Genomic DNA, 459,987 nt, shown 5'->3' on the forward strand with positions numbered 1-459,987 from the left:
GGAGAGCAGCGCCGTGATCACCATCATCACGAGGAAGGCGGGCAGGTTGAACAGCGTGAACGCGCCGGGCACGGCGCCGGGCGCGGCGGTGAGGGCCGTGGGCAGCGTCACGCCGAAGCCCGAGAGCAGCGACTGCAGATAGCCCGACCAGCCCACCGAGACCGCGGAGGTGGCCAGCCCGTACTCGAGCATCAGGTCCCAGCCGATGATCCAGGCGACCAGCTCGCCGAGCGTGGCGTACGAGTAGGTGTAGATCGAGCCCGCCACGGGAATGGTCGAGGCGAACTCGGCGTAGGCGAGCGCCGCGAAGCAGCAGGCCACGGCGGCGATGATGAACGCGAGCATCAGCGCGGGGCCGGCCTGCACGGCGCCGGTGCCGGTCAGCACGAAAATGCCGGTGCCGATAATTGCGCCGACGCCAAGAAAGGTGAGGTCCAGTGCGCCGAGCGTCTTCTTCAGGCCGGCGCCCTTGGCGCTTGCCTGCAGCATGTGTTCGACGTTTTTCTTGCGAAAGAGGGACATTGGGCGGAGAACTCCAGGTAAAACGCCGGTAAAACGCACTGGCGAGGAAACCCTGAATTTTAGTGGATCGGAGCTTGGTGGCTGTGCCAACCGCACAGGCGTGGCATGGATTCGGCGTGGGGGAGGAGGTCGATTCCACTGCAAAGCGGCGCAAGCGCGTGCATTCTTTGCACGAAGCTCACCGTATAGACGCGGTTCATTTCCGGATCAACGGCTTATGGCGGGAGCGCGTTTTAGTAACGCATTCCTTGCGCCATGCATGGGGGCGTCCGATCGTGACGTAATCGCGAAGCGCCTCGCTGGCGAGGCGCGGGCTCAGAGCGCCGGCGCGGGCGCGATATCGACGAGCCGGTTGCTCATCACATAGAAAGTGAGCTCGGCGTTATTGGTGAGCTTCATCTTTTCGAGCAGCCGCGTGCGGTAGACGCTCACGGTCTTCACCGAGAGCGAGAGCGTGCGCGCGATGTCGGTGAGGCGCTTGCCCGAGGCGAGCATGCATAGCGTCTGGTACTCGCGGTCGGAGAGCTTTTCGTGCGGCAGCTGCTCGCCGTCGACGAGCACATACTCGGCGAGCGCTTCGGCCATCGCGGGGCTCACGTATTTGCGGCCGCTCGCGACCTGCTGGATCGCGGCGATCATCTGCGCGGCGTCCACCGTCTTCGAGAGATAGCCCGACGCGCCCGCCTTCAGCGCGCGCACGGCGTACTGGTCTTCGCGATACATGGAGAACATCAGCACCGGCACGCGCGGCACCTTTTTCTTCGCGCGCTTGAGCACTTCGATGCCGTTCATGTCGGGCAGCGAGATGTCGAGCAGCACCACATCGCAGGCGTGCTTCGCGACGGCGGCGAGCGCTTGCGCGCCGCTGGGCGCCTCGATCACTTCACTCGCGACGCCACGGTCGAGCAGCAGCTGACGCACGCCCTGGCGCACCACGGCGTGATCGTCGACGAGCAGGATGCGCAGGGTCATGAGCGGATGCCCTTCAGTTGGTCTGCCACGGGTTCGGCGCACGGGCGCGAGAGCAGCGTCTCCCAAAGGAAGCGTGCTTCGACGGTCGTGCCGGGGCGTGCCGGGTCGGCGGCCAGGCGGCGGGCGGCGGCGTGGCGAGCCGGGGTGGTGCGCAGCGTGCCGCCGAAGGCGGCGCAGCGCTCGCGCATGCCGGCGATGCCATAGGCGCTGCGGCTGTTCGCGCTGCCCGGACCTCCCTGGCTGCTCGACGAGGCTTGCCCGCATTGCCGCCTGGCGCACCGTGCGGCTTCGCGCGAGAGGCCGACGCCGTCATCGATCACGCTCACAATCAGCTCGCTCGGCGTGCTGGTCAGGCGCACTTCGACCTGCGTGGCCTGGGCGTGGCGAGCGACGTTAGTGAGCGCTTCCTGCGCGACGCGGAACACCGCGAGCGCCGCCTCGGCGGGCAGGCGCGCGAGGCGCGCTTCGTCGTCGCGGGCGAATCCGGTGGCGTGGGGCGCGGCGGTCGAAGGCGTCAATGCGTCGACCGATGCGTCGACCGATGCGTCGACCGATGCGTCGACCGACGAGCTCGCGAGGAAGCGCGCGGCAAGGCCGGTGCGCGAGGCGAAGTCGCGTGTCCAGTTCGCGAGCGCGTCGACGAGGCCCGCGTGCAGTTCGGGGGCGTGCAACCCGTCGAGCACGTGGCGCACGGCGTCGGTGGCGCAGTCCAGCGAGCGCATGACGAGTGCGAGCGCCTCGGCGCATTGAGGCGGCGCATCGGCGGGCAGCCAGGTGTGGACGTTCTCAAGGGCGAAACGCGTGGCCGTCAGTTCGGCGCCGACGCTGTCGTGCAGTTCCCGCGCGAGCCGGTGGCGCGCGGCTTCGTCGGCGTCGACGCGGGCCGCGCCGGCTGCGGCGATCCGCTCCTGTACGCGCGCGATGGCATCGAGCGTCGCGCGCGTGCCTTCGGCGCTGGCGAGGAAGGGGAGGCCGCCTGCCGCGTGGAGGGCACGCGCGCCCGGCGCATTCGCGCGAGGCGCGCTGGCATCAAGCGCCGCGCGATTCGACGTATCCATCCATCCCCCGTGATTTCCCGTTCAGGAATCGGTCCTTTTCTGTTCTGGCTGGCGCGGCGGGGCGTAACGAAATTTACATCCAGTAACAACATGGATTGGCCCCTGCCAAGCCCTCCGACATGACCGATGGTGCGCCGCGATGATAACTGAAAAATCGGGAAACTTCAGTCAGGACAATACTTAGCGGCGAAAGGTGAGAAACCGTGTGAAGTTGACCGGGGCTCGCGGTGTAGGAAAAAGGCTGACACGGAGATGGCGCGAAATCCGCCCAAAATGTAACGGGCGAGCAGGGTTTGGAAAGCGGTGCTGCGATTTGTCAGGGCAAAAAAAAACCGGAGCGAGAGGCTCCGGTTCCTGTGTCTGGCAAAGACCGCGAGTAGCGGTTTTTAGCCCACGACTTAGCCCACAAACGCCTTTTCCACGACATAGTGGCCCGGCGCGTTATTGCTGCCTTCCTTGAGGCCGGCCTTTTCGAGCAGTGCGACGGTGTCGCGCAGCATGTGCGTGCTGCCGCACAGCATGATGCGGTCGCGCTCGGGCGTGAACCCAGGCAGGTCGAGGTCGCTGAACAGCTTGCCGGTGTCGATCAGTTCGGTGATGCGGCCGCGGTTGTCGAACACTTCGCGCGTCACGGTCGGGTAGTAGACGAGCTTCTCGCGAACGATCTCGCCCAGGTATTCGTGCTCGCGCAGTTCTTCGGTGATGAATTCCTTGTACGCGAGTTCGTCGACGAAACGGCAGGTGTGAGTGAGCACGATCTTTTCGTAACGGTCGTAAATGTCCGGGTCCTTGATGATCGACATGAAGGGCGCGAGGCCCGTGCCGGTCGAGAGCAGCCACAGGACCTTGCCGGGCAGCAGGTTGTCGGCCACCAGCGTGCCAACGGGCTTCTTGCCGATCAGAACCTTGTCGCCCACCTTCAGGTGCTGCAGGCGCGACGTGAGCGGGCCGTCCGGCACCTTGATGCTCAGAAACTCGAGATGCTCTTCATAGTTCGCGCTCGCGAGCGAGTACGCGCGCATCAGTGGCTTGCCTTCGACCTCGAGGCCGACCATGGTGAATTGGCCGTTGTCGAAACGCAGGGCCTGGTCGCGCGTGCAGGTGAAGCTGAAAAGCGTGTCGGTCCAGTGATGCACGCTCAGAACGGTTTCTTCGGTGTGTTTGCTCATGGTTCCTGATGATGCGAAACAAGGTCCGCCGGACGGGGCGTTCCTTCCGGCCACGCATGACAAGTGCATGTAGGGCTCGGTTTGACGATGCGCGGCGTGCGCCTTGGTGGGCGCTCCGCTTGAATTCCCGCTTTGATTCGAATTCGTGCCCCGTTTTTGCCAGCTTGTTGGCCGTCCCATTGCGAACGAGGCGCAGTTTGCCATTTTAACGCGAGCGTGCCTTATGGGCTGCGCCGCGTCTAACGGGAGCGGTGACCTGCGTTAGGCAAGATGTCGCGAAGCGATAAAACCGGCTGCGGCGGGGTGCGGCGCAAGGGCGCGAAAAACCGGGAGTCCCGCCTGGGAGTCCCGCAGCCCTTCGGACGGGCTGGTTCGCCCGTTGGGGCAGGCTCGAATGTTGGTTCGAATGATACCGGAAGGTTCGACGCACCGCAGCAGAGACCCTGCTGGCGGGGCAGTTTCGGCGCGCGTGAGGACCTCAGCGATCGGCGGCGAGCTTCGCGGCGAGGCCGATCAGCGCCGCGCCGCAGAATGCGTCGATAGGGCGGCGCAGCCGCTTGTAGCTGCGTTGCGTGCGATGGTCGGCGAACAGCAGCGCGAGGCTCGAGTGATAGCCGAACGACATCGTCGCCACGAGCGCGAGCGCCGCGCCGTAGAACCATGCCGGCGGATGCGCCGGAAAGATCGCCGCGAACACGCTGGTCCAGAATACGCAGGATTTCGGGTTCGTGAGGCAGGTGAGAAAGCCCGCGCGCCATGTGCGCAGCCAGGCACGCCGGTCCGGCGGCGGCAGCGGGGCCGCGAGCGTGGCGTTGGCGGCATTGGTGGCTTCGGTCGCATCGGCCGCCGCATTTGCGGCGCTTGCCGCGTCCGAGTCCCGGCGCGCGCCCGAGCGCAGCAGCTTGATGCCGAACCAGAGCAGATACAGCGCGCCGGCGACGCGCACGCCGTGATAGAGCCACTCGATATGCTGGAGCACCGCGGCGAAGCCCAGCATGGCGAGCGCGGCCCACAACGTGGAGCCCGTGCCCACGCCGAACGCCGAGGCAATGCCGAGACTGCGCCGCCCCGCGAGCGAAAGCTGCGTCACCATGAAGAAGTTCGGTCCCGGGCTGACGAGCGCGAACAAATAGACGATGGCGATCTGGAGCAGCGTGGCGAAGAGGTGCATGTGAAGCAGCCGGATGAAGCCGAATGGGAAGGGCGCACTCCGAGGGCGCGCGACGCGACATATTAGCGCGATTGCGCGATTGCATTCGCAACTCGTGGGGCTGTGCGGGCGTTCGCGGCGCGATGTGGTGTGGCGTTCCTGGCGCCCGGAGCGTTATTCGAGTTATTCGAGCCGCAGCCGCGCCATGTACGGCAGGTGGTCGGACAGCCAGGCCGTCTCCTGCGCGGGCTGGATCAGCTCGACCGGTTTCAGGCCGCGCACGAACATCTTGTCGAGCGCGAGCGCGGGCGAGAACGCCGGAAACGTGCGCGCCGGCTCGCCGAGCAGCGTCGCGACTTCGTGCAGGCCATGCTCCGCGAAGATCGGCACCGAGTCGTTGCGCCAGTCGTTGAAGTCGCCCGCGAGCACGAGCGGCCCTTGCGGCGCTTCCTTGGCGATCCAGTGCGCGATCCAGTTCATTTGCCGCAGGCGCGCGCTGCGCGTGAGCGCGAGGTGCGCGCACAGCAGCGTGACCGACTGGCCCGCCACGCTGGCGCGCGCGACGAGCAGGCCGCGCCGTTCGAAACGATGTGCCGAGATGTCCCAGCGGCCGCCCAGATCGAGCGGATGCGGCGACAGGATCGCATTGCCGTGCCGCCACGAAGGCTTGAACACATTCGGCCCGAGCGCGATTTGCAGCTCGAGCGCGTCGGCGATTTCGGTGGCCTGGCAGTGCCAGACGTCCGCCAGCGGGTCGCCGAGCTCCGCGCCGAAAGCCGTGGAGAGCACCGGCTGCGGCAGACGCCGCGCCATCGCCTCCTGAAGGAACCAGACGTCGGCGTGGGTGGACTGCACCCAGCGCCGCATGGCCTGCCATGCCTGAAAGCCGAGCGGTGAGCGGCCCTTGTGCAGGTTCCAGCTCACCGCGACGAAGTCCCGGGTATTGGCCGGCACTGCGTCGATGAGGGGTTGTTCGAGGTTTCGCATGCGCTTGTTACAACGGGTTCTTACGACAGTTTCGTGCGGTTTTGGGTTGCGGCCGGCGCATCGCGCTTCAGTTCAGCCCAGCCCAGTTCAGTTCAGTTCAGTTCAGTTCAGTTTAGACCGGCGCCGACGAGCGGCGCGAGCTTCAGGCCAGCCTCTCAGGGCTGCTGTGACGGCGGTGCGAGGCTTGCGCGCACCCGGTACGCCAGCGCGGGATCCTTGTCGACGATCGGCCAGCTGACCCATTGGCCGGCCGGCACGACGAGCCCCGGATGGCTGGCGTTCACCTGGCGCGGCTGCGGCGGCAACTTGCAGCCGGACGGGCTTTGCCGCGCGGAGTCGTCTTCGAGCGTCTCCTGGGCTTCGATCGAGAGGATCGACTGGGTCGCGTTCGCACGCAACGGCGAGACCGTGATCGTGCGCTGCAGGTCGATGCTGCCTGCGACCTCGTCCTTGCAGCCGACCCGGTGCGAGACGACATTGTGATGCGTATCGGTGCGCGCCTGGCCCACCGTGGTGGTGCCGTCGAACGAGTCGATCAGCTGGCCGTCGCGGATCACCTGCAGCGTCCAGGTGACCACCGCCTGCACGCCCGGTTGCGCGTACGGCTGCGGCGCGGACGCAGGCTGAGCATGGGGCGGCAGCGGGGTGGCCGGCGCTGGCTGCGCAGCGGGCAGCGGGGCCGGTTGCGGAGCGGGCGCTGGCGGCATCGCAGGGCGCGGTGCGGGTTGCGGGACGGGTTGTGGCGTCGGCGCTGGCGGCACGGCCGGCTGCGGCGTTGGCTGCGCGGTGGGTTGCGGCGCTGGCGTATGCAGTATCGGGGGTTCTGCCGCAGGCCCCGGTTGGGCGATGGGCTGCGCATTGTTCTGCGGAGCCGGTTCATACGCTGGCTCATAAGCCGGCTTGTGAACGGGCTTATGCGCGGGCTTGTGCACGGGTTTTGAAGCGGGCTTTGGCGCGGGCTTCGGTGCTGCCTGGGGCGCCGGAGCAGCCTGCGGGGCGGGCTGTGATTTCGATTGTGGCGCCGGCTGCGCCGCCGGTGGTTGGGCGGTCCCGGAAGACGGGGCTGGAACGGCGTGGACGACCGGCTGCGAGGCCGGAGTCGCGGGCTGGATCACGCCCTCTGTTCGCGTTTGCGCGCTTGCAGTCACGAACGCGGCAGCAGCGGCGACCAGGGTAGCGGCGAGACAATGCTTCAACAACGTCATGTGGGCAGGCTCCATGCACGCGTGCCGTGCGAACCGGTTGTGCCGGTTCCCAATAGCGGGGCGGGTTCCTTGAGACCTTCGATCCTATACCGGGTTCGCAAACACTGGACCGCAACGATGCATTTCAAATGCGCAGACCCCGCGCAGCTTCAATCGCGGCGTGTGTAACTATTTGCAATATAGAGGCAACAGTGGGGCATTTCGAGGTCGGTTCAGGAACCAATTATTATTTTTTTCGCAACGATGGGCAGTATTTAATCGCCAACGCCCATCGATAGCCGGGGTGTGCCGCGGCCCGAGCGCATGCGCGATCAGTGGATTTGCCCGCATATTCGTTATCTATTCGATTTAAACCCACCCCGCCCTCGGTCTACAATTTTTCTGATGGGGGCGTCAGGGAGGCGCCGCCGCCTAATTCGCCGGATGCGGACGCAGCGACATGGATCAGATCGAATGTGTGGTGATTGGCGCGGGCGTGGTCGGCCTCGCCGTGGCGCGCGCGCTGGCGGCGCGCGGACGCGAGGTGATCGTGCTGGAGGCCGCCGACGCCATCGGCACCAGCACCAGCTCGCGCAACAGCGAGGTGATTCACGCGGGACTCTACTACCCGCGCGGCTCGCTCAAGGCGACCCTGTGCGTGCGCGGGCGCGAGATGCTCTACGAGTACTGCGAAGCGCGCAACGTCGCACATGCGCGCTGCGGCAAGCTGCTCGTGGCCACGACGGCCGCCCAGGTTGCGCAGCTCGAAGCGATTCAGGCGCGCGGCAAGGAAAACGGCGTGTTCGATCTCACACGCATCAACAAGACCGAGGCGCTGGCGCTCGAGCCCGCGCTCGAATGCGTGGCGGCGGTGTATTCCCCGCAGACGGGCATCGTCGACAGTCATCAGCTGATGCTGGCCTTGCAAGGCGACGCCGAACGCGACGGCGCCGTGATCGCGCTCAAGTCGCCGGTCGAGTCGGTGGACGCGAGCGCGAACGGCTTCGTGATCAGGACCGGCGGCGAGGCCCCCACCGAAATCCGCGCGGCGTGCCTCATCAATAGCGCGGGCCTGTATGCCACCCGGATCGCGAAACGCATCCGCGGGCTCGATCCGCGCCACATTCCACCCCTTTATCTCGCGCGCGGCAATTACTTCAGCGTCTCGGGGCGCGTGCCGTTTTCGCGCCTCATCTATCCGATGCCCAACGAGGCCGGGCTCGGCGTGCATCTCACGCTGGATCTCGGCGGGCAGGCGCGCTTCGGTCCCGACGTGGAGTGGATCGATTCGATCGACTACGACGTCGATCCGCGCCGCGCCGACGCCTTCTACGCGCAGATCCGCAGCTACTGGCCGGGCTTGCCTGACGGCGCGCTGCAACCCGCCTACGCCGGCATCCGGCCCAAGCTCTCGGGCCCGGGCGAGAATGCTGCCGATTTCGTGATTCAGGGCGGCGCGGCGCACGGCGTGCGTGGGCTCGTGAATTTGTTCGGCATCGAGTCGCCGGGGCTCACGGCATCGCTCGCCATCGCGCAGCGCGTGTGCGAGGTGGCCGGGCTCGCCTAACGCGCCCAGCACGCCCAGCACGCCCAGCACGCCCAGCACGCCCGGCACGCCCGGCACGCCCGGCACGCCCGGCACGCCCGGCACACCCGGCACACCCGGCACACCCGGCACACCCGGCACACCCGGCACACCCGGCACACCCGGCACACCCGGCACACCCGGCTCGCATCCCCTTATTGCCAGGATGCGAATTGCTTATGTCCGGAATTCATGATGCACGCAGGGCGGCTTCGTTGTTATTCTTCACGCCACGCCGTCGGCAGAACGGTGTGCCCACAATATTGGAGTACTGCTCATGAAATCGTCCCGCCGCAGCTTTCTGATCACGAGTGTTGGCGTTGCCGCAACCGTTGCGCTGTCGCGTCAGGCTTTCGCCGACGCGCCGAAGCTTGGTGAATCCGAACCCACCGCCCAGGCTCTCGGCTACAAGGCCGACGCAACCAAGGTCGACAAGGCCAAGTTCGCGAAGTACGCCGCCGGCCAGGATTGCAGCAACTGCACGTTCTATCAAGGCAAGCCCACCGACGCCTACGCCCCGTGCCCGATGTTCCCGGGCAAGCAGGTTGCAGGCAAGGGCTGGTGCAGCGCCTACAACAAGAAGGCCTGATAGGCCCTGGCGCACGAGCCTCGGAGGTCATGCAGGCTCGAAGCAGGTCGCGCCGCGCATTGCGCGGATCGATGCGCGCGCACCGGTTTCACCCAAGCCGGATTTGCGCTGGCCTAGGTACGCGCCATCAGCAGAGGCGGCCGCCGTCCGAACCACGGGCGCGCCGCTTCGAGCTGAGCCGCGAGGCGCAGCAGCAAGGCATCGTTGCCTTCACGCGCCGCGAATTGCACGCCGATCGGCAGGCCCCGCGCATTCCACGCGAGCGGCACCGACATCGAAGGCTGCCCCGTCATATTGAACAGCTCGGTGCAGCCCGCCCACGCGAACGCCTTGTTCGCGGATTCCGTCAATAGTTTTTTCATTAGCGCTTCCACCGGCATCGCGGTGACGGCGCGCATCTGCATGCGTTCCGAAGACGTGGGTTTCAGTGCGCCGATTTTCACCGGCGGCGCGGCCAGCGTCGCGCACAGAATCACGTCGAAACGCGTCATCAAGTCGGCGACTTGCGCCGTGATGCGCTGCTGCGTCTCGAGCGCGGCGGGCAGCGCCTGCTCGCCCAGCTTGCGGCCGATATGCGCCATCGCCCATGTCGCGATCTCGAAGTCCTGGCGGCGCGGCTTCGTGCCCGTGATCGTGTCGGCGTCGAGCACGTACTTCTCGGCCACCACCGACCACAGCATCAGGAACGCCTCGCGCGCCGCCACGAAATCTACCTTGAGCTGCACCGGCTCCACGTTGTGGCCGAGCGAGGCGAGCAGCGCGGCAGCGCCGTCGAGCGCTTCGCGCACGTCGGGCGAAAGCGCATCGGCGAACAGCGGATCGGTGATAAAGGCGACGGCGAGCGGCTTGCCACCGTCGAGCGGTTCGCGCGCCGCCGCGAGGAAAGTGCCCGGCGCGCCAGGCGCGATCGCGGGGTCGCCGGCGAGCAGATCGAGCATGAGCGCGCTGTCGCGCACGCTGCGCGACACGGCGAGGTCGACGCCCAGTCCGCCCGGCGAGGGCGGCAGATCCGAAGGCGGCTGATTGCCGCGCGAAGGCTTCAGGCCGAAGAGCCCGCAACACGAGGCGGGAATGCGGATCGAACCGCCGCCGTCCGAGGCGTGTGCGAGCGGCACGATGCCGGCCGCGACCGAGGCGGCCGCGCCGCCGCTCGAGCCGCCCGGCGTGTGATCGAGATTCCACGGGTTGCGGCACGGGCCGAACAGCTCGGGCTCCGTGTAGGGCATCTGGCCAAGTTCCGAGGCGCTCGTCTTGCCGAACAGATTCAGGCCCGCGGCGCGAAAACGCTCGACCACGGGCGCGTCCGCTGCCGGCACGTAATGGCGATAGTGGCGGCTGCCGAGCGTCATGCGCAGACCGGCGACCGCCGCGCCCAGGTCCTTGACGAGAAACGGCACGCCGGCGAGCGGCCCTTGCGCGAGGGCATCGACGCCATTGCCGCCCGCTTCGATGCGCAGCGCGCGCTTGCGCGCGGCATCGTAGTCCTTGAGCACGATCGAATTGATCGCGGGATTGGCGGCCTCGGCGCGCGCGATCGCGGTGTCGAGCAGCTCGCGCGCGCTCACTTCGCGGCGCTGCACGAGTTCGGCCAGGCCGATGGCGTCGTATTCCAGATAGTCGGACTGCAAGGCGCGCACTCCTTGGGGGCATCGTGGGATGGGGCGCACTGAAACGAAAGCGGCCATTGCAACGATTCTGCCGCAATGGCCGCTTCCTGTGCCGCGCTTGCGCGCCCCGGCGGTTTATTTACAGGTTTTGCGCGAGGAACGCGAGCGTGCGGCCGTGCGCGAGCGCCGACGCATTCTGGTTGTACGACGCGCGCACCGAGCAGTTGAAGCCATGATCGGCGCCCGGGTAGAGATGGAATTCGGCGTTGTCGCGGCCGGCGAAGCGCTCCTTCACCTGGCCCACTGCGTCGAGTGGAATGCCGTGGTCGAGCTCGGCGTAATGGAACAGCATCGGCTGCTTGATCTGGTCGGCGAGATCGAGTTGCGTGTGGATGCCGCCGCCATAGTACGAGACCGCCGCATCCACGGAGCCGCTCGCCGCGGCCAGATACGCGAGCCGGCCGCCCAGGCAATAGCCGATGGCAGCGACCTTGCCGGTGCACTCGGGCAGCTTGCGCAACGTGGCGGCCGTCGCGGCGATGTCCTCGACAACGAGATTCATGTCGGTCTTCTTCATCAGCTCGATGCCGCGCTCGCGGTCCGCGCCCACATAGTCGAGTTCGACGCGCGGCGCGGTGCGCCAGAAGATGTCGGGGGCGATCGCCACGTAGCCGTCGAGCGCGTATTGCTCGACCACGTCGCGAATGTGGCCGTTCACGCCGAAGATCTCCTGAATGATGACGATGCCCGGACCCTTGCCGCCCTTGGGCAGGGCGAGATATGCGCCGAAACTGTCCTTGCCGGCGGAAATGTCGATCCACTTGGTCGAAACGCTCACATTGCTCTCCTTCTACGCGAATGGGGTGGTGCAAAAACGGGGAGCCAGTTTGCCATGGCGGCGCGCGGCCTGCAGCGCGCCGTGCGCAAGCCGATCGTAACGATCGCGATTAATCGCTTTTGGCGCCTGCGGCCTTTTTGATCCGGGCAGATCCTGGACTGCGCAACGATTCGTGCGTGCTGCGAATTAATCGAAAGCTGACTTTAATTTCAGCTAATCCGGAAGCGAGTGCGGGAATTCGAAAAGCAAACGTTATCGTGGCCGGCAGCGCATTTACCATGCCTCGCGTAACTCGCCAAAAATCCCGAAAAATATTCGGGCGCACCCTGGAAAATGCTTTCGAAAAGATTGCAAACCTCCTCGAAGACCCTTGCAGGACAAGGCTGGCGGGCCGATTGATCAGGGTTTTGAAGTACTCGGGTGAAAGACTATTGGTACTCGCCCCGATATCTGAAAAAAATACTCCAAATTAATTTGATCACCTACACTTGCGCGCAAGTATGGATGGGCGGTCTGCCATGAGCGGGCTTTTCGCCATACGGGCCAGGTGCATCAAGGATGCATCCGCGTGGTCGTCCGCACGGGGAGCGACACGTTCGGGGCGCGGGAGCACTGGGCGATTACGTTGCTGTTGGTTCGAAACCGGAGACTTACATGAATATCAAGCTTCACAAGCTGTTGCCGATTAGCGCGGCAGTCGTTTTGTTCGCGTCGTTTGCAACGGCATCGAGCGCTGACGAAACGGTCAAGATCGGCCACGTCGCACCGCTGACGGGCGGTATCGCGCACCTTGGCAAGGACAACGAAAATGGCGCGCGCCTCGCTGTGGAGGAAATCAACGCGAAGGGCCTGACGATCAACGGCCAGAAGGTCACGCTGGTGCTCGACGCGCAGGACGACGCGGCCGACCCGCGCACGGCCACGCAGGTCGCGCAGAAGCTCGTCGACGACAAGGTCGTCGCGGTCGTGGGCCACCTGAACTCGGGCACCTCGATCCCGGCTTCGAAGATCTACAGCGATGCGGGCATCGTGCAGATCTCGCCGTCGGCCACCAACCCGGCCTACACGCAGCAAGGTTTCAAGACCACCTATCGCGTGGTGGCGACCGACGCCCAGCAGGGCCCGGCGCTCGCGAACTACGCGGCCAAGACCATGAAGCTCAAGAGCGTGGCGATCGTCGACGACTCGACGGCTTACGGCCAGGGTCTCGCGAACGAGTTCGAGAAGACTGCCAAGTCGCTCGGCATGAAGGTGGTCTCGCATGACGCGACCAACGACAAGGCCGTGGACTTCCGCGCCATTCTCACCAAGATCAAGGGCGAGAACCCCGACGCAATCATGTACGGCGGCATGGACGCCACCGGCGGCCCGTTCGCCAAGCAAGCCAAGCAGCTTGGTCTGCGCGCCAAGGTGCTCGCGGGCGACGGCGTATGTACCGACAAGCTCGCCGACCTCGCCGGCGACGCGACCGACAACATCGTGTGCTCGGAAGCGGGCATGGCGCTCGAAAAGATGCCGGGCGGCAAGGCGTTCGAAGCGAAGTTCGAGAAGCGCTTCGGCCAGCCGATCCAGATCTACGCGCCGTTCACGTATGACGCGGTGTACATCATCGTCGACGCGATGAAGCGCGCCAACTCGACCGATCCGGCCAAGATCCTCGCCGCCATGCCGGCTACGGACTACAAGGGCGTGATTGGCGAGACGACCTTCGATTCGAAGGGCGACCTCAAGCACGGCGTGATCTCGCTGTACAACTACAAGGCGGGCAAGAAGTCGCTGCTCGACGTGGTGAAGATGTAAATCGTCACCTGCTCGACTTCATGGTCGCAAGCGCAAAGCCCGCGGGTTTCTCGACTCGCGGGCTTTTGTTTTGTTCTGGAAGGCGCAATCGCTCCACGAACAGCGCTGCGCGCGGCGCAAGCCTCAAATCCCCAGCCGCCTGAGCACCTTCGGCCCGGCGAACGCCACCAGCGCGGCGCACAGCGCGACGACGGCGAGCCCGACGGTGAGATTGGTCACCTGCGTGATGCCGCCGATCACGACCGGACCGAACAGCAGCCCGAAGTAAGCGATGCCCGCGACGTGCGCGAGGCCCTCGGCGGCATGGATGCCTTTGACGCGCGCCGCGGCGGCGAACAGCACCGGCATCATATTCGCGAGGCCGAGCCCCATGAGCGTGAAGCCCGTGAGCGCGGCAAACGAATACGGCAGCAGCAGCGCGCCGATCATGCCGGCGCAGGCGAGCGAGGCGCTCGCGAACACGAGCTGCGGCGCGCCGAAGCGTGCGCGCACGGCGTCGCCGGCGAAGCGCGCGGCGGCCATGCCGCCCGAGAACGCGGCGTAGGCGGCGCTCGCCAGCGCCGGCGTCGAGAGCACGACGTCACGCATGTAGACCGTGGCCCAGTCGTACATCGCGCCTTCGGCGATCAGCGCGATCAATGCGATTGCGCCCAGTGCCCACAGCGCGGGCGTGCGCCAGCGGTTGCCGGTTTTGGCGTGCTCGCCGTGGGTGGCGTGCGGCACGTGCGGCAGCACGGCGGGGCATGACACGACGAGCACGAGCGCAGCCACCACCGAAGCGAGGAGCAGATGCAGCGCAGGCGCCATGCCGTGCGCGAGCAGCGCGCCGCCGACGGCGGCGCCCGCCATGCCGCCCAGGCTGAACATGCCGTGCAGCGCCGACATGATCGGCTTGCCGACGGCTTCCTCGACGGCACTCGCCTCGGCGTTCATGGCGACGTCGAGTGTGGCCATGCCCATGCCGAACGCCGCAAGCACGACGAGCAGCATCCAGTAGTACGGCACGACGAGAATCAGCGCGCCGCACACCGACATGGTGAGGCCGCCCGTGAGGCAGGCGCGGCGCGTGCCGACGCGCGTGATCCATCCGGCGATGGTCGTCATGGCCGCGATCGAACCGCCCGCCACGGCGAAGAGCGCATATGAGAGCAGTGCCGCGCTCAGGTGGAATTTGTCGCGCACCGTGGGCACGTGCACGCCCCAGGACGCGTACATCATCCCCGCGATGAAAAAGAGCGCCATGGTCGCGATGCGCGCGCGCTGGCGCGTGGCGGCGGGCAGCGCGCGATGAACAGCATGGGGCGGTTGTGCGAGGGACGAGTCGGGCAAGTGGTCGGACACGGAAGATCCTGGGGTGGACAACAGCGAATCAGCTTTTTGAAAGGCGAGCGGAAATTCTAGCGAAGGCGCGCATGGGCTGCTCGCGGCCGCGCGGCCTGTTCTAATAATGGGATCGCGCCGCGCCCATCGACCCCCTCATCGATCGAGGACACTCCTTGAAGATTCCCGCTCACGCTCCGCTGCATCTGCTGCATCAGGCCGCCACCGGCACGCTCGCCACCCACGCGCGCGAACCGCTCGGCTTTCCTTACCCGACGCTGCTGCCGTTCGTGCCCGATGCGCGCCACCGCCCGGTCATCCTCGTGAGCCGGCTCGCCGAGCACACGCGCAATCTGCAGAGTGACTCGCGCGCAGGATTCCTCGTCGCGCAGATGAGCGGCGACGATGCGCTGAGCGCGCCGCGCATGACACTGCTTGGCCGGTTCGAGCCGAGCGGGACCGAAGCCGGCGGGGGCATCGATGTTGACGCCGATTTTGGCCTCGAAGCGCTCGCGCGCCGCTACCTGCGGTATCAGCCGGACGCCGCGCGCTACCTTGCGCTCGGCGACTTCACGTTCTGGACGATGCGCGTGGAGCGCTTGCGCTATATCGGCGGCTTTGGCGCGATGGGCTGGCTCGACGGCGCGGATCTCGACCCGCTCGATCCGCTTTGCGCCGACGAGGAAGAGGCATTGATCCGCTTCTTCGAAGCGCATCCGAAACGGCGAGACGGGCTCGCGTTGCTGGGCGTGGATCGCTACGGCGCCGACCTCGGCATCGATGGCGTGCGCACACGCTATGTTTTCGAGGCGCCGCAGAGCGACGCGCAATCCTTGCATGCCGTGATAGCCGATTGCCTCGCACGGCATGCGAGCTGAGTATTTTTTCTAGCAGGCTGCGGAGGCTGTTCACCGCCACTTCTAGTGCGTTGCGTAATTTAGAGATAATGCATGGGTGCTGCCGAAAGTTCGCATGAGATGAAATGTTTGTGGATTTTTTGTCGATTAATTTTCATGTCCTGCGAATTATGAGAGCGGGATTTATCTGAAAAATTGGATATTGGGCAAAAATACCGATTTGCATGAAATGGCAGGTCTTCGCGGCCCGGTGCGATGCTCTACGATATCTAAAACGTTTTAATTATTTTTATTGCCTGCGCTTTTCGCGACATTCGATTCTGTGTTAATCTCGCCTGCAAATTCCGAGGCAAATCACCTGTCAATGGGCATACTGACGCAAGATTGGTAGCCATTAATTAACAAACCACCAGGATACCTATGTCTTCCTACAAGGAACTCCTCGCTCAGCGAGAAAAGCTGGAGAAGCAGATTGAAGAGGCGAAGGCGCGTGAATATGCCGAAGTCCTCGACGAGATCAAGCAGAAAATGGCCGATTACGGCATTACGCTGGCCGAACTCGGCGGCGGTCGCGCAGCAGGCAAGGGCGCCAAGGCAGCCAGCCGCTCGCGCGCAAGCGTCGCTCCGAAATACCGTGACCCTGAAAGCGGCAGCACGTGGTCGGGCCGTGGCAAGCCGCCGCGCTGGATTGCCGGCAAGGACCGCGACGATTTCCTGATTCAGAAGTAATAAATCGCCTTCTGCCGTTCTGGCGATGGGCCCTGCGGCCCGCAAAGCGAAAAAGCCGCGCCGTCACGGGGCAAGCGCGGCTTTTTTGTTGCCCTCCTGCCAATACCTTGCCAATAGCTTGCCAACGCCTTGCGGCATTGTTCTTCCTGGGTAAACGCGAATACGAGGTGTTCTCGTAATCGGCTGATTTAAAAGAAGATTCCAAGGTTATCTCCAATTGGTCATGGTAGGGACATTACAATGGCGGCTATTCCACCTCGCGCTTTGTAACGCATGTCCTCCACCACTGCCATATCGTCATCGGATAAACAGCGCGTCGCGCGCAAGACCACGTTTGTCAGCGTCGGCGTCAATTCGGTGCTGGTCGTGCTGCAAATCGCGGTTGGCGTGTTTGCGCATTCGCAGGCCTTGATCGCCGACGGCATTCATTCGCTCTCCGATCTCGTTTCCGATTTCGTCGTGCTGCTTGCGAACCGCCATAGCGGCGCAAAGCCAGACGCCGATCATAATTACGGCCACAGCCGTTATGAAACGGTAGCCTCATTATTTCTCGGCGCATTGCTGATCGCCGTGGGCGTGGGCATGCTCGCGCGCGCCGGCACGCGCATTGCCAATCTCGGCGACATTCCGCCGGTCCACGCAAGCGCGCTTGCGGTGGCCGTGTTCGTTCTGGTGTCCAAGGAGGCACTCTTTCGCTACATGCTGCGCGAGGCGCAGCGCGTACGCTCGGCCATGCTGATCGCCAACGCGTGGCATGCGCGTTCCGACGCGGCATCGTCGCTCGTGGTCGCCATCGGTATCGTGGGCAGCCTCATGGGCGTGCGGCTGCTCGATCCAATCGCGGCGGCCATCGTCGGCTTCATGGTCGCGCGCATGGGTTGGGTGTTCGGCTGGGACGCGCTCCAGGATCTCTCCGATCGCGCGCTCGACGAAGCGACCACCGCCGACTTGCGCACCACGCTGGTCGGCACGCCCGGCGTGCTCGACGTGCACGAGCTGCGCACGCGCAAGACCGGCGACCTCGCGCTCGTGGACGCGCATATCCTCGTCGATCCGCTGATTTCAGTTTCGGAAGGGCACTACATTGCGGAGATGGCGCGCGCGCGCCTGCTCAAGGATCCGCGTGTGCTCGACGCGCTGATCCACGTCGATCCCGAGGATGACATGCACGTGCGCTCGGTCGCGGACCTGCCGCCGCGCAGCGAAGTCGTGAATGCGCTGCGCGAGGCGCTTGCGGCGCACGGCGTGCGCGTGGAGGCGGTCACGCTCCACTACCTGAGCACGGGCCTCGAAATTCAGGTCGTGCTGGCGGCGCAGGGCGAAGCGGGGCGTCTCGACGGCATCGACATGCAGGCGCTCGCGCGAAGGCTCGGCGCGAGCAAGGTGGAGGCGGTGCGGTCCGCGACGCCGCTGAAAGCGCCTACGGCAGGTCGGGGGCCGGCGGGCGCGTAGTGCCGCGTCAGCCAGCCGGGCCGGGCGAGGCGCTAAGGCTCACAGCGGCAATTGCGTATCGAACTTGATTTCCCGCAGCACGACGCTCGTGCGCACCTGCGCAACAGCGGGAATGCGGAAGATGCGCTCGTGCAGGAAGGTGTCGTAGGCCTTGATGTCCGGCGCGACGATCTTGAGGATGTAATCCGATTCGCCGGTCGTGCTGTAGCACTCGGTCACTTCGGGGCAGGTGGCGATCTCGCGCTCGAACGCCTCGACGCCGCCTTCGGTGTGCCGCGTGAGGTGAATATGCGCGAGCGCACAGACGTGCAGGCCGAGCTTCTCGCGATCGAGCAGCGCCGTGTAGCGCTGGATCACGCCCGACTGCTCCATGTCCTTGATGCGGCGCCAGCACGGCGTGCTGGAGAGGCCCACCTGATCGGAGATTTCCTGCACCGAGCGGCGCGCGTCGAGCTGCAAAAGGCGCAGGATCTTCTGAGAGAACGTATCGAGTGTCAAATGCGCCTCCATGTGCGTCGCCGTATTTCCGAATGTTAGAGGCCGGAAAAACGAAACGCAATGCAAACCGCGCGTGACGAGGGAGATTCCCTAAATTTGATGGTCAGATGGCGGCTTTCTGCCCCGAGGTGTCCCCATCATCGAGATCTGAGCCGGCTGCTGGCGCGGTCTGCTGCGCGCGCAGATCGGCGAGCATGTTGCAGAACAGCGCGCCTTGCTCGATGGCGTCGTCGAGCGCGACATGGGTGTGCGGATGATCGTCGAACCAGTGCTTCGGAAAGCGCGGCTTGATGCACTTGCGGTACGGCAGGCCTGTCATGGCGAACGCGAGCGTCTTGATGTCGAGCGCCGACCACGAGAACGGACAGCGCCCCGCGAAGCGCATCATGTACCAGAACATGAAGGTGAAATCGAAGCCCGCCGGCATGGCCACGAACACCGGCTTGCCGGGCAGCGCCTCCACCCAATCCACATAGGCATTGAGCGCTTCGGCCGGGTCCTGCAGATCCTTGCGGCACGCAGCCCATGCCTCGGGCTGCGTTTCCCACCACGCGGCCTGCACCGGATGCGGCGCCGCGCCTTCGAGCGTGGCGAGATTCGCCGAGAACGTGGCGACCAGACGCTTGTCGGCAGTGTAGGCCGCCGACGCGAAGCTCAGCATCGAGTGCGGGCCAGGGATGGGACCGTCGGCCTCGACGTCGGTGCTGACGTAGATCTCTTCAATGGCGGCTTGATTCGCTGGACTCATGGGCTGGATTCGATAACTGGTTCGAGGTGTGCTGGCGAGCGCGGTCCGGCGCTCAACCCCAGCGGGCCTGGCTCGCACCGCCCGAAACGCCGGGCACGCTGTCTGCTACATACGGATTGGTGCGGCGCTCCTCGCCGAAGGTCGAAACCGGGCCGTGGCCCGGCACGAACGTGACGTCGTTGCCGAGCGGCCAAAGCTTCTCGCGGATCGAGCGGATCAGGTCCGCGTGATTGCCACGCGGAAAGTCGGTGCGGCCGATCGAGCCCGCGAACAGCACATCGCCCACCAGCGCGAGGTCATGCTTGCGGCTGAAGAACACGACGTGCCCAGGCGTGTGGCCGGGACAGTGATAGACCTCCAGCTCTTCATCTCCAAACTGCACGGTGTCGCCGTCCGCGAGCCAGCGGTCGGGCTCGAACGCCTGCGCATGGCCAAAGCCGAAGCGCTCGCTTTGCTGCGGCAACTGATCGATCCAGAAGCGCTCGTCCTCATGCGGTCCGATGATCGGCACGCCGAATTTTTCGGCGAGTTCTTTGGCGCCCGCGCAGTGATCGAGGTGGCCGTGCGTGAGCAGCACCTTTTCGAGCTGCACGCCTTGGCGCGCGATCTCGGCCTCGATGCGATCGAGGTCGCCGCCCGGATCGACCACGGCGGCGCGCCGCGTTGCCTCACAGACGAGAAGCGAACTGTTTTGCTGGAACGGCGTGACGGGAATCAGCGTGACTTTCATGCGCGCGGCTCTTGGATGACGGTGTTGCGGGGATCTGGACAGGCCAAAGACCCGATTGTACCGGGGCGCGCAAGACGTCGCCTCGGCTTGCCGGGGAGCATCTGTCAGCCTTGTCAGACAAGGCCCGTGGATGAGTAAGACAAACGGCTTTGTTACATCAATAGTGAAAAATCATGGAGTTTTCTACCAGGGAAGGATGGCAAGAATTACTTTTAGGTATAATGCGACGCATCAAGCACGTTACGCGTGCATTCACTGGGCGATGTGACCCGCAGTTTAAAACGGGTCTCGATGCATCGCCGTCAAGCAGTGCCGTCGAGGAAGGCTGGCTAAACAGGCTGCCTTACAAGATGGCAAATCAGGTGCCGATCCGTTCGGCACCGCACGTCTTGCCCAGCCAGGTGCTACGCGCCTGCCACGGCCTTGCTGCCGTGACGCTGGGTGGGGCCTACGCCGCCGTTCCTGTGCGCCGTGTGTTACCGGCGCGCCTGAACGTGTACATCGCGTTCGATGGCGGCATGTGGGGTCTGGTCAGGCTGCCGGGGACAGGCTGCGCCAGACGTGAAAGAAAACCAGCGGTTAGCGGCATATGGGGCTGCATCCGGGTATTGGCATTCGCTCGCCTTTTTTCATCGATCGGCGGGAGGGGGGTCTTTTGCCTGCGACCGCCGGAGTCATCCGCGAACGCGCAACCAAGGCGCGGGACGGCTCCGAAACACGATGGCTAACTTATGAAACTCGGACTTTCTCGACGACGACTCGGGAGTCTCGCAGCCGTGTCCGTGCTGGCCGGTTGTGCCATGCCGCCTGGTCAGCAGGACCATGCGCAGGGCAACGCGCTCAGCACCAAGGACGCGCACACGGCGTTCGCCGCTCCGCAGAGCTACGGCTCCGCGTTCGGGGCGCTGCCTGCAGCAGGCGCCGGCAAGGGCAACTCGCTTGCCGACGCACAACCGATCGACGACAGCACGCCTGACGTCGGCTCGTTCCATCAGACCGGCCGCGCCTCGTGGTACGGCCGCGCGTTCCATGGCCGCAAGACCGCGAGCGGCGAACGCTTCGACATGAAGGCGCTGACCGCTGCGCATCGCACGCTGCCGCTCGGCTCCTATGTGCGCGTGAGCGTCCCCGCAACGTCGAAGTCCGTCGTGGTGAAGATCAACGACCGCGGGCCGTACGTGCGTGGCCGCGTTCTCGATCTGTCCTATGCGGCAGCGAAGATGCTGGGCCTCCAGCATGCGGGCACCGCGAAGGTGAACATCGAAGGTCTCTCGCGCCAGGAAGCGAAGGCCGCGCAAGCCGAAATGCTGGCAGCAAACTCGAGCACCAACTGAGATTCGCCACGCTGAGATTGCAAACATGAAGGGCCGCGTCGATCGATCGACGCGGCCCTTCGGTTTTTCTGCGGTGCTTTTCTGCGGTGTTTTGCAGCCGCATGGCCCGATGCGGCTTGTTGCGGTTATCGACGCTTAGTTGACGTCTTCCTCGCCGCCTTCGTTCTTCAGCTCCAGCGCTCGCGCATAGAGCGCGTTGCGCGACGCGCCGGTGAGCGCCGCCGCGATCTTTGCCGCGCCCTTCACCGGCACTTCCCCCAGCAGCACACGCAGTAGCGCATCGTGATCGGCGTCGCCAGGCGACTGCGCGCTCGCGCCCTCCACGACCAGCACGAACTCGCCGCGCTGACGATTTGCATCGGCGGCCAGCCACGCTGGCCCTTCGGCCAGGGTGCCGCACCAGAGCGCCTCATGTAGCTTCGTCAACTCGCGGGCGATCAGCAGACGCCGCGCCGGGCCGAATGCATCGGCGAGTGCCTGCACGGTTTCGACAACGCGATGCGGCGCTTCATAGAACACCATCGCATGCGCATGCGTTCCCAGCGCTTGCAACGCGGCCGCGCGTTGCTTGGGCTTGGACGGCAGAAAGCCGAGGAACGTGAAGGTCGCGACCCAGTCGCCGGCTGCGGAAAGCGCCGTGGCGAGCGCGCTCGCGCCCGGCAGCGGCACGACCTGGAAACCGGCGGCACGCACTGCATCGACGAGCTTCGCGCCGGGGTCCGAGATGCCGGGCGTGCCCGCGTCCGAGACGCAGGCCACGCGCTCGCCCGCGCGCAGATGCTCGATCACGCGCAGCGCCGCTTCGCGCTCGTTGTGCTCGTGCACGGCGATGAGCGGCTTCGAAATGCCGTAGCGCGCGAGCAGCTGGCCCGTGTTGCGCGTGTCCTCGGCGGCGATGCGATCGACGAGACCGAGCACATGCAGCGCGCGCAAGGTGATGTCGGCCGCGTTGCCGATGGGCGTCGCTACAACGTACAGCGTGGCGGCGGGATATTGCTGGGCCTGGGCGAGTTCGAGGAGGGACGTCATGACACGGCGAACGCAGGAAAAGAGGCCGCCATTGTGCCATGTGGGGAAAGTCGCAGCGGAACAGGGCACGCGGCAGCGCGAGAGCGGCATACGCGCCTCGCGCACGCGCGCAGGTGCGGATGAACTTTCGAGTCCACCTTGCGACAACTTTTACGCGCGCGGCCGGTCCAATGCCGAACGCCGCGAGGCAGGTGCGCGTTTTGAATCGCACGCACTCGCTTTTTTGCAGCGTCAGCGCCTCGTGCTGGTCGCGCGCAACGTGCATTGCCGTGCCGGCGAACTGGACCTGGTGATGCGCGATCGCGACGGCACGCTTGTTTTTGTGGAAGTGCGCGCACGCACGCGGCACGGTTACGGCGGCGCGGCGGCGAGCGTGGGCTGGCACAAGCAGCAGCGCATCTTGCGGGCGGCGCGCCATTACCTGACGAGCCTCGCGATGCGCGCGCATGCACGCGAGGCGTTGCCGCTGGCGTGCCGCTTCGACGTGGTGACGTTCGACGGCGGGCGCCTCGCGTGGCTGCGCGATGTGTTTCGCGAAGATGGACGTTGAGCGGAGGAAGCGCAAGACGATACGGCGACGCGCGTTCACGCACGACGCCGAGCGCGAAAAAATCGGTATGGAAAGCGCGAGCGGAAAAGAACGCCGGAAGAGAACGAGCGTGAGTGCGCTAAACTTGCGGCACGCCGCAATCACGCGGAATATTCGCGATACCCGCAGTACAGATTAGAGAGTCGATGTCCGTCGAACGAATTCAACAGCACTTTCGCGACAGCGCAGCCGTCAAGCTCGCCGCGATGGAAGCCCTGGCCGTGCCGATTGCCGCCGCGGTCGACACGATGTTCGCCGCGCTGGCGAACGGCAACAAAATACTCGCATGCGGCAATGGCGGCTCGGCCGCTGACGCCCAGCACTTCGCCGCCGAACTGATCGGCCGCTTCGAGCGCGAACGCCCGAGCCTGCCCGCGCTCGCGCTCACGACCGATGCCTCCGTGCTCACGGCGCTGGCGAATGACTACGCCTATGACCAGGTGTTCGCGCGGCAAGTGCGTGCGCTCGGCCAGCCCGGCGACGTGCTGCTCGCCATCACGACCTCGGGCAACTCAGCGAACGTGCTGGCCGCCATCGAAGTCGCGCACGAGCGCGAAATGATCGTGATTGCGCTGACCGGCAAAGGTGGCGGCATGGTCAACGATGCGCTCGCCGATACCGACATCCATCTGAGCGTGCCGTCCGATCGGACCGCGCGCATCCAGGAAGTGCACCTGCTAACGATCCACTGCCTGTGCGACGGCATCGACGCGATGCTGCTGGGCGAAGACTGACCGCGAAGGACGAAGGAGAGGGAGTTGATGAGCAGAAACAGCAAGATGCGCGCGCTGGCCCGGACCACGCTGACGATCGGCTTCGCAGCCTCGCTGTGCACGAGCCTGCAGGGTTGCTTCCTCGCCGTCGCGGGCGCGGCGGCGGGCGGCACAGCGCTGGTGGCAACCGACCGGCGCACCGTGGGCTCGCAGACCGAAGACCGCGAGATCCAGGTGAAGGCGCTCTCGAACCTGAGCAGCGGCCTGCCCGATAGCTCGCACGTGAACGTGGCCGTGTTCAACCAGCGCGTGCTGATAACGGGCGAGGTGCCCGACGACGGATCGAAGCAGAAAGCCGAGACCCTCGTGCGTGGCGTCGCGAACGTGGGATCGGTCATCAACGAACTGGCGGTTCAGCCGGCGAGCTCATTCTCGTCGCGCGCCAACGACTCCTACCTCGAAGGGCGCGTGAAGAGCGAGCTGATTGCCTATAAGGACATCTCGGCGAATAACTTCAAGGTGGTGAGCGAGCGCGGCATTATCTATCTGATGGGCCTCGTGACCACGCAGGAAGGCAACATTGGCGCGAACGCGGCGAGCACGGTGCCTGGCGTGATGCAGGTGGTGAAGTGCTATCAGTACATTCAGCCGGCGCAGGCGGCTGCGGCGAATGCATCGGCTAGCGGCAATGGCGCGACGACAGCGCCGGTGAGCGCCGCCGATGCGCCGACTGTGGGCGCGGTGCCTGACGCGGGGGTGAGTTCCAAACCGCTCGATGTGCAATCGCCCGCGCCGGTGAAGGATTCTGCGCCGGTGCGTCCGGGTAGCAATGGGAAGACGATGTGATGGTGATGCGTGCTTTGGTTGCGCCTCGGCGATGGGTTGCTGGGGTGGTGGTGCTTGCTGGCGTTGCAGGAGGGGCTCCGGCTTTCGCTGCTGATGCTGCTGCTGTGGGTAACGGGCCGGTTGTTGCGCGCTCCAATGCTTGCATGGGGTGTCATGCGGTGGATCGGAAGCTCGTCGGGCCTTCGTTTAAGGATATTGCTGCTAAGTACAAGGGTGATGCTGGTGCGCAGGGCAAGCTCGAGAAGAAGGTACGGGATGGGGGCGCTGGGGTTTGGGGCGCGGTTCCTATGCCCGCGCATCCGCGGATGAGTGCGGGGGATGTGAAGGATGTGGTGGCCTGGGTTTTGGCTGGGGCGCCGGATTTCCCTGCTTCCAAGTAATGCGCGCGTTTTCGCGGACTCTTAAGGTTGAGGTCGCGCAATTTTGGTGCTTGGCACAAGCGGAAATTGCTGTGCTAGAATCGACTGGATAGTGGGGCGGTAGCTCAGCTGGGAGAGCGTCGCGTTCGCAATGCGAAGGTCGGGAGTTCGATCCTCCTCCGCTCCACCACACTTACGTCTGACAGAATCCAGCAAAGGCCGGAATGTCCTTGTCCCACAAGGCTTCCGGCCTTTTTTACGTCCAGTGTCGTCCAGGGTCGTCTGGAGAAATCCAGGCGCCCTTGGGGGCAGCACTCGGGGCATCGGTGCCTATACTAATTTTTAGGAGCCCCCACGTGACACTCACCGACCTCACCATCAAGGCCGCCAAGCCTATAGGTAAAACTCAGAAGCTCTGGGACGGCGGCGGACTGTATCTCGAGATTACCCCGACCGGCTCGAAGCTCTGGCGCATGAAGTACCGGGTCGACCGCCGGGAAAAAAAACTGTCGTTCGGCCAGTACCCGTACATCACCCTGAAGGACGCGCGCGAGGAGCGGGAGAAGGCGCGCACGCTGCTTGCCAAGGGGATTGACCCGGGCGAGCACAAGAAGGCCGTCCAGGCGGAGCGGCTCGCGCGCACGGCGAACAGCTTCGAGGCGGTCGCCCGGGAGTGGTTCGGGCGCATGATGGCCGACAGGGCGCCGTCCCACAAGAGCAAGGTGCTCGCCAGGCTCGAGAACGACATCTTTCCCTGGCTCGGCAGGCGGCCGATTGCAGAAATCACCACGCCCGAGGTGCTCGCGTGTCTGCGGCGCATCGAGGACCGTGGCGCGCGTGATACGGCCCATCGCGCGATGCAGAACTGCGCGGCCGTCTTCCGGTATGCGGTGACCATCGGTGTGGCAAATGCCAATCCGTGCGTGCATCTGAAAGGCGCCCTGCCGCCTGCGAAGCCCGGCCACTTTGCGGCCATCACGGACCCCGAACAGGTGGGGCCGCTGCTGCGCAGGATGGACGCGGTCGGCGCCACCTTTATAGTCAGGTGCGCGCTGCGACTCGCGCCGTATCTGTTTTGCCGGCCTGGCGAGTTGCGCACGATGCGATGGGACGAGGTCCATCTCGACGCGGCGGAATGGCGGTACTTTGCGAGCAAGGGCGGCGAGCCGCATCTGGTGCCGCTCGCGAGGCAGGCGGTTGCCATCCTGCGGGAGCTGCAGCCATTGACGGGACGATGGCCGTATGTTTTCCCGGGCAGGGATGACAAGAAGCAGCCCATGTCGGGTAACACGGTCAACGTTGCCCTCCGGCGCGCAGGCATCAGCACCCGTGATGAGCAGACGGGGCACGGCTTTCGGGCCATGGCGCGAACCATCCTGCACGAGCGGCTGCACATTGACCGGGACGTCATTGAACATCAACTGGCGCACCGTGTACCCGACCCGCTGGGCACGGCCTATAACCGCACGAAGTTCCTGGGCGAGCGCAGGCAGATGATGCAGCGGTGGGCGGACTATCTGGACCGCCTGCGGGATGGCAGGGAGGATGAGGCGCCGGTCGTTCCGCCACCGCTGGGTCCGCGCGAAGGCCGGTAAGACGCATCGCTGTGGGAAATGGGCTGACGCCCTCCCGGTCCGGGGCGGACGCCGGGATATCCCCGGAGTGCGGTGCGGCCCGTTCGTCCACGTCACCGTCGCAGTGCCCGGGACGCGATGAGGCGGTGCGCCCTGGAGCGCTCCCCGTTAGCGCCCGGCGACTGCCTGATTCCGCCTGCGCTCCACCGACTGAAAACTGGCGAGATTCGCGCGGGCATCCCACAGGGCGTGATGGCGGTGCCGGTGTTCGGTGAAGAACGTGTCGAGTTGCGCGGCGTCCAGCCGGGCCCAGATGTTCTCGGTCTTCCACCCCCTTCGCAGGGGGCCACCTATGAGGCGCTCGAGCAGTTCCCGGTCCCCCTCGTAGTCATAGCAGAGAATGGGGCGGTTGCGAACCGGAATGCTCCCAAGCCAGGCGCTGACTTCGCGGCGCAGCTGGTCGAGTGGCATGGCCCGTTGCTCCGGCACACCCAGTTGCGGTAACACCGTCTCGCGGACGAATTCGCTGCAGCTGGAAAGCTGAAAGTCGGTGGACTCGCCGTAAAACTCGACTCCGCTGTCGGCGACGAGCGCGATGCTGACGAGCTCACGGTCCGCGAAGTTGGTGAATTCCGTATCAACGAATACGCGCATAGATGTGTTCGCAAGCGGGGCCGGTCTGGTCAATGGCACGGCCTCCCGGGCACATTCACCGATGTGCGCAGCCGGCATGTCGCGGAGAGCGTCGTCAATGGGAGAGACCATTAGTATATGCGGGCCGCGCACCGATACCCAGCCATGCACATGGGGCGAAGCGTGTATTTGCGTCGCTCGCAGCAGGTTGTGGGTTCGAGGCGGCCAGCCAGCTTGCGGGAGACGGCATCACGGTGTTGCAACGCCAGCTTGAACAGGTGGCGGCGCCAGGGGGAGCCGGCTGGGCTTGCTTCGCGCGGTGGACCAACTAGCAGGCTGTCTTTTGTTAATATTTAGAACTGCATTTAATTTTTTATTTATTCAAAGATTAATTGGGAGTGTAATTCAAGATGCTTGACGATTTAATTGGAATGGCTAATAATGCGGCTATCGACGTTAATCGATAGCCGCCGGTCAGCCCGACACCGGCAGGCTTGAGGACAAATTTTTATAGCTGTATTTCCACGTGATTTCTCGTGGAGCGAGGACATATCTCCAAAGGGCGTTTTTATGGAGATGGTCAATGCAAACTGAGCATGACTCCCTGTTGCGTCTTCCGGAAGTGTTGGCGCTTATCCCCGTGTCACGTGCCACCTGGTATGCCGGTATAAAAACTGGCCGCTATCCACAACCGGTTTCCCTTGGCCCTCGCTGCTCGGCGTGGCGGGCCAGTGACATCCAGCGGTTGGTCAGTCAGGGTGTTGCAAGCCCACCGCTTACTCGCTGACGCATTGTCCGGAGGCTTTCGCGCAGGGTGCGAGCAGTCTCCAGGACTTGTACGGACGCCGATGGCGCACAGTCGATCACCGTGACTTTTTGGCCTGCACGCCATCGTTTGCGACCAAACTGCAAGAATTCGTCTGCTCCATGGCCGCAAGATTCCATGGTAAGTTGGGGAAAACTACTTGTCGGCAATAACGGTGCAAGTCACTCCCCACCTGCGCGTTTTGGCGTCGCGATCAATACAAGCGCCGCCGATCGCAGATTGAATTTCTTCACTTTCCTTTCTATGTACGTTTTGATCTATATCGCGGCCGTCGCCGCAGCAAACCTGAGCGTCGCTCACTTCGGCCCGGCGTCCACCCCTATCAACGCGTTCCTGCTGATTGGCCTCGACCTTGCCATCCGAGACCGCCTTCATCTCGACTGGCGTGGGCGCTCGCTGTGGGCGCGAATGTTCGTCCTGATCGCCGGCGCCGGCGTCGTCAGTTATATGCTAAATCCGGCGTCGGGCGTCATATCCTTGGCGTCGCTCGTCGCGTTTAGCGCGGCGGCCGTCGCGAGCGCGGCCGTGTTCCAAACTGCGCGGCGCTTTCCAGTTCTGACGCGCGCGAATGGCGCAAACGTTGCTGGTGCAGCAGTCGACTCTCTCATCTTCCCGATGATCGCGTTCGGCACGGTATTCCCGACGATCGCTGGACTCCAGTTCATTGCAAAGGTCGCCGGCGGCGCTGTCTGGTCGTGGGCCGTCTTCCGCAACACACGTACCGCCTAAGCCTAAGACCTCCTTACAAATCGTAGACTGATCGAATGGATCCGGATTGAGTCTTTCCGGAATTGCATTTACACCTATCGCCCACTACTGTTTACGCAAACCACACGTATTGACGGTTTTGTACTAACCCGCTGACGCGGGAGGGGGCGGTGAGCGAAGGTCTGTGGCTGACGTTTCGAGGGGTACGGTTTCCTACGGCAGACCCCGGCGAGGGGTGAGCGGCATCTCCAGGAGCAGTATGTGAACGCCCGGTTGGGCATTCCATCCACTGCTTCCAGGAGGTTCGCCATGACGCCACTTCGCCAACGCATGCTGCATGACATGCAGATCCGCAACCTTGCGGAGAACACCCAGACATCCTATCTGATTCAGGTATCCAGTTTTGCCCGCCACTTTCGTCGCTCCCCAGAACTGCTGGGCCCCGACGAGATACGGTCGTGGCTCATCTATCTCAGGGAGGAGCGCAAGCTCGCTCCCAGCAGCCTTGGTCCAGCGATTGGCGCACTGCGGTTTCTCTACCGCGTAACGCTCAAACGCGACTGGAGCGACGAGGACTTTCCACTACCGAAGAAGCCATTGAGACTCCCCGTCATTCTGAGCTCCGATGAGGTAAAGATCTTCTTCGACGCGATCCCCAGTCTGAAGCATCGGGCCATCCTGATGACCGCGTATGCTGCCGGTCTGCGAATTTCAGAAGTGGCGCACCTGAAGGCCACCGATATCGACAGCAAGCGCATGGTTATCCGTGTGAATCAGGGTAAAAACCGTAAGGATCGCTATGTAATGCTTTCGCCGCGCCTGCTTGATGTCCTGCGAACATACTGGCACGATGCTCATCCGCGCGACTGGCTTTTTCCTGGCGATATCCCCGGACGTCCGATCACCCCGACCGCGATCAGGCTGGCATGTAGCCTCGCGCGGGAGCGAAGCGGCATCCAGAAGCCAATATCCCCGCATTCCCTGAGGCATGCGTTTGCCACCCACCTGCTCGAAAACGGTACCGATGTTCGCAGGATCCAGCTTCTCATGGGGCACAGGTCCCTTGCAACTACTTCGAAGTACTTGAAAGTTGCAACCAGCACGGTGTGTGCTACCGCGAGCCCCTTCGATCTGCTCCCGCATCCCGAACCCATTCCGTCTGCGACCGCTGCACCCGAGTACTTCTGATCGCAGTCATGCGCCCAGCGCTCGAAGTGGCGGATATTTTCCGTCAAAGCGGAGCGATCTTTCGGCAAGCCCATGCCGAAGCGATCAGTCGTGCCCAGCGTCGCGTGATGAGCGCCATCGAGCTATGCCGTACCGCCGCGCTTGGCGCCCATCTCGAACAGTGCGATGCCTGCGGACATCAGCGCATCAGTTACGACTCATGCCGCAACAGGCATTGCCCAAAGTGCCAGTCGCTCGCGCGTGCACAGTGGCTCGAACGCCGGCACGCCGAACTGCTTCCACGGGTGGAGTACTTCCATGTCGTCTTCACACTGCCCGAATCCATCGCGGCTCTCGCGTACCAGAACAAACGCGTGCTTTACGACATACTGTTCCGCGCGAGCGCCGAGACGCTGCGCACGATCGCCGCCGATCCGAAACACCTGGGCGCCGAGATCGGCTTCCTCACTATCCTGCACACGTGGGGGCAGAATCTCTTGCACCACCCGCACGTGCATTGTGTCGTGCCCGGTGGTGGCATCTCCCCGGACGGCGAACGCTGGATCGCCTGCCGCCCCGGCTTCTTCCTGCCCGTGCGGGTACTCTCGCGGCTGTTCCGGCGGCTCTTTCTCGACGAGCTGTGCCGCGCCTTCGACGCTGGCATGCTGCGTTTCCACGGCCAGCTCGAGCCGCTGCATGATGCCCGCGCGTTCGCTGCCTGGCTTGCGCCAGCTGCCAGGTCGGAGTGGGTCGTCTATGCCAAGCCACCGTTTGGCGGTGCCGAACACGTGCTCGATTACCTGGGCCGCTACACCCATCGCGTGGCCATCTCCAATAACCGGCTGCTCGCCTTCGACGGGCGCAGCGTACAGTTCCGGTGGAAGGACTACCGGCACGAGTCCAGGCAAAGGTGCATGACGCTCACGGCTGACCAATTCATTCGCCGCTTCCTGCTGCATGTACTACCTGACGGCTTCAAGCGCATCCGCAGCTACGGGTGGCTCGCCAACTGCCACCGTGCCGACAAGCTTGCCACCTGCAGGCGGCTGCTCGGTGTCGAGGCTCCCGCTGCTTCGCCCGCCGAGCCCGGGGAAGACTACCGCGACCGCTACCAGCGACTCACTGGCAAGTCACTACGCGACTGCCCCGTATGCGGCAAGGGACACATGCACCGCATCGAGGATATGCCCGGCAGCCTGCCACGGGCCCCACCAGGTCACCACCATGCGCGCTAGTTGCCACCGCACCTGTTTCAGTACACGTTCGCCTGTCCTGTGGAGGCCAGCGCGGCCAGACTCGTGCCTTCGATCTGCCAGCTCAGCAGCAAACTCCCAAAAGGCGGGGAACTTGCCTGTTCACGCGCACATTCCCGCTTCCTTTGCGCGTAACGCTTCGCACTCTTGCTGGAAATCCATGTCTGATAGCTCCCGCACGACGTCACAAACTACCGCAGTGGTCATTCAATGCCCATAGCGGCCACCGCCTGTGGAGCGGCTTACTACAAACATTTTTTTGATTACCGGTCGCGGATCCGGTCCGACGACATGGTGATGCGCTGGTTGCCGCGACCGCCAACCAAAAAAATCTCTGCCTTACCTATTGCGCATAAGTCAAGCGCGAACTCGACGACAGAAAGCGGCAGCATCAAATGCAGACGTGACTCACACCTTCTCGCGGGGGCGACACTTTGGGGAGGTTGCTGATCTTAGCCCTTCTGGAAAGCCACCAGAGCAGTTCTGATTCTCACGGTCGCCCGGCCTTCATTGGCTTGCAAACCTTCGATTCTGCCGCGCGCAGATCGATGATTGCCGTCGGGTACGGCGGGGCGATTTGGCTAGCCGCCCGGACTCGCTGTTCGCGATAGCCGTCGAATTCCGAAATTTGGGTACCAAGGTGTTCGACTCGCGTGTTGGAGCGTTGTGTTCGAGTCAGATTCAAGACAAAAGTGTCGGCAAAAGGCGTAACGGATCTCGGAACATGCTTTTTAGCGAAATGTGGCCCCTCCCGCACTGTTATAGTTCTCACTCAGACGCGAAACGTGGACTCCGGCTTATTTTGCGATGTGGAGTCGCCGTGTTCGTGCTGACGGGGGATTGGGTGGCTAAACCAGTTCAAGCTTTTGTCAGAAAAGCATTGGTCGCTCGGGTTGTCGGGCCGGTTAAACGATAATAAACAAGGAGATTCCCTTTGCCAGATCTCGAGGGACTCGTCTTCAACAATCGCCAATTTGGATACTGCAAGGTCGTTGACCACCAGGGCCGCCAAGTGAAGATTCGGTTCTGTGGCACCGACCGAGAGGCTTGGTATACCTTAGATGCACTCCTCAATGGCAAGGACTTCAAGTGGACGCCTCTGCCGACAGGCCTGCGGTGCCTAGTGGAGGGGCGTGGGGAATGCCTTATTGTTCGAGCCCCTTTTGAGCCCAGCCAAGAGATCCAAGTCCATGAATACGCTGTTGAGTTTGATTCGCAAGGCAGAGAATCTGCGAATCTAACTGAACGTGATCTGTGGCCTATTCCGGGCAGCTTGACGGAAACTCCCCTGACAAGGCTTGTTGGCTTACAGGTAGACCCTTGGATGCATTTCAAGGCCCGAGAGGATCTAATCGGAGCGCTAACGTACCTGCACCGCGAGACTGCCGGAATCCATGCTCTAGCTGCCAGTCGGATCCAGCTACTAGCACATCAGGCGTTCGTAATTGGTTCGGTGATTGACGATGCGTCATGGCGCTATATCCTGGCCGACGAGGTTGGGCTGGGCAAGACCGTCGAGGCCGGAGCCATTGCGCACGAGTTATTGTCGACCCAGCCCGCAGCGCGTGTGCTCGTTCTGACTCCTGGAGCACTGTCCCGCCAGTGGCTCTGCGAGATGCATCTCTCCTTCGGTGGGCGCGATTTCAAGCTAGCGGATCTGCACGATGCCCACCACTGTGATTGGAAGGGCTGGTCACGCGTGATCTGCTCCTTGAAGCTAGCCACACATGTTCACTCGACCAGCCTCCATGCCCAACATTGGGATCTCATCATCGTCGACGAAGCGCACCACTTGCTATGGAATCGTACTCAGTATGACTTCGTGAAGACACTGAGCGCCGAGGCCGGTGGTATTTTGCTTTTAAGCGCAGTGCCCGCGCGGGAGCGCGAACAAGAATTGCTTCGCCTTCTACAGTTAATCGAACCGACGGCTTATGCGGACGGAACAGTAAAAGCAGCGAGGTTTGCGGAACTATACCGCGAGCAATCGACAATTGGACGGCGTTTGCGAATTCTTTCCAACCGCCTCGACAACGAGACCATCGCCGCCCCGGAGATTCTTCAGGCGGCTCAGCGCCTTATCGATACGCCGATCATGAGATCGGATGCACTATTGCTGGACCGACTTGAACAAGCGCGCAGAGCGGAACAAGTGGTTGACTTGGCAAACGCGTGCCGCGCTCTGCGCGATGATGTCGCCTCTCGATATCGCATTAGCCGACGCATCCTCAAGAATCGCCGCTCACAACTATTGGATCAGGCTTTGCTGGTTGGTGTGGAGCGGCGCCTAGAAACAAGGTGGTACAAACCTAAACGCCTCGAAGCAACCGTTGAGGAGACGTTGCTGGAAGTAATGAACGGCGCAGCGGACGCAGGTGCACCACGCGACGCTCTACATGTGTTTTTTCGTAAAGCGGCACCTGCACTGTGCGACCCGGTGGCGTTGATGGAAGTGGCAAGCTCGCTGTGCTTCAATGCCGACGAGGATGCACAAGCTCTCGGGGTGCTTGATCCGTCGGCCGTTCTCGACTACGACGATCACAGTACGCTTCTCGAACAAGCCTGTGCCGCCCTGGCACCGTTCATCGACAGACAAGTGGCTGAAAGATTGCGATCACTCGCCGTTGCGTGGGTAGAAGCCGAATCTGTACCTTCGCGCGTCGACAAACTGATTGAAGCGTTGGACGAGTTGCAAGAGCGAGGTTGTGCGAAGATCTTGGTGTTCGCAGGCACCTTGGGAGCTGCCGAACTTGTCGTAGAGCAACTACAGCAGCGCTACGGTGAGCAAGCGGTGGGTGAGTTTCGTCACGACTTGGGCGACGATCGAAAGGAAAGCGAGGTAACGCGTTTTCGCCGAGATGCCGCATGTCGCCTGCTGGTAAGCGACGAGTCGGGCGGTGAAGGGCGCAATTTCCAGTTCGCATCAGCACTCGTGCACTTCGACATGCCTTGGTCGGTTGCGGCAGTGGAACAGCGTATAGGTCGACTGGACCGAATTGGAAGAACGGATCCAGTGCTGAGCGTTGTGATTGCAGCGCAGGCGTCGATCGAAAGCGAGTGGATTCGCTGCTTGGAACAGGGGTTCGAAGTATTTACCCGTTCAATTAGCGGTCTGGAGTTCATGCTGCGCGAAACAGAGCATGATGTGATCGAGAGCGTTATCCGTGGCGGTGCTGCTGCCCTCGAGTCCATGATCGCAGAAGTCCAAGCGGCAAGTCAGCAGGAGCGGGCGTCGGACGATGCGGAGGCTCTCACCGACTTCGCTTCCATGAATAAGGGACGCCGCTACTTCCACACTGCGGATCACAAGGCTGATGCACTATTAGACGCATCCTTTCCGAGGTATTTCCGTACTATCGCCATCAGCGACGCGGCAAAAAGGGTAACCGATCAGCGCGACTTCAATCTGAAGATCTGGCGTTTTAGGCCGGAAGACATTACCCAGTTGCAGTTGCCTGGGGTCTATCGCGATCCCAATGGTCAACTTCAGGATCACTACGGCATTTTCTTGCGAAATGTCGCACGTGACCGGCCAGATCTTGAGTTCTTCTCCACTGGCAATGGACTTTTCGATGCCGTCTGCGCAGTGGCGAAGACGAATATCAAAGACAGGACGTTTGCCGTTCAAATTGCCAGCGACGATGCTCCCGCGGGGCTTTTTCTACTGGTTACTTGGTGTGTGATTCCCGGTGCCAGTCCTGAGCAGGCCGCCGGACTTGGTCGCGCGGTGCGTCATCTGTATGGGCGTCGTATCCAGGTGTTGATGAATGCTGACACGTCCGTGGTCGTAGACCGCGTGACTACACAAGGCTTAATTGCCAACGTATTTTCCGAGGACTCGTCGGCAACGGATTTGCACGCGAAAATTCTTACTCGCATGGAACCACGCTTGGACACATGGCCAACGCAATTGGCAAGCCTGGCTGAGTTGTCTCGTGCGCAGGCTAAAAACGACAACAAAGAACTCTTTGTTGGCATAGATGCCGTTTTCTACGACGGGTTAGCGTTTGAGATGGCTCAATGGCGGCAAGTGAGCGACAGCGACGAACAGAATCTGATCCACGCATTGGAAGCAAGCCGAGTCGCGGTACAGAATCCTCTGTTTGAACTGGACTCAATCGGTATCGTACACGTTGTGAATTTCACCCATGACACCCCTGCTAGTTCTTGAACACGTGCTCCGCCAAGGACGGTCCCCGTCCCAGGAGGTCCATCATTTGGAAGAGACGTGGGGGCTTCGCCATGCGGTGCACCGCCTAGTTAATGCACTACGAGAGTCTGAGTTTGGGCTCGATCACGCTGTGTTACTACGCCAGTGTCTGCGACTTCTACTGCCCACACAGCACCTAGTAGTCGAATCGGTTGCCCAAGCCGTATCCAGATACCTGGGAATGGTGGGAGTACGAAGGCGAATCGACGGCACTGTGGAGGCCATTCCTTTCATTCCCTCATGGTTGCCAGAGGCTCAGACCGGTGGCGTAGACGTGCCTGCCCTTGATCGCGTGCTGGAAGACGAATTGCTTCCTGGTGAGGTCTGGCTGAATCGGCGACTGGGCAAGAACACATGGCGCTCGCAAGCACAACGCGAAGCGACTTGGAAAGCGTTGACCGCGCCAATTAACTCGACCCTGCTCGTTGGACTTCCCACCGGCGCTGGCAAGAGCTTGGTTTATCAGGTGTGCGCTGCCTTTGAGGCAGGACTGACGGTGGTTGTAGTTCCGACGGTCGCCTTGGGCATGGATCAAATTAAGTCGCTGCGTGCGACGCCGATCTCTCAGCAACTTGACCCGAGGCTCTACGCCGCCGATGACAACTCACTGGAGGTCCTCGAGGCAGTTAGCATGCGCAAGTGCCGATTACTGATCACCTCGCCTGAAGCCATCGTGGCCGGGCGCCTCGGCGCACTGTTGGACCAATTGTCAAAAGAGGGGTGGTTGGGCCGATTCGTGGTTGACGAAGCTCACATTGTTGAATCATGGGGCGCGAGTTTTCGTGTTGAGTTTCAACTGCTCGGCGCCCGCTTGCGGTCGTGGCGCGCAACTGCTCCAAGCGGCATCCGAACCTTACTGTTGTCCGCGACCTTCTCAGATGGCACGCCCAAAGTGCTGCGCGGGTTATTCGGTGACGACAACTCGCCTTGGAGCCAATACGTTATCACGCGGTTACGACCAGAGATTCACTACTTCTCACCGGGTAAATCAATTCGCGCAGACGAGCAGGAGAAAGCCGTCGCCGATGCCCTTTTGCACTTGCCCCGCCCCGCAATCCTGTACGTAACGGAACGCAAGGATGCCGACCTTTGGGTCGAACGCTTGCAAGAACTGGGATTTCGACGGATCGCGTGCTTTCACGGCGACACATCCAAGCGGGACCGAGATCGGATCTTGGACGCTTGGCGCGACGATCAACTGGATCTAGTCGTGGCCACCTCGGCGTTCGGCATGGGCGTCGATAAACCGGATGTCCGTGCCGTGGTGCATGCCTGCTTTCCCGAAAACATCGATCGGTTCTATCAGGAGGTCGGGCGTGGTGGTCGGGATGGAGCGGCGAGTGTCTCCGTAACACTGTGGACTCCCGAAGACCGGGAGACTGGTGCTTCAATGGGCCCCACACTGCTCTCCGACGAGATCAAGATTCGGGGGCGTTGGGAAGCGCTGTGGCGGGGCAAGGAGACGACCAATGCGCCTGGCACTTTCAAAGTACCACTCGATGCTGTACCCAACTATCGCTTGCACGTACGAAATTACGATGAGAGTGTCACATGGAACAAGCGTCTCTTGCTTATGATGGCGCGCGCCGGCCTTCTACGGGTCACCGGCTTGGAAATACGTCGGCCCGACAATGGAGCAGAACCACAAGAGTGGGCGATGCTACAGATGTTTCGCCAAACTCCCGACCTGGCGCAACAACTTCCAAATCTGCTAAGGGAAAGTCGAACGGTGGAGGTAAATGCACTTAAGACTTCCCTGCAACGGCTTAACGAACTACTGACAAATAGCGCCCCCGCTTGTCGAGTTCTGCGGCAACATTACGGCACTCACACCTACCGCGCTTGTGGTTCGTGCGCGTCATGCCGCCACGGTTTCGAACAACCAGCATCTGCGATGCCACTGCGCTTGCTGACTCAGCATGAACTGACACATCCCAAGGTTGACATCGTATATGGCCCGGCGACCAGTTTCGCCAAGGGCGAAGAACGAATCCTGCTGGCATTACGTCGAGTTATGTCCGAGGGCCTATGTTGGCGATTTTTTACTAGTGAGTGCTTCTTCGACACAGCAAAACGTATGGTTGAGCGGGCTTGCGGGCAGGTCGGAACTCCGTATCGACTGGATCTATTGACCGGCGACAGTGCGGCATCGATTCGCCCCGAAGAGATTGTCATATGCCTGCATGCGCAGATTATCGATGCGCAATCGCCGCGACTGCATTCGCGAGGTGCACTGTGCGCCCATTGGCTGCTTGGGGCATCCCAAGAAGATTCCGACGGCCGCTGGCCATTCATGCACGAGCAGCAGTCGCGATTGTTCACAGGCCAAGAAGCATTGAACGACTGGATCTCTAGTCGGATGCAGCTGCGCCAACTACCCGGAGTTATTCAAGGTGTTCATTGATAAACCGACCGTGCCGGTCCAGTTGGAAGTGGTGCTCGACCTGCTATATGCAATTCGACAGAAGAGCGCGACAGCCGAGTCGGTAAGGGCGCTATTGCAACCTCAAGGGCTTCCAGGGCTCACCAACAAGAGCAATCAGGCGCATCTTCACCTGAATGCGGCCAAGGAGTTGGGCCTTGTGGCAGAAGAGGACGAGGGTAATCTGCGACTCAACTATGCAGTGCGCAATGATAGACCTACGCCACGTGAAGCCATTCTCGACGCGTTCGATCGCGTGGCCCTAGGATCACCTGATGTGGAGCCTTGGTTTGGACGGCTTTACAGCTACGTGATTATGCAGTTAAACGACTGCGTTCCTACAGGTGAACCGGTACGGGTCCAATTGGCCAGCGATTTTAACGCGGGTTTGGCCGACCACATTGAAAAAAGGAACCCGCTCAACTCTACCAAGCTCACCCACTACTTGCGCTGGTACGTCTATGTTGGTTTGGGCTGGTTTGACCCAATGGGACGATTCATCCCCGATCCAACCGAGCGATTGAGACGGGCTCTCCCCAACATCTTTTCGGACCAGCGACGTTTGGACGCAGCACCTTTCATGTCTGCCTTGGCGGTGGCCTGTCCCGAACTCGATGGGGGATCGCTCTTTATGGACATGAGCAGCGGCCGCTACGATTTCGCGGCGCGAAGTTGCAGTCGTGCATTGGCCGTTGGGTTGCGCAACCTCCATGAGGACGGCGTAATTCGCTTGGAGTGCCCGAAGGACAGCATGGGGTGGGGTTTGGAGCGCGGTGGTTCGGTACGTGTTCCAGGCCTTCTCGATTCTGACCGATTTGACCGTGTGTCCTTGCTGCAACGGAACTGACGATACGTATGAAACCTGAACTCATGCCGAGATCACCTGGTGATCCTTGCTGGCGACTGGCCACCGTCGAAGCGCAGCTTTCGCCCATTGCGCAACTCAGCAATGCACGAACGGACTGGTTTCTTGCTACCCATTCGCCGATCCGCTGCAGAACCGCAAGCAATGACGAACTCTCCGAGGCGGAACTGTTTCAAAAACTGTTCCACTCCGCAGCACCGGAACAATTGGTCGTTATCAAGGGATCACCTGGTGCAGGAAAGTCACAACTTATCAATTGGCTGCGACTGCGTTTTGAAGACGCACTGTCCCGAGGTGAAGTTCGCGACGCGAATTCTGGCAATTTGCGGACCGTCCTGATCCGTCGCCGCTCGGGTAGTCTAAAGGACGCGCTCGAGCAACTCGTCGATCAGTTGCCGGAGTATGAGCGATTCCTCGCGGACGTGAAAACTGCGATCGCGGAGATATCCAGTGAACAGGCTAGGCGCAAACTGTCGTTCGAAATCTCAACTGTCCTATATGGTCGACAGCAAAGGGGCGAACTGCCCAACGATCTACAATATCTGTTTCAACTATTTCAGGATCTGCGATCGCTAGAGTGGATGTGCCGACCGGGTGGCGCCATTGACCGCAATATCCAGCGTCTGACGAATGAAAGTGACGTCCAGACTCGAGAGAGCCTTCCAGAGTTCACGGCTGACGAATTCGATTTCAGACGCGTGAGACGAGGCCGCGATGTCGACACTTTGATGCTGGATATGCTGGAGGAGGAAGACTCTCTGCGCGTGCAAGCAGCCGATATTGTTAATACTGTCTTGCGTGAGGCCCTCGCGAACGTTACAGGCATCAAAGGCCAAACCTTGCATGAGATCTTTCGCAACATTCGCCGTGCAATGTTTGACGCTGGGGAAGACCTTGCACTTTTCGTCGAAGACGTATCTACGATGTCCATTCTCGACGAAGAGTTGGTGAATGCACTTGAACCGCAAGGCGACTCCGGACTATGTCGGATGCTTAGCGTCCTCGGGATGACCCTTCCGGCCTACAACCGCCTGCAAGAGAACAAGAAGGAGCGGATCGCTCTTGCTCTGGAAATACAGGGCGATTTGGGACACCTGGGCCCACTGGCCGACGCAGAACAGGCTGACCGCTTCGTCGCTCGCTATCTCAACGCACTCAGAGTTGGCGAAGGCGAACTCCCTATGCTTGCGGAAGATCGTCGACTGCATGACGAAGTCCGCCACAGTGCCTGTGATGGCTGTGACTTGCAGGAGTCCTGCTTTGAAAGCTTTGGCAGCGTGAATCTCGGCGACGTTCAGATAGGTCTCTACCCGTTGTCAAATGGTGCGACCTTCCGCCTGCTCGAGGGACTCGATGCACCCGATAGCAGTCGCAACCCCCGTGGTCTGCTGCAGCGAGTAGTTCGCCCATTGCTTGATACTTTCGGAAGTGCAACACTTCGCAGATCGAGTTCTATGGGCATCGATCTCAAGCCCTTTCCACCAACGGACCTCGCGCAATTAAATGAAGTCATGCTGGGTGGTTGGGACCACAGTGAACGGAGCCGATTGTCGTACCTAACGTGGTACTGGACGGGTGCGCGCGAACTGAGCGTTGGAGCTTTAAAGCTTGCACCCATGCTGCCTTGGCTCGGTTTGCCTCGATTCAGCGGCAAGGTCCGCAACCGACAGCAGGAGAACGACTCGCAGACCGCATCGACGGGTCAAGATAGCACGCACCCCGCCACTGGGGGAGGTTCGCCCCCTCTGAAACCTCCTATTGCCCCACCTCCCCCAGGTCCTGGAGTAACCACCATTCCAGTGCCGCTGGAAAAGGCGCGACAACATCTGCAGAGTTGGTTCGACCAAGGAAAGAACTTGGAATCGGATGCCGATTTTCGCGAGCTCCTGCTGAAAGTCGTCAAAACATCCCTTTACGAGGAGGGGGTGCGAACGCCTTCGTTCGCGATGCGCCAGCGCAGTTCCGTTAAGGTTTCAAACATTGTGATCGATGGGATGGTCTCCAAAATCGGCGCGGCCAGTAAGGTTCGCTTTCGGTTTGCTCGTGACGAGTCGACTTACAGCCTCTTGTTTGCACTTTTGGATTACAAATATTTAGGTCGTGAGTCTTGGGAGTTCGACGGAAGTGTCTCTCACCAACGCATTTATTCCCGCTGGATAGCTCGCCACCGGAAGACGATGCTCGATGCCTACCATGTTGTCGAGTGCCCCCCGGACGATGCGCAGAACTTCGCAGCAGCCTTCTTGGTCATGGCCTACCGCTTCTGCAAGCGAACGGCGCTTCCCAGCGACACCGCCTCGGCGACTTCCTTGCTGACCTCGTTCGAGGCGACAGAACCGTGCGTCATCTCGCCTTTGGCACAAAGGATAGCCGCCGATGCTCGCGATCGCGTCCAGAAGATTAAAGGCTTCCTCCTCGCCGAACTTAATGTACCTCAGGGCGAGACGGGCTCGGTCAATTTTATCGACCCGCGCTGCATCATCAAGGCTGTGGGACAACAACGGTTTGCAACGCGACTGCCGGAGTTCACCGACCCTGCTGCTGAAACGGATTATCCCGAAGTGTACCGTCTATGCCAATCTGTGTGGCGTGATCTACCCGCCGCATTGGATGCCGAGCACGCGGCAATCACCGCAATGTTGGAGGAGCTAAGAAGCACCGCGCACCGATGGGCCATCGATGCCGATGAAAGCGAAGAAGGAGGCGACGAACTGATGCAGGCGATGCGGATATTTCTTCAGTCTGCACGTGCAGTATTGAAGGCTTGTAATGGCGCAGGCCACAGCATTGGAAACCCCGAATTGGAGGGACGGATTCTCGAACTTGCGCCCGCTAAGGTGAACGCTTGGATTAACTGTGTGCCCCTAGCACGTGAGGTTCAAGCCGCGGAATCGGAAGCAGTGCTCTCGTTCGACATGGCCTCACTGCTAAAGCTGAGCGGATTTGTGAAAGACATTGACCTAGTGATGAGAAAGTTGGCCGAGGATATGGAAAATCGCATGGCGGACGTTGTCACACAAGAGGACGTCGAGACGGAACGCTCTCGCGCCCAAGGCGCCGTGCACGCAATGCTCGCCCTTGTCACACGTACACCCACGACCACGCAGCAGGAGGGCCAGAGTGTCGACCCGGTCCAATAAGCTGCAGCGTTTGGCCAAGCAGTTCGAGGCCGAGCCTAGACAAACAGAACTCCGGCAGTTGAAAGTGCAGCTCGCCACGGTGGCTGACTCGGTCGATCAGCAGGTGCGAGATCTCATGCAGACCTTCGATCGATTGCGGGTGCTGAAGGAGGTACAGTTCCAACCGGATCTACTTCGCGACGACGTCGATCGTTTCCTGGCTTCCGCCAGAACGAACACGCAGGCATTGGTGCGGATTACGCAGGCGAATGAGAGCCATCATGCACGCGTTTCAGTGCCCCTCGACAACCTCACCAAGTCAGCTCGCGCACTGGCCGACGCAATTCGGCAAGCGTGGGAATTGGCTAACCAGGACGAAGTAGAGAAAACAGTGGCGTTCATAGCCTTAACGGCGTCGTACGACCCGGAAGCTCAGCAAGCTTTGCAGGTAGCACTGCGCCGTTTCAAGGCGGTCGATGTTGCCAATGGCAAAAGTGGAGTTTCGGCATATTGCGAAGCCCGCGAGGCACTCGACCACGCAAGAAAGTCGCTGAATATTCCTGGCGCCGTTGGGCAGTTTCTGCAGGATGCGCTGCATGGCAAAGGCTCCGCGCGGATGTTGGGTGATCCACAAGTGCAAGAATTTTTGAACAAGCACCCAGTGCTGTGGACCAAGATGTTGGTCAAGCTGGGCTAGAGCATGGCGTACCAGATATGAGCAATCGTGAGCGAGTTCTCGGGGAACTCTTGACCAGGCTGGAGCGGCGGGAAGCGGCTCTCATGGAGTGGGGCTTTTTCGACGTGGTCCATACTGCCGACGAAATCGTCGAGCTCTTTGTCAACGACCCCGAATGGGGCACGCATTTCCGCGCATTGGCAGATGGAAGTGAGGAACTCTTTATCGATGACCTCGCACAAGCCAACCTGCTTTACCGTCTGGAAGGCACATATCCGCGCCGGTACCGCTCCCGTTTCGCAGAGTCGATCCGCCTGACAGCACGTCTGCGCCAACGGTTTAAGCAAGACGACTGGGCGTATGCGCCGGAACTCGTGTCCCAGGTGAGGCTGCATTTGGCACCTCGGCGGTTTCCGGTGCGTGACCAAAACTTTGACAGCGTATGGCAGACGGTAGCGCCACAAAGTTGGATGCGGCCCATTCAACGGGAAGCGTTGCATGCCCTTATGTCGAATCCTAAACCGCTAAAACTGGCGGCGTTTCAAATTCGCGCCATCTTGCGAATACTGACGCACTACCGCAGGTCCACCGAGCCCTCTGGAACAGTAGTGACCGCCGGCACCGGCGGCGGCAAGACCAAGTCGTTCTATATTCCGGCACTTATGGGGCTCACTGCCGACGTGCGTCAGGACCCGACTCCAGCCACGCGAGTCCTTGCCTTATACCCGCGCAACGTTTTATTGGCAGATCAGTTCTCGGAGGCATGCGCCCAGGTTGCAATCATCAACAAACTTCGCATATTGGAACGGCCATTGCGCGTCGGCGCTTTGATTGGCGAGGTACCTTTAAACAAGAATTTCGAAGGCGACGGACGCAACAAGTGGTCGCTCGACGCTTGGCAGCCAGCGCGGTTCCAGAAGGGGAAACTGGTGCCTCATCTGCGGCACCCGGAGACCGGGGAATCACTAGTCTGGACCGACGCAGACCGGCGCTCAAATCGCACGATCCTGCGTAGGGATTCGCCGACTGGCGAGGTGGTCTTTGAGGAAGGCATGGTCTGTCTGACTCGGGACGACCTAGTAAAACATCCGCCAGATATCTTTCTCACCTCAATCGAGATGCTAAATAAGGAACTCTCGGGTGAGATAGGTCGAGGGGTCTTAGGGTTTGCGTCGAAACGCTCAGCGCTCCGCATGGTTCTCCTCGATGAAATTCACACATACGAGGGACTCACCGGAGCGCAAGTGCCCTGGATTCTGAGGAGATTGGCGTATTGGGTGAAGTCCGGTCCGCGTCGTTCAGGATTGCACTACGTCGGATTATCGGCCACTCTCCAGGACGCGCCGGATCACTTGGCCATGCTCACCGGTGTCCATTCGACACGCATCGAAGAGATCAGTCCCCGCGACATTCCGGACGAAATTTCAGTTGAGGGCCAGGAATATAACGTGGTACTGAAATCACACCCAGGCAGCGGAGCGGGTGTGTTATCCAGTTCCATCCAGGTGGCCATGCTCGGTGCACGACTCCTAACTCCCGCTGCTGCCGTGAGGAATCCCGACGCCGTTGTGGACGTAACCGCGTTCTTCGGTCGCAAAGTCTTCGGTTTCACCGATAACCTCGATGTGGTCAATCGTTGGTTGCCCGACTTCAAGAATGCGGAGGAAGTGCGTCGCCTCGCTCGATTGCGAACGCCGCACGCCAACGATCAAAAGGAGGACGAAGCTGGGCAGGTCTGGAAACTACCGGTCCTTTTAGGTCACAATCTACACACCAAGCTCCGAGTAGATCGCATCAGTTCCCAAGACCCGGGCATAGAAGCAAAGGCCGATGTCGTCTTCGCAACGAGTTCCCTAGAAGTGGGGTATGACGACCCGGAAGTGGGGATGGTGCTGCAGCACAAGGCTCCGCGTAGTGCTGCGTCTTTCCTGCAACGCAAGGGGCGTGCTGGTCGTCGTCAGGGTGTTCGACCCTGGACCGTCGTCGTCCTTTCCGACAATGGTCGAGACCGCTGGGCCTTCCGAGAGAGTGAGCGCCTGTTCTCCCCAGTTTTGGAAGGTCTGTCGCTTCCAGTATTTAACCCCTATGTTCTTCGTATTCAAGCAACCTGGTTCCTGGTTGACTGGATAGCAAGCAAGGTTGAAGGCGACATCCCGAGCCTGTACCTGACTCGTGCAAATTACCGCAATAAAGATGCTGAACGGTGGGTGAAAGAACTTATTGAAAGCCCGGTTCTTCGTGCAGAGTTCACTCAAGCGATGGAGACGTGGATGGGTGGTAGTAGCGGCGGATTTAGCGTCGCCGACGTGCCCGCGCTGGCCTGCAATCTGCTCTGGTCCCCTCCCAGAGCGGTTTTGCGCCACGTTATCCCCGACTTATGGAAGTTTATGAATTCCGGCTACGTCCAGCACGGACGACGGGCCCGTCTTCTTCCAAAGTTCCTGCCTTCGACGACGTGGGATGTACTGGATTCGCAAGACGTGGAGTTACTTATCGGCAAAGATCGAGCCGAATCGATGGATGCCAGTCGGGCGCTCTATGAAGCAGTTCCCGGGCGCGTTTCGAGGCGCTTTGTCGTCAATCCGCACGAGGCGTCCAAGTGGCCAGAAATATCCGCACGCCTCCTGCTGCAGTCACCACCGACGACGGTAGCCATTGACGAAATTTGTGGGCGTTGGATCCGAATCGAGGACGCGATGGGTTTGGACCTATTTCAGCCAACTGAGATGGCCTTCACCGACGCACCTGACGAGGTAAAGAACAGCAGTAACGCCCAGTGGGATTGGCAACTACTGGTCCGTAGAACAGGAGACGGAGACCAACTTGGTGTGCACGCCGAGGGTATAGTCGCAGAATTATTTGAACCTTCCAAGACATGGCTACATCGAGATCAGTCGGCACTGAGGGTGTTCCGCTACGCGCAATCTTGCCGATATGAAGTCCTTCTTGAAAAGGATCAAGTCTGCCGAGGTGCGCTAGAGGTGGTCAGCCCCTCATCTATGACTAATGAAGCAAGCATGCCAGTTGCAATAGGCTACGCTCGCTCGGTGGACGGCTTGGAGTTTCGGATCCACCGCGAACGTCTAGCACGGGTTCCGGAATTACCGATCGACTTACTTCAGGAATTGAGGCCGGCCTACCTGCGCTATCGAGCGAGTCGGTCGAGCGCGTTGCTGCAACTGGCTTCCTCCTTCGCTATCGGCAACCTATGTAGCAGCGCCATTGGCATGTTGGTGTCCACCGCATTGCGAAAGCGCTTGAGTCTCGAACAAGCGTGGGCCGCAATTCCGGACAAGGCCGCGGCAGCAGTCAAAGTCATGCGCGTGATTTTGGCGATCGACAGTGATAGCGATGACGGAGACAACCGACGTATTGCCGAACTTGAAAATCTTTGGCGTCAAGAGGAGGTGCTAACAGTAATGGGCGAACTTGTCCAATCACTGTGGGCACCCAAAGATGACGAACTCGAAGAATGGTTGCGATCCAAGTTCGTCGAAACGACTCGTGCCGCCGTTGAGGCCGCCGTTCAGGCTGTACTTCCTGAGGCCCCAGAGGGAAATCTACGCGTCGACGCATTCACTGACGACAGCGGAACAAGTATCTTGGTGCTTGAGACTGATCCTGGTGGCGTCGGCATTGTTGAAAGGCTGGTGCTGGAAATCTCCACAAACCCCGACAAGTTTAACCGTGCGGTGGAGTGGTCCATTGCGACGTGCGCTAGCGAGGACAGCCTGAACACAGTCCTGGCGGCCGTCCGCGCTGCTCGGTCCCCGTACGCGTCCATGCGCACCGTATTCGAAGAGGTTAGGAATGCTAGTGACTACCGAACGCTCGATCACGCACGTAACGCATTGGTGTCGGAATTGCGACGGCAGGATTTGCCGACGAACAAGCGCGTCGTCACTGCAATCATGTCGAAGTCCTTGGGGCCGGGTTCAAGGCACCAGACCGATCGATGGCTAGATGGCCTCACTAGGGCGAGGCATCGAGTAAGTCGCCGCCTAGGGACGGAAGTGGATATACGATCGTTCGCCTATTGGCTATTGAATCACCCGCGCGTCGGAGCGAGCATGCGTTCGACGGTGCGAATGATCATAAGCGCCGAACCCACTGACATCCAGGTGTACGAGGCCTTTTTGCGCCTCACACACGAATCGTGTACCCACTCATGTCCCGAATGTCTCGGAACCGGTCGTGAATCCGTCGGCTTGGCTCCATCGCGGCGCCTGCTTCAACGCTGGCTTGGACCGACAAGCTTGCAGGTGATCGATGTCGACGATTACGGAGTGTGGATGGAGCGTTTGAAGGAGGTGTTCAGCGTCCATAGTCGTGTCCGATTAAAACACCGTCCAGATCAACGTACACTGGTCGCCACAATGCTCGCGGAACTCATGACTTCGGAAATTGACCGAGGCTATCACTCAAGCCCTCTCAGAATCAGTGGAAGTCGCCACTGTGCAGGCGTCTGGGAAACAGACCTCGAAGTTGATCCTTGGGAGGGCAATTGAAATGCCTACTATGGACTTGTGGTCAAATGCGGCCAATCTACAATTGCGGCAGCTTTTCGGCTCGGCAATGGCCTCACTTCTTTTGCTCGATGTGCCGACTCGACCGATCTATGTCTGCAGCCCCTGGATCTCAGATTTCATCGTATTCGAGAACCGTTTCGGCGAGTTTAATCAACTGGTTCCGATTGCAGACGACGACCGCAATATCCGGTTTTCCGACTGTCTGCGGCAGTTGGCATGTCTTCATGACGTTCGAATTATGTCCCGTCGAACCGAGGTCACGCTCACATTTCTGCGGAATCCAAGATTAGCCGAGGACGGTGTAAAGGCTCGCTTAGCTGACGATGATCTTCATGAAAAGGGGCTTCTGACACCAATTTTCTACTTCGAAGGCTCAATGAATATAACCTACTCAGGGGTGCACAGAAACAAAGAGAAGATTTTGTATCACGCTGGCTCCGATCCTGACGTCGCCAAGCGTATGGCGCTCGCTTACCTTGAACTGGATCGTCGATGGAAGCAACTGGAAAAGTGACCTCTCCGATTGAACTGCTAATCGTCGAATGCGCAAAGACTTGGGCGCCCGAGTTGGCGTCGGCCTTGGCGCAACCCGGAACTCCTTCGGCACACGCACTCCAACCTCTGCTATCGCGCTCGCGTGAAGGCCGTATTTCGTCGCTGCCGTTTATCAGGGAGCGGAGAAATGAGGTGCTTTGGCTCAGTCTCGGCGGAGATGCCAAGACACTCCTCGAATACGGCGAAGACCTGAGATCGTGGGTCATTCCAGCATATGGAACCCTAGGAAGCGTTGATTTTGTTCAGTCAGGTTCTGGTCGATTGATGAACTTGATTCAACAGGTTTCGCCCTCGGGCTATCTTCGCTGGACCTCCGATCTGGCAAATTTAACGCCGATTTTGACGGTGCTAAACAGGATGCATGCATTCCTGACCGCTATTCCACAAGCTACAAACGCGGTTACGCCGTCGCTGCATGCACTCAGATTTCGATTTGTCACGGCACTTCGCTTGGGCCAATGGGACGTGGCGTGGTCCGTCATCGGCGAAATTGACCGCTCGAACCTTGAGCAGGGTCACAAGACGATGCAGATGCGCGTTCGTGTACTGGGTGAGTCAGGGGAATACGCGGGTCTGCTAGAACTCGTCGAGCGGCATCACTTGTGGGCGCTAACACAGCCAACCCGAGTCGCTGAAGTCATACTGACCGCCGTGGTCCAAAACATATTAATCCCGATGGAAGAGTCTCGCTCTCCCGAGGAAGTGTGTGATGGACTGAAGCCGTGGTATCCCAAGTTGCTTCCCCTTCTTTCCGTTGTCTTACCGACGCCTGATCTTTGTCGCCTTTTCGCATACGTCGCCTGTATTGACGGAGATGTTGTGGCGGGGCGTTCATTGCTACCGCTGCTCGAAGGAGAGTTGGCGACGTTCGTCCGCGGAAACCTGTCGCTTCCTATTGAGGTTCCTGCAGGGATCCCAGATGCGGAAACGGCAAACCCAGTAAACGCGGCGGTCCACAGAAGTGAATCTAACGGTAGTCGCTTTTGGCGGTCGGTAAAAGGTTTGGTACTCGAGGGAAACAACTCGTCCCTGCGCCAGAAATTGGATGAGCTTGACGCTCAGGTGTTAGACGATCCGGAATTCCTCTTGCTAGCCCCGGACGCAATACTCGAACTGTTGTCCGATCCGCTCACTGATGGCAATGTTGGGTCTCGAGTGGCATTACAAGACGTGCTCACTGCGCTGATTGACACTAGCTTCAGCGTCCCGGACTTCCCCAGCCTAAACCAGCTAGAACTATACATATCGCTTGCCGAGGCACTTGTATATCTGCGCGGTGACTCTGCGGGCGATGAGGATGCGCAATTACTTCACGGCTTGTTGGCTGCGGTCGCACATCTCTCGCCACACGCAATTGGAAAATGTACGGACCTGTTGCGTAGCTGGTGGCATCGGCGCCCCACGATGGGTCGTGTGGGATGGCTCATTGGAGTATTGGACTCGCTCGCTCCCTTACATCCTCATCCCGACACTTTATTAGATCTATGGGCGCAGGCGGTTGAAATTGCAACACGCAAGAGGCTTACCCTAACTCCTGCACAACTTCGGACGTGGCAACGTGTCGCGAGACTTCTAGAGATCCCCGCTGAAACTTCGGAGGCTGATCTTTTTGCGCTGTATTCGCCTCCTGCGGAGGCGCAAGAGGACGCTATTGCCCACGCCAAGCTGCGAAAGATCGCAATTGTTTCGCTCCAGGAGGCCGCAGCGCGGGAGGCTGCACGTGAGTTGGAGCATCGCAGCGGAGCCAGCGTCACGCTTATTACGGGCTTGGTACAAAGCGCATTCACCGCAGCAGCACGGGAGGCAGATTTAATATTGTTTGTCTGGGCGGCATGCTCGCACGCGGTATACCGAGCCTTCGACAACTGCCGTGAAAAGCTAGCTTATGTGCAAGGTACCGGTGCTAGCAGCATCGTGGCCGCGGCTGAAGGTTGGGTCGAGCAAAGGAGGGGAGAGTAAACTTGCGCAGCAGGCTGCCGATCCAAACGGTTAGGCAGCCGTCCGACTGTCCATTTGCGTTGAAAATCGCTGGTCACATCAAGCCTTCCTTCGAGATTATTCGGCTGGTAACTGTCATAGCCACTCGGCATCAGTCTAATGTTAGATCGCAGCGGTCCCCGCTGGCGGGCCTCTCGACCCGCACCTTTGAAATGTTTGGCAGGGCGCGCGACAGATTCCGATAGATGAACGCACACAAGCTCTCTAGTGTCGCTACGCCCAACCCTGGAACGTCATCAAGAAAGCGGTGATCTAGCAAATCTCTGATTAAATCGATTTCCGATCGCAATTTACCCAAGTCGATGACCATACCAGATTTATCGTCGGGGACTCCGCGCACAAAAACCTCGGCGTGGTACGTATGTCCGTGAATTCTTCGACTTCCCTCACTATCGATCTTTCGATCTAGTGTGTGCGCCGCCTCAAAATAAAACTTCTGACTTAGTTCGTACCTTATTGCTTTTTCATAAAATTCCATGCTTTCCTCCCAAGGAGCAGGCAGTCGAAACTTCCACGCCAGATTCAACGCAGCAGAACCTGGTCGACAATTCCAACCCTGCACCGTTCGTGACATCCGGCGCTCGCCCCATATGACGCCCCCTTAAACGTTCGCGCCCAAAGGCTCTCCTATATAGGCGCTGTATCCCCTCTTCCTCAATTCACATGCGGGACATTGACTACATCCGAAGCCCCAATCGTGCTGCGTCGCGCGATCACCGATGTAACAGGTATGAGTCTCCGCGCGAATCACATCAACGAGTACCTCGCCGCCTAGGTGCTCCGCCATTCTCCAAGTGTCAGCTTTGTCTAGCCACATTAATGGAGTCTCGATAATCAGAGGCTGGTCCATGCCAAGGGCAATCGCGACCTGAAGTGCCTTTAGGGTACTATCCCGACAATCGGGATAGCCGGAGTAGTCTGTTTCACACATCCCCCCGACCAATACCTCGAGACCCCGCCTATAAGCCACAGCAGCTGCAAGCGTGAAGAACAGCAGATTTCTTCCTGGCACAAAGGTGTTCGGCAAACCGCTTTCTTTCATCTCGATGGCCGTGGCTTGAGTTAGCGCCGTGTCACTAATCTGGCCAAGAATTGAAAGATCAAGCATGTGATCGTCGCCTAGCTTCGCTCTCCAATCTGGAAACTGTGCACGAAAACTGGCGAGCACCTTCGGTCTGCATTCAAGTTCGACGGAGTGACGTTGCCCATAGTCGAACCCGACTGTCTCGACATGTTCGTAGCGATCAAGGGCCCATGCAAGGCAAGTAGTAGAGTCCTGGCCTCCGGAAAAGAGAACCATCGCGCGAGTTTTCATGAACACACCTCGTATGGCTAGGAGTTAGCTACCTGTCGTGGCTGGCGTAGCGCCCGCTTCATTGACCGAACTAGATAGTTGGTCAACAGATCGATATCGCTTGGCGTGTTTTGAATACCGTTCCACGGCCGTTCATCATCCGGCGCGAGACGCCACTGCCCACTTGTCCACGCCGTATATTTCTTCAACAACTCAAGGCTGCGTTCAAATTCGTGACGAGTCGTGGCGCCTTCGCTGGAATACAAAAACTCCATAACGAAGCCCATTGCCACAATGCCGGCGCCGTGCCGCAAACGTGAAGTTTTTGGACTCATCCCAATCCATTCACTTCCAAAAACTGTCTTCACGGCTCCAAAGAAAGCATTGACGAAGTCATAGGCACGATTTTCAAAATCGCCATCCTTGATAAACTCACGAATCGCGCCATCAGACGCGGAGTTCATCACCAATTTTTGCATAGCCGTATCGCTCAGCACGCCCTTAGGGTTCGTGTGCTGACGGATTTCTCCATGCAATGAAGAGCCGCGAGTGAAGTTCAAGCGATCGACAATCCGAGCAGCAAACTTACGCGCAGTGAACCGCTCCGGCAGGCCTTCAACCGTCGGAAGCAGCTCGTAGATAAGCGTCTTCGGCAATGGTCGAGTATTGTTCACGAGCACAAATTGTTGACGCAACTCGTTGTAGTCTTTGCAAACTAGTGCGGATACAAAGACCTGAAAACCGGGCTTTGCGACACCCGACAGTGCGCTGAGTCGCTGCTGCCCGTCGACAACAAAACCAGGTTTTACGTCACCAGCCTTGATCTCGACGTCGACTACACCGTCTCCTCTATCCTTCACCTTCACTCCACCGATGAAGGCGACAATCAATGCGTTAGGGAGCAGCGCGTCATCACGTCGCAAATAGTCGCGAATTTCCTTGATATGAGATGCGATCTGATGCCGCTGAAAGCCGCGTAAGTTGCCATTGTCTTCGCGCCCTACTCGCTCGATCTCCGCAAAGCCCCAGATCTGCTCGGGAGTGGCAGCAAAGGTAAATACATCGTGCTCGGGAGCTTGTGACGCCCGAATCGCCTTAAATCGATAAACGCTCACCGTTTTTTCTCCAGGGTTCGTTGTACGTGTTTGTGATAGACGCCCAAGTTGTGGAATCCACGGCGCTTGTTTCGGTTGCTTGATCGAAAGATTATGACTTCGACACCGGCCTTGCTGCAGACGGAGCAACGGCAACGCTTCCAGGGTGCATCGTCCAAGGTGCGCTCTACCAGCGCGCGCATCTTGCTTAGATCCTTCTCGTACTTCTCGATTGGGTGCCCCTCACCCAGTGTCAGGAATCGCTGGTAGTCCATGACGGCTTCGAGCGCGGCTTTCATCTTTCCATTGCCGCTATCGAAGTTGCGCAATGCTGCAAGCGCCTTCTCTTCGCGACGTTGCAGATCTTCGGCACTAAAAATTCCTCGCTTGATACCTTGCATCAAACGTGGATTTTCAATTGCCTGCGGAATACGGATCGCCGCGTAATAGTCGAGTCCACCTTCCGGTGATTCCATGTAGTAGTTCGCCTTCGCATCCTTGAAGGCGCGAATGAGCGGTGACGTAGAGTCGAAACTGGTGATACCAAAATTCGTGAATTGATGAATCGAATCGGCTTTGGCGAATCCGAGAAGATGGATCTTCGTTTCTGGCTTGATCGCATTACGCAGCGCATGCAGAACCTGCTTGATGACATCGACCTTCAGTGGAACGAGGCCCCCGATCGCCAGATAGCGATACCCCATTTTCTCGAGGCGAACCGCGGCATCTGCCATGCTCTTTGGCGACCAACCCTGCACAGCTCCGAGCGGTTCGAACGGGTAACCCTCCGCTTCCGTCAGACGCAGAAACTCCTCGGCGTTCGAAAGTGTGATATCGAAACGTTCGACAACGCCAGGTGCAACATCGCGCTCAGGAGGGTTATCGGTCAGACAGTCGAAGATGATGTGGTCAGGCGATACCCCATGGCTGAAGCCCGCGTCAAAATAAAAGTCCACCACTTCTTGAGGCGGATACGCGGGTGTCTTGCTATCCGCATAGGCAAATGCGCCGCAATCTCCCAATACCATCGCATCCTTGAACTTGGGGCCGCCATATCTCAGGAACTTGCGAACGCCGTCGCGCAACATACGTTGCTCTTCGGCTGTTGAATATCGCACCTTTGAATTCGCGACGCCGGCAGCCTGTCGTACGGCACTCATCGACACCAACAGACCGTCATACGGTGCCGGAGTCATGAGTTCGTGCGCATAGACGTCGTCCCAGTAGCGACGACGACCGGGAGCATTGCGGTCACTAATAAAATCGTACTCGGGATCAACATAATCCTGAGTATCCGAATAGAGGAATTTCATTTCTTTATCGTACTGGTATAGGCTCGAACCAGCGCATCCTGAAGTTTTCTGATATCTCGCGGTGTACTCTGAATCTCATTCCAGGCGACGCCCAAGGTTTCCCATGTGCCTTTTGTCCAGCGGCAAGCGGGCGCGACCTTCTCCAATTCCTTGCGAACCGTCTTGTAGTCTTCCCCTTGCCCAGAGAGGCGTGCGTAAATCCTATCCATCAGGACGCCCATGGCCTCAATGCCTGCCGAATGCATTAGTCGACTACGCCTCGGGTCAGCCCCCCAAGCGTCTGGAAATACGTCTCGGACAGCAGACCAGTAGGTTCGCAAGAGTTGATACATCCCTTCGACATCGACACCATCTCGGCCAGACAACTTAAAAGGGGCAAGTGCCCCTAATGGATTGTTCATGCTGTTACGAATCATTGCAATCACGGCGGTGTCCGTAATGACACTCGTGCTGCTGCCTTTTTCTGAGATACGTTTGATCAGCCTGTGAAATGGCGATTCCGGGTCACGATTAAGCAAATTGCAAATCTCGGACGGAACCTTGCGCGCACTTAATTCACGAGGCAGCAAAATACTCCGAGTCTCAGGTAGAAGCTCATTGATTAATCGGGTTGGGAGCGGCCGCGCCTTATTAACTAAAATAAACTGCTCACGCTGAACTTCCAGGTTATCTGAGACAAAGCCGACAACTGGTACCGGAATGCTCTTCTTTCCCGCTTGTGCCAAGGCCAGCGAACGCTGCTGACCATCCACAATCCACGCAACCCGCCGCCCCTCGTCATAGACAGGGATCGTCAAAGTACCAGCTTGCGCAATTCCCTGATCTCCTGTGGGCTTTGTACCGCGAGCGGCGGCGAAATGAACTGCCGGCGACATCGCAAGGATGATCGCGTTCGGAAATAGGACATTGCCCTGATTCAAATAGTCAACGATACCTTTGACGTGGGTTCGAATCTCCGGTCGCTGAAAGCCTTTCAGGACGTCCGATTCGTCGCGGTCTACCCTCGATATGTCCGCCACCTTTACGATGTCTGACCCATGAATGAAGAAAGCATAGACATCCAGGCCTTCACCCTGGGTCGTACGCAGTGCTCGTACCACGATCTCATTCCTAGCCATGCCGACGTTAGCCCTTTGTGTCGAGTTCTTGCTGGAGTTCACACCAAAGACCGCGAAATCGCCCTTGTTCACACGCGACCAACTCTTCATCACGTAGGCAACGCAGCAATCGTGTTGATGCTCCATCAAACCGGTGCCAGTTCTTTCGCAGAAGCGCCAAAATTTCTGCATCGGTTTTCTTTTCCCGTACCGGAACAACGGGCTTCCTCAAATTACGCATTGCATTCGCCACAGTTGCTCTTGCTTCTTCAGCAGAGAGTCGATGACCGTCCAGCACTTCAATGAAGTGGCGCAACGCCCGCTGCGCAAAATCAGTTCGTGTACCCGCGTAAGCTGAACCCTCCAGGCGTTCGTCATACGGCAGAGCGACGTGGCGGACATTGTCGGGCACCAACGTCCGACCATGACCCGACGTGATGATGCGGATCCGGTTGACTTGGGTTTTGGTCAGGGAAGCCAGATCCTGAGCAATCAGGGCGACGTAACTTCCCGGCAACGCGAAGAGCGCCAGGGCGTCTGGATGTCGGTCAAGCAATGCTGAGACAGAGTGTTGGCCTCCCAGTTCTGCCGTTAATGCTGTCCACCAGTCACTCGGCTCCTTACCCAACCGGATGAGCAAGGGTTTCAATGAATTCGTACCGTCGGAAACGGTCAGGTCGTACGACGGGATACGATCTGCAGCATCAACCACGCCGAGTCCCGCGGAGATGATGTGTAACGTGCCTTTTAGAGTCGCGGTTACGTGCTGCGCCTCTGTAAAGGCTCGCCCCATGTAAACGTCCCGAGCTTGACTCGACGACCTTGCCTTCCGAACGGCTTTGGCCCAACGGGCAGCAACAGTGGCGAGCGGACCGCTCGTTTCGACTGCGGTCAGGGCGACACCCGCGCCAGTCAGACGCTTCCTGTTGGTGCAGTTGGTAACAACAATCGCTTTGCGCGCCATAACTGCACCCATAGTCAAAAAAATCCCCATCAAAACTACACACTGAATTGCCCAATAGTGTCGCACTTTTCGGAGGAAAATTCAATATTTTCAGTGAGATACAGGGGGTTTTATGATGGAGATGTGTAGCTCCTGCGCAACGGTGGGTGGCGAAGAGCGGTCGGGAAGGGGGGGGGCGGAGGATGAGTGATCGCACCAATGAGATCAAAAAGCGCGGGGATCTGTGGTCATGCATGCACGCCTCAGTACACCATTGTTGGTTTGGATACCGCAGGCGCACCACATGGTTTTACGCTGTGAGCAAAATCGTGCGCGGAGACCGCGTTCTCGCACCGACGCCGCCTCTTGCTCCCAGCGCCCCCACCTGGGCGTGGACTGTTCAAATGGCTGGCGGCCTTCTGGATCTCCTGATCCGGTCCTTCGGTCGATGTGCGATACGAAAAGGGGGGTGGGAAGGGCGCTGAAAATTCTCCAAATCTCCACAAGATGGACTTCGTCAATTGGTTAGTAGGACGAAATAACATCCATCGCGGAAGGAAACGGTGGACGGGAACTATGCTCTTAAGGGACATCTCATTGCGCAGTCGAAGCAAACTCGGACTTCCCTTCAACCACGCGGATCGATGAGAATACTAACCTGCGCAGTTCACCAGTCCCTCGATGTCGCCGTGCTATGTTTTAGAGGTGTCGCACGATCTCTTGGACTTATCGGCTGAGATCAAGACGGGTTATCCCCCAGGCCAGAAAGCGTGACGTTGAGTGTCCGCACCGCCGCTCCCGCCAACAGACCAGATTGGATGCGGCGCCGTCTCGTTTGAGCAGTCCCGCTGGCGGACACATACTTCCGCTGCCGCTTCCCGCACGGCCCATCAAATCGACCTCCAACAAAACGACCGCAATAGAGGCAAACGTCAGGGCGCGTAGCATCATGCATGCGTAAGCCAGTAGCCAATGAAAAGCAGCCTCGCGCACGTTCACGCGGCGCAGCGCTAAACCGACTTGGTGCTCGCAAGCACCGGGAATTTCGCATCGCATGGCAAGGCCAGCACCTGTTCGACGCCGAAGGCCGCGTCAGCTATCGCGGTATCTGGGACATCGTTGGTCGGCAAAGTAGTACTCGGCCCGACTTGCAGAGCAGGCCCTCGAGCGCCTCGACGCGAGCCGCAGCCTGCCTTGCCGCTGATCCAGGAGCACGTGCTGCTTGCGCTTCGGGCTGGGATGTGTGTTCGGAATGCGGTAAACCGTACGCTTTTCAGACGACCGCAATTAGTTGCGGGCCAATCCCGTGATACCGTTGTATCTACACATGCATGGCGGCCAAAATGATCGCGAGGGCTAACACGGCAGCCGAACTATACACCTTAGACGCAGTACTACAATTACCGCCGCAATTAATAGTTTAGAAAGCAGGGGGCACCGGTGAATATCTTGACTGACCGAAGCCTCGAAACGGATGCCAGATCAGCAACTAGGTCTAAGGGGCCGAAGTACTGGCATGTATTAGAAGCGGTACGAGCGATAGGCCGTTCGTGTTCGGTGAAGGAAATCTCGGAATGGCTGGAATTCCAATACCCCGATGAGGATCGCAGCGACGTCCGCGAGAACGTTTGCTTCTTCACTATTAACGATGTCAACCGCCGCCACTACGACCGTGCACGCAAAGATTTCCGAACTGATCGAGGCAACCCAAAGGGTGCACTGTACAAAGAAAAGAGCCAGGAGAAAGTAACGTATGTGCTCTATCGCCCAGATGAGCACGGCGTCTGGGACATCGAGGCGGATGCGAACGGAGTGTTCCACGCGGTAAAGTTAGGTGCAAACGCCGAAACAAGTGGCGCCAACTGAGGCAAGATGGCTTGTAGCCACAGAGCGCGAGGAGTCGATCGCCTCAGATCAGGACGAACCGGGACGAGAGATGCGCGCCATGTCCCTCGTGAAAGACAAGATGAGTTTAGTGAAAATTTGCTCACTGTCGTGATAACCGTTGCGTCATGACTGGCTTTACGACCACTGATAAATTGCTTACCGGGTCCATTTCGGACCACCAAATGGTCTTAATGTTAAACGGCATCCAGAATTACCGCCCGTGTGGCGCCAACCTCCATGCGTCCGCGTCGCCAAAGGATTCATGGGACCCGCTCCCTCATTCGATTCGACCGGCACACTTTCATGAGGTCACGCGGCGTTGGTGGGTGTTCTGCTGGGAATTGAAGTGCATGGTCGGGGGTGCTAGTGCCAGCGGTGTGAGTTACTTAGGAAAGCTCGATGTCACCGAATAACCGGCCTTGCTCGGCAGTGTTCTCGTTACGCCAACTATTGGAAAAGGGCGATGGACAGTTGTCCAGCGTCCTCAGCAGGTTAGATGATCTCGCGTGCGAATTGACGGATACCGAATCGTTCGAATATAGGTCAGCGTTACCGCGCGACGTCGCGGATTTGCAGGCGCGCGCTGGTGCGGCTTTCAAATCGAGGGGGATAACAGATAATGTCCAACCAAGCGAGATACCTGCACAGACCATCGCTGCGCACGTCTACGGCGTTGGTCGAACTGCAAATTTGCTACACGCTTTCCGCTGGACGAAGAAGAGGGCCATATCCGAGCATCTAGTGATAATTAAGTCTTCTTTGGAGTCCAGCGTCTTACTTCCCGCTCTTGTCCTTACTCGAGCCATTCTTGAGCAAATCGGAGCGTACGCGCTGTTTTATCGTGATGTATCGCGTTTATCTCCCGTGGATGGATCGCCAAACACCGGTGGTGATTGGGTGCTTGATGTGCAGTTCGTCCTGTTTCGGCGCGGGATGGGAACACGTATTGATTGGGAGGACTATTCCGCAAATGGTCTCAAGGGCAAGCGGCGAAGGGGCTATGAAGTCAAGGACGGACATTTCGATCAAGAGGCGAGAGATCTGTTAAACGGAATCGATTTGGTGGACAGATCCGTACGAGGTATCCGGAATGCTTACGAATTCCTGAGTGAGTTTGGTCACCCGAATTACCCCAGCTATCAGCTTGGAGTCGTTTCAAAAGAGATTACGCACCATCGACACGGTTTCCGAATGCTTCATAAAGTTTACACAAACGATAGTGCGTCGCTCATAACAGTCGAGGAGCTTCGCTTTTTGCTCCGTGACTTGTTGGAGTTACTTGTGGCATCGCTCGAACATTTTCTCGACGTTGACGGAAGACTCAAGCTCACTGAGGAAGTAATTGACAGGAAGACCCGCGCTTGGGTGAAGAAAACGCTTCGAGAGCACCCTACTGTTTTTCGCAATGCTGATGCTTGTCCCTGTCTCTCTGGGAAGATCGTAAGCGGTTGTTGCGGAAGGACGATAACGAACAGGCGCTGATTTACGTCACGAGGCGAGTTTCACCCGCTGGAAAGCGGAATGCGCGACCGAAACCGAACTGAGGAAAATCGCCGAGGCGAACACGCGCGCCCGGAACCGCCTCAAGGGTGCGGAGGCAATTTCGCTGTGTGTGTGCGGCGTCATCGATCATTTGCGGATGGCCAAACACTTCGGGTTGAGCTTCACCAGTTTCACCGACGAGGGCCTCATGAGGGCGCGCAAGGGAGGACAGATTCGGCAGGAAGCTGCGCTCGATGGTCTGGAACGGGCGCGCATCAGTGTGCCGGCGCAGCATCTGCCAGCCGAGACGGCCGTCTCAGCCTACAAGGGCTTGGCGGTTGTGGAACGGGCGTTCCGCTCGCTCTGAAGTGCGCCCCGTACTTCACTGCAACTCCCAGCGGGTACGTGCGGACGTTTTCCTCAATCCGGAAGCCAAGATCATCATGATCACGCGACCCATACTGGTTCAGAAAACGGTCCTCGACCTAGTCAACACAACCCCATCCTTACCCACTAACCACTCCCCGTTTGGCCCGCATAACGACGTAAAATCAAAGGTTTACGTGTGCAGCGCGCTTAAGGTTCGGGTTAGCACGACACGGCAAGCTTTCCATTGAGCGACTTGAGCCTCTCTCTCGTAAGGCGAAGCACAGCCTCAGCGAAGCTCTGCTCGCTGTCACCGGAGTCATCGTCGAGCGACGGGACCCCGCCGAGCAGCAGTCCGAAGGCGTCAATGCGCTGCTTCATGACGCCAACAGCCTTCTCGTCGCGAGTACCACCGAACGTCGGATACGCGTAACGGATCGGCTGACCCGTGAGCGCCGCCCACGAACCGACCCGACGAATGCGTCCATTGCGCTGTAAAGTGCGCACGGGGCTGGGATCGAGCTCGTAGTGAACCAAGTGTCGGCAGCAGCGGTGCAGGTCGACGCCTTCGCTGAGACGGTCAGTCGTGACCAGTACATCGGGACCGAATGGGCTATTGAAAAGAGCCAGAACGATGTCTGGTTTGCCCGTGTAGAGCGTCTTTGGCAGTTCGCCGTGGCCGTCGTGGATCCATGAACCCATGGCCCTATGGCCGTCGTCGAGGCGTCCAGGGAAGTGCGAGGTCTTGCCGCCGAAAGTGTCCCGTCCCGTCGCGATATTTTTCAGGAGCGCGCGCGTCGACGTAGACTGTGAATCGAGGAGGGCATCCACCAGTGTCTTCGCCGCCGCCGCAATTGTCGGCACGCCGGCGGATGCGTTGCGCGGCCTGATCGTTTTGAGTTGGTTGACTAGGCCCGTCGCGGTGCTGGCCGGCACGCCAATCCAATCACCAACTTGCGATCGCAGGCCAGGCGTGCAGAGCCACTCGACGATTGGTGTCACGAGGGGATCTTCGTCGATTAGCAACGACTCCCAAGCCGTACGCCACACGTTCTCGGGCGGGCTATTGCGCAAACGTGTCTCTGCTTTCAGCGATAGTTCCAGTGCCCCGAGCAGTTCACTCGCGGTAGCGCGGTGATGGCAAAACATGAGCACCTTCTCGCCAGCGTCGAGTAACGGCCGGACAGCCTCGCTGACTGCCGCGATCTTCGGGTGTGGCTTTGCGCGACGGGCGGTCAGCGACTTTCTCGCCTCCTTGATGTGGCGGAGAACGGCGTGGTCGGAGCTGCCGTTGGACCTATCTGCCGCTCGCTCGAGTTCGGTGCCAACACACTGCCAGCCGATGTGGAACCGTGGATCGTTACGGCGTTCACCCTTGCGCTCCGGAGTCAGCTGGAGGAGGCGGTCCATCCGCAGCAGGAACTGGAGATCCTCGCGCGTCGCTGGTGCCGTTGAGATCTCCCAGCGCCCGGCTCCAACAGCGCCAAAGTGGTTTCGCTCCGCTGCTGATAGGTCGTCGATACTGTGACGAATGACGTACGGCTGAAGCTCGTCGATAGCAGCTCTAGCAGCACTCACGAGGCGCTTAGACTCAGCGACGACATCGTGTCCGTCGCCAAGCGCATAGAGCCGCGTTAGGTCAGCTGCGTATCGGCGCACGGAATCGAGCTCGGTGGCGCCAGCGAACTGTAGCAGTTGTTCCAGTTCGGCGAGCCTGATGCTGTAAGGCGTAGCGGTGAGTATTAGCTTCCGCTTGGCGCGGTCACCGAGGTTAAAAAGTGCCTCTTTGAATGCGCTGCCGTCACCCTTCGCGCGGTGTGCCTCGTCGATGATCATCAGGTCGCACGCGGTGCGCTGCTCGCTATTGCCGTGGCTCTTGACTAGGGCGTGGTGGGTTGCGACCTGAATTCGGCCTGAATTTAGCTTCCCGATGTCACCCGGCTTGATGCGGTCGTAGCTCGCGCCAAACTGCGTGAGCATGGGCACGTGTCGCTCGAGTTCCTCTGCCCAGCGCCGACGTAAAACCTCGTTGGGCGCGTAGATGCGGACACGCTTGTCTTGGCATGCCACGACCCACGCGACGAGTGCCCCAACGGTCGTCTTCCCGAGGCCCACGTCGTCGGCAAGGAGGACGCCAAGTCCGCTCGCGAGGCGCGAGAGGATCTCCTTCGCTGTCGTGAACTGCCTCATGAGCGGCTCGGTCTTCAGCAGCTTCTCTCCACTGACCTGTTCTCGATCGAGGAATTGTCGCTGTCGCTCAATGTACTGACGCGGGTTGTCGAGGAAGCGCCACTTGCGTGCGTCAATCTGAAAATCGGCCATCATGTTTCCTCGTCGAGCCTCCAACCAAGTTCTTCAACCACGAGTCCGGCAGCTGGCCCCTCGCGACGCTCGTAGAGCGCACGCAGTCCCTCGCCGTCCAAGCGCACTCGCTCGAGGAGGATGGGGTCAGTTTGCGCCTCTACGAGAGCAGCGCGCCAACGGTCGACCACGTGGAACGCCGCACGGCCGTCGAGCCACGCTTGTACCGAATAGTCGGCAGCGGGCGCGCCGACGCCTAGGGGCCTGTGTCCACCGCCAAAGCCCGGAATGGAATCGGGATCGAGGACGCTCCCCCCGTACCGGTGAAGGAGGAATGCTTCTCGCAACGCAGCGGCCAGAGACGGATCGACCTCTGGCAACGGCGTCGTGGCGAACTCGGCGGGCGGGCGAAGATCAAGAACATCGACCGCCAGCGTCTCAGGGCCCTGTATGAACCACGCGGAGAGTGGCGTTTGCTCGGGATCCTTCCACGGCATCGTGGCTGTGCCGTCGACGAGTGCCATCCTATCCTCCGTGCCGCCGGCGAACGTGATGATGGCGATGATAGGCTCGTCGGGCTTGGAGCTTCTCGCGCGAAGGCGAATACGCTTCCCGTCCCAACTGGCTTCCGCCCATTCGAGAGCGGATGTGCGCTCGTCGTCGTCGGCACGGTTGACACAGAAGGGGACGGTGGCCGGTGGATTGAACGGCTCGCACATCGATTGCAGTTCCGTCCAATCGGACTCGAAGATGACGCCAAGCTCGAAGTTGCGCGGTGGGGAATTGCCGGCCCCCCAAGCTGCCATGCTCCAGTTGGCCGATGTCACGAGTAGTCGGTGTCTTCGCCGATTGCGCAGTAGGTAGAGCTTGGCGTGGCTCCAACGTGGGTCAGCATCACGATGCTGCTCGGTGAGCCTCGCGTCGTTCGGAATGCACTCGAGCCGTACGCCGGTTTGCGCGAGTTGCTCGCTCGTCGTCTTTGAGAGCTCCCAGCCCTTCGTCTCGGCCCAAGGGTGCGTCTCGGCGATCCAGTTGAGGCGGACCTTCCTCGGGGCGACGCCGACGTCGGCGCTCCAAGCCGCGAGCGTTCGTTCGTTCCACTCTCCGATCGTCGGCGTCAGCACGTGAAGTTCTGTCGGCTCAAACTGCTGCAACTGGCGGGCTGCACGCTTGCGACCAGGAATGCTAACGACGAATGTGACGCCGGCCGGGCACTCGACGCGACCAAGTAAAGCGACGAGACGGTCGATTCTCGTCGCAGCGACGTCTCCAGCGGAGGCACCAAGCGCGGTGAGGAACGGAATCAACTCTCCCCACGTCCGACGTGTCACTGCGCTATTACGCTGACCGAGTCGGAGCAAGACCTGCCAGCCAGCCTGCACCTGCTCCGTGAACGCCGGTGTCGTGAGATTCGTCGACGAGACGTATAGCTCAAGGTGTTCCGCGTCGCCGACCTTCCAGTGAAACGCCCACAGCTTCGCATGCTGCGTTGCGCGGGATTCCGCACCGACAGTGAAGTGACTCACATAGCGCCACAGCCACGGGTACTGTGAGTGCTCTCGAACTGCGCGCGGCGGAGACGAGATAACAGTGAACCGGCCATGAAGAGCCTCGAGCGTCGTACCCAGTTCGCCGAAGAACATGGTTCGCTCCTGGACCTCCTGCGAGAGTGAGTGGCTCGCGCCCAATAACGACGGCAGCAGATGCTCGACCAAGAGTCCGGTTTCCGGCTGGTCGAAGCTTGTCATCCACGCCTCCTGGAGTCGGCCGCCGGGAGGAGGTATCGGAAGCGCGTCTTTCCAGGTTGGGATGTTCACAGCGCGTCTGCCTCCTCATCCTCGGGCTCATACCGTGAAACAGCGTCGAGCGCGACGTTCATATTAGCGACCCCGCACTGGGCAGCGAGGCGTGACAACGGACGCAGCCGGAAGCGGTAGTCGCTCGCGGCGATGCCAGTGTCGGACACGAGCGGCACCATCCTGCCAGCTTGCTCTCGGAACCAGCGTCGGCCGCCTCCGTATTCGTAATGATGGCGGGCCAGCGCCCGCAGTTGGGCGGAAGGAGTCGCTGCGTTGCGCATCGACTCGGCGAGGCGGGTGACCACATGCTCGTGCGGGAACACACTTCGTCCTGGCGCACGCAGCCAAGCTTCGCCTGCATCGCGAAATCGGTCGAGTCGCGATCGCAGTTCGGCTGATCGAGCGAGCTTCTCGACGGCAGGCGCCTGCTTCGCGTCGTCGTGGTTGATTTCATCCCAGAGCCCACGCATGGCGTGCATGGCGGCGTCGGCGAAGCGCGTGAAAGCGGGGAGCGATGCGAGCGACGCGGGCTCAAGCTGCTTTGAGAGCGCCGTGGAGTTGGCAAGCGCATCACACAGGTCGGCGTGAGTCCTCGCTTGCTTCGCGCTGCTGAGTACCTCGGCCGTAACGCGGCAAGTGGAGCCGGCACCGAACAGCAAGGGCTCAAGGAGGCACCGCTCTTCTTTGGGGAGTTGCTTGCGCACGGCGTCTTCGGGCGTGGGCAAGAAGCCACCAACGGCTGCGCACGCGGTTCGCCAGCCGCGCTCGACCCAGTAGCGCGCCTCGTCTCCACCGCTCCAGCGGCCCCACCTCGTACCATTCTCGAAGTGCTCCTGCTTCATCCGTACATCGCGAGGGAGACTGTCGTTGACGAGGTTCGCGAGCGCGAGAGTCGTTGCTGCGGGTGTCCAGCCGTCGCCGGTCGTGAGCCCGGGGACCTTTCGCAGCACGACGCGGTACGCGCCGTACATTCCGACCTGGCGGTATCGACGGAACTGGTCCGTGCTCATCGCGAAATTCGGAAGCTGCCGGCCGGATTTTTGCCACCGCTCGATGCTTCGGCGCCCTCGAAGCTGACCAGTGGTTTGCCCGGACACCAATGTGCGGTCCACCCAGAGAAGTTCTAGCGGCCGTAGCCACGCATAGCGCGCGCGCTGATCATCACGTCGGGTCAGGTTGTCACCGCCAGCGTTCCGCCACGCAACGTGCGACCACTTAAGACACCAAGAGAGGATCGATATCCACCTCGCGTCGGAGGTGCTGTTACTCAAGCCGGGCGCCAGCATATCGGCGAAGTAATCAGCACCAGCGCGGAACCCAAGGGCATCTCCTCGCCGAATTGACACAGGATCCCAAGGAGCTGTGAAGTACCAACCAGCGCTCATGGCGATTTGCCCTCCAATTCCGAAGTGTCACCACGGGGTTTACGTCAAATATCCCAAATCACTTTAGCCCAGATAAACCGAAGCGCTCTTGATGGACGCCATTACCGACTCGCATCACGTCTACGACCTGCGCGCCAAGTTCGATGCCGCGTGCTATTGCGACGACTTCGAGGTTGACCGCTTGGTCAACTTCGAGATGGACTACAAGAGGAGGCAAGCGTAACTACACACTGCTATCGAACCCGTTGTCGGCCGGCTCCTCAGGCGCTCCAGGGCAGCACGGCTGGACATGGCCGCGGCAGCCGTACAGCCGGAGGCCAAGGCGAAGCAGGCGGTCAAGGATACGCTTGACGCGCTGGTCCTGTTCAAGAACGACTGGGCGCGTTCGAGCCTCTCTGCGCGCTCCTGTCTCAGATTTTCGACTACGGCAATACGGACATCGAGAAACGCATCCTGTCTACAAACGGCTCATTCCGCCGCCGGAGTTCGGCAGGAAGCGCGACACCGTCGACCTATCGAAGGTCATGCCGAAGCACTACAACCTGAGAAATACGGCGCCAGAATCTAAACCTGAGTCAGGGGGAAGGCACCGAAGTTGCCGCCCATGGATGCCGTCGGAAGTGGTTCGGTCCAGGAGAAGGACGAGCCACTCCTCGAAGCAATTATCCAGAAGGTCAACGGCCTTTTCGAGGGCGCACTGACCGACGATGATCAACTTCTGTACGTGAACGGGGTGCTCAAGGGCAAGCTGCGCGAAATCGAGTTGCTCGTTCAGCAGGCTGCGAGCAACAACAAGGAACAATTTGCGCGTTCGCCTGACTTGAAGCACGCCGTTCTACTCGCAATCGTCGATGCATTCGATGCATGTACCACGATGAGTTGGCATGCTCTTGATTCGGAGGGTGCGCGCGACGGCCTTACGGACATCTTGCCGGAATCGGCACAATTCTATGAGGCGCTTCGAGCCCGATCAGTCGTCCTGCAATAAGCGGAACCGACCATCGATTCCGTCAATGAACCCAGCATGAGCGGAGGTTACCCGCAAGTTTAAGTGGCAGGATGCGTCATGTGTTTCAGCGGGCTGCTCCAGCAAAGACACCCGTCTAAAGAACCTACAGTACTCTTAATATAGACTTCCTTATGTGCAGCCTTGGTGAGGAAGAGTGCTGGAGGGGCAAAGCACCCCCAGCCCACGGAACGTGGGAGAGTGTGCTGCCCAGCGCTTGCAGCCTCGGAGCCGGTATCGCGCCATCGGGGCGTGCGAGTCGCGATGATACGCTCGCACCAGTCGAACTTAAACGTGAATTCATCTCACGCCAGCCGCCCTCCGACTTCGCACCGGGCCGCGCCCCTGGCTTCCCGCTTGGGCGCTATCAAACGGTCGCGGTGGTCTACCCCCCTCCTCCGTTGAGAATCCCAATGGATTCAGAAAAGTATCTGAACCGAGTTTTAGTCATTGCGACGGCGTAATGGTATTTAAGGTTTAAATGCTGCAGCCGTCGCGACAAGCTAACAATTGAAATCAGCGGCAGAAAGGTCAAAGATCGCGAAGCACTGCCCGACATCAATCATCCGAGATGTGTGAAAACGCCCTCCAGTCAAAAAACTCGACCCTTCAGATCGCGCTGTATTGGCTTGGCGGCACCTCGGAAAGGGTAAAGCGACACCCGAAAACCGAGTCGTTTGGCGTTTCCACACAGCCTTATCCGATTGCTGTCGCGAATGCGCACCCCAATGAGGCCTGTAGTGAATATTTAGACCGCTTCACAATCAGGAAAGTGCGGGAAGCGCGGTGAGCTTGGAAAGAGTTCGAACAATTCCGCTCGCGGGGGAGATGAGCCGGCGCCGTGTACACCGCCGCAACCGAAGTTCGCTGCGGCGGCAACACGTCATGCTCCAAGGAAGGAGGTGGCAAATTAAAACGATTCGCCTCGAATGTGAGCCTCATATTTTTCGAACGATTCGTCTTGCCGCAAGTGCGCATACGCCTTCAAGACGGTCTCGAGGGTATCGTGAAGCAAGATTGCAACCGTAAGGAAATCGTTGGGATGCTTGCGAAGATAGTCGGTCGCTACCAAATGCCGGAATGCATGCGGTCCAAAGCCGGACGGCGTTTCAGGTATCAAGCGCCGCGTTAGCTTGGCAACATGTCTGTCGAGCCCTGACCATTTCGTACCGATGCTACTTGGAAAGACCCAAGCGGCGTCAGGTGCCTCACGGACCAGACGGGGGCGGTATTCTTCCAAATAAACCTCTATCCGGTTTTGGAGGGCGCGAGGCAAGGGAGCGTCGTAACCCTGGTTCGAAGAAGTTCCTTCGTTCTTAAAGTCGTTGGCGGCCGCATACCGGATACGCCACTGCCCGTCTTGCCGTTGATATAGCACCCCTGTATTGTCCTCGTTCCACGTCATCAACACGTAATTGCGGCGGCGCAAGGGGTTGGCCATGAGCATCGACAAGAGGAGCGCGTCACGCTTGTGGAGCGCCTCATCGAGACTACCGGAAGGCGAGGAAGCAGCTGCTAAATCCAGGAGCTCAATGGCTTTCTGGACTGGTGCGAACGGTTCCTGAAGGTTCAGCAGTTTCTGAATAGGTGCCGTGGGGTCGCGGGAGATGCTTCGCGCATCCCGTTTCCACCCGGCGCATAGGGCGTGCGTTGCTTCGCAGATTTTAGTCCAGTCGACAGAAGCGTAACTGTGGGGCAAGCGCTCGGCGAACTCTGGCTGCTGCGTCAAGTAGCCATAAACAGGATGCGTCAAGCTACCCGCGAGATTTGCGAGTTTTAAATGCCCACCATGTTCAAGCCCGTCCGAGCGCTCGGTCAGGAATTCCAGGTAGCCATTGACCGCCTCCGGAACCGCGAGCCATGCCAACGTCTGCGCTTCGTCTGGCGTAATTCCGAAGCCCCCAGTTGTTACGGGTCGAGCAAGATAGCCCGCGAACGCACGGAACTGGTCGAAGTTTAGCTGGGCTGTAGGACACGGCTGGTTTCCCTTCTGCGCATACATTGGGAGCTGGCGGTCCATCTTGTGCATCGGTAATAGACGCCATCTGCCGCGCGAAGACCGTGCTAGCTTCGGTGGGTGTTTCGAAGTTTTGTAGTCGAGCAAGGCCCGCCACTCGGCCGCAAACGAGGGATTGATGTCTTTGAACTTCAGGCGATACGTGTCTGCTATCCGTTCTTTTAATCGTACGCGATAAGGAAGCTTCACTTGGGGTTCCATCGGTGCGGGGAAACACCGTGGCTCCCGCTGTTTTGGCAGCAGGCGACGCAATGCGTCGGGTTCGAGTCCAAGCGCGAGTTCGAGACGTCGCAACGAAGGCAGTGCACGGGAGTTCGGTATCGCCCCTTTCAGCCAGCGCCTAACAGCCTGCTCGGAGGCGCCAGCGTGGTGTGCTAATTCCATCGGGTTCTCTCCGGAGGCAGCAATTGCGTGCCGCAACTTCTCGTGGAAATCACTCTCGGGAGCACGCTGCTCGCCATCAGGAGTGGCGCTTAGGCGCTTTTCCGAGAGCAGTGTTTGTGCCGTGGCGCGCCAGGCACGAAGATGACTCCGGCGGTCCGCTCTCGTGTGCTCTGAGACCGAGAGCGTTTCTGAATATGACCGGAGCTTTGCGTCAAAGTCACCAAGCAACTCCTTTCCGACGACAGCGTCGATAGTTTTGCAGTTGAACGCCAAATAAGAATGCAAGGAAGACATGAGGTTTCGCATGACTTGCGAGGTACTGGAGCCGACGGCGGAGGACTGGCCGTCCGGCGAATGGAGTTGTTTTTGGCGCGAAATTAGTTCTTTGTAAGTTATAGTCATTGAGGGCGGTTCCAGAATGCCCATGCCGCTTCCCGACGGTTTTCCGTCCTCGTTACAGTAGTAAGTTACACGGTAACGAGAAATTTCTAACGCTTTGAATTGGAACGAGATTTTCATGCTACCTCCGTACTCTGGCTTTGGAGGCCACTGTTCGGAGATTCGTTACGCAGTCCGGTCGAGACGAATGGGTACTTTGGTATCGTTGTTGAGATACTAGGTATAGCAACGAAAGTTAAACGGCCACCAATACATCGCGCCGCGCGAGTGTGGGCGAGAGCTAGCGCCTTACAGAAAGGGCCACGAAAGCGAATTTCAGCGGAGGCAAGCCACATAGCGAAGACGCAGGGCGACCGCCTTGCGAAAGAGCGCAACAGGAAAGAGGCGAGAGAGGCAGACGTCGCGATTGAGCGCACACAAAAAGTGCAGCCCCGGGTTTGCCGTGACGTCGAAGCATTGCGATGCCGGAAATTCGGGGACTACGTCGCGATGAGCGATGGTCGCTCGCTTGCGGTGCAAGCAGATTGGCGCAGAAGGGAGGCTGCCAGAGTGACATTGGCGGCGCTTACCTCACTAAGCGCGCTTAAAAAATCGCTATACAGAAAGCCGGGATGACAACCCGCGGAAATTCCGGAGCCGTTTGGGGGCGTATATGTGCGAGTTGCTGTCCGCGCAATTGAAATACCTTGCTAGAGCCTCTTGCGTCGGCCGCTCGCGCGGCGGCGCAGGCTGCGTCGCGCACGGTCAACGTGAAACGCGCCACATAAATGTAGTCCATGCCCCGGACTCCCATGCTTGTCGCCTTGTTGCGTCGAGCATGCTCGATTGAATGGACTACATTCCGGCATCGAAGATTCGCGGAGCAAAGCCGCCTAATTTCCTGATTGCACCGCTGATACGTCACGGTTCATACCGCATCCGGTGTGTGGTCTGATGCGCGCCCTCAACGACGGCACGGGCTGCGTCGCGACCGGTCACGGCAAGACATGGCTCGTAAATATAGTCCATGCCCTGGGCTCCCGATTTGCACATAACGACACAACATCGTTGGACTACTGATAGTTCGAAAAATACCGCCATTAATGCTGCGTTTCGCGCAGTCTACGTGAGGCCGTCGACATGAGTAGCGGCGGAACACGAAATCATCCCAGATCTGGAGACGACGTCCATGGCCGTGTCTCCGGTCGCGAACGAAAATGTGCCGGAGTCTTATGCGTACGGAAAAGGCTCGCTTGATCTCGCAGTTGGTTCGCTTTTCGATGACGTGCGGTTTAATGCCGTCCACAGCAAGGGCATAGGCGATTACACGCGCGTTAATTCGACGGACCGTTGCTGAGAAGGTCTTTGGCGTCAATTTCGAGAACAGCTGCGATTTTCTGCAGATTGTCAATTGTTATGTTCGTGGCACCGCGCTCCACCTGGCTAATGTATGTTCTGTGGAAGCCGCACTTCTCCGCAAGCGCCTCCTGTGAAAAGTTCTTCTGTAGTCGAATGCGTCGCAGATTGCCCGCGAGGCGCTCGCGGAGCGGCTGATCGGATTTGTTTTTGTCAGTACCCATGGGCGCGAGCGTCGCCCATCTCGTCACATTCGTCTACCGGATATACGTCTACTTTGTTTACATCTACTGTGTATACATCTACAATTGGCAACTGAAAAGGCTGTCAACCGAGTGGGGAGGCCGCTATGAAGGATTTGTTTTTCGCCACGGTGGGGAGTAAGGCGTGCGCATACAAATAGCATCCGATCTGCATCATGAATTCGCGCAGCCTGGGGCGCCGGGTGCCGAGCCGCTGTTACCGGCTTGGAATGTCGACGTCCTTGTCCTTGCCGGTGACATCCATGTGCACCACCTCGCTCTCAGCACTTACGATGCGTACCCGGTTCCCGTTGTCTACGTTTATGGAAACCATGAACTGTACGGTGGGAATCTATGTTCAATCGAACACGATCTCCGACTAACGTCGCCAGCAGCTGAAGTGCACTTTTTGGAGCGCGATGAACTGGTGATGGGTGACGTGCGATTCTTGGGTACCTGCCTCTGGACAGACTATTGCCTTCGCCCGGCATTGAAGGAGGCTGCAATGTTGGAGGCTGCAGTTTCGTTGACCGACCACCGCATAATCAGACGTGGCGTGACGGGAGCCTTCTTCCTTCCACATGATGCGGAGGCCGAGCACAGAAAGTCCAGAGCTTGGCTTGAACGGAAACTGTCCGAGCCGTTCGCGGGAAAGACTGTGGTGGTGACGCATCACGCACCGCATCCATTATCGATTGCAGCAGCATACAGGGGCAACACACTGAATGCTTCACTCGCGAGCGACCTGACTTATCTCGTGGAGAAGGCTGACCTTTGGATACATGGTCACGTCCACGAGTCCTGCGACTATACCGTCGGGAAATGCAGAGTAATTTGCAACCCGAGAGGATATCCATTGAACCGCTTGACAGGGTCACGCAACCCTAAAGCCTATGAGAATCCATTGTTCAACCCGGGCCTCATCGTAGATCTATAAATCGATGTGTCTCCCGGGCTAACCAAGAGGGGATAGGGAAGATGACAATATGGATGTGCGTTCCAGTGACGGCCCAACCAGACGTAACTCTTGAAGAATGGCGGATTTATGAAACATGTAGTGGGACACGACACTTCGTCGGCGTGCGAGTTAGCAAACGCACGGGAAGGGTCAGTTCCGCGATTGTTCGGTTTGACCGTTCAAGACTAGTCGGAATGACGATATCCGGAAGGATTTATCAGCTCAAGGGTTCTCCAGGCTTCAGCGAGGAAGCTCAGTACGTCTGGGAAAAATGGAGGATTCGCAATCGAGTGCACTCGTATCAAGACATCAGCCAGTCGATGCTGATTTAGTTGACGGTTGGGAAACAGGCTGCCTGTCCATTCCGCGTCGCCAGGTGGGAAGAGCGGCTATTGAGCGGCCCCATTGGTTAGGTTGGTGTCCGAAGCTCAAGCTGACAAGCGCGAGTTCGATCCGGAGCAGCCCCTGTGAATTAACAGAGGAATACGAAATGAAACATGGGTCCACAAATTGGAAATTGAATCCCAAAGCCCCAACTCTCTACATCGGCTTTGGAGGGGTATTGAACGTCGGCGAAGGACTGGTTGACAGGGATGGTAATGTCTCACTGGATTCGGGAAGGCCGCCGTTTGAATTTGTTCCGTATCTCATCGACGTGCTGGCGCCTTACCCCGGCGTTCAGTTGATCCTGACTACCACCTGGACTGCGACACTTGGTGAGGCACGGACCGCCGAATTGTTGCCTGTCGAACTCAGTGCCCGGGTTGTCGGAACTACATTGCACTATCCACCACGCTTCGGCGAGGTCCGTGCCGGCTTTGGGCGCACGATGTCAATTCTCAGGCATGCGGCGGCCTATGGCATCGAAACGTGGCTTGCACTAAGCGATGACTATTTCTCCCTTCCGTTCGTCAAGGAAAGCAATTTTCTGCGGGTTCCATCGGATACGGCCCTTGGCACGCCCATTGTTCGCATCGCGCTTCGTGAGTGGCTTGCAGCGAACGCGATAGTATCGAATCCGTGAAGCACAGAGTCCAGGTCCGAATCAGGAGGCTTGTCAATACGTCGTTGGTTTTGGGGGCCGGGCGATGCAAGGGCTTGCGCAGATCCTCTTAAAGGAACGTGAGAACTGGTGGTTTTTTCGTCGAAAGTGGTTCTTATCTCGTGCGCGATGCGCATGCCGACGAGTGGCGCGCGGCGTCGGAGCGGGGGCAGCGGAAGCTGATTGGATTCCTGTTCCAGAGCTTGCACTGTTGCTTAACGTATCGACAAAGTACGTCCGCAAAAGACTGCTGCGCAAACATATTCTGCGACCCGTAGTCGTTTTACGAGGCCGGAAGTTTGTCCTGAGAAGAAAGGCCGAGTCTTATTGCAGCAAGCGCAGGCGGAGCGCGCGCAGGGCGTTGCGCGACCTCGCTCGCATTTCGCAGGAGACGGGGCATTATTAACTGCACAGAGGATGAGGTGACGACTCCATACGAGCGCACGCAGGCGGTACATCGTACGCACGACCTGCTCAAGCGGCTGGCGGCAGGCGAATATATGGATGCGGAGACGTTGCGCTACCATGCTTCGGCGCTGTTGAAGCACTTCCCGGGGCCCGTTGAAATCGACCTATCGGCAGATGCCTCGCCATTCATTTGGGCAAGCATGGACGCAAAGTGGCACGACTAGGTTATACGCGCACTTCTTCTTGGCGGGGCATCGAACGACGTGCCTCGCGCAACCGCAGAAAGCTCGTTCGGAAGGGCGCGTTGCTCTTGCCAGTCGCGTTCTGTCGACAAAGAGGTATTTCGCGCGAGGAACTGGCGCGTCGGGAACGGAGCGGCGACGTCTTCGGCGTCGAAATTGAAGGCCTAACGTACTACCCTGCGGTGCTAGCCGACAAATCTCTTGAGCAGCAGCGGCTGGTGAAACTTCTTCGACACCTTGGTCCGCACGTGCCGCCGATGGCGCGCTATCAGCTGATTGTTAATCGCAGGGGTTCGCTCGGCGGAAAAACCCCACTGCAAGCATTACGCAGGGGGAGGCGATTCCGTCTCGCATTGAGAATCGCAGACAACCTGTCGGACGAATATCGAACTTCGTAGCTTTGATGATCCGTGTTGACGAAGCCGGGCTGCTGATACGCGCATTCGACGGTGGCGTCGAAGCATGACGCCGACGGGAGTGCGCTGCCGGCGAACAGTGCACCCAGGCACACTTGAAGTAGCGCTGAGGCTTTGTGCGGTATTTGCCTGGAAAATGCTGCTTACCCCGCACGGGCTACTGCTTTACGGTATTCAACAGTTGTAGAGCGGTTCGCGCGCTACAGCGAGATGCAGGTGTCAATGGACCCGACCGATCGCAAGTGATCGACTTTCGTGATCACGAGGCGCAAGAGTTCCCTTTGTCAGGTCTGGTTGAGGCGATGACAGAGCTGTATTGACGGAGTGCAGTAATCCTGAATCCTTTGGCCCATGGACACTGACGACTTCTTGCCGCTACGACCGACCTTGACGACAGTTTCGGTGCACGCAGGCGCGTACCTCGCGCACGACCTTCTGTCAGCAATGCCGCGTGTTTGTAAGGGAACATACGTGGGTATCCCGGGCGAATATATGTGGGAGCGTACGGCGAGAGCTTTGCAGCATGTGCGACCACGCGGTCCTTATCCCAGGTGCGACGCGTTGACATTATTTGTACGCGCGCACGAATCAAACAAACTGGGTTTTCGCTGCGACGTCGTTGTGGTGGGCGGAACTGCCATCGCAACGATTGTGCGCAACGGGATCCCCCAGTGGAGGCACGCGCCCATCGGCATTGACGAGGGTGATAACGTCGTGTGTATTGCTCGCAGGGTATTTGCAGCTGGCCTGCCGGAAGGGGGAGTAGAGATCGCGACGCCGTGATGGCGAGATATCACCACTCAGAGAGCGACCATCACGACCGAGCAACTTCAAGGGTTCCGTGCGGTCACCCTCGTTATCAGTTGGGACCCACGGCGTGCCGTATAAGAGTCAGAATGGAATTTCTTGATCCGCTTCGTCAGGGTCAGCGGTGAGTGGGCAATCGCTCATCCATGCATCGAACAAGCGGAGGCGCTCCTGTACGCCGACCATCGTTCCGTCCGGAAGGCAGGTAAAAGCGTTGTTCCTGCTTGGTACCTCGTCTTGCTGCCCATCGAGTTCATGCAGCGTGTTTTCGAGAAGCGCGCCATCGACGAGGCTTCTGAAGCTGAAAAATGTCAGGCAGCACCTGCCGGTTCCCACGAAGAGGACCGGCAGTGCGGCATCGAACTCGAAAAGATGAGGTAAGAGGGCATGCGCTGGCAGCCGAATGGTGCCCGACGCGAGTTCCAGAATTGGGAAGCCATCTCGGCCGGGGCGGTGCGCTATGGCGATTTTAGGAGATTCGAGATTCAAAAAATCCCCGCATCGAAAGAGCCACTCGTCTGAAACCGACAGGGCCAGGCAGCGCCAGGTGGGTAGGAATTGGAGCAAGCTTGGTGGCACTACATCGCGATGGAGAAGGTAAAGCGTATCGTCCTTGTAACGACTCGACCGAATCTGGTCGATTGCAGAGGAGGTATCCCGTGCCCAATACTCTCGCGTCTTCGTCGGTGCGATGAGCTTGCCTAAACGGGCATAAAGCGCGGTTACCGACATCCGGTCAAATGCCCGGCGCGATTCTTCCAGAAGTTCCGGAGCAATCGTCCCCTGTAGATTTGAACGCAGGACCACGGCGGACGCCTGCCAGCTTTCCACAATTTCCAACGGGTCGTGCGCTCGCGTTGCATCGACCAGTTGTTGGACGGCCTGTGCCGCCGTGCGACGCGCCGCAAGGAAGGACGATATAGCGTTCTCGTATTCCGTGTGGTCGACCCACCAATATTCCTCGTCATCAAGATAGGGGCGCCGGCGAAGAACAAACTCCAGAGCAGTGTCCGGGGTTAGTAGCTGCCAGACGGTCGAGTAGTCTTCGTTGATTGCCGCGATGACACTAACCTCGTATTCGATTACGAGGAGCAGCGCTGGCAGTGGCAGGTTTTCCGGCATGGGAAAGTCAAATGGGTCGTAGTGTTCGCAGTCTTCATGAATCATCGCTCGGCCTTTTCGCAGGAGAAAATAAGTGTAGCGAGCCTTTTTATTCGCGAACTCGGAGATTCAATCGTGTCTGGAACGGTGGTGGTGCTTTCCATAACCGGGTATGGGCGGCGGGATCTGGATCAGGGCCGCCCGAACCGTGCAGTTCCAGCGATGCCGATGCGTTTCTTCAATTTTGGCGCGATGACACGGGCGCGTGACGAAAGGCCGGGGGCATCAGACCTGCCGTCGATACTCGTCGACACCCCAGACGGCGGCCACCGGACGGCCCGTTCGGCTCCGATTCAATCCAGCATGGCCAGCGCAATAATCTCGCACCGTCGGGAGCTTCTTCGTCTCGTTGTATTTCACAAGCACACCCTAAAAATCGTCCAATTTTTTGGGTGCGGTTCATCGTTAGGTGGACTCGTTACTCTCAGGCGATTCAACGGAACTCAAGGTGAATTGCCCATGAGATTCTTCTGCCACGCGGTCCAGACCAGCGAGGCAGCAAGGTTACAGCGGGTGTTGAGGGAAGTCCGGACAGGCCGTCGAGACGGTACACTGGACTCGCTTACCGTAGGTCATGCTTCCGCTTCCGAGATATCAAGCAGGTTTGTCTTCCCGGAAGGGACGAGGACCGTGCCATCAGGGAGTTCAGTCTGGGGCGGCTCGAATTCACTTGGATCCCACTTATGCGCACAGGTGTTTGCATGTCTCCAGTCCTGGTGAAGCCAGTACAGGTCGGCCCAATGGTCGAACGGGTGCAGTACGAGTCGGCTCGTCTTGCTACCGACATAAAGCACGGGAAGTTCACGGCGAAACCGGCGGAACGCATCGAGGGCGATTTCGCGTTCGAACCATACTGCGTTATTGGGCAAAGTCCAGATGGACATCGGCACGGTCCGCCCGGAACGGGTTGTCAGTTGGTGTTCGAGGGTGCCTGGCTGCTCCAGAAGTTCCGCGTTCCGGAACCATGCGTCATCAATTCGCACCACAACGCACCGTCGTTCGACGGTCCTGTTGCGTAGTGCGGCGGGCAGAGCTTCCCGGGCGACGATAACGCATGTCGACTGTAACGTTAATCCGTTGCGAACTTCGCTCAGGATTGGAGTGGATTCGTCGGTCTCCCACGAGGGCGCTGACGTTACCGGAGCGTTTCCGTTGCTGCTGTAGTACACCTGTCGGCCTCGAAGAATTCTGAGCGTCTCGCGAGCAACGGCATCGTTCGCATATTCACCGAATCCCGGGCCGCCGCCTCGCCAGGAAAAATTTGAATGGATGGCACCGCTGGCGTCGATATATGGACCGTCGACATCATCGTAATCCTCGTCGTCATTCTCGTTGTCGTAGACCCGGTCTGCGTCGATATACCGGTCACCCCTCGTCATCGCGCGAACCCGCGAAAGCTGCTGTTCATGCGGGGCGGAAACGATCGTATCCCGTACGTTGTCAAGCTCCTTCCAGACGAACAGTTCAGCGTTGCACGTCAGCTGGACCGCAGCCACGATACGCTCCTTGAAGGCAGAGTACAGGTCACGCTGCCAGATTGCGGACGCCAGTTCGGGATGGTCTTCACCCAGCCAGATGAAAAGGTCCTCCGCGTCGGTGCCGCGCCAGAAATACAGGGATACACACTCCCAGGTTGCCTGCATTGCGTCCATCGCGCGAGACGCCGCAATCGACAGTAGTTGTGAATCGGAGAGTGCTGTGGTTTCGAGAGTGCTCATGTCAGTCCATTGTTATGCGCCGAACCGGCGCCACAACATGTATAGCGCCGCTTTTTATCGCTGCCCGCCAGAGCCATTCGTCAACGCCGGACGCATGCAGCGTTGAACCGTGAACAAGCCCGGGTGTCTGGCGACAATTAGTTCTGCCGACGGTAGTTCTAGTTGACGCCAGACACCCGGGAGCGAAATCAATGCTGTTTATATCGGCTGGTGGAGACTGAACCACGGCTGGGCACCGGCAGCCTCGAAGCTGTTCGCGCGGGACCAGCGAGGGCGGACATGGGATTCTTCTGCCCCCGTGTCTGGCAGCGAGGCAGCAAAGTCATTGCGGGTTCTTAGCGGAAGTGCGGATGTGGGTACCACGCCGGCTTTCCGATGCGACGCCGAATCATTTTCCAGACCTCCGTAGAGAGCGAAGGGTCTCGGTCACCATCCTCCGTGTCGTCGATGCGCAGCATGCGCTCAATCAGGGCGAGGGCCTCCCCGGCCGTTATCGGGCTCGAGGCCAGAAGACGTCGCAGAGGTTGTCCGAGGCGGTCCCAATGGTATTCAACTCTCTCCATCCTGCGAACGTGTCGGATAACCGTGCAGAAGAAGGCGTCCCGTTCTGCTTCCAGGGCCTGACTTTCTTCGAAGCTTTCGGCGGGTATCCCACCAAATTGCATGCGAACGTCAACGTTCGACCAGAAGTGAGGGTCGGTGCCGTCGTCAAGCCGCGCCATGATGCCCGTCGCGTAGGCGAGCGCTTCAGAGCAGGGCCGTCCGACCTGGTACGTTACCTGAAACGGCATTGGCCCTCGCGACCCATCGGATGATGAGTCATCGTCGCACTCCATGCAGGATGCGCGAAGGGGAGCGTAGAACTGCTCCTCGGACGCGAGGCCATCGAGAAACAGTTGCACCACCCGGGCTGCCGAGGCTCCCCGATATGCATCACTATCCTGCCGAAGGACGTATTGGTACTCTTCAAGTGTCGGCCGGCCGTACTCGTCATCGAAGATATCGTGCGCGATTTCATTCTCCATCCCGAAATGCAGGTCCTGATGATGTTCGGTCGCTTTGGCGCGAAGCTGACGAAGCACGCGAAGGCTCTCCCTGAATTCCACAAGTATTTGCTGCTTTTTCAACGAGTCGGCGAGCTCAGGATTCCGCTGCTCGAGCATCCACACAACCACGTCCGGGTCTACCGGGAACGTTCCGCGGCCGAGACTCTCATCACTGTCGCGCAGAAGCTGGATTGCGTAACGGAGGGATTCGTCAAGCAGAGAGTCGGATGAAGCGGCGGCAACGCGCTGGGAAATCAATGTCATTCTCCTGAAGGGGGCAAGAACTCAAGCTACATTCTTTATATAGGAACGTTTTTTAGTCGCTTTTGCTTGAGCCTTGCCGCGCAAGGCATTGGGAGAATGTCGATACGCCGCCGGTCACCCTTGTTGCTGTCTGGGCGAATTCCGAAGGAATGTCCTTGAGCGTCCAGGCGCCAATCCGGAAGGGGGCGTAGGACGCGGTCACAATCCTTCAATCTGGAAACGATTGAACTCGATGAGGCTGGCTACCAATCTGGTTCTGGGAGGGTGACCGTCGGCACAAAGATGAGCTGTCTGGGTGCGGCCGATTGTTCCATTTTCTCGATAAGCCGCAACGCATAAGTCAGGGGGCGTTCGAGCGGAGCGTCGACGTCGTTGTCCACAATTTGATGACTTGTCATTTGGGTAGTCGTAGGTATGTGGTGCGGATCTCCATATAAGGTATAGACGCCATTTTTATCGCGACGCGATTGCGTCGGACGGCGGCGTAAAACCTTTTCAACATCCAGTACCGTTCCATGATCTTCATGGATGCATCGCGCGCGCGATTAGTGTTGGCTACAAACGGCCGGACCGCGACGGCCAGCTTCTATTTCAGAGCGACGAAATGAACGACCGCACAGGCCAAACTTGCGCCGCTCGGTGGTCGGGGAGAATTCGGCCTGTCGGTTATCGAGCGGCCGCCAATAAAACGACCACCGTAAAGTTAAATGCGGCCTGTCAAGAATTACGTTGCTGAGTCATTCAGAAAGAGCGGATTTTTGACCCGCGCAGGCTAATTTTTTCAGTAAAGGGTTGTCCTACGCGTAACGCGCGCGCGAGGCGCGCTCAGGACTTTCACTAAAGATGGCTGTAAAAAACTTCAGCAATCCACTATCGAGTGCTGCCAGACACACCTGAGGTCCGGCTCAACTGCATGGAGAATCCCACTTCCCATTAATCGTCAGTGGTTTGCATGCTGACCGTAATGCCATCACGTTGTACCGAATCATTGACCCCTCGATCGGTAGATCGCTCCGAATATAACTCCGAAAGCTCTCTGGACAAGCCTTGTACGCGGACCATATCAATCGAATGGACCGAGTACGTTTTCTGTACGAGTCTCAAGAGATCCAAGGTCGCGGCTTCTACGGTGACTGTCGCATTCGTCACTCCTCGTCGGTCACGGCGTTCAGGTAATGTAACCCTCATAGGGGGCCGTTGGCTTTGGTAATCTGGACGCCGCGTATAGACCTCCATTCTCGAATCAAGCTCTTCAGCTGCTTCGTCACGCAGTATCTTCAAGATGTCGTCCTCAATTGTTCGACTCGGACCAGCCCTCAGTCGCGTAGCACGTGCTATAGCGTCCGCGTTCTTATAGAGGCCAAGGTTCTGACAGAATCCATGCAAATGTGCAGCAATAACTTCGAGCTCCGCCGTGTTGGTGTTTTGATTAAGGACTGTCTTCTCGGAATTCCATGCGCGAATCTGCAGGCGCCGCGTTGTGTCACGAGATGCATTCGGCGAAACCCGTGTCGCGATAACGATGTGGCGTGAAATGTGGACTGGAGTCGCTATGGTAGCGCTGGGCGCTATCGTCGAGACTTTCGCGTTGTGCACTTGATCGGACCACGGACGCGGTGCGGTAGTCATTGATTTCAAAGATCGGTCGGTACCCTTCGCTTCGGCCAATGCCCAATTGAAGCTACCACCTGAGGTCGCTGGGCGCAGTGCAATATAGTCAGGCCGCAATTTCGATGTATTTCTAGGGTCAGCCGCGACACGTAGTCGGCTCGGAGGATAGCTCGGATGCCAGCCATGGGTGCTCACCGGCACGATCTTGTTCGGGTAAAAGGCGCTCACGGGCGCGATCCATTGGTATCCCTCTTCGTCAAGAATTTTTCTAGCCGAAGCGACGCCTAGCATCCACGATACGAAGCCTTTCCACTGTCGCTCACAATTGCGCAGCTCGGGAACCAAGGTCAATTCGTTGGTCAATCTTGCTGCGGTGAGCAGGTACTGTGGCCACCCCATCAAGTCTGTGGCGGTGACGGATGGAAGGTTCGAAACCCAATCTGACACAAGGTATCCCGCGAGTTCGGATGTCGTCAAAGCAAGTGGGGATGATGTGGACTGTCCGACAGCCCAGTATTGACCTACGGTGGTCATGCACTTTCCTTTCTTGGAGAAATTCGTGATTCAACAGGGAATACTGCTATGTTTTTGTTCTTTTGTCAGTTGCTTTGACGAAAGTGTCGGTGATAGCGAACGGCCATTTCCTTGTCATTCCAACTATTTACCGTCATCACATTGACAGGTTCGTTTAGGCCGATGAAACACCATTCGTTGTGGGAATTAAATGACCACTGTACCTTGAAAGCCGCCGCACAAGTCGCGCCGGAACGACGGGCTGAAATGGGTCAAGGCTGTGTGAAAACGCGAATCTGCGAGTTTTCGGTGTCACTTTACCCTTCTCCAGTTGCTACCACGCCAATACAGCGCGATCTAACAGGTTGCTGAAATACCTTCTGGGAAGGGTTCGCAAAAAATTGGCGACATCACAGGAAGTCCTACAAGCCGCTCGCGTGACTCCGGTAAGGGGTAGGTCACCCCTGAAAACTGCTTCCGAGCACCCTGCAAAACGGTATTTCAGCAACCTGCTAAAGGGTCGAGTTTCACGAACACGGGGACTAGCCTGCGTCTTTACACAGCCTCGGCTAGGAACGGACAGTCACCTAATCCGATAGGACGTCGCGCTATCACTCGCTACCGGCCATTTGAATTTGAGCGGCGGCTAGAACTCAAGGGAGCGCAAAGTCTAAAAGAGGACTTCAAAAAGGCCGGCGCCGCGCGATATCGTAGTTGACTCGATCCAACAGCAATTGCGGACCAGCTATGGTGAGAGGAGTGCGTGGCCCCATCGCGGCTAACTCTGCAAGAAAATTTGGCCTCGCATCCCACCTACGGTAGTTGCAGTGCAATTCTTCTAGATACATTGCCGGTGCTGCAAATCGGATGTATTCATCTAATTGCTCGCGGTGAAGCAGCGCCTCGTATGGATTCACCTCCGGAAGATATATCGTCCTGGTGAAGTCGTACTCCCCCTCATCCCAATCAATGCTGAGGACATTCGGAATTATTTCCACCAATATCGATAAGACATCTGGAGGAGATGCCGTGCACCATTCCGATTCAATGCCCGACGACAGGTGACCAATAAAACTAATGTGGAGCTTTCTGCGCAAATAATTTTCGATGCGTGTTAGATCGGAATGATTCGGTACGTGAAAAGCTGCAAACAACGCGTAATACGGATTTGTCGTCGACTCCCGAATGCGTTTGAATATTGGTCTTGTCGTTATACCTATCTTCGTTTGGTCCAAATGGCGGTAGTCGTATGCGAGGTAAAGCCACCCCGTCCAGTTTGGATTGGGACCGCCTAGATGTGACGGCATATCTAAATTTAAGTAAAACATCTGTACTCCCTCCCGAATTCAGCATTATGCCCCTACGCCACGACGCTGAGCCCGATGCGTCCGGGGTGGTCTGGTTGGCAACCCCGCATTCGCTGCGGGTTGCCGGTTGTGAAAAGCTGAATGCCTTTTCAACTAGTCTGCCGCGTGCTGAGCCCAAGCGGTCAAGCCGCGGCGCGCAGTGTGCTGATATTTTCGCCACGCAACGCGACCACCCCAAGATACAACGTGATCGGCACAGTCTTCCTGAAGGCCGGACCTTGCAGGTCGCACGCAACCCACGCTGCAGACAGCGCCCAAACAATCGGACCTATGGCATTGATCCACGGGTTGCGTTTGAGCAATTCCTTGATGAGTTGTTTTGCTGCTTCCCGTCCAATGATCTGGGTAATCATGGACACGATGATCGTCTCAATTATGCCGAGCGTGATCTCTGGCCCGAGGATTTTCATGACGACCGGTAACACGGCCACCTTCCCATTCTTCTTGAGATGATCCTTGATCAGATCAAGTTTGATTTCATCAATTCCCATGTCCGTGAACGCTTTTGCAAGCTCTTGAGGAGACTTCGAAGCCAACTCCTTTTCCACCATGGCAGACGCGACGCGCTGGAGTTTGGCTTCCAGACATCCACCCATCTTGACGTTCAGCTTCATTTTCTTGATGACATCACGGATTATCTCGTCACTGGAGACGCCTGGATCGTCCCTAAAAATCAGACGGGTTACATACGCTACGTCCGAAGAACCGTAGTACCGGATCTGCTGATCCATCAGGTCAATGAGAGATTGTCTGGCACCTGGGTTCTCGCCTGCACACGCAAGGAGACGTTTGCGCTTTCTGTCATCGATGAAGGACAGGTAGCTGTCCAGCATGTCGCTGATGTACACCAAGTCGTGAAGTTCACACTTTTCAAGAGCGGTTTTCATTCGATTCTCCAAAGGTTGTTGTCACAGAGGGATCGCAGGGCATCCGCAGTCAACGGCTTTGCGTCCTTGCGTGAAACTGATTCTCGAGGGAACGAGGTTTCAGGAGAAAGCGCGAATTCCAGTTATCTGGACAACTGGCAAAAATATGATAGCTAGCTGGAATGTGGGGTAATATTCTGTCGTCGTTTGCCGCATTCATCAAATGCAGAGTTGTCGACCACGTTTCGACGTGGGACGAACCTGTGCACGACTGACACGACAATTAACAAATGCGTAATTCAGCGCAGCGGAGATTGAAGGGATGGCCAGACCGAAGAAACTTGCGCGCGCCGTCGACCACGCGGCCCACCCTCTTTATGAACAAGTGCGGCGGCGTATCGCTCGTGCGGTAGACAACGTCTGCGAGGTTGCGGGAGGAACTGATGGCCGGGGCAATCCCAACAGGATCAGCCAGGCTGAACTGGCCCAGCGGGCAGCCATCCCTCGTGCAACGCTTTACAAATATCTCAGCTGTCGGAGAGCGAGTGCGGAAGTCACCGGGTCGCCAACGTTGCGAGACGTGGTAGGAATCGCTCATGCGCTCAATATCCCCCCCGCGTTTCTGCTATTTACGGACGAAGACTGGGCGCGAGTTGATGCTGCGCTCCTGGCGGTCATCGCAGCAGTTCAGAAAAAGGAACTTGGCTACCGCATGCAGTCGCTCGGCGAGGAATTGCAAAGCGGAAGAGTGAAGGTGGCGGATCTCTCGCTGGAGTTGGCACCGTTGATCTTCGGGCAACATCCGCCGAATCAGGTGATCGATCCAGAAAGCGGAGAGCCATCATCTTCGGACCAGGCAAAAAAAGAGAACAAAAACAGGCTGCTCGCTCAAGGATTGATCAACACCGCGCTCGTACCTCGATATGAGCGATTCAGGCCCAAGTCTGGCGTGGAGAGTAGTGCTTCGAAAGGAAGAGGTATTCTTGCGTTTCTTTTCAGTCTTGCCATGGCGCAAAGCAACGGAGTCGTGCCGGATGTGCCCTCCCTGGAGTTAGATTAATGTCGACTATCGACCGTGACCTTGATCCAGTCCTCGAGCATGGAGATCCCGACGATCTCGCTGTTCTTGCCGACTACATCACCGACAATGGTGCAGGTCGCCTCTCGCTGGATAGCGACGTCTGCAAGACCCTCCATGGTGCAAGAGTCGACCGAGACTTCGGTGATGTCGAGCGATCTCTCATCGCGAAGGAAATTCGTCTATTTGGTGGCAACTCCATCATCAATTTGTTCCGCGGCGATGGCGTGCCCTATGCCGAAGTGCTAAGGGATGTCGCGTCCCATATCGGCGTCGGATTCTCCAAGACTACGGTAGCTTCCGAAATTGAAGAGCGGTTGCTTAGGCACCTGCTCGGTCGAGCGCTCGAAAAGATGTCCGAATCCGAACGGACTGCCATTCTCACGGACCTCGAAATGGAGGCACTTGTCGGTAAAAAGCCGGCCGCGATGGCGCTCGCGTTGACTGGTTGGGAACTCCGTGGCCCCGCGACTTACAAGCTCGCTGTCATCATGGCCAACGCGTTAGCGAGGACTTTGGCGGGCCGCGGTCTGGTATTTGGCGCAAATGCTGCTCTCGGTCGTACGTTGGGCATTGCATTGGGTCCGATCGGATGGGCGGTGACTGGTCTATGGTCAATTGCGGATTTGGCGAGCCCCGCCTATCGGGTAACAGTGCCGTGTGTGGTTCAGTTAGCGTACATGCGGCAGAAAATGAAGATTTCGAAGAACTGCCCTTCCTGTCGTCAGCCGGTAGAGTCAAGCGCTAAATTCTGTCCGAACTGTGGTCACAAGCTGAAGAAATAGCTTCAAGCAGTATAGTGCGCCCCGTCTCTTGGACAATAGCCAGATTCTTTCGACTGTTCACCGACCGTCCAGTCGACGAAATCTCTGAGATTGTTGCGGACGAGGAGGCTATCAACGAAGCCAAGAAGCGGCTTGCAGACAGCAACGCGGCTCGAGACGACCGTCCGAAATGGACGAATGACCTGACGTACGCCGCCACTTCCGCGAACGACCGCATAGGGTCAGGTCGAACTGAGCCGCACACCACTCGGCTTAGTTCGGCCGGTGGTCGTCGCTGCGTTGTAGGCCCATACAGCGCCCGTTCGTGCAGGCGATAACATGAACCGGCCGTGCGCCAATCCAATCTTTGGGCTTGTAGGTCCGCGAACGTCGCGGATGACTCGGGCGGCAGTTTGCCCGCCGCTTCCAGCATGGCGCGCAAACGTGTCTCAATGGAAACGAGTGTCTTGCGCAATTGTTCGGGTGCTTGTGCGTCCTCCTCGGCGCAGCGCGCGCTCCACATTTCAACGAGGCTGAAATACATCAAATCAAGCCGCCCCTCTGTGAGCGAGGCGCAGGTCTGATATTGACGAGCGCGCTCCAACTCACGCCTGCGCGTTTCCTCGGTTGTCTGTTCTTTCATATCGGCGAGCAGGCGGCTCAACCGCGCGTCAATGTCGTCATGCGCTTCCCCGTCGTGGCGCGCATTGACCGCCAACGGATCCACGCGGTGAGCATCGGGAACTGCACCTGGCGCCGCTCTTGCCCCAGCCGACGCGCCGTAAAGCCCTACAAACTTTGCCTCGTTAGTGTGCATCTCATGTCGAACGGAAATGCAAGCTGTGCGGCAAGAATCTCCTCGAATCGCCAATCACGCCAGCCGACGAGGGCACACACCGCCGTAAGCGCCAAGGCGTGCGGCCGAGCGAATGAGGTCTGGTGCTTGGCACCGGGGCGGGAGGCAGGGCACGGCGCCATCATGCTCTCCTTGCGGCGATGGGAACCGCGGCTGGCGCATGGGCAGCGGACGGACTAAAGTGTGAGTGACTAGGTAGCAGTGAATAACCGCTTCTGCCTGCAACATGGCGTGATGACCCGATGGACGTGTTCGACATGATGTGGTCCGAGTTCGAACCCGGATTCCCAGTGTACTGGCGGATGGGGCCGTTGCGGGGGCAACCTAAAAAGCCGCTAACAGGATTTCGTTTTTTTTATTTCAAAAAATCAGACAATACGGTAGCCCTCCGCACAACTGGATATCCGAGTCGTACCAAAGTACCCCGGAAACCCCGCGTAGCGTAAGGTGCCGTCGCTATATCGGACGCTTGTCCCGCATGGGCCAGGTCTTTCCTCGAACTCCCTATCCACTCCGTGGAAACTAGCAACGGCATCGCTCGTCTGACCCAACCATTGAATTCCATTGTCGAAGGCAGCGAGTTGCGCGAATACGTGATGACACTACTTGCTGCCGTATGTGCAGATCAAAGGCACGGTATATCTGCTCTCGATCCGCCACCATCGACGGCTTTCGTTCGATCTGGCCAGCTTGAACGGATGGACCAAACATCCTGTTGTCCTTGCGATCGATGGGGCTTCGAATGGCGAGTCATTTAAGGCGGTAAAAGCGGCGCATAAGGTTATGACAAGGGAGGGCGTAGCCCCGATACAATTGTATTTTTAAAAATCATTTGCACATTGAATGAAATTGGAGTTGCCCCTGTAACTCAGGACACGCGGACACCGTTAGGTTGATGACGCCGCAGCCCGCCTGAACTCGCGAGGCGAGCGGTATTTCAGGGCTTTGTGCGGGTGACGCTCGTTGTAATGCTCAAACGCAACAGCCAGACGCGAGAGCGCCGTCGGCGCATCGGGCTTGTCCATATAGGCGACGTAATTGTGCTTCATGGTCTTCACGAACGACTCGGCCATACCGTTGCTCTGCGGCGAGCGCACGGGCGTGGTCAGCGGTTCCAAGCCCAACTCGCGTGCAAAGCTCCGAGTGCGATGGTCGATGTAGGCCGAACCGTTGTCTGTCAGCCATTCGATGGGCTGCGTCGTCTGCGTGGTGCCGAAGCGCTGTTCGACGGCCGCCAGCATCACGTCGCGCACCACGTCGCCGCTATGCCCACCGGTCGTCGCCGCCCAGCTAATCGCTTCCCGGTCGCAGCAATCCAACGCGAATGTCACGCGCAACGGCGTGCCATCGTCGCACCGGAACTCGAAGCCATCCGAACACCAGCGGGCATTACTCCGGTCCACGGCAACGCGGCCGTCGTGCCGTCGCCTGTCTCGACGCACGCCGGGACGGCGCAGCAGCAACTGGTGCTCGTGCATCACGCGATAGACGCGCTTGTGGTTAATGCATGGCGCGCTGACCATCTCGCGACTGCGACGCAGCAGCGCCCAGATGCGCCGGTAGCCGTAGGTCGGCAAGTGCGCCATGTGGGCCTGGACTTCTTCGACCAGCTCCGTGTCGTCGGTCGGTCTGGCGCGGCGACCATCCTGCCAACCGGACGAGCGAAGCCGTTTCACCGCCAAGCCAGAGCGCGCCACGCCGAGAACTTCGCAGACCGTTTTCAATGGTCGTCCCCCGGCAACAAGGGCGAGCGCGCAATCAGGTTTTTTGAGCGACCCCACTCGACGGCTTCTTTCAGGATTTCGACTTCCATCGTCTTCTATATGGACGCCTCCGGCTTGCCAAGGACTTGTTGCGTTGTCGAACAGATACAGGCTGCGGTTTTATATTCGGCCCGTGCAGGTCGATGCCCGCTGGCCCCAATGGAATCCGCTGACTCAATCCTCATTTTTGCCACGGACCATCACGTCCGGAAGACGATGCAGGTTTGATGAGTCCCGGTCTTACCTGTTTGCCATTGCAACGTTACCTTGCGCAACCTTGAACTATAGAGTCTATATTGAGTACAACATAGTACAGTGGAAAGTCAGCTATGCCGTCGTAGGTGGTGGATAACTAGCGCTGTAAGAGCGTCCGTGAGCCAGGAGAGCCCAAATAGTCCGCGCTATCTTGTTTGCCAGAGCAACGACTACCACATTGAATGGGCGTCGCATGCTTAATTGCACCGCCCATGCCCCCGGGTCTTTCGCATGCTTCATAACCGAGCGTGCCCCGTGAACCATGAGGGTGCGCAGATACCGGTCTCCTCTTTTGCTGATTCCAAGCAGGCGGACTTTTCCACCAGTTCCAAACTGCGCGGGAACAAGTCCTAGCCACGCCGCAAATTCCCGGCCGGAACGGAAGGCTTTAGGGTCGCCCATTGAGGCGACTGCAGCAGTGGCAGTGAGGAACCCTACGCCCGGGATTTCCGCAATTGCCCTGCAGGCTGGGTTTTCACGTAGCCATGCACGGAGTCTCTGCTCAATGACGGTAATCTGCTTGTCGATGTCGACAAGCCGTTGCCACTGTTCCCGAAGTGAATCTATCAATACCCGGGGCAAACGTGAATCGAGACGTAGCAGGAGTTCTGGCATGGCACGGTTCATGGCTGCACGCCCAACGCCCATCACCTCTCCGTATTCGCCCAGCAAACCCCTTAGGCAGTTGGACTGGGAGCGTCGGAATACAACCAGCTGCTGTCTTATGCGATGCAACGCGAGAACGGCCTGCTGAGCTTCGGTCTTAACCGGTACGGCTCTCACCCCCGGATGTTTTGCAGCTGCCCAGATAGCGCGCGCGTCGGCGACGTCGTTCTTGTTTCCTGTCACGAACGCCTTGACGAGCTTGCCGGGCATCAGTTTGACCTCGTGCCCGAGTTCAGTGAGGCGACGTGCCCAGTGCTGTGAACCTCCGCAAGCTTCCATTCCAATAAGGCAGGGCTCGCGATTAGCAAAGTGCTCTAGGAACTCACTGCGACGGACCTGCCTGTCGAACACTTCACCAGTATCCGCAGCTATCCAGTGCAGTTGGAAGACCCGCTTGGCGATGTCCACGCCCACGACTGTCGGCTCCATTTGTGCTCTCCCGGTAGGATGAGACCTCAATTATGCGATGAGGAGGCGTCCATACCATTTTTCCCGAGCAGCCGTTGCAGCTCCTTGATTTCCTTGATGGCAGCGGCCAGCTCCGAGGCGGGCACAACGGTTTCGCCCGCTTGCACCGCAGCCAGACTGCCTTCCTGGTATTGCTTGCGCCAGCCGAACACCTGGTTCGGGTTCACGCCGTGCCGCCGAGCCACGGCAGATACCGATGCGCCCGGCGCCAGCGTTTCCTGCACGATGGCGATTTTTTCTTGGGCCGTGCGCCGCCGACGACGCTCCGGCTCGGTCAGAATTTCGATGGATTCCACGTAATGACTAGGCTTACTGATAGGCACAAGACTATCCCTTATTTTAAGAGAGTCCGCGTGTCCTCAGATACGTGGGGCCGCTCCAGAAATCAAATGCGATTTAGGTGGCCTGTGCTATTTTATAAAATAAATAGGATGTCATATTAAGTGGCAAAGATATCAGAGGGGAATTCAACGCTGTAACCGAAGCGCGGGCTGCAAGTGTTACCGGCACTCACAGCCCGCTAACCGCAACCAACTCATCACGGGAGTTGACCATGGCTGGCCCCAATCTTAATGCATTGCACGCACATCCTGTGCGTCACGTGACCATTCAGAAGTCTTGGCGATATCGCCGCATCAACGCACGAACCCACACCGACCCGCCGCTATATCCTTGGATCAAACTCGCCGGTCGATGGCTAGAACTCGCAGGCTTCGAAGCAGGGCGGCGCGTAAGGCTAGAAGTGCACGAAGGCAAACTTGTGATCACGCAGGATTAAGTAGAACTACAAACGAAAACCCCGGCCCCCACCGGGGTTTGTCCTTCTAAGGCTCCCGAATCTCCGCCTCCACCAGCGTCTTCAACAACGCCACCGACTCCTGCCACCCAAGATAACAAGCCTCAACCGGAATAATCTCAGGAATCCCTTCCTGCACCGCATTCAACTCCGTCCCGCAAAACACAGCACGCAGCGAAACCGTAGTCTCCATCACCCCAGGCAAATTCGGATCATCAAACACGCCCGTATACCGAATCCGCTCCCCCGGCACGAGCTCCAGATACTCCCCACCAAACGAGTGACTGGCGCCATTGGTGAAGTTCGTAAACGACATACGATACTTCCCGCCCACAACCGCATCAAGCTGATGCACGGTCCCGGTAAACCCATTCGGCGGCAGCCATTTAGCCAACGCGGCGGCATCCAGAAACGCGCGATAAACCCGCTCAGGCGGCGCCGTAAAAACACGATGAATTCGAACAGTACCCGTAGCCATATCCACCCTCCACGCAGTCACAAATGAGCAAAACGACAAACCCAATCACCCAGGGATTCTAGGCGACAGCCCAATAAATCGACTCCAGCAAGCCCCCGCACCGCAGCAACCCAACCCGTCCCAGTGCCCTAAACTAAACCCTATGCCCCGGGCCACCCGCCCGCACCCAGTCCCTCGGAGGCCACCATGCCCGCCGCGCAGCTTGAGACTCAAAAAGTCGATTACGAAGGTTTCGAGATCCACGTCAGCGCGATGCCGGTCCAGGAAGGCGGCACGCGCTATACCTACACTGCCTATGTCTGCCACCCAGGCGCGGACATCACACGGCCGGGCCACTCGGTCCCGTACCATCCGGACGGCGAGGAAACCTTCCGCAGCGAGCAAGAAGCGGTGGAAGAGGCGGCACATGTGGGCCGGAGCATCATCGAGGGCACGCATCCCGATCTTTCGGTGCTTTCGCTCGTGACCCACGGCTACTAGTCAAACCGCAACTAACAGCCCCAGCCGGGCAGCCTTAACGCGCACACTCGCGGCGCAGCATCCACGCTGCGCCCGGAGTCAACTCGCGTCCGCCAAGAACGCCGCGTCCAGCTTGCAGCGTCACACTCGCACCACAAGCTCCCCCCTTGATCAACTCTTTCGTTGCGCATCCCCATCGCTTCCTCAAAAATTCCGCTTCGCGCTCAGACAGGTATTGCGTAATGAATACGATTCTTATTAACATTTCCAGAGTGTAAGGTCCGCAGGTCGTGCGCGCGCCTGAACAGCGCTGCCGCACCGTACCGTCCCTGCGCCGCAACAAGCCACAACCATTCACCGTCCAGCACTCTCATGACTCGCCCTTCGCACAAGGCCGCGCTTGCCGCCGCCTGCGCCGCTAGTTTTCTCAGCCTGAGCGCATCCGCGCAGGCTCAATCCACCGTCACGCTCTATGGCGAGATCGACGCGGGCCTTGCCTATGCGAACAACGTCGGCGGACACTCGCAATATCAGCTCACCTCGGGTCTCGTCGACGGCAGCTTCTGGGGCCTGCAAGGCAGCGAGGATCTCGGCGGCGGCATGAGGGCGCTGTTCCGTCTCGAGCACGGTTTCGCGCCGGCCAGCGGCGAGGCGCGCAACGATCACCCGTACTACGTCGGCCTCCAATCGGAGACGTTCGGCACGCTCACGCTCGGTCGCCAGTACGACTCGGTCCACGATTATTTCGCGCCCTTCACGCTGACGGGCGGCGTCGGCGGCACCGCGTTCGCGCATCCGTTCGACAACGACAACGCCAACAATTCGTACCTCGCCGCGAACGCCATCAAGTACGCGAGCGCGAACTATGGCGGCTTCACGTTCGGCGGTATGTACGCGTTCTCGAACGGCGCGGGCCGTTTCGCCGATAACCGCGCCTACAGCATCGGCGCGAACTATTCGGGCGGCGCGTTCAGCGCGGGCGTTGCGTGGCTGCACAACAATGGCCGCGGCGCGACAGACAACGGCGCTTACGAGCCGTTCGCGCTGCCGGGCTCGGGGGACACGGCGGGTGCGGTCATCGATACTTTCGTCGGCAAGCAGGACACCATCGGCGTCGGGGCGAACTATGTGATCGGCGATGTGACGCTCGGCGCGGCGTGGTCGCGCTCGATTCAGACCGGTGTCGTCGATGCGCAAAGCGGCTTTGGGCTGCCGTCCGTCGCGTTCAGCAACTACGAGGTCAACGCGGTCTGGCAGGTCACGCCGGCGGTGGCGCTCGCGGGCATGTACGTCTACACGAAGGGCGCGGACGCGCACTGGCACGAGGGCGCGCTGCAGGCGGTCTATCAGTTCTCGAAGCGCACCGACGCCTACGCCGAAACGATCTATCAACGCGCGACAGCGGGCGCGCCCGCGGCAATCAATTCGTTCGATCCTGCCAGCGGACGTAACCAGCTCGTGGTCGCCACGGGTATCCGCCACCGCTTCTGATCCCGGCGCGCTTTCGGGCGCGCGTGTTCGCGCGCCGGTCGCTGCATGATGGCCGGCGCGTGAATCCAGGCAGTCAGGGCGCCGGTCAGCGCATTCGCGCGTGCGCTGCTACCATCGGCCGTTCTCCCCTCATCGCCGTCCTCATGGCGGTCTTCTGCCCCGATGCTCGCGCTCAAGCTCACGCTCGTCCCGCTCTTCCTGTTGTTCGTCTCGATGGCCGGCAAGCACTGGGGGCCGAAGGTTGCGGGCTGGCTAGCCGGGTTGCCCGTGATCGCGGGTCCGATTCTCTGGCTGCTCGTGATGGAGCACGGCAATGCGTTTGGCGCGCGCGCCGTCACGCTCTCGCTTTACGCGATCCTCGCGTCCGAGGCGTTCAATTTCGCTTATGCATGGACGTGCCGCGCGCGGCCCTGGTGGTTGGCGCTCGCGGTGGCCTTCGCTGCGTGGTTCGCCGCCGCGTGCGTGCTGTCGCGCTTGCCGGTGTCGTGGCCGTGGGCGCTGGGCGTGGCGCTGGCCGCTACGCTGTTTGGCCAGGCGTTCCTGCCGCGCAGCACCGTGGTGGCTGCCGGCGCGCCGCTCGCGCGCGCCGATCTCGCCGGGCGCATGGCGGCCGGCGCTGCGCTTACGCTGTCCGTCACGGCCTTGTCCACGCGCCTCGGCCCCGTGTGGAGCGGTCTGTTCGCGGTGTTTCCGTTGCTCAGCAGCGTGATGGCCGTGTCGTCGCATCGCGCGCACGGCGCGGCGTTCGTGATTGCGCTGCTGCGCGGGATGGTGCTCGGGCGCTTCGGGTTTGCGGCGTTCTGTCTGGTGTTGTCGCTGGGACTGCAACATCAGTCGGCGACGCTGGCATTCGCCGAAGCGGTGGCGGTCGCCATGCTGGTTCAGGCGGCGAGCGGACGTCTTGCGCGGCTCAAGCGCGCGGATCCCGCGCAAAGCGGCGTGCGTGCCGATGCCGTTTCCACGGAGTAACCGGCGGGCGGAGTCAACGAGACAGAGGTGAGGAAAAAGGCCCGGACAACGTGTGTCCGGGCAAGCCGCCGGTTTACCGGCGGCGGAGGTTTTCTGTGCGAGCGTCGCGCGCGGCGCTCGAGATGCCGCGAGGCGACGTCATCTAATTCGATTGCGCAAAAACTGATGGGCCCGCTCTCCAATTCGATCGAGAGCGGGCCCGTCCGGTGTGTTTCTCGCAGCGCGCCGCTGGGCGGGGCGCTGCCTTCGACAGCGCTTACTGGCCGAAGTAGACCGACTTGGCCGGCGTCACGCGGCTGCCGGCTTGCGTCGAGCCGTTGGTCGATGCGCCGTAGGCCGTGGCTTCGGCCGTAGCGCTCTGCTGCGCGACCTTCGCTTGTGCGGCTTGAATGTCGGCCGGGTAGTACGGGCTCGAGACGCCCGGGCGATAGCCGGCCTGTTCGAGTTGCACGAGTTCTGCGCGAACCTGGGCGCGGGTCAGCGGCTGGCTTTGTTGAGCGAACGACAGAGCCGGGGCGGCAAGAACGGTAGCGGCAAGGGCTGCAGCAATCAGGGTCTTCATGATCAATAACCTCCAAGGTTTATCTTTAGAACCGTAACAATGAGTTTGTTCGATTCGTTGATGTAACTTTATTGCTACGAGGTTCGAAGATAAATATCGAGATACGGCAAATATCATTGCAAAAATGAATATAATCGCCGCTGGCTCAGGCCGTGCTGGGCTTTGGGCGTGCCGACGCGGGGGCAAGCTTTGCGGAGCCAATGGTGAGGCAAAATATTGCGCGAGAGGCCGTGCGGCGCGGCTCACGCGCCTCTCGTTACCTTCAGGGAGATTTCCGATGAAAAACGCATTGAGCCGTCAGGCCGTGATGGCCGCTGCGCTGGCGGGTCTTGCAGCGGCAGGCGTCGCGAACGCCGCCGATACGGTGAACTGCTATGGCGTCGCCAAGGCTGGCCAGAACGATTGCGCGAGCAAGACCGGCGTGCATGATTGCGCGGGCCAGGCCAAGGTCGATCACGACAAGGGCGACTTCAAGACGATGCCCAAGGGCACTTGCGAAAAGCTCGGCGGCACGCCGGAAACGTAAGCAAGGCGCGGCATGAGCACGATGATGCATTCACCTTCGAGCACGAGTGAGGCGCAAGGCGTCGGCATCGGTTTGCGCCACGCGCACTACGGCGCGTTCATGGAGGCGCCGCCGCCGGTCTGCTGGGTCGAGGTCCATAGCGAGAACTATTTCGGCGATGGCGGCTACGACCTGCACGTGCTCGAAACGGTGCGCCGCGATGCGCCCGTGAGTGTGCACGGGGTGGGCCTCGGGCTTGGCTCGGCGGCGCGACTCGACGATACGCATCTCGCACGTCTCAAGCGTCTCGTCGAGCGCATCGAACCGGCGCTCGTTTCGGAGCATCTATGCTGGGGCGCGATGCCCCACGCCGCGCTCCACGATCTTTTGCCGATGCCGCTCACGCAGGCGTCGCTCGATCATCTGTGCGCGCGCGTCGCGCGAATGCAGGACACCCTGCGCCGGCGCGTGCTGATCGAAAACGTCTCCACGTACGTGCGCTTTCGCGACGACACCCTTGGCGAGACGACTTTTCTGGCCGAACTGGCGCGCCGCACCGGCTGCGGCGTGCTGCTCGACGTGAACAATCTCTACGTGAACCAATGCAATCACGGCGAGGACGCCCTCGCCGCGATGGCCGCATTGCCGCGCGAGGCGGTGGGCGAGTTGCATCTCGCGGGGCATCGCGTGACGGAGGCCGCGGTGATCGACGATCACGGCTCGCGCGTCGCGCCAGAAGTCTGGACGCTTTATGAGGCCGCGTTGCGCCGATTCGGCGCGGTGCCCACGCTGATCGAATGGGACACCGGCGTGCCGCCGCTCGATGTGCTGCTCGACGAAGCGAGGCTCGCGCGCGAGCGCATGACGTGCATTGCGCGCGATCCGCTCGCGAGCGCGCAGGTGCGCGCATGAGCGCCGATGAATCGCTGGCGTCGATGCAGGCGGCCTTTGCCGCCGCGCTCGACGATCCCTCCGCCGATGCCGCGCTGGCCGCGGCACACCTGCGCCCAGGCGCTTCGATTGGTGCCGCGCACGAACGTCTTGGCCTTTATCGCGGCAACGTGCGCGCCGCACGGCGCGCTGCGCTGGCGAGCGCGTATCCGGTGCTCGCGGCGCTCGTCGGAGAGGCTTACTTCGATGCACTCGCGCTCGCTTATGCGCGGGCGCATCCATCACGCGACGCGGATCTGAATCGCTTCGGCGCGGCTTTGCCGGTCTTCATCGAGCGCTACGAAACCGATGCGCGCTACGCATATTTCGGCGACGTCGCGCGGCTCGAATGGGCGCTGCACATGGCCGCCTTCGCCGCCGATGCCGAGCCGCTCGCGCCGGCGCAGTGGCAGGCGATCGGCGCGGAGCGGCTCATGTCGTCGCGGCTCGCCGTGCATCCGGCATGTGTCGCGCTGGCCTCGAATTACGCGGCGCTTGCTATTTGGCGCGCGCATCAGCAAGGCGATCAAAACCTCGGCGACAAAGCGCGTGAAGGAGCGCGCCAGCATGCGTGGCCCGACCGCGTCGATACACCGGGTTGGGTGCTTGTCGTGCGTCCGCGTTGGCGTCCCACTGCGCTTGCGCACACGCAGGCAGCGCACGAGGCGTTCGTGGCGCTTCAGCGCGGCGCGACGCTCGACGAAGCGCTCGAACGGGCATTCGCCGTCGACGAGGCGTTCGACTTCGCAAGCCATTGGCGCACGTGGATCGAGGCGGGCGCGATCGTGGGCTTGCACAGCGGATGACGCGTTCGCGCGCTGCAATTGACGTGCAGCAAATTATTACCCGGGTGATATTGCGCTTTAAAATTTACCCGGATAATATTAGCTCCGCGATTTGATACAGGAGCAAGTCATGGCAATGACAAATGAAGCCGCGTCAAGCGGCCCTCGCGTGACGGCCTTTGCCGGCACGCGGCTAATCGCGCGCGGCGCGCCGCGCGAAGTGGCGCTGGCGGTGAAGGCTGTGCTGGAGGGAGGGGAGACCGCGCAGGTGCTGGTTTTCGACGACCGCGACGCGAAGCCGGTGGAGTTCGATTTGCGCGGCCGCCCCGCGGACATAGCCGCGCGCCTCGCCGCCGATGCGGCATGGCAAGCCCGCACTGAAGGCGACCAACAAACGCAGCCAGACGACCCCGGCGAAGACGCCCCGCGCGGCCGGGGCCGGCCCAAGCTCGGCGTGGTAGCGCGCGAGGTCACGTTGCTGCCGCGCCATTGGGATTGGCTGGCGGCCCAGCCGGGCGGCGCGTCGGTGGTGCTGCGGCGGCTCGTGGAAAGCGCGCGTCATGTGAGCGAGGCGAAGGACCGCGTACGGACGTCGCAAGAGGCGGTGCACCGTTTCATGACCGCGCTGGCGGGCAATCTGCCGGGCTACGAGGAAGCGTTGCGCGCGCTGTATGCCGGCGAGCGTGCGCGCTTCGAGGCCTGGAGCGTGGATTGGCCCGAGGGCGTGCGCGACTACGTGCGGGAGCTCGCGCAAGGCGCGTTCGCATGAAGCCGCAACCAGCCATAACCTGCCGGCGCGGCTTCGTGGTGAGCCGCACCGGATAAGAGCATTAAAAACGCCCGGGCAAAAAAAAAGCCGCTCAGGCCACGTGGGCATGAGCGGGAAGTCGGAGAGTTTACATTTACAACCTCTGCATGAACTGTCATGGGGTCACGCAGCAGATGTAGTCTAAGCCGCGGGTATCTCCGTCGATATAGGAGTAGTCCGAAACTCCCGTCAGGCGGGGCTTTGCGCGCTATAGCCCCATTCGCCGGCGCGGGCTCGCAAGTCTGCCTTGCCACGCCGTTTGCGGCTCCGTACACTCGCGCGAGATTTCTCTCCCAAAAAGACAAGACCCAGACAAAACCCGATCGCGCCGGCAGCCATCGCAGCCACCGGCGCAGGACGACCAACAACGGTCAACAACAGCATAAGAGGAGCCCCATGTCCGACTCATATTTTCCCCGCTGGCGCGCGCAAACGAGCTCCGCGAAAAGCGTCGTCGCGCCCGACGAGCGCCTGCCCTGGCCGCAGATGTTCGCGATGGGCGTGCAGCACGTCGTCGCCATGTTCGGCTCGACGGTGCTCGCGCCGCTGCTCATGGGCTTCGATCCGAACCTGTGCATCTTCATGTCGGGCATTGCCACGCTGCTGTTCTTCGTCGTGGTGGGCGGGCGCGTGCCCAGCTACCTCGGTTCGAGCTTCGCGTTCATCGGTCTCGTGATTGCCGTCACCGGTTACGGCGGTCACGGGCCGAACACCAACATTCCGGTCGCGCTCGGCGGCATCGTCGCGTGCGGCGTGGCCTATGCGCTGATCGGCGTGCTCGTTTCGGTGGTCGGCACGGCGTGGATCGAAACGCTCATGCCGCCCGTGGTGACCGGCGCTATCGTGGCCGTGATCGGCCTGAATCTCGCGCCCATCGCTGTGAAGAGCGTGAGCGCCTCGCAGTTCGATTCGTGGATGGCGCTCGTCACCATCCTCTGCGTGGGCGGCGTGGCCGTCTTCACGCGGGGCATGCTCCAGCGTCTCCTGATTCTCGTGGGCCTCGCGATCGCTTACGCGATCTATGCAGTCGTGACCAACGGCATGGGCATGGGCAAGCCGATCGACTTCGCGATCGTCGGCAACGCGGCCTGGTTCGGCATGCCGAAGTTCACCGCGCCGGTGTTCGATCCGCATGCGATGACGATGCTCGTGCCCATCGCCGTGATTCTCGTGGCCGAAAATCTCGGCCACATCAAGGCCGTCTCCGCAATGACCGGCCAGAACCTCGACCGCTACGTGGGCCGCGCGTTCATCGGCGATGGCCTCGGCACCATCGTCTCGGGCTTCTCGGGCGGCACGGGCATGACGACCTACGCGGAGAACATCGGCGTGATGGCAGTCACCAAGATCTATTCGACGCTGGTGTTCGCGATTGCCGCGCTCATCGCGCTCGTGCTTGGCTTCTCGCCGAAGTTCGGCGCGGTGATCCAGACGATTCCGGGGCCGGTGCTCGGCGGCACGTCCATCGTCGTGTTCGGTTTGATCGCCGTGACGGGCGCGCGCATCTGGGTCGTCAACCGCGTCGACTTCTCAGATAACCGCAACTTGATCGTGGCCGCCGTCACGCTCGTGCTCGGCGCCGGTGACTTCTCGCTCAAGCTCGGCAATTTCGGGCTCGGCGGCATTGGCACCGCGACCTTCGGCGCGATCATTCTGTACGCGCTGTTGCGCAGGAAGCCGGCGCAGGAAGCGGCGGTTTAAGGCGAGCCATCTCTTTGCGAACGGCGCGCGTTTGGCGTCGCCACGCTGCAAATACGAATAAAAACGCGACACCCTTTATGACAGGGCGTCGCGTTTTTTGCTCTTTGAGCATATTTGCTTGGAACCGGAGTTGGCTCAAGGATCTATTGCGACTGCGGATCACCAGCAGTGCAAATTTCATCTGATTGTGTATTTATTGGGTGAAATATGAGCGCAGCTATAGATACACCTGTCACTACTTATAGATATGGAACCCACCAGAATCCAAATCCAGAAGAATTGTTTTTCTATATCGCAGTGGAAGAGGGATTTAACCTGTTCTCAATCCTTCTTTTGCCGTTTTCAAAAGTACAGCGGAAAAAGTATGAGAAGGAAGCGCTCACGGTAGGCATGCTGGAACGCGCCATTCACCGCGGGGTGTGGGACAGCCAGAGGCTCGCTGGGTAAGCAGCCGCGTGGCATGCCCACTATCCCTTATCCCCGATTGCGTCCGCGCGTGGTCATCGCGGTTTCAGAAAGATCCACTTCGCGCATCAGCTTCGAGAGCGTCTCGTCGTTGATCGTCTGGCGGTTGCGCAGGTCGAGCAGCGTCGCGCGTTCGGCGCGCATGGCCGCGAGGCGCATCTGCAGTTCGAGCGCTTCCGACTCGCGCGCGTGTTTGGCGCGGTCGCGGTCGGCGTCGAGCGTCGCGAGGCGGCGCCGGTAGGTGTCCATGACGCGCGCCGTGACATCCGCGGCGTAGGCGGCTTGCGATTCGTCCATGTCCTCGGTGGCTTTCTCGTGCAGCGCATCCACGGCGCGAATCGCGGCCTGTGCCGCCTGGGCGCGCGCGGCGCGCTCCTCGGCGGCGTGCGCCGGATGTGCGCCGCGCTTCACGCCGCGCAGCAGCAGCGGCAGCCCCACGATCGCCACCATTAGCGAGGCGAGAATCACGCCCGAGGCGATGAAAATGGCGGTGTCGCGCCCGGGCAGCGGTGCGCCGCTCGCGAGCGCCACGGGCAGCGAGAGCACGCCCGCGAGCGTGACCGCGCCGCGCACGCCGGCCACGGTTGTGATCGCCACGGTGCGCAGGCCCGGCACCGCGTTGGCCATGCCCTGTCGCGCTGCGCTGCGGCTCGCTACCCAGCGCAGCAGCCACACCCAGCCGAAGCGCATCGCGTAGAGCGCTGCGAGCACGGCGGCGATATAGCCGATGAGACGCATCATCTGCATGTTGCTCGTGTGATGCGCCTCGAGCAGCGCCTTGCCGAGAATGCCGGGGAACTGCAGCCCGAGCAGCGTGAACACCATGCCGTTGAAGACGAACTCGATCATCTGCCAGGTGCTGTTCGCGCGTACGCGCGAGGACACCGGCCCCATGTGCGCGACGCTCGTGTAGTTCATCATCATCCCGGCGGCCACGGCGGCGAGCACGCCCGAGACTTCAAGATGCTCCGCGAAGAGATAGGCCGCGAACGGAATCAGCAGCGTCATCACGACGCCGGGCGCGGGATCGCCCTCGCTGGTCATGTTCAGAAAGCGGGCGGACGCGAAGCTGAACAGCCAGCCGATCGCCGCGCCCACCGCGAGCCCGCCCGCCGCGATCACGAAGAAACTGAGCGTGGCGTCGCGCAGCGAGAAGTAGCCGGTGAGCGCGGCGGCCACGGCGAACTTGAGCGCGACGAGGCCGGACGCATCGTTCATCAGCGCTTCGCCTTCGAGGATGTGCATGAGTTGCGCGGGAATCCTGTCCTTGCCGGCGATGGCCGAGAGCGCGACGGCGTCGGTGGGCGAGAGCACGGCGGCGAGCGCGAAGGCCACTGGCAGCGAGATCTGCGGCACGAGCCAGTGCACGAAATAGCCCACCGCCACCACGGTGAACAGCACGAGGCCGAGCGCGAGCATCAGGATCGCGCGGCGCTGCATGAAGAATTCGCGCTTGGGGATGCGCCAGCCGTCCGCGAACAGCAGCGGCGGGATGAACAGCGCCATGAAGATATCGGGATCGAACGTGACGTGCGGATTGATGCGCGGAAACGTGAGCAATGCGCCGATGGCGATCTGCAAAAGCGGCAGTGGCAGCTTGACGGGCAACAGACGCACGATGACGCCCGAAAGTGCCACGGCAAGGAGCAGAATGAGAACGGTGAAAATGGTTTCCATCGATGACGTAAGGCGAGGACGCGATGCGTGCCGGTAGGGCGTCCCGGTCCCGGTAATGCGTCCTTTGAGTGTGTCCCTTTAATGCGGAAGCGTTGCGAGCGAATGCGGAGGTGCCTGGCCAGCCAGGCATCGGCTGGCGGGCAGTTTAGCCCGAGGGCGGCCTCCCGCGCCGCGAAGCGGGCAAGGGCTGCGCGGATGAGTGGCACGCTCCGCGTCATGCAGGTGCGGCCGCGTGTGATGCACGAAGTTGGTGCGCCGGGAGACGTTGCATGCCCGCTGGCCGCGCATGCGCGCGGGCAGCGCGCGGCCTGCGTGCGCACGAACCTTGCTTGACCTGATCGCAGGAGGCGCAACGCAGGGACCGCCGGCACGCGAGCCGCGGCGATCAACTTGCGCGAAGAGGAAAGCATGAGCACAGAGCAACACGACAAAACGGCCACGGCGCCTCATGGCTTCGACCTGAGCGTCGCATCGGGGCTCGAGCGCTATAGCGCACATCACGGCGAACTCACGCTCACGAGCGTGTTTCAGCCCGTTTTCAGCCTCTCGCATATGCGCGCGATCGGCTACGAAGGATTCTTGCGCGCGCACGACGCGCTCGACCGGCCGGTCTCGCCGCTCGACGTGTTCGGGGCTGCCGCGCGCGTGGGCGAGGCGCTCCAGGTGGACCGGCTCGCGCAGGCGCTGCATCTGGAGAACTTCGCGTTGCTGGGCGCCGAGCGCGAGTGGTTGTTTCTGAACGTGCATCCGGGCACGCTGACCGACCCTTATCATGCGGCGGCGCTGCTCGCGAACCTGCGGCGGCTCGATTTGCCGCCGCGGCGCATCGTGCTCGAAGTGCTCGACGTGCCGGACGCGCAGGGCTTGCAGAGTGCGGACAAGACCGGGGCCATCGATCTCGACGTGCTCGCGCACGCGGTGGCCGAGTTTCGCGAGCGCGGCTTTCTCGTGGCGCTAGACGACTTCGGCGCGGGGCATGTCGACATCGGCCGCGTGTGGCAGCTGAATCCCGATATCGTGAAGCTCGACCGCATCATGCTGCTGCACGCCGCGCATCGCGCCGACATGGCCGCGACGCTGCCCGCGCTGGTTGCGTTGCTGCACGAAGCGGGCAAGCTGGTGCTGATCGAGGGCGTGGAAACGGAGCAGGAGGCGCAGCTCGCGCTGTCGTGCAACGCCGACTTCGTGCAAGGCTTTTTCTTCGCGCGGCCCGCGCCGGGTCTGACCGACGCGGTGCACGCGCAAGCCGTGATCGCCGAGGCCACCGAGCGCTATCGTGAGCAGACCGAAGCACGCGAGCGCGGCACGGCAAGCCGTCTTGCACCCTACGTGCGCGCGTTCGAGCGCGCGGCCGAGCGCCTTGGCGCAGGCGAAGCGCTGGAGGAGGTGTGCTGGAATTTCCTCGCGCTCGATCACGCGGCGCGCTGCTTCCTGCTCGACGCAAACGGGCGTCAGGCGGGGCGCAACGTGGTGCTGCGCGTGGACCGCGCCGAGCACGATGCGCGCTTCCTGCCGCTCGACGACGCACAGGGCGCGAACTGGCTGCGCCGGCCGTACTTCCGCGCCGCGCTGGTGGCGCCGGGACGTGTGCACACGAGCTCGCCGTATCTCTCGATAAACGAGGCGCTGCCGTGCGTGACGCTCTCGATGGCGGTGCAGGTGGGCGACCGCCTGTGCGTGCTGTGCGGCGACGTGGATTGGTTTGCTGAAGAGCCGGCCTGAGCGCGGGCCGGACGGACCGAAGAGATCGACTATCGACGAAAAAACGGCGCGAGTGTGAGGCACTCGCGCCGTTTGCATCTTGACGACCGCGCCGCCTACTTCGCAACCACCACGGGAATGCCGCGCAACGCACCCACACCCTTGAACGACGCAAGCGCCTCGTCGACAGCCGCGCTCGTCTTCACGTCGATGTTCAGGCGCGTGGCGAGTTCGCGTTCGCTGCGCTTGACCGAGGCGAGATTCGCGAGCTTCACGTGGCCATAGCCGCGCACGCGCTGATGCAGGCTCGCGAATTTTGCGAGATCGGCGGCCCGGTTGGCGGTATCGCCGGCGGTGACATTCGCGAGCGCGCCGCGCAGCGTCGCCTCGTAGTCGTCGGCGAGGGCGCGTTCCATGCGCCGCTCGAGCGTCTTGCCGAACGGGTCGAGCCACGTGCCGCGCAAGCCGCGTCCCTTCGCGAGCAGCGCGAGCCCGGTCCATAGCCACTGGCCGAACTGGATCTTGCGCGGATGCTGGCCGTTCTTCTCGCGCGCGACGAGCGGCGGCGCGAGATTGAACTTCACCGTGAAGTCGCTGCCCGCACGGCCTTCGAACTGCGCTTCGAGCGCGGTGCGGAAGGCCGGATCGGCGTGCAGGCGCGCCACTTCGTATTCGTCCTTCACGGCGAGCAGCTTGTAGAACGTGGCCGCGACGGCGCGCGCGAGCGCCTGATCGGCGGAAGAATCCGCGCGGCGCGCGGCATCGACCAGCGCGCGATAACGCTTCACGTAGCTCGCGCCGCCATAGGCGAGCAGACGCTGCTCGCGGTCGGCGATCAGTTCGTCGAGCGTTTGCGTGAGCTTGCGCACCGCGGCCTTCGCAGCCGCCGTGCGCTGCATGTCCAGCGCTTCGAGCGCGGCGGCGTCGGCGGCGGCGAGTCGCCCGATCGAGAACGCGAACAGGTTCGCCTGCACGGCCACGTTGTTCAGCTCGATCGCGCGCGTGAGCGCCGCGAGCGACACCGGCACGAGGCCGAGCTGCCACGCGAAGCCGAGCATCAGGATGTTCGCGCCGATCGTGTCGCCGAGGAAGCGTTGCGCGAGCGCCTGGGCATCGCACGTCGAGAGCGGATCTTGAGCCGGCGTTGCGCCGTTAGTGGCCGCATGGCGCATCTTCGCGAGCAGGGCGTCGGCGTGCAGGTTCGCCTCGGGGTTCTGCACGAACGCCGCGTTCGGAATCTCGTGCGTGTTCACGACGATGCGCGTGCGGTCGTGGCGCACGGTTTGCAGCGCGTCGGCGCTTGCGCCCACCACCATGTCGCAGGCGAGCAGCAGGTCGGCCTGCTGCGTGTCGATGCGCACCTGGTTGAGCAGCGCATCGGTCGCGGCGAAACGCACGAACGACAGCACCGAGCCGCCCTTTTGCGCGAAGCCCATGAAATCGAGCACCGAAGCGCTCTTGCCCTCCAGATGCGCGGCCATGCTGATGAGCGCGCCCACCGTCACCACGCCCGTGCCGCCCACGCCGGTCACGAGAATGTCGTAAGGCGCGTTGTCCAGATGCGTGGCCGGAACCGGCAGCGCATTCACGCGCGCCGCGAGCGCCTGCGGATCGAACGCGGCGCCCGCGGCCTTCTTGAGCTTGCCGCCTTTCACAGCGACGAAGCTCGGGCAGAAGCCGTTCACGCACGAATAGTCCTTGTTGCACGACGACTGATCGATGCGGCGCTTGCGCCCCAGTTCCGTTTCCACGGGCTCGACCGAGAGGCAGTTCGACTGCACGCCGCAATCGCCGCAGCCTTCGCAGACTTCCTCGTTGATGAAGAGGCGCTTGTCCGGATCGGGGAATTCGCCCTTCTTGCGGCGGCGGCGCTTTTCGGCGGCGCAAGTCTGGTCGTAGATCAGCACGGTCACGCCCGGCGTTTCGCGCAGTTCGCGCTGCACGGTGTCGAGCTCGCTGCGGTGATGGAACGTCGTGCCCTTCGGGAACAGGCCGTGATGGCCATCGTATTTCTCGGGCTCGTCGCTCACTACCACGAAGCGCGAGACGCCCTCGGCCTCCACCTGGCGCGCGATCTGCGGCACGGAGATGCTGCCGTCGACGGGCTGGCCGCCCGTCATCGCCACGGCATCGTTGTAGAGGATCTTGTAGGTGATGTTGGCCTTCGCGGCCACGGCCTGGCGAATCGCAAGGATGCCTGAATGAAAGTAGGTGCCGTCGCCGAGATTCTGGAACACATGACGCGTGTTCGTGAACATCGAATGCGAGGCCCAGTCCACGCCTTCGCCGCCCATCTGGATCAGGCCCGTGGTGTCGCGTTCCATCCACGAAGCCATGAAGTGACAGCCGATGCCGGCCTGCGCGATCGAGCCTTCGGGCACCTTGGTCGAGGTGTTGTGCGGGCAGCCCGAGCAGAAGTAGGGCGTGCGCTTCACGGCATCGGCGACGTTCGAGAGAATCTGCGGCGCGACGAGATCGACCACGCGCTCGCGGCGGTCGAGCATGGGCTTGTGCTGCGCGAGCCACGCGGCGAACACGGGCAGGATGCGCGAAGGGCGCAATTCGCCCAGATCGGAGAGCAGCAGCGTGCCGTCCTCGGCGTGCTTGCCGACGATAGCCGGGCGCGCACCGTCCTTGCGGTTGTAGAGATGGTCCTTGATCTGCTGCTCGATCACGGGGCCCTTCTCTTCGATCACGAGCACATTGGCGAGCCCCGAAACGAAGGCGTCGATGCGCGACATCTCCAGCGGGAACGAGAGCCCCACTTTGTAGATGCGCACACCCGCGCGGTCGAGGTCGTCGACCGTGAGGTCGAGGCGGCGCAGCGCTTCCATGAGGTCGAGATGCGCCTTGCCGCAGGTCACGATGCCCACGTCCGCGTGGGGGCTCGGCGCGATCCACTTGTCGATGCTGTTCGCGCGCGCGAAGTGGCGCACGGCGTCGAGCTTGGCCGCGAGGCGCTGCTCGATCGAGAGGCTCGGCAGATCGGGCCAGCGATTGTGCAGGCCGCCGGGTGGCGGCGTGAAGCCCGATGTTGCCAACTCAGGCGCCTGCCAGTCGGTTTTTACAGCATCGAGATCGACGGTCGAGCCCGATTCCACCGTTTCGGAAATCGCCTTGTAGCCCACCCATGCGCCCGAGTAGCGCGAGAGCGCCCAGCCGTACAGGCCGAACTCGAGCATGTCGGCGATGTTCGACGGATTCACGATTGGCATGTGCCACGCCATCATTGCGAAGTCGCTCTGATGCGGCATCGACGACGACACGCAGCCATGATCGTCGCCCGCCACCACGAGCACGCCGCCGTGTGGCGACGAGCCATAGGCGTTGCCATGCTTGAGCGCGTCGCCGGCGCGGTCGACGCCCGGGCCCTTGCCGTACCACATCGCGAACACGCCTTCGACGGTGCGCTCGGGGTCGGCTTCCACGCGCTGGGTGCCGAGCACGGCGGTGCCTCCCAATTCCTCGTTGATGGCGGGCAGGAAGCGCACGTCGGCGGCTTCGAGCAGCTTCTTCGCCTTCCACGCCTGCTGATCGACCATGCCGAGCGGCGAGCCGCGATAGCCGCTGATGAAGCCTGCCGTGTTCAGCCCATGCGCGCGGTCGAGCGCGCGCTGCATGAGCGGCAGGCGGATGAGCGCCTGGGTGCCGGTGAGGAAGATGCGGCCGCGCGTGGCGGTGAGGTTGTCGGTGAGCTTGTAGTCAGCGAGAGGGGGCGTGGCAGGCGTGTCGCCGAACGCGGGGCGCGCAGTCATGAGGAGTCTCCGTTTTGTCGATCGCAGTTGGCGCTTCAGCGCTTACTGCGATCCCATGCAAGGCTATTGCTGTCGCACCCCCTTCGTGGAGGGCGGCGAGGAAGACTCTATTTTTTCGCGCCAATGACGGAAATATTTTGCTAACTCACCAGGCGCGGCAGGTTTTCGCGCGATAAGCTGCCCGTCACGGGGTAATTTTGAGAAGGATTTCCCCTACAGCGTTTCGGACGCCCGGGAGGGGCCGGCTTCAGATCACGCTCGGCCCGTATGGCCTGGCGTCGTCGAATTCCACGACCTCGTGAAAGTGTGTGTAGTCGATGGTGCTCACGCCGTTCACGTCGCTCATCAGATCGACGTAGCGGTATTGCCAGCGGATTTGCGCATCCGACCAGATATGGCGCGCCTGCATGGTCTGCGCGGTCGACTCGTCCGAACCTTCGATCACGACGTGCAGCGCCGCGCTCTGGTTCGCGAGCATGTCGGGCGTGGCGCCGAACAGCGGGCTCGATTCGTCGATCACGTGCATGAGGTTCCAGCCGAGCGTGAAGAGCGGATGCTCCGAGCGCACGAGCTTGAGGTCGTAGATGCGCCGAGCGGTGTAGCCGTCCGACGAGGTTTCGACGCGGATCAGGCGCAGCTTCGCCTGCGCTTCGGCAATCACGTTCTGGCGCGCGTTGGCGGCGCGCGCCATCAGCGTCAAGCGGCCTTCGATCGGATGCACGACCACCTGGTTCGCAAACAGGATCTTGGCGCGCGGGCGCGAGAAGCGCGCGAACACGAGCCCCGTGGCCAACGCGACCCCCGACATGCCGACGAAGATCTCGAGCGTCGCGACGAGGTGGGCATAGACGGTTTGCGGATGCATGTCGCCGTAGCCGACCGTCGCGAGCGTCTCTACGCTGAAGAAGAAGGCACCGAGAAAGCCTTGCGGAAACTGGTTGGCGATGGGCGCCTCGCCCAGCTGATAGAGGCACGCGAAGAGGCCGTTGAGCAGCACGAAGAGGCCGGCGAGCGAGGCGAAGAACGTGAGCCAGCGCATCTGCAGCGCGAAGTGATAAAAGTCGCGCCAGGTCTGCACGGGCATGCCGTAGACGAGAATTTTCCGCGCGCCGAATTCCAGTGTTCGCGCGGTGCGGCGAGGGGCCTCTTCGGGTTTGGATTTGGGTTTGGGCGTGGCCGATGCCGACGCCGACGCAGGGGATGCGCCTTTGCACAGCGTGTCGGTCGAGGTTTCCTCGGGCTGCACATTCGCCGCGTTCGCGGGCGGCGCGTGGGCGGCGGAAGCGTCCTGTACGGCCTGCATGTCGGCGCCGGCATTTTCGCAGGCGTCGCGCCCCGGCATTTCGGATGTCATGGTGGTCCCTTCTTCAGGGGGAGCGAAATGAGGAGGCAAGCGTAGCAATCCCGGAGATGCAGGACAAGCGGCCGAGCGCGCAGCGCTCCTGTGCGGGATCAAGCCGGGTTCAAGCCGGGTTCAAGCCAGGTTCAAGCCAAAATTCGGATGCGTGCGGCGCGAGTGCGCCGGTCACGGAAATGCGTGCGGCTTGGGAATGCCAGCGCCGTGCTCGATGTCGGCGATGGCCTGGCGGCGCGCGGCATCGACGGCTTCGGCGGAGGCCTCGAAGCCCGCGTTGCCGCCAATCGTGACCCATGGCTGCACGGGCTTGTCGCGGTGCGTGATCTGGTATTCGGCGTCCCAGCGCGCGCCCTGCAGTTCGAGCGGATGCACGTGGATAGCGTAGACGCCGTAGAGAAAGAGTTGTTCGGCCATGTTCGTCTCCTGCCGGCCGGAGCAAGCGCGCTTTGGCGTCATGGCTGCCGGCCGAAGAGGACCGCTGGGGACAGGATCGCCGCCCCGCGCGGTTCGAGATTGCCTCTCTTGCGCCTTACAGTTCGAGTTCGCCGAGAATGCGATGCGCGAGCGCCTTCGCTTCTTCGAGCGCTTCCTCAGGCGTGCCAGAGGCGCTCTCTACTTCGTAGATGGCGTTCTCGAGCTCCTCGCCGTCGTCGCGCGCCAGGGAGACCAGGCCTTGGTACTGGCCGGCGTTCATGGGCCGCACGGAGGCGACTGCCGTATAGATCCCCTTGGTGTAGCTGACGTCTTCCATGGCGGGCTCCTCGTGAAAGGAGCTTCCATGCTAGCACGTTGATTCTTCGCCTGCGGGGCACGCTCGTGACGCTGACAAGGCGCTTTCATGTCAGTGTTGCGCCGCGCATCGCGCGCGGCGCGGGTTGGGCCAGTGCGTTAATCCGCGAGTAGCGCGACGACCTCGTCGAGCGTGGGCGAATGCGCGCCGGGCCGGCGGCACGCGGCGGCGCCGGCGGCGAGCGCGAACGCCAGATGCTGGCGCCACTCGCGCCGCGGCGCGCTCATCAGGCTGAAAAGCAGCCCGCCGATGGACGCGTCGCCCGCGCCCACCGTATCGGCCACCTCGACGCGCGGCGGGGCCGCTTCGATCACCGCATCGCCGGCATAGAGCGTCGCGGGCTGCGAGCCGCGCGTGACGAGCAGCGTCGCGGCGGGGTTCAGCGCACGCATCGCCGCGATGGCCTCGGCTTCGCTCTTATCGGCGAACAGCATGCGCAAATCTTCGTCGGACACCTTGATGAGGTCGGCGAGCGCGGCCATGCGGCGCAGGATCGGCTCATAGCCGTGCGCCATCAGATTGCGGTAGTTCGGGTCGAAGCTGATCTTCACGCCGGCCTCGCGCAACTGCGCCGCGAGCGTCGCGAGCGTTTCGCCGAGCGGCTGGCGCACGAGGCTGATGCAGCCGAAGTGCGCCCACTTCGCGTGCGCGCGCCAGCCTTCGGGCAGCTTCGCCGGATCGAAGGCGAGGTCGGCGCTGTTCTCGCCGATGAAGTAGTACGCGGGCGGATGCGTCTGGTGCACGATCGCGAGCAGCGGCGCGCGCTCGACGCGCTGCATGAAGCGCATGTCGAGGCCGGCGGCGACGCTCGCGTTCCAGAGCTCGTCGGAGAAGTTGTCGGTGCCGAGCGCGCCCGCGCATGCGGTTGGCAGGCCGAGGCGCGCCACCGCGCGCGCCACGTTCCAGCCGGCGCCGCCGGGATGCGCGCGCCAGTGCGAATCCATGCCCGGCGCGCTCGACGCGTGCGGCGCGCCTTCGGGCGCGGGAGCGCGCACGAGATCGGTGAGGATGTCGCCCGCCGAGATGAAGGCGGGGAAGCCGGACGAGAAGTCGGGGCCAGTGTTGCAGGTGCTCATCGCTTGTTCCTTCTCAATTCCTTCGCTGAGTCTTCGCTGATGCTCAGGCGTTGCCGTCGGTGCCGGTGGTGCAACTGGCTTGCGCGAACGCCGCTTCGCTGCCTGCCGCGGTGCCGATGACGGGCGCCATGCCACGGCCCGGCAAGGCGTTCAGGACTTCGTAGCATGCGCCCATCGTGTGGTAATCGGTCTTGCCCGCAGGGCTTTTCTCGTCACTGTACTTGCGGTTGTCGCAGGTGAGTATGCGGTACCACGCGCCGAAACGATGATCGACGAAATGCGCCCAGCTGTAGCGCCAGATCTCGTCGTGCCAGTCCCAGAAGCGCTCGTTGCCGGTGCGCTTCGCGAGCAGCGCGGCGGCGGCGAAGGTCTCGGCCTGGACCCAGAAGTACTTGTCGTGGTCGCACACCGTGCCGTCCGGGCCGAAGCCGTAGTAGAGCCCGCCGTGATCGTCGTCCCAGGCGTGCGCCATGGCCGCGTCGAACAATTCGATCGCGCGCGGCAGCAGCCACGGCAGCGGACGATGGCGCTCGAGAATCATGAGCAGCTTTGCCCATTCGGTTTGATGCCCTGGCTGGAAGCCCCACGGACGGAAGATGTTCGAGCTGTCCTCTTCGTTGTAGTGCCAGTCCACCGACCAGTCGGCGTGAAAGTGCTCCCACACGAGACCTTGCGAGAGCTTCGCCTGGCGCAGCGTGATGTTCGATGCGACGCGCTCGGCGCGGTCGAGATAGACGAGGTGGCCGGTCGCCTCGTAGGCGGCGAGCAGTGCCTCGGTGGTGTGCATGTTCGCGTTCTGGCCGCGATAGCTCGACACGATCCAGTCGGCGCTGGCCTCGTCGGCGTAGAGGCCCGCCGCGCCGTCCCAGAAGCGGTGCTCCATGAGCTCGAAGGTGGCGCCGATCATCGGCCGGGCTTCTTCGATGCCTGCCATCGCCGCGTGCGCATAGGCGAGCAGCACGAAGGCGAGGCCATAGCAGTGGCGCGTGGCGTCGAGCGTGCGCTTCTTGCCGTCGCGCCAGTCGATCTCCCAGTCGTAGCCCTCGTGATGCGGATCCCAATGGCCTTCGCGCAGGAACTGCAGGCCGTGGCGCGCGTATTCCAGGTGGAGCGGGTCGCCGAACTCGCGGTACGCCATCGCGTAGTTGAAGACGAAGCGGCAACTGCTCACGAGGTGGCGCGAGTGGGCGTTGTAGATCGAGCCGTCGTCGCGGAAGTAATGGAAGAAGCCGCCGGTGCTGTCGAACACGTTGGGCGCGTAGAAGCGCAGCGTGTCCTCGACGTGGCCGTGCAGGAACGCGCGGTCGCGAAAGCTCGCGACCGCGGGCGCGCCCGCAGCGGCTGCCGGGGCAAGCCTGGCCGGTTGGGAAGAGACCGCGTTGGAAGGCTTCGTCATGGCTTTCTCGTCTGGGCTTGGCCTGGCGTGACGGCTGACCAGGCTTGGAGTGGATTCTGCAGGACGGCTTCGGCGGGCGGCCCGGTCCGCGACAAGGTGCTTGCCGCCGCCTCGGTGCGTTCGCTGGCGGCGGTGCTCGCGCGCTCGATGAGCCGCACGGGCAGCACGATTTCGTTGGCTGCGGGCGCTTCTTCGAGCAGCAACTCGACGCCGCGCCGCCCGAGCGCTTCCTTGTCGACGGCGATGGTCGAGAGCGCGGGCGCGGCGTGCGACGCGCCGGCAATGTCGTCGAAGCCGATGATCGCGATGTCTTGCGGCACGCGCAGGCCGGCGGCCTGGCACACGCGCATGGCGGCGAGCGCGGCGGCATCGTTGTAGGCGAACACGGCGTCGGGCAGCGGCCCGCGCACGCTATGCGCGGCGTCGAGCAGACGCTGCATCGCGAGCGCCGCGCCGGTGTCGGGATCGAGCCCGCCATCGATGCAGGTTTCCAGCGACGGATCGAACAGCAGCCCCGCTTCGAAGAACGCGCGCCGATAGCCGAGCGCGCGCTGGGCGATGCTGTAGTGCGCGAGCGAGCCGCCGATGAACGCCACGCGCCGGCGCCCCTTGCTGAACAGATGATGCATGGCGAGCGCCGCGCCCGCCGCGTTGTCGATGTTCACCGAGCGCAGGCCCTGCGCCCACAGGTCGATCAGCACGAGCGGGCGATGCAGCGCGACCAGCGCGGCGAGCGTCTCGGGCTCGACGAAACCGGCCACGGCGATGGCGTCGGGCGCGTGCAGGCGCAGTTGCTGGATGGTGTCGTCGGCGGGACCGGCGGTGAGCAGCGCGGGCACGATGCCGTGCTCGCGGCAGGCGTCTTCCACACCGTGCAGGACGTGCGAGAAAAACGGGCTCGCGGCGAAGTTGTTGTGCTGGCGGTGCAGCAGGAACGTGAGGCGGCGGATGCGCGGGCGCAGTTGCCCGCAGTCGTAGCCGAGCGAGCGCGCGACTTCGACGATGCGCGCTCGCGTGGGCTCCGACAAGCCCGGTTGGTTCTTCAGCGCGCGGGAGACCGTGCCGATCGACACGTTGGCCGCCTGCGCGACGTCACGAATGGTTGTCCCCATGGTTCCTGTGCGCGCTTGCTGATGCCGCGCGGCACGCGTGCCGCGATATGGCCAGATGTGCGGCGATTGTATAGTAAAAATATGGCCGTGCAACCTTGAAATGCCGTATAAACCGCCGGTAAATACCCGTAATTAGGTGAATAAACGTAAATTTAAATGTTTAGTAAAAAAAGCTAAACAGACCGCGGGAACGTCAGTTGCGCACTGCCGCAGGTCATTGCTTTACCCGGAGGGTCCCTTGCGCGGCATATCCCTATTGCTATTTTTGGTCCTGCTTCTGGTTGCCTCCGTCCCTGCGTGGCCGTACAGCCGTACATGGGGCTACGGGCCATCTGGCACCGTGGGCGCCGGGGTGATCGTCATGTTGTGGCTCGTGTTGACCGGGCAGGTCTAGACGCGCATTGCCATGTTTCCCATGCAAAGGCAAAGAGGCCGGCGCGGATCACTCCGCGCCGGCCTCTTGATTGATGCGCCGGTGGTTTCCGGGCGCCGCTTCGCCTGCGGCTTGTCGATTACTGCCTTCCTCCCGCCACTGCCCGCTCGCCGCGCGCCGCGCGCGACTCGTCGCCGGCTTCGGCGTGCTCGACGCTCATGTCGCGGGCGCCCCAGCGCTGCGCGAGCGCTGCGCACACCATCAGCTGGAGCTGATGGAACAGCATGAGCGGCAGCACCACCGCGCCCACGGCGTTCGAGGCGAAGATCACCTTGGCCATCGGCACGCCGGACGCGAGGCTCTTCTTCGAGCCGCAGAAGATGATCGTGATCTGGTCGGCGCGGGAAAAGCCGAGCTTTTTGCTCGTGAACATGGTGGCGCCGAGCGCGAGCGCGAGCAGCACCGCGCTGATTACCACCAGGCCGCCGAGCGCCGCAATCGACGTATGGTGCCAGAGCCCCTGGTTGATCGCCTCGGAGAACGCGCCATAGACCACCAGCAGGATCGAGCCCTGATCGACGAACTTGAGCACGCTGCGGTTGCGCTCGATCCAGCGGCCGATCACGGGCCGCAGCAATTGCCCCGCGACGAACGGCACGAGCAACTGCAGCACGATGTTCCAGACCGTATGCCAGGCCGATGTGCTGCCCGCGGCCTGGTTCGTGACGACGAGACTCACGAGCGCGGGCGTGACGAAGATGCCGATCAGGCTCGACGCCGATGCGCTGCACACGGCGGCGGGCACGTTGCCGCGCGCGATCGAGGTGAACGCGATGGACGACTGCACGGTCGAGGGCAGCGTGCACAGGAACAGCACGCCCATGTAAAGCGTGGGTGTGACGAGCGGCGAGAGCACGGGCTTGAGCGCGAGCCCAAGCAGCGGGAAGAAGATGAACGTGCTTGTGAGCACGACGATGTGCAGACGCCAGTGCGTGGCGCCCGCCACGATGGCTTCGCGCGAGAGCTTGGCGCCGTGCAGGAAGAACAGCAGACCGACCGCGACGTTGGTGAGCCAGTTGAAAGGCTTGGTGGCCAGGCCGTGCACGGGCAGCAGGCTGGCGAGAATCACCGTGCCGATCAGGCACAGCGTGAAGTTATCGGGCAGGAATTTCGGACGAACCATCGATCAGTCTCAAGTGCGCACCACGGCGCACTTTCATTCGGTCCGGGCGCCACGGGAGGAATCAGGGCCTCTATTGTCGGCCCACCGCGATTGAAAAAGCAAATTCATTTGAAGAATCGATTAATGATCGTTTTGCATGAGAGGGCGGCTTTCAGAAACAGCCGCCATGGTGTGGCCGACGCGAGACAAGTGGGGGCGAGCGGGAATTGGCGCCATTCATTCGTCATGCAAAACACCCGGTGCGAAACGCAGCGCAGCGAAGGCGCGCCCGTTGCCAGCAAAGCCCCGCTGGACGGGCTTCCGGCAGCTTGGGCGAGGCTGCTCGCAAGCATGAAATACTCCCGCACGTCATGTCCCCAAAGACCAAAAAATCGTGCAGTAACATGGTGTTACAACCCTTCCGAGGGCATAACATTTTTTGGCTCGACACCCTTTCAGGACGCCCATAAATTACCGTCAAGGAAGAGTCAAAAACCGTTGCGGCGGCAATTGTTGCGTGACACATACGCTTCCCGGAACGGCTCGCCATGGCCCGAATGGCGTTAAGCCATGCTGAACGTCGGGCAGGTGATCGACACACAATGCGCGCAGGGTTGTCAAAGATTGGACAGTGGGGCTTGGGGGCCGGATTAGCGGCCCTCGTTGTGTTCGCCCATGTCCAGCCTGCCCTGGCCGGTCATGGTGGCGGCGACTTTCATGGCGGCGGCTTTCAGTCCGCGCCCATGATGCGCGGAGCTTCGCGCCCGGCCATGCCAATGCAATGGGGTAGCCCGCGTGGCGGCAGCGCGGGTTACGGCCGCGCGCCAGGCGGACATTACAGTGGACACTACGGCGGCGGGCCGATGCGCGTGGCCGACCAGGGCGGCTGGCGCGAGCGTCAGGGCGCTCACTCGCAGGAGCGCCGTGCCGGCGGTTTCAACAGCAACCCCTATGGCAATGGCTTCGGCGGCTATCACAGCCCGATTCAGCCCGTGAGCGCGGAATCGCGTCAGGTCCCTCGTCCGCCGGCCGATTCGCCGGTACGCGCCGGCTCCATTCGCGAAGACGTCGCGCGCTACAACGAAGAGCGCAGCACGTTCCGCCCATTCCAGCGCGGCGGCGGCGAGGTCCCGCGTCCCCCGATGCCGGCGCCTTATCGCAACTAGGGCCGCTACCCCCGCTTTTCACGCAGTTCTCCAGGCATCTTCTGCCGCTTCCCATTGGCGCTTTTCGCGCGCGCTGCAGGCAGCGTCGATCAAATCGGATCCCGCATCAGCCCAATCGACCGTCCGGACGGCGTGTCCGGTCGATATCGCTCGCTCCTGCGAGTCTCAAAACTGACGCGTGGATACCACACTTTTTCGGAAATTTCTCGTCATACCATACCCTTTCATCATCAAATCCTGGCTTCATGAGGATGGTGCCCGGACGGCGGAGCCGCAGAGCAGCAAAAAACGGGCCGAAGTCCAGTCCACGCGGGTGTCCGGCCTGGCGCCGGCGTTGCCGCGCCTTGGCAAAACGGCTGCTGGAACCGGTCGAACCGGGGTTTGCCGACAGCAAACTATGCGGATCGATATACCGACGATAACAATCGATATTTTTGTCCATCAATCTGGTCCGCAAAGATGGTCCCGCCCAGAACGGCGACGCCAGCGAACGGCGACATAACAAACGGTTTGCACGAGCGCCAAAGCCGCCAACCAATCACTTTTTTGACAAAGAGACAGGAGAACCCATGAAAAAAGCCGTCAGCCGCGCGCTGCGCACGCCTCTCAAGGCGGGTGTCATTGCCGCCATGCTTGCCGCCGCATCGTCGTCGGCATTCGCGCAGTCGAGCGTCTCGCTCTATGGCCAGGTCGACGAATGGGTCGGGGCCACGCGCTTCCCGGATGGCAAGACGGCCTGGAACGTCGGCGGCGGCGGCATGTCGACGTCCTACTGGGGCTTGAAGGGCGCTGAAGACCTGGGCGGCGGCTATAAGGCGGTCTTCAAGATGGAAAGCTTCTTCCGCGCGCAGAACGGCCAGTTCGGCCGGTTCCAGGGCGACACCTTCTTCGCACGCAACGCGTATGTCGGCATCGAGTCGCCGTTCGGTACGGTTGTGGCGGGCCGCGTGACGACGCCGCTGTTCATCTCGACGATTCTGTTCAACCCGTTCGTCGATTCGTACACGTTCTCGCCGATGATCTTCCACACGTACCTCGGGCTCTCGACGTTCCCGAGCTACACGACCGACCAGGGCGCGGTGGGCGATTCGGGCTGGAACAACTCGATCCAGTACTCGACGCCGAACTTCAACGGCCTGTCGGGCACGGCTGTATACTCGCTCGGCAACACGGCTGGCCAAAACGGCAAGAAGAAGTGGAGCGTCCAGGGCCTGTACTTCAATGGCCCGTTCGCCGCCACGGCGGTCTGGCAATACGTGAACTTCAACAACACGCCGGGCGACATCGGCAGCATCGTGAGCGGCGATACGGTCATCCAGGGCCTGCGCAGCCAGAGCATCGGCCAGGTGGGCCTGTCGTACGACCTGAAGTTCGTGAAGTTCTTCGGCCAGTACATGTACACGAACAACAACAGCGACCTCAACAGCTGGCACGTGAATACGGCGCAGGGCGGTGTGACGGTGCCGCTCGGCACGGGCACGGTGATGGCCTCGTACGCGTACTCGCGCGACAGCGGCGGCCTGAACCAGACCCGCTCGACCGCGGCGATCGGCTACGACTACCCGCTTTCGAAGCGCACCGACGTCTACGCGGCCTATATGTACGACCACTTCGACAACATGTCGTCGGGTCAGACCTACGGCGTGGGCCTGCGCGCCAAGTTCTAAGCGCCCCCGAGCTGACGCCCATAAGGCAGAAACCCCGCGCTGTCCGCAGCGCGGGGTTTTGTTTTTTTGAGCGGCATGCACAATCCTGGGGACGGGTTTTTGATGAATTTGAATTTGGCGAAAAGGGCGGCGTGATGGATACCCTTGTCAGCATGAAAGTGTTCCGGCACGTGGTGGAGGCGGGGAGCTTCGTGGCGGCGGCCGAGCGCATGGACATGTCCGCCGCCATGGCGAGCAAGCACGTGATGCATCTCGAGCAGCAGCTCGGCGCGCGCCTGTTGAACCGCACGACGCGCCGCGTCGCCCCCACCGAGGCGGGCCGCGAATACTACGAGCGCGTGGCCCAGGCGCTCACCGAGCTCGACGAAGCAGGCCAGGCCGTGGGCGCCGCGAGCGTGGTGCCGCAGGGGCGCCTGCGCGTGTCGTCGCTCACGGCGTTCGGCCTGCGCCACGTGATGGGCGCGGTGGCCGATTATGCGGCCGGCTTCCCGCAGGTCACCGTCGACATCACGCTCTCGGACCGCGTTGTCGAGCTGATCGACGAAGGCTTCGACGTGGCGATTCGCGCGGCGCCTTCGGGGCTTAAGGCGTCGTCGCTGATCGCGCGGCCGCTCGCGACCGCGCATATCGTGCTGTGCGCCGCGCCCGAGTATCTGCGCCGCCACGGCGTGCCGAAGAGCGTCGCCGATCTCGCGCAGCACAAGTTCGTGCATTACGCGGGCGCCTCGGCGGCGGAGCTCGCACCGTTCGCGGAGGGCGGCGCGCGGCAGGTGCGGTCCAAGCCCGGCGGCAATCTGATCGTCAATCACCTGGAGGCGCTGCGCGTGGTGCTGCTGCAGGGCGGCGGGCTCTCGATGCTCGGCACCGAGGTGATCGGCGACGACATCGCGCAAGGCCGCCTCGTGCCGCTGCTCGTCGATGCGCTGCCGCCGCGCGAGCTGCCCATCTATGCGGTCTACGCGAGCCGCCGGCACTTGTCGGCGAAAGTGCGCTCGTTCGTGGATTTCCTCGCGGAGCGCTTTGGCGAGCGCCCGCTATGGCCAGGCGTCGAGGAGATTCGCGAGGCAGCGGCTCGCGCGGCTGCGAACGGGAAGGCGTAAACAGGCGGCGCGCGCCCGACGCCGCCGCAGCGTTTGCGGAATCAGCCGGCCGCGTCAGCGCGCGATCCCGATCCCGAGCCGTGCGCGGGTCTCGTCGTACTCGCTCTTCAGGCGCGCGACGAGTTCGGCGACCGAGGGCACATCGTCCATCAGCCCCACGCCCTGGCCCGCGCCCCAGATGTCTTTCCAGGCCTTGGCCTTGTCGCCGCCGAAGTTCATCTTCGATTTGTCCGACTCGGGCAGCGCGTCCGGGTCGAGCCCCGCGTTGACGATGCTCTCGCGGATGTAGTTGCCGTGCACGCCCGTGAACAGGTTCGTGTAGACGATGTCGGCGGCCTTGGCTTCGAGGATCGCGTGCTTGTACCCTTCCACGGCATGCGCTTCGCGCGTGGCGATGAAGCGCGTGCCCATGTAGGCGAGATCGGCGCCCATGGCCTGGGCGGCGAGGATCGAGCCGCCATTGGCGATCGCGCCCGAGAGCACGATGGGGCCGTCGAACAGGCGCCGCACTTCGCCCACCAGCGCGAACGGCGAGGTCGTGCCAGCGTGCCCGCCCGCGCCCGCCGCAACCAGAATGAGGCCGTCCACGCCCGCTTCGAGCGCCTTGCCGGCATGGCGCAGATTGATGACGTCGTGCAGCACGACACCGCCGTAGCTGTGCACGGCGTCGAGCAGCTCCCTGGGCGGCGCGCGCAGGCTCGTGATGAAGATCGGCACCTGGTGGTCCACGCACACGCGCACGTCGTGCTCGAGCCGCGTATTCGACTGATGCACGATCTGGTTCACGGCGATCGGGCCGATCACGGCGTCCGGGTTCGCGGCCTTGTGCGCGGCGAGCTGCGCCTGGATCTGCGTGAGCCATTCGTCCAGCCGTTCGGCGGGGCGCGCGTTGAGCGCCGGAAACGAGCCGACGATGCCGGCCTTGCACTGCGCGAGCACGAGCTCGGGGTAGCTCACGATGAACATCGGCGCGCCGACGACAGGCAACGAGAGGTTCTGCAAGACGGCGGGCAATGCCATGGCGAGGTCTCCTGGCAAGTCGAGGGAGTGTTCGGTTTCTAGCTTTTCGTGCCCGAATTTGCGATGGCGCATTGCGCCCCCCTCCTACAATACCCTGAGACCAACAAATAGACGATGGAGACGCGACATGCCGTTCGACGGATACACGCCTTTCACCGTTCGCACCGCGGATGGCGTTGAGATTCACGGACTCCGTGGCGGCGAGGGGCCGCCGCTGCTGCTCCTGCACGGCCATCCGCAGACGCACATGATCTGGCATCGCTGTGCGGCGGATCTCGCGCAGCACTTCACGGTGATCGCCACCGACCTGCGCGGCTACGGCGCGTCGTCCAGGCCCACGAGCGACGCGAGCCACGCGGCCTATTCGAAACGCGCGATGGCCGCCGACCAGGTCGAGGTCATGCGCCACTTCGGCTTCGAGCGTTTTCTCGTGTGCGCGCACGATCGCGGCGCGCGCGTCGCGCATCGCATGGCGCTCGACCACGCCGACGCCGTCGAGCGGCTGATGCTGCTCGACATCGCGCCCACACTCGCGATGTACGAGCAGACCAATCGCGAGTTCGCCACGCTCTATTTCCACTGGTTCTTCCTGATTCAGCCCGAGCCGCTGCCCGAGGCGCTGATCGGCGCGAATCCCGACGCCTATATCGAGCGCGTGATGGGCAGCCGCCATGCGGGCCTGGCCCCCTTCGCGCCCAAGGCGCTCGGCGCTTATCGCGCGGCGCTGCGCCAGCCCGGCGCGGTGCACGCGATGTGCGAGGACTACCGCGCTTCCGCGACCATCGACCTCGACCACGATCGCGCCGATATCGAGCGCGGCCACAAGGTCGCGTGTCCGCTGCGGGTGCTGTGGGGCGAGCATGGCGTGGTCGAGCGCTGCTTCGAGCCGCTCGCGGAGTGGCGCAAGGTGGCGCGCGACGTGAGCGGCCGCGCGCTGCCGTGCGGCCACTACATTCCCGAGGAAGCGCATGAGGCGCTGGTGGGGGAAATCCTCTCGTTCTTCGAGGCGACCGAGCGTCAGGAGTGAGTGCGTCGCGCGCCGCGCCGACGCGTTCAGCCGAGCGGCGGCAGGCGGCGCGCCACGGGTGTGGACTTGACGATGGCGGTGCTGGTTTCCGCGCGCTCGGTGACCTTGTTGAGGATTTCGTCGAGCTGGTCGATCGAATGCAGATAAAGCCGGGCGATGAAGCAGTCGTCGCCGGTGACCTTGTCGCATTCGATGAACTCGGGAATGCGGCGGATCACTTCTTCGACCAGATGCAACTGCCCCGGCAGGGGCTTCACGCGCACGATCGCCTGCAGCGTATAACCGAGCGCGCGCGGGTCGATGCGCACGGTGTAGCCGCCGATCACGCCCTGAGCTTCGAGTCTGCGCAGGCGCTCCGATGTGCTCGGCGCGGAAAGCCCGATCTGGCGGGCCAGGTCGCTCACGCTCGCGCGGCCATCTTCGGCGAGCGCGGCGAGCAACGCGCGGTCGATCTCGTCGAGCGCGATGGGCGCAGGCGCGGCGGGGCGTTTGTTCATGGATTCACCTGCATGTTCGCTCGCATATTTGTTTGCCAGCCTTCGATTCGATGGCAATTCAATCTATCGACCTTAGTTTAGCCATGTATTCCGCGCTTCGTGCTGAGTAAACTTTCAGGCAGATACTCACGCGGAGCACCCGGTCATGTCTTCCCCAGAAGTTCGCCGCGGCGCGGCCGAGATGGTCGCCGCGATGCTGATGTCCGGCACCATCGGCTGGCTCGTCGTCGATTCGCAGCAGGCGCCGATCAACGTGGCGTTCATGCGCTGCGTGCTCGGCGGCGCGACGCTGGCGCTCGCTTGCGCGGCGCTCGGCCTGTTGCGGCGCAGGCTGCCCTGGCGCACGCTCGCGCTCGCCATAGCGGGAGGCGCGGCCATCGTCGCCAACTGGGTGCTGCTGTTCGCCGCCTATTCGCGCGCCTCCATTTCGATGGCCACCGCCGTCTACAACACGCAGCCCTTCATGCTCGTCGGCCTCGGGGCGCTCGTGCTGGGCGAGCGCGTGAGCGCATCTACCGTCGCATGGCTCGCGCTCGCCTTCGTCGGGCTCGTGGGCGTGGTCGAAGTGCAGCCGGCCGTGCTGGCCGTGCCGGGCGAGTATTTGCAGGGCGTGGCGTGCGCGGCCGGCGCCGCGTTCCTCTACGCCATTTCGTCGATCATCACGCGCCGTCTCAAAGGCACGCCGCCGCATCTGATCGCGCTCGTGCAGCTTGGCTTCGGCGCGCTCGTGCTCGCGCCGTTCATCCGCTACGACACGCTGCCCGCCACGCCCGTGCACTGGGTGCAGATCGCCACGCTCGGCATCGTGCACACGGGCGTGATGTACGTGCTGCTCTATGGCGCAATCCAGAAGCTGCCCACGGCAATGACCGGCGCGCTTTCGTTCATCTACCCCGTGGTGGCGATCTTCGTCGACTGGCTCACGTTCGGGCAGCGCCTCGCCTGGATCCAGGTCGCGGGCGCGGCGCTCATCCTGCTTGCGGCGGCGGGCGTCAATCTCGGTTGGCGGATCGTGCCGCCGCGGCGCAAGGCGTCGTCCGCTTGAGGCGTCATTGGCGTGACCTGACGTGCGCGGCGAGTCACGAATGTGGCGTGCGCGGCGTTGCGGGCACGCTGGCCGCATAATGTCGCGGTTTCCCGACCACGACGATGCACCAGCGCATGACCCTCTCCGACGCCAGCCACGACGAAGCCGAACTCAAGCGCGCCAAGCGCCGCGCCCTGCTGCTGCTGGTGGCGGCTGCGCTGGTGTTCGTCGCCACGGCGCTCGCGCCGCCGGGCGTGGTGGTCGACGGCATCAAGGCGGTCAGCGAAGCGTCCATGGTGGGCGCGCTCGCCGACTGGTTCGCCGTGGTCGCGCTGTTCCGGCGCGTGCCGATCCCGTTCATCGCCGCGCGCACGGGCGTGATTCCGCGCAACAAGGATCGCATCGCCGACGAGCTCGCCGTATTCGTGCACGACCGGTTTCTCAACGTGGATGCGCTAGTCGAGCTGATCCGCCGCCACGACCCGGTCGAGCGCCTCTCGTCGTGGCTCACCGCGCCGAGCAACGCGCAGCATCTGGGCGACTACGCGGTGCGGCTGATGTCGGGCCTGCTCGGCCTCACCGACGACGCGCGCATCCAGGCCTTCATCCGCGACGGCCTGCACGCGGCGCTCGACAAGGTCGATCTTTCGAAGTCGGCGGGCGCGCTGCTCGACACGCTCACGAAAGACGGTCGCCATCAGGAACTGCTCGACAAGATGCTCGATCAGCTGGGCGCCTTGCTGGCCGAGGAGAGCACGCGCACGTTCGTGGCGGCGCGCATCGTCGACGGACTCAAGGGCGAGTTTCCGCTGACCGAAAAGCTCCTGCCCTCGGAATGGATCGGCGACAGCGGTGCGCGCGTGCTGGAAAGTGCGGTGAACCGCTTGCTGCTGCAGGTGAGCGCGGACCGCGAGCACCACTTGCGCCAGAAGTTCGACGAGGTGGTGCACAAGCTCGTGGTGCAGCTGAAAAGCGATCCCGCGTTCCTGCGCAAGGGCGAGGAGCTGAAAGCCAGCCTGCGCGAAGGCAGCGCGCTCAACGAGTACACCGGTGCGCTATGGGGCAGCCTGCGGGCGTGGCTGCGCGACGATCTGGATCGCCCCGATTCGACGCTGCACGCGAAGGTGGTGGCGACCGGCCGCTGGCTCGGCGAGTCGCTGGCCGCCGACGCGGATCTGCGCGAGTCGATCAACCGCCATCTCGAAGACGCCGCGCGTGCGATGGCGCCCGATTTCGCGCGCTACCTTACGCATCACATTCGCGACACGGTGCGGAACTGGGATACGCGCGACACCGCGCGCCTGATCGAGCTGAAGATCGGCAAGGACTTGCAGGAAATCCGCGTGAACGGCACGGTGATCGGCGGGACGATCGGGCTCGGGTTGTACTTGTGCTCGCACCTGTTCGAATGGTTGCGCCTGCAACTCGGCTGGTGAAATGTTCGTGAACGTGTGGCGCCGATTATTTGCCACGATTCGCCACGATTTTTTATCGATTCGGATTTCGAATTAATTGCGCATGCTATTCGTTGCGCAAACGTTTTGAATCGGGTGCCGATAGCAGTCTGTAGGGAAATCACCGATGCGACGCAAATTCGCGCGCGAGTATGATCGGCTCGACAGTTTGATCACGTCAGAGCACGATACTCACGCTCGCCCCCGAAAAAAGGGCGAGCGTTTTTTTTGCTGGCGCGCGGACGATGCGTGGATCAGTGCGGGGCGAGTGGGTCAAGCCATGCCGGCGGGCGCTTCGACCCCGTTCTCGCCCATCACGAGCGCACCGCTTTTCGCGAGCTCCCCGGCCAGTTCGCGCACCAGCGCGGGCCAGGCGCCTTCGGGTGCGAGCTGCCGCGCCGCCGCGCGCATGATTGCCGCCTCGGCGAGCATCGTGTCCAGCGCCGCGAACGTCATCGTGCGCACTTCGAGCAGCTTGAACACGATCAGCACCTTGAGCGCGTTTTTGGCGTTGCGCGCGGGATCGGCGCTCAGCCAGGCGAGGCGCGCATAGGCGCGGTCGAGCGCGGCCCTCACATTCGAAAATGGCGCGCCATGGCCCGGAATCACCACGGCCACGTCGAGTTGCGCGATGGCGTCCAGCACCGCGCGCTGCTCCGCAAAACCGCTTGCGCCTTCGAGTTCCGGAAAAATCACGCCGAAGCCGTGCTCCCAGAGCGCGTCGGCGCTGATCAGCACGCGCGGCCCGGCGGCATACAGCATCAGCGAATCGGGGTCGTGGCCGGGTGCGCCGATCACCTCCCACTCGAAGCCGCCAAGCGTCACGCGCGCACCCGGCGCGAGCGTGCCCGTGAAAGCGAAGCGCTCGCAGGTCTGGCCGGTGGCGAGAAAGGACAGCCGCGTTTCGTCCCAGGCGCGCACGGCGCTCGCGCTGGCGGCCGGGATGAGCGTCTCGCAGGTCCATTGCGCCTGCAAGCGCGCGTTGCCGCCGCAATGATCCGAGTGCAGATGGGTGTTGACGATCGTATCGAGCGCGCGCCCCGCGAGCGCGTGCTGCACGAGCGCGACGGTTTGCGCGGCATGCGTGGCGTAGCCCGTGTCGACGAGCGCCGCGCGGGTTTCATCGACGAGCAGCACGTTGTTCGACGAGAGCCAGCCGCGCTCGAACACGCGGATCGATGGCGGCAGCGTGGCGGCGGGGGGATGTGCAGCGTGGCTCATCGCGTGGCCGCTTCGCTCGCCGGTGCCTGAGGCTTCGGCATCACGAGGATCGTCGAGCGGCCCACCACGAGCGTCTCACCGTTCTGGTTCACGGCCGTGCCTTCGAGCTTCACGAGATCGCCGTTCAGGCTGGCTTTCCAGTGGGCCTCCACGACGCGCCATTCGAAGGTGAGCACGTCATGGGCGTGCGCCGCGCGCTTGAGCTTCATGTCGAATTCGAGGCCGAGCGGCTGCGCGTACTGCGAAAAATGCGTGGCGAGCAGCGCCATGAAATGCGCGGTGGGTTGCGTGCCCGAGGCAATCAAACCGCCGAAGCGGCTCTGCGCGGCGTAGGCGTCGTCGTGGTGCAGCGGGTTCAGGTCGTTCACGAGCGTGGCGAACGACTTCACCGTGTTGGGCGAAAGCGCGAGCGTCGAGCGAAACGTCTCGCCGATCGTCACGACACGGGCGGGCGCGCCGGTGCCTATGGTCATCGGGCGTCTCCTGCTTTTGCCGCGTCGCGCGCGGTGCGTGGGGCCGGAGTAAGCGCTGAAGCGCCAACTCCGGGCCGACACAGCCACTGCGCGTGGCGCGTCTCGATCGCGTCCCATACGGCGCGCTTCGCGGCGTGGTCGAGCGTGGACCATGCAACGATCTCGTCGATCGTGCGCAGGCACCCTTCGCACAGGCCGCTCGGCTCGTGCATGCGGCATACGTTGATGCAGGGCGAGGGCGCCTGGGCGGTCGCGCGCGTTGGGCTCCGGTTCGAGTTCATGCGTCGCGCAGCGCGACGTCCACCACGGGCGCGCCGGTGAGCGCCGCCAGTTCCTGCGGCGAAAGATTGAAAACCGCATGCGGATGGCCCGCCGCGGCCCACAGGCTCTCGAGCGCGAACAGGTCGGCGTCGATCAGCGTGACGGGCGCAGTGGCGTGGCCGATCGGGCACACGCCGCCAATCGCATAGCCGGTCATCTCGCGCACGAACTTCGCGTCGGCGCGGCTCACTGCGCCCACGTGCGCCTCGACCTTCTTTTCATCGACGCGATTGGCGCCGCTCGCGATCACGAGCACGGGCGCATCGTCCTTGCGGCGGCGAAACAGGATCGACTTGGCGATTTGCGCGACTTCGCAGCCGAGCCCGGCCGCCGCTTCCGCCGAGGTCTTGCCGGTCTCGGGCAGCAGCACGACCGGCTTCGCGTGGCCGCGCTCGCGCAGGAGCAGCGCGACGCGGCGTGCGGAATCGGGCAGGGCTTCGAAGCCGTCCTTTTCCGAGTTGATGAGCGTTTCCGTCATGTCGTGATTTCCTTCGTGCTGCAATGGCTGCAACTCAGGCACATGCCGCGGCGCTCTGTTTCTTCGCGAGCAGCGCCTTGCCGGCGCGCGAGACGTTGGCGCGGCCGATGGCCTTCGAAATGAAGTCGCCGGCTTCCACCACCTGGTCGAGGTCGATGCCCGTATGAATACCGAGGCCGTTCATCAGGTACAGCACGTCTTCGGTCGCCACGTTGCCGGTCGCGCCCTTTGCGTACGGACAGCCGCCGAGCCCCGCCACCGAGGCGTGAAAGATTTCGATGCCTGCTTCGAGCGCGGCGTAGATATTGGCGAGCGCCTGGCCATAGGTGTCGTGGAAGTGGCCCGAGAGGCGCTCGCGCGGGAACACTTTGGTGACCGCCTCGAACACTTCGTGCACGCGCTTCGCGGTGCCCACGCCGATGGTGTCGGCGATATCGATCTCGTCGCAGCCGAGCGCCGCGAAGCGCTGCACCACGTCGACGACTGACGCCACCGGCACCTCGCCCTGGTACGGGCAGCCGAACGAGCACGAGACGCTGCCGCGAATGCGCACGCCGGCGGCCTTCGCCGCTTCGGCCACGGGCGCGAAGCGCTCGATGCTTTCTGCGATCGAGCAGTTGATGTTCTTCTGCGAGAACGCCTCACTCGCGGCGCCGAAGATCACGATCTCGTCCGCGCGCGCGGCGAGTGCGCCTTCGAAGCCGCGCAGATTCGGCGTGAGCACCGAATAGATCGCGCCTTCGCGGCGCGCGATGCCGGCCATGACCTCGGCGCCGTCGGCCATCTGCGGGACCCATTTCGGCGAAACGAACGAGGCCGCTTCGATGTTCGGAAAGCCCGCCTTCGAGAGCCGGTCGATCAGCTCGATCTTCACGGCGGTGGGCACGAATTCTTTTTCGTTTTGCAGACCGTCGCGCGGTCCGACTTCGACGATTTTGACTGCGGTGGGGAGGGTTGCCATGTCTGTCTCCAATACTGTGTTCTCGCGCCTCAATATCCGCGCGCCGTATTCACGATCCCGCTCACCGTTTCTCCGCGCGCGAGCGCTGCGATCTTGTCCGCGACCTGCGAGATCGCTTCCTCGCGCAGCGTGAGCGCCGAGCTATGAGGCGTAATCGTGATGCGCGGCTCGCGCCAGAACGGGTGATCGTCCGCGAGCGGCTCGTGGCGGAACACGTCGAGCGTGGCGGCCGAGAGCGCGCCGTTCGCGAGGGCATCGACGAGATCCTGTTCCACCAGATGCGCGCCGCGTGCGACGTTCACGAGATACGCGCCGCGCGGGAGCTTGCCGAAGGTGTTCGCGTCGAGCACGTTTTCGGTGTCGGGCGTGGCGGGCAGCAGGTTCACGAGCACTTTCACGTCGGCGAGGAACGCGTCGAACTGCGGGCCGCGCAGCTCGCCCGAGAAGGTCTCGATGCCGTCGAGGGCTTTCGCGCTGCGCGAGAAGCCGCGCACCGGCACGCCGAGCGAGGCCACTGCGCGCGCGACGTGCGCGCCCAGCACGCCGAGGCCCAGCACGCCCACCGTGAAGGTCTCGAGCGGATGCGGCGCGAGCACGTGCCATTCTCGGCGCGCCTGCTGCAGCGCGTATTCGTCGAAGCGGCGCAGGTAGCGCAGCACCGCGTGCTGCACGTATTCGGCCATTTGCGGCGCCATGCCCGAGTCTTCGAGGCGCACGAGCAGCGCGTCTTTCGGCAGCGTGCCCGGATGATCGCGTTCGAGCGCGAGAATCGCGTCGACGCCCGCGCCCAGATTGAAGACCGCGCGCAGGCCCGAGCGCGCGGCGAACAGCTCGCGCGGCGGATGCCAGACCACGGCGTAATCGGCGGGGGCCGTATCGCCGGGCTGCCATGCGCGCAGCTCGGCGCCGGGCAGGGCGCGCGAGAGACCGTCGAGCCAGGCGGTGGCGTCGGCTTGCGGGAGCCAGAACAGAATTTTCATCGCGGTTCGTTCCCTGCGGATGGTGGAAATCGTGAGACGAGTGGGATCGGTCGCCACATTCTACTTTTTCATGCCGTAAGCCGCCGGCTTTCTCCACGCGGTTCCGCGCCGTGGCCGGAGCGAGAAAAAGCAAAGCGGAAAAAATTGGTTTGGCGCGCAGGGGCGGCGGCTCACAATCCGTTCACGATCCGTCGAAGCGAGGAAAAAATCATGCTTTCGCACGCCGCTTCTTCGTGTGCCTCGCGCTGGCCGCCCAGACTCGTCACCGTGCCGGGCCTGCACGGCAGCGAGGGCGGGCATTGGCAAAGCTGGCTCGAGCGCCAGTTCGCGCGCTCGTTGCGCGTGGAGCAGGACGACTGGGACGCGCCCGATCTGGCGCGCTGGAGCCATGCGCTCGGGCGGCTGCTCGCGCGCGAGCGGGGTCCGTTCGTGCTCGCGGCGCACAGTTATGGCTGCCTCGTGGCGGCGCACGCGCTTCAAAAGGGGACGGTTGCCGCCGACGTGCTCGGTACGCTGCTCGTCGCGCCTGCGAGCCCGGAGAAGTTTCGCTTTGCCGGCGCTTTCGAGGCGCGCCGGCTTCCCATGCCAGCGATCCTGATCGGCAGCGAGACCGACCCGTGGATGCCGCTCGAAGGCGCGCAGCGCCTCGCGCAGCAATTGGGCAGCGCGTTCGTGAATCTCGGCGACGCGGGGCATGTCAACACGGCGGCGGGGTTCGGGCCGTGGCCGCGCGCGAAGTATTTGGTCGATACGCTCGTGCATTGCGAAGCGCCGAGGCGTCTGCATGCCGGCAGCGACTTCGGCGTGAGCGACCGGTTGAAGCTCGCCTGAGTCTCAACCGGTCCGCAGCCTGCTCGCCCGCCGGCGCGGCATCAGTGCGCCAGCGCCTCGCGCAGCAGACGCGCCGTGTGCAGCGCGATCATCCCTTCCTCGTCGGTGCGGATCGCGAAGACCGGCACGCGGCTTTCGCGCGAGCTCACGCGCTCCTTGCCGGCGTCGTTGGCCGCCGCGTCGAGCGCGATGCCGAACAACGGCGCGAGCCGTTCGCAGACCTGCGCGCGAATCGGTGCGGCATGCTCGCCGATTCCGCCCGTCATCACCAGCGCATCGAGCCCGCCCAACCCGACGGCGAGCTTGCCCACTTCCTGGGCGATGCGGTACGTGTAGAAGTCGATGGCGAGCCGGGCCCGCTCATTGTCGCTCGCGAGCAGTTCGCGCATGTCACTGCTCACGCCCGAGAGGCCCTTGAGGCCGGACTCCTGGTACAGCAGCTTCTCGATCTCGTCGTAGCCCATGCCGCGCGCCATCATCCAGAGCACCGCGCCCGCATCGATGGCGCCGCTGCGCGTGCCCATCGGCAGGCCGTCCAGCGCGGTGAGGCCCATGGTGGTCTCGACGCTCTTGCCGTCTTTCATCGAGCACAGGCTCGCGCCGTTGCCCAGATGCGCGACCACCACGCGGCCGCGCGCGACGTCGGGCTCGGTGGCGTGCAGGTAGTGCGCGATGTACTCGTACGAGAGGCCATGAAAGCCGTAGCGGCGGATGCCTTCCTCGTAGTAGTGGTACGGCAGCGCGAAGAGCTGCGCCATGATGCCGTTTCCCGCGTGAAAGGCCGTATCGAAGCAGGCCACCTGCGGCAGGTCTGGCGCGGCCGTGCGCACTGCGCGGATCGCCGCGAGATTGTGCGGCTGATGCAGCGGCGCGAGCGGCGTGAGCGAGTCGAGTTCTTCGATCACCTTGTCGTCGATGAGCACCGCGTCCTTGAAGTGCGTGCCGCCGTGCACCACGCGGTGGCCGATCGCGGCGGGCGCCGTGTCGCGCAGGCCCACCGCGAGCACGAGGCGCAGCAGGCGGAACGCGGCGTCGTGGTCGGCGACTTGGGCGACCGGAAACTTCTCGTCGACGATGAGTCGGCCGTCGGCCATGCGCGCGACCACGCGCGGCGCCACGCCGATGCCTTCGATCTGGCCGCCCGCGCCGAAAATCGCGCGCGCGCCGCCTTCCGCGCGAGGATCGTCGACGACGCGATACACCGAGCACTTGATGCTCGACGAGCCCGCGTTCACGACCAGCACGATCTGGCCTTCGCCGTGCGCATGGTTCGCGGAGGAGGGAAAAGCCGGCGTCGTGCTCACAGGGCCTCCGTGGTCATGCGCGTGCGCCGCGCGTGGGCGAGCAGCACCGCGATCGCGCAACTGCCGATGCGCGCGCGCACGGTGTCGGCGCGGCTCGTGAGGATGATGGGCACGCGCGCGCCGAGCACGATGCCCGCCGATTCCGCGCCGGCAAGAAAGGTGAGCTGCTTGGCGAGCATGTTGCCCGCTTCGAGGTCGGGCACCAGCAGGATGTCGGGGTCGCCCGCGACCTGCGAGGTGATGCCCTTGATGCGCGCGGCCTCGGCGTTGATCGCGTTGTCGAAGGCGAGCGGACCGTCGAGCAGGCCGCCCGCGATCTGGCCGCGGTCGGCCATCTTGCACAGCGCGGCCGCCTCGATGGTCGAGGGCATCTTGTCGGAGACCGTCTCCACCGCTGCGAGGATCGCGACCTTCGGCGTGGCGATGCCGAGCGCCTGCACGAGATCGATGGCGTTGCGCACGATGTCGGCTTTGTCGGCGAGCTTGGGGAAGATGTTGACGGCGGCGTCGGTGATGAAGAGCGGCTTGTGATACGCGGGCACGTCCATCGCGAACACGTGCGAGAGGCGGCGCTCGGTGCGCAGGCCGCTCGCGCCCCGCGCCACTTCGTGCAGCAGTTCGTCGGAGTGCAGGCTGCCCTTCATGAGCAGCTCGGCTTCGCCCTCGCGCACCGCGAGCACCGCGCGTTCGGCGGCGGCGTGGCTGTGCGGCACATCCACGATCTTGACGTTTTCGAGCGAGAGCCGCGCTTCTTGCGCCACCGAGCGGATCTTCGCCTCGGGGCCGACCAGGAGCGGCTCGATGAGGCCGAGGTTGGCGGCGTCGATCGCGCCCGTGAGCGACGAGACATCGCAGGGGTGCGCAACCGCTGTGGGCACGGGCGCGAGGCCCGCGCAGCGGGCCAGCAGGGCGGAATACTTGTCGGGCGTTGCAGTCATGTCTGTCTCTCATCCGAAGCCAGGGCCTCTCGCGGGCGCAAAAATCGGCACGAAAGTCAGCACGAAATGGCCGTGAGCAGGTCTTGAGCAAGCGAAACCACGGTGGCGCGGCAGCGCGCCTTCACGCGTTCATGTTGCGGCGCGTAAACCGCTAACAGTGTAGTCCAGCGCATCTCGCGCCGGCCGCAAAGTGTGCAGCCGCGGCGTGCGGCTTACTGCCCCCAATGCACGGCGCATCATCCATGCAACGGCTTGGGCGGGCGCGCCGGCACGGTCTGTCACGCGCTCTTCACGCCGCCGCGCGATCATGAAGCGCGCGCGCGATCCCGCACGGCTTGACTTGGCGCAAAACTCTGCCTAGATTGAAATACTGCAGTGCAGCATGACTGTCGTGCGCACGCCATGCACGCCCCGTTATAGGAGATTTGTCACGTGGCAGTATCCGCTTTCTCGCCTGCGCTCTCGTCCGATTCCTCGCCTACTTCCCCACGCCGTTCCCTGTGGCCGCTCTGGCCGTTGCCGGGTTTCGAGGCCGTGCAGTCCTTCCAGCCTTTCCAGCCCCTCTTCGACGCGTTCGCCGAGTCTGCCGGCGCGGCGTCCATGCCCGGCATGCCCACCCCGCCCGCGCTGCCCGCCGCGGCGCCCGCCGCGCTCCAGCCGCTGTTCGACTACCTGTTCGATGCCTGGCAGCGCAGCGTCCTGTTCCTCGACGTGCTGCGCGAGCGCGGCAACCAGACCTGGCTGCACGAGAAGGCCGGCATGCCGCCGGTGCTCGCGTTCGACTATGAAGTGATGGTCGATGGCCGCGAGCTCGAGGATCCGTGCAACTACGCGCTGCTGCGCATCAAGCCTGAAGCGGGCGTAGAGACCGATGCGCGCATGCGCCCGTTCGTCGTGATCGACCCGCGCGCGGGGCATGGCCCGGGCATCGCAGGCTTCAAGATGGACAGCGAAGTGGGCATCGCGCTGCGCAAGGGCCATCCGTGCTACTTCGTGACCTTCTTCCCGGTGCCGACCGAAACGCAGACGATCCAGTCGGTGGGCGAGGCGGAAATCGTGTTCCTGCGCAAGGTGCGCGAGCTGCACCCCGACGCGGACGGCCAGCCCTTCGTGATCGGCAACTGCCAGGGCGGCTGGGCCGCGGCGCTGGTCGCGGCGTCCGCGCCAACGCTGGTCGGGCCGCTGATGCTCGCGGGCTCGCCGCTGTCTTACTGGGCCGGCGTGCGCGGCAAGAACCCCATGCGCTACTCGGGCGGCATGCTGGGCGGCTCGTGGATGTCGTCGCTTGCCGCCGATCTTGGCGACGGCCGCTTCGACGGCGCGCATCTGGTGCAGAACTTCGAGAACCTCAATCCGGCCAACACGTTCTGGGGCAAGCTCTACAACCTCTACGCGAAAGTCGATACCGAGCGCGAGCGTTTCCTCGAATTCGAGCGTTGGTGGGGCGGGCATTATCAGCTCAACCGCGCCGAGATCGACTGGATCGTGCAGAACCTGTTCGTCGGCAATCACCTCACGCGCAACGAGGTCTACGCGAAGCACGCGCGCGCGCCGGTGGATCTGCGCAACATCCGCACGCCGATCATCGTGCTCGCTTCGTGGGGCGACAACATCACGCCGCCGCAGCAAGCGCTCAACTGGATTCCAGATCTCTACGCGAGCGTGGACGAGATCGTCGCGAACGAGCAGGTGATCGTCTACTGCCTGCACGACAAAGTGGGGCACCTGGGCATCTTCGTTTCGGCGAGCGTTGCGAATAAAGAGCATACCGAACTATTTTCGGCGCTCGATCTGATCGACGTGCTGCCGCCGGGCCTCTACGAAGCGAAGATCACCGACTCGGCGCCACAGGCCGGGCGGCTCGAAGCGCTCGAAGGGCGCTACGAGATCCGTTTCGAGCGCCGCACCATCGACGATATTCTCGCGCTCGACGATGGCCGCGACGACGAACAGCCGTTCGAAGTCGTGCGCCGCATCGCGGAGAATAGTCAGCGCTTTTACGACCTCTATGTGTCGCCATTCGTGCGCGCGTCGAGCACCGCGCTTTCGGCGCACCTGCTGCGCGAGACGCATCCGGCGCGCGTGGAGCGCAGCCTGTTCAGCGACGCGAACCCGGCGCTCGGCATGCTGCCCGCCATGGCGCAGGCGGTGCGTGCGAACCGCGTGCCGGCCGCGCCCGACAATCCGTTCACGCTGATCGAGCAGCAGGTATCGGCGAGCATCGAAGGCGCGTGGGACGCGTGGCGCGACGCGCGCGACACATGGATCGAAGACACCTTCTACCGCATGTACACGGCGCCTTGGGTGCAGGCGTGGGTGGGCGTTGTGCCCAATACGCCGCTCGACCCGGTCGCGCCGCCGCTCACGGCGTTGCGCAAGGAACTCGCGCAGCAGCGCCTGCGCGCCGCGCGCGAGCACGTGAACAAGGGCACGCCCGTCGATGCTTTCATGCGCATCATGGCCTATCTCGCCGATGAGATGCGCGTGGTCCAGTACCGCCCGTTCCAGCGCATGCGCGAACTCGCGCGCGAATACATGGGCGATCGCCAGCCGAGCATCGCCGAGTTGAAGGAGTCGGCGCGCCGCCAGGGGGCGATCGTGCAGCTCGACGCGAATGCCGCCATCGAGGCGCTTCCCGAGCTGGTGCCGGACATGCGCACGCGCCGCTTGCTGCTTTCGGTGGTGTACCAGGTGGCGACGGCCTCGGCGCCGCTCGATGGCGAGCGGGCGGAACGTTTCGCCGAGGTTCAGCGCGTGCTGGGCGTGGAGCCGGGCAGCGAGAAGGAGCCGTTGCCGCCGCCGCCGGGAAGCGGCAATGACGCGGGCGGCACGGGCAATGTGGGCAAGGTGGACAACGCTGGCGATGCGAAACCGGCAAAGGCCTCGAAGAGCGCGGCGACAACGAAGGCGGCAACGGTGAAGAAAGCTTCGAAGCCGACGAAGCCCACCGCCGAACCCGCGTCTTCGCGCGCGCCGCTAGCGAAGCCCGCGCGTGCGGCCCGCCGCCGCGCATCGTCTGGCGCGGGCAAGTAAGCCTGAAAAATGAGCTGGTAAAAAGCGCGCGCGGCAAATACGCCGGGCACGTGAACAAAAGAACCTGAGAGAACGCGCTCGCGCATGTGGACCGCCACGCGTGCGAGCGCGCCGAACCGCGAACCGTGAATCGGGCGGGCATCGAATCCGCGCCGCGTCGCGACAGATCGTCGAGGCCATCCATGCAAACTCTTCCAGACCAGCCGCTTGCAGGCATGCGCGCTCTCGTGACGGGCGTGGCGAACGCCGAATCGATTGCCTACGGCTGCGCGCGCGCATTTGCGGAGCTGGGCGCCGAGCTCGCGCTCACGTACCTCAACGACAAGGCCAAGCCTTACGTCGAGCCGCTGGCGAACCAGCTAGGCGCGGCAATGCTGCTGCCGCTCGACGTCGAGGACGAGGCGCAGTTCGACGCTGTCTTCGACGCGGTGCGTGAGCAGTGGGGCACGCTCGATATCGTGTTGCATTCGATCGCCAACGCGCCGAAGGCCGACCTCCAGGGCGGCCTGCTCGAATCGTCGGCGCAAGGTTTCGCGTATGCGATGGACGTCTCGTGCCACTCGTTCATCCGCATGGCGAAGCGCGCCGCGCCGCTGATGCCGCGCGGCGGCACGCTGTTCGCAATGAGCTACGATGGCGCGAATCGCGTCGTGCCGAATTACAGCTTGATGGGACCGGTGAAGGCGGCGCTGGAAGCCTCGTGCCGCTATCTCGCCTATGAGCTCGGGCCGCTCGGCATTCGCGTGCATGCGATCTCGCCGGGGCCGCTCAAGACGCGTGCCGCCTCCGGCCTGCCTGATTTCGACCGCATGCTCGCGGAAGCCGTCGAGCGCGCGCCGCTAGGCGAACTCGTCGACATCATGGACGTCGGCTACGCGACGGCCTGGCTCGCGACGCGCTACGCCCGCCGCCTGACCGGCAATACGGTCTACGTCGACGGCGGCTCGCACATCATGGCCTGAGCGCGCAGGCTTCACGCGCTCGACCCGTTCGCTTACCAGCGGCGGTAGCCGTAGTCGCGGTCACGATCGTCCCAGCGGCGGTCGTGGCCCCAATGATGGTCGTTCCAGCGATGGTCTTCCCAGCGGCGCTCGTTCCAGCGACGCTCGTCCCAGCGGCGGTCGTCGTCGCGCCAGCCCACATAAGCCGGTGCCGCGTAAGCCGGCGCCGCATAGACCGGCGCGGGCGCCGTATAAACCGGCACGCCAACGGCGAGTCCCACGGAGACGCCGGCCGTCGCGGTCTGCGAGATGGCGAGAATCGTTGCGCCCGCACCCAATGAGGCAATGAGTTTCGCGTTCATTCGAGTCTCCTTTGGCTCGTTGAATGGACACCTCCAATCTAATCCGGGCTGCGGCGCCGTGGATTACAAAACTGCAACAATCGTCTCGGTGTCGCGAGGCCATGCGGGCCCGAAGCGCGCTTTCGAGCGAGAGCGTGCGCGCGAAAAGCCCCGTAAAACAGGGCTTTTCGGGGTGCGGTACCGCTTCGTGAAAAAAAGTGACGCGCCCTGATTGGACGCAAGATGTTGCGTATTTCAGGCGTGGGTAACGAGTGCGGCACCACCCCGCCAGGCATGCCTCGAGACGCAAAAAAGCCGGAGACATGCTCCGGCTTTTTTGCGCGACGGTGCAACGCGCACCTATCACTGCACCGAAACGCCCCCAAAGTTCTGCCGTCCGAACGGGCTTACCTGATAGCCGCTCACGTTGGTGCGCGTGATGGCCGCGGCCGTGGGATAGCCAAGCGGAATCCATAGCGCCTGATCGTGGATGATCTTCTGTGCGGCTTCATAGTCCTTCGCGCGCTGCGCCTGGTCGGCGGTGGTCTTGCCGTCGGCGATCAGCTTGTCGAGCTGCGGATCGCAGAAACGCGCGAAGTTGATGCCCGACTTCACCGCGTTGCAGCTAAAGAGCGGCGAGAGGTAGTTGTCGGGGTCGCCGTTGTCGCCGGCCCAGCCCATGAACAGCGTGTCGTGCTGGCCTTGCTTCGCCTCCTTGATGAGCTCGCCCCACTCGATCACCTTGATCTCCGCTTTCACGCCGATCTTCGCGAAATCGGCCTGCAGCAGTTCGGCGCCCGCGCGCGGGTTCGGGTTCAGGACACTGCCGTTCGGGCGCACCCAGATCGTGGTCGCGAAGCCGTTGGGCACGCCGGCCTCGGCGAGCAACTGCTTTGCCTTCGCGATGTCGTGCGGATACGGCGAGATCGACTTGTCGTAGCCCCAGGTGATGGGCGGCCACGGGTTGGTCGCGGGCATGGCCGTGTTGTCGAAGATCGCCTTGAGATACGTCGTGCGGTCGAACGCGAGGTTCAGCGCCTGGCGCACCTTCGGGTTATCGAGCGGCTTCTTCTGCGTGTTGAGCGCGACGAAGGCTGTCATGAACGCGGGCGTCTGCACGACCTTGAGCGCTTTGTCGGTTTTGGCGTCGGCCACGTCCTGGGGCTTGGGCGAGAGCGCAATCTGGCATTCGCCGGCCTTCACCTTTTGCGCGCGCACGGCGGCGTCGGGCGTGATCGCGTAGATGAGGCGCTCCACCTTGGGCTTGGTCCCCCAGTACGTGGGGTTCGCGTCGTAGCGGATGACCGCGTCCTTCGTGTAGCTCTTGAGCACGAACGGGCCGGTGCCCACGGGCTTCGCGTTCAGGTCGATCTGCTTGCCGGCCTTGAGCAGCTGCTCGGCGTACTCGGACGAGTAGATCGACGCGAAGCCCATCGTGAGGATCGGCAAGAAGGTGGCGTTGGGCTCGTTGAGCTCGAACTTCACCGTGTTCGCGTCGACTTTGGTGATCGACTTGATGAGCTTCGGCAGGCCCATCGACTGCGCATGCGGGAAACCGCTCGCGCCCGCCACCTTGTGCCACGGATTGTCGGGGTCGAGCATGCGCTCGAAGGTGAAGACGACGTCGTCGGCGCTGAACGCGCGCGTGGGCTTGAACCATTCGGTGGTCTGGAACTGCACGTTCGGACGCAGATGGAACGTGTAGGTCAGGCCGTCCGCGCTTACGTCCCACGACTGCGCGAGCGCGGGCACCACTTTCTTCTGCGCTTCGTCGTAGGCGACGAGCGAATTGAAGATCACGTCGGCGGATGCGTTGGTGGTCACGAGCGAGTTGAACTGCACGACGTCGAAGCCGTCCGGGCTCGATTCCGTGCACACCGTGAGCGGTTTCGCGAGCGCGGGCAGGGCCGCGCAGGCGAGCGCCGCGCCAAGCGCGGCGGCGAGCACGGGAGCGGGCGAGAGGAAGCGCATGGGGTCTCCGTTTGGCTTTATAGCCGGCCAAGCTTAACGAAGGGACATTGCGCAGACAACAACATAATCGGCATACCCATATGGGGCGCGATCGGGCGGGGCGGCGTGGGGCGGTTGTAGCGCGGTTGCGCGGAGCGATTGTGCGGACTGGCCGCGGGCGGTCAATGCTGGGCGGCGCGCGGCTTGCGCGGGGCGCGTTCGAACGCGCGGTCGTAGAGCCAGCGCGGCAGCACGCGGAGCAGTGCCGCGACCACGCGCATCGGCCAAGGGAACACTGCGAAGGCGGTGCCGCGCGCGATGGCGTCGGCGGCCTTGGCGGCGAAGCGGTCGGCGTCCATGAGGAACGGCATGCGGTACGGGTTCTTCGCCGTCATGGGCGTGCGGATGTAGCCCGGCGCGATCGTCACCACGCGCACCTTGAACGGCCGCATCTCCACGCGCAGCGACTCCAGATACGCAAACGCCGCCGCCTTCGAGGCGCTGTAGGCACCCGAGCCCGGCAGCCCGCGCACGCCCGCTACGCTCGCGATGCCCATGAGCGTGCCGCGCCGCGCCTGCGCCATCGCCTCGGCGAACGGCTCGAAGGTGGCGACCATGCCGAAGTAGTTGGTGTCCATCACCTCGCGGAACGTGGCGAGGTCGCCGTGACCGGTGAGCACGCCACGGCTCACGCCCGCGTTGGCGATCACCACGTCGGGCAGGCCGTGCTCGGCGATGAAGGCGCGCGCGGCGGCCGCGAGCGCATCGGCGTCGCGCACATCGGCGCAATAGAGGGAGACGGGGTGCTGCGGATGAGAATCACGGAAGGCCTCGAGCGCATCGGCGCGGCGCGCGACGAGCCCGAGGATGGCGCCGCGCCGCGCGTATTCGGCGGCGAGCGCAGCGCCGATGCCGCTCGACGCGCCGGTGATGAAGACCTTCAAGGGGGACGTCATGCCGGCGCGCGGGCTCACATCTTCTTGGCGCGGATTTGCGAGATGATGAAGTCCATCACCTGGAGCGTGCCCGGCAGGCTGTTGGTCGCGGCCGGACCCGTCTCGTACTTGCCCTGGATCGCGATGGTCGGCACGCCGTCGATCTTGTACGCCTCGATCACAGCCTTGTCGCGCTGGAGTGAGCTTTGCGTCGAGAACGAGTTGTACGCTTCCATGTACTTCTTCGGATCGACGCCTTGCGTGGCGAGGAACTTCGCCTGGTCGTCGGGCGTGAGCAGGTAGTTCTTGTTCACGTGGATCTCATGGAAGATGACCGGCGTGAGTTTCTGCGTGAGGCCGAGCGCGTCGAGCGCGTAGAGCATCTTCGAATGCGGGATGAAGTCGTCGCGAAATGCCACCGGCACGCGCTTGAACACGACGTCCGGGCCTTGCTTCTTGATCCAGTCTTCGAGCAGCGGGTCGAACTCGTTGCAGTGCGGGCAGCCGTACCACATGAACTCGATGACCTGGATCTTGCCCGCGGGCACGTCGAGCGGCTGCACGGCCTTGAGGACCGTGTAGTCCTTGCCGGCGACCGGCGCTTCGGGCGAGGCGTAGGCCGTGCCGGCCAGCATCGAGAGCGAGACCAAAAGCGTTCCGAGAAGTCGTTTCATAGCGTGTTATTCCAGTGAACGGGGCCGGCGGCGTCCGGCGAGGCGGTGCGCGAGCGCGTCATGCGCGTTCGCGCGGGTGATGCATCTGATGGGTTACTGCTTCGTGAAGCGGATCACAGCGGTGTCGATCCCGGCATCAGACAGGCGCTGACGGTTCGAGTTCATGTCTTCGAATTTCGAGAACGGCCCGATGCGCACGCGGTAGTACGTGACACCGCCCGCGTCGCGCTGCGTCACCTTCGACTCGAATCCCTGGAACGCGAGACGCGCGCGCTGTTGCTCGGCGTCCGCCGCGGTCTTGTACGCGCCCACCTGCAGGAAGTAGCCGGTGTTGGCTTCGCCGGCTGCGGGGGCGCCGGGCTGCGTGGGTTTTGCGCCGTTTGCAGTCGGCGCGGGGATGGCGTTAGGCGCCTTCTGCGGCTGATTGTTGGCGAGCTGCTGCGCGGGCGCGCTCGGCGCTTGCGGTTTCGGCGCGGCGGCCGAGGCATTGCTGCCGGTCGAGGGCTTCGGCGCGACTGCGACGCCGTTATTGGCGCTGTTGCTGTGATCCGCGCCGTTGTCAGCGGAAGCCGACGGCGGCACTTCGACGATCTGCGGCTCTTCGAGCATGCCCGAGGATTGCGACTGGTTCGTGGTCTGGCCCGGCGCGGTGTTCGGCGGCGTGCTTTGCGCGGCCTGCGGCGGCACCGGTTGGCCCGGCGTCTTGCCTTGCAGCACGCGGTTCGGATCGTATTGCTCGGCCTGGCTCGCGTCGCTGGGCGGCGCGACTTTCGCGACGAATGGCGTGGGCGAGCGCGTGATATAGAGCGCCACGACCACCGCGATCGCAAGGCCGACAATCAGGCCCAGCACGACACCGAGAAAAGTACCCCCGGACTGTTTCGACTGCTGCTTCGTACTGCGGCGCGGTTTTGCCATCGTCTGAATCACCTGCAAACAAGAGAATCTGGAACGGCGCGTATCCGCGTGCGGATGCGCCCCAAACATGTCGTGTGCGGCCTCGCGCGGCGCGCCGGCGGCGGGTTGGCTGCCGGCGTGCCGCATGCGAAGCGAGTCGTGTTACATGCGCTCGGGCGCCGACACGCCGATCACGGCGAGGCCGTTTGCGAGCACCTGGCGCGTGGCTGCAAGCAGCGCCACGCGCGCGTCGCGCACGGCGGCATCGTCGACGAGAACGCGTTCGGCATTGTAGAACGAGTGAAACTCAGCCGCGAGTTCGCGCAGATAGAACGCCACGGCGTGCGGCGCGAGCTCCGTGGCGGCATGCGTGAGCATGTCGGGGAACTCGCCGAGCTTCGCGATGAGCGCGAGCGCGCGCTCGCTGTCGAGCGGCGCGAGGTCGACCTTGGGCAGCGCGGCCAGCTTGCCGCCGTGCTTGCCTTGCCAGTCGCCGAGAATCGACGAGATGCGTGCATGCGCGTACTGCACGTAGTACACGGGGTTTTCGTCGTTTTCCTTCAGCGCGAGGTCGATGTCGAACACGAACTCGGTGTCGGCCTTGCGCGAGATGAGGAAGAAGCGCACGGCGTCGCGGCCGCGGCGGATGGTGGCTTCGTCCAGCAGGTCGGGCGCGACTTCGCTGCCCGGGTTCGCGCCGCCCGACCATTCGATCAGGTCGCGCACGGTCACGTAGCTGCCCGCGCGCTTGGAGATCTTCACTTCCTGGCCATCGCGCATCACGGTGACCATCTTGTGCAGCACGTAGTCGGGGTAGCCCTTCGGGATACCCACGCCGAGCGCCTGCAGGCCCGCGCGCACGCGCGCGATGGTGCCGTGGTGGTCCGAGCCCTGGATGTTGATGACCTTGGTGAAGCCGCGCTCCCACTTGGTCACGTGGTAGGCGACGTCGGGCAGGAAGTACGTGTAGGTGCCGTCGGACTTGCGCATCACGCGGTCCTTGTCGTCGCCGTAGTCGGTGGTCTTGAGCCACAGCGCGCCGTCCTGCTCGTAAGTCTGGCCCGAGGCGACGAGCGCCTCGACGGTCTTCTCGACGCGGCCTTCCGTGTACAGCGACGACTCGAGGTAATAGCGGTCGAACTTTACGCCGAACGCCTGCAGATCCAGATCCTGCTCGTGGCGCAGATACGCAACGGCGAAGCGGCGGATCGAGTCGAGGTCCTCGGGGTCGCGCGCGCCCTTCACGGGCTCGCCGTCCTTGGCGGCGACGGTTTCGCCCGCCAGGTAGTCGCGCGCGATGTCAGCGATGTATTCGCCGTTGTACGCCGCTTCGGGCCAGCCCGCGTCGCCAGGCTTGAGGCCCCGCGCGCGCGCCTGGGTGGAGATGGCGAGGTTGCCGATCTGCACGCCTGCGTCGTTGTAGTAGAACTCGCGATGCACGTCGTAGCCCTGCGAGGCGAGCACGTTCGAGATGGCGTCGCCGAGCGCGGCCTGGCGGCCGTGGCCGACGTGCAGCGGGCCCGTGGGGTTGGCCGAGACGAACTCGACCAGCACGTGCCGGCCGGCTTCGCGCTTCGACTGGCCGAACGCGGCGCCTTCGGCGAACACGGCGTTCAGCACGGCGCGCTTGGCATCGGCGGTGAGGCGCAGGTTGATGAAGCCGGGGCCAGCCACTTCGGCATCGGCGATCAGGCCGGCTGCGGCGGGCAGCGTCTTGACGGCGTCGACGATCTGCTGGGCGAGCGCGCGCGGGTTGGTGCGCAGCGGCTTGGCGAGCTGCATCGCCACGTTGCAGGCGATGTCGCCGTGCGCGGCGACCTTCGGGCGCTCGAGCGCGATGGCGGGAACGATGAATGCGGCTTCGGCGGCGCCTTCGGTCGCCTGGGCCACCTTGGCGACGGCGTCGGCGAGCAAGGTCTCCAGGGTCAGTTTCTGTGCGGGCAGCATGCTTGTTGCAGGTCCTGTGCGGGTAGTGGGGGGCGGGCTGGCAGACGCGCCGGCGGGCCAGCGGCGAGGCTCCGGCATCGCGCCTCGCACCGCTTTGGGCAGATCTTGCGCGTGGTCGCGCCCTGCGGGTAATTCCGTCCAGACGGATTTTAGCAGGTGCTAATATGTGAAAAGAGATGTGGAACGAGAAGCCCGAAGCGGGCCCCGAAAAACACAAAGGAGAGAGCAGATATGCTGGTTACGTTCAAATGCCACGCAGCGCCCGACGTGACGATGCTGGAAAACCTCGCTCAGTACCTCCTCGGTATCATCGGCAAGCGGCTCGGCCCGCGCGGCGTGATCACGCACGACGAGCTCGACACCGCCATCAGCAAGCTCGAAGCCGCCATCGCCACCGACAAGAAGGAACGTGCCGAGCACGAGGGGCATTTCCACGAAGGCGAGGACGGTCACGAGCCTCACGAATTGCCGCCGGGCCTCGCGCAACGCGCGTTTCCGTTCCTCGACATGCTGCGTGCGGCGAAACAGGAAGACAACGACGTCCTTTGGGGTCTTTGACCCGCGCACCCGAACCGGCATCCCGAAAGCAAAGAGCCCGTACAGCGAACTGTGCGGGCTCTTTGCTTTGGTACTCGCGACTCGAGTACGCGTGGCTTACTGGCTGGCGGCTGCCGGCGCTGCTGCCGAGGCGGCACCCTTTTGAGCCTTCTGCTTCTTCGGCTTCTTCACGTGCTTCTGGGTGGGGGCCGAATACGACGAGGCGTCGCTTGCCTCCTGGTGCACGGCGGCCGGCTGCTGGGCGAACGACGGCTGCGAGAGTGCCGCGACGCCGAAGGCGGTCAACATCAACATCAGCTTCTTCATATGATTTCTCCGGACGACTTTTAAGGACTTGCTGATGAACGAGCCGGAGCGGCGCCAGAGGATGCGTGCCGCGTTGGGCTTGGGGTGCTGCGCGGACATCTTACAAAACCGAAAAAAAACCGAGAATTTGCGTGCGCGAAATACTCGGCCTTTCGATTTCCATATGTCAGCGTAGCGGCGCCGGTGTTTTAGAGCAGCGGCGCGAGCGCGCGCCGCGCGTCCTCGGGGGAGAGCGCCATGCGGCGCGCAAAATCGGCGAGCTGATCCTGGCCGATCTTGCCCACCGAGAAGTACGTGCTGTCCGGATGCGCGAGATAGAAGCCCGAAACGCTCGCCGCCGGCAGCATCGCGAGCGATTCCGTCACCGTCATGCCAACTTCCTCCGCCTGCAGGAACTCGAACATGTCGCGCTTCACGAGGTGGTCCGGGCACGCCGGGTAGCCCGGCGCCGGGCGAATGCCCGCGTACTTCTCCGCGATCAGCGCGTCGTTGTCGAGCGTCTCGTTGGCAGCATAGCCCCACAGGTCGCGGCGCACGCGCGCGTGCATCGCCTCGGCGAACGCTTCCGCGAAGCGGTCCGCGAGCGCCTTGAGCATGATCGAGCTGTAGTCGTCGAGATCCTTCTGGAATTGCGCTTCCTTCTCGCTCACGCCGATGCCCGCCGTAACCGCGAACATGCCGATATAGTCGGCCACGCCCGAATCCTTCGGCGCGATGAAGTCGGCGAGCGAGCGGTTCGGGCGCATCACGCCGTCGACCACCGGACGCACCGACTGCTGACGCAGATTGCGCCACGTGAGCGCGACCTGGGTGCGCGACTCGTCGGTGTAGATCTCGATGTCGTCGTCGTTCACGGTGTTCGCCGGCAGCAGCGCGATCACGCCGTTGGCCGTGAGCCAGCGTCCCTGGATCAGGCGCGAGAGCATCGACTTGGCGTCGGAGAACACCTTGCGCGCCGACTCGCCCACGATCTCGTCGTTGAGAATCTGCGGATACGGGCCCGCGAGATCCCAGGTCTGGAAGAACGGGCCCCAGTCGATGTAGTTGGCGAGTTCGTTGAGGTCGAAGTTCTTGAACACGCGGCGGCCGAGGAACTTCGGCTTCACGGGCTGGAAGTTCGCCCAGTCGATCTTCGTCTTGTTCGCGCGCGCCTCTTCGAGCGTGACCATGGGCAGCGCCTTCTTGTTGGCGTGCTGGTCGCGGATGCGGTCGTAGTCGGTCTTGAGCTCGTCGATGTACTTCGTTGCGCCTTCATCCGAGAGCAGGCTCGATGCCACCGAGACCGAGCGCGACGCGTCCGGCACGTACACCACCGGGCCTTCGTAGTTCGGCGCGATCTTCACGGCAGTGTGCACGCGCGAGGTGGTCGCGCCGCCGATCAGGAGCGGAATCTTCTTCACGCGGAAATAGTCGTCGCGCTGCATTTCGGAGGCCACGTAGGCCATCTCTTCGAGCGACGGCGTGATGAGGCCGGAAAGGCCGATGATGTCCGCGCCTTCGACCTTCGCCTTCGCGAGGATCTCGTTGCACGGGACCATCACGCCCATGTTGACCACTTCGAAGTTATTGCACTGGAGCACGACCGAAACGATGTTCTTGCCGATGTCGTGCACGTCGCCCTTCACGGTGGCGATCACGATCTTGCCCTTCGCGCGCACGTCGCCGCCCGCTTCCGCGAGCTTGCGCTTTTCTTCCTCGATGAACGGAATCAAGTGCGCCACGGCCTGCTTCATCACGCGCGCCGACTTCACCACCTGCGGCAGGAACATCTTGCCCTGGCCGAACAGGTCGCCGACGATGTTCATGCCGTCCATGAGCGGGCCTTCGATCACGTTGATCGGCCGTCCGCCGCCGCCCATGATCTTTTGGCGAGCTTCTTCGGTGTCCTCGACAATGAAGTTCGTGATGCCGTGCACGAGCGCATGCGCGAGACGCTTCTCGACTTCCTGGTTGCGCCACTCGAGGTTCTCTTCCTTCTTCGCGGCGCCGGTCTTGAACTTGTCGGCGATTTCGAGCAGGCGGTCGGTGGCGTCGGCGCGGCGGTTGAGCACCACGTCTTCCACGCGATCGCGCAACTCGGCGTCGAGGTCGGCATACACGCCCAGCTGGCCCGCGTTCACGATGCCCATGTCCATGCCCGCCTGAATGGCGTAGTAGAGGAACACCGTGTGGATGGCTTCGCGCACCGGGTCGTTGCCGCGGAACGAGAACGACACGTTCGATACGCCGCCGCTCACCTTCGCGTGCGGGAGGTTCTGCTTGATCCAGCGCGTGGCTTCGATAAAGTCGACCGCGTAGTTGTTGTGCTCCTCGATGCCCGTGGCCACCGCGAAGATGTTCGGGTCGAAGATGATGTCCTCGGGCGCGAAACCCGCTTCGTTCACGAGGATTTCATAGGAGCGCTTGCAGATCTCGGCCTTGCGCTGGAAGGTGTCGGCCTGGCCCTGCTCGTCGAAGGCCATCACGACGGCCGCCGCGCCGTAGCGGCGGATCAGCTTCGCGTGATGGAGGAACGGCTCCTTGCCTTCCTTCAGCGAGATCGAGTTGACGATCGCCTTGCCCTGCACGCACTGCAGGCCTGCTTCGATCACGTCCCACTTCGACGAGTCGATCATGATCGGCACGCGCGCGATGTCGGGCTCGGAGGCGATCAGGTTCATGAAGCGCACCATCGCGGCCTTCGAGTCGAGCATGGCTTCGTCCATGTTGACGTCGATGATCTGCGCGCCGTTCTCGACCTGCTGGCGCGCGACGGCGAGCGCCTCGTCGAACTGGCCGTTGAGGATCATGCGCGCGAAGGCCTTCGAGCCGGTCACGTTGGTGCGCTCGCCCACGTTGATGAACAGCGAGCCTTCGTTCACGTTGAAGGGTTCGAGGCCGGAGAGTCGCAGGGTATGGTCAGTCATGGCGTGGGACCGGGTCGTCAGAGTGTCGTGGTGAATCGGCGCGTGGGCGCATCGTTATGCGGCGTCGCGATATTGACCGGGCCAGCGGCGCGGCTTGATTTCGGCGAGTGCCTTCGCGATCGCGGCGATGTGCTCGGGCGTCGTGCCGCAGCAGCCGCCCGCGACGTTCACAAGGCCGGCCGAGGCGAATTCCTTCAGGAGCGCCGAGGTATCCGCCGGCGTCTCGTCGAAGCCGGTGTCGCTCATCGGGTTGGGCAGGCCCGCATTCGGATAGCACGAGACGTAGGTGTCGCACAGCTTCGCGAGCTCGGCGACGTACGGGCGCATGAGCGCGGCGCCGAGTGCGCAGTTCAAACCGAACGTGAGCGGCTTCGCGTGACGCAGCGAATTCCAGAACGCCTCGACAGTCTGGCCCGAGAGAATGCGGCCCGACGCGTCGGTGACGGTGCCCGAGATCATGATGGGCAGATTCTCGCCGGTGTCTTCGAACAGCTGGTCGAGCGCGAACAGCGCGGCCTTGGCGTTGAGCGTGTCAAAGATCGTCTCGACGAGGAACAGGTCGCAGCCGCCGTCCATCAGCGCCTTGGCCTGCTCGTAATACGCGCGGCGCAGCTCTTCGAACGTGACGTTGCGCGCGCCCGGATCGTTCACGTCGGGCGAGATGCTCGCGGTTTTCGGCGTCGGTCCGATGGCGCCCGCAACGAAGCGCGGCTTGTCGGGCGTCGAGTACTTCTCGCACGCCGCGCGCGCGAGCTTCGCCGATTCGAGATTCATCTCGACGGCAAGCTCGCCCATGCCGTAGTCGTCCTGCGCCACGGTGGTCGCGCCGAAGGTGTTGGTCTCGATGATGTCGGCGCCTGCCGCGAGATACTGCTCGTGAATCTCGCTGATGACCTGCGGCTGCGTGATCGAGAGCAGCTCGTTGTTGCCCTTGATGTCGCGCGGATAGTCCTTGAAGCGTTCGCCGCGGTAGGCGGCTTCGTCGAGCTTGTAGCGCTGGATCATCGTGCCCATCGCGCCGTCGAGGATCAGGATGCGCGAAGCGAGCAGCGCGGGCAGCGCGGCGCCGCGTGTGTACGGGGTAGCGCCCGGGGCGGTCCCGGCGGGGCGCGAGGCGTGTTCGGCAGGCTGGTTCATGGATGGCGGGCGGGCAAAAGCGCCGGTTGGACTGGGAAACCTGTCATTGTAACGGTAGCGGGGGAGCCCCGCTGGCGCGCCACCTGGCCGCCCCCGGAAAATGAAAACCCCGCGCGGCTTGCGGCCGGGCGGGGTTCCCTGAGCGGGGTGTTGCCGGTATTGCGGTGAGGGCGCTATGTATTGCCAGGATGTTGCTCGAGCGTGGGCGCCGTGTGTTTAACTGCGGGTTCAACCGCGGACGTGAGCACTGGAACAGCGACGCGAAGCGGGCCGCGTCAGTGAAGCACGACCGGTTGCTGCATGAGGCTGTCGAACTGTCCGAGGAATTCATCTACCTCGTCGAGCGACTGCTCCTCGTCCATCAGCTTCTGCACGTCTTCGCGAAACCGCGCGGCCATTGCGCCGTCGATGAAAATTTCACGCCGCGCATTTTTGTCGACGATCTCATAGCCTCCCGAGCGCATGGCGATATGGCCATCTTGCGGGGGAAACTCGACGACGCAATAGTTGGGACTGTTGTAGATCATTTGCATGGCGACACTCCTTTTTCCTGTGCTCCCTCACTGCTTGTATCGATACATGGAGCGTTCGTTCGGGAATTCAAGGGGTGGGTCCCACATCACCTCTCTATCCGATTGCCTTCCCTATTTCCGCCTTTTTCTCCTTTCCCAGGGTGCAACAAACCGGGCGCATCATTTAGACATGCTGCCCAAGAAACGTTTCGAGCAGGGCTGCGAAACTGTGACATTCCTCTACAGGGGCCAGATGTGCTGCATCGAGCATTTCGAAGCGCGCACCGGGTATGGCTTGCGCCAGTGCTTCAGTGAATGCGGGCGGTGTGCCAGTGTCGTGGCGTCCCGCCACCGCAAGCGTTGGCACGCGCAACTGCGCGAGCCGTTCGTGAACATCGAAATCGCGCAGCGCCTCGCACGCGCGCGCATAACCTTCGGCAGGTGTGCGTAATAAAACGTCACATATTTGTGCGGCAGTATCGCGATGCGTGAGACGGAAGCCGGCGGTCAGCCAGCGCGCCATCGTCGTGTCGGCGAGCGCGGCCAGACCTTCGCGGCGAACCAGCGCGGCACGCTCGTCCCATGCCGGGCGCGCCTCGGGTTCAGTGCGGCTCGCGGTATCGCAGAGCGTGAGCGAACGCGCACGCGAGTTCGCGCCCGCTTGCGCGTCGGATGCTGTGTCGGGTGTCGTATGGTCGAGCGCGAACTGTTGCGCGATCATGCCGCCCATCGACATGCCGACGAGATGCGTCTTCTCGATGCCTTGTGCGTCGAGCAGCGTCGCGAGGTCGTCAGCGAGTTCGCGAAAGCCGAAAGCCTCGCGCGAGACCGCGCTCGCGCCGTGGCCGCGCACGTCGTAGCGCAGCACGCTATAGCGATGCCGGAAGTGGCCCGCGAGGGTGTCCCATACGGTGAGGTCGCCGCCGAGCTGGTGAATGAACGTCAACGCGGGGCCACCGCTGCGGTCTTCGAAGACGTAGCGCGTATCGATGCCGTTGACAGTCGCTTGCATGCGTTCCTCCTTGACCATGGGGTCGGGAGTCCAGCCGATTGCGAGTCCCTGCGCGAACGTCGTTTCCGTGTCGCGAACGCTGCGTACGAAAGGTGTGCGCGGGCGGGCGGCGTTCATGGCGCTAACCGTGTTGCATCGTCATGTGCTGCTGTCCGGCTGCGCGCGCTGTCTCGTTGTGTCTCGCGGCGGGCGCGTCAGCGGATGGGTTCGAAGCTTTTCCTCAGTGGATTCGTCTAGTCGTTCTTTGTCGCTCGCGGCATGCAGCCACGAACGCTTCGATGATTTTCAGTATGCGCCATTTCGCGCAAACGTGTAGGCAGATGGGCCGGCATCGTCGCATATGGGCGACTTTGTTGTGTGCTTGTGTGTGGCAGGGCGCTCAGGGGTGCATGGGCGCGTCGGCGGCGGGCAGCGGCGTCGTGTCCCGCGTGGCCGGTGGCGCGGCGGGAGTTGGCGTCGATGGCGCTGCCGGCTGCATGGATTGTGCCTCCGGCGACGGCGGCACGAGCGCAGGCGCAGCCGACGGCGGCGCGGCGCCCGGCGTGCCGCCGTTCGTGGTGGGCGGCGCCGCTTCATCCGTCACCGTCGGCGCGGTCGCGGCGCTGGCTGGCATGTCCGGCTTCGCATCGCCCGGGGTGGTGTTCGTCGCGCCGCTGGCCGTGCCGCTTATCGTGCTGTTTATCGTTCCATTCGCGGGCGGCACGTTGAGCGCGCCGCGCCACAGCAGTTCGATCTGCGTGCCGTTCGGTTCGGTCTGCACGAGCCGCACCGGCAGCCAGCCGAGCGCGGGTGCGAGCCACACGTCGATGCGGCGCTTGTCGCCGTCGTGGCGCGGCAGCCGCATGAAGTGGCGCGCCGTGACGAAGCCGTGATCCGTGTTCACCGTTTCGTCGCCGATGGTGGCGATGGGCCAGGTTTCGCCGCTGTCGTTGTCGGCCACGTAGAACTCGCGCGTGACGCCGGGCTTGTAGGCGTCGGGGTCTCCGCGCACGAGGCTCGCGAGCTGCATCACCATGCTGAAGCGGTCCTGCGCGCCGTCGGGCAGCGCGAGCGAATTCGGCGTGCGCGTAAAAACGATCTGCTTCTCCTCGCGATTGAAGATCGTGAAGTTTTCGGGGCGGCTGCCGCGCTTTTCGATGTACTGCTCGGGCGCGAGGCCGAACGCATCCACATGGCCGCGGCTCGTCCAGCTGAACGTGCCGACGAAGGGCAGGGGCACCGCCACCACCATCTCGTAGCGCTTGCCGTCGCTTTTCCAGTGGATCGTGCCGGGCTGATTGCGTGCGCCGTTAAAGAACGTGTCGTATTGAAGCTCGCCCGAAGGCGGCACCGAGAATTTCACGCCATGCGAGGCCTGATCTGCCTGGGCGGCGGGGGTGCTGCCGTTGCCGTTCGCGGCCACCGTGCCGCTTGCGCCGCTTGTGCCATTCGCGGCGCTTTCCGCTGCGCTCTGCGTGGCAGGACTCGATGCGGCTTGCGGCGCTTCGGGCGCGGCGGTCGTCTTGGGATGCGGCGCGGGCGGCGTGATGGCATGCAGCGTGTGCGGCGGGCTCGCCGCGCGCTTCGGATGCGCGGGCGCCGCGGGCTTCGGTTGTGCCGCAGCAGGCGCGGCGGCCCGCGCCTGCTGCTCGATACGCTCGGCTTTGAGCAGCGTCACCTGCACGGGCACGCGCGCCGGCGCGAGCGGTGGCGGCGCGCCGTGATGACGCTCGAACCATTGCGCGGCGACCCAGTGCAGCACGCTCACCGCGACGAACACGGCCGCCCAGCGCCATGCGCGCGAGCGGCGCGGCGGCGCGGGGCGATCGACCTGGCGGTTTGCGGTGGACGTGGACATCGGGCTCAAATAGGACTGAAGGCGCGAGCGTGTAGAGAGGGCGATGACTGCGAGCCCGTTACTGTGACACGGCACGCGTGTTGGCTGCAGAAAGCCTCGACCGCTTCGGCCCCTCAGCGTTCAACAGGGCTGTACCCCAATTCGTACGAGAGCTTCTGCGCGCACGCGCGCAACGCGGTATCGACGACGCCATTCCAGGCGATGTCGAACGCGCCTTCGTGGCCGAGCGCGATGAGCCCGAGCGCGAGGTCGCCCGTGGCGTCGAAGACTGGCGTGCAGAACGCATGGATGGTCGGCAGCAGCATGCCTTCGACGCGCGCGGCGCCGTGTTCGCGCACTTCGGCCAGCGCGCGCTCCAGTTCTTCATGAGAGCGCGGCGTCGAGCCCGACACGTAATGCTGCGCGCTGCCGAGTTCGCGTTCGATCATCGGCCCGGTTTTGCTGCGCGGCAGGTAGGCGGCAAACAGCAGCCCCGTGGCGGAGCTGAGCATGGGCATGACATCGCCGAGCTTGAGCGAGGCCTTGGCCGGATGGCTCGATTCCATCCAGTGCACGACCGTCGGCCCCTGATTGCCCCATACCGCAATGCCCACGGTGATGTCGAGCGCGTCGCGCAGTTCGGCGAGCGCGATGCGCGCGAGCTTCACGCCGTCCACGCGTGCAAGCCGTGCGAGCCCGAGTTGCAGCGCGAAGCCGCCCAGTTCGTAGCGGCCCGAGAGCGGATCCTGCGCGACCACGCCGAGCCGCATGAAGCTCACGAGATAGCGATGCGCCTTCGCCGGGCTCATGCCCGCGCGCTGCGCGAGGTCGCGCAGCATCATCGCGCGCGGCTCGTTGGTCAGCACCTCGAGGAGGCGAAAGCCCACTTCGATCGACTGAATCCCCGAGCGCAGTTTCTCTTCGCCGGTGTCGGCGCCGTCTTGTGCGTCGGTTGCATCGTCGAGGTCGATGGCGTCGTCGGCGGGCGTGGCGGGCGCGGCCGGTGCGGCCGGTGCGCCGGCGGAACGTGCGGATCGGGAAGACGGCGGCATGAAGTCGTTCGGGTCGTGGTGTTCGAAATCCAGTGCGCGGTCCCGCTTGGGCCGCATCGATTCACCATCGTAGAATACATTTCCTCTATCGTCATCCACGCCCCATTCCATGAAACTCGCCACGCTGAAGGACGGCACCCGCGACGGTCAGCTGATCGTCGTTTCCCGCGACTTGCGCAGCGCCGCCATTGCCGACGCGATCGCGCCCACGCTGCAGCGCGTGCTCGACGACTGGCGCTTCTACGCGCCGCAACTGCTCGATCTCTACGACACGCTCAACCACGGCCGCGCGCGCAACGCCTTCAGCTTCGACGCCCGCCAGTGCATGGCGCCGCTGCCGCGCGCCTACCAGTGGGCGGACGGCTCGTCCTATGTGAACCACGTCGAGCTCGTGCGCCGCGCGCGCGGCGCGCAGATGCCACCCGAGTTCTGGACCGATCCGCTCATGTACCAGGGCGGCAGTGACGATTTCATCGGCCCGACCGACGACATCGTGTGCGCATCGGAAGCGTGGGGCATCGACTTCGAGGCTGAAGTCGCCGTCATCACCGGCGACGTGCCGATGGGCGCGAGCCCGGAGGAAGCGCTCAGGGCGGTGCGGCTCGTCGGGCTCGTGAACGATGTCTCGCTGCGCAACCTGATTCCCGCCGAACTCGCGAAGGGCTTCGGCTTTTTCCAGAGCAAGCCGGCCTCGTCGTTCGCGCCCGTTGTCGTGACGCCCGACGAACTCGGCGAGCACTGGCGCGAGGGCCGCGTGCATCTGCCGATGCTGGTGTACTGGAACGGCAAGAAGGTCGGCCAGCCCGACGCGGGCACCGACATGGTGTTCCACTTCGGCCAGTTGATCGCGCACGCGGCGAAGACGCGCAATCTGCGCGCCGGGGCGATCGTCGGGTCGGGCACGGTCTCGAACAAGGATGCGAAGCGCGGCTACTGCTGCATTGCCGAGAAGCGCTGTCTCGAGACGATCGAGCATGGCGAGGCGCGCACCGAATTCATGAAGTTCGGCGACACCGTGAAGATCGAAATGCTCGACGAAGCGGGCCACTCGATTTTCGGTGCGATCGATCAGGCGGTGGCGCCGGGGGCTGAGTCCGCCTGAGTTGTCCGGGAGGGATTAAGCGGGGGTTTAGCCCGATTCCGCACGCTTCGCGTGCGGCTACACTGCCCACTCGAAGCCGTACGCAGAATACGCTCGACAAACACAAGGAGACACCGTGAAGCTTCTTCGCCCCCGTCGTTTTGCTGGCTCGCTGGCGTTCAGGCTGGCTGCGCCATGCGCGGCGCTCGCCAGCCTTCTCGCCCCCACGCTCGTGCTCGCGCAGGTCAAGGTCGGACTCGTGCTCTCGCTCACCGGCCCGGCCGCTTCGCTCGGCATTCCCGAGCGCGACACGGTGGCCATGCTGCCCACCCAGATCGCGGGCCAGCAGATCCAGTACATCGTGCTCGACGACGCTTCCGACACCACCCAGGCCGTGCAGGACACGAGAAAGCTGATCGACGAACAGCACGTGGACGTCATCATCGGTTCCTCAATCACGCCGAACACGCTCGCGATGCTCGACGTAGTCGCGCAAAGCGAGACGCCTGCGATTTCGCTGGCGTCGTCGGCGAAGATCATCGAGCCCGTCGACGACAAGCGCCACTGGATGTTCAAGACGCCGCAGACCGACGCGATGATGGCCGCCGCGATCGCCGAGCACGCGGCTGCGCACAACGTGAAGACCGTCGCCTACATCGGCCAGGCCGATGCGCTCGGCGAGGCCTTTTATGCGGAAGTCGCGAAAGCCACGCAGGCGCGCGGCATCAAGATCGTCGCGAGCGAGCGCTTCAATCGCACCGACCCGAGCGTGACGGGCCAGGCGCTGAAGATCGTCGCGGCGAAGCCCGACGCCGTCGTGGTGGGCGCGGCCGGCACGCCCGCCGCGCTGCCGCCCAAGGCGCTCAAGGAACGCGGCTACAAGGGGCTCATCTATCACAATCACGGGGTGGGCAATCGCGACTTCCTGCGCGTGTGCGGCGCCGACTGCAACGGCACGTTCCTGCCCGCGAGCCCGGTGCTGGTGGCTGCGCAACTGCCCGCGGGCGAGCCCGCGCGGCGTCTCGCGCTCGACTATATTTCGCGCTACGAATCACAACACGGCGCCGGGTCGGTGTCGGCGTTCGGCGCCTATGCGTGGGATGCGGGCCTGGTGCTCGGCAGCGCGATTCCGGTTGCGCTCAAGTCGGCTGAGCCGGGCACGAAGGCGTTTCGTCAGGCGCTGCGCGACGCTATCGAGTCGACGCGCGACCTGCATACCACCAACGGCGTCGTCAATATGAGCGCCACGGACCATCTGGGGCTCGACGCGCGGGCGCGCGTGATGGTCGAGATCCAGGACGGCAAATGGGTCTACCAGCCGCGTTGATGTCGCGTCGATATCGCATCCAATGATTCTGCAATCCGAAACAATCGAGGAACCGCCCATGAACGATCCTTTTTACGCCCACTATCACGCGCTGCGCGTGCGTCGGCACGAGCACGGCATTGTCGAGATCGTGATGAGCGGCGAAGGCGCGAACAAGAGCGGCCTCGCCACCGCCGACGCCAGCATGCATCGCGAGCTGGCCGAAATCTGGCGCGACGTCGACCGCGACCCCGACGCGCGTGTCGCCGTGATCCGCGGCGAGGGCAAGGGCTTTTCGGCGGGCGGCGACCTTGCGCTCGTCGAGGACATGGCCACGCATTTCGACGTGCGCGCGCGCGTCTGGCGCGAGGCGCGCGACCTCGTCTACAACGTGATCAATTGCAGCAAGCCCATCGTTTCGGCGATGCATGGTCCGGCGGTGGGCGCGGGGCTCGTCGCGGGCCTGCTCGCCGACATCTCCGTCGCGGCGAAATCGGCGCGCATCATCGACGGGCACACGCGCCTTGGCGTGGCGGCGGGCGACCACGCGGCGATCGTCTGGCCGCTCCTGTGCGGCATGGCGAAGGCGAAGTACTACCTGCTGTTGTGCGAACCGGTGAGCGGCGAGGAGGCCGAGCGCATCGGCCTCGTCTCGCTCGCGGTGGACGAGAACGATCTGCTGCCCAAGGCGTTCGAGGTCGCGAAGCGCCTTGCGAACGGCTCGCAGACCGCGCTGCGCTGGACCAAGTACGCGCTCAACAACTGGCTGCGCCAGGCGGGGCCGAATTTCGACACGTCGCTGGCGCTCGAATTCATGGGCTTTGCCGGACCCGACGTGCACGAGGGCGTGAAATCGCTGCGCGAGCGGCGCGCACCGGAATTTCCGGGCGGCGATCCGTTCTAACGGGACCGCGGCCGCGCGGTATGATCGAAGCAGACTATCCGCGCTTTGCGCCGTGTGTGGCTAGACGCGCCGCGCACCGCAAGCCGCTGCCCACACTGGCCGGCCCGCAGGGCCGCCAACATCGCGAGGGAGACTCCGCATGACCGAATCCACAGGCACCGTGCCGCCGTTCCCGGGCTTTCCCGGCTTTCCGCCCGCTGAAATGCTCGACCGCATGTGGGGGATGATGCGCCTCACGCCGTTCGGCAGCGCCTTTCCCGGCAGCGAGCCGGGCGCGGCGCAGGGGCTCGGGCCGTCGCTGTCGATGATGTCCGACATGATGACGCCGCTCACCAACATCGAGGAGCTCGACAAGCGCATCACCGACCTGCGCGCCGTCGAGCAGTGGCTCAACCTGAACCTGAGCATGCTGCAGTCCGCGATCCAGGCGCTCGAGGTGCAGCGCGCGACGCTGTCCACGCTGCGTGCGTTCGGTGCGTTTGCGCAGTCGCAGATGAGTTCGTCGAGCACCCAGAGTGCACCGGAACCCGAGCCGCGCGCTGCGCGCCCGCAGCCGGGCGCCGAATCCGCAGAGGCCGGGCAGGCGGCGGGCGCCGATGGGGCGGGCGCCGGTGCGTCGCCGCCGCCGGGCTTCGACGCCTCGTCGTGGTGGAACCTGTTGCAGTCGCAGTTCAATCAGCTTGCGCAGTTCGCGATGGCCCAGCCCGCGGCGGCGGCCGAGGCGGCGCAGGCTGCCGCCGAAGCGGCCGCGCCGCGCGCGAAGCCGGCGACCAAACGCACAGGCAGTGGCAGCAGCAATGGTGGCGGCAGCGCGGGCAAGACGGCTGCGCGAAGCGCGAAGCGCCCGCCGGCGCAACCCGAGTAAAACCGGGTCGCGACACGGTAAGGGCAGTCAACAGCCATTTCGTCCTGCGGGACGAAGCACACGGGGAGCGTCGGCGTCATGCGGCTTGCGCTCGTGATGATGGGCGGCGGCGCACGCGCGGCCTACCAGGCCGGCGCGCTGCGCGCGCTCGCGGAACTTGCCGCGCAGGCCGAGCCGTCGCGGCGCGCGATGCCGTTCACGGTGATCTGCGGCACCTCGGCGGGCGCGATCAACGCCACTTCCATCGCCAGCCACGCCGATCATTTCCTGCATGGCGCCCAGCGCCTTGTCGAGATCTGGTCCTCGCTGAACGCCGCCCAGGTGTATCGCGCCGACGTGCCCGGCGTCGCCGCGGCGGGGGCGCGCTGGCTTGCGGCGCTCATGTTCGGCTGGGCCACCTTCGGCCTCGCCGCGCGGCGCACGCCGCGCACGCTGTTCGACAACACACCGCTCGCGCATTTTCTGGCGGACACGCTCAACTTCCACCGCATCGAGCAGATGCTTGACGAGCGGCTCCTGCACGCGCTTTCCGTGACGGCGCTCAGCTACTCGTCGGGCCGGCATCTGACCTTCTATCAGGCGAGCGAGCCGATCAGCGCGTGGCGGCGCGCGCAGCGCACGGCGCGCATGGTCGCGCTCACGCCCGCGCATCTGCTGGCTTCGGCGGCGATTCCCTATGTGTTCCCCGCGGTGCGCCTCGAACTCGACGGCCATCACGAGTATTTCGGCGACGGCTCGATTCGCCAGATCGCGCCGCTTTCGCCGGCCATCCATTTCGGCGCGCAACGCATCGTCGTGATCGGCGCGACTGCGAGCGCGCCCGAGGTGCCGGCCGCGCGCCCCGACATCGACGCCTATCCGACGCTCGCGCAGGTTGGCCAGCAGGTGCTCGCGAGCGTGTTTCTCGACGCGCTGAGCGCCGATATCGAGCGCATCGAGCACGTGAACCGCATGGTGTTGCACTTGCCGCACACGGTCGATCCGGAAAGCGGCTGGCGGCACATCGACGTGCTCGCAATCCGGCCGAGCGAGCGCATCGAACTGGTTGCCGCACGCCATTTGCACGAGTTGCCGCTCTCGGTGCGCATGCTGCTGGGCGCAGTGGGCGGCAATCGTGCGTCGGGCGCAGCATTTGCGAGCTATCTGCTGTTCGAAAGCGCTTTTACTCAGGAGCTGATCGAACTCGGTTATCGCGACACGCTCGCCCAGCGCGAGATCCTTTTGGCATGGCTCAAGCAGCCGTCGGACTTGCCCGCAGGCGTAGTGCATGGGCACCCCGAGGCGCGCCGGAACTGAAAGATCGGCGTGCTATCATCGTGTAAGGTTTTTCCGACCGTCGTGGGGCATGCGTTTGGCGTAGCGATTGCGGCAATTTGCCGCATATTGCCGGGCCGCCCACCGGGAGGTATCCCGCGACAATTCCGGCAGCCGGGTTCAAGGCAGGGTGAATTACCCAGAATCCATCACGGCGCCATTCAATCCGGCATTACAGATTGCCACTCGACAGGAAGTAATCTGTTTAGCGGGGTGTAATTGCGTCCGGGCGGCCGGTAACCGCGTAAAATTAAATGTTTTCGCCTGTGGGCACGCGCGAGGAAGCCAACGCGACGCGCCGCGGGCGGCACGATAGAAGTCGTCATGCGCAGAACAGGGGCGGGACTATGAACACGATGCTTTATCCGGAACTTTACAAATCGCTCGAATCGGTCCGTTGGGACATGGAAAAGGACATTCCATGGGATAAGTTCGACGCGTCGCTCCTCACCGACGAGCAGGCTCAGACCATCAAGATGAACGCGATCACCGAATGGTCCGCGTTGCCGGCCACGGAGATGTTCCTGCGCGACAACCATCATGACAGTGACTTCTCCGCGTTCATGAGCGTGTGGTTCTTCGAGGAGCAGAAGCACTCGCTGGTGCTGATGGAGTACCTGCGCCGCTTCAAGCCGGAGCTCGTGCCCACCGAGGAGGAGCTGCACGCCGTGCGCTTCACGTTCGATCCGGCGCCGCCGCTCGAGACGCTTATGCTGCACTTCTGCGGCGAGATCCGCCTGAATCACTGGTACCGCCGTGCAGCCGAATGGCACACCGAGCCGGTCATCAAGGCGATCTACGAAACCATCTCGCGCGACGAGGCCCGCCACGGCGGCGCCTACCTGCGCTACATGAAGAAGGCGCTCAACAACTTCGGCGACGGCGCGCGCGCGGCGTTCGCGAAGATCGGCGTGCTGATGGCCTCGGCGCGCCGCACCGAAAAGCCGCTGCACCCCACCAACCTGCACGTGAACCAGGCGCTGTTCCCGCGCGACACCGTGCAGTCGCGCCTGCCCGATCCGGAATGGCTCGAGCGCTGGCTCGACGAGCAAATCCGCTTCGACGACGGCTGGGAAAAGAAGGTGGTCGAGCGCATCCTGCACAACCTGTCGATCCTGTTCGAGCGCACGTTCAGCACGGCGCAGGAACTCAACCGCTACCGCAAGGAAGTGGTGCAGCGCCTGCAGGGCGAACAGGGTGCGCAGCAGCCGGCCTGACAGCCTGACCGTCCGTGCACCGCTGAACACCGTTCGTCTCGCGCCCGCCGCGGCGCGGCGAACCCGACAGCCCGGAGCGCTCGCGCGTGACGGGCTGTTTTTTCATCGGCGTGCTTTTTCTTCCGTTCTCAACCGCGATCCATTCGAATCCCATGCCCGCTTCCTTCGAACGCAAGATCACGACCCGCGAAGCGCTCGCGCAGCGGCGCGCCTCGCTGACCGGCCCGGTGGTGTTCACCAACGGCGTTTTCGACATCCTGCATCGCGGGCATGTCACCTATCTCGCCGATGCGAAGGCGCTGGGCGCGACGCTGATCGTCGGCGTGAACAGCGATGCCTCGGTGCGCATGCTCGGCAAGGGCGACGACCGCCCGATCAACAATGAGCATGACCGCATGGCGCTACTAGCGGCGCTGGAGAGCGTGGACTGGGTGGTGCAATTCGGCGAGCAAACGCCGATCGAGCTGATCGAGGCCGTACATCCCGACATTCTCGTCAAGGGCGGCGACTACGACATGGATGCGCTGCCCGAGTCGGCGCTCGTGCGCGGCTGGGGCGGCCGCGCGCTCGCCATCGCCTTCGAGCACGACCGCTCGACCACCAAGCTGCTGCAGAAAGTGCGCGCGCAGCAGGGCTGAGCGGTTTGGTCGGCGGGCGCACGGCTGCATGCTCGCGCGCCCGACGAGGCCAGCCTGGCCGGATTACTGCGTCGAGAGTTCGGAGGCCTTGACGGCGGGATCGGCCATCGGGCCGCCCACCACGGGCACGTCCAACGACTCCGAGGCCTTGATCGGCCGAACCAGCAGGCCTTCCGGGTGGATCTGCCGGTTCAGTTGCTTGTTGCCGCTCGTGGTCGTCAGCGGGGCCGGGCCGAACAGGCCGCGGACCGCCCCGAAGGCGAGCAGGTTGGCGAGAATCAGAATGGCGATCAGCCAGCGCAGCATCGTGTGAGACTCCGTCGATTTCGTTCTTGAAGTTCGCCGCCGCGCCGTGCGGCAGCATGCGCGCCCGGGCGCGCTCAGGATTGCATCGCGATCACTGCGAGGCCCGCGAGCACCAATGCATCGTGGCGAGTATGCGGCACCTTCAGCGCTGCTGTCACTTCGGCGGCCGCGCCGCCGCTCACGACCAGCCGGACCGGCATTTTCCACGCATCTTGCAAATCGGCCCAGGCGCGCTCGATCAGGCTCGCCTGGGCGAGCGCGCAACCGGCCGAGATCGAGCGTTTCGTGTCGGTCGCGAAGAGCGGGCCAAGTGTCGATGAAGCCGCAGCTGGCTCCGCGTTCATGCCCGCGCCGGAGCGTGGCTCGCCCTGCGCCGCGCCGATCAGACCGCGCGCGTTATGCGCGTCGAGCACCGGCAATTGCGCCGTGTGCTCGCCCAGCGAGCGCATCATGAGCGACCAGCCCGGCGCGATCAGGCCGCCCTCGAAGGTGCCGTCGGCGCGCAATGCCTCAAGTGTGGTTGCGGTGCCGAAGGTGGCGATGAGCAGCGGTTCGTCCGGAAACGCCGCGTGCGCGCCGATCATGCCGGCCCAGCGATCGCTGCCGAGTGCGTCGGGCGTCGTGTAGCTGTTCGTCACGCCGCATTGCTGCCGGGCCGAGCGGATCACCGTGCGGGCGAGGCCTGGCCAGTGGGCGTCGAGTGCGGCGTCGATGCGCTGCGCCACCGCCGCGCCCGCGACGTTCGAGATCCACGCGCCGCCAGGCGCGGGCAGCGCCGACCAGTCGGCGAAGTCGCGCACGACCGGGGTAACGGCTGGGGCAACAGTTGAGGCAGCCGCCGCGGCGGGCGATGAAATGTCCGGGGCCGCGTCGTGGCTCGACGCGCCCGCATGCAGGCGCGAGCCGTCGGCGGCCACCAGCGCCCATTTGATCCGGCTATTGCCTGCGTCGATCAGCAGATACGGGGACGGGCCGGCATGCGGGGCGCTGCGCGTACCGCTCATGCGCCGTTGCCCGCGAGCCGCAGGGAAATATCGCCGGTCGTGACGGCCTCGCGGCCGCGTGCAGTATCGACGAGCAACTGGCCGCTCTCATCCACGCCCACGGCCACGCCGCGCAAGATCTCGGCGCCTTGCTCGTAGAGCGCGACCTCGCGGCCCGCATAGGCGTGGCACGCGTTCCAGCGCGCCTGGAACGGCGCGAAGCCCGCCGTGCCGAAGCGTTGCAGCGCGCTTTCGAGCGCGTTGAGCTCGGCGGCGAGCACATCGGTGAGATTGGCGGCGGGCCACACGCGCGAGAGCGCGGTGGGCGCGGCGCCCGGCACCGGTGCGGCCTGCTGCGAGGCCGGGTCGGCGTTGAGCGCGTCGACCTTCGCCGCCAGCGCCTCCGGATGGCGCACGTTCGTGCCGATGCCAATCACCACCGCCGTCGCATCGGCCGTGCTCCACGCGGTCTCGACGAGGATGCCGACCAGCTTGTCGCCTTCGAGCAGCACGTCGTTGGGCCACTTGAGCGCGATCTGGCCGGGCGCGGCCACGGGCAGCGTGCGCAAGCCGTCCACGAGCGCCGAGCCGATCGCGAGGCTCAACCCCGCGAGGCCTTCGATCGGGCGCGGCAGCACGCAGCCGATCGAGAACAGCAGCGCGTCGCCGGGCTGGGCGACCCAGCTGCGGCCACGCCGGCCGCGTCCCGCCGTTTGCAGATAGGCCACTCGCACGATCGGGCGCGCGAGCGCGTCGGCGCGATGCGGCAGCGCCTTCAGGCGCGTCATCAGGTCGGCGTTGGTCGAGCCGGTTTCCTCTACGATCTCGATGGGCCAGTCGTTCGCGGCCGGGCCGAACAGCGTCACCGCGCGGTCCCGGTCGATGCGCCAGTCGTCGGCGCTCGGAGTATTGGGGGTAGGGGTCATCATGGTCTCGTATTGTAGTGGCGGCCAACCGTGCCGCGTACGCGGATTTCATCCCGGGCTTTGCCTGTTATGCAGGCAATTCACAGGCTGCCCACAGCTGGCCCACAGGTTATCCACGGAATCATCCACAGGCGCCGGGATGGCGTGCGTCGATCGACATGCGCTCGGCCACGCTCGATATTCGGGCATTCCACAACGTGCCCACAGGCTGCCAACAGGTCATCCACAGCGTTGTCCACAGCGAGCCATGAGCGCAGTATGCGCTTCGCGCGGGCGCTCGGATCGGTGCGCGTCCCGACCGACGAAACGGGGCTCGTTCGCTACAATGGTTGATCACTTCTTCTTTTGCCCGAGCGTCCCGCCTTGACTCAAGAGATGCCGCCCGGCCTCGAAATCGCGGCCGGCACCCACGGAAAAATCGTGCGCCTGTCCGGTCAATGGACCGCGCTGGCGCTCGCGCGCGACCGCGACAATGGCGGCGCGGCGCGGCGTCTGGGCGCGCTCGTTGACGAGCGCATCGGGCAATGGGATCTCTCCCGTATCGAGCGCATGGATCACGTGGGCGGCCAGGCACTCTGGCGCGTCTGGGGCCACAAGCTGCCGGCCGATCTCGTCGCGCTGTCCGACACGCAGCGCGACATCTTCGAGCGCATTGCGCTGCTCGATTCGGTGCGCGAGCCCGCCGAGCGCGTGGTGCGCACGGGCCCCGTCACACAACTCGGCCTTGCGATGTTTTCGTTCGGCGATCATCTGTACGGCGGCCTGGCCATGCTCGGCCGCGTGGTGCTCGATCTGCTCCTCATCCTGCGCAAGCCGAAGGTCACGCCCTGGATCGAGATTTCCGCGAACATCTATAACGCCGGTACGCGTGCGTTACCGATCACGGCGCTCGTCGCGTTTCTGATCGGCATCGTGCTCTCGTATCTGTCGGCGCAGCAGTTGCGGCTCTTCGGGGCAAACCAGTACATCGTGAATATTCTGGGCCTCGCGGTGATCCGCGAGCTCGGGCCGGTGCTCTCGGCCATTCTGGTCGCGGGGCGCTCGGGCTCGGCCATCACGGCGCAGATCGGCGTGATGCGCGTGACCGAGGAGCTCGACGCCATGCGCGTGATGGGCATCTCGCACGGCCTGCGCCTGATCCTGCCGCGCGTGATCGCGCTCGGCGTGGCCATGCCGCTGCTGGTGATGTGGACCGACATCATCGCGCTGCTCGGCGGCGCGCTCGCAGCCAAGGCGGTGCTCGCCATCGACATCTCGTACTTCGTGCGCTCGCTGCCGGGCGTGGTGCCGATCGCGAACCTGTGGATCGGGCTGGGCAAGGGCGTGGCGTTCGGCATGCTGGTGGCGATCGTCGGCTGCCACTTCGGCTTTCGCATCAAGGCGAACTCGCAGAGCCTCGGCGAAGGCACGACCACTTCGGTCGTGACTTCCATCACCATCGTGATCCTTGCCGACGCCGTGTTCGCGATTCTGTTCCAGAACGTGGGGCTGTCATGAGCGCGATCGGCACACCCGCAACACCCGGCGCCTCCCGTACGATGGGCGCGCCCGGCACGCTGACCACGACCGGCACGATGACCACGCCGCTCAAGGGCGCGGTCGAGGACTTGCCGTTGCCGGTCATCGGCGAGCCCATCATCGAGGTGCGCGATCTCACCAAGCGCTATGGGCGCAACATCGTCCATCAGCATCTGAACCTCGACATCCGCCGCGGCGAGATTGTCACGATCGTGGGCGGCTCGGGCTCGGGCAAGACCACGCTCGTGCGCCAGATCCTCGGCCTCGAGCGGCCCACCTCGGGCACCATCAAGATGTTCGGCGAAGACATCTCGACGATCGAGCCCGAGCGCGCGCGCCTCATGCGCACGCGCACCGGCATGCTGTTCCAGCACGGCGCGCTGTTCTCGTCGCTGTCGGTGTTCGACAACGTGGCGCAGCCGGTGCGCGAGCTCGGCAAGGTGCCGGCGGACCTGTTGCGCGACATCGTGATGCTCAAGCTCGAAATGGTCGGCTTGCCGTGCAAGCACGCTTCGAAGCCGCCGGCCGCGCTCTCGGGCGGCATGGTCAAGCGCGTGGGCCTCGCGCGCGCGATCGTGCTGGAGCCGGAACTGCTGTTTCTCGACGAGCCGACGGCGGGGCTCGACCCGCGTTCGTCGGACGAAGTGGTGGAGCTCATCAGCACGCTGCATCGCGCGCTCGGTCTCACGGTCGTGCTGATCACGCACGACCTCGACGCCATGGTCGCGCTGTCCACGCGCGTGGCCGTGATCGCCGAGCGCAAGGTGCTGGTGGCCGCGCCCGTGGAGGAGGCTGCGTGCGTGGACGACCCGTTCATCCGCGAATATTTTTTGGGCATGCGCGGCCGGCGCGCGCTGCAAGCGCTGCCGCCCGAGCGGCGCGCGAAGCTGCCGCCGGCGGCGCTCGCGTCGGCTTCGGTGGGCGCCAAGCCATGCTGAGGCGCATCACGCGAGGCTGCACGGGTGCGCGCGAGCGGCGCCGTGCCGCGTTCCTGGCGGCACGGATCGGCGCACCGGCGGTGGCGCGGTTGAGGGCGGCAGTCGTCGCCAACAAGGGAATCTGACGATGGAAAACAAAGCGCATGCGTTCTGGGCGGGCGCCTTCACAATCGGTCTGCTGGTGGTGATTGCGTTCGCGGTCGTGTTCTTCAGCGCCGACCATACGGTGCGCGTGCCCTACGACCTGATCTCGCGCAGCAACGTGACGGGGCTCTATCCCGATGCGGCCGTGCGCTACCGCGGGCTCGACGTCGGCAAGGTCCAGTCGATCAAATTCGATCCAAACCATCCTGGGCAGATCCGCATCCGCGTGCTGGTCGACCAGAAGGCGCCGATGACGCGCTCCACCTTCGGCTCGCTCGCGCTGCAGGGCGTGACGGGCATCGCCTTCGTGCAGCTCGACGACAACGGCCTCGATCTGTCGCCGCTGGTTTCGTCGGAGAAGCACGTGGCCGAGATCCCGCTGCGCCCGGGCTTGCTCGACCAGTTGCAGCGGCGCGGCGACGCGCTGCTGCGCAAGCTCGACAGCATCGCCTCCGACGCCGACCAGATGCTGAGCGAGGAGAACCGCAAGCAGATCATGGCGGCGGTCAACAGCGTGCAGCAGGCCGCGGACAGTATGAACATCATTGCGCAGCAACTGGAGCCGGCCACCAAGCTCCTGCCGGGCACGGTCACGGACCTGCGCAAGACGCTGCAATCGACCAATCAGCTCGTTATCGGCCTGAACCGCCCGGACGGCCCGTTCCAGACCAACCTGAACAAGGCCGGCAGGGCGGCGGCCCAGGCGGGGCAGGCGCTGAGCTCGATCGATGCGTCGATCCAGGAGCTCTCGGCGCGGGTGGGCTATGACACGCTGCCGCGCGTCGACTCGCTGACCGAGGACGTGCGCTCGGCGATGCGCTCGGTGGACCGGGCCGCAGGCACCTTCAGCACGAGCCCGAACAGCTTGCTGTTCGGCGGCGCGCCGCAGCCCGCGCCGGGGCCGGGCGAGCCGGGCTTTGCCTGGCCCGCCGGCGCGGGCGCGAAGTAATGGACGGGAAATAGCCGGCGCGAAGCCGCTTCGGGCAAAAACCGGCAAGAACCGCAGCAAGCCATTTCAGGAAGGAACCGCAATGTCACGCCACGCCACTTCGTCACGCTCGTTTCCGAGGCTTTATCGCGCCGCGCTCGCGGCGCTCGCCATCGGCATGCTGGCGGCGTGCGCCGGCCGCTCCGTCACGCTTTCCGAGGTCCACTACGACCTGGGGCCGCAACAGGAGGCGGCGAGCCCATCGGCGGCGTCATTGTCTGCTCCGTCCGCTCCGACTGCGCCGTCGCCGGCCTCACTGCCGCCGCTGAAGGTGCTCGAAGTGAACGCGCCGCCGACGCTCGACCACGACGGCATCCTCTACCGCCTGAACGGCGACTCGCAGCGCACGGGCCGCTACGCGGACAGCCGCTGGACGATGTCGCCCGCGCGCCTGCTCACGCTGCGCCTGCGCAGCGCGCTCGGCTCGCGCGCCACCGTGCTCTCGGGCGCCGATGCCGTGCCGGCGCCCCTGCTGAAGGTCGAACTCACCGAGTTCGAGCAGGTGTTCGACTCATCGACGCAAAGCGCCGGCGTGCTGGCCGCGCGCGCGACGCTCATGCGCGGCGGCAAGGTCATTGCGCAGCGCTCGTTCGTCGCGCGCGCACCCGCGAGCACGCCCGACGCCGCAGGCGGCGTGGCGGCGCTGCGCGCGGCGAGCGACGATTTTGCGGGCCAGGTCGGCGCGTGGGTGAGCGCCCAGGCGTTCGCCGGCACGCCTTGAGAAACGCGAGGTCCGGGCGCGCTGGCTGGCCGGACGCATCAGAAGAGGTGGTACTGGCGGTATGTCGTCACCCAAACCCGAAGCGCTGCCGCGCCAGGCTTCTACGCTCTCGCGTCAGGCGTTTGCGCTCTACACCGCACTGATCGTCTACGCCTCGTGGTATCCGTTCTCGGGCTGGCGCTCGCTCGGGCTCGGTCCCTTCGACTATCTCGGCGATCCCTTTCCGAAATACTGGACCGTCTTCGACGTCGTCACCAACGTGCTCGGCTACATGCCGTTCGGCGCGCTGGCCGTGCTCGCCGCCTGGCCGCGCTGCCGCGGCTTGCTGGCGGTCGCGCTCGCCACGCTCGGCGGCGTGCTGCTGTCGGGCGTCATGGAGGCGGTGCAGACGTATCTGCCCACGCGCGTCGCCTCGAATCTCGACCTCGCCACCAACGTGCTCGGCGCGTTGCTCGGCGCGGCGATCGCCGCGCCGGCCACGGGCGCGCTGCTCGAACGCGGCTTCCTGCGACGGCTGCGCTTTCGCTGGTTCGAGCGCGACGCCGGCGCGCTGATGGTGCTGGCCGCGCTGTGGCCGTTCGCGACGATGTTTCCGGCGCCGCGTCTGTTCGGCATGGGCGACTGGCCGCGCGCGCTCTGGGAGCGCTTCGACGCTTCGATGCAAGGCGCGGTGCTCGCCTGGGTCCCCGCCGCGTGGCACCTGAGCGCGTGGCCCGATGCGCTGGTCGCGCGCCTGCCGGAATCGGACTGGGAGACGCTTGTCACCGCGCTCAACCTGTTCGGCGCGGCGGCGTTCGCCTCGCTGCCGATGCGCGCTCGTGCACCGCGCGCGCGGCTCATCGTGCTGCTGATCGCGACCACACTCGTCGTGAAAGCGGGCGCGACTTTCCTGCAGTCGCAAAGCGGCCTGCTGTTCGACTGGGCCACGCCCGGCGCGCTCGCGGGTCTCGGCTGGGGCACGCTCGCGGCCTTTCTCGCGCTGTACCTGCCGCGCACGGCGCGCGCCGCCGCCGCGACGGCAGCGCTGGCCGTCTCGCTCGTGCTCGTGAACCTGCTGCCGGTGAGTCCCTATTTCGACGTGCTGCTCGCCGACTGGCGTCAGGGCCGCTATCTGCACTTCAACGGGCTGGCGCGCTGGCTCGCGTGGATGTGGCCCTGGGCGGCGCTCGGCTGGACGGCGTTCTCGCTGGAACGCGCGTGGCTTGCGCGGCGCGCACGGAATCGGGTGCGCTCCAGCCGCTGAGTGTGGCCATCGAGGCGCGGCCTCGCGTCCCGCACGCACGCGGATGGCGCGAGAAGCGTTCGCGCCGCGCTCGCTATAATCGATCGCATTCCGCCAACCGCACTGCACCAGCCGCGCGCGAACGTGATTCAACCGTGAGCCGAACGCCACGCGCGCCGCGCCCGTCACTTCACCGGTATCCCTCGCCATGACCGATTCGTTTTATCAACACCACGTCTTTTTCTGCCTGAACCAGCGCGACCCGGGCGCCGATCGTCCGAGCTGCGCGAACTGCAACGCGCAGGCGATGCAGGAATACGCGAAAAAGCGCGTGAAGGAACTGGGCCTCGCAGGTCCGGGCAAGGTGCGCATCAACAAGGCCGGCTGCCTCGACCGCTGCGAGGAGGGCCCCACTGTCGTCGTGTATCCCGAAGGCACCTGGTACACCTATGTCGACGAGAGCGACATCGAGGAAATCGTCGTCTCGCATCTGCAGAACGGCCAGGTGGTCGAGCGCCTGAAGATCGACCGCTAAGAACATCACGCAAGATCCGCAACGATGAACGCACAAACCGAAAAATTCCATATCGACGGCCCCGTCGGCCAGATCGAATGCGCGCTCGACAGGCCCGACGCGAACACGCCCGTGCGCGGCATCGCGCTTGTCGCGCATCCGCATCCGCTGTTTGGCGGAACCATGGACAACAAGGTCGCGCAGACCCTCGCGCGCACGCTTGTGCAGCTCGGCTACGTGACTTACCGGTCGAACTTTCGCGGCGTCGGCACCACGGCCGGCACGCATGACAACGGCATCGGCGAACAGGACGACCTGCTCGAACTCATCGGCTACATGCGCGCACAGCCGGGCCAGGCCGACATGCCGCTCGTGCTCGCGGGCTTCTCGTTCGGCACCTTCGTGCTTTCGCACGTGGCGAAGCGCTATCAGGAAGCCGGCGGCCAGATCGAGCGCATGGTGTTCGTGGGCACCGCGGCCAGCCGCTGGGAAGTCGCGCCGGTGCGCGAGGACACGCTGCTGATTCACGGCGAGCTCGACGAAACCGTGCCGATTCTCTCCGTGTACGAATGGGCGCGCCCGCAGGAGTTGCCGATTGTCGTGATTCCAGGGGCAGAACACTTTCTGCATCGCAAGCTGCACATCCTCAAGCGCATCATTGTCGACGCCTGGCGTTGATGTGATAGATGAAGTACGAAATGCGCGACAGGTACGCGCAAACGTGTGCCCAGTTGGAAAAACGCCATCACGTGGCGCGTATAATGGGCCGTCTTTTTTTGCGCACCGCCGCGCCCGTTTTCCTGTATTCCGGCGTGTGAGCGAGGCGCCGCAGTTAGCTCCCCACTTTGGCTCCTGACTTCGGCCTCCCATCTGCGCGCCTCGTGGCGCGCAACGTTCATCCCGACCCCAATCCGTTCGACCTGAACCTTATGCGTTTTCTCTCCTCCGGCCAGCAATCCTTCTTCGTCTCTTCCTCCACTGTCCGCAACGTCACGCTCGGCGCCATGCTGCCCGCCGCGCTCCTCGCGAGCGCGAGCGCGTTCGCGCAGGTGCCGCCGCCCGCGGTGAACGCGCGCTCGTGGGTGCTCATGGACGCTACCGCGAACCAGGTGCTCGCCTCGGGCAACGCCGACGAGCGCGTCGAGCCGGCCTCGCTCACGAAGCTGATGACCGCCTACCTCGTGTTCGAGGCGCTGCAGGCCAAGAAGATCACGATGGAGCAGATCGTCACGCCGAGCGAAGCCGTGCGCCGCGTGCGCACCGACGAATCGCGCATGTTCATCGAGGCGAACAAGCCGGTGTCGGTGCATGACCTCGTGTACGGCATGATTGTGCAGTCGGGCAACGATGCGGCGATCGCACTCGCGGAGCTCGTGGGCGGCAGCGAGGCGAACTTCGTCAACATGATGAACGCCGAGGCGCAGAAGCTCGGCATGGCGCACACGCATTTCGCCGACGTGAACGGCATGCCCGACCCGAATCACTACACGACGGCCGGCGACCTTGCCACGCTCTCCGCGCGCATGATCCGCGACTATCCCGAGTACTACAGCATCTTCTCGGTGAAGGAGTTCACGTACAACAAGATCAAGCAGCCGAACCGCAACCGCCTGCTGTGGATCGACCCGACCGTCGACGGCCTGAAGACCGGCCACACCAAGGCGGCGGGCTACTGCCTGATCGCGTCGGCCAAGCGTCCGCTCGCGGGCGGCGGCGACCGCCGTCTCGTCTCGGTGATGATGGGCGAGCAAAAGGAGCACGACCGGGTTCAGGACAGCATGAAGATGCTGAACTACGGCTATAGCGCCTACGACAGCACGCGCATCTATGCGGCGAACCAGGCCGTGGCCACGCCGCGCGTCTACAAGGGTGCGACGGATTCCGTGAAGGTGGGCGTGAAGAAGGATCAGTTCGTGACGCTGCCCAAGGGCGCCGCCGACAAGGCCAAGCCGCAGGTCGAGATCACGACCCCGCTGATCGCGCCGCTCGCGGACGGGCAGCAGGTGGGCACGGCGAAGTTCGTCGGCGCCGACGGCAAGGTCCTCGCGCAATTCCCGCTGGTCGCTCTCCAGGCGGTGCCGCAAGCCGGCATTGCGGGCCGCGTGTGGGATTCGCTCATGCTCATGTTCAACAAGAAGAAGTAAATGGACGCATCGACAACGGCCGCGCATGAAGCCGAGCCGCTCGTCTGGCTCGACTGTGGGCGCGGCGGCGTGCTCACGCCGCTTTCCGAAGCGCGCGTGCCGGTGCTCGACCGCGGCTTCATCTTCGGCGACGGCATCTACGAAGTGGTGCCGGCCTACGCGCTGGATACGCACGAAGCCGGGGGCGGCGCGGCCAAGCTGCGCGTGCCGTTTCGCATCGCGCAGCATCTCGCGCGGCTTGCGCGCTCGCTGGACAAGGTGGGCATTGCGAATCCGAACGACCAGGCCGGCTGGCGTGCGCTCATCGCGCGCGTGATCGAGGCGAACGAGGCCGCGGGCGCACTCGCGCGCGATGCGCACGCGAACGTCTACCTGCAGGTGACGCGCGGCGTGGCGAAGCGCGGCCACGCGTTCCCGGCGGGCGCGAAGCCCACCGTGTTCGTGATGGTCAGCCCGCTCGTGCTGCCCAGCGCCGCGCAGCGCGCGAGCGGCGTGGCCTGCGTCACGGCCGAGGACCGCCGCTGGCTCAATTGCGACATCAAGTCGACCTCGCTGCTCGGCAATGTGCTGATGGCGCAGAACGCGGTGGAGCACGGGGTGTTCGAGACGATCCAGCTGCGCGACGGCTGGCTGACCGAAGGGTCTTCGTCGAACGTATGGATCGTGAAGGACGGCGCGCTTTACGCGCCGCCGCGCAGCAACAAGATTCTCGAAGGCATCCGCTACGGGCTCGTCGAGGAACTGGCGCAGGAGTGCGGGATTCGCTTCGAGGCGCGCGAGATCGACGAAGCGGCGCTGCGGGCCGCAGACGAAATGCTCGTGACTTCGGCGACCAAGGAAATCCTGCCGGTGGTCGCGCTCGATGGTCAGGCGGTGGGCAATGGCAAGCCGGGGCCGGTCTTCGCGGCGCTTTACGAGGGTTATCAGCGCGCGAAAGCGCGCGAGGCGCACGCGATGCTCGCGGCGCGCGAAGCTCATGCGGCAGCTGGCAAGTAAGCCCGCGCCGCACGATGAGACGCTAAGGGAAGTGGAAATATGACTGCATCTGTACTGAACGGCGGCGCTCAGGCGCCGGCCAAAGAATCCCTGATCGAATTCCCCTGCGATTTCCCCATCAAGGTGATGGGCAAGACGCATCCGGAGTTTCAGGACACGATCGTCGCCGTGCTGCGCGAATTCGACAGCAGCTTCGACGCCGCGACCATCGAATCGCGGCCGTCGAGCGGCGGCAACTACACGGGCCTCACGGTGACCGTGCGCACGACGAGCCAGGCGCATCTCGACGATATCTATCGCGCGCTCACCGGGCATCCGATGGTGAAGATCGTGCTGTAAAACCTCGCGGCGTTGCGCTGGCGAGGGTGTGTTGCAAGGGCTGCTTTCGGGCGGCCCTTGTTGCGTTTACGGATTCAAAGCGCGGATTCAAAGCGCGGATTCAAAGCGCATCGTCCTCGCGTGCGCGCAGGGCCGCGGCGGCGGCCGTCATCAGCGGGCCCGCTTCGCAGGCGTTCTCATAGAGCCGCCGGAAGCGCGCGACTTCGTCGAACACCCAGTCGCGAAACGCCTGCACGCGCTCGGTCTGCATGCGCTGCTGCGTGCAGATGAAGTAGTAGCGCCACGGGCTTGGTCCGTCGATGTCCTTGAAAAGCCGCACGAGCCGCCCGCGCGTGATCTCGTGCATCGCGAGCGAGCGCCGCACGAGCGCGATGCCCTGGCCGTCCATGGCGGCCTGCAGCAGGTTCGACGAGTCCTGGTAGAGCACGCCGCGCTTGGGCTCGGGCATGTCGTGCATGCCGGCCGCGTCGAACCAGGGGCGCCAGAGTTCGTCGTCGGAGCGCAGAAGGGGCAGCTTCGCCAGCTCGCGCGGGTCCTCGGGCAGCTTGCCGCCGTTGAAGTCCGGCGAGCACGCGGGAAAGAAGATCTCGTCGAGCAGGAGTTCGGCGTGCAGCCCGGGATAGTGGCCGTAGCCGAAGCGCACGGCCACGTCGACATCGTCGCGCGCGAAATCGACGAGCGAGTTCGTCGATTGCAGCTCGACGTCCCATTGCGGATGGGCCTCGATAAAGCGGCCAATGCGCGGCGTGACCCAGCGGGCGGCGAACGACGAGAGCATCGACACCACGAGGCGCCGGTCGCGGTCGCCCGCCCGGATCTCCTGGGTGGCGAGCGCCAGTTGGGCGAGCGCGTCGCGCACCTGGCCCGCGTAGCGGCGGCCCGTGTCGGTGAGGCGCACGCGCTTGCCGTCGCGGGCGAACAGCGCGATGCCGAGCTCGCCCTCGAGCGCGCGAATCTGGTGGCTGACCGCGCCGTGCGTGACGAATAACTCGTCGGCGGCGCGCGAAAAGCTTTCGTGGCGGGCGGCGGCCTCAAACGCCTTGAGGGCGTTGAGCGCTGGAAGCTGGCGCAGGTCCATCGCAATTTTTCTCACATAGCCGTGAAAATTGATCGTTTTGCCCGATCCCTTGCTGCGCCTACGATTGTAGCCATGGATGCGGCACCTTCGGAGGCGAAAATGAGAGAAATTTCTTCGGATATCACGTTTGAAGTGGCGGCGGATCAAGTGGCTTCGGTGCGGGTGGCGCACAGCACGCGGCTGACCGTGCGCTGCGGCGCGGTCTGGGTCACGCGCAGCGACGACACCGCCGACTACTGGCTCGAACCCGGCCACACGCTGCGGCTGCGGCGCGGCGAGCGGCTGTGGATCGGCGCGGAGCAGGGCGGGGCGGCTTGGGTCGCGTTCGCGACGCCGGCGCGTGTGAGCGAGCGCGTGCTCGACTGGGCCGCACGTCTCGCGGCGCGTTGGGGCATCCACGCCGGCGACGGATGGCGCACGGTTTGAGGTGCCCGGCCGAGGGAGTGCGGCGCGCTTGTCCCGAATTAGGTAAACTTCGGGGATCATGTGCGCCACCCCGGTTTCAGTCTCCCCAACTTCACCCTCATCCGAGTCTGCCTCGACGGACGAGCGCTTCACGCCGCCCATCTTGCGCTGGCGCGGCAACGAGGCCTACCAGGCGAGCTTCGACGCCATGCGCGAATTCACCGCGCAGCGCGACGCAGAAACGCCCGATGAAATCTGGCTCGTCGAACATCCACCCGTCTTCACGCTCGGCCAGGCCGGCAAGCCCGAGCACCTGCTGATTGCCAATAGCGGCATTCCGCTCGTGCAGATCGACCGCGGCGGCCAGATCACCTACCACGGGCCGGGCCAGGTCGTGGCGTATCTGCTGCTCGACCTGCGGCGGCGCAAGCTGATGGTGCGCGAGCTCGTCACGCTCATCGAGCAGGCCGTGATCGAAACTCTGGCGGCGTATAATCTCGCGGGCGAACGCAAGGCCGGCGCGCCCGGGATCTATGTGCCAGAAGGCGCACCCGGACCCAGCGCGGCCCATGTGGGCGCCAAGGTCGGAGCACTCGGCCTGAAGATTAGCCACGGCTGCAGCTATCACGGCGTGAGCCTGAACGTCTCGATGGACTTGAGCCCGTTCCTCGCGATCAACCCGTGCGGGTATGCAGGCCTCGAAACCGTCGACATGGCCACGCTGGGCGCGCAAGCGTCTTGGCAAGACGTGGCCGCCACACTGGCGGCCCGGCTCGAGGCGAATCTTGCCGTACATTGGGATTCGACCCTTTCAGCAGCGCTTTCGGTGGCCGAAGCCGCTGCCTCAGACCCTTCAGCCGCACCCGCGGCCGGGGTGAACCCGGCCACATCGGCCACCATGGGCGGACAACCGCCGCAACCGCAGGCCGGCGTTGCACCGGCGGCCTGACTGGATCGAAACGAATGACTGACGTAACCGCGAATTCTGCTGAAAACACTGCAGCGACACCCGCCGACGCCGTACCCTACGACGCCACCGCGAAACAGAAGGCGCAGGCCAAGACATCGCGCATTCCGATCAAGGTGATCCCGATCGAGAAGCTCAAGAAGCCCGAGTGGATCCGCGTGAAGGCGGCCACCGGCAATTCGCGTTTCTACGAGATCAAGAACATCCTGCGCGAGCACAACCTGCACACGGTGTGCGAGGAAGCGAGCTGCCCGAACATCGGCGAATGCTTCGGCAAGGGCACCGCCACGTTCATGATCATGGGCGACAAGTGCACGCGCCGCTGCCCGTTCTGCGACGTCGGCCATGGCCGCCCTGATCCGCTCGATCCGGACGAGCCGGCCAACCTCGCGCGCACCATCGGCGCGCTCAAGCTCAAGTACGTCGTGATCACGAGCGTCGACCGCGACGACCTGCGTGACGGCGGCGCCGGCCACTTCGTCGAATGCATCCGCCAGGTGCGCGAGCAGTCGCCGGAAACGCGCATCGAGATTCTCACGCCCGACTTCCGGGGCCGTCTGGACCGCGCCATCGGCATTCTCAACGCCGCGCCGCCCGATGTCATGAACCACAATCTCGAAACGGTGCCGCGTCTTTACAAGGAAGCGCGTCCTGGTTCGGATTACGCGCACTCGCTCAAGCTGCTGAAGGACTTCAAGGCGCTGCATCCCGAGGTCGCGACCAAGTCGGGCCTGATGGTGGGCCTTGGCGAGACGCCGGAAGAGATCCTCCAGGTCATGCGCGACCTGCGCGAGCACGACGTCGACATGCTGACGATCGGCCAGTATCTCCAGCCGTCGGAGCATCACCTGCCGGTGCGCGAGTACGTGCATCCCGACACCTTCAAGATGTATGAGGAAGAGGCGTACAAGATGGGCTTCACGCACGCGGCCGTCGGCGCGATGGTGCGTTCGAGCTATCACGCCGATGTGCAGGCGCATGGCGCTGGGGTGGTTTGATAAGCCCGCGTTGTCTCGCACGCGAAAAAGCCCGCTGAAGCGGGCTTTTTTTTGCCCTTTGCTTCCGCTCCCGCACGAAAGGCAATGCTCCAGCGGCGTCATTGGTGCGTCTTTAGCTATTCGCAGATAAATTAGAACCGCTCGCCGCCCGTCCCCATTTTCTCCCGTGTTCCGGAAACCCGGACGCTGTCCAGTTCCGTTTCTGGAAATCCAGATTCTTCCTACACTTTCAAGACGCAGAGGCCTTACCCATCAAGGCTGAAGGCGCTGCGCGTCGCTGGCATCAACCTTGCTCTATAGATCGCGCGGCTACTCAGGCCGTGACAAAAAACACAAGGAGACAGCCGATGTCCGATCCCTACCTCTGGTTTCGCTGATCCCCCCGTTTAGACCTGTCGCGGCTAGGCGCTCGTAAAAGCGCGGCCATCGGCTTAACTCATTTGCAGGATCCAATCGTGAAGAAACCTCTGCACAAAGTCCTTTACGTCCAGGTGATCGTGGCGATCATCATCGGCATCGTTCTCGGCCACTACTCGCCGGCCATCGCCATCGACATGAAGCCGCTCGGCGACGCCTTCATCAAGCTCATCAAGATGGTGATCGGGCCGATCATCTTCTGTACCGTCGTGACCGGCATCGCCGGCATGGAGGACATGAAGAAGGTGGGCCGCGTGGGCGGCAAGGCGCTGCTCTACTTCGAGATCGTCTCGACCTTCGCGTTGGTGCTCGGTCTTGCGGCCACGCACTTGCTCAAGCCGGGCGCGGGCTTCAACGTCGATGTCAACACGCTCGACGGCAAGGCCGTGGCGAGCTACGCGGCGAAGGCGCATGGCCAGAGCACTGTCGACTTCCTGATGCACATCATTCCGGACACGATGTTCTCGGCGTTCGCGCAAGGCGAAATCCTGCAGATCCTGCTCATCGCGCTGTTGTTCGGCTCGGTGCTCGCGCACTTGGGCGATCGCGGCCGCGTGGTGACTGACTTCATCGAGAGCGTCTCGGGCGTGCTGTTCGGCATCGTCAAGATCGTCACGAAGCTCGCCCCCATCGGCGCATTCGGCGCGATGGCGTTCACTATCGGCAAGTACGGCGTGGGCTCGCTCCTGCCGATGCTCAAGCTGATCGGTACGTTCTATCTCACCTCGGTGGTGTTCGTGCTGGTGGTGCTCGGCGCGATCGCGCGCTTCACGGGCTTCTCGATCATCCGCTTCGTTTCCTACATCAAGGAAGAACTGCTGATCGTGCTGGGCACGAGCTCGTCGGAGTCGGCGCTGCCGCAACTGATGGAGAAGCTCGAACGCCTCGGCTGCTCGCGCTCGGTCGTGGGCCTCGTGGTGCCGACCGGCTATTCGTTCAACCTCGACGGCACCAACATCTACATGACGATGGCGGTGCTCTTCATCGCCCAGGCGACCAACACCGATCTCACGTGGACCCAGCAGCTCACGCTGCTCGCAGTGACGATGCTCACCTCGAAGGGCGCGAGCGGCGTGACCGGCGCGGGCTTCATCACGCTCGCGGCAACGCTCGCCGTGGTGCCGACCATTCCGCTTTCGGGCATGGTGCTGATCCTCGGCATCGACCGCTTCATGAGCGAGTGCCGCGCGCTCACCAACATCGTCGGCAACGGCGTGGCGACGGTCGTGGTCTCGGCATGGGAGAAGGAGCTCGATCGCAGCAAGCTGCGCGCGGCGCTGTCGGGTCAGGCGGAGAATGTGAAGGAGAGCGCGCGCGTGTAAGCCCGTGCGGTGCGGCGGTGTGGGCCGCCGTGCCGCTGCCTTCCGTATGACCTGACGCTGTACCTGTTTGGTAGCGCGTGCCGCCAGCCGGCGCGCGCCGTTTTCCCTGGTTTTCCGGATTGCGCGGCTATCCGCGCGCCTGTTCGCTTCCGTATTCCCCGGCGCCTTCCTTTTCGGCTTCCGTCCCTCACCGTGGGCCGCCTCGCGCGGTAAGCGTGTGCCACAATTGCCCTCATCCCCGCACGATTCTCCGGAAGCCTCCTTCGTGACGCGCCGTCTCATCCTGTTGTTCATGCTCGCCGTCGGGCTCGTGGCGGTGTGCACGCTCGCGTGGTCGCTTGCCTGGCAGACCGGCATCGACGTGCTGCGCCGCAACGCCGCCGTGCGCAACGGCCGCACGACCGCGGCGCTCAAGAGCACGCTTGAGCGCTACGAATCGCTGCCGTACCTGGTGGGCGCGCATCCGCTCGTGCAGGATGTGCTCGCCGACCCGAAACCCGACTGGGTCGCGCAGGCCAACCGCTATCTCGAGGACGTGAACCGCCACGCGCGCGCCACCACGACCTACATCATCCGCGCCGATGGCCTGTGCATCGCCGCGAGCAACTGGCGCGGGCCGGACAGCTTCGTGGGCGTGGGCTACCAGTTCCGGCCGTACTTCATCGAGGCCGCCAAGGGCGGCGTGGGGCGCTTTTTCGGCATCGGCACGATTTCGCACGATCCGGGCTACTACATTTCGCAGCCGGTGCGGCGCAACGGCAAGATCGTCGGCGTGGCGGTGGTCAAGCTCAACCTCGAATGGTTTCCGGGCACGGACGTCTCCGAGCCGCTGCTCGTCACCGACGATCACGGCGTGATCTTTCTCTCCTCGGTGAACGCGTGGAAGTACCGCACGGTGCGCCCGCTGCCCGCCGACGTGGTGGCCTCCATCGACGAGACGCGCCAGTACGCGCGTCAGGACATTGCGCCGCTTCCGGTGAGCGTGGAGCGCGTGCTGGAGGGCGGCGCCGATATCGTGCGCATCGGCAGCGGCCTGCGCGCGCCGCGCTATCTGGAGACGCGCCGCGCGCTTGGCGAGCCCGACTGGCATCTCGTGACGATGTCGCCGGTCGACCCGGTGCAGGACGCGGCGCGCAACGCGACGATCATGACGGGCTTCGGCTACGTCTCGCTGTGCCTGCTGGCGTTCTACTGGCGCATGCGCCGCGCGCGTGTGCAGGAAGTGCTGCGCAGCCGCGCGATGCTGCAAAAGGCCTACGCCATGCTCAATGACCGCGTGGCCGAGCGCACCGCCGATCTCTCGCAGGCCAACGAGCGCCTGCAGCGCGAAGTGGCCGAGCGCACGCGCACCGAGGCGGAGCTGCGCGCGACTCAAGACGAGCTGATCCAGGCGAGCAAGCTCGCCGCGCTCGGACAGATGGCGGCCGGCATCACGCACGAGCTCAATCAGCCGCTCGCGGCGCTGCGCAGCTTCTCGGACAACACCCGCGTGTTTCTGGAGCGCGGCCAGTACGACGTGGCGCACGAGAATCTGGAAGCGATCGGCTCGCTCACCGAGCGCATGGGCAAGATCGTGAATCAGCTCAAGCTGTTCGTGGGGCGCGCGAAGCCGAAGAGCCAGCGCTCGCCGGTGGCGCGCGCGCTGCGCAATGCGCTCGGGCTGCTCGGCAAGCGTCTCGACGGCGTGAGCGTCGTGCTCACCGTCACCGACGGCGACGCCGCCAGCGCGCCGCTCGATACGCACAACGACTATCCCGAACTGGTCGCGCAGTGCGATGACCTGCGGCTCGAGCAGGTGCTCATCAACCTGATCGGCAACGCGCTCGACGCGGTCGCCGGGACGAGCGCGCCCCGCATCGCCATCGACGTGCGCGCGCGGCCGGCGACCATCGAGATCGTCGTGTGCGACAACGGGCCGGGCATTCCCGCCGAGGTCATGCCGCGCCTGTTCGAGCCGTTCTTCACCACGAAGGAGATGGGGCAGGGCTTGGGCTTGGGGCTGGCGATCTCTTCGTCGATTGCGCGCGATTGCGGCGGCACGCTCGCGGCGTACAACGCCCCCGGGGGGGCGGCCGATGGTGAGACGAATTGTGCGGCGCCGGGTGGTGCCTGCTTCGTGCTGACGCTGCGCCGCACGCGAGTGAATGCGGCCCTCGCGGCAGCCAACGAACCCACGCCGCCGCCCGCGAACGGCATGCAACACTGAATTAAGGAAGGCGAACGAACATGATCAGCTCGATGCCCGGCCGGGTGCTCTATGTGGAGGACGAGGAACTGGTGCGGCGCGCCGGCGTGCAGAGCCTGCAGCTCGCGGGCTTCGACGCGGCCGGCTTCGCCAATGCCGAGGCCGCGCTGCCGCTCGTGGACGCCGAGTTCGCCGGCGTCGTGGTGAGCGACATCCGCTTGCCCGGCATGAGCGGGCTCGATCTGCTCGCGCAGTGCCACGAGCGTGCGCCCGACGTGCCGGTGATCCTCGTCACGGGGCACGGCGACATCTCGATGGCCGTGCAGGCGATGCGCGACGGCGCCTACGATTTCATCGAGAAGCCGTTCGCTTCCGAGCGCCTGATCGAAACAGTGCGGCGCGCGTTGGAGCGCCGCACGCTGATGCTCGAAAACCTCGCGCTGCGCCGCGAACTGGCAGGGCAGGACACGCTTGCGCCGCGCATCATCGGCAAGAGTCCGGCGATCGAGCAGGTGCGGCGGCTGATCGCCAACATCGCGCCCACGGATGCTTCGGTGCTCATCAACGGCGACACCGGTGCCGGCAAGGAGCTGATCGCGCGCAGCCTGCACGAGCTCTCGCCGCGTCGCGACAAGCCATTCGTGGCCGTGAACTGCGGCGCGCTGCCCGAGCCGATGTTCGAATCGGAGATGTTCGGCTATGAACCCGGCGCGTTCACGGGCGCAGCCAAGCGGCGCATCGGCAAGCTCGAGCACGCCACGGGCGGCACGCTCTTTCTCGACGAGATCGAAAGCATGCCGCTCGCGCTCCAGGTGAAGCTCTTGCGCGTGCTGCAGGACGGCGTGCTGGAGCGCCTCGGCTCGAACCAGCCGGTGCGCGTGGACTTGCGCGTGGTCGCGGCGGCCAAGGGCGACATGCTGGAGCACGTCGCGGCGGGCACCTTTCGGCGCGATTTGCTATATCGCCTGAACGTGGTGACGATCGCGTTGCCGCCGCTCGCCGAGCGCCGCGAAGACATCGTGCCGCTCTTCGAGCACTTCTTGCTGGATGCGGCGGTGCGTTACCAGCGCCCCGCGCCGCTGTTGACCGAGCGCGACCGCATGCGCCTCGCGCAGCGCGACTGGCCGGGTAACGTGCGCGAGCTGCGCAACGCGGCGGACCGCTATGTGCTTGGCATTCCCGACGATGTTGCGACACAGGCCGCGAGCGGCGCCGCCGACGCGCTGCCGCTCAAGGAGCGCGTCGAGCAGTACGAGCGCGCGCTGATTGCCGACGCGCTCCAGCAGACGCACGGCGCGGTCGCGCACGCCGCCGAGCGGTTGCAGATGGCGAAGGCCACGCTCTACGAGAAGATGCGCCGTTATGGGCTGGTGGCGCGGGGGGAGAGCGACGCGCGCGGGTGAAGTGAGCGAGGGTGGCGCAAACGAAAACGGCAGCGGATTTTCCGCTGCCGTTTGTGTCCGGCGCTGCCTCGTGTGCGAGGCGCGTCAGGTCGCCAGCGCCTTTTGCAGCAATGCGTCGAGTTCCGCGAATTTCGGCTCGCCCACGTAGCGCTTGAGAATCTTGCCGTCGCGGTCGATCACGAAGGTGGTGGGCGTGAGCTGGACGTTGCCGAACTGTTTGGCCGCCGAGCCGTCGTCCATGGCCACCTTGAACGGCAACTGGCGCGTCTGCGCGTAATTGACGACGTACATGGGCGCGTCATAGTTCATCGCCACGGCGACGAATTCGAGGCCTTCGCCCTTGAACCGGTTATAGGTCTGGATCATCTGGGGCATTTCCTTCATGCAGGTGGTGCAGCTCGTCGCCCAGAAGTTGACGAGATAGACCTTGCCCTTGAGATCGGCGGTCGAGACCTTTTGACCGGAGAGCAGCGTGAAGGTGGCGTCGGGCACGCGTTGCTGGCTGCCGAAGAACGCGAAATAGCCGGCGATGGCCAGCGCGGCTGCAACCACTAAGGCGCCGATGCTGCGGATCGCGCTGGAGCGCGCCTTCGGAGGTGTCGGGGATGCGGACATGAATGAAGCCTCGGGCGCCTCTGGGCGCGGAAATGAGCCGGACTATTGTAGCGCCGAATTTCCCGGCATAGCGGTTGCATCGGCACGGGCGGGCATAAGCCAGGGATAATGTCCCGCTCAGCCGTTTCCTCGTTCCCTCACACTTTTTGGCCGCCTCCGTTCGCGTCTTATGGTCTCCAACGTTTTCTCCCGCGCCCGTCTTTCGTGGTTTGTGCCGTCGCCCTTGCTCATGTTCCTGCGCACTGCTGTCGTTCGCGCGGCGGCCGGGCTTGCGTTGGCGGGTGTGCTCGCGCCGCTCATCGCCTGTTCGCCCACCTACGACTGGCGCACGATTTCGAACGATGCAAGCGGCTATAGCGTCGATTTGCCCGCCAAGCCCGGCTCGGATCAGCGCAGCCTCGACGTGGCCGGCACACCGATGCGCATGCGGGTCCAGACCGCCGAGGTGAACGGCGCGGTGTTCGTGGTCGGCACGCTCGACCTGCCTGACGCGCAGCCGGCCACGCAGCAAAAAGCGCTGGCGTACCTGAGCGCGGGGCTTGCGCACAACGTGGGCGCGATGCCCCAGACGCGCGCGGTAGCGGTGCCGGTCGAGGCGGGAGGCTCGGTCGAGGGCGTCGACATGGAACTCGCGGGCAAGGCCGGGGCGACGGAGGACCAGCGCACGATCCACGCGCGGCTCGTCGCCAAAGGGGCGCATGCCTACCAGTTGGCGATCGTGGGCCGCGAGCAGCCGGCGCCCGAGCAGGTCGATCAGTTCTTCCAATCGTTCAAGCTCCATTGAGCGCATCTTAGGATTACGGAGCGACAAGCGATTGCAGCCGAAAGTGAATGTGCAATCCTGGGTTTACGGGCTAATTCCCGGATTTCATTGAAGGTTTACGAGTTACCCACAGGTCCTGTGGGTAACTTTGTGGAAAAAGACGGATCATCGCTCGCAAAAGGCCACGCTGTGGGCTTTTTGTTAGTTTGGCGTGCTTCTCGGCAGAACTTTAATTGTATAAAAATCAATGGCTTGCGTTTTGGGTCGACGCTGAATGCGAATCGTGCAAGAAATTGCTGCTCACACGACAAAATGTGCATAAGTCAAGTCTTGACTTCCTTTTTTTGATCCATCTGAAGGTTGAAGGCGCGTTTCGGCGCCCAGCTGCGCGCATTGCTCAGTCCGCGCCGATGCGTCCCCGTTAATGCGTACTACTGATCGCTAAATACGCGCCGGTACTGCACCGCTTCCGCGACGTGTGCTGCATCGGGCATGGGCGCATCCGCGAGGTCGGCGATTGTGCGCGCTACCTTGAGCGCGCGATAGTATGCGCGCGCCGACCAGCCGAAGCGCTCGCCAGCCTCGCGCAGCAGTGCTTCGCCCGCTGCATCGGGGCGACAGACCGAGTCGGTCTCGCGTCCGCTCAATTCGCGATTGGTCTTGCCCTGGCGGGCGATCTGGCGCCCGCGCGCTGCTGCCACGCGGGCGGCCACGGCCGCGCTCGGTTCGCCGGGCGCGTTGGCGCGCGAGGCGAGTTCGGCAGGCGGGAGCGCGGGAATCTCGATCTGGATGTCGATGCGGTCGAGTAGCGGCCCCGAGAGTTTGCGGCGATAGCGCGCCGCCGCCTCGGGCGTGCAGCGGCAGCGCCCCGAAGGGTCGCCGCGCCAGCCGCACGGACAGGGATTCATGGCGGCGACCAGCTGGCAGGCGGCGGGAAAGTCGGTCTGCCACGCCGCGCGCGAGATGGTGATCGAGCCTGCTTCGAGGGGTTCGCGCAAGGTCTCCAGCACGTGGCGGTCGAACTCCCTAATTCATCGAGAAACAGGACACCTGAATGGGCGAGCGTGATCTCGCCGGGCTGAGGCGGATTGCGTCCGCCGATCAGCGCCGCCGCGCTGGACGAGTGGTGCGGCGCGCGAAACGGCCGCCGCCGCCATTGCTGCGGCGAGAAACCGAACGAGCTCGCCGAAAGCAGGGCGGCGCTGGCGAGCGCCTCGGCGTCGGTCATCGGCGGCAGGAGGCCGGGCAGGCGCGCGGCGAGCATCGACTTGCCCGCGCCCGGCGGCCCGATCATTAACAGATGGTGGCCGCCCGCTGCCGCGACTTCGAGCGCGCGGCGCGCGCCGCGCTGGCCGATCACGTCGGCCATATCGGGGGGCGGCGTGGCCGGTGCCGCGTCGAGTGCGGCGGCTCGCACGGGCGCGAGGCACGCGCCCTCTTCGCCCGAAAGGTGCGCGCAGAGCGTGCGCAGGTCGGGAACGGCATAGACATCCACGCCGGGTACGAGCGCGGCCTCGGCAGCATTGTCGGCGGGCAGGTAGAGCTCGGGTGCGCGCGCGCACGAGGCTAATGCTTCGAAACGGGCGTGCGCGGGCGCCGCGTCATGCGTTTCGGGCGGCTGCGGCGCGCCGGGTTGCGCGCGCGCTGTGCCGCACGCCATCGCGAACGCGCCGCGCATGGGGCGCACCGCGCCCGAGAGCGAGAGTTCGCCCGCGAATTCGCGCGCGGGCGTGAGCGACGCAGCGGGAATCTGACCGCTCGCGGCGAGAATGCCGAGCGCGATGGGCAAGTCGAAGCGGCCCGACTCTTTCGGCAAGTCGGCGGGCGCGAGATTCACGGTGATGCGGCGCACAGGAAAGTCGAAGCCGCAGTTAGAGAGTGCCGCGCGCACGCGTTCACGGCTTTCGCGCACTTCGAGGTCGGGCAGGCCGACGATCGAAAACGACGGCAACCCATTGGCTAGATGGACTTCTACGGTCACATCGGGCGCGCGGCCAGCAGCCGGCGCGCGGCTACGCACCACGGCAAGCGACATGGAAATCTCCGGAAGGGGCACACGACGGTGAGCCGATGAAGCCACCCTTCATGCGCCAGGCTGGTGACGCGCGTGCCCCTTTACGGTTCCATTGCGGAACGGTTACGGCTCGCTTGCCTTAGCGGTGGTGCACCGAATTAATCAGGATGACTGGCCAGTCACCGGCTGCTTCTGTTCGAGTTCAGCCACGCGGCGCTCGAGCTCTTCGAGGCGCTGACGCGTGCGCACCAGCACTTGCGTCTGCGCGTCGAACTCTTCGCGGGTAACGAGATCGAGCTTCGAAAAGCCTTGTGAGAGCATGGCGCGCAAATTGCGCTCGACGTCGCGCGCCGGCGAGTTCTTCAAGAGCTCGCCCATTTTCGATTGCAGATCGTTGAATACGTCGTTTGGCTGTTTCATTCGGTTCCCCTTACTACTTAATCAATTCGCTGCACAAAAAGTGTGCAGATTTCGTTTCGACTGTGCCTCGCTTTGGATCGTGACCAATCCTGGTGCGAGGCGTGCAGCCCGTGAGCGCAACTGGTGCACGGCGCGCCCGCCATGTGCCTGCGGCGCCTCATGTGGGGCGCTGACATGCCTGCGATGCCCGGGCGCCGCGCCGGCCTGACTGAAAACACTCTAGCAACGATCGACAGGCGCCGCCACCGCGCGGCCCGCGCGCTGGCCGTTCGGCCAGGACCCCGGCGCAGGCCGCGCCCGCCCGCGTGGCGGGGATTGGCATGCGTGGATCGGCATTGTCCACGGCTTGCGGGATTCGTGCATCGAAATCCATCAGAAAAGCGGTCCGCGTTAATTGGCACGGGTGTTGCTAATACTGCTTCGCACTGAATCACGCATACGGCATCACTACGGAACAACGGCACAGCAACCGCAACGAGGACTACATGAAACTAATCACAGCAATCATCAAGCCGTTCAAGCTCGATGAGGCGCGCGAGGCCCTCTCGGCTATTGGCGTCTCGGGGATCACGGTCACCGAGGTGAAGGGCTTCGGCCGTCAGAAGGGGCACACCGAGCTATACCGGGGCGCGGAATACGTCGTCGATTTCCTGCCCAAGGTCAAGATCGAAGCCGCCGTCTCCGACGACATCGTCGATCAGGCCATCGAGGCGATCGAGCGCGCCGCCCGCACCGGCAAGATCGGCGACGGCAAGATCTTCGTCGCCCCCATCGAACAAGTCATTCGCATCCGCACCGGCGAGACCGGCGCCGACGCGCTGTGAGTACCCAATAAAGTCCTTGTGACAGACGAGAGAGACTAGAGGAAACCGAGATGCGCAAACTTTTGATGTCCCTGCTGATGGCCGGCTCGCTGCTGGCCGGCGGCATCGGCGCCGCACTGGCCGACGATGCGTCCGCACCCACCGCAGCCTCCGCGCCGGCAGCATCGGCTCCCGCGGCCTCCGCGCCCGCAGCATCGGCCCCGGCGGCCGCAGCCGCCCCCGCCCCCGCTGCAAGCGCGCCCGCCGACGCCTCGGCCGCTGCAGCAGCCGCGCCCGCGGCTCCGACCGCGCCGTTCTCGGTGGATTCGTCGAAGATCAACTCGGGCGACACCGCGTGGATGCTCACCTCCACCGCGCTCGTCCTGTTCATGACGATTCCGGGCCTCGCGCTCTTCTACGGCGGCATGGTCCGCAAGAAGAACGTGCTCGCGACGCTCATGCAGAGCTTCGCGATCACCTGCCTCGTGACGGTGATCTGGACGGTGGTGGGTTACACCCTCGCGTTCACGCCGGGCAACGCGTTCATCGGCGGCTTCTCGCGCGTGTTCCTCGAGGGCATGAACTACATCAAGGGCGACAAGGCGACGACGCTCACCGTGAGCCACCTCGCGCCGACCATCCCCGAGACCGTGTACTTCGTCTATCAAATGACGTTCGCGATCATCACGCCGGCGCTCATCACCGGCGCGTTCGCCGACCGCATGAAGTTCTCGGCGATGCTCGTGTTCATGTCGCTGTGGTCGATCATCGTCTACGCGCCGATCGCGCACATCGTGTGGGAGCCGACGGGCTGGCTCGCGAGCGCAGGCATTCTCGACTTCGCAGGCGGCACGGTGGTGCACATCAACGCCGGCATCGCGGGTCTCGTGTGCTGCATCGTGCTCGGCAAGCGCGTGGGCTATGGCCGCGAAGCCATGGCGCCGCACAACCTCGTGCTCACGCTGATCGGCGCGGCCATGCTGTGGGTGGGCTGGTTCGGCTTCAACGCGGGCTCGGCAGTCGCCGCCGACGGCCGTGCCGGCTTCGCGATGCTCACGACGCAAGTGGCGACCGCCTGCGCGGCGCTCGGCTGGATGTTCGCGGAGTGGATCGCCAAGGGCAAGCCCTCGGTGCTCGGCATCGCTTCGGGCGCGGTGGCGGGGCTTGTGGCCGTGACGCCGGCGTCGGGCTTCGTCGGCGTGATGGGCGCGATCGTGATCGGCGTGGTGGCGGGCGTGGTCTGCTTCTGGTCGGCCACCTGGCTCAAGCACAAGTTCAACTATGACGATTCGCTCGACGCGTTCGGCGTGCACGGCGTGGGCGGCATCATCGGTGCGCTGCTGACCGGCGTGTTCGCAGTGAAGGACATCGGCGGCGCGGATGGAAGCGTCATCCTCCAGGCCAAGGGCGTGCTCACGACCCTCGTCTACAGCGGCGTGGTGAGCTTCGTCCTGCTCAAGGTGATCGACATGGTGATGGGCCTGCGCGTGAGCGAAGAAGAAGAGCGCGAAGGCCTCGACGTGGTTCTGCACGGCGAACGCGTGGAATGAACGTGCCGCGCAGGTTTGAATCGATAAGCAGCAAAAAATAGCAAGCAGGCAGTACGGAGCGCAGCGACCTGGGCCCGCCTCACACGGCGGGCCCTTTTTCTTTTTCAGGGCGCACGCAATGCGAGAAGGGAATAAGCCTGATTTCCTTCACGTTGGCGTTAGTGCCCCTTCTTTTCGTGTGTCTCCATTGCGCCGGACCCTGCGCGCGGTCCAGAATGGATATTCGTTCTAGATGGTGGGGCGCATGGCCGGGAGCAGGGCGTGGCGGCTATAACCCTATGAACAGTAAGGGAAAGGCCGTCTTGCAACCACTGCAATCGTCCCCAGATACGCTCCCGGTTTGCTTACCCTCAATCAGCTTTTGTCCGCGAGTATTACCTTATGGTCCCGCATCTGGTTACGGCGTTGAACGGTCCGCTTCTCGAACTCGAGCAGCGCATCCTCGACGCGACGCCGTCCATCGAGCGCTGGTTCCGCCTTGAATGGATGGAGCACACGCCGCCGTTCTACTGTTCGGTGGACTTGCGCAACGCCGGCTTCAAGCTCGCGCCGGTCGACACCAATCTGTTTCCGGGCGCCTTCAACTGCCTGCCGCAGGAAGTGCTGCCGCTCGCCGTGCAGGCCGCCATGGCGGCCATCGAAAAGATCTGCCCGGACGCCAAGAACCTGCTCGTGATCCCCGAGATGCACACGCGCAATGCGTTCTATCTGGAGAACGTCGCGCGCCTGGCCACGATCATGCGCCAGGCGGGCCTGAACGTGCGCTTCGGCACGCTCGACGAAACCATCGCCGGGCCGGTCACGATCTCGCTCGCGGATGGCCAGAAGATCGTGCTCGAGCCACTCGAGCGCTCGCAGCGGCGTTTGGGTCTGAAGAACTTCGATCCGTGCTCGATCCTGCTGAACAACGATCTCTCGGGCGGCATTCCGCCGGTGCTGGAGAACCTGCACGAGCAATACGTGCTGCCGCCGCTGCACGCGGGCTGGGCGGTGCGCCGCAAGTCCACACACTTTTCCTGCTACGACGACGTGGCGAAGAAGTTCGCGAAGATGGTGGGCGTCGATCCGTGGATGATCAATCCGTACTTCGCGCACGTGGAAGGCGTCGATTTCGAGGCGCGCACGGGCGAGGAGAAGCTGGCGGCGTCTATCGACGCGGTGCTCAAGAAGATCGCGAAGAAGTATCGCGAGTATGGCATCACCGAAAAACCCTACGTGGTGATCAAGTCCGACGCCGGCACCGACGGCCGCGGCGTGATGACGGTGCACGACGCCTCCGAGGTCGCCGCGCTCACCAAGCGCGAACGTGCGAAGATGTCGGCCACGAAGGACGGACTCGAAGTGCGCGACGTGATCGTGCAGGAGGGCGTCTACACGTTCGAGCATATTGGCGACGAAGTGGCCGAGCCGGTCGTCTACATGATCGACCGCTATGTGGTGGGCGGTTTCTACCGCGCGCATGGCAGCCGCGAGCGCGACCAGAATCTGAATGCGCCGGGCATGCACTACGTGCCGCTCGGCTTCGAGCACACGGCGCTGCCCGACACGCGCGCAAAGCCGGGCGCGGCGCCGCCCAACCGCTTCTACATGTACGGCGTGGTGGCGCGTCTGGGCTTGCTCGCGGCGTCGGTCGAGCTGGAGAAGACCGACCCCGAGGCGATTCAGGTGTAAGCCTCGCGACCGTCGTTTTTCGGAAAATTCAACGCAGCGCCCGCCCTGAGCGGGCGTTGCCGTCATAACGCCCCGCACGAAGCGGGCACCAGGCAGGGACAAGGCAGAGACGATATGGACATTCTCTTCATCGCCGATCCGCTCGAGCGGTTCAAGATCTACAAGGACTCGACTTACGCGATGATGGCCGAGGCCGCGAAGCGCGGCCATACGCTGTTTGCGTGCGAGCCCCAGCATCTGGCATGGGTGAACGGCCAGGTCGAAGCCGACGTGCGGCGCTTCGACATTGTCGGCGACACGGCGGACCTGCATCGTGAAACCTGGTTCAAGGCCACGCAGGACGAGCGCGCGCTTACCGGTTTCGATGCGGTCATCATGCGCAAGGACCCCCCGTTCGACATGGAGTATGTGACCTCCACGTGGCTGCTCGAAATCGCCGAGCGCGCGGGCGCGAAGATCTTCAACAAGCCGCAATCGATTCGCGATCACTCGGAAAAGCTCGCCATCGGCGAATTTCCGCAGTTCGTTGCGCCCACGCTCGTCACGCGCAGCGCGGCCCGCCTGCGCAAGTTCCACGAAGAGCATCAGGACGTGATCCTCAAGCCGCTCGACGGCATGGGCGGCATGGGCGTGTTTCGCGTGAAGGCGGACGGCATGAACCTCGGCTCGATCATCGAGATGCTGAGCCACGACGGCGCGCGCAGTGTGATGGCGCAGAAGTTCATCCCTGAAATCAAGGCAGGCGACAAGCGCATCCTGCTGATCGGCGGCGAGCCGGTGCCGTATTCGCTCGCACGCATTCCGCAGGGCAACGAGGTGCGCGGCAACCTCGCGGCGGGCGGCCTGGGCGTCGCGCAGCCGCTCACCGCGCGCGACATGGAGATCGCGAAGGCGCTCGGACCGGTGCTCGCGGCACGCGGCCTGCTGCTCGTGGGGCTCGATGCTATTGGTGACTGGCTCACCGAAGTCAACGTGACGAGCCCGACCTGCTTTCGCGAAATCATGGAGCAGACCGGCTTCGACGTGGCAGCGATGTTCATCGACGCGCTGGAGCGCGCGGCGGCTTGATTCCCCGCGCGGCGGCGCCATGTAGTTGATGAGGGCTGGGGCCTGTGTAGCCGGGGGTGTCCGGCGCATGAGTATTTCGCAACGCAAAACTACAAGCAAAACCGCTTGGTGTGCGCGAAAATGACCCTGTTACAATGCCGCGAGCCTGCGTTTCGCGGCGGTTGTCCGGTGTGCCTCGAGATGTGCTTCAAGGCGCGCCCGGGTAGCCGCGCGGCGTATGTTCCGACCCTGCTGGCTCACGGCTGGCCACAGGTTCGGCGCTGCCGGGACAGGCCCGGCATCAACTGAAGCCGTCATTTGCAGTCACGCTGAAATATGAACTACCCCCAACGCGCCCTGCGTTCGCTGCCCCCCGAGGGGGTGTCAGTACCCTTGGGGCGGCCCGGCGAGTACTGATATGGCAGGAATTCTGATCATCGCCCACGCACCGCTCGCCACCGCGCTGCGCGAGTGCATCGCTCATATCTATGGTGGCTGTCCGGCGCGCATCGGCGCGCTCGATGTGTTGCCCGACAGCGACCCCGCCGAGGTGGTCGCGCAGGCGACGTCCGAAATCGAGCGTCTGCGCGAGGAGAACGGCGCGCTCGTGCTCACCGACATGTTCGGCGCCACGCCTTCGAATATCGCTGCCCGGCTTGCCACCGTGCCACAGGTGCGCGTGCTGGCGGGCGTCAATCTGCCGATGCTCGTGCGCGCCGTGTGCTACCGCACGACGTCGCTCGATATGCTGGTGGAAAAAGCGCTTGCAGGTGCGAGCAAGGGCATTCAGACGATCGGGCCGGGCACGCCCGCGCCCGAATGCGGCTGCGCACCCACGCCGTGCGCCGAGGCTGCCGCCGATGCGGCGGAGCAGGCCGCGGCGGGCGCAGCAAGCCTCGCGGGCGGAACGGAAAGCGCCAAGGCGCCGAGCGGCTTTGCTGCCGGAGTCCTGAAGCCTGCCGGCGCGGCCTGAGCTGGCAATCGGCCTGGCCGCCGGCAGGTGACCGGTCGGCCGGGTTGCCAACTGCGGGAGCAACCCGCACGGGCAAAACCGCCAAACGCAGCGGCCGCACAGCGCCCACGTCCCGCGCGAGCGACGCACAATCACCGAGCATTACATCAACACACTGCGCCTGGATCGACGAACTATGCTGCAACAAGAAACGACCATCGTGAACAAACTCGGCCTGCATGCACGCGCGTCGGCGAAGCTGACGCAACTGGCCGGCAACTATCAGTCGGAAATCTGGATGAGCCGCAATGGCCGCCGGATCAACGCCAAGAGCATCATGGGCGTGATGATGCTGGCGGCCGGCATCGGCAGCACGGTGCTGATCGAAACCGAAGGCCCCGACGAAGCCGACGCCATGGGCGCGATGCTCAAGCTCATCGCCGACAAATTCGGCGAAGGCCAGTGAATTCCACGTATCGGCGTGCTATGTCTTCCCGGTACTTGCCGCCGCTCTGATCATTGCCGGCGCCACGGACTGCCGCCACGCCACCTCCACGACGCCGCGCTTGTTCGCGGCGTTTTTATTGTCGGGCCGCGCGAGGCCACATCGGCGCGCTGCGGAATTTATAATGAAAGTCGGGGTCAGAGAGAGCGCATTGCAGCGGTTTGCCGCGGCATCACATAACCAGAGGAGGTGCGCGTGCCGTTCACGCTGCATGGGATTCCCGTATCACGCGGTATTGCCATCGGGCGAGCGTATCTGATCGCCCCGGCTGCGCTCGACGTCGACCACTATCTGATCGAGCCGCCGCAGATCGAAGGCGAAATCGAGCGCTTTCGCGCCGCGCTCGCGCTCGTCGAGCGGGAGCTCGATATACTGCGCGCCGACCTCGCCGCCGACGCGCCCACCGAAATGGGCGCCTTCATCGACGTGCATCTCATGATCCTGAAAGACGTCATGCTCGTTCAGGAGACCATCGACCTCATCCGCACGCGCCGCTTCAATGTGGAGTGGGCGCTCACCGAGCAGCTCGAACGCCTCACGCGCCATTTCGACGATGTCGAGGACGAATACCTGCGCGAGCGCAAGGCCGACATCGAGCAGGTGGCCGAGCGCGTGCTGAAGGCGCTCGCGGGCGCCTCGCCCGCGGCGCTGCACGGCGGCTGCGATGAGATGATCGTGGTTGCGCACGACATCGCGCCTGCCGACATGCTGCAGTTCAAGGGGCAGACGTTTCAGGGCTTCGTCACCGATCTGGGCGGCCGCACCTCGCATACGGCGATCGTCGCGCGCAGTCTCGGCATTCCGGCCGCCGTGGGCGTGCAGCAGGCCAGCGCACTGATTCGCCAGGACGACCTCATCATCGTCGATGGCGACCACGGCGTCGTGATCGTCGATCCCGCGCCCATCGTGCTGGAGGAGTACACCTACCGGCAAAGTGAGATGGCGCTCGAGCGGCGCAAGCTGCAGCGCCTGAAGTTCTCGCCCACGCAAACATTGTGCGGCGCGAAGATCGAGCTCTACGCGAACATCGAGCTGCCCGAGGACGCGCAGGCGGCGCTCGACGCCGGCGCGACGGGCGTGGGCCTGTTCCGCACCGAGTTCCTGTTCATGAACCACAAGGACCGGTTGCCTGAGGAGGAGGAGCAGTTCGTCGCCTACCGCCGGGCGGCCGAGTTGATGAACGGGCTGCCCGTGACGATTCGCACGATCGACGTGGGCGCGGACAAGCCGCTCGACTCGATAGGCGGAGGCGATGGCTACGAGACCGCCGCGAACCCGGCGCTCGGCCTGCGCGCGATCCGCTGGAGCCTGTCCGAGCCGCAGATGTTCCTTACGCAATTGCGCGCGATCTTGCGCGCGTCGGCGTTCGGCACGGTCAAGATCCTGGTGCCGATGCTCGCGCACGCGCAGCAGATCGACCAGACACTCGACCTCATTCGCGAGGCCAAGCGCCAGCTCGACGATGCGGGGCTCGCCTACGACCGGAACGTGCAAGTGGGCGCGATGATCGAGATTCCGGCGGCGGCGCTGGCGCTGCCGATGTTCCTGCGGCGTCTGGATTTCCTTTCGATCGGCACTAACGACCTGATCCAGTACACGCTGGCGATCGACCGCGCCGACAACGCCGTGGCCGATCTCTACGACCCGCTGCATCCGGCCGTGCTTCAGTTGATCGCGCATACGCTGCGCGAGGCCAAGCGCGTGGGCGTGCCGGTCTCGGTGTGCGGGGAGATGGCCGGCGATCCGCAGCTCACGCGCCTGCTGCTCGGCATGGGGCTCACCGAATTCTCGATGCATCCGAGCCAGTTGCTCGTGGTGAAGCAGGAGATCCTGCGCTCGCAGATCAAGGCGCTCGAGAAGCCGGTGGCCGACGTGCTGGCGGCCTACGAGCCCGAGGAACTGCAGGCGGCGCTGGAGCGGCTCGCGCTCGCGTAGCCGGTTTGTGGCGCTCGCGAGCCGCCTTGGCGAAAAGCGCGCTCAGCCGTGGCGCTCGCCGCACACCGGACAATCGGGCTGACGCGCGACACGCATCGTGTTCCATTCCATGCGCAGCGAGTCCAGCATCATCAGCCGGCCGACGAGCGGCGTGCCGATCTCGCCGATCACACGCAGCGCCTCGGCGGCCTGCATCGCACCGATGATCCCCACCGTGGGCGCAAACACGCCCATCGTCGAGCACGCGACCTCCTCGAAGGGCTGGTCCTCGGGGAACACGCACGCATAGCAGGGCGAGGCCGCGTCGCGGAAATCGAAAGTGCTGATCTGCCCGTCGAAGCGCAACGCCGCGCCCGAGACGAGTGGCACGCTATGCTTCACGCACGCGCGGTTGATGGCGTGACGCGTGGCGAAGTTGTCGGTGCAGTCGAGTACGACGCTCGCGCCCGGCACGTGGGCATCTAGCCACGCATCGTCGATGCGCGCCTGCACGGCATGGACCTTCACCTCGGGATTCAGGCGCGCGATGGCGTCGCGGCCCGACTCGACCTTGGCGTGGCCCACCGAAGCCGTCTCGTGCATGATCTGCCGCTGCAGATTGGTGAGGTCGACAGTGTCGTTATCGACGAGCGTGAGTGTGCCCACGCCCGAGGCCGCGAGATACATGGCCGCCGGCGAGCCGAGGCCGCCCGCGCCGATCACGAGCGCATGCGCGTCGAGAAAGCGCTGCTGCGCCTCGATGCCGATCTCGTCGACGAGGATATGGCGGGAATAGCGGAGGAGTTGGTCGTCGTTCATCGCGATGCGCACGGAGCTGGGGCGCTGCGATGGGCGGGGAGCCGTGACGCGCGCCGGGAGTACGGAAACCTCATTGTACTGGCGCGGGGCGCTTCGTCCTCGCGGCCCACGTTGCGCGGGCCGCGAGGACGGTGATGCACAAAGGCGAACACACGGCGAGCCAGCGGCGAAGCCACTGGCCGGACGCCGGTATTACTTCGCCGGCGCGGAGGCCGGTGCGGCTGGGGAGCCCGCCGCTGGCGCGGAGGCGGACGGCTGCACGGCGATCGGCGCAGAAGCCGACTTCGGCGGCTTCTGCTGCGCGAGCCGGCGTTCCATCAGCGACTTCGATTCCGTCACCGGCTTGCCCTGGAGCTTGTTCACCGCCTGCTGGAGCATGAAGTCGTCGGCCGTGCCGAACTCGACGGGCTTGCGCTCGCGGTCCTTCTGACGCTGCTCCGGCGTCTTCTTGTCGTTCTGCTCCTCGAGCTGGCGCAGCATGTCCATGCGCTCCTGCTCGCGCGCTTCCTGTTCCTTCTTCTCGTTCGGATCCTGCGTGTTCGCAAGGTGGTTCTGGTAATCGACCTCGCGCGTCACGAGTGCGTCGTCCGGATCGCCCTCGGCGTATTGATCGACCGGAATGTCAGGACGGATGCCCTTGTTCTGGATCGAGCGCCCGCTCGGCGTGTAGTAGTACGCCGTGGTCAGGCGCAGCGCCGTGTCGGCGGTCATCGGACGCACGGTCTGCACCGAGCCCTTGCCGAACGTCGTCTTGCCGATGATGAGCGCACGCTTCTGGTCCTGCAGCGCGCCCGCCACGATTTCCGAAGCCGAAGCCGAATAGGCGTTGGTCAGCACGATCATCGGCACGGTCTTGAACTCAGCCGGCTCGTTCTTGAGCGGGTCGCCGTCGAACGAAGGCAGGCGGTAGTTCTCGTAGGTGTCGCGGTAGACCTGCTTGGAGTCCGGGATTTGGCCGTTCGTGGACACCACGACCGAATCCGGCGGCAGGAACGCGCCCGCCACGCCCACGGCGCTTTGCAGCAGGCCGCCGCCGTTGTTGCGCAGATCAAGAATGAAGCCCTTGAGATTCGGTTCCTGGCGCGCGATGTCCTGGAGCTTCGCGGCGAGGTCGGGGACCGTGCGTTCCTGGAAGCTCGTGATGCGCACATAGGCGTAGCCCGGCTGCAGGATCTTCGACTTCACGCTCTGCACCTTGATGATGGCGCGCGTGATGGTGAGCGGGAAGGTGCGGTCGTCGGTCTTGCGGAAGATCGTGAGCGTGACCTTCGTGCCCGGGTCGCCGCGCATCTGCTTGACGGCCTGGTCGAGCGTCATGCCGCGCACGGGCTTGTCGTTGATGCGCGTGATGAGGTCTCCCGGACGGATGCCGGCGCGGAACGCGGGCGTGTCTTCAATCGGTGAGATGACCTTGATCAAACCGTCTTCCGACGAAATCTCGATGCCGAGGCCGGCGAAGCGACCCTTGGTCTGCTCCTGGAGCTCTTGATAGTCGGTCTTGTCGAGATACGACGAGTGCGGGTCGAGACTCGACACCATGCCCTTGATGGCGGCGGTGAGGAGCTTCTTGTCGTCGACCGGCGTGACGTACTCATGCTTGATCTGGCCGAACACTTCGGCGAAGAGCCGGAGCTGGTCGAGCGGCAGCGGCTCGATCACGGTTTGCTGGGTTTGCTGCGCCGAAGCGGAGATCTGCAAAGTGGCAAATACGCCGGTCGCGAGGCCAGCAGCGATCAGGCCGATGTTTTTGAGGTTCTTTCGCATAGAGATTGTTGCGTGCGGTCGAAAGGCGCGGGGCAGCGTCTAATGGAAAAGCGACGGACAAGTATAACTGCACACTTGACCGCTCTGTGTATAAGGCGCGATTGGGGCTGACGGAGGTGATGTCCGCGAGCGCGATTCGAGCGGCAGGGCGCGGCGAACGTTGCGGGTTCGACAGTCCAGACGCAGCGGGGTTCGCACATTGCGTGCCGCCAGGTCTTGCCAGGCGCGGGGCTGGCGGGAAACTGGCAGTGCGGTGGCGGTGGGCTGGCCGCGAGGTGGCAAGTTTGTCAGCGAAGCCGGAAACGCGGAAGGATTTACCCGCTTGAAACGCTTGAGACACGGGAGTGAGTTGCCGCAGAACTGCTGCTGAACCGCCGACCCAGCGCGACTGGCGGGGCGGCGGTTTCGATGCAATACGGGCGAGAAAAGGCTTGGAGGGCTTGTGGGACTTAGCCGGCCTTCTTGCCCTGGTTCGCGACGGCGGCTGCGGCCTTCGCGATGGCGTCGGCGTCGCCAAGATAGTAGTGCTTGATGGGCTTGAGGTTCTCGTCGAGCTCATACACGAGCGGCACACCGTTCGGAATGTTCAGGCCGACGATGTCCGAGTCCGAAATATTGTCGAGATACTTCACGAGTGCGCGGATCGAGTTGCCGTGCGCGGCAATCACGACCTTCTTGCCCGCCTTGATGGCCGGCGCGATCGATTCGTTCCACAGCGGCAGCACGCGTGCCACCGTGTCCTTCAGGCACTCGGTGAGCGGCAGCTCTTCGCGCGGCACCTTCGCGTAGCGCGGATCGTCGTAGGCCGTGCGCGGGTCGGCGGGCTCGAGCGCGGGCGGCGGCGTGTCGTAGCTGCGGCGCCAGACCAGTACCTGATCGTCGCCGTATTTGGCGGCGGTTTCCGCCTTGTTCAGGCCCGAAAGCGCACCGTAGTGACGTTCGTTCAGGCGCCACGAGTGGACCACGGGCAGGTACATTTCGTCCATCTGGTCCTGCACGTGCCAGAGCGTGCGGATCGCGCGCTTGAGCACGGACGTGTACGCGATGTCGAACGAATAGCCCGACGCCTTGAGCAGCTGGCCGGCCTGCTGCGCTTCGAGATTACCCTTTTCGGTCAGGTCGACGTCGACCCAGCCGGTGAAGCGGTTTTCCTTGTTCCACGTCGATTCGCCGTGGCGGATGAGTACAAGTTTGAACATGAAAATGACGGTCGGTAGTGAAGGAAGCGGTAATCGGGGCCGGGGTGCGCCTGGGGCGCCGGTCGTGCGGCTGCCTCGCTGCGGCGGTCCGGTCCTGCGGGTCGCATACGCGATTGCGCACCCGGGCTGGTGGGCGGCAACCTTGCGACAAACGGTTATTTTATAATGAGCGGATTGCCCGAATCAGTTTCTCACCGATTTCTCTTTTTCCCGGCGGATCATCCGTGACGTTCTTTACCAATTACATCAACCTTGTACTCATCGCGATCGTCCTCATCTCAGGAGCGTTGCTCCTGTGGCCGACGCTCAAGCGCGGCGGGCGCAGCGGCGTTTCCGCCGCCGAGGCGACGCAGCTCATCAACCGCCGCAACGCGGTGGTGATCGATCTGCGTTCCGCGGACGACTTCGCGAAGGGCCACCTGCCCGCTGCCCGCCATCTGGAATTCGGCGAGCTGCAGACCAAGGTTGCCCAGTTCGTGAAGAACAAGAGCAACCCGGTGTTGCTGGTCTGCCAGACGGGCCAGCAGTCGCACAAGGCGCAGCGCCTCGTGAAGGATGCCGGTTTTGCCGAAGTCCACGTGCTGGACGGCGGCGTGAACGCCTGGCAGCAGGCCGGCATGCCGGTCGTGAAACAAGGAGCTTCGAAGTGAACAAGGTGGTCATGTACAGCACCCAGGTGTGCCCGTATTGCCAGATGGCCGAGCGTCTTTTAAAGTCGCGCGGCGTCGACCATATCGAGAAGGTGCTGATCGACCGGGACCCGGCGCGCCGCGAAGAGATGATGACGCGCACCGGCCGCCGGACGGTACCGCAGGTTTTCATCGGCGAGACGCATGTGGGCGGTTACGATGACCTCTCCGCGCTCGACCGCGCCGGCGGCTTGATGCCGCTGCTCGAAGCAGCAGCCTGACGCAGTTTTAAACGGCGCGTCAGTGCGCCACGGTTTTTCGCCCGCGCAAGCCGGCAAGGCTTGCGCGGGCGCGTTGTCGTCTGTTGCTGCTCATTGCGGCTGCACGGCATTGCCTCGGTTTAGCGAGACGAAGCGATACTGTGCGGTTGCAACTCAATTTAATCAGGAAGCCATACACCATGTCTGACGAGAACAACCAGCCGTTCTTCAACATCCAGCGCATCTACCTCAAGGACCTGTCGCTCGAGCAGCCGAATTCGCCGGCCATCTTCCTCGAGCAGGATATGCCTTCGGTGGAAGTGGAAGTCGACGTGAAGGCCGAGCGTCTCGCGGAATCGGTGTTCGAGATTCTCGTGACCGGCACGGTGACCGCGAAGATCAAAGACAAGGTGGCGTTCCTGATCGAAGCCAAGCAAGCGGGCATTTTCGACATCCGCAACATCCCGGCGGAACAGATCGATCCGCTCGTCGGCATCGCTTGCCCGACCATCCTGTTCCCGTACCTGCGCTCGAACATTGCCGACGCGATCACGCGTGCGGGCTTCCCGCCGATCCACCTAGCCGAGATCAACTTCCAGGCGCTCTACGAGCAACGCCTTCAGCAGATCGCGCAGCAGCAGGAAGGCGCGAGCAACGCCACGCATTGAGCGCTGAAACGAAATCACCGGTGCGGAGTATCGGAATGAAAGTGGCCGTTCTCGGCGCCGGAGCGTGGGGCACCGCGCTGGCAGGGCACCTGGCCCAGGCGCATGACACGGTGTTGTGGGCGCGCGATGCCGCGCTCGTCAATGCAATGCGCCAGACGCACGAGAACGCCCGCTATCTCGCGGGCATCTCGCTGCCAAAGAAACTCCACTACGAAACGGATCTGGCCGCCGCGCTCGACCATGCGTCGGGCGAGGCGGATCTGGTCGTGCTCGGCACGCCCGTGGCGGGTCTGCGCGACATGCTGCGCGCCATGCGCGGCATGAACCGCGTGCCCGCGCACTTCGTGTGGCTGTGCAAGGGCTTCGAGGCCGATTCGCAGCTCATGCCGCATCAGGTCGTGGCGGCCGAACTGCCCGGGCACCCGAGCAACGGCGTGCTTTCGGGGCCGAGCTTCGCGCGCGAGGTGGGCGAGGGCCTGCCGGTCGCGCTAACGGTCGCGAGCGCGTCGGCCGCCTGCCGCGAGCGTACGCTCGCTGCCTTCCATCATCGCGCGATGCGCATCTATACCGGCGACGACGTCGTGGGCGTGGAAGTGGGCGGCGCGGTCAAGAACGTGCTCGCAATTGCGACCGGCATCTCCGACGGCCTCGGCCTTGGCCTGAATGCGCGCGCCGCGCTCATCACGCGCGGTCTCGCGGAGATGACGCGCCTTGGCGTGACGCTCGGCGGGCGCGCCGAGACCTTCAACGGCCTCACGGGCCTCGGCGACCTCATCCTCACCGCGACGGGCGACCTCTCGCGCAACCGCACTGTGGGCAAGCAGCTTGCGAGCGGCCGCACGCTCGACGACATCCTCGGCGCGCTCGGCCATGTCGCCGAAGGCGTGCGCTGCGCGCGCGCCGTGCTTGCCCTCGCGCGCGCGCACAATATCGAAATGCCGATTACCCAGGCGGTATGCGCCGTGCTGTTCGATGGCGTGGCTGCGCGCGATGCCGTGAGTGCACTGCTCAGGCGCGACGCGAAGGCGGAGTAGGGCGCGATTTCTTCCGGCTCCCGGCGTCGCGCTCAGGCTTTAGCCGCCGGCCTCAACGCGAATCGCTGTGCGTGGAACCGGAGGACCGTCATGCTCACCATTGGAAATTGCCGTATCGAAGCGCAAGTCGTCGACATCACTACGCTGCATGTCGACGCCATCGTGAACGCCGCGAACACGTCGCTGCTGGGCGGCGGCGGCGTGGATGGCGCGATCCATCGCGCAGCCGGGCCGCAGTTGCTGCGCGAATGCGAGACGCTGAACGGCTGCTCGACCGGCGACGCGAAGATCACCGCCGGCTACCGGCTCCCCGCGAAACATGTGATTCACACGGTCGGGCCCGTGTGGAACGGCGGCGCGCGCGACGAGGCGTCGTTGCTCGCGTCGTGCTATCGGCGCTCACTCGAATGCGCGCGTGCAGCCGGTGTGAAGAGCATTGCGTTTCCGGCGATCAGTTGCGGCATTTATCGCTTTCCGCCCGACGAGGCCGTGAAGATCGCGGTGCAGACCGTGGTCGACGTGCTCAGTGCCGAGCGCTCGTTCGAGCGAGCCGTATTCGCGTGCTTCGACGAAGCGATGCACGCACGTTACGTGCGCGAGTTGAGTTTGCGCTGAATGCGCACTGAGCGTGCGCGCTTCGCTCATCCTTCATTCCCCACCTTCGAAGCCTGACTGACGCCATGCTTCGAACGCGACCACGGCCACGGTGTTCGACAGATTCAGGCTGCGGTTGCCAGGCCGCATCGGCAGGCGCACGCGCTGCTCGGGCGCGAAAAGTTCGAGCAGCGCGTCGGGCAACCCGCGCGTTTCCGCGCCGAACACGAACCAGTCGCCCGGCAAGAATGCGTGATCGTGAAAGCGCCCCGAGCCGCGCGTCGTGAACGCGAACATGCGCGATGGGTCGGGCGTTTCGGCGGCAATGAAGGTATCCCAGTTGCGGTGCACGTGCATTTGCGCGTATTCGTGATAGTCGAGGCCGGCGCGGCGCATTTTCGCGTCGTCGAGCGGGAAGCCGAGCGGCTCGATCAGATGCAGCCGCGCGCCGGTGTTCGCGCATAGGCGGATCACGTTGCCGGTGTTCGGTGGAATTTCCGGTTCGACGAGAACGACATTGAACATGGCGATGAGAGTCTGAAAAAAACGATAAAAACGAAAAACGGCGAAAGGCGAGGTTCAGTCCTTCGGCGTGCGCAGCGCGACGAAATTCGTCACGCGGCGCGCGCCCGCTGCCTTGAGCGTATGCGCGAGCGCATCGAGTGTTGCGCCCGAGGTCATCACGTCGTCGACCACGCCCACATGCAGGCCGCTCAAGCCATGGTCCGCGCGCGTGAGCGCGAACGCACGGCCCACGTTGCGGCGGCGGGTTTCGCGGTCGAGCTTCGATTGCGCCGCCGTGTGCAGCGTGCGGCGCACCAGGGTAACGTCGGCGCGCGTGCCGAGCGCGCGGGCGAGCGGTCGCGCGATCTCCCATGCCTGGTTGTAGCCGCGCTCGATCAGACGTTCGCGCGAGAGCGGCACCGGCATGATGAGACCAGGTGCGTCGCCGGTATCGAGCACGTCGACGGCCGCGTGTGCGAGACGCCGCGCGAATTCTTCTCCGAGCGCGAGCCGCGCGCGAAACTTCAGGCCGAGCGCGAGCGCATCGAGCGGGGCGCGATAGTCCGCGAGCGCCAGCGTGGCGTCGAACGCGGGCGGTGATTTCACGCAAGCGTCACACCGGTAGCGCTCGCCGGCCCGCGCGTGCCGCGTTGCGCGACGCATGCCCGAAAGCGGCAGCGCGCAAACGGTGCAGCGCAGACGCGCCTCATTCCAGTACGCCGCATCGCAAGCCGCGCACAGCACGGCGCGCGTGCTGTTGTGCATGCCGTTGGATGCCCTGGACGTGTAGCGCGACAAATTGCCGCATAATGGACACAGATTGGGCAGCACGAACCCGGTAAGCCGCGGCCAGTGCGTTCGCGCGCTGAGCCGCACGCGCGCCAAGGCGCGTCGCAAAGCCTGAGCTTTCGCTCCGGTTTTTTCCGCAGCACAAGCACGCCGTAATGCGGGCGATTGGCTTGACGCCGAAGCGGGTGACGGTGCGTGCTGCTGCGGCATGGATGGACGGCCCGGACCAGGTTCGAGACTCGCGACTGAAGGAATGAGAGTGAGCGAGTATACTTCGCAGACTTCGCCAATACGACCGACATGTCTCCGTCTCACCCCAGACCCGGCCGTCCGGCCTACGAATCGCGCTATCTTCGACGGATATTCGACCGCCGTGCGGCGACGTTCGACGAGGTTGCGTTCCTGCCGCGCGAAATCGCCGGACGCATGCGCGAGCGCCTCGAATACATCAAGGTGAATCCCGCGAGCGTGCTCGACATGGGCTGCGGACCCGGCGACGACCTTCCCCATCTGCGCGAGCGCTTTCCCGAAGCGCCCGTATTCGGCACTGACCTCTCTTTCGCGATGCTCGAGCGCGCCCGTGCGCATGACGCCGGCGACACGAGCTGGCGGCGTTTTCTTCCCGCTTCGATTGGCCGTGCGCTCGGCGCGCGCGGTCCGCGTTTCGCGCAGGCCGACTTCGCCGAGTTGCCGTTTGCGCGTGAAGCGTTCGAGCTGCTCTGGTCGAATCTCGCCTTGCATTGGCACCCACGTCCCGATCTCGTGTTCGGCGAATGGCAGCGCGTGCTCAAGGTGAACGGCCTGCTCATGTTCAGCACGCTCGGCCCCGACACGCTCAAGGAATTGCGCGGCGCCTGGGCCGAAGTCGAAGCCGCGCATGGCGTGCCCACGCGGCCTCACGTGATCGATTTCGTCGACATGCACGATCTCGGCGACATGCTCGTCGAGAACGGCTTCGAGATTCCGGTGATGGACCAGGAGACGCTTACTGTCACATACAAGACGCCGGAGAAGCTGCTCGCCGATGTGCGCCGCTGGGGCGCTTATCCGTTTAACCGCGTATTCTCGCGCGAAGGCCATGAGCGTCATGAAAGCGACCACGCCGAAGGGCTCGCCTCGCGGCGTCTCAATCGCTCGCTCGCGGACGCGCTGGAGGCACGCCGTTTGAAGGATGGACCTAACGCAGGTACGATTGCGCTCACCTTCGAAATAATCTATGGGCACGCGTGGAAGGCTGTGCCTCGCACGACAGCGGAAGGTCACGGTATCGTACGCATAGAAGATATTGGACGTGGTCCGACCAGGAATCGCTAACGTGATAAGGGGGGCTTTCGTTATGCCTGAAATTAGCGCCCGAAAAGCCCTCGAAAAATTATCGAAAAACCGCTGAAAGCCCCGTCGGTATTGGGTTTGCGGCAGATTGTGGCTTGCTTGTGGGTGCTCGGGATCGCGCCTATAATGCGTCGGTTGCTGCATCGATTGCCGCCCTAAATCTTACGCAGCAAGTCCAGATCTCCCGCAGTTGTGTAAGGCAGCAAGCGGCGATAGTCTGCGAGTGTTGCAGTGGGGGAGGCGAGCAATGCAGACGTCTGATCTGCTGGCGAGTCCGGAGCCGGTCCTGAAGGACTGGATCATGAAGCGCAACTGCTCGGTTTCGCCCAGGCAATTCGTGTTGTTCTATGTATCGCTGGCGCTAGTTTCCATCGCGATCGCCGTTCTGTTGTTGATCCGTGGCGCCTGGCTGGTATTGCCGTTTACAGGCATCGATCTGTTGGTAGCGGGTGGCGCGTTTTTGGTGTATGCGCGCCATGCTGTCGATTACGAACGTATCAGGCTTTATCCGAACCGGCTGGTGATCGAGCAGATGAGCGCCGAAGCGCTCACGCAGTTCGAATTCAATCCCCGCTGGGTCCGGGTCGAACCGGGCGCGACCCCACGCGATCCGGTACGTCTCGTGTCCCGCGGCCAGGCGGTCGCAGTCGGTTTGCATTTGCCGCAGTATCGGCGTGCGCAGTTCGCGCGGGAACTGCGCATGTGGCTCGCGCGCGCCGCTTGAATGCGCAAACGCGTGGCAGGGTGGGGTTCATTCAGCGTGCGAGTCTTTAAATGACGCGCACCCAGGGCGTGACCTGGTTGCAGAACCTTCCTGCGGGGTCGAGGGTTTGAATGGAATTTATGGGTAAGGAAGCTATGAAAACAATCAAGCGAGCCCTACAGGGCGTGCTGGCGTGCAGCGGACTCCTCGTCGCCGGCTCGGCACTCGCTGTCGGAGACAGTCCGGGCGGCCCCGCCGTCAATGAGATCAATTTCCAGCCGCCCGTCACGCGCATCGCAGAAGAGCTTTATAACCTGCACATGATGATGCTGCTGTTGTGCGCCGTGATTTTTATCGGTGTATTCGGCGTCATGTTCTATTCGATGTACGCACATCGTAAATCGAAGGGCCATAAAGCTTCGCATTTTCACGAAAGCACGACCGTTGAAATCATCTGGACGATCGTGCCGTTCGTGATCGTCGTGCTGATGGCACTGCCGGCCACCAAGGCTGTCGTCGCCATGAAGGACACGACCAACGCCGACGTCACCGTCAAAGTCACCGGCTACCAGTGGAAGTGGGGCTACGACTACGTGAAGGGTCCGGGCGAGGGCATCAGCTTCATTTCGACGCTCACGACGCCGCGCTCGCAAGTGAACGGCCTGGCGCCGATCAGCGACACGTATCTGCAGGAAGTCGATAACCCGCTCGTCGTGCCGGTCAACAAGAAGATCCGCGTCATCACGACCGCCAACGACGTTGTGCACTCGTGGTACGTGCCCGCGTTCGGCGTGAAGCAGGATGCCATTCCGGGCTTCGTGCGCGACACCTGGTTCAAGGCGGAGAAGGTGGGCACCTATCGCGGCTTCTGTACCGAACTGTGCGGCAAGGAACACGCGTTCATGCCGGTCGTGGTCGAGGTGTTGTCCGACGAGGCCTATGCAAAGTGGGTGGATACGCAAAAGGCGAAGATGGCTGCCGCCAGCGACGATCCAAACAAGACCTACACGATGGCCGAGCTCAAGGCGCGGGGCGAGAAGGTCTACGCAGCGAACTGCGCGGCCTGCCACCAGGCTAACGGCAAGGGTGCGGGCGCGTTCCCGGCGCTCGACGGCAGCAAGATCGCCAACGGCCCGATCGCCGGCCACGTGAACATCGTCCTGCACGGCAAGGCTGCGATGCCGTCGTGGGCGCCCACGCTGAACGATGTCGAGATCGCCTCGGTGATCACGTTCGAGCGCAACGCATGGGGCAACCACATGGGCGACATGCTGCAACCGCGCCAGGTCGCCGATGCACGCAACGGAAAGATGCCCGAAGGCGGCGCGCAAGCGGCGGCGGAAGCTGCGCCGGCAGCGCAAGCCAGCGGCGCGGAACAGGCGGGCGCGGCAAGCGGCGCCGAGCAGGCTTCGGGCGCAGCGCAGACCAACGCAGCGGCGCTCCCGGCCAGCATCTATTTCGAAGTCGGCAAGAGCACGCTGCCGGCCGACGCGAAAGACGCAATCCAGGCTGCGGCCGACTATGCGAAGGCGCATCCGGATGCGAAGTTCACGCTCTCGGGTTTCACCGACGCGAGCGGCAAGGCAGACACCAACGCGGAACTCGCCAAGCATCGCGCGCAGGCTGTGCGCGATGCGCTGAAAGCGGCGGGCATCGCCGAGGATCACATCATCCTCAAGAAGCCGGAGACGGTTACCGGCGGCGCCGACGCGAAAGAAGCACGGCGCGTGGAAATCAGCCCGGCAGCCTGAGCGGGGGCTGATCGGCGCCGGCGTGCGAAAAGAAGGATAGAGGCGCGCACCGGGCCGTGAAAAGAACAGTCAGTCGCATAGGCCAACACAGTAGTAAGAGACGCAAAGCAATTCGCTTCAGGAGAGAGTCATGTCTAGCATCGGACACGATGTAGCGGGCCACGGTCATGTGCACGGGGACCACGCCCACGAGACGCCCCACGGGTGGCGACGCTGGCTGTTCGCCACGAACCACAAGGACATCGGAACGCTGTATCTGCTTTTTTCGTTCGTGATGTTCCTGTCGGGCGGTGTGATGGCTCTGGCCATCCGTGCCGAGCTGTTCGAGCCGGGCCTGCAGATCATGCGCCCCGAGTTCTTCAATCAGCTCACCACCATGCACGGCCTCATCATGGTGTTCGGCGCGATCATGCCGGCATTCGTGGGCTTCGCGAACTGGATGGTGCCGCTGCAGATCGGCGCATCGGACATGGCGTTCGCGCGCATGAACAACTTCAGCTTCTGGCTGCTGCCGGCCGCCGCCGTGCTGCTCGTGGGTTCGTTCTTCACGCCGGGCGGCGCGACCGCCGCGGGCTGGACGCTCTATGCGCCGCTTTCCACGCAGATGGGCCCGGGCATGGACTTCGCGATCTTCGCGGTGCACATCATGGGCGCGTCGTCGATCATGGGCGGCATCAACATCGTCGTGACGATCCTGAACATGCGCGCACCGGGCATGACGCTCATGAAGATGCCGATGTTCGCGTGGACCTGGCTGATCACCGCGTACCTGCTGATCGCCGTGATGCCGGTGCTCGCAGGCGCGATCACGATGCTGCTGTTCGACCGTCACTTCGGCACGAGCTTCTTCAATGCGGCAGGCGGCGGCGACCCGGTCATGTACCAGCACATCTTCTGGTTCTTCGGCCACCCCGAGGTCTACATCATGATCTTGCCGGCGTTCGGGATCGTGTCGCAGGTGATTCCGGCGTTCTCGCGCAAGCCGCTGTTCGGCTATAGCTCGATGGTGTACGCCACGGCGTCGATCGCGATTCTCTCGTTCATGGTCTGGGCGCACCACATGTTCGCGACCGGCATGCCGGTCACGGGCCAGCTGTTCTTCATGTACGCGACCATGCTGATCGCGGTCCCGACGGGCGTGAAGGTGTTCAACTGGGTGGCGACGATGTGGCGCGGCGCGCTGTCGTTCGAAACGCCGATGCTGTTCGCCGTGGGCTTCCTGATCGTGTTCACGTTCGGCGGCCTCTCGGGTCTGATGCTCGCCATGGCGCCGCTCGACATCCAGTATCACGGAACCTATTTCGTCGTTGCGCACTTCCATTACGTGCTGGTGGCGGGGTCGCTGTTCGCGCTGTTCTCGGGGTGGTACTACTGGGCGCCGAAGTGGACCGGCTGGATGTACAACGAGATGCGCGGCAAGATCCACTTCTGGTGCTCGCTGATTTTCTTTAACCTCGCGTTCCTGCCGATGCACTTCGTCGGCCTCGCCGGGATGCCGCGTCGCTACGCCGACTATCCGGCCCAGTTCACCGACTGGAACCAGGTCATCACGATTGGTGCGTTCGGCTTCGGCCTCTCGCAGGTGTACTTCCTGTTCTTCGTGGCGCTGCCGGCATACCGTGGTGGCGGCGAGCTGGAAAAGGCCTCGGACAAGCCCTGGGATGGCGCGACCGGCCTCGAGTGGACCGTGCCGAGCCCGGCCCCGTTCCACACCTTCGAAAATCCGCCGACGGTCGAGTAAGCCATCGGTCCTGGGCGTCCGGCCGCCGTGCGCGGCCGGACGCGAGACATCCCGCAGCAACTGCGCAACACAAGCATGACCCGGAATCCACAAAAAAGACGTACACCCGAACAGATCCGCTCGGGCAACCTGCGGCTCGGCCTGATTTTGCTGGCTGTCGTCGGCGTCTTTTTTCTGGGTGCCGTTCTGAACCAGGTGTATTTCGGCGCTCATTGAGGCCAGCAGCAAGAGGCGCTTCGCATCGCGTTGAGCGCCGGTGTACGTACGAGGAAGTTCGATGTCCACGCCGAAGTTTTCAGATCGCACTGGCAGTGATCGCGGGTTCAACCGCTCGATGCTCATCAAGCTCGTGGTGATCGCGTTCCTGATGTTTGGTTTCGGTTTTGCGCTCATCCCGATGTACCGCGCGATTTGCCAGATCACCGGCATCAACAATCTCGTGCAGCGTGACGTCACCGCGCGCGAGGCGCGCAACACGCAGGTCGACATGACGCGCACGATCTCGGTGGAGTTCGATGCGAACGCGCGCGGGCTGCTGGGTTTCAAGCCGGAACAGACGAGCCTCGAGGTGCACCCGGGCGAAGTCATGACGGTGATGTACGACATTTCGAACAACGAAGGGCGCACGATCGACGCGCAGGCGATTCCGAGCTACGCGCCGAAGCAGGCGACGGAATACTTTCGCAAGATCGAGTGCTTCTGCTTCACGCAGCAGACCCTGAAGGCGAACGAGACGAAGCGCATGCCGGTGGTGTTCGTGATCGATCCGAAACTGCCGAAGGACGTGAAGACGATCACGCTGTCGTACACGTTCTTCGAACTGAACAAGCCCGCAGTGCCGCAGCCGCCGAAGCAGTCGGCTGGCGCATGAGATGAGCGAGGCGTGAGCCTACCGGGACGACGCGCATGAACGGCAACGATAGAAAGGAAGAACGCGGCGGCGCCAGCCAGGAGGCCGGCGCGGCAAAGCAGAAGAAGAGCGGCTTGCTGCAACTGGCGAAAGCCGTGGGGTGGTCGTTCTTCGGCATACGCAGGCGCGCCGACCTCGAATCGGACGCGGCGCAACTGCACCCGCTGGCGCTGATTGCAGCGGGGATCATCGGCGCGGCAATCTTTATCGTCGTGTTGCTGTTGATCGTGCACGCGGTGGTGGGCCAGGCGTAGCGCGGGGCGGCATGCGGAACGCATGCGCTCGCGCCTGAAGGCGAAAACGAATAACGAAGACAGACCGCCGGCAACAACAGTCGGCAAAAGCCGGCACTGTCCGGAGCAACTGGAAATTGGAGAATCAGGCATGAGCGGCCAAAACGATAGCCCGTACTACTTCGTACCGCACCCGTCGCGGCATCCGATCAGCGCGTCCATTGGTCTTCTGATCATGCTTGCGTCGCTGGCGTCGTGGATCAACGGCGAGTCGTGGGGGCCGATCGGCGTGGCCGCCGGTCTGCTGTGGGTGCTCTTCACGCTGTGGCACTGGTTCGGCGACGCTATCGCCGAGTCGGAAGGCGGCATGTATGGCAAGCGTGTCGACAAGTCGTATCGCTGGAGCATGAGCTGGTTCATCTTCTCCGAAGTGATGTTCTTCGGCGCGTTCTTCGGTGCGCTCTTCTACGCGCGCCAGATTGCCCTGCATCAGCTCGGCAGCCTCGACTACAAGCTGATCTGGCCGGACTTCACGGCGGTGTGGCCGAACAATGGCCCGGCGGCGCTCGTCTCGCACTTCCGTTCGATGACGCCGTGGCCGGTGCCGACCATCAACACGGCGCTGCTGCTCTCCTCGGGCGCGACGCTCACGGTGGCTCACCACGCACTGCGCGACGACCACCGCAACAAGACCATTGCGTGGCTCGGGGCAACGATCGTCCTGGGCCTGTGCTTCCTGTGCCTGCAGGTCTTCGAGTATGTCCACGCGTACAACGAACTGAATCTCACGCTTGCCTCGGGCATCTACGGTTCGACGTTCTTCCTGCTCACGGGCTTTCACGGCTTTCACGTGTTCCTCGGCGGCACGATGCTTGCGGTGGTGCTGGTCCGCTTGATTCGCGGCCACTTCACGGCTGAACACCACTTCGCATTCGAAGGCGCCGCATGGTACTGGCACTTCGTGGACGTAGTCTGGCTCGGCCTCTACGTCGTCGTGTACTGGCTGTAACGCGCACGCTGCGGGCGTAATAAGACAAGGCGCCGCCCCGACACTGTCGGCGCGGCGCCTTGGCTTTTGCAGAACCGGATGATGCGGAAGGTCGCGCGATGGCGGGGCGAGGCGGTGAGCCGATGGCTGAACTCAGCGGCCGTACGGAATTCCGGTGGACTGGATCCAGCCCATCCAGTGCGCGAAGAGAATGAAGAGGAAAAGCGAGATGGACAGACCGACGCGCGTCGCGAGCGACCACACCATTCGCTTGCTGCGGCCGCGGTCGTGCATCATGAAGTAAAGCGCCGAGATCATGCTCGCGATGATCAGCACGAATGCAATGGGGACAAGTATGTGCATGAAGTTCACTGAAGTTGGCATGCCTGAAAACGCCTGTCTCATTATCGCACCGTGTCCCCGGGGGCAGGGTTCGGCCATTCGAATGCATTGCATTGGATGTGCCCGATGAAGATCCGTCTCATTCCCGCGCTGCTCATCCTGATCGTGATGGCCGTGACCATCCGGCTCGGCTTCTGGCAACGCGACCGCGCCCATCAGAAGGAAGCGCTGCAGGCGCAGATCACGCGTTATGAGAATGCGACCCCTCAGAGCGTGGGCGCCGAGCCGATTCCGCTGACGGACATCGAGTTTCATCGGGTGCGTGCAAAGGGCACGTTCATGCCCGAGCGCGTGGTGTATCTCGACAATCGTCCGTATAACGACCAGCCAGGCTTTTACGTGGTGATGCCGCTTAAACTGGAGGGCGGTGGCTACGTGCTCGTGAATCGCGGTTGGCTCCCGCGCAACATCCAGAATCGCGAGCAGATCGCGCCTTATCTGACCCCAAGGGAGCCGGTCGAAGTGGTGGGCATTGCGCGCGCCGATGCCTCGCGTGCCTTCGAACTAGGGGCGGGCGGCTCTGCAGCGCAAAAGAAGATACGGCAGAATCTCGGCGTCGCCTCCTATGCGGCGGAAACCGGACTGCCGTTGCAGCCCTTTGTGATCCAGCAGACGGACGCTGTGCCGGCCTTGAAGGACGGCCTCGTGCGCGACTGGCCTGTGCCGGCCACCGATGTCGAACGCAACTACGGTTACATGCTCCAGTGGTGGGGCATGGCGGCCGCAGCGCTCGGATTCGGCGTTTACGCGGCTCGCCGGGCTGCGACAAAAGAGCGCATTAAGGGGCATGGCACGGAGTCGGCTCACGGCACGAAGGACGCCTGATGATTCGCCGGGCGACGATTCGCCGGGCGACGATTCGCCAGGCGACGAATGGCTGCTGCAGCATCGCAGCGCATGAATAACTGGAAGCGACAGAAACGAGGTTCAAGCAGTGTCGACGCATTCTCCCGATTCATCCCAGGTTTCGCGCAACGCATCGCCGCCAAAGGGCGCACCGCCAAAGGGCGCACCGCCAAAGGGCGCTCCGTCAAAGGGCGCATTGCCGAATGGGGCTCAAAAGAAAGGCTCGTGGCAGCGCGGCCGCTGGATGCTGCTGCTGATCGCGCTGATCTGCGGCGCGCCCATCGCGATCTCGTATTTCACCTACTACGTGATCAAGCCGAAGGGCGGCTCGACGAGCTATGGCACGCTGATCGAGCCGCAACGCACGATTCCGTCCGCGCTGATGGTGACAGGCGACGATGGCCGCGAAGTGCCGCTCGACTCGCTGAAGGGCCATTGGCTGATGATTTCGGTGGACGGCGGCGCGTGCGGGCAGGCCTGCGCGCAGAAGCTCTACTTCATGCGCCAGGTGCGGGCGACGCAAGGCGCGGAGCGCGAGCGCGTCGTCACGGTCTGGCTGCGCACCGACGACGCGCCGGTGCCGGCCGTGGTGAAGACCGCCTATCCGGACACGCGCATGTTGCGCGCCGACTCGGTCTCGGTGGCTGCTTGGCTGCCGGCGACCGACAAGACGAAAGACACCGATCACATCTATCTGGTCGACCCGAACGGCAACCTGATGATGCGTTTCCCGGAGCAGCCGGATCCGTCCAGGATCAAACAGGACGTGACCAAACTACTGAAGTGGTCGCGTATCGGTTAAGGTGCGCAGCGCGAGTCTGACAGAGAAGAGTACGAAAGATGTTTATCCTTGAGCTGGGCCTGATTGGTCTGTGCATCGCGTTGCTGCCGCTGTCGTGGGTCTGGGTGAAGGCCGACGACGACAAGTTCCGCAAGCTCGTGTGGCTCACGACCTTCATGACGCTCGACCTCGTGATGTTCGGTGGCTTCACGCGCCTCACCGATTCGGGTCTCGGCTGTCCTGACTGGCCCGGCTGCTATGGCACCTCGTCGCCGTTCATCGCGCATGCGCAGATCGCCGCCGCGCACCTCGCCATGCCCAGTGGCCCCGTGAGCATGACCAAGGCGTGGATCGAGATGATCCACCGCTACTTCGCGATGGCCATCGGCGTCCTCATCATCGCCCAGACGGCGATCGCCTGGCGCGCGCGCATCAAACGCCTGCCGCTGCATGTGTCGCCGTGGTGGCCCACGGCGCTGCTCGGCCTGATCGTCGTGCAAGGTGCGTTCGGCGCCTGGACCGTGACGATGAAACTGCAACCCATCATCGTCACTACGCACCTCTTGCTCGGTCTCATGCTGCTTGGCGCGCTCGCGTGGCTCGCCGCGCGCATGACGCCGCTGCCCGCGTACGAGCCCGACGCTGCGCGCTGGCGCGTGGCCGCGCTGGTGGCGCTCGTACTGCTCGTCGTGCAAATCGCGCTGGGCGGCTGGGTGAGCACGAACTACGCGGTGCTCGCGTGCACGGACTTTCCGACCTGTAACGGCGCATGGATCCCGCCGATGGACTTCCATCATGGCTTCCATCTCTGGCGTGCGCTCGGCATGGACGGCAACGGCGACGTGATCACTCAGGACGCGCTCGTGGCGATCCATTGGACGCATCGCACCTTCGCGTTCATCGTGGTCGCTTATCTGGTATGGTTCGCCCTCAAGTTGCGGCGTTACGCTTCGCTGCGACGCCCCACTAACTGGATCATGATCGTGATCGCGATCCAGTTTCTGACCGGGCTATCCAACATCGTGCTGCAGTGGCCGCTGCCCGTGGCAGTGGCGCACAACGGTGGCGCGGCGATCCTGCTGCTTCTGGTCGTCGTGCTAAACTTTCGAATTGCTTGTAGCCGCCCCGGCCGCGCCGTTCTCCCTGCGCGCGACACCGCTGCGGTGTGACCCCGCCCTATGGAAAGTACAACCTTCTCTCAGACGCCCGGTAGCCGGATTTCGCAATATCTTGCGCTCACGAAGCCCCGCGTCACTCAATTGGCCGTGTTCTGCGCGATCATTGGCATGTTCCTCGCCGTTCCGGGCATGGTGCCCTGGAAACAGCTGGTCGGGGGCACCGTCGGGATCTGGCTGACGGCGGGCGCGGCCTTCGCGATCAACTGTCTGGTCGAGCAGAAGGTCGACGCCCGCATGCGGCGCACCTCCTGGCGTCCTTCGGCGCGGGGCGAGATCACCAGTGCGCAGATCCTGATGTTCTCCGCGGCGATCGGCGGCCTTGGCATGTGGGTGCTGTACACGTTCGCCAATCCGCTCACCATGTGGCTCACGGTCGCGACCTTCATCGGCTACGCGATCATCTACACGCTGCTGCTCAAGCCCGCCACGCCGCAGAACATCGTGATCGGCGGCGCCTCGGGCGCGATGCCTCCGGCGCTCGGCTGGGCAGCTGTCACGGGCCACGTGCCCGCCGACGCCTGGATTCTCGTGCTCATCATCTTCGTGTGGACGCCGCCGCACTTCTGGGCACTCGCGCTCTACCGCCGCAAGGACTACGAAAACGCCGGCCTGCCGATGCTGCCCAACACGCACGGCGAGAAGTACACGCGCCTGCATATCCTGCTCTACACCTTGATCCTGTTCGCGGTCACGTTAATGCCCTATATCTCGGGCATGAGCGGCGTGCTGTACCTGGCTGCGGCGGTTTTGCTCGGTGCAGTGTTCCTCGCCTACGCGTGGAAAATCTACGTCGAGTATTCGGACGTACTCGCCCGCAAGACTTTCCGCTATTCGATCGTTTACCTCTCGGTGCTGTTCGCCGCGCTGCTCGTCGACCACTACGTGCGCGCCTTCATCGGGATGTAACGACATGATCCATTCAACGTTCGCGCGTGCCGCGCGTGTCACGCTTGTTGCGCTCGCTGCGGCAGGCGCGCTCGGCGGCACGTTGCTGCTCGAAGGCTGCGGCCAGCAGCCGCCATCGTTCTCGAACCTCGACATCACCGGCAACACGCAGTTCGGCAAGGACTTCTCGCTGCCAGACTCGAGCGGCAAGATGCGCTCGCTCGCGGACTTCAAGGGCAAGGTGGTCGTGCTGTTCTTCGGCTACACGCATTGCCCGGACGTATGCCCGACCACCATGGCCGAGCTGTCCCAGGCCCTCCAGCAACTCGGGCCCGATGCCGCGAAGCGCGTGCAGGTGCTGTTCGTGAGCGTCGATCCCGAACGTGACCGCGCCGCGATCCTGGGCCAGTACGTAAGCGCGTTCAATTCCACCTTCATCGCGCTGCGCCCGGCCAACGAAGAGCAGCTCAAGCAGATCACCAAGGACTTCCGCGTCTACTACGCGAAGGTGCCCGGCAATACGCCCGACGGCTACACGATGGATCACACCGCCGCGAGCTACGTGTTCGACACCACCGGCAAGCTGCGGCTGTTCGCGCGCGATGGCCAGGGCGTCACGCCCTGGCTGCACGATCTGAAGATCCTGCTAGACGCCAACGACTGAGGCCGTCCGGCCTCCGATACCCTCGGTTCGCCCAATGCGCCGGCGTCGTCCGGCGCCGTGGAATATTCGTATGCGAATTCTTTATTTCGCGCGGCCGGGGCCATATGAGACCATTCACGTCCACCCGGCCGATGGCACACAATGCCTCCGCAGCTGGGACAGGAAGAAACAAACACGCAACCAGCGGGAACATCATCGCCATGCAGCGCAGAAATCTGATTAAAGCTCTCCTCGCCGGCTTCGCCGCCGCCACCACGCTCACGGCCAGCTTCGGCGCCCACGCCGACGACAAGGTTATCAAGGTCGGGACCGTCTCCGGTCCGGACGCGCAGGTCTGGGCCGTGGTCCAGAAGGTCGCCAGGCGCGAAGGCCTGAACGTGAAGGTCATCGAATTCAACGACTACGTGCAGCCGAACGCGGCGCTCGACTCGGGCGACCTCGACGCCAACAGCTTCCAGACCGGACCGTACCTCGAGGGCCAGGTCAAGCAGCGCGGTTATAAGCTCGTGAACGTGGGCCTCACGTACATTTCGCCGATCGGCGTGTACTCGAGGAAGCTCAAGTCTCTGAACGAGCTGCCGCAAGGTGCGAAGGTCGCGGTGCCGAACGATCCGTCGAACGAGAACCGCGCGCTGCTGCTCCTGCAGAACAAGGGCGTGATCAAGCTGCGCGCTGGCGCGGGCACGAACGGCAACAACGCGACGCCGCTCGACGTTGCCGAGAACCCGAAGAAGGTGAAGCTCGTCGAGCTGGACGCCGCGCAGCTGCCGCGCGCGCTCGGCGACGTGGACGCCGCCGTCATCAACACGAACTACGCGCTGGCCGCCGGCCTCCAGCCGACCAAGGACGCCATCGCGCTGGAAGACACACACAGCCCGTACGCGAACCTGATCGCCGTGCGCGCCCAGGACAAGGACAAGCCGTGGGTGAAGAAGCTGGTCGCAGCGTATCAGTCGGAAGACGTGCGCCAGTTCATCAAGAGCGAGTTCAAGGGTTCGATGATCCCGTCGTTCTGAGCGACGCGGAACCCTCACGCCGCGTTTAAGCCGCCGCGCTGGTGATCTAGCAAACGAAAAAGCCGCTTCCTGGAAGCGGCTTTTTTTGCGTCCGCATTTTCGGCGGGGCGCTTACCCCAATAGTCTTGGCACCCGCTAACCGTCTGGTAGCGAAATAGCCCTCCGGCCTCTTAAAGAGAGCCCACAGATACCTTTCCAGGGAAAATCCCGATCCCCGCGCCGACGCCTTTCTCATCATAAATCAACGATAACTATTTGATTATTATGTAATTTTATTCGATATACGTACGGTCGCCGCACCTGTTGACTGGTATTATTGTGGTTATATAATGGGCTCAAATTTGCACCGGGTCGATGCCATGAAGACAATGGCGAAAGTGCCAGATGGCCTGCCCGGATGCCCCACGATCTGTCCAACCGCTGGCCGGAGCTCCATGGAAACCCGTTGGTCTGCCCTGATGCCCGATGCGCGCAACATCACGCCGCTTTATCTGCAACTGGCGCGCAATCTTGCGACGGCCATTCATTGCGGCGTGTGGTCGGCGGGCGAGGCGCTGCCGTCGGAGCGCACGCTCTCGGATGCCATTGGCGTTTCGCGCATCACGGCGCGCAAGGCCATCGAGCTGCTGGTCGAGCAGGGGCTGATCCGGCGCGCACGCGGCGCGGGCAGCTTCATTACGCCGCGCGTGGAAGATCCGCTTTCGCGCCTGACTGGTTTCACGAAGAAGATGGAGCAGCGCGGCTTCACGCCCGATTCGGTGTGGCTGGAGCGCGAGGTGCGTGCTGCTCACCGCGAGGAGATCGTGCAGCTCGGGCTTTCGCCCGGCGCCTCCGTTGCAAGCCTGCGCCGCTTGCGCCGCGCGGATGGCATCGTGATGGCCGTCGAGCATTCGGCGCTGCCAGCGTCCATCGTGCCGGACGCAGGCGCAATCGACGGCTCGCTCTATGCGTATCTCGAAGGGCGCGGCGTGCCAGTCGTGCGCGCGCTCCAGCACTTTCGCGCGGTCAACGCGACGGGCGAAATCGCCAGGCTGATGGATGTAGAGCCGCGTGCGGCGCTGCTCGTGATCACGCGCGTGGGCTTTTCGCGCGATCAGCATGCCATCGAGCTCACCGACACTTATTGCCGGGACGGTTTTTACGACTTCGTCGCGGAGCTCAGGCAATGAATGCAGTAGCGACAGCAACTCACGGGAACGCAACGCCGCGCCACGAATCTCTCATGCACGTCATCGTCACGACTCACCGCGCACCCCAATTTGTCGTGCGCAAAATCGGAAAAATCTCATGCTGAGCGGAAACATTCTTACCCCTGAAGGTTGGATCAACGGCACGCTCACGTTCGAAAACGGACGCATCACGTCGATCGAGGGCGAGGCCGCCGATCCGGCGAAGAACGACGCGCCTTACCTCCTGCCAGGCTTCATCGACCTGCACGTGCATGGCGGCGGCGGCGCCGACGTCATGGAAGCGGGCGACGCCATCGAAACCATCGCGCGCACGCACGCGCGCTACGGCACGACGAGCCTGCTCGCCACCACCATGACCGCGCCGCGCGACGAGTTGATGAGCGTGGTGTCGAGCCTTGGCGACGTGGCGCGGCAGCGCACGCCGGGCGGCGCGCGCGTGCTGGGCGTGCATCTGGAAGGGCCCTACATCAATCCGGGCAAGCTGGGCGCACAGCCCGACGCGGCAGTGTCCGCCGTGCTCGACGAAGTGCTCAAGTATCTGTCGATCGCGCCGATCCGCGTGGTGACCGTGGCGCCGGAAATCGCGGGCCATATCGAGATCATCGGCGAGATGGCCGCGCGCGGCGTGCGCGTGCAGCTCGGCCACTCGCTCGCGACCTACGACGACGCCGTGGCCGCGCTCAAGCACGGCGCGCGCGGCTTCACGCATCTCTTCAATGCGATGTCGCCGCTGCATCACCGCAATCCGGGTCTCGTCGGCGCGGCGCTCGCGCACGCGGAGTACGCGGAGATCATCCCCGACCTGCTGCACGTGCACCCGGGCGCGATCCGCGCGGCGCTGCGCGCAATTCCGCGCCTTTACGTGGTGACCGACAGCACCTCGGCAACCGGCATGCCCGATGGCGAATACCGCCTTGGCAGCCAGCACGTGACCAAGTGCCTCGGCGGCGTGCGTCTTGCCGATGGCACGCTAGCCGGCAGCACCCTCACCATGGACCAGGCCTTGCGCAATCTCGTATCGATTGGCCTGCCGATTGCAGATGTTTCCGCGCGCCTGTCGCGCTATGCGGCCGACTATCTCGGCATCGAAGACCGTGGCCGCCTCGCGCGCGGCGCATGGGCCGATGTCAATGTATTCGACCGTGAACTGACGCTTACCGCGACCTACGTCGAAGGAGAATCGATTGTCGAATATGCTTAAAGAAGCGCTGGCCTCGGCTGGCGTAGTCGCCGCGCAGCTCGCGGACACCTCGCGCGTCGAGGCGCTCGCCCGCGCGCTCGATGCCGAGCCGCGCCAGGTTGCGCTCACGGTTGCGCGCGGCAGCTCGGACCACGCAGCGAGCTATTTCGCTGCGCTTACCATGAGCCGCATCGGTGTGCCGGTGGCCTCGATTCCCATGTCGATCGCCACACTGCAACAAGCGCCATTACGCGTAAAGGGCCAGTTTGCCTTAGCTTTCTCCCAATCAGGAAGGAGTCCTGATCTGGTCGCGACGATGCGCGCGCTCCACGACGCGGGCGCGCTCACGGCGGCGATGGTCAACGTGGCCGGCTCGCCGCTCGCGGATGCCGCGGGCGCGGAACTGCCCTTGCTCGCGGGCCCGGAGCTGAGCGTCGCCGCGACCAAGAGCTATATCGCGATGCTCGCGATGTCGGCGCAACTCGTGGCGTTCTGGCAGCGCGACGCCGCGCTGCTCGACGCCGTGCGCGCGCTGCCCGAGGCGCTCGATCGCGCGGGCGCGCTCGACTGGTCGAAGGCCGTGGACGAACTGCGGGACGTCTCGCAGATGATTGTGATCGGCCGCGGCCCGGGACTTGCTATTGCACAGGAAGCGGCGCTCAAGCTCAAGGAGACCTCGAGCATCCAGGCCGAAGCGTTCTCGAGCGCCGAGGTGCGCCACGGCCCGATGGAGCTCATCGACCACGACTATCCGCTGCTGGTGTTCGCACCGTGTGGACCGGAGCAGGCGGGGCTCGTGCAGTTCGCGCGCGACATGCAACAGCGCGGCGCGCGCGTGCTGCTCGCGGCGCCCGCCGAAGTGCAGGACGCCACGCTGCCGCTCGTCACGACGGCTGACCCGGCGCTCGATCCGATCGCCGCCATTCTTTCGTTCTACGTAATGGCGGCGAGCCTCGCCGCCGCGCGCGGCCGCAACCCGGACGAACCGCGCTACCTGAACAAAGTCACCGAAACCCACTAGATTGGAATGCTGATGGAACGCACCCAGGAGTCTCGCCTGATGAAGCCGGAAAATTCCGCCGCGGGCCGTATCGAACTGATCGCGCCGTTGAGCGGCCCAGTCGTGCCGCTCGCCTCGGTGCCCGATCCGGTTTTCTCGGAAGGCCTGTTCGGCGACGGCATCGGCATCGATCCGCTTGCCGGCCGGCTCGTCTCGCCGTGCGACGGCACGATCATGCACCTTGCGCGCACCGGCCATGCCGTCACGCTGCAGACCGCCGAGGGTGCGCAGGTGCTCGTGCATATCGGCATCGACACGGTCGAGCTGAACGGCAAGGGCTTTACGCCGAAGGTCGAGCAGGGCGCCCTGGTGCGTCGCGGCGATCTGCTGATCGAATTCGATCTCGACGTCGTGGCGTGCAACGCGCCTAGCCTCGTCTCCGTCATAGCCGTGGCGAACTCCGATGCGTTCGAAGTGATCGAGCGCGCGGGCGTTGCCGGGCATGTCGAGGCCGGCAAGACGCCGCTGCTCGTGCTGCGCGCGCGCGACGGCGCGGTGGCCGCGGCCAGTGTTGCGGAGGTCGTGACGAATGAAGTGCGCCGCAGCGTGACGCTTACGCATGCAGGCGGCCTCCATGCGCGGCCCGCGGCGCGTGCGCGTGAAGCGGTGCGCGGGATCGAGGCGCGCGTGGAAGTGCGCTACGGCGAGCGCAAGGCGGCCATCGAAAGCGTGGTGGGCCTGCTCGGGCTGGGCGCGGGCGAGGGCTCGACCATCGAACTGGTCGGCATGGGCCGCGAGGCGCAGAAGGCCGTTGATGCCGTCGCCAGCGAACTTCTGCGCGAAGCGCCGGGCGAAGGCGGCGAAGCGCCCGCGCGGCAATTGTCGCCGGCGCCGGCCGCCGCCGTGGCGAGCGCCGCCAGTGCCGCGGGTGCGGCCGGCGCCGCACGGCAGGCGCGCGCGGCGCCCCGGGTACGCTGGCTGGCGTGTGCGCGGCGCCGGGCGTGGCCGTCGGCAAGCTGGTGCGCTGGGACGACGCCGAACTCGTTCCCGCCGAGCTCGCAAGCGGCCCGTCGGCCGCTGAAAGCCGACTGCTCGACAAGGCCGTTGCGTCCGTCGACGCCGAGCTGGACACTTCCGTGCGCGGAGCCTCGCAGCGCGGCGCGATCAGCGAAGCGGGCATCTTCCAGATGCACCGCGTGCTGCTCGAAGATCCGACGCTCATCGACGCCGCGCGCGACCTCATCAGCCTCGGCAAGAGCGCTGGCTTCGCGTGGCGCGAAGCGATCCGCGCGCAGATCGCGGTGCTCGGCAAGGTGGACGACCCGCTGCTCGCGGAACGTGCCGCCGATCTACGCGATCTCGAAAAGCGCGTGCTGCGGGCGCTCGCAAACGCGAGTGGCGCAGGCAACGCGCAGGGTGGGGCACAACGCGAGCTGCCTGAAGAAGCCGTGCTCGCGGCCGACGAGTTCACGCCTTCCGATCTCGCCTCGCTCGACCGCAAGCGCGTCACCGCGCTCGTGATGGCGCGCGGCGGTGCGACCTCGCATGCAGCGATCATCGCGCGCCAGGCCGGCATCCCGGCGCTCGTCGCGCTCGGCGACGCGCTGCACAAGATCGAAGAAGGCACGACGGTCGTGGTGGACGCGGGCGCCGGCAGCCTGGCCTTCGCACCGAGCACGCAGGACGTCGAACGCGCCCGTGCCGAGAAGCAGCGCCTCGCGGGCGTGCGTGAAGCGAACCGGCGCACCTCGCATGAGGCCGCGGCCACGCGCGACGGCCATGCGGTCGAAGTCGCCGCGAACATCGCGACGCTCGATGACGCACGCACCGCCGTGGACAACGGCGCGGACTCCGTGGGCCTGCTGCGCACCGAACTCATGTTCATCCATCGCCAGGCCGCGCCCACGGTGGACGAGCATCGCGAGGGCTACCAGGCGATCGCCGACGCGCTGGATGGACGCACGGCCATCATCCGCACGCTCGACGTGGGCGCGGACAAGGAAGTCGACTATCTGACCCTGCCGCCGGAGCCGAACCCCGCGCTGGGCCTGCGCGGCATCCGCCTCGCGCAGGTGCGCCCCGACCTGCTCGACGACCAGTTGCGCGGCCTGCTCGCGGTCGAACCCTTGGGCGCCGTGCGCATCCTGCTGCCGATGGTCACCGACATGGGCGAACTCGTGCGCCTGCGCGAGCGCATCGACACGTTCGCTCGCGAAGCGGGCCGCACTGGCCGCATCGAAGTGGGCGTGATGATCGAGGTGCCCTCGGCCGCGCTGCTGGCCGACCAGCTCGCGCGTCACGCCGATTTCCTCTCGATCGGCACCAACGACCTCACGCAGTACACGCTCGCCATGGACCGCTGCCAGCCCGATCTGGCGGCGCAGGCCGACGGCCTGCATCCGGCCGTGCTGCGCCTCGTCTCCGTGGCGGTGGAGGGCGCGAGCAAGCATGGCAAATGGGTCGGCGTATGCGGCGCGCTGGCGGGCGACCCGCTTGCGGTGCCGCTGCTCGTCGGTCTTGGCGTGACCGAGCTGTCGGTCGATCCGGTGTCCGTGCCGTCGATCAAGGCTCGCGTGCGCAAGCTCGACTACAGCCAGTGCCGCGAACGGGCGTTCGAAGTGCTCGCGCTGGAGTCGGCGCAGGCAGTGCGCGGGGCAAGCCGCGAAAGCTGGCCGCTCGACTGATTTCCCGAGTGGCTCAGCAATCAGCCACTCCATTTACCCGGCATCTACCCGGTATCGGACACTTTAAACCGTTCGATTTCCTGAATAAAAACCCGCCGGCGGGAGCAGCGATCGCGCGCCGGTTTATCTCACCTCGTTTTCTTCACGCAAGAGACAGGGACTGGAGGCAGTTCAATGGATGGCAATCCGTTTCTCAAGATTCAGAGCCTCGGCCGCGCGCTGATGCTCCCGATCGCAGTGCTGCCGGTGGCCGGCATTCTGCTGCGCTTCGGGCAGGCCGACATGCTCAACATCAAGATCATCGCCGACGCAGGCGGCGCGATCTTCGACAATCTGCCGCTGCTGTTCGCCATCGGCATCGCGGTGGGCTTCGCGAAGGACAATAACGGCGTGGCGGCGCTGGCGGGCGCGCTCGGCTACCTGGTCGAGACCGCCGTGATGAAGGACATCAACGACAAGCTCAACATGGGCGTGCTCTCGGGCGTGGTGGCCGGCGTCGTGGCGGGCATGTTGTACAACCGCTTCAAGGACATCAAGCTGCCCGAGTTCCTTGCCTTCTTTGGCGGCAAGCGCTTCGTGCCGATCGTGACGGGGCTCGTGTGTCTCGTGCTCGGCATCGTGTTCGGCTATGCGTGGGGGCCGGTGCAGAGCGCGATCGACACGGCGGGCCACTGGCTCACCACGGCGGGCGCGATCGGCACCTTCGTCTATGGCTTGCTGAACCGCCTGCTGCTCGTGACCGGCCTGCATCACATCCTGAACTCGCTCGTGTGGTTCGTGTTCGGCTCGTTCACGCCCGCCGCCGGCGGCGCGGCCGTGACCGGTGACCTGCACCGCTTCTTCGCGGGCGACCCCACCGCGGGCGGCTTCATGGCCGGCTTCTTCCCGGTGATGATGTTCGGCCTGCCGGCCGCGTGTCTCGCAATGCTGCACGAGGCGCCCAAGGAGCGCCGCGCGATGGTGGGCGGCCTGCTGCTCTCGATGGCGCTCACCTCGTTCCTCACCGGCGTGACCGAGCCGATCGAGTTCACCTTCATGTTCCTCGCGCCGGTGCTCTACGGCATCCACGCGGTGCTCACGGGGCTGTCGCTGGCGATCTGCTCGCTGCTGAACATCAAACTCGGCTTCACGTTCTCGGCGGGTGCAATCGACTACGTGCTGAACTACGGTCTTTCGACGCACGGCTGGGAAGCGATTCCGCTCGGCATCGCCTATGCGGTGGTGTATTACGTGCTGTTCCGCTTCTTCATCCGCCGCTTCAATCTGCCGACGCCGGGCCGCGAAGCCTCGGCCGGCGACACGGCCATCGCGTCGTCGATGTCGGGCGTGGAAGCGCCGGCTGCCGGCGTGGCAGCGGCCACATCGCTCTCGCGCGCGGCGCGCTATATCGATGCGCTCGGCGGTGCGGCCAATCTGAAGGTAGTCGATGCGTGCACGACGCGCCTGCGTCTCACCGTGGCCGATCCGGCACACGTGTCCGAGCCGGCGCTCAAGGCAATCGGCGCGCGCGGCGTGCTCAAGCGCGGCGGTGAAAGCGTGCAGGTCATCATCGGGCCGGAGGCCGACATGATTGCCGACGAGATCCGTCGCGAGATCGCGAGCGGCCGCCCGGCTGCGGCTGCGGTGAAGGCGGCGCCGGTGGCGCAGGCGGTTCCGCAGGCTGCGGCACAGTCCTCTGGTGTCACGAACGATGAAACCGGTCCGCTCGACCCGAATCCGTCGCGTTGGCTGGCCGTGCTGGGCGGCGTGGCGAACATCGTGTCGCTCGATGCGGTCGCGGTCACGCGCTTGCGCGTGATCGTGCGCGATCCGGCTGCGGTCGATCGTGCCCAGCTTGGCGCGCTCGATGTGGCCTGGGTGTCGGCGGATACGCTGCACATCGTCGTGGGCAGCGCGGCGCAGCGTTATGCGCGTGAACTCGCCTTGCAGGCAGCCTGAACTGCTTCTTGTTGCAATGAATAAACCGGCGCTCGCGCCGGTCTATTCATTTCTCGAACACGGGTCCGAGCCTCACTCCGCACTATCGTCGGCACCGTCCACCACGTGCTGCTGATCGAGCCACATCACGTTGATGATCCCGAAGCCGAGCGCCACGCCGATCCCCAATATCCAGGTGAAGTACCACATCGTTGCCACTCCTGCGTAGATTGCGTTGCGGCCCGCCGCCGGGCCGCGCGGCGGCTTGTTCAATACAACGAATTGCGCTTGTCCTCGACGGCCTCGACGGTCACCTTGCCGCGCATGATGCGGTACGCCCAGGTGGTGTAGGCGAGCACGATCGGCAGGAAGATGATCACGGCCACCAGCATGATTTCGAGCGTGGTCTTGCTGGAGGTGGAATCCCACACCGTGAGGCTCGAACGCGGGTCCAGCGACGAAGGCATGATGAACGGAAACATCGAGAAGCCCGCCGTGAGAATCACGCCGACGATCAACAGCGAGGTGCCGGCGAAGGCCGTCTTTTCGAGCCGCGAGCCTGCCAGCACGCATGCGATCACGCCGCCGAGAATGCCAAGCGCCGGCGCGATCGCCATCCACGGATAGAGTCCGTAGTTGCTGAGCCACAGGCCCGTGCCGGGTTCGACGCTTTTCAGGAGCGGATTGGCGACGCTGTCGTACGGTGCGGGCGTCGTGATCGCGTAGCCGCCGATCACCGTCGCCACGAGCGCGCCCGCCACCACGAAAAACACGACCGCGAGCGCCGAGGCAATGCGCAGCGCCTTTGAAGCGCGCGCGGCCACCACGCCCTCGCTTTTCAATTTCACGAACGCAGCGCCGTGCGCCGTGAGCATGGTGAGGCTCACGAGCCCGCACAACAGCGCGAACGGATTGAGCAGGGCGAAGAAGCTGCCGTGATAGGTCACGCGCAGGTCGTAGTCATAGCTGAACGGCACGCCTTCGAGCAGATTGCCGAACGCCACGCCGAACACGAGCGCCGGCACGAAGCCGCCGACGAACAGCGCCCAGTCCCACGCGTTGCGCCATTTCGGATTCTCGCGCTTGCCGCGATAGTCGAATCCCACGGGTCGGAAGAACAGCGCGAAGAGCACGAGCAGCATCGCGAAGTAGAAGCCCGAGAACGATGCCGCGTAGACGAGCGGCCAGGCGGCGAACATCGCGCCGCCTGCAGTGATGAGCCAGACCTGATTGCCCTCCCAGGTCGCCCCCACCGTGTTGATGACGATGCGGCGCTCCGCATCGGTTTTGCCGATGAAGGGCAGCAGCACGGCGGCGCCCATGTCGAAGCCGTCGGTGAGCGAGAAGCCGATCAAGAGCACGCCGATCAGCACCCACCAGATCACTTTGAGCGTTGCGTAGTCCATGGTGTGGTTCCTGTGTGTTTCGCTGGTGTTCCTGACGACACAGCCATCACGAGACGCGGTTGCTGGCCGCCGCGCCTTGCTCGTGGAAGTAGCGTCCGGTATTAAGCGCCGACGGGCCGAGGCGCGCGTACTTGAACATCAGCGTGATTTCGATGATGAAGAGCGCCGTGTAGAACACCACGAAGCCTGCGAGGCTCAGCCATACGTCGCCGGGAGCGAGGCTCGACACCGAAAGGTGGGTGGGCAGCACTTCGGCGATGGTCCACGGCTGGCGGCCAAGCTCGGCTACGACCCAGCCGAACTCCGCCGCGAGCCACGGCAGGGGAATCGCCCACACCACCCAGCGCAGGAACCAGCGGCGATTTTCCTTGAGCAGCGTGCGCTGCGCGCAGAACCAGAACGCGAGCACGAAGGTCGCGAGGAACAGCATGCCGAGCGCCACCATCACGCGGAACGACCAGAACACCGGAGCGACGGGCGGAATCGAACGCTTTGCGGCGGCTTTGATCTGCGCGGGCGTGGCGTCGACCACATTCGGTGCGAATTGCTTCAGGAGCAGGCCGTAGCCGAGGTCGGCCTTGTGCGCTTCGAATACGTCTCGCGTGGCCGTGTCGACGCTGCCTTCCTTCATCTTTTGCAGCGCGGCGTAGGCGAGCATGCCGTTCTGGATACGCACTTCCGCGCGCCCCATCAGATCCTTCAGGCCGATCACCGGCTCGTCGATCGAGCGCGTGGCGATGATGCCCATCAGGTACGGGATGCGGATGGCGTAGTCGGTGCGCTCTTCATTCTGGTTAGGGATGCCGAACAGCGTGAACGGCGCCGGAGCGGGCGCGGTGTCCCATTCGGCTTCGATGGCGGCCAGCTTGACCTGCTGGACCTCGCCTGTGCGATAGCCCGATTCGTCGCCGAGCACGATTACGCAAAGCGTCGACGCAAGGCCGAAGCCCGCGGCAATCGCGAACGAGCGCAGCGCGAAATCCACGTCGCGGCGGCGCAGCAGATACCACGACGAAATGCCGAGCACGAACATCGACGCCGTCACATAGCCGGCAGACACCGTATGCACGAACTTCACCTGGGCGACCGGGTTGAAGATCACCTGGAAGAGGCTCGTGAGCTCCATGCGCATGGTTTCGTAGTTGAACGCAGCCCCCACGGGGTTCTGCATCCAGCCATTGGCGATGAGAATCCACAGTGCGGAAAGGTTCGAGCCGAGCGCGACGAAGAAGGTGGTGAGCAAATGCCCGCCCTTCGACATGCGGTTCCAGCCGAAGAAGAACAGGCCCACGAAGGTCGACTCGAGGAAGAACGCGGCCAATCCTTCCACGGCGAGCGGCACGCCGAAGATATCGCCCACGTAGTGCGAGTAGTACGACCAGTTGGTGCCGAACTGGAATTCCATCGTGAGTCCCGTGGTGACACCCATCACGAAATTGATCGCGAAGAGCTTGCCCCAGAACTGCGTCATGTCCTTGTAGATGGCTTTGCCGGTCATCACATAGACCGATTCCATGATGACGAGGAGCCATGACAGGCCCAGCGTGAGCGGCACGAACAGGAAGTGGTAGAGCGCGGTGACCGCGAACTGCAGCCGCGATAGATCAACGGTTTCGCTAATTGGCATGGCGCAGATCCCTTTGAGATGGAGGTGCCCCGGGCGGACTGGCACCGGGCTGCATGGGCACGGAGAGGAGGGCTTGGGCGACCGCTGCCGGCGGCATGCTCATGTTCTCGGCCTGCGGATGGCTAAAAAATGCGTATTTGAGCGCCATCAGCAGCACAAGCTTGAAGGCGAGGACGAGAACGATGTCGCGGCTGAAGGTCTGGCCGCGAGCCCACTGAAGCAAGCGCACGCGCAGCAACGGTCGCGCACGCGCAGGCGAACCGGAGGTTGGAATCATGACGATGTCAGATTAGGGCCGAATCACACATGAAATCATCTTACGAAGAAATGGGAAATTACGGCATGAAGATGTACGAATTACTGTAGGCCAAAAGAAAAAGCCCCACTCTCGGTAAGAGTGGGGCTTTGCGTGCCGAGCCTCGTGGCGCGGCCTTCTCGCGGCTTCGTGCGACTCAGTGTCTCAGCTGAAGCTTAGGCGTACTCGGCCAGCGCAGTGCGCATCTTCTTCATGGCGCTGGCTTCGATCTGGCGGATGCGCTCGGCCGAGACGCCGAATTCGTCGGCCAGTTCGTGCAGCGTCGAGCCGCCCGAGCCGTCGTCGTCGACGTTCAGCCAGCGCGCCTCGATGATGCGGCGGCTGCGCGCATCGAGAGCTTCCAAAGCGCTTGCAATGCCGTCCGATTGCAGGCGGTCGCGTTGGCGCGAGGCGATCACGGCGGTGGGCTCGCTATGCGAGTCGGCGAGCCAGGCGATCGGGGCGAACGACTCTTCGCCGTCTTCGGTCTGGCTTTCGAGCGCGATGTCCGAACCTGAAAGGCGCGTTTCCATCTCCACGACTTCTTCGCGCTTCACGTTCAGTTCCTGCGCGAGGCCGTCGATTTCCTCGGGCGTGAACGACTGCAGGCCCTGCTTGTGACTGCGCAGGTTGAAGAACAGCTTGCGCTGCGCCTTGGTCGTGGCGACCTTCACCATGCGCCAGTTGCGCAGGATGTACTCGTGAATCTCCGCCTTGATCCAGTGCATGGCGTAGGACACGAGACGTACGTTCTGCTCGGGGTCAAAGCGCTTCACAGCCTTCATCAGGCCGATATTGCCTTCCTGGATCAAGTCGGCATGCGGCAGGCCGTAGCCCAGGTAATTGCGCGCGATGGACACCACGAGGCGCAGGTGCGACAGCACAAGACGGCGCGCGCCTTCGAGATTGTTTTGCTCGCGAAACTCGGTCGCGAATTGGCGCTCCTCTTGCGGCGTCAACATCGGGATCCGGTTCACGGCCTGAATGTAGGCGTCGATGTTGCCGAGCTGGCCGGGCAGCATGGAAGCGTTCGCGAGCGCCAGTACACCCGAACCCCCGGCCTTGGCCGACGACGGGCTAAGCACACTCGGAAGGGTCATGGTCATTGCGTTGCTCACGTAGCGAACTCCTAAGGGATCTTGCGAAAGTCAGACATCGACTCCACGGTGGATGTTAGCACTCTCAATTAACGAGTGCTAATACTTCGAGTCTGTAGGGACTTCAAGGTTCCGTTCACCCTATCGAAATATTTGTTTCGATAGATTTCGTCGAATCCGCGAGAGGCAAGCTGGACGGGGTTTGCCGCGCCGTGCAGTCCTGGAAGACACTGAAGGTCGAAGAAATACTCTAGAACGCGTTGCCATCCGTCGCGGATGAAGTCGAGGAAAAAGCCGGGAATCGCGATGCGCTCCACAGGCGGCTCACACCCTAGGGTCATGCCTTTGATATGACCCTAATTTAGCCACCAAGATCTGTTCAATAGACAACGGGGCGGCCCAAAAGTGCTGCGATGCGACATTCATGGCCGGTCAGGCACGTCGCGCTGCGCATTGGCGATGATTTATCCTGGATGGAGGCGATGCTTTTGATCGCAAGTTTCCATGCGTCAAAACCTGGTATAAATTTCATCGAGGCGCGTGCGAGAAATCTTCGGCGCGGATCGACGCGACGATGCGGACTCTTGCGCAAGGGGCTCGAGCAATGGCTGCAAAAATAATCGATGCGATTCGCGGGTTGGAGCGCGAGCGGTTTCGCGCAATGGTGGACGGCGACGGCTCGTCGCTGGAACAACTCCTCTCCGACAACGCCACCTTCATCCACACGAACGGCAAACGCGAGACCAAGCAGCAGTTCATCGATGCGATCACGGCGGGGCGCCGCCGCTATCGCCAGATCGAGATCCAGTCGCAGGATGTACTGCCGGTGGGGCGCGAGGCCTGCGTGATCTCGGGCCGCGCGCTGATCGAAATGGAAGCGAACAACGGCGCGTTGCTCTATCCCATTGCCTACACGGCGATTCAGACCCAGGAGGATGGCCACTGGCGTCTGCTCGCGTGGCAGGCGACGCGTTGCGCTGTCGAGTGACGACCGGTAGGTCCACTCGCCGATATCGCTTGCTGAGCGTATCGGGCGCACGCCGACGGCCCGTTTTGCCGCCGGCGCTCAACGCTAAGCCCGGGTACTGCTTTCTGCCGAACCGCTGATTTCACCATGCCGCCGCGTCTGCGCGAGGAGCGGCATGCATGCCGGTGTAATCAGGCCGCCGCGCGCTGGTCAACCCGAGGCCAGGCGGCGCGGTTGACCGCGCTCACCACGGCGGCGACAGCCGCATGGGCGGCGTCGTCGGCCACGCCGACGCCGTGACGCAGCGGCTGGCCGCCCACGCGGCAACCGACGAATACCGCCGTGGCGCCCTGCGCCGTGCGCATGGTTTCGAATGAAGTGATTTCGACGCTTTCCCCCGAGGCTGCCGCAATCGCCCCGGCCATTGCCTGGGCGTAGGCCTGATCGATCTGCGCCGCTGCCGGCATGGCGACGTCGCGGCCTTCCCAGCGCACCCGCCCCGCGCCGGCGTGCGTGGCCGGACCGTGCGTCTCGAGGTATTCGCGCGTGAAGAGCGCGCAAATTGCGTCGCCCGAAATTTCCTCGCCCGAGCCGTCGGTGACCGTCTGCACGGCGTGGCTGAATTCGATCTGCACGCGGCGCGGCGGCGTGAAGCCCATGCCGCGCTCGAGCAGCCAGGTGGCGCCGCCCTTGCCCGACTGGCTGTTCACGCGGATCACGGCGTCGTAGCTGCGGCCGAGATCGGCGGGATCGATCGGCAGATAGGGCACTTCCCAGACGGCGTCGGGCTGTTGCTGCGCAAAGCCCTTGCGGATCGCGTCCTGATGCGAGCCCGAAAACGCCGTGAACACGAGGTCGCCCGCATACGGGTGGCGTGGATGCACCGGCAACTGGTTGCAGCGCTCGACCACGCGGCGCACGGTGTCGATATCGGAGAAGTCGAGGCCCGGGTCGATGCCTTGCGTATAGAGATTCATTGCGAGCGTGACGAGATCGACATTGCCGGTGCGCTCGCCGTTGCCGAACAGGCACCCCTCGATGCGGTCCGCGCCCGCGAGCAGCGCCATTTCGGCGGCGGCCACGGCCGTGCCGCGGTCGTTGTGCGGATGCACCGAGAGCACGATGCTGTCGCGGTATGCGAGGTTGCGGTCCATCCACTCGATCTGGTCCGCGTAGACGTTGGGCATCGCGGCTTCGACCGTCGCGGGCAGATTCACGATCATCTTGTGATCGTGCGTCGGGCGCCAGGTCTGGGCGACTGCGTCGCAGACTTCGCGCGCGAACGAAAGCTCGCTCATGCTGAAGGTCTCGGGCGAGTACTGGTAGATCCAGTGCGTGTCGGGGCGCGCGTCGGCGTATTCGCGGATCAGGCGCGTGCCTTCCACGGCAAGCGCTTTCACCTCGTCCTTCGATTGCCCGAACACGATCTTGCGGAACGACGGGCAGATCGCGTTGTAGAGGTGCACGATCGCGCGCGGTGCGCCTTCGAGCGCCTCGAACGTGCGGGCGATGAGTTCTTCGCGCGATTGCACGAGCACTTCGATCGTCACGTCATCGGGAATGCGCTTTTCGTCGATCAGCTTGCGCACGAAATCGAAGTCGGTTTGCGACGCCGACGGAAAGCCGACTTCGATCTCCTTGAAGCCGATCTCGACCAGCATTTCGAAGAACTCGAGCTTCTGCTCGATGCTCATCGGCTCGATCAGCGACTGGTTGCCATCGCGCAGGTCGGTGCTCATCCAGATGGGCGCGTGCTCGACGGTGCGGGTTGGCCATCGGCGGCCGTTCAAACGGATGGCGGGGAAAGGGCGGTATTTCTCGGCGGGATTACGCAACATGACATGCCTCGTTCTTCATGGTGTCGTTTGCGATGGTGGTCGGCAGCGAGCGGCTGGCTTGCTGACGACGAGGCACGATGTACGCAACGGAGCGCACAACTTCCGGCGAACGGGCGGCAACCACGGACGCGAAGAAGCAGGCCACGGTGACGGCGGCAACCGGCGCGGCAAAAAAGGACGTGAACGAAGCCCATGCAACGTGCATTTTGACCCTCGCGACTCGTCCGAACGGTAAACGGACGAATGCAGACGACTAGGTTGTAGAGAAACTGCGGTTTGGGGTACTGCGAGAACTGCTTGGGAGGACTGCCGACCGGAGAGGTGGTCGTGCAGCGCTACGCCTGGCTTACGCTAGACGTAGCGATAGGGCCGCTAGGCGGCCGGAGGTAATTCGGAGGGTGTTCGGAAAGGAACGCATTCGTCCAATGTAAGTCAGGACCGGCGAATGTGTCAACAGCGAATTCGCTGCGCTACGTTGACCCGCGTGGGCCTAAACGTCGTACCTAAACGTCGTACCTAAGCGTCGTACCTAAGCGTCGTACCTAAGCGCGCTTCGCGATGCGCTTGATGGTTTCGACCTGGCGGGCAATGGCGTCGGGCACCGGCGCATGGCCGCGCAGCACCGCTTCGATCCAGGTTGCCGTCGTGGGGGCGTCACGGCCTTCGGGCAAGTCGACCTCGGGCGTATCCGGCGACGAGCGCACAGGCTCGATCAAGGTCTCGCAGACACCGTCGTGTAGCCAGTCCACCTGCACCTGGCGGCGCGTGTCGGCGACCGCTTCGCCTTCGGTGCCGCGCGCGAGGAGCGCGCCGCCCACGGCTGCATCGGCGTGCGCCGCGAACAGGGCGCTCAGGCTTTCGCGATAGGCGGGATGCGTGTAGTTCACGAGCCGCAGGCCGGGGCGCGCGAACGGCTGCAGCAGCTTGACGAGCGTATGCGTGGAATTGCGCACGCCCATGCGCCGGCGCAGCGACAGGAGACGCGCGAGCCTCGGCGCGAGCGTTTCGATCGACGCGAATGCCACGCGGTGCTCGCCAAGCTGAGCCTCGATTTCGGCGTGATCGTGCGCGGCCGGCAGGTTCAGTGCGGCGAAGATTTCCGCGCTCGTCACGCGGCCCGGATCTTCGGCGACGCCGTGCACAAGCGTCGGCACGCCTTCGCGCGCTAGCAGCAGCGCGAGCAGCGGCACGAGGTTCGGCTGCTTGCGCGCGCCGTTGTAGCTCGGAATCGACACCGGGCGATACGCGCCCTCGGCTACCGCGATGGGCGTGAACGACGCGTGTGCGGCGGCGAGCATCGAGGCGAGTTCGTCGGCGGTCTCGCCCTTGAGCCGGTAGGCGAGCAGCACCGCACCCAGTTCGAGCTCGGGCACGCGGCCGTCGAGCATCGCCGTGTAGAGCGCCTGCGTGTCTTCCGGCGACAGCGAACGCGCACCGTGCGGCCCGCGGCCGATCTCCTTGATGAAGCGGGCGCAGGAGAAGGTGTCGGTGGAATCGGGGGCGTTCATGGCGGCGTGGTGAATGGAGCGATTGGGGCGATTGGGGCAGGTCCGGACTGCTTGCATCTGTAAGTTGGACCGGCTCAGTCTGAATCGGTCCAGGTAGTCCAGAGCAAAAGAAGATGCGGCAAGTATCGCACGAGCGCCGCGGCGCATCGTCTCCGCAGCGCGTTACACTCGCGTTCTACGTCGCGCGGGCGTTATCGATGTGCCTGTGCGGCTCGCTCGCTTGCCGTGCGCTTTGAGCGGCGCGCGGCGCATCCCAAGATGGAGAACCCGATGACATACGTATTCGACCCGCTACCGCAAGCCGCCGTGCCCGTGGCAGGCAGCGATGTGCACTTTCCGGTGCGCCGCATCTACTGCGTCGGTCGCAATTACGAGGCGCACGCGCGTGAGATGGGCCACGATCCGAGCCGCGAGCCACCGTTCTTTTTCGCCAAGCCCGCCGATGCGCTGCTCTACGTCGCGCCCGGCACGACCGCCGAATTCCCGTATCCCACGCAGTCGCAGAATGTCCACTTCGAGATGGAACTGGTCGCCGCGCTCGGTAAGGGCGGCAAGAATATTCCGGTCGAGCACGCGCTCGACCACGTATTCGGCTATGCGCTCGGCCTCGACATGACGCGCCGCGACTTGCAGGCCGAAGCGAAGAAGCTCGGCCGCCCGTGGGATATCGCGAAGGGTTTCGACCATTCCGCGCCCATCGGCCCGATTCATCGCGTGGCGGACGTCGGCCGGATGGCTAATGGCGCGATCTGGCTGTCGGTGAACGGCGAGGAGAAGCAGCGCTCCGACATTTCGCAGATGATTTGGCCCGTTGCCGACACCATCGCGTTTCTCTCCACGCTCTTCGAGCTGAAGGCGGGCGATCTGATCTATACGGGCACGCCGGAAGGCGTTGGCGCGGTGAAGCCGGGCGATGTGATGAAGGGCGGCGTGGACGGCCTCGGCGAGTTCTCCGTGCGCGTGGTGTGAAGCGAAACAGAGGACCGGCGAGTTCTGCATGGGACCGGAGCACGAGCTTTGCATGTGACCAGAGTAAGTGCCAAACCACTCACTCCGATCGACAAAAGACATGAGGGGAGCATGAAGCTTTACAGCTATTTTCGTAGTTCGGCATCGTATCGCGTACGCATCGCGCTGAACCTGAAGAACCTGCCGTACGAGTACGTGCCGGTGCATCTGGTGCGCGAGGGCGGCGAGCAACTGAAGCCCGCGTACCGCAAGGTCAATCCCGATGCGATCGTGCCGACGCTCATCGACGACGAGAATCATACGATTCAGCAATCGCTGGCGATCATCGAGTATCTCGAGGAAACGCATCCCGAGCCGCCGTTGTTGCCAAAATCGCCCGCCGACCGCGCACACGTGCGCTCGATTGCGCTGCAGATCGCGTGCGAAATTCATCCGCTCGACAATCTGCGCGTGCTGAGATACCTGAAGCACACGCTGGGCGTGGATGATGCAGCCAAGGATGCCTGGTATCGGCACTGGATCGAAGCTGGCTTCGCCACGCTGGAGCAGCGCCTTGCGAACGATCCGCGCACGGGCAAGCTCTGCTACGGCGATACGCCGACTCTCGCCGACCTGTGCCTCGTGCCGCAGATTTACAACGCGCATCGCTTCAAGATCGACACGGCGCGCTATCCGACCATCCAGCGCATCCACGACCATGCGGTGCAGCTCGATGCGTTCGTGCGCGCCGCGCCGGGCGTGCAACCGGACGCCGAGTGACGCGGGCGCGGGCGCGCTTGTCCCGCTTGTGCATGAGCGCATGAAAAAAGCGTCCATTTTTTTGCAAAACCGCACACGGACCATGAACCGCCTGTCGCCTATCCTTACATCACGCGTAGCGGTTCCTGGCAGCGTAGCTGCAACGCGATCTGGTGCATCCGACAACTGTTGGATTGCCTGTAAAAAAGCATGGCTCCGGTCATGATCAGTCGCACATTTTGGTGAGCATTGCTTCCTGCTGGAAAGATTTGTTTTTCAAATGACGTGACCGGGCCAGGGCCACCGCGCGCATTGTGAAGCCCAATGCGGAGATTCATCATGTCACAGGAACTCCCCATGCTCGATCCGCTCGCCGCATTCGTGGACGTTGGCAGCGAGCACATGCATGTTTCGGTGGGCGGCAACAAACCGGAAGTGTTCGGCACCGTGACCTCGCAACTGCACGCGTTGCGCGACTGGCTGCTCGCACAGGGCGTGCGTTCCGTTGCGATGGAAGCGACCGGTGTGTACTGGCTGCCGTTGTACGGGGTGCTGGAAGACGCCGGTCTGGAAGTGCGCATGGTCAACGGCCGGCAGACGCGCAACCTGCCGGGCAGGAAGACCGACATGGCGGACAGCCAGTGGGGCGCCACGCTCCACATGCATGGCCTGCTGCACGCCGGCTTCGTGCCACCGGCTGACATCCGCCGGCTGCAGGACTACCTGCGCCTGCGCGCCGATCACGTGGCCGCCGCCGCCACCTGCGTGCAACTGATGCAAAAGGCCTTCGAGCGCATGAACATCAAGCTGCATGATGTCATCTCCTCCCTGGCCGGCGTCAGCGGCCTGGCGGTGGCGCGCGCGATCGTCGCCGGCGAGCGTTCCCCCGAGGCCCTGGTGGCCCTGTGCGACGTGCAGATCCGACGCAAAAAGGAACAAGCCGTGATCGAGGCCCTGCGTGGCACCTGGGCCGACGAGCACCTCTTCGCGCTCGCCCAGGCATTGCAATCCTGGGACCACTACCAGAAACTCATCGCCGATTGCGACGCACGCATCGCCACCGTGCTGCCGCCGCACGATGACACCCAACCGCCGCTGCCCAGATCCACCCGACGGACCAGCGTCAACGCTCCGGAGATTGCCAGGCTGCGCGAGATCCTGGCCCAGATGTGTGGCGGACAGGATCTGACGAAGCTGCCCGCGCTGTCGTCCTACGGCGTGCTGCAACTGATCGGTGAGGTGGGTACCGACCTGAGCGTCTGGCCCACTGAAAAACACTTCACCGCCTGGGCCGGACTGGCACCGGGCAGCCACGATAGCGGCAAACGCAAGAAAGGCGCCAAGCGCACCCGCAACCGTACCGGACGGCTGTTCTGCATGATGGCGCAAGGCCTGGTCCGCAGCCGGGATATTGCGCTGGGCGGTTTCTACCGCCGGCTCGCGGCACGCCGCGGCGGCCTGGTGGCCACCAAGGCGCTAGCGCGCAAACTGGCCGGCTGGTTCTGGCGCGTCATGGTCAAGGGCGACGACTACGTAGAAAAGGGACTCGCGCGCTATGAAGAGCAGGTCCGCAAAACCAGGGAGCAGGCCCTCAAACGGTTAGCCAAAGAACTCGGGCGCGAGCTGGTGCCGATCCCCGGCGTCTCCCCCTAACTTAAAAACCCACCGAATGAGGAAGGTTCATGGAAAGGCGTCGTTCGCGAGAACGACGCCTTTTGCATGTGCATCAATGCTTCCTTGCAGCGGGATGGGATCAGTTCCCGAGCAGCGCATCCGCGAATTCTTCGGCCACGAACGGCTGAAGGTCCTCGACCTTCTCGCCCACGCCGATGAAGTACACCGGGATCGGACGCTGACGCGCGATGGCAGCAAGAATGCCGCCCTTCGCGGTGCCGTCGAGCTTGGTGACGATGAGGCCGGTCAGGCCGAGCGCATCGTCGAATACTTTTACCTGCGTGAGCGCGTTCTGGCCCGTGTTCGCGTCGATCACGAGCAGCACTTCGTGCGGCGCGCCGTCGAGCGCCTTGCCGATCACGCGCTTAACCTTCTTGAGCTCGTCCATGAGATGCAGCTGCGTGGGCAGACGGCCGGCCGTATCAGCCATTACCACATTGATGCCGCGCGCGCGCGCCGCGCTCACTGCGTCGAAGATCACGGCGGCGGGGTCGCCGCTTTCCTGCTGCACGACCGTCACGTTGTTGCGCTCGCCCCAGATCGCGAGCTGTTCGCGCGCGGCGGCGCGGAACGTGTCGCCAGCAGCCAGCAGCACGCTCTGGTTGAAGCTCTGCATATGTTTGGCGAGCTTGCCGATGCTCGTGGTCTTGCCCGCACCGTTCACGCCCGCGATCATCATCACGAGCGGCTGCGCGCGGCCCAGCATCAGCGATCTTTCGAGTGGCTTGAGCAGGTCAACGAGCAACTGGCGCAACGCATTTTTCACTTGCTGGGCGTCGGTCAGGCGCTCGGCGCGCACTTTCTGGCGCAGCGTTTCCAGCAGGTACTCGGTCGCGTCGACGCCCGCGTCGGACATCAGCAGTGCGGTCTCGAGCTCTTCGTAAAGGTCATCGTCGATCTTGGCGTTGACGAAGATGCTCTGAATGTTCGAGCTGGTCTTCGAAAGCCCGGACTTCAGGCGCGAGAGCCATGACTTTTTCGCGCTGGCGTCGGGCGCGGGCGGCGGGACGATTTCGACGGCTTCGTTTTCGTAGGTGCCCTGGGCTTCGACCGCCTCGGCCGGGGGCGCCATGGAGACCGGTGCAGCTGAAGAGTGGTCGTCGGGCAGGGCGGGCGCCGATGCGTCGGGCGTCGCTGGCGCTTCGGGCGCCGCGTCGGTTTCGGCCGCCTCGTTTCCGGCGCCCTTTGAGCCCCGGAGTCGTTTGAAGAAACTGAACATGGTCTGGTGTGAGGAAAACGCGCTGCGGGTCTGACCGAGGAACGGTCATCGACGTCGCTCATCGACGTGGCACAAGTGGGCAACGTGGCGGGCAACGCGTGGAAAACACGTCATTTTATCAGGCGCTTCCCGGCGCGTCGTTGCTGCAGACGTGCGGTAGATATCCAGCGCGCGCCCGGCCCTGTGGTAACGTTCGCGCATTGGCCGGCGCGGCGTCTGCCGGCGCAGATCGGCACCGATTCACTCAGAAAAAAACGCATGGCCCGTTCATCTTCCCCGCGCCCGCAAGGTGCGCGCGCCGCTCGTGGCGCAAAACCCGGCGCGCAAGCCGGCCGCGCCGGCGGCACGCACACGATCCGCATCATCGGCGGCGACTGGAAACGCACGCCGCTCCCAGTGCTCGATCTCGAGGGCCTGCGGCCCACGCCCGACCGCGTGCGCGAAACGCTCTTCAACTGGCTCGGCCAGCGCCTCGATGGCCAGCGCTGCCTAGACCTGTTCGCGGGCAGCGGCGCGCTCGGCTTCGAAGCGGCGTCGCGCGGCGCGGCGCGTGTGGTGATGGTCGAGCGCAATGCGCGCGCGGCCGCGCAATTGCGCGCGAACCAGGCGCATCTGGCGGCGCGCATGATCGAAGTGGCCGAAGCCGACGCGCTGCGGCTCGCCGCCAGTCTCGCGCCGGGATCGTTCGACGTAGTGTTCCTCGATCCGCCGTTTGGCGATGTCGCGCTGCTCGTGCGCTCGCTTGAACTGGCGGCGCCCCTCGTCGCGCCCGGTGGCTGGCTCTACGTGGAGTCTGGCGAGCCCGTGGATCCCGCGGCGCAGCCCGCGTTGGCGGGCTGGAGCGTGGTACGCGAGGGCAAGGCAGGGGCGGTTCGCTATCATTTGCTGCAACGCGAAAATGAGGAATAATGCGCGTTCGATAAGGAAGCGGGCGGGCGGATTCTGGCGCCACGCAGGCACTTGCGCATGCGGCGTATCAACCGCGCATTGCGCCCCATTTCAGTTGAGAGGAGAAGCCTCATGGTAGTCGCCGTGTACCCCGGTACGTTCGATCCGCTCACGCGCGGTCACGAAGATCTCGTGCGGCGCGCGTCGAGCATTTTCGACACGCTGGTGGTCGGTGTCGCCGACAGCCGCAACAAGAAGCCGTTCTTCTCGCTCGAAGAGCGGCTCGACATTGCGCATGAGGTGCTCGGCCACTATCCGAACGTTCAGGTCATGAGCTTCAAGGGCCTGCTCAAGGATTTCGTGCGCAACAACAACGCACGCGTGATCGTGCGCGGCCTGCGCGCCGTGTCGGACTTTGAATACGAGTTCCAGATGGCGGGCATGAACCGCTACCTGCTGCCCGATGTTGAAACGATGTTCATGACGCCATCGGATCAATATCAGTTCATTTCGGGCACGATCGTGCGCGAAATCGCCCAATTGGGCGGTGATGTCAGCAAGTTCGTGTTCCCCTCAGTGGAAAAGCGACTCCAGGACAAGGTGGCCGCGCTCGGCGGCCCGGCGTGATCAACGCCTGAGTTCGAGCGGCGCCCGCCGTAGCCATTATTTGTGCGGCGCCGCCTTTCTTCCTTCTCTCAAGTGGCCGCAGGCGCGCGGCTGCGTGCTTCGACGCCCCGGCATCGTTGCGGCCGCAGCGCTATAATTAATTGTTTTTGAAGGGAAACGCGAGAGTAGTATGGCCCTGATGATTACCGACGAGTGCATCAATTGCGACGTCTGCGAGCCCGAGTGCCCGAACGATGCAATTTCGATGGGCCCGGAAATCTACGTGATCGATCCGAACAAGTGCACCGAATGTGTTGGCCATTTCGATGAGCCGCAGTGCATCCAGGTCTGTCCCGTCGAGTGCATTCCGAAAAATCCGGAGCATGCGGAGTCGCACGAGCGATTGATGGAGAAGTACCGTGCGCTCACTGCGGCGAAGAATGCTTGAAATGCTGGCGGCTTTGGAATAAAAGCTAGGCAGAAATGACAAACGCGCCTCAATCGAGGCGCGTTTTTTATTTCATGCGGACTTTTTATCCGACGATCATTTTTAGGGCGTCGATCAATGCATTGCACTCGTCGCCGGTTCCGATCGAGATACGCAGGTGCTGGTTCACCCGCGGCGCGTTGAAGTGGCGCACGAAGATTCCCTTCTCGCGCAGCTTCGCGGAAATTTGCGCCGCATCGTGCGCGGGATGCCTTGCGAACACGAAATTGGCCGCCGAGGGCACGACCTCGAAGCCGAGCGCTGCGAGCGCAGCGGTCAGCCGCTCGCGGCTTTCCATGACCCGCTTGCTGGTGGTTTCCAGCCATTCTGCGTCCTCGTAGGCCGCGGTCGCCGCGGCTTGCGCGAGGCGGTCGAGCGGATAGGAGTTGAAGCTGTCTTTCACGCGATTGAGCGCGTCGATCAGATCGGCATGGCCGAACGCGAAACCCACGCGCATGCCCGCGAGCGAGCGCGACTTCGAGGTCGTATGCACGACCAGCAGGTTCGGGTAGCGGTCGATCAGCGCGATGGCCGATTGCGTGCCGAAATCGACATAGGCCTCGTCCAGCACCACGACGGAATCGGCGTTGCCTGCTACGAGCCGCTCGATTTCCGCGAGTGGCAGCGCGTGGCCCGTGGGCGCGTTCGGATTCGGGAAAATCACGCCGCCATTCGTTGCGCCATTCGCGGGCAGATAGTCGTCCACGCGAATCGCGAACTGCGCATCGAGCGGCACCGTGCGGTACTCGACCCCGTAAAGGCGCGCATAGGTCGGGTAGAAGCTGTACGTGATGTCGGGAAAGAGAATCGGCTTGTCGTGCTTGAGCAGCGCCTGGAACGCATGTGCGAGCACCTCGTCGGAGCCGTTGCCCACGAACACCTGATCCGCGCGAATGCCGTGATGCGCGGCCACAGCGGCGCGCAGGCGCTTGGCGACCGGGTCCGGATAGCGGCGCAGCGACTCGGCCGTTTCGCCGAGTTCGGCGCGAATCGCTTCGAGCACGCGCGGCGAGGGCGGGTACGGATTCTCGTTGGTATTGAGCTTCACCGGCTTCGCGAGCGCGGGCTGTTCGCCCGGCACGTAGGGCACGAGGCGGTGGACGATGTCACTCCAGTAACGACTCAAGTTGCTCTCCTTCGATACTTCGAGGTGGCTTGCAGAGGATGGACGCGATGAAAGCAACGCGCGCCGAAATCAGCCGTTGCGGTGCAACTGCATGACCGCGCGCTCGGCCTCGCCCTTCACGAACGTGGGCATGACTGCGAGCGCCCGCTCGATCGACGCGTCGATCACGTCCTGCTCTTCGCGGCGCGGCGGCTTGAGCACATAGTTCGCCACGTCGGGCTTGGCGCCGGCGCGCGCGCCTTCGGGAATCAGGTCGCGCGGATGGCCGATGCCGATGCGCAAGCGCCAGTATTGCTGCGTCGACAGATGTGCGGAAATGTCCTTCAGGCCGTTGTGGCCGCCGCTGCCGCCGCCGAGCTTGAGCTTGACGGTGCCGGGCGGAAGGTCGAGCTCGTCGTGCGCGACGAGGATCTCATCGGGCAGGATCTTGAAGAAGTTCGCGAGCGCGACGACCGACTGGCCCGAACGGTTCATATAGGTCTGCGGCTCGAGCAGATGCACTTCCTCGCCGTACAGGCGCGCCTTCGCATAGTGGCCATGGAAACGCCGCTCGTCGCGCAGCGTCGTGCCGGCTTCACGCGCGAGCTGGTCCACGAGCCAGAAGCCCGCGTTGTGTCGCGTTGCCGTGTATTCGGCGCCCGGATTGCCGAGCCCGACGATCAACCTGATCATTGTGGTATTCCGCCTGCAGAATTCATTGAAACAATCCGCAAGTGTACGAAAAAACTGCGAAAAAAAACCCGCCGGGGCGAACCGCGGCGGGTCACGTCGTCCGTTTCTTTGAAACGGATCGAGAGGATCAGCTTAATTCTTGCTGGGCACTTACTCAGCCGCTGCTTCTTCGCCTTCAGCAGCCGCTTGAGCGCCAGCCGGCACGGGTGCCGACGCGACCACCGGGTTTTCGGCTTCGACGTGCGGAACCAGCGTGACGCCTGCGGGCAGCGTGATGTCCTTGGCGTGCAGCGATTGGCCGGCTTCGATCTTCGCGAGGTCGACTTCGAGGAATTCCGGCAGTTGGCTCGGCAGGCACTGGACTTCGATTTCAGCCAGAACGTGCGAGATGATCGCGCCGCCCAGCTTCACGGCCGGGTTGGTTTCCTGGTTCATGAAGTGCAGGGGCACCTTCGTGTGGATCTTCTTGTTCGGATCCACGCGCTGGAAGTCCACGTGCAGCACGAGCTGACGGAACGGGTGGTATTGCACGTCGCGCAGCAGGACTTGCTGCGACTTGCCGGCCACTTCGAGGTCGAGGATCGACGAGTGGAAAGCTTCCTTCTTCAGGGCGTGCCACAGCGCGTTGTGATCGAGTTCGATCAGTTGCGGCTCGGCGCCGACACCGTAAACGATGCCAGGGGTCTTGCCAGCATTGCGCAGGCGGCGGCTCGCACCCGTACCTTGCAGATTGCGTTCGAAAGCGATGACTTTCATGATGTTCTCAGTTGATGCACTGCCCGCGACCAGGCAGTAAATAAAACGGGGTCCTTTCGGCTGGATATCCACCAGAAGGCCCCTGCGATGCGGCGCAAACCTTCGTCCGCTTGCGCCGATTACACCAAAGCGCGGCACCCTTGCGAATGCCGCGCTTCGGCGCGAATCTCTTTAGCTTTCCGCGAACAGCGACATCACCGAGTCGCCGCGGCGGATACGCGAGAACGTTTCCGCCAGCAGACCCGCGCTCGTGAGCGAACGGATCTTCGCGCACGACCGGGCTTCTTCGCCCAGCGCGATGGTGTCGGTCACGACCAGTTCGTCGAGCGCCGAAGCGGCGATGCGCTCGCCCGCGCCACCCGAGAGCACCGGGTGCGTGGCGTAAGCGAACACCTTCTTCGCGCCGCGTTCCTTGAGCACTTGCGCTGCCTTGCAGAGCGTGCCGGCGGTGTCGACCATGTCGTCCATGATCACGCAGGTGCGGCCTTCGACTTCACCGATGATGTTCATCACTTCGGAGACGTTCGCCTTCGGGCGACGCTTGTCGATGATCGCGAGATCGCAGTTCAGTTGCTTGGCGAGCGCACGAGCGCGCACCACGCCGCCGACGTCCGGCGAAACGACCAGCAGGTTCTCGTAGTTCTGCTTGCGCAGATCGCCGAGCAGCACAGGCGTTGCGTAGATGTTGTCGACGGGAATATCGAAGAAACCCTGGATCTGGTCAGCGTGCAGATCCATCGTGATGATCCGCTCGACGCCCGCGATTTCCAGCATGTTCGCTACGACCTTCGCCGAGATGGCGACGCGCGCCGAACGGGGGCGGCGGTCTTGACGGGCATAGCCGAAATAGGGAATGGCTGCGGTGATCCGGCCTGCGGATGCGCGCTTGAGCGCATCGACCATGATCATCAGTTCCATCAGGTTGTCGTTGGTCGGCGCGCTGGTCGACTGAAGGACGAAGACGTCCTTGCCACGCACGTTTTCCTGGATTTCGACTTGGATTTCACCGTCGGAGAAGCGGCTAACCATAGCCTTACCGAGGGGAATACCGAGGATCTTGACGACTTCCTGTGCAAGCGCGGGATTCGCGTTGCCAGTAAAAACCATCAGGCCGTCATGGCTGCTCATCATGCACCTGCTGCGGACTTGGGGGGGCGAGAGGAACTACTTGGGTGAACTGCTTTAGAATTTTTGGCAGGGGAGGAAGGACTCGAACCCTCGCATGCCGGAATCAAAATCCGGTGCCTTAACCAACTTGGCGACTCCCCTACACTCAACTTCGAGCTTGACTGACCGGTAGGACGATCAGCCACGCAAAACTATGCCGCGAAAGCGAAGAGTGGATGCGTGTCCAGGCTCGACGTCACTGCACTTCTCCAGTCTGCCGGAAGCTGCGCTTGCGCAACTTCTGCTTCAGCCCGACTGGCGAACGCTGCAAAAACACTTGCGCCCGACCCGGTCATCCGCGCTGGAGCGACGTTTTCAAAACATCTGAGCACCTGCGCTACTTCCGCGTATTTTCCTGCGACAACCGCTTGCATGTCGTTTTGGCCGAAGCTGTCTGGCCATCCCTTCTGCGTTGCTTGCTGTGCAATAAAGACTGCTATTGTGCAGGCTCTTGTGTCCCTTGTCAATGACTTTTCTGAAAAAATTTCAGCGGTAGGAACATGAACTCGCGGTGTCACCACCAAAAAGTGGCGCGGGGGCAATTGTACAGCCTCCAGCGCCTCGCCAACACCCTCGGCGAACGCATTTTTCCCGAAGACGAAGAAGGGCACGTCGGCGCCGAGTTTGAGCGCGAGCGCCTGCAATTCCTCGCGCGGCAGGTTGAGCTTCCATAGGCGATTGAGTGCGAGCAGCGTGGTGGCCGCATCCGAGCTGCCGCCGCCAAGGCCTGCGCCCATCGGCAGACGCTTTTCGATGTCGATTTCGACGCCTTCGTACGTGCCGGTATGTTGCTTGAGCAACGTCGCGGCGCGCACGGTAAGGTCCTGCTCGGCGGGGACGCCATCAACCTCCGTGGTGCGCGTGATGCGGCCGTCGAGGCGGCGCGTGAAATGCAGCGTGTCGCCCCAATCGAGCAACTGGAAGACGGTTTGCAGGTCGTGATAGCCGTTGGGCCGGCGACCCGTGATGTGCAGGAAGAGATTGAGTTTCGCGGGCGCGAGGCAGTCGCGCAGCGAGTCCTGGGTTTCGGTCATGATGCGGGTAGGCGCCTTGCGGCGGCGCGCGCATCGCGCTTGCCGCCGCAGGGCGCAATTCCTTTACTGGTCGAGCACGAGTTTGATCTGAAGCGGCGGGTCGTCGCGCATGAGGTTCACGCGCTTGACGCCGGTGGCGGGGGCGTCTGCGTAGGCGAGATAGTCGATGGTCCAGCCATCCTGCTGAATCTGCGCGAGGCGCAGCGGATCTTTCGCGTCGGGCGTCGTATGCGCGCGCGACGTGGGGGCGACCGACGGCTGCAGCCAGTAGCGCAAACCTTCCACCGGCAGCGCGAAACCGAGCGCCTGCTGCATCAGCGTGCTGACGTTGTCGGCGGTGAGCGGCTGCTTGTTCGGCAATTCGAGCGTGGCCTGGCCCGGCGACGATGTGACGACGGCAAGCGTCTGCCCAAGCGGATTGAGCAGTTGCAGTGTCACGGTCGAATCGGCTTCGTGCCAGTCGAAATTGCCGTAGGCGTTGCGCTGCTGGCCGTTCTGGTCATCGTATTGAACGGCGAAGCGGCCATGGTAGGCGCGGCTCGTTTGCGTGGTGAGCGACGTCGTGGCGCGAGCCGTGGACGGTTCACGCGGCACTTGCGTCGCGCAGCCCGCGAGCGTGAGCAATCCGGCGAGCAGCCCGGCCGCCGCCACGCCCAGCGCCGGCCGCGGGATCAGTCGCGAGGCGCGTCTCGCAGCGGCAGAGGCGGTGGGGTGGAGATGCGGTTGAAATTCAGCCATCAGAGATCGTTGACCTGGAAGCGCTTGAGCGTCTTCAGGAGTGTGTCGTTGTCGGGTTCGAGCTTGCGCGCCTCGCGCCAGGCCTGGCGCGCACCGTCCTGGTCGCCATTCCTCCACAGCACCTCGCCGAGGTGCGCGCCGATCTCGGCGTTCGGCTGCAGGCTGTAGGCCTTGCGCAATAGCTTGATGGCGTCGGCGTTGTCGCCCATGCGGTACTTCACCCAGCCCACGCTGTCCATGATGAACGCGTCGTCAGGGGCGAGCGACGAAGCTTTTTCGACCAGCTTGTCCGCTTCCGGCAGGCGCTGGTTGCGGTCCGCGAGCGAGTAGCCGAGCGCATTGTAGGCCTGCGGGTTGTCGGGCTGCGTCTTGATCAACTTGCGCAACTGCGCTTCCATGACTTCGTAGTGGCCGGTCTTTTCGGCGGCCATGGCGTAGTCATAGGTGAGATCGGGGTCGTCCGGGAAGTCGGCGGTGGCCTTGGCGAGGCGCGATTCCGCTTCCGCATAGCGCTTCGCGTCGAACAGGATGGCGGCGTCCGTGCGCGCGATCAGCGCCTGGTCGCGTGGGTCGTCGGACTGGATGCTCGCGAGCTGACGGCGTGCCTCGTCGACCTTGCCCTGCTTGTCGAGCATCTGCGCACGCGTAATCTGCGCAGGCACATACTGCTGGCTGCTGGGCTGAATCTTGTTGAGCCACTGCTGCGCCCCCGCGTCGTCCTTTTGCTCGGCGGCGAGCTGCGCGAGATAAATGTAGCCCTGGCCCGGATCCGCGCCCGGCGTTTTTTCCGCCACCTGCGTGTACTGCACCAAATATTGCTTGGCCTCGTCGTACTTCTTCTGCTGCACGTCGATGAGCGAGAGCGCCATCAGTGGCATCAGGTCCGTCGAATTGGCCTTGTGCAGAAACTCGAACTGTTTTTTCGCGTCGTCGAGGCGGTCTGCGGCGAGGTAGGTTTGCGCGAGCGCAAGACGTCCTTCACGCGACTTCGGATTCTGCTGAACAAATTTTTCGATCGACGCGATGCCTTCCTGGCGCTCTTCCGGGCCCATCTGCGCGAGCATCAGCGCGGCGGGCAGATAGTCGGGCTTGATGGCTAGCGCCTGCTCGAACGATTTACGCGCGGCTGGCACGTCGTCGACGAGCAGTTGCTGGCGTCCGAGGGCGAGTTGCGCCTCGGGACGGTTCATGTCGTCCTTGAGCAGCGCTTTGAGCACATCGAGGCCGCCTGCGCGATTCGGGCCGCGCGAGAGCAGCAGTTGCAACGAGAGCAGCGCCTGGCCGCGGCTTTCCGCCGGCACGCGGGCCAACTCGCGCGCGAGCAGCGGCTGCGCCTCGGCGGGCTTGCCCGCAAGCACGAGCAGCGAGGAGTCCAGCTGCGCGGCACGCTCCGAATCCGGCGCGTACTGCTGCCAGAGCTGCACGGCGGTGAGCGCGTCGGTGGGGCTTTGCGCCGCGAGCGCAATTTCCGTCGCGCGCTGCGCCATGCGCGGGTCGTGCGTGTCGCGGGCGAGTGCGAGATAGGTCTGGTAGGCCGGCGCCGGCTGATTGCGCTGCAACGCGATTTCAGCGGCAAGCACCTGGAAGACGATCTGGCTCGAGAGCGCGACGCCCGGCAGGTCCTTCTTTTCGTCGGGCGAAGCGGGCCCGAACACATCCGGCATGGTGACGGAAGTGTCGTCCGAGGTGGGGGCCTGATCCTGTGCGTACGCGCTCGATGTCGTCAACGCCCAGGCCGCGAGCACCGCAGCGCCGATCAGGCGCCGGGGACCCGGCACGCGTAGTTGACGCGCTTCGCGCAGACGCGGCGCTGCCGCCCTGGAGCCCGCTTTGAAGCCCCGCAGCGAGCGCTTCGCAAACAGCTTTACGAAAGACAGTTCCATGGAATTCCGTCGAATGTTTCGGTCGATTGTAACGCGCTGGATACAATACGCGCACAACGGCGACGCAAGTTGCAGACCAGCGCGGCTACGCTCGCCGGATTGTTCCGGCACAACCTCTCACCCCTTTTTAGACATGCCAGAACTGCCAGAAGTTGAAGTCACCCGCAGGGGCATCGAGCCGTGGGTAGCGGGCCGCCGCGTCGAGCGCGTCGAGGTGCGCAATCCGGCCCTGCGCTGGCCTGTGCCGGCCACGCTCGCGCGCACGCTGCGCGGGCGCACGATTCGTTCCGTGGGCCGGCGTGGCAAGTACTTGCTGTTCGAGGTCGACGAGGGCTGGTTCATCGTTCATCTTGGCATGACCGGCACGCTGCGCGTATTACGCAATCTTCCAAAGCCGCCGGCCGCGGAGAAGCACGATCACGTCGACTGGTTCTTCGACGACTTCACGCTGCGTTTTCGCGATCCGCGCCGCTTCGGCGCCGTGCTCTGGCATCCGCGCGAGGCGGGCGACGTGCTTGGCCATCCGCTCCTTGCGAATCTCGGCATCGAGCCGTTTACGCCAGCATTCTCGGGCGCACTGCTGTTTCGCGAGACGCGCGGCCGTAAGGTGTCCGTCAAGCAGGCGCTGCTCGCCGGCGACATCGTGGTGGGCGTCGGCAATATCTACGCATCGGAAAGCCTGTTTCGCGCGGGCATCCGGCCGACCACGGCAGCGGGCCGCATCTCGCTCGCGCGCTACGAACTGCTCGCGGACGCCGTGCGCGCCGTGCTGGCCTCGGCCATCGAGAAGGGCGGCAGCACGCTGCGCGATTTTGTCGGCAGCAACGGTGAAAGCGGCTACTTCCAGCTCGAATATTTCGTTTATGACCGCGCGAGCCAGCCTTGCCGCGTGTGCGGCACGCCGATCACACAGATCGTGCAGGGCCAGCGGTCGACCTATTTCTGTCCGCGCTGTCAGCGCTGAGGGCAGGTTTCTCCTGCAAGCTCTTCCATGTATCTTTCATCCGCATCTACCGAAAAGCCCGCTGCCGGCACGTATCCGGACGATCTGCTCGCGAGTTTCGCGCCACGCCTGATTGCGTGGCAGCGCGAACACGGCCGCCACGATCTGCCATGGCAGAACACGCGCGACCCCTATCGCATCTGGCTCTCGGAAATCATGCTGCAGCAGACGCAGGTATCCACGGTGATTCCGTACTACGCGCGCTTTCTCGAACGCTTTCCCACGGTCGAGACGCTCGCGGCCGCACCCATCGACGACGTGATGGCGCTATGGGCCGGGCTCGGCTACTACTCTCGTGCGCGCAATCTGTATCGATGCGCGCAGGTGGTCGCGCAGGAGCACGGCGGCCGGTTCCCATCGACGGTCGAAGGGCTCGCCGATTTGCCCGGCATCGGCCGCTCGACGGCGGCGGCGATCGCGTCGTTCGCGTTCGGCGCGCGCGCGACGATTCTCGATGGCAACGTGAAGCGCGTGCTGGCGCGGGTGTTCGGCGTGGAAGGCTTTCCCGGCGAGAAGCGCGTGGAGAACGCGATGTGGACGCTCGCCGAATCGCTCGTGCCGGGCGCCGATGCCAGCGACGCCGAGGTGAGCGCCTACACCCAGGGGCTGATGGATCTTGGCGCGACGCTGTGCACGCGCGGCAAGCCCGATTGCGAGCGCTGCCCTTTTGCGAGCGATTGCGTGGCGAAGACGACAGGCCGCCAGCGCCAGTTGCCCGCTGCGCGTCCGAAGAAGGCCGTGCCCACACGCCGCACGTGGATGCTCGTGCTGCTCGACGGCGACGCGGTGATGCTGGAGAAGCGCCCGCCCACGGGCATCTGGGGCGGTCTGTGGAGCCTGCCCGAAGCCGCGGGCGAAGCGGCGCTGGCCGACCGCGCGCAGCGGTTCGGCGCGAGCGCGAAAGCTTCGCCGCTCGCATCGCTCACGCATACGTTCACGCACTTCAAGCTCGACATCGAGCCGCGCATGATCGAACTCGAACTCGAGCGCAGGGGCGCCGGGCTCGCGGCGAATGAGGCGGAAACGGCGTGGGTCCCGCTGCGCGAGATCGACGCTTACGGCGTGCCCGCGCCGGTGCGCAAGCTGCTCGACGGCCTGCGCGGTTCGTTGATCTGATGCAAAAACGTAGGCAGTGAGCGTTACAGCAACTGATGCTGCTGCATGTAGTGATGCACGACGTCGATGCGCGCACCGGCGTCGTTGAGTTCCATCAGCTTCTGCCGTGCGCGCAATGCAATTGGCAGGACCTCCGCGAGGCGGTTGGAGACCCACGACGGATCGTCGAGCCGGAATGGCTCCGCGAACGGCAGACTCGCCGCATCGCGCTCGCGGATCGTCGCGATGATGCGCTCCAGCACCTCGGCGCACGCGCCGAAGCGTGCGAGATGCTCCGCGCCTTCGAGCGGAATGTCCTCGGGGAGCGGCTCGGCCATGCCTACCAGCAAGCCGTCTGCTTCCGCGCGATGCGAGAGCAGTCTGAAGCGCCGCGTGCCGTGCGCGCGAATGTGCAGCATGCCGAAAGTTTCGACATCGCACTGCTCGATTTCGGCGAGACAGCCCACGCTTTCGGGAACCGCGGCGACTTCGTCGGGTTGCGCGACCTCGGCGCCGCTCTTGATCAGGCATACGCCGAACGGTGTTTTCTCGCGCAGACATTCGCGCGCCATATCCAGATAACGCGCTTCGAAGATCTTCAGCGGCAACAAGCCGCCGGGGAAGAGCACCGTATGCAGCGGAAAGAGCGGCAAATCGGCGAGCACGGCAGGAGAAGAAGACATGGCGCAACGCTTTCGGTTAAGGGCCGCGCGACGCGGCCGCGTTAGGCGATCAGCCGGGACGATTCTCCGACGTCGAGTGGCGCGTCGCGATGACGCACGATGACGTTTGACTCGCCGGCGAAGCGTGTGGCGAGCGTCTGGGCAATGTAGACCGAGCGATGCTGGCCGCCGGTGCAACCGATCGCGACGGTCAGGTAGCTGCGATTGTCGTCGCGGAAATGCGGCAGCCATTTCGCGACGAACGCGTAGATATCGTCGATCATTTCGTGGACGGCCGGCTGCGCGTCCAAAAACTCGATCACGGGCGCATCGAGCCCGGTGAGCGGTCGCAGGCGGGCATCGTAATGCGGGTTCGGCAGCGTGCGCACGTCGAACACGAGGTCGGCGTCCAGCGGCACGCCGCGCTTGAAGCCGAACGATTCGAAGGTGAGCATCAGCGAGCCGCGCCCGCCTTCGACGAATACCTTGATCCACTGACGCAGGGCGTTGGCGCTCAGGTTGCTCGTGTCGACCTGATGGCCGAATTCGGCGAGATTGGCGACCAATTCGCGCTCGTGCTCGATGGCCTCTTCAAGCGACTTGAGCATGCCGACGTTGGCGTCGTGCGCGACGGACCCGGAAAGCGGATGGCGGCGGCGCGTCTCGGAAAAGCGCTGAATGAGCGACTGCGTGCTCGCATTGAGGAACAGCACGCGCACATCGTGCTCGCGCGCGAGGTCGCGGATCATCTCCGGCATGTCCTCGAACGAGGAACTCGAGCGCGCGTCGATCGCAACCGCGAGACGCTCGTAGCCGTCTTCGGAGAGATATTGGGCAAGCTGCGGCAGAAAGCGCGGAGGCAGATTGTCGACGCAGAAATAGCCGACGTCTTCGAGCGCATTCAGCGCCACTGACTTGCCGGAGCCCGAAATGCCGGTGAGCAGGATGATACGCATGAGAAAGAGGGTGAACCCGATTGGGTCATCATAGCATTCGATCTATGCGCCGGTGATGACGCTGCGGCGCACAGATCGCGCGTCATGGGCGCGTTTGCCGAATCAGATCAGCTTGCCGGGGAACTGGCTGTCCGGATCCTGCATGGCGAGACGCTGGCGGTCCATGAAGTCGCGCAGGGTGTCGATGCCGCGCAATTGCAGGATGGTGTTGCGCACGGCGGCCTCGACGAGCACCGCGAGGTTGCGCCCAGCCGCCACCTGGATCGTGACCTTGCTGATGGGCAGGCCGAGCACGTCCACGGTCTGGCTTTCGAGCGGCAAGCGCTGGAATTCACCGTCGGGCCGCCTCACCAGTTGCACGATGAGCTTGAGCTTCATCTTCCGGCGCACGGCGGTCTCGCCGAAGATCGTCTTGATGTCGAGCAGACCCAGGCCGCGCACCTCGAGCAGGTTCTGCAGGAGCGGAGGGCAGCGGCCTTCGACGAAATCGGGGCCGAGGCGCACGAAGTCCACGGCGTCGTCAGCCACGAGGCCGTGGCCGCGGCTGATGAGTTCGAGGCCGAGTTCACTCTTGCCGAGGCCCGAGTCGCCGGTCAGCAGCACGCCCATGCCGAGAATGTCGAGGAATACGCCATGCAGCGTCGCGCGCGGCGCGAGGATGCGCGACATGTAGAGGCGCAGGCTGTCGATCACCGTGGCCGCCGACATGGGCGTGGTGAAGAGCGGCGTGGAGGAGCGCGTGCAGCGCAGCACCAGTTCGGGCGGCGCGGTCATGCCGTCGGCGACTACGAGGAACGGCGGCTCGAGCGCGATGAGCTCGGCCATGTGGCGCGAGCGGTCTTCGTCGGTCTGGCGCTGGTAGTAATGGATTTCGGCGTCGCCGAGCACCTGGATGCGGTTCGGGTGGATCAGGTTCAGGTGGCCGACGAGGTCCGCGCTGGCCGTCGCCGTTGCCACCGTCTCGGCCGAAAAGCCGCGTTCCCAGCCTTCGTGCCCCGTCAGCCAGCTAAGCTTCAGCGTGGTGGCGTTGTCGTCGAAGATGCTTTGGGCGTTGATGCTGGAAGTGTCCATGAGTCCTGGCGCCAAATGCGCAAAAAGCCACGAGTTACATCAGGGGCCGCGCGTTACATCAAGGTTGCCACTGGGTGAGCAGTCGATGCAACGTCTCCCGATCTTCCTCAGTATGCAGCCGTTCGCGTGTTTCGCGATCCGACAGCAGTTGGGCGATCTCGGACAAAATTTCAAGGTGCTGCTGCGTGGCCTGTTCCGGCACGAGCAGAAAAATGAGGAGCGAGACGGGCTGGCCATCGGGCGCTTCGAAGGGAATCGGCTCGGCAAGCCGCACGAAGGCGGCGAGCGGCTGCTTCAGGCCCTTGATGCGGCCGTGCGGAATGGCCACGCCTTCACCGAGGCCCGTGGAGCCGAGACGCTCGCGCGCGAACAGATTGTCGGTAACCGTGCTGCGGGCGATGCCGTTCTGGTTTTCGAAGATCAGGCCAGCTTGTTCGAAGACGCGCTTCTTGCTGGTAACGGACAGACCGACGACGACGTTCTCGATGGGAAGTATTTTGGCTAAACGATTCATGTTGGCAGGCGAAAACGTGGCCTGAATGCTCCTCACCCCGACAATCGGCGCAGCTGATGCGCGAGGCGACACGCCGTTGCGCGCAGGACAAACCCTGCGCAGCCGGCACCTCGCCTGGCACGACCAGCGCGATGCCGGGACCATGGGGACGTATTACCCCGAAAGTGACTGGACCATTATAGAACAAGCGTACTGGCCGATGGTGCGATGCGCCATGCATCGGCGCAACCATTGTTGCACGGTTGCACTCTCGAGCACCGTTCGATGCCGGACATACGGATCCTGTGCTCGGGAAGGTCCACGAAACGGTCCACGAAAAAGCCGCCCGGCGAGGGCGGCTTCGTTGGCGGCCTGCTTGAGATCTGGCTGAGGCCAGATTTCGCGCATTTGCTCAAGCCAGCAATCGGGGTTGAATCAACTCCGGATGTTCACTGCGTTATTGCGGCGGAACTTCGATCGGAGCAGCCGGCTGATACTTGAGCGATTCGTGCTGATGCCCTTGCAGGCGATCCTTGTGGCGCACGACCTGACGATCGAGTTTATCGACCACGAGATCGATGGCGGCGTACATGTCGCCGTTCGCGCTTTCCACAAAAATATCCTTGCCTTTCAGATGAAGGTTCACTTCAACCTTCTGTCTCTTGTCCTTTTCCTTGTGGTTGTCGACCGAGAGGACCACATTGCCATCGATGACCTGATCGAAATGTCTTAGCACCCTGTCCAGTTTGGTGATCACGTATTCTCGCAACGCTGGCGTTACTTCGAGATGGTGTCCACTGATCTTCAGATTCATAGTGCTTCTCCAGGCTATTGGCCGCGTGACGCGTGAAGCGCGGCTGTGCCGGTCGACTGACTCGCCCAGGTCGTTCGGCTCCCCGAAAGGCCGTCACGAGGGGGCTAGCCCGACTGGCCATCTCCGCCAACTGGCGCCGCGGCCGGAAAATGCCCATTCCGCAAAGGCCGGAACAGGCTTAAAGAGACTTGCGCAGATTAACCGCCGGGATCTTCAGCGCCTCGCGGTACTTCGCGACAGTGCGTCGCGCAACCACGAAACCCTGTTCCGCCAGCAGTTCGGCTATGCGGCTGTCCGAAAGAGGGGATTTGGTGTTCTCGGCTCCTATGAGTTGCTTGATGAGGGCACGAATGGCGGTAGATGATGCGGCGCCTCCCGTGTCCGTTGAAACATGCGATCCGAAGAAGTACTTAAATTCAAGTGTCCCGAATGGAGTCAGCATGTATTTACCGGTTGTCACACGCGAGACAGTAGATTCGTGTAGGCCCAGCGTATCAGCAATCTCCCTCAAAACCAAGGGGCGCATGGCAATCTCGCCATGCACGAAAAAATTCTTCTGACGCTCGACGATCGCCTGCGCGACGCGCAGGATCGTATCGAAGCGCTGCTGGATGTTCTTGATGAGCCAGCGCGCTTCCTGCAACTGCTGCCGCAGCGACCCGCTGCCCGGATCGCCCCGGTTGTTGCGCAGGATGTTGGCGTACAGGTGGTTGATGCGCAGCTTGGGCACCACTTCCGGATTGAGTTCGGCGTGCCAGTTCTGGCCGGACTTCTTCACGATGATGTCCGGTACCACATAGTCGGCTTCGGCCTTGCCGTACGCCGCGCCCGGAAACGGTTCGAGCGAGCGGATCAGCGTATGCGCGTCGCGCAATTCATCGTCGCCGGCCTTCAGTTGCTTGCGCAAACGCGTGAAGTCGCGCGCCGCGAGTAGTTCCAGATGATTCGACACGATTTCGAGGGCGAGCGTACGCGTGGGAGACGGATTGACGCGCAACAACTGCAGCTTCAGGCACTCCGAAGCCGAGCGCGCACCCACGCCGGCCGGGTCGAAGCTGTGCAGCAGCGCGAGCGCCGCGTTCAGTTCGTCGGCGTCGACTTCCAGCTCTTCCGGGATATCGGCAAGAATCTCTTCACAGGTTGACGAGAGGTAGCCGTCGTCGTCGAGCGATTCGATCAGGAACGTAATGAGCGCGCGGTCGCGCTGGCTCGCATTGGTTTCGCGCAACTGCGCCATCAGATGGTCGCGCAGCGTGGTGGTCGATTCGTGTATCTGCAGCGGCGGCAGGTCGTCGTCGTCGGAGGCGCTGCCGGAGCGGCCGTAGTCGTCCAGGTTCCACTGGCTTGCCTCGCCATTCGCATCGCCGCCGAGGCCGTCGTATTCGTCCACGCCCTGGGGGTCGCCTTCGCCGCTTTCGCCGCCGCTGGCAGACGAAGTTGCGCCGTTGCCCGCGCCCTGCATCGGCTCGGCGCCCGAGGGCGCTGGCGGCTGGGCGATGACCGAGCCGTCCGCCGCCACGCGCAGCGGGCTGGCGATCCAATCGTCCTCGTTCTCGAGCAAGGGGTTCTGCGCGATCGCCGTGGCGACCTCCTGTTGCAGTTCGAGCGTCGACAGCTGCAGCAGCCGGATCGACTGTTGTAGCTGCGGAGTGAGCGCGAGGTGCTGCGAGAGGCGGAGTTGGAGGCTGGCTTTCATGGCAGTGTGCGATTCATTGTAAAGAGTTTGCCACGCTCGCGATACCACGCGACATACGCGAAAACGCGCGTGCCCGAGGGGAGTGCGCAGGGCGGCTGCAAGCGCGAATTTGGTGCGCAAACAAGCGCGCGGAATACTCGCGCGCACGCCTGCACGATGCGCGGCGCATGAACTTCACTGGGCGGACGGAGCCGACGCCAGCAGGCAGGAACAACGGAAAACTCTCGGAAATGAGGGGGCGCGGCCGGCGGCGCCGGGCGGCCTTGCTCGGCTCGGTGTGGCGAGCAAGGCCGGGGCGCGCAGGGTGTCTGGCGCGCCCCGGATCGGCGTGTCACATGCGGAAATGCTCGCCGAGATAGACGCGGCGAACGTTCTCGTTCTCGATGATCTCGCCGGGGGCGCCTGCGGCGAGCACGCTGCCGTCGCTGATGATGTACGCGTGGTCGCAGATGCCGAGCGTCTCGCGCACGTTGTGGTCCGTGATCAGTACGCCGATGTTGCGCTGCTTCAGGAACTTCACGATCTTCTGGATTTCCAGCACGGCGATCGGGTCGACGCCTGCAAACGGCTCGTCGAGCACGATGAAGCTCGGATCGGTTGCGAGCGCGCGCGCGATTTCCACGCGGCGGCGCTCGCCGCCCGAAAGCGAGAGCGCCGGATTGTCGCGCAAATGGCCGATCTGGAGTTCGTCGAGGAGCGCGTCCGAGCGCGTGGCGATGGTGTCCTTCGAGAGACGCTTGCCGTGCCCGTCGGTCTGCAGTTCCAGCACCGCGCGGATGTTTTCTTCCACGGTGAGCTTGCGGAACACGGACGCTTCCTGCGGCAAATACGAAAGGCCGAGCGCCGCGCGCTTGTGGATCGGCAAAAGGCTGATGGACTCGCCGTCGAGGTCGATCTCGCCCGCGTCGAGCGGCACGAGGCCGACGATCATATAGAACGACGTGGTCTTGCCCGCGCCGTTGGGTCCGAGCAGTCCGACCACCTCGCCGCTTTTCACGTCGAGCGAAACGTCCTTGACGACGGTGCGCGAGCCATAGCGCTTCTTGAGGTTGCGCACGACGAGCGAGCTCGTCTTGCCCGCGGCCGTGCGCTGATGGATGGGGGAGACGGTGGCGGTGTTCACTGTTGCGGCGCTCCCTTGAGTGTCGTGGAGGGCGCGAGCGTGGCCGGGCCGCCGGAGAGCGGCTGTGCGCCGCCGTTGCGCGGCGAGAGCATCGCGCGCACGCGGCCCTTCGGATTGCCGGGGCCGGCGACGTCCGAGCCCGACTTCGCGGTGTAGAAGTCGTTCTGGCCGTCATAGGTGATGACGCTGCCGTGGACCGTGTCCATCACCGTCGAGAGGCCCTGCAGGCGACGCACTGTCGCGCGCGTGGTGAGCGTGGTGAGGTCCTGCTTGCCGTCGTAGTCGATGCGCTCGGCGGTGCCGTCGACGTATTCGTCGATGCCCTCGCGCTTCTGGCGGAAATACGCGAGGTTGGCTTCGGGCGTGCCTGGCGCCACCGTGCCGGTGGCGTACTGATAGCCCTGCGGGTCTTGCGTGACGACGAGCTTGTCGGCCTTGATCATGATCGTGCCCTTCGTGGCGATCACGTGACCGGTGAAGACGGTCTGTTGCTTCAGATCGTCGTACGTCATGTTGTCCGCTTCGATGTTGAGCGGCTTGTCCTTGTCGGCTTTCTCGGCGTGCGCGGCGGGCGCGATGCATGCGAGCGGCAGCGCGGTCGCGAGCGCGGCCAGCGTCGCGAACGCAGCGCGGCGCCAGCCCTGCGCGTGCGGGCGGCCGGACAAAGGTCGGGGAAGCGAATCGTTCATGCAGTCGTGCCTTGGGTGGACGGCCCGGGGGATCAGGACGAGCCGCCGGAATCAGCCGGGGCGATCGCGCCGCGGACATTGCCGAAGAGCTGGATGACCCGGGTGACGTTGTTGTAGTTCATGCCGCTGGTGGCCGTCATGACCGACTGGCCGCGACGAAGTTTAACCGGCTTTTCGGTCAGGATCACATCGTCGTTCACGAGCACGCGGAAATGCTCGGAATCAGCCTGCATGTCGGGGTCGCCCGGGCCGGCTGCGCGCAGAATGCGTGCGTTGTCGTACAGATCGACGATCGAGGCGTCGCCGTTGACCCTGCCGCGCTTGCCCGTGGCCGTGACCACCGGCTTGCCCGGCTGGAACGCGCGCACCGCGGGCATCGTGAGGTCGCTGTTCGAGTCGTCCTCGTAATGCACCATGTGCTCGGCGGTGAGGCGGTATTGCGTGGAGCCCGACTGGTCGAGCTCGGAGACCGAGAAGTTGTCGGCGAAATAGTCGGGCGTGTGCGTGAGCGGGCGCGGCGCGGCTTCGTTCTCGCGCGGCTTGACGGCCTGAATCAGCCACCAAGTGAAGCCGGCGAGCACCGCCACGCAGATCACCGGCACGAGCGAGGTGAGGCGAAACTTCTGCTGGTTCATCGGGACTCCGCGCGCGACTCCGCTGTGTGCGGCGCGTGCGGGGCGCACGCCGCCGCGAGCATGGCGTCGTAATGGCCCTGGGCGCGCAGGATCAGGTCGGCGACTTCGCGCACGGCGCCGTGGCCGCCGGTTTTGTCGGTGACCCAGTGCGCGCGCGCGAGCACGTCCGGATGCGCGTTCGCGGGCGCCGCGCCAAAGCCGCACTGGAGCATCACGCCGAGATCGGGCCAGTCGTCGCCCATGTAGCCGCACTGCTCGCGCGTGATGCCGGTTTCGGCGAGTAGCGCCTCGAATGCGACGCGCTTGTCCTCGACGCCTTGATACAGATGCGTGATGCGCAGCTCCTTCGCGCGCAACGCGACGATCTCCGAGCGGCGCCCGGTGATGATGGCCGTGTCGATGCCGGCTTCGCGCAAGAGCTTTGCGCCGTGTCCGTCGAGCGAGTTGAAGCCTTTCATGGTGTCGCCCGCGCTCGTGAACAGCAGGCCGCCGTCGGTCAGCACGCCGTCGACGTCGAAAATCATCAAGCGCACGCGCGCGGCACGCGCGTTCGCGTCAAGCCCGGGGGCCGCATTCATCAGATCACCTTCTTGGAGAACAGGTCGTGCATGTTGAGCGCGCCGATGAGCATGCCCTCGGCGTCCACCACCAGCATCTGATTGATGCGATGGCGCTCCATCAGTTCCACGGCTTGCACCGCGAGCTGGTCGGGGCCGATCGTGCGCGGGCCCTTCGTCATCACCTGGGCGATCGGCAGATCGCGGAAATCGCCCACGCGTTCGAGCACGCGGCGCAGGTCGCCGTCGGTGAAGATGCCGGCCACGCGGTCTTCTTCATCGACGATGGCGGTCATGCCCATGCGTTTGGCGGTGAGCTGAAAGAGCGCGTCGCGCACCGTGGCGTCGCCGCGCACCTTCGGGATGGCGTCGCCCGTGCGCATCACGTCGCGCACGTAGGTGAGCAGGCGCCGGCCGAGCGCGCCGCCGGGATGGGAGCGCGCGAAGTCGTCGGCGCCGAAGCCGCGCGCATCGAGCACCGCGACCGCGAGCGCGTCGGAAAGCGCGAGCGCCGCCGTCGTGCTGGCCGTGGGCGCGAGATTCAGCGGGCAGGCTTCCTTCTCGACGCCGGCGTCCAGATGCACGTCGCAGAGTCTGCCGAGCGTGGACTGCGGGCGGTTGCCCGTCATGCCGATGAGCTTCGCGCCGATGCGCTTGACGAGCGGCAGGATGGCGACGAGCTCTTCCGATTCGCCGGAGTTGGACAGGCCGACGAACACGTCGTCGGCGGTCACCATGCCGAGGTCGCCGTGGCTCGCTTCGGCGGGATGCACGAAGAACGCCGGCGTGCCGGTGGAGGCGAGCGTGGCCGCGAGTTTGCGGGCAATGTGGCCCGATTTGCCGATACCGGAGACGACTACGCGTCCGCGGCAACTGAGGATGAGGTCGACCGCGCCGACGAAGTTGTCGTCGAGCCGGTCGCGAAGTCCGCGCACGGCGTCGGCTTCGATGTCGAGCACGTCGCGAGCGAGCTTCAGCGCCCGATCGCCATTGATTTTCGCTATCATTCGCGGAGTATAGCAAAGGCGTATGAGCGCCGCGCCGGCGCTCTCAGTGCCAAAGCGCCGGCTTTTGCCGCCTTTGCGCCCCTCTTCCGCGGTACTTCCCTTTAATCCCGATTTGCGCCGATCATGGACCCGACCGGCGCGGGCAATATTCATTTCGTTTGCATCGCCGCCACATTCACGACCGAGGACGCTTCACACGATGATTTCCCCGCTGGAAATGACGTTGTTTCTGCTGCTCGCCTCGGTGGTTGGCGTCGTGCTGTTCCGTTATCTGAACTTGCCGCCGATGCTCGGCTATCTCACGGTCGGCATTCTGGTCGGTCCGCAGGCGCTCGGCATCGTGCCGAACACGGCGGGCGCGCAGAATCTGGCCGAGTTCGGCGTCGTGTTCCTGATGTTCTCGATCGGCCTCGAGTTCTCCCTCTCGAAGCTGCGCACCATGCGGCGGGCCGTGTTCGGCCTCGGGCTCTCGCAGGTCATGGGCACGATCGCGGTCGCGCTGCTGGTCGGGCTCGCGCTCGCGCCGTGGGTGCACATTACCTGGCAGGCCTGTATCGCGCTGGGCGGCGCGCTGGCCATGTCGTCCACGGCCATCGTGAGCAAGATGCTGGCGGAGCGTCTGGAGATCGAGTCCGAGCATGGCCGCAACATTCTCGGCGTGCTGCTGTTCCAGGATCTCGCCGTGGTGCCGCTGCTCATCGTGATCGCGGCGTTCGGCGGTTCGTCGGCATCGCTCGTCGAGTCGCTCGGCATGGCCGCCATCAAGATCGTGCTCGCGCTCGGCATTCTGCTCATCGTCGGGCAGAAGTTCATGACGCGCTGGTTCAACGTGGTCGCGCGGCGCCGCTCGCAGGAACTGTTCGTGCTCAACGTGCTGCTCGTCACGCTGGGTGCGGCGTTCATCACCGACAAATTCGGCCTTTCGCTCGCGCTTGGGGCGTTCATCGCGGGCATGCTGATCGCCGAGACGCCGTACAAGCATCAGGTGGAAGAGGACATCAAGCCGTTTCGCGACGTGCTGCTCGGGCTCTTCTTCGTGACCACGGGCATGCTGCTCAACCCGCACGTGATCTGGCAGCACCCGTTCATGGTGGCTGCGTTCGTGATCGGACCGGTCGTGCTCAAGGCCGTCACCATCACGGCGCTCACGCGTCTCTTCGGCGCTTCGCCGGGCGTGGCGATGCGCACCGGTCTCGGTCTCGCGCAGGCCGGCGAATTCGGCTTCGTGCTGCTGAACCTCATTCTGGACAAGCATCTCGTCGATCCCGTCCTGCTTCAGGCGATTCTCGCGGCGATGCTGCTCTCGATGCTCGCCGCGCCGTTCCTGATCCAGAACGCCGACCGCATTGTGCTGCGCCTTTCGTCGACGGAATGGATGCAGCAGTCGCTGATGATGACGCGCATCGCCACGCAGAGCATCAAGCAGAGCGGCCACGTGATCGTGTGCGGCTACGGCCGTGCGGGGCAGAACCTCGCGCGCATGCTCGAATACGAAGGGCTTTCGTACGTGGCACTCGACCTCGACCCCGATCGCGTGGCAGCGGCGGCGGCGGCCGGCGAGTCGGTGGTGTTCGGCGATGCGGCGCGGCGCGAGTCGCTGGTGGCGGCGGGCATTCATCGCGCGGCGGCGGTGGCGATTACGTATGCGAACACGCAGTCCGCGCTGCGGGTGCTGCACCACATCCACGAACTGGAACCTACCTTGCCCGTGATCGTGCGCACGGTGGACGATGCGGATCTCGAGCGCCTGCTTGCCGCTGGCGCGACCGAGGTGATTCCCGAGATCGTGGAAGGCAGCCTGATGCTTGCCTCCCACATGCTCGTGGTGATGGGCGTGCCGATGCGCCGCGTGGTGCGCCGCGTGGAAGAAATGCGCGACGAGCGCTATAGCCTGCTGCGCGGCTACTTCCACGGCACCGACGATGCGGGCGAGGACGGTCACGAGCAGGTGCGGCTACAATCCGTACCGGTCGACGCGCGCGCCGAGGCGGTGGGCCGCACGCTCGCCGATCTGGGGCTGTTCGACCTCGGCGTGGAGGTGACGGCGATCCGCCGGCACGGCATCCGCGGCGTGGAGCCCGACCCGTCGACGAAGCTGCGCGAAGCGGACATCGTCGTGCTGCGCGGCCTGCCCGAGCAGCTGGCGCAAGCCGAGGAACTCCTCTCGCGCCATCGCAAGGCCGGCGCTGCTGGCGCGGGCGCGACGGCCTGAGCGCAGGCCCTGCCATTTGGTGCCGTTGGTGCCGTTTCGTGCCATTGGTGCCATTGGTGCCATTGGTGCCATTTGGGACGCAATATTTTCAGGGTTCCGTCCCGACGATCCGAACCCGCTTCTCCATTCTTGCTTGTCATTACCCGGAGCCATCATGTCCAACGCACCTGCGAACGCGAGCGCCGAAGCCTCACGGTTCGTCAACAGCCTGATCCGCACGGTGCCGGACTGGCCCCAGCCGGGGGTGCAGTTTCGTGATATCACGCCGCTCATCGGCCACCCGAAGGGCTTGCGCGTGTTGATCGACCTGTTCGTGGAGCGTTACGTCGATACGAAGCTCGACTACGTGGCCGGGCTCGACGCGCGTGGCTTCATCATCGGGCCGATCGTCGCGTACGAACTGAACGTGGGCTTCATTCCAATCCGCAAGATCGGCAAGCTGCCGTACAAGACGGTCTCGGAAACCTACAAGCTCGAATACGGCGAATCCACCGTCGAGATTCACGAGGACGCTTGCCACAAGGGCGATCGCGTGGTGATCGTCGACGACTTGATCGCCACGGGCGGCACCATGCTCGCGGGCAAGCTGCTGCTCGAGCGCCTCGGCGCGACGGTGGTGGAGGGCGCAGCGATCATCGACCTGCCGGATCTGGGCGGCTCGAAGCTGCTCGCCGAAGCAGGCTTGCCGCTTTTCACCGTGACCGCGTTTGGTGGTCATTGAGCGGCCATCTGACTGACCTCAAGCTGACATCTGGCTGATCCTGATTCCCCCAATGGACTGAGCCCATGCCCAATTTCGCGCTCTTTCTCGCCACCTCGCTTGCGATCACCTTCGCGCCCGGCCCCGACAACCTGCAGGTGCTCGCGCGCGGCATTTCGCAGGGTCGCGCCGCAGGCCTCGTGGCCGCGCTCGGCTTTGCCGCGGGCGTGACGTTCCACACCACGCTCGCCGCGCTTGGCATTGCCGCCGTGCTGCGCTCGTCGCCGCTCGCGTTCCAGATCCTCAAGCTCGCGGGCGCCGCGTACCTCGTCTGGATTGGCGTGAAGGCGCTCAGGAGCCGGGGGCTCGCCGCGGCGGGCGACCGGCCGCGCCAGCCGCTTTCCGCGATTTTTCGCCAGAGCGTGCTCGGCAATGTGATGAACCCGAAGGTGACGCTGTTCTTCGTCGTGTTCCTGCCGCAATTCGTCGATACGCACGGCGCGCAAAGCGTCACGCTGCAAATGCTCGAACTCGGTCTCGTGTTCATGGCGCAGACCGTCGTGGTGTTCTCGCTGTTCGGCCTGTGCGCGGGCACCATCGGCGGCTGGCTCAAGCGCCGGCCGCGCGCCGGCGTGTGGCTCGACCGGCTCGCGGGGCTGACCTTCATCGCCATCGGCATGCGCATCGCGCTGCGCGACTGATGCATCCGCACGACGTCTGGAGCTCTACGACATGACCTTGCCTTGCATTACCGACGCGCGCCGTTTCGATGCGAGCGCGCATCTGCCGTTTTTCTTCGGCGACGAACGCGTGGGCTGGATTCGCCGCGGCGACGTCGCGTTGCTCGCACGCTGGCCCGACATCTTCGAGATCGACGAGGCGCACGTTACACTCGCCGCGGAGTTCGACAGCGTGACGGCGAAGAGCGCGGCGCTCGCCGCCGTGATCGGCGCGCTGGCCGCCGAGGGCCGCATTCCCGGCTGGCGCAACGAAACCTACGCGATCCGCAACGCCTTCGACGCAGCGCCGCTCGCTTTTATCGAGCGCGCCGCCTCGCGCTTTTTCGGCACGATGACGTACGCGGTGCATTTGAACGGCATCGTAGACTACGCGGGCTTCGCGTCGACTCGCGCGCCGCAGTTGTGGATCGCGCGCCGCAGCGACACCAAGGCCACCGACCCCGGCATGCTGGACAACGTCGTGGCGGGCGGCATCGGCTGGGGCTTCGGCATCGAGGCCACGCTCGTGAAGGAGTGCTGGGAAGAGGCGGGCATTGCCGCCGAGCTGGCCTCGCAGGCGCGGCCGGGACGCACCGTGCACGTGCTGCAATCGTTGCCCGAGGGCACCCAGGCCGAGCAAATCTTCGTCTACGACCTCGCGCTGCCCGCTGACTTCGTGCCGCACAATCAGGACGGCGAAGTCGGCGAGCACCGCCTCGCGCGCATCGACGAAGCCGCGCGCTGGATCGAGGAGGGCAAGATGACGGTGGACGCGAGCCTCGCGACGCTCGATCTGCTGCTGCGCCGCCAATGGATAGACGAAGACGCGTGCGAGGGCATCGCCGCGATCTTCGAACCGCCGACGCTGTGAAAGGGCGCCGGTTTTTCTGTAAAAGCCCAAAGCCCTTTTTAATTACCAGGTAATTGACGGGAGTAACCAGGGTCATGTCGACCGATCACAGCTTCATTCTCAAACTGTCGTGCGCCGACCGGCCGGGCATCGTGCATGCCGTGTCGGGCTTCCTGTTCGAGCGCGGCAGCAACATTCTCGACTCGGCCCAGTTCGGCGATAGCCACACGGGCGAGTTCTTCATGCGCGTGCACTTTCAGCAAGTGGGCGGCGACCCCGGCCTCGACGGCCTGCGCGCCGCTTTCGCGCCGCTTGCCGACGAATTCGGCATGCGCTGGGAACTGCACGACGCGAACGTGAAGCCGCGCGTGGTCATCATGGTTTCGAAGATCGGCCACTGCCTCAACGATCTGCTGTTCCGCTATCGCACCGGTCAGTTGTCCATCGAGATTCCCGCGATCATCTCGAATCACAAGGACTTCTATCAACTTGCGGCGAGCTACAACATTCCGTTCCATCATTTCCCGCTGCTCGGCGGCAGCGATGCGGACAAGGCCGCGCAGGAAGCGCGCGTGCTCGATGTGGTGAACGGCGAGGGCGCCGACCTCGTGGTGCTCGCGCGCTACATGCAGATTCTCTCGCCGCAGCTGTGCGATGCGCTCGAAGGCCGCGCGATCAACATTCACCATTCGTTCCTGCCGAGCTTCAAGGGCGCGAAGCCTTACTATCAAGCGTTCGACCGCGGCGTGAAGCTGATTGGCGCGACGGCGCACTACGTGACGTCCGATCTCGACGAAGGCCCGATCATCGAGCAGGAAGTCGAACGCGTGGATCACAACATGACGCCAGAACAGCTCACGGCGATCGGCCGCGACGTGGAGTGCGTGACGCTCGCGCGCGCGGTGAAGTGGCATGTCGAACATCGCATCGTGCTGAACGGGCATAAGACCGTGGTGTTCCGGTAATTTCGAAATCTCGCTGTTGCGACAACTTGCCGTAGCGTGCAATGCGCACGCTGCGGATTTTCGAATTACTCTTATTGCTAGCCGGTGTAACCGTATCTCGCGGTCCCTTCCTCAACACCGCTCCACTCCCTCGGACTACTCCCTAAGACATAGCGGCGGATCGTCTCGTCCTACCTGCGAGTAATAGTCGTCAGGTGCGGTGCTTCCTAATCTTGTTACATCAATCCGACAAGAAAAGGAAACACCATGAAAGCCGCCCCTTCCCCGCAGGCGGATGCCGTACCAGACAGCCGCGCCTGGCGCGTGCTCGGTTCGAGTACCTTCGCGTTCACGATCTGCTTTGCTGTCTGGATGATGTTCGCGATCCTGGGCATTCCTCTCAAGCAGCAACTCCATCTCACCGACACCGAATTCGGCCTGATCGCCGCGATGCCGGTGCTCACCGGATCGCTTGCCCGCGTGCCGCTCGGCATCTGGACGGACCGCTTTGGCGGCCGCATCGTTTTCTTCCTCACCATGATTGCCACGGTCGTGCCGATCTGGCTCGTGTCGTACGCGACGCAACTGTGGCAATTCCTGGTGCTCGGGCTGTTCGTGGGCTTCGCGGGCGCTTCGTTCTCTGTTGGCACGCCCTATGTCGCGCGCTGGTTCCCGAAGTCGCGCCAAGGCTTCGCCATGGGCATCTTCGGTGCGGGCAACTCGGGCGCGGCGCTCAATAAATTCGTCGCGCCGGTGCTGATCGTCGCCGCGGGGTCATGGACCATCGTGCCGAAGGTTTATTCGGTTGCGATGCTCGTCACCGCGCTGCTGTTCTGGGTGTTCTCGGCTAGCAATCCCGCGCATCGCGTCGCGAGTTCGACCAGCGTGGCGAGCCAGATGCGCGTGCTTACCGATCCGCGCGTGCTGCGCTATTCCCAGTACTACTCGGTGGTGTTCGGCGGCTATGTGGGCCTTTCGCTGTGGATGCCGCAGTACTACGTGAACCAGTATGGCTTCGGCATCGAGCAGGCGGCTTTCCTCGCGGCGTGCTTCTCGCTGCCCGGCGGCGTGCTGCGCGCGATCGGCGGCTGGCTCTCCGACCGCTACGGCGCGTATCGCACCACCTGGGCCGTGATGTGGGCCTCGCTCGGCTGCTTCTTCCTGCTGAGCTATCCGCCGACCGACTTCGTGATTCACAGCGCGCATGGCCCGCTTGGCCTGCACATCAGCACCGGCCCGGTGTTCTACACGGTGCTCATGTTCATCGTGGGCATTGCGATGGCGGTGGGCAAGGCCTCGGTCTTCAAATTCATCGGCGACGAGTACACCGACAACATCGGCGCGGTATCCGGTGTGGTAGGCCTCGCCGGCGGTCTCGCGGGCTTCATCCTGCCGATCCTGTTCGGCCTGCTGGTGGACCTCACTGGCGTGCGCACCACCTGTTTCATGCTGATGTTCGGCGCCACCGTGGTCAGCCTGCTCTTCATGCACTTCTCGTTCCGCCCCGAGGCGGTCGCGCATGGCCGTGCGGTGCTGGAGCGCAAGGAGGAGAGCGAGGTTGCCACGCTGAAGGAAGCTTCGCATCACTAATGGGCCAGCCCGGAATGGGCAGCACGAATGATTTAACGCGCCGCGTGGGCGGCGCTCACTGTACGAGCACAACCATGTCCAAATATCTTCTGACCAAGTGGGAGCCCGAGAACACCAGGTTCTGGGAAGCTTCCGGCGAGCAGATCGCCACCCGTAACCTCTGGATCTCGATTCCCGCGCTGATGCTGGCGTTCGTCGTGTGGTCGCTGTGGAGCGTTACGGTCGTCAATCTCGACAAGGGCGGTTTCCACTTCACCAAGAACGAGCTGTTCTGGCTCACGGCGCTGCCGGCGCTCTCGGGCGCCACGCTGCGCATCTTCTATTCGTTCCTCGTGCCGATCTTCGGTGGCCGTCGTTTTACCGCTATCTCCACGGCGAGCCTGTTGATCCCCGCCATCGGCATGGGCTTCGCGCTGCGCGACCCGTCCACGTCCTATACGACGCTGCTCGTGCTCGCGCTCCTGTGCGGCTTCGGCGGCGCGAACTTCAGCTCGTCGATGGCGAACATCAGCTTCTTCTTCCCGAAGGCGCGCAAGGGTTTCGCCACCGGCCTGAATGCGGGCATCGGCAATCTGGGGGTCTCGGTCGTGCAGTTCGTCACGCCCATCGTGATCTCGACGGCCGTGTTCGCGGGCCTGCTCGGCGACGGCCAGACGTATGTGAAGGACGGCCTCGAACACAGCATCTGGCTGCAGAACGCGGGCTTCGTCTGGGTGCCGCTCATCATCGTGTCGTCGCTCGCCGCATGGTTCGGCATGAACGACATCGCCGATGCGAAGGCTTCGTTCAGCGAGCAGGCCGTGATCTTCCGCCGCGCGCACAACTGGATCATGTGCTTCCTCTATGTCGGCACGTTCGGTTCGTTCATTGGTTTCTCGGCGGGTCTCGCGCTCTTGACCAAGGCTGAATTCCCCGCAATCAACCCGACTGCATGGGCGTTCCTCGGGCCGCTCGCAGGCGCCCTCACGCGTCCGGTCGGCGGCTGGATCTCGGACAAGATGGGCGGCGCGCGCGTGACGCTGTGGACCTTCGTGACGATGATCGCGGCAGTGGTGGGCGTGATCGCCTTCCTTCCGGGCGGTGCGCTGGGTGGCGCGCAAGGCAGCTTTGGCGGATTCCTCGCGATGTTCGTGGTGTTGTTCGCGCTGACCGGCATTGGCAACGGCTCGACCTTCCGCATGATTCCCGTGATCTTCCTCACGCAGCATCAGCGCGCGGCCGAGGGCAAGGGCGCTCCTGCAAAGCACAGCGCGCTCGCCGAGGCGAGCAAGGAATCGGCGGCGGTGCTGGGCTTTGCGGGCGCGATGGGTGCATACGGCGGCTTCTTCATCCCGAAGAGCTTTGGCACCTCGCTCGACATTACCGGCTCTCCCGTGATGGCGCTTGTGTGCTTCATCGGCTTCTACGTGGTGTGCGCGCTCGTGACGTGGTTCTTCTACGCACGCCGCAACGCCTCGATGCCCTGCTGAGACCGCCGGCCGAACTAGTCCTTCAGGAGTAGTGGGGCGCGAGGGTCCTACTCCCGATGCGCCACGCGCACTCTCCCCCTGATGAATGGGCAGGCCGACGCCTGCCCGGCATACTCAAAAAGTGATTTTCGAAAACCGACGGCCCGCGGGTCGCACGCGAACGGCACGCGCAAGATGTGCAAGCGGCGCGAAACGGCAGGCGCAGTCGAAGACAAAACATCAGCAGTCCCGGAGCATCGTATGAGTTACTTTCTGGACCGGTTGAAGTTCATGTCGCGTGTGAAGTCGACCTTTTCCAATGGTCATGGCGCGGTGGTGAACGAAGACCGCAAGTGGGAAGACGGCTATCGCAGCCGCTGGCAGCACGACAAGATCGTGCGTTCGACCCACGGCGTGAACTGCACGGGCTCGTGCTCGTGGAAGGTCTACGTGAAGAACGGCCTGATCACGTGGGAAACGCAGCAGACCGACTACCCGCGCACGCGCGCCGACCTGCCCAATCATGAGCCGCGCGGGTGTCCGCGTGGCGCCTCGTATAGCTGGTACGTCTACTCGGCACAGCGCGTGAAGTATCCGATGATCCGCGGCCGCTTGATGGACATGTGGCGCGATGCGCGCCGCACGCTCGACCCGGTCAAGGCGTGGGCCTCGATCGTCGAAAATCCCGAGAAGGCGGCGCGCTACAAGCGTGCGCGCGGCCAGGGCGGCTTCGTGCGCGCCGACTGGGATACGGCCACCGAAATGATTGCGGCGGCCAACGCCTATACCGTCGGTGAATATGGCCCGGATCGCGTGATCGGCTTCTCGCCGATTCCCGCGATGTCGATGGTCTCGTATGCGGCGGGTGCGCGCTACCTGAGCCTGATCGGCGGCGCATGTCTTTCGTTCTACGACTGGTATTGCGATTTGCCGCCGTCCTCGCCGCAGGTTTGGGGCGAACAGACCGACGTGCCGGAATCGGCCGATTGGTACAACTCCACGTATCTGATGGTGTGGGGCTCGAACGTTCCGCAGACGCGCACGCCCGACGCCCACTTCTACACCGAGGTCCGTTACAAGGGCACCAAGACGGTAGCGGTCTCGTCGGACTTTGGCGAGATGGTGAAGTTCGGCGACATCTGGCTCGCGCCGAAGCAGGGCACCGACGCGGCGCTCGCGCTCGCGATGGGTCACGTGGTGCTCAAGGAATTCCACGCGTCGGCCAAGTCCACCTACTTCCGCGATTACGTGAAGCAGTACACCGACATGCCCTTGCTCGTCACGCTCGCCGAGCGCGATGGCGTGGTCGTACCGGACCAGTTCCTGCGCGCCTCGCAGCTCGGCGGCAATCTCGACGAAGCGAACAACCCGCAATGGAAGACGCTCGCGATCGACGCGGCCACTGGCGATATCGTCGCGCCGAACGGCTCGATCGGCTTCCGCTGGGGCGAAGGGGAGCACGATGGCGGCAAGAAGGTGGGCCGCTGGAACCTCGAAATGAAGGATGGCGGCAGCGGCCGCGAGATCGATCCGCGCCTCTCGCTGATCGATCAGCATGACGAAGTGGTCGAAGTGAGCTTCCCGTATTTCGGCGGCGAACACGGTGCGCTGCTCGCGCGCCGCGTGCCCGCGAAGCGCGTGGCGCTCGCGGACGGCACGAGCGCACTGGTCGCGACCGTGTACGACCTGCAGATGGCCAACTACGGCGTCGATCAGGGCCTCGGCGGCCCGAACGTGGCGTCCTCTTACGATGACGACGTGCCTTGCACGCCCGCATGGCAGGAGAAGCACACCACGGTGCCGCGCAAGCTCGTGATCCAGGTGGCGCGAGAATTCGCCGACAACGCCGATCGCACGCATGGCAAGAGCATGGTGATCGTGGGCGCGGCCCTCAATCACTGGTACCACAACGACATGATTTACCGCGGCATCATCAATCTGCTGATGATGTGCGGCTGTATCGGCCAGAGCGGCGGCGGCTGGGCGCACTACGTGGGCCAGGAAAAGCTGCGTCCGCAATTCGGCTGGGCGCCGCTCGCGTTCGCGCTCGACTGGCAGCGCCCGCCGCGCCAGATGAACGGCACGTCGTTCTTCTACAACCACACGAGCCAGTGGCGCCACGAGAAAGTCGAGCTCGACGAGATCCTCGGGCCGGGCGCCGATCGCAAGCGCTACAAGAACCTGTCGATGCTCGACCTCAACGCGAAGTCCGAGCGCATGGGCTGGCTGCCTTCCGCGCCGCAGCTGGGCGCAAACCCGCTCGACGTGATGGACGCCGCGAAGCGCGCGGGCGTGCCGCCGGTGCAGTACACGGTCGATAAGCTGAAGTCCGGCGAATTGAACTTCGCCTGCGACGATCCCGACAATCCGGCGAATTTCCCGCGCAACATGTTCGTGTGGCGCTCGAATATTCTCGGCAGCTCGGGCAAGGGCCACGAGTACTTTTTGAAGTACCTGCTCGGCACGCAGAACGCGCTGTTCGGCGACGAAGCCGACGCGATCAAGCCGTCCGAAGTGAAGGTGCGCGCGGCGGCCGAGGGCAAGCTCGATCTGCTCACGGTGCTCGACTTCCGCATGAGCACCACGTGCCTGTACGGCGACATCGTGCTGCCGACGGCCACGTTCTATGAGAAGGACGACCTCAACACGTCCGACATGCATCCGTTCATCCACCCGCTTTCCGAGGCCGTGCAGCCGCTGTGGGAAAGCAAGACCGACTGGGAGATCTATAAGGCGATCGCGAAGAAGTTCTCGGAGATCGGCGGCGAGCACCTCGGCACGCGTACCGACCTCGTTTGCACGCCGCTGATGCACGACACGCCGGGCGAGCTCGGCCAGGCGTTCGAGCCGAAGGACTGGCGCCATGGCGAATGCGATCTGATTCCGGGCAAGACCGCGCCGTCGATGACGGTGGTGGAGCGCGACTACCGCGAGATCTACAACAAGTTCACCTCGGTCGGGCCGCTGCTCGACAAGCTCGGCAACGGCGGCAAGGGCATCAACTGGAACACCCAGCATGAAGTGGGCGAACTCGCTCACCTCACGGGCACCCATGGCGATGCGCGCTCAGGCGTGACGGCAGGACGCCCGCGCCTCGAGACGGCCATCGACGCCGCGGAGATGATTCTTACCTTCGCGCCCGAAACCAACGGCCACGTCGCGGTGAAGGCGTGGGACGCACTCTCGAAGATCACGGGCCGCGACCACACGCACCTCGCCGAAGGCCGCGAGCACGACAAGATCCGCTTCCGCGACGTGCAGGCGCAGCCGCGCAAGATCATTTCCGCGCCCACGTGGTCGGGTCTCGAATCCGAGGAGGTGAGCTACAACGCCGGCTACACGAATGTGCACGAGCTGATTCCATGGCGCACGCTCACGGGTCGCCAGCAGTTCTATCAGGATCACCGCTGGATGCTCGACTTCGGCGAGGGCTTCTGCAACTACAAGCCCGCCATCGACACCAAGACGATTGCGCCGATGCTGGGTGCGAAGCCCAACGGCGAGAGCGAACTGGTGCTGAACTGGATTACGCCGCACCAGAAGTGGGGCATTCACTCGACCTACACCGACAACCTGCGCATGCTCACGCTCTCGCGCGGCGGCCCGCACGTGTGGGTCTCGGAAGCCGAGGCGAAGGAAGCGGGTCTCGTCGATAACGACTGGGTCGAAGTGTTCAACGTGAACGGCACACTCACCGCGCGCGTCGTGGTGAGCCAGCGCGTGCCGCGCGGCATGTGCCTCATGTATCACGCCCAGGAAAAGATCATCAACGTGCCAGGAGCGGAAACGAGCGGCAAGCGCGGCGGCATTCACAACTCGGTCACGCGCACGGTGCTCAAGCCCACGCACATGATCGGCGGTTACGCACAGTTGGCCTACGGCTTCAACTACTACGGCACGGTCGGCAGCAATCGCGACGAGTACGTGATCGTTCGCAAGATGAAGAAGGTCGAGTGGCTCGAAGGCCCGATGAAGGAAGGAGCAGCATCATGAAAATCCGCGCTCAGGTGGCGATGGTCCTGAATCTGGACAAGTGCATCGGCTGCCATACGTGCTCCGTCACATGCAAGAACGTGTGGACTTCACGCGACGGCGTCGAGTACGCGTGGTTCAACAATGTCGAGACGAAGCCCGGCATCGGCTATCCGAAGGAATGGGAAAACCAGGAAAAGTGGAAGGGCGGCTGGATGCGCAATGCCTCCGGCAAGCTCGAGCCGCGCCAGGGGCCGAAGCTCAAGGTGCTCGCCAACCTCTTCGCCAACCCGAATCTGCCGGCCATCGACGATTATTACGAGCCGTTCACCTACGACTACGAGCATCTGCAAAAGGCCGGTCTCTCGGAGACGCCGCCCACCGCGCGCCCCGTCTCGGTGATCACCGGCAAGAAGATGGACAAGATCCATTGGGGTCCTAACTGGGAAGACGACCTCGGCGGCGAGTTCGAATCGCGCAGCCGCGACCAGCTCTTCGAGAACGTGCAGAAGGAGATGTACTCGAGTTTCGAGAACACCTTCATGATGTATCTGCCGCGTCTGTGCGAGCACTGCCTGAACCCGGCGTGCGTGGCGTCGTGCCCTTCGGGCTCGGTCTACAAGCGCGAGGACGACGGCATCGTGCTCGTCGACCAGGACAAGTGCCGCGGCTGGCGCATGTGCATTTCGGGCTGCCCGTACAAGAAGATGTACTTCAACTGGAAGAGCGGCAAGGCCGAGAAGTGCATCTTCTGCTATCCGCGCATCGAAGCGGGTCAGCCGACGGTGTGTTCGGAAACCTGCGTGGGCCGCATCCGCTATCTGGGCGTGATGCTTTACGACGCGGATCGCATTGGCGAAGCGGCATCGGTGGAATCGACGCAGGACCTGTATCAGTCGCAACTCGATGTGTTCCTCGATCCGCACGATCCGGCCATCCGCGCTGAGGCGCTGCGCCAGGGCGTGCCACAGAGCTGGCTCGATGCGGCTGTGAAGTCGCCCGTGTACCGCATGGCAGTCGAGTGGAAGATCGCGTTCCCGCTGCATCCCGAGTACCGCACGCTGCCGATGGTCTGGTACGTGCCGCCGCTCTCGCCGATCCAGTCGGCCGCGGACGCGGGCCATATCGGCATGGACGGCGTGATTCCCGATGTGGCGAGCCTGCGCATTCCCATGCGCTATCTCGCGAATCTGCTCACTGCCGGCGACGAGAAGCCCGTGATTTCGGCGCTCAACCGCATGCTGACGATGCGCGCGTACAAGCGCACGCAGTCGGTGGACGGGGTGAACGACAACGCGCTGCTCAAGCGCGCGGGCCTCACCGCCGAACAGGTCGAGGACATGTATCGCACCATGGCGATCGCGAACTACGAGGACCGCTTCGTCGTGCCGTCGTCGCACAAGGAAATGGTCGAAGACTCGTTCAATGAGAAGGGCAGTTGCGGCTTCTCGTTCGGCAACGGGTGCTCGGGCGGCGTTTCGGATGGCTCGCTCTTCGGCGCGAAGCACGAGGGCAGCGTGGTGTTCGCCGATATGCCGAAGTCACGCCGCAAGGCGACGTCGGAAAGCTGAGGAGGGCACCATCATGTCGATCTATTCCGTTCTCTCCGCGCTGCTCGACTATCCCGAGCAGCCCCTGCTCGATGCGCTCGACGAAATCGAGGGCGCGCTCGCCACGTCGCCGCACGGGCCGTTCGCCGTGCGCGAACTCGCGCCGCTCATCGCGGCGCTGCGCGAGCGCTCGCTCACGGAGTCGCAGGAAATCTACGTGGCGACGTTCGACCGCAATCCGCGCCACTCGCTTCATCTGTTCGAGCACGTGCACGGCGAAAGCCGCGCGCGTGGCCAGGCGATGGTCGATCTGCTCGACGAATATCGCAGCTTCGGCCTCGATGTCACGGCGAGCGAGTTGCCCGATTACGTGCCGCTCTTTCTCGAAGTGCTCGGCCTGATCGGCGACGAAGAAGCCAGCGCGCTGCTCGGCGAAGCGATTCACGTGCTCGCCGCGCTCGGCAAGCAGCTCGAGCGAGACGAGAGCCCCTACGCCGCCATCTTCACCGTGCTGTGCGAGATGAGCGTGGTCGAGCCGCTGCCGATCACCGGCGCGCCGATACGCGACATGGACGAAGCGCTCGAGCGCTTCGGCACGGGCGCCGACGGCGTCGAGCCCCTCCTGCAGCCGTTCGGCGCGGGCGCCGCGAACGCGCCGCAGATCGTCCAGTTCCACCCGCGCGCGGCGTATGCAGCTTCGTCCGCCATGCCCGGTCGCACAAAGGAAATGCAATGAACATGTTCAACCAGTTTCTGTTCGGCATCTATCCGTATATCGCCGCATCGGTCTTCCTGCTCGGCTCGCTCGCGCGCTTCGAGCGCGAGCAGTACACGTGGAAGGCCGACAGCTCGCAATTGCTCTATCGCGGGCAACTGCGTCTGGGCAATATCCTTTTCCACATCGGTATCCTCGGGCTCTTCGCCGGGCACTTCGTGGGCCTGCTCACGCCTGTCGCGGTCTGGGACTGGCTCGGCGTGCCGCATCAGGCCAAGCAGTTGCTGGCGATGATCGCTGGCGGCGTGATGGGCACCATGTGTCTCGCGGGTCTCGCGATCTTGCTACACCGCCGCTTCACGAACGCTCGCATCTCGGCGGTCACACGTTTCGGCGACAAGGTGCTGCTGTTGTGGATCCTCGTCACGCTGCTGCTCGGGCTCACGACGATCGGTGCGTCGGCCAGCCATATGGATGGCGCCATGATGGTGCGTCTCATGACCTGGGCGCAGCACATCGTGACGTTCCGCGGCGACGCCGCAAGCTACGTGCTCGATGCGCCGCTCGTGTTCCGCCTGCATCTGTTCATGGGCATGACGCTGTTCGTGATCTTCCCGTTCACGCGTCTCGTGCACGTATGGAGCGGGCTGGCCTCGGTAACCTATCTGTCGCGGGCATGGCAGCTCGTGCGCAGCCGCTAGGCACGCGCCCGAGGCGGGCCGCCGGCCCGTCTTCCGTGTCTTCATTGCGAGGTTGCTGAAGTTGCTGAGGTTGCTGTAGTTGCCTCTGGGCGGCCGTGAGGATCGGCCGTTCTTTTGCGGGGAGCGAGCGATACGCGAGCTCCCTTTTTTTGTGCTTCTTCGCCGGGCATCCGGCTGGCACGCCGCGGCGAACTGGCGCATAGTGTCGCAGTTCAAGGGCAATCTGGCCGCTGGTCGTGCTGTTTGCGATACGTCAACCGATAATGAGGAATACCGGCGCCCGCGCGCCGCACTTCGTTCTCCGTGTCTTTTATGGCGATGACCCGTTCTCCCGATTCCGCCGCCTGCTCCGGGCCGCACCTGGCGGCTGCCGGAGCCGCCACTTCAGCCGGCTCGCTGGCGCCCTTCCGCCGGCGCCTGTCCACGCGCATCGTTGTGCTCTCCACGGTCGTGCTCGCCATCGTGCTCACGATGATCGGCGGCACGCTCTGGCTCTCGTGGCAGCTCGAAGGCGCGGGTGCCGCGATCAACGACGCGGGCAGCCTGCGCATGCGCGCGAATGCGGTGGCTATCGAATTGTGGGAGAGCCGTCAGGGCAGCCCTTCGCGGCTCGACGCGCAGATTGGCCAGCTCAACGAGACCCTGCACCAGTTGCACGAAGGCAATGCGGCTCGCCCGCTATTCCTGCCCGACGACGTGCTGATTCGCCGGCAATTCGACCGGGTTGCCACGTCGTGGCACGAACGGCTCGAGCCGGCCGCGCAGCGCGACCGTGTTGCGGGCGTGGGTGCGCCGTCGGCGTACCTCGCGCTGCTGCCCGGCTTCGTCGATGACGCCAATCAACTCGTCGTGCTGATCGAGCGCGAGAACGCGCGCAAGACGGCGTGGCTGCGCACTTCGCAGATCGCGCTCGCCGCGCTCTCGTGCGTGGGCACCGTGGCGATCGTCTATCTGCTTTACCTGTGGTTCGTGGTGCCCGTGCAGCGCCTGCAGGACGGGCTCGCGCGCATCGAGGCGCAGGAGTTCGATACGCGCCTGCCCGTCGATACGCGCGACGAATTCGGCCATCTCGCGCAGGGCTTCAACCAGATGGTCGCCGAGCTGCAAGCGCTGTATCAGGACCTTGCTGCGCGCGTGGACGTGAAGACCGCGCAACTGGCGGCGCAAAACCGCGAGCTGCGCATCCTGTACGAAATGGCGGCTTTTCTCAATACGCCGGGGCCGGTCGAGCCGCTGTGCCGCGACTTCCTCACGCGCCTCATGCGCGAGTTCGAGGCCGACGGCGGAACGGTGCGTATCGCCTCGGCCGAGGACGACAATCTGCATCTGCTGGTCGCCGAAGGCCTGCCCGAGGAACTCGTGCGCGCCGAACAATGCATGCCTGCGCAAGAGTGCGCATGCGGTGCCGCATCGGCGGAAGAGCCGGTGGTGGTGGTCGATCTGCGTAACCTGGTTGCGGGCGCGGGCGCGGGCGCCAAGGGGCGCATGCCCGCCATGAGCGACGCCGAGCGCGAGCACGCGCAGCATTGCCTGCGCGCGGGTTTTGCGAGCGTCGCGGTGTTCGGCATCGTTTCGCAGAGCGAGCCGCTCGGCACATTCTCGCTGCACTTTCGGCGCGAGCGCGATATGCCGCCCTCGGAAGTCCAGTTGCTGCAAACGCTCGGCCGACATCTCGGCGTCGCGCTGAAGAACCGGCGCCTCGCGGCGCTCGCGCGCCAGCTCGCGGTTTCGGAGGAGCGCAACCTCGTCGCCCAGGGGCTGCACGATAGCATTGCGCAAGGGCTGAGCTTTCTGAAGATGCAGGTGCACCTGCTCGATGGCGCCGTGGCCGACGGCAATCTCGACGAAGCGCGCGAGATCGTGCCGCTGCTCGCGGGCGGCGTGAAGGAGAGCTACGACGACGTGCGCGAGCTGCTGCTGAACTTCCGCTCGAAGCTCGAGTCGGGCGCGCTGCGGCCCGCGGTGGACGATACGGTGGCGCGCTTTCGGCGCCAGTCGGATGCCGAGCTCACACTCGATTATCGCGACGAGGGCGGCCCGCCGCTGCCGGCCGATCAGCAACTCCAGGTCCTGTTCGTGCTGCAGGAGGCGCTTTCTAACATCCGCAAACATGCCGAGGCGCAGCACGTGCATGTGAGCGTCGTCAACCGGCGCGACTTCCGCCTCACCATCGAAGACGATGGCGTAGGCTACGATCCTGCCGACATTGCCGCGCGCGGCGAGGCCCATGTCGGTTTCCATATCATGCGCGAGCGCGCCAAGCGTCTTGCGGGAACGCTTGCGCTCGACAGCGCGCCGGGGCGCGGCTCGCGCGTGGAGCTCGTACTGCCGGCCGCGAGCCGCAAGGCGGCTTGATCGGCTTTATTCGCTTGTGATCTACCCTACGCGCCGGGCTTCGCGCCACCACAGACCGAATCGCCACAATCTGAATTTCAGGCCATGACCATCCGCATTCTGCTCATCGACGACCACACGCTTTTTCGCTCGGGCGTGAGCGCGCTCTTGCAACGCCAGCCAGACCTCGAAGTGGTGGGGGAAGCCTCGGACGGCGTCGAAGGCCTCAAGCGCGCACAGCAGCACGAGCCCGACGTGATCCTGCTCGATTTGAACATGCCCGGCCTCTCGGGGCTCGAAACGCTGCAATTGCTGGTGCAGGACCTGCCCGATGCCGCCGTTGTCATGCTGACCGTCTCCGAGGAAGCCGACGAGCTCACCGCGGCGATGCGCGCGGGCGCGAGCGGCTTCCTGCTCAAGAGCATCGACGCGGAGGCGCTCGTCGCGGCCATTCGCAAGGCGGCCGCCGGCCAGCCGGTGATCACCGAGCACATGACGGCGAAGCTGGTCGAGCAGATGCGCAAGCCGGCGGCGGCGCCGAGCGCGCCCAGCGCGCCGCGCACGAGCGGCGAGACGCTCACCGCGCGCGAGCGCGACATCGTGCGCGAGCTCGCGCGCGGGGCGAGCAACAAGGAGATCGCGCGCACGCTCGATCTGGCCGAAAGCACGGTGAAGATTCACGTGCGCAACATCTTGCGCAAGCTGAACCTCTCGAGCCGTGTGCAGGTGGCCGTCTACGCGGTGGGGCACGAGGGCATGGCGGACGGCGCGGGCGAGCCGCGCGAGGGATGAGGCGGCGCATGCCGCCTTGCCAGACGCCAGAGGCTCAAACGAGCCGCAAATAGATCAGCTCGCGCTTGATGTAGGCGTAGAAGATAGGCGCGGCAATCACGCCCTGGATGCCGAACGCGGCTTCCATCACGAGCATCGCGACCAGCAGTTCCCACGTGCGCGCCTCGATCTGGCCGCCCACGATGCGCGCGTTCAGGAAATACTCGAGCTTGTGAATCACGATCAGGAACGCGAGCGCCGTGACCGCCGCAGGCAGGCTCACGGTCAGCGCGATCGCGACGATCAGCGTATTCGAGATCAGGTTGCCGATCACAGGCAGCAAGCCGACCACGAAGGTCACCACGACGAGCATCTTCGCGAGCGGCAGCGGCGCGTGAAAGAGCGGCAGCACGAGCAGCAGGAAGAGCCCGGTGAACACCGTGTTGATGGCCGAGATCTTCACCTGGGCGAACACGATGCGGCGGAACGCATCGGCAAAGCGCGACACGCGCGTGACGAAGGCGGTCGAGAGCGGCAGCCGCGTGGCGTTCTTCTGCGTGCCGATGGCGACAATCGCGCCGATGATCATGCCGATCACGATATGCCCGAAGATGCGCGCGGCGTTCTTGCCGCCCTGGCCGAGCTGGGTGGCGTGCTCGTGCATGAGCGCGATGGCCTTGAGCTTCATCTGGGCGACGTCCACGGGCAGATAGGCCGCGATGGCGTCGGGAATCCGCGCGCGCGCCTGGTCGACGAACGTCATCATCTGCGCCATCACTTTCTGGACGCTCGGCACGTCGTTTTCAAACTGTTCGATGACGCCCACGGTGAGGCCCGTGAGCACGCCCACGATCACAATGGAAACCAGCACGACCGAGAGCCAGCGCGCGCGCTGGCTCGACATGCGCCGCTCGATCAGCGGCGCGATGGTGTGCACGAGCTGAAAGACGAGCATCCCCGCGAGCAGCGCGCCAAGCAGGTTCAGGTGCAGCACCGCCCACAATCCGGCGAGCGCGGCCACATAGCTGCCAATTTCCACCGCCGAGAGTTTCGGCAGGCTCATGTCGCTCGTGAGCCTGACCGGTCTTGGCCGCAGGTCGCGCACCTGTTTATCGTCGGTCGCTTCGTTGCGCTTGACCATGTTGGGTGTATTCCGTCTTCAGACCGCGGGGACGCCAGCGCCCCCGCTCTGTTGTTGCTACAGCCGGGGTTGCCGCGGCCATGGCCGCCGCAACCATTTCGATGGCCTATTTCCCCGAAGCCGCGTCAAGCGCGGCCACCTGGCGCTTGAGCAGCGGCGCGAGATAGCGGCCCGTGAAGCTCGCCTTGGCCTTCGCGACCTGCTCGGGCGTGCCCTGGGCCACGATCTGGCCGCCGCCCGCACCGCCTTCGGGGCCCATGTCCACGATCCAGTCGGCGGTTTTGATGACATCGAGATTATGCTCGATGATCACCACTGTATTGCCCTGGTCGCGAAGCCGGTGGATCACTTCCAGCAGTAGTGCGATGTCGTGGAAATGCAGGCCCGTGGTCGGCTCGTCGAGTATATACAGCGTGCGGCCCGTATCGCGCTTCGAGAGCTCCAGCGACAGCTTCACGCGCTGCGCCTCGCCGCCCGACAGCGTGGTGGCCGACTGGCCGAGACGGATATAGCCAAGGCCCACGTCGAGCAGCGTCTTGAGCTTGCGCGCCACGACCGGCACGGCCTTGAAGAACTCATAGGCCGCCTCGACCGTCATGTCGAGCACTTCGCTGATGTTCCGGCCCTTGTACTGGATCTCCAGCGTCTCGCGGTTGTAGCGCTTGCCGTGGCAGACGTCGCAGGGCACGTAGACATCGGGCAGGAAGTGCATTTCCACCTTCAGCACGCCGTCGCCCTGGCAGCTTTCGCAGCGGCCGCCCTTCACGTTGAACGAGAAGCGGCCTGATTCGTAGCCGCGTTCCTTGGCCGCCGGCACGCCCGCGAACAACTCGCGGATGGGCGTGAAAAGCCCCGTGTAGGTGGCCGGATTCGAGCGCGGCGTGCGGCCGATCGGCGACTGGTCGACGTTGATGACCTTGTCGAAATGCTCGAGCCCCTCGATGGCCTCGAACGGCGCGGGCTGCGCCGACGACCCGTACAAATGCTGCGACACCGCGTGATAGAGCGTGTCGTTGATCAGCGTGGACTTGCCCGAGCCCGAGACGCCCGTCACGCAGGTGAGCAGGCCCACCGGCAGGTCGAGCGTCACGCGCTTGAGGTTGTTGCCGTAGGCTTCGACGATGCGCAGGCGCCGCTCGCCGGGTTCGATGCGTTCGTCCGGATAATCGATGCGGCGCGCGCCCGAGAGGTACTGGCCGGTCATCGAGGCCGGGTCGTTCTCCACCTCCTTCGGCGTGCCTTCGGCGATCACCATGCCGCCGTGCTCGCCGGCGCCCGGGCCCATGTCCACGACATAGTCGGCCATGCGGATCATGTCCTCGTCGTGCTCGACGACGATCACCGAATTGCCCAGGTCGCGCAGATGCTTGAGCGTGGAGATGAGACGGTCGTTGTCGCGCTGATGCAGTCCGATGGACGGCTCGTCGAGCACGTACATCACGCCGGTGAGGCCCGAGCCGATCTGCGAGGCGAGGCGGATGCGCTGCGCCTCGCCGCCCGAGAGCGTTTCCGCGCTGCGCTCGAGCGAGAGATAGTCGAGGCCCACGTTATTCAGGAACATCAGGCGCGCGACGATCTCCTTGACGACTTTGTCCGCGATCTCGCGCTTGGCGCCTTCGAGGCGCAGCGTCTGGAAGTAGCCGAGCGTGTCGCGCAGCGGCCAGCCGCTCACCTCGTAGATCGCGCGCGCGTCCTCATTCGAACCGATCCGCACGAAACGCGCCTCGCGGCGCAGGCGCGTGCCTTCGCAGTGCGGGCAGGCCTGGTTGTTCTGGTATTTCGCCAGTTCCTCGCGCACCGCGGACGAATCGGTCTCGCGGTAGCGGCGCTCCAGGTTCGGGATGATCCCTTCGAATACATGCTCGCGCACCGAGGTGCGGCCGCGCTCGTTGATGTATGAGAACGGGATTTCCTGCTTGCCCGAGCCGTAGAGCAGGACCTTGCGCACCTTTTCGGGCAGGTCCTCGAACGCGGCGTCGATGTCGAAATCGTAGAACACCGCGAGGCTTTGCAGCATCTGGAAGTAGAACTGGTTGCGCCGGTCCCAGCCCTTCACCGCGCCCGCGGCGAGCGAGAGCGACGGATGCGCGACCACGCGCTTCGGATCGAAGAACGTGATCTGGCCGAGGCCGTCGCATTCGGGGCAAGCGCCCATCGGGTTGTTGAACGAGAAGAGGCGCGGCTCCAGTTCCGGCAGCGAATACGAGCAGATCGGGCAGGCGAACTTCGAGCTGAACAGGTGGTCGCGGTGAGTGTCCATTTCGAGCGCGATGGCGCGGCCGTCGGCGAGGCGCAGCGCCGTTTCGAACGACTCCGCCAGACGCTGCTTCATGTCGGGGCGCACCTTCAGGCGGTCGACCACCACGTCGATGGTGTGGCGCTCGCTCTTCTTGAGCTTGGGCAGCGACTCGACTTCATAGATCTTCGCCTCGCCCTCATTGGCGGTGCCGCCGCCCGAGCGCACGCGAAAGCGCACGAAGCCCTGCGCCTGCATGTCGTCGAAGAGCTCGGCGTGCTCGCCCTTGCGGTCGGCGACCACGGGCGCGAGGATCATCAGCTTGGTCTCTTCGGGCAGCGCGAGCGCGGCGTCCACCATCTGCGAGACGCTTTGCGCCTCAAGCGGAATCTCGTGGTCGGGGCAGTAGGGCGTGCCCACGCGCGCGTAGAGCAGGCGCAGGTAGTCGTGAATCTCGGTGACCGTGCCCACCGTCGAGCGCGGGTTGTGCGAGGTGGCCTTCTGCTCGATGGAAATCGCCGGCGACAGGCCCTCGATCAGGTCGACGTCGGGCTTCTCCATCAGTTGCAGGAACTGGCGCGCGTAGGCCGAAAGGCTTTCTACGTAGCGCCGCTGGCCTTCCGCGTAAAGCGTGTCGAACGCCAGCGACGACTTGCCCGAGCCCGAAAGCCCGGTGATCACCACGAGCTTGTGGCGCGGCAGGTCCAGATTGACGTTCTTCAGGTTGTGGGTTCGGGCCCCACGGATACGGATTTGTTCCATGAACCTGCGGGAGAAAGGGAGGCTAAACCTGCTACTATAACGACTTTTCCAGACCGCCGTTACGGCTTGCTGAAGGTCTTTGAAAGGTCCCGGATGGCCATAGCAAGGCTGCGCATGGGGCGCGAAAGAAGATCGACAGGAAGCAGCCGGGGATCGTTTCAGGCGTGGGGCCAGCGTAAGCGCAGAAGCGCGAATTCTGGCCGACATGGGGGCTGCCCGCATCGCTGTCGTCCCTGCAAGGCCGCCACCGCCGCAATGACAACGCCGCGAAGCTCGCCCGATGCCCGCTTCGCCTGCCCCAAGGCCAGAAAACGCGCGCGCAGCGGCGGCCCAATCAGAAAACGCTCCGATGTCCTCCAATTCACCCGCTACTTCTTCACGCATGAGCGCGCCGGAAATGCGCGCGACCGTGTCGCTCGCCGCGATCTTCGCGTTGCGCATGCTCGGCCTCTTCATGATCATGCCGGTGTTTTCGGTCTACGCGAAAACCATTCCCGGCGGCGACAACGTGCTGCTCGTCGGCATTGCGCTCGGGGCCTACGGTGTCACGCAATCGCTCCTGTATATCTTTTATGGCTGGCTTTCGGACAAGATGGGCCGTAAGCCGGTGATCGTCATCGGCCTCGTGATTTTTGCCCTCGGCAGCTTCGTGGCGGCTTTCGCGCACGACATCACGTGGATCATCGTCGGGCGGGTGATTCAGGGCATGGGGGCGATTTCCTCGGCGGTGCTCGCGTTCATCGCCGACCTCACTTCCGAGGAGCACCGCACCAAGGCCATGGCGATGGTGGGCGGCTCGATCGGCATGTCCTTCGCGGTGGCGATCGTGGGCGCGCCCATCGTGTTCCACTGGGTCGGCATGAGCGGCCTGTTCGCCCTCGTGGGCGTGTTCTCGATTCTCGCCGTGGGCGTCGTGCTGTGGATCGTGCCCGATGCGCCCAAACCCGTGCATGTGCGCGCGCCGTTCGCCGAAGTCCTGCACAACGTGGAACTGCTGCGCCTGAACTTCGGCGTGCTCGTGCTGCATGCCACGCAGACCGCGCTTTTTCTCGTCGTGCCGCGCCTGCTCGTGGACGCGGGCCTGCCTGTGGCGTCACACTGGAAGATTTATCTGCCGGTGATGGGCGTCTCGTTCGTCCTGATGGTGCCCGCCATCATCGCCGCGGAAAAGCGGGGCAAGATGAAGGCTGTGCTGTGCTCGGCCATTGGGCTTATCCTGATCGGCCAGCTTCTGCTCGGCTCGCTTGCGCATACCATAGCAATCGTGGCGACCGTGCTGTTCGTGTACTTTCTCGGGTTCAATATTCTCGAAGCCTCGCAGCCCTCGCTGGTGTCCAAGCTCGCACCGGGCAACCGCAAGGGCGCGGCCACGGGCGTCTATAACACCACCCAGTCGATCGGGCTCGCGCTCGGCGGCGTGGTGGGCGGCTGGCTGCTCAAGCACGGTAGCGCGAGCGCGGTGTTCTACACGTGCTCGGGGCTCGTGTTCTGCTGGCTTATAATCGCGGCCTATATGAAAGTGCCGCTGAAGGCGCCGACCAAGCGCGCCTGATGGGCCGGGGCCACGGTCGTGCCCGCCCTATGCTTTGAAGCGAACCCGGCGTTCGCAGCAACAATTTTCGCGAAAGGCGGTCCGCGCGCGGTGCATCGCAATCTCAAGCCGATGCGCGAAAACGCGTGGCCGCTCCTCGCAACGGAATCAACAGGAGAAACTCATGGCATCCGTGAACAAGGTGATCCTCGTCGGCAACCTCGGCGCCGAACCGGAAGTGCGCTATCTGCCCAGCGGCGACGCTGTGGCGAACATCCGCCTCGCGACCACCGACCGCTACAAGGACAAAGCGTCCGGCGAGTTCAAGGAAATGACCGAATGGCACCGCGTGGCGTTCTTCGGCCGTCTGGCCGAGATCGTTTCCGAATACCTGAAGAAGGGTTCGTCGGTGTATATCGAAGGCCGTATTCGCACGCGCAAGTGGCAAGCGCAGGACGGCACCGACCGCTATTCGACGGAAATCGTCGCTGACCAGATGCAGATGCTGGGCGGCCGCAGCAGCGGCGGCGGCTCGTCGGGCGGCGACATGGGCGACGACGGCGGCTATAGCCGCGAGCAGTCGGCTCCGCGCGGCGGTGGCCGCGCAGCGGGTGGTGGCGCGCCGCGCGCGAGCGGCGGTGGCGCTGGCGCTGGCGGCGGCGGCGGCCGTTCGAGCGCGCCCGCTGGCGGCGGCTTCGACGAGATGGACGACGATATTCCGTTCTAAGGTCCGATAGCCCGACGCTGTAAAGATCAACCCCCGCCTTCGTGCGGGGGTTTTTATTTGCGGTGTGCGTGCAGGCGGGGGCCGGCGTTGCTGCCTATGCCTGCCGCCCCCGCAACTGCCGTGTCAACAGCCGCTGCAACGCTTGCGCGCTCTCGGGCAACGCCCGCCCGGGCCGCACGAGCAACTGCATCTGCGCGCGTCGCGCTAGCGCGTGTGCGACAGGCAGAGCCGCGAGCTTGCCCTGATCCAGTTCGTTTTGCACCGCAAAAGCGGGTAGCACGGTTACGCCGAGACTGGCGACAACAAAGTTCTGTAACCCGATCAGATGATTGGTCTCGAGCAGCAACTGGAACGTGCAGGCTTCTTCCCGCTCGATTTGCTGCATGATTTTTCGCGTGCCATAAGCGGACCCAGCCAACGCAAAAGCATACGGCAGCAGCGCGTCGACGCAGACTTCCCGCAGGCTGGCCAGCGCATGGCCCGGTGGAACGACGGCGCACATCGGCCGGGTCACGCTGATGGCCTTTTTCACTTGCGCCAGACGCGTATCGAGCGGCGGCCCGTAGGTAATGCCCAAATGAATGGCGTCCTGTTCGAGCCATTGCACGATGTCGTCCATGCCGCCCAGCCGCAGCGATACGGTAAGCGCGGGGTGCCGCTCATGCAGACGATAGAGCGCGTCGCGCATGAGGCCGCCAGCGAGCCCCTGTACCAGGCCGATCTCGACATGGCCGTCGTCGCCGGCTTGCAAGCCGGCCAGGCGGGCGGCCAGGGTTTCTCGCCGGGCGATGTAGCCGGTGTAGTAGTCGAGCAGAAGCTTGCCGGCTTCGGTGGGTTTGATGACGCGCCGGTCAGGCTCCAGCAGGGGCATGCGTGCCGAGTGTTCGAGTTGCGCCAGTTGCCGGCTGACTGACGACGGCGCGACACCGAGATGGTCGGCGGCTTTGCGCACACCCGCGCGACTCACGACCTCGTGAAGGTAGCGAAGTCGGCCAATCGTGATGTCATCCATATTCGGCTGGCCAGAGCAGGATTTCATTGCATACCTCCGAGGCTGTTGTCTTCGACGCAACGAGACCGCGCGGACGATGTTATTGAGGCGCGCCCGGCCGGGAATTAGCCTGAAAGTCCTGTGTCGAGCTTTGGAGTCCATCACGCCATGTCACGCATCGTTTTCCGCAATGCACGGTTGTTCGACAGTGCAGAGGCCACGCTCAAGCCCCATGCGACGGTCGTCGTCGAAGATGAAAAGATCGAGGCGGTGTCATTCTCGTCGCCTCCCATGCCCGCCTTGCACGACGACCAGGTTTTCGACCTGGACGGCCGCGTGCTGCTACCCGGCTTGATCGACGCGCATGTCCACGTTACTGCGACCGTGTCGGACTTCTTTCAGCTCACGTTGATTCCACAATCATTGATCACGGCCCAAACGAAGGACGTGCTCGATGCGATGCTTTCGCGTGGCTTCACGACCGTGCGCGATGCGGGCGGCGCCGACAGCGGCCTCGTGCGCGCCGTCGAAAACGGTCATTTCGCCGGGCCGCGCCTGTACATTGCGGGCCGCGCCATTTCGCAGACCGGCGGCCATGGCGACCCGCGTCCGGAGTTTTTCCAGGGAATGCGTTGCGTGTGCTGCGGCGCGCTCGGCCTGCTGGGCCATGTCGCCGATGGCGTTCCCGCCGTGCGGCGCGCCGTGCGCGAGGAAATTCGCAATGGCGCGCACCATATCAAGGTCATGGCTGGCGGGGGGCGCTTCCGCGCCGAATGATCCGCTCGATGGCACGCAGTTCTCCATCGAGGAGATGCGGGCGATCGTCGAGGAGGCGCGGGCCGCGAAGACTTATGTCATGGCGCATGCCTATTCGCCCGAGGCGATTCAGCGCGCGGTGCAGTGCGGGGTGCGCTCGATCGAGCACGGCAATCTGATCGACGAGAACACGGCGCGCATGATGGTGGATCATGACGCTTGTCGCGTGCCCACGCTTTCCACGTATGCGGCCATCACGCGTCGCGGCAAGGCGCTGGGCTGGTCCGACGCCATGCTGCACAAGACGGCCATCGTGACGGATCAGGGCCTCCATGCGCTGAAAATCGCCCAGGACGCCGGCGTCAAAATCGGTCTTGGGACCGACCTGCTGGGCGACATGATGGTCGATCAACTCGAAGAGCTGACCTTGCGCGAACGCGTCATGTCACCAGCACAGATTCTCAGGAGCGCCACCGCCGTCAACGCCGGGATCATGGGGCTTGCGGGCCAGGTGGGGGAGATCGTGCCCGGTGCGTTTGCCGATCTGCTCGCGCTCGACGGCAATCCGCTGGATGGCCTCGTGCTCCTTCAGGACGAGAAAAAGCGGCTCGCCGTCATGAAAGGCGGCCGGTTTCACGTCAACCGCCTCCCTTGCGCCTCATGACTAACGTCGTCTCGCAGATCCTGTTTGGATTTACCGGTCTGATCGCCATCATCAATCCGCTCGGCATGGCCTTTGTCTTTCTCGATCGCACGCAATCGCTGAGCGACGATGGCCGCGTAAAGCTCGCGAGGCGAGTGGCGATCAATTCGATGATTGTGCTGCTCGTCACGTTTTTCGTGGGCACGCGCATCCTGAACTTCTTCGGGATATCGATGGCGGCATTGCGCATTGGCGGCGGCCTGACGGTGACCGTGAGCGGCTGGCAGATGCTCAATGCGCTCGACATCCCCCCTGACGATGCCGTTCAGGCGCGACCGATCGCAGCCGCCAGTCCGCTGGACAAGGCGTTCTTCCCGCTCACGATGCCATTGACCATTGGCCCGGGAACGATTGCCACCGCCATCGCGCTGAACGCGAGGTACTCGCGGCAACTGGAGGACTTCTTGCTGAGCAGCCTGATTTCGGTGGTTGTGGCGGTGCTGGTGGCCGGCGTGATCTGGCAGCTTTTCGGTCGCGCGGGGTGGTTCGCGCGGCACTTGGGCATTGAGGGAACGCGTATCGCCGAGCGCATCTCGGCCTTTCTGCTGCTGTGCATCGGTGTGCAGATCATGCTGACTGGATTCTCCGAATTCTTGCAGCCCATATTCAAACTATCGCCAGGGTCTTGATGCACAGACGCCGCGCTGCGCACAGCAGCTGCGGCGTTTTTGCACACCCAGATGGTTCTATGACAGACCTGTTTTTTTGATCTACATCACGGCAGAACTTTCTCGCCGGAGTGACCATTTAAAAGATGCTTCAAATTTGCATCTTACAAGGCCCTTCATCGCGATCTGACAGTCGATACATTCCATCGACATCGCACCAGCGCCGTCACCCACAAGAAAAGGAGAAAGCCGTGTTTTGCTATCAATGTGAACAGACCGACCGCAGCAACGCAACGCCAGGTTGCGCGTCGGCAAAGGGCAACTGCGGCAAGGACGCCACCACGGCGGACCTGCAAGACCTGCTGATCCACGCGGCCAAGGGCATCGCCCAGTACAACGCGCTCGCGCGCGGCGTCGGCAGCGCCGACCGCGAAGCCGACCGCTTCATCCTCTACGCCATGTTCACGACGCTGACCAATGTGAACTTCAATGCGGCGCGCTTCCTGGGAATGCTGCGCGAAGCCGCACAGCATCGCGACCGCGTGAAGCAGGCCTACGAGACGCAGGCCTCTGCGCAAGGCGTGGCGGTGCAGGAGCCGGCCGGCCCGGCGCGCTGGCAACCTGGCGCGAACATCGCGGAGTTGCAGGCGCAATCAAGGCTCGTGGGCGTGAATGCGGGGCTCGACACGCTGGGCGCCGACATCGTCGGCCTGCGCGCACTGGTGCTCTACGGCTTGAAGGGCGTTTGCGCCTATGCGCATCACGCCCGCGTGCTCGGCTACGAAAGCGAAGAAGTGTATGCAGGGGTGGAAGCCGCGCTCGAATTCCTCGCGCGCGAGCCCGAGGAGGCCAGCGAACTGCTCGAGCATTCGCTCGCGCTCGGCAGCCTGAACCTCAAGGTGATGGAATTGCTCGACGCCGCCAATACGGGCCGCTTCGGCAACCAGCAGGCCACGGTCGTGCGCATGACGCCGGTGGCGGGCAAGGCGATCCTCGTTTCCGGCCACGATTTGGGCGACCTCGAAGCCTTGCTCGAAGCCACCAGGGATAGCGGCGTGCAGATCTACACGCACGGCGAGATGCTGCCCGCGCACGCCTATCCGAAGCTCAAGGCCTACTCGCACCTCGCCGGCAACTACGGCGGCGCGTGGCAGGACCAGCAGGCGGATTTCGCAAACTTTCCCGGCCCCGTGCTGATGACCTCGAACTGCCTGATCGAGCCGCTGCCGCAATACCGTCAACGCGTCTTCACGACCGGTCCGGTGGGCTGGCCCGGCGTGCGCCATCTCGAACATGGCGCGTATGCGCCGCTCGTGCAGGCGGCGCTCGCCTTGCCCGGCTTTCACGAGACGGCGCCCGAGGAAACCATCACGATCGGCTTTGCTCGCCATACCGTGCTCGGCGTGGCTGACAAGGTAATCGACGCCGTGAAGGCCGGCCAGATCCGCCACTTCTTTTTGATCGGCGGTTGCGACGGCGCAGCGCCCGGCCGCAACTATTACACCGACTTCGCCGAGGCCGCGCCCGACGACACCGTCGTCATGACGCTGGGCTGCAACAAGTACCGCTTCAACCGGCACGCGTTCGGCGACATCGACGGCATTCCGCGTCTGCTCGACCTCGGTCAGTGCAACGATAGCTATTCGGCCATCCGCATTGCCGTCGCGCTTGCAGACGCTTTCGAGTGCGGCGTGAACGACCTGCCGCTCTCGCTCGTGATCTCGTGGTTCGAGCAGAAGGCCGCCGCGGTGCTGCTGACGCTGCTCTCGCTCGGTATTCGCAACATCCGCCTGGGACCGACCTTGCCGGCTTTCCTCACGCCGGGCGTGCTGCAGATCCTCGTCGAGCAGTTCGGGATTCAGCCGATCGGCGACGCGCACGCCGATCTTGCCGCCGCGCTCGAACGCAAGGCAGCGTAAAAACGCATCGGCGCTGAGGCATTCATGAGCTATCGAATCGAAATCACCACGCGCGACGGCCAGGCGTTCGCTTTTGCCTGCGAGCCGGAGCAGGACGTGCTGGCTGCGGCCGCGGCTGCGCAGATCACGCTGCCGTCGCAGTGCCGGCGCGGCAGTTGCGGCGCGTGCCATGCGAGCGTGGCCGAAGGCGACTACACGCTCGGCGCGCACAGTGTCGATGCGCTGCCGCCAGCCGATCCGCGCGCGGTCTTGCTGTGCTGCACGACGCCGCGCAGCGACTTGAGCATTGCCGCGCCCTATGACGGCACGAAGGTACTGTTGCAGCCTGTCGCCGTGCGTGGTGCGCGCATCGCCGCACTGGAGACGCTCGCGGACGATACGCTCCGCCTCGAACTGCGTCTCCAACCCGACGACGCCCACGGCAGCGCCGCCGAGTTCGAAGCGGGGCAATTCGTCGAACTGGAGCTGCCTGAAAGCGGCGTGCGCCGGCCGTTCTCGCTCGCCAACACGAGCAACTGGGATGGGCGGCTCGAGCTGCTGATCCGCCTGCGTCCTGAAGGCGTGTTTTCGTCATACCTGCGCGAGCGTGCCCAGGTGGGCGACGCGCTCACCGTGCATGGGCCGCAGGGCGGCTTCGGCCTCTTTGCGGAAAGCCTGCGCCCGCGCTGGTTCGTGGCGGGCGGCACGGGGCTCGCGCCGGTGCTCTCGATGCTGCGCCGCATGGCCGAGTTTCAGGAAATGAACGACGCGCGGCTGTTCTTCGGCGTGAACCGTGAGAGCGAGCTCTTCATGGCCGAAGAACTCGGGCGGCTGCAGGCGGAGCTTGCGCAATTGCACGTCGAACTATGCGTGCGCGAGGGCGGCTCGGCGTGGCGAGGCTTTCATGGCACGCCGGTCGAGGCGCTGCAAGTCGCGCTCGCATCGGCTGACGAGCCGCCCGATCTTTATGTCTGTGGCCCGCCCGGCATGGTGAGTGCCGCACAAGCAGTGGCGGCAGCGGCAGGCGTGCCTGCCGCGCAATTTGCCAGCGAACGCTTTGCGGTCTGACGCTCGGCCTCGTGTCTTGCCTTGAACCTCGCCCGTGGGCGAGGTTTTTTTTATCATGGCAGTTTCGCTGCCCCGCGAGGCGCATTCCGCCGCCTGCTCCCACCTACCCAATGAGCACCGACCATGAGCACACTGCCGATTTCCTTTGATGACGTGGCCGCCGCGCACGAGCGTATCCGCGGCGTCGCGCACCGCACGCCTGTGCTGACCTCGCGCACGGCGAACGCGCTCGCGGACGCGGAGCTGTTCTTCAAGTGCGAGAACCTCCAGCGCATGGGCGCGTTCAAGTTCCGCGGCGCCTATAACGCCATTGCGCAGTTCACGCCGGAGCAGAAGGCGGGCGGGGTGATCACGTTTTCGTCGGGCAATCATGCACAGGCGATCGCGCTCTCGGCGCAGCTGCTGGGCGTGAAGGCCGTGATCGTGATGCCGCAGGACGCGCCTGCGGTGAAGGTGGAGGCAACGCGCGGCTATGGCGGCGAAGTCGTTTTCTACGACCGCTATACCGAGGACCGCGAAGCACTCGGCCAGCGTCTTGCCGCCGAGCGCGGCCTCACGCTCATTCCGCCTTACGACCACCCGCACGTGATGGCGGGGCAGGGCACCGCGGCGAAGGAGCTATTCGAGGACGCGGGCGAGCTCGACGTGCTGCTCACGCCGCTTGGCGGCGGCGGGCTGCTCTCGGGCTGCGCAACGTCGGCGCATGCGCTCGCGCCGCGCTGCACGGTGATCGGCGTCGAGCCCGAGGCGGGCAACGACGGCCAGCGCAGCCTGCAGGCGGGCTCGATCGTCCACATCGACACGCCCAGGACCATTGCCGACGGTGCCCAGACGCAGCATCTGGGCGGCTATACGTTCGCGGTGATCCGCGAGCGCGTGAGCGAGATCGTGACCGTGAGCGACGCGGAACTCGTCGAGACGATGAAGTTTTTCGCGAGCCGCATGAAGCTCGTGGTCGAGCCCACGGGTTGCCTCGCGGCGGCGGCGGTCCTGCACCGCAAGGTGGACGCGCGCGGCAAGCGCATGGGTATCGTGATCTCGGGCGGCAATGTCGATCTGCTGCGCTTCGCGGCACTGACGGGCGCAGCGTCGTGATCGGGCGCCACGCGGCTGCGTGCTAGCCGAGCAACGCCGCGAGCGCGGCGCGTGCGTTGGCCACGTGCGCGCTCTCGCCTGGGCGTCCCGGCAACAGATGGAAGTCGGCCCTCGGCAGCCCGGGCAGGCCGAACGACGCCGGACAGGCCACCAGCCCCTAGCCGATCGCCGATTCGTTCAAGTACGAAATCCCCAGGCCCGCGTGCAGCGCGAGCTGCAGACCGGCGACCCCCGACGCCGAATGGGAAATCAGAAACGGGATGCGCGCGTTTGAGCAGCTTCAGCACATAGCGCTGCAACTGGCACGTAGACAGCAACAGCGCGAGCGGCCAGGGCGGGGCGAACGTGGCGTGCTCGCGCAGCGTCTCGCGTGCGCCAACCCACAGCAGCTTCTCGCGCCACAACGCTGAATGTTTGCGCACGGGCGTGCTTGCCCTGGCGCGCTTGCCGCGCGTGTCCACCATGCGCAGCGAAAGGCCGATGTCGAAAACATTTTCATCAGCACGGGTTTCGATCACGGCGCTCGGCAATACCGTCACATGAAGGCGCAGGCGCGTCGATCTTGTGTTTGTCGCGGAGGCGCTCGCGGGCGTGTTCGACGGGCTGGGCGTGCCGGTCGTCCGTCTGACCGAGAATCCCAAGCCGAGCGGCTACCGGGTGGTGGAGAGTGGTGTGCGGGTGAGCGTCAATCCGCTTTCGTGGCGCGGTCTGGGCGCCGCTTGTGCGATGGCGCTCACCGGTCTGCCCGCGGTCGCTGTGCGGCCCGCGCCGGCGGCGGAAACGGTGCTCGCGGCGCCCGATCGCGAGAAGGAGCGCGCGGCAGGGCGTCTGATTCTCGTCGCCGAGGACCATCCGGTGAATCAGGAGCTGATCCGCCATCAGCTCGCGCTGCTCGGCTTTGCATGCGACGTGGTCGACGACGGTGCGCAGGCGCTCGAGGCGCTGGAGAAGGAGTGCTACGGTTGTTTGATAACCGATTGCCATATGCCGAATGTATCGGGCTATGACCTTGCGCGGCGGATACGCGAGATCGAAGCGGCCGAGGCGCGCAAGAAAGGCAAGGCTGCGGGCGCGACGCCACGTCTGCCGATTCTCGCCATCACGGCGAACACCGCGCCCGAAAACTTGCGGCTGTGCCGCGAGGCCGGCATGGACGAGTGCCTCATCAAGCCCACGCGTGTCGCGACGCTGCGCGACCAGCTCGCGCGCTGGTTCGGCGCGGAGAACGCGCTGCGTGTCGCGCAGGAGCAAGCCGCGCCGTGTCCGCGCGCCGGCTCCGGAACGCGCGACGATGCCGCCATGTCGGACGAGGCCGGTGAAGCGGGCGTGGCCGAGCCGCTCGATCTCGCGCATATGATCGAGGTGTGGGGCAGCGAGGCGACGGTGAAGACGTTGCTGGGCTCGTTCGTCAGCGCGATGCGCGACGATCTGGATTTGCTGCCGGAGTTGCTGAAGGACATCGACATCGCGCGCCTGCGCGAATGGCATCACCGGCTCGCGGGTGCGGTGGGCGTGCTGCACTATCCTGCACTGCTCGCGGTGCTCGAAACCTGGCGCGCTCACATGAACACGCATACGTCGGAGCAATTGCGCGAGGAAGGGTTCGCGCTCATCCGCACCTGCCACGCGATGCTCGACGGCATCGAGCAGCAGGCTGCGTTGCTCGCCTGAGCGCTCCGCCTGCGCACGGACCGGGCCACGGGCGGAAAGCCGGCGAAAAAAAACGCGGCCGAAGCCGCGTTCAAGGTTGGAGACCCTTCGATGAAGAGTCACTTCTCGCAAGAGAAAGCATAGTTCGCGTGCCGCCAGAAATCGAGATAAAAGCGATCAATTATTTATTGCCGGATATCTCGGTAATCGTCTGGCGAGAAGCGTCCTGGCCGCGAAACCACTCGACGGTGAAGTCCACGAACGTTCGCGTTTTCGCGGGGATGTGACGTCGCCCGGGATAGACGAGCGAGAGTTCCTTATCGGCGTCGCGGATCTGGTAGTCGTCGAGCACGCGCACGAGCGTGCCCAGCGCGAGATCGGTGTCCACCTGGTTTGCCGGCAGGATCGTGATGCCCATCCCCGCGAGAGCCGCCTGACGGAGCATCACCGAATTGTTGACGGCATAGGCCGGCTCGATCCGCACCGCCTCACGCACGCCATCGGCGCTCGCGAACTGCCATTCGTTGCCGTGAATGTCGATGGACGGCGCAAGCAGCGTATGGTGCGTGAGTTCTGCGGGATGCCGCGGTGCGCGGCGGCCGTCGAGATAGGCGGGCGAGGCGACCGCAACCGGCGTGACCGAAACGAGCGGACGCCGGATCAGTGTGCCGCCGCTGACCTGGCGCGGCGCGACACTGCCCACGTCGAAGCCTTCTTCGATGAGATCGACGGGGCGGTGCAACAGCGTGAGCGTAAGCCGGACCTGTGTGAATTCGGCGAGATACTGCTTGAGCAGTGGCGTGAGGTCATGCAGCGAGAACGAGGCGTGCGCGACCACGCGCAGTGTGCCCGAGGGCACAGACACGCCATGCGCGATCTGCGTTTCGACGCGCTCCAGGTCCTCGAGCATATGACGGCACGCCTGGGCATACGCGTTTCCTGCCTCGGTCAGCGAAATGCTGCGCGTATTGCGGTTGATGAGGCGGGTGTGAAGATGCGCCTCGAGCAGTGCGACATAGCGCGTGACAACGGCGTTCGAAAGATCGAGGCTTGCCGCAGCGCGACCGAACGAGCCGTGTTCGGCGACGCTCACGAATACGCGCATCGCCTGAAGCTGATTCATGGTTTTGGGTCGCATTGACATGGGGCTGACGGGATTGGCTGCGTTGAAGCGATGTTTTCCTGCGTACACATGAGGCTCGGCGCAGGACTGCGACGCGAGCGTTGCCGGATAGTACCGACAGGGCTATGCCCTAAGGAATGAGACTGTTCCTAAACCGTTAATTGTCTTGAATTAATTATGTTGCCGGGCGGCAACGTTATATCGGGATAGTGTGTGATCAATTCTCGCGCGCATGAATTCAAGATTAAGCGCGTGCATTGAGTGGCAAGCGATTGCGGCGAGCGTCACGGCAGTATTCGACTTCTTCAAAAAAAACTTTTTCCTTGGATCGGGATGGCTGGCTTGAAAGTGACGCCCATAAACTTTGGGCTGCGTATCAATGCGGCACTAACGTTTGCGGTGCTGCGGGATCAAGCGAGCCGGCGTATTGCCGGCGACGGCGTCTATTTTTGCCGAAAGGCTTTGCAACTAAGGAAGCATATGAAAAAGAGTCTGGCTATCGCGGCCGCAGTTGCCGCGACTTTCGCATCGGCGTCGTACGCGCAAAGCAGCGTGACGCTCTACGGCATCGTCGATGCCGGCTTCGTCTACACGACCAACGTGGATGGCAACACCAAATACGCTCTGGGCAGCGGCAACATTCAGCAGAGCCGTTGGGGCCTGCGTGGCACGGAAGATCTCGGTGGCGGCCTGAAGACGATCTTCACCCTCGAAAGCGGCATTAACGTAGCGAACGGCCGTTAGGCAAATAACAGCAGCCTGTTCAACCGTCAGGCTTTCGTCGGTCTCACGCAGGATCAGTACGGCACGCTGACGTTCGGCCGCCAGTACGACTCCGTGGTCGACTACCTTGGCCCGCTCATGGCTGTCGGCACATGGGGCGGCACGTACACGGCACACGTGGGCGACAACGACAACGGCAATGCCACGTTCTCGCTGAACAACGCGATCAAGTACACCAGCCCAAATCTCTCGGGTTTCCAGTTCGGTGGCGCGTACGCGTTCTCTAACCAGGCAGGCTTCGCGAACAACCGCGCGTATAGCGCCGGCATGAGCTACGCCAACAGCGGCCTGCGCGTCGCTGCGGCTTACCTGCAGGCCAACAACACGGGCACCTTGAACAATCCCAATGGTGCGGTCACGAACGACCAGTTCGGCCTGTTCGGCAGCGCCCAGCGCGCGCGCGTTTGGGGCGGTGGCGTGAGCTATACCTATGGTCCTGCTGTCGGTGGCGTGGTGTTCACGCAATCGCGCCTGAACGGCTTGAACGACAACCTGTCGATCCGCTACAACAACATCGAAGCCAACGTGCATTACAACCTGACGCCGGCACTTGGCATCGGCGCGATGTACACCTATACCAACGCGAACGGTTCGATCCTCTCCAACGCGGGCGGTGGTCAAACCGCGCACTGGAACCAGTTCGGCTTGCAAGCCGACTACGCGCTCTCGAAGCGCACGGACGTGTACCTCGAGGGCGTGGGCGTTTGGGGTGCCGGTCAGGCTGCGGTGGGCATCACGCAGGTGGGCTACCAGGGGGCGGACAACTACTCGTCGTCGAAGAATCAGGGTATCGTCACGACCGGTATCCGTCACCGCTTCTAATGATGCGGGCGGCCCGGCTTCCGGCCGGGCTGCAGAACCCATTACGAAGAAAAGCAGTAGAAGGTAGTACTTGGGTTAAGAGCGCCGCTCGCGGCGCTCTTTTTTTGGTGTGCCGAGCATGCACAACAGCTTGGGGGTGAAAGTCCCCTGTCCAGCCTGATGGGGCGAAGGACTAGTGAAACGCAAGGGCGTCGTCGCGAGGCGGGGTCTGAAGGAAGCGTGTAGCAAAGCCACGACCTGACGAACAGAAACCTGATATGAGGCCTACCCGGTCGGACGAGCGAGCCAATGATCGCGAAGTCCTCCACCATCAAAGGCTGGGGTGGTAAATCAGGCGGGTGTGTGGTGAAGGCGGTTGAGCTTACCCCGGGAGGCCTGCCCGGTGTCCTGGAATCAGGACTGAACAGCTCGCAAGGGCTGTTGATCGCCGTGCAGGAGTCAGCAGCGGGCATATTAGGGCGGCGACGCCTGAAGGCCCAAACGGAGAGGAGCGGCGAGTAAGCCGGAGAACTCGACATGGGAGCGCAGCAGAAAACGCATCGCGTCCTTGATAGCGGAAGAAGGGGTGAAGCTCCGGTGGCTGCTGATCGAGGGGCTGAACCTATGACGGCGAACCCCGAGCCTGAAAGCCCGTCGGCTTGTGACCGACTGATGGAAGAAGTCTGCGAAAGGGAGAACCTGAAGCAGGCGTTGAAGCGTGTGAAAGCGAACAAGGGCGCACCGGGTGTGGACGGCATGACAGTTCAGGCATTACCGGCGTACCTGCGGGAGCATTGGCCGACGATACGGGCCTCACTGCTCGAAGGCACCTACCAACCCCAACCTGTGAGACGGGTCGAGATACCCAAGCCGGACGGAGGAGGCGTGCGCAAGCTCGGCATTCCTTCTGCGCTCGACCGGCTCGTTCAGCAGGCGGTGTTGCAGGTGCTGCAAAGGCAGTGGGACCCGACGTTCTCGGACTCCAGTTACGGATTTCGTCCGGGACGCTCGGCACATCAGGCCGTGGCGCGCGCGCAGGGCTACATCCAGGCGGGACACCGCTGGGTGGTAGACCTGGATTTGGCGCAGTTCTTTGACCGCGTGAACCACGATATCCTGATGAGCCGGGTGGCAAAGCGGGTGAGCGACAGGCGCGTCCTGAAGCTGATCCGCTCGTTCCTGACGGCAGGCGTGATGGAGCACGGGCTGGTTGGTGCAACGGACGAAGGTACGCCACAAGGCGGTCCCCTGTCGCCGCTGTTATCCAATCTGATGCTCGACGATCTTGACAAACTGCTTGAGCAACGCGGACTGCGGTTCGTGAGGTACGCCGACGATTGTAACGTCTACGTACGCAGCGAACGCGCTGGCCAGCGAGTGATGATGGGTCTCAAAACCTTCCTCACTGGCAAGCTCAAGCTGACGGTCAACGAAGCGAAAAGCGCGGTCGCGCCACCACACACGCGGAAGTTTCTGGGTTTTACCTTCTCGAACCGGGAACAGGTCAAACGGCGCATTGCACCCAAGGCACTGGCTCGCTTCAAGGAGAGGATCAGGGAACTGACACAGCGCACCCGAGGCGTCAGCGTCGACCAGATGATTGGTACGCTGAAGCGGTATCTCACGGGCTGGCGTGGCTACTTTGGTTTCTGCGAAACCCCAAGCGTGCTGAAGCGCCTCGATGAATGGATTCGTCGCCGTCTCCGCTGCTTCTTCTGGAAGCAATGGAAGCGTGGCCGGACCCGTTTCAAGGAATTGACTGCCCGCGGGGTTAGCCGTGATCTAGCCGCTCAGACCGTTGGATCGCCGCACAATGTATGGCGGCTTAGTTGCAGCCCCGCGCTGAGTCTCGCACTGCCAAACCGGTATCTACGTTCTCTTGGACTTCCCTCGGTCGGCCCAGTCGGCTAACCGATCCGAGCCGCCGTGTACGGACCCGTACGCACGGTGGCGTGGGAGGGGCCGGGCCGCGAGGCCTGCCCCTATCCCGATTCCCGCACTTTTCATTCCAGCGTTTTCATGGCTGTCGATCATGCCGGATCGGACGCCTTTTCCGGATTTGCTCTAGCATGTGACGAGGTGGCTGCCGCCTGATGGTGCAGCGCGCCACAACAAACGGAGAATTCCCATGAAAGCGCTTCGTCCGCTGCAGTTTGCTCTCGCCCTGTGTGTCCTTGCTTCCAGTGCCGCGTTTGCCGATACCATTGCGCTGAAGGCCGATCTCGAACCTTCCAGCGAAGTGCCACCGCGTGTGAGTCACGGCCACGGCATGCTCAATGCCACGTTCGACACCTCGACAAAATCGCTGAACTGGACCATCACTTACGAAGGCCTGTCGGGGCCGGTGACCGGTGCGCATTTCCATGGTCCCGCGCCCGTCGGCCAGAACGCGAACGTACAGGTGCCGATTCCGAAGGGTGAACTTGCCACTCCGATCAAGGGTTCCGCAACGCTCAACGAAAAGCAGGTCACCGATCTGATGGCCGGCCAGTGGTATTTCAACGTGCATACGCAACAGAACCCGTCCGGCGAAATTCGCGGGCAGGTGCTGCCGGCGAACTGAGCATCCGCTGGGTTGCGCGCGTAGTGAGCGCATTGCGAGGAGCCGTGCCCCATGAGTTTGCAAAGCAGGTTGATCTGCTGGTTCTTGCGCCGCAGCTTTCTTCCGGCGACGCGCGGCCCGATCGATGTCGCACGCGTGCGCGCACAAACCGCGAAACGCGTGTGGCTGCCTCAGGTCCCCAAGGGTTGGCAATTACGCGAGGAGTATCGGGCCGCCAGCGAGCGCAACGCAGCCGACGCGCCATCGAGTGGCGAATGGCTCGTGCGCGAGGGTGGGGCGCCGCGCACGATCCTCTATTTGCACGGTGGCGGTTATTACTTCTGCTCGCCGAAGACGCACCGTGCCATCACCTTCGGCCTCGCCACACGCGCCGAAGCCGACCTTTTTTCGCTCGACTATCGTCTTGCGCCCGAGCATCCGTTTCCGGCGGCACTGGTTGACGCAGTGGCTGCTTATCGGCGCTTGCTGGCTGACGGCGCGCGTGCCCAGTCGCTTGTGATCGCGGGCGATTCGGCGGGCGGCGGGCTCGCGCTCGCCACGCTCGTCGCATTGCGCGACGCCGGCAATCCGCTGCCGGCCGGCGCGGTGCTCTACTCGCCGTGGACCGATCTCGCCGTCACAGGCGCGTCGATACGCGAAAACGACGGGCGCGATCCCATGTTCTGCGGCGACGTGTTCGCGCGCGTTGCGCCACTTTACCTCGGCGAGACGAGCGCGACCGATCCCCATGCTTCGCCGCTTTACGCCGATCTCCACGGCTTGCCGCCGCTCTTCATGCTGGCGGGCAGCACCGAGACGCTGCTCGACGACACGCGCCGGGTGGCGGAACGCGCACAGGCTGCCGGCGTGAGTGTCGAGTGCAAGATCGGGCGCGGTCTACCGCATGTCTGGCCGATTTACGCGCCGTTCATGCCCGAGGCGCGGCGTGCGCTCGACGAGACCGCGCGCTTCGTGAAGCGCGTGACGACGGCCGACGACACCGCCCGTGCGCAGAAGAGCGCACACATGCAAACGGAGCCTGGGGCGGGGGCGCAATTGAGCACACCACCGGGCGCGCATCGAGCGGCTCAATCGAGCGTGACGTCGATCTCTTCGTAGGCCGCGCGGACGGTGGCTTCGCCGTAGCGCCGCTCGAGCCTGCGCACGGTGAAATGGCCGTGTGCGACGTTCTGGAAGTGATCGATGAACACGGTGTTCACCATGGCGCCGAGCACCGCGCCGATGGCCGGAATCGATTTCGCGGCCACCTGTTCGCTGACCTGCACGGAAAAGCGCGCGGCCACGGTCTGCATGAGCTTGAGCAGCGCAGTCGAGCCGTGCGCGGCGAAGCCCTTGGTCGCCATTTCCGACGACGCTTTCGATACCGCCTGCGCCAGCGCGCCGCGCACGATGAAGTAGCCGAAATCGGCTTCGTCGTCGGCGGCCGAGCGTCCGCCCATGCCGAACACGGTCAGGCACTGGAGTTGAGTGTCGGCGTTCGCGAGGTCTTCGCCTTCGCTGCGCGCGACGTCGCAAATCGAGCGGAACATTAACGTCGTCGTGACGGGTAGCTCCACCGGCAACGCGAACAGGCCGAACGCGCCGCCCGCCGCGCCCGTCGTGGCGACCGCGAACTTGTGCAGCAGGTTGCTCGGCTTCGCGCCCAGTGGGCCTGCGTGCTGTGCGATTGTTGTGGCGATTGATGTCGATTCAGCGGCTGAGCTTGCATCGGCGATCCCGGGCGCCCGCTCGCCCGGTTTGCCAAGTGTCTTGAGCGCCAGCTGCAGGCATTTGCGCAGCGCTGCCTGGGTGGCGTCGTTGACCTTGTCGTTGGCCACGGCGGGCAGCTTAGCGATCAGTTTCTCGACCGGCGCACCGACGATCGCGGCGAGCTTCATGCCGAGCGGCGGCGTTTCCAGTTCGTGCTTCGCGCGCTTGAGCGCGGCAAGATCGGCTTCGGAAAAATCAGAATACGGCCCCATAAATCTCCCGGAAAACGGTTCGGCAAGCGCTCCTCGACGCCCAGTGTAGAGGATCGCATCGTGCTATGATTTCAATTCTTGACGTATCAATCATTGCGGGATCAAAAATGGCCGTCCGTACTGCCGCCCATCATTCGAGCGGGCAGGTGCTGCCGTTCCGGGAGTCGCTGCTGGCGATGCTCGGCATCTCCTTTGTGAGCATGCTGGTTGCACTGGACCAGACCGTCGTTGGCACGGCGCTGCCCACCATCGTCGCCGAACTGCGCGGCTTCGAGCTTTACGCGTGGGTCGCCACGTCCTATCTGCTCACCTCTGTCATCACCGTCCCTATTTTTGGTCGGCTCGGCGACTATTACGGGCGCAAGCCATTCGTGATCGCGTCGATCGTCGTCTTCACCGGCGCCTCGGTTCTGTGCGGCGCGGCCAACAGCATGATGTTCCTCGTGCTCGCGCGCGGCCTGCAGGGCATCGGCGGCGGCATGCTGGTGGGCACGGCGTTCGCGTGCATTCCCGATCTCTTTCCTGATTCGGTCGTGCGCCTGAAATGGCAGGTGCTGATGAGTTCGGCGTTCGGCATCGCCAACGCGGTGGGGCCTTCGCTCGGCGGCTTTCTCACGCAGTATTACGGCTGGCGTTCGGTGTTCTACGTGAACCTGCCGGTCGGGCTGCTTTCGCTGTTCTTCGTCTGGCGCTATCTGCCGCATTTGCGCCATGTCGTGCACAAGGAGCGCATGCGGCTCGATTGGCCAGGCGCGCTGCTGATCGCCGTGACGCTCGGCAGCCTGCAACTGTTCGTCGAGCGGCTGCCCGCGCACGGCGTGACGTTTTCCGCGCTGGGCCTGCTCGTGCTGGCCGCGGCCTCGGGCTGGGCGCTGTGGCAGTGGGAGCGGCGCTGCCCGCAGGCGATCCTGCCCGTCGACATGTTCCGCAACGCGAGCCTCAACGCGCTCTTCAAGCTGGCGGTGCTGGGCGGCTTCACCATGTTCTCGCTGCTGTTCTATGCGCCGCTGCTGTTCCAGGGCGGCTTCGGCATGACGCCGAACGAGGCGGGCATGGTCATCACGCCGCTCGTGGTGTTCATCACGATCGGCAGCATCGCGAACGGACGCGTCGTGTCGCGCATCCGCAATCCGAACCGGATGCTCTACATCGGCTTTGGGATGCTCGCGTTCGCCTGCTTTGCGGTCGCCCTGGCGTCGCACAACACGCCGCGCGTGCTCTTGATGGCGCTGATGATCGTGGGCGGCATCGGGCTCGGCTTCGTGATGCCGAATCTCACCGTGTTCGCGCAGCAGACCGCGGGCCGCGAGCATCTGGGCATTGCCACGGCGCTGCTGCAGTCGTTGCGCATGATCGGCGGGATGTTCGGCACCGCGCTGACCGGCACGATGGTCACCCAGCTTTACAAGGGCGGCGTGCACAAGGCACTGGACGCCGATCACGCGACGCACTGGTTCGCCCAGCTCGCCGACCCGCAGATCCTCATCAACCGCGACGCACAGCACGTGCTGATTGGCGAACTCGCCAAGGCCGGGCACAATGGCGCGCCGTTGCTGGAGGCCGCGCGCGAGGCGCTGGTGGGCGCGATTCATCTGGGGATTGCGGTGGCTGCAGTGATCGCGCTGGTGTCGATCTGGCAGACGCGGCGCGTGCCGCCCATCAGGCTTCAGCGCAAGATCGAGCCCGTGATCCACGCCGACTGAGGGCTGGCGATGCGTCGGGACGCAGAACAAGGCAGTGAGGCACGCACGGCTCGCCGCCAGAGACAGGAAGACAGGCAGGAACACACAGCATGGAAACACAGGATCGCGTCGCCATCGTCCAGCAGTTCGGACGGACCTACCGCACGTTCATGTCCGCGTTCGAGGCGCAGGTGGGGCATCCGCTGCCGCGCTGGCGCATTTTGATGGCGCTGCATGAGCAGAATGGCGAGTCGTCGCAGAAGCGGCTCGTCGAGCGTCTGCGCGTGGACCCGGGCGCGCTCACGCGGCAATTGAAGCCGCTTGAGGCGCTGGGCTGGATCGCGCGCAGCGCCGACGCGCGCGACAACCGCATTACCAATGTGCAGCTCACCCAGGCGGGGCACGATGCTGTCGAGGCGAGTCTGCCGCGGCGCAACGCGTTCCTGAACCAGACGATGTCGTTGCCTGACGATGCGCTCACGGCGCTGTCGAGCGCACTGCGGATGATGGAAGAACGGATTAGCGTGGCAGTGGCGCAAGCCGAGGCCGCCGAAGCGAAGGAAGGCGCTTGAGTCGAGCGCTCAAGTCATCGGCCATCAGCCGGCCAGGCTGCAAGCGCCTGGCCGCCGTGGGCCGGGGTGAATCGAACCGCAGAACGATCAGAAGAACGTTTCGATCACTTCCGTCACGCGATATTGCCCGTCGACCATCAGCACCTGGCGCCACCGGTCGAACGTGAGGCAGGGGTGCGAAATGTCGAAGCCGATCATGTCGCCGACCTTGATGTCCGCGCCGCCCGGAATCTGCAGATAGGCGTGCTGATCCATCATCTGGAAGATTTCCCAGCCCTCGTTCGCGGCGATTTCGCGCGGCATGCTTGCGCCATCGCGTGAAGGACGATAGTGGCGCGTCGGCTCTGGAAAGCCTGCGTCGAAGGCGGCGTCGCGTTTGCCGAAGCCGATGATCGCGCGCCCCGGCTCCGGAATCGACTGGACATAGGCCCACAACTGCAGCGCCGGCAGCAGCGCCACGCCCATCTCCCGCGCGACCGGATTGCGCGTGAGGATCTGCGACTGCGCCTGCTTGTAGACGCCCACGTCGTGCGTGAGATAGCAGCCGGGGCGCAGCACGACGTCGATCGTGCCGGCCTGCGAGGCTTTCGCGAATTCCTCGGCCACCACGTCGTACCATGCGGATCCCGCGCCCGAAAGCAGTGCCGGCGAACGCGAAAAGCGGCCGGCGGCGGCGAGTTCCTCGGTTACGTTGAGCGCGTCGCGCAGGAAGGTGCGCACCTCGCTCTCTTCTTTGAGGATGCCCTCGTAGATCTCCACGCCCGCGAGCTTGAGCGAATCCGGATAGCGCGCGATCGTGTCGATCACGGCGCGGCGCGAGTCCGCGTCGCGCACGCCGGTGCGTCCGCGCGGCACGCCCAGTTCGAGCAGCACTTGCAGCGTGCGATGCGAGGCGCGGAAGAATTCGCCCAGTTGCTCGACGCCTTCCACCGTGTCCACGAGGCAGAAAAACTCGAAATCGGGATCGCTCAGCAATTCGGCGATGATCGCCATGTTGTGACGGCCCACGAGCTGATTCGCCATCAGCACGCGCGAGATGCCGCCGCGATACGCGGCGCGCGTCTGATGCGCCGTGGCGAGCGTGATACCCCACGCGCCCGTTTCCATCTGGCGGCGAAACAGTTGCGGCGCCATCGTGGTCTTGCCGTGCGGCGCGAGCTTCACGCCGTAGCGCGTGACGAAGTCCTGCATCCACTTGAGGTTGTGCTCGACGCGGTCCGCATACAGGACCGCGGCCGGCAAGCTCACGTCCTCGGCGAGCAGATTCCATTCGAGGCGCGCAGCGTCGCCCAGCGGCACGCTTGCGCCCGGCAGGTTGCCAAGGCCCTTGCTGTTCGGGTCGATCGCTGCACTCTGATAGTTTGTAACTTTCATTTCCGTTCGCTCCATCTACGGTCCGTTGCGCCGGTCCGCAAGGAAACCGTGCATGCCTTGCAGGTCCGGCGTTGACTTGGAGATAGTACACAAAGTACCATCTGTTCGGGAAATGTTATTTATTAACAAAACATGAATTCAGCCGCCGAACCGGGACGTTTCGACATCGTCGCCCGAATCGCGCAATGCGTGCCGGATTTGCGTCCGGCCGAGCGCGATGTCGCGGCCCTGATTCTCGACGACCTCGCTGCCGCCGCGCGGGCGAGCATCGGCGAGCTGGCGCGGCGCGCGGGCGTGAGCGTGGCCTCCGTCACACGCTTTGCGAAGGCGGTGGGCTGTCACGATGTGCGCGAGCTCAAGCTGCGGCTCGCCCAGGCCGCCGCCGTGGGCGAGCGATTCTTGCGCGCGGCTCAGGACGAAGGCAGCCGCCGGGGCGCGGGCAAAGGCGGATCTGGCAAACCACGCCGCGGGGCGGCGTCGCCGGCGGCGCAGCCCGAAGAGGGGCTCGCCACGCGCGTCTACGACGAAATCCACGCAGCGCTCGCGCGCAATCATGAGCTGCTGCGCCACGCGCCGTTTGCCGAGGTCGCCGCTGCGCTGGCCAAGGCGCGCATGATCTATGTGTTCGGCATGGGCGGCGGCTCCAGCGCGCTCGCCGACGAAATGCGCTTTCGCCTCGTGCGCCTCGGCCGGCCGGTCGCGTCGTATCAGGACAGTTTGCTGCAGCGGATGGTCGCAAGCACGCTATCGTCCGATTGTGTCGTGATCGCGCTTTCCGTAACAGGACGCGTGCCCGAGCTGCTCGATGCGTGCCGCATCGCGCGCGACTACGGGGCGAAGCTGGTCGCGCTTACCGCGCCGGCATCGCCGCTGGCCGCGCTCGCCGACTGGCTCGTGCCGCTCGTCGCGAGCGAGACCGATTTCATTTACAAGCCCTCGTCGTCGCGATACGCGATGATGATGGCGATCGACGTGCTCGTGACGGAGCTCGCGCTGGCGCAGCCTGAAGCGAGCCGCGAATTGCTGCGCCGCATGAAGCTTACGCTCGACACGCATCGCGGCATTGCCGGGCGCGGCGGCGAGCGTCAACCACTGGGCGACTGAACCCAATACGCGCGAGGCGCCAACGCCAGACGCGCTATCGACAGGAGACTGTGCCATGCATTCGCATCCGGAAGCCGCCGACACCCTGATCTTCGGCGCCATGTTGTACGACGGCACGGGCGCGCCGGGCGTCGAGCGCGATGTCGCGCTGCGCGACGGGCGCATCGCCGCCATCGGCAATCTGTCGAACTGGCTGGCGGAGGAAGTGATCGAGGCCGAGGGGCGCGCGCTTGCGCCAGGCTTCATCGACGTCCATACGCACGACGACACGCACGTGATCCGCTCGCCGCAGATGTTGCCCAAGATCAGCCAGGGCGTGACCACGGTGGTCGTCGGCAACTGCGGGATCAGCGCTGCGCCGGTGTCGCTCAAGGGCGATCCTGCCGATGGCGGCCCCCCCGATCCGATGAATCTGCTCGGCGAGCGCGACGCGTTCCAGTACCCGACCTTCGCGGCGTACGTCGACGCCGTGAACGCCGCGAAGCCCGCGGTGAACGTGGGCGCGCTGATCGGTCATACGGCGCTGCGCAGCAACCACATGGACGATCTCAAGCGCGCCGCCACTGGCGACGAGATCGCGGCCATGCGCGCGCAGCTCGAAGAGGCGCTCACGCATGGCGCGCTCGGACTCTCCACGGGCCTCGCGTATGGCAACGCCTTCGCGGCGTCGACCGAAGAAGTCCTCTCGCTTGCGGAGCCGCTCGCCGCCGCCGGCGCCCTCTACACGACGCACATGCGCACCGAATTCGACGCCATCCTCGAAGCCATGGAGGAGGCGTATCACATCGGCAAGCACGCGCGCGTGCCGGTCGTCATTTCACACCTCAAATGCGCGGGCCCGTCGAACTGGGGGCGCAGCGCGGAAGTGCTCGCGTCGCTCGAAGGCGCGCGCAAGTATCAGCCGGTGGGCTGCGATTGCTATCCGTACAGCCGCAGTTCATCGACGCTCGATCTCAAGCAGGTGACGGGCGACATCGACATCACGATCACGTGGTCGACGCCGCATCCCGAGCAGGCGGGCAAGCTCATCAAGGACATCGCGGCCGAGTGGGGCGTCTCGCAGCAGGAGGCCGGCAAGCGCTTGCAGCCAGCGGGCGCGGTCTATCACAACATGTCCGAGGACGATGTGCGCCGCATCCTCTCGCATCCCGCGACGATGGTGGGCTCGGACGGCCTGCCCAACGACCCGCTGCCGCATCCGCGCCTGTGGGGCGCATTCCCGCGCGTGCTGGGCCATTACGCGCGCGACGCTGCACTGCTGCCGCTCGAAGAGGCGGTGCGCAAGATGACGGGTTTGTCGGCGCGGCGCTTCGGTCTCACGCAGCGCGGCGAGGTGCACGTGGGCTGGCATGCCGACCTCGTGCTGTTCGATCCCGCGAAGGTGCGCGACGCCGCGACTTTCGAGCAGCCGCAGCAGGTGGCAGAAGGCATCGACGCAGTGTGGGTGAACGGCGTGCTGTCGTACCGCGACGGCCAGCCAACCGGCGAACGCGCGGGCCACTTCGTCGCGCGGGGCACGCGCGACGCTCAGGTTTTCTAAGTTATTTTTTCGCGCACATGGTTGCGCGCCAGGCGAACTCAAAGGAGCAAACGATGAAACGAATTGGAGCAGAAGGCGGCAAGGGCCAGGGCGGACAACATCTGCCGTTCGCGCGCGCGGTGGAGGCCGACGGCTGGCTGTATGTCTCGGGCCAGACGCCGATGGAAGGCGGCGAGGTGATCAACGGCGGCATCGTCGAGCAATCGCATAAAGCCATCCAGAACCTTTTCGCTATCCTGAAGGAAGCGGGCTATGGCGCGGAGCACGTGGTGCGCTGCGGCGTGTGGCTCGACGATGCGCGCGACTTCCAGTCGTTCAACAAGGTGTTCCGCGAGTACTTCGGCGAACATCCGCCGGCGCGCGCCTGCGTGCAGTCGAGCATGGTGGTGGACTGCAAGGTCGAAGTCGATTGCGTCGCTTACAAGGCGCCGGCAGGGAAGTAATGCGGGTGGGGCGTGAGAGCGCTTCGTGAATGTCGTTGATCACTGTGCGACAAGCACGCAAAAACCGTACAAGCGGCCGCCAGGCGATCTGGCGGCCGTTTTTTTATTCTCATTGCCGGCATCTTTGGACGTCCAGCGACATGCCGTTAGCCATCCGGCCAGGGGATGAAATTCCCAATATGTGAGCGCCCCAATCACATATTGGAGATCGCAGAAAAACCGACCTACAATCCGATCCATCCGACATGACGCGCCACACGCCCCAGACAGCGGGTGGCAGTTGGCAAGTCGGCATAGCCCAGACAAAAGCTCGCGGCCGCGCAATGCGTGCGGTTCAGCGGGCAAGCATCGGAGACGTCAGCCATGTTCCAGTCCGCGAATCGCGTGGCCTTGTGCCGTCCACCGTCGCGCGCAAAAGCGCGCCCCAGCGATTCGCACCATGGTCCGCAGGCTGTCGCTTGACGCCGTGCGTTTATCCCCGTCTTTCTGAACGGCCTCGCCATGAACAAAGCGATGTCCCCGAATTTCGCCGAACGCTTTACGAACGCCGAGGCAGAGTCGGCCGCTGAATCCGCCGCGGACGCTCCAGGCGCCGCTGGCCGCGCGCAATCACAAGCCAAATCCCGCGCCGGCGCCGACGAAATCGTCGGCCTGCCGGGCGCGCTGCTCGACGGCTCGGCGCAAGCCGGCACGCAGACGCTCCTGCGCGGCCTCGCCATTCTCGAAGCCGCCGCTGCCGGCGTGCGCGATCTGCGCTCGTTCGGCGCCGTGCTCGGCACGACGCGCAGCACCACGCACCGGCTCGTTTCCAGCCTCGTGCAGGCGCGCTATCTGCGCCAGGTGCAGGGCGGCTATCTGCTCGGACCCAAGCTCATCGAACTCGGCACGATCGCGCTCGAGCAAATGCCGCTCACGGCCGTCGCGCGCACGCATCTCGAAGCGCTCGCCGAGGCGACGCTCGACACGATTCACCTCGGCGTGCGCGATGGCGACGACGTGCTCTACATCGACAAGATCCCCGGCCAGCGCGGCCTCGAAATGCGCTCGCGCGTGGGGCACCGCATGCCGCTCGCGTCCACGGGTATCGGCAAGGCCATGATGCTGGATCTCTCGCCGCAGTCGTGGCGCGACTTGTTCGAGGCGTCGCGGCGCGCGCTGGCGGGCGTGAGCTTTCGCCCCGATCACAATCTCGATCCCGATACCTTCCTCAAGCGCATGGCCACGTACTCGGCCGGCGGCTACACGTTCGATCTCGAGGAAAACGAAATTTCGATTCGCTGCGTGGCCGCGCCGGTGCGCGATGCGTCGGGGGCGATCGTGGCGGCGCTATCCGTGGCGAGCACGATTCCCTACATGCCGCTCGAACGCATGGACGAACTGATTGCGGTCGTGCAGCGCGAGGCGCGCGCGATCTCGCAGGAGCTCGGTTGGCGCGTGCCGCAGCCCGCGACGCGCCGGATCCGACGATGAGCGCGCACACCGCGGCGGCGCGCAGGGCGCAGGGCAAACCGGATGCCGCCAGGGCCAAACCAGCGGCGCTCATCGCGCTCGATTGGGGCACGACTTCGCTGCGCGCGTATTTGTTCGATGCGTCGGGCGAAGTGCTCGACACGCGCATGTCGACGGCTGGGATCATGAATCTGCCGGTGCCGGCAGAAGAAGGCGGTTTCGACGCCGCGTTCGACGAGGCTTGCGGCGTGTGGCTCGCGCAGTCGAGCGCGCTGCCGGTGCTCGCGGCGGGCATGGTCGGCAGCGCCCAGGGCTGGGTGTCGGCGCCGTATGTGGAAACGCCCGCAGGCGAAGACGCGCTGGTGGCCGGCATCGTCAGGGTGCGCACGGCCAGCGGTGTGGAGGTGGCCGTGGTGCCGGGCGTGCTGGAGCCGGGTGCGTTGCCCAATGTCATGCGCGGCGAGGAAACGCAGATCTTTGGCGCTTTGGGTGCGCAGATCGATGCGGATCCGTCGAGCCCATCGACGAAACACCCTTCGGCGCAGCCGGCGCTGATCGGCTTGCCCGGCACGCACGCGAAATGGGTGGTGGTGGAGGGCGCGCGCATTGCGCGCTTCTACACCTTCATGACGGGCGAAGTCTACGCGGCGCTCACGGCGCACACGATCCTCGGCCGCACCATGAAGCGGCCCGCCACGCCCGATACGGCGGCGTTCCTGCGCGGCGTGACGGTGGCGCGCGAACACGGTTGTGCGGGCGTGCTGGCGACTGCGTTCAGCACGCGCACGCTGGGCCTCACCGATCAGCTTGCCGCCGATGAGCAGCCCGACTATCTCTCGGGCCTCCTGATCGGTCACGAACTGGCGGGGCTCGACGCAGTGCTCGCGCGCCGCGACGTGGAGCTGGCGGCATGCGCGCCGCGCCTGATTGGCGCCGATGCGCTGTGTGAGCGCTATCGGCTCGCGCTCGCGCAGTTCGGCTGCGGCGGCGCGCAGATCGTGCATCGGGCGACCGAGCGCGGGCTGTGGCGCATCGCGGTGCGCGCCGGCCTCGTGGCGCCAACGAACCAGACGAACCAGACGGCGTGAGCCGGGCAGAAAGCAACTCACAGGACTACGCACGATGGAACCCGACTTGAACTTGCCGGCCCCGTACACGCCTCACGCAGGCTTCATGGCCGCATTTGGCGCCTGCCGGATGGTCGCGATCATGCGCGGCATCCAGCCCGCCGAAGCTGCCGACCATGGCCGCGCGCTCTACGAGGCAGGCTTCCGGCTCATCGAGGTGCCGCTCAATTCGCCGTCGCCGCTCGAGAGCATCGCGGCGCTGCGCGCGGCGCTGCCCTCCGACGCCATGATCGGTGCGGGCACGGTGCTCACGACGGCGCACGTGCGCGACGTCAAGGCTGCCGGCGGCGAACTGATCGTGATGCCGCACGCGGACACCGACGTGATTCTCGCGGCCAAACTGCAAGGCCTCGCCTGCGTGCCGGGCGTGGCGACGCCGACCGAAGCGTTCGCGGCGCTCAAATGCGGCGCCGATGCGCTCAAGATGTTCCCCGCCGAGCAACTGGGCCCCGAGGTGACGAAGGCATGGCGCGCGGTCATTCCCGGCGTCGTGCCGCTTCTGCCCGTGGGCGGCGTGAAGCCGGACAACATGGGGCCGCAGCTGGCGGCGGGCGCGAGCGGCTTCGGCCTGGGGTCCGCGCTCTACAAGCCGGGGCAGGACGTGGCGGCGACGCGTGCGAATGCGCTCGCGTTCATCGCGGGCTGGCGCGCCACCCAAAACGCACAAGCCGGCGTGCAAGGAGCGAAAGCGTGAACCGCCTGGACGGCAAGGTCGCGATCGTGACCGGCGCGGGACGCGGCATCGGTGCCGCGATCGCGCGCGCGTTTGCGGCCGAGGGCGCGGCGGTCGTGCTTGCCGAGCTCGACGGCGCGAGCGCCGAGGCCACGGCGCGCGAGATCGCGCAGGCGCAGCCCGGCGCGCGCACGCTCGCGGTGCCTACCGACGTCACGCAAGCAACGTCGGTGCAAGCAGCAGTGGCCGCCGCCGGGCGCGCGTTCGGCCCCGTCGACGTGCTCGTGAACAACGCGGGCATCAACGTGTTCGCGGACCCGCTCACGATGACCGACGACGATTGGCGCCGCTGCTTCGCCGTCGATCTGGACGGCGTCTGGAACGGCTGCCGCGCCGTGCTGCCCGGCATGATCGAGCGCCGCGCAGGCAGCATCGTGAACATCGCCTCGACGCACGCGTTCCAGATCATTCCGGGCTGCTTCCCGTACCCGGTTGCGAAGCACGGCGTGATCGGCCTCACGCGGGCCCTCGGCATCGAATACGCGCCGAAGAACGTGCGCGTGAACGCGATCGCGCCGGGCTACATTGAAACGCAACTCACGCACGACTGGTGGAACGCGCAGCCCGACCCCGAGGCGGCACGCCGCGCGACGCTCGAATTGCCGCCGATGAAGCGCATCGGCCGGCCGGAGGAGGTCGCGATGACAGCCGTGTTCCTCGCCTCGGACGAAGCGCCGTTCATCAACGCGAGCTGCATCACGATCGATGGCGGGCGCACGGCGCTGCATCACGAGTAGAGAAGAAAAGAACACGCAGGACCTTTGCCGCAGCGCTGGCCGCGCGCGGGCGGATGAAGAAAAAGCGGCCGCTACCTTCCCGTGACTGAAGAAGACAGGAGACAGACACCATGCAACGCAGGATTTTCCTCACGCTGTTGGCCGCCGCAACGACCGCGATGCTCGCACAGGCCCCTGTTGCGCAGGCCGCCGACCCGGTCAAGATCGGCTTTCTGGTGAAGCAGCCCGAAGAGCCGTGGTTCCAGGACGAGTGGAAGTTTGCCGAGATGGCTGCCAGGAAGGATGGCTTCACGCTCGTGAAGATCGGCGCGCCTTCGGGCGAGAAGGTCATGAGCGCGATCGACAATCTCGCGGCGCAAAAGGCCCAGGGCTTCATCATCTGCACGCCCGACGTGAAGCTCGGGCCGGGCATCGTCGCCAAGGCCAAGGCCGACAAGCTCAAGATGATGACCGTGGACGACCGCCTCGTCGACGGCGCGGGCAAACCGATCGAAGCCGTGCCGCACATGGGCATCTCCGCCTACAACATCGGCAAGCAGGTGGGCGACGGCATTGCTGCCGAGATCAAGAAGCGCGGCTGGGACATGAAGGACGTGGGCGCCATCGACGTGACCTACGAGCAGTTGCCGACCGCGCATGACCGCACGACGGGCGCGACCGACGCGCTGGTGGCCGCGGGCTTCCCGAAGGCCAACATCATCGCCGCGCCGCAGGCCAAGACCGATACGGAGAACGCCTTCAACGCCGCCAATATCGCGCTCACCAAGAACCCGCAGTTCAAGCACTGGGTGGCCTACGGCCTGAACGACGAAGCCGTGCTGGGCGCCGTGCGCGCTGCGGAAGGCCGCGGCTTCAAGGCCGACAACATGATCGGCATCGGCATCGGCGGCTCGGACTCCGCGCTCAACGAGTTCAAGAAGCCCGAGCCGACCGGCTTCTTCGGCACGGTCATCATCAGCCCGAAGCGCCACGGCGAGGAGACGTCGGAGCTCATGTACGCGTGGATCACGCAAGGCAAGACGCCGCCGATGCTCACGCTCACGACCGGCATGCTGGCGACGCGCGACAACGTGGGTCAGGTGCGCGAGCAGATGGGACTTGCCTCGAAGTAGGAAAGAAAAGCTTTCACGCGAAGGAAGGGGTTTGAGGTATTTCCCGCTGCAAGGCGGCCGGCGTGCGAGCGAAGCAGGCGAAGCGCGCGCCGGCCGTATGCGGCGAATCGGCAGTGAATCGAATGAGAGGAAACCGAAGTGTCAGCGACACTGCGTTTTGACAATATCGGCAAGGTGTTTCCCGGCGTGCGCGCGCTCGATGGCGTGTCGTTCGACGTGCATGCGGGCGAAGTGCATGGCTTGATGGGCGAGAACGGCGCGGGCAAGTCCACGCTGCTGAAGATTCTCGGCGGCGAGTATCAGCCCGATTCGGGCCGCATCCTGATGGATGGCAACGAGGTGCGCTTCGCCGATGCGGCCGCGTCGATCGGCGCGGGCATTGCCGTGATTCACCAGGAGCTGCAATATGTGCCCGACCTCACGGTCGCGGAGAATCTGTTGCTGGGCGCGCTGCCCAATGCGCTCGGCTGGGTGAAGCGCGGCGAGGCGCGCCGGTTCGTGCGCGAGCGGCTTGCCGCGATGGGCGTGGATCTCGATCCCGCCGCGAAGCTGCGCAAGCTCTCCATCGCGCAGCGCCAGATGGTGGAAATCTGCAAGGCGCTGCTGCGCAATGCGCGCGTGATCGCGCTCGACGAGCCCACGAGTTCGCTCTCGCACCGCGAGACCGAGGTGCTTTTCAAGCTCGTGCGCGAGCTGCGTGCCGATAGCCGCGCGCTCATCTACATCTCGCATCGCATGGACGAGATTTACGAGCTCTGCAATGCCTGCACGATTTTCCGCGACGGCCGCAAGATCGCCTCGCATGAGAAGCTCGAAGAGGTCAAGCGCACGACGCTCGTGGCCGAAATGGTGGGTCGCGAGATCAGCGACATTTACAACTACTCGCCGCGCGAGCATGGCAAGGTGCGCTTCGCGGTGCGCGGCATCGAAGGGCATCCGCTCAACGAGGCGGCCAGCTTCGAAGTCAAGGCGGGCGAGATCGTCGGCTTTTTCGGGCTCGTGGGAGCGGGTCGCAGCGAGCTCATGCAGCTGATCTACGGCACGCACAAGCGGCGTGCGGGCGAGATCGAGCTCGACGGCAAGCCGATCCGCGTGAAGTGCGCGAGCGACGCGATTCGCCATGGCATCGTGCTGTGCCCGGAAGACCGCAAGGAACAGGGAATCGTTGCGATGGCAACGGTATCGGAGAACATCAACATCAGCTGCCGCCGTCATTTCCTGCGCGCGGGCATGTTTCTCGATCGCAAGAAGGAAGCCGAAACGGCTGACCGCTTCATCAAGCTGCTGAAGATCAAGACGCCGAGCCGCCGCCAGAAGATCCGCTTTCTTTCGGGCGGCAACCAGCAGAAGGCGATTCTGTCGCGCTGGCTCGCCGAGCCCGACCTCAAAGTGGTGATTCTCGACGAGCCCACGCGCGGCATCGACGTCGGTGCGAAGCACGAAATCTACAACGTGATCTACCAGCTGGCTGCGCGCGGCTGCGCGATCGTGATGGTGTCATCGGAATTGCCGGAGGTGCTTGGCGTGTCGGACCGCATCGTGGTCATGCGCGAAGGCCGCATTTCCGGCGAGTTGCCGCGCAGCGCGGCGAGCGAACATGCGGTGCTGGACCTCGCGCTGCCGCAGGGCGCGCAGGCAAAAGCCGCATGAGTGGACGGGGAGGAGTGACTGAAATGCAAGCGAGAGAAAACCTGGCGGCCGAAGCCGCCGATGCAGCGAAGAGCGTCGCGCACAGCGCCGCCGAAGCGCTGATTCCGAAGGCCAGCGACAAGCAGAAGTGGTGGCAGCAGATCACCGAGTACAGCCTCATCGTGATCTTCGCGATCATGTTCATCACGATGTCGCTGACCGTCGATCATTTCTTCTCGATCGAGAACATGCTTGGCCTCGCGCTGTCGATCTCGCAGATCGGCATGGTGGCCTGCACGATGATGTTCTGTCTCGCCTCGCGCGACTTCGATCTTTCCGTGGGCTCGACTGTCGCGTTCGCTGGCGTGCTCTGCGCGATGGTGCTCAACGCCACCAACAACACCTTCATCGCGATCGTTGCCGCCGTGGCCGCGGGGGCCGCGATCGGCTTCGTGAACGGCGCGGTGATCGCGTATCTGCGCATCAATGCGCTGATCACCACGCTCGCGACCATGGAGATCGTGCGCGGGCTCGGCTTCATCGTCTCGCATGGCCAGGCCGTGGGCGTGTCCTCCGACACCTTCATCGCCATGGGCACGGCATCGTTCTTCGGCGTGCAACTGCCGATCTGGGTCACGCTCGTGTGCTTCATCGTGTTCGGCGTGATGCTCAACCAGACCGTGTACGGGCGCAATACGCTCGCCATCGGCGGCAATCCGGAAGCTTCGCGGCTCGCGGGCATCAAGGTCGAGCGCACGCGCGTGTGGATCTTCCTGATCCAGGGCGCGGTGACGGCGCTTGCGGGCGTGATTCTGGCCTCGCGCATCACCTCTGGTCAGCCGAACGCGGCAGAAGGCTTCGAGCTGAACGTGATTTCCGCGTGCGTGCTGGGCGGCGTGTCGCTGCTCGGTGGCCGCGCGACGATCTCGGGCGTGGTGATCGGCGTGCTCATCATGGGCACGGTCGAGAACGTGATGAACTTGCTCAACATCGACGCGTTCTACCAGTACCTGGTGCGTGGCGCGATCCTGCTCGCGGCGGTGCTGCTCGACCAGTTGAAGAATCGCGGTGCGCGTGATTGAAGCCTGCGATCGGGCGATTAACTGAGCGATTAATCAGGAATCGATATGACAATGTCTTCCAGCAACGCGCATGAAGGCTATGCACGCTACCCGAGCCTCGCGGGCCGCGTGGTGTTGATAACGGGCGGTGCGACTGGCATCGGCGCCTCGTTCGTCGAGCACTTCGCCGCCCAGGGCGCGCGCGTGGCGTTCTTCGATATCGATGTGAGCGCGGGCCAGGCGCTGGCCGATACGCTCGGCGATTCGCGCCACAAGCCGCTCTTTCTCGCCTGCGACCTCACCGATATCGCCGCGCTGCGCGCGGCCATCGCCGATGTGAAAGCGGCACTCGGGCCCATCGAGGTGCTCGTGAACAATGCCGCGAATGACCGCCGGCATACGCTCGCCGAAGTCACGCCCGAGTCGTTCGACGCCGGGGTCGCCGTGAACTTGCGGCATCAACTTTTCGCGGTGCAGGCAGTAGCGGAGGACATGAAGGCCGCACGCGCGGGCTCGATCATCAACCTCGGCTCGATCAGCTGGATGCTCAAGCAGGCCGATCTGCCGGTCTACACGATGAGCAAATCGGCGGTGCAGGGGCTCACGCGCGGGCTCGCGAAAGACCTCGGGCAATACGGCATCCGCGTGAATTCGCTCTTGCCGGGCTGGGTGATGACCGAGAAGCAGCGGCGCCTGTGGCTCACCGACGAAGGGCGCGAGAACATCAAGCGCGGGCAATGCATCGACGCCGAACTGCTGCCCGAGGACCTCGCGCGCATGGCGCTTTTTCTGGCGGCCGACGACAGCCGCATGATCACCGCGCAGGAGATGGTGGTGGACGGAGGCTGGGCTTGAGCGCGAACCGAAGCGATCACCGAAGCGATCACGCAAAGGCACCGGACAACGCGTCGGCCGCGCTGCTGGTGGATGCGAAATGCGAGCTGGGCGAAGGCGCGACATGGTGCGCGCGCAGCGGCCGGCTGTATTGGACCGACATCGAAGGCAAGCGTTTGTGGCGCTACGACGTGCGCGAGGACCAGCACGTGACGTGGGCGATGCCGGAGCGCCTCGCCTGCTTCGCGCTTTGCGAGGACGCGCGCACGCTGCTGCTGGGCCTCGAGTCGCGGCTGGCGTTCTTCGACCTGGAAACGGGCGTGGTCGACACCATCGTCGAGGTCGAGCCCGGCGTGCCCACGCGCCTCAATGACGGGCGCTGCGACCGCGAGGGGCGTTTCGTGTTCGGCACGAAGTACGAGGCAACGCCGATGCAGGCAATCGGCGGGTTCTATCGTTTGAATCGCGACCTTACGCTCGAACGCCTGCCGTTGCCCGCGCCGGCGATTTCGAACAGCATCGCGTTCAGCCCCGACGGATCGACGATGTATTACTGCGATTCGCTCACGCGCAAGATCTGTGCGTGCGATTACAACGCGGGCGGTGTGGACGGGACGATTGCAAACCTGCGTGTCTTTACCACGCTGACGGACGAGACCGGCGTGCCGGACGGCTCGACCGTCGATGCAGAAGGCGGGTTGTGGAACGCGCAATGGGGCGGCGGGCGCGTGGTGCGCTACGGTGCGGATGGCGTGGAAACTACGCGCGTAAAGATTCCCACAGCGCAGCCTAGCTGCGTTACCCTCGGCGGAGTGTTGCTGGACACGCTTTATGTCACGAGCGCGCGTGCGGAAATGGAACCGGCGACGCTGGCGCGTGACCCGTATTCGGGCGGTGTCTTCGCAGTCCGAATCAGCCATGCGGGTCTTGTTGAGCCGCTGTTTCAAGGCGCTCGGCGCGCTTGATTGAAGGTATCGAGCGTTGCGCCGGAATCGCGCTGGAACCGTCTTGCAAGGTGGCCAGCGCGTGTAGACGCGTTGTAGTTCGGCAACAGAAAGCACCCGATAAAGAAAGAGCAGGGCGAACACAAGAAGCGGCCGCAGGACCCGTGCACGAGCAGGCAAGACGCGCGAGCACGGTGCCGGCAGGCCACCGGTGAGCCGCCTGTTGCGGCGGCGATCGATCATGCCTCTCGAGGAGCATCTCATGAGCGTTGCGAATTCCGCTGTGCGTCGGCCTGGCGCCTCGTCCGCCTCAACGGCTTCCGCCGTGTCACCTGCCGCTGCACGGCGTGCGCGGCTCGAAGCCGCCACCCATCCAGTCCTCGCGGGGCCGAGCACCTCGGCGGTGGCGATTGGTGCAGCAGGCACGGGCGACGTGGCCTGTGTGACGCTGGCGAACGCGTATCTGAGACTCGACGTCGCGCCGCAACTGGGCGGCGGCATCACGCGCTTCGACTGGCGCAGCGAAGGCGCGCTCGAGCCGGTATTCCGGCGCTGCGAGCGCGTGAACGCACGCATGGATCCGAACGAACTTGCGTGCTACCCGCTGCTGCCGTATTCGAATCGTATCGGCGCGGGGCGCTTTCAGTTTGGCGGACGGAAGATCGACGTGCCGCGCAATCGCGCGAGCGAGCCGTTGCCGATCCACGGCGATGGATGGCTCGCGCACTGGAGTATCGAGGAGGCCGATCGCGAGCGCGTGCGCCTCGTGCTCGATCGCAGTGACGGCGAGCCCTACGCCTATCGCGCCGTGCTCACCTATGCGCTCGACGGCGCGACGCTTGCGATGACGCTGGAAGTGGAGAACACGGGCCGCGAAGCGTTGCCGTTCGGCTTGGGCGTGCATCCGTTCCTTGCACGCGACGCGAGCACCGAGCTTTCCGCGCCCGCGAGCGGTCTGTGGCTATCGGGTGCCGACTGGCTGCCGGTGCGCCACGTACCCGCCCCGCCCGCGTGGCAGTTCGGCGTGGCGTATCCGTTGCCGGCGCAACTGGTGAACCACGCCTTCAGCGGCTGGAGCGGGCGCGCCGCCGTGGTCTGGGAACGCCGCCGGCTGTCGCTCTCGATCTGCGCGAACACCGACTATTACGTGCTCTACACGCCGCCTGGCGAGCGCTTCTTCTGCTTCGAGCCCGTCGATCATCCGATCAACGCGGTCAATCTCGAAGGCGGCGGCGGGGCGCATGGCATGACCGTGCTGGGTCACGGCGAGCGGCTCGTGCGGACGTTCAGCTTCACGGTCGAGCGCCTGGATATGCGCGCGGCAGCGAATCCGCACCGCGAGGGCGCGCGCGGGCGGTCCGGGGCACGAGGCGCGAAGGGTTCGCGCGGGCGGCGCGCGGCGGGCTGACGGTTGTTGACCGATGCCGCCGGGGCCGCGGTGTTTGTGGCGCGGCGCGATGCCGGCCGCCAAGCCGGGTAAAATACGCGCCGTTTTCCCTACACCGGCTCACCGCGAGTCTTCACCATGACTTCCTTTACTCAGACCCTCGGTGCCGCCTGGCAGCGCACCGGCTCGCTGCTGTGCGTCGGCCTCGACCCCGAGCCCACGAAATTCCCGGCCGCGCTGGCGGGCCGCAGCGACGCGATCTTCGAATTCTGCCGTGACATCGTCGATGCCACGGCGCCCTATGCGTGCTCGTTCAAGCCGCAAATCGCGTACTTTGCCGCGCATCGCGCCGAAGACCAGCTCGAGGCGCTGATCGCCCATATCCACGAGAAGCATCCGGGCCTGCCCGTGATCCTCGACGCCAAGCGCGGCGACATCGGCAGCACCGCCGAGCAGTACGCGCGCGAGGCGTTCGAGCGCTTCAAGGCCGATGCGGTGACGGTCAATCCCTATATGGGCTTCGACTCGATCGAGCCGTGGCTGGCGCATGAGGGCAAGGGCGTGATCGTGCTGTGCCGCACCTCGAACCCCGGCGGCTCCGATCTGCAATTCCTCACCGTCGATGGCAAGCCGCTCTACCAGATCGTGGCCTCGCTCGCGGCGCAAAAGTGGAACGCGAGCGGCGAGCTCGGCCTCGTGGTGGGCGCGACGTTCCCGAAGGAAATCGAGACGGTGCGCGCGCTCGTCGGTGACATGCCGCTGCTGATTCCCGGCATCGGCGCGCAAGGCGGCGACGTCGAAGCCACGGTGAAGGCGGGCCGCAGTGCCAATGGCACGGGCATGCTCATCAACTCGTCGCGCGCGATCATCTACGCGAGCAAGGGCGAGGATTATGCGCTTGCGGCTGCAAAGGCCGCGCAGGATACGCGCGACAAAATCAATGCGTATCGCTGATGCGGACGCGGACCGGCGCATGGAGCCGGTCCGCATCGGTGCTGTACGCTGAAGTCTGTATTCGGGCTTCCGGATATCAAGAAGTGTCCTTGTCTCTTTAAAATTTTTAAGAGCATTCTTATTAAAAGCCCAGCATTCCCTCAGTAATATCTGAGTCAACACGGGGCGAGATGTAGGAAGAGAGATTTCCTCCGTCGGGCAAACATCTCGTTCCCGGTCGACGAATGGCGATCGTCGCCAGTCAGGCGGCGGTGCAACGGAACACGCTGTAGGGAGCGTGTCGCGGATGGTTTAGGTCACCGTCTGCACATTTGGCAGGGCTTTTGCGGCGCATCCATGGGAGCGCCGCTTCTTTTTTTGTGCGCGGCTCAATCCTTTGAAGCTGCTGTCACCGCCGCCGGCTTTCTGAATAGCTCGATGATCGTGCGATGCAGCGGATATTTGTCGACGAGCGCATTCACATCCGCAATCTCGAACTCGCTGAACTCGAACCCCGGCGCCACCGTGCAGCCCACGAGCGCATACGTGGACGGGTCGCAGCAACGCGCCGCGAACCAGTGTCCCGCCGGCACCACGGCCTGAAAAACCGTGCCCGGATGGTCGAGCGCGTGGCCGAGCTTGCGCGTGGATAGCACGCCGCGCTGGTCGATCGAGTGAATCTCGATGGGCGAGCCCGCGTAGAAATGCCAGAGCTCGTCGGAGCGGATCCGGTGCCAGGTCGAGTAAGCGCCGTTCGCGAGGAGGAAGTAGATCGCGGTCGAGGCCGTGCGCGGGCCTTCGCTGGCCGGTGCGCCTTCGCGGCGGATCAACTTGTCCGAACGGTAGGTTTCGCTGTAGTAGCCGCCTTCAGGATGGGGTTCGAGCCCGAAGCGGCGGGTCAGTTCGTCGACGGGATTGCCGGCGCTGGCCAGTTCGGTTGACTTGACGGTAGTCATGGGTGCTGGGCTCCTTGTCGATTGCATGAAGCGGTTGGGTTCCCGTCGGGGCGGTTATCCGCGGGCGTCCAGCGTTCGACCCGGCCAGACGCTTCTAGCGCTCCTTCTCGTCGATCAGCGCAAGCAGCCCGCGCAGTGCGTGGGTGGCGGCCTGCACGCGGATCTGCTCGCGGTCGCCCTTGAAGACCAGCGTTGCGACGCTCGTGTGCAGCCGGTTGCTCCAGCCGAACGACACCATGCCGACCGGCTTTTCCGGCGTGCCGCCGCCCGGCCCGGCAATGCCCGTGATGGCGAGCGAAACTTGTGCCCGGCTGTTGCGCAGCGCGCCTTCGGCCATCGCGCGCGCGACCGGTTCGCTCACGGCGCCGTGTTTTTCGATGAGCTCGGCGGGCACGCCGATCATCTCCGTCTTTGCCTGATTCGAGTACGTGACGAAGCCGCGCTCGAACCAGCCGCTGCTGCCGGAAATATCGGTGATGGCCGTGGCGACCATGCCGCCGGTGCAGGATTCGGCCGTGGCGAGCATGAGCCGTGCGTCGCGCAGCTTGTTGCCGGCGCGAATGGCGAGTTGGTGAACGACGGAGTCGGTAGGCATGGGGAAATGTCCGTAGCGGTGTGCCGGTTTGTGTTTTTTCGAGTGTGGCTTCGGGGGGGCGGCGGCGTGCGCGGCCTCAGACCGACATGCGCCAGAGCGCGGTCACGAGCAGCGTGAAGAATGCGGCAATGAGGTCGTCGAGCATGATGCCGAAGCCGCCCGTGAAGCGCCGCTCGAAATAGCGGATGGGCGGCGGCTTCACCATGTCGAAGAAACGAAACACGACGAACGCCCAGAATTTGCCCATGAAGTCGATGGGCGTGATCATCAGCAGCACGAGCCAGAACGCGACGATTTCACCCCAGACGATGGCGGGCGGATCTTCGCTGCGCAGCATTTTCGCGGTGAACCCGGTGATGCCGATGCCGCCGAGGAAGCCCACGACGATCAACAGGCCCCAGTCGAGCACCGTGAAGTAGCGGTTGAGCACTTCGAAGGCGGCCCACGCGAAGAGGGTGCCGGCCGCGCCTGGCGCGAGCCGCGAGAGTCCGGCGCCGAAGCCGAGCGAGATCAGATGCAGCGGATGCGTGAGCATGAAGCGCGCGTCGGCGCGGCGGGATTCCGCGCTCGCGGCCGCGGCGCTCGCGCCGGCAGGGGCGGGCGGGCCGGCCGTCGCGAGTTTATCGACGGGCGAGGGCGTAGGGTCAGTCTGCATGAAAGTGGTCGAAGCCTTGCAACGTCAGGTTGAGCGGCGCACCCGAGGCGTCGCGCCACGTGATCGCGGGCGCGAGGGGCGATCCAGCCGTCTCGGATGAAGTGATTGTACCGATGCGCGTCACGCGTTCGCCGGCCTGTTGCGCCGCTGCCTCGACGGCCTCGCGCTGGGCTTGCGCTGCCGTGAAGCAGAGTTCGTAGTCGTCGCCGCCGGCCAGCGCGCATTGCAGTTGCAGCGCGCGCGGCAGGCGCGCGAGCGCGGCCGAGAGCGGCAGCGCGTCCACGTCGATCTCGGCATTCACGCGCGAGCGCTCGAGGATGTGCCGCAGGTCGCCCGCGAGGCCGTCGGAGATGTCGAGCGCCGCGCGCGCAACGCCCGCGAGCGCGAGGCCGAGCGCGACGCGCGGCTCGGGATATTCGAGCGCATGGCGAAAATGCGCGGCATCGGCGCGATCGATCGGCGTTTGCGGCCACTCTTCACGCAGCATGCCGAGACCCGCGCGGGCGTCGCCCGGCGTGCCCGACACCCAGATGTCGTCGCCGGGCCGGGCCGCGTCGCGCCGCAGGGCATCGTTCGGACGCACCGAGCCGAACACCGTGATGCATAGATTGAGCGGCCCCGCAGTGGTGTCGCCGCCGATCAATTCGCAGCCGTAGCGGTCGGCCAGCTCGAAAAGCCCGTGGCTGAACGCTTCGAGCCAGTCCTCGCGCGGCTTGGGCAGCGCGAACGCGAGCGTGAAGCCGAGCGGCGCGGCGCCCATCGCGGCGAGATCGGAGAGATTCACGGCGAGCGCCTTGTGGCCGAGCGCGCGAGGGTCGACATCGGGAAGAAAGTGACGGCCTTCCACGAGCATGTCCGTGGAGACGGCCAGCATCTCGCCGGCGGCGGGCGCGATCAGCGCGCAGTCGTCGCCGATGCCGAGCGCGGCGCGGCGCGTGTTCGTGCGTGCGCGTCGCGCGAAATAGCGGTCGATCAGGGAAAACTCGGAAAGCATGACGAATGGTCTATGACGAATGACTTGGGTGGTCCGGCGCGAGCCGCGCCGGCAGGGGCGTTCCCCTCATTGCAGTCGCAGCAGGCGCGCCCGAACTGTAAGGAATGCCTTCAGGGATTGGCGCTACAATGCGATCGATCCAGATTTTGCCATTCTAGTCCGCACTCAAGGCCTGCCCGCCATGTCGAATTCCGCCACGAACAAGCTTCGCGAAGCCGCCCTCGACTATCACGAATTTCCTGCGCCGGGAAAGATCGCGATTGCGCCGACCAAGCAAATGATCAACCAGCGCGACCTCTCGCTCGCGTACTCGCCGGGTGTTGCGTTCGCGTGCGAGGCGATCGTCGAGAATCCGCTGAACGCCGCGCGCTTCACGGCGCGCAGCAACCTCGTGGGCGTCGTGTCGAACGGCACGGCCGTGCTCGGCCTCGGCAATATCGGGCCGCTCGCCTCGAAGCCGGTCATGGAAGGCAAGGCGGTGCTGTTCAAGAAGTTCGCCGGCATCGACGTGTTCGACATCGAGCTGAACGAGACGGACCCGCACAAGCTCGTGGACGTGATCGCCGCGCTCGAGCCCACCTTCGGCGGCATCAATCTGGAAGACATCAAGGCGCCGGAGTGCTTCATCGTCGAACGTGAAGCGCGCAAGCGCATGAAGATTCCGGTCTTCCACGACGACCAGCACGGCACGGCCATCGTGGTGGCGGCTGCGTTCACCAACGGCCTGAAGGTCGTGGGCAAGGACATCAAGCAGGTGAAGCTCGTGGCCTCGGGCGCGGGCGCGGCGGCGCTGGCGTGTCTCGACCTGCTCGTCGACCTCGGCTTGCCGCTCGAAAACATCTACGTGACCGATCTCGCGGGCGTGGTCTACAAGGGCCGCACCGAGCTGATGGATCCGGACAAGGAGCGCTTCGCACGCGAAACCAGCGCGCGCACGCTCGCCGAAGTAATCGAAGGGGCCGACATTTTCCTCGGCCTGTCCGCGGGCGGCGTGCTCAAGCAGGACATGGTCAAGCAGATGGCCGAGAAGCCGCTCATTCTCGCGCTCGCCAACCCCACGCCGGAAATCCTGCCGGAGCTCGCGCTCGAGGTGCGCCCGGACGCGGTGCTGGCCACGGGCCGCACGGATTACCCGAACCAGGTGAACAACGTCCTGTGCTTCCCGTTCATTTTCCGCGGCGCGCTCGACGTGGGCGCGACCACCATCACGCGCGAGATGGAAATCGCCGCCGTGAATGCGATCGCGGAACTGGCGCGCCAGGAGCAGAGCGATGTCGTGGCCACGGCTTACGGCATCCAGGACCTGCAATTCGGACCCGAATATCTGATTCCGAAGCCGTTCGATCCGCGCCTGATCGTGAAGATCGCGCCGGCCGTCGCCAAGGCCGCGATGGATTCGGGCGTGGCGACCCGTCCGATCGAGGACATGGATGCCTACATGCAGCACCTGCAGCAGTTCGTCTATCACAGCGGCACGACCATGAAGCCGATCTTCCAGCTCGCGCGCGCCGCCGAGCCGGGGAAGAAGCGCATCGTGTTCGCCGAAGGCGAAGAGGAGCGCATCCTGCGCGCGGTGCAGATCGTGGTCGACGAGAAACTCGCGACGCCCATCCTGATCGGCCGTCCGGCAGTGATCGAGGAGCGCATCGCGCGCTACGGGCTGCGTCTGGTCGCGGGGCACGACTACACGGTCGTCAACACCGACCACGACGCGCGCTATCGCGACTTCTGGCAGAGCTACGCGAAGCTCATGGCGCGCAAGGGCATCACGCAGCAAATGGCGAAGCTCGAAATGCGCCGCCGCACCACGCTGATCGGCTCGATGCTGGTGGAAAAGGGCGAGGCTGACGGCATGCTCTGCGGCACGGTCAGCACGACGCACCGCCATTTGCACTTCATCGATCAAGTGATCGGGAAGAAGGAGGGCTGCAACGTCTACGCGGCGATGAACGCGCTGGTGCTGCCGAACCGGCAGATTTTCATCGTCGACACGCACGTGAACGTCGACCCGACGCCCGAGCAGCTTGCCGAAATCACCATCATGGCGGCGGAGGAAGTGCGCCGCTTCGGCATCGAGCCGAAGGTCGCGCTGTGCTCGCATTCGAACTTCGGCTCGAGCCTCGCGCCGTCGGCGCAGAAGATGCGCGATCTGCTGGAGATTCTCAAGGAGCGCGCGCCGGACCTCCAGGTGGACGGCGAGATGCATGGCGACGTCGCGCTCGACGCGAACTTGCGCCGCGAGATCCTGCCGGATTCGACGCTCGAGGGCGACGCGAACCTGCTCATCATGCCGAACATCGATGCGGCGAACATTTCGTACAACCTGCTGAAGACGGCGGCGGGCAACAACATCGCCATTGGCCCGATGCTGCTCGGCGCGGCCAAGCCGGTGCACGTCCTGACTGCTTCGGCCACCGTGCGCCGGATCGTCAACATGACCGCGCTGCTGGTCGCCGATGTGAACGCCACGCGTTAAGTTTTCCGCGTCGGGTTTTCGTCAAGCCGTATCTCCGCGGCTTTGGGTTTTACACCGGCGGCGCTGCTCGCCGCCGGTATTCCGGCGCCCTTTAGGCCGATGTCCGGCCGCGTGCCGGGACCCTCTCCGTAATTGTAAAATTTACCAGCTGGCCGCTTGTGCGCGGTCAAGCCCTGTTTGTCGTCGCCGGTGCGAGATTGCTTCCAGGGTCCATTAGCGATACCCTTACATCTTTAATGGTCGTCGAACGCGTGATCCGAGAGGCAGGAATCCAAAGATGGTACGTATAGGACTGCCTGCTGTTTCAACGCTCGAAAACACTGCTGCATTGGCCGAGTCGGTACATGTAAGTCATTGTTTTGACGGGAGTTTCGGGCGTCGTTCGCGCGGTATTCAGCGGTTGGCATCCGTTGCGTCGGCAGCGTTTCTGGCGGCGGCGCTGGTGTGCTCGCAAGGCGCCGTGGCGCGCGCTCAGGCGCCGGACGATGCCGGAGCATCGGGGGTGTCGTCAGGCACCGTGAGCGTGGGCGAATTGCCGCGCGAAGCGGTCAATACACTCGGTCTGGTTGCCGAAGGCGGGCCTTATCCGTTTGAGAAGGATGGCATCGTGTTCGGCAATTACGAGCAGCAGTTGCCGAAGCATCGGCGCGGTTATTACCACGAATACACTGTCCCGACGCCCCGAGCACACAACCGCGGCGCGCGGCGCATTGTCTGCGGCGGTCCGCTCAGGTGCACGGACAACTGCTACTACACCGACGACCACTACGCCAGTTTTAAGCGAATTGTTGAATGACACCGGGAAAAGCGGCATGAGCGATAACACTTACGCGCACGACCCGCGGGTCGCGAGCGATCTGTTCGCGTCCGGCGAGGGCAACCTGTTCCAGCGCGTTATGCAGATGCATCACGACGACCAGCAGCGCGAAGCCGCGCGCAGGGGTGAGGCAAATTCATCGAACGAGGAGGCCATGGACCTGTTTGCGACCGTGCGGCCAAATATCGTCCAGTCGATCCGTGCGTTCCGCGTGCAGGATCTCGCCGACGAGGCGCAGCGGCTGCAACAGCATTTCCTCTATGCGTATTGCGCCAGTGCGCAGACCAAGCAGGAAGTGCTCGAAACCATTGCTACATCGTTTCTGTTTCCGAAGCATTTCGGGAAGAACTACGATGGCTTGTACGACTGCCTGACCGATCTGGTGCAAAAAGCTGGTGAGCAACCCGGTTTTGTGATCGTGCTCGATGGCCTGCCGATCGCGCAGAAGTTCGACAAAGACGGGCGCGAGACGCTGCTCGACGTGTTCCGCGAAGCTTCGGAGTACTGGGGCGAGCGCAAGGTGCCGTTCCGCGTCTTTTATTCGTTCGCCTGAGCGATGCGTGGCGTTTTGACGGCGCTGCTGGCCAATTCGTCTGCTATCTGAATATCGTCGCATTCTCGCGACAAAAATACGCAGGCCCGCCGCATGATCCCATGCAGCGGGCCTTGTCATTTTTACCAGCCACCCCAGCGCGCGGCCAGCGCCGCGAGCACGGCGATGCCTGCCGTCTCGGTGCGCAGGATGCGGGGCCCGAGCCCCACGGCGATAAAGCCGTGATCGAGCGCCGCCGCTTCTTCGGGCGATGAGAACCCGCCTTCGGGGCCGACCAGCACCGTGATCTCGCCTTGCGGCGGGGTGTTGGGCAGGGTGGCGAACGAGACGTTCGCGCGCGGCGAAAGCAGCACGCGCAACTCGCCTTCGGCGGGCGTTTTGGGCAATGAGCCGAGCCAGGTGCCGATTTCGCGGGTGGCGGCGACTTCGGGCATGCGGTTGCGTCCGCATTGCTCGCACGACGCCTGGACGATGCGCTGCCAGTGAACCTGGCGGCGCACTGCGCGTTCGCCCACGAGGCGCACGACGCTGCGCGAGGTGGTGAGCGGCACGAAGTTCGTCGCGCCCAGCTCGACAGCCTTTTCGATCAGCCAGTCCATCTTGTCGCTGCCGGCAATGCCTTGCGCGAGCGTGAGCCGGTACGGCGGCTCGGTCTCGACGTCGCGGAACGGGCCTACGCGCACTTGTGTGTCGCGGCGCTCCATGGAGATGATTTCGGCACTGTATTCACCTCCCACGCCGTTGAACAGCACGATCGTGTCGCCGGGCTGCAGCCGCAGCACCTGAACGTGTCGCGTCACTTCATCCGGGAGAGTGAAGACGTCGCCGGACTGCAGGGAGTTTCCGACGAAAAAACGGGGCATAAGACAAGTTCTCATTGCTTCATGACAGATGGCGAGCAAGCGCCCAGCGGTAGCCGTCGAGGTCTTCGACCTGAGCAAAACGGTCACCCCAGAATTGGTCCTGCGGCTCGCTCAACGATTTCGCGCCAGCGTCCAGCGCTCGCGCATACACCGCGTCGACATTGTCGACGTAAAGGTAAAAGGATTGGGGGGCGACCGCGTTCGCGCTCTTCGGCGTGCGCGCCGTCGAACCGAAGGCACCCTCCGGCGCGAACATCACGATCAGCTGATCGTGATACGTCATTTCCACATGCATGACCGCACCGTCGTCTTCCACGCAATCGCGCACCGCAAAACCGAACGCCGCCCGAAAAAATTCGATTGCGTCGCGCGCGTCGCGCACCGTCAGATACGGCGTCAGCCACGGCACGCCTGCGGGGCGGGGTGGGGTCATCGGATATCTCCAGATTCGGGTTGAGGGACGAGCGGGTTGTTGGAGGCTGTCTGGGTCGGATGGCACGCGAAAATGTGATGAACGCTGCGATTCTCCAACGTTGCGCATCCTAAATCTGCAGGAATTGGCCTAGTTTGTCGCGGGAGAACCGGAGCGCCGTCAGGCGCGCTGCGCGCGGGCGTGCGGCTTACAACCACGCCCCGGACGTTGGCGGGCGCGTGTGTGCGTGTCGGGAAAACCTTACGGCGTATCGGGGAGGGGCGAAGGAGGCGCGGCAAGGTCAAGGTGGTATCGAGCGACGGGAGCGTCGGTGAAACGGGGGCTGGTAGTGCATTCGGCCCAGCCCATGCAGCGTGCGCACAAAACCGGCGAGCGCAATGTCGGCGTCACGTTACAAATGAATATAAATCGGGCCTGATTGGGGCGTAAATCAGGGCAGTAGCCACATTATACGGGCAGCCGGCAGGGCGACCGCGGTCTCGCGGCGCGCATCAGGTGCGATGAAAGGTAACCGGGGCGGGTCTGCCGCCGATTTCGGGGCAGTGGCGTACATCGCCGGGTCCTGCAGCCAGGGAAAATCCGCACGATCTGTTAGAATATCGCCCTTTGCAGCCCTGTCCATTTGCTCTGGCCGTTTGCGTCTTACTGGCGCCGCATCGCGCGCCGCAGCGAACATTTCTGCCGAGCTTCCGGAACCGTGCGCTGCCGCGCGAACGCTGCTGAATGCAGCCGCCCAAGCCGTTTTTGCCCTCGTTCCCCGGACTCGACATGACGACCTCGTCCTCCCCCGCTACCACTCAATTGATGGCCAATGCGATTCGCGCGTTGTCCATGGACGCCGTTCAGCAAGCGAACTCCGGTCACCCCGGCATGCCCATGGGCATGGCGGAGATCGCTGTCGCGCTGTGGTCGCGTCATCTGCGCCACAACCCGGCCAACCCGCACTGGAGCGACCGCGACCGTTTCGTGCTGTCGAACGGCCACGGCTCGATGCTGCTGTACTCGCTGCTGCACCTGACCGGCTACGACCTGCCGATGGCGGAACTGAAGAACTTCCGTCAACTGCACTCGAAGACGCCGGGCCACCCGGAATTCGGCATCACGCCGGGCGTCGAGACCACTACGGGCCCGCTTGGCCAGGGTATTGCGAACGCGGTCGGCATGGCGCTGGCTGAAGCGCTGCTCGCCGCCGAATTCAACAAGGCGGACGCGAAGATCGTCGATCACCACACCTACGTGTTCCTCGGCGACGGTTGCCTGATGGAAGGCATCTCGCACGAAGCCTGCTCGCTCGCCGGCACGCTCAAGCTGAACAAGCTGATCGCGCTCTACGACGACAACGGCATCTCGATCGACGGCGACGTGGTCAACTGGTTCCACGACAACACGCCCGAGCGCTTCGAAGCCTACGGCTGGAACGTGATCCCGCACGTGGACGGCCACGACGTGGACGCCGTCGACGCAGCCATCCAGAAGGCGAAGGCCTCGGACAAGCCCACGCTGATCTGCTGCAAGACCATCATCGGCAAGGGCGCGCCCACCAAGCAGGGCGGCCACGACGTGCACGGCGCGGCGCTCGGCGGCGAAGAAATCGCAAAGTGGCGCGAAGCCGCGGGCTGGAAGTGGGAGCCGTTCACGCTGCCGCAGGAAGTCTACGCAGACTGGGACGCCAAGGCTGCCGGCGCGAAGTTCGAAGCCGCGTGGAACGATTCGTTCGCCGCGTACCAGTCGAAGTACCCGGCCGAAGCCGCGGAGTTCACGCGCCGCATGGCCGGCAAGCTGCCCGCCGACTGGGCGCAGAAGGCTGCCCAGATCATCGCCGGCGCGGATTCGCGCAAGGAAACCGTCGCTACGCGCAAGGCCTCGCAGCAAGCCATCGAAGGGCTTGCCGCGGTGCTGCCGGAACTGCTCGGCGGCTCGGCTGACCTGACCGGCTCGAACCTCACCAACTGGAAGGCCTCGAAGCCCGTGCGCGCGCCGAAGGCGGGCGAGACTGGCATTCAGTGGGGCAACCACATCAACTACGGCGTGCGCGAGTTCGGCATGAGCGCGGCGCTCAACGGCCTCACGCTGCACGGCGGCTACAAGCCGTTCGGCGGCACCTTCCTGACGTTCTCGGATTACAGCCGCAACGCGCTGCGCGTGGCCGCGCTGATGAAGTGCCCGTCGATCTTCGTGTTCACGCACGACTCGATCGGCCTTGGCGAAGACGGCCCGACGCACCAGTCGATCGAGCAGGTCGCGAGCCTGCGCCTGATCCCGAACATGACGCTCTGGCGTCCGGCCGACACCGTCGAAACCGCGGTGGCCTGGACCGAGTCGATTGCCCACCATGGCCCGTCGAGCCTCGTGTTCAGCCGCCAGAACCTCGCGTTCAACGAGCGCACCGATGCGCAGATCGCCAACATCGCGAAGGGCGGCTACGTGCTCAAGGACTGGAACGACGATATTCCGAGCCGCAAGATCATCCTGATCGCGACGGGCTCGGAAGTCGAACTGGCGATGAAGGCCGTCGAAGCGCTGCAGCGCGAAGGCATTGGCGCACGCGTGGTGTCCATGCCGTCCACCAACGTGTTCGACAAGCAAGACGCCGAATACAAGGAGCGCGTGCTGCCCAAGGGCGTGCGCCGCGTCGCGATCGAAGCCGGCGTGACCGACTTCTGGCGCAAGTACGTGGGCCTCGAAGGCGGCGTGGTCGGCATCGACACGTTCGGCGAATCGGCTCCGGCAGGCGTGCTGTTCAAGCACTTCGGCTTCACGGTCGAACACGTTGTCGCGACGGCCAAGGCTGCGCTGGACAACTAAGTATTGCTATACGGCCCGCCTTGCGCGGGCCTTTTGCTGTACGCGCCATAGCGCCTGCAGCAGCAGCACCAGAATTTTTACTCATCAGGAGATGAACCATGACGATCCGCGTCGCTATCAACGGCTACGGCCGCATTGGCCGTAACACGCTTCGCGCGTTCTACGAGAACGGCAAGAAGCACGACATCCAGATCGTTGCGATCAACGACCTCGGTGATGCGAAGACCAACGCGCATCTGACGCAATACGACACCGCGCACGGCAAGTTCCCGGGTGAAGTTTCGGTGGACGGCGACTACCTCGTCGTGAACGGCGACAAGATCCGCGTGCTGGCCAACCGCAACCCGGCCGAGCTGCCGTGGGGCGAGCTGGGTGTCGACGTCGTGATGGAATGCACGGGCTTTTTCACGACCAAGGAAAAGGCCAGCGCCCACCTGAAGGGCGGCGCGAAGAAGGTGATCATCTCGGCGCCGGGCGGCAAGGACGTCGACGCAACGATCGTCTACGGCGTGAACCACAACGTGCTGAAGGCCGAGCACACGGTCATCTCGAACGCATCTTGCACGACCAACTGCCTGGCGCCGCTCGTCAAGCCGCTGAACGACAAGATCGGCCTCGAAACCGGCCTGATGACGACGATCCACGCGTACACGAACGACCAGGTCCTGACCGACGTGTACCACGAAGACCTGCGCCGCGCGCGTTCGGCCACGCAAAGCCAGATCCCGACGAAGACGGGCGCGGCTGCGGCAGTCGGCCTCGTGCTGCCGGAACTGAACGGCAAGCTGGACGGCTACGCGATCCGCGTCCCGACCATCAACGTGTCGGTCGTCGATCTGTCGTTCATCGCCAAGCGCGACACGACGGTTGAAGAAGTCAACGCGATCATGAAGGAAGCTTCGGAAGGCGCGCTCAAGGGCATCCTCGGCTACAACGACGCACCGCTGGTTTCGATCGACTTCAACCACAACCCGGCATCGTCGACGTTCGACGCCACGCTGACGAAGGTCTCGGGCCGTCTCGTGAAGGTGTCGAGCTGGTACGACAACGAGTGGGGCTTCTCGAACCGCATGCTGGACACGGCGGTTGCGCTCGCGAACGCGAAGTAAGTCTGCTTGTATTGCCGTGCCACCGGGCCTCGCGGTCCGGTGCGCGCGACGAAAAAACCGCCCATCGACTGGGCGGTTTTTTTTCGCCCTTATTTTTCAGCGTCGATGGCGGGCGCAGGAGTGGGAAAAGGAGCGGGAACAGCAGCGGGTGCGGGCGGCCTCGGGAAATAGACGCCCGCACGCTGGGCGGCATTGGCGATGTGAGCCTCGATGGCCGCACCCGCCGCGGCACCGTCACGCGCCTTGAGCGCCGCCACGATCAGGCTGTGTTCCCGATGCGTGGAGAGCACGAGCTCGCGCCGGTAGAACGGCATGCGCTGGCTCTCTTTCATGATGTCGGCGCTGTTGCGCAGGATCGATTCGATTGCCGCATTGCCCGCGAGATTCACGATGCGCATATGGAATTCGAAGTCCAGTTGCGCGGCTTCGTCGAGTTCGTCGCAGGCGAGTGCTTCGTGGAGGGTGTCGGTGTTGTGCTCCAGCCAGGCGATATCGATGTCGCTGATCGCGAGCGCCGCCATGCGCGCGGCGAAGCCTTCGAGCGCGTAGCGCATCTGGTAGGTGTCGGGCAGCGACGACTGGTCGGAAAAACGCCACGGGTGAGCACTCGTGGCCTGCGCGCTCGTGACGTAGACGCCCTTGCCCGCGCGGATCGACAGCATGCCGAGCGCTTCGAGCGTGGAGAGCGCCTCGCGCAGCGACGCGCGGCTGATCGCCAGCTCCTCGGAGAGTTGCCGCTGGGCGGGCAGCAGGCTGCCGACCGGGTACAGGCCAGCTTCGATCCGGGTGCGGATCGTGGCAATGGCGGCATCGGTGACGGTGTGCGGAACGTTCTTCATCGGACGGCTCGGAACCCTCGCGTGGTCTGACCGGTATTGTAGTCTTGAGCAGCGGGCTGGGCAGGCGACACAAGGGTAAACACCGCGCAGCGCATTCTTGACTCCAGTATATCGGCTTTCTACTATTTGCCATAACAGTACTGGTCAGACCAGTAAGAACAGTTGCCCGCTCCCCCCTGCTCGAAGGAGAAAGTCGTGACGAAGTTCCTCAATTCGCTGTTTGGCCGCGTAGTGATTGCCCTTGTGCTGGGCATCGTCGTCGGCGCGGTATTTCCCCATTTCGCCCAATCCCTGCGGCCGCTCGGCGACGGCTTTCTCAAGCTCATCAAGATGGTGATCGGCCCCATCGTGTTCTGCGTGGTGGTGAGCGGCATGGCGCACGCGGGCGATCTGAAGAAAGTGGGGCGGGTCGGTCTGAAGTCGGTGGTCTACTTCGAGATCATGACGACCATCGCGCTCCTGATCGGCGCTGTGCTCGCGTACGCCACGCGTCCGGGCGCCGGCATGAACGTGGACCTGCATTCGCTCGACGCGGCCTCGCTCGCGACCTACACCGAGCATGCCAAGAGCCTGAAGGACACGGCGGGCTTTCTGCTGAAGATCATTCCCGACACGGCGTTCGATGCATTCGCGAAGGGCGATATCCTGCAGATCCTCGTGTTTTCGGTGCTGTTCGGCAGTGCGCTCTCGCTGCTCGGCCCGAAGGCCCAGCGCGTGAACGTGCTCATCGACGAGCTCTCGCAGGTGTTCTTCCGCGTGATGGGCTTCATCATCAAGCTCGCACCGCTCGGCGTGCTCGGCGCGATCGCGTTCACGACCGGCACTTACGGCGTGGCTTCACTCAAGCAACTCGGCTTTCTCGTGGTCGTGTTCTACGCGAGCTGCATCGTGTTCGTCGCAGTCGTGCTCGGCATTGTGATGCGCCTCGCGGGCTTCAACGTATTCAAGCTGATCCGCTATCTGCGTGAAGAACTGTCGATCGTGCTCGGCACTGCATCGTCTGACGCCGTGCTGCCGCAGATCATGCGCAAGCTCGAATGGATGGGCGTGAAGGATTCCACCGTCGGCCTCGTGATTCCGACCGGCTATTCGTTCAATCTCGACGGCTTCTCGATCTATCTCACGCTCGCGGTGATCTTCATCGCGCAGGCCACCAATACGCCGCTTTCGGTGCACGACCTGATCGTGGTGGTGCTCGTGTCGCTCATCACGTCCAAGGGCGCGCACGGCATTCCGGGCTCGGCAATCGTGATTCTCGCCGCCACGCTGTCCGCGATTCCCGCGATTCCCGTGCTCGGCCTCGTGCTGATTCTGCCGGTGGACTGGTTTGTCGGCATCGCCCGCGCGCTCACGAACCTGATCGGCAACTGCGTTGCCACGGTGGTGGTCGCGGTGTGGGAGCGTGACATCGACAAGGCGCGTGCGAAGCGCGTGCTCAACCTCGAGCCGGGCTACCTGTACGTGCCGGCGGGCGAGGACGATGCTGCCGAGGACGCTTCGGCGCTCGGCGGCAAGCCTGCCCACGCGCTTTGAAGCCGCGCACTGGCTTTTGAATAAGGAGCACGCATGAAAACCCTGCTGCTGGAACCTTTGACGCGCGAGGCTTTCGCGCCATTCGGCGACGTGATCGCACTCGACGGCGCGCGTCATTTCCCGATCAACGGCGGCACCACCGAACGCTTTCACGATCTGGCGTCGATCGATACATGCGAGGCCGGCGGCCGGCCCATCGTCAGCGTATTTCGCGCCCAGCCGCGCGCCTGGCCGGTCGAGATCTCGATGATGGAGCGGCATCCGCTGGGCAGCCAGGCGTTCGTGCCGCTCGGCGAGGTGCGCTACGCCGTGGTCGTCGCGCCGGCGGGCGAACTCGATCCGACGCAACTGCGCGCGTTCTGGGTCGAGGGCGGGCAGGGCGTCAATTATGCGAAAGGCGTCTGGCACCACCCGCTGCTCGCGTTCGACCGCGTGAGCGATTTTCTCGTAGTCGACCGTGGCGGCCAGCAGCCGAATTGCGATGAGGTGGCGCTGGATGGGGTCTGGCGGCTCGAGCATGCGACCGAGGCTGCCGCGCTTGCCTGAGTTCCGGCGCAGCGGCAATGCGCCCTCGGGACAAGGCTGGGTCCCGCGGCGCACGCGCTAAATCGCACCAGCCTCAACGCTTCTCAAAATCTCCGCGCCAAACAAAAACACCACAGCAGTCTTGCTGTGGTGTTTTTGTTGATGCGTGCGGGTCGGGTTCCCCGCCCCGCGACCGCGCGCGGCCCGCTCAGTGCTTGCGGTGCGGGCAATTTTCCTTCGTGCACGCGCCGTACAGCGCGAGTGCATGCTCCTGCAGCTTGAAGCCACGTTCGTTAGCAATTGATTGCTGGCGCTTTTCGATTTCGGGGTCGAAGAATTCCTCGACGAGGCCACAATCGAGGCATACGAGATGGTCGTGGTGGCTGCCTTCGTTGAGTTCGAAGACGGCCTTGCCCGATTCGAAGTTGCTGCGGGTCAGCAGGCCCGCCTGCTCGAATTGCGTGAGCACCCGGTAAACCGTGGCAAGGCCGATGTCGAGCTCTTCGTTCAGCAGGTTGCGGTACACGTCTTCGGCGGTGAGGTGACGCACGGCGCTATGCTGAAAAATCTCCAGGATCTTCAGGCGAGGCAGTGTCGCCTTGAGGCCGATGTTCTTGAGATCGGTTGGATTGGTCATGACGATAAGTCCCTGGAGTACAATGCTGGGTTCTTATGTTAACGGGTTTTTGCCGTCCCGGGCATTTTTGGCGGAACTCAAACGAACGTCTACAGGATACGCGCGGCTTCGCGACAAGCCCGCACGGTGAGGGAAATGATTCCAGAATTCACAACGATGGGCCGCCGCCTGAGCGGCCGCCGCGTGGCGTGCACCCTGCTGGCTGCGGCCGCGTTCGCAACGCTCGCCGGTTGCAGTACTTATGACAGCGTGACCCAGCGTTTTGCCCAAAGCATCACGCCGTATCGCATCACCATCGTGCAGGGCAACTTCGTCTCGAAGGAAGCCGCCGCGCAGATGCATGCGGGCATGTCGCGCGCTGAAGTCAAGCAATTGCTCGGTACGCCGCTCCTGACCGACATGTTCCATTCGAATCGCTGGGACTACGTCTTCTACTTCAAGCGGGGCTCGACCGCCGTGGTCCAGCAGCGCGACTTCGTCGTGATGTTCGAGGGCGACCGCGTGGCGAGCTGGTCGGGCGGCGAAGATCTGCCGTCGAATCTCGAATTGCTGGCCGAAATCGACGGCGACAAATCGGGCAAGAAGGTCAAGGCCGTCGCGGCTGCGCCGGCTTCGGGTGCATCGGCGCCTGCGGCCGCGCAGGCCTCGGCCTCTAGCGCCACGGGCCCGACTGTCGGCGACACGGCGCGCACGCCGTCCTCGGAACTCGGCACCGCGACCTCGCAATTGCCGCTCGACGCGAACGCACAGGCCGCCGCAGCCGCGAATCGCGCTACGGAAGCGGTGCAGATGCCTTCGAGCCTGACGCCGTCGGTGCGTGCGGGCACGCCGACTTCGTCCGCGCTGCCGCAGGGCGTGGGCACGATGCCGTCGCAGATTCAGTTGCAGCGCAAGCCGATGCCGCAGATCCAGGGCGTGCCGCCGACGAATCCCGTGGGCCCGGTCCCGGGCGCACAGGGCACCGGCGATACCGAGTCGAATCCGCTGCCGCCGTCGCAGAACGCCCCGCTCACCGCGCCGCCCGCGAATTCGACGTCGGGATCGGGCGGCTGATGTCGCTGCGGGCCGACTCGGGTCGATCCGCAGCGATTCGGCTCGGGTGACTCGGGTAATACAAGGGCCTGGCCACGCGCCAGGCATTCCATCGGCGGCTTCGGGCCGCCGTGCTTTTTGGCAATGCCTCCGCCTCGGCGGTGCGTCTGCTTGATCGCTGCACGGTCATCGACGGGTTTGCGCTGGCGGGGCTGCCGGTTTCACGTTCGCAGGAAGAGCCATGAAAATCGCAATCGCCGGAGCATCGGGCCGCATGGGCCACATGCTCATCGAAACGGTCCTGAATACCCCCGAAATCACGCTTTCGGGCGCGCTCGAACACAAGGGCTCGGCCGCCATCGGCAAGGACGCGGGCGCGTTCCTCGGCAAGGAAACCGGCGTGCACATCACCGACGACATCGAGCAGGTCTTTGCGCAAAGCGACTGCCTGATCGACTTCACACGCCCCGAAGGCACGCTCGTCCATCTGGAGGCCGCGCAGCGCCACGGCGTGAAAATGGTGATCGGCACGACGGGTTTTGACGCGCAGCAAAAGGCCCAGCTCGGCGCCGCCGCGCAGAAGATCGGCATCGTGTTCGCGGCCAACATGAGCGTGGGCGTGAACGTCACGCTCAAGCTGCTCGAATACGCGGCGCGCTTTTTCGAGACCGGTTACGACATCGAGATCATCGAGGCGCACCATCGCCATAAGGTCGATGCGCCCTCGGGCACCGCGCTTGCGATGGGCGAAGCCGTGGCGCGTGCGCTCGGGCGCGATCTCGACGACTGCGCAGTGTACGGCCGTCATGGCGTGACCGGCGAGCGCGATCCTTCGACGATCGGCTTTTCGGCGATTCGCGGCGGTGACATCGTGGGCGACCATACCGTGCTGTTCGCGGGCATCGGCGAGCGCATCGAGATCACGCACAAGTCGTCGAACCGCCAGTCTTACGCGCAAGGCAGCTTGCGCGCCGCGCGCTTTCTGCAGGACAAGCCCACGGGCCTGTACGATATGCAGGACGTGCTCGGCTTGCGCTGAGCGACATTGGCGCGTGTGGCGCCGCGTGCGCGCCGCGCGGGGCCGGCAACAGCAGGCAAGTGACACGGAGGCAGGCGAGATTCAATGGCAGCGAGTACTGGGGTCATCCACTATCTGCAGACGAGCGACGCGGTTACGCACGCCGTGGCGTGGGTGCTGCTGGCCATGTCGATTGCGAGCTGGTGCTTTCTGCTGGTGAAGAGCTGGGTGCTGGTGCGCGCGAAGCGTCAGGGGCCTCGCGCGGTCGCGCGGTTCTGGCAGGCGCATTCGCTTGCTGACGGTGTGAGCGCAATGCGCGCGCTCGACCGCGAGCGCGTGTTCCTGCCGCTTGCCGAGGCGGCGCTCGCCTGCGCCGAGGCCGACACGACCGGTGCGCTGCTCGCGCGCGTGGATCGCGGCGAACGCGTGCTGCGGGTGCTGCGCGGCGCGCTCCAGGCGTCGCAGCGGCGGCTCGAGTTCGGGCAAGTGCTGCTGGCCTCGGTGGGCAGCACGGCGCCTTTCGTCGGCTTGCTCGGCACGGTCTGGGGCATCTATCACGCGCTCGGCAGCATTGCGACGAGCGGCCAGGCGATGATCGAAAACGTGGCCGGGCCCGTGGGCGAGGCGCTCATCATGACGGCGTTCGGCCTTGTGGTGGCGATTCCCGCGGTGCTCGCCTATAACGTGCTGGGCCGCCTCGCGCGCCAGCTCGGCGACGATCTCGACGGGTTCGCGCACGATCTGCATGCCTGGGCCTGCGCGCCCGAGGGTGCCGCGCCGCGCCGCGAAGGCGCGCAAGGCGTGCCGCGCGAAGACGTGCGCGCCGGATCGTTCTGATCCGCTCATCGGCTGGACTGCCCGGCCGGCAACCCGCGAGGAACGACGCACATGGCATTTGGCGGACTCGAGAATAAGCGCGACTCGGCGCCGATGGCCGATATCAACATGACACCGCTCATCGACGTCATGCTCGTGCTGCTCGTCATCTTCATCATTACGGCGCCGCTCTTCACCCACGCCATCCGGCTCGATCTGCCGCAAGTCGCGGCTGCGCCCGTGCAGCAGACGCCGCAGACCGTCACGCTCTCCATCGACGCAACGGGCAAGCTCTACTGGAATGCGCAGCGCATTTCGCTCGACGAGCTGCGCACGCGCTTCACCGCCGCGGGCAAGGCGCCCGAGGCGCAGCAGCCCGAACTGCATTTGCGCGCCGCGCGCGAAACGCGTTATGAAGTGATCGCCCAGGTCATGGGCGCCGCGCAGCAGGCCGGGCTCGCGCGCATCGGCTTCGTGACCGAGCCGCCGTCCGGTCAGCACTGAGCGGCCAGCACCGAGTCCTCGCCAGCCGGGCCGGCCGGCCCGGAATCCCGCCATGCGAAGCGGCAGCGGAAAGCGCGGCCAACTCGACGGTATAATCATCGTTTCCCTGAAAAAAGCGGGGCTGCTGAACCTGCCGCAGCCAGCGAGCGCCCCGCCCGGGCTTGTGTCCTGGCTGCGCACGACCGGCCCGGCTGAATCCGCCCGAATCCGCGTTCCCCATCCACACCATGCTCGAAAAATACGTTCCCTCCGACGTCGAATCCGCCGCGCAAGGCGAATGGCGCGTCAGCGACGCTTACCGGACGGCCGAAACGACCGACAAGCCCAAGTTCTATTGCGTCTCGATGCTGCCGTATCCGTCGGGCAAGCTGCACATGGGTCACGTGCGGAACTACACGATCAACGACGTGATGTACCGCTATCTGCGCATGAACGGCTACAACACTCTGATGCCGATGGGCTGGGACGCGTTCGGCATGCCCGCCGAAAACGCCGCGATGGCCAACGGCGTGCCGCCGGCGAAGTGGACCTACGACAATATCGAGTACATGAAGGGCCAGATGCAGTCGATGGGCCTCGCGATCGACTGGTCGCGCGAAATCGCTACCTGCAAGCCCGACTACTACAAGTGGAACCAGTGGTTCTTCCTGAAGATGCTGGAGAAGGGCATCGCCTACAAGAAGACCGGCACGGTGAACTGGGACCCGGTCGATCAGACCGTGCTCGCCAACGAGCAGGTGATCGACGGGCGCGGCTGGCGCTCGGGCGCGCTCGTGGAAAAGCGCGAAATCCCGATGTACTACCTGCGCATCACGCAATACGCCGATGAGCTGCTGGGCGATCTCGACGGCCTCGGCTGGCCCGAGCGCGTCAAGATCATGCAGCAGAACTGGATCGGCAAGAGCTTCGGCGTGAACTTCGGCTTCCCGTACGAGCTCGACGGCGAGAAGAAGCTGCTGCGCGTATTCACCACGCGCGCCGACACCATCATGGGCGTGACCTTTTGCGCGATCGCGGCCGAGCACCCGCTTGCCACGCGCCTCGCGCAGGAAAAGCCGGAGCTGCTGCCGTTCATCGACGAATGCAAGCGCGGCGGCGTGGCCGAAGCCGATATGGCGACGATGGAGAAGAAGGGCGTCGACACGGGCTTCACGGTCACCCACCCGATCACGAACGAGCAAGTGCCGGTGTGGATCGGCAACTATGTGCTGATGAGCTATGGCGAAGGCGCGGTGATGGGCGTGCCGGGCCACGACGAGCGCGATTTTGCGTTTGCGAAGAAGTACGACTTGCCGATCAAGCAGGTGATCGCGGCGGAAGGCGAGACCTACTCGCTCGACGGCTGGCAGGAGTGGTACGGCGACAAGGAGCGCGCGGTCTGCATCAACAGCGGCAAGTTCGATGGCCTGAACTATCAGCAGGCCGTGGACGCCGTCGCAGCCGACCTCAAGGCGCACGGCTACGGCGACAAGCAGGTCACGTGGCGTCTGCGCGACTGGGGAATTTCGCGCCAGCGCTACTGGGGCACGCCGATCCCCATCATCCATTGCCCGAGCTGCGGCGACGTGCCGGTGCCCGAGCAGGATCTGCCAGTCGTGCTGCCCGAAGACCTCGTGCCGGACGGCACGGGCAACCCGCTCGCGAAGTCCGAAGCATTCCTGAACTGCAAGTGTCCGACGTGCGGCGCCGATGCGAAGCGCGAAACCGACACCATGGACACGTTCGTCGATTCGTCGTGGTACTTCTACCGCTATGCGGCACCCGACGCGAAGGCCATGGTCGACGAGCGTACCGACTACTGGATGCCGATGGACCAATACATCGGCGGCATCGAGCACGCGATCCTGCACCTCTTGTATTCGCGCTTCTGGGCAAAGGTCTCGCGCGACCTCGGCCTCGTGAAGTTCGGCGAACCCGCGAAGAACCTGCTCACCCAGGGCATGGTGCTCAACGAGACGTTCTACCGCGAAGATGCGTCGGGCAAGAAGACCTGGTACAACCCGGCCGACGTCACCGTCACGCACGACGACAAGGGCCGCCCGGTTGGCGCGACGCTCAACAGTGATGGCCAGAGCGTAGTGCTGGGCGGCGTCGAGAAGATGTCGAAGTCGAAGAACAACGGCGTCGACCCGCAAGTGCTGATCGACCAGTACGGCGCGGACACGGCGCGTCTGTTCACGATGTTCGCCGCTCCGCCCGAGCAGCAGCTCGAATGGTCGGGCGCGGGCGTGGAGGGTGCGAGCCGCTTCCTGCGCCGCGTCTGGACGTTCGGCTATGCGAACGCCGCGGCGATCAAGTCGCGCGCGCTGTTCGACGCAGCGGCGCTCAGCGATGTCGAGAAGACGGTGCGCCGCGAAGTGTATGGCGTGCTCAAGCAGGCCGACTTCGACTATCAGCGTCTGCAGTACAACACGGTCGTGTCGGCGGCGATGAAGATGCTCAACGCGATCGAAAGCGCGAAGGGGGCGGGCGCGGGCGTGCAGCGCGAGACCTTCGGCGTGCTGCTGCGCGTGCTGTATCCGGTCGTGCCGCACCTCACGTTCGAGCTCTGGAAGGCGCTCGGCTATGCCGACGAATACGGCACGCTGCTCGATGCGCCGTGGCCGAAGGTCGACGAAAAGGCGCTGGAGCAGGCCGAGATCGAGCTCGTGCTGCAGGTGAACGGCAAGGTGCGCGGCGCCGTCACCGTGGCCAAGGATGCGCCGAAGGACGCAATCGAAGCGGCCGCGCTTGCACACGAGATGTTCGCGAAGTTCGCCGAAGGGCGCGCGCCGAAGAAGATCATCGTCGTGCCGGGCCGTCTCGTGAACGTCGTGGTCTGACATGACGTGCTGGCGGCGGCGCGCGATCAACAGCGCCACCGCCGTTCTGAACCAGGGAGTCCAGGTGATTCGCAGATCGTTCCTGTTACTGGCGGGCAGCGCGCTGATGCTTTCGGCGTGCGGGTTCCAGCTGCGTGGCGAGCAGAATTACGCGTTCAAGCGCCTCGCCGTCGTTGGCGCGTCGGCGCCCGTGACGGCGCGCCTCACGCGCATGGTCGAAGGCGGCAGCGATTCGGTGGTGGTCGACTCGACGGCCAATGCCGACGCCGTGCTGCGCGTGACCGAATCGCGCAGCTTCAGCACGCTTACGCTGAATTCGCTCGGCGTGGTCGAGGAATATCAGGTCAACTATTCGTTGAACTACACGCTCACGGCGCCGGACGGCTCCCCGCTGATTCAGCCGAGCACGATCGCGCTCAATCGCGCGATGACCTATAGCGACCAGTACTCGACTGCGAAGTCCTCCGAATCTGAGTTGCTCTACGCCGACATGCAGAATGACGCCGTCGACCAGCTCACGCGCCGTCTTGCGGTTCTGAAGACCCTGCACCCCACGCCGGCCCAGGTCGTGCCGGGCGTCGCGCCCCGCGCGCCGCTGCCGCCGCCGCCGCTGTGATGCGCGTCTCGTCCTTCTCCTGAAGCGTACCTCATGCAACTGCGACTGGACGCACTCGAGCCGCACCTCGCCAAAGGGATGGCGGGTCTGTACATCGTCTTTGGCGACGAGCATCTGCTCGCCCAGGAAGCGTGCGACCGCATCCGTGCGAATGCACGCGCCGCGGGCTTTACCGACCGTTCGGTGTTCACGGTCGAGCGTGGATTCGACTGGAGTGCGCTGCTTGGCGCAAGCCAGTCGATGTCGCTTTTCGGCGACCGCCAACTGGTGGAGTTGCGCATCCCTTCGGGCAAGCCTGGCAAGGAAGGCGCGGATGCGCTCAAGACACTCGCCGCATCGGCAAAAGCGGCGGCGAACCCCGACGTGCTGACGCTCATCACCCTGCCGCGCCTCGACGCCGCCACGCAAAAGTCCGCGTGGTTTACGGCGTTGGCGGACAGCGGCGTGGCAATCAAGATCGATCCGGTCGAGCGCGCGGCGCTGCCGAACTGGATCGGTCAGCGTCTCGCGCTTCAGGGACAACGCGTGGCGCCTGGCGAGGACGGACGGCGTGCGCTGCAATTCGTTGCTGAGCGCGTGGAAGGTAACCTGCTTGCGGCGCATCAGGAAATCCAGAAGCTCGGGCTGCTGTACCCCGAGGGCGTACTGAGCTTTGAGCAGATTCACGACGCCGTGCTCAACGTGGCGCGCTACGACGTTTTCAAGCTCAACGAAGCGATGCTCACCGGCGACGTCGGGCGCCTCGCGCGCATGCTCGATGGCCTGCAGGGCGAAGGCGAGGCTTCGGTGCTGGTGCTGTGGGCCGTCGTCGAAGAAGTCCGCACGCTCTTGCGCATCAAGCGCGGTGTGGCAGCGGGCAAGCCGCTCGCGATGCTGTTGCGCGAGAACCGTGTCTGGGGGCCGCGCGAGCGGCTCATCGGACCCGCGCTCTCGAGGCTGACCGAGGCGACGCTCGAACGCGGCCTCGCGCTCGCGGCGCGGCTCGACCGGCAGGTCAAGGGGCTTTCCGGGCATTCGCGCGCCGACTGGCGCGACGCGTTGCCGCCCGATGCCTGGGACGGCCTGTTCGAACTGGCGATGACAGTCGCCGCGCCACGCGGCACCGGCGCGCCGGCGCGTTCGGGGCCGTCCGCGCGCGGCGCCGGGGCTTCGGGGCGCGCGCAACTAGGCGGCCCGGCGGCGAGCCCAGCCGCAGCGGCAGCGGCCGCCGCAGCCGCCTCCCGACCGCGCACCGCAGGGCCGGGGCGCAGGCCAGGCTAGTTGTGCTGGCCGGACGTCCGTTCCGGCACCTGCTATCGGCATCGCAAGCGGGCGCGTCGCGCCGCCTGTTCCAGCCCGCTGGTGCGCCGCGCCAGCCGTACCCCATGCCGGCGCATGCTCAGCAAAGCCGGCCGGCTGGCCTTAAAATCGACCTAACCTGAACCACGCAGCCTCATACAGCATCGACCGGTTGCGCCGCATCACGACAGAAACCATGGATATCGAACAGTACATGACCGACCTCGGCCGCCGCGCCCGCAATGCTTCGCGCGCGATGGCCCGGGCCTCGACGGCCGCAAAGAACGCTGCGCTGGAAGCCGTTGCGCAGGCGATCGAGCGCGAGGCGCAGCAACTAAAGGACGCCAACGCCCGCGACCTCGCGCGCGCGAAGGAAAAGGGCCACGATGCGGCGTTCATCGATCGCCTCACGCTCTCCGACAAGGCGCTCAAGACTATGGTGGAAGGCCTGCGCCAGGTGGTGGCGCTGCCCGACCCGATCGGCGAGATCAGCAACCTCAAGTTCCGTCCGAGCGGCATTCAGGTCGGCCAGATGCGCGTGCCGCTGGGCGTGATCGGCATCATCTACGAATCGCGCCCGAACGTGACCATCGACGCCGCAGCACTGTGCCTGAAGTCGGGCAACGCGACCATTCTGCGCGGCGGCTCCGAGGCGCTCGAGTGCAATACGGCGCTCGCGAAGCTGATCGGCGAAGGGTTGGCGGCGGCCGGCCTGCCGCAGGACGCGGTGCAGGTGGTGGAAACCGCCGATCGCGCGGCGGTCGGCAAGCTCATCACTATGACGGAGTTCGTTGACGTGATCGTGCCGCGCGGCGGCAAGAGCCTGATCGAGCGTTTGATGGCCGAAGCGCGCGTGCCGATGATCAAGCACCTCGACGGCATCTGCCACGTCTATGTGGACGATCGCGCCGATCTCGCGAAGGCGCTCACCGTCTGCGACAACGCCAAGACGCACCGCTACGGCACCTGCAACACGATGGAGACGCTGCTGGTCGCGCGCGGCATCGCGCACGAGGTGCTGCCGCCGCTTGGCCGTCTCTATCGCGACAAGGACGTGGAACTGCGCGTGGATGCCGCCGCGCGCGCGATTTTCGCGGACGCGGACATCGGCCCGCTCGTGGACGCCACCGAGGAAGACTGGCGCACCGAGTATCTCGCGCCGGTGCTGGCGGTCAAGATCGTCGACAACCTCGATCAGGCCGTCGAGCACATCAACCACTACGGCTCGCATCACACCGACGCTATCGTCACCGAAGATCACGACCGCGCGATGCGCTTCCTGCGCGAAGTGGATTCGGCGAGCGTGATGGTGAACGCCTCGACGCGTTTCGCCGATGGCTTCGAGTTCGGCCTTGGCGCGGAGATCGGCATCTCCAACGACAAGCTGCATGCGCGCGGCCCGGTCGGCCTCGAAGGGCTGACCTCGCTCAAGTACGTCGTGCTGGGCCACGGCGAGGGGCGGCAATAAGTCGACACGGCGCGTGCAATGCGAGGCGCGCCGCCCTTAATTCGATACGCCAATAACAACAAGGATCGCCGATGCTCTGGGTCAAGACGTTTCACATCGTTCTGATTGCCTCGTGGTTCGCTGGCCTGTTCTACCTGCCGCGCATCTTCGTGAATCTCGCGATGGAAACCGAACCCGCAGCCGTCCGGCGCCTGCTGATCATGGCGCGCAAACTCTACCGCTTCATGACGATGATCGCCGTGCCCGCGCTGTTGTGCGGGCTATGGCTGTGGCTCGTAGTGGGGATCGGCCGCGGTCAGTGGTGGATCCACGCGAAAGTGGGCGTGGTGGTGCTGCTCATCGTTTATCACGCGTATTGCGGGCGCTTGCTCAAGACCTTCGAGCGCGGCGAGAACCGACGCTCCGACAAGTGGTATCGCATGTTCAACGAGCTACCGGTGCTCGGCATGTTGGCGGCGGTGGCGCTGGTCGTCATCAAGCCGTTCTGATTCGCGCTTCTCTCCTTCCATCTTCCCCACCCCTGACGGGCGCTATCAGATGGTGCCCGACTCCTTGCGGCGCATGCGCGCGCCGACGACGCGCCAGCCTGTCAGCTGTGCGGCCCATTCGTCGACTACGCTCGGACTGACGCGCTTTGGATACTTCGGCTCGATGGCATCGGTCTGCCGCAACCAGCTGCGCACCGTGTTTCGGGACAGGCCCGTACGCCTCGCAATCTCGCGCAGCGGGACCTTCTCGCGGAAATATATCCGCCTGATCTTGGTTAATATGCACACCGTGATCACCTTTGAATGCCCTGCTCAAAGATTGAGCAGGGCATTCAATCACGTGGGTCAAAATTCGATGAAAATTTGCGGCTCTAGTGGGGCAGTTCTGCGCGGACATCAACACGCCACGAGCGGTCCTGTGAAGCTAACGAACGTCGCAAACGCCTCGGAAGCCAGTGACGCCGTGAACCTTGCTCAGCTCGAAGCGATGGGCATGACTGTCGACACCTCCGGCAACGTGACGAATGCGCTCGTGGCCTACGACGACACGTCGAAGTCCTCGATCACGCTGGGCGGCGCCGGTTCGAACACACCGGTTGCCATCCATAACGTGGCGAACGGCGTAACGGCCAACGACCCAGTGAACGTCGCGCAGCTTCAAGCGATGGGCGCGATCGTGGACAGCTCGGGAAACGTGACGAATTCGTTGGTTGCTTACGACGACGCGACGAAGGGTTCGGTAACGTTCGGCGGCATTGGCGCGACTGCACCGACCGGTCAAGCCGCACAACGTCGCTGCGGGCGCTGTCACGGGTGCGCAGTTGTACGCGACGAACGTGGAAGTCTCGAACCTGAACCAGGCCATTCAGAACATCAACATCACCGGTCCTGAATACATGTCGACCAACTCGACGAGCGACCCGGATTCGGCCACGGGCTCCAACTCGATCGCGGCGGGCGGCGGCGCAACGGCAACGGGCGCGAACTCGACTGCAATGGGCGAGAAGGCCGCGGCTAAGGCGGACAACTCGGTCGCGCTGGGTGCGAACTCGGTGGCGGACGAGGCGAACATGGTGTCCGTTGGTTCGGCGGGTAACGAGCGCCGGATCACCAATGTCGCAGCGGGCGTCAACCCGACCGACGCGGTCAACATGGGGCAGTTCCAGAGCAGCATGAATTCGCTCCAGAGCGGCTTGAGTTCCGTGGCGCGTAATGCCTACGGTGGCGTCGCAGCAGCAACCGCGCTGACTATGATCCCGGACGTCGACCAGGGCAAGACCATTGCGCTCGGTGTCGGTACGGCCAACTTCCAGGGCTACCAGGCGGCTGCAATCGGGGCAACGGCCCGCATCACCTAGAACATCAAGGTGAAGCTGGGCGGTGGCTACGCAGCAAGTGGCGGGGCTACCTACGGCACGGGTATGTCGTACCAGTGGTAAGTGTCTGATGGCAATCCGGGAGCGGGACATCCGCTTCTGGTGAGCAAGGACACCGCTATTGCCAGGCCCGTAGTTTCGGCCGAAAAAAAAAGCGGACTCCTTCGTGAGCCCGCTTTTTCTATTGGGGGCACGATTTTCGGCGCATCCGCTCGCGCGATGTGTTTAGCTGTTCGCGTCCAGCCGGCGCCGCGCGATGATGTCCTTCGCGTTGGCGAGCTTTTCGGCTAGTGCCGGGCCTCGATGCAGCGCCACACCCACCGCAAGAATGTCGCCTATCGCGAGGTGCGAGGTGCGCGAGGTCATCGGCGAGAAGACGTCGGTGTCTTCGTCGACATTCGCGTGCAGGCCCACGCTCGCGAGGCGCGCAAGCGGCGAGGTGCCGTGCGTAATCGCGATCACCTTCGCGCCGCGGTCGAGCGCTGTTTGCGCCGCATCCACCACGTCGCGCGTGCGTCCGGTGTTCGAGATGGCGACGACCACGTCGCCCGGCCCGAGCAGCGCCGCCGACATCAGGAATGTGTGCGGATCGGAATAGGCGACGCTCGGCATGCCGAGTCGAAAGAACTTGTGCTGCATGTCCTGCGCCGCGATGCCGGACCCCCCCGCGCCATAGAACTCGATGCGCGATGCCTTGGCGAGCAGGTCGATAGCGGCGCCGAGCGCGTCCGTGGAGAGGTTGTTGCGCACTTGCACGAGTGCGCCGATCGTCCGGTCGAGCACTTTGGCCGCGACACCGGACACGGGCTCGTCCGGGCTCACGTCGCGGTAAACCGCAGGCATTTCCGTGGGCAGATCGGCGGCCACGGCTTGCGCGAGGCGAATCTTGAACTCCCGGAATCCCGAGAACCCGAGTGCGTGGCAAAAGCGCGCGATGGTCGGCTGGCTCACGCCCGCACGTTGCGCGACCTCGGTCATGGAAAGGTCAAGCAGTTCTCGCGGTGCTTCGACGATGTAATCGGCGAGCTTGCGCTCGGACGGGCGCAACTGTTCGTGGATGGCCTTCACTTGGGACAGCAGCATCGGGAAACTCGCACTATGCTGAAAGATCCGCTGACAATAGCGGGGCGATTGGTTTGTACAAAAACTACAAGAATCGTTGGGAAGATGCAAGCGGGGTTTAACCGGAGTAAGGCATATTCCCGCAAATATCGGATGTTCAGGGTTTGCATGATTCAGTTTCCCAGGCAAAACTGGGATTGCGGGCTTGTAGTTTTTCTACTAACATCGCCGCATCGCTGACCGGATCGCGCGATGTGTCCCCGAGCGTCCCGCGAGATAAAAATGGAAGGAGATTCGATGGTTTCCCCGCATTCGCAGTTGATGAAGGTCACGCGGCGCGTGATCGAGCGCAGCAAGCCGACACGCGAGGCCTATCTCGCGCGCATTGCAGCGGCGCAGGGTCATTTCCCGGCGCGCGGCGCGCTGTCGTGCGCGAATCTCGCGCACGGTTTCGCCGGTCTCGAAGGGCGCGACAAGATCGCCATCAAGGCGATCCGCGAGCCTAACATCGGCATCGTCTCGTCTTATAACGAGATGCTTTCGGCGCACGCCCCCTACAAAGATTTCCCCGACATCATCAAGATGGCCGCTCGCGAAGTGGGCGGCGTCGCGCAGTTCGCGGGCGGCGTGCCCGCGATGTGCGACGGCGTCACGCAAGGCAATGCCGGCATGGAGCTGTCGCTATTCTCGCGCGAAGTGATTGCGATGAGCACGGCCGTGGCGCTCACGCACAACATGTTCGACGCGGCGCTGTGCCTTGGCGTGTGCGACAAGATCGTGCCGGGCCTCTTGATCGGCGCGCTGCAATTCGGTCATCTGCCCACGATTTTCGTGCCTGCCGGCCCGATGACGAGCGGCATCTCGAACGACGACAAAGCGAAGGTGCGCCAGAAGTTCGCGACGGGCCAGTGCGACCGCGAGGCGCTGCTCGAATCCGAGGCCGCGGCATACCACGGCCACGGCACCTGCACGTTCTACGGCACGGCCAACAGCAATCAGATGCTGATGGAGGTCATGGGCCTGCATCTGCCGGGTTCGGCGTTCATCCATCCGCACACGCCGCTGCGTGACGAACTTACGGCAGCGGCTGCGCGCCGCGTGCTCGAGCTCACCGTCGAGCGCGGTAATTACACGCCGATCGGCCACGTGATCGATGAGAAGGCGGTGATCAACGGCATCGTCGCGCTGATGGCGACGGGCGGCTCGACCAACCATACGCTGCACCTCGTGGCGATGGCGCGCGCGGCGGGCATCATCATCGACTGGAACGACTTCGACGAGCTTTCGGCTGCGGTGCCGCTGCTCGCGCGCGTCTATCCGAACGGCAAGGCCGATGTGAATCATTTCCATGCGGCGGGCGGCATCGCCTTTCTCGTGCGCGAGCTGCTCGACGGCGGCCTGCTGCATGAAGACGTGAAGACGGTGGCGGGCGAGGGCCTGCGCCACTACACCGAAGAGCCGAAGCTGCTCGACGGCAAGCTCACGTGGGTGCCGGCGGTCGAGAAGAGCGCCGATACGGCCGTGCTGCGTCCGCTTCCCGAGCCGTTCCAGCCAGACGGCGGCCTACGCCTGATGCAAGGCCGCATCGGCCGCGGCGTCATCAAGATTTCGGCGGTGGCGCCCGACCATCGCCTCGTGCGTGCGCCGGCCATCGTGTTCGAATCGCAGGAGGCCGTGCAGGAAGCGTTCGATCGCGGCGAACTCGAGCGCGATTTCGTGGCCGTCGTGCGCTTCCAGGGCGCGCGCGCCAACGGCATGCCGGAGTTGCACCGCCTCACGCCGCTGCTCGGCGTGCTGCAGGACAAGGGCTTCCACGTCGCGCTCGTGACCGATGGGCGCATGTCGGGCGCGTCAGGCAAGGTGCCGGCCGTGATCCACATTTCGCCCGAAACGCTGCTGCATGGGCCGATCGGCAAGGTGCGCAATGGGGACATCGTCGTGATCGACGCGGTCGCGGGCGTGCTGGACGTGGAGGTGGACGAGGCCGAGTGGAACGCGCGTCCCGTCGCGCAGCCCGCGCACCAGGAAAGCAACGAAGTGGGCTTTGGCCGCGAACTGTTCGGCGTGTTCCGCGCTGCTGCCGCGCCCGCGGAGCTGGGCGCGTCGGTGTTCGGATCGCTCGTCGGTGAAGCGCCGGCCACGCCGGCTGCTGCCACCGCTGCAGCACGCGCGACGCACTAGGCGACGCACTGAGCGGCGCGAACAGCACGACAAACTGAATTCATCATCAAGGAGCCTGATCATGGCAACAAGCACGGTGGCCGACATTGTCCGCCTCGGCCCGGTGATCCCGGTGCTGGCATTCGACACGCCCGAGCAGGGCGAGCACGTTTCGCGCGCGCTGCATGCGGGCGGCGTGAAGGTGCTGGAGATCACGCTGCGCACGGCGGCCGGTCTCCAGGCAATCGAGCGTGCTGCGCAGATCGCGCCGGACATCGTCGTAGGCGTGGGCACGATCACGAAGCCCGAGCATTGCGCGCTAGCAAAAAAGGCCGGCGCGCAGTTCGGCGTCTCGCCGGGCCTCACGCGCGAGATTCATCAGGCATCGCTCGATGCGGGGCTGCCGCTGCTGCCCGGCGTCATGACGCCGACGGACATCATCGTGGCGATGGAGCTCGGCTACGAGATCGTCAAGTTTTTCCCGGCGGTGCCTGCGGGCGGCCTCAACATGCTGCAGGCCTTCCATGGCCCGTTCCCGACGCTCAAGATCTGCCCCACGGGCGGCATCACCGCCGAATCGGCGATCAACTTCCTCGCGCTGCCCAATGTGGTCTGCGTGGGGGGCTCGTGGCTCACGCCGAAGGCGGCGCTCGCCGCCCAGGACTGGGCTGAAGTGACGCGCCTTGCGCGCGCCGCGAGCGAGCTGTCGCGCCCGGTGCGCTGACGTTGCATGTGGCGGGCGGTATTCCGGACGTTCGCGCCCCGGTTCTGTTGCATCCGCGAGCCGCGCAGGCAGCGCCCTTCGGGGCGCATGGCCTGCGCGGCTCGACTGTCTTGCGCCCGTTTTTCACGCACGCGGCTCAGAAAGCCGCTATAACCTCTACAACCTCGGCCCCTCGACAGCCGAGCCCTTCCGTGCAGCCTGGTGACGTGCTCGCGCCGCTGCGGAAGAACAAAGACAACTAACAGGAGAAGAGCCTCATGGGAGTGGCCCACGGCAGTACGCTGCTGATTTACGCGGTCGTCGCGATCGCTGCGCTGATCTTCATGATCACGCGCTGGAAGGTTTATCCGTTCCTTGTCCTGATCATCGTTTCGTTGCTGCTTGGCCTTGCTGCCGGCATGCCGATGGATACGATCGTCAAATCGTTCGAAACCGGCAACGGCAATACGCTCGGCCACATTGCCATCGTGGTGGGCCTCGGCACCATGCTCGGCAAGATGATGGCCGAATCGGGCGGCGCCGAGCGCGTCGCCACGACGCTGATCCGCTGGTTCGGCGAGAAGAACATCCACTGGGCGATGATGTTCGTCGCCATCATCGTGGGCTTGCCGGTGTTCTTCGAAGTCGGCTTCGTGCTGCTGATTCCGATCGCGTTCAACGTCGCCAAACGCACGGGCAAATCGCTGCTGCTCGTCGGCTTGCCGATGGTCGCGGGCCTGTCGGTCGTGCACGGCCTGATTCCGCCGCACCCGGCCGCGCTGCTCGCGGTGCAGGCGTATCATGCCGACATCGGCAAGACCATCGCGTACGGCCTGATCGTCGGGATTCCGACCGCGCTCGTCGCCGGTCCGCTGTTCGCGCTGCTCATTCACCGCACGGTCAAGCTGCCCGAGAACAATCCGCTCGCGGACCAGTTCATCGGTGAAATGAAGATCAAGGCCGATCACGAGCTGCCCAGCTTCGGCATCACGCTCTTCACGATTCTGCTGCCGGTGATCCTGATGCTGATCGGCAGCTGGGCCGACCTCGTGTTCACGCCCAAGACCCTGCCGAACAGTCTGCTGCACTTTGTCGGTACTTCGGACGTCGCGCTGCTGATTGCGGTGCTGGTCAGCTTCTGGACCTTCGGCGCGCAACGCGGCTTCAACCGCGCGCAGATCCAGAAGTTCTGCGGCGACTGCCTCGCACCGATCGCGGGCATCACGCTCATCGTGGGCGCGGGCGGCGGCTTCGGCCGCGTGCTGATGGACGGCGGCATCTCGAAGGAGATCGTCGCGGTGGCGCAGTCGGCGCATCTTTCGCCGCTGTTGTTCGGCTGGTTCGTCGCGGCGCTGATCCGTCTCGCGACCGGCTCGGCTACCGTTGCCATGACGACGGCCTGCGGCATCGTCGCGCCGGTTGCGGCCGCGAGCGGCGCGGCTGTGAGCCCCGAACTGCTGGTGCTCGCGACGGGCTCGGGCTCGCTGATCTTTTCGCACGTCAACGACGGCGGCTTCTGGCTGATCAAGGAATACTTCGGCATGACGGTCGGCCAGACGTTCAAGACCTGGTCGCTGTGCGAGACTATTATTTCGCTGATGGGTCTCGGGCTGACCTTTGTGCTGGCGAGCGTGGTGTAAAAAAAAGAGGGCGCAGCAATGATTCTGATCGCGATGGGCGTGTCGGGCGCGGGCAAGACCCGCATCGGCGAGTTGCTGGCCGAGCGCCTGCACTGCAGCTTCACCGACGGCGACGCTTTCCATAGCGAAGCCAACAAGAAGAAGATGCACGACGGCATCCCGCTCACCGACGACGACCGCTGGCCGTGGCTGCGCACGATCCGCGCAGCCATCGAGGAAAAGCAGCGCGCGCAGGAGACGGCAGTGTTCACATGCTCGTCGCTCAAGCGGTCGTATCGCGACATCCTGCGCGGCAGCGACCGCGATGTATTCTTCGTTTATCTGAAGGGCAGCTTCGAGGTGCTGCACGAGCGCCTCGCGTCGCGCACGGGCCACTTCTTCGATCCGTCCTTGCTGCAAAGCCAGCTCGACACGCTCGAAGCGCCGGGACCGGACGAGGCGATCGAGGTGAGCATCGAGCACACGCCCGAACAGATCGTCGATGAGGTGACCAGGCAGCTGGAGACGCGCCGCGCGAGTTGATCGCTGCGCTTTGGGTGGATGTAAAAAAGGCGCTTCGTTCGCAATGAACGAAGCGCCTTTTTGTTGAGACGGCGGGTAGTTGGCTTACGAAATACGCTTGGCCAGTTCCGCCGCCTTGCCGACGTACGAAGCTGGCGTCATCGCCATCAGACGCTGCTTCGCGTCTTCCGGAATCGCAAGACCGCTCACGAAGGTCTGCAGCGCTTCGCGCGTGATGCCCTTGCCGCGCGTGAGCTCCTTCAACTGCTCATACGGGTTTTCGATGCCGTAGCGGCGCATGACCGTCTGCACCGGCTCGGCCAGCACTTCCCACGTGGCGTCGAGATCTTCGTTCAGGCGCAGCGGGTTCACTTCGAGCTTGTCCAGACCGCGGATCAGCGAGTCGTACGCGAGCAGCGAGTAGCCGAACGCGACGCCGATGTTGCGCAGCACCGTCGAGTCGGTGAGGTCGCGCTGCCAGCGCGAGACCGGGAGTTTGTCCGCGAGGTGGCGCAGCGTGGCGTTGGCGAGGCCGAGGTTGCCTTCCGAGTTCTCGAAGTCGATCGGGTTGACCTTGTGCGGCATCGTCGACGAGCCGATTTCGCCGGCCTTGGTCTTCTGCTTGAAGTAGCCGACCGAGATGTAGCCCCACACGTCGCGGTCGAGGTCGAGCAGGATCGTGTTGGCGCGCGCGATGGCGTCGAACAGTTCGGCCATGTAATCGTGGGGCTCGATCTGGATCGTGTACGGGTTGAAGGTGAGCTTCAGGCGCTTTTCGACGACGTCCTTCGAGAACGCTTCCCAGTCGAATTCCGGATACGCCGAGAGATGCGCGTTGAAGTTGCCCACCGCGCCGTTCATCTTGCCGAGCAGTTCGACCTTCTCGATACGCTGGATCGCACGCGCAAGACGCGCCGCGACGTTGGCGACTTCCTTGCCGAGCGTGGTCGGGCTGGCGGGCTGGCCGTGCGTGCGCGAGAGCATCGGCTGGTCGGCCTGCGCGTGCGCGAGCGCGATGAGGCGCTGATGCACCGAGCGCAGCGCCGGCAGGATCACGTGCTCGCGAGCGCCCGCGAGCATCAGGCCGTGCGAGGTGTTGTTGATGTCTTCCGAGGTGCAGGCGAAGTGGATGAACTCGCTCGCGCGCTCTAGTTCCGGCTGGCCCTTCACCGATTCCTTGAGCCAGTACTCGACGGCCTTCACGTCGTGGTTCGTCACGCGCTCAATGTCCTTGATGCGCGCGGCGTCGTGCGCCGTGAAGTTTTCGGCGAGCTTGAGCAGGAATTGCTCGGAGGCTGCCGAAAAGCGCGGCACTTCCGCGAAACCGGCCTGCGAGAGCGCGATGAGCCAGTGGATTTCGACGGTCACGCGGTTGCGCATGAACGCGGCTTCCGACAACCAGTCGCGCAGGGCTTCGGTTTTCGAGGCGTAGCGGCCGTCGAGCGGGGAGAGCGCGTTGAGCGCGAAGAGGGTATCGGGACGAGTATCGGACATGATGGGGACGTAACGTATGGCGTTACGGTCAGAAAGGAACCGGGGGGAGCCGCATATTTTATCACCACGCTGACAGGGGCCGGAGCGATTCCCCCCAAGCGTGACGCACCGGGGTGCCATCGGATGCCGTACGGGACGATGGTGATATACGAGACGGATATAGAGTGGCGCGGTTTGCGGCTTCAGTCGCTCTTTGTTTTTGCACCTCGCATGAATCACGATATCTCTCCCGCGCCCCGCCATGAGATTGCCGCGCTGCTCGAAGCCGGCCTTGCGCATCACCGCGCCGGCCGGCTGGGCGACGCGCAGGCGTTCTACGCGCGCATTCTCGACCTGCAGCCTGATCATCCCGCCGCGCTGCATTACTTCGGCGTGGTGGCACTCAATCACGGCGACCCCGAACGCGCCGCGCAACTGATGGATCGCGCGCTTGCGCAGGCGCCCGGCGACGCCGAATTGCTGGGCAATCGTGGCGTGGTCGCGGCGCGGCTGGGCGATCACGCAGCCGCTGCCGTGCTGCAACGCAAGGCCATCGAGATCGCGCCCGAGTTTGCGAATGCGCACAACAATCTTGGCAATGCGCTGATGGAACTTGGCGATCTCGCCTGCGCGGAGCAGCACTATCGGCGGGCTCGCTTGCTCGACCCGCACTCGGTGCATTTCGCGTTAAATCTGGGCCGCGCGCTCGAAAAGGCCGGCCGCGCGCCGGAGGCGGTCGCGCAATATCAGGATGCGCGCGCACTCGATCCAGACGACACGAAAACGCTTACGCATCTCGGCAAGCTCCTGCGCCTGGCCAGGGAACACGCACAGGCCGCCGCCTGCTTCGAGCGGATGGCCGTGCTCGAGCCGGAGAACGCCAATGCGCATTTCGAGTTGGGTTACGTCTACGACGCAATGCATCGTTATGCGGAAGCGATTCCTCACTATCGGCGCGCCATGGCGCTCAAGCCCGACGCAGCGGGCGCCGTGAACAATCTCGCGTTCGCGCTCACGGCGCTCGCACGTTACGACGAGGCCGAGGTGAACTATCGCCGCGCGCTCGAAATGTGCCCGGGCTTGCCGGAGCCGCAGTTCCAGCTCGGCATGCTGATGCTGCGCCGCGGCGAATATGCCGGGGGCTGGCCGCTTTTCGAGCACCGCAAGACCACGACGACCGGCAAGGCCAATTACCGCAAGCTGCCGTGCGCCGAATGGCAGGGCGAGCCGCTCGCGGGCAAGCGTTTCCTGATCGCGCGCGAACAGGGCGTGGGCGACCAGATCCAGTTCGTGCGCTACGCGGGTCTGCTCGCGGAGATGGGCGCGCAGGTCGACGCGTGGGTCGCGCCGGAACTGGCCGCGCTCGCCGCGACCGTGCCGGGCGTGGCGAATGTGCTCGACGCCGCGCCGGCCGACGAAGCGATCCGTATGCGCTACGACTACTGGTGCGATGTGATGAGCTTGCCGCTGAAGTTTCCTGGCCGGCCGATCCATGCGCCGGTGCCCTACATGCACGCCGATGCCGCGCAGGCCACCGCCTGGCGCGCGCGCGTAGAGGCCCTCGCGGGCGGCGCGCCGCGCTGCATCGGGCTCGTTTGGGCCGGCAATCCGCTTCACCTGTTCGACACGTTCCGCTCGGTGCCGCTCACGTCCTTGCTGCCGCTCGCCGCGCTCGAGGGCAACGCGTGGTTGGCGATCCAGAAGGGGCCCGGTGCCGCGCAGCTCGCCGAGGTCGCGGGGCGCTGGCCGCTGCACGCGCTCGGCGACGATCTCCACGATTTTGCGAGCACCGCCGCGCTCATCGAAAGCCTCGATCTCGTGATTACCGTCGATACCTCGGTTGCGCATCTCGCGGGCGCGCTCGGCAAGCCGGTGTGGGTGCTGCTTGCCGCACAGCCCGACTGGCGTTGGGGCATGGAGCGCACCGATTCGGTCTGGTATCCATCGGCGCGGCTGTTCCGGCAAACCACGCTCGGCGATTGGGACAGCGTGGTGACCGAACTGAAGGCGGCGCTCACGACCGCTCGAGCCGAGCCGTACCGGGCTGAAAGCATCCCATGCAGGCGCGAGCGGGCCTAGAATGCGGACTTCTCATCCGCACTCTGGCTTCGCATGGAACTCAAATGGCTCGAAGACTTCGTTTCACTGGCGGAGACGCATAGTTTCAGCCGCTCGGCCGAGCTGCGACACGTCACGCAGCCGGCATTCTCGCGCCGCATCCAGGCGCTCGAAGCGTGGCTGGGCACCGAACTTATCGATCGTTCGGTCTATCCCACACGGCTGACTTCCGCGGGCCAGGTGTTCTACGAGCAGGCGCTCGCGATGCTTTCGCAGTTTCACGAAGCGCGCACCGTGCTGCGCGGCCATACCGCCACGCCCGCCGCGACGATCGAATTCGCGGTGCCGCATACGCTCTCGCTCACGTATTTCCCGCGCTGGCTCCAACGTATCGAAGCGAAGCTCGGCCGGATCCACACGCGCCTGCGCGCGCTGAACGTGCACGACGCGGTGCTCTCGCTCGTGGAGGGCGGCTGCGATCTCGTGATGGGCTATCACCATCCGAGCCACCCGGTGACGCTCGACCCCGCGCGCTACGACACGCTCACGCTCGGCATCGAACCCATCAGCCCGTACTCGGCGCCGCAGCGCGCGGGCCGCGCGCGCTACACGCTGCCCGGCACGGCCGATGCGCCCACGCCGTATCTCTCCTACACGCCGAACGCCTATCTGGGCCGCATGACCGAGGTGATCGTCTCCAATGCGCCGGCGCGGCTGTATCTGGACCGCGTCTATGAAACCGACATGGCCGAAGGCCTCAAGGCCATGGCGCTCGCGGGCCACGGCATCGCGTTCCTGCCGCATAGCGCGGTGGAGGACGCCGTCGCGCAGGGCAAGCTGATCCGGCTCGATCGCGGCACGCGCGGCGTGCCTGAGGGCCAGTTCACGATCGACATGGAGATTCGGCTCTACCGCGACAAGCTCGCCTCTCAGGGCGAGGACGCGCGCGAGGCGCTCGTGCGCGCATTGTGGAACGTCGTGAGCGACGAGGTTGCGCGCAACTGAGCACCAACCGGGCGCGACACGTTTTTTCGATTTTGAAAACGTTATGCACGAAATGCATAACGGGATGATCAAACGGCATTGGATTTCGTGTGGGCGTTTTCTGACAATGGCTCCACTTCATCGATCGCCGGAGCGTTCATGTCTTCCCAATCGCAGTCTGCAGTGTCGTCGGTTCCTTCTTACCTTCACGCGGACGATCTTGGTCCGTGGGGCAACTATCTTCGTCAGGTCGACCGCGTGGCGCCGTATCTCGGCTCGCTGTCGCGCTGGCTCGAAACGCTCAAGCGTCCGAAGCGCATCCTGATCGTGGACTGCCCGATCGAACTCGATAACGGCACCGTTGCGCATTTCGAAGGCTATCGCGTGCAGCACAACGTTTCACGCGGTCCCGGCAAGGGCGGCGTGCGTTACCACCAGGACGTTACGCTCTCCGAAGTGATGGCGCTGTCCGCGTGGATGTCGGTGAAGAACGCTGCAGTGAACGTGCCATACGGCGGCGCGAAGGGCGGTATCCGCGTCGATCCGCGCACGCTCTCGCGTGGCGAGCTCGAGCGCGTGACGCGCCGCTACACCAGCGAGATCGGCATCATCATCGGACCGAACACTGACATTCCTGCGCCGGACGTGAACACGAACGAGCAGATCATGGCGTGGATGATGGACACCTACTCGATGAACCAGGGCCAGACGGCCACGGGCGTCGTGACGGGCAAGCCCATCTCGCTCGGCGGCTCGTTGGGCCGGCGCGAGGCAACCGGCCGCGGCGTGTTCGTCGTGGGCTGCGAAGCGGCGCGCCGCAAGGGTCTGTCGATCGAAGGCGCACGCATCGCCGTGCAGGGCTTCGGCAACGTGGGCGGCATCGCCGCACGTCTGTTCCAGGAAGCGGGTGCGAAGATCGTGGCCGTGCAGGATCACACCGGCTCGCTCTACAAGTCGACCGGCATGGACGCAGCGGCGCTGCTCGAGCACGTGGGCAAGAACGGTGGCGTGGCAGGTTTCCCGGGCGCGGACATGCTCAGCAACGAAGAATTCTGGACCATCGAAACCGATATCCTGATTCCGGCCGCGCTGGAAAACCAGATCACCGAGCACAACGCGGGCAAGATCCGCACGAAGATCATCGTGGAAGGCGCGAACGGCCCGACCACGACGGCCGCCGACGACATCCTGCACGACAAGGGCGTCCTCATCATTCCGGACGTCGTGGCGAACGCGGGTGGCGTGACCGTTTCGTACTTCGAATGGGTGCAGGACTTCTCGAGCTTCTTCTGGACCGAGTCCGAGATCAACGAGCGTCTCGAGCGCGTGATGCGCGAAGCATTCACGGCGGTCTGGCAGGTGGCGAGCGAGCAGGGCGTGTCGATGCGTACGGCGGCGTTCATCGTTGCATGTAAGCGCATCTTGATGGCGCGCGAAATGCGCGGCCTGTACCCCTGATCGAAGCGCAACTTCGGAGCGCACCCCCGAAGCGCAAAGCATCCGGCGGCGGTAAAAATTACGTTTTGAATCGTTGCTGAAAGAAGGCAGGCGGCCCTCAAAAAGGGCCGCCTGCTTTTGCATTGGCGGTGTATAAAACATTCATGCCAGCGCCAGGGTCCACCTTAATTCTTTCAATAAAATTACTTTGCTACACTGGCGGCGATTCTTGCCAAGGAGATCAAGGATGAAAATCAAAAAGGCTGCGCTCGTTCTCGCCACCCTCGGTTTCGTTGCCGTGAGCGCACATGCGCAGGACTCGGGCACGCTCAAGAAAATCAAGGACACGGGCGTCATCTCGCTGGGTCACCGTGAATCGTCGATTCCGTTTTCGTACTATGACGACAAGCAGAACGTGGTCGGCTACTCGCAAGACTTCGCGATGAAGATCGTCGAGGCGGTGAAGCAGAAGCTGAATATGCCGAACCTCAAGGTCAAGATGGTGCCGATCACCTCGCAGAACCGCATTCCGCTCGTGCAGAACGGCACGATCGACATCGAGTGCGGCTCCACGACCAATAACGCCGAACGCCAGCAGCAAGCCGCCTTCACGAACACGATCTTCGTGATCGGCACGCGTCTCATGACGAAGAAGGATTCGGGCATCAAGGACTTCGCCGACCTCAAGGGCAAGACCGTCGTGACGACGGCAGGCACGACGTCCGAGCGCCTCCTGCGCAAGATGAACCAGGACAAGAGCCTGGGCATGAACATCATCAGCGCGAAGGACCATGGCGAGTCGTTCATGACGCTCTCCACGGGCCGCGCAGCCGCATTCATGATGGACGACGCACTGCTCGCGGGCGAGCGCGCGAAGTCGAACAATCCTGGCGATTTCGTGATCGTCGGCACGCCGCAATCGCATGAGGCCTACGGCTGCATGATGCGCAAGAACGACCCCGAGTTCAAGAAGGTCGCCGACGACGCCATCGCGAAGGTCGAGACCTCGGGACAAGCCGATGCGATCTACAAGAAGTGGTTCGAATCGCCGATTCCGCCGAAGGGCCTCAACCTGAACTTCCCGGAAAGCGACGACATGAAGGCGCTCTTCAAGAGCCCGAACGACAAGGCAATCGACTGATCTGGGCGAGAAGCCTGATCGGCGTGTAAAACAGAACGGAAGAAGCCGCGCTTCTTCCGTTCTTTTTGTTGGAGGCTCTTCATGTCCTACCACTGGAACTGGGGCATATTGCTCAGCCCGGTCTCGACGGGCGAACCTACCACCTATCTCGGCTGGATCATCTCGGGCCTCTGGGTGACGGTGTCGGTGTCGCTCTGCGCGTGGGTGATCGCGCTCATCGTCGGCTCGTTGTTCGGCGTGCTGCGCACGGTGCCGAACAACTACGCGGCCGCCGCGGGCACCGTCTATGTCGCGATCTTCCGCAACATCCCGCTTATCGCGCAGTTCTTCATCTGGTACTTCGTGCTGCCGGAAATCGTGCCGCCGTCGCTTGGCAACGCGTTCAAGCAACTGCCGCCCGGCGTGCAGTTCTTTACGTCGTCGGTGATCTGTCTCGGGCTCTTCACGGCGGCGCGCGTGTGCGAGCAGGTGCGCTCGGGCATCAACGCGTTGCCGCGCGGCCAGCGCGCCGCCGGTCTCGCGATGGGCTTCACGCAGTGGCAGACGTATCGTTACGTCCTGCTGCCGGTGGCTTACCGCATCATCGTGCCGCCGCTCACCTCCGAGTTTCTCAACATCTTCAAGAACTCGGCGGTGGCGTCGACAATCGGCCTGCTCGATCTTTCCGCGCAGGCGCGCCAGCTCGTCGACTACACCGCGCAAAGCTATGAGTCGTTCATCTCGGTCACGCTCGCCTACGTGCTGATCAACCTGATCGTCATGGCGTTGATGCGCTGGGTCGAGGCGAAGTCCAGGCTGCCCGGCTATATCGGAGGCAAGTGATGCATCATTTCGACTGGAGCGGTATTCCGGGCGCGCTGCCGACGTTGTGGACCGGCGCCATCGTCACCTTCAAGATCACGGTCTGCGCGATCGTCGTGGGGATTCTGTGGGGCACGCTGATCGCGCTCATGCGCCTCTCGGGCGTGAAGCTGCTCGCCTGGTTCGCTCAGGGCTATGTCACGGTGTTCCGCTCGATTCCGCTCGTGATGGTCCTGCTGTGGTTCTTCCTGATCGTGCCGCAGTTCCTGCAGAATGTGCTCGGCCTCTCGCCCGATATCGACATTCGGCTGGCTTCCGCAATGGTCGCGTTCTCGCTGTTCGAGGCCGCGTATTATTCGGAGATCATCCGCGCCGGCATTCAGGCGGTGCCGCGCGGGCAGGTGAATGCCTCGTTCGCGCTCGGCATGCGCTACGGCCAGGCAATGCGCTACGTGGTGCTGCCGCAGGCGTTCCGGGCGATGGTGCCGCTGTTGCTCACGCAGGCCATCGTGCTGTTTCAGGATACCTCGCTCGTCTACGTGATCAGCCTCGCTGACTTCTTCCGCACCGCCACCAATATCGGCGACCGTGACGGAACGATGGTCGAGATGGTACTGTTCGCGGGCGCATGCTATTTCGTGATCTGCGTGATCGCGTCGACCCTTGTGAAAAGTCTTCAGAAAAAGGTCGCAAGATGATTTCAATTAAGAACGTTTCGAAGTGGTACGGCCCGTTCCAGGTGCTGACCGACTGCACGACGGAAGTGAAGAAGGGCGAGGTGGTGGTGGTGTGCGGGCCGTCGGGCTCGGGCAAATCCACGCTCATCAAGACCGTCAACGGACTCGAGCCGTTCCAGCAGGGCGAGATCCTCGTGAACGGCCAGTCGGTGGGCGACAAGCGCACCAATCTCTCGAAGCTGCGCGCGAAAGTGGGCATGGTGTTCCAGCACTTCGAGCTGTTCCCGCACCTGTCGATCACCGAGAACCTCACACTCGCGCAGATCAAGGTGCTTGGTCGCGGCAAGGACGAGGCCACCACGAAGGGCCTGAAGCTGCTCGACCGCGTGGGCCTGCGCGCGCATGCGGACAAATTCCCGGGCCAGCTCTCGGGCGGTCAGCAGCAGCGCGTGGCGATTGCGCGCGCGCTGTCGATGGATCCCATCGCGATGCTGTTCGATGAGCCTACCTCGGCGCTCGACCCCGAGATGATCAACGAGGTGCTCGACGTGATGGTGGAGCTCGCGCAGGAAGGCATGACCATGATGTGCGTGACGCACGAAATGGGCTTCGCCAAGAAGGTCGCGCACCGCGTGATCTTCATGGACAAGGGGCTCATCGTGGAGGACGACCGCAAGGAAGACTTCTTCGCGAATCCGAAGTCGGACCGCGCGAAGGACTTTCTCGCGAAGATCCTGCACTGAGCGTTTCGCGCCGCGAGGCATAAAAAAACCGCGCAGGCCTTCACCGCGCGGTTTTTTCGTTCGGGCATGAGCGCCGCGTCATTCGCCCCAGGTCTGCAAGGCGGCGGCGACTTGCGGGTCCACCGCACCCGGCTGGGCGGCCACGCGCGATGCGCTCGCCGAGGCGTCCGTCGACGGATTCTTGAGCTTGTCGAGCACCTTTTGCGGCACCGGCACGCTCCTGCGCGCGACGACGTCGCCATGCTGGAACATCAGCAGATCGCCGGGGGCGAAGCGCGTCCAGACCTCGTTGTCGGTGAGCGGCGCGGTGGCGATCACCGACACGCGGTCTTCGGGCGTGGTGTATTTTGCGAAGTCGATCGAGACATCGGCATCGACCAGATGCGCAGTGGAAAACGGCCAACTGCGCACGAGGTAGTACAGATGCGTGGAGCAATGGGCGAACAGCGCCTGGCCGTTCGACAGCAGGAAGTTGAACACGCCGAACTGGGTAATTTCGCGCGTGAGCGATTCCAGCGTCGCGAACAGTTCGTCGAGCGGCGGCTGGGTCCCCGGATGAGCCTTGCGCAGGCCTTGCAACAGCGTGCAGAAAGCCAGTTCGCTATCGGTGGTGCCGACCGGCTGATAGACGTCCGTCATGACCGGATTGAAGTCCTGCAGGTCGCCGTTGTGCGCGAAGATCCAGTGGCGGCCCCAGAGCTCGCGCTGGAACGGATGGCTGTTCTCGAGCGACGTATGCCCCTGGGTGGCCTTGCGGATGTGGGCGATGGTGTTGCGCGACTTGATCGGGTAGCGCTTGACCATTTCGGCGATGGGCGAGCGCGCCGACGCCTCGTGGTCGATGAACAGGCGGCAGGCCTTGTCCTCGAAGAATGCGATGCCCCAGCCGTCGGCATGGTGGTCGGTGGCGCCGCCGCGCGCCGCGAATCCTGTGAAGGAGAACGTGACGTCCGTTGGCGCGGCGCAGTTCATTCCGAGAAGTTGGCACATGATGCTTATGGTACGTACGTAACGCAGGTACGGGGTGCGGGAGCTCTGGCGTGCTCCCCGTGAAAGGCGACCCGGTACAATGACGATTTTCCAAGCATATCACCGGGCCGCGGCGCGCCAGTACGAAATTTGTCGGACGCATTCCCGGCGCTCGCGTAAGCGCACCGGCGCGGTATTGGCGCATGATGGCCGCGTGCGGGTTGCCGCGCGGACTGTCGTGCGCGCGCGACGCCGCGCCTGGCGTCCAACGCCTTGCAGCCCCGTGCTTTGCACCCTGATTTCGCAGTCCGATCATCCGTGGCGCACCGCGCCTCACACTAGCCATGAACGCTTCCACACCCACGACTCTCACGCTCGCCCGCCCTGACGACTGGCACCTGCACGTGCGCGACGGCGCGATGCTTGCAGCGGTGCTGCCGCATACGGCGCGCCAGTTCGGCCGCGCGATCATCATGCCGAACCTGAAGCCTCCGGTCACGACGACCGCGCAGGCCGCGGCCTACCGCGAGCGCATTCTCGCAGCGTTGCCCGCGGGCGCGAAGTTCGAGCCGCTAATGACGCTCTATCTCACCGACAACACGCCGCCCGAGGAAATCCGCCTCGCAAAGGCGAGCGGCTTCGTGCATGGCGTGAAGCTTTACCCGGCGGGCGCGACGACCAATTCGGACGCGGGCGTGACCGATATCCGCAAATGCGCACGGACCCTCGAGGCGATGCAGGAAGCAGGCATGCCGCTGCTGGTGCACGGCGAAGTGACGAGCGCCGACATCGACCTGTTCGACCGCGAGAAGATTTTCATCGACCGCGTGATGACGCCGCTGCGCCGCGATTTTCCGGCCCTGAAGGTGGTCTTCGAACACATCACGACCAAGGACGCCGTCGATTACATTCGCGCGGACCACGCGGCGCCCGGCCTGCTGGGCGCGACGATCACGGCGCACCACCTGCTGTACAACCGCAACGCGCTGTTCCAGGGCGGCATTCGTCCGCATTACTTCTGCCTGCCGGTGCTCAAGCGCGAGACGCATCGCGTGGCGCTCGTCGAGGCGGCTACCTCGGGCGACGCGCGCTTTTTCCTCGGCACCGATAGTGCGCCGCACCCGAAGGGCCTGAAGGAGCACGCATGCGGCTGCGCGGGCTGCTATACGGCGCTGCACGCGCTCGAACTCTATGCCGAGGCGTTCGACAACGCCGGCGCGCTCGACAAGCTCGAGGGCTTTGCGAGCTTTTTCGGCGCCGATTTTTACGGGCTGCCGCGCAGTGCGGAAACCGTCACGCTGCGCCGCGAGCCATGGACGCTGCCGGCGGAAATCAGCGTTGGCGACGCGCCCGTCGTGCCGCTGCGTGGCGGCGAGACGATCGGCTGGAAGCTGATTTGAACGTAGCGATGCCCGGCGCAGCGACGCCCGGAGCGCCAAAGTCCGGCGCGGCGCGCCGGACTTTGCCAGAAGGCAGTTTCGCCGACATCGACTGGGCGCGCCCCTGGTTCGCCCAGCACGAGGCGCGCGGCCGGCGCTGGCAGCAAGCCGCGCTGGCGGGCTATGCGCACTATCTCGACGAGCTGAACGCCGATGCGTGCGCCGCGCAACAGCTCACGGGCCGCGGCCAGCGGCTCGCATTCATCGCGCAGGACGATCTGCCCGAAGGCGCCGCCTACGAGGCCCACATTGCCGCGACGGGGTGCGTGCCCACGCGCCACAATCTCCACGACTTCTTTAACGCGCTGGCCTGGTTTGCGTTCCCGCGCATCAAGGCGGCGCTCAACGCGCGCCAGGCGGCGGCGATCGACGTGCTCGGCGTGGGGCCCACGCGCGGCGGCGTGCGCGACGCGCTGACGTTATTCGACGAGAACGCAGTGCTGTTCGCGAGCGCCGATCCTGCGCTCACACAGGCGTTGCGCGGCTTCGACTGGCGCGCGTTGTTCGTCGAGGGACTCTCTGCATGGGATACCGCGCCGATGACGACGGGGGCAACGGCCACCGTGGCACACCCGCTGGCGCGCTGCGAGGTCCACGTATTCGGCCATGCGTTGCTGGAGAAGCTGATCGTGCCCTATGCCGCGTGCACGGCGCACGCGTGGGTAATCGACGTTCCGCCGGCGTACTTTGCGTGGCCGCGCGCGCAGCGAAACACGTATCTGGACGAAACGGTGAGCGCGACGCTCGCCGCCGACGGGCATCTGAACGGGCGCAGCTTCTCGCCGCTGCCAGTGCTGGGCATTCCGGGCTGGTGGGCGCCGAACGAAGACCCGTCGTTCTACAACGACACCGCCGTATTTCGCCCGGGCCGGCGCGCACGCTAAGTGCGTCGCGTGAGGTGCCCGGCGCATTCGGCAGGCACTGCGCGCGACGGACTCACCCGTGCTAATATCGCGCCTCGCAAAGCAGGCCAGGCAGTCGCGGCCCCGAGGTTCACGCCGAGGGGGCGAGGAAAGTCCGGACTCCACAGGGCAGGGTGATGGCTAACGGCCATCCGTGGCGACACGCGGAACAGGGCAACAGAGAACAGACCGCCGATGGCCCGATTTCGGTCGGGATCAGGTAAGGGTGAAACGGTGCGGTAAGAGCGCACCGCGTCTGCGGCGACGTAGACGGCACGGTAACCTCCACCCGGAGCAATTCCAAGTAGGCAGGCGCGCATCTTCGAGATGCAGGACGGGGCCCCCGTCTCGTCTGCGGGTAGGAAGCTTGAGCGCGTCAGCAATGGCGCGCCTAGAGGAATGGCTGCCACGCGCGGCGTGCCTTCGGGCGCGGCGCGTGCACAGAATCCGGCTTATCGGCCTGCTTTGCCGCCTCATTCATGCAAAAAGCCGGCGCGGTTCATTGAAGAACCGCGCCGGCTTTTTCTTTTGCCGCCGATTTTCGCCGCAGATCCTAGACTGCGACGATCTCGAACGAGTGCGTGATGTCGGCCGTCTTGCCGATCATGATCGACGCCGAGCAGTACTTGTCGTGCGAGAGATTGATCGCGCGCTCGACGGTGGCCGGGTTCAGATTCTTGCCGGTCACGGTGAAGTGGAAATGGATCTTCGTGAAGACCTTGGGATCTTCGCTCGCGCGTTCGGCCTTCAGCGTCACGTTGCAGCCGGTAACTTCCTGGCGGCTCTTCTTCAGAATCAGGACCACGTCGTAGGCCGTGCAGCCGCCCGTGCCGAGCAGCACCATTTCCATCGGGCGCGGCGCGAGATTGTGGCCGCCGCCTTCCGGCGCGCCGTCCATGTTGACGAGGTGGCCGCTACCCGTTTCGGCTGCGAACGCCATCCCATCCTGACCCATCCAGCTTACTTTGCATTCCATGCGTTTGCCCCTGCGCAATTTTCTCGATTCAGCCGGCATTGTAGCCCGGTCCTACTGGTATGTCCGGGGGGGCACGTGACGCATGCGAGCCATTCACCTTGCTTGAATGTTGCGGCGCAAAATCTCAGGGGCAATCGGATTTCCCTCGTGCAATTAGGGGGTTTGCTCTAGCCGATGCATGCTGTTTAGCCTATGGATATTTGCAAGGCATTGATTTGTATGCAAAAAATATGGTTCTGTGCACCGCATTTGAATTTCATATTATGGGTTTTATTTTCACGATGCAAATTTCCTTGCGTCGCACAAGGTCGATCCGTATAATTCGTCTCATTGGTTGTCGTGTTTCACGACACCTCAGCATGTCTCCTCCACCCTCCTCCAAAAGGTGGATTAAGCCCAGGCAAACGCGCTTGGGCTTTTTTTCGTCCGCTGTTTTTGGCGCCGCCCCTGCGCCGGCGCGCGGAAACTTTGACGACGCGCCAATTTTCCCTTTATAATCGTAGGTTCTCCGCATCCATGTCCGAGCGGAGACGGGGAAACCCGAACCAGGGAGAGCCTGCGCCGACGTCAACGAGCGTCACCATACAAGCAGGACCAAAAAACAGGGCACAGCATATTTTTTGGATCGATCATGAAGACTTTTTCCGCCAAGGCACATGAAGTGCAGCGCGAATGGTACGTGATTGACGCGACGGATAAGGTTCTCGGCCGTGTCGCCAGCGAAGTGGCACGCCGTCTTCGCGGCAAGCACAAGCCTGAGTTCACCCCGCACGTCGACACGGGTGATTTCATCATCATCATCAACGCCGGCAAGCTGAAGGTCACGGGCAACAAGACCACCGACAAGAAGTACTACCGTCACTCGGGCTACCCGGGCGGTATCTACGAAACGACGTTCGGCAAAATGCAAGAGCGCTTCCCGGGCCGTGCGCTCGAGAAGGCCGTGAAGGGCATGCTGCCCAAGGGCCCGCTCGGCTACGCGATGATCAAGAAGCTGAAGGTCTACGCAGACGCAACGCACCCGCACTCGGCACAACAGCCGAAGGCGCTCGAGATCTAAGGGGAGCCCACATGATCGGTAACTGGAATTACGGTACGGGCCGCCGCAAGAGCGCCGTCGCTCGTGTCTTCATCAAGTCGGGCAAGGGCGACATCATCGTCAATGGCAAGCCCATCGCCGACTACTTCTCGCGCGAAACGTCGCTCATGATCGTGCGTCAGCCGCTGGAACTCACGAACCACGCCACGACGTTCGACATCAAGGTGAACGTGAACGGCGGCGGCGAAACCGGCCAGGCCGGCGCAGTTCGCCACGGCATCACGCGCGCGCTGATGGACTACGACGCAACGCTCAAGCCGGCACTGTCGCAAGCTGGCTTCGTGACCCGCGATGCACGTGAAGTGGAACGTAAGAAGGTCGGTTTCCACAAGGCACGTCGCCGCAAGCAGTTCTCGAAGCGTTAATTTGCGCTTCGGCGCGGCGCTCTTCACCGGGCGCAGCGCTGCTGCAAAAGCCGTCCGCGCTCATGCGCCGGACGGTTTTTTCGTTTGATGGGCATCCATTTATGCCCGGCCGCAAACAAGTGGCGAAAACCCCTTGATTTCGTGGGTTTCAGCACGAACTGCGGAAGAGCCCTACAATAGCGACTAGAAGCTTTTTTGGAGAGTTCGAATGAACGCTGTCACCGAGACCCCCGTGACTGAAATGCCCGGTCCCTTCGTCTTTACCGACGCAGCGGCTGACAAGGTCAAGCAACTGATCGACGAGGAAGGCAATCCGGAGCTGAAGCTGCGTGTGTTCGTGCAGGGCGGCGGCTGTTCGGGCTTCCAGTACGGATTCACGTTCGACGAGGCCGTCAACGAAGACGATACCGTGATGAACAAGAACGGCGTCCAGTTGCTGATCGATTCGATGAGCTATCAGTACCTCATCGGCGCCGAGATCGACTATAAGGACGATCTGAACGGCGCTCAGTTCGTCATCAAGAACCCGAACGCCACGACCACCTGCGGTTGCGGCTCGTCGTTCTCGGTTTGAGCGCACACGTCCGGCAGTAAAAAACGGGGCATCAAGCCCCGTTTTTCGTTTCTGCGCTCGCGAATTCATCGCGCGGGCTTTCTATTTCGGATAAATCGCACCCAGCACGCGTTCGCCCGCCGCGCCCGTCACGGCCGGCAGGTTGCCCGGCTCGCGTGCGACGCAGCGCATCGCGAGCCACGCAAAGGCGAGCGGCTCGACCTGCTGCGGCGGCACGCCTAGCGCCCCGGTTGTTGCGACCGGCACGCCGGCCACGCCGCTGGTTTCCAGCGCCTTTTGCAGTGCGCTCATCAACGCCTTGTTGCGCGCGCCGCCGCCGCACACGTAAACGGCCCGGCAATCCCCCGCATGACGCTCGATTTCGCGCGCGACGCTCACCGCCGTGAGCGCGACGAGGGAAGCCTGCACGTCGGCCGGCGCGAGCGATTCGAAGCCCTTCAGTTTTTGATCGAGCCATTGCGCGTTGAAAAGATCGCGCCCCGTGCTCTTGGGCGGTGGCTGCTCGAAGAACGGCTCGTCGAGCAGCACGTTCAGCAGCGGCTGATGCAGCGCGCCGCTCGCCGCGAACCGGCCGTTGTCGTCGTAGGGCTTGCCCAGATGCCGCTCGGCCCACAGGTCGAGCAGGGCGTTGGCCGGCCCGCAGTCAAAGCCGCGCACCGCGCCCGTCGACGAGAGCACCGTGATGTTGCTGATGCCGCCGAGATTGCAGACGACGCGCGTTTCGTCGAGCGAGCCGAACAGCGTCGCGTGAAACGCCGGCACGAGCGGCGCGCCCTGACCGCCCGAGGCGACGTCGCGGCTGCGGAAGTCGGCGATCACGTCGATGTGCGCGAGCTCCGCGAGCAGCGCGGGATTCTGGATCTGCACCGTAAAGCCCTTCTCGGGCCGATGGCGGACGGTCTGGCCGTGGGCGCCGATGGCGCGCACCTCGTCCGAGGAGAGATTGCCCGAGCGCAGCAGCTCGTGGCAGCAGACCGCATAGCGGGCCGCGAGCGCATTGCCCGCGAGCGAGGCACGCACGATCTCGTTCTCACCGGGCTGCTGCAGCGAAAAGAGCGCGTCGCGCAGGCCCTGCGCGAAGCCCACGAAGGCCTCCGCGAGCACCACGGGCCGCTTGCCGTGTTCGAATCGCACGGCGATGCCGTCCACGCCGTCCATGCTGGTACCGGACATCAGGCCGAAATACACGCCGTCGGCCGGGTATGCGCTGTCTTTGCGTGCGGGCGCCACGTTGATGCTCCTTTCGTGAGTGCGGGAAGGGATTCTGACGGTGATTATCGCGGCAATGGCTATTGAGCGTAAGTCGCCTTGTCGCGCGAATCACGTAAAATCCCGGTCTAAACCCAACGAAACGATCGAAGCATGAGCACCGAGTCCACTCCTAACAGCGGCGCCAAAGACGCCTTTCCGGTCACTGACGAAGTCCGTCACGCGCTCGCCGTCACCAAACGCGGCGTCGACGAACTGCTGATCGAAGAAGAATTCCAGCAGAAGCTCGCCCGCAGTGCCGCCACGGGCAAGCCGCTGCGCATCAAGCTCGGTCTCGATCCGACTGCGCCCGACATCCACATCGGTCACACGGTCGTGCTCAACAAGATGCGCCAGCTTCAGGATCTCGGCCACACCGTGATCTTCCTGATCGGCGACTTCACCTCGCTGATCGGCGACCCGTCGGGGCGCAACGCCACGCGTCCGCCGCTCACGCGCGAGCAGATCCAGTCGAACGCGAAAACGTACTTCGAGCAGGCCGCGCTCGTGCTCGACCGCGAAAAAACCGAGATCCGCTACAACAGCGAATGGTCGATGCCGCTCGGCGCCGACGGCATGATCAAGCTCGCGTCGCGCTACACGGTCGCACGCATTCTCGAGCGCGAGGACTTCACCAAGCGCTTCCAGAGCGGCGTGCCCATCTCGATCCACGAATTCCTCTATCCGCTGATGCAGGGCTACGACTCGGTCGCGCTCAATGCGGATCTGGAGCTCGGCGGCACGGACCAGAAGTTCAACCTGCTCGTCGGCCGCGAATTGCAGAAGCAGTACGGTCAGGAGCAGCAGTGCATCTTGACGATGCCGCTGCTCGAAGGCCTCGACGGCGTCGAGAAGATGTCGAAGTCGAAGAACAACTACGTCGGCATCAGCGAGAAGCCCAACGACATGTTCGGCAAGCTCATGAGCATCTCGGACACGCTGATGTGGCGTTACTTCACGCTGCTCTCGTTCCGTCCGATGGACGAAATCGAAGGCTTCAAGCGCGAGATCGAAGCGGGCCGCAACCCGCGCGACTTCAAGGTGCTGCTCGCGCAGGAAATCGTTGCGCGCTTTCACTCGCAGGCCGACGCTGAGCGCGCGCTCGAAGACTTCAACCACCGCGCGAAGGGCGGCGTTCCCGACGATATCCCGTCGGTCACGCTCGCGGGCGCGCCGCTCGCCATTGGCCAGCTGCTCAAGCAGGCGGGGCTCGCGCCGTCCACGAGCGAGGCGCTGCGCAACATCGAGCAGGGCGGCGTGAAGATCGATGGCGCCACCGTGTCCGACAAGGGCCTGAAGGTCGACGCGGGCGAGTTCGTCGTGCAGGTGGGCAAGCGCCGCTTCGCGCGCGTGACGCTGACCGCGTGATGACGATTCGTGTTCTGGACGTGGAGCGCACGCGATGATTGCGCTGATTCAACGCGTGCGCCGCGCCGAAGTCCGCGTCGCCGATGGCCCTGCGGAGCGCGTGACCGGCGCGATCGGCCAGGGCCTGCTCGCGCTGGTTTGCGCGGAGCGCGGCGACACTGAAGCAAACGCCGACAAGCTGCTCGCGAAACTGCTGGGCTACCGCGTGTTCAGCGACGCCGCGGGCAAGATGAATCTGCCGGTGCAGAACATCGACGGCAACGGTGCGGCGGGCGGCCTCCTGCTGGTCTCGCAGTTCACCCTTGCCGCCGATACCAACAGCGGCCTGCGCCCGAGCTTCACGCCCGCCGCGCCGCCCGACGAGGGGCGGCGTCTATTCGACTACTTCGTTGCCGCCGCGCGCACAAAGCACCCCACGGTCGAGACCGGCGAGTTCGGCGCCGACATGCAGGTTTCGCTCGTCAATGACGGGCCCGTTACGTTCTGGCTGCAAGTGCGCAATTAACGCGCGCAATTGAAAGTGCGCAATTCATCATGACCACGCAGATCCTCTTTATCCGCCACGGCGAAACGGCCTGGAACCGCATCAAGCGCATTCAGGGGCACATCGATATCCCGCTCGCCGAGAGCGGCATCGAGCAGGCCCAATTGCTCGCCGCGCGTTGTGCGAACGAGGCGCGCGCGGGCGTGCGCCTCGCCGCGATCTGGTCGAGCGACCTGATGCGCGCGCAACAAACGGCCCAGCCGGTCGCCGATGCGCTCGGACTGACGCTCCAGCTCACCGAAGGCCTGCGCGAGCGCAACTACGGCGCGTTCCAGGGCCACGACGGCGACCAGATCGCCGAGCGCTTTCCCGACGAATACGCACACTGGCAAACCCGCGACCCCGGTTTCTCGCCGCCCGAGGGCGAGTCGCAACGCGTGTTCTACCACCGCGTGCTGCACGCGCTCGAGCCGATCCTCGCGAAGCACCCCGGGGGGCGCATCGCCTGCGTCGCGCATGGCGGCGTGCTCGATTGCATCTATCGTTTCGCGAACGGTCTCGCGCTCGACGCGCCGCGCGCGTGGCCGCTCTTGAACACGAGCGTGAACGTCGTCGATTTCGAGCGCGACGGCGCGGCGACGCAAGCGCGCGTGCTCGCGTGGGGCGACGTCACGCATCTGCCGAGCCCAAGCGACGACGACAGCTTCAAGCGTTCCTCCTGAGCGAACCGCTGAGCCCCAAGAGGTTCGCCGCGCCGGTCGTCGCTCGACCGGCGCATTTCGCGCGTGCAGCGCCCGCTGCGGACGTCAAGTCTCTTACCTGTTGCTTTCAATTGCTTTCCAAAGGCCAACCGCAAAGCGGGAGCGCCTGATACCATTTGCCAGACCATTGCGCTTTGCCGTGCGTTGAAGAGGGATGCGCGCACCCCGTGCATGCGGTGTTGGCAAGGCCAGGGTTGCAGACGAAAAAACGAAGCGCAGTTTCAAGAACAACCGCAGGAGATTCTTAATGACGTTCAAGCTTCACAAGCTGTTGCCGGTGAGCGCCGCTGTCGTGGCGTTCGCGGCGAGTTTGGCCACTGCGTCGGCCAACGCTTCCGCTGACCAGGTCGTCAAGATCGGTCATGTCGGCCCACTCACGGGCGGCTCGGCGCACCTCGGCAAGGACAACGAAAACGGCGCGCGTCTCGCCATCGAAGAGATCAACGCCAAGGGCCTCACGATCGGCGGCCAGAAGGTCACGCTCGCGCTCGACGGCCAGGACGACGGCGCCGACCCGCGCCAGGCGACCCAGGTCGCGCAGAAGCTCGTCGACGACAAGGTCGTGGCTGTGATCGGCCACCTGAATTCGGGCGCGTCGATTCCCGCCGCGAAGATCTATAGCGACGCGGGCATCGTGCAGATCTCGCCCTCGTCGACGAACCCGACCTACACGCAGCAGGGCTTCAAGACCACCTATCGCGTGGTTGCGACCGACGCGCAGCAAGGTCCCGCGCTGGCCAACTACGCCGCGAAAAGCCTGAACGTGAAGACGGTGGCCGTGGTCGACGATTCGACCGCCTACGGCCAGGGCCTCGCGAACGAGTTCGAGAAGACCGCGAAGTCGCTCGGCATGAAGGTCGTCTCGCACGATGCGACCAACGACAAGGCCGTCGATTTCCGCGCGATTCTCACCAAGATCAAGGGTGAGAATCCCGACGCGATCATGTACGGCGGCATGGACGCCACCGGCGGCCCGTTCGCCAAGCAGGCGCGCCAGCTTGGCCTGCGCGCGAAGGTGCTGGCCGGCGACGGCGTGTGCACGGAAAGCCTCGCGCAACTCGCGGGCTCGGCTTCCGACAACATCGTCTGTTCGCAAGCGGGCATGGCGCTCGAGCGCATGGAAGGCGGCGCGGCGTTCTCGGCGAAATACCAGAAGCGCTTTGGCCACGCGGTCGAATACGATGCGCCGTTCACCTACGACGCGGTGTACATCGTCGTCGACGCAACGAAGCGCGCGAACTCGACCGATCCGGCGAAGGTCCTCGCGCAGATCCCGGGCACCGACTACAAGGGTGTGATCGGCGAGACAGTGTTCGATTCGAAGGGCGACCTCAAGCACGGCGTGATTTCGCTCTACAACTACAAGGCGGGCAAGAAGTCGCTGCTCGACGTGGTGAAGATGTAAGCAACGTCCGGTCCTCGACCGGATGAGGTTTCCGATGAAGCGGCCAGCCTGCGCAAGCAGCCTGGCCGTTTTTTCATGGCGAGCAGAACGAGGAGGGATTCAGGGCGCTGGTGGCGCGGCTGCGCGCCGGCGCGCGCGTTTCGAGACGCCATTGACGAGCGCCCAGCGCAGCACGGGCGCGACCGCGCGCATGCCCGGCTGCACCATCGCGCGGCGGGCGAGCGCGAAGCGGTCGAAGCCGAGCATCTGCTGGGCGAACGGCGGCAGGAGGTCGATGCCCGCATTACGTAGCAACGCGCCTGCGGGGCGCATCGCCGGGCGCGGCACCGGCACTTCCATCAGCACGCGCACGACTTCGCGCGTGCGCTCGCTGGCGACGAGCTCGGGCTGCATCGCTTGCAGATAGGCCGCGACTTCGGCGCGCGAGCGCGGCACTTCGGTTGCGCCCAGCAACTGTGCGATGAGCGCGACTTCCGAGTAGTACTGATCCTGCGCCTCGCCAGGCAGCGCGGGATTCACGTAGCGCAAATAGGCGGCCAGAAAGCTCGATACCTCGGCCACATGCACCCACGTGAGCAGCGCGGGGTCGCTTGCGCGATACGCGCGGCCATCGGGTGCGGTGCCCGTCACCGCGAGGTGAATGGTCTTCACGCGCTCGATGAGCGCGAGCGCATCGGCGCGGCTGCCGTAGGTGGTGCCGGCGATAAAGGTCGCGGTGCGGCGCAGCCGGCCGAGAATGTCGCTGCGAAACGTCGAGTGGTCCCACACGCCCGCGAGAGCGAGCGGGTGCAGCGCTTGCAGCAGCAGGGCGCTGATGCCGCCCGCCATCATCGCGGCGAAGTCGGCATGCACTTTCCAGCAGATGGCGTTCGGGCCGAACAGACCCGGGTCGCCGGGCGGCGACGAGTAGTCGAGCTTCGGGCCGCTGCCCGTGGTGAGATGCGTGACGTTTTCGGCGAGCGTCATGCGCAGGCGCCGCGCGATCTGGCCGACGAGGCCAGTCGGTTCGGGAGCGTTGGGGGGACGGCCGGCGTGATCGGACATCGTGCTCTCGTTCGCGCTGTGCGCCTTGCCGCGCCTTACGACGCGTCCGGGCTCCAGTCGCCGCCCGTCGATGCGTCGTCGGGCACGACGAGGCCGAAGTGCCGGTAGGTGAGCTGGGTGGCCACACGTCCGCGCGGCGTGCGCTGCAGGAAGCCTTGCTGGATCAGGTACGGTTCCAGCACGTCCTCGATCGTGTCGCGCTCTTCGCCAATGGCGGCCGCCAGATTGTCCACGCCCACCGGGCCGCCGTCGAACTTGTGCAGGATCGCTTCGAGCAGCTTGCGGTCCATCAGGTCGAAGCCCACGGGATCGACGTCGAGCATCTTGAGCGCGGCGTCGGCCACCTGCGCGGTGATCGTGCCGTCGGCCTTCACTTCGGCGTAATCGCGCACGCGGCGCAGCAGGCGGTTGGCGATACGCGGCGTGCCGCGCGAGCGGCGCGCGATTTCAAGCGCGCCGTCAGGATGAATATGCGCGCCGAGCAGCGCCGACGAGCGCTGCACGATGCGCGAAAGCTCGCTTGCGTTGTAGAACTCGAGTCGCGAGACGATGCCGAAGCGGTCGCGCAGCGGGTTCGTGAGCATGCCCGCGCGCGTGGTTGCGCCCACCAGCGTGAAGGGCTGAAGGTCGAGCTTCACGCTGCGCGCGGCCGGCCCTTCGCCGATCATGATGTCGATCTGATAGTCCTCGAGCGCCGGATACAGAATTTCCTCGACGACCGGCGAGAGCCGGTGGATTTCGTCGATGAACAGCACGTCGTGGGCTTCGAGGTTGGTGAGCAGCGCCGCGAGGTCGCCCGCGCGTTCGAGCACGGGGCCCGAGGTCTGCCGCAGATTGACACCCATTTCGCGCGCGATGATGTGCGCGAGCGTGGTCTTGCCGAGGCCCGGCGGCCCGAACAGCAGCACGTGGTCGAGCGGTTCCGAGCGGCGTTTGGCGGCCTCGATGAAGATTTCGAGCTGGCCGCGCACCTTTTCCTGGCCAACGTATTCGTCGAGCTGGCGCGGGCGCAGCGCGCGCTCGAACGCCTCCTCGTTGGACGAGGCCGGCGTGGCGGCGATCACGCGGCTGGGGCTGGCGCCACCGCTAGCGGCGAGTTTGTCGGTTTCGATCATGCAGCGATTGTACCGCGCTGTACCACGCGTATCGCACGCACCGCGCGCCGCCACAAGGCAGCATCATCACGCAGCCATCACGCGGCATCACGCGGCATCACGCGGCCCTCACGCCTTCGAGAGCACCTTCAGCGCGAGCTTGATGCCTTCGGAGACGCCCGTGCCGGCCGGCACGCTCTTGATGGCGGCGAGCGCTTCTTTCTCCGAATAGCCGAGCGCGAGCAGCGCGTTGAGGATGTCGTTCGCGTGGTCCGAGGGCGACGCCGCCGCGGCCATCGCGCCCAGATCCGCGCCGAGCTTGCCCTTGAGTTCGAGCAGCAGGCGCTCGGCGGTTTTCTTGCCGATGCCGGGCACGCGCGTGAGGCGCGCCGAGTCCTGCAGCGTCACGGCCTGCGAGAGATCGTGCACGCTCATGCCCGAGAGTACGGCCAGCGCCATGCGCGCGCCGATGCCGGTGATCTTGAGCAGTTCGCGAAACGTCGCGCGCTCCTGCGCGGTGCCGAAGCCGTAAAGCAGGTGCGCGTCCTCGCGCACGATCATCTGCGTGAGCAGTACGACTTTTTCGCCGGTGCCGGGCAGGTTGTAGAACGTGCTCATCGGCACGTCGACTTCGTAGCCGATGCCGTTGCAGTCGATGAGCAGGTGCGGCGGGTTCTTTTCCAGCAATACGCCGGCAATGCGACCGATCATGGCAAGTTCAGTGATGTGGGAAAGGGCAGAGTGTAGCGGAGCGCGCTGCTGCGCGGCGCGCTTCCTCTGAACGTTGGCCTGATGGCCAGGGGCGTTGTTTAGCCGATCAACCGTCCGCGCCGCACGCGCACGCCCTTCTTCGCGAGCGTGGGCGCGATGCCGCCGAGCGCCGCGAGCGTGTCGCCGCTATGTGCGTGGCAGATCGCCATACCGAGCGCGTCGGCGGCATCGGTGCCGGGCGTGCCCGTGAGCGCGAGCAGGCGCACGACCATCTGCTGCATCTGCTCCTTGGTCGCACGGCCATAGCCCACGACGGCCTGCTTCAGTTGCAGCGCGGTGTATTCGGCCACCGGCACGCCACCCGAGACGAGCCCGCAGATGGCCGCGCCGCGCGCTTGGCCGAGCAGCAGCGTCGACTGCGGATTGACGTTGACGAAGACCTTTTCGATGGCGGCCTGGTCGGGCGCGTGCTGGCGGATCAGCGTGCAGACGCCTTCGAAGATGGTGCCGAGGCGCGTGGGCAGATCGGCATCGGCGGTGCGGATGACGCCGCTTGCGACATACGTGAGCTGGTGACCGTGACGCTCGATCACGCCGAAGCCGGTCACGCGCAAGCCGGGGTCGATGCCGAGAATTCTCATGAAATGCGGGGGAAAGCGCTGTGTGTCGAGGATGTGCCTGCGATGGTACAACGAACGGCACAGCGGCCGCGAGCCTTGGCGGCACGCGGGAACGCCGGGCGCGGCGTAAAGAAAAACCCGCGGGACGCGAGGTCCGGCGGGCTTCTCGCAGTATCGGCGCGTCTCGCGCGCCGGGGCGATTAGTGACGGAAGTGGCGGATGCCCGTCATCACCATGGCGATGTTGTGCTCGTCGGCGGCGGCGATCACCTCGTCGTCGCGCATCGAGCCGCCCGGCTGGATCACGCAGGTCGCGCCCGCGTTGACCACCACGTCGAGGCCGTCACGGAACGGGAAGAACGCATCCGACGCCACGGCCGTGCCCGCGAGCTTCAGACCCGCGTTCTCGGCCTTGATGCTGGCGATGCGCGCCGAGTCCACGCGGCTCATCTGGCCCGCGCCCACGCCCATCGTCATGCCGTTGGCGCAGAACACGATGGCGTTGGACTTCACGAACTTCGCGACGCGCCACGCGAACATCAGATCGTCCATTTCCTTCGGCGTCGGGTGGCGCTTGGTCACCACGCGCAGCTCGTGCGGCTGCACGTTCTTCGCGTCGAGCGATTGCACCAGCAGGCCGCCGCCCACGCGCTTGAAGTCGAATGCGTTATGGCCTTCGCCCAAAGCGATCTCGAGCAGACGCACGTTCTGCTTCGCGGCGAACACGGCCTTGGCGGCTGCCGAGAACGACGGCGCGATCAGCACTTCGACGAACTGCTTCGAGACTGCCTGCGCCGCAGCTTCGTCCACTTCGCGGTTGAACGCGATGATGCCGCCGAACGCCGAGGTCGGGTCGGTCTGGAACGCCTTCGAATACGCTTCGAGCGTGTCAGCACCGACGGCCACGCCGCACGGATTCGCGTGCTTGATGATCACGCAGGCGGGGGCGTCGAAAGTCTTCACGCACTCCCACGCGGCGTCCGAGTCGGCGATGTTGTTGTACGAGAGTTCCTTGCCCTGGATCTGCGTGTAGTTCGCGAGCGCGCCAGCCGGCGTCGCAAGATCGCGATAGAACGCGGCGCTCTGGTGCGGGTTTTCGCCGTAACGCAGGTCCTGGACCTTGTCGAACGCGAGGTTCAGCACGGCCGGGTAGGTGTTGCGCGATTTGTGCTCGAGCGCTTCGGTGAGGCTCGTGAGGTAGTTCGTGATCGCGCCGTCATACTGCGCCGTGTGCGAGAACACCTTGGTCGCGAGGCGGAAGTTGGTCGCGTAGCTCACGGCGTTGCCGTTCGCGCGCATTTCTTCCAGTACCTTCGCGTAGTCGGCGGGATCCACCACGACGGTCACGTCGCGGTGGTTCTTCGCCGCCGAGCGCAGCATGGTCGGGCCGCCGATGTCGATGTTCTCGATCGCGTCTTCGAGCGAGCACTCTTCTTTCGAGATCGTCTGGACGAACGGGTAGAGGTTCACCACCAGCAGGTCGATCGTCGGGATGTCGTGCTTTTCGAGCGCGGCCATGTGCTCGGGCAGGTCGCGGCGCGCGAGGATGCCGCCGTGGACCTTCGGGTGCAGCGTTTTCACGCGCCCATCGAGCATTTCCGGGAAGCCGGTGTAATCGGCCACTTCGGTGACGGAGAGACCCGCGTCCGCGAGCAGTTTCGCGGTGCCGCCGGTCGACAGGATCTTGACGCCGAGGTCCGACAGCGATTTCGCGAAATCGACGATACCGGCCTTGTCGGAAACGGAGATGAGCGCTTGCTTGATCATGATGGGGGAGAAGTTGCCGAGGGATCGAGGAGTCCGCGCCGGAAGTCCAGTACCGCCCTGATGAGCGGCGACGGCCGTTACAGCAGGCCGTGCTGCTGAAGCTTCTTGCGCAGCGTGTTGCGGTTGATGCCGAGATACTCGGCGGCCAGCGACTGATTGCCGCCTGCCTGCTCGAGCACCACCTCGAGCATCGGTTTTTCGACGCACGCCATCACCATTTCGTAGACGTCGTGCGGGTTGCTGCCGTCGAGATCCTGAAAGTACATGCCCAGGCTCTCGCGGACGGATTGTTCGATATTGTGCTTGCTCATGCTGCCAGTCGATCGGTGGGTTCGCGCTCGCCGCTTGCGCCATCGGCGCCGGTTTCGTCGTCGACGTAGACGAGGCGCTCGGAAACGGCCTTTTGCTCGTCGAAGAACTGGTTGACGGCGGCGAGTTGGTCGCGCGTGGTGTCCAGCGTGTTCATGCGATGCCGGAAGGTATTGGCGCCGCAAAGGCCGCGAGTGTACCAGCCGATATGCTTGCGCGCAGTACGCACACCCGTAAATTCGCCATAAAACGCGTAGTGGTCTTCGAGGTGCTCGTTCATGATCGCCTGGATCTCGTTCACGCGCGGGGGCGGCAGCAGCTCGCCGGTCGACAGAAAGTGCTCGATCTCGCGAAAGAGCCACGGGCGGCCCTGCGCCGCGCGGCCGATCATGATGGCGTCGGCGCCCGTGAAGGCGAGCACGTCACGCGCCTTCTGCGGCTTCGTGATGTCGCCGTTGGCGACCACCGGAATGCGCGCGGCGGCCTTCACCGCCGCAATCGTTTCGTACTCCGCTTCGCCGTGATAGAGGTCGGCGCGCGTGCGCCCGTGCATGGTGAGCATGGAGATGCCGCTGTCTTCCGCAATGCGCGCGATGGTGAGCGCATTGCGGTGCTCGCGGTCCCAGCCCGTGCGGATCTTGAGCGTGACGGGCACGGCGTCGGGGCCGACGCCCACGGCGTCCACCACGGCCTTCACGATGCGCGCGACGAGCGGCTCGTTTTGCAGCAGCGCGGAGCCGGCCGCCACGTTGCAGACCTTCTTGGCCGGACAGCCCATGTTGATGTCGATGATCTGCGCGCCGTTTGCGACGTTATAGCGCGCCGCTTCGGCCATCATCTCCGGGTCCGCGCCGGCGATCTGCACGGCGATGGGCTCGACCTCGCCCGCGTGATTGGCGCGGCGCATGGTCTTCTCGCTCTTCCAGAGCTGCGCGTTGGACGCGACCATCTCCGAGACCGCATAGCCCGCGCCCAGCCGCTTGCACAGCTGACGGAACGGCCGGTCCGTCACGCCCGCCATGGGGGCGACGAACAGGTTGTTGCGCAGGGTGTGTCGGCCAATTGTGAACATGATGCACGGACGAAAGCGGCAGCGCGCCCGGCTGGCTTCGATGGACGTCGAAGGCATCGGCGCGGCGGCGGCTCGAAAAGGGGAAACGCATATTTTAGCGTTAACGAGATGGGCGGTCTCGGCTTGTGGACCCTGGTGTTGTTCTGGCAGACGGGCCAAGGCTCGGGCGCAACGCCTTGATATGAAACGCGATTCGACCCTTTCAGAGTGAGCGCCGATTCGTCCTGTTAATTCCGCTGCCCGAACATCATCTGCCGCGCGAGCGCCGTCTTCATCGGCGGCGCGAGCTCGAGCGCCGTGAGCGCGAGGCCGCGCAGCGCCGCGAGCGGCGCGAAGTCGATGGTGAACAGGCGCGCGAGCATGTCCGTCGCGCCGATCGTCATGCGGCGGTCGAACGCGCGGCGGCCCGCGAAGTCGGCGAGCGCATGCGGGGTCGCGCCGTGTTGCGCAAGGGCGTCGGCGAGCGCGTGGGCATCGCGCAGGCCGAGATTCAGGCCCTGGCCGGCCACCGGATGCAGCGTTTGCGCCGCGTTGCCCACGGCCGCGATGCGGTTGTTGCCGCTCACCAGCGTGTCGAGCGCGTTCAGGCCGAGTGGGAACGCCGCGCGGCCATGGATCTGCGTGAAGCGCCCCAGCCGCGTGCCGAAGGCGGCGCCGAGCGCGGCGAGGAAATCGGCGTCGGAAAGCTGGGCACGGCGCTCGGCCTCGACCGGCGACGAGCACCACACGAGCGCGTAGTCCGCGCCGCGCACGCCGCCGATCGGCAATAGCGCGATCGGGCCTTCGTTCGTGAAGCGCTCCCAAGCCACATGCGGCTGCGGCGAAGAAACCGTCACCACGCCGACCAGCGCGGTCTGGCCGTAGTCGCGGGTGCGCTTGCGCGTGTCCGTGTCCGTGGCGGTGGCGGAGCCGGCCTCGCCCGAAGCATCGGCGGTTTCGCCTTGTTCGTCGTTACGGTCCGTGCCGGTGCGCGGCGGCTGGTGCGCGGTTTGCGCCCGATAGAGCCCGCCTTCCGCGTTCACGAGAATGCGCGCGCGCAGCGTGCGCATGACGCCCGCGCTTTGCACGGGCAGCGTCACGCCGTCGTGTTCGACGACCGGTTCGTGCGCGTGCGTGTGGTGCAGCCAGTGCACGCGCGTGCCGCGCACCGCCTGCGCGAGCGACTGCACGATCGCGCCGTAGCGCGCGACATAGCCAAGCGCGGGCAGGTCGTAGTCGTGCCGGTCGATCAGCGTGCGGCCGAAGTGGCCGCGCTGCGAGACGTGGATGCGCTCGATCGGCGTTGCGTCCTGCGGCCACGCGAGCGCCTGCAGCAGCGTGCGGCTGCCCTGCGAGACCGCGATGGCGCGCGGGTCGCCGGCGCTGTCGTCGGGTTCGCGCGCGTCGATCAACGCGACCGAGAGGGCCGCCGTCGCGCTGCGCCGCGCGAGCCAGCCGGCGAGCGCGAGCCCGACCGGACCCGCGCCGACGATGATCACGTCATATTCGTTGGGCGCGTGCGTGGCTGCGCTTGCGGTCCCGCTCATCATCCCGCTCGTGGCCCCGCCTGCCGGGGTGTTCGCTGCATTCATGTCGCTGCGTTCGCTTCAGATCGTTGGCTTTTTAAGTGCGCTCACGCGCCGCGTCGCGCGTCCTGCATCAGCGCCTCGATTTCGTCGGCGGCCACGGGCACGTCGCGCGTGATCAGCTCGCAGCCGGCGGCGGTCACGATGGCGTCGTCCTCGATGCGGATGCCGATGTCCCAGTAGCGCTCGGGCACGTCTTCGGCGGCGCGCACGTAGAGGCCGGGCTCGATCGTGAGCGTCATGCCGGGCCGCAGCGTGCGCCAGGGCGGCGCGGCGGCGGCAGGGGCATTGGCATTGGTATTGGCAGAGGCGGCATTTGCGTCGCGTTCGCCGCGCTCACGATAGTCGCCCGCGTCGTGCACATCCATGCCGAGCCAGTGCCCGGTGCGATGCATATAGAAGCGCGCGTAGGCGCGCGCGGCGATCACGTCGTCGACGCTGGCACAGCGCTGCTTGTCCACGATGCCCGTGTCGAGCAGCCCTTGCGCGAGCACGCGCACGGCGGCCTCGTGCGGCGCCTCGAAGTTCACGCCCGCGCGCGTGGCGTCGATGGCGGCCTGCTGAGCCGCGAGCACGATCTCGTAGAGCTCGCGCTGGGCGCTCGTGTAGCGCCCGCTCGCGGGAAAGGTGCGCGTGATGTCCGAGGCGTAGCCGTTCAGCTCGCAGGCGGCGTCGATCAGGATCAGGTCCCCTTCGCGCACCACCGCGTTGCCGGCCGGGTAGTGGAGCACGCAGGCGTTCGCGCCCGTCGCGACGATCGAGCCGTAGGCGGGCGCCTGCGCGCCGTGCTTGCGGAACGTGTAGAGCAGCTCGGCTTCGAGCTCGTATTCGCGCATGCCGGCGCGGCACGCCTGCATGGCGCGCACGTGCGCGAGCGCCGAAATTTTCGCGGCGCGGCGCATGGTGTCGAGCTCGTGTGCGTCCTTGACGATGCGCATGTCGTCGAGCAGCGGCACGAGGTCGTACGCGGCAGCCGGCGCGGCAACGCCGCTGCGCGACTGCGCGCGCACGGCGTCGATCCAGCGCTTGACCTGCGCGTCGAAGCGCTCCGAGGCCGCCAGCGCGTAATGGAGCGCCGGGCGATCGGCGATCAGGCGCGGCACCTGGGTGTCGATATCGTCGACGGCAAACGCGGCGTCGAAGCCGAATGCCTCGCGCGCGCCGTCGGGCCCGAAGCGAAAGCCTTCCCACGTCTCGCGCTCGACGTTCTTCGCGCGGCAGAACAGGATCGTGGCGGGCTGGTTCTCGCCCGCGCTCGCGTCGAGCACGAGCAGCGCCTCGGGCTCGGTGAAGCCGGTGAGGTAATAGAAGTAGCTGTCGTGCCGATACGGATATTCGGTGTCGCGGTTGCGCAGCGCCTCGGGCGCGGTGGGCACCAGCGCCACGCCGCCGCCTTTGGCGCGCAGCGCGGCGAGCACGCGTTCGCGGCGCGCGCGGTACAGCGCGGCGCCGCCATCGGGGCCGCGCGGCGCATCGGCTGCGGCGCGCGAGGCGGCCGAGGCGCTTTCCGTGAGGGTCGTGTCCATCTTGCGATTGTAGCGCCTGCGTAGTTGCGCCTGCGCAGTGGCTTCTGTGCAGCACGCGCGTCGCCGGGGACCGCTCGCGTGCGTTGTTGCATCGAGCCGACAACGCTGATCGGAGAAATCTGCTGCTAGCGAAGGCGACCCGTCAGAATCAGGGCATTCCAACGTATACTTTCGCCGGATTCCAGAAAAGGCAGGTGTGATGAAACTTATCGGTTCGCTCGGCAGCCCGTACGTCCGCAAGGCGCGGATCATGCTCGCCGAAAAGAAAATCGACTACAAGCTGGTGCTTGAAAACGTGTGGGGCGCCGACACGGCAATTCACGATTTCAACCCGCTCGGCAAGGTGCCGTGTCTCGTGATGGAGGACGGCGAAGCCGTGTTCGATTCGCGCGTGATCTGCGAGTACGTCGACATGCTCTCGCCGGTCGGCAAGCTGATTCCGCAGGGCGGGCGCGAGCGCGTGGAGGTGCGGTGCTGGGAGGCGCTCGCCGACGGCATGCTCGACGCCGCCGTGCTGATCCGCCTGGAAGGCACGCAGCGCGAGCCCGAGCAGCGCAGCGAGGCATGGGTCGCGCGCCAGCAGCGCAAGATTCGCGAGGGCTTGAACGCGATGGCCAAGGGTCTTGCGGGCAATGCGTGGTGCGCGGGCAACCGCTACACGCTCGCCGACATCGCGGTGGGCTGCGCGCTCGGCTATCTCGACTTCCGCATGCCGGAGCTCGACTGGCGCGAGCCGCATCCGAATCTCGCCCGGCATTTCGACAAGCTCATGCAGCGGCCGTCGTTCGCCGATACCGTGCCGCAGGCGTAAAACACGTCAAACACCTCGTTACGCAGGACGCGCGCACGCCGCCATGACGTTGCGCGCGCAACCATCTGGGCGTCAGCCCATCTTGTCGATATCCGGCACGAACGAATCGCTGCGCGCGACCGGCCACCACTTCTCGTACAGCTGATAGCGGTAACGCCCTTCGATGAGGTCGCCAGGCTTCAGGTACTTGAGCAGTTCCGACATCAGCTTGACTTCATACGACGAAACACGGCGCACGATGTGATGCGCGCGCAGATCGGCGGGGCTCTCGAGTCCCGCGGCCTGGAGGATTTCCTGCAGCGCGTGCAGCGTGTTGCGATGGAAATAGTAGACGCGCTCGCCCTTGTCCGGCACGTTCAGTGCGCGCTGGCGCGCCGGGTCCTGGGTCGCGACGCCGGTGGGGCAGCGGTCCGAATGGCACTTCTGCGCCTGGATGCAGCCCACCGCGAACATGAAGCCGCGCGCCGAGTTGACCCAGTCCGCGCCGATCGCGAGCGTCTTGGCGATATCGAATGCGGTGATGATCTTGCCGCTTGCACCAATCTTGATTTTGTCGCGCAGGCCGATGCCCACGAGCGTGTTGTGCACGAGCAGCAGGCCCTCCTGCAGCGGCGTGCCGATGTGATCGGTGAACTCGATGGGCGCGGCGCCCGTGCCGCCTTCGGCGCCGTCCACGACGATGAAGTCGGGCAAGATGCCGGTTTCGAGCATGGCCTTGGCGATGCCGAAGAACTCCCACGGGTGGCCGATGCACAGCTTGAAGCCGGTGGGCTTGCCGCCCGAGAGCTTGCGCAGGCGCTCGACGAATTCGAGCAGGCCGCGCGGCGTGGAGAACTCCGAATGGCGCGCGGGCGAGACGCAATCCTGGCCGATCGGAATGCCGCGCGTCTCGGCAATCTCGGGCGTGACCTTGGCGGCCAGCAGCATGCCGCCGTGGCCCGGCTTCGCGCCCTGCGAGAGCTTCACCTCGATCATCTTCACCTGCGGCTCCTGGGCGAGGCGCTGGAATTTTTCGGCGCTGAAGGTGCCGTCGTCGTTGCGGCAGCCGAAGTAGCCCGAGGCGACTTCCCAGATGATGTCGCCGCCGTTCTCGCGGTGGTATTTCGACATCGAGCCTTCGCCGGTGTCGTGCGCGAAGCCGCCTTTCTTCGCGCCCAGGTTGAGCGCGCGGATGGCGTTGGCGGATAGCGCGCCGAAGCTCATCGCCGAGATGTTGAAAATCGACATCGAATACGGCTGCGCGCGCTGCGCGCCCACCAGCACGCGGAAGTCGCTGCCCGCGAGTTTGGTCGGCGCGAGCGAATGGCTGATCCACTCGTGGCCTACGGCCTTCACGTCGAGCTCGGTGCCGTACGGGCGGCTGTCGACGACGTTCTTCGAGCGCTGGTAGACCACGCTGCGCTGCACGAGCGAGAAGGGTTTTTCGTCGGTGTCGTCTTCGACGAAGTACTGGCGGATTTCGGGACGCACGAACTCGAACAGAAAGCGCAGATGACCCCAGAGCGGATAGTTGCGCAGGATGGCGTGGCGCTGCTGGGTCATGTCCCAGATGCCGAGCGCGACGATGAGCGCCGGCACGACGGCGCACAGCCACGACAGATGATGGAGCGCCGCTGCAAGCACGCAGGCTGCCAGCAGCAGCACCGCGCACCACATGGCAAGGTAACGTCGGGAAAACATGGGTGGGGACTCCTCGATCTTTTGATTCGCTGCGCGAGGCGGGTTGCGGCCGCGCGCGCCGGCCGCGCCCGGGTGAGGCGCGACGGTGCCCGAATGATGCCGCAAGTTGGTGAATCTGGCCGGCAGGAAGACAAAAAGCCGGCGTGAAACCGAAGGGGCCGATCGTACGATCGTAAGGAGGGAAAAACGCGCGGCGCCGGGTGCGCCGCGCGAGTGCGCTCGTGTCAGGCCTTAAGCCAGAAATTAAGCCAAATCTCGCGCGGCCGAGGCAGCGAACTGTGCCGATTTCTTGCGCGGCGTGCGCTTTTTCTTCGGCGCGACGGGGGGCGGCATGGCGGGCACATGGGGCTCCAGCGTCGTCACGGCTTCGATGATGCCGCCGCCGAGGCACACGTCGCCGTCGTAGAGCACCGCCGACTGGCCCGGTGTCACGGCCCATTGCGCGCTTGGGAAGTGCAGCGCGAACTGGCCTTCGCCGCTTTCCCCATCTACGCACGCGGCCTTGAACGTGCAGGGCGCGTCGGCCTGGCGGTAACGCGTTTTCGCGCCGCATGCATGGCCGTCGGCGGGCGGCTCGCCCGCGACCCAGCTCACATTGCCCGCGCGCAGCTCGTGCGCGAGCAGCCACGGATGATCGTGGCCCTGCACGACGTAGAGCGTATTGGCGGCCATGTCCTTGCCCGCCACGAACCACGGGTCGCCGCTGCCGTCCTTGCTGCCGCCCAGGCCAATGCCCTTGCGCTGCCCGAACGTATAGAACGCGAGGCCGATATGCTCGCCCACGACCTTGCCTTCGGGCGTCATCATCGGGCCGGGCTTCGTGGGCAGATAGCGGTTCAGGAAATCGCGGAACGGCCGCTCGCCAATGAAGCAGATGCCAGTCGAATCCTTTTTCTTCGCGTTCGGCAAGCCGATCTGTTCGGCGATCTCGCGCACCTTCGTCTTGGCAATTTCGCCCAGAGGGAACATCGTCTTCGAAAGCTGCGCCTGGTTCAGGCGATGCAGGAAGTACGACTGATCTTTCGTGTGATCGAGCGCCTTCAGCAGTTCGAAGCGTCCGTTGCGTTCGTTCTGACGCACGCGCGCGTAATGGCCCGTGGCGATGGTTTGCGCGCCCAGTGACATCGCGTGATCGAGGAAGGCCTTGAACTTGATCTCGGCGTTGCAGAGCACGTCGGGGTTCGGCGTGCGGCCCGCCGAGTATTCGCGCAGGAACTCCGCAAACACGCGGTCCTTGTACTCGGCGGCGAAGTTGACCGCCTCGACGTCGATGCCGATCAGGTCCGCGACCGACACCACGTCGATCCAGTCCTGGCGCGTCGAGCAGTACTCGCCGTCGTCGTCGTCTTCCCAGTTCTTCATGAAGAGACCGACGACGTCGAACCCCTGCTCCTTGAGCAGCCATGCGGTAACCGACGAATCGACGCCGCCCGACATGCCTACCACGACCTTACGTTTGCTCATTTGTCTGCTGCCTTGTTGCTGCTTTCAATCCCGGGGTTTCACTTTCGGACCTGCCTTCGGCCCGACCGCGTGGGTATGCACGAAATCGAGCGGCACGCGCTTGCCCGCGAGGTAATCGTCGACGCATTGCATGACGAGCGGCGTGCGGTGGCGCGCGCTCGCGGCGCGCAGCTCATCGGCGCTCATCCACAGCGCGCGGACGATGTCCGGATCGAGCGCGCGCGGCTGCGGCTCGCTCGCGACGCTGCCGCAGTAAGTGAAGCGCAGATATGTCGTGCCGCTTTCACCGGGCTTGCCGAAATGTGTCATGTACATGCCGACCAGTGCCTCGGGCGCGAACGCATAAGCGGTTTCTTCGAGCGTTTCGCGCACGACCGCCTCGTGGAGCGTCTCGCCGGCTTCCAGATGCCCGGCGGGCTGATTCAGGCGCAAGCCGGCCGGCGTGTGCTCCTCGACGAGCAGAAAGCGCCCGTCGCGCTCGACGATTGACGCCACGGTGACGTGGGGTGCCCAGGTTTCATCATTCATGGGCCGCTATTTTACCGGCACCCGCCCAAGACTGCCGGGGGCCGGATCGCGCGCCCGGTCCCGCTATCCAGTGCGCATGGGGACACGAAGGCGCCCTATGCGGGGTATCGTCGACCGTCCGGTCGGACATCTAAAAGTGTTGTGTGCAGTGCACAAAAACGCGCAATTTCGGCTTCAGTCGCGCTCGCGGTTTCGGTTAAAGTGGTGCGGCAGTTTGCCGTTGCAATAGAAAGCCGGCGGGCCTCGCCGGCTTCACTCCGCTCGATTAGAGCCAGATTAGAAAGAAAGCAGGTCGAGGAGGAAACAGCGATGCATATCGGAGTGCCCGCAGAGACGCGGGCGAACGAAACCCGCGTGGCCGCGACGCCGGAGACAGTCAAGAAGTACGTCGCGCAGGGTCACACGGTCACTATTCAGGCAGGCGCCGGCGTTGGCGCGAGCTTTCCCGACGAGGCCTACACGGCCGCGGGCGCGCAGATCGCCGACGCGGCCGCCGCCTTCGGCGCCGAGCTCGTGCTCAAGGTCCAGTCGCCCTCGGTCAGCGAGCTCGCGTTCATGAAGCGCGGTGCGGTGCTGGTCGGCATGCTCGATCCCTTCAATGCGGAAAATGCCCAGAAGCTCGCCGAAGCGGGCGTGACGGCGTTCGCGCTCGAAGCCGCGCCGCGCACCACGCGCGCGCAGAGTCTCGACGTGCTGTCCTCGCAGGCCAACATTGCCGGCTACAAGGCGGTGCTCGTGGCGTCCAATCTTTATCCGCGCTTCATGCCGATGCTCATGACGGCGGCCGGCACGGTGAAGGCCGCGCGCGTGCTGATCCTCGGCGCGGGCGTGGCGGGCTTGCAGGCGATCGCCACCGCGAAGCGTCTGGGCGCCGTGATCGAGGCTTCGGACGTGCGTCCGGCGGTGAAAGAGCAGATCGAGTCGCTGGGCGCGAAATTCATCGACGTGCCCTACGAAACCGATGAGGAGCGCGAAGCGGCGCAGGGCGTGGGCGGCTACGCGCGCCCGATGCCGCCCTCGTGGCTCGCGCGCCAGTCGGCGCTGGTGCACGAGCGCGCGAAGCAGGCCGATATCGTCATCTCGACCGCGCTGATCCCGGGCCGCGACGCGCCCACGCTGCTGCCCGCCGACACCGTGCAGGCGATGAAGCCGGGCTCGGTCGTGATCGACCTCGCGGCCGGGCGCGGCCCCGTCGCCGATCCGGCCACCGGCCGGCGCGGCGGCAACTGTCCGCTCACCGAAGCAGACAAGGTGGTCACGCACCACGGCGTGCAGATCTGCGGCTACACGAATCTCGCGTCGATGGTGGCCGCCGATGCCTCGTCGCTCTACGCGCGCAACCTGCTCGACTTCCTGAAGCTGATCGTCACGAAGGAAGGCGCGCTCAATATCGATCTCGCGGACGACATCGTCGCGGCCACGCTGCTGGCCCGCGACGGCACCGTCACGCGCAAGACCTGAGGAGACCCGGCAATGGAACTGATCAACCATACCGTCATCAACCTGATCATCTTCGTGCTGGCCGTGTATGTGGGCTATCACGTCGTGTGGAACGTCACGCCCGCGCTGCATACGCCGCTCATGGCCGTTACCAACGCGATCTCGGCCATCGTGATCGTGGGCGCGATGCTGGCGACCGGCCTCACGGTGGGTGGCGCGGGCAAGTTCTTCGGCACCTTCGCCGTGCTGCTCGCAGCGGTGAACGTGTTCGGCGGCTTCCTCGTCACGCGGCGCATGCTCGAAATGTTCCGCAAGAAGGAGCCGAAGAAGGCCGCGTCCGGCAGCAAGGAGGGCGCATGATGAGCATGAACGTCGTTACGCTGCTCTATCTGGTGGCGTCGGTCTGCTTTATCCAGGCGCTCAAGGGTCTCTCGAACCCGCGCACCGCGCGCGCCGGCAACATGTTCGGCATGGTTGGCATGGCCATCGCCATTCTCACCACGGTTGCGCTGATTGCGAAGCAGTCGGCCCAGTTCGGCTCGAACCTCGGGCTCGGCCTCGGGCTGCTGTTCGGGGCACTGGTGGTGGGCGGCGGCCTGGGGGCATTCGTGGCCGCGCGCGTCGAGATGACCAAGATGCCGGAGCTCGTTGCCGCCATGCACTCGCTGATCGGTCTCGCGGCGGTGTGCATCGCGTATGCGGTGGTCTCGGAGCCGGCCGCGTTCGGGCTCGTGGCCGAGGACGCGCCGTATCCGGGCTTCCTGCCTTACGGCAACCGCATCGAACTGTTCATCGGCACCTTCGTGGGCGCGATCACGTTCTCGGGTTCGGTGATCGCCTTCGGCAAGCTCTCGGGCAAGTACAAGTTCCGCCTGTTCCAGGGCGCCCCGGTCGTTTATCCGGGGCAGCACCTGATCAACCTGATGCTCGCGCTGGGCATGATCGGCTTCGGCATTCTGTTCTTCCTCACGCAGTCGTGGCTGCCGTTCATCATCATGACGGCGATCGCGTTCGCGCTCGGTGTGCTCATCATCATCCCGATCGGCGGGGCGGACATGCCCGTCGTGGTGTCGATGCTGAACTCGTACTCGGGCTGGGCGGCGGCGGGTATCGGCTTCTCGCTGAACAACGCGATGCTGATCATCGCGGGCTCGCTGGTGGGCTCGTCGGGCGCGATTCTCTCGTACATCATGTGCCACGCGATGAACCGTTCGTTCTTCAACGTGCTGCTGGGCGGCTTTGGCGCCGAGGCGGGTGGGGCGTCGTCGGCCGGCGCGCAGGAGCAGCGTCCGGTGAAGTCGGGTTCGGCCGACGACGCCGCGTTCATGCTGGGCAATGCCGAGAGCGTCGTGATCGTGCCGGGCTACGGGCTGGCGGTCGCGCGCGCGCAGCATGCCTTGAAGGAGCTCACGGACAAGCTGGTGGAGAAGGGCGTGGACGTGCGCTACGCCATTCACCCCGTGGCGGGCCGCATGCCGGGCCACATGAACGTGCTGCTCGCGGAAGCGGAAGTGCCCTACGACATGGTGTTCGAGATGGAGGACATCAACAACGAGTTCGGCCAGACCGACGTGGTGCTGGTGCTGGGCGCGAACGACGTGGTGAATCCGGCGGCGAAGAACGATCCGAAGTCGCCGATCGCGGGCATGCCGATCATCGAGGCCTACAAGGCGCGCACGATCATCGTGAACAAGCGCTCGATGGCGGCGGGCTATGCCGGTCTCGACAACGAACTGTTCTACATGGACAAGACCATGATGGTGTTCGGCGACGCGAAGAAGGTGATCGAGGAGATGGTGAAGGCGGTGGAATAAGCGCCATCGCCGAAGTTTCCTGGCTACACAAAGCGCGCAGCGATGCGCGCTTTTTTTACGCCTGTATCAGACCGTCACGCGTACCCCGCGCGGTGTTACGTCGACGGTGCTTCTACGCGCCGCAAATAATCGCCGAGCCGTCTCCCGCTCACGTCGGGAAACGGCTCGAGCACTTCCACGTCGTTCATCCGCGCGATGTTGAAGTTGCGGAAATCCTCCCGCATTTCGCACCACGCGCCGATTGTCCACTGCGCCCCCCAGTACACGAGCCCGAGCGGCCAGATGCGCCGCTGCGTATGCGCGCCGATGCGGTCGCAATACGCGAAGCGCACCACCAGCCGCGAATCGACGGCGCGATGCAGCGCGTCCACTTTCTCCGAATACGCGGGATCGACGTGATACGACGGCACGAACACGGCGATGCGTTCGAGCACCGCGCGCTTGTCGGCGGGCATGGCCGCGGCGATCTTCGCGAGCGCGCCGCGCGCCCCGCCCGCGAGCACCGCGCCGCCCCACGATTCGGCCATGCGCGCGCCCACGGCGAGCGCGGTGAGCTCGTCGGCCGTGAAGGTGAGCGGCGGCAGGCTTGCCGTGCGCGCGAGCCGGTAGCCGATGCCCGCTTCGCCTTCGATCGGCACGCCCGAAAGCTGCAGGTCGCGCACGTCGCGATAGACGGTGCGCGGCGACACCTCGAGCCACTGCGCGAGCTGCTGCGCGGTGGTGAGACGGCGGCCGCGCAGCAGCTCGGCGATGCGGAACAGGCGGTCGGCTCGGCGGGTCATGGGTGGGTCGTTGGGGGTGGGCCAGAACGGTCGACGGGTTCGGACGGGCAGCTCGGACGGCCAGTTGGGATGGCCGCTTAAAACGGCCGCTTAAAACGGCCGCTTAAAACGGCCGGTCCGGACAGCGAAGAACCGTGTGGCCGCAAGCATGACCGGAAACGGTCCCGAGGATGATAGCGCCCCAGCGCTCAGCCCAGCTTGGCAGCGTGCAAGCCGACGCGGTTGCCTTCGGTATCGATGAAGAAGCCGATATAGCCGTAGTTGTTGGGCAGCTCCACGGCAGGGCCCTGCTTCTTGCCGCCGGCCTTTTCCACGCGCTCGAGCACGGCCGTGATCGACGGCTGCGCGTTCAGATACACGAGCACGCCTTTCGGGTCCGGCTTGGCGTCGCGCGGATTAAACACGATGCAGCCGCCGGTTTCGGCTTCCGTATGCGAGAACAGCGCCATCGGCACGCCGCCGACCACTTCGCGCTGCAGCGACGTATCGAGGGCGGTTTCGTAAAAGGTGGCGGCACGGTCCAGATCGTGTGCGGGGATTTCGAACCACGAGATGACACGGGAAACTTCGGTCGACATGATGCGCTCCTCGGATGCCAATGGTGTCGATGGCGGATGCGGTGAAATGGCGGCGGCTGGCGGGATGCCGTGGCGCCGGCCTGCCCGCAACGCACTTGATGTCGCGCGGGCTGGCGTAGGAAGGAGTGTGCCGTGGGGCTACTGACAACGTGTTGTCAGTAGCTTTGACAGCACGTTCACCGCGCTGCGCCGCGCCATGCCGGCAGGCGTTTTCGAGAGAGAGGCGCGCGCAAATCTGCTGTAATCGACGGATTGATTCTTCCTTGTTCTCTCGATCCGGCGGCTCGTGGCCTGCCTTGCGCTTCATGTCTCCAAACATCTCCATCATCACGCCCACGGCCAACCGCGAGGCCTTTCTGCCGGCGATCGCGCGCTGTGTGGCGCGTCAGCAGGTCGACTGGGAGTGGCTCGTGCTCGACGACAGCCCCCAGCCCAGCGCCTTCATGCGCCAACTCGCCGACACCGACCCGCGCGTGCGCTACTACTGGTCGAAGACGCCCATGTCGATCGGCGCGAAGCGCAATTTCCTCGTGGGCGAGTCGCGCGGCGAGTTGATCGCCCATTTCGACGACGACGATCATTACGCCTCGCACTATCTCGCGACCATGGCGCGGCTGTTGCGCGAAAGCGGCGCGCAGCTCATGAAGCTATCGACGTTCTGGATGTACGCGCCGCATACGCAGTTTCTGGGCTATATGGACCTGAATGCGCGCGTGGGCCTGCATTACGTGCTCAAGGGCAAGGAAGTGGGCACGGTGACCTTCCACGAGAAGATGCAGATCGGCGCCGATTTCATTCTTTTCTATGGCTTCGCATACGTTTACCGCAAGGCGCTCTTCGACATCGCGCGCTTTGACGACGTCAACCTCGGCGAAGACGAGAGCTTCATCCGCCGCGTGGTGGAGTCGGGACAGAAAGTGCTCGCCGCCGACGACACCCAGGCGAGCTGCCTGCATCTGATTCACCCGGCTTCCACGTCGCGCTGCTTTTCGCGGCATTCGCTGCCGGTCTTCCTGCTGCCTAGACTCTTTCCGGAGTACCAAGGATATCCGCTGCCCGTCGAACCGGGCGGAGCGGCGGTCGGGCCTGCGCGCGTCTGAAACGCGGACGCGGCGCAGGGGTTACATCGTGCGGCTCGTTAGCTGTTTGGGCCGGCGCTGTCCGGGTTCTTGCCAGCGGCGGCGTCCTGGCCGGCGCCGGCAGGGCGCTGGCGCACGCTGCCCGCGATCAGGTCGAAGCGGAACAGGCGGCATTCGAGCGCGCCGTTGAAGAGCGGCGTCTTGGCCGCTTCGCGCAGACGCAGCTGCCCAGGCAGCTTGCGGTCCGAGGTCAGGAAGAACGCGCGCCAGCCCGTGAAGCGCTGCTTGAGCGCGTCGCCGAGCGCCTGGAAGAATTCGGCGTCGGGTGCGTCGGTATGGACGCGGCGGAAGGCCTCTTGCTCCTCGTAGTCGTCGCTGCGTGGCGCGCGGGCTTCGCCGCGCGCGTTGCGCCCGCGCACCTCGATACGCTCGCCATACGGCGGATTCGCCACGAGAATCCCGTTGCCTTCTGCGGGCGGCGTCATGTTGCGCGCATCGAGCTGCTTGAGCGGCACCTCGCCAAGACCCGCGCGCGCGAAGTTGGCGCGCGCCTTCTCCAGCATGACGTCGGAAATGTCGCTGCCGAAAATGCGCAGCTCCGTCGCGCGGCTCATGGCGGTGTTGCGCAACGTGTTCGCCTCGCTCTTCAGATGGCGCCACGCGGCGGTGTCGGCCTGCTTCAGACGCTCGAAGCCGAAGCTGCGCGACAGCCCCGGCGCGATGTCGAGCGCGACCTGGGCGGCTTCCGCCAGGAACGTGCCGCTGCCGCACATCGGGTCATAGAGCGGCATCTCGGGCGTCCAGCCCGTGAGGCGCAGGATGCCGGCGGCGAGATTCTCGCGCAGGGGCGCGGCGCCCTTGTCCAGACGCCAGCCGCGCTTGAAGAGCGGCTCGCCCGAGGTGTCGAGGTAGAGCGTGCAATCGTTCGCGGTGAGGAAGGCGAACACGCGCACGTCGGGATAGGCAGTATCGACGCTGGGGCGCGCGCCGGCCTTGTCGCGCATGCGGTCGCAGATCGCGTCCTTCACGCGCAGGGTGGCGAATTCGAGGCTGCGCAGCGGCGACTTGATCGCGGTGATGTCGATGCGGATGGTCTCGTTCGGCGAGAACCATTTTTCCCATTGCTGCTCGCGCGCGAGCGCATAGATGTCCTGCTCGCCGCGATAGGGCCGCTGGGCGATTTTCAGGAGCACGCGGCTGGCAATGCGCGAATGCAGGTTCGCGGCCATGCCGCCGGCCCAGTTGCCGCGAAAATGCACGCCGCCGGGCACTTCGGCGCCCACCTGGAGCGCGCCGGGCGGCAGGCGCCGCTGCGCGATTTCGGCCAGTTCGGCGGCGAGCGGGGCTTCGAGGCCGCGCGGGCAGGGAGCAAAGAAATCGAAAGACATGAGAAGAGAGGGGACGCTGCGAGGAAGGCGCTATTGTACGCGGGTTGGCGTGAGTCCCTTCAGGCGGCTGGCCGTGCGAGCGGCCTGATTCTCACGCGAGGGCCGGCGGACTTGCCAAAGATTCCACTGGGTTTGCATGCCGCGCCAATGCTCGGGGCGTCTTCCACGCCCATCCCGTCTTATCGTCCGGCAGCTCACGGCACGATGCCGTTCATTGGCTTTCAGCCCTCCTGATTCGCGCCGCGCCCCCGCCGGATCGGCCACACCAGATCGATCGGATGGCGCGTCACGCGCCGCCAGAACGCACGCATGAGCGGACGCACGTCCTGGCGCCCGAGGTCGCGTGAGCGCACCGCCATGTGCAGCGCGAGCGCGAAGCTCACCGTCACGTTGAGGACGGCCATGCTCGCCACGCCGGCCACGGCCCACCAGAGCTCGCCGGTTTTGAGCGTAGCCGTGCCGAGCACGCCGAGCGCCACGCCGATCGAGCCCGCCGAGAGCGTCACGTGGCGCACTTCGAAGTGGAACGCGACGGCCGAAACGATCGCCGGCACGAGGCCGAGCATCATGCCCAGCACGACGTTGCCCCATACGCCCGCCACGTTCACGCGGCAAAAGCGTGCGAGGCGCGCGGCGCCCGGTGCGCCCAGCGTCATGCGCAGGCGCCGGTTCCACGCGAGCGCGTCCTCGACGCGATGCAGCACGAACCAGTTGTCGGCCCAGCCGGCGAACAGACTCGACGCCCACAGCAGCACGCCGGTGAGCGCGGCGTAGAACGGCGTCGGGCCGATCAGCGAGAACGACTGGAGCGTCGCGTGCGCTTTCGCCGGCGCGATCAGGTTCGCGTGGAACAGCCAGCCGAACGCGAGCTGGATCGCGAGACAGGCCGGGAATACGAGCAGCACGTTGCCGAGCACGGCGGCGGCCTGGGTGCGGATCAGCGCCACCACCGACGACACGAAGCGCGCGCGCCCCGCGGGCTCGTTGGCGCCGTCGAGTTCGCGCGCGAGCGTGGGCGCGGTCATCGCGGGCTGCTTGGTCGCGAGCGAAAAGTGGCAGAAGTGCATGACGAGAAAGCTCAGCGCGTAGTTGATGCCCGCGAAGAGCCCTTCGATCATCGAGGGCAGGTGCGCGCCCGTGATGCCGAATTTCACGTAGACCGTCACCGCCGTGACGAGGCCGCCGCCCGCCGCCATGCGCAGCATCGTGAGGTATTCGGCGCGGTCGCGCGCGATGTAATGCTCGCCCGTGTCGGCGGAGAGCTCCACCACCTTGCGCGAAAGCAGCGCGAAGTTGCTGCGCACGAGGTGGGCCGTGCTCTGGCTTTTCTGGTTCGCGCGGACGAGATCGGCAACGAGGCGCGCTTGAGTCGCGGGATCGTCGGCGGCCATCCACGCGTCGAGCAGACGCTCCGCGCGCACGATGCGCATGCGCATGCGCTGGACCTGGAACACCGTGTCCACGCGCACGCCGTGGCGGTAGAGATGCGCGAAGACGCCGTCGGCGGCTTTGCGGCAGTCGTCGAGCAAGAGGCGCAGCCACGTCACTTCCTGCAGCAGCCGCGTGGGCTCGCCCGCGTCGCGTGCGTTTTCCACTGCGAGCATCGCGCGCGTGAGGCGGAAGAACGACAGCTTTTCGACGGCGACGTGCGCGTCTTCGTTCGAAAGGCGGCTGCGCACCGTCGGCGAGAGACCCGTCGAGCTGATCTGGCAGGTCAGGTTGTGCAGCGCCGTGAGCAGGTCCAGCGAGAACTCGTTGGGCAGCGCTGCTGAAGCGACAGGGCGCGCGGCGCCCGTGCTGTCTTCGTCGGGAAGCTGGGCCGGGACGACGGCGGGTTCGACCGCCGCTTCCGGCTGCACCGCGCCGGGCTCGGCGATCAGGGTCCGCAGCCGGGCGAGCAGGTCGCGCGGCAGTGTGGCGATCCACTCGGGGTCGTGGGTCGACGGGAACATCAGCGTGAAGAGTGCCGCGAGGTCGCGGCGGTTCGGCGCGGGCGGGATCAACTGCGCCTGCATCCGGCCCACGAGCGCGCCGAACAGGTTCGAGTGGACCGGCATGCCTGCGTCGCAGAGCAGGGTGATGCTGTCGCTTTCGCGCAGCAGCTTGCGCACCATCGCGCCGACGTTGGCCTTCCATGCCGGATTGCGGTCCAGCACGTGCAGCAGGTAGCGCACGCGCGCATGCTCGGGCGGCGCGCGCAGCGGCGCATCGGGCGCGGTGGCGGCGGCTGCGGTGGCATCGGCGTCGAGCTGGCCGCGCCGGTGGATCCAGTGTGCGAGTTCGATCAGCCAGTCGCTGCGTTCCGCGTAGGGGGCATCGGCATCTGCGATGGCGAGCAACGCATCGAGTTGCTGAACTGCGCTGCGCGAAGCGCGCCATTTTTTCCAGAGCGTCTTGAGCGAACGAAACATACCAATGCGTCAGGCGGTAGGGTAAAGCGGCATTGAACTAACCCGCTGAAGCGGGAGGAGGTAGTTGGCCAGCGACATCAGCTCCGGGATCATCCATAGGGCGCGTCCGTTCGAGTGGGACGATAGCAGTGCAGTTTGCTGCCGTGACCATTCAGAGCGGAGTCCACCATGACACCCCTACGTCGACGCATGATCGAGGATATGCGCGTGCGCAACCTCGCGGCCAACACACAACGCGTGTATCTCCAGCAGGTGAGCAACTTTGCCAGGTACTTCGGGCGTTCCCCTGAACTGCTGGGCCCGGAGGAAGTACGCGCGTGGCAAGTGCACCTGATTGAAGTCCAGCGACGCTCATCCAGCACGCTGGTGGTGGCCACTGCGGCGCTGCGCTTTCTGTACCACATCACGCTCAAACGTGAGTGGGCCGTCGACGAACTCCCGATGGCGCGGACACCGCGCAAACTCCCGGTGATTCTCAGTCAGGACGAGATCACGCGCTTCCTTGAAGCGATCCGTAGCGACAAGCATCGTACCGTATTGATCGTGGCCTACGCCGCCGGCCTGCGCATCTCGGAAGCCACCCGGCTTAAGGTCGGCGATATCGACAGCCAGCGCATGATGCTGCGTGTCGAACAGGGTAAGGGGCGCGCCGACCGCTACGTGATGCTCTCGCCCCGGCTGCTGGAGGTCCTGCGCAGCTACTGGTGCACCGGCCGCCCCCAGTACTGGCTGTTTCCCGGCCGCTTCCCCGATCAACCCGTGGGTGCCGACGTGATACGACAGGCGTGCCATGATGCGCGTCGCCGTGCCGGTATCACCAAGCCGATCACGCCGCACTCCCTGCGCCATGCGTTTGCAACGCACCTGCTCGAATCCGGCACGGATGTGCGCCTGATCCAGTTGCTGATGGGCCATCGCAGCCTGGCCACAACGGCGCGCTATCTGAAGGTCGCAACCAGCACGATCTGCGCGACGACCAGCCCGTTTGACCGCCTACCGTCAAGGTCGCCGCAGGCTTTACCTGAACCACGGGTTGATCACGTCTGAACCGCCATGAAGGCCCCGCTGGAGTTGGCGGACGTCCTGCGACGCCACGGCCCGGCATACCGGCATCTGCACGCCGACTCGCTCGACCGCGAGCAGCGTCGCGTCATGCGCGCCATCGAGCAATGCCGAACGGCGGCTCTGGGTGGTCATGTTGAGCAGTGCGACGCCTGCGGACATCAGCGCATCGCCTACAACTCGTGCGGCAACCGGCACTGCCCGAAGTGCCAGTCGCTCGCCCGGGCACAATGGCTCGAGCACCGCCAGGCGGACCTGCTGCCCGTGCCTTACTTCCACGTCGTCTTCACCGTTCCGCAAGAGATCGCGGCCATTGCATTCCAGAACAAGCGGGTTGTCTACGACATCCTGTTCCAGGCAACCGCCGAAACGCTGCAGACCATAGCTGCGGACCGCCGCCACCTTGCGGCCACGATCGGATTCATCGCGTTGCTGCACACCTGAGGACAGAATCTGGTCCACCATCCGCATGTGCACTGCGTGATCCCGGGCGGTGGCCTTGCCGCCGACGGCACGCGCTGGGTGGCTTGCCGGCCTGGATTCTTCCTGCCGGTTCGGGTGCTCTCGCGTCTGTTCCGCCGGCTGTTCCTCGAGCGATTGCAACATGCCTTTGACATCGGGGCACTGCGTTTCTTCGCGTCACTGGTCCACCTGTCTGAGCCGTGCGAGTTTGCCCGCTATCTGTCTGGCCCGCGTCAAACCGAGTGGGTTGTCTATGCCAAGGAGCCGTTTGGCGGTCCGCAGCAGGTGCTCGATTATCTCGGCCGCTACACACACCGCGTCGCGATCTCCAACAACCGCCTCATCAGTCAGAGCGATCGGCATGTCACGTTTCGCTGGAAGGACTATCGCCAACCAGGCCATCCGCGCGTAATGCGTCTGGACGCCCATGAGTTCCTGCGCCGCTTCCTCCTGCACGTGCTGCCACACGGATTGCAACGAATTCGCCACTATGGACTGCTCAGCAACCGGCTGCGCGAGGCCAGCCTCGCCGCATGTCGCCGTTTGCTCGGCGCGCCGCCCGCCGAAACCCGGGTGACATCCGCACCGGACTACCGCGACCACTTTGCACAGCTGACCGGCCGGTCACTGCGCGACTGCCCGGTTTGCAAACACGGTCACATGGTTTGCGTCGAATACCTCCTGCCTGGCGCGCCGGCGCGGGCGCCGCCATCCAGCAATGAAGCATGATCGTGCACGCTTCCTGGGGGGCGAACCCGGCACAACGTACGGGGCCGCGTGGTACGCATGTCCCCTGCAGTCACAACGTACCTCGCTCTTGCCACCCAAGCGGCCTGCAGGCCATCATGCTTGGACGTGCCTGCCCAATCGTGCATCCGGATTCTTTCTTGCCCTCGCTTCACTTCCCGCATTCGACGCTCACAACCGGCGCCGCACCGATTCAATTCCCATAGCCACCGGCAGCGGAGCGGCTTAGCTCAACGAATTTTTAGCGGAGCGGAAACGGCTCGTTCGCCGTGCCCCTGGCCAGATCACTACGCCGTTTCCGCTCCGCTAAAAATCCTCTGGATTATCGCGGCTCGCGCGGATTGGGCGGTTCGAGTTGGACAGCGCGAAAGCGGCCGATGCGAGCCGTTTGGCGGCACACGGGAGCGAGCGCGCGGCGTGGCAGCGTTGGCGCACAGGGGCGGCGGCCAAGCCGGCGGGAGCCGTGGCGTGATCATGGCGTTGTGCGCGCTAGTGCGCACTATTGCGTATTAGCGTGTACTGGTGCGCATGCGAGGAGCCGGAGGGAACGCGAATACGGACGCGGCGAGCCGCGTCCGCTCGGGTGTCCGCGCAGGGACTCAGCCCGCCGTTGCGGCGGTGGACACGGCCTGCGGGCAGGCGATGCTGGTCGCGGGCGGCAGGTGCGCGGAAGAGGCCTTGGCGCCGTTCTTCGCCGTGGTCCTGGTGCTGGCCGTCGCGCTCGCCTGCGGCGCGGCGGCGAGCGTGCGCACGCCGCTCGCGATGGCCTGCGAGAGCGCCGCCACCGCGCGTCGGTGGCCGACTACGAGCGCGTCATAGCCGTCGCCGACGGGTTCGTTGAGCACGCTGCGGCAGGTCATGACCGTCTGTGAGTCGAGTGCGCGCACGCTCCAGACCGCGTCGATGAGGGCATGCGAGCCCGGCCACGATTCGAAGCGCTGAACGTTCACGCTCACGCGATAGACCGGCACGCCCTCGGGATGCGGCGAGCCGTACACGTCGATGGCGCCGAGCTGCTGCGTGAGATCGCCGGAGAGCGCGCGGCGGATTTCGTCGCCGGGCAGCGAGGCCCAGCGTTCCTGCTCGAGCACCTTGACCTGGTTGGCGTCGTTCTGCACGACGAACTGCAGCTTCGCGACCTGCGGCGGGACGTCGACCGGCGCCACCGCCACGAGCAAAGCTTGATTGCCCATGGTCGAGGCGACGCTCGCGTGCGCGGCATCGTCAGTGGGGCTCAGCGTGTAGAAGCGGCTGCCGGGCGAGGCGCAGCCCGCGAACGCGGCCACGAGGGCGAGCGCTGAGAGGGCTGGGGCCGGGGCTGCCGGGAGCCGCAGGGGGAGCCGGCGAAACGTCATGGCTTGTCTCCTGATTTGCCGCGCAGCAGCGATTCGGGATGACGCTCCAGATAGTCGGAGAGCGCGTTGAGGGATTGCAGCGTGCGCGTGAGTTCCTGCAGCGCCTGATGCACGTCCGATTGCAGCGGCGAATCCTGCTGCAGCGTGGACTGCGCGGCGTTGAAGGTCTTCTGCGCCTGGTCGAGCGTGCCGCGCATCTGCGGCAGAATCTCGTCGTTGACCTTGCCGAACAACTGGTTCGCGTTCTTCAGCGAGTCGTTCAGATTGTTGCCGATCTGATCGAACGGGATCTTGTCGAGCTTCTTCGCGATGTCGGCGACTTGTGCCTGCAGTTCCTCGAGCGAGTTCGGGATCGTCGGCAGTTCCATCGGGACGTGGTCGAAGTCCACCTTCGCGGCTGGCGCCTTCGGGAAGATGTCGAGCGCGACGTAGAGCTGGCCGGTGATCAGGTTGCCGGTGCGCAACTGGCCGCGCAGGCCGCGCGCGACCAGCCGCTTGACGAGCTCCTGGCCTTGCGGCGTGCCCGGTACGGGCGCCTCGCCGTGAATGCGTCGTGCGAGGCGTTGCGGATACAGGTCCATCGTCACCGGCATCGTAAAGTTGCGCTCCTTCGGGTCGTACTCGATGCCGATGCCCGTCACCTGGCCGAGCACGATGCCGCGGAAGTCGACTGGTGCGCCTACCGAAAGGCCGCGCAGCGACTGGTTGAAGTACATCACCACGCGCTGCGGCGCGCCGTCCGGCTCGCGCATGGCTTCGGCCTCGTCGGCGGCGAGCGTGAAGGTCGAGTTGTCGGGTGCCTGCGGGCCCATTCCCTGACCCGACGGCGCCTGGAACGCGAGGCCGCCTACCACCACGGTCGCGAGCGATTGCGTGTTGATCTTGATGCCGTTCGAATCGAGCTGCACATTTACGCCGCTCGCGTGCCACCAGCGCGTGTTGGTGCCCACGTACTGATCGTAGGGCGCGCTCACGAACACCTGCACCGTGACGCCGTTGCCGTCCTTGTCGAGCGAGTAGCCCGTTACCTGGCCCACCTGGATGCGCCGGTAGAAAATGGGCGTGCCGATATCGAGCGAGCCGAGCGCTTCGCTATGCAGCGTGTAGCGGTGGCCTTTTTCGTCGATGGTCACGGCGGGAGGCGTCTCAAGCCCGACGAAGTCGCTCGCGGTATCTTCCGAGCGGCCCGGGTCGGCGCCAATGTAGGACCCGGAGAGCAGCGTGCCGAGACCTGAGACGCCGCTCGCGCCGATGCGCGCGCGCACAACCCAGAAGTGGCTGTCCTTTTTGGCGAATTTTTCGGCGTCCTTGGTGAGCTCCACGGTCACCAGCACGCGCGAGAGATTCGGCGAAAGCTTGATGGCGCGCACGGAGCCGATGTCGACGTCCTTGTATTTGACCTTGGTTTTGCCAGGCTCCAGTCCCTCGGCGCTCAGGAAGCTGATCGTGATGGTCGGGCCGCGCGAGGTCACCGATTTCACCACGAGTGCGATGCCGATCAGCGCCGCGACGAGCGGCACGATCCAGACGAGGGAGGGGAGCCAGCGCCTCGGCTTGACGATGTCCGGCTCGGGGAGGTCAGGCGGCAGCGAGCCGCCTCCTGAAGGCGGGTTCGGTCCTTGCGGACTATTCATGAGGGCGATCCTGAGAGTGTTGCGGCGGTTGCTGTTTGTCTTCGTCTACCGGATCCCAGATGAGGCGCGGATCGAACTGCATCGACGCCAGCATCGTCAGGACCACGACCGAGCCGAACGCAATCGCGCCGGGTCCCGCCGTAATCACCGCAAGCGAATGGAAGCGTACCAGCGCGACGGTCAGTGTGACAACGAACACGTCCAGCATCGACCAGCGGCCGATGAACTCGACGAGCCTGTAGAGCTTCGTGCGCTCGGCGGGGCGCCACCGGGAGCGGCGCTGCGCCGTGATGCAAAGCAGCGCGAGCACGGAGAGCTTGAGCATGGGCACAAGAATGCTCGCGATGAAGACGATCACCGCGAGCGGTGCGTCGCCCGAGGTCCAGAAGTAGGCGACGCCGCTCATGATGGTGTCGTCCTCGTCGCCGACGAGCGAGGCCGTGTGCATCACCGGCAGCAGATTCGCGGGAATGTACAGGATCGCGGCGGCGAACAGCAGCGCCCAGGTGCGCGTGAGGCTGTCGGGGTTGCGCACGTGCATCGGCGAGTGGCAGCGCGCACAGCGTATATGGGCGGCCTGGCGCTCGCGCGGTTGCACGTGGCCGCAGGCGTGGCAGGAGACGAGGCCGGCGTCGCTGGCGGTGACGAATTTCATCGGGTTGCCTCGGTGCGCTGGGGGTTCGTTGGGTTCATCGAGGGCTCAAGCCAGAGGTGTCGGCGCTGCCGGCGGGCTGCTTCGGCGCGGCCGGATCGCGAATTTCGGTGCTGGAGAGCGGGTGGTTCGGGAGCTTCGGGCCGTCTGGTCCGCTTGGTCCGCTTGGTCCGCTTGGTCCGTCCGGGCCGATGTCGGGTCCGCCGCCCGACCCCGTTCCGCTGTCCGCCGGTCCGGCGCCGCCCAGCCGCGCGGCACGCTGGCGTTCGCGCAGGTCGTCGGCGATGTCCCATAGCGTGCGTGCGTCGAAGGTCAGGACCACGGTGATCATGAGCGTGAGCGTGCCGAACGCGAACAGCGCGGTTTCCGGAATCACGCGGGCAAGGCTCACCATCTTCACGATGGTGATGAGCACGCCCAGCATGAAGACTTCGAGCATGCCCCACGGACGCACGAACTGGATCGTGCGCAGCACGAGGTTGAATCCCGGTGGAATGACGCCGCGCCGGATCGGCAGGAGTACATAGAGCAGCGCGACCAGTTCCGTGAGTGGGCTAAGGATGGTGGCGCAAAAGACCATCACCGCGACGATCTGCATGTTCTCGTTCCACAGCACCACGAGCGCGCCGAAGAGGCTCGACTGCGAGACGATTCCGTTGGCATCGAGCTCGATGATGGGAAACGACTGGGCGATGACGAACGTGACGAGCGCGGCGACGGTGATGGCGCAGATGCGGTCGAGCTGCGCCGACGCGCTGTTATAGAGCGTGGCGCCGCAACGCGTGCAGCGTGCGCTTTGTCGCCCGAGCAGGCGAGGCTTTTTGTAGAGCGCGTCGCATTCGTGACACGCGATCAGATTGTCCAGGGCCATGCGGGCGGAAGACGCAAAACGACGTGAAAGGAGCGAAAAGCGCTGGTGCCGCAACGGCACGGCATCTGCACTGCCGGCCATGTTACCAAAGGAGGCTGGCAATACGTGCTTCGACGAGCGGAGGCGGCGGGCCATGTCACCGCCCGAGCGGCGCGAGAGTGTGCCATGTTTGTTGCAGTTGCGTACGGCGGCCGCGCACCAGTCATGCGCCAACGCAAGTGGGCAAGCCGGGCTTACCGTCGCTGGCCTTGCCGCACTCTCGTGTTGCACTGCATCACGCGTGAGGAGCAATGCGCGATCCCGCAGGTGCATGCATGCGCGCCGCCAGGTTATCTTTCGTTCTGAGCGGCCGAGTGACCGGCCATCCCTTCAGGGGCTCGCGCGGGCGGCGGGTACCATTGGCGGAGGCTCCCGACGCCCGGGGTGGGGAAGAGCATGGAAGCATTGATCGCAATCGCGCATTTGACTGGAGGCCGGGCGCGCGGGGGCAAGGTGCGGGTGGCGCTCGCACGCGCCGTGGCCATCGTGACCCGCGTGCTCGTGGTGCCGGTGCTGCTGGCCGCGAGCAGTGCGGTCTGGGCGCAAATGGACGCGGGCAAGAGCACGATCGTGGCCGTCTCGCGGCAAATGAGCGTGCCCGTGGAGGGCCGCTTCACGAAGTTCGATGCGCAGATCAACTTCGATCCGGCGAAGCCGGCGGCGGGCACGGCGCGCCTGACGGTCGATACCGGCAGTTACGATCTCGGCGACGCGAGCTACAACGACTCGGTGCGCGGTCCCCAATGGTTCGACGCGAAGGCCTACCCGCAGGCCACTTTCGTCTCCACGTCGATCACGCCGACGGGTCCGAACCAGTACAGCGTGAGCGGCAACATGACGATCAAGGGGCATACGCAGCCCGTCGTGGTGCCGGTCGTGCTCACCCAGCAGGGCGCGACGCAGACCTTCGACGGCACGCTGCCCATTCATCGGCTCGCGTTCGACATCGGCACGGGAGAGTGGAAGGACACCTCGACCGTTGCGGACGAAGTGCTGATCAAGTTTCACATCGTCCTCACGCGCAAGTAGCGGCCAACGAGTGAGCAACGCGCGAAAAAAAGCCGGTTCGCGAGAACCGGCTTTTTGCTTTCCATTGCGTTCGATCGCGCTCGATCGTATGCGACGCCGCGCGGGGTTTAAACCTGGGCGCCCGCGTTCGGATCGTTCGGGTCGTACTTCTCTTTCTTGTCCTTGATGAGATCCTCGCGCTTCACGCCGAGCCACATCGAGAGCGACGCGGACACGAACACCGACGAGTAGATGCCGAACAGGATGCCCACCGTCAGCGCAAGCGCGAAGTAGTGCAGCGTCGGGCCGCCGAAGAAGAACATCGAGAGCACCATCATTTCCGTACAGCCGTGGGTGATGATGGTTCGCGACATCGTGCTCGTGATCGCGTGGTTGATGACTTCGATGACGGTCATCTTGCGCTCGCGTCGGAAGGTCTCGCGAATCCGGTCGAAGATAACGACCGATTCGTTCACCGAATAACCGAGCACTGCGAGCACCGCCGCGAGCACGGAGAGCGAGAACTCCCACTGGAAGAACGCGAAGAAGCCCAGAATGATTACCACGTCGTGCAGGTTGGCGATCACGCCGGCCACGGCGTACTTCCACTCGAAGCGGAACGACAGGTAGATGATGATGCCGGCGACCACGCACGCGAGCGCCAGCAGGCCGTCGGTGGCGAGCTCCTTGCCGACCTGCGGACCGACGAACTCCACGCGCTGCAACTGCACCTGCGCATTCGCGGTCTTGAGCGTGGACATCACCAGATCGCTTTGCTGCGCCGAGGAGAGGCCCTGCTTGATCGGAAGGCGGATCAGCACATCGCGCGAGGTGCCGAAGTTCTGCACCTGAGCGTCGCCATAGCCGATCTTCGCGAGCGAGTCGCGCACGGGTTCGAGCGGGACCGCCTGCGGGTATTGCACTTCGATGACCGTGCCGCCCGTGAACTCGATTGACAGGTGCAGGCCGCGGTGAAACAGGAAGAACACCGCCGCGATGAACGTGATGAAGGAAATCGCGTTGAAGATCAACGCGTGCTTCATGAACGGGATGTCCTTGCGGATGCGGAAAAATTCCATTTTCTTGACTCCGTATCAGCGGGACGAGCCCGGGGTGCCGGAACCGTCAGGATTGTTCCGACGGCGCACGACCGGCTTTGCGCGCGCGGCGCCCTTGGCGCCGGCCTTCGCGGTTTCGCGCGGCTTGGTCGACTGGGCCACGGCGCGGCCCGTGTCGGTGCCGGCGTCGGACGCGCCCAGCGCGCGCGCGCCTGCAGCTTCGGGTTCCGGACGCCACACCTGGCCCACGGCCAGCGACTTGAGCTTCTTCTTGCCGCCGTACCAGAGATTCACGAGACCGCGCGAGAAGAACACGGCCGAGAACATCGAGGTCAGAATGCCGATGCAGTGCACGATCGCGAAGCCGCGCACCGGACCCGAGCCGAACGCGAGCAGCGCAAGACCGGCGATGAGCGTGGTCACGTTCGAGTCGAGAATCGTCGCCCAGGCGTGCGCATAGCCGTTCTGGATCGCCAGCTGCGGCGGCGCACCGTGGCGAAGCTCTTCGCGCACGCGCTCGTTGATGAGCACGTTCGCGTCGATCGCCATACCGAGCGCGAGCGCGATGGCGGCGATGCCCGGCAGCGTGAGCGTGGCCTGCAGCATCGAGAGCACGGCCACGAGCAGGAGCAGGTTCACCGAGAGGCCGATCATCGAGATCAGGCCGAACAGCATGTAGTAGCAGATCATGAACACCGCGATCGCGGCAAAGCCGTAGACCACCGAGTCGAAACCCTTGCGAATGTTGTCCGCGCCCAGGCTCGGGCCGACCGTGCGTTCCTCGATGATGTCCATCGGCGCGGCGAGCGAGCCCGCGCGCAGCAGCAGCGCGAGGTCGGCGGCGGCCTGCGGCGTGGGCTGTCCCGTGATCTGGAAGCGGTCGCCGAGTTCCGACTGGATCGTGGCCACCGTGAGCACTTCACCCTTGCCCTTCTCGAACAGCACCATCGCCATCGGCTTGCCGATGTTGTCGCGCGAGACGCTGCGCACCGCGCGCCCGCCCGCCGAGTCGAGACGGATGTTCACCGACGGGCGGTTGTGCTCGTCGAAGCTCGCCGAGGCGTCGATGATGCGGTCGCCCGTGAAGATCACCTGCTTGCGCAGCAGCACGGGGCCGACGTTGCCTTGCGTGAAGAGCTCGTCGCCCGGCGGCACCGGATCGGACGGGTTCGGATGCAGGCCGTTCGGGTCGGCGAGACGCGCTTCGAGCGTGGCCGTGCGGCCGATGATGTCCTTCGCCTTCGCGGTGTCCTGCACGCCCGGCAGCTCGACCACGATGCGGTCGTCGCCTTGCTGCTGGATCACGGGCTCGGCCACGCCGAGCTCGTTCACGCGGTTATGCAGCGTCTGGATGTTCTGCTTGAGCGCGGCGTCCTGAACCGACTTCCTCACGGCCGGCGTGAAGGTGCCGACGAGCTGCGCGCCGCCATCGGGCGCGTTCTGCGTGGCCCAGACGAGCTCGGCGACGCCGCTCGAGCCCGAGAGCACCTTGCGCGCCTGCTCGGCCACGGCCGGATCGGCGAAGTTGATCACGACGCTCTGGCCGACGCGGTTCACGCCGCCGTCGCGGATGTTCTTGTCGCGCAGGATCGTGCGTGCGTCCGAAGCGTCGGAGTCGAGCTTCTTGTTGAGCGCGCCGTTCATGTCGACCTGCAGCAGGAAGTGCACGCCGCCGCGCAGGTCCAGACCGAGGTACATCGGCAGCGCGTGCAGCGCCGTCAGCCAGCGGGGCGAGGCGCTTTGCAGGTTCAGCGCGACGATGTAGCTCGGGTCGTTCGGGTCGGGGTTCAGCGTCTTCGCGAGCACGTCCTTCAGACGCAGCTGCGTGTCCGTGTCGGCGACGCGCACGCGGATGTTCGCGTTCAGCGACGAGTTGTCGAACGTGACATCGTCGGCCTTGATGTTGTTCGCGGGCAGCGCGGCTTCGATCTGCGCGAGCGTGCCCGAGTCCAGCTTGACGGTGGCTTTGCCGCTCGATACCTGGACCGCCGGCGCTTCGCCGAAGAAATTGGGCAATGTGTACACGAGGCCGATGACGAGCGCCACCAGCATCACGACATATTTCCAGAGGGGGTAACGGTTCATTGGTTGGCCCAACGGGGGAGGGAAATGGCCTGCACGATGTGCGCGCGTCCGACCGCGCCTTCATGATGCCCTTGCGGGCGTTTCAGCGGCAGGGCCGGACGCGCAAGGCCGCCCATAAACGCAGCGGCCTGGAGAAGACGATCGCTAAAGGCTTACAGCGACTTGATCGTGCCCTTCGGCAGGATGGTCGAGACCGACGACTTCTGCACGGTGATTTCCGTGCCGTCCGCGATTTCGACGCCGACGTAGGCTTCGCTAACCTTGGTCACCTTGCCGACGATGCCGCCGCTCGTGATGACTTCGTCGCCCTTGGCCATGGCGGCGAGCATGTTGCGGTGTTCCTTCTGGCGCTTCATCTGCGGACGAATCATGATGAAGTACAGCACGGCGAACATCAGAATGAGCGGCAGGAAGCTCATCAGGCTCGATTCTGCGCCGCCGACTGCGGAGCCTTGGGCGAAGGCATTGGAAATGAACGACACGTTGGTCTCTCCGTTTATACGATCACTACGATCAAAGATACGATCAAAAAGCGAGCCGGATATTCTACCACCGGCAAGATACGCGACGACGGCGCAAAATGGGCTTTCCGATCAAGCTGTTATCACGTATTGGCCCGCCTGGGCGGGATGCGACGCGTTTGGCCTGGCCGGAAAAGCGCTCATGAAGCGCCATCGAAGCGAAAGGCAATTGTAAAGTCTGGCGGCGCTCGTCGTATTCCGATATCGGAAAGCTTCGAAAGCGCTGCGGCCAACACTTCCGCCACGGCGCCGCGCTCAATCCACGCCGCGCGCGCGGTTTTCGGCAAAACGCGTCCTGAACGCCTCGAACGTCTTCGTTTCGATGGCCGTGCGCATCTCGCTCATCAGCTCGAGGTAGTAGTGCAGGTTGTGGATCGTGTTGAGCTGCGCGCCGAGAATCTCGCCCACGCGGTGCAGATGGTGCAGGTAGCCGCGCGTGAAGTTGCGGCAGGTGTAGCAGCCGCATTGCTCGTCGAGCGGGCGCAGCGAGTTGCGGTGCACGGCGTTGCGGATCTTGATGTCGCCAAAGCGTGTGAAGATCCAGCCGTTGCGCGCGTTGCGCGTGGGCATCACGCAGTCGAACATGTCGACGCCCGAGGCCACGCCCGCCACCAGGTCTTCGGGCGTGCCCACGCCCATCAGGTAGTGCGGCTTGTCGGCGGGCAGCTTCGGCGCGATGTGCTCGAGCACCCGCATCATGTCTTCCTTGGGCTCGCCCACCGAAAGGCCGCCGATCGCGTAGCCGTGGAACGGCATCTGCGAGAGGCCGGCGAGCGATTCGTCGCGCAGATCCTCGAACATGCCGCCCTGCACGATGCCGAACAGCGCGTTCGGATTGCTTAAGGCGTTGAACTCGTCGATCGAGCGCTTCGCCCAGCGCATCGACATGCGCATGGAGTCGGCCGCTTCCTTGTGCGTGGTGGGCACGCCGTTGGTCGCGTAGGGCGTGCATTCGTCGAACTGCATGACGATGTCCGAGTTCAGCACCTTCTGGATCTGCATCGACACTTCGGGCGAGAGGAACAGCTTGTCGCCGTTCACGGGCGAGGCGAAGCGCACGCCGTCTTCCGAGATCTTGCGCAGGTCGCCGAGCGAGAATACCTGGAAGCCGCCCGAATCGGTGAGGATCGGCCGGTTCCAGCCCATGAAGCGGTGCAGGCCGCCGTGCGCCTCGATCGTCTCCAGACCCGGGCGCAGCCACAGGTGGAAGGTATTGCCGAGGATGATCTTAGCCTGCATCTCCTCGAGCTCGCGCGGCTGCGTGGCCTTGACCGTGCCGTAGGTGCCCACGGGCATGAAGATCGGTGTTTCGACCACGCCGTGATTGAGCGTGACGCGGCCTCGGCGGGCGAGGCCGTCGGTGCCGAGCAGCTCGAATTTGAGGCCGTTTTGCGGGCGTGCGCCCAGATACGTGCCGTGTTCGGCGCGTGCGTTGCTTTGATGACCGTCGGTCATGCGGTAACTCCTGTGCAACCGGAAAACAGTCCGGCGCAGATAGTGAAACGCCGTCGCGCGTATGTGTTACGCGCGACGGCTTGGGAAAAGTGTGCGAACCCTGTCAGGCGCTGAGCGCGTTTTCGGTTCTGCTCAGCAGCATCGCGTCACCATAGCTGAAGAAGCGATACCGCTCTTCGATCGCGTGACGATAGGCGGCGCGGATCGTCTCGATGCCCGCGAACGCCGAAACCAGCATCAGGAGCGTCGACTTCGGCAGGTGAAAGTTCGTGACGAGCCGGTCCACCACGCGGAACTGGTATCCCGGCGTGATGAAGATGTCGGTCTCGGCGGACGTGGCGGCGAGTTCGCGGCCCGCGTTCGCCGCATCGCGCGCGGCGGCTTCGAGCGCGCGCATCGAGGTGGTGCCCACCGCGATCACGCGGCCGCCGCGCGCACGCGTGGCGGCGATCTTGTCGACGAGCGATTGCGGCAGCTGATACCACTCGCTGTGCATCGTGTGATCGGCGATGTTCTCCACGCGCACCGGCTGGAACGTGCCCGCGCCCACGTGCAGCGTGAGCGTGGCGCGCTCAACGCCTTGCGCGTCGAGCCGCGCGAGGAGCGCGTCGTCGAAATGCAGGCCCGCCGTGGGCGCGGCCACCGCGCCCGGGTTTTGCGCGAACACGGTCTGGTAACGCGTCTCGTCGTTCGCGTCGGCGTCATGCGTGATGTAGGGCGGCAGCGGCAAACGGCCGAATTGCTCGATCAGCGTGAGGCAGTCGTCGGGGAAATGCAGCGTGTAGAACGGCTCCACGCGCTCGCCCACCGTGACGTCGAACGCATCGGCCAGACGCAGCACGGTGCCGGGCCCCGGGCTCTTGCTCGCGCGGATCTGCGCGAGCGCCGTGCGCGCGCCGGTCAGGCGCTCGACGAGCACCTCGATCTTGCCGCCGCTGGCCTTCTGGCCGAAGAAGCGCGCCTTGAGCACCTTGGTATCGTTGAAGACGAGCAGGTCGCCGCGCGCGATGCACGCGGGCAGCTCCGCGAAGCGGCGGTCGGTGAGGCGCGCGGGTTGGCGTGGCAACTGCGCGGTGTTGTCCACCTCCAGCAGACGGCTCGCGCTGCGCTCGGGCAGGGCGGTTTGAGCGATCAGCTCGGCAGGGAGATCGAAGTCGAAATCGGAAAGCTTGAACATGCGGACTGATGAAACGGAAATACGGCTTAAGACCCGGGGTGCGCTGCTTTCGAGCCGATGAACCGCCGGGCGATGGCCCGCGGTTGCGCCCCAAAATGCGGCCGCAATGGCCGCCTGCGTACAGCGAGCGGCTATGATTGCGGGACGTGCCCGCGCGTTTGGGACATGCCCGTGGAACGGGCGGGTCGCGCGTTACGCGCCGCGCCTTGCCGGAAAGCCGATATTGTACTTGCGAAGCTGCTCATGCCCTCGTCCGTTAGCCGATTGATTTCCCAAGCCGATGCCACGAGCGAAGCGCACGACGACGTGCGCGAGCCGCAAGCGCCGCAAACCGCAGCGCCGCGCAAACGCGCGACCCGCAAGCCATCCGCCGACAAAGCCACGGACAAAGCCACAGCGAAAGGCGGCGCGGGCGCCACGGCCAAGGACAAGCCCAAGCTCGCCAAAACCGCTGACCGCCTCGCCAAGCTCGGCCTCACGCGTGACATCGACCTCGTGCTGCATCTGCCGATGCGCTACGAGGACGAGACCACGCTCACGCCTATCGGCGAGCTGTTGCCGGGCGGCATGGCGCAGACCGAAGGCGTGGTGTTCGACAACGAGATCGCCTATCGCCCGCGCCGCCAGTTGCTCGTGAAGCTGCGCGACCCGGAGCACGCGGGCGGCGACGAACTGCATCTGCGCTTTCTGAACTTCTACGGCTCGCAGGTCACGCAAATGGCCGTGGGCAAGCGCCTGCGCGTGCGCGGCGACGTGCGCGGCGGCTTCTTCGGCATGGAGATGGTGCATCCGGCGGTGAAGGTCGTGGAAGGCGACACGCCGCTGCCGCAGGCGCTCACGCCGGTTTATCCGTCGACGGCCGGCGTGAGCCAGGCGTATCTGCGCAAGGCGATCGACAATGCGCTCTCGCGCGCCTCGCTGCCTGAACTCCTGCCCGAAGCCGTTGCGCGCGAGTTCCTGGCGCCGCTCAATCTGCCGCAACTGATGGATGCGGTGAAGACGCTGCACCATCCGCCCGTGGACGCCGACGAGCACGAGTTGATCGACGGCACGCACCCCGCGTGGACGCGCATCAAGTTCGACGAACTGCTCGCGCAGCAGCTTTCGCTCAAGCGCGCGCACGAGGAGCGCCGCACGCGCGCCGCGCCCGCGATGGCGCGCCACGTGGCCGGACGCGATTCGGGCACGGCGCTGCTCGCGCGCTTGCGCGCGGCGCTGCCGTTCACGCTCACCGGGGCGCAGCAGCGCGTGGTCGAGGAGATCGCGCGCGACCTCGAAGAGCCGCACCCGATGCAGCGTCTGCTGCAAGGCGACGTGGGCAGCGGCAAGACCGTCGTCGCGGCGCTCGCGGCCGCGCAGGCCATCGACGCTGGCTATCAGGCCGCGCTCATGGCGCCCACCGAAATCCTCGCGGAGCAGCACGCGCGCAAGCTGCGCGGCTGGCTCGAGCCGCTCGGCGTGCAGGTGGCCTGGCTCTCGGGCAGCCTCAAGGCAAAGGAAAAGCGCGCCGCGCTCGAAGCCGCGGCGCTGGGCACCGCGCAACTGGTGATCGGCACGCACGCGATCATTCAGGACGCCGTGGAATTCGCGCGGCTCGGTCTGGTGATCGTCGACGAACAGCATCGCTTCGGCGTCGAGCAGCGACTCGCGCTGCGCGCCAAGGCCCGGAACGCGAAGACGCCGGAGCAGGCCACAGGGCAGAGAACGGCTGCCGCGCCCGCGCGCGAGTTCCAGCCGCACCAGCTGATGATGTCGGCGACGCCCATCCCGCGCACGCTCGCCATGACGTATTACGCGGACCTCGACGTCTCCACCATCGACGAGCTGCCGCCCGGCCGCACGCCGATTCTCACGAAGCTGATCTCCGATGCGCGCCGCGAAGAGGTGATCGCGCGCGTGCGCGCGGCAGCGCTCACGGGACGCCAGGTGTACTGGGTGTGTCCGCTGATCGAGGAAAGCGAGACGCTGCAGCTGCAGACCGCGGTGGAGACTTATGAAACGCTCGTGGCTGCGCTGCCCGAGCTCACGGTCGGGCTCGTGCACGGGCGGCTTGCGTCGGCGGACAAGGCCGCCGTGATGGACGCGTTTTCGCGCAACGAAGTGCAGCTGCTGGTCGCGACCACGGTGATCGAAGTGGGCGTGGACGTGCCCAACGCCTCGCTGATGGTGATCGAGCACGCCGAGCGTTTCGGGCTCGCGCAACTGCACCAGTTGCGCGGACGGGTGGGGCGCGGCAGTGCGGCGTCGGTGTGCCTGCTGCTTTATAGCGGGCCGCTCTCGTTGACCGGACGCGCGCGGCTGCAAACCATGCGCGAGACCACCGACGGCTTCGAGATCGCGCGCCGCGATCTGGAGATTCGCGGTCCCGGCGAGTTCCTCGGCGCGCGCCAGTCGGGCGCGGCCATGCTGCGCTTCGCGAACCTCGAAAACGACGCCTGGCTGATCGACCCCGCGCGAGACGCGGCGGAGTGTCTGCTGCGCGAATGGCCGCACGTCGTCACGCAGCATCTGAACCGCTGGCTCGGTGCGCGCGAGCAGTACCTGAAGGCCTGACGAAGGCCCCGGGGCTGACTGCGGACGTCGTCGTCAGCGCAAGTGACACATGCGCGGAACCCGCGCGCCGCTGTGCCGTCTGAGCGTTCATGTGATCCCGCCCCGCATAGGGGTGTTGATTATTGGCGAATGACCGCCATAGGTGTATAAGTACAAACTATTGATTCACCTCTTTTGATTGGTCCCCAAAGAAATGACGCTCACAGAACTGAAATACATCGTTGCTGTTGCCCGCGAGCGCCACTTCGGACGGGCCGCCGAGGCGTGCTTCGTGAGCCAGCCAACCTTGTCAGTGGCAATCAAGAAGCTCGAAGACGAGTTGAACGTGCAGATTTTCGAGCGCGGCACGAGCGAAGTGAGCGTGACGCCCATCGGCGAGCAGATCGTGACGCAGGCGCAGCGCGTGCTCGAGCAGACGCTCGCCATCAAGGAAATCGCCAAGCAGGGCAAGGACCCGCTCGTTGGCCCGCTGCGTCTGGGCGTGATCTATACGATCGGCCCGTACCTGCTGCCCACGCTCGTCAAGCAGATGATCAAGCGCGTGCCGCAGATGCCGCTGATGCTGCAGGAGAACTACACGCTCAAGCTGATCGAGCTGCTCAAGCAAGGCGAGATCGACGTGGCCATCATGGCGCTGCCGTTTCCCGAAACCGGGCTTACGCTGCGTGCGCTCTACGACGAGCCGTTCGTGGTGGCGCTGCCCTCGGGCCATGCGTGGGAGCAGCGCGAAAAGATCGACCCCGACGACCTCAAGCAGGAAACCATGCTGCTGCTCGGCAGCGGCCATTGCTTCCGCGACCACGTGCTGGGCGTCTGTCCCGAGCTGATGCGCTTTTCGCAGAACGCCGACGGCATCCAGAAGACCTTCGAAGGCTCGTCGCTTGAGACGATCCGCCATATGGTGGCAAGCGGCGTGGGCATCACGGTGCTGCCGCGCATGTCGGTCACCGAGGTGAAGCCGCATGCGGGCGGCGTGGATTCGGGCCTGCTTTCGTACGTGCCGTTCGACGAGCCGGTGCCGGACCGCCGCGTCGTGCTGGCGTGGCGCAAGAGCTTCACGCGGATGCCGGCAATCGAGGCGATTGTCGATGCGATTCACGCCTGCGAGCTGCCGGGCGTGAAGCGGGTCGAAGCGCCCGCCGAGGCGGCTTGAGGCACGCCTGGTTTTTTCGCCCCGCGCGTCCATTGCGCGTGGGGCCATGCTTACCTTCCCGACTTTCCCCTTCGCTTTCTATCGTGCGACCCCAATAAGTCACGCCTATTTGATAGATTAAATAAATCAAATTTCTGTTTTCAATAGCGTTTGATAAAGTTCTTCACACCGATCCACTCAGGACGAACTGGAGAAAGCGATGCAAACCAACGTTCCCAATACCGTCGCCGTAATGACTCAGGCACCCGCCTCGGCGAGCGTCATTAAGGGTCTGCGTACTGTCGCGTTTTCGTTGCTCGTCGACCGGGCGCTCGCCGCCTGACCGACCTACTCACTCTTATCAGGAGTCCAGAATGACTGACCGTACCCTTACCTCAGCAGCAGGCGCGCCCGTCGTCGACAACCAGAATTCGCTCACCGCCGGCCCGCGCGGTCCCGTGATGCTGCAGGACGTGTGGCTCATCGAAAAGCTCGCACACTTCGACCGCGAAGTGATTCCCGAGCGCCGCGTGCACGCAAAGGGTTCCGGCGCGTTCGGCACGCTCAAGGTCACGCACGACATCTCGCGCTATACGAAGGCCAAAGTGTTTAGCGAAGTCGGCAAGGAAACACCGCTTTTCATGCGCTTTTCGACGGTCGCGGGCGAGCGCGGCGCCGCCGACGCCGAACGCGACGTGCGCGGCTTCTCGATCAAGTTCTACACGGAAGAGGGCAACTGGGACGTCGTCGGCAACAACACGCCGGTGTTCTTCATTCGCGATCCGCTCAAGTTCCCGGATTTCATCCACACGCAAAAGCGTGATCCGCGCACGAACCTGCGCAGCAACGTCGCCGCGTGGGACTTCTGGTCGCGTCACCCGGAGTCACTGCATCAGGTCACGATCGTCATGAGCGATCGCGGCATTCCGAAGAACTATCGGCAGCAGCATGGCTTCGGCTCGCACACGTTCTCGTTCATCAACGCGAACAACGAGCGCTTCTACGTGAAGTTCCACTTCAAGTCGGCGCAGGGCGTGGAGAACTACACGGACGCCGAAGCGGCGCAGGTGGTCGCGCAAGACCGCGAGTCCGCGCAGCGCGATCTCTACAACGAGATCGAGAAGGCGAACTTCCCGAAGTGGCATTTCCGTATTCAGGTGATGCCCGAGGCCGATGCCGCCAGGGTTCCGTACAACCCGTTCGACATCACGAAGGTGTGGCCGCACAAGGATTACCCGTTGATCGACGTGGGCACGATCGAGCTCAATCGCAATCCGGAGAACTATTTCGCCGATGTCGAGCAGGCCGCGTTCACGCCCGCCAACGTAGTGCCGGGCATCGGCTTCTCGCCGGACCGTCTGTTGCAGGGGCGTCTGTTCTCGTATGGCGATACGCAGCGTTATCGCCTCGGTGTCAATCACCATCAGATTCCGGTGAACGCGCCGCGCTGCCCGTTCCACTCGTTTCATCGTGACGGCGCGTTGCGCACCGATGGCAACCTCGGCGGCACCGTGAACTACGAGCCGAGCCGCTTCGGCGACTTTGCGCAGCGTCCGCAGGCCGGCGAGCCGGCGCTCGCGACGGGTGCGGTCGATCACTACGATCACCGCGAGGACGACGATTACTACAGCCAGCCAGGCGCGCTGTTCCGCCTGTTCGATGCGGGCCAGCGCGAACGGCTCTTCGGCAATATCGCGCGAGCCTTCGAGGGCGTGCCCGACGACGTCGTGCAGCGGCAGATCGAGCATTTCCACCGCGCCGATCCGGCATACGCACAAGGCGTGATCGCGGCGATGGCCGCGCTCGCCGAGACGCGCAAGGCGGCGCGGTAGTCGCGAAAGAGAGACGGGGCGCGGCGTTGCATTGGCGCCCGCCGCTGCCCGGCAGGTTAAACGCAAGGCAAGACGTCACAGGAGCACGATCATGACCAGAACGATGACGATGACCCTCAAGGCCGTGGGCCCGGGCCGCGGAGCCGCCATGGCGCGCACGCGCGCCGAAGGCACGCAGACGGTGCGCCGCGTGGTGGGCTTCGCGATCGTGGCGAGCGGCTTGGTGGCGCTCGCTACGCAAGGGCTCGCGCACCTCGTCTCCCTGATGGGCCATTGAGCCCGAATAACCGAAAGGAGTTCTCATGGCCAAGAAACCTGTTGTGCAGCACGTGAACATCGGCATTAGCGACAAGGATCGCAGGAAGATCGCGCAGGGGCTTTCGCATCTGCTCGCGGACACCTACACGCTGTATCTGAAGACGCACAACTTCCACTGGAATGTCACGGGGCCGATGTTCAACACGCTCCATCTGATGTTCGAGACCCAGTACAACGAACTCGCGCTGGCCGTGGATGCCATCGCCGAGCGTATTCGCGCGCTGGGCGTGCACGCGCCGGGCAGCTACAAGGATTTCGCGAAGCTCTCGTCGATTCCGGAAGCCGATGGCGTGCCGGCCGCCGAGGACATGATTCGCCAGCTCGTGGAAGGCCAGGAAGCCGTGGTGCGCACCGCGCGCGCGATCTTCCCGGCGACGGAAGCCGCCAATGACGAGCCGACCGCCGACCTGCTCACGCAGCGCATGCAGACGCACGAGAAGACGGCGTGGATGTTGCGCTCGATGCTGGGCTGATGCTGGCCTTGATGCGGGGATCGACGCGGGGATCGATGCCGGCCCGCCGGCGTGTGGGACGATTGCGGGCCCGATGATGGGCGGGCGGCGGCGCATTGCCGCTCTCGCCTACAATAGGCGGCATTGTTTTTCCCGTTCCCATCATGTTCGCCCGACTCCCGCTCTATCTGCGGCTCGTCCGCATGGACAAGCCGATCGGCAGCCTGCTGCTGCTGTGGCCGACGCTCAACGCGCTGTGGATCGCCTCGAATGGCCATCCGTCGCTCTCGCTGCTTGTGATCTTCACGGTGGGCACGGTGCTCATGCGCTCGGCGGGCTGCGCGATCAACGACTACGCCGACCGCGACTTCGACCGCCACGTGAAGCGCACGGCCGAGCGGCCCATCACCTCGGGCCGCATCCACGCATGGGAAGCGGTGGCGATTGCCATCGTGCTCGCGTTCGTTTCGTTCCTGCTGATCCTGCCGCTCAATGCGCTCACCAAGCAGCTTTCGGTGGTGGCGCTGTTCGTGGCGGGGTCGTATCCGTTCACGAAGCGATTTTTCGCGATTCCGCAGGCGTATCTGGGCATCGCGTTCGGCTTTGGCATTCCGATGGCGTTTGCCGCCATCCAGGATCAGGTGCCGATGCTCGCGTGGATCATGCTCGTCGCGAACGTGTTCTGGTCGGTGGCCTACGACACCGAATACGCGATGGTCGACCGCGACGATGACATCAAGATCGGCATCCGCACCTCCGCGCTCACGTTCGGCCGCTTCGACGTGCTCGCAGTCATGCTCTGTTATGCGGCCACGCTCGGCATCTACGTCTGGGTGGGCGCGACGCTGCAATTGGGCGCGCTGTACTGGCTCGGCTGGGCGGCGGCGGCGGGCTGCGCGATCTACCACTACACGCTGATCAAGGACCGCGAGCGCATGCCGTGCTTCGCGGCGTTCCGCCATAACAACTGGTTGGGCGGCGCGCTGTTTGCGGGGATCGCGGCGCACTACGCTGCGGGCGCGATGTAGCCGATCCGGCTCCGCCCGGACCAGTTGTTAAAAAAGCGCCCATGGGCGCTTTTTTACGTGGGCGGCCTGGCAGGCCCGGCGAATTACTGCTTGCCGAATTCTTCGCCCATCTCCTTCGCCCGCGCGTCGGCGGCCAGAGCGCCGCGCACGATCGCGTCCTTGATGGCCGACGCGTCGAACGACGCGAGCGCCGCGGCGGTGGTGCCGCCCTTCGACGTCACGCGCTCGCGCAGGACGGCGGGCGGCTCGTCCGACTGCAGAGCGAGCTGCGCCGCGCCCGTGAAGGTGGCGATGGCGAGCGCTCGGCCTTGCTGCTCGTCCATGCCGAGCTCGCGGGCCGCGGCTTCGAGCGCTTCGATGAAATAGAACACGTAGGCCGGGCCGCTGCCCGAAATGGCCGTGACGGCGTCGATCTTGCTCTCGTCGTCGAACCAGACGGTCTGGCTCACTGCGCCGAGCACGTTCGACGCCAGTTCGCGGCCTGCCGCGTCGACGCCGCTGCCGGCACAGAGGCCCGTCGCGCCCATGCCGATCAACGCGGGCGTGTTGGGCATCGTGCGCACGACGCGCGCGTGGCCGTCCAGCCAGCGCGACAGATCTTCGATGCGGATGCCCGCCATGATGCTGATCACGACCTGATGCGCGCCAAGGTGCGGCGCGAGCGATTGCGCCACCGCCTTGGCGATCTGCGGCTTCACTGCGAGCAGGATGGCGTCGTATTCGGCGAGCGCACTGTCAGGGGCCGCGCCGGTGCGGATGCCGAACTGATCCGCGCTGCGCTTGCGCGCGTCTTCGTTGGGATCGATCGCGTACAGGTCGCTGGCGGACACGCCCTTGCGGATCAAGCCGCCGATGATTGCAGCGGCCATGTTGCCGCCGCCGATGAAGGCAATTTTCATGGTGATGGTGAGCGTCAGTGAATCAGTGGGAGTAATCGCGTGTGCCGAAGATCGCGGTGCCGACGCGCACGATGGTTGCACCTTCGAGCACGGCGGCTTCGAGGTCCGCCGACATGCCCATCGAGAGCGTGTCGAGCGTGAGGCCGTCGGTGCGCAACGAATCGCGTAGTGAGTCGCGCAGTGAGTCGAGTAGTTCGCGCAACTGCCGATGCGGCGCGCGCTGCGCATCGAGCGTGGCTTCGGGCTCCGGGATCGACATCAGCCCGCGCAGGCGCAGGTTCGGCAGCGCGGCAATCGCGTGGGCGACCTGGGCGGCTTCCTGCGGGGCGACGCCGCTCTTGGTGGCCTCTCCGCTCACGTTCACCTGCAGGCACACGTTGAGCGGCGCCATGCCGGCCGGGCGCTGCTCGGACAGGCGCTGCGCGATCTTGAGGCGGTCGACGGAATGCACCCAGTCGAAGCGCTCGGCCACGAGGCGCGTCTTGTTCGACTGCAATGGTCCGATGAAATGCCATTCGAGACTGGCGCGCAGGTCGGCGAGCGCCTCGATCTTGTCGACGGCTTCCTGCACGTAGTTCTCGCCGAAAGCGTGCTGGCCCGCTGCGTGTGCGGCGCGCACGTCTTGTGCCGGAAAGGTTTTCGATACCGCGAGCAGCGCGACGGATTCCGGCGCGCGGCCGGCATTGCGCGCGGCGGCGGCGATGCGCTGGCGGACGGCTTCGAGATTGTGGGCGAAATCGGTCATCGGCATGGAGGCTGGCTGCGCAGCCGCAAGTGGCGCATGGGTGCGAAAGGGCAATTATACGGACCATTCGGACCGCGCCCGGCGCATGAAATCCGCTTTGCGGCTGGTCGAAAGCCCTATGCCGATTGGCTGACTGTTGGCGAGCGTTGCGTCTCGCTATGCTGGATCGTCATCGAAACCGCGGGATTCAATTGGCCGCCAGCATATGTTCCACAAGTTCGATCCAGTGCGTGACCGGAATGGTCGTGCCGCTTTGCAGGTGCGCGATGCAGCCGATGTTCGCCGAAACGATCAGTTGCGGCTCCAGCGCCTTGAGCCGCTCCACCTTCTGATTGCGCAGGGTGTAGGACAGGCGCGGCTGCGTGATCGAATAAGTGCCGGCGGAGCCGCAGCACAGGTGGCTGTCCACGGGCAGCCGCACGTCGATGCCCAGCGCGGCGAGCACCTTCTCCACGCCGCCGCGCAGTTGCTGGCCGTGCTGCAGCGTGCAGGGCGGGTGATACGCCACGGTGTGAATGCCGCGCCGGCGCGTGGCGGCGAGGAGCTGGTCCTGGAACGCGGGCAGGATCTCCGAGAGATCGCGCGTGAGCCCGGCAATGCGCCGCGCCTTGTCCGCATAGGCCGGATCGTTGCGCAGCAGGTGCGCGTATTCCTTGACCGTCGCGCCGCAGCCCGAGGCGTTCATGACGATCGCTTCCACGCCTTGCTCGACGTACGGCCACCAGGCGTCGATGTTCGCGCGCACGTCGTGGAGCGCGTCGTCCACGTAGCCCAGATGCAGGCGGATCGCGCCGCAGCAGCCGGCTTGCGGCGCCACCACGGTTTCGATGCCGAGCGCGTCGAGCACGCGCGCCGTGGCCGCGTTGATGTTCGGCATCATCGAAGGCTGCACGCAGCCCGCGAGCATCAGCATCTTGCGCGGGTGCTTCGTGGTGGGCCATGCGAGCGCGCGCTGGCGCACCGGCACCTTGTCGCGCAGGCGGCGCGGCAGCAGTGCGCGCATTTGCTGGGCCACGCGCATGGTAGGCGAGAACAGCATGCGGCTGGGCAGGAAGCCCGCGAGGAAGCGGCGCACGAGACGCTGGCGCAACGGACGCGACACCATCTGCTCGGCGTGCTTGCGGCCCACTTCCACGAGCCGGCCGTATTGCACGCCGGAAGGGCAGGTGGTTTCGCAGCTGCGGCAGGTCAGGCAGCGGTCGAGGTGGGTGAGCGTGCTTTTCGTGACCGGCGCGCCTTCCACCATCTGTTTCATCAGATAGATGCGTCCGCGCGGGCCGTCGAGCTCGTCGCCAAGCAACTGATAAGTCGGGCAGGTCGCGGTACAGAAGCCGCAGTGCACGCACTTGCGCAGGATCGCGTCGGCTTCGTCGCCGTCGGGAGTGTTGCGAATGAAGTCCGCGAGGTTCGTCTGCATTGCGGCGTGAAGGTCTTGTCAGAAGTCGGAATAAAGGCGTCCGCGATTGAAGATGCGGGCCGGGTCGAACGCAGCCTTCAGGCCGCGGTGGATCTTCATGAGCGGCGCGGGCAGCGGCGTGAACACCCCGGCGCTGCGGTCGTAGTGGGCGCCCGTGCGGAACATCGTGGCATGGCCGCCGGCCTGCTTCGCGCTGATGCGCACCGTTTGCGCATCGGTTTCGGTGATCCACCAGCGTTGCGCGCCGCCCCATTCCATCAGTTGCGTGCCCGGCAGTTGCAACGGCTCGGCAATCGAGGGCAGGGCGAGACGCCACAGCGCGGCGTCCGGCGCGATCGAGGCAAAAAACGGGTCGGTCTGCTCGCGCAGTCCCGCCCAGAAGCGCTCGGCTTCCACGGCATCCACGACTTCGCCGCCCAGCAGCGCGCGCGCGGCCTTCACGCCGGCCTCCGCGCCCGCGAGGCGCACGGCCAGCGTGCCGTTGCGCCAGGCGCTCGCGGTCATCGGCAGCGGCCGGCCGCCCCATTCGTTGAGCTTGCGCACGGCGTCCGTGCCGTTCATGTCGAACTTGAGCGTGGTCTCGGCTTGCGCCACGGGCAGCACTTTCACCGATAGCTCGAGAATCAGGCCAAGCGTGCCGAGCGAGCCTGCCATCAGTCGCGAGACGTCGTATCCGGCCACGTTCTTCACGACCTGGCCGCCGAAATGCAGCACCTCGCCGTGGCCGTTCATGACGACCGCGCCCAGCACAAAGTCGCGCGCGGCACCCGCGCTTGCGCGGCGCGGCCCGGCAATGCCAGCGGCGACGCAGCCGCCGAAGGTGGCCTGCGGGCCGAAGTGGGGCGGCTCGAAGGGGAGCATCTGGCCGTGCGTCGCGAGCGCGTGCTCGATTTCGATGAGCGGCGTGCCGGCGCGCGCGGTAATGACGAGCTCGGCCGGGTCGTAAGAAATGATGCCCCGGTACGAGCGCGTATCCAGCACTTCGCCTTCGAGTGTCTGGCCATACCAGTCTTTTGTGCCGCCGCCGCGTATGCGCAGCGTGTGTCCGTCCGCGGTGGCCGCGCGAATGCGCTCGGACCACGTCGTGACGATATCGTCCTCTTCCATGATTTCCATGGCGCGTTTGTCGTTGTGGTTCGCTCGATTGTACTGACGCGCCTCACTCTGGCAACCCGGGGCAGGCCCGCATGGGTCATGCATCCTGCATTTCAGCGTGCGCACCGGCTCGCGGTGCGCACGCCGGACCTGCTAATGCGGCTTGAAAGAGCGGCTTGAAAGCGCGGCCTGAAGGTGCGGTTTAGAAGCGCGGTCTAGAAGCGCGGCAGATCCGGATGCGGCAGCAGGTTTCCACGCACGTGCATCCTGCCGTATTCGGCGCAGCGCGCGCGCGTGGGAATGCCCTTGTCGGGATTGAGCAGGCCGGCCGGGTCGAACGCGTGCTTCACGGCATGAAACGCGTCGCGCTCCTCGCGCGAGAACTGCACGCACATCGAATTGATCTTCTCGATGCCCACGCCGTGCTCGCCCGTGACCGTGCCGCCCAGTTCCACGCAGGCTTCGAGGATATCCGCGCCGAACGCCTCGGCGCGGTGCCACTCGTCGAGGTCGTTGCCGTTGAAGAGGATGAGCGGGTGCATGTTGCCGTCGCCCGCATGGAACACGTTGATGCAGCGCAGCCGGTATTGCGTTTCCATTTCGTGGATGCGCGCGAGCAGCGGTCCGATCGCGCGGCGGGGCACAGTGCCGTCCATGCAGTAATAGTCGGGCGAAATGCGGCCCGCCGCCGGAAACGCGTTCTTGCGGCCGGACCAGAACCGCAGCCGCTCCTCCTCGGTGCGCGATATCTGGATGCGGGTCGCGCCGTGCTCGCGCAGCACGACCGTCATGCGCGCGATCTCCTCGGCGACTTCCTCGGGGGTGCCATCGGATTCGCACAGCAGAATCGCGGCGGCGTCGAGGTCGTAGCCCGCGTTGACAAACTCTTCCACGGCGCGCGTGGCGGGCTTGTCCATCATCTCGAGGCCGGCAGGAATGATGCCTGCGGCAACGATGCCCGCCACCGCGTCGCCGCCTTTCACGACGTCGTCGAAGCTCGCCATGATGACTTGCGCCGTCTGCGGGCGCGGAATCAGCTTGACCGTGACCTCGGTGACGATGGCGAACATGCCCTCGCTGCCGATCATCACCGCGAGCAGATCGAGGCCTGGCGCGTCGGGGGCGAGCGAGCCGAATTCCACGATCTCGGCATCCATCGTCACCGCGCGCACGCGCAGCACGTTGTGCACCGTAAGGCCGTACTTGAGGCAATGCACGCCGCCCGAGTTCTCGGAGACGTTGCCGCCGATCGTGCAGGCGATCTGCGAGGACGGATCGGGCGCGTAATAGAGGCCGTAAGGCGCGGCCGCTTCGGACACCGCGAGGTTGCGCACGCCGGGCTGCACCGTGGCCGTGCGCGCGTAGGGATCGACTTCGAGAATGCGCTTGAAGCGCGCGAGCGAGAGCACGATGCCGTGGCGGATGGGCATGGCGCCGCCCGAGAGGCCCGTGCCCGCGCCGCGCGGCACGACAGGCACGTCCAGGCGCCGGCAGATCTGCACGATGCGCTGCACCTGCGATTCCGTTTCCGGCAGCGCCACGGCAAGCGGCAGGCGCCGGTAGGCCGCAAGACCGTCGCATTCATAGGCTACCGTGTCTTCCTCGCGGTGCAGCAGGCAGTGCGCCGGCAGCACCGCCATCAACGCCTGAACCACTTCGCGCTGTCGCTGCGCGAGCACTTCCGGCGTGAGTTCCGGCAACTTCGCCTCCGGTGCGTTCATGTCTTCTCCGCTCCCATGCAGGATGATTGTTGACCGCGTGTTATGCCGCCCAGCTGAAGATCTTGCCGGGGTTCATCAGATTGTGCGGATCGAGTGCGTGCTTGATGGCGCGCATCGTGTCGACCGTGTCGGCGCCATGCTCTTCCACGAGGAAGTCCATCTTGTGCAGGCCCACGCCGTGCTCGCCCGTGCAGGTGCCGTCCATCCTGATCGCGCGCTGCACGATCAGGTGGTTCAGGCGCTCGGCTTCCTCGATTTCCTCGGGTTTGTCCGGGTCGATCAGGATCGCGACATGGAAGTTGCCGTCGCCCACGTGGCCCACGATCGGGCAGGGCAGCGGCGAGGCCTTGAGGTCGGCCTCCGTCTCCACCACGCATTCGGCGAGGCGCGAGATCGGCACGCATACGTCGGTCGTCACGGCGCGGCAGCCGGGCCGCAGTTGCAGCATCGCGAAGTAGGCGCTGTGGCGCGCGTTCCACAGGCGGCTGCGGTCTTCGGGGCGGGTCGCCCATTCGAAGCCCTCGCCGCCGTTTTGCGCGGCCAGTTCCTGCACGAGCTGCGCCTGTTCGGCGACGCCAGCTTCGGTGCCATGGAACTCGAAGAACAGCGTGTGCTTTTCGCGCAGCGTCAGGTTCGAGTGGCGATTGATCGCGCGCACTGCGAGCGAATCGATGAATTCCACGCGCGCGATCGGCACGCCCATCTGAATCGTTTCGATGACCGTGCGCACGGCCTCGGCCATGGAGGCAAACGCGCATACCGCCGCCGACACCGCTTCGGGCTGAGGATAAAGCCGCACGGTGATTTCGGTGATCACGCCGAGCGTGCCTTCGGAGCCCACGAAGAGACGCGTGAGGTCATACCCCGCCGACGACTTGCGCGCGCGCGTGCCGGTCTTGATGATGCGGCCGTCTGCAAGCACGGCGGTGAGGCCCAGCACGTTCTCGCGCATCGTGCCGTAGCGCACGGCGTTGGTGCCGGAAGCGCGCGTTGCCGACATGCCGCCGATGCTCGCATCCGCGCCCGGGTCGATCGGGAAGAAGAGGCCGGTGTCGCGCAGCGCTTCGTTGAGCGCCTTGCGCGAGATGCCGGGCTCCACGGTGACGGTGAGGTCTTCGGCGTTGATCGAGAGCACGCGGTTCATCTGCGAGAGGTCGATCGAGACGCCGCCCTGCACCGCGAGCAGATGGCCTTCGAGCGACGAGCCGTTGCCGTAGGGAATGATGGGCACGCCATATTGCGCGCACAGCTTCACGATCGACTGGACTTCCTCGGTGTTCTGCGCGAACACGACGGCGTCGGGCAGTTGCGGGTCGAAGCGCGATTCGTCGCGGCCGTGATGCGCGCGCACGGCTTCGGACGTGGAGACGCGTTCGCCGAACGCGCTGCGCAGTTTGTCGAGGAGATCGGTGGGGAACGGGCGGCGTGCAAAGGCCGGCGGCGCGGGATGATTCACGCGGGGGTCTCCTTCATTTGAACGTAACGCGTGGTGGAATTCGGAGCGCGGTTCATTTTACGCCCAACGTTTGAGGACGCGGTCCGCTGCCCACGGCTCGCCCGCGAACAGGCCCGCGAACAGGCCCGCAAACAGGCCCGCAAACAGGCCTTGGCCCATGCAGGCCGGGTTCGGCACAATTGCGCTTCAATCTGTTTGCTATTCGGAGAGACATACCATGGGCAACCGCCTGAGCAAGATCGTCACGCGTACCGGCGACGACGGCACGACGGGCCTCGGCGACGGCAGCCGCGTGCGCAAGGACGACGCGCGCATCGCTGCGATCGGCGAGGTCGACGAACTGAATTCGCACATCGGCGTGCTGCTGTGCGAGACGCTGCCGGACGACGTGCGCGCCGCGCTCACGGACATCCAGCACGACCTGTTCGACCTGGGCGGCGAGCTGTGCATGCCCGGGCACACCATCGTCACGGACGCGCACCTCGAGCGCCTCGATGGCTGGCTGGCCGAGTACAACGCCACGCTGCCGCCGCTCAAGGAGTTCATCTTGCCGGGAGGCTCGCGCGCGGCGGCGCTCGCGCACGTCTGCCGCACCGTGTGCCGGCGCGCGGAGCGCATGATCGTCGCGCTCGGCGCGGCGCAGGACGCGAGCGCGGCGGGTGGGGCAGACGGGGCGGGGAAATCGGCCGCGCCGCTCGCGCAAACGCCGCGCCGCTATGTGAACCGGCTCTCCGACCTGATGTTCGTGCTCGCGCGCGTGCTCAACCGCGCGGCCGGCGGCGCCGATGTGCTCTGGCGTCACGACCGCGGCGCGGCGTCGGGTGAATCAGCGGATAAACCGGGCAGCGAGCCCGACACCGGCTCCAGCAAATAACGGGACCGACACGGGCGTGGAATACGGGCGGCCGGCCTGCAAAGCCGGACCGCCCATGCTGCCCGCATCCCGCCACGCGGAAAATGCTGTGGTGCGACAAAATGCCTGGGGCGGCGTATCTCATTAAACATGTATCGTAGTTGCATGTTTAACAAGGAGAAGCCTCAATGACTGCGCTTACCGCCGACCAGATCGCCCGCGTCAAGGCCACCGCGCCCGTATTCGCCGAACACGGCACCACCATCACGAAGCACTTCTACACGCGGATGTTCAATGCCCATCCGGAACTGAAGAACCTCTTCAACCAGACGCACCAGAAGAGCGGCAGCCAGCCCGAGACGCTCGCGCGCGCGGTCTATGCCTACGCCGCGAACATCGACAACCTCGGAGCGCTCGGCGGCGCGGTCTCGCACATCGCGAACAAGCATGCGAGCCTGAACATCCGTCCGGAGCACTATCCGATCGTCGGGCGGCATTTGCTGGGCGCGGTGGTGGACGTGCTGGGCGACGCCGTCGATCAACCCACGCTCGACGCGTGGGCGGTGGCTTACGAGCAGCTCGCGAACATCATGATCGGCGCCGAGGCGAAGCTCTACGAAGCCGCGCCGTGGAGCGGCTTCCGTCCGTTCAAGGTGATGCGCAAGCACGTCGAAAGCGACGAGATCACGTCGTTCTACCTCGCGCCCGCGGATGGCGCGCCCGCGGGCGGCTTCGAGCCCGGCCAGTACGTGAGCGTGACGCGCTATGTCGACAAGCTGGGCGTCGACCAGCCGCGCCAGTACAGCCTCTCCGACGCACCGCACGGCCGCTGGCTGCGCATCTCGGTCAAGCGCGAGGACGGCCGCGGCGAAGTCGAGCCGGGCCACGTCTCGAACCTGATGCATGACGGCGTGGAGGAAGGCGCGGTCGTGCACGTGAGCGCGCCGATGGGTGAATTCAAGCTCGATCGCAAGAAGGCCACGCCGGTCGTGCTGATGAGCGGCGGCGTGGGCATCACGCCGATGGCGTCGATGCTGGCCACGCTGCTGGCCGAGCGCAGCGAGCGCAAGGTGACCTTCGTGCACGCCTGCCGCAACCGTGACGTGCACGCGTTCGGCGAGTGGATGCGCCGCGCCGCGGCCGAGCATCCGAACGTGAAGGTCGCGGTGTTCTACGAAGAAGTGGGCGCACAGGACCGCGTGGGCATCGACTATGACTTCGAAGGCCGCGTCGAGCTCGATCGCATCGTCGCCGAAGCGATCCTGCCGGATGCCGATTACTACGTTTGCGGCCCGGTCGCGTTCATGCGCGCGCAGCGCGACGCGCTGGTCGCTCGCGGCGTCGATCCCGCGCGCATCTACACGGAGATCTTCGGTTCGGGCATGCTCGACTGAAGCACTGCGGCGCTCGCAGCCGCGTTTCCCGCGGACAAAAAAATGCCCCGGTGCAGTTCAGCGCCGGGGCATTTTTCGTTGCAGCGCGAAAAAGCGGCTCAGTTACCGCTGCCACGCGCGACGCGGCGCTGCTTGACCGCTTCGGCGAGCCCTTCGAGCACGCCCACGCTTTCGTCCCAGCCGATGCAGGCATCGGTGATGCTCTGGCCGTAGGTCAGCTCGCAGCCTTCCTTGAGATCCTGGCGGCCCGCCACGAGGTGCGACTCCACCATCACGCCGACGATGCGCTCGTCGCCCGCCGCGACTTGGCGGCCGATGTCGGCGCACACGGGGATCTGGTTCTCGTGCTTCTTCGAGCTGTTCGCGTGGCTCGCATCGATCATCAGGCGCGCTGCGAGGCCCGCCTTGCCGATGTCGCTGCACGCGACATCCACGCTTTGCGCGTCGTAGTTCGGCGTCTTGCCGCCGCGCAGGATCACGTGGCAGTCCTCGTTGCCGGCCGTCGAGACGATGGCCGAATGGCCGCCCTTCGTCACGGAGAGGAAATGGTGCGGCTGCGAGGCGGCCTTGATCGCGTCCACGGCGATCTTGACGTTGCCGTCGGTGCCGTTCTTGAAGCCGACCGGGCACGAGAGACCCGAGGCCAGTTCGCGGTGCACCTGCGACTCGGTCGTGCGCGCGCCGATCGCGCCCCACGAAACGAGGTCGGCGATGTACTGCGGGCTGATCATGTCGAGGTACTCGGTGCCCGCCGGCAGGCCGAGCTCGTTGATCGAGACGAGCAACTCGCGCGCGGTGCGCAGGCCGTCATTGATCTTGAAGCTGTTGTCCATGTACGGATCGTTGATGAGGCCCTTCCAGCCCACCGTCGTGCGCGGCTTTTCGAAGTACACGCGCATCACGATCTCGAGCTCGTTCTTGAAGCGCGTGCGCTGCTCCACGAGCTTGTTCGCGTATTCGAGCGCGGCCTTGGTGTCGTGAATCGAGCACGGCCCGATGATCACGATCAGGCGGTCGTCCATGCCGTGCAGGATGCGGTGCAGGGCGCGGCGCGACTCGAAGATCAGCGTGGAGGCGGCTTCCGAGCACGGGAATTCGCGGATCAGGTGAGCGGGCGGCGTGAGTTCCTTGAGTTCGCGGATGCGGACATCGTCGGTGTTGTGCGGGGGCATGGTCGTTTTCTCCTGATCCGGTGTGTAGCGTGCGTCGTGCTCGATGACGAAACTGTGGGGCGAAAAAAAACCGCCAGGCTTTGCTGGCGGTTTTTCGTGTATTCGGGTTCCTGCGCGTACTGTCAACCCTCTCGATCCGCCAGCGGTCTGAGATACCAAAAAAAGTAAAAATAAAACTTCGTGGCGAACATGGCGGATTCGGACTCGAAAACGTTCGTTACGTCGAAAAGGGTAAATGCCTTTATAACCCGAGCTTCTCGTGGCTGACAAGCTGGGCTGTGAAAAAATGCGGATGATCCGCGCACTACCAATGCTAGCTGCAGAAAATCCGCGCTGCGATGCGGTTTTTCCGCATCGCAGCGCATGAATCCTGCAGTTCTGGACGCTTAGACCGTGCCGCCCACCGTCATGCGATCGATGCGCAGCGTCGGCTGGCCCACGCCCACCGGCACGCTCTGGCCCTCCTTGCCGCACACGCCCACGCCCGAGTCGAGGCGCATGTCGTTGCCGATCATGCTCACGTACTTGAGCGATTCCGGGCCGCTGCCGATCAGCGTCGCGCCCTTCACGGGGTAGGTGATCTTGCCGTTCTCGATCATGTAGGCCTCGGAGGCCGAGAACACGAACTTGCCGTTGGTGATGTCGACCTGGCCGCCGCCGAAGTTCACGGCGTAGAGCCCGTTTTTGACCGAGGCGATGATCTCCTGCGGATCCTTGTCGCCGTTGAGCATGTAGGTGTTGGTCATGCGCGGCATCGGCAGCGCGGCGTACGACTCGCGGCGCGCGTTGCCGGTCACGGGCATCTTCATGAGGCGCGCGTTGAGCGAGTCCTGGATGTAGCCCTTGAGGATGCCGTCCTCGATCAGCGTCGTGCACTGCGTGGGATTGCCCTCGTCGTCGATGTTCAGCGACCCGCGGCGGTTGGGCAGCGTGCCGTCGTCGACCACGGTGACGCCCTTGGCCGCCACCCGCTCGCCGATGCGTCCCGCGAACGCCGACGAGCCCTTGCGGTTGAAGTCGCCCTCGAGCCCGTGGCCGATGGCTTCGTGCAGCAGCACGCCGGGCCAGCCCGGGCCGAGCACCACCGACATCGCACCAGCCGGGGCCGGACGCGCTTCCAGATTGACCAGCGCCGCGTGCACGGCATCGTCGACGTACTTCGAGAGCACCTCGTCGGTGAAATACGCGTAGTCGAAGCGACCGCCGCCGCCGCCGCTGCCGATCTCGCGGCGACCGTTCTGCTCGGCGATCACCGTGACCGAGACGCGCACCAGCGGGCGAATGTCGGCGGCGAGCGCGCCGTCGCTGCGCGCGACCAGCACCACGTCGTATTCGCCCGCGAGCGCGGCCATCACCTGGCTGATGCGCGGGTCGCGCCCGCGCGCCATCTGCTCGATGCGCTCGAGCAGCTTCACTTTCTCGGTGGCGTCGAGCGAGTTGAGCGGATCGGCGGGCAGGTAGAGGTCGCGGCCCGCGATGCCCTTGAGCGAGGAGGCCGCCTGGATCTTCTGCTTGCCGCCGCCGGCCTGCGCGATCGAGCGCGTGGCGATGGCGGCCTGGCGGATCGCCTCGGGCGAGAGGTCGTCGGAGTAGGCGAAGGCGGTGCGCTCGCCGGACACGGCGCGCACGCCCACGCCCTGGTCGATGCTGAAGCTGCCCGACTTGACGATGCCTTCTTCCAGGCTCCAGGCCTCGCTGCGCGTGGTCTGGAAGTAGAGGTCGGCGTAGTCGACGCGGTGCGTGAAAATCTCGCCGAGCGTGCGCGTGAGCACTGCCTCGTCGAGGCCGTAGGGCGTAAGGAGCAGGTCCTTCGCGGTCGCCAGATTGCGGATGCCGGGTTCGATGATGTTCATGCGCTCAGTTAGCAATCTCAGTTAGCGGTGTCTGTCAGAATAGGTTCGGGTGAAACGCCTTGAATTCAAGCGCCTCGTTTACGGTTCGTGGATGGCGTCTCAGGGGTGGCCCAGCACGCGATGCCGACAGGCCGGCAGGCTTGCGCGCACGGCGGCCATGCGTTCCAGGTCGATGTCGCCGATCACCACGCCGGGGTTTTCGTCGCGCACGTCGACGATCTCGCCCCACGGGTCGATCAGCATGCTATGGCCCCATGTGCGGCGGCCGTTCTCGTGCTGGCCGCCTTGCGCCGCCGCGAGCACGTAGCACTGGTTCTCGACCGCGCGGGCGCGCAGCAGCGTCTCCCAGTGCGCGCGGCCCGTGGTGTACGTGAACGCCGACGGCACCACCATCAGCGCGCAGTCGCCCATGCGCCGGTAAAGCTCGGGAAAGCGCAGATCGTAGCAGACCGACAGGCCGACGCGGCCGAACGGCGCGTCGAAGGTGCGCACCTCGGCGCCGGGGCGGATCGTGCGCGCTTCGTCGAACGATTCAGCGCCTTTTTCGAAGCTGAAGAGGTGAATCTTGTCGTAGCGTGCGCGCTCCGCGCCGCTCGGATCGAACACGAGCGTGGTGTTCAGCACGCGGTTTTCTTCGGGCGCTTTCAGCGGCAGCGTGCCGCCGATGATCCAGACGCCGTGGCGCTTCGCGGCAGCGGCGAGAAAGCGCTGGATCGGGCCGTCTTCGTAAGGTTCGCGGATGGCGAGCTTGTCGGTGTCCTTGTGGCCCATGAAGCAGAAGTATTCCGGCAGCAGCACGAGGCGCGCGCCCTGACTGGCGGCCTCTCCGATCAGGCCCTCGGCGTCGGCCAGGTTGCGCTCGCGATCGGGCGTGCTGACCATCTGCAACGCGGCGACGCGAAACCGCGTGCTGCCAGAGTCACTGAGACCACTGGGGACGGGCGTTGCGGGAGAGGGGGGGTGGCTCATCGACGGCTCTTGAGAAGAGAGACGGGGGGGTCCGGTTGCGGTGCACGGCACGAAGGCGCGCGGCAAGCCGCTGCGCCGCTCAATGCGCCGCCGCCGGAACCGGCGTATTCATCTTACCCTGATCGTCCGGCAGTCGCTCGACATGCGGTTTGGACCACGAACCCGTGATCGCATAGGTCCGCGCGAATGCCACTTCGACGGTATGCAGGAGCACGACATCGGCGATCAGCGCGCCAAGCCCGAAGAACGGGTTGATGATCGTCGCGGCGATCACGCCCGCGCCGGCGCTCACCGTGGGCACGACGTGCACACGCAGATCCTGGGTCTTGTGGGCGAGGTCGATGGTGCCGGCCATCTGCGCGCGGCCCGGCGCCGTCACGAGCTTGAAGTCGTCGGTGCGGCCGACGCCGTTCTGGATCTGTCCGGTGCCCGTCACGCTCGTGAACGGCAGGCCCGGCCCGAACAGGTCGTGGAAATCCATCTCGGGAAAGTGCGCGAAGCTTTGCAGGCTCAGCACCCCGAGCAGCGACGCCACTCCCTGATTGATCTTGAGAATCTGGCCATGGTGCAGGTCGAGCGCGAGGCTGCCTTCGAGCGTCGGATAGTCGAGCGCCGTCGGGCCGCCGCGCCACGCGAGCTTGCCGCTCAACGTGCCTTGGCCGCCCCTGACCACATGCGCGACACCCGCGCGTTCGAGCAGCGAGCCCGCGTTCTTGAGGTCGAGGTGGAAGTCGAGCACGGTGCGGCGCGGCGTTTCACTCGCGCCGCCCGCGGTGTCGGCGGGGGGCGCTTCGTCGCCCACGGCGCGCCAGTTCTCGGTCGCGGTGAAGTGCGCGTCAGGGTTGGTGATGTCGAGGGTGTCGAGCTGCCAGACCGGCACGCCATTGTCGACGTAATTGTGGGCGCTCATCTGCAGGCGGCCGAAGTCGTGGTCGCGCACGATGAGCTGGTTCACGACGAGGTCGATCGACGGCATGTTCTGGGCGCGCTGCGACATGGCCTGGCCGAGCAGATCGTTCTCGGTCGCGGCGGGCACGACGAGGCGGGCGAGCTGCGCTTCGAGCGTGCCGGGCGAGCCCGCCACGGGGCCCGGCTTCCACGCGACGTGGCCCGAGACCTGATTCGACGCGACGTTGGCCTGCCATTGCTTGCCGGTGCGCGTGGCGCCCACGATCACGTTTTCCCAGTGACGCTTGAGCAGCGTGAGCATGCCGACGTGGACCGCGAAGCGCGAGGGCAGATAGGATGCGAACGCGCCGCCGGGGACGGGCGCGGTGGTTGGGCTTTCGGCGCTTGGGGCACTTGCGGCGCTTGCTGTCGATGCGGCTTGTAGCGCGCTTGCTGTGCTCGTTGCGCTTGCGGTGTTCCCGGCGCTCGCCGTTGTCTGCGATGCGGGTTGTGGCGGGCGGGCGTTTGCCGCCGCCTGCGATGCGGGCGGCGCCGCTGCAGCCGCGGCTTCGCTTGCTGCCGCGCTGCCGCGCAGCTCCTGCGCCACCCCGCGCCATGCGTCGGCGTTGAAGGTGGGCATGTCGACCACCGCGACCACGCCTTCGCTGGGCAGATCGGCGGGCCGGTTCATGGCGATCACGCCGCGCACCACGCCTGGCACGTGGCCCGGATTGCGGCGCAGCACGTAGCGCGCCGCGAGCGGCCCGAGCGTGAGATCGGCATGCTCGTACAGCGGGGCGTCGGCGGCGGCCGTCGTCTCCGTGTCGCTGCCGTCGCCGGCGCCGGGCTGCAGCTCGAAGCGCAGCGGCATGGGCGCGCCCGCGGTCTTGCCGAATGGCGCGGGCAAGTCGATCGCGAGATCGGTCAGATCCGAGTGCGCCTTCACGTCGGGCAGATGGCCGCGCTCGCCCGCCACCGAGAGCGACCACGGCGCCGAGCCCGAAAAGCGGCCAAGCACCGCCGCCGCCGTGCCGTGCAGGTTCAGCCCGCGCGCCGCGTCGACGGCCACGTTGCCGGCCACGTTCACGTGATAGCGGCCGTCATCGCTCAGGCCGCCGTTCGCGCGCACCTCGCCGCCAAGGAAGCGTCCCGTGAGCCGCTCCACCTGCGCGCTGCGGTTCGTGAAGTGCACTTTGCCGGTGAGGCTGGACAGCGGCGGCACGTTATTGGCCGTGAGCGTGTCGTTCTCGAAGCCGATGGCGCCAGCCACCTTCACCGTGGGCATCGGCTTGCGCGGGATCGTGAGCTTGAGCGCGAGCGTGGCCGGCCCCTGCGCCTGCACCTTCTCGGTAGCGTGTTTCGACATCGCGCCGATCGAGCTGTTGTCCGCATAATCGAGCAGGTCCGCGAGCGGCCCGCGCCCCGCGCCCTCGATCACGATATCGGAGCCCTTGATGCCGAGTTCGTCGATGCGCCCGGTCACGTCGCGCAGCACGAAGTTGCGGTAATGACCGCGCGCGACGTCAAAGCGCAGCTTGTTCTCGTGAAGCTGGAACACGCCGTCGATGCCGTCGAACGCGGGCCAGACGTTCGGCGCGCCGTTGCGCAGCGTGCGCGGCGGAAACGGCGTCGGCTCGAAGCGCCCGTTCTGGAACGGCGCGACGATGCGGAACTGGCCCGCCTCCGGGTCGCGCGAGTAGGGGAATTTGGCGAGATCGCCATGGATCTCGATGGTCCCGCCTTTCGAGACCCCCGCCTGCAGCCCGTGGCCCAGATAGACGCGGGTCTTCTCAGGGATGCTGGTGGGCAGATAGCGCGCGATGGCCTTGACCTGCGCCGTATCGAATTTGGCGACGAGGTCGAGCGCGCCGCGTCCGTGGCCGGGGTTCGTGTAGTGCGCGGTCATGGTCGCGCGCGCGTCGGCGTTCTGCACGCCCAGCTCGCTCACGTTGACCGCAAACGCCTTGAGCTTGTCGCCGGGCTGGCGCTGCGCGGCGATCGTCCAGGTCATGGCGCCCCACAGGCGGTCGAACTTCAGGCGCGGATCGTCGAATACGCCCGGCAGCGTGAGCGTGCTCGCGGCCGTGTCGAGGTGTAGCGAGCCGCGCGATTCGTCGGCGTCGATTTTCCCCCAGAGGTTCTCGATGCCGGGCAGGCCCGCGCGCGGATGGCCGCGCGGCGTGAGGCCGGGCCCCGGCTCCTGGGCTGCCACGCTGATGCCTTGCAGGTCGCCCTTGAAGCGATAGTGGACGATGGGCTCGACGCTCTTGTCGCGCTGCTCGGCGGCCGCTTCGCCGCCCTCGGGGCTTGCGCGCTCCAGCGCGAGATCGTAATTGGCGATCACGCCTTGCGGATTGAAGCGCACGAGCGCGTTCTGCACGCGCCCGGGCAATGGCAGCGCGCGCATGAATTCGGCGAGGATGCCCAGATCGATGCGGTCGCCATTGACCGAAAGGAGCTGGCCGTGCTGCAGCGACTGCTCGCGCATATGTCCGTCCAGCGTCGCAAACGCGAGCGAGCGCGTGAGCGGCGTGCCGTCGTCGAGCGGCGGTTGCCCGAGCTCGGCATGGAAATCGCGCATTTGCAGGGTGTAGTCGCCGGGCTCGGCCGCGATGCGCCAACTGAATTGCGCGACCGGCAGGTCGAGGCGCGGCTGGGTCGCCTTCACGCGCAGCGCGATGTCGTTGCCGCTCAGCACGCCGTCGGCGGACTTGATGCGGCCCGCCTCGAAGTGCGCCCAGATTGCATTGTTGATGCGCCCGGCATAGGTCGTGAGCGGCAAGGCGATGTAGCGCGCCAGCGTGGGCAGGTCCACGGGGCCGGTCGAGACGTAGGCGTCGCCGCTCCAGTCGAGCGGCTTGCCCGCCTGCGCGTTGCGCGCGTGCCGGAAGTGCGCGCGGAAGTCGAGCGGCCCGTGCAGCACCGTGCCCTCGGCCGGCGCCTGCAGCGCGACGCGGTGGTCGTAGCCGTCGTTGAGGATGGCGAGGCGAATGTCCGAGAGCTTGAGCTCGGGCGCGTCGCGCGTGGCGTCGTGCCAGCGCAGCGTGCCGCCGCGCAGCACGATGGCCTGCTGGCGCATGAGCCAGGTCGTAAAGGTGGCGTTGCCCGTATGCGCCGTGGGCACCGGCACGCCGGCGACCGTGAGCATGCCGTCGTCCTCGCGCGCGATCAGCACGTCGGGGCGCTCGACCACGACGCTCGAGAGCAACAGCTCGAAGCTCACGAGCGAGCGCCACGAGACCGCGGCCGTTGCGTGCGGGACGTTCAGCGCGAGGTTGCCGTGGCGGTCGCGGATCGTCAGGCCCGCGACGTCGATGCCGGGCTGGAAGCCCGACCAGTGAGGCGAGAGCTTGCCGATGCGAAACTCGGCGTGGATCTTGTCGGAGACCAGCTTTTCGATGCGCGGACGAAAATCGTCCACGTAAGGCAGCACGACATAGCGCAGGCCGAGCAGCAGCACCGCGACGATGAAATAAAGGACGAGTGCGATGCCGGCCAGCACGCGGAACGTGTGGCGCAGGACAGGGTGATGGTGCTGTGAGCCCACGCCTGCATTTTCCCGGCTGGCATGTCCGGTTTGATGCTGGCCCGCGGGGTCGTTACGCTCGGACATGCTGCGGCGGGTGGGGTATGGTAGCGTTGCGTTCTGACGTCGAAATGTATCACAGGGGGCCATGGAGCCGGCCATCCGGGGAAGCCGGGATGGCCTGTCGCGCGCTGGTGCACGGGGTTTTTGGCACGGCGGCGGGGGCGGCTGACGCAATGCCGGTGTTGACCCATCCTCCACCCAACCCCCGCTCCACGAGCCGGGCAAAGATCCACCATGACTGACATTTCCCTTCTGAGTTCCCAATATTCGCGTTATGCGGCGCGTGCCTATGCGGCCCGCGCTGGCCTGGCCGATCAGGTTCAGGCGCTTGCGGCTGCGCCGCTCACGCGCGCGACGCTGTCCGCGCGGCTCGATGCGTTGTGCGACGAGGCGCGCGGCGGCCCGGCCAATGCGGATAATGCCACCCCCGTCGCCGCTGCGCCGCTCACCGACGAGCAGTTGAAGAAGGCGCTGCGCCAGTTGCGCGCCGAGGTCATCTGCGCGGTGATGGAGCGCGACCTCGCCGGCGCGGCCGATGTCGTCGAGGTCACCGGCGCCATGACCGATCTCGCCGAACTGACGATCCAGCGCGCGCTGGCAGTCGTGAGCGCGGACCTCGAGGCGGTCTTCGGTGAGCCGCGCGGGCCGAACGGCGAGCGCCTGACGCTGGGCGTGGTGGGCATGGGCAAGCTCGGCGGGCGCGAGCTCAATGTGTCGTCGGACATCGACCTGATCTTCGTCTACGAGGACGACGGCGAGACCACGGGCGGCCAGCGCTCGCCCATCGCCACCCAGGACTTCTTCGCGCGCGTGGGCAAGCGCCTCATCGGCGCGCTCTCCGATGTGACGGCGGACGGCTTCGTGTTTCGCGTCGACATGCGGCTGCGCCCCAACGGCGACTCGGGTCCGCTCGTATGCAGCCTCGGCATGCTTGAGGAGTACTTCTACGTGCAGGGCCGCGAGTGGGAGCGCTATGCGTGGATCAAGGGGCGGCTCGTCTCGGAGACGTCGAGCGAAAGCGCGCTGCGGCTCGCCTCGCAGCTCGAAGGGCTCGTGAAGCCGTTCGTCTACCGGCGCTATCTGGACTTCGGCGTGATCAGCGCGATCCGCTCGCTGCACATGCAGATCCGCCATGAAGCGCAGCGCCGCGCCTCCATGCGCCCCGACAAGGCCGACGACATCAAGCTCGGGCGCGGCGGCATCCGCGAGATCGAGTTCAGCGCGCAGGTGTTCCAGTTGATTCGCGGCGGCCAGGACGCGGGCTTTCGGGTGCGCCCGACGCTCGCGGTGCTCGGCTACGCGGCGGCGCGCGGGCTGATCGCGCCCGAGGTTTGCAGCGAGCTCACGAGCGCCTATAACTTCCTGCGCGAGCTCGAACACCGGCTGCAATACCGCGATGACGCGCAGACCCATGCGATGCCCGTCGATCCCGAAGAGCGCGTGGCCCTCGCGAAGTCGATGGGCTTTGACGACTACGCCGCGCTGATGACGGTGCTCGACGCGCATCGCGAGAAGGTCGAGCGCCAGTTCGACCAGATTTTCTCCGACAAAGTGAGCGGCGACAGCGGCCGCGGCGTGCCCGGGGACGGCGCGGCCGCCTGGGTCTGGAGCGACGCGCTAACCGAAGAGGGCGCCGACGGCACGCTGCTCGAACGCCTCGCGGAACTCGGCATCGACGATCCCGCGCCGCTGCTCGCGCGCCTGCGCGGGCTGTGGCAGTCGTCGCGCTATACGGGGCTGCCCGAGAAAAGCCGCGAGCGCTTCGACAGCGTCGCGCAGCGCGCGCTCGAAGCGGCGCGCACGCTGGAGCCGCGCGAGCGGCGCGGCGACACGCTCGCGCGCATGTTCGATCTGCTCGAAGCCGTGATCCGGCGCGGCGCGTATCTCGCACTGCTCACCGAATATCCGGATGCGCTCAATCGTGTGCTCAAGGTGCTGGGCGCGTCGCGCTGGGCGGCGGGCTATCTGGTCCGCCATCCGCAACTGCTCGACGAGTTGCTCGACGACGAAGCGGTCGCCACGCCCTTCGACTGGCCGGCGTTTTCGCGTCTGCTGCGCGCGCGCCTGGCGGCCGCTGCCGACGTCGAGCAGCAGATGGACCTGGTGCGCCACGCGCACCAGGCCGAGGTGTTCCGCATCCTGCTCAACGATCTCGCGGGCCGGCTGACGGTCGAGCACGTGAGCGACCGGCTCTCCGAGCTCGCGGACGCGGTGCTCGACGTGACCATCGAAACCGTGTGGAAGCAGTTCGCGAAGCGCCACCGCGAGGTGCCGCGCTTCGCGGCGATCGCCTACGGCAAGCTCGGCGGCAAGGAGCTGGGCTACGCGTCGGATCTCGACCTCATCTTCCTCTACGACGACGAGGACGAGCGCGCCTCGGAGATTTACGCGACGTTCGCGCGGCGGCTCATCACCTGGCTCACGACCTCCACGGGCGCGGGCACGCTGTTCGACGTCGATCTGCGCCTGCGGCCCAACGGCGAATCGGGGCTGCTCGTCACCGATCTTGGCTCGTTCCGGCGCTACCAGCTGCGCGAGGGCGACGCCGCGAATACCGCGTGGGTGTGGGAGCACCAGGCGCTCACGCGCGCGCGTTTTTCGGCGGGCGACGCGGACATCGGCAATGCTTTCGAGGCGATTCGCGTGCAGGTGCTCACGACACCGCGCGATGCGGCGCTGCTCGCCCGGGAGATCGTCGAAATGCGCCAGCGCGTGGAAGATGGCCACCCGAACCGCACCGAGCTATTCGATCTGAAGCACGACCGCGGCGGCATGGTCGATATCGAATTCCTCGTGCAGTACTGGGTGCTGCTGCACGCGGCGCAGGACCCCGAGCTGATCCGCAACACAGGCAATATCGCGCTCCTGCGCGAGGTGTCGCGCTTTGGGCTGATGAGCGAGGAGGAGGCCGACACGATTGGCTCGGCGTACCGGCTCTATCGCAAGCTCCAGCACCAGTTGCGGCTCGACGGCATGGAGGCGGCGCGCGTCGATCCCGCGCGGGTCGAGCACGAGCGTCAAGCCGTGCTGGCGCTCTGGAAGCGGGTGTTTGGGGAGCAGGGCTAAGGCGGCGAGCGACGCGGCGTGCTGTTTGCGCACGCCGCGTCGCCGTCGATTTCCAGTTTTCGGAAGCAGCTTCTAGATGTTTAGGCATGCAATGTAATTGCATCGGATTTGCCGTTGAAATATCTCCATCGGTTTCGCTCCTGTATTTAACACTTATCCGGAGGATTTGACGGTGTCCGCCGAGTGACTTGTAGGGCGCCGTCTGACTTGTATCAATCCATCTGGATGAAACACCCGGCTGGCCACTCGCAAAGGCCTGCGCATCGTTTAAGGTGCTGACGCCACTGGCATATCAACGCCTCATATCGATCGTTGCCTGCGCATCCAAATCAAAAAACGCACAGCAAGTGAGTCGCGTCTGGCCCGCGCTTCGCTGTGCCGGCGCCGGTTTCCCCGCGTCGCAGGCCAAACCGGAGCACGCATGTTAAACAATCACGAACCGCGTCGCCGTTTCTTGCGGCAGATGCTGGCCGTCGGCCCGCTGCTTCGATCACCACCGCCGCAGCCGGTTCGGGCGGAAAACATCCAGGGGAACGGCTAAGGTCTCAAGAGACGTTTAGCCAGAAGGTCTTTCAAATCTCTTCGAGTATCGACGATCAAGTGGATATGAAAAGCCTGATCGTCGATTTCGTAGATGATGCGGCACATTGCGCTAACCAACTGCCGATAGTTGGCTATACCGAGCTCAGCCAGTTCAGGCGGGATCGAGCCGTTCTGTGGAAATGATTCGAGTTGAGCCACGTCGCGCTGGATGCGCTCAAGCGCTTCGCGCCAGATAAGACCGCCGAATTTGGTGACCTGATAGCGTCTGAGCCGTTGCAGGTCGGTGCGGGCGGATTGGAGAAAGACGACTTTCATGCAATGCCGTCGTCGTTGTCCATTTACTCCAGTTCGGCGAACACCGTGCTCGCCGGGATGACGTGGCCTGCTTCGATTTCCTTGCGCCCCAAGGCGAGGATCTTCAGAAGCGCCAATGTCTGTTGCATGTCTTCGTACGACTGAGCGTCCTGCACGACAACCTTGGCTTCGCCATTGCGGGTGATGAGCATCGGCTCGCCGCTTTCGGCAATGTCGCGAATAATCGGGTAATCCAGATACCGCTCAAGCCGCCAGCATTTCCTTTGCGTGCCGGCGCGTGGTGGCGGTGATCTCCAGCCCGCCGAGCATGCGCGCGACTTCCTCCACACGGCCCGGTCTGTCGAGCGGCGTGACGACCGAGACGGTGCCGCCATTGCCGTCGCCGGCCTTCGAGACCTGGAAGTGGTGATCTCCGCGCGCGGCAACCTGGGGCAGGTGCGTGACGCACAGCACCTGGCGCTGTCGGCCGAGCTGATGCAGCAAGCGCCCGACCACCTCGGCGACGCCGCCGCCGATGCCGGTGTCCACTTCGTCGAAGATCAGCGTCGGCGTGGGGCTCGCGGCGCTCGCGATCACGGCGAGTGCGAGGCTGATGCGCGCGAGTTCGCCGCCCGAGGCGATCTTCGCGAGCGGGCGCAGCGGCACGCCCGCGTGGCCGGCCACGCGAAATTCGATCTGCTCGAGACCGTGAGCGCCGCCGATCGGCTCGCCGTTCGCGCTGCTGCCGAGCGGCACCAGCGCGACCTCGAAGCTGCCGCCCGCCATCGACAATTCCTGCATGCCCTGCGTGACCGCTGCGCCAAGCGCCTTGGCGGCCTTCGCGCGCGACTTCGAAAGCTCGCGCGCCTCAGTGAGATACGCTTCGTGTGCCTTGTCGGCGGCCGCGCGCAGCACGTCGAGGTCGGAGGCGGCGTCGAGCGCCGCAAGCTGGGCGCGGCGCGCCGCGTGTTCCTCGGGCAGCGATCCGGCCTGGAGGCGGAACTTGCGTGCCGCCGAGTGCAGTGCGTCGAGCCGGTGCTCGACCTGCGCGAGCCGTTGCGGATCGAGATCGAGCCGTTGGGCGTAATGGGAGAGGGAGTAGGCCGCTTCCTGCAACTGGATCGCGGCGGGTTCGAGCGCGGCGAGCGCGTCGCCAAGCGCGGGATCGACTTCGGCGAGATCGCGCAGCTTCGAGAGGATCGAATTCAGATGCGAGATCATCGCCTCGTCGGATTCGGAGAGCGCCGCGAGCGCGCCTTGCACGCCTTCGATCAGATTCGCCGAATTCGCGAGCCGTACGTGCTCGGCGTTCACCTCTTCCCACTCGCCGGGCTGCGGCGCGAGTTTGTCGAGTTCGGCGAGTTGCCAGGCAAGGCGCTCGCGCTCGAGCTGGAGTTCCCGGTCGCGCGACATCGCGGTTTGCACGGCGAGGCGCGCGTCGCGGGCGGCGCGCCACGCGCGCGTGACGGCGGCAGCCGTGTCGACCAGGCCCGCGTGCGTGTCGAACAGCTCGCGCTGCGCGTCGGGGCGCATGAGCAGCTGATGCGCGTGCTGGCCATGGATGTCGACGAGGCGCTCGCCCACTTCGCGCAGCTGCGCGAGCGTGGCCGGCGTGCCGTTGATGAACGCGCGCGAGCGCCCGCCGCTGTCGACCACGCGGCGCAGCATCACGGTGTCCTCGCCGTCGGGCGTGGCGAGCGCCTGCTCGTCGAGCCACTGCGCCACGTGCGGCGGGGCGTCGAACTCGGCGGTGATGTCGGCGCGGCTTTCGCCCGTGCGCACGACGCCTGCGTCGGCGCGCGTGCCGAGCGTGAGCGCAAGGGCGTCGATCAGGATCGACTTGCCCGCGCCGGTTTCGCCAGAGAAAACGGAAAAGCCGTTGTCGAATTCGAGGTCGAGCGCGGCGACGATCACGAAGTCGCGGATCGAAAGATGGCGGAGCATGGCGGCGTCAGTCTTCCGGGTCGTCTTGCAGCGAGGGGTGTTCGTTCCAGTGCAGCTTCTGGCGCAGGGTCCGGAAATAGCTGTAGCCGACCGGGTGCAGGAAAGGCACGGTATGGCGCGAGCGGCGCACCTCGATTACGTCGTTGAGTTCGAGGGCCGTGAACGACTGCATGTCGAAGTTCACGTTGACGTCGCGTCCCGCGATGATCTGGATGCTGACCTTGCAGTCGTCGGGCAGCACGATCGGGCGGTTCGAGAGCGCGTGCGGCGCAATCGGCACGAGCACGATGCCCTGCAACTGCGGATGCAGCAGCGGCCCCTGCGACGAGAGCGAATAGGCGGTCGAGCCTGTGGGCGTGGCGACGATCAGCCCGTCCGAGCGCTGGTTGTACATGAAGCGGCCGTCCACGTGCACGCGCAACTCCGCCATGCCTGAAACGCCGCTGCGGTTCACCACCACGTCGTTGAACGCAAGGGCGTGGTAGATCGGGTCGCCGCCGCGCGTAATGCGTGATTCGAGCAGCGAGCGCTCCTCGCGCTCGAAGCTGCCCGCGAGCAGTTGCGGCACGACTTCCTGCATGTCGGCGAACGGGATGTCGGTGATGAAGCCCAGACGCCCGTGGTTGATGCCGATGAGTGGTGTGCGGTAGGGCGCGAGCTGGCGGCCGGTGCCGAGCATCGTGCCGTCGCCGCCGAGCACCACGGCCACGTCCGCGCGCGCGCCGATTTCGGCGATCTGTAGCGCCGGATAGCCGGTGGCGCCGATCTGCTGGGCGGTGTGCGCTTCAAACACCACGTCGAAGCCGCGCTGCGAAATCGTGTGGGCGAGCGCCATCAGCGGCTCGCCGATGCCTTGGGTATTGCTGCGCCCGACGAGCGCAACAGTCTTGAACTGGCTCTGGATCTTCTGGATCTGCATGCCGGCATTACACCATAGTCGGGTCTCGAAAAGAACCTGGCAGCCCCTGCCCACGGGGCGTGGGCAGGGGCTGCGCCCCTTTTTTGCAGGCCGGCGTGACGCGGCGATGACAGACCGGCCAAAACAGTGCACAGGCTGCCGCGGTTCCCGCACGGCCGGGCCGCGGGCGCGAGCGCGGGCGGACTCGCCGCCAACCCGGCATTAGGCTAGAATTTTCAGTCATGCTAGACCCTCGCGCACAAACCCTCCTCAAAACGCTGATCGAGCGCTACATCGCCGAAGGTCAGCCGGTCGGCTCGCGCACGCTGTCGCGCTTTTCCGGCCTGGAGCTGAGCCCGGCGACGATCCGCAACGTGATGTCGGACCTCGAGGAGCTGGGGCTTGTGTCGAGCCCCCACACCTCGGCAGGGCGCGTGCCCACGCCGCGCGGCTATCGCCTGTTCGTCGACACCCTGCTCACTGTCGAGCCCTCGGCCGACGACGACGCGCTCACGCGGGCGGTCAAGACCACGCTGCGCCCCGGCGAGCCTCAGAAGGTGGTGGCGGCGGCGGCCAGCGTACTTTCGAATCTCTCGCAGTTCGCGGGCGTGGTGCTCACGCCGCGGCGCACGCACGTGTTCAAGCAGGTCGAGTTCATGCGCCTGTCGGACAAGCGCATCCTGCTCATCATCGTGACGCCCGAAGGCGACGTGCAGAACCGCATCATGGCGACGCAGCGCGACTTCACGCCTTCCGAGCTCATCGAAGCCTCCAATTACATCAACGCGCACTTCGCCGGACTTTCGTTCGACGAGGTGCGGCGGCGCCTGCGCGAAGAGATCGACGCGCTGCGCGGCGACATGACCACGCTCATGCACGCCGCCGTGACCGCGAGCACCGACGAAACCGATACCGGCGAGACCGTGCTCATTTCCGGCGAGCGCAACCTGCTCGAAGTGGCCGATCTGTCGTCGGACATGGCGCGCCTGCGCAAGCTCTTCGACGTGTTCGACCAGAAAACGAGTCTGCTGCAGCTGCTCGATGTGTCAAGCCACGCCCAGGGCGTGCAGATCTTCATTGGCGGCGAGTCGAACCTCGTGCCGATCGAGGAAATGAGCGTGGTGACCGCGCCCTACGAAGTGAACGGCAAGATTGTCGGCACGCTCGGCGTGATCGGCCCGACGCGCATGGCCTACAACCGCGTGATTCCGATCGTGGACATCACCGCGCGCCTGCTCTCGCTCACGCTTAGCCAGAGCTGAAAGCGCTTGCCGCGCGGTTTGCCCGCGTTTCCCTTTGCACCGATCATCGCCCAAAGCCGGGCCGCGCGCCACTGGCCGAATGGCTAACGGTGGGGGTTTGGCGTGCGCCGCCGCCGTGCATCCCGCGCCTCGTGAGCGGGCTTTGGAGCTGGCCCGGCGCATCCATTTACGCCCGCTATAATGCGCACTGGTGCAACTTTGCCGCGCCTTGAAGCGCGGCGTCCCTGACCGCCTATGCGTTTCGACCTGGAGCGACCCCTGCAGTCAGCCGTTGCGCATCGCGTCGCGGTGCTGCTCATCAATCTGGGCACGCCCGACGCGCCCACGCCGCGCGCCGTGCGCCGCTATCTGGCGCAGTTCCTTTCCGATCCGCGCGTGGTCGAGATTCCCGCGCCCATCTGGCAGGTCATCCTGCGCGGGCTGATCCTGCCGTTTCGCAGCCGTTCGTCGGCGAAGAAATACGCGGCGGTCTGGACGCCCGAAGGCTCCCCGCTGCGCGTGCACACGCAGAAGCAGGCCGACGGCTTGCGCCATCTGCTGCATCTGAACGACTACGCCGTGCTTGTGGACCATGCGATGCGCTACGGCACGCCCGACATCGCGGCGATGCTCAGCCAGCTCAAGCTCGCCGGCGCCGAGCGCATTTTGCTCATGCCGATGTATCCGCAATACTCGGCGTCGACCACGGCCACGGCTTTCGACGCCGCGTTCGCCAAGCTGCGGCGCATGCGCAACCAGCCGGAAATCCGCACGGTGCGCGCATACCACGACCATCCGGCTTATATCGGGGCGCTCGCGACTCAGGTGCGGGAGTACTGGCAGGCGCACGGCCGCCCCGACTTCGCGGCGGGAGATCGCCTCGTGCTGAGTTTTCACGGCGTGCCGAGCCGCACGCTCGATCTCGGCGACCCGTACCACGATCAATGCCAGCAGACGGCCTCGCTCCTCATGCATGCGCTCGAACTCACGCCGGTGGAATGCCGCGTCACGTTCCAGTCCCGCTTCGGGCGCGCGCAGTGGCTGCAGCCCTATACCGCGCCGACGCTCAAGGAGCTCGGACAGGGCGGCGTGCGTCGCGCCGACGTGTTCTGCCCTGGTTTTACGGCGGACTGCCTCGAGACCATCGAGGAAATCGGCATGGAGGTCCGCGACGAGTTCCTGCATGGCGGCGGCAAGGAGTTCCACCGTATTCCGTGCCTGAACGCGTCGCCTGCGTGGATCGCAGCGCTCGGAGAAATCGTTGCGCAGAACCTGCAGGGCTGGCCGGTGCGGGCGCCGGTTCCAGCCGGCGCGACGGCCTGAGCGCGGGACTTTAGCGGCGCTCAATCAGGAAGCATCCATGAATTACAAGATTTCGACCGAACCCGGCGCGCGTCTGCGCATCGACAAATGGCTTTGGGCCGCGCGCTTTTTCAAGACGCGTTCGCAGGCGTCGGACGCCATCGGCAAGGGCCGCGTGCGGATCGGCGGCGATGTCGTGAAGGCTTCCCGGGACGTGCGCGTGGGCGACTTCGTGAAGATCGAGATCGATCACGCGGTATGGGAGGTGCAGGTGCTCGGCATCTGCGAGGTGCGCGGCCCGGCGAGCATCGCCCAGACGCTCTATGCGGAGACAGAGGCCGGCCGCGCGCAGCGCACGGCCGAACAGGAGCGCAGGCGGCTGTTTCGCGAGCCCGCCGCCGTGCTGCACGGCAGGCCCACCAAGCGCGACCGTCGCACTATCGACAAACTTTCGCGTGAGGATTGAAGAGCGCCTCCATTGTGGCGTGAACGCCCCCGTATTCCGTCGTATTGTCGTTCACGACGCCGGACATGCAGATGGTGGTGGTCCCGGCGATGAGTACCAACGCGACCACCGAGATGGCAAAGGTCAGTTTCACGGTACTCCCCCAAGGGAAGAAAAGCTGCAAAACGGCCAATACATGGGCCACAGACGCAACAGCAGGGCCCCATCAGTGCGGTGCCGGACTCAGGGTAAATGCCCTGTGAGCAGCACCTGTTCCTGAGTGTAGGCCAGGGTTGCCCCGTACTCAATTTCATTGTTGCGGCACTGCAGTAATGGTTGTAACGAGCGATTTCGGCGGTTTGATCCATGGATAAAAAAACCGCGCGAGGCCCTTGAAATAAATGATCCGGCACCCACGTGCTGTCGCGATGGACAAGGCGGCTGTAGCGTTGGCGCATCGCTCGTCAGCGTAGCAAACGAGCTGGCCAGAACGGTCCGCGCCTTGTTTCCCCTTTTACTATTCAACGACGTTCAGCGACATGGAAAACACGCAAGAGAACCCGACGAGCCAGAACCCCACGCCCGCGGACGAGGCGTCGCAAGCCGCTGCTCAGCAGCAACAATCTGCGGCCGAAGGCGCCGCGCAGGCGCCCGAAGGCGACGCGCAAGCAGCGCTGGCAGAGGCCCAGGCGAAGGTCGCCGAGCTGCAGGATGCATTCATCCGCGCCAAGGCCGAGACGGAAAACGTCCGCCGCCGCGGTCAGGAAGACGTTGCCAAGGCGCACAAGTTCGCCATCGAGAGCTTCGCCGAGCATCTGCTGCCGGTCATGGACAGCCTCGAAGCCGCGCTGGCGCATGGTTCGGACGACCTCGCGAAGGTCAACGAAGGCGTCGAGCTGACGCTCAAGCAACTGATCGGCGCGCTCGAGAAGGGCAAGGTGATGCAGATCAACCCGGTGGGCGAGAAGTTCGACCCGCATCGCCATCAGGCCATCTCGATGGTGCCTTCGGAGCAGGAGGCGAACACGGTCGTCGCGGTGCTGCAAAAAGGTTATGTGATTGCCGACCGCGTGCTGCGCCCGGCGCTGGTCACGGTTTCGCAGCCGAAGTAAGGCGTCTGCCGGTCGATTCGCCGTTGTTTTGTAAGGCGTTGGAAAGTCTGGGCGGCGCTGTTTCGAGCGACACGCCACCGATCGAAAAAAATTAACGAATTCATAGCCCAAAGCTCTTGAAAACATCCTTGCGGCACCTATTTGGGCAACAGTGAATTGAAACAAACCGAATTGAGCTGAGGCGAACGCCCCCGCACCACGCGAGACGCGGCGAACGCACAGCGATCAAAATCTGGAGAATTGACAAAATGGGCAAAATCATCGGCATCGACCTCGGCACCACCAATTCGTGTGTGGCACTGATGGAAGGCAATCAGGTCAAGGTGATCGAGAACTCGGAAGGCGCTCGCACGACGCCGTCGATCATCGCTTACATGGACGACAACGAAGTGCTGGTCGGCGCGCCGGCCAAGCGTCAGTCGGTCACGAACCCGAAGAACACGCTGTACGCGGTCAAGCGCCTGATCGGCCGCCGCTTCGACGAGAAGGAAGTGCAGAAGGACATCAACCTGATGCCCTACAAGATCGTCAAGCACGACAACGGCGACGCATGGGTCCAGGCGCATGGCAACAATCTCGCGCCGTCGCAGGTGTCGGCCGAAGTGCTGCGCAAGATGAAGAAGACCGCTGAAGACTACCTCGGCGAGCCGGTCACCGAAGCGGTGATCACGGTTCCCGCGTACTTCAACGACAGCCAGCGTCAGGCCACCAAGGACGCCGGCCGCATCGCCGGGCTGGAAGTCAAGCGCATCATCAACGAGCCGACCGCGGCTGCACTCGCGTTCGGTCTGGACAAGGCCGAAAAGGGCGACCGCAAGATCGCCGTGTTCGACCTGGGCGGCGGCACGTTCGACATCTCGATCATCGAGATCGCGGACGTTGACGGCGAAATGCAGTTCGAAGTGCTCTCGACCAACGGCGACACGTTCCTCGGCGGCGAAGACTTCGACCAGCGCATCATCGACTACATCATCGGCGAGTTCAAGAAGGAGCAGGGCGTCGACCTCTCGAAGGACGTGCTCGCGCTGCAGCGCCTGAAGGAAGCTGCTGAAAAGGCCAAGATCGAACTGTCGTCGGGCCAGCAGACCGAAATCAACCTGCCGTACATCACGGCGGATGCCTCGGGCCCGAAGCACTTGAACCTCAAGATCACGCGCGCCAAGCTCGAAGCGCTGGTCGAAGACCTGATCGAGCGCACCATCGAGCCGTGCCGCGTGGCGATCAAGGACGCGGGCGTGAAGGTCGGCGACATCGACGACGTGATTCTCGTCGGCGGCCAGACGCGTATGCCGAAGGTGCAGGAGAAGGTTAAGGAGTTCTTCGGCAAGGATCCGCGCCGTGACGTGAACCCGGACGAAGCCGTGGCCGTGGGCGCTGCGATTCAGGGCCAGGTTCTCTCGGGCGACCGCAAGGACGTGCTGCTCCTCGACGTCACTCCGCTCTCGCTCGGTATCGAGACGCTCGGCGGCGTCATGACGAAGATGATCAACAAGAACACCACGATCCCGACCAAGCACGCACAGGTCTACTCGACGGCCGACGACAACCAGGGCGCCGTGACAATCAAGGTGTTCCAGGGCGAACGCGAAATGGCGGCTGGCAACAAGCTGCTGGGCGAGTTCAACCTCGAAGGCATTCCGCCCGCACCGCGCGGCGTGCCGCAGATCGAAGTGAGCTTCGACATCGACGCGAACGGCATTCTGCACGTCGGCGCGAAGGACAAGGCGACCGGCAAGGAAAACCGCATCACCATCAAGGCGAACTCGGGCCTGTCGGAAGCCGAAATCGAGAAGATGGTGAAGGACGCCGAAGCGAACGCGGAAGAAGATCACCGTCTGCGTGAGCTGGCCGACGCACGCAACCAGGGCGACGCGCTGGTTCACAGCACGAAGAAGGCCGTGGCCGAGTACGGTGACAAGATCGACGCCAGCGAGAAGGAAAAGATCGAAGCCGCGCTGAAGGAACTCGAAGACACGCTGAAGGACACGTCGGCCGACAAGGCGACGGTCGAAGCGAAGGTCGAGGCGCTGTCGGCAGCGTCGCAGAAGCTCGGCGAGAAGATGTACGCCGACATGCAGGCGGCGCAAGGCGCGGCGGGTGCGGCTGCAGGTGCCGCGGGCGCCGAAGCCAACCCGCAGCATGCCGCCGAAGACGTGGTCGACGCCGAGTTCAAGGAAGTCAAGAAGGACTAAGTCTGCTTGTTCAGGGCCAGAGCATCCGGCGCGTTTCGCGCCGGATGCTTCGATCAGCGGCCCGGTTTGATAGGACTGAGCCGACCCAAGCCCGGCCGCATCGGTTACGATGCGCTTCGGCATTGCAGCGCCTGGCGGGCCTTTAGGCTCTCCGGGCACATTTGTTTTATGGAGGCCGTTCTCTTGCAGGGGCCGCCGGGGCGCAAAAGCGCCCGCGCGCGGAAGGTGCGAAGGAGCGGCAAACGGGTCACGAGATCCAGCATTCAAGAGGAGCCGGCGCGCGCCGCGAGGCGCGCGGCCGGCGTTGAACCGATATGGCGAAACGGGATTACTACGAGGTTCTGGGCGTCGCGAAGAACGCGAGCGACGACGAAATCAAGAAGGCGTATCGCAAGCTTGCGATGAAGTATCACCCCGACCGCAATCCGGACAGCAAGGATGCGGAAGAGCATTTCAAGGAGGTGAAAGAAGCCTACGAGATGCTGTCGGACTCGCAAAAGCGCGCGGCTTACGACCAGTACGGCCATGCGGGTGTCGATCCCAACATGGGCGGCGCGGGTGCGCAGGGCTTCGGCGGTTTCGCGGACGCTTTCGGTGACATCTTCGGCGATATTTTCGGCCAGGCGGCCGGCGGCGGCCGTGGCGCGCGTGGCGGCCCGCAGGTGTATCGCGGCGCGGACCTGCGCTACAGCATGGAAATCACGCTGGAGCAGGCGGCGCACGGCTACGAGACGCAAATTCGCGTGCCGGGCTGGAGCGGCTGCGACGTCTGCCACGGCTCGGGCGCGAAGCCCGGCACCAAGCCTGAATCCTGTCCGACCTGTCACGGTTCGGGCCAGGTGCGCATGTCGCAGGGTTTCTTCAGCATCCAGCAGACCTGCCCGAAGTGCCACGGCACGGGCTCCTATATTCCCGAGCCTTGCACGAACTGCCACGGCGCGGGCAAGGTGAAGGAAACCAAGACGCTCGAAGTGAAGATTCCGGCGGGCATCGATGACGGCATGCGCATTCGCTCGGCCGGCAACGGCGAGCCGGGCATCAACGGCGGGCCGTCGGGCGATCTCTATGTCGAGATCCACATCAAGCAGCACGCGGTCTTCGAGCGCGACGGCGACGACCTCCATTGCCAGATGCCGATTCCGTTCACCACGGCAGCGCTCGGCGGCGAGATCGAAGTGCCGACGCTGGCAGGCCGCGCGAGCTTCACGGTGCCCGAGGGCACGCAGTCGGGCAAGACTTTCCGTCTGCGCGGCAAGGGCATCAAGGGTCTGCGTTCGAGTATCGCCGGCGATCTGTACGTGCATGTGCAGGTCGAAACGCCGGTCAAGCTCACCGAGCCGCAACGCGATTTGCTCCAGCAGTTCGAGAAGTCGCTCGTGGAAGGTGGCTCGCGCCACAGTCCGCAGAGCAAGAGCTGGTTCGACCGCGTAAAGAGCTTCTTCGATTAATGCACGCGTCGGGATTTCGTGCGGTAGCAGGCAGGCGGTAACGTTCAATGGCAGTGAATCAAGGCGGCGCGGCCAGCGACGCGATTTTCGCGCTGCTCGACGATGGCGACTCGACGGCGGCGAGCCGTTCGAGCCGCCTGTACACGGGGTTCGTGCGCGAGATCGCGTGCGAGCGCGCGGCGGATCTCGACGCGGCGTGCCGCGAAGTCAATGCAGCATTGAGTGCAGGAGCGGGCGCGGCCCTTCATGCGCTCGTGCTCGGCGATTACGAATTCGGGCGCGCGCTCGAATTCGCGAAGCGCGACGCCTCATCCAGCCAAACGCAGCACGGCCACGCCGCGCTGCGTTTTTTATTGTTCGCGCGCTGCGAGCGGCTTTCGCGCGACGAGGCCGACGCGTGGCTCGCCGCGCGCGAGGGCAGCGCGGCCCCCGCGCCGGCTGGCATTGCCGGTGTGACGATGGGCGTCGAGCGCGAGCGCTTCGAGCGCGACATCGGTGCGGTGCAGGACGCGCTGCGCATCGGCGACTCTTATCAGATCAACTACACGTACCGGTTGGGCTTCGAGGCGTTCGGCGCGCCGGTGGCGTTGTACCGGCGCCTGCGCGAGCGCCAGCGCGTGCGTTACGGCGCGCTCATCGCGTTGCCGGGCGATCGCTGGGTGCTCTCGTGCTCGCCGGAACTGTTCGTCCAGAAGCACGGCGAAACGTTGCGCGCGAAGCCGATGAAAGGCACCACCGCGCGTCGCGCCGATGCCGCCGAAGATGCCGCTGCCGCGCAATTCCTCGCGAGCGACCCCAAGAATCGCGCCGAAAACGTGATGATCGTCGACTTGTTGCGCAACGACGTGTCCCGCGTCGCGCAGACAGGATCGGTGCGCGTGCCCGCGCTCTTCAGTGTGGAGCCGTATGCCTCGGTCTGGCAGATGACCTCCACGGTGCAGGCGAAACTGCGCCCCGGCACGACCTTCGCCGACGCGATGCGCGCACTGTTCCCATGCGGCTCGATCACGGGCGCGCCCAAGCACCACACGATGGAATTGATCGAGGCGCTCGAGCACGGTCCGCGCGGGCTCTACACGGGCACCATCGGCTGGCTGGACGCTCCTGGCGAAGGCGAGGCCTGTGGTGACTTCTGTCTCTCGGTCGTGATCCGCACGCTCACGCTCGACGCCCCCAGCGGCGCCGATGGGGCAATGCGGCGCGGCGAGATGGGCGTGGGCGCGGGCATCGTGCTGGATAGCGTAGCGGCCGACGAATACGAGGAGTGCCGCTTGAAAGCGCGTTTTCTCACCGAGGCCGACCCCGGCATCGAACTCTTCGAAACGATGTATGCGACGCGCGCGCAGGGCGTGCGTCATATCGAGCGCCATCTCGCGCGGCTTGCGGCGGGCGCGGCCTGGCTCGGTTTTCCGTGCGATGTGGAAGCGTTGCGCGAGCGTCTTGTTGAGGCGTGTGCTGCGTTCTCGGAAGCGGACGTGCCGCATCGGCTGCGGCTCGCGCTCGGCAAGAGCGGAGTGGTAACGCTGACCAGTGCGCCGCTTGCGCCGCTTGCGCCGCTTGCGCCGCTTGCGCCGCTCGCTCACGACACTGTTGGCGTGCTGCTCGCGCCGGATCACGGCTTCGCGCCAGTTGCGTCAGGCGATGCGCTGCTGCTGCGCAAGTCGACGCGGCGCGCCGAGTTCGACCGCGCATGGCGCGAGGCCGAAGCGCAGGGTGGCTTCGACATGCTGTTCTTCAACGAGCGCGGCGAGCTGACCGAAGGCGGGCGCTCGAACGTGTTCGTGAAGCTCGACGGACAATGGTGGACGCCGCCGCTCTCGTCGGGGCTCTTGCCCGGCGTGATGCGCGGCGTGCTGCTCGCCGATGCGGCGTTCGGGGCGCGCGAGCGTGCGCTTACGCGCGAGGACGTGCTCAACGCCGAGGCGCTCTTGCTGACCAATGCGCTGCGCGGGGCCGTGCCGGCGCGCTTGATACGCGTTTGATTCGCTAACGGCGTGAGGCTCCAGAAGCGCTCAAAGCCGTCCGAACTACGAATTGGCTCCGTCCGCGTTGATGACGCTACGCCCAGATTTACGCCCTGTCGCAACCTTTCGATATTTCGTCGACGAACGCGGTATGAGCGACGGCGAACATTCGCCACGGCCGAAGACCGGACACAATCCACGCATATGAACGGCGTGACACCGGTTTCCGAAGCGGCTCCCGGCGCGGTGGCTTCGCTTGTTGATGATGTCCCTCATGAGCGATGCCTGAAACCCGTCGATTAAGCGCATTCGTGCCGCAGACCCGTTGATCGATACTCAATCCTCTGGTCGCTTGGCCAACCGCAAGTATGGTGCCGGTGTGACCCACGAGGGCGTTTTGTCGTGTTTCAGGACGCTATCATGCCCGACGATCAGCCTCAGGTTTGCGCCGCGGAGCCATTTTCGGGACGAGTGGGAAAGGGCGATATGTTTCAGGCGTCGGTCCCTTCTGCCACGACGGATCCGACTGCGACGAGTCGGCGGGTGGCCACGACAGCGCGCCTGGCTTTTCTTGACACATTGCGATTTATTGCTGCGGGTGCAGTGCTCTTTCAGCACATCGCTGAAAAGAGCGGAGAATTCGGTGCGTGGGCTACGGCAATGCTATCGCCGGGTGTGTTTGGGGTGGTCCTGTTTTTCGTTGTGAGCGGTTTCGTGATTCCCATGACGGCGGGGCACCGGTTCGATCTCAAGACGTTTGTGATTCGACGCGTCTTCCGCATTTACCCGCTCGTGCTCGTTGCCTTTGCTCTCCTGGCACTCCTTGGCTACGGCTCGAATCTCACGGCCTTTTCCGACGTAAGAGTTGTCGCGGCTCGTACCTGGGTGGTCAACCTCTTGCTCGTTCAGGACTATTTCGGTGCGCAGGCCCTTCTGGGCGTGACATGGACTCTCAGCATCGAGTTCGCCTGGTATGCAGTCTTCGCTTTGGCTTTGCTGAGCTTCGGCCGTCGGTTCGACGACAAGCTGATCGTCATCGCGCCGGTTGTGGAACTGCTCTTGTGCTGCATTTCTCTTTTGATCGGGCATCGCCTTCCGCTCGCCCGTATTGGCCTGGTGTACGCAGCGATTCTGGGCTGCCGGGTATTCCACGCTCAGGAGGGCAGCTTGACGCCACGTCGCCTTTACATCGACGCGGGTGTCTTTAGCATCACCATGGCGATGTCAAACCTCGTCTCCTTTGGCTACTTTCATCATCCGCACATAAGCTTGTACGAAGCGCTGATTCCCTGGCTGGTTGCGCCGGCTCTGTTCTTGCTGGTCGCTTGCGTTCCGGCGATTCGGCGCTCCCCGCTTATCTCGAATCGCCTTACCGGATGGCTGGGCAGCATCAGTTTTTCGACCTATCTCCTCCATCCATTTGCCATGAGTCTGGCCGGATCTCTCGTGCCGTCAGGCCTTTTCTCCCTGACGTGCGTGCTGCTGACACTTGTTCTTTCGGTGCTGGGGTACCGGTTTGTCGAAGTGCCCGGTCAAGCGCTGGGCAAGCGGATCATTGCCGCGACAAAGTAAGCCTTCGGCCGAGGGCTGAAGGCTCGAAGCCGCTGAAGGGTCGCAGCCGCATCAGAACGCGTGCTCAGGCCCCGGGAACGTGCCTTCCTTCACGGCTTTCACATAGGCGCGCACGGCCGACTCGATATCGGGCTGTCCCGCCATGAAGTCTTTCACGAAGCGCGGACGCTTGCCGGGGAAAATGCCGAGCATGTCGTGCAGCACGAGCACCTGGCCGGAGCAATCGAGGCCCGCGCCAATGCCGATGGTCGGAATGCGCAACTGCTTCGTGACTTGTGCGCCGAGCGTCGCCGGCACCGCCTCGATCACCACGAGCTGCGCGCCCGCAGCTTCGAGCGCCAGCGCGTCGCGCACGAGCTGCACGGCCGCCGCATCGGTCTTGCCCTGCACCTTGAAGCCGCCGAACGCGTGCACCGATTGCGGCGTGAGGCCGATGTGCGCGCACACTGGCACCGCGCGCTCGACCAGCATTTTCACCGTGGGCGCGAGCCACTCGCCGCCCTCGATCTTCACCATCTGCGCGCCCGCGCGCATGAGCTTCACCGAATTCGCGAAGGCGTCCTCGGGCGTGCCGAACGTGCCGAACGGCAGATCGGCGATGATCAGCGCCTTCGGTTGCGCACGTGCGACGCAGGCCGTGTGATAGGCGATGTCGTCAATGGTGACGGGCAGCGTCGTGGCATGGCCCTGGAGCACATTGCCGAGCGAGTCGCCGATCAGCACTGTGTCCACGCCTGCGCGGTCGCACAGCGCCGAGAAGCTCGCGTCGTAGCACGTGAGCATCGAGATCTTCTCGCCGGCGTCGCGCATCGCCTGGAGCTTGGGCACGGTGACCGCGCTGCGGCTCGTTTCCTGCAGGTAAGTCATGGGGAGTCCGAGAGTCCGTTAGTCCATTAGGGAGGGGAAGTGCCGGACGGCGCGCCGCTCAAAGCGACGTGCCTTTGACGAAGGATTCTTTGCGGCCGCGCATCGATTCGATACGCTCGACGATCAGCGCAAGGTCCGCGTCGGAGTCGAGCGGGTTCAGATTTTCGACGCCCACGGTCAGCACCGGCGCACGGTCGTAATGATAGAAAAATTCGTTGTAGCTGTCGCACAGCGCCCGCAGGAAGGTCTCGGAGATGTGCTGCTCCGCCGCCACCGCGCGCTTCTGGATGCGCGCATAGAGCGCTTCAGGGCTCGCCTGCAGATACACCACGAGGTCGGGCGGCGGCGACACCACGCAAAGGCGCGCGGCGAGTGCCTGAAATAGCTGCAGCTCTTCTTCGGCGAGCGTCAGGCGCGCGAACAGGTCATTGCGCTCGGCAAGGAAATTCGTCACGAGCGGGGTGCCGGCGGCAAGTTGCGCGGCCACTTGTCGCGACAGATGCTCGCGCTGCAGCGCCACCGCGAGTTGCGCGGCCAGCGCGTGGCGCGACGTGTCGCGGTAGAAGCGCTCGAGAAACGGGTTGTCCGCGCGCGAGCCGAGCAGCGTCTGCATCGACCAGCGCTCGGCCAGACGCGTCGCGAGCGGCGTCTTGCCCGAGCCGATCGGCCCTTCGATCGCGATGTACTGGAGCGCCGCGGGCCGTGCGCAGACCGTGGTGGCGAAAGACAGCGGCGTGCTCATTGGCAGGGGCCCGAGGAGCGCGGCGTGTTATCGGCGGAGGCGGCGGAATCGCTGGGATCGCTGGGATCGCTGGGATCGCTGGGATCGGCCGCCACACCTGTGGACTTGCCCGCTTCGGGGGCGGCGAGGCACTGGCACAGCGGTTTCAACTTTTCGATGCGCTGCTCCGCAACGGCGGGCAGAAACGTGCTGACCACGCCCTGGCCCGGAATGGCGAGCTCGGGATCGATCTCGGCGAGCGGCGCGAGCACGAACGCGCGGCCCGTCATGCGCGGATGCGGCACGATCAGGTCGGGCTCGTCGATGATCGCTTCGCCGTACAGCAGGATGTCGATGTCGAGCGTGCGCGGCGCGTTGCGAAACGGACGCTCGCGGCCGAAGTGGTGCTCGATGCGATGGCACAGGCCGAGCAGCTCGCGCACCGTTAGCCGTGTATCGAGCTTCACGACGCAGTTGAAATAGTCGTCGCCGCCCGCGTCGATGGGCGCGGTGCGGTACAGACTCGATTTGGCGAGCACGGTGATGGTGTGCTGCTGCGCGAGACACACCACCGTGTCCTTGAGGGTCTGGCGAGCATCCCCCAGATTCGCGCCGATTCCGAGCCAGGCAACCGTCATGGCTTCACTTCCTGTGTTGCGCGAGTGCATTCGATCTGGCCGAGCCGGGTTGCGTGCTGCATGGCTTCAGTCCTCGTGCGGCTCGTCGTTGCCCCCGCCATGGGCGGAGTCCGCTGCGGCGCTTTCGGCACCCGCTGCGGCTTCGCCCGTCTTGCGGTTCTTCGCGCCGCCACGGCGGCGGCGCTTGCGCGGCGCGCGTTCCTTGCTGCCGCCCTGGGCGAGCAGCGTCTCGCGTGCAGCCGGGTCGCCGCTGATGAAGTCGGTCCACCACTGGCCCACTTCGGCGTCGAGCTCGCCCGATTCGCAGCGCAACAGGAGGAAATCATACCCCGCTCTGAAGCGAGGGTGTTCCAGCAGCTTGATCGCGCTGCGGCCGCGTTTTTCGAGGCGCAGTTGCAGGCCCCAGATCTCGCGCATGTCCGACGAGTAGCGGCGATGGATCGCGAGCTTTTCGGTCTGCGCGTCGATCACGTCGTCCATCGCGCGATGCAGCGCCGGCACGGGGAATTCGCCCTCGGCCGTGTATTGCTGCAGGCGCTGCTGCACGTCGTGCCACAGCAGCGTCGCGAACAGGAAGCCCGGCGAGACCGGCTTGCCCGCGCGCACGCGCGCATCGGTGTTCGAGAGCGCGAGCGTGATGAAGCGCTCGCCCTGCGGCTGCTCGAGAACCACGTCGAGCAGGGGCAGCAGGCCGTGATGGAGGCCTTCCTTGCGCAGCCACTTGAGGCACTCGAGCGCGTGGCCCGAGAGCAGCAGCTTGAGCATCTCGTCGAACAGACGCGCCGCCGGCACGTTGTTGATGAGGTCCGCGAGCTCCTGGATCGGTGCGCGCGTGTGGGCTTCGATCTCGAAGCCGAGCTTCGCCGCGAAACGCACCACGCGCATCATGCGCACCGGGTCTTCGCGGAAGCGCGTGGCCGGGTCGCCGATCATGCGCAGCAGGCGCGCGCGCATGTCGGCCATGCCGTTGTGATAGTCGAGCACCGTCTGCGTGGCCGGGTCGTAGTACATCGCGTTGATCGTGAAGTCGCGGCGCGTGGCGTCTTCGTGCTGCTCGCCCCAGACGTTGTCGCGCAGCACCCGGCCGCTCGCGTCCACGTGGTGGGTCTTGCGGTCGAGCTCGTCGCGGCGCAGGCGCTTGTGGCCCGCTCCACCGGCGGCCTCGGCGGGCGGAGCGTCCACGAGCGCGCGGAAGGTCGAGACTTCGATGATCTCCTGGCCAAACTGCACGTGCACGATCTGGAAGCGCCGGCCGATGATGCGGGCGCGGCGGAACAGCTTCTGCACCTGGTCGGGCGTGGCGTCGGTGGCCACGTCGAAGTCCTTGGGCGCGACGCCGAGCAGCAGGTCGCGCACCGCGCCGCCCACGATGAACGCGCGAAAGCCGGCTTGCTGCAGGCCGTCGGTCACGCGCACGGCGTTGCGCGAGATGAGCGAGGGATCGATGCCGTGGATATCGGCGGAGAGCACCACGGGCGCGGCCGGATCTGCGCTGCCCTGGCCCGCGCGGGGCTTCGTGGCTTTCTTCGCGGTGACCGTCTTGCGGCGCGGGCGCGTCGTGGCCTCGCCCGCGGCTTCGCTTTCATGCGACGCCGCAGCCAATGCGGTGTCGCTGGCCGGGGCGCCCTGGGTCGCGGAGGCGTCGTCCTGGCCAAACAGTTTGCGGATGAATTTCTTGATCACGATGCCTGGAACAAATCGAGGATGCGCCAGCCTGCTTGTTGCGCATGCGCGCGCAGGGTGTCGTCGGGGTTGGTCGCGATCGGGTCGGTGACTTTTTCGAGCAGCGGAATGTCGTTGTGCGAGTCGCTATAGAAGTAGCTGTGCTCGAAATCGGACCAGCGCTTGCCGAGCGAGGCCAGCCAGTCCTCCACGCGCACGATCTTGCCCTCGCGGTAGCTCGGCGTGCCGGTCGGTCGGCCGGTGAAGGCAGACGCCGGATGGCCGTCCACGGTTTCGACTTCGCAGGCGATCAGCTTGTCCACGCCGAACACCCCGGCGATGGGCGCCGTGATGAATTCGTTGGTGGCCGTGACCACGCAGCAGAGGTCGCCCGCTTCCTTGTGCTGTTTCACGAGTTCGAGCGCGGCCGGCACGATGGTCGGGTTGATCACCTCGTGCATGTACTGGTCGTGCCATTCCTTCAACTGCGCGCGCGAATACTTCGCGAGCGGCGTGAGCATGGCGAGCAGGTACGCCTGGATGTCGAGCTGGCCGGCCTTGTAGTCGGCGTAGAAGCGGTCGTTCTGCTCCGCGAAGCGTTCGGCGTCGACGATGCCAAGCTTCACCATGAAGCGGCCCCATTCGTAGTCGCTGTCAGTGGGGATCAGCGTGTGATCGAGATCAAAAAGTGCGAGATTAGCCATGGGCGCTCATTTTACTTGAAGCGGGTGAAGCCGTTGCCGGCGCCGGCTGCGGCGTCCGGCGATACGGAAGAGGGTTCGGACGCCGGCGCCGGCGCCGGTGGATTCGCCACCGCGGGCCCGGCGGGCGGGGCTTTGGGCGTGGCGCCGGGCGGTGCTGGATCGGCTGGCTTGGTGGCCGTGGCGGGATCGACAGGCTCGGTGGAGGGATCGAGGTCGCCATCGAGCTCGCCGTTCATCTCTCCGCTGACATCGGCTTCCACTTCACCCTGGAGTTCGGCACCCAGCTCGCGGTGGACGACGTCGCGGAATCTGGCCCCCAGTTCGCCTTCGACATTGTCGGTCGGCGGCTGGAACGGCGGCGCGCCAAGCGGCGCGCGCGGTTGCAGCGCGGGCGCGCGCGGCGCTTCGTACGCAGCGCTGGGCAGCTCCGCCGGGGCTGCAGCGTTCGGTGTGTCGTGAGACGGAAATAGCTCCAGCTCGACGCCTTGCGCATGGTCGCCGGCAGGCGCGGGCGCGTTGTGTTCTTCCGTCTGCGGCGTCGTGCTGGCCTCGTCCAGATGGTCAGCGGCCGTTGCGGCTTCGATGCGCGCAACGGCGGCATCATCCGTTTCGCCCGGCCCCGCCTCGCTATTCGCCAGCATCGTGCGCAGCAGCGGCAGCGTCACCGCGCGCTTTTGCTCGAGCGAGAAGCGGTCGAGCGCGTCGAGCAGGCGCATCAGGCTCGGCATGTCGCGCCGGAAGTGCGTGAGCAGGTAGGCGGGCACGTCGTCGGCGAGATTGATGCCGCGCTCGCGCGCCGCCTGCTTGAGCACGGCAGCCTTGCCCGCGTCCGAGAGCGGCGCGAGGTGGAACACGAGACCCCAGCCAAGGCGCGTGCGCAGGTCCTCGCGCACGGCGAGCCCCATCGGCGGCGCGTTGCCGGTCGCGACGAGCGCCGTGTTCGGGTGCGAACGCACCTCGTTGAAGAGATTGAACAGGGCGATCTGCTGGGCGCTCGAGAGCGCGTCGCAGTCGTCGACCGCGTAAATCGGCACGCGCGCATCGAACGTAAAGGCGGCAAGACCGCTCTTCGGCCCGATGTAGCGGACGTGGTCAGGCGGCGCCTCGAACGCGAGCGCGTGCAGCAGATGCGAGCGGCCGTTGCCGGGCTCCCCCCAGACATAGAACGTGCGGTCGGTCTTCGGGTCCACGGCGGGGCCTGCCGCGAGCGCGGCGTCGAGCCCGCGCAGCCGCGCGACCAGCTCCGCATTGGCGCCGGTATGAAAGTTGTCGAAGGTCGATGGCGGCGGGGTGCCGAGATCGAGCGTTAGCTGTCGCTGCACGGTGTGTCTGGCCGAAGGCGGTGTGTCAGTTATCGCTTGAAAATAGGCAGGTTCGGCGACAAAACGTGGTTTTCGGCTGACGAGCCCGCGCCGCTACTACCAAAATACTCGCGTGTCCTCACGCAGGCGGCGGCGGGGAGCCGTCAATCGGTTAAAATCGCATTTTACCGACCTTCTGCCTCTTCCCCATGAATCAACCGAAATCCGGCCCCGCTAATCAGGACCAAGCGCAGGACCAAGCGCAGGAGCAAGGCCTCTCCTACCGTGACGCGGGCGTGGACATCGACGCGGGCGACGCGCTCGTCGATCGCATCAAGCCCTTTGCGAAGAAGACCCTGCGCGAAGGCGTGATGGGCGGCATCGGCGGATTCGGCGCGCTCTTCGAAGTGCCGAAGAAGTACAAGGAGCCCGTGCTCGTGTCGGGCACCGACGGCGTGGGCACCAAGCTGCGCCTCGCGTTTCATCTGAACAAACACGACACGGTCGGCCAGGATCTCGTCGCCATGAGCGTGAACGACATCCTCGTGCAGGGCGCCGAGCCGCTGTTCTTCCTCGACTACTTCGCCTGCGGCAAGCTCGATGTGGACACGGCCGCCACGGTCGTGAAGGGCATCGCCCAAGGCTGCGAGCTCTCGGGCTGCGCGCTGATCGGCGGCGAAACGGCGGAAATGCCGGGCATGTACCCCGACGGCGAATACGACCTCGCGGGCTTCGCGGTGGGCGCGGTGGAGAAGAGCAAGATCATCGACGGCAGCACGATCGTCCCCGGCGACGTCGTGCTGGGTCTCGCGTCGAGCGGCATCCATTCGAACGGCTTCTCGCTCGTGCGCAAGATCATCGAGCGTGCGAACCCGGACATGAACGCCGACTTCGACGGCCGCTCGCTGGCGGACGCGCTGATGGCGCCCACGCGCATCTACGTGAAGCCGCTGCTCAAGCTGATGGAAACCATCGCTGTGAAGGGCATGGCGCACATCACCGGCGGCGGTCTGGTGGAGAACATCCCGCGCGTGCTGCGCGAAGGCCTCACCGCCGAGCTGAACCACGCGGCATGGCCGCTGCCGCCGCTGTTCTCGTGGCTGCAGAAGCATGGCGGCGTGGCCGATGCGGAAATGCACCGCGTGTTCAACTGCGGCATCGGCATGGCCGTGATCGTGGCGGCCGATCAGGCCGACGCGGCGGCTTCGCTGCTGGCTGCTGCGGGCGAGCAGGTGTGGAAGATTGGCGTGGTGCGTGAGAGCAAGGAAGGCGAGGCGCAGACTGTAGTGGTTTGACGCGCGCACTCCTGGCGGCACAAAACATTCGCGCCGGTCCGGCGGGCTTACCAAAGCCCCGCCGGCCGGCGCGAAGTCATTTCTGGTGGTGTGCGTGGCCTTACAACACCGTCCTCACATGCCAAAGCTCCGGAAACAGCACGACATCCAGCATCTTCCGCAGATAAGGCGCGCCGCTAGTCCCGCCGGTGCCCTGCTTGAAGCCGATAATCCGCTCGACCGTCGTGACATGGCGGAACCGCCACTGCCGGAACGCATCCTCGAGATCGACGAGTTCCTCGGCCATTTCATACAGATCCCAGTACTGCGAAGGATTGCGATAGACCTCGAGCCAGGCCGCTTCCACCGACGCATCGTGCAGCGTCGGCTGCGTCCAGTCGCGAGCGAGGCGTTCCGGCGCGATCGCAAAGCCGCGCCGCGCCAGCAGGCGAATCACCTCGTCATAAAACGAAGGCGCTTCCAGCGTGGCCTTGACCTGCGCAAGCACCTCAGGCCGATGCTCGTGCGGCTTGAGCATCTGCGCATTCTTGTTGCCCAGCAGAAACTCAATCTGCCGGTATTGATACGACTGGAACCCCGACGAAGCGCCCAGATACGGCCGCATCGCCGTGTACTCGGACGGCGTAAGCGTGGACAAAACATTCCATGCCTGCACCAGCTGTTCGAGAATGCGCGAGACGCGCGCGAGCTGCTTGAACGCAGGAGGCAGTTCGTCGCGATGCACGCACGCGAGCGCCGCGCGCAATTCGTAGAGCGCGAGCTTCATCCACAGCTCGCTCGTCTGATGCTGGACGATGAACAGCATCTCATTGTGATCGGGCGAGAGCGGATGCTGCGCGTTGAGCACCGAGTCGAGCGAGAGGTAATCGCCATAGCTCATCGACTTCGAGAAGTCGAGCTGCGCGTCGTGCCAGCCTTCGCCTGGCTGCGCAGCGACGGGCGCGGCGGCAGCCGCTGCGCCATGCCCGAACGGGCAGCCGCCGCGCACGGGCTCGCTGGCATTCGGGCTGGCATTCGGGCCGGCATCCGAGCTGGCATCCGAGCTGGCATCCGAGCTGGCATCTGAGCTGGCATCTGAGCTGGCATTCGGGGCGCTGGAAGGCGTGCGGGCGGAATCGGTGTCGGGCACGCCGGGAATGTGCATGTGATCGGTCATCTCGCGCTCCTCAGGTCACCGCGCCGCGTGCGGCGAATTCAGGCTTGCACCAGCTTTCGGTCGCGAGCACGTCGCGCAGCGTCTCGACGGCGTCCCACACATCGACGTAACGCAGATACAGCGGCGTGAAGCCAAAGCGCAGCACGTGCGGCTCGCGATAGTCGCCGATCACGCCGCGCGCGATCAGCGCCTGCATCACTTCATAGCCGTGCGGATGTTCGAAGCTCACGTGCGAGCCGCGTTGTGCATGTTCGCGCGGCGTGACGAGCGTAAGCGGGTATGCCTTGCAGCGCGTTTCCACGAGTTCGATGAAGAGGTCGGTGAGCGCAAGCGACTTGCGGCGGATCGCCTGCATGTCGGTCTGCAGAAAGACGTCGAGGCCGCATTCGACGAGCGCCATCGATACGATCGGCTGCGTGCCGCACAGATACCGGCCGACGCCGTTGTCCGGTCGGTAGACGGGGTTCATCTCGAACGGCGACTTGTGACCCCACCAGCCCGAAAGCGGCTGCGAGAACGTGTCCTGATTGCGCTTGGCCACCCACACGAAGCCGGGCGACCCCGGGCCGCCGTTCAGGTACTTGTACGTGCAGCCGACCGCGTAATCGGCGTTCACGCCGTTCAGGTCCACGGGCACCGCGCCCGCCGAGTGCGCGAGGTCCCACAGCGCGAGCGCGCCTTGCGCGTGAATGTGCTCGGTGAGCGCGCGCATGTCGTGCATTTGGCCGGTGCGGTAGTTCACGTGCGTGATCATCGCGACGGCCACGTCTTCGCGGATGGCAGCGGGCAGCTCGCTCGGGTCGTCGACGAGGCGCAGTTCATAGCCGCGGTCGAGCTGCTCGATGAGGCCTTGCGCGATGTACAGGTCGCTCGGGAAATTTGAGCGCTCGGAGACGATCACGCGGCGCTTGGGATCGCGTGCGTTTGCGACGCGCAGCGCGGCGGAAAGCGCCTTGAAGAGATTGATGGAAATGGTGTCGGTGACCACGACTTCGTCTTCCGCCGCGCCGATCAGCGGGGCGAGCTTGTTGCCGAGGCGCCGCGGCATGGCGAACCAGCCCGCCGTGTTCCAGCTGCGGATGAGGCCCTCGCCCCATTCGCCGCCAATCACGGCTTGTGCGCGCGCGGCACTGGCTCGCGGCGGCACGCCGAGCGAGTTGCCGTCGAGATAGATGGTTTCGGGCGCGAGCGTGAATTGCTCGCGCAGCGCGGCGAGCGGATCGGCGCGATCGAGCGCCAGGGCTTCGTTACGGTCGTTCATGGGGGTTCTTCGGGGCAGTGAGGTGTTGGGTCGGAGGTAGCAAAGGTTCATTGGCGCTCGTGCAGCGTGCGCAGCACGGCGCGCACGGGGCTGGCATCGAGCGTGGCGAATTTCAGCGGCAGCGCGATCAGTTCGTAGTCGCCGGGCGCGATGGCGTCGAGCACGATGCCTTCGAGAATCGCCATACGGTGCGCGCGGATGCGGTGGTGCGCGTCCATCGTCTTCGATTCCTGCGGGTCGAGCGAGGGCGTGTCGATGCCGATCAGGCGCACGCCGTGCTCAGCCAGCAGGTCGATCGTCTCGGGCGCGACGGCGCAAAACGCGCTGTCCCAGCGCTCCTGCGGGGCCTTGGCGTAGGTGCGCAGCAGCACGCGCGGCGGGATGCCAGCGAGCGCCGCTTGCACATGCTCGGGCCGCACGAGCGGCGCGGCGCCCACGCAATGAATCACGCGGCACGCGCCGATATAGGCGTCGAGCGGCACCGCGCCGATGGGCGCGCCCGCTTCGTCGTAGTGCAGCGGGGCGTCGGTGTGCGCGCCGGTGTGAGGCGAAAGCGTCACGCGCGCCACGTTGACCGGCGAGCCGGCTTCCATGCGCCAGACGCGCTCGACGCCAACGGGCGTGTCGCCGGGCCAGACGGGCGTTTCGGGGCGGATGGGCGGGGAAATGTCCCAGAGGTCGTTCATCGCGTTGACGAGGTTGTCTCAATGTTTTTCGAATGATAGGCAACTCGTCGCGAAATGTGCTTGCGAAAAAAACGTCGTACGCTACAGTTCTTGGCACATAATTTGATTCAAAAGGGGAAAGGGGACCAAATATGAACGCTATCTCGCTCGATGCGACCGATTGCCGGATTCTTGCCGTACTTCAGAACGAGGGGCGCATCAGCAATCTCGATCTGGCCGAGCGTATTTCGCTGTCGCCTTCCGCGTGCCTGCGGCGGCTGCGCCTGCTGGAGGAGCAGGGCGTGGTGGAGCGCTATCGCGCGTGCCTGAATCGGGAAGTGCTCGGCTTCGAAATGGAGGCCTTCGTGCAGGTCTCGATGCGCAACGACCAGGAGAGCTGGCACGAGCGCTTTGTCTCCGCGCTGCGCGACTGGCCCGAAGTGGTGGGCGCTTACGTGGTGACCGGCGAGACGCACTATCTGCTGCGGGTGCTCGCGCACAACCTCAAGCACTACTCGGACTTCGTGCTCAACAAGCTCTACAAGGCGCCGGGCGTGATGGATATCCGCTCGAATATCGTGCTCACGACGCTCAAGGTCGAGGCGGGGCTGCCGGTCGACCTGATCGCCCATCGCGGCGAGCCGAAGGCTTCATAACGCCGCTTCGGTTGCGTTTGGCGTGCCTGGAGCGGGTCTAGAGCGGTTGCAGCTGGTGAAATGCGCCGCCGTGGAAGACGAGCGGCGCGGCGCTGCCCTGGTCGTCCTTGCCGGGTTCGCGAACGCCGCAGCGCTCCACCTCGCCGACGAAGATCACGTGATCGCCTTCGTCGTAGCGGCTGCGGTTATGGCACTCGAACCAGGCGATGGCGCCGTCGAGCACGGGCATGCCGGAGTCGCCGGCCGCGTGCGAGACGCCTTCGAAGCGGTCGCCCTTCACGGTGGCGAAGCGCTTGCACAGGTCGAGCTGCGACGCGGCGAGCACATTCACCACATAATGGCTGTTGCTGCGGAACACCGGCATCGAAGCCGATCGCGTGGCGAGGCTCCACAGCACGAGCGGCGGCGTGAGCGAGACGGAGTTGAACGAGCTCGCGGTGATGCCGATCAGCTGGCCGTCGGGCGCGCGCGTCGTGATGACCGTCACGCCAGTGGCGAACTGGCTGAGCGCACGGCGGAACGCGCCGTCGTCGAAGTTGGGCGGGCTGGCGCGGCGGGTCATGAGCGCAGGCCCCGGTCATTGGGGCGCGTGTCCGGCGCGGGCTGGACGGGGATAGCGGCGCACGCGGCGTGAGCGGTACCGGCGGCGCAAGCGGAAGTCGATGTGAACGTCATGTGTAATTTCGGCGAATTGTCCCAATTTTAACGAAAAGCGGCGGGCGACGGCTCATCGGCCTGGTTGCGCGAGACGGCGCAGGGACGGAGCGGCAATCCCCGCAAATGTGCGAGGGCCCCGAAGCGGGAGGGCCCGCGCGGCAACAACGGAGAGTTCAGCATGACTCAGACGACTCAGACGATCGAAACCGCCACACTCGGCGGCGGATGTTTCTGGTGCCTGGAAGCGGTTTTTCTGCGCGTGGATGGCGTAATGGCGGTGGAATCGGGCTACGCGGGCGGCCATGCCCCGAACCCGTCCTATGAGCAGGTGTGCGATGGCGACACTGGCCACGCCGAAGTCGTGAAAGTGGATTTCGATCCGGCGAAGATCGGCTATCGCGAGATTCTGGACATCTTCTTCGCGATTCACGATCCGACCCAGTTGAACCGTCAGGGCAACGACGTCGGCACCCAGTACCGCTCGGTGGTCTTCACGCACTCGGAGGCGCAGCGCGAGACGGCGCTGCAGGCCATTCGCGAGTTGAAAGCCGAGGGTGTGTACGACGGCGAGATC

The 459,987-nt window shown here is 64.3% G+C and carries 401 protein-coding genes, 2 tRNA genes, 1 other RNA gene and 9 pseudogenes (2 of these 413 cut by a window edge); 233 read left to right on the forward strand and 180 right to left on the reverse strand.

Annotated elements, in window-relative coordinates:
• The 7 genes from P5W98_RS00495 to P5W98_RS00525 all read right to left on the reverse strand — a co-directional run.
• On the reverse strand, positions 1–522 hold the 5' portion of the coding sequence (locus P5W98_RS00495; RefSeq protein ID WP_421022718.1) for an amino acid permease. 885 nt of this gene lie to the left of the window's left edge; the window shows 522 of its 1,407 coding nt (coding positions 1–522); it begins with the start codon at positions 520–522; the stop codon falls past the left edge of the window.
• Between the two features lie 315 nt (positions 523–837).
• Complete coding sequence (gene rqpR, locus P5W98_RS00500) at positions 838–1,494, reverse strand: response regulator transcription factor RqpR (RefSeq protein WP_421022719.1); 657 nt, start codon at positions 1,492–1,494, stop codon at positions 838–840.
• Complete coding sequence (locus P5W98_RS00505; RefSeq protein WP_434718120.1) at positions 1,491–2,552, reverse strand: sensor histidine kinase; 1,062 nt, start codon at positions 2,550–2,552, stop codon at positions 1,491–1,493. The genes rqpR and P5W98_RS00505 overlap by 4 nt, the downstream gene beginning before the upstream one ends.
• A gap of 398 nt (positions 2,553–2,950) precedes the next feature.
• Positions 2,951–3,721, reverse strand: a complete 771-nt coding sequence (locus P5W98_RS00510; RefSeq protein WP_421022721.1) for a ferredoxin--NADP reductase — start codon at positions 3,719–3,721, stop codon at positions 2,951–2,953.
• Positions 3,722–4,199: 478 nt separating this feature from the next.
• Positions 4,200–4,892, reverse strand: a complete 693-nt coding sequence (locus P5W98_RS00515) for a LysE family translocator (RefSeq protein WP_421022722.1) — start codon at positions 4,890–4,892, stop codon at positions 4,200–4,202.
• 162 nt (positions 4,893–5,054) lie between these two features.
• Positions 5,055–5,858 carry an endonuclease/exonuclease/phosphatase family protein gene (locus P5W98_RS00520; protein WP_421022723.1) on the reverse strand — a complete coding sequence of 268 codons (804 nt, stop codon included), beginning with the start codon at positions 5,856–5,858 and terminating at the stop codon, positions 5,055–5,057.
• A 155-nt stretch (positions 5,859–6,013) separates the two neighbouring features.
• Positions 6,014–6,565 (reverse strand): hypothetical protein, encoded by a 552-nt coding sequence (locus P5W98_RS00525; RefSeq protein WP_421022724.1) that lies wholly within the window; start codon positions 6,563–6,565, stop codon positions 6,014–6,016.
• Positions 6,566–7,502: 937 nt separating this feature from the next.
• On the opposite strand from P5W98_RS00525, the gene P5W98_RS00530 reads away from it, so the two are divergent.
• Together P5W98_RS00530 and P5W98_RS00535 are read left to right on the forward strand one after the other, a co-directional pair.
• Positions 7,503–8,609: an NAD(P)/FAD-dependent oxidoreductase gene (locus P5W98_RS00530; RefSeq protein WP_421022725.1), complete on the forward strand. Its 1,107-nt coding sequence runs from the start codon at positions 7,503–7,505 to the stop codon at positions 8,607–8,609.
• A 295-nt stretch (positions 8,610–8,904) separates the two neighbouring features.
• Positions 8,905–9,216, forward strand: coding sequence for a high-potential iron-sulfur protein (locus P5W98_RS00535; RefSeq protein WP_213298120.1), 312 nt, complete (start codon positions 8,905–8,907; stop codon positions 9,214–9,216).
• Between the two features lie 113 nt (positions 9,217–9,329).
• Here the strand turns inward: P5W98_RS00535 and P5W98_RS00540 are convergent, their stop codons facing one another.
• Together P5W98_RS00540 and P5W98_RS00545 are read right to left on the reverse strand one after the other, a co-directional pair.
• Positions 9,330–10,901, reverse strand: coding sequence for an amidase (locus tag P5W98_RS00540; protein WP_421022726.1), 1,572 nt, complete (start codon positions 10,899–10,901; stop codon positions 9,330–9,332).
• A gap of 61 nt (positions 10,902–10,962) precedes the next feature.
• Positions 10,963–11,661: a dienelactone hydrolase family protein gene (locus tag P5W98_RS00545; protein ID WP_421022727.1), complete on the reverse strand. Its 699-nt coding sequence runs from the start codon at positions 11,659–11,661 to the stop codon at positions 10,963–10,965.
• A 654-nt stretch (positions 11,662–12,315) separates the two neighbouring features.
• Here P5W98_RS00545 and P5W98_RS00550 point away from each other — a divergent pair.
• On the forward strand, positions 12,316–13,461 hold the full coding sequence (locus P5W98_RS00550) for a branched-chain amino acid ABC transporter substrate-binding protein (protein WP_421022728.1): 1,146 nt from the start codon (positions 12,316–12,318) through the stop codon (positions 13,459–13,461).
• A 123-nt stretch (positions 13,462–13,584) separates the two neighbouring features.
• Here P5W98_RS00550 and P5W98_RS00555 read toward each other — a convergent pair whose 3' ends face one another.
• Positions 13,585–14,703 (reverse strand): MFS transporter, encoded by a 1,119-nt coding sequence (locus P5W98_RS00555; RefSeq protein WP_421025141.1) that lies wholly within the window; start codon positions 14,701–14,703, stop codon positions 13,585–13,587.
• A gap of 254 nt (positions 14,704–14,957) precedes the next feature.
• Here P5W98_RS00555 and P5W98_RS00560 point away from each other — a divergent pair, with 254 nt between their 5' ends.
• From P5W98_RS00560 to P5W98_RS00570, 3 genes are all read left to right on the forward strand, one after another.
• Positions 14,958–15,659 (forward strand): HugZ family protein, encoded by a 702-nt coding sequence (locus P5W98_RS00560; protein WP_421073865.1) that lies wholly within the window; start codon positions 14,958–14,960, stop codon positions 15,657–15,659.
• 399 nt (positions 15,660–16,058) lie between these two features.
• Entirely contained in the window at positions 16,059–16,367 is a 309-nt protein-coding gene (locus P5W98_RS00565; protein WP_035523518.1) for an H-NS family nucleoid-associated regulatory protein, read from the forward strand.
• Positions 16,368–16,640: 273 nt separating this feature from the next.
• Positions 16,641–17,819: a cation diffusion facilitator family transporter gene (locus P5W98_RS00570; RefSeq protein WP_434718121.1), complete on the forward strand. Its 1,179-nt coding sequence runs from the start codon at positions 16,641–16,643 to the stop codon at positions 17,817–17,819.
• A gap of 39 nt (positions 17,820–17,858) precedes the next feature.
• Here the strand turns inward: P5W98_RS00570 and P5W98_RS00575 are convergent, their stop codons facing one another.
• The 3 genes from P5W98_RS00575 to P5W98_RS00585 all read right to left on the reverse strand — a co-directional run bounded on the left by P5W98_RS00575 (position 17,859) and on the right by P5W98_RS00585 (position 19,795).
• Positions 17,859–18,329, reverse strand: a complete 471-nt coding sequence (locus tag P5W98_RS00575; RefSeq protein WP_174220033.1) for an Lrp/AsnC family transcriptional regulator — start codon at positions 18,327–18,329, stop codon at positions 17,859–17,861.
• 91 nt (positions 18,330–18,420) lie between these two features.
• On the reverse strand, positions 18,421–19,065 hold the full coding sequence (locus P5W98_RS00580) for an exonuclease (RefSeq protein ID WP_421022731.1): 645 nt from the start codon (positions 19,063–19,065) through the stop codon (positions 18,421–18,423).
• Between the two features lie 52 nt (positions 19,066–19,117).
• A complete protein-coding gene (locus P5W98_RS00585) occupies positions 19,118–19,795 on the reverse strand; it encodes an MBL fold metallo-hydrolase (RefSeq protein ID WP_421073868.1) in 678 nt (225 codons plus the stop codon).
• A gap of 731 nt (positions 19,796–20,526) precedes the next feature.
• On the opposite strand from P5W98_RS00585, the gene P5W98_RS00590 reads away from it, so the two are divergent.
• Complete coding sequence (locus P5W98_RS00590; RefSeq protein ID WP_421022733.1) at positions 20,527–21,129, forward strand: septal ring lytic transglycosylase RlpA family protein; 603 nt, start codon at positions 20,527–20,529, stop codon at positions 21,127–21,129.
• A gap of 135 nt (positions 21,130–21,264) precedes the next feature.
• Here P5W98_RS00590 and rsmI read toward each other — a convergent pair whose 3' ends face one another.
• Entirely contained in the window at positions 21,265–22,158 is an 894-nt protein-coding gene (gene rsmI, locus P5W98_RS00595; RefSeq protein ID WP_421022734.1) for a 16S rRNA (cytidine(1402)-2'-O)-methyltransferase, read from the reverse strand.
• Here rsmI and P5W98_RS00600 point away from each other — a divergent pair.
• From P5W98_RS00600 to P5W98_RS00625, 6 genes are all read left to right on the forward strand, one after another.
• On the forward strand, positions 22,157–22,708 hold the full coding sequence (locus P5W98_RS00600) for a YraN family protein (RefSeq protein ID WP_434718122.1): 552 nt from the start codon (positions 22,157–22,159) through the stop codon (positions 22,706–22,708). The two genes, rsmI and P5W98_RS00600, sit on opposite strands and share 2 nt — an antisense overlap.
• 185 nt (positions 22,709–22,893) lie before the next feature.
• The gene (locus P5W98_RS00605) at positions 22,894–23,481 is read left to right on the forward strand and encodes a phosphoheptose isomerase (protein WP_035523528.1); all 588 of its coding nucleotides are present in this window, start codon (positions 22,894–22,896) and stop codon (positions 23,479–23,481) included.
• A 27-nt stretch (positions 23,482–23,508) separates the two neighbouring features.
• Complete coding sequence (locus tag P5W98_RS00610) at positions 23,509–24,306, forward strand: BON domain-containing protein (RefSeq protein ID WP_421073869.1); 798 nt, start codon at positions 23,509–23,511, stop codon at positions 24,304–24,306.
• A gap of 5 nt (positions 24,307–24,311) precedes the next feature.
• Positions 24,312–24,686, forward strand: a complete 375-nt coding sequence (locus tag P5W98_RS00615; RefSeq protein ID WP_421025142.1) for a c-type cytochrome — start codon at positions 24,312–24,314, stop codon at positions 24,684–24,686.
• A gap of 93 nt (positions 24,687–24,779) precedes the next feature.
• A tRNA-Ala gene (locus tag P5W98_RS00620) sits at positions 24,780–24,855 on the forward strand.
• A 166-nt stretch (positions 24,856–25,021) separates the two neighbouring features.
• A complete protein-coding gene (locus tag P5W98_RS00625; RefSeq protein WP_434718123.1) occupies positions 25,022–26,260 on the forward strand; it encodes a tyrosine-type recombinase/integrase in 1,239 nt (412 codons plus the stop codon).
• Positions 26,261–26,407: 147 nt separating this feature from the next.
• Here P5W98_RS00625 and P5W98_RS00630 read toward each other — a convergent pair whose 3' ends face one another.
• Complete coding sequence (locus P5W98_RS00630) at positions 26,408–26,893, reverse strand: hypothetical protein (RefSeq protein ID WP_434718124.1); 486 nt, start codon at positions 26,891–26,893, stop codon at positions 26,408–26,410.
• A gap of 562 nt (positions 26,894–27,455) precedes the next feature.
• Between P5W98_RS00630 and P5W98_RS00635 the strand changes: the two genes are divergently transcribed.
• The 12 genes from P5W98_RS00635 to P5W98_RS00690 all read left to right on the forward strand — a co-directional run bounded on the left by P5W98_RS00635 (position 27,456) and on the right by P5W98_RS00690 (position 49,161).
• Positions 27,456–27,659: a helix-turn-helix transcriptional regulator gene (locus P5W98_RS00635; protein WP_434718125.1), complete on the forward strand. Its 204-nt coding sequence runs from the start codon at positions 27,456–27,458 to the stop codon at positions 27,657–27,659.
• 258 nt (positions 27,660–27,917) lie between these two features.
• Positions 27,918–28,427, forward strand: a complete 510-nt coding sequence (locus P5W98_RS00640) for a VUT family protein (protein WP_434718126.1) — start codon at positions 27,918–27,920, stop codon at positions 28,425–28,427.
• Positions 28,428–28,715: 288 nt separating this feature from the next.
• Complete coding sequence (locus P5W98_RS00645; RefSeq protein ID WP_434718127.1) at positions 28,716–29,594, forward strand: tyrosine-type recombinase/integrase; 879 nt, start codon at positions 28,716–28,718, stop codon at positions 29,592–29,594.
• A gap of 8 nt (positions 29,595–29,602) precedes the next feature.
• On the forward strand, positions 29,603–30,808 hold the full coding sequence (locus P5W98_RS00650; protein WP_434718128.1) for an IS91 family transposase: 1,206 nt from the start codon (positions 29,603–29,605) through the stop codon (positions 30,806–30,808).
• A gap of 952 nt (positions 30,809–31,760) precedes the next feature.
• Positions 31,761–34,997, forward strand: a complete 3,237-nt coding sequence (locus tag P5W98_RS00655; RefSeq protein ID WP_434718129.1) for an SNF2-related protein — start codon at positions 31,761–31,763, stop codon at positions 34,995–34,997.
• 313 nt (positions 34,998–35,310) lie between these two features.
• On the forward strand, positions 35,311–37,440 hold the full coding sequence (locus tag P5W98_RS00660) for a helicase-related protein (RefSeq protein WP_434718130.1): 2,130 nt from the start codon (positions 35,311–35,313) through the stop codon (positions 37,438–37,440).
• Complete coding sequence (locus P5W98_RS00665) at positions 37,430–38,305, forward strand: hypothetical protein (RefSeq protein WP_434718131.1); 876 nt, start codon at positions 37,430–37,432, stop codon at positions 38,303–38,305. Before P5W98_RS00660 ends, P5W98_RS00665 begins: the two co-directional genes overlap by 11 nt.
• A gap of 8 nt (positions 38,306–38,313) precedes the next feature.
• On the forward strand, positions 38,314–41,463 hold the full coding sequence (locus tag P5W98_RS00670) for a hypothetical protein (protein WP_434718132.1): 3,150 nt from the start codon (positions 38,314–38,316) through the stop codon (positions 41,461–41,463).
• Positions 41,444–42,139: a hypothetical protein gene (locus P5W98_RS00675; RefSeq protein WP_434718133.1), complete on the forward strand. Its 696-nt coding sequence runs from the start codon at positions 41,444–41,446 to the stop codon at positions 42,137–42,139. Before P5W98_RS00670 ends, P5W98_RS00675 begins: the two co-directional genes overlap by 20 nt.
• Before the next feature lie 17 nt (positions 42,140–42,156).
• Positions 42,157–46,626: a protein DpdJ gene (gene dpdJ, locus P5W98_RS00680; protein ID WP_434718134.1), complete on the forward strand. Its 4,470-nt coding sequence runs from the start codon at positions 42,157–42,159 to the stop codon at positions 46,624–46,626.
• A gap of 1 nt (position 46,627) precedes the next feature.
• Positions 46,628–47,161 (forward strand): hypothetical protein, encoded by a 534-nt coding sequence (locus P5W98_RS00685; RefSeq protein WP_434718135.1) that lies wholly within the window; start codon positions 46,628–46,630, stop codon positions 47,159–47,161.
• Positions 47,140–49,161 (forward strand): hypothetical protein, encoded by a 2,022-nt coding sequence (locus tag P5W98_RS00690; protein WP_434718136.1) that lies wholly within the window; start codon positions 47,140–47,142, stop codon positions 49,159–49,161. Before P5W98_RS00685 ends, P5W98_RS00690 begins: the two co-directional genes overlap by 22 nt.
• 130 nt (positions 49,162–49,291) lie before the next feature.
• Here the strand turns inward: P5W98_RS00690 and P5W98_RS00695 are convergent, their stop codons facing one another.
• The 6 genes from P5W98_RS00695 to P5W98_RS00720 form a co-directional block, all read right to left on the reverse strand.
• Positions 49,292–49,678, reverse strand: a complete 387-nt coding sequence (locus P5W98_RS00695) for a 6-carboxytetrahydropterin synthase (protein WP_434718137.1) — start codon at positions 49,676–49,678, stop codon at positions 49,292–49,294.
• A gap of 123 nt (positions 49,679–49,801) precedes the next feature.
• Positions 49,802–50,515: a 7-cyano-7-deazaguanine synthase QueC gene (gene queC, locus P5W98_RS00700; RefSeq protein ID WP_434718138.1), complete on the reverse strand. Its 714-nt coding sequence runs from the start codon at positions 50,513–50,515 to the stop codon at positions 49,802–49,804.
• Positions 50,516–50,532: 17 nt separating this feature from the next.
• Complete coding sequence (gene dbpB, locus P5W98_RS00705; protein WP_434718139.1) at positions 50,533–51,609, reverse strand: DGQHR domain-containing protein DpdB; 1,077 nt, start codon at positions 51,607–51,609, stop codon at positions 50,533–50,535.
• The gene (dpdA, locus tag P5W98_RS00710; RefSeq protein ID WP_434718140.1) at positions 51,606–52,901 is read right to left on the reverse strand and encodes a tRNA-guanine transglycosylase DpdA; all 1,296 of its coding nucleotides are present in this window, start codon (positions 52,899–52,901) and stop codon (positions 51,606–51,608) included. The genes dbpB (P5W98_RS00705) and dpdA overlap by 4 nt, the downstream gene beginning before the upstream one ends.
• A complete protein-coding gene (gene dbpB, locus P5W98_RS00715; RefSeq protein WP_434718141.1) occupies positions 52,898–54,091 on the reverse strand; it encodes a DGQHR domain-containing protein DpdB in 1,194 nt (397 codons plus the stop codon). Before dbpB (P5W98_RS00715) ends, dpdA begins: the two co-directional genes overlap by 4 nt.
• Positions 54,027–54,974 carry a hypothetical protein gene (locus P5W98_RS00720; protein ID WP_434718142.1) on the reverse strand — a complete coding sequence of 316 codons (948 nt, stop codon included), beginning with the start codon at positions 54,972–54,974 and terminating at the stop codon, positions 54,027–54,029. Before P5W98_RS00720 ends, dbpB (P5W98_RS00715) begins: the two co-directional genes overlap by 65 nt.
• A 1,524-nt stretch (positions 54,975–56,498) precedes the next feature.
• Between P5W98_RS00720 and P5W98_RS00725 the strand changes: the two genes are divergently transcribed.
• The 3 genes from P5W98_RS00725 to P5W98_RS00735 all read left to right on the forward strand — a co-directional run bounded on the left by P5W98_RS00725 (position 56,499) and on the right by P5W98_RS00735 (position 58,677).
• Positions 56,499–56,807: a hypothetical protein gene (locus tag P5W98_RS00725; protein WP_434718143.1), complete on the forward strand. Its 309-nt coding sequence runs from the start codon at positions 56,499–56,501 to the stop codon at positions 56,805–56,807.
• Positions 56,808–57,227: 420 nt separating this feature from the next.
• Positions 57,228–58,310: a hypothetical protein gene (locus tag P5W98_RS00730; RefSeq protein ID WP_434718144.1), complete on the forward strand. Its 1,083-nt coding sequence runs from the start codon at positions 57,228–57,230 to the stop codon at positions 58,308–58,310.
• A gap of 157 nt (positions 58,311–58,467) precedes the next feature.
• Positions 58,468–58,677, forward strand: a complete 210-nt coding sequence (locus P5W98_RS00735; protein WP_434718145.1) for a hypothetical protein — start codon at positions 58,468–58,470, stop codon at positions 58,675–58,677.
• Positions 58,678–58,898: 221 nt separating this feature from the next.
• On the opposite strand, the gene P5W98_RS00740 is transcribed toward P5W98_RS00735, so the two are convergent.
• The 3 genes from P5W98_RS00740 to P5W98_RS00750 all read right to left on the reverse strand — a co-directional run bounded on the left by P5W98_RS00740 (position 58,899) and on the right by P5W98_RS00750 (position 63,786).
• On the reverse strand, positions 58,899–61,001 hold the full coding sequence (locus tag P5W98_RS00740) for an SNF2-related protein (RefSeq protein ID WP_434718146.1): 2,103 nt from the start codon (positions 60,999–61,001) through the stop codon (positions 58,899–58,901).
• Positions 60,998–62,725 (reverse strand): hypothetical protein, encoded by a 1,728-nt coding sequence (locus P5W98_RS00745; protein ID WP_434718147.1) that lies wholly within the window; start codon positions 62,723–62,725, stop codon positions 60,998–61,000. The genes P5W98_RS00740 and P5W98_RS00745 overlap by 4 nt, the downstream gene beginning before the upstream one ends.
• 65 nt (positions 62,726–62,790) lie before the next feature.
• Entirely contained in the window at positions 62,791–63,786 is a 996-nt protein-coding gene (locus P5W98_RS00750) for a hypothetical protein (protein ID WP_434718148.1), read from the reverse strand.
• A 466-nt stretch (positions 63,787–64,252) separates the two neighbouring features.
• Between P5W98_RS00750 and P5W98_RS00755 the strand changes: the two genes are divergently transcribed.
• On the forward strand, positions 64,253–64,384 hold the full coding sequence (locus P5W98_RS00755; RefSeq protein ID WP_434718149.1) for a hypothetical protein: 132 nt from the start codon (positions 64,253–64,255) through the stop codon (positions 64,382–64,384).
• 381 nt (positions 64,385–64,765) lie between these two features.
• On the forward strand, positions 64,766–65,149 hold the full coding sequence (locus P5W98_RS00760; protein WP_434718150.1) for a hypothetical protein: 384 nt from the start codon (positions 64,766–64,768) through the stop codon (positions 65,147–65,149).
• Between the two features lie 928 nt (positions 65,150–66,077).
• Here P5W98_RS00760 and P5W98_RS00765 read toward each other — a convergent pair.
• Entirely contained in the window at positions 66,078–68,087 is a 2,010-nt protein-coding gene (locus P5W98_RS00765; RefSeq protein ID WP_434718151.1) for a hypothetical protein, read from the reverse strand.
• A 1,193-nt stretch (positions 68,088–69,280) separates the two neighbouring features.
• Positions 69,281–69,526, reverse strand: a complete 246-nt coding sequence (locus P5W98_RS00770; protein WP_434718152.1) for a helix-turn-helix domain-containing protein — start codon at positions 69,524–69,526, stop codon at positions 69,281–69,283.
• A gap of 163 nt (positions 69,527–69,689) precedes the next feature.
• On the opposite strand from P5W98_RS00770, the gene P5W98_RS00775 reads away from it, so the two are divergent.
• The 3 genes from P5W98_RS00775 (at position 69,690) to P5W98_RS00785 (ending at position 72,176) form a co-directional block, all read left to right on the forward strand.
• Positions 69,690–70,481 (forward strand): metallophosphoesterase, encoded by a 792-nt coding sequence (locus tag P5W98_RS00775; RefSeq protein WP_434718153.1) that lies wholly within the window; start codon positions 69,690–69,692, stop codon positions 70,479–70,481.
• Positions 70,482–70,992: 511 nt separating this feature from the next.
• Positions 70,993–71,526, forward strand: a complete 534-nt coding sequence (locus P5W98_RS00780) for an HAD domain-containing protein (RefSeq protein ID WP_434718154.1) — start codon at positions 70,993–70,995, stop codon at positions 71,524–71,526.
• A 440-nt stretch (positions 71,527–71,966) separates the two neighbouring features.
• The gene (locus P5W98_RS00785; RefSeq protein ID WP_434718155.1) at positions 71,967–72,176 is read left to right on the forward strand and encodes a BPSL0761 family protein; all 210 of its coding nucleotides are present in this window, start codon (positions 71,967–71,969) and stop codon (positions 72,174–72,176) included.
• 1,325 nt (positions 72,177–73,501) lie between these two features.
• Here P5W98_RS00785 and P5W98_RS00790 read toward each other — a convergent pair.
• From P5W98_RS00790 to P5W98_RS00815, 6 genes are all read right to left on the reverse strand, one after another.
• Positions 73,502–74,584 carry a hypothetical protein gene (locus P5W98_RS00790; protein WP_434718156.1) on the reverse strand — a complete coding sequence of 361 codons (1,083 nt, stop codon included), beginning with the start codon at positions 74,582–74,584 and terminating at the stop codon, positions 73,502–73,504.
• Between the two features lie 566 nt (positions 74,585–75,150).
• Complete coding sequence (locus P5W98_RS00795) at positions 75,151–76,296, reverse strand: hypothetical protein (RefSeq protein ID WP_434718157.1); 1,146 nt, start codon at positions 76,294–76,296, stop codon at positions 75,151–75,153.
• A 335-nt stretch (positions 76,297–76,631) separates the two neighbouring features.
• On the reverse strand, positions 76,632–77,600 hold the full coding sequence (locus P5W98_RS00800) for a hypothetical protein (protein ID WP_434718158.1): 969 nt from the start codon (positions 77,598–77,600) through the stop codon (positions 76,632–76,634).
• A gap of 939 nt (positions 77,601–78,539) precedes the next feature.
• Positions 78,540–79,751, reverse strand: coding sequence for a hypothetical protein (locus tag P5W98_RS00805; protein ID WP_434718159.1), 1,212 nt, complete (start codon positions 79,749–79,751; stop codon positions 78,540–78,542).
• Positions 79,752–80,413: 662 nt separating this feature from the next.
• Positions 80,414–81,058, reverse strand: coding sequence for a GIY-YIG nuclease family protein (locus P5W98_RS00810; RefSeq protein WP_434718160.1), 645 nt, complete (start codon positions 81,056–81,058; stop codon positions 80,414–80,416).
• 161 nt (positions 81,059–81,219) lie between these two features.
• Complete coding sequence (locus tag P5W98_RS00815; RefSeq protein WP_434718161.1) at positions 81,220–81,984, reverse strand: hypothetical protein; 765 nt, start codon at positions 81,982–81,984, stop codon at positions 81,220–81,222.
• A 301-nt stretch (positions 81,985–82,285) separates the two neighbouring features.
• On the opposite strand from P5W98_RS00815, the gene P5W98_RS00820 reads away from it, so the two are divergent.
• Both P5W98_RS00820 and P5W98_RS00825 read left to right on the forward strand, forming a co-directional pair.
• Complete coding sequence (locus tag P5W98_RS00820) at positions 82,286–83,023, forward strand: helix-turn-helix domain-containing protein (protein ID WP_434718162.1); 738 nt, start codon at positions 82,286–82,288, stop codon at positions 83,021–83,023.
• Entirely contained in the window at positions 83,023–83,826 is an 804-nt protein-coding gene (locus P5W98_RS00825; protein WP_434718163.1) for a zinc ribbon domain-containing protein, read from the forward strand. The genes P5W98_RS00820 and P5W98_RS00825 overlap by 1 nt, the downstream gene beginning before the upstream one ends.
• A 1,722-nt stretch (positions 83,827–85,548) precedes the next feature.
• Here the strand turns inward: P5W98_RS00825 and P5W98_RS00830 are convergent.
• From P5W98_RS00830 to P5W98_RS00840, 3 genes and pseudogenes are all read right to left on the reverse strand, one after another.
• A pseudogene (locus P5W98_RS00830) lies at positions 85,549–86,480 on the reverse strand (IS3 family transposase); the annotation flags it as partial.
• Between the two features lie 271 nt (positions 86,481–86,751).
• Entirely contained in the window at positions 86,752–87,774 is a 1,023-nt protein-coding gene (locus P5W98_RS00835; protein ID WP_421073428.1) for an IS110 family transposase, read from the reverse strand.
• Positions 87,775–87,821: 47 nt separating this feature from the next.
• Positions 87,822–88,100, reverse strand: a pseudogene (locus P5W98_RS00840) (transposase); the annotation flags it as partial.
• Positions 88,101–88,366: 266 nt separating this feature from the next.
• On the opposite strand from P5W98_RS00840, the gene P5W98_RS00845 reads away from it, so the two are divergent.
• Positions 88,367–88,591 (forward strand): SymE family type I addiction module toxin, encoded by a 225-nt coding sequence (locus P5W98_RS00845; RefSeq protein WP_421022789.1) that lies wholly within the window; start codon positions 88,367–88,369, stop codon positions 88,589–88,591.
• Between the two features lie 46 nt (positions 88,592–88,637).
• On the opposite strand, the gene P5W98_RS00850 is transcribed toward P5W98_RS00845, so the two are convergent.
• The gene (locus P5W98_RS00850) at positions 88,638–89,087 is read right to left on the reverse strand and encodes an SRPBCC family protein (RefSeq protein WP_421022790.1); all 450 of its coding nucleotides are present in this window, start codon (positions 89,085–89,087) and stop codon (positions 88,638–88,640) included.
• Positions 89,088–89,273: 186 nt separating this feature from the next.
• On the opposite strand from P5W98_RS00850, the gene P5W98_RS00855 reads away from it, so the two are divergent.
• The 3 genes from P5W98_RS00855 (at position 89,274) to P5W98_RS00865 (ending at position 92,006) form a co-directional block, all read left to right on the forward strand.
• Positions 89,274–89,567, forward strand: a complete 294-nt coding sequence (locus tag P5W98_RS00855; protein ID WP_421073429.1) for a hypothetical protein — start codon at positions 89,274–89,276, stop codon at positions 89,565–89,567.
• A 351-nt stretch (positions 89,568–89,918) separates the two neighbouring features.
• On the forward strand, positions 89,919–91,037 hold the full coding sequence (locus P5W98_RS00860; RefSeq protein WP_421022792.1) for a porin: 1,119 nt from the start codon (positions 89,919–89,921) through the stop codon (positions 91,035–91,037).
• Positions 91,038–91,199: 162 nt separating this feature from the next.
• On the forward strand, positions 91,200–92,006 hold the full coding sequence (locus tag P5W98_RS00865; protein ID WP_421022793.1) for a hypothetical protein: 807 nt from the start codon (positions 91,200–91,202) through the stop codon (positions 92,004–92,006).
• Between the two features lie 256 nt (positions 92,007–92,262).
• Here the strand turns inward: P5W98_RS00865 and P5W98_RS00870 are convergent, their stop codons facing one another.
• Complete coding sequence (locus P5W98_RS00870; RefSeq protein WP_421022794.1) at positions 92,263–92,568, reverse strand: DUF4148 domain-containing protein; 306 nt, start codon at positions 92,566–92,568, stop codon at positions 92,263–92,265.
• 277 nt (positions 92,569–92,845) lie between these two features.
• On the opposite strand from P5W98_RS00870, the gene P5W98_RS00875 reads away from it, so the two are divergent.
• The 6 genes from P5W98_RS00875 to P5W98_RS00900 all read left to right on the forward strand — a co-directional run bounded on the left by P5W98_RS00875 (position 92,846) and on the right by P5W98_RS00900 (position 97,744).
• Positions 92,846–93,094 carry a BufA1 family periplasmic bufferin-type metallophore gene (locus P5W98_RS00875; protein ID WP_421022795.1) on the forward strand — a complete coding sequence of 83 codons (249 nt, stop codon included), beginning with the start codon at positions 92,846–92,848 and terminating at the stop codon, positions 93,092–93,094.
• A 12-nt stretch (positions 93,095–93,106) separates the two neighbouring features.
• Positions 93,107–93,985 carry an MNIO family bufferin maturase gene (gene bufB, locus P5W98_RS00880; RefSeq protein WP_421073431.1) on the forward strand — a complete coding sequence of 293 codons (879 nt, stop codon included), beginning with the start codon at positions 93,107–93,109 and terminating at the stop codon, positions 93,983–93,985.
• Positions 93,982–94,809 (forward strand): HvfC/BufC family peptide modification chaperone, encoded by an 828-nt coding sequence (locus P5W98_RS00885; protein WP_421073432.1) that lies wholly within the window; start codon positions 93,982–93,984, stop codon positions 94,807–94,809. Before bufB ends, P5W98_RS00885 begins: the two co-directional genes overlap by 4 nt.
• Before the next feature lie 109 nt (positions 94,810–94,918).
• Positions 94,919–95,557, forward strand: coding sequence for a DUF2239 family protein (locus P5W98_RS00890; protein WP_421022798.1), 639 nt, complete (start codon positions 94,919–94,921; stop codon positions 95,555–95,557).
• Positions 95,558–95,992: 435 nt separating this feature from the next.
• A complete protein-coding gene (locus P5W98_RS00895; RefSeq protein ID WP_421022799.1) occupies positions 95,993–97,297 on the forward strand; it encodes a solute carrier family 23 protein in 1,305 nt (434 codons plus the stop codon).
• A gap of 207 nt (positions 97,298–97,504) precedes the next feature.
• Entirely contained in the window at positions 97,505–97,744 is a 240-nt protein-coding gene (locus P5W98_RS00900; RefSeq protein ID WP_421022800.1) for a hypothetical protein, read from the forward strand.
• A gap of 27 nt (positions 97,745–97,771) precedes the next feature.
• On the opposite strand, the gene P5W98_RS00905 is transcribed toward P5W98_RS00900, so the two are convergent.
• A complete protein-coding gene (locus P5W98_RS00905; protein ID WP_421022801.1) occupies positions 97,772–99,439 on the reverse strand; it encodes a Na+/H+ antiporter in 1,668 nt (555 codons plus the stop codon).
• A gap of 408 nt (positions 99,440–99,847) precedes the next feature.
• Here P5W98_RS00905 and P5W98_RS00910 point away from each other — a divergent pair, with 408 nt between their 5' ends.
• Positions 99,848–101,161, forward strand: a complete 1,314-nt coding sequence (locus P5W98_RS00910; RefSeq protein WP_421073433.1) for an EAL domain-containing protein — start codon at positions 99,848–99,850, stop codon at positions 101,159–101,161.
• Positions 101,162–101,256: 95 nt separating this feature from the next.
• Here the strand turns inward: P5W98_RS00910 and P5W98_RS00915 are convergent, their stop codons facing one another.
• The 7 genes from P5W98_RS00915 to P5W98_RS00945 all read right to left on the reverse strand — a co-directional run bounded on the left by P5W98_RS00915 (position 101,257) and on the right by P5W98_RS00945 (position 110,626).
• Positions 101,257–104,895: an indolepyruvate ferredoxin oxidoreductase family protein gene (locus tag P5W98_RS00915; RefSeq protein WP_421073434.1), complete on the reverse strand. Its 3,639-nt coding sequence runs from the start codon at positions 104,893–104,895 to the stop codon at positions 101,257–101,259.
• A 247-nt stretch (positions 104,896–105,142) separates the two neighbouring features.
• The gene (locus P5W98_RS00920; protein ID WP_421022804.1) at positions 105,143–106,249 is read right to left on the reverse strand and encodes an ion channel; all 1,107 of its coding nucleotides are present in this window, start codon (positions 106,247–106,249) and stop codon (positions 105,143–105,145) included.
• Between the two features lie 171 nt (positions 106,250–106,420).
• Positions 106,421–106,666, reverse strand: coding sequence for a hypothetical protein (locus P5W98_RS00925; RefSeq protein ID WP_213297956.1), 246 nt, complete (start codon positions 106,664–106,666; stop codon positions 106,421–106,423).
• 115 nt (positions 106,667–106,781) lie between these two features.
• A complete protein-coding gene (locus P5W98_RS00930; RefSeq protein WP_421022806.1) occupies positions 106,782–107,003 on the reverse strand; it encodes a hypothetical protein in 222 nt (73 codons plus the stop codon).
• Between the two features lie 137 nt (positions 107,004–107,140).
• On the reverse strand, positions 107,141–108,118 hold the full coding sequence (locus P5W98_RS00935) for a carbohydrate kinase family protein (protein WP_421044607.1): 978 nt from the start codon (positions 108,116–108,118) through the stop codon (positions 107,141–107,143).
• Between the two features lie 43 nt (positions 108,119–108,161).
• Positions 108,162–109,514 carry an AGE family epimerase/isomerase gene (locus P5W98_RS00940; RefSeq protein WP_421073436.1) on the reverse strand — a complete coding sequence of 451 codons (1,353 nt, stop codon included), beginning with the start codon at positions 109,512–109,514 and terminating at the stop codon, positions 108,162–108,164.
• The gene (locus P5W98_RS00945; RefSeq protein ID WP_421022809.1) at positions 109,511–110,626 is read right to left on the reverse strand and encodes a LacI family DNA-binding transcriptional regulator; all 1,116 of its coding nucleotides are present in this window, start codon (positions 110,624–110,626) and stop codon (positions 109,511–109,513) included. Before P5W98_RS00945 ends, P5W98_RS00940 begins: the two co-directional genes overlap by 4 nt.
• 136 nt (positions 110,627–110,762) lie before the next feature.
• On the opposite strand from P5W98_RS00945, the gene P5W98_RS00950 reads away from it, so the two are divergent.
• On the forward strand, positions 110,763–111,020 hold the full coding sequence (locus tag P5W98_RS00950; protein ID WP_421073437.1) for a DUF3309 domain-containing protein: 258 nt from the start codon (positions 110,763–110,765) through the stop codon (positions 111,018–111,020).
• Between the two features lie 118 nt (positions 111,021–111,138).
• Here P5W98_RS00950 and P5W98_RS00955 read toward each other — a convergent pair whose 3' ends face one another.
• Positions 111,139–112,182 (reverse strand): bile acid:sodium symporter family protein, encoded by a 1,044-nt coding sequence (locus P5W98_RS00955; protein WP_421022811.1) that lies wholly within the window; start codon positions 112,180–112,182, stop codon positions 111,139–111,141.
• Positions 112,183–112,931: 749 nt separating this feature from the next.
• Here P5W98_RS00955 and P5W98_RS00960 point away from each other — a divergent pair.
• Positions 112,932–113,327: a hypothetical protein gene (locus tag P5W98_RS00960; protein ID WP_421022812.1), complete on the forward strand. Its 396-nt coding sequence runs from the start codon at positions 112,932–112,934 to the stop codon at positions 113,325–113,327.
• A gap of 106 nt (positions 113,328–113,433) precedes the next feature.
• Here P5W98_RS00960 and P5W98_RS00965 read toward each other — a convergent pair whose 3' ends face one another.
• Positions 113,434–113,769 (reverse strand): hypothetical protein, encoded by a 336-nt coding sequence (locus P5W98_RS00965; RefSeq protein WP_434718164.1) that lies wholly within the window; start codon positions 113,767–113,769, stop codon positions 113,434–113,436.
• Between the two features lie 127 nt (positions 113,770–113,896).
• On the opposite strand from P5W98_RS00965, the gene P5W98_RS00970 reads away from it, so the two are divergent.
• Both P5W98_RS00970 and P5W98_RS00975 read left to right on the forward strand, forming a co-directional pair.
• Positions 113,897–114,994 carry a porin gene (locus P5W98_RS00970; protein WP_421022814.1) on the forward strand — a complete coding sequence of 366 codons (1,098 nt, stop codon included), beginning with the start codon at positions 113,897–113,899 and terminating at the stop codon, positions 114,992–114,994.
• A 134-nt stretch (positions 114,995–115,128) separates the two neighbouring features.
• Positions 115,129–116,094, forward strand: coding sequence for a LysR family transcriptional regulator (locus tag P5W98_RS00975; RefSeq protein WP_421022815.1), 966 nt, complete (start codon positions 115,129–115,131; stop codon positions 116,092–116,094).
• Between the two features lie 54 nt (positions 116,095–116,148).
• On the opposite strand, the gene P5W98_RS00980 is transcribed toward P5W98_RS00975, so the two are convergent.
• Positions 116,149–117,114 carry an NAD(P)H-dependent flavin oxidoreductase gene (locus tag P5W98_RS00980; protein ID WP_421022816.1) on the reverse strand — a complete coding sequence of 322 codons (966 nt, stop codon included), beginning with the start codon at positions 117,112–117,114 and terminating at the stop codon, positions 116,149–116,151.
• Between the two features lie 127 nt (positions 117,115–117,241).
• On the opposite strand from P5W98_RS00980, the gene P5W98_RS00985 reads away from it, so the two are divergent.
• Positions 117,242–118,141, forward strand: coding sequence for an alpha/beta fold hydrolase (locus P5W98_RS00985; protein WP_421073438.1), 900 nt, complete (start codon positions 117,242–117,244; stop codon positions 118,139–118,141).
• Positions 118,142–118,167: 26 nt separating this feature from the next.
• Here P5W98_RS00985 and P5W98_RS00990 read toward each other — a convergent pair whose 3' ends face one another.
• Positions 118,168–118,638 carry an Lrp/AsnC family transcriptional regulator gene (locus tag P5W98_RS00990; RefSeq protein ID WP_421044599.1) on the reverse strand — a complete coding sequence of 157 codons (471 nt, stop codon included), beginning with the start codon at positions 118,636–118,638 and terminating at the stop codon, positions 118,168–118,170.
• Between the two features lie 145 nt (positions 118,639–118,783).
• On the opposite strand from P5W98_RS00990, the gene P5W98_RS00995 reads away from it, so the two are divergent.
• The gene (locus tag P5W98_RS00995) at positions 118,784–119,683 is read left to right on the forward strand and encodes a DMT family transporter (protein ID WP_421022819.1); all 900 of its coding nucleotides are present in this window, start codon (positions 118,784–118,786) and stop codon (positions 119,681–119,683) included.
• Between the two features lie 116 nt (positions 119,684–119,799).
• Positions 119,800–121,101 carry a DUF445 domain-containing protein gene (locus P5W98_RS01000; RefSeq protein ID WP_421022820.1) on the forward strand — a complete coding sequence of 434 codons (1,302 nt, stop codon included), beginning with the start codon at positions 119,800–119,802 and terminating at the stop codon, positions 121,099–121,101.
• A gap of 291 nt (positions 121,102–121,392) precedes the next feature.
• On the opposite strand, the gene P5W98_RS01005 is transcribed toward P5W98_RS01000, so the two are convergent.
• From P5W98_RS01005 to P5W98_RS01030, 6 genes are read right to left on the reverse strand one after another with little or no spacing between them, the layout of a single operon-like run.
• Positions 121,393–122,340 (reverse strand): MBL fold metallo-hydrolase, encoded by a 948-nt coding sequence (locus P5W98_RS01005; protein ID WP_421022821.1) that lies wholly within the window; start codon positions 122,338–122,340, stop codon positions 121,393–121,395.
• On the reverse strand, positions 122,337–122,813 hold the full coding sequence (locus P5W98_RS01010) for a MaoC family dehydratase (protein WP_421022822.1): 477 nt from the start codon (positions 122,811–122,813) through the stop codon (positions 122,337–122,339). Before P5W98_RS01010 ends, P5W98_RS01005 begins: the two co-directional genes overlap by 4 nt.
• Positions 122,810–123,094, reverse strand: coding sequence for a DUF1289 domain-containing protein (locus P5W98_RS01015; protein WP_421022823.1), 285 nt, complete (start codon positions 123,092–123,094; stop codon positions 122,810–122,812). The genes P5W98_RS01010 and P5W98_RS01015 overlap by 4 nt, the downstream gene beginning before the upstream one ends.
• Entirely contained in the window at positions 123,091–123,612 is a 522-nt protein-coding gene (locus P5W98_RS01020; protein WP_421022824.1) for a YbaK/EbsC family protein, read from the reverse strand. Before P5W98_RS01020 ends, P5W98_RS01015 begins: the two co-directional genes overlap by 4 nt.
• Positions 123,613–123,646: 34 nt before the next feature.
• Positions 123,647–124,573 carry a hydroxymethylglutaryl-CoA lyase gene (locus P5W98_RS01025; protein ID WP_421022825.1) on the reverse strand — a complete coding sequence of 309 codons (927 nt, stop codon included), beginning with the start codon at positions 124,571–124,573 and terminating at the stop codon, positions 123,647–123,649.
• 29 nt (positions 124,574–124,602) lie between these two features.
• The gene (locus P5W98_RS01030; RefSeq protein WP_421022826.1) at positions 124,603–125,553 is read right to left on the reverse strand and encodes a 2-hydroxyacid dehydrogenase; all 951 of its coding nucleotides are present in this window, start codon (positions 125,551–125,553) and stop codon (positions 124,603–124,605) included.
• A gap of 210 nt (positions 125,554–125,763) precedes the next feature.
• On the opposite strand from P5W98_RS01030, the gene P5W98_RS01035 reads away from it, so the two are divergent.
• Positions 125,764–126,384, forward strand: a complete 621-nt coding sequence (locus tag P5W98_RS01035; RefSeq protein WP_421073439.1) for an RBBP9/YdeN family alpha/beta hydrolase — start codon at positions 125,764–125,766, stop codon at positions 126,382–126,384.
• 41 nt (positions 126,385–126,425) lie between these two features.
• Here the strand turns inward: P5W98_RS01035 and P5W98_RS01040 are convergent, their stop codons facing one another.
• Positions 126,426–127,688 carry an acetate/propionate family kinase gene (locus tag P5W98_RS01040; RefSeq protein WP_421073440.1) on the reverse strand — a complete coding sequence of 421 codons (1,263 nt, stop codon included), beginning with the start codon at positions 127,686–127,688 and terminating at the stop codon, positions 126,426–126,428.
• Positions 127,685–128,626, reverse strand: a complete 942-nt coding sequence (locus P5W98_RS01045) for a bifunctional enoyl-CoA hydratase/phosphate acetyltransferase (RefSeq protein ID WP_421022829.1) — start codon at positions 128,624–128,626, stop codon at positions 127,685–127,687. Before P5W98_RS01045 ends, P5W98_RS01040 begins: the two co-directional genes overlap by 4 nt.
• A gap of 432 nt (positions 128,627–129,058) precedes the next feature.
• On the opposite strand from P5W98_RS01045, the gene P5W98_RS01050 reads away from it, so the two are divergent.
• Both P5W98_RS01050 and fabI read left to right on the forward strand, forming a co-directional pair.
• Entirely contained in the window at positions 129,059–131,659 is a 2,601-nt protein-coding gene (locus P5W98_RS01050; RefSeq protein ID WP_421073441.1) for a DUF3141 domain-containing protein, read from the forward strand.
• A 182-nt stretch (positions 131,660–131,841) separates the two neighbouring features.
• On the forward strand, positions 131,842–132,621 hold the full coding sequence (fabI, locus tag P5W98_RS01055; protein ID WP_421044588.1) for an enoyl-ACP reductase FabI: 780 nt from the start codon (positions 131,842–131,844) through the stop codon (positions 132,619–132,621).
• A gap of 32 nt (positions 132,622–132,653) precedes the next feature.
• Here fabI and P5W98_RS01060 read toward each other — a convergent pair whose 3' ends face one another.
• The 6 genes from P5W98_RS01060 to argS form a co-directional block, all read right to left on the reverse strand.
• On the reverse strand, positions 132,654–132,962 hold the full coding sequence (locus P5W98_RS01060; RefSeq protein WP_421073442.1) for a hypothetical protein: 309 nt from the start codon (positions 132,960–132,962) through the stop codon (positions 132,654–132,656).
• Between the two features lie 342 nt (positions 132,963–133,304).
• On the reverse strand, positions 133,305–134,912 hold the full coding sequence (locus tag P5W98_RS01065) for an ABC transporter substrate-binding protein (protein WP_421073443.1): 1,608 nt from the start codon (positions 134,910–134,912) through the stop codon (positions 133,305–133,307).
• 161 nt (positions 134,913–135,073) lie between these two features.
• Positions 135,074–135,847 carry an SDR family oxidoreductase gene (locus P5W98_RS01070; protein WP_421044585.1) on the reverse strand — a complete coding sequence of 258 codons (774 nt, stop codon included), beginning with the start codon at positions 135,845–135,847 and terminating at the stop codon, positions 135,074–135,076.
• Positions 135,848–135,861: 14 nt separating this feature from the next.
• Positions 135,862–136,500, reverse strand: a complete 639-nt coding sequence (locus P5W98_RS01075; RefSeq protein ID WP_421022835.1) for a thiol:disulfide interchange protein DsbA/DsbL — start codon at positions 136,498–136,500, stop codon at positions 135,862–135,864.
• Between the two features lie 93 nt (positions 136,501–136,593).
• Positions 136,594–137,436 carry an SPOR domain-containing protein gene (locus tag P5W98_RS01080; RefSeq protein ID WP_421025143.1) on the reverse strand — a complete coding sequence of 281 codons (843 nt, stop codon included), beginning with the start codon at positions 137,434–137,436 and terminating at the stop codon, positions 136,594–136,596.
• Between the two features lie 123 nt (positions 137,437–137,559).
• Entirely contained in the window at positions 137,560–139,344 is a 1,785-nt protein-coding gene (gene argS, locus P5W98_RS01085) for an arginine--tRNA ligase (RefSeq protein WP_421073444.1), read from the reverse strand.
• Positions 139,345–139,575: 231 nt separating this feature from the next.
• Between argS and P5W98_RS01090 the strand changes: the two genes are divergently transcribed.
• A complete protein-coding gene (locus tag P5W98_RS01090) occupies positions 139,576–139,902 on the forward strand; it encodes a DUF1840 domain-containing protein (protein WP_213297874.1) in 327 nt (108 codons plus the stop codon).
• 96 nt (positions 139,903–139,998) lie between these two features.
• Here P5W98_RS01090 and P5W98_RS01095 read toward each other — a convergent pair whose 3' ends face one another.
• The 7 genes from P5W98_RS01095 to P5W98_RS01125 all read right to left on the reverse strand — a co-directional run bounded on the left by P5W98_RS01095 (position 139,999) and on the right by P5W98_RS01125 (position 148,643).
• Positions 139,999–140,208: an acid-shock protein gene (locus P5W98_RS01095; RefSeq protein WP_421022837.1), complete on the reverse strand. Its 210-nt coding sequence runs from the start codon at positions 140,206–140,208 to the stop codon at positions 139,999–140,001.
• 188 nt (positions 140,209–140,396) lie between these two features.
• The gene (gene metH, locus P5W98_RS01100) at positions 140,397–143,114 is read right to left on the reverse strand and encodes a methionine synthase (protein ID WP_434718165.1); all 2,718 of its coding nucleotides are present in this window, start codon (positions 143,112–143,114) and stop codon (positions 140,397–140,399) included.
• 54 nt (positions 143,115–143,168) lie between these two features.
• Positions 143,169–144,251 (reverse strand): homocysteine S-methyltransferase family protein, encoded by a 1,083-nt coding sequence (locus P5W98_RS01105; RefSeq protein ID WP_421022838.1) that lies wholly within the window; start codon positions 144,249–144,251, stop codon positions 143,169–143,171.
• Between the two features lie 275 nt (positions 144,252–144,526).
• Positions 144,527–144,784 carry a BTH_I0359 family protein gene (locus P5W98_RS01110; protein WP_213297865.1) on the reverse strand — a complete coding sequence of 86 codons (258 nt, stop codon included), beginning with the start codon at positions 144,782–144,784 and terminating at the stop codon, positions 144,527–144,529.
• A gap of 163 nt (positions 144,785–144,947) precedes the next feature.
• Positions 144,948–145,775, reverse strand: coding sequence for an alpha/beta fold hydrolase (locus P5W98_RS01115; protein ID WP_421073445.1), 828 nt, complete (start codon positions 145,773–145,775; stop codon positions 144,948–144,950).
• A 379-nt stretch (positions 145,776–146,154) separates the two neighbouring features.
• Positions 146,155–147,612: a DUF3108 domain-containing protein gene (locus P5W98_RS01120; RefSeq protein ID WP_421022840.1), complete on the reverse strand. Its 1,458-nt coding sequence runs from the start codon at positions 147,610–147,612 to the stop codon at positions 146,155–146,157.
• 113 nt (positions 147,613–147,725) lie between these two features.
• A complete protein-coding gene (locus P5W98_RS01125; RefSeq protein ID WP_421073881.1) occupies positions 147,726–148,643 on the reverse strand; it encodes an IclR family transcriptional regulator in 918 nt (305 codons plus the stop codon).
• A 109-nt stretch (positions 148,644–148,752) separates the two neighbouring features.
• Here P5W98_RS01125 and P5W98_RS01130 point away from each other — a divergent pair, with 109 nt between their 5' ends.
• The 7 genes from P5W98_RS01130 to rfaE2 all read left to right on the forward strand — a co-directional run bounded on the left by P5W98_RS01130 (position 148,753) and on the right by rfaE2 (position 155,968).
• Complete coding sequence (locus tag P5W98_RS01130; protein WP_421022841.1) at positions 148,753–149,745, forward strand: fumarylacetoacetate hydrolase family protein; 993 nt, start codon at positions 148,753–148,755, stop codon at positions 149,743–149,745.
• Between the two features lie 115 nt (positions 149,746–149,860).
• On the forward strand, positions 149,861–151,051 hold the full coding sequence (locus tag P5W98_RS01135; protein WP_421022842.1) for an ABC transporter substrate-binding protein: 1,191 nt from the start codon (positions 149,861–149,863) through the stop codon (positions 151,049–151,051).
• Between the two features lie 58 nt (positions 151,052–151,109).
• A complete protein-coding gene (locus tag P5W98_RS01140; protein WP_421022843.1) occupies positions 151,110–151,934 on the forward strand; it encodes an enoyl-CoA hydratase/isomerase family protein in 825 nt (274 codons plus the stop codon).
• Positions 151,935–152,073: 139 nt separating this feature from the next.
• Entirely contained in the window at positions 152,074–152,799 is a 726-nt protein-coding gene (locus P5W98_RS01145; RefSeq protein WP_421073446.1) for a PhaM family polyhydroxyalkanoate granule multifunctional regulatory protein, read from the forward strand.
• Between the two features lie 78 nt (positions 152,800–152,877).
• Positions 152,878–154,095, forward strand: coding sequence for a patatin-like phospholipase family protein (locus P5W98_RS01150; protein ID WP_421022845.1), 1,218 nt, complete (start codon positions 152,878–152,880; stop codon positions 154,093–154,095).
• Positions 154,096–154,469: 374 nt separating this feature from the next.
• Complete coding sequence (locus tag P5W98_RS01155) at positions 154,470–155,330, forward strand: ferritin-like domain-containing protein (protein WP_421025146.1); 861 nt, start codon at positions 154,470–154,472, stop codon at positions 155,328–155,330.
• 152 nt (positions 155,331–155,482) lie between these two features.
• Entirely contained in the window at positions 155,483–155,968 is a 486-nt protein-coding gene (rfaE2, locus tag P5W98_RS01160) for a D-glycero-beta-D-manno-heptose 1-phosphate adenylyltransferase (RefSeq protein ID WP_421022846.1), read from the forward strand.
• Positions 155,969–156,031: 63 nt separating this feature from the next.
• Here the strand turns inward: rfaE2 and P5W98_RS01165 are convergent, their stop codons facing one another.
• The 3 genes from P5W98_RS01165 to P5W98_RS01175 form a co-directional block, all read right to left on the reverse strand.
• Complete coding sequence (locus P5W98_RS01165) at positions 156,032–156,274, reverse strand: hypothetical protein (protein WP_421022847.1); 243 nt, start codon at positions 156,272–156,274, stop codon at positions 156,032–156,034.
• A 74-nt stretch (positions 156,275–156,348) separates the two neighbouring features.
• Complete coding sequence (locus tag P5W98_RS01170; protein WP_421022848.1) at positions 156,349–157,278, reverse strand: type III pantothenate kinase; 930 nt, start codon at positions 157,276–157,278, stop codon at positions 156,349–156,351.
• Entirely contained in the window at positions 157,275–158,186 is a 912-nt protein-coding gene (locus P5W98_RS01175) for a biotin--[acetyl-CoA-carboxylase] ligase (RefSeq protein ID WP_421022849.1), read from the reverse strand. Before P5W98_RS01175 ends, P5W98_RS01170 begins: the two co-directional genes overlap by 4 nt.
• Positions 158,187–158,558: 372 nt before the next feature.
• Here P5W98_RS01175 and P5W98_RS01180 point away from each other — a divergent pair, with 372 nt between their 5' ends.
• From P5W98_RS01180 to P5W98_RS01225, 10 genes are all read left to right on the forward strand, one after another.
• The gene (locus P5W98_RS01180) at positions 158,559–159,680 is read left to right on the forward strand and encodes an MlaE family ABC transporter permease (protein WP_421073882.1); all 1,122 of its coding nucleotides are present in this window, start codon (positions 158,559–158,561) and stop codon (positions 159,678–159,680) included.
• A 77-nt stretch (positions 159,681–159,757) separates the two neighbouring features.
• A complete protein-coding gene (locus tag P5W98_RS01185; protein ID WP_421025148.1) occupies positions 159,758–160,639 on the forward strand; it encodes an ABC transporter ATP-binding protein in 882 nt (293 codons plus the stop codon).
• A 127-nt stretch (positions 160,640–160,766) separates the two neighbouring features.
• Entirely contained in the window at positions 160,767–161,732 is a 966-nt protein-coding gene (locus tag P5W98_RS01190; protein WP_421073447.1) for an MlaD family protein, read from the forward strand.
• Between the two features lie 82 nt (positions 161,733–161,814).
• On the forward strand, positions 161,815–162,492 hold the full coding sequence (locus P5W98_RS01195; RefSeq protein WP_421022851.1) for an ABC-type transport auxiliary lipoprotein family protein: 678 nt from the start codon (positions 161,815–161,817) through the stop codon (positions 162,490–162,492).
• Positions 162,493–162,553: 61 nt separating this feature from the next.
• The gene (locus tag P5W98_RS01200; protein ID WP_421022852.1) at positions 162,554–163,735 is read left to right on the forward strand and encodes a VanZ family protein; all 1,182 of its coding nucleotides are present in this window, start codon (positions 162,554–162,556) and stop codon (positions 163,733–163,735) included.
• Between the two features lie 187 nt (positions 163,736–163,922).
• Positions 163,923–164,249, forward strand: a complete 327-nt coding sequence (locus tag P5W98_RS01205; protein WP_035524047.1) for a (2Fe-2S) ferredoxin domain-containing protein — start codon at positions 163,923–163,925, stop codon at positions 164,247–164,249.
• Between the two features lie 24 nt (positions 164,250–164,273).
• Positions 164,274–164,906 (forward strand): alpha/beta hydrolase, encoded by a 633-nt coding sequence (locus P5W98_RS01210; protein WP_421022853.1) that lies wholly within the window; start codon positions 164,274–164,276, stop codon positions 164,904–164,906.
• 251 nt (positions 164,907–165,157) lie between these two features.
• Entirely contained in the window at positions 165,158–166,372 is a 1,215-nt protein-coding gene (locus P5W98_RS01215; RefSeq protein WP_421025149.1) for a D-alanyl-D-alanine carboxypeptidase family protein, read from the forward strand.
• On the forward strand, positions 166,373–167,368 hold the full coding sequence (locus P5W98_RS01220) for a D-amino acid aminotransferase (protein ID WP_421073448.1): 996 nt from the start codon (positions 166,373–166,375) through the stop codon (positions 167,366–167,368).
• A 39-nt stretch (positions 167,369–167,407) separates the two neighbouring features.
• Complete coding sequence (locus P5W98_RS01225) at positions 167,408–167,707, forward strand: DUF493 family protein (RefSeq protein WP_421022855.1); 300 nt, start codon at positions 167,408–167,410, stop codon at positions 167,705–167,707.
• A gap of 100 nt (positions 167,708–167,807) precedes the next feature.
• Here P5W98_RS01225 and P5W98_RS01230 read toward each other — a convergent pair whose 3' ends face one another.
• A complete protein-coding gene (locus P5W98_RS01230; RefSeq protein WP_421022856.1) occupies positions 167,808–168,785 on the reverse strand; it encodes a transcriptional regulator GcvA in 978 nt (325 codons plus the stop codon).
• A gap of 99 nt (positions 168,786–168,884) precedes the next feature.
• Between P5W98_RS01230 and P5W98_RS01235 the strand changes: the two genes are divergently transcribed.
• The 6 genes from P5W98_RS01235 (at position 168,885) to P5W98_RS01260 (ending at position 176,482) form a co-directional block, all read left to right on the forward strand.
• Positions 168,885–169,211: a DUF2917 domain-containing protein gene (locus P5W98_RS01235; RefSeq protein WP_421022857.1), complete on the forward strand. Its 327-nt coding sequence runs from the start codon at positions 168,885–168,887 to the stop codon at positions 169,209–169,211.
• A 58-nt stretch (positions 169,212–169,269) separates the two neighbouring features.
• Positions 169,270–170,139: a lipoyl(octanoyl) transferase LipB gene (gene lipB / locus P5W98_RS01240; protein ID WP_421022858.1), complete on the forward strand. Its 870-nt coding sequence runs from the start codon at positions 169,270–169,272 to the stop codon at positions 170,137–170,139.
• A 14-nt stretch (positions 170,140–170,153) separates the two neighbouring features.
• Complete coding sequence (gene lipA, locus P5W98_RS01245) at positions 170,154–171,155, forward strand: lipoyl synthase (protein ID WP_421044567.1); 1,002 nt, start codon at positions 170,154–170,156, stop codon at positions 171,153–171,155.
• 455 nt (positions 171,156–171,610) lie between these two features.
• Positions 171,611–172,894 carry a dicarboxylate/amino acid:cation symporter gene (locus P5W98_RS01250; RefSeq protein ID WP_421022860.1) on the forward strand — a complete coding sequence of 428 codons (1,284 nt, stop codon included), beginning with the start codon at positions 171,611–171,613 and terminating at the stop codon, positions 172,892–172,894.
• A 217-nt stretch (positions 172,895–173,111) separates the two neighbouring features.
• On the forward strand, positions 173,112–175,100 hold the full coding sequence (locus tag P5W98_RS01255; RefSeq protein WP_421073449.1) for a sensor histidine kinase: 1,989 nt from the start codon (positions 173,112–173,114) through the stop codon (positions 175,098–175,100).
• Positions 175,101–175,120: 20 nt separating this feature from the next.
• Positions 175,121–176,482 (forward strand): sigma-54-dependent transcriptional regulator, encoded by a 1,362-nt coding sequence (locus P5W98_RS01260; protein WP_421022862.1) that lies wholly within the window; start codon positions 175,121–175,123, stop codon positions 176,480–176,482.
• An 84-nt stretch (positions 176,483–176,566) separates the two neighbouring features.
• Here the strand turns inward: P5W98_RS01260 and P5W98_RS01265 are convergent, their stop codons facing one another.
• Entirely contained in the window at positions 176,567–177,097 is a 531-nt protein-coding gene (locus tag P5W98_RS01265; RefSeq protein WP_421022863.1) for a TlpA disulfide reductase family protein, read from the reverse strand.
• Between the two features lie 229 nt (positions 177,098–177,326).
• Here P5W98_RS01265 and P5W98_RS01270 point away from each other — a divergent pair, with 229 nt between their 5' ends.
• A complete protein-coding gene (locus P5W98_RS01270; protein WP_421022864.1) occupies positions 177,327–177,881 on the forward strand; it encodes a hypothetical protein in 555 nt (184 codons plus the stop codon).
• A 410-nt stretch (positions 177,882–178,291) separates the two neighbouring features.
• Here P5W98_RS01270 and P5W98_RS01275 read toward each other — a convergent pair.
• Positions 178,292–179,895: pseudogene (locus P5W98_RS01275) on the reverse strand (YifB family Mg chelatase-like AAA ATPase).
• A gap of 141 nt (positions 179,896–180,036) precedes the next feature.
• Entirely contained in the window at positions 180,037–180,294 is a 258-nt protein-coding gene (locus tag P5W98_RS01280; RefSeq protein ID WP_421022875.1) for an accessory factor UbiK family protein, read from the reverse strand.
• 485 nt (positions 180,295–180,779) lie between these two features.
• Between P5W98_RS01280 and P5W98_RS01285 the strand changes: the two genes are divergently transcribed.
• The 7 genes from P5W98_RS01285 (at position 180,780) to ptsP (P5W98_RS01315) (ending at position 188,757) form a co-directional block, all read left to right on the forward strand.
• The gene (locus P5W98_RS01285) at positions 180,780–181,118 is read left to right on the forward strand and encodes a P-II family nitrogen regulator (protein ID WP_238467048.1); all 339 of its coding nucleotides are present in this window, start codon (positions 180,780–180,782) and stop codon (positions 181,116–181,118) included.
• Positions 181,119–181,168: 50 nt separating this feature from the next.
• Positions 181,169–182,647 carry an ammonium transporter gene (locus tag P5W98_RS01290; RefSeq protein WP_434718166.1) on the forward strand — a complete coding sequence of 493 codons (1,479 nt, stop codon included), beginning with the start codon at positions 181,169–181,171 and terminating at the stop codon, positions 182,645–182,647.
• A 381-nt stretch (positions 182,648–183,028) separates the two neighbouring features.
• The gene (gene gshA / locus P5W98_RS01295) at positions 183,029–184,318 is read left to right on the forward strand and encodes a glutamate--cysteine ligase (RefSeq protein ID WP_421022877.1); all 1,290 of its coding nucleotides are present in this window, start codon (positions 183,029–183,031) and stop codon (positions 184,316–184,318) included.
• A gap of 114 nt (positions 184,319–184,432) precedes the next feature.
• The gene (gene gshB, locus P5W98_RS01300) at positions 184,433–185,386 is read left to right on the forward strand and encodes a glutathione synthase (RefSeq protein WP_421022878.1); all 954 of its coding nucleotides are present in this window, start codon (positions 184,433–184,435) and stop codon (positions 185,384–185,386) included.
• Between the two features lie 397 nt (positions 185,387–185,783).
• Positions 185,784–186,338, forward strand: a complete 555-nt coding sequence (locus tag P5W98_RS01305; protein WP_421022879.1) for a PTS sugar transporter subunit IIA — start codon at positions 185,784–185,786, stop codon at positions 186,336–186,338.
• A gap of 175 nt (positions 186,339–186,513) precedes the next feature.
• Entirely contained in the window at positions 186,514–186,783 is a 270-nt protein-coding gene (locus P5W98_RS01310; protein WP_129561055.1) for an HPr family phosphocarrier protein, read from the forward strand.
• Between the two features lie 234 nt (positions 186,784–187,017).
• Positions 187,018–188,757 carry a phosphoenolpyruvate--protein phosphotransferase gene (gene ptsP, locus P5W98_RS01315; protein WP_421073451.1) on the forward strand — a complete coding sequence of 580 codons (1,740 nt, stop codon included), beginning with the start codon at positions 187,018–187,020 and terminating at the stop codon, positions 188,755–188,757.
• Positions 188,758–188,799: 42 nt separating this feature from the next.
• On the opposite strand, the gene P5W98_RS01320 is transcribed toward ptsP (P5W98_RS01315), so the two are convergent.
• The 3 genes from P5W98_RS01320 to gpmA form a co-directional block, all read right to left on the reverse strand.
• Complete coding sequence (locus tag P5W98_RS01320) at positions 188,800–189,555, reverse strand: HesA/MoeB/ThiF family protein (RefSeq protein ID WP_421022881.1); 756 nt, start codon at positions 189,553–189,555, stop codon at positions 188,800–188,802.
• Positions 189,556–189,747: 192 nt separating this feature from the next.
• Positions 189,748–191,319 (reverse strand): S41 family peptidase, encoded by a 1,572-nt coding sequence (locus tag P5W98_RS01325; protein ID WP_421022882.1) that lies wholly within the window; start codon positions 191,317–191,319, stop codon positions 189,748–189,750.
• 449 nt (positions 191,320–191,768) lie between these two features.
• Complete coding sequence (gpmA, locus tag P5W98_RS01330; protein WP_421022883.1) at positions 191,769–192,518, reverse strand: 2,3-diphosphoglycerate-dependent phosphoglycerate mutase; 750 nt, start codon at positions 192,516–192,518, stop codon at positions 191,769–191,771.
• 224 nt (positions 192,519–192,742) lie between these two features.
• Between gpmA and P5W98_RS01335 the strand changes: the two genes are divergently transcribed.
• The 5 genes from P5W98_RS01335 to P5W98_RS01355 all read left to right on the forward strand — a co-directional run bounded on the left by P5W98_RS01335 (position 192,743) and on the right by P5W98_RS01355 (position 195,724).
• A complete protein-coding gene (locus tag P5W98_RS01335) occupies positions 192,743–193,168 on the forward strand; it encodes a rhodanese-like domain-containing protein (protein WP_421022884.1) in 426 nt (141 codons plus the stop codon).
• Positions 193,165–193,428, forward strand: coding sequence for a glutaredoxin 3 (gene grxC / locus P5W98_RS01340; protein ID WP_238467058.1), 264 nt, complete (start codon positions 193,165–193,167; stop codon positions 193,426–193,428). The genes P5W98_RS01335 and grxC overlap by 4 nt, the downstream gene beginning before the upstream one ends.
• 179 nt (positions 193,429–193,607) lie before the next feature.
• Positions 193,608–194,075, forward strand: a complete 468-nt coding sequence (secB, locus tag P5W98_RS01345; protein WP_035523721.1) for a protein-export chaperone SecB — start codon at positions 193,608–193,610, stop codon at positions 194,073–194,075.
• A gap of 35 nt (positions 194,076–194,110) precedes the next feature.
• Entirely contained in the window at positions 194,111–195,109 is a 999-nt protein-coding gene (locus P5W98_RS01350) for an NAD(P)H-dependent glycerol-3-phosphate dehydrogenase (RefSeq protein ID WP_434718167.1), read from the forward strand.
• 90 nt (positions 195,110–195,199) lie between these two features.
• Entirely contained in the window at positions 195,200–195,724 is a 525-nt protein-coding gene (locus P5W98_RS01355; RefSeq protein WP_421022886.1) for an O-acetyl-ADP-ribose deacetylase, read from the forward strand.
• 33 nt (positions 195,725–195,757) lie between these two features.
• Here the strand turns inward: P5W98_RS01355 and trmL are convergent, their stop codons facing one another.
• Together trmL and P5W98_RS01365 are read right to left on the reverse strand one after the other, a co-directional pair.
• A complete protein-coding gene (gene trmL, locus P5W98_RS01360) occupies positions 195,758–196,228 on the reverse strand; it encodes a tRNA (uridine(34)/cytosine(34)/5-carboxymethylaminomethyluridine(34)-2'-O)-methyltransferase TrmL (RefSeq protein ID WP_421022887.1) in 471 nt (156 codons plus the stop codon).
• 54 nt (positions 196,229–196,282) lie between these two features.
• Entirely contained in the window at positions 196,283–197,092 is an 810-nt protein-coding gene (locus tag P5W98_RS01365; protein WP_421025151.1) for a ComF family protein, read from the reverse strand.
• A 204-nt stretch (positions 197,093–197,296) separates the two neighbouring features.
• On the opposite strand from P5W98_RS01365, the gene P5W98_RS01370 reads away from it, so the two are divergent.
• The 8 genes from P5W98_RS01370 (at position 197,297) to P5W98_RS01405 (ending at position 204,675) form a co-directional block, all read left to right on the forward strand.
• Positions 197,297–198,310, forward strand: a complete 1,014-nt coding sequence (locus P5W98_RS01370) for a methyltransferase domain-containing protein (protein ID WP_421022888.1) — start codon at positions 197,297–197,299, stop codon at positions 198,308–198,310.
• 265 nt (positions 198,311–198,575) lie between these two features.
• The gene (locus P5W98_RS01375; protein WP_421022889.1) at positions 198,576–199,052 is read left to right on the forward strand and encodes a DUF2244 domain-containing protein; all 477 of its coding nucleotides are present in this window, start codon (positions 198,576–198,578) and stop codon (positions 199,050–199,052) included.
• Between the two features lie 110 nt (positions 199,053–199,162).
• Positions 199,163–200,782, forward strand: coding sequence for a cytochrome c oxidase subunit II (gene coxB, locus P5W98_RS01380; RefSeq protein WP_434718168.1), 1,620 nt, complete (start codon positions 199,163–199,165; stop codon positions 200,780–200,782).
• A gap of 130 nt (positions 200,783–200,912) precedes the next feature.
• Positions 200,913–202,523 carry a cytochrome c oxidase subunit I gene (gene ctaD, locus P5W98_RS01385; RefSeq protein WP_421022891.1) on the forward strand — a complete coding sequence of 537 codons (1,611 nt, stop codon included), beginning with the start codon at positions 200,913–200,915 and terminating at the stop codon, positions 202,521–202,523.
• A gap of 75 nt (positions 202,524–202,598) precedes the next feature.
• Positions 202,599–202,739, forward strand: coding sequence for a cytochrome oxidase small assembly protein (locus P5W98_RS01390; protein WP_213297775.1), 141 nt, complete (start codon positions 202,599–202,601; stop codon positions 202,737–202,739).
• Between the two features lie 61 nt (positions 202,740–202,800).
• On the forward strand, positions 202,801–203,394 hold the full coding sequence (locus P5W98_RS01395) for a cytochrome c oxidase assembly protein (RefSeq protein WP_421022892.1): 594 nt from the start codon (positions 202,801–202,803) through the stop codon (positions 203,392–203,394).
• Between the two features lie 35 nt (positions 203,395–203,429).
• Positions 203,430–203,687, forward strand: a complete 258-nt coding sequence (locus P5W98_RS01400) for a DUF2970 domain-containing protein (RefSeq protein WP_421022893.1) — start codon at positions 203,430–203,432, stop codon at positions 203,685–203,687.
• A gap of 130 nt (positions 203,688–203,817) precedes the next feature.
• Positions 203,818–204,675 carry a cytochrome c oxidase subunit 3 gene (locus P5W98_RS01405; protein ID WP_421022894.1) on the forward strand — a complete coding sequence of 286 codons (858 nt, stop codon included), beginning with the start codon at positions 203,818–203,820 and terminating at the stop codon, positions 204,673–204,675.
• Positions 204,676–204,807: 132 nt separating this feature from the next.
• Here the strand turns inward: P5W98_RS01405 and P5W98_RS01410 are convergent, their stop codons facing one another.
• Complete coding sequence (locus P5W98_RS01410) at positions 204,808–205,017, reverse strand: twin transmembrane helix small protein (RefSeq protein ID WP_035524088.1); 210 nt, start codon at positions 205,015–205,017, stop codon at positions 204,808–204,810.
• Between the two features lie 105 nt (positions 205,018–205,122).
• On the opposite strand from P5W98_RS01410, the gene P5W98_RS01415 reads away from it, so the two are divergent.
• The 11 genes and pseudogenes from P5W98_RS01415 (at position 205,123) to nagE (ending at position 218,418) form a co-directional block, all read left to right on the forward strand.
• Positions 205,123–205,881, forward strand: a complete 759-nt coding sequence (locus tag P5W98_RS01415) for an SURF1 family protein (RefSeq protein WP_434715288.1) — start codon at positions 205,123–205,125, stop codon at positions 205,879–205,881.
• 265 nt (positions 205,882–206,146) lie between these two features.
• Entirely contained in the window at positions 206,147–206,704 is a 558-nt protein-coding gene (locus P5W98_RS01420; protein ID WP_434662388.1) for an SCO family protein, read from the forward strand.
• Positions 206,705–206,742: 38 nt separating this feature from the next.
• Positions 206,743–207,852, forward strand: a complete 1,110-nt coding sequence (locus P5W98_RS01425; protein ID WP_421073456.1) for a COX15/CtaA family protein — start codon at positions 206,743–206,745, stop codon at positions 207,850–207,852.
• A 9-nt stretch (positions 207,853–207,861) separates the two neighbouring features.
• Entirely contained in the window at positions 207,862–208,767 is a 906-nt protein-coding gene (cyoE, locus tag P5W98_RS01430; protein ID WP_434718169.1) for a heme o synthase, read from the forward strand.
• Positions 208,768–208,771: 4 nt separating this feature from the next.
• Positions 208,772–209,410, forward strand: coding sequence for an SCO family protein (locus tag P5W98_RS01435; protein ID WP_434718170.1), 639 nt, complete (start codon positions 208,772–208,774; stop codon positions 209,408–209,410).
• A 200-nt stretch (positions 209,411–209,610) separates the two neighbouring features.
• On the forward strand, positions 209,611–210,426 hold the full coding sequence (locus tag P5W98_RS01440) for a MetQ/NlpA family ABC transporter substrate-binding protein (RefSeq protein WP_434718171.1): 816 nt from the start codon (positions 209,611–209,613) through the stop codon (positions 210,424–210,426).
• Between the two features lie 434 nt (positions 210,427–210,860).
• Entirely contained in the window at positions 210,861–211,595 is a 735-nt protein-coding gene (locus tag P5W98_RS01445) for a GntR family transcriptional regulator (protein ID WP_421022901.1), read from the forward strand.
• Positions 211,596–211,713: 118 nt separating this feature from the next.
• Entirely contained in the window at positions 211,714–212,817 is a 1,104-nt protein-coding gene (nagA, locus tag P5W98_RS01450; protein WP_421022902.1) for an N-acetylglucosamine-6-phosphate deacetylase, read from the forward strand.
• Positions 212,810–213,817, forward strand: a complete 1,008-nt coding sequence (locus P5W98_RS01455) for an SIS domain-containing protein (RefSeq protein WP_421079556.1) — start codon at positions 212,810–212,812, stop codon at positions 213,815–213,817. The genes nagA and P5W98_RS01455 overlap by 8 nt, the downstream gene beginning before the upstream one ends.
• Positions 213,818–213,829: 12 nt before the next feature.
• A pseudogene (gene ptsP, locus P5W98_RS01460) lies at positions 213,830–216,480 on the forward strand (phosphoenolpyruvate--protein phosphotransferase).
• Positions 216,481–216,654: 174 nt separating this feature from the next.
• Positions 216,655–218,418 carry an N-acetylglucosamine-specific PTS transporter subunit IIBC gene (gene nagE, locus P5W98_RS01465; protein WP_421022904.1) on the forward strand — a complete coding sequence of 588 codons (1,764 nt, stop codon included), beginning with the start codon at positions 216,655–216,657 and terminating at the stop codon, positions 218,416–218,418.
• Positions 218,419–218,490: 72 nt separating this feature from the next.
• Here nagE and cydX read toward each other — a convergent pair whose 3' ends face one another.
• The 5 genes from cydX to rpoH all read right to left on the reverse strand — a co-directional run bounded on the left by cydX (position 218,491) and on the right by rpoH (position 222,843).
• Entirely contained in the window at positions 218,491–218,607 is a 117-nt protein-coding gene (gene cydX, locus P5W98_RS01470) for a cytochrome bd-I oxidase subunit CydX (RefSeq protein WP_421022905.1), read from the reverse strand.
• A 59-nt stretch (positions 218,608–218,666) separates the two neighbouring features.
• Entirely contained in the window at positions 218,667–219,803 is a 1,137-nt protein-coding gene (cydB, locus tag P5W98_RS01475) for a cytochrome d ubiquinol oxidase subunit II (RefSeq protein ID WP_434718172.1), read from the reverse strand.
• 46 nt (positions 219,804–219,849) lie between these two features.
• On the reverse strand, positions 219,850–221,430 hold the full coding sequence (locus P5W98_RS01480; protein ID WP_434718173.1) for a cytochrome ubiquinol oxidase subunit I: 1,581 nt from the start codon (positions 221,428–221,430) through the stop codon (positions 219,850–219,852).
• Positions 221,420–221,707 (reverse strand): cytochrome oxidase putative small subunit CydP, encoded by a 288-nt coding sequence (cydP, locus tag P5W98_RS01485; RefSeq protein WP_434718174.1) that lies wholly within the window; start codon positions 221,705–221,707, stop codon positions 221,420–221,422. The genes P5W98_RS01480 and cydP overlap by 11 nt, the downstream gene beginning before the upstream one ends.
• A gap of 194 nt (positions 221,708–221,901) precedes the next feature.
• Positions 221,902–222,843, reverse strand: a complete 942-nt coding sequence (rpoH, locus tag P5W98_RS01490) for an RNA polymerase sigma factor RpoH (RefSeq protein WP_421022909.1) — start codon at positions 222,841–222,843, stop codon at positions 221,902–221,904.
• Positions 222,844–223,426: 583 nt separating this feature from the next.
• Here rpoH and P5W98_RS01495 point away from each other — a divergent pair.
• Positions 223,427–223,810, forward strand: coding sequence for a nuclear transport factor 2 family protein (locus P5W98_RS01495; RefSeq protein WP_129561084.1), 384 nt, complete (start codon positions 223,427–223,429; stop codon positions 223,808–223,810).
• A gap of 170 nt (positions 223,811–223,980) precedes the next feature.
• Here P5W98_RS01495 and leuA read toward each other — a convergent pair whose 3' ends face one another.
• From leuA to ybiB, 3 genes are all read right to left on the reverse strand, one after another.
• A complete protein-coding gene (gene leuA, locus P5W98_RS01500; protein WP_434718175.1) occupies positions 223,981–225,627 on the reverse strand; it encodes a 2-isopropylmalate synthase in 1,647 nt (548 codons plus the stop codon).
• Positions 225,617–225,832, reverse strand: a complete 216-nt coding sequence (locus P5W98_RS01505; protein ID WP_434718176.1) for a hypothetical protein — start codon at positions 225,830–225,832, stop codon at positions 225,617–225,619. Before P5W98_RS01505 ends, leuA begins: the two co-directional genes overlap by 11 nt.
• A gap of 337 nt (positions 225,833–226,169) precedes the next feature.
• Positions 226,170–227,135, reverse strand: coding sequence for a DNA-binding protein YbiB (ybiB, locus tag P5W98_RS01510; RefSeq protein ID WP_421022911.1), 966 nt, complete (start codon positions 227,133–227,135; stop codon positions 226,170–226,172).
• A 270-nt stretch (positions 227,136–227,405) separates the two neighbouring features.
• Between ybiB and P5W98_RS01515 the strand changes: the two genes are divergently transcribed.
• The 3 genes from P5W98_RS01515 to P5W98_RS01525 all read left to right on the forward strand — a co-directional run bounded on the left by P5W98_RS01515 (position 227,406) and on the right by P5W98_RS01525 (position 230,495).
• Positions 227,406–228,104 carry a fumarylacetoacetate hydrolase family protein gene (locus tag P5W98_RS01515; protein WP_421022912.1) on the forward strand — a complete coding sequence of 233 codons (699 nt, stop codon included), beginning with the start codon at positions 227,406–227,408 and terminating at the stop codon, positions 228,102–228,104.
• Between the two features lie 111 nt (positions 228,105–228,215).
• The gene (gene maiA / locus P5W98_RS01520) at positions 228,216–228,863 is read left to right on the forward strand and encodes a maleylacetoacetate isomerase (RefSeq protein ID WP_421022913.1); all 648 of its coding nucleotides are present in this window, start codon (positions 228,216–228,218) and stop codon (positions 228,861–228,863) included.
• 318 nt (positions 228,864–229,181) lie between these two features.
• Positions 229,182–230,495: an IS110 family transposase gene (locus P5W98_RS01525; RefSeq protein ID WP_434718177.1), complete on the forward strand. Its 1,314-nt coding sequence runs from the start codon at positions 229,182–229,184 to the stop codon at positions 230,493–230,495.
• 100 nt (positions 230,496–230,595) lie between these two features.
• On the opposite strand, the gene ftsY is transcribed toward P5W98_RS01525, so the two are convergent.
• On the reverse strand, positions 230,596–231,588 hold the full coding sequence (ftsY, locus tag P5W98_RS01530; RefSeq protein WP_421042617.1) for a signal recognition particle-docking protein FtsY: 993 nt from the start codon (positions 231,586–231,588) through the stop codon (positions 230,596–230,598).
• Between ftsY and P5W98_RS01535 the strand changes: the two genes are divergently transcribed.
• The 4 genes from P5W98_RS01535 to P5W98_RS01550 all read left to right on the forward strand — a co-directional run bounded on the left by P5W98_RS01535 (position 231,587) and on the right by P5W98_RS01550 (position 233,677).
• On the forward strand, positions 231,587–231,769 hold the full coding sequence (locus P5W98_RS01535; RefSeq protein ID WP_421042616.1) for a hypothetical protein: 183 nt from the start codon (positions 231,587–231,589) through the stop codon (positions 231,767–231,769). The genes ftsY and P5W98_RS01535 overlap by 2 nt on opposite strands.
• A 224-nt stretch (positions 231,770–231,993) precedes the next feature.
• Positions 231,994–232,644 carry a 16S rRNA (guanine(966)-N(2))-methyltransferase RsmD gene (gene rsmD, locus P5W98_RS01540; RefSeq protein WP_421042615.1) on the forward strand — a complete coding sequence of 217 codons (651 nt, stop codon included), beginning with the start codon at positions 231,994–231,996 and terminating at the stop codon, positions 232,642–232,644.
• A gap of 111 nt (positions 232,645–232,755) precedes the next feature.
• A complete protein-coding gene (coaD, locus tag P5W98_RS01545; RefSeq protein ID WP_213297710.1) occupies positions 232,756–233,250 on the forward strand; it encodes a pantetheine-phosphate adenylyltransferase in 495 nt (164 codons plus the stop codon).
• A 169-nt stretch (positions 233,251–233,419) separates the two neighbouring features.
• A complete protein-coding gene (locus P5W98_RS01550; protein ID WP_434718178.1) occupies positions 233,420–233,677 on the forward strand; it encodes a YfhL family 4Fe-4S dicluster ferredoxin in 258 nt (85 codons plus the stop codon).
• Between the two features lie 85 nt (positions 233,678–233,762).
• Here the strand turns inward: P5W98_RS01550 and hisC are convergent, their stop codons facing one another.
• The 8 genes from hisC to P5W98_RS01590 all read right to left on the reverse strand — a co-directional run bounded on the left by hisC (position 233,763) and on the right by P5W98_RS01590 (position 241,092).
• Positions 233,763–234,842 carry a histidinol-phosphate transaminase gene (gene hisC / locus P5W98_RS01555; RefSeq protein WP_421022917.1) on the reverse strand — a complete coding sequence of 360 codons (1,080 nt, stop codon included), beginning with the start codon at positions 234,840–234,842 and terminating at the stop codon, positions 233,763–233,765.
• 69 nt (positions 234,843–234,911) lie between these two features.
• Positions 234,912–235,514, reverse strand: a complete 603-nt coding sequence (pth, locus tag P5W98_RS01560) for an aminoacyl-tRNA hydrolase (protein WP_421022918.1) — start codon at positions 235,512–235,514, stop codon at positions 234,912–234,914.
• Between the two features lie 150 nt (positions 235,515–235,664).
• Positions 235,665–236,270, reverse strand: coding sequence for a 50S ribosomal protein L25/general stress protein Ctc (locus P5W98_RS01565; protein ID WP_421022919.1), 606 nt, complete (start codon positions 236,268–236,270; stop codon positions 235,665–235,667).
• Between the two features lie 171 nt (positions 236,271–236,441).
• On the reverse strand, positions 236,442–237,398 hold the full coding sequence (locus tag P5W98_RS01570; protein ID WP_421025153.1) for a ribose-phosphate pyrophosphokinase: 957 nt from the start codon (positions 237,396–237,398) through the stop codon (positions 236,442–236,444).
• 64 nt (positions 237,399–237,462) lie between these two features.
• Positions 237,463–237,539, reverse strand: a tRNA-Gln gene (locus P5W98_RS01575).
• A gap of 50 nt (positions 237,540–237,589) precedes the next feature.
• Positions 237,590–238,471, reverse strand: coding sequence for a 4-(cytidine 5'-diphospho)-2-C-methyl-D-erythritol kinase (gene ispE, locus P5W98_RS01580; RefSeq protein WP_434718179.1), 882 nt, complete (start codon positions 238,469–238,471; stop codon positions 237,590–237,592).
• A 63-nt stretch (positions 238,472–238,534) separates the two neighbouring features.
• Positions 238,535–239,209, reverse strand: a complete 675-nt coding sequence (gene lolB, locus P5W98_RS01585; RefSeq protein WP_421022921.1) for a lipoprotein insertase outer membrane protein LolB — start codon at positions 239,207–239,209, stop codon at positions 238,535–238,537.
• Positions 239,209–241,092, reverse strand: coding sequence for a tetratricopeptide repeat protein (locus P5W98_RS01590; protein WP_421022922.1), 1,884 nt, complete (start codon positions 241,090–241,092; stop codon positions 239,209–239,211). Before P5W98_RS01590 ends, lolB begins: the two co-directional genes overlap by 1 nt.
• A gap of 133 nt (positions 241,093–241,225) precedes the next feature.
• On the opposite strand from P5W98_RS01590, the gene mutM reads away from it, so the two are divergent.
• Positions 241,226–242,056 carry a bifunctional DNA-formamidopyrimidine glycosylase/DNA-(apurinic or apyrimidinic site) lyase gene (gene mutM / locus P5W98_RS01595; protein WP_421042613.1) on the forward strand — a complete coding sequence of 277 codons (831 nt, stop codon included), beginning with the start codon at positions 241,226–241,228 and terminating at the stop codon, positions 242,054–242,056.
• A gap of 27 nt (positions 242,057–242,083) precedes the next feature.
• Entirely contained in the window at positions 242,084–243,211 is a 1,128-nt protein-coding gene (mutY, locus tag P5W98_RS01600; protein WP_434661599.1) for an A/G-specific adenine glycosylase, read from the forward strand.
• Between the two features lie 23 nt (positions 243,212–243,234).
• Here mutY and P5W98_RS01605 read toward each other — a convergent pair whose 3' ends face one another.
• From P5W98_RS01605 to kdsD, 11 genes are all read right to left on the reverse strand, one after another.
• On the reverse strand, positions 243,235–243,873 hold the full coding sequence (locus P5W98_RS01605) for an LON peptidase substrate-binding domain-containing protein (RefSeq protein WP_421022925.1): 639 nt from the start codon (positions 243,871–243,873) through the stop codon (positions 243,235–243,237).
• Between the two features lie 41 nt (positions 243,874–243,914).
• Positions 243,915–244,808 (reverse strand): RNase adapter RapZ, encoded by an 894-nt coding sequence (rapZ, locus tag P5W98_RS01610; RefSeq protein ID WP_421022926.1) that lies wholly within the window; start codon positions 244,806–244,808, stop codon positions 243,915–243,917.
• A gap of 102 nt (positions 244,809–244,910) precedes the next feature.
• Positions 244,911–245,879: an HPr(Ser) kinase/phosphatase gene (gene hprK / locus P5W98_RS01615; protein WP_027795920.1), complete on the reverse strand. Its 969-nt coding sequence runs from the start codon at positions 245,877–245,879 to the stop codon at positions 244,911–244,913.
• A gap of 58 nt (positions 245,880–245,937) precedes the next feature.
• Entirely contained in the window at positions 245,938–246,393 is a 456-nt protein-coding gene (gene ptsN / locus P5W98_RS01620) for a PTS IIA-like nitrogen regulatory protein PtsN (protein WP_174220076.1), read from the reverse strand.
• A gap of 436 nt (positions 246,394–246,829) precedes the next feature.
• Positions 246,830–247,186 carry a ribosome hibernation-promoting factor, HPF/YfiA family gene (gene hpf / locus P5W98_RS01625; protein WP_028219970.1) on the reverse strand — a complete coding sequence of 119 codons (357 nt, stop codon included), beginning with the start codon at positions 247,184–247,186 and terminating at the stop codon, positions 246,830–246,832.
• Positions 247,187–247,364: 178 nt separating this feature from the next.
• Positions 247,365–248,882: an RNA polymerase factor sigma-54 gene (locus P5W98_RS01630; RefSeq protein WP_421022927.1), complete on the reverse strand. Its 1,518-nt coding sequence runs from the start codon at positions 248,880–248,882 to the stop codon at positions 247,365–247,367.
• A gap of 331 nt (positions 248,883–249,213) precedes the next feature.
• A complete protein-coding gene (gene lptB, locus P5W98_RS01635; protein WP_434718522.1) occupies positions 249,214–249,981 on the reverse strand; it encodes an LPS export ABC transporter ATP-binding protein in 768 nt (255 codons plus the stop codon).
• A 20-nt stretch (positions 249,982–250,001) separates the two neighbouring features.
• Positions 250,002–250,694, reverse strand: a complete 693-nt coding sequence (gene lptA, locus P5W98_RS01640; RefSeq protein WP_421022928.1) for a lipopolysaccharide transport periplasmic protein LptA — start codon at positions 250,692–250,694, stop codon at positions 250,002–250,004.
• Between the two features lie 32 nt (positions 250,695–250,726).
• Positions 250,727–251,329 carry an LPS export ABC transporter periplasmic protein LptC gene (gene lptC / locus P5W98_RS01645; RefSeq protein ID WP_421022929.1) on the reverse strand — a complete coding sequence of 201 codons (603 nt, stop codon included), beginning with the start codon at positions 251,327–251,329 and terminating at the stop codon, positions 250,727–250,729.
• Positions 251,326–251,907, reverse strand: a complete 582-nt coding sequence (locus P5W98_RS01650; RefSeq protein ID WP_421042611.1) for a KdsC family phosphatase — start codon at positions 251,905–251,907, stop codon at positions 251,326–251,328. The genes lptC and P5W98_RS01650 overlap by 4 nt, the downstream gene beginning before the upstream one ends.
• A complete protein-coding gene (kdsD, locus tag P5W98_RS01655) occupies positions 251,907–252,893 on the reverse strand; it encodes an arabinose 5-phosphate isomerase KdsD (protein WP_421022931.1) in 987 nt (328 codons plus the stop codon). The genes P5W98_RS01650 and kdsD overlap by 1 nt, the downstream gene beginning before the upstream one ends.
• Before the next feature lie 199 nt (positions 252,894–253,092).
• Here kdsD and P5W98_RS01660 point away from each other — a divergent pair, with 199 nt between their 5' ends.
• The 13 genes from P5W98_RS01660 (at position 253,093) to P5W98_RS01720 (ending at position 271,420) form a co-directional block, all read left to right on the forward strand.
• The gene (locus P5W98_RS01660) at positions 253,093–255,105 is read left to right on the forward strand and encodes a cation:proton antiporter domain-containing protein (RefSeq protein ID WP_421042610.1); all 2,013 of its coding nucleotides are present in this window, start codon (positions 253,093–253,095) and stop codon (positions 255,103–255,105) included.
• 154 nt (positions 255,106–255,259) lie between these two features.
• Complete coding sequence (locus tag P5W98_RS01665; protein ID WP_421042609.1) at positions 255,260–255,826, forward strand: adenine phosphoribosyltransferase; 567 nt, start codon at positions 255,260–255,262, stop codon at positions 255,824–255,826.
• Between the two features lie 65 nt (positions 255,827–255,891).
• Complete coding sequence (locus P5W98_RS01670) at positions 255,892–256,506, forward strand: LysE family translocator (RefSeq protein ID WP_421022934.1); 615 nt, start codon at positions 255,892–255,894, stop codon at positions 256,504–256,506.
• 31 nt (positions 256,507–256,537) lie between these two features.
• The gene (locus P5W98_RS01675) at positions 256,538–257,395 is read left to right on the forward strand and encodes a DUF4743 domain-containing protein (RefSeq protein WP_434718180.1); all 858 of its coding nucleotides are present in this window, start codon (positions 256,538–256,540) and stop codon (positions 257,393–257,395) included.
• Positions 257,396–257,469: 74 nt separating this feature from the next.
• Positions 257,470–258,339, forward strand: coding sequence for a formyltetrahydrofolate deformylase (gene purU, locus P5W98_RS01680; RefSeq protein WP_421022936.1), 870 nt, complete (start codon positions 257,470–257,472; stop codon positions 258,337–258,339).
• Between the two features lie 246 nt (positions 258,340–258,585).
• Entirely contained in the window at positions 258,586–259,908 is a 1,323-nt protein-coding gene (locus P5W98_RS01685; protein WP_421042608.1) for an MFS transporter, read from the forward strand.
• Positions 259,909–259,982: 74 nt separating this feature from the next.
• Complete coding sequence (locus P5W98_RS01690) at positions 259,983–261,377, forward strand: NarK family nitrate/nitrite MFS transporter (protein ID WP_421042607.1); 1,395 nt, start codon at positions 259,983–259,985, stop codon at positions 261,375–261,377.
• A 240-nt stretch (positions 261,378–261,617) separates the two neighbouring features.
• Complete coding sequence (locus tag P5W98_RS01695) at positions 261,618–265,349, forward strand: nitrate reductase subunit alpha (RefSeq protein ID WP_421042606.1); 3,732 nt, start codon at positions 261,618–261,620, stop codon at positions 265,347–265,349.
• Positions 265,346–266,899 (forward strand): nitrate reductase subunit beta, encoded by a 1,554-nt coding sequence (gene narH / locus P5W98_RS01700; RefSeq protein WP_421078996.1) that lies wholly within the window; start codon positions 265,346–265,348, stop codon positions 266,897–266,899. The genes P5W98_RS01695 and narH overlap by 4 nt, the downstream gene beginning before the upstream one ends.
• Positions 266,900–266,912: 13 nt before the next feature.
• On the forward strand, positions 266,913–267,614 hold the full coding sequence (narJ, locus tag P5W98_RS01705; protein ID WP_421022941.1) for a nitrate reductase molybdenum cofactor assembly chaperone: 702 nt from the start codon (positions 266,913–266,915) through the stop codon (positions 267,612–267,614).
• The gene (narI, locus tag P5W98_RS01710) at positions 267,611–268,294 is read left to right on the forward strand and encodes a respiratory nitrate reductase subunit gamma (protein ID WP_421078997.1); all 684 of its coding nucleotides are present in this window, start codon (positions 267,611–267,613) and stop codon (positions 268,292–268,294) included. The genes narJ and narI overlap by 4 nt, the downstream gene beginning before the upstream one ends.
• Positions 268,295–268,606: 312 nt before the next feature.
• A complete protein-coding gene (locus tag P5W98_RS01715) occupies positions 268,607–270,649 on the forward strand; it encodes a type IV pili methyl-accepting chemotaxis transducer N-terminal domain-containing protein (RefSeq protein WP_421042605.1) in 2,043 nt (680 codons plus the stop codon).
• 84 nt (positions 270,650–270,733) lie between these two features.
• Positions 270,734–271,420 (forward strand): response regulator, encoded by a 687-nt coding sequence (locus P5W98_RS01720; RefSeq protein WP_421022944.1) that lies wholly within the window; start codon positions 270,734–270,736, stop codon positions 271,418–271,420.
• A 34-nt stretch (positions 271,421–271,454) separates the two neighbouring features.
• Here the strand turns inward: P5W98_RS01720 and P5W98_RS01725 are convergent, their stop codons facing one another.
• Together P5W98_RS01725 and uvrA are read right to left on the reverse strand one after the other, a co-directional pair.
• The gene (locus tag P5W98_RS01725; protein WP_421022945.1) at positions 271,455–272,540 is read right to left on the reverse strand and encodes an AI-2E family transporter; all 1,086 of its coding nucleotides are present in this window, start codon (positions 272,538–272,540) and stop codon (positions 271,455–271,457) included.
• A 106-nt stretch (positions 272,541–272,646) separates the two neighbouring features.
• Complete coding sequence (uvrA, locus tag P5W98_RS01730) at positions 272,647–275,538, reverse strand: excinuclease ABC subunit UvrA (RefSeq protein WP_421042604.1); 2,892 nt, start codon at positions 275,536–275,538, stop codon at positions 272,647–272,649.
• 349 nt (positions 275,539–275,887) lie between these two features.
• Here uvrA and P5W98_RS01735 point away from each other — a divergent pair, with 349 nt between their 5' ends.
• Together P5W98_RS01735 and P5W98_RS01740 are read left to right on the forward strand one after the other, a co-directional pair.
• The gene (locus P5W98_RS01735) at positions 275,888–277,090 is read left to right on the forward strand and encodes an MFS transporter (protein WP_421022947.1); all 1,203 of its coding nucleotides are present in this window, start codon (positions 275,888–275,890) and stop codon (positions 277,088–277,090) included.
• Positions 277,091–277,253: 163 nt separating this feature from the next.
• Positions 277,254–277,796, forward strand: coding sequence for a single-stranded DNA-binding protein (locus tag P5W98_RS01740; RefSeq protein ID WP_434718181.1), 543 nt, complete (start codon positions 277,254–277,256; stop codon positions 277,794–277,796).
• Positions 277,797–277,890: 94 nt separating this feature from the next.
• On the opposite strand, the gene P5W98_RS01745 is transcribed toward P5W98_RS01740, so the two are convergent.
• Positions 277,891–278,835: a LysR family transcriptional regulator gene (locus tag P5W98_RS01745; protein ID WP_434718182.1), complete on the reverse strand. Its 945-nt coding sequence runs from the start codon at positions 278,833–278,835 to the stop codon at positions 277,891–277,893.
• 120 nt (positions 278,836–278,955) lie between these two features.
• Between P5W98_RS01745 and P5W98_RS01750 the strand changes: the two genes are divergently transcribed.
• The 7 genes from P5W98_RS01750 to P5W98_RS01780 all read left to right on the forward strand — a co-directional run bounded on the left by P5W98_RS01750 (position 278,956) and on the right by P5W98_RS01780 (position 286,586).
• Positions 278,956–279,564: an amidohydrolase family protein gene (locus P5W98_RS01750; protein WP_421042602.1), complete on the forward strand. Its 609-nt coding sequence runs from the start codon at positions 278,956–278,958 to the stop codon at positions 279,562–279,564.
• Complete coding sequence (locus P5W98_RS01755) at positions 279,509–280,207, forward strand: amidohydrolase family protein (protein ID WP_421042601.1); 699 nt, start codon at positions 279,509–279,511, stop codon at positions 280,205–280,207. The genes P5W98_RS01750 and P5W98_RS01755 overlap by 56 nt, the downstream gene beginning before the upstream one ends.
• Positions 280,204–280,875 (forward strand): MarC family protein, encoded by a 672-nt coding sequence (locus tag P5W98_RS01760; RefSeq protein ID WP_421042600.1) that lies wholly within the window; start codon positions 280,204–280,206, stop codon positions 280,873–280,875. The genes P5W98_RS01755 and P5W98_RS01760 overlap by 4 nt, the downstream gene beginning before the upstream one ends.
• 230 nt (positions 280,876–281,105) lie before the next feature.
• Positions 281,106–282,773 carry a hydroxylamine reductase gene (hcp, locus tag P5W98_RS01765; RefSeq protein ID WP_434718183.1) on the forward strand — a complete coding sequence of 556 codons (1,668 nt, stop codon included), beginning with the start codon at positions 281,106–281,108 and terminating at the stop codon, positions 282,771–282,773.
• Positions 282,774–282,797: 24 nt separating this feature from the next.
• The gene (locus P5W98_RS01770) at positions 282,798–283,820 is read left to right on the forward strand and encodes a 2Fe-2S iron-sulfur cluster binding domain-containing protein (RefSeq protein ID WP_421042598.1); all 1,023 of its coding nucleotides are present in this window, start codon (positions 282,798–282,800) and stop codon (positions 283,818–283,820) included.
• A 123-nt stretch (positions 283,821–283,943) separates the two neighbouring features.
• On the forward strand, positions 283,944–284,915 hold the full coding sequence (locus tag P5W98_RS01775; RefSeq protein ID WP_421042597.1) for a threo-3-hydroxy-L-aspartate ammonia-lyase: 972 nt from the start codon (positions 283,944–283,946) through the stop codon (positions 284,913–284,915).
• Positions 284,916–285,479: 564 nt separating this feature from the next.
• Positions 285,480–286,586: a response regulator gene (locus P5W98_RS01780; protein ID WP_434718184.1), complete on the forward strand. Its 1,107-nt coding sequence runs from the start codon at positions 285,480–285,482 to the stop codon at positions 286,584–286,586.
• 160 nt (positions 286,587–286,746) lie between these two features.
• Here P5W98_RS01780 and P5W98_RS01785 read toward each other — a convergent pair whose 3' ends face one another.
• Complete coding sequence (locus P5W98_RS01785; RefSeq protein WP_434718185.1) at positions 286,747–287,688, reverse strand: LysR family transcriptional regulator; 942 nt, start codon at positions 287,686–287,688, stop codon at positions 286,747–286,749.
• A 480-nt stretch (positions 287,689–288,168) separates the two neighbouring features.
• Between P5W98_RS01785 and P5W98_RS01790 the strand changes: the two are divergent.
• The 5 genes and pseudogenes from P5W98_RS01790 to P5W98_RS01810 all read left to right on the forward strand — a co-directional run bounded on the left by P5W98_RS01790 (position 288,169) and on the right by P5W98_RS01810 (position 292,933).
• Positions 288,169–289,293: pseudogene (locus P5W98_RS01790) on the forward strand (porin).
• Positions 289,294–289,581: 288 nt separating this feature from the next.
• Complete coding sequence (locus P5W98_RS01795; RefSeq protein ID WP_421073476.1) at positions 289,582–289,794, forward strand: hypothetical protein; 213 nt, start codon at positions 289,582–289,584, stop codon at positions 289,792–289,794.
• 15 nt (positions 289,795–289,809) lie between these two features.
• A complete protein-coding gene (gene ltrA, locus P5W98_RS01800) occupies positions 289,810–291,183 on the forward strand; it encodes a group II intron reverse transcriptase/maturase (RefSeq protein WP_421073477.1) in 1,374 nt (457 codons plus the stop codon).
• Positions 291,184–291,400: 217 nt separating this feature from the next.
• On the forward strand, positions 291,401–291,835 hold the full coding sequence (locus P5W98_RS01805) for a CHRD domain-containing protein (RefSeq protein WP_421042594.1): 435 nt from the start codon (positions 291,401–291,403) through the stop codon (positions 291,833–291,835).
• Between the two features lie 51 nt (positions 291,836–291,886).
• The gene (locus P5W98_RS01810; RefSeq protein ID WP_421022962.1) at positions 291,887–292,933 is read left to right on the forward strand and encodes an alpha/beta hydrolase; all 1,047 of its coding nucleotides are present in this window, start codon (positions 291,887–291,889) and stop codon (positions 292,931–292,933) included.
• Here P5W98_RS01810 and P5W98_RS01815 read toward each other — a convergent pair.
• The gene (locus P5W98_RS01815) at positions 292,903–293,796 is read right to left on the reverse strand and encodes an EcsC family protein (protein ID WP_421042593.1); all 894 of its coding nucleotides are present in this window, start codon (positions 293,794–293,796) and stop codon (positions 292,903–292,905) included. The genes P5W98_RS01810 and P5W98_RS01815 overlap by 31 nt on opposite strands.
• A gap of 107 nt (positions 293,797–293,903) precedes the next feature.
• On the opposite strand from P5W98_RS01815, the gene P5W98_RS01820 reads away from it, so the two are divergent.
• Together P5W98_RS01820 and P5W98_RS01825 are read left to right on the forward strand one after the other, a co-directional pair.
• Positions 293,904–295,499, forward strand: a complete 1,596-nt coding sequence (locus P5W98_RS01820) for an MDR family MFS transporter (RefSeq protein ID WP_421042592.1) — start codon at positions 293,904–293,906, stop codon at positions 295,497–295,499.
• Between the two features lie 89 nt (positions 295,500–295,588).
• Complete coding sequence (locus P5W98_RS01825; RefSeq protein ID WP_421022965.1) at positions 295,589–296,050, forward strand: MarR family winged helix-turn-helix transcriptional regulator; 462 nt, start codon at positions 295,589–295,591, stop codon at positions 296,048–296,050.
• Between the two features lie 87 nt (positions 296,051–296,137).
• Here the strand turns inward: P5W98_RS01825 and P5W98_RS01830 are convergent, their stop codons facing one another.
• Positions 296,138–297,424 carry an amino acid deaminase gene (locus P5W98_RS01830; RefSeq protein ID WP_421042591.1) on the reverse strand — a complete coding sequence of 429 codons (1,287 nt, stop codon included), beginning with the start codon at positions 297,422–297,424 and terminating at the stop codon, positions 296,138–296,140.
• Between the two features lie 132 nt (positions 297,425–297,556).
• On the opposite strand from P5W98_RS01830, the gene P5W98_RS01835 reads away from it, so the two are divergent.
• The 14 genes from P5W98_RS01835 to pyrF all read left to right on the forward strand — a co-directional run bounded on the left by P5W98_RS01835 (position 297,557) and on the right by pyrF (position 312,478).
• Positions 297,557–298,528 carry a MurR/RpiR family transcriptional regulator gene (locus tag P5W98_RS01835; protein WP_421042590.1) on the forward strand — a complete coding sequence of 324 codons (972 nt, stop codon included), beginning with the start codon at positions 297,557–297,559 and terminating at the stop codon, positions 298,526–298,528.
• A gap of 55 nt (positions 298,529–298,583) precedes the next feature.
• The gene (locus P5W98_RS01840; RefSeq protein ID WP_421042589.1) at positions 298,584–300,068 is read left to right on the forward strand and encodes an N-acyl-D-amino-acid deacylase family protein; all 1,485 of its coding nucleotides are present in this window, start codon (positions 298,584–298,586) and stop codon (positions 300,066–300,068) included.
• 53 nt (positions 300,069–300,121) lie between these two features.
• Positions 300,122–300,511: a RidA family protein gene (locus P5W98_RS01845; RefSeq protein WP_028216230.1), complete on the forward strand. Its 390-nt coding sequence runs from the start codon at positions 300,122–300,124 to the stop codon at positions 300,509–300,511.
• A gap of 501 nt (positions 300,512–301,012) precedes the next feature.
• Positions 301,013–301,981, forward strand: a complete 969-nt coding sequence (locus P5W98_RS01850; RefSeq protein WP_421022969.1) for an IclR family transcriptional regulator — start codon at positions 301,013–301,015, stop codon at positions 301,979–301,981.
• Complete coding sequence (locus tag P5W98_RS01855; protein ID WP_421073479.1) at positions 301,978–303,048, forward strand: 2-dehydro-3-deoxygalactonokinase; 1,071 nt, start codon at positions 301,978–301,980, stop codon at positions 303,046–303,048. Before P5W98_RS01850 ends, P5W98_RS01855 begins: the two co-directional genes overlap by 4 nt.
• A gap of 34 nt (positions 303,049–303,082) precedes the next feature.
• Complete coding sequence (locus P5W98_RS01860) at positions 303,083–303,781, forward strand: 2-dehydro-3-deoxy-6-phosphogalactonate aldolase (RefSeq protein ID WP_421042587.1); 699 nt, start codon at positions 303,083–303,085, stop codon at positions 303,779–303,781.
• Positions 303,778–304,557 (forward strand): SDR family oxidoreductase, encoded by a 780-nt coding sequence (locus tag P5W98_RS01865; RefSeq protein WP_421042586.1) that lies wholly within the window; start codon positions 303,778–303,780, stop codon positions 304,555–304,557. The genes P5W98_RS01860 and P5W98_RS01865 overlap by 4 nt, the downstream gene beginning before the upstream one ends.
• A gap of 110 nt (positions 304,558–304,667) precedes the next feature.
• On the forward strand, positions 304,668–305,669 hold the full coding sequence (locus tag P5W98_RS01870; protein ID WP_421042585.1) for an arabinose ABC transporter substrate-binding protein: 1,002 nt from the start codon (positions 304,668–304,670) through the stop codon (positions 305,667–305,669).
• A 138-nt stretch (positions 305,670–305,807) separates the two neighbouring features.
• Positions 305,808–307,319, forward strand: coding sequence for an L-arabinose ABC transporter ATP-binding protein AraG (gene araG / locus P5W98_RS01875; RefSeq protein WP_421042584.1), 1,512 nt, complete (start codon positions 305,808–305,810; stop codon positions 307,317–307,319).
• Positions 307,320–307,342: 23 nt separating this feature from the next.
• On the forward strand, positions 307,343–308,380 hold the full coding sequence (araH, locus tag P5W98_RS01880) for an L-arabinose ABC transporter permease AraH (protein ID WP_421022975.1): 1,038 nt from the start codon (positions 307,343–307,345) through the stop codon (positions 308,378–308,380).
• A gap of 45 nt (positions 308,381–308,425) precedes the next feature.
• Positions 308,426–309,214, forward strand: a complete 789-nt coding sequence (locus P5W98_RS01885) for an SDR family NAD(P)-dependent oxidoreductase (RefSeq protein WP_421042583.1) — start codon at positions 308,426–308,428, stop codon at positions 309,212–309,214.
• Positions 309,211–310,158: an SMP-30/gluconolactonase/LRE family protein gene (locus tag P5W98_RS01890; RefSeq protein WP_421042582.1), complete on the forward strand. Its 948-nt coding sequence runs from the start codon at positions 309,211–309,213 to the stop codon at positions 310,156–310,158. The genes P5W98_RS01885 and P5W98_RS01890 overlap by 4 nt, the downstream gene beginning before the upstream one ends.
• A 241-nt stretch (positions 310,159–310,399) precedes the next feature.
• Entirely contained in the window at positions 310,400–311,545 is a 1,146-nt protein-coding gene (locus P5W98_RS01895) for an aldose 1-epimerase (RefSeq protein WP_421042581.1), read from the forward strand.
• Between the two features lie 117 nt (positions 311,546–311,662).
• Positions 311,663–312,478 carry an orotidine-5'-phosphate decarboxylase gene (gene pyrF / locus P5W98_RS01900; protein ID WP_421042580.1) on the forward strand — a complete coding sequence of 272 codons (816 nt, stop codon included), beginning with the start codon at positions 311,663–311,665 and terminating at the stop codon, positions 312,476–312,478.
• Positions 312,479–312,846: 368 nt separating this feature from the next.
• Here the strand turns inward: pyrF and P5W98_RS01905 are convergent, their stop codons facing one another.
• From P5W98_RS01905 to thiL, 4 genes are all read right to left on the reverse strand, one after another.
• Positions 312,847–313,413, reverse strand: coding sequence for a cupin domain-containing protein (locus P5W98_RS01905; protein ID WP_421042578.1), 567 nt, complete (start codon positions 313,411–313,413; stop codon positions 312,847–312,849).
• Positions 313,414–313,507: 94 nt separating this feature from the next.
• Entirely contained in the window at positions 313,508–314,008 is a 501-nt protein-coding gene (locus P5W98_RS01910) for a CinA family protein (RefSeq protein WP_421042577.1), read from the reverse strand.
• A 76-nt stretch (positions 314,009–314,084) separates the two neighbouring features.
• Complete coding sequence (locus tag P5W98_RS01915) at positions 314,085–314,663, reverse strand: phosphatidylglycerophosphatase A family protein (protein WP_421042576.1); 579 nt, start codon at positions 314,661–314,663, stop codon at positions 314,085–314,087.
• On the reverse strand, positions 314,653–315,657 hold the full coding sequence (thiL, locus tag P5W98_RS01920; protein WP_421042575.1) for a thiamine-phosphate kinase: 1,005 nt from the start codon (positions 315,655–315,657) through the stop codon (positions 314,653–314,655). Before thiL ends, P5W98_RS01915 begins: the two co-directional genes overlap by 11 nt.
• Positions 315,658–315,838: 181 nt before the next feature.
• On the opposite strand from thiL, the gene P5W98_RS01925 reads away from it, so the two are divergent.
• The 3 genes from P5W98_RS01925 (at position 315,839) to P5W98_RS01935 (ending at position 319,503) form a co-directional block, all read left to right on the forward strand.
• Positions 315,839–318,133, forward strand: a complete 2,295-nt coding sequence (locus P5W98_RS01925) for an NADP-dependent malic enzyme (protein WP_421042574.1) — start codon at positions 315,839–315,841, stop codon at positions 318,131–318,133.
• A 328-nt stretch (positions 318,134–318,461) separates the two neighbouring features.
• A complete protein-coding gene (locus P5W98_RS01930; RefSeq protein WP_421079004.1) occupies positions 318,462–318,929 on the forward strand; it encodes a ribonuclease in 468 nt (155 codons plus the stop codon).
• A 16-nt stretch (positions 318,930–318,945) separates the two neighbouring features.
• Positions 318,946–319,503 carry a barstar family protein gene (locus P5W98_RS01935; protein WP_421022991.1) on the forward strand — a complete coding sequence of 186 codons (558 nt, stop codon included), beginning with the start codon at positions 318,946–318,948 and terminating at the stop codon, positions 319,501–319,503.
• 122 nt (positions 319,504–319,625) lie between these two features.
• On the opposite strand, the gene P5W98_RS01940 is transcribed toward P5W98_RS01935, so the two are convergent.
• Together P5W98_RS01940 and P5W98_RS01945 are read right to left on the reverse strand one after the other, a co-directional pair.
• Positions 319,626–320,366, reverse strand: a complete 741-nt coding sequence (locus tag P5W98_RS01940; protein WP_421022992.1) for a 16S rRNA (uracil(1498)-N(3))-methyltransferase — start codon at positions 320,364–320,366, stop codon at positions 319,626–319,628.
• Positions 320,367–320,385: 19 nt separating this feature from the next.
• Positions 320,386–320,799, reverse strand: a complete 414-nt coding sequence (locus P5W98_RS01945; RefSeq protein ID WP_421042573.1) for a VOC family protein — start codon at positions 320,797–320,799, stop codon at positions 320,386–320,388.
• Positions 320,800–321,522: 723 nt separating this feature from the next.
• On the opposite strand from P5W98_RS01945, the gene tkt reads away from it, so the two are divergent.
• Complete coding sequence (tkt, locus tag P5W98_RS01950) at positions 321,523–323,604, forward strand: transketolase (protein WP_421042572.1); 2,082 nt, start codon at positions 321,523–321,525, stop codon at positions 323,602–323,604.
• A 98-nt stretch (positions 323,605–323,702) separates the two neighbouring features.
• On the forward strand, positions 323,703–324,713 hold the full coding sequence (gene gap, locus P5W98_RS01955) for a type I glyceraldehyde-3-phosphate dehydrogenase (protein WP_421042571.1): 1,011 nt from the start codon (positions 323,703–323,705) through the stop codon (positions 324,711–324,713).
• 89 nt (positions 324,714–324,802) lie between these two features.
• On the opposite strand, the gene P5W98_RS01960 is transcribed toward gap, so the two are convergent.
• A complete protein-coding gene (locus P5W98_RS01960) occupies positions 324,803–325,552 on the reverse strand; it encodes a FadR/GntR family transcriptional regulator (RefSeq protein ID WP_421042570.1) in 750 nt (249 codons plus the stop codon).
• A 195-nt stretch (positions 325,553–325,747) separates the two neighbouring features.
• Here P5W98_RS01960 and P5W98_RS01965 point away from each other — a divergent pair, with 195 nt between their 5' ends.
• Positions 325,748–327,085: a C4-dicarboxylate transporter DctA gene (locus P5W98_RS01965; protein WP_421042569.1), complete on the forward strand. Its 1,338-nt coding sequence runs from the start codon at positions 325,748–325,750 to the stop codon at positions 327,083–327,085.
• A 33-nt stretch (positions 327,086–327,118) separates the two neighbouring features.
• Positions 327,119–327,631: an ureidoglycolate lyase gene (locus P5W98_RS01970; RefSeq protein WP_421042568.1), complete on the forward strand. Its 513-nt coding sequence runs from the start codon at positions 327,119–327,121 to the stop codon at positions 327,629–327,631.
• Positions 327,632–327,818: 187 nt separating this feature from the next.
• On the opposite strand, the gene fur is transcribed toward P5W98_RS01970, so the two are convergent.
• A complete protein-coding gene (gene fur / locus P5W98_RS01975; protein WP_035534104.1) occupies positions 327,819–328,247 on the reverse strand; it encodes a ferric iron uptake transcriptional regulator in 429 nt (142 codons plus the stop codon).
• 135 nt (positions 328,248–328,382) lie between these two features.
• Here fur and P5W98_RS01980 point away from each other — a divergent pair, with 135 nt between their 5' ends.
• From P5W98_RS01980 to P5W98_RS02020, 9 genes are all read left to right on the forward strand, one after another.
• On the forward strand, positions 328,383–329,300 hold the full coding sequence (locus tag P5W98_RS01980) for an outer membrane protein assembly factor BamE (protein WP_421042567.1): 918 nt from the start codon (positions 328,383–328,385) through the stop codon (positions 329,298–329,300).
• Between the two features lie 220 nt (positions 329,301–329,520).
• Positions 329,521–330,318 carry a 4-hydroxy-tetrahydrodipicolinate reductase gene (gene dapB / locus P5W98_RS01985; protein ID WP_421042566.1) on the forward strand — a complete coding sequence of 266 codons (798 nt, stop codon included), beginning with the start codon at positions 329,521–329,523 and terminating at the stop codon, positions 330,316–330,318.
• Between the two features lie 84 nt (positions 330,319–330,402).
• On the forward strand, positions 330,403–331,134 hold the full coding sequence (locus P5W98_RS01990; RefSeq protein WP_421023001.1) for a MotA/TolQ/ExbB proton channel family protein: 732 nt from the start codon (positions 330,403–330,405) through the stop codon (positions 331,132–331,134).
• Positions 331,135–331,185: 51 nt separating this feature from the next.
• On the forward strand, positions 331,186–331,617 hold the full coding sequence (locus tag P5W98_RS01995; protein WP_421023002.1) for an ExbD/TolR family protein: 432 nt from the start codon (positions 331,186–331,188) through the stop codon (positions 331,615–331,617).
• Between the two features lie 227 nt (positions 331,618–331,844).
• Positions 331,845–334,439, forward strand: a complete 2,595-nt coding sequence (gene leuS, locus P5W98_RS02000; protein WP_421042563.1) for a leucine--tRNA ligase — start codon at positions 331,845–331,847, stop codon at positions 334,437–334,439.
• A 64-nt stretch (positions 334,440–334,503) separates the two neighbouring features.
• Positions 334,504–335,055: an LPS assembly lipoprotein LptE gene (gene lptE, locus P5W98_RS02005; RefSeq protein ID WP_421042562.1), complete on the forward strand. Its 552-nt coding sequence runs from the start codon at positions 334,504–334,506 to the stop codon at positions 335,053–335,055.
• A 33-nt stretch (positions 335,056–335,088) separates the two neighbouring features.
• Positions 335,089–336,315: a DNA polymerase III subunit delta gene (gene holA / locus P5W98_RS02010; protein ID WP_421042561.1), complete on the forward strand. Its 1,227-nt coding sequence runs from the start codon at positions 335,089–335,091 to the stop codon at positions 336,313–336,315.
• Positions 336,316–336,529: 214 nt separating this feature from the next.
• Positions 336,530–337,801, forward strand: a complete 1,272-nt coding sequence (locus P5W98_RS02015) for a glutamate-5-semialdehyde dehydrogenase (RefSeq protein WP_421042560.1) — start codon at positions 336,530–336,532, stop codon at positions 337,799–337,801.
• A gap of 71 nt (positions 337,802–337,872) precedes the next feature.
• A complete protein-coding gene (locus P5W98_RS02020) occupies positions 337,873–338,289 on the forward strand; it encodes a CopD family protein (RefSeq protein ID WP_421042558.1) in 417 nt (138 codons plus the stop codon).
• A 93-nt stretch (positions 338,290–338,382) separates the two neighbouring features.
• On the opposite strand, the pseudogene P5W98_RS02025 reads toward P5W98_RS02020, so the two are convergent.
• Positions 338,383–338,577 (reverse strand): annotated as a pseudogene (locus P5W98_RS02025) (helix-turn-helix domain-containing protein); the annotation flags it as partial.
• Between the two features lie 67 nt (positions 338,578–338,644).
• On the opposite strand from P5W98_RS02025, the gene P5W98_RS02030 reads away from it, so the two are divergent.
• Positions 338,645–339,181: a hypothetical protein gene (locus P5W98_RS02030; protein WP_421079557.1), complete on the forward strand. Its 537-nt coding sequence runs from the start codon at positions 338,645–338,647 to the stop codon at positions 339,179–339,181.
• 37 nt (positions 339,182–339,218) lie between these two features.
• Positions 339,219–339,728: pseudogene (locus tag P5W98_RS02035) on the forward strand (YadA family autotransporter adhesin); the annotation flags it as partial.
• Positions 339,729–339,890: 162 nt separating this feature from the next.
• On the opposite strand, the gene P5W98_RS02040 reads toward P5W98_RS02035, so the two are convergent.
• Positions 339,891–340,748, reverse strand: coding sequence for a MurR/RpiR family transcriptional regulator (locus P5W98_RS02040; protein ID WP_421042556.1), 858 nt, complete (start codon positions 340,746–340,748; stop codon positions 339,891–339,893).
• A gap of 276 nt (positions 340,749–341,024) precedes the next feature.
• On the opposite strand from P5W98_RS02040, the gene edd reads away from it, so the two are divergent.
• The 4 genes from edd (at position 341,025) to P5W98_RS02060 (ending at position 345,752) form a co-directional block, all read left to right on the forward strand.
• Positions 341,025–342,908, forward strand: a complete 1,884-nt coding sequence (gene edd, locus P5W98_RS02045; RefSeq protein WP_421042555.1) for a phosphogluconate dehydratase — start codon at positions 341,025–341,027, stop codon at positions 342,906–342,908.
• A 61-nt stretch (positions 342,909–342,969) separates the two neighbouring features.
• Positions 342,970–343,611, forward strand: a complete 642-nt coding sequence (gene eda / locus P5W98_RS02050; protein ID WP_421042554.1) for a bifunctional 4-hydroxy-2-oxoglutarate aldolase/2-dehydro-3-deoxy-phosphogluconate aldolase — start codon at positions 342,970–342,972, stop codon at positions 343,609–343,611.
• A gap of 257 nt (positions 343,612–343,868) precedes the next feature.
• Positions 343,869–345,230 carry a gluconate:H+ symporter gene (locus P5W98_RS02055; protein ID WP_421042553.1) on the forward strand — a complete coding sequence of 454 codons (1,362 nt, stop codon included), beginning with the start codon at positions 343,869–343,871 and terminating at the stop codon, positions 345,228–345,230.
• Between the two features lie 18 nt (positions 345,231–345,248).
• Positions 345,249–345,752, forward strand: coding sequence for a gluconokinase (locus P5W98_RS02060; protein ID WP_421023015.1), 504 nt, complete (start codon positions 345,249–345,251; stop codon positions 345,750–345,752).
• Between the two features lie 84 nt (positions 345,753–345,836).
• Here P5W98_RS02060 and purB read toward each other — a convergent pair whose 3' ends face one another.
• Entirely contained in the window at positions 345,837–347,225 is a 1,389-nt protein-coding gene (purB, locus tag P5W98_RS02065) for an adenylosuccinate lyase (RefSeq protein WP_421042675.1), read from the reverse strand.
• Positions 347,226–347,435: 210 nt separating this feature from the next.
• Here purB and P5W98_RS02070 point away from each other — a divergent pair, with 210 nt between their 5' ends.
• The 7 genes from P5W98_RS02070 (at position 347,436) to P5W98_RS02100 (ending at position 355,045) form a co-directional block, all read left to right on the forward strand.
• Positions 347,436–349,283, forward strand: a complete 1,848-nt coding sequence (locus P5W98_RS02070; protein WP_434718186.1) for a tetratricopeptide repeat protein — start codon at positions 347,436–347,438, stop codon at positions 349,281–349,283.
• A 33-nt stretch (positions 349,284–349,316) separates the two neighbouring features.
• Complete coding sequence (locus tag P5W98_RS02075; RefSeq protein WP_421023018.1) at positions 349,317–350,267, forward strand: LysR substrate-binding domain-containing protein; 951 nt, start codon at positions 349,317–349,319, stop codon at positions 350,265–350,267.
• A gap of 138 nt (positions 350,268–350,405) precedes the next feature.
• The gene (locus tag P5W98_RS02080; RefSeq protein WP_421023019.1) at positions 350,406–351,704 is read left to right on the forward strand and encodes a Glu/Leu/Phe/Val family dehydrogenase; all 1,299 of its coding nucleotides are present in this window, start codon (positions 350,406–350,408) and stop codon (positions 351,702–351,704) included.
• Between the two features lie 226 nt (positions 351,705–351,930).
• Entirely contained in the window at positions 351,931–352,824 is an 894-nt protein-coding gene (locus P5W98_RS02085) for a glutamate/aspartate ABC transporter substrate-binding protein (RefSeq protein WP_421023020.1), read from the forward strand.
• 81 nt (positions 352,825–352,905) lie between these two features.
• Positions 352,906–353,646: an amino acid ABC transporter permease gene (locus P5W98_RS02090; protein ID WP_421023021.1), complete on the forward strand. Its 741-nt coding sequence runs from the start codon at positions 352,906–352,908 to the stop codon at positions 353,644–353,646.
• Positions 353,646–354,323 carry a glutamate/aspartate ABC transporter permease GltK gene (gltK, locus tag P5W98_RS02095; protein ID WP_421042551.1) on the forward strand — a complete coding sequence of 226 codons (678 nt, stop codon included), beginning with the start codon at positions 353,646–353,648 and terminating at the stop codon, positions 354,321–354,323. The genes P5W98_RS02090 and gltK overlap by 1 nt, the downstream gene beginning before the upstream one ends.
• Positions 354,320–355,045, forward strand: coding sequence for an amino acid ABC transporter ATP-binding protein (locus P5W98_RS02100; RefSeq protein WP_421023023.1), 726 nt, complete (start codon positions 354,320–354,322; stop codon positions 355,043–355,045). Before gltK ends, P5W98_RS02100 begins: the two co-directional genes overlap by 4 nt.
• A gap of 78 nt (positions 355,046–355,123) precedes the next feature.
• On the opposite strand, the gene P5W98_RS02105 is transcribed toward P5W98_RS02100, so the two are convergent.
• Complete coding sequence (locus tag P5W98_RS02105; protein WP_421042550.1) at positions 355,124–356,035, reverse strand: class II glutamine amidotransferase; 912 nt, start codon at positions 356,033–356,035, stop codon at positions 355,124–355,126.
• Between the two features lie 323 nt (positions 356,036–356,358).
• Between P5W98_RS02105 and pyrC the strand changes: the two genes are divergently transcribed.
• The 3 genes from pyrC to rnpB all read left to right on the forward strand — a co-directional run bounded on the left by pyrC (position 356,359) and on the right by rnpB (position 358,826).
• The gene (pyrC, locus tag P5W98_RS02110; protein WP_421042549.1) at positions 356,359–357,414 is read left to right on the forward strand and encodes a dihydroorotase; all 1,056 of its coding nucleotides are present in this window, start codon (positions 356,359–356,361) and stop codon (positions 357,412–357,414) included.
• Positions 357,415–357,422: 8 nt separating this feature from the next.
• Positions 357,423–358,337 (forward strand): DUF3025 domain-containing protein, encoded by a 915-nt coding sequence (locus tag P5W98_RS02115; protein ID WP_421042674.1) that lies wholly within the window; start codon positions 357,423–357,425, stop codon positions 358,335–358,337.
• A 78-nt stretch (positions 358,338–358,415) separates the two neighbouring features.
• An RNA gene (gene rnpB / locus P5W98_RS02120) (RNase P RNA component class A) lies at positions 358,416–358,826 on the forward strand.
• Between the two features lie 82 nt (positions 358,827–358,908).
• Here the strand turns inward: rnpB and P5W98_RS02125 are convergent.
• Positions 358,909–359,331: an OsmC family protein gene (locus P5W98_RS02125; protein WP_421023026.1), complete on the reverse strand. Its 423-nt coding sequence runs from the start codon at positions 359,329–359,331 to the stop codon at positions 358,909–358,911.
• A gap of 631 nt (positions 359,332–359,962) precedes the next feature.
• Here P5W98_RS02125 and rplM point away from each other — a divergent pair.
• The 3 genes from rplM (at position 359,963) to erpA (ending at position 361,369) form a co-directional block, all read left to right on the forward strand.
• On the forward strand, positions 359,963–360,391 hold the full coding sequence (gene rplM, locus P5W98_RS02130) for a 50S ribosomal protein L13 (RefSeq protein ID WP_027795838.1): 429 nt from the start codon (positions 359,963–359,965) through the stop codon (positions 360,389–360,391).
• Positions 360,392–360,402: 11 nt separating this feature from the next.
• Positions 360,403–360,795: a 30S ribosomal protein S9 gene (gene rpsI, locus P5W98_RS02135; protein WP_028216172.1), complete on the forward strand. Its 393-nt coding sequence runs from the start codon at positions 360,403–360,405 to the stop codon at positions 360,793–360,795.
• A gap of 208 nt (positions 360,796–361,003) precedes the next feature.
• A complete protein-coding gene (gene erpA, locus P5W98_RS02140; RefSeq protein WP_421023027.1) occupies positions 361,004–361,369 on the forward strand; it encodes an iron-sulfur cluster insertion protein ErpA in 366 nt (121 codons plus the stop codon).
• A gap of 81 nt (positions 361,370–361,450) precedes the next feature.
• Here the strand turns inward: erpA and P5W98_RS02145 are convergent, their stop codons facing one another.
• Positions 361,451–362,542: an anhydro-N-acetylmuramic acid kinase gene (locus P5W98_RS02145; RefSeq protein WP_434662393.1), complete on the reverse strand. Its 1,092-nt coding sequence runs from the start codon at positions 362,540–362,542 to the stop codon at positions 361,451–361,453.
• Between the two features lie 189 nt (positions 362,543–362,731).
• On the opposite strand from P5W98_RS02145, the gene tyrS reads away from it, so the two are divergent.
• The 4 genes from tyrS (at position 362,732) to P5W98_RS02165 (ending at position 366,635) form a co-directional block, all read left to right on the forward strand.
• Entirely contained in the window at positions 362,732–363,985 is a 1,254-nt protein-coding gene (gene tyrS / locus P5W98_RS02150; RefSeq protein WP_421042547.1) for a tyrosine--tRNA ligase, read from the forward strand.
• Between the two features lie 34 nt (positions 363,986–364,019).
• A complete protein-coding gene (gene dtd, locus P5W98_RS02155) occupies positions 364,020–364,490 on the forward strand; it encodes a D-aminoacyl-tRNA deacylase (protein ID WP_421023030.1) in 471 nt (156 codons plus the stop codon).
• A gap of 29 nt (positions 364,491–364,519) precedes the next feature.
• Positions 364,520–365,191 (forward strand): histidine phosphatase family protein, encoded by a 672-nt coding sequence (locus tag P5W98_RS02160; RefSeq protein WP_421042546.1) that lies wholly within the window; start codon positions 364,520–364,522, stop codon positions 365,189–365,191.
• A 286-nt stretch (positions 365,192–365,477) separates the two neighbouring features.
• Positions 365,478–366,635: a branched-chain amino acid ABC transporter substrate-binding protein gene (locus tag P5W98_RS02165; RefSeq protein WP_434718187.1), complete on the forward strand. Its 1,158-nt coding sequence runs from the start codon at positions 365,478–365,480 to the stop codon at positions 366,633–366,635.
• Between the two features lie 99 nt (positions 366,636–366,734).
• Here the strand turns inward: P5W98_RS02165 and P5W98_RS02170 are convergent, their stop codons facing one another.
• From P5W98_RS02170 to P5W98_RS02210, 9 genes are all read right to left on the reverse strand, one after another.
• Positions 366,735–367,679 (reverse strand): oxygenase MpaB family protein, encoded by a 945-nt coding sequence (locus P5W98_RS02170; protein ID WP_421023033.1) that lies wholly within the window; start codon positions 367,677–367,679, stop codon positions 366,735–366,737.
• Positions 367,680–367,714: 35 nt separating this feature from the next.
• Positions 367,715–368,794, reverse strand: coding sequence for a Holliday junction branch migration DNA helicase RuvB (gene ruvB, locus P5W98_RS02175; protein ID WP_421023034.1), 1,080 nt, complete (start codon positions 368,792–368,794; stop codon positions 367,715–367,717).
• Positions 368,795–368,902: 108 nt separating this feature from the next.
• Positions 368,903–369,484 carry a Holliday junction branch migration protein RuvA gene (ruvA, locus tag P5W98_RS02180; RefSeq protein ID WP_421042543.1) on the reverse strand — a complete coding sequence of 194 codons (582 nt, stop codon included), beginning with the start codon at positions 369,482–369,484 and terminating at the stop codon, positions 368,903–368,905.
• Positions 369,485–369,582: 98 nt separating this feature from the next.
• Complete coding sequence (gene ruvC, locus P5W98_RS02185) at positions 369,583–370,125, reverse strand: crossover junction endodeoxyribonuclease RuvC (RefSeq protein WP_421042542.1); 543 nt, start codon at positions 370,123–370,125, stop codon at positions 369,583–369,585.
• A gap of 179 nt (positions 370,126–370,304) precedes the next feature.
• Positions 370,305–371,870, reverse strand: a complete 1,566-nt coding sequence (purH, locus tag P5W98_RS02190) for a bifunctional phosphoribosylaminoimidazolecarboxamide formyltransferase/IMP cyclohydrolase (protein WP_421023037.1) — start codon at positions 371,868–371,870, stop codon at positions 370,305–370,307.
• 77 nt (positions 371,871–371,947) lie between these two features.
• Positions 371,948–372,181, reverse strand: coding sequence for a Fis family transcriptional regulator (locus P5W98_RS02195; protein ID WP_065065118.1), 234 nt, complete (start codon positions 372,179–372,181; stop codon positions 371,948–371,950).
• Positions 372,178–373,251 carry a tRNA dihydrouridine synthase DusB gene (dusB, locus tag P5W98_RS02200; RefSeq protein ID WP_434661640.1) on the reverse strand — a complete coding sequence of 358 codons (1,074 nt, stop codon included), beginning with the start codon at positions 373,249–373,251 and terminating at the stop codon, positions 372,178–372,180. Before dusB ends, P5W98_RS02195 begins: the two co-directional genes overlap by 4 nt.
• A gap of 227 nt (positions 373,252–373,478) precedes the next feature.
• Positions 373,479–374,777: a UbiH/UbiF/VisC/COQ6 family ubiquinone biosynthesis hydroxylase gene (locus P5W98_RS02205; protein ID WP_421073885.1), complete on the reverse strand. Its 1,299-nt coding sequence runs from the start codon at positions 374,775–374,777 to the stop codon at positions 373,479–373,481.
• 86 nt (positions 374,778–374,863) lie between these two features.
• Positions 374,864–376,342 (reverse strand): aminopeptidase P N-terminal domain-containing protein, encoded by a 1,479-nt coding sequence (locus tag P5W98_RS02210; RefSeq protein WP_421073487.1) that lies wholly within the window; start codon positions 376,340–376,342, stop codon positions 374,864–374,866.
• Positions 376,343–376,541: 199 nt separating this feature from the next.
• Between P5W98_RS02210 and P5W98_RS02215 the strand changes: the two genes are divergently transcribed.
• The gene (locus tag P5W98_RS02215) at positions 376,542–377,153 is read left to right on the forward strand and encodes a glutathione S-transferase (protein WP_421023040.1); all 612 of its coding nucleotides are present in this window, start codon (positions 376,542–376,544) and stop codon (positions 377,151–377,153) included.
• Positions 377,154–377,225: 72 nt separating this feature from the next.
• On the opposite strand, the gene P5W98_RS02220 is transcribed toward P5W98_RS02215, so the two are convergent.
• The 3 genes from P5W98_RS02220 to P5W98_RS02230 all read right to left on the reverse strand — a co-directional run bounded on the left by P5W98_RS02220 (position 377,226) and on the right by P5W98_RS02230 (position 380,825).
• On the reverse strand, positions 377,226–378,833 hold the full coding sequence (locus tag P5W98_RS02220) for an FMN-binding glutamate synthase family protein (protein ID WP_421023041.1): 1,608 nt from the start codon (positions 378,831–378,833) through the stop codon (positions 377,226–377,228).
• A 243-nt stretch (positions 378,834–379,076) separates the two neighbouring features.
• Positions 379,077–380,297, reverse strand: coding sequence for a tRNA 2-thiouridine(34) synthase MnmA (mnmA, locus tag P5W98_RS02225; RefSeq protein WP_434718188.1), 1,221 nt, complete (start codon positions 380,295–380,297; stop codon positions 379,077–379,079).
• 24 nt (positions 380,298–380,321) lie between these two features.
• Positions 380,322–380,825, reverse strand: coding sequence for an NUDIX hydrolase (locus tag P5W98_RS02230; protein WP_421023043.1), 504 nt, complete (start codon positions 380,823–380,825; stop codon positions 380,322–380,324).
• Positions 380,826–381,134: 309 nt separating this feature from the next.
• Here P5W98_RS02230 and P5W98_RS02235 point away from each other — a divergent pair, with 309 nt between their 5' ends.
• Genes P5W98_RS02235 through P5W98_RS02245 form a run of 3 tightly spaced genes read left to right on the forward strand, consistent with a single transcriptional unit; the run spans position 381,135 to position 384,079 of the window.
• The gene (locus tag P5W98_RS02235; protein ID WP_421023044.1) at positions 381,135–382,286 is read left to right on the forward strand and encodes a Re/Si-specific NAD(P)(+) transhydrogenase subunit alpha; all 1,152 of its coding nucleotides are present in this window, start codon (positions 381,135–381,137) and stop codon (positions 382,284–382,286) included.
• Between the two features lie 12 nt (positions 382,287–382,298).
• A complete protein-coding gene (locus tag P5W98_RS02240) occupies positions 382,299–382,625 on the forward strand; it encodes an NAD(P) transhydrogenase subunit alpha (protein WP_413186317.1) in 327 nt (108 codons plus the stop codon).
• Positions 382,625–384,079 (forward strand): NAD(P)(+) transhydrogenase (Re/Si-specific) subunit beta, encoded by a 1,455-nt coding sequence (locus tag P5W98_RS02245; protein ID WP_421042672.1) that lies wholly within the window; start codon positions 382,625–382,627, stop codon positions 384,077–384,079. The genes P5W98_RS02240 and P5W98_RS02245 overlap by 1 nt, the downstream gene beginning before the upstream one ends.
• Before the next feature lie 95 nt (positions 384,080–384,174).
• On the opposite strand, the gene P5W98_RS02250 is transcribed toward P5W98_RS02245, so the two are convergent.
• The gene (locus P5W98_RS02250; RefSeq protein ID WP_421042538.1) at positions 384,175–384,861 is read right to left on the reverse strand and encodes a helix-turn-helix transcriptional regulator; all 687 of its coding nucleotides are present in this window, start codon (positions 384,859–384,861) and stop codon (positions 384,175–384,177) included.
• Between the two features lie 188 nt (positions 384,862–385,049).
• Positions 385,050–385,439, reverse strand: a complete 390-nt coding sequence (locus P5W98_RS02255; RefSeq protein ID WP_421023046.1) for a VOC family protein — start codon at positions 385,437–385,439, stop codon at positions 385,050–385,052.
• 305 nt (positions 385,440–385,744) lie between these two features.
• On the opposite strand from P5W98_RS02255, the gene P5W98_RS02260 reads away from it, so the two are divergent.
• The gene (locus P5W98_RS02260) at positions 385,745–386,539 is read left to right on the forward strand and encodes a glycosyltransferase family 2 protein (RefSeq protein ID WP_421042537.1); all 795 of its coding nucleotides are present in this window, start codon (positions 385,745–385,747) and stop codon (positions 386,537–386,539) included.
• A 38-nt stretch (positions 386,540–386,577) separates the two neighbouring features.
• Here the strand turns inward: P5W98_RS02260 and P5W98_RS02265 are convergent, their stop codons facing one another.
• Positions 386,578–387,906 carry a THUMP domain-containing class I SAM-dependent RNA methyltransferase gene (locus P5W98_RS02265; protein ID WP_421023048.1) on the reverse strand — a complete coding sequence of 443 codons (1,329 nt, stop codon included), beginning with the start codon at positions 387,904–387,906 and terminating at the stop codon, positions 386,578–386,580.
• A 221-nt stretch (positions 387,907–388,127) separates the two neighbouring features.
• Positions 388,128–390,317 (reverse strand): site-specific recombinase, encoded by a 2,190-nt coding sequence (locus P5W98_RS02270; RefSeq protein WP_434718189.1) that lies wholly within the window; start codon positions 390,315–390,317, stop codon positions 388,128–388,130.
• A gap of 168 nt (positions 390,318–390,485) precedes the next feature.
• On the opposite strand from P5W98_RS02270, the gene P5W98_RS02275 reads away from it, so the two are divergent.
• A complete protein-coding gene (locus tag P5W98_RS02275) occupies positions 390,486–391,364 on the forward strand; it encodes a tyrosine-type recombinase/integrase (RefSeq protein WP_434718190.1) in 879 nt (292 codons plus the stop codon).
• A 6-nt stretch (positions 391,365–391,370) separates the two neighbouring features.
• Positions 391,371–392,570 (forward strand): annotated as a pseudogene (locus P5W98_RS02280) (IS91 family transposase).
• 617 nt (positions 392,571–393,187) lie between these two features.
• On the opposite strand, the gene P5W98_RS02285 reads toward P5W98_RS02280, so the two are convergent.
• Genes P5W98_RS02285 through P5W98_RS02300 form a run of 4 tightly spaced genes read right to left on the reverse strand, consistent with a single transcriptional unit; the run spans position 393,188 to position 397,100 of the window.
• Positions 393,188–393,943, reverse strand: a complete 756-nt coding sequence (locus P5W98_RS02285) for a PqiC family protein (protein WP_434718191.1) — start codon at positions 393,941–393,943, stop codon at positions 393,188–393,190.
• The gene (locus tag P5W98_RS02290; RefSeq protein ID WP_434718192.1) at positions 393,940–395,577 is read right to left on the reverse strand and encodes an intermembrane transport protein PqiB; all 1,638 of its coding nucleotides are present in this window, start codon (positions 395,575–395,577) and stop codon (positions 393,940–393,942) included. The genes P5W98_RS02285 and P5W98_RS02290 overlap by 4 nt, the downstream gene beginning before the upstream one ends.
• Positions 395,570–396,232, reverse strand: a complete 663-nt coding sequence (locus P5W98_RS02295; protein WP_421042533.1) for a paraquat-inducible protein A — start codon at positions 396,230–396,232, stop codon at positions 395,570–395,572. Before P5W98_RS02295 ends, P5W98_RS02290 begins: the two co-directional genes overlap by 8 nt.
• Before the next feature lie 34 nt (positions 396,233–396,266).
• A complete protein-coding gene (locus tag P5W98_RS02300) occupies positions 396,267–397,100 on the reverse strand; it encodes a paraquat-inducible protein A (protein ID WP_434718193.1) in 834 nt (277 codons plus the stop codon).
• A gap of 585 nt (positions 397,101–397,685) precedes the next feature.
• On the opposite strand from P5W98_RS02300, the gene P5W98_RS02305 reads away from it, so the two are divergent.
• The gene (locus tag P5W98_RS02305; protein WP_434718495.1) at positions 397,686–398,168 is read left to right on the forward strand and encodes a YceI family protein; all 483 of its coding nucleotides are present in this window, start codon (positions 397,686–397,688) and stop codon (positions 398,166–398,168) included.
• A 107-nt stretch (positions 398,169–398,275) separates the two neighbouring features.
• Here P5W98_RS02305 and secF read toward each other — a convergent pair whose 3' ends face one another.
• The 5 genes from secF to queA form a co-directional block, all read right to left on the reverse strand.
• Positions 398,276–399,226 carry a protein translocase subunit SecF gene (secF, locus tag P5W98_RS02310; protein WP_421042531.1) on the reverse strand — a complete coding sequence of 317 codons (951 nt, stop codon included), beginning with the start codon at positions 399,224–399,226 and terminating at the stop codon, positions 398,276–398,278.
• 15 nt (positions 399,227–399,241) lie between these two features.
• On the reverse strand, positions 399,242–401,290 hold the full coding sequence (secD, locus tag P5W98_RS02315; protein WP_421042530.1) for a protein translocase subunit SecD: 2,049 nt from the start codon (positions 401,288–401,290) through the stop codon (positions 399,242–399,244).
• A gap of 152 nt (positions 401,291–401,442) precedes the next feature.
• Positions 401,443–401,772, reverse strand: a complete 330-nt coding sequence (gene yajC / locus P5W98_RS02320; RefSeq protein ID WP_035526866.1) for a preprotein translocase subunit YajC — start codon at positions 401,770–401,772, stop codon at positions 401,443–401,445.
• Between the two features lie 294 nt (positions 401,773–402,066).
• A complete protein-coding gene (gene tgt, locus P5W98_RS02325) occupies positions 402,067–403,266 on the reverse strand; it encodes a tRNA guanosine(34) transglycosylase Tgt (protein ID WP_434718194.1) in 1,200 nt (399 codons plus the stop codon).
• Positions 403,267–403,369: 103 nt separating this feature from the next.
• Entirely contained in the window at positions 403,370–404,443 is a 1,074-nt protein-coding gene (gene queA / locus P5W98_RS02330) for a tRNA preQ1(34) S-adenosylmethionine ribosyltransferase-isomerase QueA (protein WP_421073496.1), read from the reverse strand.
• A 165-nt stretch (positions 404,444–404,608) separates the two neighbouring features.
• Here queA and recG point away from each other — a divergent pair, with 165 nt between their 5' ends.
• The 7 genes from recG (at position 404,609) to ubiA (ending at position 411,758) form a co-directional block, all read left to right on the forward strand.
• Positions 404,609–406,996 (forward strand): ATP-dependent DNA helicase RecG, encoded by a 2,388-nt coding sequence (recG, locus tag P5W98_RS02335; protein WP_421023058.1) that lies wholly within the window; start codon positions 404,609–404,611, stop codon positions 406,994–406,996.
• 193 nt (positions 406,997–407,189) lie between these two features.
• Positions 407,190–408,149: a hydrogen peroxide-inducible genes activator gene (locus tag P5W98_RS02340; protein WP_421023059.1), complete on the forward strand. Its 960-nt coding sequence runs from the start codon at positions 407,190–407,192 to the stop codon at positions 408,147–408,149.
• 199 nt (positions 408,150–408,348) lie between these two features.
• Positions 408,349–408,471 (forward strand): hypothetical protein, encoded by a 123-nt coding sequence (locus P5W98_RS02345; protein WP_421023060.1) that lies wholly within the window; start codon positions 408,349–408,351, stop codon positions 408,469–408,471.
• Positions 408,472–408,502: 31 nt separating this feature from the next.
• Positions 408,503–409,960 (forward strand): catalase, encoded by a 1,458-nt coding sequence (locus tag P5W98_RS02350; RefSeq protein ID WP_421023061.1) that lies wholly within the window; start codon positions 408,503–408,505, stop codon positions 409,958–409,960.
• A 91-nt stretch (positions 409,961–410,051) separates the two neighbouring features.
• Positions 410,052–410,237: a hypothetical protein gene (locus tag P5W98_RS02355; protein WP_421023062.1), complete on the forward strand. Its 186-nt coding sequence runs from the start codon at positions 410,052–410,054 to the stop codon at positions 410,235–410,237.
• Between the two features lie 25 nt (positions 410,238–410,262).
• Entirely contained in the window at positions 410,263–410,751 is a 489-nt protein-coding gene (locus tag P5W98_RS02360) for a Dps family protein (protein ID WP_421023063.1), read from the forward strand.
• 143 nt (positions 410,752–410,894) lie between these two features.
• The gene (ubiA, locus tag P5W98_RS02365; RefSeq protein WP_421023064.1) at positions 410,895–411,758 is read left to right on the forward strand and encodes a 4-hydroxybenzoate octaprenyltransferase; all 864 of its coding nucleotides are present in this window, start codon (positions 410,895–410,897) and stop codon (positions 411,756–411,758) included.
• 83 nt (positions 411,759–411,841) lie between these two features.
• Here ubiA and proC read toward each other — a convergent pair whose 3' ends face one another.
• The 6 genes from proC to P5W98_RS02395 form a co-directional block, all read right to left on the reverse strand.
• A complete protein-coding gene (gene proC / locus P5W98_RS02370; RefSeq protein ID WP_421023065.1) occupies positions 411,842–412,657 on the reverse strand; it encodes a pyrroline-5-carboxylate reductase in 816 nt (271 codons plus the stop codon).
• A gap of 22 nt (positions 412,658–412,679) precedes the next feature.
• Entirely contained in the window at positions 412,680–413,402 is a 723-nt protein-coding gene (locus P5W98_RS02375; protein WP_421042670.1) for a YggS family pyridoxal phosphate-dependent enzyme, read from the reverse strand.
• 187 nt (positions 413,403–413,589) lie between these two features.
• Positions 413,590–414,819 (reverse strand): glycolate oxidase subunit GlcF, encoded by a 1,230-nt coding sequence (glcF, locus tag P5W98_RS02380; protein WP_421023066.1) that lies wholly within the window; start codon positions 414,817–414,819, stop codon positions 413,590–413,592.
• A gap of 18 nt (positions 414,820–414,837) precedes the next feature.
• A complete protein-coding gene (glcE, locus tag P5W98_RS02385) occupies positions 414,838–415,926 on the reverse strand; it encodes a glycolate oxidase subunit GlcE (protein WP_421042669.1) in 1,089 nt (362 codons plus the stop codon).
• A gap of 203 nt (positions 415,927–416,129) precedes the next feature.
• Positions 416,130–417,635 carry an FAD-linked oxidase C-terminal domain-containing protein gene (locus tag P5W98_RS02390; RefSeq protein ID WP_421042520.1) on the reverse strand — a complete coding sequence of 502 codons (1,506 nt, stop codon included), beginning with the start codon at positions 417,633–417,635 and terminating at the stop codon, positions 416,130–416,132.
• A gap of 40 nt (positions 417,636–417,675) precedes the next feature.
• The gene (locus tag P5W98_RS02395) at positions 417,676–419,091 is read right to left on the reverse strand and encodes an FAD-binding oxidoreductase (RefSeq protein WP_434718195.1); all 1,416 of its coding nucleotides are present in this window, start codon (positions 419,089–419,091) and stop codon (positions 417,676–417,678) included.
• A 217-nt stretch (positions 419,092–419,308) separates the two neighbouring features.
• On the opposite strand from P5W98_RS02395, the gene P5W98_RS02400 reads away from it, so the two are divergent.
• Positions 419,309–419,965: a cob(I)yrinic acid a,c-diamide adenosyltransferase gene (locus P5W98_RS02400; RefSeq protein WP_421042518.1), complete on the forward strand. Its 657-nt coding sequence runs from the start codon at positions 419,309–419,311 to the stop codon at positions 419,963–419,965.
• Between the two features lie 167 nt (positions 419,966–420,132).
• Positions 420,133–421,338: an NO-inducible flavohemoprotein gene (gene hmpA, locus P5W98_RS02405; protein WP_434718196.1), complete on the forward strand. Its 1,206-nt coding sequence runs from the start codon at positions 420,133–420,135 to the stop codon at positions 421,336–421,338.
• Positions 421,339–421,436: 98 nt separating this feature from the next.
• Here the strand turns inward: hmpA and aroG are convergent, their stop codons facing one another.
• The 4 genes from aroG to P5W98_RS02425 form a co-directional block, all read right to left on the reverse strand.
• Positions 421,437–422,510 (reverse strand): 3-deoxy-7-phosphoheptulonate synthase AroG, encoded by a 1,074-nt coding sequence (gene aroG / locus P5W98_RS02410; protein WP_421042516.1) that lies wholly within the window; start codon positions 422,508–422,510, stop codon positions 421,437–421,439.
• A gap of 386 nt (positions 422,511–422,896) precedes the next feature.
• Complete coding sequence (tldD, locus tag P5W98_RS02415; RefSeq protein ID WP_434718197.1) at positions 422,897–424,363, reverse strand: metalloprotease TldD; 1,467 nt, start codon at positions 424,361–424,363, stop codon at positions 422,897–422,899.
• 99 nt (positions 424,364–424,462) lie between these two features.
• Positions 424,463–425,332: a carbon-nitrogen hydrolase family protein gene (locus tag P5W98_RS02420; protein WP_434718198.1), complete on the reverse strand. Its 870-nt coding sequence runs from the start codon at positions 425,330–425,332 to the stop codon at positions 424,463–424,465.
• 79 nt (positions 425,333–425,411) lie between these two features.
• Positions 425,412–429,833 carry a YhdP family phospholipid transporter gene (locus P5W98_RS02425; protein WP_434718199.1) on the reverse strand — a complete coding sequence of 1,474 codons (4,422 nt, stop codon included), beginning with the start codon at positions 429,831–429,833 and terminating at the stop codon, positions 425,412–425,414.
• 210 nt (positions 429,834–430,043) lie between these two features.
• Here P5W98_RS02425 and glnE point away from each other — a divergent pair, with 210 nt between their 5' ends.
• Entirely contained in the window at positions 430,044–432,875 is a 2,832-nt protein-coding gene (gene glnE, locus P5W98_RS02430) for a bifunctional [glutamate--ammonia ligase]-adenylyl-L-tyrosine phosphorylase/[glutamate--ammonia-ligase] adenylyltransferase (protein ID WP_434718200.1), read from the forward strand.
• Positions 432,876–433,412: 537 nt separating this feature from the next.
• Here glnE and P5W98_RS02435 read toward each other — a convergent pair.
• From P5W98_RS02435 to P5W98_RS02450, 4 genes are read right to left on the reverse strand one after another with little or no spacing between them, the layout of a single operon-like run.
• Complete coding sequence (locus tag P5W98_RS02435; protein WP_434718201.1) at positions 433,413–433,733, reverse strand: type II toxin-antitoxin system RelE/ParE family toxin; 321 nt, start codon at positions 433,731–433,733, stop codon at positions 433,413–433,415.
• Between the two features lie 23 nt (positions 433,734–433,756).
• Positions 433,757–433,924, reverse strand: a complete 168-nt coding sequence (locus P5W98_RS02440) for a type II toxin-antitoxin system prevent-host-death family antitoxin (protein ID WP_434718202.1) — start codon at positions 433,922–433,924, stop codon at positions 433,757–433,759.
• Between the two features lie 52 nt (positions 433,925–433,976).
• Positions 433,977–435,656, reverse strand: coding sequence for a DNA repair protein RecN (recN, locus tag P5W98_RS02445; protein WP_421073505.1), 1,680 nt, complete (start codon positions 435,654–435,656; stop codon positions 433,977–433,979).
• Between the two features lie 7 nt (positions 435,657–435,663).
• Positions 435,664–436,575, reverse strand: coding sequence for an NAD kinase (locus tag P5W98_RS02450; protein WP_421023078.1), 912 nt, complete (start codon positions 436,573–436,575; stop codon positions 435,664–435,666).
• Between the two features lie 221 nt (positions 436,576–436,796).
• Between P5W98_RS02450 and hrcA the strand changes: the two genes are divergently transcribed.
• From hrcA to P5W98_RS02490, 8 genes are all read left to right on the forward strand, one after another.
• Positions 436,797–437,816, forward strand: a complete 1,020-nt coding sequence (gene hrcA, locus P5W98_RS02455) for a heat-inducible transcriptional repressor HrcA (RefSeq protein WP_421023079.1) — start codon at positions 436,797–436,799, stop codon at positions 437,814–437,816.
• A gap of 234 nt (positions 437,817–438,050) precedes the next feature.
• A complete protein-coding gene (hemH, locus tag P5W98_RS02460; RefSeq protein ID WP_421073506.1) occupies positions 438,051–439,118 on the forward strand; it encodes a ferrochelatase in 1,068 nt (355 codons plus the stop codon).
• Positions 439,119–439,155: 37 nt separating this feature from the next.
• The gene (locus P5W98_RS02465) at positions 439,156–439,563 is read left to right on the forward strand and encodes an RNA-binding S4 domain-containing protein (RefSeq protein ID WP_421044412.1); all 408 of its coding nucleotides are present in this window, start codon (positions 439,156–439,158) and stop codon (positions 439,561–439,563) included.
• Between the two features lie 518 nt (positions 439,564–440,081).
• Positions 440,082–440,654, forward strand: coding sequence for a nucleotide exchange factor GrpE (gene grpE / locus P5W98_RS02470; protein WP_421042506.1), 573 nt, complete (start codon positions 440,082–440,084; stop codon positions 440,652–440,654).
• 248 nt (positions 440,655–440,902) lie between these two features.
• The gene (gene dnaK / locus P5W98_RS02475; RefSeq protein WP_421042505.1) at positions 440,903–442,846 is read left to right on the forward strand and encodes a molecular chaperone DnaK; all 1,944 of its coding nucleotides are present in this window, start codon (positions 440,903–440,905) and stop codon (positions 442,844–442,846) included.
• Between the two features lie 314 nt (positions 442,847–443,160).
• The gene (gene dnaJ, locus P5W98_RS02480) at positions 443,161–444,294 is read left to right on the forward strand and encodes a molecular chaperone DnaJ (RefSeq protein ID WP_421042504.1); all 1,134 of its coding nucleotides are present in this window, start codon (positions 443,161–443,163) and stop codon (positions 444,292–444,294) included.
• A gap of 47 nt (positions 444,295–444,341) precedes the next feature.
• The gene (pabB, locus tag P5W98_RS02485) at positions 444,342–446,276 is read left to right on the forward strand and encodes an aminodeoxychorismate synthase component I (RefSeq protein ID WP_434718203.1); all 1,935 of its coding nucleotides are present in this window, start codon (positions 444,342–444,344) and stop codon (positions 446,274–446,276) included.
• Positions 446,277–446,678: 402 nt separating this feature from the next.
• Positions 446,679–447,830, forward strand: coding sequence for an acyltransferase family protein (locus tag P5W98_RS02490; protein ID WP_434718204.1), 1,152 nt, complete (start codon positions 446,679–446,681; stop codon positions 447,828–447,830).
• A gap of 51 nt (positions 447,831–447,881) precedes the next feature.
• Here the strand turns inward: P5W98_RS02490 and panB are convergent, their stop codons facing one another.
• The 6 genes and pseudogenes from panB to hda form a co-directional block, all read right to left on the reverse strand.
• Entirely contained in the window at positions 447,882–448,697 is an 816-nt protein-coding gene (panB, locus tag P5W98_RS02495) for a 3-methyl-2-oxobutanoate hydroxymethyltransferase (RefSeq protein WP_421023087.1), read from the reverse strand.
• Positions 448,698–448,755: 58 nt separating this feature from the next.
• On the reverse strand, positions 448,756–449,439 hold the full coding sequence (locus P5W98_RS02500) for a deoxynucleoside kinase (protein WP_421073510.1): 684 nt from the start codon (positions 449,437–449,439) through the stop codon (positions 448,756–448,758).
• A complete protein-coding gene (gene folK / locus P5W98_RS02505) occupies positions 449,436–450,056 on the reverse strand; it encodes a 2-amino-4-hydroxy-6-hydroxymethyldihydropteridine diphosphokinase (protein ID WP_434718205.1) in 621 nt (206 codons plus the stop codon). Before folK ends, P5W98_RS02500 begins: the two co-directional genes overlap by 4 nt.
• Positions 450,057–450,122: 66 nt before the next feature.
• Positions 450,123–451,739, reverse strand: a complete 1,617-nt coding sequence (gene pcnB / locus P5W98_RS02510) for a polynucleotide adenylyltransferase PcnB (RefSeq protein WP_421023090.1) — start codon at positions 451,737–451,739, stop codon at positions 450,123–450,125.
• Positions 451,736–452,422 carry an HAD family hydrolase gene (locus P5W98_RS02515; RefSeq protein ID WP_421073513.1) on the reverse strand — a complete coding sequence of 229 codons (687 nt, stop codon included), beginning with the start codon at positions 452,420–452,422 and terminating at the stop codon, positions 451,736–451,738. The genes pcnB and P5W98_RS02515 overlap by 4 nt, the downstream gene beginning before the upstream one ends.
• 602 nt (positions 452,423–453,024) lie before the next feature.
• Positions 453,025–453,744, reverse strand: a pseudogene (hda, locus tag P5W98_RS02520) (DnaA regulatory inactivator Hda); the annotation flags it as partial.
• 188 nt (positions 453,745–453,932) lie between these two features.
• On the opposite strand from hda, the gene purM reads away from it, so the two are divergent.
• Positions 453,933–455,018, forward strand: coding sequence for a phosphoribosylformylglycinamidine cyclo-ligase (gene purM, locus P5W98_RS02525; RefSeq protein WP_421073514.1), 1,086 nt, complete (start codon positions 453,933–453,935; stop codon positions 455,016–455,018).
• Positions 455,019–455,118: 100 nt separating this feature from the next.
• On the opposite strand, the gene kynA is transcribed toward purM, so the two are convergent.
• Genes kynA through kynB form a run of 3 tightly spaced genes read right to left on the reverse strand, consistent with a single transcriptional unit; the run spans position 455,119 to position 458,121 of the window.
• Entirely contained in the window at positions 455,119–456,174 is a 1,056-nt protein-coding gene (gene kynA, locus P5W98_RS02530) for a tryptophan 2,3-dioxygenase (protein WP_434718206.1), read from the reverse strand.
• Positions 456,175–456,184: 10 nt separating this feature from the next.
• Positions 456,185–457,435 (reverse strand): kynureninase, encoded by a 1,251-nt coding sequence (kynU, locus tag P5W98_RS02535; RefSeq protein WP_434718207.1) that lies wholly within the window; start codon positions 457,433–457,435, stop codon positions 456,185–456,187.
• 47 nt (positions 457,436–457,482) lie between these two features.
• A complete protein-coding gene (gene kynB / locus P5W98_RS02540) occupies positions 457,483–458,121 on the reverse strand; it encodes an arylformamidase (RefSeq protein WP_421023095.1) in 639 nt (212 codons plus the stop codon).
• A gap of 131 nt (positions 458,122–458,252) precedes the next feature.
• Between kynB and P5W98_RS02545 the strand changes: the two genes are divergently transcribed.
• Positions 458,253–458,756 carry an Lrp/AsnC family transcriptional regulator gene (locus tag P5W98_RS02545; protein WP_421042492.1) on the forward strand — a complete coding sequence of 168 codons (504 nt, stop codon included), beginning with the start codon at positions 458,253–458,255 and terminating at the stop codon, positions 458,754–458,756.
• A 37-nt stretch (positions 458,757–458,793) separates the two neighbouring features.
• Here P5W98_RS02545 and P5W98_RS02550 read toward each other — a convergent pair whose 3' ends face one another.
• The gene (locus tag P5W98_RS02550; protein WP_421042491.1) at positions 458,794–459,318 is read right to left on the reverse strand and encodes a flavin reductase family protein; all 525 of its coding nucleotides are present in this window, start codon (positions 459,316–459,318) and stop codon (positions 458,794–458,796) included.
• Positions 459,319–459,591: 273 nt separating this feature from the next.
• Between P5W98_RS02550 and msrA the strand changes: the two genes are divergently transcribed.
• Positions 459,592–459,987: the 5' portion of a peptide-methionine (S)-S-oxide reductase MsrA gene (msrA, locus tag P5W98_RS02555; protein ID WP_421073518.1), read on the forward strand. The gene runs 162 nt beyond the window's last position; 396 of the gene's 558 nt are visible here — the first part of the coding sequence; the start codon lies at positions 459,592–459,594; its stop codon lies off the right edge, out of view.

Source organism: Paraburkholderia sp. A1BS-2L (genome assembly GCF_051125205.1).
GTDB lineage: Bacteria > Pseudomonadota > Gammaproteobacteria > Burkholderiales > Burkholderiaceae > Paraburkholderia.

Bases quoted from the DNA above. Each gene is read 5' to 3' on its own strand.
- metH (WP_434718165.1), bottom strand. From the start codon at position 143,114: ATGACTGACCATACCCTGCGACTCTCCGGCCTCGAACCCTTCAACGTG.
- P5W98_RS01810 (WP_421022962.1), top strand. From the start codon at position 291,887: ATGAGTTTGCAAAGCAGGTTGATCTGCTGGTTCTTGCGCCGCAGCTTT.
- P5W98_RS01505 (WP_434718176.1), bottom strand. From the start codon at position 225,832: ATGCACGTTGCATGGGCTTCGTTCACGTCCTTTTTTGCCGCGCCGGTT.
- P5W98_RS01785 (WP_434718185.1), bottom strand. From the start codon at position 287,688: ATGAATCAGCTTCAGGCGATGCGCGTATTCGTGAGCGTCGCCGAACAC.
- queA (WP_421073496.1), bottom strand. From the start codon at position 404,443: ATGTTCAAGCTTTCCGATTTCGACTTCGATCTCCCTGCCGAGCTGATC.
- P5W98_RS01030 (WP_421022826.1), bottom strand. From the start codon at position 125,553: ATGAAAATTCTGTTCTGGCTCCCGCAAGCCGACGCCACCGCCTGGCTC.
- P5W98_RS01150 (WP_421022845.1), top strand. From the start codon at position 152,878: ATGCGGCTTGCGCTCGTGATGATGGGCGGCGGCGCACGCGCGGCCTAC.
- P5W98_RS00615 (WP_421025142.1), top strand. From the start codon at position 24,312: ATGCGTGCTTTGGTTGCGCCTCGGCGATGGGTTGCTGGGGTGGTGGTG.
- P5W98_RS01235 (WP_421022857.1), top strand. From the start codon at position 168,885: ATGAGAGAAATTTCTTCGGATATCACGTTTGAAGTGGCGGCGGATCAA.
- P5W98_RS00860 (WP_421022792.1), top strand. From the start codon at position 89,919: ATGACTCGCCCTTCGCACAAGGCCGCGCTTGCCGCCGCCTGCGCCGCT.
- P5W98_RS02260 (WP_421042537.1), top strand. From the start codon at position 385,745: ATGTCTCCAAACATCTCCATCATCACGCCCACGGCCAACCGCGAGGCC.
- P5W98_RS02165 (WP_434718187.1), top strand. From the start codon at position 365,478: ATGACGTTCAAGCTTCACAAGCTGTTGCCGGTGAGCGCCGCTGTCGTG.
- gshA (WP_421022877.1), top strand. From the start codon at position 183,029: ATGGTCCCGCATCTGGTTACGGCGTTGAACGGTCCGCTTCTCGAACTC.
- P5W98_RS00505 (WP_434718120.1), bottom strand. From the start codon at position 2,552: ATGGATACGTCGAATCGCGCGGCGCTTGATGCCAGCGCGCCTCGCGCG.
- P5W98_RS00820 (WP_434718162.1), top strand. From the start codon at position 82,286: ATGGCCAGACCGAAGAAACTTGCGCGCGCCGTCGACCACGCGGCCCAC.
- P5W98_RS00520 (WP_421022723.1), bottom strand. From the start codon at position 5,858: ATGCGAAACCTCGAACAACCCCTCATCGACGCAGTGCCGGCCAATACC.
- cydB (WP_434718172.1), bottom strand. From the start codon at position 219,803: ATGGACTACGCAACGCTCAAAGTGATCTGGTGGGTGCTGATCGGCGTG.
- P5W98_RS00720 (WP_434718142.1), bottom strand. From the start codon at position 54,974: ATGGGTGCAGTTATGGCGCGCAAAGCGATTGTTGTTACCAACTGCACC.
- grpE (WP_421042506.1), top strand. From the start codon at position 440,082: ATGGAAAACACGCAAGAGAACCCGACGAGCCAGAACCCCACGCCCGCG.
- tldD (WP_434718197.1), bottom strand. From the start codon at position 424,363: ATGAACATCATCGAACCCGGCATCCGCAATCTGGCGACCGCGAAGGAC.
- P5W98_RS02250 (WP_421042538.1), bottom strand. From the start codon at position 384,861: ATGACCCGCCGAGCCGACCGCCTGTTCCGCATCGCCGAGCTGCTGCGC.
- P5W98_RS02245 (WP_421042672.1), top strand. From the start codon at position 382,625: ATGAGCATGAACGTCGTTACGCTGCTCTATCTGGTGGCGTCGGTCTGC.
- P5W98_RS01440 (WP_434718171.1), top strand. From the start codon at position 209,611: ATGCAGCGCAGAAATCTGATTAAAGCTCTCCTCGCCGGCTTCGCCGCC.
- lptC (WP_421022929.1), bottom strand. From the start codon at position 251,329: ATGAACCAGCAGAAGTTTCGCCTCACCTCGCTCGTGCCGGTGATCTGC.
- P5W98_RS01735 (WP_421022947.1), top strand. From the start codon at position 275,888: ATGTCCTCCAATTCACCCGCTACTTCTTCACGCATGAGCGCGCCGGAA.
- P5W98_RS00780 (WP_434718154.1), top strand. From the start codon at position 70,993: ATGAAACATGGGTCCACAAATTGGAAATTGAATCCCAAAGCCCCAACT.
- uvrA (WP_421042604.1), bottom strand. From the start codon at position 275,538: ATGGAACAAATCCGTATCCGTGGGGCCCGAACCCACAACCTGAAGAAC.
- P5W98_RS00570 (WP_434718121.1), top strand. From the start codon at position 16,641: ATGTCCTCCACCACTGCCATATCGTCATCGGATAAACAGCGCGTCGCG.
- P5W98_RS01940 (WP_421022992.1), bottom strand. From the start codon at position 320,366: ATGCCCCGTTTTTTCGTCGGAAACTCCCTGCAGTCCGGCGACGTCTTC.
- narI (WP_421078997.1), top strand. From the start codon at position 267,611: ATGAACATGTTCAACCAGTTTCTGTTCGGCATCTATCCGTATATCGCC.
- kdsD (WP_421022931.1), bottom strand. From the start codon at position 252,893: ATGATAGCGAAAATCAATGGCGATCGGGCGCTGAAGCTCGCTCGCGAC.
- leuA (WP_434718175.1), bottom strand. From the start codon at position 225,627: ATGTTGCGTAATCCCGCCGAGAAATACCGCCCTTTCCCCGCCATCCGT.
- P5W98_RS02235 (WP_421023044.1), top strand. From the start codon at position 381,135: ATGCATATCGGAGTGCCCGCAGAGACGCGGGCGAACGAAACCCGCGTG.
- P5W98_RS01895 (WP_421042581.1), top strand. From the start codon at position 310,400: ATGAGCGTTGCGAATTCCGCTGTGCGTCGGCCTGGCGCCTCGTCCGCC.
- P5W98_RS02220 (WP_421023041.1), bottom strand. From the start codon at position 378,833: ATGTTTTCCCGACGTTACCTTGCCATGTGGTGCGCGGTGCTGCTGCTG.
- P5W98_RS01210 (WP_421022853.1), top strand. From the start codon at position 164,274: ATGAACGCACAAACCGAAAAATTCCATATCGACGGCCCCGTCGGCCAG.
- hrcA (WP_421023079.1), top strand. From the start codon at position 436,797: ATGCTAGACCCTCGCGCACAAACCCTCCTCAAAACGCTGATCGAGCGC.
- P5W98_RS02265 (WP_421023048.1), bottom strand. From the start codon at position 387,906: ATGTCTTTCGATTTCTTTGCTCCCTGCCCGCGCGGCCTCGAAGCCCCG.
- P5W98_RS00575 (WP_174220033.1), bottom strand. From the start codon at position 18,329: ATGGAGGCGCATTTGACACTCGATACGTTCTCTCAGAAGATCCTGCGC.
- P5W98_RS02210 (WP_421073487.1), bottom strand. From the start codon at position 376,342: ATGGACACGACCCTCACGGAAAGCGCCTCGGCCGCCTCGCGCGCCGCA.
- P5W98_RS02105 (WP_421042550.1), bottom strand. From the start codon at position 356,035: ATGTGCCAACTTCTCGGAATGAACTGCGCCGCGCCAACGGACGTCACG.
- P5W98_RS01685 (WP_421042608.1), top strand. From the start codon at position 258,586: ATGAAAGCCGCCCCTTCCCCGCAGGCGGATGCCGTACCAGACAGCCGC.
- glnE (WP_434718200.1), top strand. From the start codon at position 430,044: ATGACTGACATTTCCCTTCTGAGTTCCCAATATTCGCGTTATGCGGCG.
- nagA (WP_421022902.1), top strand. From the start codon at position 211,714: ATGCTGAGCGGAAACATTCTTACCCCTGAAGGTTGGATCAACGGCACG.
- P5W98_RS00740 (WP_434718146.1), bottom strand. From the start codon at position 61,001: ATGATGGCCGATTTTCAGATTGACGCACGCAAGTGGCGCTTCCTCGAC.
- P5W98_RS02240 (WP_413186317.1), top strand. From the start codon at position 382,299: ATGGAACTGATCAACCATACCGTCATCAACCTGATCATCTTCGTGCTG.
- P5W98_RS01605 (WP_421022925.1), bottom strand. From the start codon at position 243,873: ATGTCTTCTTCTCCTGCCGTGCTCGCCGATTTGCCGCTCTTTCCGCTG.
- P5W98_RS01125 (WP_421073881.1), bottom strand. From the start codon at position 148,643: ATGCCGCCGTCTTCCCGATCCGCACGTTCCGCCGGCGCACCGGCCGCA.
- aroG (WP_421042516.1), bottom strand. From the start codon at position 422,510: ATGCCCCCGCACAACACCGACGATGTCCGCATCCGCGAACTCAAGGAA.
- P5W98_RS01035 (WP_421073439.1), top strand. From the start codon at position 125,764: ATGCTTTCGCACGCCGCTTCTTCGTGTGCCTCGCGCTGGCCGCCCAGA.
- P5W98_RS00970 (WP_421022814.1), top strand. From the start codon at position 113,897: ATGAAAAAAGCCGTCAGCCGCGCGCTGCGCACGCCTCTCAAGGCGGGT.
- P5W98_RS02350 (WP_421023061.1), top strand. From the start codon at position 408,503: ATGACTGACCGTACCCTTACCTCAGCAGCAGGCGCGCCCGTCGTCGAC.
- P5W98_RS00810 (WP_434718160.1), bottom strand. From the start codon at position 81,058: ATGTTTTACTTAAATTTAGATATGCCGTCACATCTAGGCGGTCCCAAT.
- P5W98_RS01180 (WP_421073882.1), top strand. From the start codon at position 158,559: ATGCCGCCCGGCCTCGAAATCGCGGCCGGCACCCACGGAAAAATCGTG.
- P5W98_RS00730 (WP_434718144.1), top strand. From the start codon at position 57,228: ATGTCACCGAATAACCGGCCTTGCTCGGCAGTGTTCTCGTTACGCCAA.
- mutM (WP_421042613.1), top strand. From the start codon at position 241,226: ATGCCAGAACTGCCAGAAGTTGAAGTCACCCGCAGGGGCATCGAGCCG.
- P5W98_RS00940 (WP_421073436.1), bottom strand. From the start codon at position 109,514: ATGACGAAGCCTTCCAACGCGGTCTCTTCCCAACCGGCCAGGCTTGCC.
- fabI (WP_421044588.1), top strand. From the start codon at position 131,842: ATGCAAACTCTTCCAGACCAGCCGCTTGCAGGCATGCGCGCTCTCGTG.
- P5W98_RS02345 (WP_421023060.1), top strand. From the start codon at position 408,349: ATGCAAACCAACGTTCCCAATACCGTCGCCGTAATGACTCAGGCACCC.
- P5W98_RS01065 (WP_421073443.1), bottom strand. From the start codon at position 134,912: ATGCGCTTCCTCTCGCCCGCTCCCGTGCTCGCCGCCGCGCTTGGCGCG.
- P5W98_RS00610 (WP_421073869.1), top strand. From the start codon at position 23,509: ATGAGCAGAAACAGCAAGATGCGCGCGCTGGCCCGGACCACGCTGACG.
- P5W98_RS01205 (WP_035524047.1), top strand. From the start codon at position 163,923: ATGACCGATTCGTTTTATCAACACCACGTCTTTTTCTGCCTGAACCAG.
- P5W98_RS00795 (WP_434718157.1), bottom strand. From the start codon at position 76,296: ATGAGCACTCTCGAAACCACAGCACTCTCCGATTCACAACTACTGTCG.
- P5W98_RS00510 (WP_421022721.1), bottom strand. From the start codon at position 3,721: ATGAGCAAACACACCGAAGAAACCGTTCTGAGCGTGCATCACTGGACC.
- P5W98_RS01090 (WP_213297874.1), top strand. From the start codon at position 139,576: ATGCTGGTTACGTTCAAATGCCACGCAGCGCCCGACGTGACGATGCTG.
- folK (WP_434718205.1), bottom strand. From the start codon at position 450,056: ATGACGGTTGCCTGGCTCGGAATCGGCGCGAATCTGGGGGATGCTCGC.
- recG (WP_421023058.1), top strand. From the start codon at position 404,609: ATGCCCGTGGAACGGGCGGGTCGCGCGTTACGCGCCGCGCCTTGCCGG.
- P5W98_RS01860 (WP_421042587.1), top strand. From the start codon at position 303,083: ATGGAACCCGACTTGAACTTGCCGGCCCCGTACACGCCTCACGCAGGC.
- P5W98_RS01935 (WP_421022991.1), top strand. From the start codon at position 318,946: ATGAGCGATAACACTTACGCGCACGACCCGCGGGTCGCGAGCGATCTG.
- P5W98_RS00935 (WP_421044607.1), bottom strand. From the start codon at position 108,118: ATGAGCACCTGCAACACTGGCCCCGACTTCTCGTCCGGCTTCCCCGCC.
- P5W98_RS01535 (WP_421042616.1), top strand. From the start codon at position 231,587: ATGGAGACCGGTGCAGCTGAAGAGTGGTCGTCGGGCAGGGCGGGCGCC.
- P5W98_RS01695 (WP_421042606.1), top strand. From the start codon at position 261,618: ATGAGTTACTTTCTGGACCGGTTGAAGTTCATGTCGCGTGTGAAGTCG.
- rfaE2 (WP_421022846.1), top strand. From the start codon at position 155,483: ATGCCCGCTTCCTTCGAACGCAAGATCACGACCCGCGAAGCGCTCGCG.
- P5W98_RS01005 (WP_421022821.1), bottom strand. From the start codon at position 122,340: ATGAGCCACGCTGCACATCCCCCCGCCGCCACGCTGCCGCCATCGATC.
- P5W98_RS01420 (WP_434662388.1), top strand. From the start codon at position 206,147: ATGCTGCTGCTGATCGCGCTGATCTGCGGCGCGCCCATCGCGATCTCG.
- P5W98_RS00885 (WP_421073432.1), top strand. From the start codon at position 93,982: ATGAGCGCCGATGAATCGCTGGCGTCGATGCAGGCGGCCTTTGCCGCC.
- P5W98_RS01140 (WP_421022843.1), top strand. From the start codon at position 151,110: ATGAACGATCCTTTTTACGCCCACTATCACGCGCTGCGCGTGCGTCGG.
- P5W98_RS01885 (WP_421042583.1), top strand. From the start codon at position 308,426: ATGACAATGTCTTCCAGCAACGCGCATGAAGGCTATGCACGCTACCCG.
- pabB (WP_434718203.1), top strand. From the start codon at position 444,342: ATGGCAGTGAATCAAGGCGGCGCGGCCAGCGACGCGATTTTCGCGCTG.
- P5W98_RS01675 (WP_434718180.1), top strand. From the start codon at position 256,538: ATGACCTTGCCTTGCATTACCGACGCGCGCCGTTTCGATGCGAGCGCG.
- gpmA (WP_421022883.1), bottom strand. From the start codon at position 192,518: ATGTTCAAACTTGTACTCATCCGCCACGGCGAATCGACGTGGAACAAG.
- P5W98_RS01020 (WP_421022824.1), bottom strand. From the start codon at position 123,612: ATGACGGAAACGCTCATCAACTCGGAAAAGGACGGCTTCGAAGCCCTG.
- dnaK (WP_421042505.1), top strand. From the start codon at position 440,903: ATGGGCAAAATCATCGGCATCGACCTCGGCACCACCAATTCGTGTGTG.
- P5W98_RS02160 (WP_421042546.1), top strand. From the start codon at position 364,520: ATGACCACGCAGATCCTCTTTATCCGCCACGGCGAAACGGCCTGGAAC.
- secF (WP_421042531.1), bottom strand. From the start codon at position 399,226: ATGGAATTTTTCCGCATCCGCAAGGACATCCCGTTCATGAAGCACGCG.
- P5W98_RS01750 (WP_421042602.1), top strand. From the start codon at position 278,956: ATGTCACGCATCGTTTTCCGCAATGCACGGTTGTTCGACAGTGCAGAG.
- tyrS (WP_421042547.1), top strand. From the start codon at position 362,732: ATGAGCACCGAGTCCACTCCTAACAGCGGCGCCAAAGACGCCTTTCCG.
- P5W98_RS02290 (WP_434718192.1), bottom strand. From the start codon at position 395,577: ATGAATAGTCCGCAAGGACCGAACCCGCCTTCAGGAGGCGGCTCGCTG.
- P5W98_RS02545 (WP_421042492.1), top strand. From the start codon at position 458,253: ATGAACGCTATCTCGCTCGATGCGACCGATTGCCGGATTCTTGCCGTA.
- ctaD (WP_421022891.1), top strand. From the start codon at position 200,913: ATGTCTAGCATCGGACACGATGTAGCGGGCCACGGTCATGTGCACGGG.
- rsmI (WP_421022734.1), bottom strand. From the start codon at position 22,158: ATGACGTCCCTCCTCGAACTCGCCCAGGCCCAGCAATATCCCGCCGCC.
- kynA (WP_434718206.1), bottom strand. From the start codon at position 456,174: ATGACCGATCACATGCACATTCCCGGCGTGCCCGACACCGATTCCGCC.
- P5W98_RS01155 (WP_421025146.1), top strand. From the start codon at position 154,470: ATGCTTTATCCGGAACTTTACAAATCGCTCGAATCGGTCCGTTGGGAC.
- P5W98_RS01815 (WP_421042593.1), bottom strand. From the start codon at position 293,796: ATGGGGCCGTATTCTGATTTTTCCGAAGCCGATCTTGCCGCGCTCAAG.
- lolB (WP_421022921.1), bottom strand. From the start codon at position 239,209: ATGGCTGAATTTCAACCGCATCTCCACCCCACCGCCTCTGCCGCTGCG.
- dapB (WP_421042566.1), top strand. From the start codon at position 329,521: ATGAAAATCGCAATCGCCGGAGCATCGGGCCGCATGGGCCACATGCTC.
- ruvC (WP_421042542.1), bottom strand. From the start codon at position 370,125: ATGAGAATTCTCGGCATCGACCCCGGCTTGCGCGTGACCGGCTTCGGC.
- P5W98_RS02085 (WP_421023020.1), top strand. From the start codon at position 351,931: ATGAAAATCAAAAAGGCTGCGCTCGTTCTCGCCACCCTCGGTTTCGTT.
- P5W98_RS01480 (WP_434718173.1), bottom strand. From the start codon at position 221,430: ATGCCAATTAGCGAAACCGTTGATCTATCGCGGCTGCAGTTCGCGGTC.
- P5W98_RS02300 (WP_434718193.1), bottom strand. From the start codon at position 397,100: ATGGCCCTGGACAATCTGATCGCGTGTCACGAATGCGACGCGCTCTAC.
- P5W98_RS00635 (WP_434718125.1), top strand. From the start codon at position 27,456: ATGCAAACTGAGCATGACTCCCTGTTGCGTCTTCCGGAAGTGTTGGCG.
- P5W98_RS00650 (WP_434718128.1), top strand. From the start codon at position 29,603: ATGCGCCCAGCGCTCGAAGTGGCGGATATTTTCCGTCAAAGCGGAGCG.
- ltrA (WP_421073477.1), top strand. From the start codon at position 289,810: ATGGGAGCGCAGCAGAAAACGCATCGCGTCCTTGATAGCGGAAGAAGG.
- P5W98_RS01305 (WP_421022879.1), top strand. From the start codon at position 185,784: ATGGCAGGAATTCTGATCATCGCCCACGCACCGCTCGCCACCGCGCTG.
- rsmD (WP_421042615.1), top strand. From the start codon at position 231,994: ATGGCCCGTTCATCTTCCCCGCGCCCGCAAGGTGCGCGCGCCGCTCGT.
- P5W98_RS01570 (WP_421025153.1), bottom strand. From the start codon at position 237,398: ATGAGCAGCCATGACGGCCTGATGGTTTTTACTGGCAACGCGAATCCC.
- P5W98_RS01375 (WP_421022889.1), top strand. From the start codon at position 198,576: ATGCAGACGTCTGATCTGCTGGCGAGTCCGGAGCCGGTCCTGAAGGAC.
- P5W98_RS00900 (WP_421022800.1), top strand. From the start codon at position 97,505: ATGAGCGCAGCTATAGATACACCTGTCACTACTTATAGATATGGAACC.
- P5W98_RS01445 (WP_421022901.1), top strand. From the start codon at position 210,861: ATGGAAACCCGTTGGTCTGCCCTGATGCCCGATGCGCGCAACATCACG.
- P5W98_RS02295 (WP_421042533.1), bottom strand. From the start codon at position 396,232: ATGAAATTCGTCACCGCCAGCGACGCCGGCCTCGTCTCCTGCCACGCC.
- P5W98_RS01130 (WP_421022841.1), top strand. From the start codon at position 148,753: ATGAAACTCGCCACGCTGAAGGACGGCACCCGCGACGGTCAGCTGATC.
- P5W98_RS00980 (WP_421022816.1), bottom strand. From the start codon at position 117,114: ATGGCATTGCCCGCCGTCTTGCAGAACCTCTCGTTGCCTGTCGTCGGC.
- rapZ (WP_421022926.1), bottom strand. From the start codon at position 244,808: ATGCGTATCATCCTGCTCACCGGCATTTCGGGCTCCGGCAAGTCAGTG.
- cydP (WP_434718174.1), bottom strand. From the start codon at position 221,707: ATGATTCCAACCTCCGGTTCGCCTGCGCGTGCGCGACCGTTGCTGCGC.
- P5W98_RS01740 (WP_434718181.1), top strand. From the start codon at position 277,254: ATGGCATCCGTGAACAAGGTGATCCTCGTCGGCAACCTCGGCGCCGAA.
- P5W98_RS02360 (WP_421023063.1), top strand. From the start codon at position 410,263: ATGGCCAAGAAACCTGTTGTGCAGCACGTGAACATCGGCATTAGCGAC.
- P5W98_RS01075 (WP_421022835.1), bottom strand. From the start codon at position 136,500: ATGAAACGACTTCTCGGAACGCTTTTGGTCTCGCTCTCGATGCTGGCC.
- hpf (WP_028219970.1), bottom strand. From the start codon at position 247,186: ATGAATCTGAAGATCAGTGGACACCATCTCGAAGTAACGCCAGCGTTG.
- nagE (WP_421022904.1), top strand. From the start codon at position 216,655: ATGGATGGCAATCCGTTTCTCAAGATTCAGAGCCTCGGCCGCGCGCTG.
- purU (WP_421022936.1), top strand. From the start codon at position 257,470: ATGTCGACCGATCACAGCTTCATTCTCAAACTGTCGTGCGCCGACCGG.
- tkt (WP_421042572.1), top strand. From the start codon at position 321,523: ATGCAGCCGCCCAAGCCGTTTTTGCCCTCGTTCCCCGGACTCGACATG.
- P5W98_RS00590 (WP_421022733.1), top strand. From the start codon at position 20,527: ATGAAACTCGGACTTTCTCGACGACGACTCGGGAGTCTCGCAGCCGTG.
- P5W98_RS00760 (WP_434718150.1), top strand. From the start codon at position 64,766: ATGGATGCCGTCGGAAGTGGTTCGGTCCAGGAGAAGGACGAGCCACTC.
- P5W98_RS00845 (WP_421022789.1), top strand. From the start codon at position 88,367: ATGGCTGGCCCCAATCTTAATGCATTGCACGCACATCCTGTGCGTCAC.
- P5W98_RS00955 (WP_421022811.1), bottom strand. From the start codon at position 112,182: ATGGTTCGTCCGAAATTCCTGCCCGATAACTTCACGCTGTGCCTGATC.
- hmpA (WP_434718196.1), top strand. From the start codon at position 420,133: ATGACTGCGCTTACCGCCGACCAGATCGCCCGCGTCAAGGCCACCGCG.
- P5W98_RS00765 (WP_434718151.1), bottom strand. From the start codon at position 68,087: ATGAAAATCTCGTTCCAATTCAAAGCGTTAGAAATTTCTCGTTACCGT.
- gap (WP_421042571.1), top strand. From the start codon at position 323,703: ATGACGATCCGCGTCGCTATCAACGGCTACGGCCGCATTGGCCGTAAC.
- holA (WP_421042561.1), top strand. From the start codon at position 335,089: ATGCAACTGCGACTGGACGCACTCGAGCCGCACCTCGCCAAAGGGATG.
- P5W98_RS00905 (WP_421022801.1), bottom strand. From the start codon at position 99,439: ATGGAAACCATTTTCACCGTTCTCATTCTGCTCCTTGCCGTGGCACTT.
- P5W98_RS01435 (WP_434718170.1), top strand. From the start codon at position 208,772: ATGATCCATTCAACGTTCGCGCGTGCCGCGCGTGTCACGCTTGTTGCG.
- P5W98_RS02145 (WP_434662393.1), bottom strand. From the start codon at position 362,542: ATGTCCGGTACCAGCATGGACGGCGTGGACGGCATCGCCGTGCGATTC.
- P5W98_RS00540 (WP_421022726.1), bottom strand. From the start codon at position 10,901: ATGGCCGCTTTCGTTTCAGTGCGCCCCATCCCACGATGCCCCCAAGGA.
- P5W98_RS01925 (WP_421042574.1), top strand. From the start codon at position 315,839: ATGTCGAATTCCGCCACGAACAAGCTTCGCGAAGCCGCCCTCGACTAT.
- P5W98_RS01825 (WP_421022965.1), top strand. From the start codon at position 295,589: ATGGAAACACAGGATCGCGTCGCCATCGTCCAGCAGTTCGGACGGACC.
- P5W98_RS01725 (WP_421022945.1), bottom strand. From the start codon at position 272,540: ATGGTCAAGCGCAACGAAGCGACCGACGATAAACAGGTGCGCGACCTG.
- P5W98_RS02170 (WP_421023033.1), bottom strand. From the start codon at position 367,679: ATGTCCGATCACGCCGGCCGTCCCCCCAACGCTCCCGAACCGACTGGC.
- P5W98_RS00925 (WP_213297956.1), bottom strand. From the start codon at position 106,666: ATGGCCGAACAACTCTTTCTCTACGGCGTCTACGCTATCCACGTGCAT.
- dtd (WP_421023030.1), top strand. From the start codon at position 364,020: ATGATTGCGCTGATTCAACGCGTGCGCCGCGCCGAAGTCCGCGTCGCC.
- P5W98_RS00965 (WP_434718164.1), bottom strand. From the start codon at position 113,769: ATGGACAAAAATATCGATTGTTATCGTCGGTATATCGATCCGCATAGT.
- P5W98_RS01325 (WP_421022882.1), bottom strand. From the start codon at position 191,319: ATGCGAAAGAACCTCAAAAACATCGGCCTGATCGCTGCTGGCCTCGCG.
- P5W98_RS00550 (WP_421022728.1), top strand. From the start codon at position 12,316: ATGAATATCAAGCTTCACAAGCTGTTGCCGATTAGCGCGGCAGTCGTT.
- ftsY (WP_421042617.1), bottom strand. From the start codon at position 231,588: ATGGCGCCCCCGGCCGAGGCGGTCGAAGCCCAGGGCACCTACGAAAAC.
- P5W98_RS02015 (WP_421042560.1), top strand. From the start codon at position 336,530: ATGGATATCGAACAGTACATGACCGACCTCGGCCGCCGCGCCCGCAAT.
- P5W98_RS01270 (WP_421022864.1), top strand. From the start codon at position 177,327: ATGTTCCTGCGCACTGCTGTCGTTCGCGCGGCGGCCGGGCTTGCGTTG.
- lptA (WP_421022928.1), bottom strand. From the start codon at position 250,694: ATGAACGATTCGCTTCCCCGACCTTTGTCCGGCCGCCCGCACGCGCAG.
- P5W98_RS01960 (WP_421042570.1), bottom strand. From the start codon at position 325,552: ATGAAGAACGTTCCGCACACCGTCACCGATGCCGCCATTGCCACGATC.
- coaD (WP_213297710.1), top strand. From the start codon at position 232,756: ATGGTAGTCGCCGTGTACCCCGGTACGTTCGATCCGCTCACGCGCGGT.
- P5W98_RS02205 (WP_421073885.1), bottom strand. From the start codon at position 374,777: ATGAGCGGGACCGCAAGCGCAGCCACGCACGCGCCCAACGAATATGAC.
- mnmA (WP_434718188.1), bottom strand. From the start codon at position 380,297: ATGAGCAAACGTAAGGTCGTGGTAGGCATGTCGGGCGGCGTCGATTCG.
- P5W98_RS00515 (WP_421022722.1), bottom strand. From the start codon at position 4,892: ATGCACCTCTTCGCCACGCTGCTCCAGATCGCCATCGTCTATTTGTTC.
- P5W98_RS01370 (WP_421022888.1), top strand. From the start codon at position 197,297: ATGTCTCCGTCTCACCCCAGACCCGGCCGTCCGGCCTACGAATCGCGC.
- lipB (WP_421022858.1), top strand. From the start codon at position 169,270: ATGTGCGCCACCCCGGTTTCAGTCTCCCCAACTTCACCCTCATCCGAG.
- leuS (WP_421042563.1), top strand. From the start codon at position 331,845: ATGCTCGAAAAATACGTTCCCTCCGACGTCGAATCCGCCGCGCAAGGC.
- queC (WP_434718138.1), bottom strand. From the start codon at position 50,515: ATGAAAACTCGCGCGATGGTTCTCTTTTCCGGAGGCCAGGACTCTACT.
- P5W98_RS02275 (WP_434718190.1), top strand. From the start codon at position 390,486: ATGACACCCCTACGTCGACGCATGATCGAGGATATGCGCGTGCGCAAC.
- P5W98_RS01215 (WP_421025149.1), top strand. From the start codon at position 165,158: ATGCGTTTTCTCTCCTCCGGCCAGCAATCCTTCTTCGTCTCTTCCTCC.
- P5W98_RS01770 (WP_421042598.1), top strand. From the start codon at position 282,798: ATGAGCTATCGAATCGAAATCACCACGCGCGACGGCCAGGCGTTCGCT.
- P5W98_RS00915 (WP_421073434.1), bottom strand. From the start codon at position 104,895: ATGACTGCGCGCCCCGCGTTCGGCGACACGCCTGCCACGCCCCCTCTC.
- P5W98_RS01115 (WP_421073445.1), bottom strand. From the start codon at position 145,775: ATGCAAGCGACTGTCAACGGCATCGATACGCGCTACGTCTTCGAAGAC.
- P5W98_RS01830 (WP_421042591.1), bottom strand. From the start codon at position 297,424: ATGAAAGTTACAAACTATCAGAGTGCAGCGATCGACCCGAACAGCAAG.
- P5W98_RS00895 (WP_421022799.1), top strand. From the start codon at position 95,993: ATGTCCGACTCATATTTTCCCCGCTGGCGCGCGCAAACGAGCTCCGCG.
- ispE (WP_434718179.1), bottom strand. From the start codon at position 238,471: ATGACCGAAACCCAGGACTCGCTGCGCGACTGCCTCGCGCCCGCGAAA.
- purH (WP_421023037.1), bottom strand. From the start codon at position 371,870: ATGATCAAGCAAGCGCTCATCTCCGTTTCCGACAAGGCCGGTATCGTC.
- P5W98_RS02070 (WP_434718186.1), top strand. From the start codon at position 347,436: ATGAATCACGATATCTCTCCCGCGCCCCGCCATGAGATTGCCGCGCTG.
- P5W98_RS00690 (WP_434718136.1), top strand. From the start codon at position 47,140: ATGGAAGCAACTGGAAAAGTGACCTCTCCGATTGAACTGCTAATCGTC.
- P5W98_RS02285 (WP_434718191.1), bottom strand. From the start codon at position 393,943: ATGACGTTTCGCCGGCTCCCCCTGCGGCTCCCGGCAGCCCCGGCCCCA.
- P5W98_RS01170 (WP_421022848.1), bottom strand. From the start codon at position 157,278: ATGAGCGGTACGCGCAGCGCCCCGCATGCCGGCCCGTCCCCGTATCTG.
- P5W98_RS01945 (WP_421042573.1), bottom strand. From the start codon at position 320,799: ATGACCCCACCCCGCCCCGCAGGCGTGCCGTGGCTGACGCCGTATCTG.
- P5W98_RS01025 (WP_421022825.1), bottom strand. From the start codon at position 124,573: ATGGCAACCCTCCCCACCGCAGTCAAAATCGTCGAAGTCGGACCGCGC.
- lipA (WP_421044567.1), top strand. From the start codon at position 170,154: ATGACTGACGTAACCGCGAATTCTGCTGAAAACACTGCAGCGACACCC.
- P5W98_RS01290 (WP_434718166.1), top strand. From the start codon at position 181,169: ATGCGCAAACTTTTGATGTCCCTGCTGATGGCCGGCTCGCTGCTGGCC.
- ptsN (WP_174220076.1), bottom strand. From the start codon at position 246,393: ATGAATCGTTTAGCCAAAATACTTCCCATCGAGAACGTCGTCGTCGGT.
- P5W98_RS02500 (WP_421073510.1), bottom strand. From the start codon at position 449,439: ATGAGCACGCCGCTGTCTTTCGCCACCACGGTCTGCGCACGGCCCGCG.
- P5W98_RS00745 (WP_434718147.1), bottom strand. From the start codon at position 62,725: ATGACAAGCTTCGACCAGCCGGAAACCGGACTCTTGGTCGAGCATCTG.
- P5W98_RS02465 (WP_421044412.1), top strand. From the start codon at position 439,156: ATGAATTACAAGATTTCGACCGAACCCGGCGCGCGTCTGCGCATCGAC.
- P5W98_RS02375 (WP_421042670.1), bottom strand. From the start codon at position 413,402: ATGACCGATTTCGCCCACAATCTCGAAGCCGTCCGCCAGCGCATCGCC.
- P5W98_RS01820 (WP_421042592.1), top strand. From the start codon at position 293,904: ATGGCCGTCCGTACTGCCGCCCATCATTCGAGCGGGCAGGTGCTGCCG.
- P5W98_RS00990 (WP_421044599.1), bottom strand. From the start codon at position 118,638: ATGAACAAACGCCCCGCCGCGCCTGCGCCCATCGCGCTCGACGAGATC.
- P5W98_RS01995 (WP_421023002.1), top strand. From the start codon at position 331,186: ATGGCATTTGGCGGACTCGAGAATAAGCGCGACTCGGCGCCGATGGCC.
- P5W98_RS01980 (WP_421042567.1), top strand. From the start codon at position 328,383: ATGATTCCAGAATTCACAACGATGGGCCGCCGCCTGAGCGGCCGCCGC.
- P5W98_RS02340 (WP_421023059.1), top strand. From the start codon at position 407,190: ATGACGCTCACAGAACTGAAATACATCGTTGCTGTTGCCCGCGAGCGC.
- pth (WP_421022918.1), bottom strand. From the start codon at position 235,514: ATGATCAGGTTGATCGTCGGGCTCGGCAATCCGGGCGCCGAATACACG.
- P5W98_RS01000 (WP_421022820.1), top strand. From the start codon at position 119,800: ATGACCCTCTCCGACGCCAGCCACGACGAAGCCGAACTCAAGCGCGCC.
- P5W98_RS02270 (WP_434718189.1), bottom strand. From the start codon at position 390,317: ATGTTTCGTTCGCTCAAGACGCTCTGGAAAAAATGGCGCGCTTCGCGC.
- P5W98_RS01310 (WP_129561055.1), top strand. From the start codon at position 186,514: ATGCTGCAACAAGAAACGACCATCGTGAACAAACTCGGCCTGCATGCA.
- secD (WP_421042530.1), bottom strand. From the start codon at position 401,290: ATGAACCGTTACCCCCTCTGGAAATATGTCGTGATGCTGGTGGCGCTC.
- narJ (WP_421022941.1), top strand. From the start codon at position 266,913: ATGTCGATCTATTCCGTTCTCTCCGCGCTGCTCGACTATCCCGAGCAG.
- P5W98_RS02515 (WP_421073513.1), bottom strand. From the start codon at position 452,422: ATGGCTAATCTCGCACTTTTTGATCTCGATCACACGCTGATCCCCACT.
- gltK (WP_421042551.1), top strand. From the start codon at position 353,646: ATGCATCATTTCGACTGGAGCGGTATTCCGGGCGCGCTGCCGACGTTG.
- purB (WP_421042675.1), bottom strand. From the start codon at position 347,225: ATGTCCGATACTCGTCCCGATACCCTCTTCGCGCTCAACGCGCTCTCC.
- P5W98_RS02215 (WP_421023040.1), top strand. From the start codon at position 376,542: ATGAAACTTATCGGTTCGCTCGGCAGCCCGTACGTCCGCAAGGCGCGG.
- dpdJ (WP_434718134.1), top strand. From the start codon at position 42,157: ATGAGCAATCGTGAGCGAGTTCTCGGGGAACTCTTGACCAGGCTGGAG.
- P5W98_RS01690 (WP_421042607.1), top strand. From the start codon at position 259,983: ATGTCCAAATATCTTCTGACCAAGTGGGAGCCCGAGAACACCAGGTTC.
- P5W98_RS01165 (WP_421022847.1), bottom strand. From the start codon at position 156,274: ATGCTGCGCTGGCTGATCGCCATTCTGATTCTCGCCAACCTGCTCGCC.
- P5W98_RS01495 (WP_129561084.1), top strand. From the start codon at position 223,427: ATGGCTGCAAAAATAATCGATGCGATTCGCGGGTTGGAGCGCGAGCGG.
- P5W98_RS01455 (WP_421079556.1), top strand. From the start codon at position 212,810: ATGCTTAAAGAAGCGCTGGCCTCGGCTGGCGTAGTCGCCGCGCAGCTC.
- P5W98_RS00890 (WP_421022798.1), top strand. From the start codon at position 94,919: ATGGCAATGACAAATGAAGCCGCGTCAAGCGGCCCTCGCGTGACGGCC.
- rqpR (WP_421022719.1), bottom strand. From the start codon at position 1,494: ATGACCCTGCGCATCCTGCTCGTCGACGATCACGCCGTGGTGCGCCAG.
- P5W98_RS01110 (WP_213297865.1), bottom strand. From the start codon at position 144,784: ATGCAAATGATCTACAACAGTCCCAACTATTGCGTCGTCGAGTTTCCC.
- P5W98_RS01390 (WP_213297775.1), top strand. From the start codon at position 202,599: ATGACCCGGAATCCACAAAAAAGACGTACACCCGAACAGATCCGCTCG.
- P5W98_RS01415 (WP_434715288.1), top strand. From the start codon at position 205,123: ATGAAGATCCGTCTCATTCCCGCGCTGCTCATCCTGATCGTGATGGCC.
- P5W98_RS01225 (WP_421022855.1), top strand. From the start codon at position 167,408: ATGACTGCATCTGTACTGAACGGCGGCGCTCAGGCGCCGGCCAAAGAA.
- P5W98_RS00750 (WP_434718148.1), bottom strand. From the start codon at position 63,786: ATGAGCACGGACCAGTTCCGTCGATACCGCCAGGTCGGAATGTACGGC.
- P5W98_RS01515 (WP_421022912.1), top strand. From the start codon at position 227,406: ATGACATACGTATTCGACCCGCTACCGCAAGCCGCCGTGCCCGTGGCA.
- P5W98_RS00790 (WP_434718156.1), bottom strand. From the start codon at position 74,584: ATGATTCATGAAGACTGCGAACACTACGACCCATTTGACTTTCCCATG.
- P5W98_RS02550 (WP_421042491.1), bottom strand. From the start codon at position 459,318: ATGACCCGCCGCGCCAGCCCGCCCAACTTCGACGACGGCGCGTTCCGC.
- P5W98_RS01565 (WP_421022919.1), bottom strand. From the start codon at position 236,270: ATGAAAGTCATCGCTTTCGAACGCAATCTGCAAGGTACGGGTGCGAGC.
- P5W98_RS01910 (WP_421042577.1), bottom strand. From the start codon at position 314,008: ATGCCTACCGACTCCGTCGTTCACCAACTCGCCATTCGCGCCGGCAAC.
- P5W98_RS00535 (WP_213298120.1), top strand. From the start codon at position 8,905: ATGAAATCGTCCCGCCGCAGCTTTCTGATCACGAGTGTTGGCGTTGCC.
- P5W98_RS01870 (WP_421042585.1), top strand. From the start codon at position 304,668: ATGCAACGCAGGATTTTCCTCACGCTGTTGGCCGCCGCAACGACCGCG.
- P5W98_RS00580 (WP_421022731.1), bottom strand. From the start codon at position 19,065: ATGAGTCCAGCGAATCAAGCCGCCATTGAAGAGATCTACGTCAGCACC.
- P5W98_RS01200 (WP_421022852.1), top strand. From the start codon at position 162,554: ATGTCGTCACCCAAACCCGAAGCGCTGCCGCGCCAGGCTTCTACGCTC.
- P5W98_RS00920 (WP_421022804.1), bottom strand. From the start codon at position 106,249: ATGACATCCGAAATGCCGGGGCGCGACGCCTGCGAAAATGCCGGCGCC.
- P5W98_RS01845 (WP_028216230.1), top strand. From the start codon at position 300,122: ATGAAACGAATTGGAGCAGAAGGCGGCAAGGGCCAGGGCGGACAACAT.
- erpA (WP_421023027.1), top strand. From the start codon at position 361,004: ATGAACGCTGTCACCGAGACCCCCGTGACTGAAATGCCCGGTCCCTTC.
- P5W98_RS00825 (WP_434718163.1), top strand. From the start codon at position 83,023: ATGTCGACTATCGACCGTGACCTTGATCCAGTCCTCGAGCATGGAGAT.
- P5W98_RS01755 (WP_421042601.1), top strand. From the start codon at position 279,509: ATGGCGCGCACCATATCAAGGTCATGGCTGGCGGGGGGCGCTTCCGCG.
- mutY (WP_434661599.1), top strand. From the start codon at position 242,084: ATGTATCTTTCATCCGCATCTACCGAAAAGCCCGCTGCCGGCACGTAT.
- P5W98_RS01915 (WP_421042576.1), bottom strand. From the start codon at position 314,663: ATGCAGACTGACCCTACGCCCTCGCCCGTCGATAAACTCGCGACGGCC.
- P5W98_RS02425 (WP_434718199.1), bottom strand. From the start codon at position 429,833: ATGTCCGAGCGTAACGACCCCGCGGGCCAGCATCAAACCGGACATGCC.
- P5W98_RS00600 (WP_434718122.1), top strand. From the start codon at position 22,157: ATGACACGGCGAACGCAGGAAAAGAGGCCGCCATTGTGCCATGTGGGG.
- P5W98_RS01840 (WP_421042589.1), top strand. From the start codon at position 298,584: ATGCATTCGCATCCGGAAGCCGCCGACACCCTGATCTTCGGCGCCATG.
- P5W98_RS01670 (WP_421022934.1), top strand. From the start codon at position 255,892: ATGCCCAATTTCGCGCTCTTTCTCGCCACCTCGCTTGCGATCACCTTC.
- P5W98_RS02075 (WP_421023018.1), top strand. From the start codon at position 349,317: ATGGAACTCAAATGGCTCGAAGACTTCGTTTCACTGGCGGAGACGCAT.
- P5W98_RS00735 (WP_434718145.1), top strand. From the start codon at position 58,468: ATGGCCAAACACTTCGGGTTGAGCTTCACCAGTTTCACCGACGAGGGC.
- P5W98_RS02060 (WP_421023015.1), top strand. From the start codon at position 345,249: ATGATTCTGATCGCGATGGGCGTGTCGGGCGCGGGCAAGACCCGCATC.
- P5W98_RS00930 (WP_421022806.1), bottom strand. From the start codon at position 107,003: ATGGAAGACGTCAGCTACACCAAGGGGATCTATACGGCAGTCGCCTCC.
- P5W98_RS01095 (WP_421022837.1), bottom strand. From the start codon at position 140,208: ATGAAGAAGCTGATGTTGATGTTGACCGCCTTCGGCGTCGCGGCACTC.
- ruvA (WP_421042543.1), bottom strand. From the start codon at position 369,484: ATGATCGGTCGCATTGCCGGCGTATTGCTGGAAAAGAACCCGCCGCAC.
- P5W98_RS02435 (WP_434718201.1), bottom strand. From the start codon at position 433,733: ATGAAAGTCGTCTTTCTCCAATCCGCCCGCACCGACCTGCAACGGCTC.
- P5W98_RS02390 (WP_421042520.1), bottom strand. From the start codon at position 417,635: ATGAACGCACCGGAGGCGAAGTTGCCGGAACTCACGCCGGAAGTGCTC.
- proC (WP_421023065.1), bottom strand. From the start codon at position 412,657: ATGAAAATTGCCTTCATCGGCGGCGGCAACATGGCCGCTGCAATCATC.
- P5W98_RS01195 (WP_421022851.1), top strand. From the start codon at position 161,815: ATGTCACGCCACGCCACTTCGTCACGCTCGTTTCCGAGGCTTTATCGC.
- rpsI (WP_028216172.1), top strand. From the start codon at position 360,403: ATGATCGGTAACTGGAATTACGGTACGGGCCGCCGCAAGAGCGCCGTC.
- P5W98_RS01175 (WP_421022849.1), bottom strand. From the start codon at position 158,186: ATGATGACCCCTACCCCCAATACTCCGAGCGCCGACGACTGGCGCATC.
- P5W98_RS00985 (WP_421073438.1), top strand. From the start codon at position 117,242: ATGCCGTTCGACGGATACACGCCTTTCACCGTTCGCACCGCGGATGGC.
- ruvB (WP_421023034.1), bottom strand. From the start codon at position 368,794: ATGATCGAAACCGACAAACTCGCCGCTAGCGGTGGCGCCAGCCCCAGC.
- P5W98_RS02490 (WP_434718204.1), top strand. From the start codon at position 446,679: ATGCCCGACGATCAGCCTCAGGTTTGCGCCGCGGAGCCATTTTCGGGA.
- P5W98_RS01525 (WP_434718177.1), top strand. From the start codon at position 229,182: ATGTCACAGGAACTCCCCATGCTCGATCCGCTCGCCGCATTCGTGGAC.
- P5W98_RS01190 (WP_421073447.1), top strand. From the start codon at position 160,767: ATGGAAAACAAAGCGCATGCGTTCTGGGCGGGCGCCTTCACAATCGGT.
- P5W98_RS01660 (WP_421042610.1), top strand. From the start codon at position 253,093: ATGATTTCCCCGCTGGAAATGACGTTGTTTCTGCTGCTCGCCTCGGTG.
- P5W98_RS01425 (WP_421073456.1), top strand. From the start codon at position 206,743: ATGTTTATCCTTGAGCTGGGCCTGATTGGTCTGTGCATCGCGTTGCTG.
- P5W98_RS00530 (WP_421022725.1), top strand. From the start codon at position 7,503: ATGGATCAGATCGAATGTGTGGTGATTGGCGCGGGCGTGGTCGGCCTC.
- P5W98_RS02400 (WP_421042518.1), top strand. From the start codon at position 419,309: ATGGGCAACCGCCTGAGCAAGATCGTCACGCGTACCGGCGACGACGGC.
- kynU (WP_434718207.1), bottom strand. From the start codon at position 457,435: ATGAACGACCGTAACGAAGCCCTGGCGCTCGATCGCGCCGATCCGCTC.
- P5W98_RS01775 (WP_421042597.1), top strand. From the start codon at position 283,944: ATGAGCACACTGCCGATTTCCTTTGATGACGTGGCCGCCGCGCACGAG.
- P5W98_RS01060 (WP_421073442.1), bottom strand. From the start codon at position 132,962: ATGAACGCGAAACTCATTGCCTCATTGGGTGCGGGCGCAACGATTCTC.
- P5W98_RS01905 (WP_421042578.1), bottom strand. From the start codon at position 313,413: ATGACTACCGTCAAGTCAACCGAACTGGCCAGCGCCGGCAATCCCGTC.
- P5W98_RS01120 (WP_421022840.1), bottom strand. From the start codon at position 147,612: ATGTCCACGTCCACCGCAAACCGCCAGGTCGATCGCCCCGCGCCGCCG.
- P5W98_RS00835 (WP_421073428.1), bottom strand. From the start codon at position 87,774: ATGGAGCCGACAGTCGTGGGCGTGGACATCGCCAAGCGGGTCTTCCAA.
- P5W98_RS01650 (WP_421042611.1), bottom strand. From the start codon at position 251,907: ATGAATGCGGCCCCCGGGCTTGACGCGAACGCGCGTGCCGCGCGCGTG.
- fur (WP_035534104.1), bottom strand. From the start codon at position 328,247: ATGACCAATCCAACCGATCTCAAGAACATCGGCCTCAAGGCGACACTG.
- glcF (WP_421023066.1), bottom strand. From the start codon at position 414,819: ATGCAGACGAACCTCGCGGACTTCATTCGCAACACTCCCGACGGCGAC.
- P5W98_RS02195 (WP_065065118.1), bottom strand. From the start codon at position 372,181: ATGAGCAAGCACAATATCGAACAATCCGTCCGCGAGAGCCTGGGCATG.
- P5W98_RS01185 (WP_421025148.1), top strand. From the start codon at position 159,758: ATGACCACGCCGCTCAAGGGCGCGGTCGAGGACTTGCCGTTGCCGGTC.
- glcE (WP_421042669.1), bottom strand. From the start codon at position 415,926: ATGGAAGAGGACGATATCGTCACGACGTGGTCCGAGCGCATTCGCGCG.
- P5W98_RS01145 (WP_421073446.1), top strand. From the start codon at position 152,074: ATGACCGAATCCACAGGCACCGTGCCGCCGTTCCCGGGCTTTCCCGGC.
- P5W98_RS01105 (WP_421022838.1), bottom strand. From the start codon at position 144,251: ATGAACCAGCCTGCCGAACACGCCTCGCGCCCCGCCGGGACCGCCCCG.
- P5W98_RS01590 (WP_421022922.1), bottom strand. From the start codon at position 241,092: ATGGAACTGTCTTTCGTAAAGCTGTTTGCGAAGCGCTCGCTGCGGGGC.
- P5W98_RS01350 (WP_434718167.1), top strand. From the start codon at position 194,111: ATGAAAGTGGCCGTTCTCGGCGCCGGAGCGTGGGGCACCGCGCTGGCA.
- P5W98_RS01760 (WP_421042600.1), top strand. From the start codon at position 280,204: ATGACTAACGTCGTCTCGCAGATCCTGTTTGGATTTACCGGTCTGATC.
- P5W98_RS01850 (WP_421022969.1), top strand. From the start codon at position 301,013: ATGAACAAAGCGATGTCCCCGAATTTCGCCGAACGCTTTACGAACGCC.
- P5W98_RS00685 (WP_434718135.1), top strand. From the start codon at position 46,628: ATGCCTACTATGGACTTGTGGTCAAATGCGGCCAATCTACAATTGCGG.
- bufB (WP_421073431.1), top strand. From the start codon at position 93,107: ATGAGCACGATGATGCATTCACCTTCGAGCACGAGTGAGGCGCAAGGC.
- P5W98_RS00585 (WP_421073868.1), bottom strand. From the start codon at position 19,795: ATGAAAGTCACGCTGATTCCCGTCACGCCGTTCCAGCAAAACAGTTCG.
- P5W98_RS02055 (WP_421042553.1), top strand. From the start codon at position 343,869: ATGGGAGTGGCCCACGGCAGTACGCTGCTGATTTACGCGGTCGTCGCG.
- P5W98_RS01285 (WP_238467048.1), top strand. From the start codon at position 180,780: ATGAAACTAATCACAGCAATCATCAAGCCGTTCAAGCTCGATGAGGCG.
- P5W98_RS01260 (WP_421022862.1), top strand. From the start codon at position 175,121: ATGATCAGCTCGATGCCCGGCCGGGTGCTCTATGTGGAGGACGAGGAA.
- dusB (WP_434661640.1), bottom strand. From the start codon at position 373,251: ATGTTCACAATTGGCCGACACACCCTGCGCAACAACCTGTTCGTCGCC.
- P5W98_RS01230 (WP_421022856.1), bottom strand. From the start codon at position 168,785: ATGGACCTGCGCCAGCTTCCAGCGCTCAACGCCCTCAAGGCGTTTGAG.
- gshB (WP_421022878.1), top strand. From the start codon at position 184,433: ATGGACATTCTCTTCATCGCCGATCCGCTCGAGCGGTTCAAGATCTAC.
- P5W98_RS01745 (WP_434718182.1), bottom strand. From the start codon at position 278,835: ATGAAATCCTGCTCTGGCCAGCCGAATATGGATGACATCACGATTGGC.
- maiA (WP_421022913.1), top strand. From the start codon at position 228,216: ATGAAGCTTTACAGCTATTTTCGTAGTTCGGCATCGTATCGCGTACGC.
- P5W98_RS00755 (WP_434718149.1), top strand. From the start codon at position 64,253: ATGGACGCCATTACCGACTCGCATCACGTCTACGACCTGCGCGCCAAG.
- P5W98_RS01400 (WP_421022893.1), top strand. From the start codon at position 203,430: ATGAACGGCAACGATAGAAAGGAAGAACGCGGCGGCGCCAGCCAGGAG.
- dpdA (WP_434718140.1), bottom strand. From the start codon at position 52,901: ATGAAATTCCTCTATTCGGATACTCAGGATTATGTTGATCCCGAGTAC.
- P5W98_RS01010 (WP_421022822.1), bottom strand. From the start codon at position 122,813: ATGACCATAGGCACCGGCGCGCCCGCCCGTGTCGTGACGATCGGCGAG.
- P5W98_RS00555 (WP_421025141.1), bottom strand. From the start codon at position 14,703: ATGGCGCTCTTTTTCATCGCGGGGATGATGTACGCGTCCTGGGGCGTG.
- P5W98_RS00525 (WP_421022724.1), bottom strand. From the start codon at position 6,565: ATGCCGCCAGCGCCCGCTCCGCAACCGGCCCCGCTGCCCGCTGCGCAG.
- P5W98_RS02420 (WP_434718198.1), bottom strand. From the start codon at position 425,332: ATGAGCCACCCCCCCTCTCCCGCAACGCCCGTCCCCAGTGGTCTCAGT.
- P5W98_RS01045 (WP_421022829.1), bottom strand. From the start codon at position 128,626: ATGACTGCAACGCCCGACAAGTATTCCGCCCTGCTGGCCCGCTGCGCG.
- P5W98_RS01410 (WP_035524088.1), bottom strand. From the start codon at position 205,017: ATGCACATACTTGTCCCCATTGCATTCGTGCTGATCATCGCGAGCATG.
- P5W98_RS02450 (WP_421023078.1), bottom strand. From the start codon at position 436,575: ATGCAGATCCAGAAGATCCAGAGCCAGTTCAAGACTGTTGCGCTCGTC.
- recN (WP_421073505.1), bottom strand. From the start codon at position 435,656: ATGCTCCGCCATCTTTCGATCCGCGACTTCGTGATCGTCGCCGCGCTC.
- P5W98_RS00870 (WP_421022794.1), bottom strand. From the start codon at position 92,568: ATGAAGACCCTGATTGCTGCAGCCCTTGCCGCTACCGTTCTTGCCGCC.
- P5W98_RS01795 (WP_421073476.1), top strand. From the start codon at position 289,582: ATGATCGCGAAGTCCTCCACCATCAAAGGCTGGGGTGGTAAATCAGGC.
- rplM (WP_027795838.1), top strand. From the start codon at position 359,963: ATGAAGACTTTTTCCGCCAAGGCACATGAAGTGCAGCGCGAATGGTAC.
- P5W98_RS00630 (WP_434718124.1), bottom strand. From the start codon at position 26,893: ATGCGCGTATTCGTTGATACGGAATTCACCAACTTCGCGGACCGTGAG.
- P5W98_RS01805 (WP_421042594.1), top strand. From the start codon at position 291,401: ATGAAAGCGCTTCGTCCGCTGCAGTTTGCTCTCGCCCTGTGTGTCCTT.
- P5W98_RS00815 (WP_434718161.1), bottom strand. From the start codon at position 81,984: ATGAAAACCGCTCTTGAAAAGTGTGAACTTCACGACTTGGTGTACATC.
- P5W98_RS01715 (WP_421042605.1), top strand. From the start codon at position 268,607: ATGGCGATGACCCGTTCTCCCGATTCCGCCGCCTGCTCCGGGCCGCAC.
- P5W98_RS01665 (WP_421042609.1), top strand. From the start codon at position 255,260: ATGTCCAACGCACCTGCGAACGCGAGCGCCGAAGCCTCACGGTTCGTC.
- P5W98_RS00855 (WP_421073429.1), top strand. From the start codon at position 89,274: ATGCCCGCCGCGCAGCTTGAGACTCAAAAAGTCGATTACGAAGGTTTC.
- secB (WP_035523721.1), top strand. From the start codon at position 193,608: ATGTCTGACGAGAACAACCAGCCGTTCTTCAACATCCAGCGCATCTAC.
- P5W98_RS02040 (WP_421042556.1), bottom strand. From the start codon at position 340,748: ATGCTGCTGTCCCAAGTGAAGGCCATCCACGAACAGTTGCGCCCGTCC.
- P5W98_RS02090 (WP_421023021.1), top strand. From the start codon at position 352,906: ATGTCCTACCACTGGAACTGGGGCATATTGCTCAGCCCGGTCTCGACG.
- hemH (WP_421073506.1), top strand. From the start codon at position 438,051: ATGCGTTTCGACCTGGAGCGACCCCTGCAGTCAGCCGTTGCGCATCGC.
- P5W98_RS00605 (WP_035523528.1), top strand. From the start codon at position 22,894: ATGTCCGTCGAACGAATTCAACAGCACTTTCGCGACAGCGCAGCCGTC.
- argS (WP_421073444.1), bottom strand. From the start codon at position 139,344: ATGCTGCCCGCACAGAAACTGACCCTGGAGACCTTGCTCGCCGACGCC.
- eda (WP_421042554.1), top strand. From the start codon at position 342,970: ATGGCAACAAGCACGGTGGCCGACATTGTCCGCCTCGGCCCGGTGATC.
- P5W98_RS00995 (WP_421022819.1), top strand. From the start codon at position 118,784: ATGTCTTCCCCAGAAGTTCGCCGCGGCGCGGCCGAGATGGTCGCCGCG.
- P5W98_RS01395 (WP_421022892.1), top strand. From the start codon at position 202,801: ATGTCCACGCCGAAGTTTTCAGATCGCACTGGCAGTGATCGCGGGTTC.
- P5W98_RS02305 (WP_434718495.1), top strand. From the start codon at position 397,686: ATGGACGCGGGCAAGAGCACGATCGTGGCCGTCTCGCGGCAAATGAGC.
- P5W98_RS00805 (WP_434718159.1), bottom strand. From the start codon at position 79,751: ATGACCACCGTAGGTCAATACTGGGCTGTCGGACAGTCCACATCATCC.
- P5W98_RS01355 (WP_421022886.1), top strand. From the start codon at position 195,200: ATGCTCACCATTGGAAATTGCCGTATCGAAGCGCAAGTCGTCGACATC.
- P5W98_RS02080 (WP_421023019.1), top strand. From the start codon at position 350,406: ATGTCTTCCCAATCGCAGTCTGCAGTGTCGTCGGTTCCTTCTTACCTT.
- P5W98_RS00910 (WP_421073433.1), top strand. From the start codon at position 99,848: ATGAGCACAGAGCAACACGACAAAACGGCCACGGCGCCTCATGGCTTC.
- cyoE (WP_434718169.1), top strand. From the start codon at position 207,862: ATGGAAAGTACAACCTTCTCTCAGACGCCCGGTAGCCGGATTTCGCAA.
- P5W98_RS01550 (WP_434718178.1), top strand. From the start codon at position 233,420: ATGGCCCTGATGATTACCGACGAGTGCATCAATTGCGACGTCTGCGAG.
- P5W98_RS01970 (WP_421042568.1), top strand. From the start codon at position 327,119: ATGAAAACCCTGCTGCTGGAACCTTTGACGCGCGAGGCTTTCGCGCCA.
- P5W98_RS02100 (WP_421023023.1), top strand. From the start codon at position 354,320: ATGATTTCAATTAAGAACGTTTCGAAGTGGTACGGCCCGTTCCAGGTG.
- P5W98_RS01720 (WP_421022944.1), top strand. From the start codon at position 270,734: ATGACCATCCGCATTCTGCTCATCGACGACCACACGCTTTTTCGCTCG.
- P5W98_RS01630 (WP_421022927.1), bottom strand. From the start codon at position 248,882: ATGAAAGCCAGCCTCCAACTCCGCCTCTCGCAGCACCTCGCGCTCACT.
- P5W98_RS01835 (WP_421042590.1), top strand. From the start codon at position 297,557: ATGAATTCAGCCGCCGAACCGGGACGTTTCGACATCGTCGCCCGAATC.
- P5W98_RS01280 (WP_421022875.1), bottom strand. From the start codon at position 180,294: ATGAAACAGCCAAACGACGTATTCAACGATCTGCAATCGAAAATGGGC.
- narH (WP_421078996.1), top strand. From the start codon at position 265,346: ATGAAAATCCGCGCTCAGGTGGCGATGGTCCTGAATCTGGACAAGTGC.
- thiL (WP_421042575.1), bottom strand. From the start codon at position 315,657: ATGCTTTCCGAGTTTTCCCTGATCGACCGCTATTTCGCGCGACGCGCA.
- araH (WP_421022975.1), top strand. From the start codon at position 307,343: ATGCAAGCGAGAGAAAACCTGGCGGCCGAAGCCGCCGATGCAGCGAAG.
- P5W98_RS02255 (WP_421023046.1), bottom strand. From the start codon at position 385,439: ATGTCGACCGAAGTTTCCCGTGTCATCTCGTGGTTCGAAATCCCCGCA.
- P5W98_RS01320 (WP_421022881.1), bottom strand. From the start codon at position 189,555: ATGAACGACGACCAACTCCTCCGCTATTCCCGCCATATCCTCGTCGAC.
- P5W98_RS01070 (WP_421044585.1), bottom strand. From the start codon at position 135,847: ATGACGTCCCCCTTGAAGGTCTTCATCACCGGCGCGTCGAGCGGCATC.
- P5W98_RS00875 (WP_421022795.1), top strand. From the start codon at position 92,846: ATGAAAAACGCATTGAGCCGTCAGGCCGTGATGGCCGCTGCGCTGGCG.
- panB (WP_421023087.1), bottom strand. From the start codon at position 448,697: ATGACTTACCTGCAGGAAACGAGCCGCAGCGCGGTCACCGTGCCCAAG.
- P5W98_RS02125 (WP_421023026.1), bottom strand. From the start codon at position 359,331: ATGGAATGCAAAGTAAGCTGGATGGGTCAGGATGGGATGGCGTTCGCA.
- P5W98_RS01220 (WP_421073448.1), top strand. From the start codon at position 166,373: ATGGACGCATCGACAACGGCCGCGCATGAAGCCGAGCCGCTCGTCTGG.
- P5W98_RS01015 (WP_421022823.1), bottom strand. From the start codon at position 123,094: ATGAACTCGAACCGGAGCCCAACGCGCGCGACCGCCCAGGCGCCCTCG.
- P5W98_RS02230 (WP_421023043.1), bottom strand. From the start codon at position 380,825: ATGAATGATGAAACCTGGGCACCCCACGTCACCGTGGCGTCAATCGTC.
- P5W98_RS00695 (WP_434718137.1), bottom strand. From the start codon at position 49,678: ATGGAATTTTATGAAAAAGCAATAAGGTACGAACTAAGTCAGAAGTTT.
- cydX (WP_421022905.1), bottom strand. From the start codon at position 218,607: ATGTGGTACTTCACCTGGATATTGGGGATCGGCGTGGCGCTCGGCTTC.
- P5W98_RS00670 (WP_434718132.1), top strand. From the start codon at position 38,314: ATGAAACCTGAACTCATGCCGAGATCACCTGGTGATCCTTGCTGGCGA.
- P5W98_RS00865 (WP_421022793.1), top strand. From the start codon at position 91,200: ATGCTCGCGCTCAAGCTCACGCTCGTCCCGCTCTTCCTGTTGTTCGTC.
- P5W98_RS01855 (WP_421073479.1), top strand. From the start codon at position 301,978: ATGAGCGCGCACACCGCGGCGGCGCGCAGGGCGCAGGGCAAACCGGAT.
- P5W98_RS00975 (WP_421022815.1), top strand. From the start codon at position 115,129: ATGGATACCCTTGTCAGCATGAAAGTGTTCCGGCACGTGGTGGAGGCG.
- P5W98_RS02355 (WP_421023062.1), top strand. From the start codon at position 410,052: ATGACCAGAACGATGACGATGACCCTCAAGGCCGTGGGCCCGGGCCGC.
- P5W98_RS02020 (WP_421042558.1), top strand. From the start codon at position 337,873: ATGCTCTGGGTCAAGACGTTTCACATCGTTCTGATTGCCTCGTGGTTC.
- P5W98_RS00565 (WP_035523518.1), top strand. From the start codon at position 16,059: ATGTCTTCCTACAAGGAACTCCTCGCTCAGCGAGAAAAGCTGGAGAAG.
- tgt (WP_434718194.1), bottom strand. From the start codon at position 403,266: ATGACCGACGGTCATCAAAGCAACGCACGCGCCGAACACGGCACGTAT.
- P5W98_RS00945 (WP_421022809.1), bottom strand. From the start codon at position 110,626: ATGGGGACAACCATTCGTGACGTCGCGCAGGCGGCCAACGTGTCGATC.
- P5W98_RS00960 (WP_421022812.1), top strand. From the start codon at position 112,932: ATGCCAATGCAATGGGGTAGCCCGCGTGGCGGCAGCGCGGGTTACGGC.
- P5W98_RS01405 (WP_421022894.1), top strand. From the start codon at position 203,818: ATGAGCGGCCAAAACGATAGCCCGTACTACTTCGTACCGCACCCGTCG.
- P5W98_RS00645 (WP_434718127.1), top strand. From the start codon at position 28,716: ATGACGCCACTTCGCCAACGCATGCTGCATGACATGCAGATCCGCAAC.
- P5W98_RS00770 (WP_434718152.1), bottom strand. From the start codon at position 69,526: ATGGGTACTGACAAAAACAAATCCGATCAGCCGCTCCGCGAGCGCCTC.
- pyrC (WP_421042549.1), top strand. From the start codon at position 356,359: ATGAACGCTTCCACACCCACGACTCTCACGCTCGCCCGCCCTGACGAC.
- P5W98_RS01990 (WP_421023001.1), top strand. From the start codon at position 330,403: ATGGCAGCGAGTACTGGGGTCATCCACTATCTGCAGACGAGCGACGCG.
- P5W98_RS01265 (WP_421022863.1), bottom strand. From the start codon at position 177,097: ATGTCCGCATCCCCGACACCTCCGAAGGCGCGCTCCAGCGCGATCCGC.
- ubiA (WP_421023064.1), top strand. From the start codon at position 410,895: ATGTTCGCCCGACTCCCGCTCTATCTGCGGCTCGTCCGCATGGACAAG.
- dnaJ (WP_421042504.1), top strand. From the start codon at position 443,161: ATGGCGAAACGGGATTACTACGAGGTTCTGGGCGTCGCGAAGAACGCG.
- edd (WP_421042555.1), top strand. From the start codon at position 341,025: ATGGTTTCCCCGCATTCGCAGTTGATGAAGGTCACGCGGCGCGTGATC.
- ybiB (WP_421022911.1), bottom strand. From the start codon at position 227,135: ATGAACGCCCCCGATTCCACCGACACCTTCTCCTGCGCCCGCTTCATC.
- hprK (WP_027795920.1), bottom strand. From the start codon at position 245,879: ATGGACACTTCCAGCATCAACGCCCAAAGCATCTTCGACGACAACGCC.
- pyrF (WP_421042580.1), top strand. From the start codon at position 311,663: ATGACTTCCTTTACTCAGACCCTCGGTGCCGCCTGGCAGCGCACCGGC.
- P5W98_RS00850 (WP_421022790.1), bottom strand. From the start codon at position 89,087: ATGGCTACGGGTACTGTTCGAATTCATCGTGTTTTTACGGCGCCGCCT.
- trmL (WP_421022887.1), bottom strand. From the start codon at position 196,228: ATGTTCAATGTCGTTCTCGTCGAACCGGAAATTCCACCGAACACCGGC.
- kynB (WP_421023095.1), bottom strand. From the start codon at position 458,121: ATGAACGACCTCTGGGACATTTCCCCGCCCATCCGCCCCGAAACGCCC.
- P5W98_RS02440 (WP_434718202.1), bottom strand. From the start codon at position 433,924: ATGCTCATCACCCGCAATGGCGAAGCCAAGGTTGTCGTGCAGGACGCT.
- P5W98_RS02115 (WP_421042674.1), top strand. From the start codon at position 357,423: ATGCCCGGCGCAGCGACGCCCGGAGCGCCAAAGTCCGGCGCGGCGCGC.
- P5W98_RS02030 (WP_421079557.1), top strand. From the start codon at position 338,645: ATGAAAATTTGCGGCTCTAGTGGGGCAGTTCTGCGCGGACATCAACAC.
- purM (WP_421073514.1), top strand. From the start codon at position 453,933: ATGAATCAACCGAAATCCGGCCCCGCTAATCAGGACCAAGCGCAGGAC.
- coxB (WP_434718168.1), top strand. From the start codon at position 199,163: ATGGAATTTATGGGTAAGGAAGCTATGAAAACAATCAAGCGAGCCCTA.